Origin of the sequence: Streptomyces sp. NBC_00341 (assembly GCF_041435055.1) — a bacterium.
Classification (GTDB): domain Bacteria; phylum Actinomycetota; class Actinomycetes; order Streptomycetales; family Streptomycetaceae; genus Streptomyces.
Genome location: NZ_CP108002.1, coordinates 5586117 through 6045101 on the forward strand (window position 1 = coordinate 5586117; position 458985 = coordinate 6045101).

At 70.6% G+C, this 458985-nt stretch carries 416 protein-coding genes, 2 tRNA genes, 3 pseudogenes, 1 CRISPR repeat array and 1 riboswitch (2 of these 423 running past the window's edge); of the genes and pseudogenes, 229 read left to right on the forward strand and 192 right to left on the reverse strand.

What is annotated here, in order from left to right; all coding sequences use genetic code 11:
• The 4 genes in view from OG892_RS25290 to OG892_RS25305 are tightly spaced (at most 32 nt apart) and all read left to right on the forward strand, a layout consistent with a single transcriptional unit that may run on beyond the window.
• On the forward strand, window positions 1–527 hold the 3' portion of the coding sequence (locus OG892_RS25290) for a DUF6716 putative glycosyltransferase (RefSeq protein ID WP_371630362.1). It extends 865 nt beyond the left edge of the window; the window shows 527 of its 1392 coding nt (coding positions 866–1392); its start codon lies beyond the left edge, outside the window; it ends in the stop codon at window positions 525–527.
• A gap of 32 nt (window positions 528–559) precedes the next feature.
• The gene (locus OG892_RS25295; RefSeq protein ID WP_073732531.1) at window positions 560–1792 is read left to right on the forward strand and encodes an acylneuraminate cytidylyltransferase; all 1233 of its coding nucleotides are present in this window, start codon (window positions 560–562) and stop codon (window positions 1790–1792) included.
• 14 nt (window positions 1793–1806) lie between these two features.
• Complete coding sequence (locus OG892_RS25300) at window positions 1807–2742, forward strand: N-acetylneuraminate synthase family protein (protein ID WP_073732530.1); 936 nt, start codon at window positions 1807–1809, stop codon at window positions 2740–2742.
• A gap of 11 nt (window positions 2743–2753) precedes the next feature.
• Window positions 2754–3812, forward strand: a complete 1059-nt coding sequence (locus tag OG892_RS25305) for a hypothetical protein (RefSeq protein ID WP_024491150.1) — start codon at window positions 2754–2756, stop codon at window positions 3810–3812.
• A gap of 61 nt (window positions 3813–3873) precedes the next feature.
• On the opposite strand, the gene OG892_RS25310 is transcribed toward OG892_RS25305, so the two are convergent.
• Window positions 3874–4323, reverse strand: coding sequence for a DUF5707 domain-containing protein (locus OG892_RS25310; protein WP_328865673.1), 450 nt, complete (start codon window positions 4321–4323; stop codon window positions 3874–3876).
• Window positions 4324–4601: 278 nt separating this feature from the next.
• On the opposite strand from OG892_RS25310, the gene OG892_RS25315 reads away from it, so the two are divergent.
• The 3 genes from OG892_RS25315 to OG892_RS25325 are packed head-to-tail and all read left to right on the forward strand — an operon-like array spanning window position 4602 to window position 8044.
• Entirely contained in the window at window positions 4602–6983 is a 2382-nt protein-coding gene (locus OG892_RS25315; protein WP_371630363.1) for a histidine kinase, read from the forward strand.
• Window positions 6980–7660, forward strand: coding sequence for a response regulator transcription factor (locus tag OG892_RS25320; protein WP_073732527.1), 681 nt, complete (start codon window positions 6980–6982; stop codon window positions 7658–7660). The genes OG892_RS25315 and OG892_RS25320 overlap by 4 nt, the downstream gene beginning before the upstream one ends.
• A gap of 51 nt (window positions 7661–7711) precedes the next feature.
• Window positions 7712–8044: an SCO4225 family membrane protein gene (locus tag OG892_RS25325; RefSeq protein ID WP_371630364.1), complete on the forward strand. Its 333-nt coding sequence runs from the start codon at window positions 7712–7714 to the stop codon at window positions 8042–8044.
• Between the two features lie 135 nt (window positions 8045–8179).
• Here the strand turns inward: OG892_RS25325 and OG892_RS25330 are convergent, their stop codons facing one another.
• Window positions 8180–9406 carry a M48 family metalloprotease gene (locus OG892_RS25330; RefSeq protein WP_371630365.1) on the reverse strand — a complete coding sequence of 409 codons (1227 nt, stop codon included), beginning with the start codon at window positions 9404–9406 and terminating at the stop codon, window positions 8180–8182.
• A 309-nt stretch (window positions 9407–9715) separates the two neighbouring features.
• On the opposite strand from OG892_RS25330, the gene OG892_RS25335 reads away from it, so the two are divergent.
• Window positions 9716–10324, forward strand: coding sequence for a hypothetical protein (locus tag OG892_RS25335; protein ID WP_371630366.1), 609 nt, complete (start codon window positions 9716–9718; stop codon window positions 10322–10324).
• Between the two features lie 16 nt (window positions 10325–10340).
• Here OG892_RS25335 and OG892_RS25340 read toward each other — a convergent pair whose 3' ends face one another.
• A complete protein-coding gene (locus OG892_RS25340; protein WP_371630367.1) occupies window positions 10341–11465 on the reverse strand; it encodes an XRE family transcriptional regulator in 1125 nt (374 codons plus the stop codon).
• Window positions 11466–11707: 242 nt separating this feature from the next.
• Here OG892_RS25340 and OG892_RS25345 point away from each other — a divergent pair, with 242 nt between their 5' ends.
• The 10 genes and pseudogenes from OG892_RS25345 to OG892_RS25390 all read left to right on the forward strand — a co-directional run bounded on the left by OG892_RS25345 (window position 11708) and on the right by OG892_RS25390 (window position 21997).
• Window positions 11708–12259: a hypothetical protein gene (locus OG892_RS25345; protein WP_242436483.1), complete on the forward strand. Its 552-nt coding sequence runs from the start codon at window positions 11708–11710 to the stop codon at window positions 12257–12259.
• Window positions 12260–12440: 181 nt separating this feature from the next.
• A complete protein-coding gene (locus tag OG892_RS25350) occupies window positions 12441–13679 on the forward strand; it encodes an amidohydrolase (RefSeq protein WP_073732522.1) in 1239 nt (412 codons plus the stop codon).
• A 138-nt stretch (window positions 13680–13817) separates the two neighbouring features.
• Window positions 13818–14855: a BMP family protein gene (locus OG892_RS25355; RefSeq protein WP_371630368.1), complete on the forward strand. Its 1038-nt coding sequence runs from the start codon at window positions 13818–13820 to the stop codon at window positions 14853–14855.
• Window positions 14856–15112: 257 nt separating this feature from the next.
• Window positions 15113–16726 (forward strand): ABC transporter ATP-binding protein, encoded by a 1614-nt coding sequence (locus tag OG892_RS25360; RefSeq protein ID WP_073732520.1) that lies wholly within the window; start codon window positions 15113–15115, stop codon window positions 16724–16726.
• Window positions 16723–17838, forward strand: coding sequence for an ABC transporter permease (locus OG892_RS25365; protein ID WP_327338680.1), 1116 nt, complete (start codon window positions 16723–16725; stop codon window positions 17836–17838). Before OG892_RS25360 ends, OG892_RS25365 begins: the two co-directional genes overlap by 4 nt.
• Window positions 17835–19124 (forward strand): ABC transporter permease, encoded by a 1290-nt coding sequence (locus OG892_RS25370; RefSeq protein WP_073732518.1) that lies wholly within the window; start codon window positions 17835–17837, stop codon window positions 19122–19124. The genes OG892_RS25365 and OG892_RS25370 overlap by 4 nt, the downstream gene beginning before the upstream one ends.
• Window positions 19121–19543, forward strand: a complete 423-nt coding sequence (locus OG892_RS25375; protein ID WP_327338681.1) for a cytidine deaminase — start codon at window positions 19121–19123, stop codon at window positions 19541–19543. Before OG892_RS25370 ends, OG892_RS25375 begins: the two co-directional genes overlap by 4 nt.
• 115 nt (window positions 19544–19658) lie before the next feature.
• Window positions 19659–20936 (forward strand): thymidine phosphorylase, encoded by a 1278-nt coding sequence (locus tag OG892_RS25380; RefSeq protein ID WP_371630369.1) that lies wholly within the window; start codon window positions 19659–19661, stop codon window positions 20934–20936.
• Window positions 20937–21042: 106 nt separating this feature from the next.
• Window positions 21043–21639: pseudogene (locus OG892_RS25385) on the forward strand (Uma2 family endonuclease).
• Window positions 21640–21691: 52 nt separating this feature from the next.
• Window positions 21692–21997 carry an STAS domain-containing protein gene (locus OG892_RS25390; RefSeq protein ID WP_371630370.1) on the forward strand — a complete coding sequence of 102 codons (306 nt, stop codon included), beginning with the start codon at window positions 21692–21694 and terminating at the stop codon, window positions 21995–21997.
• A gap of 50 nt (window positions 21998–22047) precedes the next feature.
• Here OG892_RS25390 and OG892_RS25395 read toward each other — a convergent pair whose 3' ends face one another.
• On the reverse strand, window positions 22048–22884 hold the full coding sequence (locus OG892_RS25395; protein WP_371630371.1) for an SDR family NAD(P)-dependent oxidoreductase: 837 nt from the start codon (window positions 22882–22884) through the stop codon (window positions 22048–22050).
• A 17-nt stretch (window positions 22885–22901) separates the two neighbouring features.
• Entirely contained in the window at window positions 22902–23312 is a 411-nt protein-coding gene (locus OG892_RS25400) for a PPOX class F420-dependent oxidoreductase (protein ID WP_371630372.1), read from the reverse strand.
• A gap of 156 nt (window positions 23313–23468) precedes the next feature.
• Here OG892_RS25400 and OG892_RS25405 point away from each other — a divergent pair, with 156 nt between their 5' ends.
• Window positions 23469–24008, forward strand: coding sequence for a TetR/AcrR family transcriptional regulator (locus OG892_RS25405; RefSeq protein WP_371630373.1), 540 nt, complete (start codon window positions 23469–23471; stop codon window positions 24006–24008).
• A 76-nt stretch (window positions 24009–24084) separates the two neighbouring features.
• On the opposite strand, the gene OG892_RS25410 is transcribed toward OG892_RS25405, so the two are convergent.
• Entirely contained in the window at window positions 24085–24543 is a 459-nt protein-coding gene (locus OG892_RS25410; protein ID WP_371630374.1) for a MarR family winged helix-turn-helix transcriptional regulator, read from the reverse strand.
• A gap of 63 nt (window positions 24544–24606) precedes the next feature.
• Between OG892_RS25410 and OG892_RS25415 the strand changes: the two genes are divergently transcribed.
• Window positions 24607–24975, forward strand: coding sequence for a VOC family protein (locus OG892_RS25415; protein ID WP_073732509.1), 369 nt, complete (start codon window positions 24607–24609; stop codon window positions 24973–24975).
• Between the two features lie 111 nt (window positions 24976–25086).
• Here the strand turns inward: OG892_RS25415 and OG892_RS25420 are convergent, their stop codons facing one another.
• The 4 genes from OG892_RS25420 to OG892_RS25435 form a co-directional block, all read right to left on the reverse strand.
• Entirely contained in the window at window positions 25087–25440 is a 354-nt protein-coding gene (locus OG892_RS25420; RefSeq protein WP_073732508.1) for a hypothetical protein, read from the reverse strand.
• Entirely contained in the window at window positions 25437–26429 is a 993-nt protein-coding gene (locus OG892_RS25425; RefSeq protein ID WP_328865658.1) for a sigma-70 family RNA polymerase sigma factor, read from the reverse strand. Before OG892_RS25425 ends, OG892_RS25420 begins: the two co-directional genes overlap by 4 nt.
• A gap of 100 nt (window positions 26430–26529) precedes the next feature.
• On the reverse strand, window positions 26530–27249 hold the full coding sequence (locus OG892_RS25430; protein WP_371630375.1) for a L,D-transpeptidase family protein: 720 nt from the start codon (window positions 27247–27249) through the stop codon (window positions 26530–26532).
• A gap of 133 nt (window positions 27250–27382) precedes the next feature.
• A complete protein-coding gene (locus OG892_RS25435; protein WP_371630376.1) occupies window positions 27383–28702 on the reverse strand; it encodes an MFS transporter in 1320 nt (439 codons plus the stop codon).
• A gap of 63 nt (window positions 28703–28765) precedes the next feature.
• Here OG892_RS25435 and OG892_RS25440 point away from each other — a divergent pair, with 63 nt between their 5' ends.
• Entirely contained in the window at window positions 28766–29719 is a 954-nt protein-coding gene (locus tag OG892_RS25440; RefSeq protein WP_073732504.1) for a LysR family transcriptional regulator, read from the forward strand.
• 117 nt (window positions 29720–29836) lie between these two features.
• Window positions 29837–31207: a CRISPR direct-repeat array (repeat unit 29 nt; unit sequence GGGACCATCCCCGCACGCGCGGGGAGCAG).
• 376 nt (window positions 31208–31583) lie between these two features.
• Here the strand turns inward: OG892_RS25440 and OG892_RS25445 are convergent.
• From OG892_RS25445 to OG892_RS25455, 3 genes are all read right to left on the reverse strand, one after another.
• Entirely contained in the window at window positions 31584–33200 is a 1617-nt protein-coding gene (locus OG892_RS25445; RefSeq protein WP_371630377.1) for a hypothetical protein, read from the reverse strand.
• Window positions 33201–33374: 174 nt separating this feature from the next.
• On the reverse strand, window positions 33375–33842 hold the full coding sequence (locus OG892_RS25450; protein WP_371630378.1) for an NUDIX hydrolase: 468 nt from the start codon (window positions 33840–33842) through the stop codon (window positions 33375–33377).
• Between the two features lie 40 nt (window positions 33843–33882).
• Window positions 33883–34644 carry an alpha/beta hydrolase gene (locus OG892_RS25455; protein WP_079193128.1) on the reverse strand — a complete coding sequence of 254 codons (762 nt, stop codon included), beginning with the start codon at window positions 34642–34644 and terminating at the stop codon, window positions 33883–33885.
• A gap of 113 nt (window positions 34645–34757) precedes the next feature.
• Here OG892_RS25455 and OG892_RS25460 point away from each other — a divergent pair, with 113 nt between their 5' ends.
• Window positions 34758–35912 (forward strand): adenosine deaminase, encoded by a 1155-nt coding sequence (locus OG892_RS25460; RefSeq protein ID WP_073732500.1) that lies wholly within the window; start codon window positions 34758–34760, stop codon window positions 35910–35912.
• 135 nt (window positions 35913–36047) lie between these two features.
• Window positions 36048–36362 carry a hypothetical protein gene (locus OG892_RS25465; protein WP_073732499.1) on the forward strand — a complete coding sequence of 105 codons (315 nt, stop codon included), beginning with the start codon at window positions 36048–36050 and terminating at the stop codon, window positions 36360–36362.
• A gap of 70 nt (window positions 36363–36432) precedes the next feature.
• Here the strand turns inward: OG892_RS25465 and OG892_RS25470 are convergent, their stop codons facing one another.
• From OG892_RS25470 to afsQ1, 5 genes are all read right to left on the reverse strand, one after another.
• The gene (locus tag OG892_RS25470; RefSeq protein ID WP_328865653.1) at window positions 36433–36639 is read right to left on the reverse strand and encodes a PspC domain-containing protein; all 207 of its coding nucleotides are present in this window, start codon (window positions 36637–36639) and stop codon (window positions 36433–36435) included.
• Between the two features lie 122 nt (window positions 36640–36761).
• Window positions 36762–37316, reverse strand: coding sequence for a VanZ family protein (locus OG892_RS25475; RefSeq protein WP_371630379.1), 555 nt, complete (start codon window positions 37314–37316; stop codon window positions 36762–36764).
• An 87-nt stretch (window positions 37317–37403) separates the two neighbouring features.
• On the reverse strand, window positions 37404–38018 hold the full coding sequence (locus tag OG892_RS25480) for a hypothetical protein (RefSeq protein WP_371630380.1): 615 nt from the start codon (window positions 38016–38018) through the stop codon (window positions 37404–37406).
• Complete coding sequence (locus tag OG892_RS25485; protein WP_073732495.1) at window positions 38018–39556, reverse strand: HAMP domain-containing sensor histidine kinase; 1539 nt, start codon at window positions 39554–39556, stop codon at window positions 38018–38020. The genes OG892_RS25480 and OG892_RS25485 overlap by 1 nt, the downstream gene beginning before the upstream one ends.
• On the reverse strand, window positions 39553–40230 hold the full coding sequence (gene afsQ1, locus OG892_RS25490; RefSeq protein WP_199884271.1) for a two-component system response regulator AfsQ1: 678 nt from the start codon (window positions 40228–40230) through the stop codon (window positions 39553–39555). Before afsQ1 ends, OG892_RS25485 begins: the two co-directional genes overlap by 4 nt.
• Window positions 40231–40422: 192 nt before the next feature.
• Here afsQ1 and OG892_RS25495 point away from each other — a divergent pair, with 192 nt between their 5' ends.
• Window positions 40423–41184 carry a SigE family RNA polymerase sigma factor gene (locus OG892_RS25495; RefSeq protein WP_078617560.1) on the forward strand — a complete coding sequence of 254 codons (762 nt, stop codon included), beginning with the start codon at window positions 40423–40425 and terminating at the stop codon, window positions 41182–41184.
• A gap of 203 nt (window positions 41185–41387) precedes the next feature.
• On the opposite strand, the gene OG892_RS25500 is transcribed toward OG892_RS25495, so the two are convergent.
• Complete coding sequence (locus tag OG892_RS25500) at window positions 41388–42098, reverse strand: uridine kinase (protein WP_073732492.1); 711 nt, start codon at window positions 42096–42098, stop codon at window positions 41388–41390.
• A gap of 75 nt (window positions 42099–42173) precedes the next feature.
• Between OG892_RS25500 and OG892_RS25505 the strand changes: the two genes are divergently transcribed.
• On the forward strand, window positions 42174–42599 hold the full coding sequence (locus OG892_RS25505) for a hypothetical protein (RefSeq protein ID WP_073732491.1): 426 nt from the start codon (window positions 42174–42176) through the stop codon (window positions 42597–42599).
• 55 nt (window positions 42600–42654) lie between these two features.
• Here the strand turns inward: OG892_RS25505 and OG892_RS25510 are convergent, their stop codons facing one another.
• The 3 genes from OG892_RS25510 to deoC are packed head-to-tail and all read right to left on the reverse strand — an operon-like array spanning window position 42655 to window position 45931.
• Window positions 42655–43548, reverse strand: coding sequence for an aldehyde dehydrogenase family protein (locus tag OG892_RS25510; protein WP_073732490.1), 894 nt, complete (start codon window positions 43546–43548; stop codon window positions 42655–42657).
• A complete protein-coding gene (locus tag OG892_RS25515) occupies window positions 43541–44977 on the reverse strand; it encodes an aldehyde dehydrogenase family protein (RefSeq protein ID WP_328865650.1) in 1437 nt (478 codons plus the stop codon). Before OG892_RS25515 ends, OG892_RS25510 begins: the two co-directional genes overlap by 8 nt.
• Window positions 44978–44983: 6 nt before the next feature.
• Window positions 44984–45931 (reverse strand): deoxyribose-phosphate aldolase, encoded by a 948-nt coding sequence (gene deoC / locus OG892_RS25520; RefSeq protein WP_073733126.1) that lies wholly within the window; start codon window positions 45929–45931, stop codon window positions 44984–44986.
• Between the two features lie 311 nt (window positions 45932–46242).
• Between deoC and OG892_RS25525 the strand changes: the two genes are divergently transcribed.
• Window positions 46243–46881, forward strand: a complete 639-nt coding sequence (locus tag OG892_RS25525; protein ID WP_073732488.1) for a PH domain-containing protein — start codon at window positions 46243–46245, stop codon at window positions 46879–46881.
• 53 nt (window positions 46882–46934) lie between these two features.
• Here the strand turns inward: OG892_RS25525 and OG892_RS25530 are convergent, their stop codons facing one another.
• Window positions 46935–47918, reverse strand: coding sequence for a transcriptional regulator (locus tag OG892_RS25530; protein WP_073732487.1), 984 nt, complete (start codon window positions 47916–47918; stop codon window positions 46935–46937).
• Window positions 47919–48090: 172 nt separating this feature from the next.
• Here OG892_RS25530 and OG892_RS25535 point away from each other — a divergent pair, with 172 nt between their 5' ends.
• The gene (locus OG892_RS25535) at window positions 48091–49503 is read left to right on the forward strand and encodes an aminopeptidase P family protein (RefSeq protein WP_371631684.1); all 1413 of its coding nucleotides are present in this window, start codon (window positions 48091–48093) and stop codon (window positions 49501–49503) included.
• A 70-nt stretch (window positions 49504–49573) separates the two neighbouring features.
• On the opposite strand, the gene OG892_RS25540 is transcribed toward OG892_RS25535, so the two are convergent.
• The 3 genes from OG892_RS25540 to OG892_RS25550 form a co-directional block, all read right to left on the reverse strand.
• The gene (locus OG892_RS25540; RefSeq protein ID WP_073732486.1) at window positions 49574–51217 is read right to left on the reverse strand and encodes a phospho-sugar mutase; all 1644 of its coding nucleotides are present in this window, start codon (window positions 51215–51217) and stop codon (window positions 49574–49576) included.
• A gap of 153 nt (window positions 51218–51370) precedes the next feature.
• The gene (locus OG892_RS25545) at window positions 51371–52195 is read right to left on the reverse strand and encodes a purine-nucleoside phosphorylase (protein WP_073732485.1); all 825 of its coding nucleotides are present in this window, start codon (window positions 52193–52195) and stop codon (window positions 51371–51373) included.
• Between the two features lie 103 nt (window positions 52196–52298).
• Window positions 52299–52736, reverse strand: a complete 438-nt coding sequence (locus tag OG892_RS25550) for a gamma-glutamylcyclotransferase (protein ID WP_024490113.1) — start codon at window positions 52734–52736, stop codon at window positions 52299–52301.
• 250 nt (window positions 52737–52986) lie between these two features.
• Here OG892_RS25550 and OG892_RS25555 point away from each other — a divergent pair, with 250 nt between their 5' ends.
• Together OG892_RS25555 and OG892_RS25560 are read left to right on the forward strand one after the other, a co-directional pair.
• Entirely contained in the window at window positions 52987–54426 is a 1440-nt protein-coding gene (locus tag OG892_RS25555; RefSeq protein ID WP_073732484.1) for an NAD(P)H-quinone dehydrogenase, read from the forward strand.
• Window positions 54427–54624: 198 nt separating this feature from the next.
• Window positions 54625–55578 carry a DeoR/GlpR family DNA-binding transcription regulator gene (locus OG892_RS25560; RefSeq protein ID WP_073732483.1) on the forward strand — a complete coding sequence of 318 codons (954 nt, stop codon included), beginning with the start codon at window positions 54625–54627 and terminating at the stop codon, window positions 55576–55578.
• 31 nt (window positions 55579–55609) lie between these two features.
• Here OG892_RS25560 and OG892_RS25565 read toward each other — a convergent pair whose 3' ends face one another.
• Both OG892_RS25565 and OG892_RS25570 read right to left on the reverse strand, forming a co-directional pair.
• A complete protein-coding gene (locus OG892_RS25565) occupies window positions 55610–56293 on the reverse strand; it encodes a TetR/AcrR family transcriptional regulator (protein ID WP_328865647.1) in 684 nt (227 codons plus the stop codon).
• Window positions 56294–56450: 157 nt separating this feature from the next.
• The gene (locus OG892_RS25570) at window positions 56451–58205 is read right to left on the reverse strand and encodes a biotin carboxylase N-terminal domain-containing protein (RefSeq protein WP_371630381.1); all 1755 of its coding nucleotides are present in this window, start codon (window positions 58203–58205) and stop codon (window positions 56451–56453) included.
• A gap of 391 nt (window positions 58206–58596) precedes the next feature.
• Between OG892_RS25570 and OG892_RS25575 the strand changes: the two genes are divergently transcribed.
• Window positions 58597–59055, forward strand: coding sequence for a hypothetical protein (locus OG892_RS25575; protein WP_371630382.1), 459 nt, complete (start codon window positions 58597–58599; stop codon window positions 59053–59055).
• A gap of 96 nt (window positions 59056–59151) precedes the next feature.
• On the opposite strand, the gene OG892_RS25580 is transcribed toward OG892_RS25575, so the two are convergent.
• From OG892_RS25580 to OG892_RS25595, 4 genes are all read right to left on the reverse strand, one after another.
• The gene (locus tag OG892_RS25580) at window positions 59152–59769 is read right to left on the reverse strand and encodes a nucleoside triphosphate pyrophosphatase (RefSeq protein WP_073732479.1); all 618 of its coding nucleotides are present in this window, start codon (window positions 59767–59769) and stop codon (window positions 59152–59154) included.
• A gap of 61 nt (window positions 59770–59830) precedes the next feature.
• Window positions 59831–59974, reverse strand: a complete 144-nt coding sequence (gene mmpB / locus OG892_RS25585) for a morphogenic membrane protein MmpB (protein ID WP_199884270.1) — start codon at window positions 59972–59974, stop codon at window positions 59831–59833.
• Between the two features lie 74 nt (window positions 59975–60048).
• Window positions 60049–60255 carry an acyl-CoA carboxylase epsilon subunit gene (locus OG892_RS25590; protein ID WP_073732478.1) on the reverse strand — a complete coding sequence of 69 codons (207 nt, stop codon included), beginning with the start codon at window positions 60253–60255 and terminating at the stop codon, window positions 60049–60051.
• A 14-nt stretch (window positions 60256–60269) separates the two neighbouring features.
• Entirely contained in the window at window positions 60270–61853 is a 1584-nt protein-coding gene (locus OG892_RS25595; RefSeq protein ID WP_073732477.1) for an acyl-CoA carboxylase subunit beta, read from the reverse strand.
• Window positions 61854–61986: 133 nt separating this feature from the next.
• Between OG892_RS25595 and OG892_RS25600 the strand changes: the two genes are divergently transcribed.
• The 5 genes from OG892_RS25600 to hutH all read left to right on the forward strand — a co-directional run bounded on the left by OG892_RS25600 (window position 61987) and on the right by hutH (window position 67963).
• A complete protein-coding gene (locus OG892_RS25600; RefSeq protein ID WP_073732476.1) occupies window positions 61987–62850 on the forward strand; it encodes a biotin--[acetyl-CoA-carboxylase] ligase in 864 nt (287 codons plus the stop codon).
• 121 nt (window positions 62851–62971) lie between these two features.
• Window positions 62972–64156, forward strand: a complete 1185-nt coding sequence (locus OG892_RS25605; protein ID WP_327338712.1) for an adenylate/guanylate cyclase domain-containing protein — start codon at window positions 62972–62974, stop codon at window positions 64154–64156.
• A 77-nt stretch (window positions 64157–64233) separates the two neighbouring features.
• Window positions 64234–65046: an enoyl-CoA hydratase-related protein gene (locus OG892_RS25610; RefSeq protein WP_328865644.1), complete on the forward strand. Its 813-nt coding sequence runs from the start codon at window positions 64234–64236 to the stop codon at window positions 65044–65046.
• Between the two features lie 99 nt (window positions 65047–65145).
• Window positions 65146–66354: a diguanylate cyclase domain-containing protein gene (locus OG892_RS25615; RefSeq protein ID WP_371630383.1), complete on the forward strand. Its 1209-nt coding sequence runs from the start codon at window positions 65146–65148 to the stop codon at window positions 66352–66354.
• A 58-nt stretch (window positions 66355–66412) separates the two neighbouring features.
• Window positions 66413–67963 (forward strand): histidine ammonia-lyase, encoded by a 1551-nt coding sequence (hutH, locus tag OG892_RS25620; protein WP_328695788.1) that lies wholly within the window; start codon window positions 66413–66415, stop codon window positions 67961–67963.
• Window positions 67964–67999: 36 nt separating this feature from the next.
• Here the strand turns inward: hutH and OG892_RS25625 are convergent, their stop codons facing one another.
• Window positions 68000–68299 (reverse strand): LPXTG cell wall anchor domain-containing protein, encoded by a 300-nt coding sequence (locus tag OG892_RS25625; RefSeq protein ID WP_328865642.1) that lies wholly within the window; start codon window positions 68297–68299, stop codon window positions 68000–68002.
• A 119-nt stretch (window positions 68300–68418) separates the two neighbouring features.
• Between OG892_RS25625 and OG892_RS25630 the strand changes: the two genes are divergently transcribed.
• The 4 genes from OG892_RS25630 to OG892_RS25645 all read left to right on the forward strand — a co-directional run bounded on the left by OG892_RS25630 (window position 68419) and on the right by OG892_RS25645 (window position 72758).
• A complete protein-coding gene (locus OG892_RS25630) occupies window positions 68419–68853 on the forward strand; it encodes a hypothetical protein (protein WP_327338717.1) in 435 nt (144 codons plus the stop codon).
• Between the two features lie 297 nt (window positions 68854–69150).
• Window positions 69151–70416 carry an Ig-like domain-containing protein gene (locus tag OG892_RS25635; protein WP_328865641.1) on the forward strand — a complete coding sequence of 422 codons (1266 nt, stop codon included), beginning with the start codon at window positions 69151–69153 and terminating at the stop codon, window positions 70414–70416.
• Between the two features lie 158 nt (window positions 70417–70574).
• Complete coding sequence (locus tag OG892_RS25640) at window positions 70575–72041, forward strand: ABC transporter permease (RefSeq protein ID WP_371630384.1); 1467 nt, start codon at window positions 70575–70577, stop codon at window positions 72039–72041.
• A 33-nt stretch (window positions 72042–72074) separates the two neighbouring features.
• Entirely contained in the window at window positions 72075–72758 is a 684-nt protein-coding gene (locus tag OG892_RS25645; RefSeq protein WP_371630385.1) for an ABC transporter ATP-binding protein, read from the forward strand.
• Window positions 72759–72800: 42 nt separating this feature from the next.
• Here the strand turns inward: OG892_RS25645 and OG892_RS25650 are convergent, their stop codons facing one another.
• Entirely contained in the window at window positions 72801–73340 is a 540-nt protein-coding gene (locus OG892_RS25650) for an RDD family protein (RefSeq protein ID WP_371631685.1), read from the reverse strand.
• A 120-nt stretch (window positions 73341–73460) separates the two neighbouring features.
• On the opposite strand from OG892_RS25650, the gene OG892_RS25655 reads away from it, so the two are divergent.
• From OG892_RS25655 to OG892_RS25675, 5 genes are all read left to right on the forward strand, one after another.
• A complete protein-coding gene (locus OG892_RS25655) occupies window positions 73461–73709 on the forward strand; it encodes a DUF1330 domain-containing protein (RefSeq protein WP_371630386.1) in 249 nt (82 codons plus the stop codon).
• A 134-nt stretch (window positions 73710–73843) separates the two neighbouring features.
• Window positions 73844–74020 carry a hypothetical protein gene (locus OG892_RS25660; RefSeq protein WP_328865639.1) on the forward strand — a complete coding sequence of 59 codons (177 nt, stop codon included), beginning with the start codon at window positions 73844–73846 and terminating at the stop codon, window positions 74018–74020.
• 378 nt (window positions 74021–74398) lie between these two features.
• On the forward strand, window positions 74399–75778 hold the full coding sequence (gene gdhA, locus OG892_RS25665; RefSeq protein WP_371630387.1) for an NADP-specific glutamate dehydrogenase: 1380 nt from the start codon (window positions 74399–74401) through the stop codon (window positions 75776–75778).
• A gap of 106 nt (window positions 75779–75884) precedes the next feature.
• Entirely contained in the window at window positions 75885–76145 is a 261-nt protein-coding gene (locus tag OG892_RS25670) for a type II toxin-antitoxin system prevent-host-death family antitoxin (RefSeq protein ID WP_327338723.1), read from the forward strand.
• Window positions 76142–76411 carry a type II toxin-antitoxin system RelE/ParE family toxin gene (locus tag OG892_RS25675; protein WP_207319632.1) on the forward strand — a complete coding sequence of 90 codons (270 nt, stop codon included), beginning with the start codon at window positions 76142–76144 and terminating at the stop codon, window positions 76409–76411. The genes OG892_RS25670 and OG892_RS25675 overlap by 4 nt, the downstream gene beginning before the upstream one ends.
• An 84-nt stretch (window positions 76412–76495) precedes the next feature.
• Here OG892_RS25675 and OG892_RS25680 read toward each other — a convergent pair whose 3' ends face one another.
• Complete coding sequence (locus tag OG892_RS25680) at window positions 76496–76912, reverse strand: hypothetical protein (RefSeq protein WP_371630388.1); 417 nt, start codon at window positions 76910–76912, stop codon at window positions 76496–76498.
• Between the two features lie 245 nt (window positions 76913–77157).
• Window positions 77158–78024 carry a radical SAM protein gene (locus tag OG892_RS25685; protein ID WP_371630389.1) on the reverse strand — a complete coding sequence of 289 codons (867 nt, stop codon included), beginning with the start codon at window positions 78022–78024 and terminating at the stop codon, window positions 77158–77160.
• Window positions 78025–79299: 1275 nt separating this feature from the next.
• Here OG892_RS25685 and OG892_RS25690 point away from each other — a divergent pair.
• Together OG892_RS25690 and OG892_RS25695 are read left to right on the forward strand one after the other, a co-directional pair.
• Window positions 79300–80142 (forward strand): helix-turn-helix domain-containing protein, encoded by an 843-nt coding sequence (locus OG892_RS25690; RefSeq protein ID WP_371630390.1) that lies wholly within the window; start codon window positions 79300–79302, stop codon window positions 80140–80142.
• Window positions 80139–80345 (forward strand): DUF397 domain-containing protein, encoded by a 207-nt coding sequence (locus tag OG892_RS25695; protein ID WP_371630391.1) that lies wholly within the window; start codon window positions 80139–80141, stop codon window positions 80343–80345. Before OG892_RS25690 ends, OG892_RS25695 begins: the two co-directional genes overlap by 4 nt.
• A gap of 129 nt (window positions 80346–80474) precedes the next feature.
• On the opposite strand, the gene msrA is transcribed toward OG892_RS25695, so the two are convergent.
• The 3 genes from msrA to OG892_RS25710 all read right to left on the reverse strand — a co-directional run bounded on the left by msrA (window position 80475) and on the right by OG892_RS25710 (window position 82537).
• Complete coding sequence (gene msrA / locus OG892_RS25700) at window positions 80475–81140, reverse strand: peptide-methionine (S)-S-oxide reductase MsrA (protein ID WP_371630392.1); 666 nt, start codon at window positions 81138–81140, stop codon at window positions 80475–80477.
• Window positions 81141–81235: 95 nt separating this feature from the next.
• Window positions 81236–81358, reverse strand: coding sequence for a hypothetical protein (locus OG892_RS25705; RefSeq protein WP_274535152.1), 123 nt, complete (start codon window positions 81356–81358; stop codon window positions 81236–81238).
• Between the two features lie 75 nt (window positions 81359–81433).
• A complete protein-coding gene (locus OG892_RS25710; RefSeq protein ID WP_371630393.1) occupies window positions 81434–82537 on the reverse strand; it encodes a hypothetical protein in 1104 nt (367 codons plus the stop codon).
• A gap of 68 nt (window positions 82538–82605) precedes the next feature.
• Between OG892_RS25710 and OG892_RS25715 the strand changes: the two genes are divergently transcribed.
• Window positions 82606–83751: a cystathionine gamma-synthase gene (locus OG892_RS25715; RefSeq protein ID WP_327338727.1), complete on the forward strand. Its 1146-nt coding sequence runs from the start codon at window positions 82606–82608 to the stop codon at window positions 83749–83751.
• An 84-nt stretch (window positions 83752–83835) separates the two neighbouring features.
• Here OG892_RS25715 and OG892_RS25720 read toward each other — a convergent pair whose 3' ends face one another.
• From OG892_RS25720 to OG892_RS25730, 3 genes are all read right to left on the reverse strand, one after another.
• Window positions 83836–84087 (reverse strand): hypothetical protein, encoded by a 252-nt coding sequence (locus tag OG892_RS25720; RefSeq protein WP_371630394.1) that lies wholly within the window; start codon window positions 84085–84087, stop codon window positions 83836–83838.
• On the reverse strand, window positions 84084–84560 hold the full coding sequence (locus OG892_RS25725; RefSeq protein WP_328865627.1) for a sigma factor-like helix-turn-helix DNA-binding protein: 477 nt from the start codon (window positions 84558–84560) through the stop codon (window positions 84084–84086). The genes OG892_RS25720 and OG892_RS25725 overlap by 4 nt, the downstream gene beginning before the upstream one ends.
• Window positions 84561–84656: 96 nt before the next feature.
• Window positions 84657–85187, reverse strand: coding sequence for a MarR family winged helix-turn-helix transcriptional regulator (locus OG892_RS25730; protein WP_371630395.1), 531 nt, complete (start codon window positions 85185–85187; stop codon window positions 84657–84659).
• A gap of 156 nt (window positions 85188–85343) precedes the next feature.
• Here OG892_RS25730 and ilvA point away from each other — a divergent pair, with 156 nt between their 5' ends.
• The 3 genes from ilvA to OG892_RS25745 all read left to right on the forward strand — a co-directional run bounded on the left by ilvA (window position 85344) and on the right by OG892_RS25745 (window position 88671).
• Window positions 85344–86573: a threonine ammonia-lyase gene (gene ilvA / locus OG892_RS25735; protein WP_328865625.1), complete on the forward strand. Its 1230-nt coding sequence runs from the start codon at window positions 85344–85346 to the stop codon at window positions 86571–86573.
• Between the two features lie 227 nt (window positions 86574–86800).
• Window positions 86801–87808, forward strand: coding sequence for an ATP-binding cassette domain-containing protein (locus OG892_RS25740; protein WP_073736777.1), 1008 nt, complete (start codon window positions 86801–86803; stop codon window positions 87806–87808).
• Complete coding sequence (locus OG892_RS25745; RefSeq protein WP_073736776.1) at window positions 87805–88671, forward strand: ABC transporter permease; 867 nt, start codon at window positions 87805–87807, stop codon at window positions 88669–88671. The genes OG892_RS25740 and OG892_RS25745 overlap by 4 nt, the downstream gene beginning before the upstream one ends.
• Before the next feature lie 129 nt (window positions 88672–88800).
• Here OG892_RS25745 and greA read toward each other — a convergent pair whose 3' ends face one another.
• Both greA and OG892_RS25755 read right to left on the reverse strand, forming a co-directional pair.
• Window positions 88801–89298 carry a transcription elongation factor GreA gene (gene greA, locus OG892_RS25750; RefSeq protein ID WP_024488974.1) on the reverse strand — a complete coding sequence of 166 codons (498 nt, stop codon included), beginning with the start codon at window positions 89296–89298 and terminating at the stop codon, window positions 88801–88803.
• A gap of 183 nt (window positions 89299–89481) precedes the next feature.
• Window positions 89482–89898, reverse strand: coding sequence for a DUF4307 domain-containing protein (locus tag OG892_RS25755; protein WP_371630396.1), 417 nt, complete (start codon window positions 89896–89898; stop codon window positions 89482–89484).
• Window positions 89899–90048: 150 nt separating this feature from the next.
• Between OG892_RS25755 and mca the strand changes: the two genes are divergently transcribed.
• Window positions 90049–90930: a mycothiol conjugate amidase Mca gene (mca, locus tag OG892_RS25760; protein ID WP_371630397.1), complete on the forward strand. Its 882-nt coding sequence runs from the start codon at window positions 90049–90051 to the stop codon at window positions 90928–90930.
• A gap of 1 nt (window position 90931) precedes the next feature.
• Window positions 90932–91180 (forward strand): hypothetical protein, encoded by a 249-nt coding sequence (locus OG892_RS25765; RefSeq protein WP_371630398.1) that lies wholly within the window; start codon window positions 90932–90934, stop codon window positions 91178–91180.
• A 183-nt stretch (window positions 91181–91363) separates the two neighbouring features.
• Here the strand turns inward: OG892_RS25765 and OG892_RS25770 are convergent, their stop codons facing one another.
• The 6 genes from OG892_RS25770 to OG892_RS25795 form a co-directional block, all read right to left on the reverse strand.
• The gene (locus OG892_RS25770) at window positions 91364–94603 is read right to left on the reverse strand and encodes a tetratricopeptide repeat protein (RefSeq protein WP_371630399.1); all 3240 of its coding nucleotides are present in this window, start codon (window positions 94601–94603) and stop codon (window positions 91364–91366) included.
• A gap of 221 nt (window positions 94604–94824) precedes the next feature.
• Entirely contained in the window at window positions 94825–96153 is a 1329-nt protein-coding gene (locus tag OG892_RS25775) for a hypothetical protein (protein ID WP_371630400.1), read from the reverse strand.
• 269 nt (window positions 96154–96422) lie between these two features.
• Window positions 96423–96962 (reverse strand): hypothetical protein, encoded by a 540-nt coding sequence (locus OG892_RS25780; RefSeq protein WP_371630401.1) that lies wholly within the window; start codon window positions 96960–96962, stop codon window positions 96423–96425.
• Between the two features lie 20 nt (window positions 96963–96982).
• Complete coding sequence (locus OG892_RS25785; protein WP_371630402.1) at window positions 96983–98971, reverse strand: hypothetical protein; 1989 nt, start codon at window positions 98969–98971, stop codon at window positions 96983–96985.
• A complete protein-coding gene (locus OG892_RS25790; protein ID WP_371630403.1) occupies window positions 98968–100131 on the reverse strand; it encodes a purine phosphorylase in 1164 nt (387 codons plus the stop codon). The genes OG892_RS25785 and OG892_RS25790 overlap by 4 nt, the downstream gene beginning before the upstream one ends.
• A complete protein-coding gene (locus OG892_RS25795) occupies window positions 100132–100875 on the reverse strand; it encodes an NUDIX domain-containing protein (RefSeq protein WP_371630404.1) in 744 nt (247 codons plus the stop codon).
• A 734-nt stretch (window positions 100876–101609) separates the two neighbouring features.
• Between OG892_RS25795 and OG892_RS25800 the strand changes: the two genes are divergently transcribed.
• On the forward strand, window positions 101610–103607 hold the full coding sequence (locus OG892_RS25800; RefSeq protein ID WP_371630405.1) for an NB-ARC domain-containing protein: 1998 nt from the start codon (window positions 101610–101612) through the stop codon (window positions 103605–103607).
• Window positions 103608–103943: 336 nt separating this feature from the next.
• Here OG892_RS25800 and OG892_RS25805 read toward each other — a convergent pair whose 3' ends face one another.
• Window positions 103944–104180: a type I-E CRISPR-associated protein Cas6/Cse3/CasE gene (locus tag OG892_RS25805; protein ID WP_371630406.1), complete on the reverse strand. Its 237-nt coding sequence runs from the start codon at window positions 104178–104180 to the stop codon at window positions 103944–103946.
• A 55-nt stretch (window positions 104181–104235) separates the two neighbouring features.
• On the opposite strand from OG892_RS25805, the gene OG892_RS25810 reads away from it, so the two are divergent.
• Complete coding sequence (locus OG892_RS25810) at window positions 104236–104673, forward strand: hypothetical protein (RefSeq protein WP_371630407.1); 438 nt, start codon at window positions 104236–104238, stop codon at window positions 104671–104673.
• Window positions 104674–104827: 154 nt separating this feature from the next.
• On the opposite strand, the gene OG892_RS25815 is transcribed toward OG892_RS25810, so the two are convergent.
• Complete coding sequence (locus OG892_RS25815) at window positions 104828–105394, reverse strand: Uma2 family endonuclease (RefSeq protein ID WP_371630408.1); 567 nt, start codon at window positions 105392–105394, stop codon at window positions 104828–104830.
• A gap of 139 nt (window positions 105395–105533) precedes the next feature.
• Here OG892_RS25815 and OG892_RS25820 point away from each other — a divergent pair, with 139 nt between their 5' ends.
• On the forward strand, window positions 105534–107552 hold the full coding sequence (locus tag OG892_RS25820; protein ID WP_371630409.1) for a thioredoxin domain-containing protein: 2019 nt from the start codon (window positions 105534–105536) through the stop codon (window positions 107550–107552).
• 6 nt (window positions 107553–107558) lie between these two features.
• Here OG892_RS25820 and OG892_RS25825 read toward each other — a convergent pair whose 3' ends face one another.
• From OG892_RS25825 to OG892_RS25835, 3 genes are all read right to left on the reverse strand, one after another.
• A complete protein-coding gene (locus OG892_RS25825) occupies window positions 107559–108188 on the reverse strand; it encodes a TetR/AcrR family transcriptional regulator (protein WP_073736822.1) in 630 nt (209 codons plus the stop codon).
• Between the two features lie 11 nt (window positions 108189–108199).
• A complete protein-coding gene (locus OG892_RS25830; protein WP_073736766.1) occupies window positions 108200–109717 on the reverse strand; it encodes an MFS transporter in 1518 nt (505 codons plus the stop codon).
• Between the two features lie 135 nt (window positions 109718–109852).
• Entirely contained in the window at window positions 109853–110554 is a 702-nt protein-coding gene (locus OG892_RS25835) for a hemolysin III family protein (protein ID WP_073736765.1), read from the reverse strand.
• Window positions 110555–110765: 211 nt separating this feature from the next.
• Here OG892_RS25835 and OG892_RS25840 point away from each other — a divergent pair, with 211 nt between their 5' ends.
• On the forward strand, window positions 110766–112592 hold the full coding sequence (locus OG892_RS25840) for a phosphoenolpyruvate carboxykinase (GTP) (protein ID WP_371630410.1): 1827 nt from the start codon (window positions 110766–110768) through the stop codon (window positions 112590–112592).
• 257 nt (window positions 112593–112849) lie between these two features.
• Here the strand turns inward: OG892_RS25840 and OG892_RS25845 are convergent, their stop codons facing one another.
• The 3 genes from OG892_RS25845 to OG892_RS25855 form a co-directional block, all read right to left on the reverse strand.
• Entirely contained in the window at window positions 112850–113242 is a 393-nt protein-coding gene (locus tag OG892_RS25845; protein WP_073736763.1) for a hypothetical protein, read from the reverse strand.
• Window positions 113243–113344: 102 nt separating this feature from the next.
• Complete coding sequence (locus OG892_RS25850) at window positions 113345–114556, reverse strand: pyridoxal phosphate-dependent aminotransferase (protein WP_073736762.1); 1212 nt, start codon at window positions 114554–114556, stop codon at window positions 113345–113347.
• A 630-nt stretch (window positions 114557–115186) separates the two neighbouring features.
• Window positions 115187–115393 carry a DUF4287 domain-containing protein gene (locus tag OG892_RS25855; RefSeq protein ID WP_073736821.1) on the reverse strand — a complete coding sequence of 69 codons (207 nt, stop codon included), beginning with the start codon at window positions 115391–115393 and terminating at the stop codon, window positions 115187–115189.
• A 217-nt stretch (window positions 115394–115610) separates the two neighbouring features.
• Here OG892_RS25855 and OG892_RS25860 point away from each other — a divergent pair, with 217 nt between their 5' ends.
• Entirely contained in the window at window positions 115611–116504 is an 894-nt protein-coding gene (locus OG892_RS25860) for a serine protease (protein WP_371630411.1), read from the forward strand.
• 69 nt (window positions 116505–116573) lie between these two features.
• Here OG892_RS25860 and OG892_RS25865 read toward each other — a convergent pair whose 3' ends face one another.
• Together OG892_RS25865 and OG892_RS25870 are read right to left on the reverse strand one after the other, a co-directional pair.
• Entirely contained in the window at window positions 116574–117431 is an 858-nt protein-coding gene (locus OG892_RS25865) for a DUF1206 domain-containing protein (protein ID WP_073736760.1), read from the reverse strand.
• 173 nt (window positions 117432–117604) lie between these two features.
• Entirely contained in the window at window positions 117605–118432 is an 828-nt protein-coding gene (locus tag OG892_RS25870) for a TetR/AcrR family transcriptional regulator (RefSeq protein WP_371630412.1), read from the reverse strand.
• Window positions 118433–118521: 89 nt separating this feature from the next.
• On the opposite strand from OG892_RS25870, the gene OG892_RS25875 reads away from it, so the two are divergent.
• A complete protein-coding gene (locus tag OG892_RS25875; protein WP_371631686.1) occupies window positions 118522–119364 on the forward strand; it encodes a siderophore-interacting protein in 843 nt (280 codons plus the stop codon).
• A 19-nt stretch (window positions 119365–119383) separates the two neighbouring features.
• Here the strand turns inward: OG892_RS25875 and OG892_RS25880 are convergent, their stop codons facing one another.
• Both OG892_RS25880 and OG892_RS25885 read right to left on the reverse strand, forming a co-directional pair.
• Complete coding sequence (locus tag OG892_RS25880) at window positions 119384–121003, reverse strand: amidohydrolase family protein (protein WP_371630413.1); 1620 nt, start codon at window positions 121001–121003, stop codon at window positions 119384–119386.
• Between the two features lie 145 nt (window positions 121004–121148).
• Window positions 121149–122465 carry an amino acid deaminase gene (locus OG892_RS25885; protein ID WP_371630414.1) on the reverse strand — a complete coding sequence of 439 codons (1317 nt, stop codon included), beginning with the start codon at window positions 122463–122465 and terminating at the stop codon, window positions 121149–121151.
• A gap of 157 nt (window positions 122466–122622) precedes the next feature.
• Between OG892_RS25885 and OG892_RS25890 the strand changes: the two genes are divergently transcribed.
• The 4 genes from OG892_RS25890 (at window position 122623) to OG892_RS25905 (ending at window position 126681) form a co-directional block, all read left to right on the forward strand.
• Window positions 122623–123663: a sugar kinase gene (locus OG892_RS25890; RefSeq protein WP_371630415.1), complete on the forward strand. Its 1041-nt coding sequence runs from the start codon at window positions 122623–122625 to the stop codon at window positions 123661–123663.
• Window positions 123664–123736: 73 nt separating this feature from the next.
• Window positions 123737–124495 carry an IclR family transcriptional regulator gene (locus OG892_RS25895; protein ID WP_073736755.1) on the forward strand — a complete coding sequence of 253 codons (759 nt, stop codon included), beginning with the start codon at window positions 123737–123739 and terminating at the stop codon, window positions 124493–124495.
• A gap of 6 nt (window positions 124496–124501) precedes the next feature.
• Entirely contained in the window at window positions 124502–124912 is a 411-nt protein-coding gene (locus OG892_RS25900; RefSeq protein WP_073736754.1) for a RidA family protein, read from the forward strand.
• Between the two features lie 293 nt (window positions 124913–125205).
• A complete protein-coding gene (locus tag OG892_RS25905) occupies window positions 125206–126681 on the forward strand; it encodes a GntP family permease (protein ID WP_073736753.1) in 1476 nt (491 codons plus the stop codon).
• Window positions 126682–126803: 122 nt separating this feature from the next.
• Here OG892_RS25905 and OG892_RS25910 read toward each other — a convergent pair whose 3' ends face one another.
• Complete coding sequence (locus tag OG892_RS25910; RefSeq protein ID WP_079193504.1) at window positions 126804–128537, reverse strand: glycoside hydrolase family 18 protein; 1734 nt, start codon at window positions 128535–128537, stop codon at window positions 126804–126806.
• A 579-nt stretch (window positions 128538–129116) separates the two neighbouring features.
• On the opposite strand from OG892_RS25910, the gene OG892_RS25915 reads away from it, so the two are divergent.
• The 15 genes from OG892_RS25915 to OG892_RS25985 all read left to right on the forward strand — a co-directional run bounded on the left by OG892_RS25915 (window position 129117) and on the right by OG892_RS25985 (window position 142155).
• The gene (locus OG892_RS25915; protein ID WP_073736751.1) at window positions 129117–129983 is read left to right on the forward strand and encodes a hypothetical protein; all 867 of its coding nucleotides are present in this window, start codon (window positions 129117–129119) and stop codon (window positions 129981–129983) included.
• A gap of 141 nt (window positions 129984–130124) precedes the next feature.
• Window positions 130125–130832, forward strand: a complete 708-nt coding sequence (gene cpaB, locus OG892_RS25920) for a Flp pilus assembly protein CpaB (RefSeq protein WP_073736750.1) — start codon at window positions 130125–130127, stop codon at window positions 130830–130832.
• Between the two features lie 7 nt (window positions 130833–130839).
• On the forward strand, window positions 130840–132111 hold the full coding sequence (locus OG892_RS25925) for an AAA family ATPase (protein ID WP_328865605.1): 1272 nt from the start codon (window positions 130840–130842) through the stop codon (window positions 132109–132111).
• A gap of 16 nt (window positions 132112–132127) precedes the next feature.
• A complete protein-coding gene (locus tag OG892_RS25930; RefSeq protein WP_371630416.1) occupies window positions 132128–132595 on the forward strand; it encodes a TadE/TadG family type IV pilus assembly protein in 468 nt (155 codons plus the stop codon).
• A 3-nt stretch (window positions 132596–132598) separates the two neighbouring features.
• Window positions 132599–132967: a TadE/TadG family type IV pilus assembly protein gene (locus OG892_RS25935; RefSeq protein WP_073736747.1), complete on the forward strand. Its 369-nt coding sequence runs from the start codon at window positions 132599–132601 to the stop codon at window positions 132965–132967.
• A gap of 46 nt (window positions 132968–133013) precedes the next feature.
• The gene (locus OG892_RS25940; RefSeq protein ID WP_328865603.1) at window positions 133014–134351 is read left to right on the forward strand and encodes a CpaF family protein; all 1338 of its coding nucleotides are present in this window, start codon (window positions 133014–133016) and stop codon (window positions 134349–134351) included.
• A 10-nt stretch (window positions 134352–134361) separates the two neighbouring features.
• Window positions 134362–135300, forward strand: coding sequence for a type II secretion system F family protein (locus OG892_RS25945; RefSeq protein ID WP_371630417.1), 939 nt, complete (start codon window positions 134362–134364; stop codon window positions 135298–135300).
• A 15-nt stretch (window positions 135301–135315) separates the two neighbouring features.
• Window positions 135316–136200 carry a DUF5936 domain-containing protein gene (locus OG892_RS25950; RefSeq protein ID WP_371630418.1) on the forward strand — a complete coding sequence of 295 codons (885 nt, stop codon included), beginning with the start codon at window positions 135316–135318 and terminating at the stop codon, window positions 136198–136200.
• A gap of 50 nt (window positions 136201–136250) precedes the next feature.
• Window positions 136251–137630 (forward strand): sensor histidine kinase, encoded by a 1380-nt coding sequence (locus OG892_RS25955; protein WP_371630419.1) that lies wholly within the window; start codon window positions 136251–136253, stop codon window positions 137628–137630.
• Window positions 137631–137644: 14 nt separating this feature from the next.
• Entirely contained in the window at window positions 137645–138715 is a 1071-nt protein-coding gene (locus tag OG892_RS25960) for a response regulator (RefSeq protein WP_371630420.1), read from the forward strand.
• Window positions 138716–138925: 210 nt separating this feature from the next.
• Window positions 138926–139156: a hypothetical protein gene (locus tag OG892_RS25965; protein WP_328865599.1), complete on the forward strand. Its 231-nt coding sequence runs from the start codon at window positions 138926–138928 to the stop codon at window positions 139154–139156.
• Window positions 139156–139812: a pilus assembly protein TadG-related protein gene (locus OG892_RS25970; protein ID WP_328865598.1), complete on the forward strand. Its 657-nt coding sequence runs from the start codon at window positions 139156–139158 to the stop codon at window positions 139810–139812. Before OG892_RS25965 ends, OG892_RS25970 begins: the two co-directional genes overlap by 1 nt.
• A 31-nt stretch (window positions 139813–139843) precedes the next feature.
• Entirely contained in the window at window positions 139844–140452 is a 609-nt protein-coding gene (locus tag OG892_RS25975) for a hypothetical protein (RefSeq protein ID WP_328865597.1), read from the forward strand.
• An 11-nt stretch (window positions 140453–140463) separates the two neighbouring features.
• A complete protein-coding gene (locus tag OG892_RS25980) occupies window positions 140464–141114 on the forward strand; it encodes an OmpA family protein (protein WP_371630421.1) in 651 nt (216 codons plus the stop codon).
• A 552-nt stretch (window positions 141115–141666) separates the two neighbouring features.
• Window positions 141667–142155: an N-acetyltransferase gene (locus OG892_RS25985; protein ID WP_328868373.1), complete on the forward strand. Its 489-nt coding sequence runs from the start codon at window positions 141667–141669 to the stop codon at window positions 142153–142155.
• A 348-nt stretch (window positions 142156–142503) separates the two neighbouring features.
• Here the strand turns inward: OG892_RS25985 and OG892_RS25990 are convergent, their stop codons facing one another.
• Both OG892_RS25990 and OG892_RS25995 read right to left on the reverse strand, forming a co-directional pair.
• A complete protein-coding gene (locus OG892_RS25990) occupies window positions 142504–142695 on the reverse strand; it encodes a hypothetical protein (protein WP_073736736.1) in 192 nt (63 codons plus the stop codon).
• 12 nt (window positions 142696–142707) lie between these two features.
• Entirely contained in the window at window positions 142708–143559 is an 852-nt protein-coding gene (locus tag OG892_RS25995) for a DUF5753 domain-containing protein (protein WP_073736735.1), read from the reverse strand.
• 315 nt (window positions 143560–143874) lie between these two features.
• Here OG892_RS25995 and OG892_RS26000 point away from each other — a divergent pair, with 315 nt between their 5' ends.
• A complete protein-coding gene (locus OG892_RS26000; RefSeq protein ID WP_371630422.1) occupies window positions 143875–144390 on the forward strand; it encodes an ATP-binding protein in 516 nt (171 codons plus the stop codon).
• Between the two features lie 302 nt (window positions 144391–144692).
• On the opposite strand, the gene OG892_RS26005 is transcribed toward OG892_RS26000, so the two are convergent.
• The 3 genes from OG892_RS26005 to OG892_RS26015 form a co-directional block, all read right to left on the reverse strand.
• Entirely contained in the window at window positions 144693–145508 is an 816-nt protein-coding gene (locus OG892_RS26005) for an SAM-dependent methyltransferase (protein WP_371630423.1), read from the reverse strand.
• Between the two features lie 82 nt (window positions 145509–145590).
• Window positions 145591–145842, reverse strand: coding sequence for a DUF397 domain-containing protein (locus OG892_RS26010; protein WP_371630424.1), 252 nt, complete (start codon window positions 145840–145842; stop codon window positions 145591–145593).
• Entirely contained in the window at window positions 145839–146705 is an 867-nt protein-coding gene (locus OG892_RS26015) for a helix-turn-helix transcriptional regulator (RefSeq protein WP_073736732.1), read from the reverse strand. The genes OG892_RS26010 and OG892_RS26015 overlap by 4 nt, the downstream gene beginning before the upstream one ends.
• Before the next feature lie 336 nt (window positions 146706–147041).
• Between OG892_RS26015 and OG892_RS26020 the strand changes: the two genes are divergently transcribed.
• Both OG892_RS26020 and OG892_RS26025 read left to right on the forward strand, forming a co-directional pair.
• Window positions 147042–147506 carry an ATP-binding protein gene (locus tag OG892_RS26020; protein WP_371630425.1) on the forward strand — a complete coding sequence of 155 codons (465 nt, stop codon included), beginning with the start codon at window positions 147042–147044 and terminating at the stop codon, window positions 147504–147506.
• Window positions 147507–147597: 91 nt separating this feature from the next.
• The gene (locus OG892_RS26025) at window positions 147598–147978 is read left to right on the forward strand and encodes a hypothetical protein (RefSeq protein ID WP_073736730.1); all 381 of its coding nucleotides are present in this window, start codon (window positions 147598–147600) and stop codon (window positions 147976–147978) included.
• Between the two features lie 32 nt (window positions 147979–148010).
• On the opposite strand, the gene OG892_RS26030 is transcribed toward OG892_RS26025, so the two are convergent.
• Window positions 148011–148394 (reverse strand): VOC family protein, encoded by a 384-nt coding sequence (locus OG892_RS26030; RefSeq protein WP_073736729.1) that lies wholly within the window; start codon window positions 148392–148394, stop codon window positions 148011–148013.
• A gap of 374 nt (window positions 148395–148768) precedes the next feature.
• On the opposite strand from OG892_RS26030, the gene OG892_RS26035 reads away from it, so the two are divergent.
• Together OG892_RS26035 and OG892_RS26040 are read left to right on the forward strand one after the other, a co-directional pair.
• The gene (locus OG892_RS26035) at window positions 148769–149695 is read left to right on the forward strand and encodes a nitroreductase/quinone reductase family protein (protein ID WP_371630426.1); all 927 of its coding nucleotides are present in this window, start codon (window positions 148769–148771) and stop codon (window positions 149693–149695) included.
• A gap of 128 nt (window positions 149696–149823) precedes the next feature.
• A pseudogene (locus tag OG892_RS26040) lies at window positions 149824–150206 on the forward strand (hypothetical protein); the annotation flags it as partial.
• Here the strand turns inward: OG892_RS26040 and OG892_RS26045 are convergent.
• On the reverse strand, window positions 150172–151146 hold the full coding sequence (locus tag OG892_RS26045; RefSeq protein ID WP_371630427.1) for a helix-turn-helix domain-containing protein: 975 nt from the start codon (window positions 151144–151146) through the stop codon (window positions 150172–150174). The pseudogene OG892_RS26040 and the gene OG892_RS26045 overlap by 35 nt on opposite strands.
• Before the next feature lie 180 nt (window positions 151147–151326).
• Here OG892_RS26045 and OG892_RS26050 point away from each other — a divergent pair, with 180 nt between their 5' ends.
• The 3 genes from OG892_RS26050 to OG892_RS26060 all read left to right on the forward strand — a co-directional run bounded on the left by OG892_RS26050 (window position 151327) and on the right by OG892_RS26060 (window position 154175).
• Entirely contained in the window at window positions 151327–152289 is a 963-nt protein-coding gene (locus tag OG892_RS26050; RefSeq protein ID WP_371630428.1) for an SMP-30/gluconolactonase/LRE family protein, read from the forward strand.
• Between the two features lie 155 nt (window positions 152290–152444).
• The gene (locus OG892_RS26055) at window positions 152445–153413 is read left to right on the forward strand and encodes a YihY/virulence factor BrkB family protein (RefSeq protein WP_371630429.1); all 969 of its coding nucleotides are present in this window, start codon (window positions 152445–152447) and stop codon (window positions 153411–153413) included.
• Between the two features lie 129 nt (window positions 153414–153542).
• Entirely contained in the window at window positions 153543–154175 is a 633-nt protein-coding gene (locus OG892_RS26060) for a DUF2461 family protein (protein ID WP_327338783.1), read from the forward strand.
• Between the two features lie 65 nt (window positions 154176–154240).
• Here OG892_RS26060 and OG892_RS26065 read toward each other — a convergent pair whose 3' ends face one another.
• From OG892_RS26065 to OG892_RS26090, 6 genes are all read right to left on the reverse strand, one after another.
• Window positions 154241–155959: a SpoIIE family protein phosphatase gene (locus OG892_RS26065; protein WP_371630430.1), complete on the reverse strand. Its 1719-nt coding sequence runs from the start codon at window positions 155957–155959 to the stop codon at window positions 154241–154243.
• Window positions 155960–156019: 60 nt separating this feature from the next.
• Entirely contained in the window at window positions 156020–156376 is a 357-nt protein-coding gene (locus OG892_RS26070) for an STAS domain-containing protein (RefSeq protein WP_158072248.1), read from the reverse strand.
• Between the two features lie 128 nt (window positions 156377–156504).
• Complete coding sequence (locus OG892_RS26075) at window positions 156505–157032, reverse strand: MarR family winged helix-turn-helix transcriptional regulator (protein WP_073736816.1); 528 nt, start codon at window positions 157030–157032, stop codon at window positions 156505–156507.
• Between the two features lie 49 nt (window positions 157033–157081).
• Complete coding sequence (locus tag OG892_RS26080) at window positions 157082–157495, reverse strand: STAS domain-containing protein (RefSeq protein WP_371630431.1); 414 nt, start codon at window positions 157493–157495, stop codon at window positions 157082–157084.
• Window positions 157492–158586 (reverse strand): B12-binding domain-containing protein, encoded by a 1095-nt coding sequence (locus tag OG892_RS26085; RefSeq protein WP_073736720.1) that lies wholly within the window; start codon window positions 158584–158586, stop codon window positions 157492–157494. The genes OG892_RS26080 and OG892_RS26085 overlap by 4 nt, the downstream gene beginning before the upstream one ends.
• Window positions 158583–160160, reverse strand: a complete 1578-nt coding sequence (locus OG892_RS26090; protein WP_073736719.1) for a PP2C family protein-serine/threonine phosphatase — start codon at window positions 160158–160160, stop codon at window positions 158583–158585. Before OG892_RS26090 ends, OG892_RS26085 begins: the two co-directional genes overlap by 4 nt.
• Before the next feature lie 440 nt (window positions 160161–160600).
• Here OG892_RS26090 and OG892_RS26095 point away from each other — a divergent pair, with 440 nt between their 5' ends.
• Both OG892_RS26095 and OG892_RS26100 read left to right on the forward strand, forming a co-directional pair.
• Window positions 160601–160939, forward strand: coding sequence for an STAS domain-containing protein (locus tag OG892_RS26095; RefSeq protein WP_073736718.1), 339 nt, complete (start codon window positions 160601–160603; stop codon window positions 160937–160939).
• A 124-nt stretch (window positions 160940–161063) separates the two neighbouring features.
• Window positions 161064–161459, forward strand: coding sequence for an ATP-binding protein (locus OG892_RS26100; protein ID WP_073736815.1), 396 nt, complete (start codon window positions 161064–161066; stop codon window positions 161457–161459).
• A 119-nt stretch (window positions 161460–161578) separates the two neighbouring features.
• Here OG892_RS26100 and OG892_RS26105 read toward each other — a convergent pair whose 3' ends face one another.
• The gene (locus OG892_RS26105) at window positions 161579–162082 is read right to left on the reverse strand and encodes a DinB family protein (RefSeq protein WP_371630432.1); all 504 of its coding nucleotides are present in this window, start codon (window positions 162080–162082) and stop codon (window positions 161579–161581) included.
• Window positions 162083–162440: 358 nt separating this feature from the next.
• Here OG892_RS26105 and OG892_RS26110 point away from each other — a divergent pair, with 358 nt between their 5' ends.
• Both OG892_RS26110 and OG892_RS26115 read left to right on the forward strand, forming a co-directional pair.
• Window positions 162441–163034 (forward strand): hypothetical protein, encoded by a 594-nt coding sequence (locus OG892_RS26110; protein ID WP_327338792.1) that lies wholly within the window; start codon window positions 162441–162443, stop codon window positions 163032–163034.
• A gap of 58 nt (window positions 163035–163092) precedes the next feature.
• On the forward strand, window positions 163093–164301 hold the full coding sequence (locus OG892_RS26115; protein ID WP_371630433.1) for a glycosyltransferase family 39 protein: 1209 nt from the start codon (window positions 163093–163095) through the stop codon (window positions 164299–164301).
• Window positions 164302–164370: 69 nt separating this feature from the next.
• Here OG892_RS26115 and OG892_RS26120 read toward each other — a convergent pair whose 3' ends face one another.
• Entirely contained in the window at window positions 164371–164763 is a 393-nt protein-coding gene (locus OG892_RS26120; protein WP_073736714.1) for a DUF192 domain-containing protein, read from the reverse strand.
• A 64-nt stretch (window positions 164764–164827) separates the two neighbouring features.
• On the opposite strand from OG892_RS26120, the gene OG892_RS26125 reads away from it, so the two are divergent.
• The 3 genes from OG892_RS26125 (at window position 164828) to OG892_RS26135 (ending at window position 167088) form a co-directional block, all read left to right on the forward strand.
• On the forward strand, window positions 164828–165673 hold the full coding sequence (locus tag OG892_RS26125; protein WP_371630434.1) for a prepilin peptidase: 846 nt from the start codon (window positions 164828–164830) through the stop codon (window positions 165671–165673).
• A gap of 72 nt (window positions 165674–165745) precedes the next feature.
• On the forward strand, window positions 165746–166567 hold the full coding sequence (locus tag OG892_RS26130; protein WP_328865580.1) for a class I SAM-dependent methyltransferase: 822 nt from the start codon (window positions 165746–165748) through the stop codon (window positions 166565–166567).
• Window positions 166568–166629: 62 nt separating this feature from the next.
• Window positions 166630–167088: a hypothetical protein gene (locus OG892_RS26135; protein WP_073736711.1), complete on the forward strand. Its 459-nt coding sequence runs from the start codon at window positions 166630–166632 to the stop codon at window positions 167086–167088.
• 308 nt (window positions 167089–167396) lie between these two features.
• Here the strand turns inward: OG892_RS26135 and mgrA are convergent, their stop codons facing one another.
• Window positions 167397–168437 (reverse strand): L-glyceraldehyde 3-phosphate reductase, encoded by a 1041-nt coding sequence (gene mgrA, locus OG892_RS26140; RefSeq protein WP_328865579.1) that lies wholly within the window; start codon window positions 168435–168437, stop codon window positions 167397–167399.
• A 190-nt stretch (window positions 168438–168627) separates the two neighbouring features.
• On the opposite strand from mgrA, the gene OG892_RS26145 reads away from it, so the two are divergent.
• From OG892_RS26145 to OG892_RS26160, 4 genes are all read left to right on the forward strand, one after another.
• Window positions 168628–169389 (forward strand): isoprenyl transferase, encoded by a 762-nt coding sequence (locus OG892_RS26145; RefSeq protein WP_024492153.1) that lies wholly within the window; start codon window positions 168628–168630, stop codon window positions 169387–169389.
• 345 nt (window positions 169390–169734) lie between these two features.
• Window positions 169735–171057: a PhoH family protein gene (locus tag OG892_RS26150; protein WP_073736709.1), complete on the forward strand. Its 1323-nt coding sequence runs from the start codon at window positions 169735–169737 to the stop codon at window positions 171055–171057.
• A gap of 390 nt (window positions 171058–171447) precedes the next feature.
• Window positions 171448–172158, forward strand: a complete 711-nt coding sequence (locus OG892_RS26155; protein WP_073736708.1) for a transglycosylase SLT domain-containing protein — start codon at window positions 171448–171450, stop codon at window positions 172156–172158.
• Window positions 172159–172310: 152 nt separating this feature from the next.
• Window positions 172311–173723 (forward strand): AI-2E family transporter, encoded by a 1413-nt coding sequence (locus OG892_RS26160; protein ID WP_371630435.1) that lies wholly within the window; start codon window positions 172311–172313, stop codon window positions 173721–173723.
• Window positions 173724–173797: 74 nt separating this feature from the next.
• Here the strand turns inward: OG892_RS26160 and OG892_RS26165 are convergent, their stop codons facing one another.
• The 3 genes from OG892_RS26165 to OG892_RS26175 form a co-directional block, all read right to left on the reverse strand.
• Entirely contained in the window at window positions 173798–174331 is a 534-nt protein-coding gene (locus tag OG892_RS26165; protein ID WP_371630436.1) for an alkyl hydroperoxide reductase, read from the reverse strand.
• 12 nt (window positions 174332–174343) lie between these two features.
• Entirely contained in the window at window positions 174344–174895 is a 552-nt protein-coding gene (locus OG892_RS26170) for a peroxiredoxin (protein WP_328865578.1), read from the reverse strand.
• A gap of 178 nt (window positions 174896–175073) precedes the next feature.
• Complete coding sequence (locus OG892_RS26175) at window positions 175074–176585, reverse strand: recombinase family protein (RefSeq protein ID WP_371630437.1); 1512 nt, start codon at window positions 176583–176585, stop codon at window positions 175074–175076.
• A gap of 318 nt (window positions 176586–176903) precedes the next feature.
• Between OG892_RS26175 and OG892_RS26180 the strand changes: the two genes are divergently transcribed.
• Window positions 176904–177869 (forward strand): hydrogen peroxide-inducible genes activator, encoded by a 966-nt coding sequence (locus OG892_RS26180; RefSeq protein WP_371630438.1) that lies wholly within the window; start codon window positions 176904–176906, stop codon window positions 177867–177869.
• Between the two features lie 33 nt (window positions 177870–177902).
• On the opposite strand, the gene OG892_RS26185 is transcribed toward OG892_RS26180, so the two are convergent.
• From OG892_RS26185 to OG892_RS26205, 5 genes are all read right to left on the reverse strand, one after another.
• Window positions 177903–180299, reverse strand: coding sequence for an ABC transporter permease (locus tag OG892_RS26185; protein WP_371630439.1), 2397 nt, complete (start codon window positions 180297–180299; stop codon window positions 177903–177905).
• Complete coding sequence (locus OG892_RS26190; RefSeq protein WP_328865575.1) at window positions 180296–180982, reverse strand: ABC transporter ATP-binding protein; 687 nt, start codon at window positions 180980–180982, stop codon at window positions 180296–180298. The genes OG892_RS26185 and OG892_RS26190 overlap by 4 nt, the downstream gene beginning before the upstream one ends.
• Window positions 180979–181503: a PadR family transcriptional regulator gene (locus OG892_RS26195; RefSeq protein WP_073736701.1), complete on the reverse strand. Its 525-nt coding sequence runs from the start codon at window positions 181501–181503 to the stop codon at window positions 180979–180981. Before OG892_RS26195 ends, OG892_RS26190 begins: the two co-directional genes overlap by 4 nt.
• A 146-nt stretch (window positions 181504–181649) precedes the next feature.
• Window positions 181650–181838, reverse strand: a complete 189-nt coding sequence (locus tag OG892_RS26200; protein ID WP_371631687.1) for a hypothetical protein — start codon at window positions 181836–181838, stop codon at window positions 181650–181652.
• Between the two features lie 50 nt (window positions 181839–181888).
• Window positions 181889–182860 (reverse strand): SPFH domain-containing protein, encoded by a 972-nt coding sequence (locus OG892_RS26205; RefSeq protein ID WP_073736699.1) that lies wholly within the window; start codon window positions 182858–182860, stop codon window positions 181889–181891.
• 222 nt (window positions 182861–183082) lie between these two features.
• On the opposite strand from OG892_RS26205, the gene OG892_RS26210 reads away from it, so the two are divergent.
• Window positions 183083–185377, forward strand: a complete 2295-nt coding sequence (locus OG892_RS26210; protein ID WP_371630440.1) for a transglycosylase domain-containing protein — start codon at window positions 183083–183085, stop codon at window positions 185375–185377.
• 159 nt (window positions 185378–185536) lie between these two features.
• Here OG892_RS26210 and OG892_RS26215 read toward each other — a convergent pair whose 3' ends face one another.
• From OG892_RS26215 to OG892_RS26225, 3 genes are all read right to left on the reverse strand, one after another.
• The gene (locus OG892_RS26215; protein ID WP_073736697.1) at window positions 185537–187453 is read right to left on the reverse strand and encodes an ATP-binding SpoIIE family protein phosphatase; all 1917 of its coding nucleotides are present in this window, start codon (window positions 187451–187453) and stop codon (window positions 185537–185539) included.
• 385 nt (window positions 187454–187838) lie between these two features.
• A complete protein-coding gene (locus OG892_RS26220; RefSeq protein WP_073736696.1) occupies window positions 187839–188558 on the reverse strand; it encodes a DUF402 domain-containing protein in 720 nt (239 codons plus the stop codon).
• 41 nt (window positions 188559–188599) lie between these two features.
• A complete protein-coding gene (locus OG892_RS26225; RefSeq protein WP_073736695.1) occupies window positions 188600–190003 on the reverse strand; it encodes an aspartate ammonia-lyase in 1404 nt (467 codons plus the stop codon).
• A gap of 107 nt (window positions 190004–190110) precedes the next feature.
• Between OG892_RS26225 and OG892_RS26230 the strand changes: the two genes are divergently transcribed.
• Window positions 190111–191637, forward strand: coding sequence for a ricin-type beta-trefoil lectin domain protein (locus OG892_RS26230; protein WP_328865573.1), 1527 nt, complete (start codon window positions 190111–190113; stop codon window positions 191635–191637).
• Window positions 191638–191695: 58 nt separating this feature from the next.
• Here the strand turns inward: OG892_RS26230 and OG892_RS26235 are convergent, their stop codons facing one another.
• Together OG892_RS26235 and OG892_RS26240 are read right to left on the reverse strand one after the other, a co-directional pair.
• Window positions 191696–192997: a M18 family aminopeptidase gene (locus OG892_RS26235; RefSeq protein ID WP_371630441.1), complete on the reverse strand. Its 1302-nt coding sequence runs from the start codon at window positions 192995–192997 to the stop codon at window positions 191696–191698.
• A gap of 394 nt (window positions 192998–193391) precedes the next feature.
• Window positions 193392–194633, reverse strand: coding sequence for an MFS transporter (locus OG892_RS26240; RefSeq protein ID WP_371630442.1), 1242 nt, complete (start codon window positions 194631–194633; stop codon window positions 193392–193394).
• Between the two features lie 157 nt (window positions 194634–194790).
• Here OG892_RS26240 and OG892_RS26245 point away from each other — a divergent pair, with 157 nt between their 5' ends.
• Window positions 194791–195813 (forward strand): LuxR C-terminal-related transcriptional regulator, encoded by a 1023-nt coding sequence (locus OG892_RS26245; protein ID WP_073736692.1) that lies wholly within the window; start codon window positions 194791–194793, stop codon window positions 195811–195813.
• Between the two features lie 43 nt (window positions 195814–195856).
• Here OG892_RS26245 and OG892_RS26250 read toward each other — a convergent pair whose 3' ends face one another.
• The gene (locus OG892_RS26250; protein WP_073736691.1) at window positions 195857–197524 is read right to left on the reverse strand and encodes a fumarate hydratase; all 1668 of its coding nucleotides are present in this window, start codon (window positions 197522–197524) and stop codon (window positions 195857–195859) included.
• Between the two features lie 192 nt (window positions 197525–197716).
• On the opposite strand from OG892_RS26250, the gene OG892_RS26255 reads away from it, so the two are divergent.
• Together OG892_RS26255 and OG892_RS26260 are read left to right on the forward strand one after the other, a co-directional pair.
• A complete protein-coding gene (locus OG892_RS26255; RefSeq protein WP_073736690.1) occupies window positions 197717–198385 on the forward strand; it encodes a DUF1707 domain-containing protein in 669 nt (222 codons plus the stop codon).
• 161 nt (window positions 198386–198546) lie between these two features.
• Window positions 198547–198918 (forward strand): WhiB family transcriptional regulator, encoded by a 372-nt coding sequence (locus OG892_RS26260; RefSeq protein ID WP_024488802.1) that lies wholly within the window; start codon window positions 198547–198549, stop codon window positions 198916–198918.
• Window positions 198919–199009: 91 nt separating this feature from the next.
• On the opposite strand, the gene glpX is transcribed toward OG892_RS26260, so the two are convergent.
• Window positions 199010–200041 carry a class II fructose-bisphosphatase gene (glpX, locus tag OG892_RS26265; protein ID WP_073736689.1) on the reverse strand — a complete coding sequence of 344 codons (1032 nt, stop codon included), beginning with the start codon at window positions 200039–200041 and terminating at the stop codon, window positions 199010–199012.
• A gap of 141 nt (window positions 200042–200182) precedes the next feature.
• Here glpX and OG892_RS26270 point away from each other — a divergent pair, with 141 nt between their 5' ends.
• The gene (locus OG892_RS26270; protein ID WP_328695719.1) at window positions 200183–200701 is read left to right on the forward strand and encodes a DUF4245 domain-containing protein; all 519 of its coding nucleotides are present in this window, start codon (window positions 200183–200185) and stop codon (window positions 200699–200701) included.
• A gap of 135 nt (window positions 200702–200836) precedes the next feature.
• On the opposite strand, the gene OG892_RS26275 is transcribed toward OG892_RS26270, so the two are convergent.
• From OG892_RS26275 to OG892_RS26290, 4 genes are all read right to left on the reverse strand, one after another.
• Window positions 200837–201427: a malonic semialdehyde reductase gene (locus OG892_RS26275; RefSeq protein WP_073736687.1), complete on the reverse strand. Its 591-nt coding sequence runs from the start codon at window positions 201425–201427 to the stop codon at window positions 200837–200839.
• A 179-nt stretch (window positions 201428–201606) separates the two neighbouring features.
• A complete protein-coding gene (locus OG892_RS26280; protein ID WP_328695718.1) occupies window positions 201607–201882 on the reverse strand; it encodes an exodeoxyribonuclease VII small subunit in 276 nt (91 codons plus the stop codon).
• A gap of 87 nt (window positions 201883–201969) precedes the next feature.
• The gene (gene xseA, locus OG892_RS26285) at window positions 201970–203181 is read right to left on the reverse strand and encodes an exodeoxyribonuclease VII large subunit (protein WP_371630443.1); all 1212 of its coding nucleotides are present in this window, start codon (window positions 203179–203181) and stop codon (window positions 201970–201972) included.
• Between the two features lie 60 nt (window positions 203182–203241).
• Entirely contained in the window at window positions 203242–204612 is a 1371-nt protein-coding gene (locus tag OG892_RS26290; RefSeq protein ID WP_328865568.1) for an APC family permease, read from the reverse strand.
• Window positions 204613–204759: 147 nt separating this feature from the next.
• Between OG892_RS26290 and OG892_RS26295 the strand changes: the two genes are divergently transcribed.
• The gene (locus tag OG892_RS26295) at window positions 204760–205749 is read left to right on the forward strand and encodes a 4-hydroxy-3-methylbut-2-enyl diphosphate reductase (protein WP_185092206.1); all 990 of its coding nucleotides are present in this window, start codon (window positions 204760–204762) and stop codon (window positions 205747–205749) included.
• Window positions 205750–205853: 104 nt separating this feature from the next.
• On the forward strand, window positions 205854–206591 hold the full coding sequence (ppgK, locus tag OG892_RS26300; RefSeq protein WP_073736683.1) for a polyphosphate--glucose phosphotransferase: 738 nt from the start codon (window positions 205854–205856) through the stop codon (window positions 206589–206591).
• A gap of 80 nt (window positions 206592–206671) precedes the next feature.
• On the opposite strand, the gene OG892_RS26305 is transcribed toward ppgK, so the two are convergent.
• Window positions 206672–207286, reverse strand: a complete 615-nt coding sequence (locus OG892_RS26305; protein ID WP_328868371.1) for a DUF6542 domain-containing protein — start codon at window positions 207284–207286, stop codon at window positions 206672–206674.
• Window positions 207287–207644: 358 nt separating this feature from the next.
• Between OG892_RS26305 and ychF the strand changes: the two genes are divergently transcribed.
• Window positions 207645–208733 carry a redox-regulated ATPase YchF gene (gene ychF / locus OG892_RS26310; RefSeq protein WP_073736681.1) on the forward strand — a complete coding sequence of 363 codons (1089 nt, stop codon included), beginning with the start codon at window positions 207645–207647 and terminating at the stop codon, window positions 208731–208733.
• A gap of 137 nt (window positions 208734–208870) precedes the next feature.
• Here the strand turns inward: ychF and OG892_RS26315 are convergent, their stop codons facing one another.
• The 5 genes from OG892_RS26315 to OG892_RS26335 all read right to left on the reverse strand — a co-directional run bounded on the left by OG892_RS26315 (window position 208871) and on the right by OG892_RS26335 (window position 212550).
• On the reverse strand, window positions 208871–210040 hold the full coding sequence (locus tag OG892_RS26315) for a hypothetical protein (RefSeq protein WP_371630444.1): 1170 nt from the start codon (window positions 210038–210040) through the stop codon (window positions 208871–208873).
• A gap of 105 nt (window positions 210041–210145) precedes the next feature.
• Window positions 210146–210409, reverse strand: coding sequence for a type II toxin-antitoxin system RelE/ParE family toxin (locus OG892_RS26320; protein ID WP_073736679.1), 264 nt, complete (start codon window positions 210407–210409; stop codon window positions 210146–210148).
• A complete protein-coding gene (locus tag OG892_RS26325) occupies window positions 210402–210671 on the reverse strand; it encodes a type II toxin-antitoxin system Phd/YefM family antitoxin (protein WP_073736678.1) in 270 nt (89 codons plus the stop codon). The genes OG892_RS26320 and OG892_RS26325 overlap by 8 nt, the downstream gene beginning before the upstream one ends.
• A 462-nt stretch (window positions 210672–211133) precedes the next feature.
• Window positions 211134–211970 carry an NAD(P)-binding domain-containing protein gene (locus OG892_RS26330; RefSeq protein WP_073736677.1) on the reverse strand — a complete coding sequence of 279 codons (837 nt, stop codon included), beginning with the start codon at window positions 211968–211970 and terminating at the stop codon, window positions 211134–211136.
• Between the two features lie 58 nt (window positions 211971–212028).
• Window positions 212029–212550, reverse strand: a complete 522-nt coding sequence (locus OG892_RS26335; protein ID WP_371630445.1) for a hypothetical protein — start codon at window positions 212548–212550, stop codon at window positions 212029–212031.
• 150 nt (window positions 212551–212700) lie between these two features.
• Here OG892_RS26335 and OG892_RS26340 point away from each other — a divergent pair, with 150 nt between their 5' ends.
• On the forward strand, window positions 212701–213342 hold the full coding sequence (locus OG892_RS26340; protein WP_371630446.1) for a TetR/AcrR family transcriptional regulator: 642 nt from the start codon (window positions 212701–212703) through the stop codon (window positions 213340–213342).
• 137 nt (window positions 213343–213479) lie between these two features.
• On the forward strand, window positions 213480–215309 hold the full coding sequence (locus tag OG892_RS26345; protein ID WP_371630447.1) for an alkyl/aryl-sulfatase: 1830 nt from the start codon (window positions 213480–213482) through the stop codon (window positions 215307–215309).
• A 54-nt stretch (window positions 215310–215363) separates the two neighbouring features.
• Here the strand turns inward: OG892_RS26345 and OG892_RS26350 are convergent, their stop codons facing one another.
• The 4 genes from OG892_RS26350 to OG892_RS26365 form a co-directional block, all read right to left on the reverse strand.
• Window positions 215364–215861 (reverse strand): hypothetical protein, encoded by a 498-nt coding sequence (locus OG892_RS26350; protein ID WP_073736674.1) that lies wholly within the window; start codon window positions 215859–215861, stop codon window positions 215364–215366.
• A gap of 1 nt (window position 215862) precedes the next feature.
• Window positions 215863–219258 carry a CHAT domain-containing protein gene (locus OG892_RS26355; RefSeq protein ID WP_371630448.1) on the reverse strand — a complete coding sequence of 1132 codons (3396 nt, stop codon included), beginning with the start codon at window positions 219256–219258 and terminating at the stop codon, window positions 215863–215865.
• Window positions 219248–220231: a hypothetical protein gene (locus OG892_RS26360; protein ID WP_371630449.1), complete on the reverse strand. Its 984-nt coding sequence runs from the start codon at window positions 220229–220231 to the stop codon at window positions 219248–219250. The genes OG892_RS26355 and OG892_RS26360 overlap by 11 nt, the downstream gene beginning before the upstream one ends.
• 234 nt (window positions 220232–220465) lie before the next feature.
• Complete coding sequence (locus OG892_RS26365) at window positions 220466–221326, reverse strand: helix-turn-helix transcriptional regulator (protein ID WP_371630450.1); 861 nt, start codon at window positions 221324–221326, stop codon at window positions 220466–220468.
• 144 nt (window positions 221327–221470) lie between these two features.
• Between OG892_RS26365 and OG892_RS26370 the strand changes: the two genes are divergently transcribed.
• Entirely contained in the window at window positions 221471–222466 is a 996-nt protein-coding gene (locus OG892_RS26370; RefSeq protein ID WP_073736812.1) for an aldo/keto reductase, read from the forward strand.
• A gap of 273 nt (window positions 222467–222739) precedes the next feature.
• On the forward strand, window positions 222740–223492 hold the full coding sequence (locus OG892_RS26375; protein ID WP_073736670.1) for an SDR family oxidoreductase: 753 nt from the start codon (window positions 222740–222742) through the stop codon (window positions 223490–223492).
• A gap of 113 nt (window positions 223493–223605) precedes the next feature.
• Here OG892_RS26375 and OG892_RS26380 read toward each other — a convergent pair whose 3' ends face one another.
• A complete protein-coding gene (locus tag OG892_RS26380; RefSeq protein ID WP_371630451.1) occupies window positions 223606–224502 on the reverse strand; it encodes a LysR family transcriptional regulator in 897 nt (298 codons plus the stop codon).
• Window positions 224503–224679: 177 nt separating this feature from the next.
• On the opposite strand from OG892_RS26380, the gene OG892_RS26385 reads away from it, so the two are divergent.
• The 3 genes from OG892_RS26385 to OG892_RS26395 all read left to right on the forward strand — a co-directional run bounded on the left by OG892_RS26385 (window position 224680) and on the right by OG892_RS26395 (window position 227429).
• Window positions 224680–225000: a helix-turn-helix transcriptional regulator gene (locus OG892_RS26385; RefSeq protein WP_242436742.1), complete on the forward strand. Its 321-nt coding sequence runs from the start codon at window positions 224680–224682 to the stop codon at window positions 224998–225000.
• Window positions 224997–225554: an SRPBCC domain-containing protein gene (locus OG892_RS26390; RefSeq protein ID WP_371630452.1), complete on the forward strand. Its 558-nt coding sequence runs from the start codon at window positions 224997–224999 to the stop codon at window positions 225552–225554. The genes OG892_RS26385 and OG892_RS26390 overlap by 4 nt, the downstream gene beginning before the upstream one ends.
• A gap of 249 nt (window positions 225555–225803) precedes the next feature.
• Entirely contained in the window at window positions 225804–227429 is a 1626-nt protein-coding gene (locus OG892_RS26395; RefSeq protein ID WP_371630453.1) for an FAD-binding oxidoreductase, read from the forward strand.
• Window positions 227430–227452: 23 nt separating this feature from the next.
• Here the strand turns inward: OG892_RS26395 and OG892_RS26400 are convergent, their stop codons facing one another.
• Both OG892_RS26400 and OG892_RS26405 read right to left on the reverse strand, forming a co-directional pair.
• The gene (locus tag OG892_RS26400; protein ID WP_371630454.1) at window positions 227453–228343 is read right to left on the reverse strand and encodes an LLM class F420-dependent oxidoreductase; all 891 of its coding nucleotides are present in this window, start codon (window positions 228341–228343) and stop codon (window positions 227453–227455) included.
• A gap of 78 nt (window positions 228344–228421) precedes the next feature.
• Entirely contained in the window at window positions 228422–231091 is a 2670-nt protein-coding gene (locus tag OG892_RS26405; protein WP_371630455.1) for a discoidin domain-containing protein, read from the reverse strand.
• A gap of 240 nt (window positions 231092–231331) precedes the next feature.
• On the opposite strand from OG892_RS26405, the gene OG892_RS26410 reads away from it, so the two are divergent.
• Window positions 231332–231985 carry a hypothetical protein gene (locus OG892_RS26410; protein WP_371631688.1) on the forward strand — a complete coding sequence of 218 codons (654 nt, stop codon included), beginning with the start codon at window positions 231332–231334 and terminating at the stop codon, window positions 231983–231985.
• A gap of 109 nt (window positions 231986–232094) precedes the next feature.
• Here OG892_RS26410 and OG892_RS26415 read toward each other — a convergent pair whose 3' ends face one another.
• On the reverse strand, window positions 232095–233195 hold the full coding sequence (locus OG892_RS26415) for a threonine synthase (RefSeq protein WP_371630456.1): 1101 nt from the start codon (window positions 233193–233195) through the stop codon (window positions 232095–232097).
• A gap of 197 nt (window positions 233196–233392) precedes the next feature.
• Between OG892_RS26415 and OG892_RS26420 the strand changes: the two genes are divergently transcribed.
• From OG892_RS26420 to OG892_RS26445, 6 genes are all read left to right on the forward strand, one after another.
• Window positions 233393–234145: a GntR family transcriptional regulator gene (locus OG892_RS26420; protein ID WP_371630457.1), complete on the forward strand. Its 753-nt coding sequence runs from the start codon at window positions 233393–233395 to the stop codon at window positions 234143–234145.
• A 297-nt stretch (window positions 234146–234442) separates the two neighbouring features.
• On the forward strand, window positions 234443–236218 hold the full coding sequence (locus OG892_RS26425; protein WP_371631689.1) for a cytosine permease: 1776 nt from the start codon (window positions 234443–234445) through the stop codon (window positions 236216–236218).
• Window positions 236219–236507: 289 nt separating this feature from the next.
• Window positions 236508–236690: an SPOR domain-containing protein gene (locus OG892_RS26430; protein WP_371630458.1), complete on the forward strand. Its 183-nt coding sequence runs from the start codon at window positions 236508–236510 to the stop codon at window positions 236688–236690.
• Between the two features lie 130 nt (window positions 236691–236820).
• A complete protein-coding gene (locus OG892_RS26435; protein ID WP_328865551.1) occupies window positions 236821–237225 on the forward strand; it encodes a (deoxy)nucleoside triphosphate pyrophosphohydrolase in 405 nt (134 codons plus the stop codon).
• Between the two features lie 189 nt (window positions 237226–237414).
• On the forward strand, window positions 237415–237843 hold the full coding sequence (locus tag OG892_RS26440) for an ATP-binding protein (RefSeq protein ID WP_073736658.1): 429 nt from the start codon (window positions 237415–237417) through the stop codon (window positions 237841–237843).
• A gap of 193 nt (window positions 237844–238036) precedes the next feature.
• Complete coding sequence (locus OG892_RS26445; RefSeq protein WP_328868369.1) at window positions 238037–240733, forward strand: SpoIIE family protein phosphatase; 2697 nt, start codon at window positions 238037–238039, stop codon at window positions 240731–240733.
• Between the two features lie 45 nt (window positions 240734–240778).
• Here OG892_RS26445 and OG892_RS26450 read toward each other — a convergent pair whose 3' ends face one another.
• Together OG892_RS26450 and OG892_RS26455 are read right to left on the reverse strand one after the other, a co-directional pair.
• The gene (locus OG892_RS26450) at window positions 240779–241492 is read right to left on the reverse strand and encodes a PspA/IM30 family protein (RefSeq protein ID WP_328865549.1); all 714 of its coding nucleotides are present in this window, start codon (window positions 241490–241492) and stop codon (window positions 240779–240781) included.
• Window positions 241493–241600: 108 nt separating this feature from the next.
• Window positions 241601–243685, reverse strand: coding sequence for a TPM domain-containing protein (locus tag OG892_RS26455; protein ID WP_371631690.1), 2085 nt, complete (start codon window positions 243683–243685; stop codon window positions 241601–241603).
• A gap of 265 nt (window positions 243686–243950) precedes the next feature.
• Between OG892_RS26455 and OG892_RS26460 the strand changes: the two genes are divergently transcribed.
• Complete coding sequence (locus OG892_RS26460; protein WP_371631691.1) at window positions 243951–244994, forward strand: hypothetical protein; 1044 nt, start codon at window positions 243951–243953, stop codon at window positions 244992–244994.
• Window positions 244995–245022: 28 nt separating this feature from the next.
• Here the strand turns inward: OG892_RS26460 and OG892_RS26465 are convergent, their stop codons facing one another.
• From OG892_RS26465 to OG892_RS26485, 5 genes are all read right to left on the reverse strand, one after another.
• Window positions 245023–246531, reverse strand: coding sequence for a glucoamylase family protein (locus OG892_RS26465; RefSeq protein ID WP_371630459.1), 1509 nt, complete (start codon window positions 246529–246531; stop codon window positions 245023–245025).
• A 249-nt stretch (window positions 246532–246780) separates the two neighbouring features.
• A complete protein-coding gene (locus tag OG892_RS26470; RefSeq protein WP_073736654.1) occupies window positions 246781–247983 on the reverse strand; it encodes a glycoside hydrolase family 1 protein in 1203 nt (400 codons plus the stop codon).
• A gap of 114 nt (window positions 247984–248097) precedes the next feature.
• Window positions 248098–249009 carry a carbohydrate ABC transporter permease gene (locus tag OG892_RS26475; protein ID WP_073736653.1) on the reverse strand — a complete coding sequence of 304 codons (912 nt, stop codon included), beginning with the start codon at window positions 249007–249009 and terminating at the stop codon, window positions 248098–248100.
• Window positions 249006–249998 carry a sugar ABC transporter permease gene (locus OG892_RS26480; protein ID WP_327338840.1) on the reverse strand — a complete coding sequence of 331 codons (993 nt, stop codon included), beginning with the start codon at window positions 249996–249998 and terminating at the stop codon, window positions 249006–249008. Before OG892_RS26480 ends, OG892_RS26475 begins: the two co-directional genes overlap by 4 nt.
• A 5-nt stretch (window positions 249999–250003) precedes the next feature.
• Window positions 250004–251254, reverse strand: a complete 1251-nt coding sequence (locus OG892_RS26485) for a sugar ABC transporter substrate-binding protein (RefSeq protein ID WP_371630460.1) — start codon at window positions 251252–251254, stop codon at window positions 250004–250006.
• A 257-nt stretch (window positions 251255–251511) separates the two neighbouring features.
• Here OG892_RS26485 and OG892_RS26490 point away from each other — a divergent pair, with 257 nt between their 5' ends.
• Window positions 251512–252492, forward strand: a complete 981-nt coding sequence (locus OG892_RS26490) for an acetylxylan esterase (protein ID WP_371631692.1) — start codon at window positions 251512–251514, stop codon at window positions 252490–252492.
• 59 nt (window positions 252493–252551) lie between these two features.
• Here the strand turns inward: OG892_RS26490 and OG892_RS26495 are convergent, their stop codons facing one another.
• Complete coding sequence (locus tag OG892_RS26495) at window positions 252552–253607, reverse strand: LacI family DNA-binding transcriptional regulator (protein ID WP_073736650.1); 1056 nt, start codon at window positions 253605–253607, stop codon at window positions 252552–252554.
• A 157-nt stretch (window positions 253608–253764) separates the two neighbouring features.
• Here OG892_RS26495 and OG892_RS26500 point away from each other — a divergent pair, with 157 nt between their 5' ends.
• The 10 genes from OG892_RS26500 to OG892_RS26545 all read left to right on the forward strand — a co-directional run bounded on the left by OG892_RS26500 (window position 253765) and on the right by OG892_RS26545 (window position 268044).
• A complete protein-coding gene (locus OG892_RS26500; protein WP_073736649.1) occupies window positions 253765–254220 on the forward strand; it encodes a MarR family winged helix-turn-helix transcriptional regulator in 456 nt (151 codons plus the stop codon).
• A gap of 161 nt (window positions 254221–254381) precedes the next feature.
• Window positions 254382–255737 carry an MFS transporter gene (locus OG892_RS26505; protein WP_371630461.1) on the forward strand — a complete coding sequence of 452 codons (1356 nt, stop codon included), beginning with the start codon at window positions 254382–254384 and terminating at the stop codon, window positions 255735–255737.
• Window positions 255738–255773: 36 nt separating this feature from the next.
• The gene (locus tag OG892_RS26510) at window positions 255774–256325 is read left to right on the forward strand and encodes an isochorismatase family protein (RefSeq protein ID WP_073736647.1); all 552 of its coding nucleotides are present in this window, start codon (window positions 255774–255776) and stop codon (window positions 256323–256325) included.
• Window positions 256326–256663: 338 nt separating this feature from the next.
• The gene (locus OG892_RS26515; RefSeq protein WP_371630462.1) at window positions 256664–259054 is read left to right on the forward strand and encodes an ABC transporter family substrate-binding protein; all 2391 of its coding nucleotides are present in this window, start codon (window positions 256664–256666) and stop codon (window positions 259052–259054) included.
• Between the two features lie 517 nt (window positions 259055–259571).
• Entirely contained in the window at window positions 259572–261443 is a 1872-nt protein-coding gene (typA, locus tag OG892_RS26520) for a translational GTPase TypA (protein ID WP_073736645.1), read from the forward strand.
• 705 nt (window positions 261444–262148) lie between these two features.
• Window positions 262149–263789 (forward strand): ABC transporter substrate-binding protein, encoded by a 1641-nt coding sequence (locus OG892_RS26525; protein ID WP_073736644.1) that lies wholly within the window; start codon window positions 262149–262151, stop codon window positions 263787–263789.
• 168 nt (window positions 263790–263957) lie between these two features.
• Window positions 263958–264890: an ABC transporter permease gene (locus OG892_RS26530; protein ID WP_073736643.1), complete on the forward strand. Its 933-nt coding sequence runs from the start codon at window positions 263958–263960 to the stop codon at window positions 264888–264890.
• Entirely contained in the window at window positions 264883–265833 is a 951-nt protein-coding gene (locus OG892_RS26535; protein WP_073736642.1) for an ABC transporter permease, read from the forward strand. Before OG892_RS26530 ends, OG892_RS26535 begins: the two co-directional genes overlap by 8 nt.
• A gap of 11 nt (window positions 265834–265844) precedes the next feature.
• Window positions 265845–266903: an ABC transporter ATP-binding protein gene (locus OG892_RS26540; protein ID WP_073736641.1), complete on the forward strand. Its 1059-nt coding sequence runs from the start codon at window positions 265845–265847 to the stop codon at window positions 266901–266903.
• Complete coding sequence (locus tag OG892_RS26545; RefSeq protein WP_371630463.1) at window positions 266896–268044, forward strand: ABC transporter ATP-binding protein; 1149 nt, start codon at window positions 266896–266898, stop codon at window positions 268042–268044. The genes OG892_RS26540 and OG892_RS26545 overlap by 8 nt, the downstream gene beginning before the upstream one ends.
• 209 nt (window positions 268045–268253) lie before the next feature.
• On the opposite strand, the gene OG892_RS26550 is transcribed toward OG892_RS26545, so the two are convergent.
• The 5 genes from OG892_RS26550 to OG892_RS26570 all read right to left on the reverse strand — a co-directional run bounded on the left by OG892_RS26550 (window position 268254) and on the right by OG892_RS26570 (window position 274396).
• Window positions 268254–269360 carry an ABC transporter ATP-binding protein gene (locus OG892_RS26550; protein WP_073736639.1) on the reverse strand — a complete coding sequence of 369 codons (1107 nt, stop codon included), beginning with the start codon at window positions 269358–269360 and terminating at the stop codon, window positions 268254–268256.
• Window positions 269361–269386: 26 nt separating this feature from the next.
• Window positions 269387–270352 (reverse strand): ABC transporter ATP-binding protein, encoded by a 966-nt coding sequence (locus OG892_RS26555; protein ID WP_242436752.1) that lies wholly within the window; start codon window positions 270350–270352, stop codon window positions 269387–269389.
• 71 nt (window positions 270353–270423) lie between these two features.
• Complete coding sequence (locus tag OG892_RS26560) at window positions 270424–271404, reverse strand: ABC transporter permease (RefSeq protein ID WP_073736637.1); 981 nt, start codon at window positions 271402–271404, stop codon at window positions 270424–270426.
• 92 nt (window positions 271405–271496) lie between these two features.
• Window positions 271497–273284 carry an ABC transporter substrate-binding protein gene (locus tag OG892_RS26565; protein WP_371630464.1) on the reverse strand — a complete coding sequence of 596 codons (1788 nt, stop codon included), beginning with the start codon at window positions 273282–273284 and terminating at the stop codon, window positions 271497–271499.
• A gap of 83 nt (window positions 273285–273367) precedes the next feature.
• Complete coding sequence (locus tag OG892_RS26570) at window positions 273368–274396, reverse strand: ABC transporter permease (RefSeq protein WP_079193494.1); 1029 nt, start codon at window positions 274394–274396, stop codon at window positions 273368–273370.
• Window positions 274397–274901: 505 nt separating this feature from the next.
• Between OG892_RS26570 and OG892_RS26575 the strand changes: the two genes are divergently transcribed.
• The 6 genes from OG892_RS26575 (at window position 274902) to OG892_RS26600 (ending at window position 282384) form a co-directional block, all read left to right on the forward strand.
• Entirely contained in the window at window positions 274902–276536 is a 1635-nt protein-coding gene (locus OG892_RS26575; protein WP_073736635.1) for an ABC transporter substrate-binding protein, read from the forward strand.
• A gap of 276 nt (window positions 276537–276812) precedes the next feature.
• Entirely contained in the window at window positions 276813–277736 is a 924-nt protein-coding gene (locus tag OG892_RS26580; protein WP_024493635.1) for an ABC transporter permease, read from the forward strand.
• Complete coding sequence (locus OG892_RS26585; RefSeq protein ID WP_371630465.1) at window positions 277729–278709, forward strand: ABC transporter permease; 981 nt, start codon at window positions 277729–277731, stop codon at window positions 278707–278709. The genes OG892_RS26580 and OG892_RS26585 overlap by 8 nt, the downstream gene beginning before the upstream one ends.
• Before the next feature lie 13 nt (window positions 278710–278722).
• On the forward strand, window positions 278723–279700 hold the full coding sequence (locus tag OG892_RS26590; RefSeq protein WP_024493633.1) for an ABC transporter ATP-binding protein: 978 nt from the start codon (window positions 278723–278725) through the stop codon (window positions 279698–279700).
• Complete coding sequence (locus OG892_RS26595; RefSeq protein ID WP_371630466.1) at window positions 279690–281018, forward strand: ABC transporter ATP-binding protein; 1329 nt, start codon at window positions 279690–279692, stop codon at window positions 281016–281018. Before OG892_RS26590 ends, OG892_RS26595 begins: the two co-directional genes overlap by 11 nt.
• A 196-nt stretch (window positions 281019–281214) precedes the next feature.
• The gene (locus OG892_RS26600) at window positions 281215–282384 is read left to right on the forward strand and encodes a hypothetical protein (RefSeq protein WP_371630467.1); all 1170 of its coding nucleotides are present in this window, start codon (window positions 281215–281217) and stop codon (window positions 282382–282384) included.
• 83 nt (window positions 282385–282467) lie between these two features.
• Here OG892_RS26600 and OG892_RS26605 read toward each other — a convergent pair whose 3' ends face one another.
• Window positions 282468–284558 (reverse strand): alpha/beta fold hydrolase, encoded by a 2091-nt coding sequence (locus OG892_RS26605; protein ID WP_371631693.1) that lies wholly within the window; start codon window positions 284556–284558, stop codon window positions 282468–282470.
• A gap of 209 nt (window positions 284559–284767) precedes the next feature.
• Between OG892_RS26605 and OG892_RS26610 the strand changes: the two genes are divergently transcribed.
• From OG892_RS26610 to OG892_RS26645, 8 genes are all read left to right on the forward strand, one after another.
• Window positions 284768–284962: a hypothetical protein gene (locus tag OG892_RS26610; protein WP_073736631.1), complete on the forward strand. Its 195-nt coding sequence runs from the start codon at window positions 284768–284770 to the stop codon at window positions 284960–284962.
• Window positions 284963–285179: 217 nt separating this feature from the next.
• Window positions 285180–286079 carry an N-acetyl-1-D-myo-inositol-2-amino-2-deoxy-alpha-D-glucopyranoside deacetylase gene (gene mshB, locus OG892_RS26615; RefSeq protein WP_371630468.1) on the forward strand — a complete coding sequence of 300 codons (900 nt, stop codon included), beginning with the start codon at window positions 285180–285182 and terminating at the stop codon, window positions 286077–286079.
• Complete coding sequence (locus OG892_RS26620; protein WP_371630469.1) at window positions 286076–286522, forward strand: DUF6113 family protein; 447 nt, start codon at window positions 286076–286078, stop codon at window positions 286520–286522. Before mshB ends, OG892_RS26620 begins: the two co-directional genes overlap by 4 nt.
• A gap of 430 nt (window positions 286523–286952) precedes the next feature.
• Entirely contained in the window at window positions 286953–288950 is a 1998-nt protein-coding gene (locus OG892_RS26625) for a hypothetical protein (protein ID WP_371630470.1), read from the forward strand.
• A 192-nt stretch (window positions 288951–289142) separates the two neighbouring features.
• Window positions 289143–290078, forward strand: a complete 936-nt coding sequence (locus OG892_RS26630; protein ID WP_073736627.1) for an ABC transporter ATP-binding protein — start codon at window positions 289143–289145, stop codon at window positions 290076–290078.
• Window positions 290075–290815, forward strand: coding sequence for an ABC transporter permease (locus tag OG892_RS26635; protein ID WP_073736626.1), 741 nt, complete (start codon window positions 290075–290077; stop codon window positions 290813–290815). Before OG892_RS26630 ends, OG892_RS26635 begins: the two co-directional genes overlap by 4 nt.
• A gap of 14 nt (window positions 290816–290829) precedes the next feature.
• Complete coding sequence (locus tag OG892_RS26640; RefSeq protein ID WP_371631694.1) at window positions 290830–291993, forward strand: sensor histidine kinase; 1164 nt, start codon at window positions 290830–290832, stop codon at window positions 291991–291993.
• Window positions 291990–292601, forward strand: a complete 612-nt coding sequence (locus OG892_RS26645; RefSeq protein WP_073736625.1) for a response regulator transcription factor — start codon at window positions 291990–291992, stop codon at window positions 292599–292601. Before OG892_RS26640 ends, OG892_RS26645 begins: the two co-directional genes overlap by 4 nt.
• A 152-nt stretch (window positions 292602–292753) precedes the next feature.
• Here the strand turns inward: OG892_RS26645 and OG892_RS26650 are convergent, their stop codons facing one another.
• Window positions 292754–293437 (reverse strand): response regulator transcription factor, encoded by a 684-nt coding sequence (locus tag OG892_RS26650; protein ID WP_073736624.1) that lies wholly within the window; start codon window positions 293435–293437, stop codon window positions 292754–292756.
• Complete coding sequence (locus tag OG892_RS26655; RefSeq protein WP_371630471.1) at window positions 293434–294651, reverse strand: sensor histidine kinase; 1218 nt, start codon at window positions 294649–294651, stop codon at window positions 293434–293436. The genes OG892_RS26650 and OG892_RS26655 overlap by 4 nt, the downstream gene beginning before the upstream one ends.
• 134 nt (window positions 294652–294785) lie before the next feature.
• Between OG892_RS26655 and OG892_RS26660 the strand changes: the two genes are divergently transcribed.
• The 3 genes from OG892_RS26660 to OG892_RS26670 all read left to right on the forward strand — a co-directional run bounded on the left by OG892_RS26660 (window position 294786) and on the right by OG892_RS26670 (window position 298228).
• Window positions 294786–295694, forward strand: coding sequence for an ABC transporter ATP-binding protein (locus tag OG892_RS26660; RefSeq protein ID WP_371630472.1), 909 nt, complete (start codon window positions 294786–294788; stop codon window positions 295692–295694).
• Window positions 295691–296545, forward strand: coding sequence for an ABC transporter permease subunit (locus OG892_RS26665; RefSeq protein WP_371630473.1), 855 nt, complete (start codon window positions 295691–295693; stop codon window positions 296543–296545). The genes OG892_RS26660 and OG892_RS26665 overlap by 4 nt, the downstream gene beginning before the upstream one ends.
• A gap of 306 nt (window positions 296546–296851) precedes the next feature.
• Window positions 296852–298228, forward strand: a complete 1377-nt coding sequence (locus OG892_RS26670) for an alpha-amylase family protein (protein ID WP_371630474.1) — start codon at window positions 296852–296854, stop codon at window positions 298226–298228.
• A 99-nt stretch (window positions 298229–298327) separates the two neighbouring features.
• Here OG892_RS26670 and OG892_RS26675 read toward each other — a convergent pair whose 3' ends face one another.
• Window positions 298328–299326 (reverse strand): Ig-like domain-containing protein, encoded by a 999-nt coding sequence (locus OG892_RS26675; protein WP_371631695.1) that lies wholly within the window; start codon window positions 299324–299326, stop codon window positions 298328–298330.
• A gap of 460 nt (window positions 299327–299786) precedes the next feature.
• On the opposite strand from OG892_RS26675, the gene rph reads away from it, so the two are divergent.
• Entirely contained in the window at window positions 299787–302423 is a 2637-nt protein-coding gene (rph, locus tag OG892_RS26680) for a rifamycin-inactivating phosphotransferase (RefSeq protein WP_371630475.1), read from the forward strand.
• A gap of 260 nt (window positions 302424–302683) precedes the next feature.
• Here the strand turns inward: rph and OG892_RS26685 are convergent, their stop codons facing one another.
• The 3 genes from OG892_RS26685 to OG892_RS26695 form a co-directional block, all read right to left on the reverse strand.
• Window positions 302684–304483, reverse strand: a complete 1800-nt coding sequence (locus OG892_RS26685; RefSeq protein WP_073736617.1) for a coagulation factor 5/8 type domain-containing protein — start codon at window positions 304481–304483, stop codon at window positions 302684–302686.
• A gap of 377 nt (window positions 304484–304860) precedes the next feature.
• Window positions 304861–305418, reverse strand: coding sequence for a TetR family transcriptional regulator (locus OG892_RS26690; RefSeq protein WP_327338869.1), 558 nt, complete (start codon window positions 305416–305418; stop codon window positions 304861–304863).
• Window positions 305419–305440: 22 nt separating this feature from the next.
• The gene (locus OG892_RS26695) at window positions 305441–306019 is read right to left on the reverse strand and encodes a sugar O-acetyltransferase (RefSeq protein ID WP_073736615.1); all 579 of its coding nucleotides are present in this window, start codon (window positions 306017–306019) and stop codon (window positions 305441–305443) included.
• A gap of 84 nt (window positions 306020–306103) precedes the next feature.
• Between OG892_RS26695 and OG892_RS26700 the strand changes: the two genes are divergently transcribed.
• Window positions 306104–307309 carry an MFS transporter gene (locus OG892_RS26700; RefSeq protein ID WP_371630476.1) on the forward strand — a complete coding sequence of 402 codons (1206 nt, stop codon included), beginning with the start codon at window positions 306104–306106 and terminating at the stop codon, window positions 307307–307309.
• Between the two features lie 24 nt (window positions 307310–307333).
• Here the strand turns inward: OG892_RS26700 and thrS are convergent, their stop codons facing one another.
• The 3 genes from thrS to OG892_RS26715 all read right to left on the reverse strand — a co-directional run bounded on the left by thrS (window position 307334) and on the right by OG892_RS26715 (window position 310456).
• The gene (thrS, locus tag OG892_RS26705) at window positions 307334–308581 is read right to left on the reverse strand and encodes a threonine--tRNA ligase (RefSeq protein WP_371630477.1); all 1248 of its coding nucleotides are present in this window, start codon (window positions 308579–308581) and stop codon (window positions 307334–307336) included.
• A gap of 178 nt (window positions 308582–308759) precedes the next feature.
• Window positions 308760–309473, reverse strand: coding sequence for a class F sortase (locus tag OG892_RS26710; RefSeq protein WP_073736612.1), 714 nt, complete (start codon window positions 309471–309473; stop codon window positions 308760–308762).
• Window positions 309474–309655: 182 nt separating this feature from the next.
• Entirely contained in the window at window positions 309656–310456 is an 801-nt protein-coding gene (locus OG892_RS26715; RefSeq protein WP_371630478.1) for a hypothetical protein, read from the reverse strand.
• Between the two features lie 405 nt (window positions 310457–310861).
• Between OG892_RS26715 and OG892_RS26720 the strand changes: the two genes are divergently transcribed.
• Complete coding sequence (locus OG892_RS26720) at window positions 310862–312880, forward strand: translation factor GTPase family protein (protein ID WP_073736610.1); 2019 nt, start codon at window positions 310862–310864, stop codon at window positions 312878–312880.
• A 95-nt stretch (window positions 312881–312975) separates the two neighbouring features.
• On the opposite strand, the gene OG892_RS26725 is transcribed toward OG892_RS26720, so the two are convergent.
• Both OG892_RS26725 and OG892_RS26730 read right to left on the reverse strand, forming a co-directional pair.
• On the reverse strand, window positions 312976–313815 hold the full coding sequence (locus OG892_RS26725) for a transglutaminase-like domain-containing protein (RefSeq protein ID WP_073736609.1): 840 nt from the start codon (window positions 313813–313815) through the stop codon (window positions 312976–312978).
• Window positions 313816–313819: 4 nt separating this feature from the next.
• The gene (locus tag OG892_RS26730) at window positions 313820–314830 is read right to left on the reverse strand and encodes a GNAT family N-acetyltransferase (protein WP_371630479.1); all 1011 of its coding nucleotides are present in this window, start codon (window positions 314828–314830) and stop codon (window positions 313820–313822) included.
• A gap of 117 nt (window positions 314831–314947) precedes the next feature.
• On the opposite strand from OG892_RS26730, the gene fdxA reads away from it, so the two are divergent.
• Window positions 314948–315268, forward strand: coding sequence for a ferredoxin (gene fdxA / locus OG892_RS26735; protein ID WP_018956287.1), 321 nt, complete (start codon window positions 314948–314950; stop codon window positions 315266–315268).
• Window positions 315269–315386: 118 nt separating this feature from the next.
• Window positions 315387–316484, forward strand: a complete 1098-nt coding sequence (gene dapC, locus OG892_RS26740) for a succinyldiaminopimelate transaminase (RefSeq protein WP_371630480.1) — start codon at window positions 315387–315389, stop codon at window positions 316482–316484.
• A gap of 83 nt (window positions 316485–316567) precedes the next feature.
• Here the strand turns inward: dapC and OG892_RS26745 are convergent, their stop codons facing one another.
• Entirely contained in the window at window positions 316568–316945 is a 378-nt protein-coding gene (locus tag OG892_RS26745) for an ATP-binding protein (protein ID WP_073736606.1), read from the reverse strand.
• A 287-nt stretch (window positions 316946–317232) separates the two neighbouring features.
• Window positions 317233–318183, reverse strand: coding sequence for a hypothetical protein (locus OG892_RS26750; RefSeq protein ID WP_371630481.1), 951 nt, complete (start codon window positions 318181–318183; stop codon window positions 317233–317235).
• Between the two features lie 35 nt (window positions 318184–318218).
• Here OG892_RS26750 and dapE point away from each other — a divergent pair, with 35 nt between their 5' ends.
• Entirely contained in the window at window positions 318219–319298 is a 1080-nt protein-coding gene (gene dapE, locus OG892_RS26755) for a succinyl-diaminopimelate desuccinylase (RefSeq protein ID WP_328865521.1), read from the forward strand.
• A gap of 96 nt (window positions 319299–319394) precedes the next feature.
• Entirely contained in the window at window positions 319395–320180 is a 786-nt protein-coding gene (locus tag OG892_RS26760) for a TIGR00730 family Rossman fold protein (RefSeq protein WP_073736604.1), read from the forward strand.
• A gap of 40 nt (window positions 320181–320220) precedes the next feature.
• Here the strand turns inward: OG892_RS26760 and folP are convergent, their stop codons facing one another.
• Window positions 320221–321093 (reverse strand): dihydropteroate synthase, encoded by an 873-nt coding sequence (gene folP, locus OG892_RS26765; RefSeq protein WP_371630482.1) that lies wholly within the window; start codon window positions 321091–321093, stop codon window positions 320221–320223.
• Between the two features lie 122 nt (window positions 321094–321215).
• On the opposite strand from folP, the gene OG892_RS26770 reads away from it, so the two are divergent.
• Both OG892_RS26770 and OG892_RS26775 read left to right on the forward strand, forming a co-directional pair.
• Entirely contained in the window at window positions 321216–321689 is a 474-nt protein-coding gene (locus tag OG892_RS26770) for a hypothetical protein (RefSeq protein WP_371630483.1), read from the forward strand.
• Window positions 321686–322273: a DNA-3-methyladenine glycosylase I gene (locus OG892_RS26775; protein WP_073736602.1), complete on the forward strand. Its 588-nt coding sequence runs from the start codon at window positions 321686–321688 to the stop codon at window positions 322271–322273. Before OG892_RS26770 ends, OG892_RS26775 begins: the two co-directional genes overlap by 4 nt.
• Window positions 322274–322319: 46 nt before the next feature.
• On the opposite strand, the gene OG892_RS26780 is transcribed toward OG892_RS26775, so the two are convergent.
• The gene (locus OG892_RS26780; protein WP_371630484.1) at window positions 322320–323123 is read right to left on the reverse strand and encodes an enoyl-CoA hydratase/isomerase family protein; all 804 of its coding nucleotides are present in this window, start codon (window positions 323121–323123) and stop codon (window positions 322320–322322) included.
• A 313-nt stretch (window positions 323124–323436) separates the two neighbouring features.
• On the opposite strand from OG892_RS26780, the gene OG892_RS26785 reads away from it, so the two are divergent.
• Window positions 323437–323604 carry a DUF3117 domain-containing protein gene (locus tag OG892_RS26785; protein ID WP_003966491.1) on the forward strand — a complete coding sequence of 56 codons (168 nt, stop codon included), beginning with the start codon at window positions 323437–323439 and terminating at the stop codon, window positions 323602–323604.
• 145 nt (window positions 323605–323749) lie between these two features.
• On the opposite strand, the gene OG892_RS26790 is transcribed toward OG892_RS26785, so the two are convergent.
• Entirely contained in the window at window positions 323750–324415 is a 666-nt protein-coding gene (locus OG892_RS26790) for an O-methyltransferase (RefSeq protein WP_073736600.1), read from the reverse strand.
• A gap of 181 nt (window positions 324416–324596) precedes the next feature.
• On the opposite strand from OG892_RS26790, the gene sigE reads away from it, so the two are divergent.
• The 5 genes from sigE (at window position 324597) to OG892_RS26815 (ending at window position 329572) form a co-directional block, all read left to right on the forward strand.
• The gene (gene sigE / locus OG892_RS26795) at window positions 324597–325355 is read left to right on the forward strand and encodes an RNA polymerase sigma factor SigE (protein ID WP_199884446.1); all 759 of its coding nucleotides are present in this window, start codon (window positions 324597–324599) and stop codon (window positions 325353–325355) included.
• Entirely contained in the window at window positions 325352–326338 is a 987-nt protein-coding gene (locus tag OG892_RS26800) for a zf-HC2 domain-containing protein (protein WP_328865520.1), read from the forward strand. The genes sigE and OG892_RS26800 overlap by 4 nt, the downstream gene beginning before the upstream one ends.
• Before the next feature lie 110 nt (window positions 326339–326448).
• The gene (locus OG892_RS26805; protein WP_371630485.1) at window positions 326449–328218 is read left to right on the forward strand and encodes a trypsin-like peptidase domain-containing protein; all 1770 of its coding nucleotides are present in this window, start codon (window positions 326449–326451) and stop codon (window positions 328216–328218) included.
• Window positions 328219–328317: 99 nt separating this feature from the next.
• Window positions 328318–328794, forward strand: coding sequence for a sec-independent translocase (locus OG892_RS26810; protein WP_073736803.1), 477 nt, complete (start codon window positions 328318–328320; stop codon window positions 328792–328794).
• Between the two features lie 118 nt (window positions 328795–328912).
• The gene (locus tag OG892_RS26815; RefSeq protein WP_073736596.1) at window positions 328913–329572 is read left to right on the forward strand and encodes a hypothetical protein; all 660 of its coding nucleotides are present in this window, start codon (window positions 328913–328915) and stop codon (window positions 329570–329572) included.
• A 63-nt stretch (window positions 329573–329635) separates the two neighbouring features.
• On the opposite strand, the gene OG892_RS26820 is transcribed toward OG892_RS26815, so the two are convergent.
• The 3 genes from OG892_RS26820 to OG892_RS26830 all read right to left on the reverse strand — a co-directional run bounded on the left by OG892_RS26820 (window position 329636) and on the right by OG892_RS26830 (window position 332685).
• Complete coding sequence (locus OG892_RS26820; RefSeq protein WP_073736595.1) at window positions 329636–330769, reverse strand: Mrp/NBP35 family ATP-binding protein; 1134 nt, start codon at window positions 330767–330769, stop codon at window positions 329636–329638.
• Window positions 330770–330866: 97 nt separating this feature from the next.
• Complete coding sequence (locus OG892_RS26825) at window positions 330867–331421, reverse strand: DUF1003 domain-containing protein (RefSeq protein ID WP_371630486.1); 555 nt, start codon at window positions 331419–331421, stop codon at window positions 330867–330869.
• Window positions 331411–332685, reverse strand: a complete 1275-nt coding sequence (locus OG892_RS26830; RefSeq protein WP_073736593.1) for a magnesium transporter MgtE N-terminal domain-containing protein — start codon at window positions 332683–332685, stop codon at window positions 331411–331413. Before OG892_RS26830 ends, OG892_RS26825 begins: the two co-directional genes overlap by 11 nt.
• A 204-nt stretch (window positions 332686–332889) precedes the next feature.
• Here OG892_RS26830 and OG892_RS26835 point away from each other — a divergent pair, with 204 nt between their 5' ends.
• Entirely contained in the window at window positions 332890–333660 is a 771-nt protein-coding gene (locus OG892_RS26835; RefSeq protein ID WP_371630487.1) for a hypothetical protein, read from the forward strand.
• Between the two features lie 76 nt (window positions 333661–333736).
• Here the strand turns inward: OG892_RS26835 and OG892_RS26840 are convergent, their stop codons facing one another.
• A complete protein-coding gene (locus OG892_RS26840) occupies window positions 333737–334255 on the reverse strand; it encodes a hypothetical protein (RefSeq protein ID WP_371630488.1) in 519 nt (172 codons plus the stop codon).
• A gap of 53 nt (window positions 334256–334308) precedes the next feature.
• Window positions 334309–335430, reverse strand: a complete 1122-nt coding sequence (locus OG892_RS26845; RefSeq protein WP_073736590.1) for a magnesium and cobalt transport protein CorA — start codon at window positions 335428–335430, stop codon at window positions 334309–334311.
• Between the two features lie 411 nt (window positions 335431–335841).
• Here OG892_RS26845 and OG892_RS26850 point away from each other — a divergent pair, with 411 nt between their 5' ends.
• A complete protein-coding gene (locus OG892_RS26850) occupies window positions 335842–336426 on the forward strand; it encodes a suppressor of fused domain protein (protein ID WP_371630489.1) in 585 nt (194 codons plus the stop codon).
• 132 nt (window positions 336427–336558) lie between these two features.
• On the opposite strand, the gene OG892_RS26855 is transcribed toward OG892_RS26850, so the two are convergent.
• On the reverse strand, window positions 336559–337791 hold the full coding sequence (locus tag OG892_RS26855; protein WP_371630490.1) for an MFS transporter: 1233 nt from the start codon (window positions 337789–337791) through the stop codon (window positions 336559–336561).
• Window positions 337792–337948: 157 nt separating this feature from the next.
• Here OG892_RS26855 and OG892_RS26860 point away from each other — a divergent pair, with 157 nt between their 5' ends.
• From OG892_RS26860 to OG892_RS26870, 3 genes are all read left to right on the forward strand, one after another.
• Window positions 337949–338593: a DUF6758 family protein gene (locus tag OG892_RS26860; protein WP_073736587.1), complete on the forward strand. Its 645-nt coding sequence runs from the start codon at window positions 337949–337951 to the stop codon at window positions 338591–338593.
• 99 nt (window positions 338594–338692) lie between these two features.
• Window positions 338693–339562 carry a PHP domain-containing protein gene (locus OG892_RS26865; RefSeq protein WP_328865517.1) on the forward strand — a complete coding sequence of 290 codons (870 nt, stop codon included), beginning with the start codon at window positions 338693–338695 and terminating at the stop codon, window positions 339560–339562.
• A 174-nt stretch (window positions 339563–339736) separates the two neighbouring features.
• Window positions 339737–340342 (forward strand): MarC family protein, encoded by a 606-nt coding sequence (locus tag OG892_RS26870; RefSeq protein ID WP_073736585.1) that lies wholly within the window; start codon window positions 339737–339739, stop codon window positions 340340–340342.
• A gap of 74 nt (window positions 340343–340416) precedes the next feature.
• On the opposite strand, the gene OG892_RS26875 is transcribed toward OG892_RS26870, so the two are convergent.
• A complete protein-coding gene (locus OG892_RS26875; RefSeq protein ID WP_199884445.1) occupies window positions 340417–340569 on the reverse strand; it encodes a hypothetical protein in 153 nt (50 codons plus the stop codon).
• A 222-nt stretch (window positions 340570–340791) separates the two neighbouring features.
• Here OG892_RS26875 and OG892_RS26880 point away from each other — a divergent pair, with 222 nt between their 5' ends.
• Entirely contained in the window at window positions 340792–341679 is an 888-nt protein-coding gene (locus OG892_RS26880) for an NYN domain-containing protein (protein ID WP_073736584.1), read from the forward strand.
• Between the two features lie 41 nt (window positions 341680–341720).
• On the opposite strand, the gene OG892_RS26885 is transcribed toward OG892_RS26880, so the two are convergent.
• Window positions 341721–342569 (reverse strand): alpha/beta fold hydrolase, encoded by an 849-nt coding sequence (locus OG892_RS26885; RefSeq protein WP_371630491.1) that lies wholly within the window; start codon window positions 342567–342569, stop codon window positions 341721–341723.
• 98 nt (window positions 342570–342667) lie between these two features.
• Window positions 342668–344611: a DEAD/DEAH box helicase gene (locus tag OG892_RS26890; RefSeq protein ID WP_328865515.1), complete on the reverse strand. Its 1944-nt coding sequence runs from the start codon at window positions 344609–344611 to the stop codon at window positions 342668–342670.
• 451 nt (window positions 344612–345062) lie between these two features.
• Here OG892_RS26890 and OG892_RS26895 point away from each other — a divergent pair, with 451 nt between their 5' ends.
• On the forward strand, window positions 345063–345797 hold the full coding sequence (locus tag OG892_RS26895) for a ferritin-like fold-containing protein (protein ID WP_073736581.1): 735 nt from the start codon (window positions 345063–345065) through the stop codon (window positions 345795–345797).
• Window positions 345798–345822: 25 nt separating this feature from the next.
• Here OG892_RS26895 and OG892_RS26900 read toward each other — a convergent pair whose 3' ends face one another.
• The 4 genes from OG892_RS26900 to OG892_RS26915 all read right to left on the reverse strand — a co-directional run bounded on the left by OG892_RS26900 (window position 345823) and on the right by OG892_RS26915 (window position 347736).
• Window positions 345823–346092 carry a hypothetical protein gene (locus tag OG892_RS26900; RefSeq protein ID WP_073736580.1) on the reverse strand — a complete coding sequence of 90 codons (270 nt, stop codon included), beginning with the start codon at window positions 346090–346092 and terminating at the stop codon, window positions 345823–345825.
• A 248-nt stretch (window positions 346093–346340) separates the two neighbouring features.
• Window positions 346341–346568, reverse strand: a complete 228-nt coding sequence (locus tag OG892_RS26905; RefSeq protein WP_024490505.1) for a DUF3107 domain-containing protein — start codon at window positions 346566–346568, stop codon at window positions 346341–346343.
• Between the two features lie 132 nt (window positions 346569–346700).
• A complete protein-coding gene (locus OG892_RS26910; RefSeq protein ID WP_073736579.1) occupies window positions 346701–347342 on the reverse strand; it encodes a TetR/AcrR family transcriptional regulator in 642 nt (213 codons plus the stop codon).
• Between the two features lie 169 nt (window positions 347343–347511).
• A complete protein-coding gene (locus OG892_RS26915) occupies window positions 347512–347736 on the reverse strand; it encodes a hypothetical protein (RefSeq protein WP_371630492.1) in 225 nt (74 codons plus the stop codon).
• A gap of 109 nt (window positions 347737–347845) precedes the next feature.
• Between OG892_RS26915 and OG892_RS26920 the strand changes: the two genes are divergently transcribed.
• The 12 genes from OG892_RS26920 to moeZ all read left to right on the forward strand — a co-directional run bounded on the left by OG892_RS26920 (window position 347846) and on the right by moeZ (window position 362636).
• A complete protein-coding gene (locus OG892_RS26920) occupies window positions 347846–348811 on the forward strand; it encodes an alpha/beta fold hydrolase (RefSeq protein ID WP_073736577.1) in 966 nt (321 codons plus the stop codon).
• Window positions 348812–348819: 8 nt separating this feature from the next.
• A complete protein-coding gene (locus OG892_RS26925) occupies window positions 348820–350124 on the forward strand; it encodes a DUF3152 domain-containing protein (RefSeq protein WP_328865513.1) in 1305 nt (434 codons plus the stop codon).
• 157 nt (window positions 350125–350281) lie between these two features.
• On the forward strand, window positions 350282–350377 hold the full coding sequence (locus OG892_RS26930) for an Ms4533A family Cys-rich leader peptide (RefSeq protein ID WP_327338899.1): 96 nt from the start codon (window positions 350282–350284) through the stop codon (window positions 350375–350377).
• Between the two features lie 220 nt (window positions 350378–350597).
• Window positions 350598–352325 (forward strand): ABC transporter substrate-binding protein, encoded by a 1728-nt coding sequence (locus tag OG892_RS26935; protein ID WP_328865512.1) that lies wholly within the window; start codon window positions 350598–350600, stop codon window positions 352323–352325.
• A gap of 2 nt (window positions 352326–352327) precedes the next feature.
• Window positions 352328–353311 carry an ABC transporter permease gene (locus OG892_RS26940; protein WP_371630493.1) on the forward strand — a complete coding sequence of 328 codons (984 nt, stop codon included), beginning with the start codon at window positions 352328–352330 and terminating at the stop codon, window positions 353309–353311.
• Complete coding sequence (locus OG892_RS26945) at window positions 353308–354297, forward strand: ABC transporter permease (protein WP_073736573.1); 990 nt, start codon at window positions 353308–353310, stop codon at window positions 354295–354297. Before OG892_RS26940 ends, OG892_RS26945 begins: the two co-directional genes overlap by 4 nt.
• A complete protein-coding gene (locus OG892_RS26950) occupies window positions 354294–355886 on the forward strand; it encodes a dipeptide ABC transporter ATP-binding protein (RefSeq protein WP_371630494.1) in 1593 nt (530 codons plus the stop codon). Before OG892_RS26945 ends, OG892_RS26950 begins: the two co-directional genes overlap by 4 nt.
• Before the next feature lie 190 nt (window positions 355887–356076).
• Window positions 356077–357960 carry a glycosyltransferase gene (locus OG892_RS26955; protein WP_371631696.1) on the forward strand — a complete coding sequence of 628 codons (1884 nt, stop codon included), beginning with the start codon at window positions 356077–356079 and terminating at the stop codon, window positions 357958–357960.
• Between the two features lie 271 nt (window positions 357961–358231).
• Window positions 358232–359428, forward strand: a complete 1197-nt coding sequence (locus OG892_RS26960) for a hypothetical protein (protein ID WP_371630495.1) — start codon at window positions 358232–358234, stop codon at window positions 359426–359428.
• Window positions 359429–359576: 148 nt separating this feature from the next.
• A complete protein-coding gene (locus OG892_RS26965; RefSeq protein ID WP_024493628.1) occupies window positions 359577–360542 on the forward strand; it encodes an NAD(P)-dependent oxidoreductase in 966 nt (321 codons plus the stop codon).
• Complete coding sequence (locus OG892_RS26970) at window positions 360530–361372, forward strand: spherulation-specific family 4 protein (protein ID WP_073736570.1); 843 nt, start codon at window positions 360530–360532, stop codon at window positions 361370–361372. The genes OG892_RS26965 and OG892_RS26970 overlap by 13 nt, the downstream gene beginning before the upstream one ends.
• Window positions 361373–361457: 85 nt before the next feature.
• On the forward strand, window positions 361458–362636 hold the full coding sequence (gene moeZ, locus OG892_RS26975) for an adenylyltransferase/sulfurtransferase MoeZ (RefSeq protein WP_073736569.1): 1179 nt from the start codon (window positions 361458–361460) through the stop codon (window positions 362634–362636).
• 74 nt (window positions 362637–362710) lie between these two features.
• Here the strand turns inward: moeZ and OG892_RS26980 are convergent, their stop codons facing one another.
• The 4 genes from OG892_RS26980 to OG892_RS26995 all read right to left on the reverse strand — a co-directional run bounded on the left by OG892_RS26980 (window position 362711) and on the right by OG892_RS26995 (window position 370619).
• Complete coding sequence (locus OG892_RS26980) at window positions 362711–364363, reverse strand: IS1182 family transposase (protein WP_328867654.1); 1653 nt, start codon at window positions 364361–364363, stop codon at window positions 362711–362713.
• Window positions 364364–364496: 133 nt separating this feature from the next.
• Window positions 364497–366080 carry an alpha/beta hydrolase gene (locus OG892_RS26985; protein ID WP_328865507.1) on the reverse strand — a complete coding sequence of 528 codons (1584 nt, stop codon included), beginning with the start codon at window positions 366078–366080 and terminating at the stop codon, window positions 364497–364499.
• 112 nt (window positions 366081–366192) lie between these two features.
• The gene (locus OG892_RS26990) at window positions 366193–367797 is read right to left on the reverse strand and encodes an alpha/beta hydrolase (protein ID WP_371630496.1); all 1605 of its coding nucleotides are present in this window, start codon (window positions 367795–367797) and stop codon (window positions 366193–366195) included.
• 92 nt (window positions 367798–367889) lie between these two features.
• Entirely contained in the window at window positions 367890–370619 is a 2730-nt protein-coding gene (locus tag OG892_RS26995) for a YbhN family protein (RefSeq protein WP_371630497.1), read from the reverse strand.
• A 221-nt stretch (window positions 370620–370840) separates the two neighbouring features.
• Here OG892_RS26995 and OG892_RS27000 point away from each other — a divergent pair, with 221 nt between their 5' ends.
• Window positions 370841–371248: an MGMT family protein gene (locus OG892_RS27000; protein WP_371630498.1), complete on the forward strand. Its 408-nt coding sequence runs from the start codon at window positions 370841–370843 to the stop codon at window positions 371246–371248.
• Between the two features lie 320 nt (window positions 371249–371568).
• Window positions 371569–374997 carry an ATP-dependent helicase gene (locus OG892_RS27005; RefSeq protein ID WP_371630499.1) on the forward strand — a complete coding sequence of 1143 codons (3429 nt, stop codon included), beginning with the start codon at window positions 371569–371571 and terminating at the stop codon, window positions 374995–374997.
• Window positions 374998–375055: 58 nt separating this feature from the next.
• Here the strand turns inward: OG892_RS27005 and OG892_RS27010 are convergent, their stop codons facing one another.
• A complete protein-coding gene (locus OG892_RS27010; protein ID WP_328865503.1) occupies window positions 375056–375994 on the reverse strand; it encodes an SAM-dependent methyltransferase in 939 nt (312 codons plus the stop codon).
• A 79-nt stretch (window positions 375995–376073) separates the two neighbouring features.
• Window positions 376074–377015, reverse strand: a complete 942-nt coding sequence (locus OG892_RS27015; protein ID WP_073736563.1) for an SAM-dependent methyltransferase — start codon at window positions 377013–377015, stop codon at window positions 376074–376076.
• Between the two features lie 282 nt (window positions 377016–377297).
• Between OG892_RS27015 and OG892_RS27020 the strand changes: the two genes are divergently transcribed.
• From OG892_RS27020 to OG892_RS27035, 4 genes are all read left to right on the forward strand, one after another.
• The gene (locus OG892_RS27020) at window positions 377298–380735 is read left to right on the forward strand and encodes a UvrD-helicase domain-containing protein (RefSeq protein ID WP_371630500.1); all 3438 of its coding nucleotides are present in this window, start codon (window positions 377298–377300) and stop codon (window positions 380733–380735) included.
• Between the two features lie 10 nt (window positions 380736–380745).
• Complete coding sequence (locus OG892_RS27025) at window positions 380746–382140, forward strand: dipeptidase (RefSeq protein ID WP_371630501.1); 1395 nt, start codon at window positions 380746–380748, stop codon at window positions 382138–382140.
• Between the two features lie 44 nt (window positions 382141–382184).
• Window positions 382185–383129 carry an NAD(+) diphosphatase gene (nudC, locus tag OG892_RS27030; protein ID WP_371630502.1) on the forward strand — a complete coding sequence of 315 codons (945 nt, stop codon included), beginning with the start codon at window positions 382185–382187 and terminating at the stop codon, window positions 383127–383129.
• A 284-nt stretch (window positions 383130–383413) separates the two neighbouring features.
• Window positions 383414–384247 carry a bifunctional 5,10-methylenetetrahydrofolate dehydrogenase/5,10-methenyltetrahydrofolate cyclohydrolase gene (locus OG892_RS27035; protein ID WP_371631697.1) on the forward strand — a complete coding sequence of 278 codons (834 nt, stop codon included), beginning with the start codon at window positions 383414–383416 and terminating at the stop codon, window positions 384245–384247.
• A 103-nt stretch (window positions 384248–384350) separates the two neighbouring features.
• Here OG892_RS27035 and OG892_RS27040 read toward each other — a convergent pair.
• A pseudogene (locus tag OG892_RS27040) lies at window positions 384351–384794 on the reverse strand (phosphotransferase); the annotation flags it as partial.
• 128 nt (window positions 384795–384922) lie between these two features.
• Window positions 384923–385180, reverse strand: coding sequence for a mycoredoxin (locus tag OG892_RS27045; RefSeq protein WP_073736559.1), 258 nt, complete (start codon window positions 385178–385180; stop codon window positions 384923–384925).
• A gap of 213 nt (window positions 385181–385393) precedes the next feature.
• On the opposite strand from OG892_RS27045, the gene OG892_RS27050 reads away from it, so the two are divergent.
• From OG892_RS27050 to OG892_RS27065, 4 genes are all read left to right on the forward strand, one after another.
• Window positions 385394–387643, forward strand: a complete 2250-nt coding sequence (locus OG892_RS27050; RefSeq protein ID WP_242436739.1) for an ATP-dependent DNA helicase UvrD2 — start codon at window positions 385394–385396, stop codon at window positions 387641–387643.
• A 166-nt stretch (window positions 387644–387809) separates the two neighbouring features.
• A complete protein-coding gene (locus OG892_RS27055; RefSeq protein WP_073736557.1) occupies window positions 387810–388145 on the forward strand; it encodes a hypothetical protein in 336 nt (111 codons plus the stop codon).
• 173 nt (window positions 388146–388318) lie between these two features.
• Window positions 388319–388687 (forward strand): WhiB family transcriptional regulator, encoded by a 369-nt coding sequence (locus OG892_RS27060; protein ID WP_073736556.1) that lies wholly within the window; start codon window positions 388319–388321, stop codon window positions 388685–388687.
• Between the two features lie 32 nt (window positions 388688–388719).
• Window positions 388720–389043, forward strand: coding sequence for a hypothetical protein (locus OG892_RS27065; RefSeq protein ID WP_073736799.1), 324 nt, complete (start codon window positions 388720–388722; stop codon window positions 389041–389043).
• Window positions 389044–389277: 234 nt separating this feature from the next.
• Here the strand turns inward: OG892_RS27065 and OG892_RS27070 are convergent, their stop codons facing one another.
• Window positions 389278–390756 (reverse strand): ABC1 kinase family protein, encoded by a 1479-nt coding sequence (locus OG892_RS27070; protein ID WP_371630503.1) that lies wholly within the window; start codon window positions 390754–390756, stop codon window positions 389278–389280.
• Window positions 390757–390797: 41 nt separating this feature from the next.
• A complete protein-coding gene (locus tag OG892_RS27075) occupies window positions 390798–391943 on the reverse strand; it encodes a ThiF family adenylyltransferase (protein WP_371630504.1) in 1146 nt (381 codons plus the stop codon).
• Window positions 391944–392130: 187 nt separating this feature from the next.
• Here OG892_RS27075 and OG892_RS27080 point away from each other — a divergent pair, with 187 nt between their 5' ends.
• The 4 genes from OG892_RS27080 (at window position 392131) to OG892_RS27095 (ending at window position 395963) form a co-directional block, all read left to right on the forward strand.
• Entirely contained in the window at window positions 392131–392754 is a 624-nt protein-coding gene (locus tag OG892_RS27080; RefSeq protein WP_079193526.1) for a M48 family metallopeptidase, read from the forward strand.
• A 107-nt stretch (window positions 392755–392861) separates the two neighbouring features.
• Complete coding sequence (locus OG892_RS27085; RefSeq protein ID WP_371630505.1) at window positions 392862–394496, forward strand: TerD family protein; 1635 nt, start codon at window positions 392862–392864, stop codon at window positions 394494–394496.
• Between the two features lie 11 nt (window positions 394497–394507).
• Window positions 394508–395188, forward strand: coding sequence for an AIM24 family protein (locus OG892_RS27090; RefSeq protein WP_073737053.1), 681 nt, complete (start codon window positions 394508–394510; stop codon window positions 395186–395188).
• A gap of 19 nt (window positions 395189–395207) precedes the next feature.
• On the forward strand, window positions 395208–395963 hold the full coding sequence (locus OG892_RS27095; protein WP_073737052.1) for an AIM24 family protein: 756 nt from the start codon (window positions 395208–395210) through the stop codon (window positions 395961–395963).
• A gap of 107 nt (window positions 395964–396070) precedes the next feature.
• Here OG892_RS27095 and OG892_RS27100 read toward each other — a convergent pair whose 3' ends face one another.
• Window positions 396071–396622 (reverse strand): NUDIX hydrolase, encoded by a 552-nt coding sequence (locus OG892_RS27100; RefSeq protein WP_073737051.1) that lies wholly within the window; start codon window positions 396620–396622, stop codon window positions 396071–396073.
• Window positions 396619–398154 (reverse strand): zinc-dependent metalloprotease, encoded by a 1536-nt coding sequence (locus OG892_RS27105; protein WP_371630506.1) that lies wholly within the window; start codon window positions 398152–398154, stop codon window positions 396619–396621. Before OG892_RS27105 ends, OG892_RS27100 begins: the two co-directional genes overlap by 4 nt.
• A gap of 190 nt (window positions 398155–398344) precedes the next feature.
• On the opposite strand from OG892_RS27105, the gene OG892_RS27110 reads away from it, so the two are divergent.
• The 4 genes from OG892_RS27110 (at window position 398345) to OG892_RS27125 (ending at window position 401736) form a co-directional block, all read left to right on the forward strand.
• Window positions 398345–399613: an SDR family oxidoreductase gene (locus tag OG892_RS27110; RefSeq protein WP_079193525.1), complete on the forward strand. Its 1269-nt coding sequence runs from the start codon at window positions 398345–398347 to the stop codon at window positions 399611–399613.
• A 110-nt stretch (window positions 399614–399723) separates the two neighbouring features.
• Complete coding sequence (locus OG892_RS27115) at window positions 399724–400185, forward strand: molybdenum cofactor biosynthesis protein MoaE (RefSeq protein WP_079193524.1); 462 nt, start codon at window positions 399724–399726, stop codon at window positions 400183–400185.
• A 128-nt stretch (window positions 400186–400313) separates the two neighbouring features.
• Entirely contained in the window at window positions 400314–400502 is a 189-nt protein-coding gene (locus OG892_RS27120) for a hypothetical protein (RefSeq protein ID WP_073737049.1), read from the forward strand.
• A gap of 145 nt (window positions 400503–400647) precedes the next feature.
• The gene (locus tag OG892_RS27125) at window positions 400648–401736 is read left to right on the forward strand and encodes a PDZ domain-containing protein (protein WP_371630507.1); all 1089 of its coding nucleotides are present in this window, start codon (window positions 400648–400650) and stop codon (window positions 401734–401736) included.
• A 35-nt stretch (window positions 401737–401771) separates the two neighbouring features.
• Here the strand turns inward: OG892_RS27125 and OG892_RS27130 are convergent, their stop codons facing one another.
• Window positions 401772–402341 carry a PPA1309 family protein gene (locus OG892_RS27130; protein WP_242436769.1) on the reverse strand — a complete coding sequence of 190 codons (570 nt, stop codon included), beginning with the start codon at window positions 402339–402341 and terminating at the stop codon, window positions 401772–401774.
• Window positions 402342–402468: 127 nt separating this feature from the next.
• On the opposite strand from OG892_RS27130, the gene OG892_RS27135 reads away from it, so the two are divergent.
• From OG892_RS27135 to OG892_RS27150, 4 genes are all read left to right on the forward strand, one after another.
• Window positions 402469–405447, forward strand: coding sequence for a UPF0182 family protein (locus OG892_RS27135; protein WP_371631698.1), 2979 nt, complete (start codon window positions 402469–402471; stop codon window positions 405445–405447).
• Window positions 405448–405499: 52 nt separating this feature from the next.
• A tRNA-Met gene (locus OG892_RS27140) sits at window positions 405500–405573 on the forward strand.
• Window positions 405574–405786: 213 nt separating this feature from the next.
• Window positions 405787–407841: an SEL1-like repeat protein gene (locus OG892_RS27145; protein WP_199884461.1), complete on the forward strand. Its 2055-nt coding sequence runs from the start codon at window positions 405787–405789 to the stop codon at window positions 407839–407841.
• Window positions 407842–408142: 301 nt separating this feature from the next.
• Window positions 408143–408216: transfer RNA gene (locus OG892_RS27150), tRNA-Met, on the forward strand.
• A gap of 69 nt (window positions 408217–408285) precedes the next feature.
• Here OG892_RS27150 and OG892_RS27155 read toward each other — a convergent pair.
• From OG892_RS27155 to OG892_RS27170, 4 genes are all read right to left on the reverse strand, one after another.
• Window positions 408286–409401 carry an ABC transporter substrate-binding protein gene (locus OG892_RS27155; RefSeq protein WP_371631699.1) on the reverse strand — a complete coding sequence of 372 codons (1116 nt, stop codon included), beginning with the start codon at window positions 409399–409401 and terminating at the stop codon, window positions 408286–408288.
• 65 nt (window positions 409402–409466) lie between these two features.
• Window positions 409467–410336 (reverse strand): ABC transporter permease, encoded by an 870-nt coding sequence (locus OG892_RS27160; RefSeq protein WP_073737043.1) that lies wholly within the window; start codon window positions 410334–410336, stop codon window positions 409467–409469.
• On the reverse strand, window positions 410333–411157 hold the full coding sequence (locus OG892_RS27165; protein ID WP_073737042.1) for an ABC transporter ATP-binding protein: 825 nt from the start codon (window positions 411155–411157) through the stop codon (window positions 410333–410335). Before OG892_RS27165 ends, OG892_RS27160 begins: the two co-directional genes overlap by 4 nt.
• 207 nt (window positions 411158–411364) lie before the next feature.
• Complete coding sequence (locus OG892_RS27170) at window positions 411365–411784, reverse strand: Fur family transcriptional regulator (RefSeq protein ID WP_371630508.1); 420 nt, start codon at window positions 411782–411784, stop codon at window positions 411365–411367.
• 151 nt (window positions 411785–411935) lie between these two features.
• On the opposite strand from OG892_RS27170, the gene OG892_RS27175 reads away from it, so the two are divergent.
• Window positions 411936–413405, forward strand: a complete 1470-nt coding sequence (locus OG892_RS27175) for a catalase (protein ID WP_073737040.1) — start codon at window positions 411936–411938, stop codon at window positions 413403–413405.
• A 90-nt stretch (window positions 413406–413495) separates the two neighbouring features.
• Here OG892_RS27175 and OG892_RS27180 read toward each other — a convergent pair whose 3' ends face one another.
• Window positions 413496–413897, reverse strand: coding sequence for a CBS domain-containing protein (locus OG892_RS27180; RefSeq protein ID WP_328865488.1), 402 nt, complete (start codon window positions 413895–413897; stop codon window positions 413496–413498).
• A 196-nt stretch (window positions 413898–414093) separates the two neighbouring features.
• The gene (hisN, locus tag OG892_RS27185; protein WP_327338931.1) at window positions 414094–414894 is read right to left on the reverse strand and encodes a histidinol-phosphatase; all 801 of its coding nucleotides are present in this window, start codon (window positions 414892–414894) and stop codon (window positions 414094–414096) included.
• Window positions 414895–415014: 120 nt separating this feature from the next.
• On the opposite strand from hisN, the gene OG892_RS27190 reads away from it, so the two are divergent.
• The 3 genes from OG892_RS27190 to OG892_RS27200 all read left to right on the forward strand — a co-directional run bounded on the left by OG892_RS27190 (window position 415015) and on the right by OG892_RS27200 (window position 417525).
• Complete coding sequence (locus OG892_RS27190; protein ID WP_371630509.1) at window positions 415015–415410, forward strand: TetR/AcrR family transcriptional regulator; 396 nt, start codon at window positions 415015–415017, stop codon at window positions 415408–415410.
• Between the two features lie 141 nt (window positions 415411–415551).
• Complete coding sequence (locus OG892_RS27195; RefSeq protein WP_371628901.1) at window positions 415552–417162, forward strand: IS1182 family transposase; 1611 nt, start codon at window positions 415552–415554, stop codon at window positions 417160–417162.
• Window positions 417163–417306: 144 nt separating this feature from the next.
• The gene (locus OG892_RS27200) at window positions 417307–417525 is read left to right on the forward strand and encodes a hypothetical protein (protein WP_371630510.1); all 219 of its coding nucleotides are present in this window, start codon (window positions 417307–417309) and stop codon (window positions 417523–417525) included.
• On the opposite strand, the gene OG892_RS27205 is transcribed toward OG892_RS27200, so the two are convergent.
• Window positions 417518–419206, reverse strand: coding sequence for an ABC transporter family substrate-binding protein (locus OG892_RS27205; protein ID WP_371630511.1), 1689 nt, complete (start codon window positions 419204–419206; stop codon window positions 417518–417520). The two genes, OG892_RS27200 and OG892_RS27205, sit on opposite strands and share 8 nt — an antisense overlap.
• A 237-nt stretch (window positions 419207–419443) precedes the next feature.
• On the opposite strand from OG892_RS27205, the gene OG892_RS27210 reads away from it, so the two are divergent.
• The 3 genes from OG892_RS27210 to OG892_RS27220 are packed head-to-tail and all read left to right on the forward strand — an operon-like array spanning window position 419444 to window position 423479.
• Window positions 419444–420427, forward strand: coding sequence for an ABC transporter permease (locus OG892_RS27210; protein WP_371630512.1), 984 nt, complete (start codon window positions 419444–419446; stop codon window positions 420425–420427).
• Between the two features lie 26 nt (window positions 420428–420453).
• On the forward strand, window positions 420454–421410 hold the full coding sequence (locus OG892_RS27215; protein ID WP_371630513.1) for an ABC transporter permease: 957 nt from the start codon (window positions 420454–420456) through the stop codon (window positions 421408–421410).
• On the forward strand, window positions 421407–423479 hold the full coding sequence (locus OG892_RS27220; RefSeq protein WP_371630514.1) for a dipeptide ABC transporter ATP-binding protein: 2073 nt from the start codon (window positions 421407–421409) through the stop codon (window positions 423477–423479). Before OG892_RS27215 ends, OG892_RS27220 begins: the two co-directional genes overlap by 4 nt.
• 9 nt (window positions 423480–423488) lie before the next feature.
• Here OG892_RS27220 and OG892_RS27225 read toward each other — a convergent pair whose 3' ends face one another.
• From OG892_RS27225 to OG892_RS27240, 4 genes are all read right to left on the reverse strand, one after another.
• Complete coding sequence (locus tag OG892_RS27225; protein WP_024492250.1) at window positions 423489–423812, reverse strand: multidrug efflux SMR transporter; 324 nt, start codon at window positions 423810–423812, stop codon at window positions 423489–423491.
• 149 nt (window positions 423813–423961) lie between these two features.
• Window positions 423962–424978 (reverse strand): ribosome small subunit-dependent GTPase A, encoded by a 1017-nt coding sequence (rsgA, locus tag OG892_RS27230; protein WP_073737033.1) that lies wholly within the window; start codon window positions 424976–424978, stop codon window positions 423962–423964.
• A gap of 3 nt (window positions 424979–424981) precedes the next feature.
• A complete protein-coding gene (gene aroA / locus OG892_RS27235) occupies window positions 424982–426322 on the reverse strand; it encodes a 3-phosphoshikimate 1-carboxyvinyltransferase (RefSeq protein ID WP_073737032.1) in 1341 nt (446 codons plus the stop codon).
• Window positions 426323–426464: 142 nt separating this feature from the next.
• Window positions 426465–427178 carry a M50 family metallopeptidase gene (locus tag OG892_RS27240; protein ID WP_073737031.1) on the reverse strand — a complete coding sequence of 238 codons (714 nt, stop codon included), beginning with the start codon at window positions 427176–427178 and terminating at the stop codon, window positions 426465–426467.
• Window positions 427179–427243: 65 nt separating this feature from the next.
• On the opposite strand from OG892_RS27240, the gene OG892_RS27245 reads away from it, so the two are divergent.
• The 9 genes from OG892_RS27245 (at window position 427244) to OG892_RS27285 (ending at window position 435580) form a co-directional block, all read left to right on the forward strand.
• Entirely contained in the window at window positions 427244–428059 is an 816-nt protein-coding gene (locus OG892_RS27245) for an SOS response-associated peptidase (RefSeq protein WP_328865475.1), read from the forward strand.
• A 96-nt stretch (window positions 428060–428155) separates the two neighbouring features.
• Window positions 428156–428806, forward strand: a complete 651-nt coding sequence (locus OG892_RS27250) for an alpha/beta family hydrolase (protein ID WP_371630515.1) — start codon at window positions 428156–428158, stop codon at window positions 428804–428806.
• A gap of 273 nt (window positions 428807–429079) precedes the next feature.
• Entirely contained in the window at window positions 429080–429736 is a 657-nt protein-coding gene (locus tag OG892_RS27255) for a sigma-70 family RNA polymerase sigma factor (RefSeq protein WP_018105559.1), read from the forward strand.
• Window positions 429733–430053: a mycothiol system anti-sigma-R factor gene (rsrA, locus tag OG892_RS27260; protein ID WP_073737027.1), complete on the forward strand. Its 321-nt coding sequence runs from the start codon at window positions 429733–429735 to the stop codon at window positions 430051–430053. The genes OG892_RS27255 and rsrA overlap by 4 nt, the downstream gene beginning before the upstream one ends.
• A 147-nt stretch (window positions 430054–430200) precedes the next feature.
• Complete coding sequence (locus OG892_RS27265) at window positions 430201–431613, forward strand: HD-GYP domain-containing protein (RefSeq protein WP_328865473.1); 1413 nt, start codon at window positions 430201–430203, stop codon at window positions 431611–431613.
• A 14-nt stretch (window positions 431614–431627) separates the two neighbouring features.
• Complete coding sequence (locus OG892_RS27270; RefSeq protein ID WP_371631700.1) at window positions 431628–432845, forward strand: HD-GYP domain-containing protein; 1218 nt, start codon at window positions 431628–431630, stop codon at window positions 432843–432845.
• Between the two features lie 91 nt (window positions 432846–432936).
• Entirely contained in the window at window positions 432937–433929 is a 993-nt protein-coding gene (locus tag OG892_RS27275) for a hypothetical protein (RefSeq protein ID WP_073737024.1), read from the forward strand.
• Window positions 433930–434035: 106 nt separating this feature from the next.
• The gene (gene def, locus OG892_RS27280; protein ID WP_073737023.1) at window positions 434036–434683 is read left to right on the forward strand and encodes a peptide deformylase; all 648 of its coding nucleotides are present in this window, start codon (window positions 434036–434038) and stop codon (window positions 434681–434683) included.
• Window positions 434684–434848: 165 nt separating this feature from the next.
• Complete coding sequence (locus tag OG892_RS27285) at window positions 434849–435580, forward strand: D-Ala-D-Ala carboxypeptidase family metallohydrolase (protein ID WP_073737022.1); 732 nt, start codon at window positions 434849–434851, stop codon at window positions 435578–435580.
• A 77-nt stretch (window positions 435581–435657) separates the two neighbouring features.
• On the opposite strand, the gene OG892_RS27290 is transcribed toward OG892_RS27285, so the two are convergent.
• Window positions 435658–437574 carry a family 20 glycosylhydrolase gene (locus OG892_RS27290; protein ID WP_242436767.1) on the reverse strand — a complete coding sequence of 639 codons (1917 nt, stop codon included), beginning with the start codon at window positions 437572–437574 and terminating at the stop codon, window positions 435658–435660.
• A gap of 90 nt (window positions 437575–437664) precedes the next feature.
• Window positions 437665–438639 carry a helix-turn-helix domain-containing protein gene (locus tag OG892_RS27295; RefSeq protein WP_328865469.1) on the reverse strand — a complete coding sequence of 325 codons (975 nt, stop codon included), beginning with the start codon at window positions 438637–438639 and terminating at the stop codon, window positions 437665–437667.
• Between the two features lie 81 nt (window positions 438640–438720).
• Between OG892_RS27295 and OG892_RS27300 the strand changes: the two genes are divergently transcribed.
• Window positions 438721–438933: a hypothetical protein gene (locus OG892_RS27300; RefSeq protein ID WP_371630516.1), complete on the forward strand. Its 213-nt coding sequence runs from the start codon at window positions 438721–438723 to the stop codon at window positions 438931–438933.
• On the opposite strand, the gene OG892_RS27305 is transcribed toward OG892_RS27300, so the two are convergent.
• The 6 genes from OG892_RS27305 to OG892_RS27330 all read right to left on the reverse strand — a co-directional run bounded on the left by OG892_RS27305 (window position 438930) and on the right by OG892_RS27330 (window position 446253).
• The gene (locus OG892_RS27305) at window positions 438930–439946 is read right to left on the reverse strand and encodes a ribonucleotide-diphosphate reductase subunit beta (protein ID WP_073737015.1); all 1017 of its coding nucleotides are present in this window, start codon (window positions 439944–439946) and stop codon (window positions 438930–438932) included. The two genes, OG892_RS27300 and OG892_RS27305, sit on opposite strands and share 4 nt — an antisense overlap.
• On the reverse strand, window positions 439946–442342 hold the full coding sequence (locus OG892_RS27310) for a ribonucleoside-diphosphate reductase subunit alpha (protein WP_371630517.1): 2397 nt from the start codon (window positions 442340–442342) through the stop codon (window positions 439946–439948). The genes OG892_RS27305 and OG892_RS27310 overlap by 1 nt, the downstream gene beginning before the upstream one ends.
• A 138-nt stretch (window positions 442343–442480) precedes the next feature.
• Window positions 442481–442618: riboswitch (cobalamin riboswitch) on the reverse strand.
• Between the two features lie 88 nt (window positions 442619–442706).
• A complete protein-coding gene (locus OG892_RS27315; protein ID WP_073737013.1) occupies window positions 442707–443219 on the reverse strand; it encodes a GNAT family N-acetyltransferase in 513 nt (170 codons plus the stop codon).
• 114 nt (window positions 443220–443333) lie between these two features.
• Window positions 443334–444962: a monocarboxylate uptake permease MctP gene (gene mctP, locus OG892_RS27320; protein WP_371630518.1), complete on the reverse strand. Its 1629-nt coding sequence runs from the start codon at window positions 444960–444962 to the stop codon at window positions 443334–443336.
• Entirely contained in the window at window positions 444959–445165 is a 207-nt protein-coding gene (locus OG892_RS27325) for a DUF3311 domain-containing protein (protein ID WP_037787228.1), read from the reverse strand. Before OG892_RS27325 ends, mctP begins: the two co-directional genes overlap by 4 nt.
• Before the next feature lie 317 nt (window positions 445166–445482).
• Entirely contained in the window at window positions 445483–446253 is a 771-nt protein-coding gene (locus tag OG892_RS27330) for a GntR family transcriptional regulator (RefSeq protein ID WP_328698124.1), read from the reverse strand.
• A 281-nt stretch (window positions 446254–446534) separates the two neighbouring features.
• Between OG892_RS27330 and OG892_RS27335 the strand changes: the two genes are divergently transcribed.
• The 4 genes from OG892_RS27335 to OG892_RS27350 all read left to right on the forward strand — a co-directional run bounded on the left by OG892_RS27335 (window position 446535) and on the right by OG892_RS27350 (window position 451280).
• Window positions 446535–447818: an extracellular solute-binding protein gene (locus OG892_RS27335; protein WP_371630519.1), complete on the forward strand. Its 1284-nt coding sequence runs from the start codon at window positions 446535–446537 to the stop codon at window positions 447816–447818.
• 98 nt (window positions 447819–447916) lie between these two features.
• Window positions 447917–448909 (forward strand): carbohydrate ABC transporter permease, encoded by a 993-nt coding sequence (locus OG892_RS27340; protein WP_371630520.1) that lies wholly within the window; start codon window positions 447917–447919, stop codon window positions 448907–448909.
• Entirely contained in the window at window positions 448906–449736 is an 831-nt protein-coding gene (locus OG892_RS27345) for a carbohydrate ABC transporter permease (protein WP_371630521.1), read from the forward strand. The genes OG892_RS27340 and OG892_RS27345 overlap by 4 nt, the downstream gene beginning before the upstream one ends.
• A gap of 8 nt (window positions 449737–449744) precedes the next feature.
• Window positions 449745–451280: a glycoside hydrolase family 3 protein gene (locus OG892_RS27350; protein ID WP_371630522.1), complete on the forward strand. Its 1536-nt coding sequence runs from the start codon at window positions 449745–449747 to the stop codon at window positions 451278–451280.
• Between the two features lie 184 nt (window positions 451281–451464).
• Here OG892_RS27350 and nagB read toward each other — a convergent pair whose 3' ends face one another.
• Window positions 451465–452250 carry a glucosamine-6-phosphate deaminase gene (nagB, locus tag OG892_RS27355; protein WP_073737006.1) on the reverse strand — a complete coding sequence of 262 codons (786 nt, stop codon included), beginning with the start codon at window positions 452248–452250 and terminating at the stop codon, window positions 451465–451467.
• Between the two features lie 227 nt (window positions 452251–452477).
• On the opposite strand from nagB, the gene OG892_RS27360 reads away from it, so the two are divergent.
• Together OG892_RS27360 and OG892_RS27365 are read left to right on the forward strand one after the other, a co-directional pair.
• Window positions 452478–453548 (forward strand): SIS domain-containing protein, encoded by a 1071-nt coding sequence (locus OG892_RS27360; protein WP_371630523.1) that lies wholly within the window; start codon window positions 452478–452480, stop codon window positions 453546–453548.
• Window positions 453549–453901: 353 nt separating this feature from the next.
• Window positions 453902–455368 (forward strand): sensor histidine kinase, encoded by a 1467-nt coding sequence (locus OG892_RS27365; protein WP_073737004.1) that lies wholly within the window; start codon window positions 453902–453904, stop codon window positions 455366–455368.
• 197 nt (window positions 455369–455565) lie between these two features.
• Here the strand turns inward: OG892_RS27365 and OG892_RS27370 are convergent, their stop codons facing one another.
• Together OG892_RS27370 and OG892_RS27375 are read right to left on the reverse strand one after the other, a co-directional pair.
• Entirely contained in the window at window positions 455566–455823 is a 258-nt protein-coding gene (locus tag OG892_RS27370; RefSeq protein ID WP_003953983.1) for a WhiB family transcriptional regulator, read from the reverse strand.
• A 318-nt stretch (window positions 455824–456141) separates the two neighbouring features.
• Window positions 456142–457110: a diacylglycerol kinase family protein gene (locus OG892_RS27375; RefSeq protein ID WP_073737003.1), complete on the reverse strand. Its 969-nt coding sequence runs from the start codon at window positions 457108–457110 to the stop codon at window positions 456142–456144.
• A 235-nt stretch (window positions 457111–457345) separates the two neighbouring features.
• Between OG892_RS27375 and OG892_RS27380 the strand changes: the two genes are divergently transcribed.
• On the forward strand, window positions 457346–457759 hold the full coding sequence (locus tag OG892_RS27380) for a hypothetical protein (RefSeq protein ID WP_073737076.1): 414 nt from the start codon (window positions 457346–457348) through the stop codon (window positions 457757–457759).
• A 61-nt stretch (window positions 457760–457820) separates the two neighbouring features.
• Here OG892_RS27380 and OG892_RS27385 read toward each other — a convergent pair whose 3' ends face one another.
• A complete protein-coding gene (locus OG892_RS27385) occupies window positions 457821–458801 on the reverse strand; it encodes an RNA polymerase sigma factor SigF (RefSeq protein ID WP_371630524.1) in 981 nt (326 codons plus the stop codon).
• On the reverse strand, window positions 458798–458985 hold the final stretch of the coding sequence (locus tag OG892_RS27390) for an anti-sigma regulatory factor (protein ID WP_014048265.1). Its footprint extends 226 nt past the window's final position; 188 of the gene's 414 nt are visible here — the last part of the coding sequence; its start codon lies off the right edge, out of view; the stop codon is at window positions 458798–458800. The genes OG892_RS27385 and OG892_RS27390 overlap by 4 nt, the downstream gene beginning before the upstream one ends.

The window sequence follows — 458985 nt, forward strand, 5'->3', positions numbered from 1 at the left end:
ACCGCACCGACCTGCTGGTCACCGTCTCCTCGACCGCCGCCCTGGAATCCCTGCACCGGCGCATCCCCACCGCCGTCCTCACCGACCTCGGGGTGCGCGAGACCCTCGGCAACCACCACTTCATCGGCTCCGGCCTGCTCACCTCCTGGAACCACCTGGACGGCGGCGCCCACCCGGAACCCGACGCCGCATGGCTGTCCGGCCAGGGCGTCGCGGCCGACGGCGGCTACGGGAGCGCCTACGACACCGCACGGGCCCGGGTCACCGCCCTGCTCGCGAAGCGGGACCGGCTGCCCGCCCTCACGCCCTACTACACGCCCGCCACCGCCCCCGGCTACCTCCCCGGCATCCTCGCCCGCCACCACCTGGCCCCCGACGGCCACCCGCTGCCGGGCGCCACCGCGACCGGCGAGCGCGGCCGGGTCAGGGGAGCGGTGCGCGAGGCGGTGCGGGACGCCGCCCGGGGCGCCTACCGGCACGGCGTCCAGCGGGTCGCCCCGGTCGTCCGACGGCTGGGCGAGCTGTGAACACCACCACCACGACACCCACTGGAGCAGCGATGACGCAGCCCACCGCACGGCCCACCGTGCTCGCGGTGATCCCCGCCCGCGGCGGATCCAAGGGCGTACCCGCCAAGAACCTCGCCCAGGTCGGCGGCGTACCGCTGGTCGTCCGCGCGGTCCGCGCCTGCCTGGCCTCGGCCGAGGTGACGGACGTCGTCGTGACGACCGACGCCCCGGCCGTCGCAGAGGCCGCCCGCGCCGCCGCCGAAGCGCTCGGCGAGGCCGCACGGCTGCACTGCGTACAGCGCCCCGAGGCCATCGCCGGGGACACCGCGACCAGCGAGGCCGCCGTGCTGCACGCGATGGACGACTACGAGACCGCGTACGACCGCAGCGTGGACGTCGTCCTCCTCGTCCAGTGCACCAGCCCCTTCGTCGCCCGCGAGGACATCGACGGCGTCGCCGCCGCCGTCGCCCGCGAAGGCGCCGACACGGCCGTCACCGTCGCCCCGTTCCACGGTTTCCTGTGGCGCGACGGCAGCGCGGTCGAGGACCACAACTACGGCGTCAACCACGACAAGTCGGTCCGCCCCCGCCGCCAGGACCGCCCCGAGGACCTCCTCGAAACCGGCGCCGCCTACGCGATGGACGCGGCCGGCTTCCGCACCCACCGCCACCGCTTCTTCGGCCACACCGCGCTGGTGCGCACCGACCCGGCCCGCGTCCTGGAGATCGACGACCCGCACGACCTGGCCCGCGCCCGCGCCCTGGCCCCGCTCCTGGACGTCGCCCCGCTCCCCACCCGCGACGACATCGACGCGGTCGTCCTCGACTTCGACGGCACCCAGACCGACGACCGGGTCCTCATCGACGCCGACGGACGCGAAACGGTCGCCGTCCACCGGGGCGACGGACTCGGCATCGCCGCACTCCGCAAGGCCGGAGTGCCACTGCTGATCCTCTCCACGGAACAGAACCCGGTCGTCGCCGCCCGCGCCCACAAGCTCCGCGTCCCCGTCCTGCACGGCATCGACCGCAAGGACCTCGCGCTCAAGCAGTGGTGCGACGAGCAGTCCATCGCCCCCGAACGCGTCCTGTACGTCGGCAACGACGTCAACGACCTCCCCTGCTTCGCCCTCGCCGGCTGGCCCGTCGCCGTCGCGAGCGCCCACGACTCGGTACGCGCCGCGGCGCGCGCCGTGACGACCACCCCCGGCGGCTCCGGCGCCATCCGCGAGATCGCGGCCTGGCTGCTCGGCCCCACCCTCACCACCACCCCCACCAAGTAGCTAAGGAACGCACCATGAGCACCTCCCGACTGCGCACCCTCGGCACCCGCACCGCGGGCCCCGGCAACCCCGTCTACATCACGGGCGAGATCGGTATCAACCACAACGGCGACCTCGACAACGCCCTCGCGCTGATCGACGTGGCGGCGGAGGCCGGCTGCGACGCCGTCAAGTTCCAGAAGCGCACCCCGGAGATCTGCACCCCGCGCGACCAGTGGGACATCGAGCGCGACACCCCCTGGGGCCGGATGACGTACATCGACTACCGCCACCGCGTCGAGTTCGGCGAGACCGAGTACCGCGCCATCTCCGAGCACTGCGCCGAGCGCGGCATCGACTGGTTCGCCTCCCCGTGGGACACCGAGGCCGTCACCTTCCTGGAGAAGTTCGACGTCCCCGCCCACAAGGTGGCCTCCGCCTCCCTCACCGACGACGAGCTGCTGCGCTCGCTGCGCGCCACCGGCCGCACGGTGATCCTCTCCACCGGCATGTCGACCCCGCGCCAGATCCGGCACGCGGTCGAGGTGCTCGGCTCCGACAACATCCTTCTCTGCCACGCCACTTCGACGTACCCGGCGAAGGCGGAGGAGCTCAACCTGCGGGTCATCAACACCCTCCAGCAGGAGTACCCCAACGTCCCGATCGGCTACAGCGGCCACGAGACGGGCCTGCAGACCACGCTGGCCGCCGTCGCGCTCGGCGCCGCGTTCGTCGAGCGCCACATCACCCTCGACCGCGCCATGTGGGGCTCCGACCAGGCCGCCTCCGTCGAGCCGCAGGGCCTGTCCCGCCTGGTCCGCGACATCCGCACCATCGAGGCCTCCCTCGGCGACGGCGTCAAGAAGGTGTACGAGTCCGAGCTCGGCCCGATGAAGAAGCTCCGCCGGGTCCCGGGCGTCGTCGCGGAGAGCGGTGAGACGGCCCAGGCCGCCGAGCCGCTCACGGTCTGACGGGCCGACCGGTGAACCTCGCCTTCGTCGAGAGCCCGGTCCAGCTCCTGAACGTCCTGGAGTGGGCCTACACAGAGGGAGGCGGCGGCCGCGTCCTCGCGGACGTCACCGTCGTCGTCCTCCCTCCGGTCGACCCGATGTCGCGCGGTCAGCTGCGCCGGATGGCGGAGCTGGCCCGCGACGAGGGCGTCACCGTGCGCTGGCAGGAGGCGCGCGGCGACTCGGGCACCCCCCTGAAGTCGCTGCGCGCCCTGACCCGGCTCGTCCGCAACGCCGACCACATCGTCATCGGGGACCCGTTCTCCCGCTACGTACAACTGCTGCTCACCCTGGTCCGGCCCCGCCGCCTCACCGTGGTCGACGACGGCACCGCCACCATGGAGTTCGTCGCCCAGCTCACCCGCGGCGAACGCCTCACCCGCTGGCACCGGCGCGGCGGAACGAACCCCCGCGACCTGGCCCTGGCCCCGGTCACCGCCACCGCACGCCGCCGCTTCACCCCGTCCGCCGCGCGCGAGGTCGAACTCTTCACCGCGATGCCGGTGATCCCGCCGCCCGGCATCACCCTCATCCCGAACACCTTCTCCTGGACCCGCTCCCGCTTCGGCCCGCCGCTGCTCACCAAGGGCGCGGACCTGGTCGGCACCTCCCTGGTGGAGACCGGCGTGGTCGACCGGGCCCCGTACCTGGAAGCGGTCGCGGAGCTGGCCCGCACCCACGGCGCCACCCGCTACTTCGCCCACCGCCGCGAGTCCACGGAGAAGCTCCACGCCCTGGAGGCCGCCACCGGCCTGGAGATCGTCCGCCCCGACCTCCCGCTGGAACTCATCGCCCGCCGCGGCCCGATCGGCCGCACGGTCCTGAGCTTCCCCTCCACGGTGGTCCACACCCTCCCGCTGGCCCTGGTCGGCACCGACGTGAAGGTCGCGGTCTGCGACATCGCCCCGGAGTGGCTGCGCGAAACGGCGTCCCCGCGGGCCCAGGGCTTCCTCACGGGCGTCACGGAGACGGCCCGCGACGTCCAGCGACTGGCACCCTGGCGGGCTACGGCGGTGGTCAGGGAGGCCTGAGGCGGAGTCCGCACGTGGGTCCTGGCCTCACGCCTCCCTGAATGACGGTTCGACCGGTGTGTCAGCGTGTGAGGTCGAACGAAGTGGCGTGGGGCACGAAGGTCGTGTCCCCGTCCTCGGCCGTCGCCAGTGCCGAGACGTACCAGGTGCCCTTGGCCAGGTCGGCCGCCTCTCGCTTCGTGACCTTCAGCGTGTAGGTGCAGCGGGCGGTCTCGTCCGAGGTGCTCCGGCACTTGGCGTTCTCCCCCGAGCGGAGCTCCGCCTCGGTCGGATCGAGCTTCGAACTCGCGGGCCAGGCAATGACCTTGAGGCCTTGGACGCCCGAGTCGTCGCTCACGTCCACGGTGTAGGTGAACGAGCCCGCGCTGCCGTCGGACGGAGCCGCGTAGCGAGCCGATCCGTGCTCCAGGGTCGGCTCCGTGGGGGTCGAGGCCAGGGCGAGGCCGCCGGCTGTCACCGTGCCGATGGCGACGGCGCCGATGAGCGACAGGAAGAGAATGCGCTTGGACATGGGAGATCCCCTTGATTCCGTTGGAAAGTTGGATTGGATACGCGCAGAAGCGTGGAAGAACCACTGCTGGAGCCGGGCTCGGAAGTGTCGTGGAAGCGGTGGCCGACCGCGTTCTCGATGTGATCGAGCCTAGGACCGGGGGCCTGGCGCCGTCCTCGCGCTGAGGGACGATTGGCGCGTCGAACCACGGACAGAGACTCTGCAACCCAGGTAAGAGGCCGGAATCCGCCTCCAGCCGGAGTCGGGCCCCTCACCTGCGGCCATAGCCTTGATCCGACATGAATCGAACCGACGACCGGCTGTTCCCGGTCCTGCTGATCTGCGCCCAGGCCCTGGTGTGGCCCGGGGCGCCCCTGGTGCGCGGAGCCGTCCCGCCCGCGTCCGACCTTCTCGTGGCGGCCCTGGTCGCCGGAGTGGTGACGGCCGCGCTCGCCCTGCGCGGTACCCGCCCGGTGGCCGCCCTGGTCGTGGTCGCCGCCGCCTGCGCGCTGGGGGCCGGGCCGCTGCCCGCCGGGGCGATGGCGGTGCTCGGGACCGCGGGTGTCGCGCTGGCCCTCTTCACCGTGGCGACCGAAGACGACACCTTCACCGCCGTGCTGTGCGTGGTGGCGCTTGCCGCCTGGCAGCTCCTGCAGGGCATCAGCCTGCACGGGCTCAGCGACCGCGACGGGCTCGACCTCGTCCTGACCGCCCTGCTGTACGCCGCCGCATGCGGCGCCGGACTGCTCGTACGGCGAACCCGTCGCGCACGGCGAGCGGCCGAGCAACTCCTGGACCGTGCCGAGTCCGAGCGCCACCGGCTTCCGGCAGTCGAACGACGACGCATGGAACGCGAGCTGCACGACGTCAGCGCCCACCATCTGACGGCCGTGGTGGTCACCGCGGGGGCCGCCCTCGGCTTGAGCGACCGCCGCCCCGAACTGGCCGAGAAGGCACTGGAGTTCGCTGTCGAGACCGGCCACGAGGTCAGCCGCGCGCTCGGCGCGGTACGAGCGCCGGCGCCCTCCCGCGAGAGTGTGCCGTCGCCGCAGGAACGGCTGCTGGACCTGGTCGCGGGGTTCCGGCGGCTGGACCAGCAGGTGAAATGCGAGATCGTCCCCCCGCCGGACGGCGCCGTCGCGGACGCGGCGTACGGCATCGTGCGCGAGGCGCTGACCAACGTGGCACGGTATGCCCCCGGCGCGCATACGAGGGTGCTGTGCCGGTACGGCGACACCCGCACCGACGTCGTAGTCACCAGCACGCCCCCGCAGGCCGGAGCGGTGGCGCACGGTGCGGGACTCGGCGGCGGCCGCGGGCAGGGCTTCCTGCGCTCCCGGGCCCGGGAAGCGGGCGGCACGGTGCACAGCGGTCCGACGGCGGACGGCGGCTGGGAGGTACGGGCGGCACTGCCGGGCCGGACGGCCACGACGGTGGAGCCGCCGGCACCGAGGACCTATCGAGCGGCGCAGGTAGTGGCGGCGGCGGGCCTGGTCCTGCAGCCGCTGCTCCCCGCCCTGGTCATCCGGGCCGAGGACACGTCGAGCGGGACGCCGGTGTCCGCGGGTGTCTTCTTCGCCCTGCTGGCGGCGGGCCAGGCGATGGCCCTGCTGTGGCTGCGGAGGGCTCCGCGGACGGCGTACGGGATGCTGCTGGGGCTGGCGCTGTTGTGGCCGGCGGCGATGGAGCTGGGGAACTACAGCGGCCCGGTCCTCCTCCCGCCCGCGCTGAGCCTGCTGGCCACGTGCGCGGCCCTCGCGATGGAACCGGCCCGCACCGCAACGCCCCGGAAGGGGCGCGGAGCCGCGTCGAAAGACGGCTCCGCCGTGATGGGGGTCCCCCACGAGCGGGGAAGCGACCGGCTCCCGACGGCCCGCGGCCACGTCACGGCCATCCTCCTCATGGCGCTGGTACACGCCGAGGCCGCCACCACCGCGGTTCTGGGCCGGGGTACGGCCGCTCCTGTCTGGACCGTCGTCGCGGGAACCGCGGTCGGCGCAACCCTCACAGGCACCGCGGCCCACCTGACCGGACGCCGCCGCACCCGCCGCCGACAGGCCGACCGCCGCGCCCACGACGAACGCCTCGCCGGCTGGACCGAGGAGGCCGTCCGCGACGCGTGGACCGAGCGCCGCCGCATCGCCGCCGGTCTCGAAACCACGGTTCTGGCCCGCACCGCCGACATGGTCACGGAGGCGGAGGCAGGCCGGCTCGACGCGACAGCGACCCGCGCCCGCGAGGCCCTGGCCGCGATGCGCGCCCTGCTCGACACCGTCCGGGACGGCGAGACAGAGATCGGGCTGCGGCCGCAGCCCACCCTCCAGGCACTCGACCTGCTCGCCCAACAACTCCGGGCCACCGGACGCGACATCGAGATACGGCTGACCGACCGGGTGCCGGAACGACTGCCCACCGCCGTCGACCTGGCCGCCTACCGCGCCGCCGAGACGGTGCTGGCGGCCGGTGGTGAGCAGCCTGCGATGCTCGCACTCGACGTGGAGGACGAGACCTTGACACTCACCGCCACGGGGGTGCCCCGCGCCGCAGAGCCCGACGTACGGGAACGGCTGACCACGCGGGTCGCGGCGGTCGGCGGCACCCTGACCACCGGCCCGCGGGGTACCGTCCGCCTCCGGCTGCCAATCACTGGTGCGCCGGACGACGAGGAGAGACACCGATGAGCCTCAACGTGCTGGTCGTCGACGACCAGGGCATCGTACGGGCGGGGTTCGCCGCCGTGATCGACGCAGAGGAGGACATGACGGTCGTCGGCGAGGCCGCCGACGGCGCCGCCGCGGTGCGGCTGGCCGAAGAGCTGGCTCCCGACGTGGTCGTCATGGACGTACGCATGCCCGAACTGGACGGCATCGCCGCCACCCGCATCATCACCGGACGGGAGAACGCGCCCCGTGTCCTCGTCCTGACCACCTTCGACCTCGACGCGTACGTCTTCGACGCGCTGCGCGCCGGCGCCTCTGGCTTCCTCCTCAAGGACGTGCTCCCCTCCCAACTGCTGGAGGGCATCCGGGAGGTGGCGGCCGGCGAGAGCGTACTGGCCCCGTCCGCGACCCGCCGCCTCATCGGCCACTACGCGTCGGGACCACCGGCCGCGGTCCCGGTAGGGAGCTCCCCCGAACTGGACAGCCTGACCGGCAGCCAGCGGGGCGTCCTCACACTGGTCGCGGCCGGACTCACCAACGCGGAGATCGCCGAGCGACTCGGCATCACGGTAGGCACCGTGAAGTCCCACGTGAACGCGCTGCTCCGCAAGCTCGGCCTGCGCGACCGCGTACAGGCGACGATCCTCGCGTACGACCTCGGCCTCGCCCGCCCGAACCCGCCCGGTACCCACCTCTGACCACCGGTACCCACCTCTGACCCACGAGGCGCAACCAAGGAGTCCATCCCCATGACCCGTACCGATACCGATACCGATACCGATTCCGGCCGATCCGTCGCACGTCGACTGCGTGACCACGTCGGCGTCGTCGGCCTCGTCTACCTCGGTGCCTGTGCCGTCCTGCTCGTGTGGGCGCTGGTGGTGACCGCCGTCGACAGCTCGGGCGAGTCCATGGCCGGCGTCATCCCGGTCCTTGCCACCGCCCCCCTCGGCCTCGTGTTCATCGTGTTGCCGGGCGGCACCGTCATGTTCATCGCCGCCGTCGCTCTCGGGGCAGGTGTCAACGCGGCGATCATCGGCTGGTGCACCCGCGCACTGCGGCGCGGCGGTCGCATGAAGTGAGTGATCGTCATGCGTCTTCGGGACGCGATGCCCCGCCTACGCGGCCGGCCACGCCACCAGCCCCGACGATGTCCCCGCCCGCCTCGATTCGGGGTCGCCCATCGTGGGTGACGCGCCCCGCCGCTCCCACCGGGGCTACCCGCCGTTCAGGACGCGGCGTGCCACGAGGCCCCGAGCCCCCGAGAGTTCCGCCCGGAGCGCGGCGTCGCGGGCGGAGTCGACCGTGACCGTGGCCGGGAGCGCGGCGACGGCCTGCAGCCGGGACCGGCGCAGGTGGGTCGGCGGGTGTGTGGAGTCGACGCTGTGCCCGCGCAGCGCGCTGCGGCGGCGCTGACGCTCGTACTCGCTCGCCGGAATCGACTCCACGTGGGCGGCCAGGCGCTCCCACAGACCGCTCTCCGCCCCACCGGCCGCCCGGCCGCCGGAGCGGTGGCTCCGGAGCGCGTTGGACTCGCGCAGCAGCGTGGCGGAGGCGGAGTCGGAGACCAGCAGCGCGTCCATCAGCCCCACGGCGGCCGCCGTCGAGCCGCACCGGGCGGCGAAGGAGTCGGCCAGGTACTCGCCGCGCTGGGTGGCGCGCAGGGTCAGGTGGTCGAGGGCCGTCGCGACGGCGACGACCACGCTGCGGGGGGCCAGATAGCAGGCGTTGAGCAGGGTCTCGGGGAGCGTCGGGCGCTCGATCCGGCTCAGCAGGTAGTACCAGGTGTGCAACGACTGGAGCGCGTTTCCGAGGACCACGCCCTGGCGGGTGTCGCCATTGGCGTAGTGGCCGAGTTCGTGGCCCAGCAGTGCGATCCGCTGACCGGTGTCGAGCATCTCCCAGAGGCCGAGGCCGATGGTCAGGAGCCTGCGGCGCCGCAGGCCGTACGTCGAGACGCTCGCGTTGGCGTCGGCGTTCACCGCGACCGCGTGCACCCCGGTCGTGCCCACCACCCCGGCGACCTCGTCGATCAGGGCGAACAGCTCGGGCGCGTCGGCCCGGTACAGCACCTGCTCGTCCTCCGGCAGGCGCGGGAACCGGGGGCGCAGCAGCCAGCCGATGAACAGGCACAGGGCGCCGAGCACCGGCAACGCGCTGCCCCAGCCGAGGACCACCAGCAGCACTCCGCCGGCGAGCAGCGCGGCCGTGAAGCCGTGGACGGCCAGCGCCAGCGCCAGCGCGAGCACGCTCGCCGCGTCGCGCCGGGGGCGCAGGAGCTCGTCCGTCGTCACCTCGGCCAGCAGCCTCTCGCCGTGCTCCCCGGCCAGCCTGCGCCGCAGGGTGTCCAGCCGCCCGCCCGGCTCCTCCGGCTCACCAGGGTCCACATTCCAGTCGCAGGCGGCACACCACGCCACGAACCTGTGGTCCGTCCGGATCTCCACCCCGCACTCCGGGCATGACTGAACGCTTTCCTCCACCGTGCCCAGCACTGCTGAGTCCCCCTCGTCCTACGGCTCCCCCCGGAGACCGCTCAGATGTATGTCGAACGCGCACCCCGGTTCGACGGCAACGACGCAGCGTAAGCCGTGAGTCCGTGGCGTGTACAGGAAGTTTGGACCGGGGCGGGCCGAGCGGAGGCCGTCGCGGGCGCCGACCCCGAGTCCGCCCCGGGTGGTGTGTGCGGCCTGATCAGGGTCGGGCGAGGGTCATCCCCGATAGCCGGAGAGTCGCGCCACGCTGATGATCGATACATGCGGACCACAGAAATGACGCAACGTCAGAACTACTCCGGCGCACAGGCGTTCCTGCTGGCACCGGCCCTGATGGCCGGCTATGGACTGGTGCGGCTGACGGGGCAGGCGGTGGGGGACTACGGGCCCGGGGTGTGGTGGTCGCTGGCGCACGTGCTGTTCCTGGCCGGGGTGCTCGCGTTCGTTCCGGTCTTCCTCGGGCTGCGGATGCCGGACGGCGTTAGCGGCGGCGGACGGGTGGCCGTCCGGGTGGCTGCGGGGGCCGGGTTGCTGGGGGCGGCCGCGGTGGCGGTCCAGGCGGTGATCGACCTCGTGGTCGGGTTCGTCGCGGCGGACGACCGGGCCATGAGTGACATGTTCGAGAAGGTGCAGGACGTGCCCGGTGTGATGCCGGTGGTCTACACGGCGGTGCCGATGCTGTTCTGGCTCGGGCTGCTGGCGCTCGTCACCCTGCTCGCGTTCTTCCGCCGGGGCGAGGTCCCGGCCCGGTCCCCGCTGCTGGTGCTGGCCGGGGTCGTCATGATGGCCGTGAGCCTGGACCTGCTGACGGTGGGGGCCCTGTGCATCGGACTGGCCCTCTTCCCGATCCGCCGGGGCCTGCCGGGCTGACGGCGGTCCCGGCCGCCTACGACGACGGCGGCTCGACCGTCCCGACCCGCAGGTACTTCGCGAAGTCGATGCGGTCGAGCGAGGCATAGGCGTCGCCGGTGTTGCCCGGGGCCCGTGAGCCGTACTCGGAGATGAAGCTGAACTCCCGGGCGTTCTTGACGTCGAACGCCCCGTACTCCTGAAGCGCCTTCGCGACCATCCGTTCGTACGGCCTGAGCGAGGTGTCGGCGTCGATGTCGTACGCGGGGTCCAGCCAGATGAACTGCCCGGTGCGCCACAGCCCTTGCCCCTGGCCGTCGCTGCCGACGGCGGGGAAGACGTGCCGGTCGTTGTTGTCCGGGGTGCCGAAGCTCAGGGCGTGGTCGATGCGGCCGGCCTTCCAGTCCGCGCGGGTGATCAGCCCGGCGAGGCGGGACAGCCCGCTTCCGGTGTCCTGGCCCTTCTCGGAGACCGACGAGCCCCGGGTGTCGGACACGGCTCCCCATTCGCAGCTGGGCCTGGAGTGCGACACCTTCGTCCGCCAGCACTCCGTCGCCCGCCCGTCCGGCCCGATCACCACCGTCCACTCGCGGTCCGGGGCCGGTGCCTTCCACGACGGGTCCCAGGGGAAGCGGACACCGTCGAAGGGGTCGGGCCCCCACTGGCCGATGTGCTCGCGCGCGGTGACCTCGTAGGTCGGCGTACCGGAGGTGGCCCGGTACACCAGGGATCCGGCCGTCCCCGTGTACAGCTCCACCCGGCCCGGCGCGAGCAGACCGGAGACCATCCGCGCGGAGTCGGGCGACAGGCGGGGATCCGGGTGGCGCCGGTTGAACACGTCGTCGTCGGAGAAGAGGCGGGCGGAGACCGCGGCGGCGGGCGGCGGCGCCCGATGGCCCGGCCGGTTCGCGAGGATCACCGCGGTGGCGGTCAGCGCGAGCGCGACGACCCCCGCGACGGCGACGGCCCACCGCCGCCTGCTCGTCCCGGGCGGTGCTGCCGTGCCCAGCTCGTCCCGCGCCGTCTCCCAGCGCCGCTGCCACTCCGCTCGGTCGCCGCCGCAGGCCTCCGCGTAGGCCAGCGCGACCGCGAGGGGCGGCAGCCGGCCGCCCTCGGCGGCGTCGGACAGGGCGCCGGGCGACTGGCCGGTGCGCGCGCCCATCTGACGGTAGCTCGGGGTGTCCGCCGCGCTGCGGAGCGCGCGTAACGCGTGAGCGAACCGCTCCGCCGTATCCGCCGCCGGACCGCCCGGCGGGAGCTGTAATCCTCCGGCCACCTCTCCGCCCTCCAAGCCACGGTCCGTGGTCGTCCATGGGTGACGTCCGGTCCGCCGTTCCGATTCTAGGAGCCACGGATATCCGCGAAAAGGCCGCGTCCGGCCGCGCACCGCCGAAGATGGAGGGCATGGACCAAGCGTGGGCGGCCCTGCTGGGCACCGGGCTGGGCGTCGCCGGAACCCTGGGCGCCTCCGGGCTGACGTACGCATCCGCCCGGCGCCAGGCGCGCGACCAGGGGGTGGTCGACCACCTGCGGGAGCTGCGGAACGAGCGCCGGGAGACGTACCTCGCGTTCATGCAGGCGGCGGAACCGGTCGACGACGTGCTGCACCGGCTCGTGCACCGGGACGGGGTGCCCGCCGCGGCCCGGGACACCCCGCCCACCGTCGAGGTGCTGGACGCGGCCGTCGAGGGGCTCGGCACCGCGGTGCAAGCGCTCAGCAAGGCACAGGCACGGCTCGATCTCATGGGCCCGGAGCCCGTGGCGGAGGACGCCGTGAACGTCTGGTCGGACGTGCGCTCCCTGCGGGCGTACCTCGAACGGGTGCTCCACCGGGTGCGCGAGGGAGCGGCGTACGACGGGTATCGCACCGGTCTCGAAGACGCGGTCGACAACCTGGAGAGGAGCCGGGAGAAGTTCACCCGGAGCGCCCGCGAGGTGATGACGGCACCGCCGTGAGGCGAGCCGGGAGGCCCCCTGAGCCCGCTGTGGGAGCGCGTCCGTCCTGCCGGTGAAGCGCGCGAGTGTACCCATCCCGGCATCGGCTCACACGCCGAACCCCAGTCATTTATTCGTCTATGTGGCTGAACTTTTCTTGTTTCATGGTCAGTTGACGGGGGAAGGGCCTTACCCTTCACCAGTGAGCCACTCGACGTCCCGCCTCTGTGAAGCCCGGCCGCCCGCAGGAGAGGACCTGCCCGGCGCGCTGCCAGAAGCGCTGCGCGCCGAACTGATCGCCTTCCGGCGTGACCTGCACATGCACCCCGAGCTCGGTAACCAGGAGTTCCGCACCACCGCGGCCATCAAGGCCCGGCTGGAGCTGGCCGGCCTCGAACCACGGGTGCTCGCCTCCGGTACCGGGCTCATGTGCGACGTGGGGACCAGGAGCGGGACCACGCGGCCCATGCTGGCGCTGCGGGCCGACATCGACGCGCTGCCGATCCCGGACACCAAGACGGGCGTCCCGTACCGCTCCACCGTGCCCGACCGGGCGCACGCCTGCGGGCACGACATCCACACCACCACCGTGCTCGGCGCCGGCCTGGTGCTCGCCGGGCTCGACCGGCAGGGGCTGCTGCCCAACCCGGTGCGGCTGATCTTCCAGCCGGCCGAGGAGGTGCTGCCCGGCGGGGCGCCCGACGCGATCGACTCCGGGGTGCTGGAGGGCGTCGGCCGGATCATCGGGGTGCACTGCGACCCGAAGGTCGACGTGGGGCGGATCGGGCTGCGGGTCGGGGCGATCACCTCCGCCTGCGACCGGCTGGAGCTGTCGCTGGACGGGCCCGGCGGCCACACCGCCCGCCCGCACCTGACCACGGACCTGGTCACCGCCGCCGCCAAGGTCGCCACGGAGGTCCCCGCGCTGCTGGCCCGCCGGGTCGACGCGCGGGCCGGGCTCGCGGTGACCTGGGGGCGGCTGGAGACCGGGCACGCCTGCAACGTGATCCCGCAACACGCCGAGCTCTCCGGCACGGTTCGCTGCCTGGATCTGGCGGCCTGGCGGGACGCCCCCGACCTGGTGCACGCGGCCATCGACGAGGTGGCCGGAATGTACCGGGCCAAGACGGTGATCAACTACATCAGGGGGGTGCCGCCCGTGGTCAACGACGCCGCCGCGATCGATCTGCTCACCGGCGCCATGACCGCCCGCCGCGGATCGTATGCGATCGAGGACACCGAACAGAGCCTGGGCGGGGAGGATTTCTCCTGGTACCTGGAGCACGTGCCGGGCGCGATGGCGCGGCTCGGCGTGCGCACGCCCGGCGACCCCCGCGGTCTGGACCTGCACCGGGGGAATTTCGACGCGGACGAGGAGGCGATCACCGTGGGTGTGGAACTCTTCACCGCCTCTGCGTTGCTCGACGGCAATCATCTGTAACCGGACAGGTCACCCCCGGTTCGCGACGATCCGATAACGGCTTCCGTACAGGGCTTTATCTGACATCTACGCGCGTTACGATCGCCGCGAAACCAGCGCCGGAAGAGGCGCTTCGGTCAGGTTTGAAGGAGCCTTCCCTTGCGCCCGGTATCCAAGATCACCGCCGCGTGTGCCATTGCCGCGGCGCTCGCCCTCACTGCCACCGCTTGTGGCAGCTCGTCCGACGAGTCCAGCAGCTCCGACGGCAAGATGAAGATCGGCATGGCCTACGACGTGGGCGGCCGGGGTGACAACTCGTTCAACGACTCCGCGGCCCGCGGCCTGGACAAGGCCAAGGCCGAGTTCGGCGCCGAGACCAAGGAGCTCACCGCCAAGACCGGCGAGAGCTCGGCCGACCGCGACCAGCGTCTGCAGTCGCTCGCCGAGGGCGGCTACAACCCGGTCATCGCGATCGGCTTCGCGTACAAGGAAGCGGTCGACAAGATCGCCCCCAAGTACCCGAAGGTCAACTTCGGCCTGGTCGACTCGGTGTCCGACGTGAAGAACGTCAACTCGATCGTCTTCACCGAGGAGCAGGGCTCCTACCTCGCCGGAGTCGCGGCCGCGCTGAAGTCCAAGGACGGCAAGGTCGGCTTCATCGGCGGTGTGGACCTTCCGCTGATCAAGAAGTTCGCCGCCGGCTTCCGGCAGGGCGTCATGGACACGAAGCCCAAGGCCACGGTGCAGATCCAGTACCTGTCCACCGGTTCCGACCTGTCCGGCTTCGGTAGCCCCGACAAGGGCAAGGAAGCCGCCAAGGGCATGCTCGACAAGGGCATCGACGTCATCTTCGCCGCCGCGGGCGGTTCGGGTGCCGGTTCGATCGAGGCCGTCGCGGGCAAGAAGGGCGCCTGGTCCATCGGTGTCGACTCCGACCAGGCCAAGGACCCGGCGCTGGCGAAGTACAAGGACACGATCCTGACCTCGGTCGTCAAGAACGTCGACGCCGGTGTCTTCGACCTGGTCAAGTCCGTCAAGGACGGCAAGCCGATGACCGGCACGACGACGTACTCCCTGGCCAAGGGCGGCGTGAGCCTGACCCCCACGGGTGACCACCTCAAGGACATCCAGACCCAGTTGGACGCCGCGAAGAAGAAGATCGTCGACGGCACCATCAAGGTCAAGTCCACGACCTGATCCGGCCCGTCGATCGGGGCCCGGGGGAGCGGCTTCCACCGCTCACCCGGGCCCCGATTCACGTACCCCCACGACGGGGGTCACCGGCCCCGGTACGCCACCTGTGAACGGGTGGCCAACGATTCGGGAGCGCTACGCGCGTAGCGCCCGCTCGGGCGCGGTACCTTTTTCCGCCCCCGCAATCGGCACCCACCGCCTCCGCCCTCCGCTCCTGTCAAGGAGAGTGCGCCATCAACGCGTCCAGCAGTCCTCATGCCGTGGAGCTCCGCGGCATCACCAAGCGGTTCCCCGGGGTCGTGGCCAACCACGACATCGACATCACCGTGCGCCGCGGCACCGTCCACGCCCTCGTCGGTGAGAACGGCGCCGGCAAGTCCACGCTCATGAAGATCCTTTACGGCATGCAGAAGCCGGACGAGGGCACCATCGCGGTGGACGGCGAACAGGCCACGTTCTCCAACCCGGGCGACGCCATCGACCGGGGCATCGGCATGGTGCACCAGCACTTCATGCTGGCCGACTACCTCACCGTCCTGGAGAACGTCGTACTCGGCTCCGAGAAGCTGTACGGCATCGGGGACCGGGCCCGCGCCAAGATCAAGCAGATCTCCGACTCGTACGGTCTCGGCATCCGGCCCGACGCCATGGTCGAGGACCTCGGGGTCGCCGACCGCCAGCGCGTGGAGATCCTCAAGGTCCTCTATCGGGGCGCCCGCACCCTGATCCTCGACGAGCCCACCGCCGTCCTCGTGCCGCAGGAGGTCGAGGCACTCTTCGACAACCTGCGCGAGCTCAAGGCGGAGGGCCTCACCGTCATCTTCATCTCGCACAAGCTGGGCGAGGTGCTGTCGGTGGCCGACGAGATCACCGTCATCCGGCGCGGAACGACCGTGGGCACCGCCGATCCCGAGCACACCACGACCAAGCAGCTGGCCGAACTGATGGTCGGCAGCGAACTGCCGTCGCCGGAGACCCGCGAGTCGACCGTCACCGAGACGCCGATGCTGGACGTCGACGGGCTGCGGCTGACCGCCACCGACCCGGACGGGGTGGTGCGTGCCGTGCTCGACGGCATCACCTTCACCATCCACAAGGGCGAGGTGCTCGGCATCGCCGGCGTCGAGGGCAACGGCCAGTCCGAACTGGTCGACGCCATCATGGGCATGCGCACCCTCGACGCGGGCTCCCTCTCGCTGGACGGCGCGGACATCTCCCGTACGCCGACGCGCAAGCGCCGCGAGGACGGGATGGCCGTCATCCCCGAGGACCGCCACCGGCACGGACTGCTGCTGGAGGCCCCGCTCTGGGAGAACCGCATCCTCGGCCACGTCACCGAGCGCCCCAACAGCAAGGGCGTCTTCCTCGACCTCAAGGCGGCCCGCGCCGACACCGAGCGGATCGTGCGCGAGTACGACGTGCGCACCCCCGGCATCGAGGTCACCGCGGCCTCGCTCTCCGGCGGCAACCAGCAGAAGCTGATCGTCGGCCGCGAGATGAGCCACTCACCCAAGCTCCTGATCGCCGCGCACCCCACCCGGGGCGTGGACGTCGGCGCCCAGGCCCAGATCTGGGACCAGATCCGCGAGGCGCGCCGCGAAGGACTCGCGGTGCTGCTGATCTCCGCCGACCTGGACGAGCTGATCGGGCTCTCCGACACCCTGCGCGTCATGTACCGCGGCGCCCTCGTCGCGGACGCCGACCCGGCGACCGTCACCCCGGAGGAGCTCGGCTCCGCGATGACGGGCGCGGCCGCCGGCCACCTCGAAACGCCCGGCGGCGACGACGTACCCGCCGATCCCGGCAGCGACGGCGGAACCGCCGCCCCCGGCACGGACGACACCGACCCCCGGGACGGGGGAGAGGACCGATGAAGAAGATCGACAAGGAGCGGCTGCTCCTGGGGATCGCGGCCCCCGTACTCGCGATCGTGGTCGCCTTCCTGGTGACGGCACTCGTGCTCGCCGCCACCGGCAAGGAGCCGTTCAGCGCCTTCGGCATCATGTTCGACTACGGGCTGAAGTCGGACAGCCAGGTCTACATCCTGAACAAGGCGACGACGTACTACCTCGCGGGTCTCGCGGTGGCCGTCGGCTTCCGGATGAACCTCTTCAACATCGGCGTCGACGGCCAGTACCGCCTCGCCGCCTTCTTCGCCGCGGCGGTCGGCGGTGCGCTGACCCTGCCCGGCGCCCTCCAGATCCCGCTGATCATCCTCACCGCGATGATCGTCGGCGCGATGTGGGCCGGTATCGCGGGCGTCCTGAAGGTCACCCGGGGCGTCAGCGAGGTCGTCTCGACGATCATGCTGAACTCCATCGCGACCGCGGTCATCGGCTACCTGCTCCAGCAGAACCGCCTCGGGCACCTCGACGAGGCCGGCACCAAGATCTCCACCAAGCCGCTCCCGGAGTCCTCGTACTTCTTCGAGTTCCCGACCACCCCGACGCCCGTCTACGGCTTCATCGTGGTCGCGGTCGTCGCGGGCGTCGCCTACTGGTTCACGCTCTCGCGCACCCGGTTCGGCTTCGACCTGCGCACGGTGGGCCAGTCCGGCTCCGCCGCGGAGGCCAGCGGGGTGAACGTCAAGAAGATGGTCGTCACCTCGATGCTCATCTCGGGCGCCGTGGCCGGCCTGATCGGCATGCCGACACTGCTCAACGACAGCCACGAGTTCAGCGGCGACTTCCCCGTCGGCATCGGCTTCACCGGTATCGCCATCGCCCTCCTCGGCCGCAACCACCCCGTCGGCATCGCGCTCGGCGCGCTGCTCTGGGGCTTCCTGGAACGCGGCACCGGAAAGCTGGAGTTCGAGGGGTACGACAAGGAGATCGTCGGCGTGATCCAGGGCGTCATCGTCCTGTGCGTCGTCATCGCCTACGAAGTCGTCCGCCGCTACGGACTCAAGCGACAGCAGAGCAAGGTCGGCGCGGAACTCGCCGCACAGGCCGCCCGTAACTCCGACCAGCAGGAGGTGTCGGCGTGACCGTCACGGCGACTTCCACCCCGCCCCCCGCGGCCCGCAAGGTCTCCGGCGGCAAGGGCGGCCGCACCCGCCTCTCCTTCCCCGTCGTCCTGCTGATCATCGCGGGCGTGCTGCTCGCGCTGTCGGCCGTGCGCGCCATCACCGGCGCGCAGGACGTGACCTCGGCCGGACAGATCAGCGCGGCCCTCGCGATGGCCGTGCCGATCGGCCTCGCCGGTCTCGGCGGCCTCTGGTCCGAGCGGGCCGGCGTGGTCAACATCGGCCTCGAAGGCATGATGATCCTGGGCACCTTCTTCGGCGCCTGGGCCGGCTGGCAGACCAACCCCTGGCTCGGCGTGCTCGCCGGTGTCGTCGGCGGAATGCTCGGCGGCCTGCTGCACGCGGTGGCGACCGTCACCTTCGGCGTCGACCACATCATCTCCGGCATCGCGATCAACATCCTGGCGCTCGGCTTTACCACCTACTTCGCCAAGCTCTGGTTCAACTCGGGCGAGGCGGCGGTCAAGGGCGGCTCGCCCAAGCAGTCCCCACCGGCCGACGACATCACCTCGGTGACGATCCCCGGCCTCTCCGACTGGCTCCACAGCGTCGAGAAGCACCACTGGTTCTTCGTCTCCGACCTGGCCGGAGTCCTCGGCGGACTCGTCACCAACGTGTCGCTGCTGACGATCGTCGCCGTGGTCCTCTTCGTCGTGACGTTCTTCGTCCTGTGGAAGACCGCCTTCGGCCTGCGGCTGCGCTCCTGCGGCGAGAACCCGGTGGCCGCCGAGTCGCTCGGCGTCAACGTGTACACGTACAAGTACATCGCGGTGATCATCTCCGGTGGCATGGCCGGACTGGGCGGCGCCTTCCTCTCCCTGGTCACCTCGCACATCTACAACGAGGGACAGACCGGCGGCCGCGGATACATCGGTCTCGCCGCGATGATCTTCGGTAACTGGCGGCCCGGCGGACTCGCCATGGGCGCGGGCCTGTTCGGCTTCGCCGACGCGCTCCAGCTGCGCAACGGCGGCGAGTCCGTCCACGCGCTGCTCCTGCTGCTCGTGGTCGCGCTGGCCGGGATCGCGGCCTGGAAGCTCTACCGCAAGAGCTTCGTGCAGGGCGCGGTCAGCGCGGTCGTCGCCGCCGCCATCCTGGTCTGGTACCTCGCCACGGACACCGTGCCCACCGAGTTCGTGAGCGCGACCCCGTACGTCGTCACGCTGCTCGTCCTCTCGCTCTCCGCGCAGCGGCTGCGGATGCCGAAGGCGGACGGCATGCGCTACCGCAAGGGCCAGGGCAAGTGACGCCCACCGCCGGAGCGGGCGCCACCGCCGTGGCAGGGGCCGACTGGGACGCCCTGCGGACCGCCGCCCGGGAGGCCATGTCCCGGGCGTACGCGCCCTATTCGGGCTACCCGGTCGGCGTCGCCGCCCTGGTGGACGACGGCCGCACGATCGTCGGCTGCAACGTCGAGAACGCCTCGTACGGCATCAGTCTCTGCGCCGAATGCGGACTGGTCTCCCAGCTGCACGCCACCGGCGGCGGCCGGCTGACCCACTTCACCTGCGTGGACGGGGCGGGCGAGATCCTGGTCCCGTGCGGCCGGTGCAGGCAGTTGCTGTACGAGTTCGGCGGACCGGAACTCGTCCTGGAGACCCCGGACGGCTTCCGCACCCTCGACGAGATGCTCCCGCAGGCGTTCGGACCCTCGCACCTCGGGTAGCACCCCGCCGGGTGGGCCCGCACATGGGCCCACCCGGCGCTTCAATTCCCCTCTATGCGCGTAGAGTCAACCGGACCCACGCGCACGTACGTACCGGCCGGAAGGACTCCAGACCATGGACGCCATCTCCGTCATCCGCACCAAGCGGGACCGAGGCGAGCTGACCCCCGAGCAGATCGACTGGGTCATCGACGCGTACACCCGCGGTGAGGTGGCCGACGAGCAGATGTCCGCGCTGGCCATGGCGATCCTGCTGAACGGCATGAACCGTACGGAGATCGCCCGCTGGACCGCCGCCATGATCGCCTCCGGCGAGCGGATGGACTTCTCCGCGCTCTCCCGTCCCACCACCGACAAGCACTCCACCGGCGGCGTCGGCGACAAGATCACCCTGCCGCTCGCCCCGCTGGTCGCCGCCTGCGGCGCCGCCGTACCGCAGCTCAGCGGCCGGGGCCTCGGCCACACCGGCGGCACCCTCGACAAGCTGGAGTCCATCCCCGGCTGGCGCGCCCACATCACCAACGCCGAGATGCTGAACGTCCTCGACACCACCGGCGCGGTCATCTGCGCGGCGGGCGACGGACTGGCCCCCGCCGACAAGAAGCTGTACGCGCTCCGCGACGTCACCGGCACCGTCGAGGCGATCCCGCTGATCGCCAGCTCGATCATGTCGAAGAAGATCGCGGAGGGCACCGGCGCACTCGTCCTGGACGTCAAGGTCGGCTCCGGCGCCTTCATGAAGACCATCGAGGACGCCCGCGAACTGGCCTCCACCATGGTCGCCCTGGGCACCGACAGCGGCGTCCGCACGGTCGCCCTCCTCACCGACATGGCCACCCCGCTCGGCCTGACCGCGGGCAACGCCCTGGAGGTCCGCGAGTCGGTCGAGGTGCTGGCCGGCGGCGGCCCCAGGGACGTCATCGACCTCACCCTCGCCCTCGCCCGCGAGATGCTGGACGCGGCCGGGCTCAAGGACGCCGATCCGGAGAAGGCCCTCGCGGACGGCTCCGCGATGGACGTCTGGCGCCGGATGATCTCCGCCCAGGGCGGCGACCCGGACGCCACCCTCCCGGTCGCCCGCGAACAGCACATCGTGACGGCCCCCGCCTCCGGCGTCCTCACCCGCCTCGACGCGTACGACGTCGGCGTCGCCGCCTGGCGCCTCGGCGCGGGCCGCGCCCGCAAGGAGGACCCGGTCCAGGCCAGCGCGGGCGTCGAGCTCCACGCCAAGCCGGGCGACACCGTGACGGCCGGCCAGCCGCTGCTGACGCTGCACACGGACACCCCGGAGAAGTTCGACTACGCGCTGAAGGCCCTGCCCGACGCGTACGACATCGCCCCGTCCGGCACGGCGTTCACCGCCACCCCGGTGGTGCGGGAACGTATCGCCTGACCTGCGGTTTCCCCGTACGGGTGAACGGGACCGGTGGACTGCCGCCGGTCCCGTTCGGCATGCTGGACTCGGGTCCCAGGTGAAGCACCGATAAGAGGAGACCGCTGTGGGCGCACTCCCCGTCGACACCCCGACCGACCCGGGCCGGGACCAGGACTGGGACGACCTCGTCCGGATCTGGGAGGAGACGGACGCGCCCGAGGGCTGCAAGGTGGAGATCATCGAGGGGATCGGCACCGTGTCGCCACCGCCGTCCAAGGACCACAACACGACGGCGGCTCTGCTCCAGCGCAGGCTCTACCCCGTCATTCCGGAGGACTGGGGGATCTATCAGAGGCTCGGTGTCTCGATTACCGGCAGGGGAGGGCTCTACATCCCCGATCTCGTCGTCGTCCCGCACGCCACCGTCACCGGACCGGGCAACCGCATCCCCGCGGAAGAGGTGCGGCTCGTCGTCGAGATCACCTAGCGGGCCAACGCCAACCACGACCGGATCGGCAAGACCCACGGGTACGCGCAGGCCGGCGTCGAACTCTTCCTCCTCCTCGACCCCTGGCACTCCGGCCGCCCCACCGCAACGCTGTACGGGGAGCCGGCGGGCGGCACCTACCGTGTGCTGGACACCGTCGAGTACGGCGAGAAGCTGACGCTGCCCGAGCCCTTCGGCCTGGAGCTGGACACCGGGATCTTCCCCGTGAGCTGAGACGCCCGGCGCCGCCGCGATGAGTTTCTGCCGTCGCGGCGGTCTCCCTGGTATGGATCCCCTGTCGCCGGTTGCCCTCGTCGTCACCGGACGCGTCACGCGGGCCGGTGTGCCGCGCCTGTGTGCCGAACTCGAAGCGGTACTGGCCGCCTCCGACGCCGCCGTCGTGGACTGCGACGTGGGCGGGCTCGAACGGGCGGACCTCGCAGCCGTGGAGGCGATCGCCCGGCTGTCGCTGGTCGCCCGCAGATCGGGCGGCAGGCGGCTGCGGCTGTGCGGGACGCCTCCCGAACTGCGTCTGCTGATCGATCTGGTGGGGCTGGCAGACGTGCTGGCGCTGGCGGAGGGATCGCCGTGAGCGCAACATCTCCCCTTCAGGGGAGGGGAGATGGGAATCCGTGAGAGTGGTCAGGGCCACTCCAGCTGATCAGCGAGCAGCCTCTCAGTGTGCTCGTGCAGCCGCCGCGCGTCCTCGGCCGCGAACCCAGGACCGTGCGGGCTGAGAGGCTCGCCCCGCACGAAGGCGCTGAGCGAGGCTGCGGGCGGGGCATCCAGCACCTGGAGGATCGGAACCACGGCCTCCTCGACCGGCTGGGCGGACCGGCGCATGGCGTCGATCCGCGCCTTGACGTTCGGGGCGTACTGCCCCGAGAAGCTGGTGCTGACCATCCCCGGGTTGAGCAGTACATACCGCACGTTCGTCCCCGGCCGGCCTGCCGCAAAGGAGACGCCGAGCAGGTCGTTGAGCCGCCCGCCTTGTGCGAGCGCCCTCGCCCCGTCGTACTCCAGCGCCAACTCCAGGTCCTCCCAGTGGATCTCGCCCTCGCCGCCGGGACCGGCCACGTTGAGGATGACGGGAGTGTCAGCGGCTTCAAGCAGGTCGACCAGCTCGTAGCCCAGTACGAACCGGCTCAGATAGAAGTGCGCGAAAGTGTTCTCGAAACCCTCGGCCGTGACCAGACGGGTGGTCCGGAAGTGCCGGGCGCACAGCACCAGGGCGTCGACCTTCGCGAAGGAGGACCGGATTCTGTCGGCCACTGTCCTGGTCTCGGCCATCAGGCTCAGGCCGGCGCGGATGAAGTGCGCCCGTCCGGCCGCATTACGCTGCCGCGCGGCGTCGAGCCACGCTTCGCCCTTCTCCGCGCTGCGCCCGACGACCACCACTTCCTGCCCCCTTTCCAGGTATTCGAGTGCGAGCGCCTTGCCGATACCGTCCGTGCCACCAGTGATGACGTAGGTCTTCATCCCCGCTCTCCGCCGGCTCACAGGAATCGCGCCGCGAGCTTTTCGGGGGTGACGTGGACGGTGATCAGTTCCGGGACTGCGGCATACGGCTCCGGGTGCTGCTCGGCGTATGTCCTGCCGGTGTACTTGACGGCCAGTTCATCCATCCGCTCCCGGCTGCCCGCGCTCTCGAACCGCGCGGTGCCGCTGATCACCGCATACCCGTACGGCTCGTTCGGCGGATTGATCGTCACGCTCAGCCGCGGATCACGCCGCAGATTTCGGACTTTGAGCTTGTCGACACCGGTCACGAAGAACACGTCGCCGCCGTCCCGCCCCACCCAGACCACCGACTGGTGCGGGCTGCCGTCGGGCTGGAGGGTCGCCACCGTGGCGAAGACCCCGGAGTCGAGGGTCTGTTGCAGCTTCTCGGACATGTGGACCGGCACGCATGACTCCTGGGGTGAGGAACGAGGACCGATGCGACGGCGGATCCGCCGGACGGACTAACTGCCACAACTATGTGACTCTTAGTCGGGAATCCGCAAGAGGGATGTGTCATCTATTCGCCCATCGGCCTCGCGCCCGCGTATGCTCCGGTCACGATGAGAGCCGACGCGGCACGCAACCTGGACGCGGTCCTGCAGACCGGAGCACGACTGCTGGCGCAGGACCCCGGTATGAGCATCGCGGCGATCGCGGCGGCCGCGGGTGTTGACCGGCGTACCGTCTACCGGCGCTTCAGCTCCCGCGAGGCGCTGATGGCCGCTGTTTATACGGCCAAGCTCGACGCCTGCGAGCAGGTCCTTGCCGACGCCCGGCTGGCAGAGGCGCCCGTGGCGGTGGCCCTGCACCGATACGCGGAGGACATCATCACCGTCAGCAGGCGGTGGCCGGTGAACCTGCAGCAGGTGGAGGAGGAAGCGGCGGCTGCCCGTCTCCAGCGGGTGATCGAGCAACTCGACACCTTCATGGCCCGCGCGGTGCGCGAGGGATTCATCCGCCCCGGGCTTCCGGACCGCTGGGCCCGCTCCCTGCTCGTCCAGCTCACCAACCTCGCCGCGCACGAGATGCCGGAGCTGACTCCTGCCGAGGGGGCCGACGTGGTGGCCCGGTCCTTGTTCACCGGACTCGGCCCTTCCTGACGCGACCGCGCCACCCGCTTGCGGGCATCGCGTGTGCCCGCCGGGGGCTGCCGGGGGCTGCGGGACAGTCCAGGCTTCAGGCGCCGTCGTCGCCGTCGCGCAGGGAGCGGACCATGCTCCGCAGAATCCGGAACGCGCCCGACTGCTCCTCCTCGGTCATGCCGGACAGCATTCTGACCTCGACGGACCGTACCGCCACGGTCGCCTTCTCCAGGTTCCGGCGGCCGCTCGGTGTGAGCCGCGCCGGAAGAACCTTCCCGACGCGCTCCTCCTCCGGCCTGGTCACGTGGCCTTCGCGCTCCAGGGCCTGGAGCAGCACGTTCATCGACTGCCGCGTCACGAACGCGCCACGCGCCAGCTCGGAGTTGGACAGGCCCGGCCGTTGGGCCAGCAGTTCCAGGCAGGAGTAGTGCGTCACGGTCATCCCGAGTGGCCGCAGCACCTCCTCCATGGCTATGCGCAGGGCGCTCGAAGCCTCTTTCAGCAGGTAGCCCAGCGATTTGTCCAGGTCGACGCCGGTGTTGTTTTGACTCATGTCAGGATTCTGACATACATTGATCTATGTCAGGAATCTGACATGAAGAGAAGGAGCACCCCCATGCCCGCCACCGGCCCTGACTTCATCTCGCTCCAGGTACGCGACCTCGACGCGTCGCAGGCGTTCTACGAGCAGTACCTCGGACTCGTCCGCTCGCAGGCCGGACCTCCGCACGCCGTCGTCTTCGAGACGAAGCCGATCGCGTTCGCACTCCGGGACATCGTTCCCGGCACCGATCTGGCATCCGTCGCCCAGCCCGGCATCGGTGCCGCGATCTGGCTGCACGCCACCGATGTCCAGGCCATCCACGACGCTCTCGCCGCCGACGGCCGCACCATCGTCACCGCGCCGGTCGACGGCCCCTTCGGCCGGACGTTCACCTTCGCCGACCCCGACGGCTACCAGGTCACCCTCCACGACCGCGCCTGAGGCGGGCAGGCGGGCAGCCCCTTCACCCACCAGCTCCACAAGCGCCCGGCCCACCCCTGCGACCCGCGTGATCGCGGACATCTGACGTCCGCCGCCCGGTTGTTCACCGGGCTACTCGTCCGCCTCGCGCCAACCGTCGCGGACGATCACCTTCGAGCACTGGACCACGGACAGACGGGCCTCGGCGCTCACCGTCTTCGTGGGGACGCTCGGGAACGGCGACGGGGAGGGCGGCGCGGACGGACCGGCGTCGGCCCCGGACCGGGCCCGGTCGCAGAAGTCGCCGTCCCCGATCTCCGGCTGCGGTCCCGGCTCCGCGTCGGAGGCCGGTGGCGCGACGCGGCCGGGGCCGGATGTGGCGGCCGGTTCACCGAGCCACTGGCTGAGCCCCCAGCCGGCCCCCACGACCACGGCCCACGCCGCGACCAGACCGTACGTCGTACCCCGGCCGAGCCGTCGGCTCACGCCGCATCGGCATCGAGGTGATCGGGCAGTCCGAACAGCGGGAACCAGCGCGGCGTGTCCAGGAAGCAGTGCATCGCGGTGATCGCGCCGTCCGAGATGTCGATGACCTGCAGTGCCCACGGCACGAGCCCCGGCCCGTCCGGGTTCGGCTTGTAGTGCGCGAAGGCGGGAGTGCCGTTCGCGGAGGTGGCCACCAGCCGGGAGTCGGCGCAGGACGCCCCCATGGAGGTCATGAAGCCGGTGATGTCGTCGTGCCCCTGGAGCCAGAGGTCGAACGGCGGCATCGTCATGATGGCGTCCTCATGGAGGAGCGCCGTCAGCGCCTTCATGTCGTAGCCCTCGAACGCCGCCACGTAGCGCTCCAGGAGCTTGCTCTGCTCCTCGTCCAGCGGATCGGCGGCGTCGGCCGCGGTGCCCTGGTGCTCGTTGAGCGTCGCCCGCGCCCGCTGGAGGGCGCTGTTGACCGACGCGACCGAGGTGTCGAGCAGCTCGGCGACCTCGCTCGCCTTCCACGCGAGCACCTCGCGCAGGATGAGTACGGCCCGCTGCTTGGGCGGCAGATGCTGCAGCGCGGCGACGAACGCGAGCCGCACCGACTCGCGCGCCACCGCCGCCTCTGCCGGGTCCGTGACGGACGGCAGGATCCGCCCGTCCGGCATCGGCTCCAGCCAGGTGTTCTCCGGCAGTGGATTGAGCGCGGCCTGCGCGAGCGGCGTCGGGCCGGAGAGATCCACCGGCCTGGCCCGCTTGTTGCCCGCGTTCAGCATGTCGAGGCAGACGTTCGTCGCGATCCGGTACAGCCAGGACCGCAGCGAGGAACGCCCCTCGAACTTGTCGAAGTTGCGCCAGGCGCGCACCAGCGTGTCCTGGACCGCGTCCTCCGCCTCGAAGGCCGAACCGAGCATCCGGTAGCAGTACCCGGTCAGCTCGGTCCGGTGTCCTTCCAGGCGGCTGTCGACATCGCCCGCCGTCGCCGTCAGATCACCCATTGCGTCGCTCCACCCCTGTCGCGCCGTGACACCGCTCACTCCAGCACTTCGGAAGCTACCCCAGGGCACTGACAGCGGGGGCGGGAAGAGCGGAAAGCGGTCACGTACCGAGCTTGCGCCCGTACACGAAGACGTCGTCGCCGTTCTTGAGCAGCTTCCAGTATGACTTCGCGTCGGCGGTGCGCATGTTGACGCAGCCGTGCGACCCCGGCGGGTTCCACATCTTCACGCCCACCGCGTGGAACGCCTCACCGCCGTCGAAGAACTGCGAGTACGGCATCGCGGAGTGGTAGATCGACGACACGTGGTTGATGTGGCGCCAGTAGATCTTCTTCGCCCCGGTACGGGTCTCGTACCCGTCCCGCCCGGTCCGCACCGGTACGGGGCCGAACTTCAGCTTGCTCCCGTCCTGGATCCAGCTGATCTGCCGGGTCAGGTCCACACACGCGATGCGGCCCTTGTTGGTGGGGCACTTCTTCGCCTTGTTCGGGTTCTTCCCGGCCGCCTTCTGAGCGGTGAGCGTCTGCATGGTGCGCCAGGTGACCGGACCGGCGTACCCGAGGGTGGGCGTGACCCCGTAGGTGCTCTGGAACGACCGGATCGCCTTGCAGTCGGCTGCGGACTGCTTGCCGTCCACGGTCCGGTGCAGATACTTCTCGACCTGCTTCTGGTACGGGCCCTTGGACGCCGTGCAGGACGCGGCGGCCTGTGCGGATGTGCCGGTGCCGAGGACGATCGCCGGTATCGCGGTCAGGCCCGCGACGGACAGTGCGAGCACGCGCCGCGGCCGCACGCCCGATATGCCCTGAATATTCTTCATGTTCCCTTTGGCTCTCATATGTCCCAACTCCCCTTCGCGTGCAGTGCGGTGGTTCCGCCTGCTAGACGCGCGGAGGGGAGTGGTTGGTTGTGCGCCGAATGTCTCGGTTCTGTACGTCTCGGTTCTGTACGTCTCAGTTCTGGGCGGACAGCACGGCTGCGGACCGGCGCTGCTCGACGCGCGCCGCCCGTGTCCCGTACAGCGTGATCGAGACGACACCGAGCACCGCGAGCAGTCCGAGTGTGACCGTGCCCGCCCAGCCACCGGCGTGGAAGGCGACCGCGCCGAGCGTGCCGCCCGCGCTGGAGCCGAGGTAGTACGCCGACTGGTAGAGCGCCGACGCCTGGGCCCGGCCCTTGGTCGCCGTACGGCTGACGGACGAGGAGGCGACCGCGTGCCCGGCGAAGAAGCCGGCCGTGATCAGGACCAGTCCGCCGAGTACCGCCGCCAGTTGGTCGGCCAGGGAGAGCAGCAGACCGGCGGCGGTGGTGGAGACGGCGAGGTACAGCGCGCCCCTGCGCCCCATCCGGGCCACGAGCTTCCCCGCCGCGGCGGAGGAGACCGTACCGACGAGGTAGACGAGGAAGATCGAGCCGACGATCCCCTGCGGAAGGTTGAACGGCGCCTCCACCAGTCGGTAGCCGATCACCGTGTAGACCGCGCCGAACACCGTCATGAACAGCGCGCCGATCGCGTACAGGCGGCGCAGCAGCGGGTCCGCGAGGTGCCCGCCGACGGTCCTGGCGAGGGCCTTCGGGTTCAGCGAACCGGGGGTGAAGTGCCGGGCCCGGGGGATCATGAAGTGGAAGACGACGGCGCAGGCGACGGCCAGCAGACCGACGGCGCCGACCGCGGCCCGCCAGCCCCACAGCTGGGCGACCCAGCCGGTGAGGATGCGGCCGCTCATCCCGCCGATGCTGTTGCCGGCCACGAAAAGCCCGATCGCCGCGACCAGCGCCTTGGGCCGGACCTCCTCCGCGAGGTACGCCATCGCGGACGCGGGCAGCCCGGCCAGCGCGGCGCCCTGCACGGCACGCAGCGCGATCAGCCAGCCCAGCGACGGCGCGAACGGCACGAACAGCCCGACCACGACCGCGACCGTCAGCGAGGCGGTCATCATCTGCCGCCGCCCGAACCGCTCGGACAGCGCGCTGAGCGGCAGCACGAACAGCGCCAGCGCACCCGTCGCCGCCGAGACCGTCCAGCTCGCCTGCCCGGCCGTGGCGCCGAAGGACGCGGAGACGGCGGGCAGCAGAGCCTGGGTGGAGTAGAGGAGTGCGAAGGTCGCGACACCTGCGGCGAAGAGCGCGAAGCTCATCCGGCGGTAGCCCGGCCCACCGGGTTCGAGCCGGTCCGCGGTGGCGTCCTCGGCTGTGGTCACGGGGCTTACGGGGGACGACTGGGTCGAGGCGGCCACGACGATGGTGGACGCCCCGGTACTGGCGGGAGGCATGCACAGAACGTAGGCCGACCTCCGTTCATGCGTCCAATGCACAAACACCCGATAATCAATCCCATGGCGCATCAGTACAGCTCACAGCCTCGGCTGTCACCGAGCAGTTACGAAGAAGACATCCGCGCGGTCCTCGCGCCGCGCCTCGCCTACTTCGAGGCGGTCGCCCGCCACGAGCACGTGACGCGGGCCGCACAGGAGCTGGGCGTCCCGCAGTCCACGCTCTCCCGGGCCATGGTCCGGCTGGAACAGGACCTGGGGGTGTCGCTGTTCGCCCGCAAGGGCCGCACGGTCTCCCTCACCCCCGCCGGCCGCACGTTCCTCGGCTCGGCCGAACGGGCCCTCGCGGAGGTGGAGAAGGCCGCCGACTCGGTACGCGCGGACGCCGACCCCACCGCGGGCAAGGTCGCCTTCGGCTTCCTCCACACGATGGGCTCGGAAACCGTCCCCGCCCTGATCCGCGCCTTCCGCGCCGACCACCCCCTGGTCCGCTTCCAGCTCGTGCAGAACTACGGCGAGGCCATGATCGAACGCCTCCGCGCGGGCGGCCTCGACCTCTGCCTCACCTCACCCGTCCCCGACGCCCCGGACCTGGTGGCCCGACGCCTGGACGAACAACGCCTGCGCCTGGTCGTCCCCGACGACCACCGCCTCGCCACCCGCCGCCGCGTCCGCCTGGCGGAGGCCGCCGACGAAACGTTCGTCACCCTGGAACCCGGCTACGGCCTGCGCCGCATCACGGACGACCTCTGCGCGGAGGCGGGCTTCGTCCCCCGCGTCGCCTTCGAGGGCGAGGAGGCGGAGACCCTGCGCGGCCTGGTCGCGGCCGGCCTCGGCGTGGCCCTGCTCCCACCCCCGGCAGTCGCCCGCCCGGGGGTCGTGGAGCTGACGGTGACGGCACCGCGGGCCGCTCGGGAGATCGGCGTGGCCTGGCTGGACGGCCACCCGGACACCCCGCCGGTCGCGGCGTTCAAGAAGTTCCTGCTGTCACGAAGGGGGCACCTGCTGCCGGAGTGACGGGTGAGGGCGGGGGCGGGGGCGAGGGCCAGGACGCCGCTGACCACAGCCAGGGATGCGTGGCAGACGTGTACGCGGTGCGGCCCGACCGGGCGGTGAACGGTCGGAGTGCGGCGTTGGGCCGTTCCGGGGGGTGCGGGGAGCAGGCGGTGGCGGTCTTGAAGGTGCGGACCCGGGTGGGGTCATCCCCGCACGCGCGGGGAGCAGCTCAGGCCTTGGAGGTAGCGCTGCGAGTCCTGGGGACCATCCCCGTACGCGCGGGGAGCAGCTCTTCGCGCCGCTCGGCATGAGCGAAGCGACGGGACCATCCCCGCACGCGCGGGGAGCAGGTTCGCACACCAGCGTCACGGGCCGATCGGGTGGGACCAGCCCCGCACGCGCGGGGAGCAGCTGAACCTTGGCGCCCTGCCGGGCGGCGGTGCGGGACCATCCCCGCACGCGCGGGGAGCAGCTCATCGCCTGCGGGATTCCGTAGGCGTCCGAGGGACCATCCCCGCACGCGCGGGGAGCAGGCGCAAGTACGGCCTCGGCCCGTATGCGGCGGAGGACCATCCCCGCACGCGCGGGGAGCAGGCCTGCGTCACGTGGGTGATGGCGCGGCTGTGGGGACCATCCCCGCACGCGCGGGGAGCAGACCGACGAGGACGACGAGGACGGGGGGATGACGGGACCATCCCCGCACGCGCGGGGAGCAGGTCAGCGGGTCGTTGGCCGGTAGGCCGTAGTGGGGACCATCCCCGCACGCGCGGGGAGCAGCTGCGAGTGGGGCCGTCTTGCTTATCGGTGAGGGGACCATCCCCGCACGCGCGGGGAGCAGGAAGGTAGCCCTCGAACCCCTGGATCAGCGCCGGGACCATCCCCGCACGCGCGGGGAGCAGCGGGGCCTGCACCCCAAGCAGGCCAAGTCCCCGGGACCATCCCCGCACGCGCGGGGAGCAGCGGCCCAGGTCCCGTACCGGCGGTGGCCGAGCGGGACCATCCCCGCACGCGCGGGGAGCAGGACCTCCACGCCCAGCCCTCGCAGGAGCAGCAGGGACCATCCCCGCACGCGCGGGGAGCAGATCGTGGAGACGCCGATGCTGACGAGCAGCGAGGGACCATCCCCGCACGCGCGGGGAGCAGCGGCACCCCGTTACGAACGCGGAATTCGCCCGGGGACCATCCCCGCACGCGCGGGGAGCAGCTTCACCCCGCCCTGCCCCTCGCCAATGTGGAGGGACCATCCCCGCACGCGCGGGGAGCAGGCATCCTCGGGGTCGAATTCGGCGATGAGGTTGGGACCATCCCCGCACGCGCGGGGAGCAGCTGCGGCTCCCCGCCCGGCGCCGATCGCTGTTGGGACCATCCCCGCACGCGCGGGGAGCAGATGTGCTTACCGGTGCCGTACGGGTTGTCCTCGGGACCATCCCCGCACGCGCGGGGAGCAGTTCACGTCGTCCTCGTCGTCGGCGCGCGTCTCGGGACCATCCCCGCACGCGCGGGGAGCAGACTGCGCGACCTGCGGGTTTACGGCGCGTGGTGGCAGTTTCCCACTATCTTCAGGGAATCCGGCAAAACGCCCATGAGGCCTCACATCGGATTGCGACCGTGGTGCCGCAGGCACAAGAACTTATCCTCAGCCTGCCACCCACGAGGCGCATACGCGAGAACGCGCCCCGTATTCATTCCTGCAGGCTTACCCACGTCATCGTTCCGCTCTGGCAGCTCTGGCAGCTCTGGCAGCTCTGGCAGCTCCGGCAGCTCCGGCAGCTCCGGCAGCACCGGCAGGTGCCTGCCGCGAACGTAGAGAAGCCACCTCGAAGCGGGTCTGCCCGACAGACAGACAGACCGACCGGCGGCCGGCTGACGGCCGTCGCCGACCTCCCTACCGCTTGAACGTCACCTCCTTCGAGTCCTTCTCGCGGTCGTACGTGCCCGCGAAGCCCCAGTTCTTCCAGCCGCCGTCACCGTTGTTGATGATCGTGCCGTTCTTGATCGAGAAGATGTCGACGCCGTCCACCACCGCGAGGTGTTCGAGGCCCGAAACCCCGGAGAAGGAGAGGTCGTTGAAGTTCTTCACCGCGATGATGTTCGTGTCGGGGAAGGCGCGGCTGTACTCGTCGATCAGCGACTGGTTCAGCTCGGCGTCGTCGCCCGGCGCCTTGCCGTCGAAGTCGGTGCCGGGGTACGTCCCGGCGGTGTACTTCGGGGCGCCGTCGTTGAAGTCGACCGACTCCGATCCGGTGGTGATCGAGTCGGCGTCCAGGTCGGCGGGTTCCGGCTTCTCGAAGGTGGCCTCCGAGCCGTCGCGGGTGAAGTCGCCGTAGTACGCCCAGTTGGTGTACCCGCCGTCGCCGTCGTTGCTGAAAGTTCCCTTGTCGAAGACGTAGACGTCGAACACCGCGCGGCCCGAGGCGATGTCGTCGCCGGTCTCCTCGTCGTGGTATTCGGGGGAGTTCAGCCGGTACCTGCTCTCGTTGATGAACGAGTCCGGCTTGTCGACCCAGTGCGACGACTGTTCCGAGTGCATGGCGACCACGTTGTAGTCCGGGTAGCAGCGGCGCATGTCGTTCACGAGCATCCGGACCGCCTGGGCCGAACCCTCGTTGTCCAGTGGGGAGTACGTGTCGTAGTAGCGGCTCCGGTCGGGCGGCTCCTGGCCCTCGATCTGGCAGCCCTCGTCACCGGGTTTCCAGTCCTTCTTCCGCTTGGGGCGGGGCGGTTCGCCGAACGTGACCGTGCGCTTGTCCTCGCTGACGTCGAACACGCCCTTGAACGCGCGGTTCTTCCATCCGAGGTCGGCGTCGTCCGCCCAGGTGAACGTGCCGGTCTTGAACGCGTACACGCGGTACGTCGTACCGCTGATCTCGACGGTCTGGATCATCGCAGCGCCGTCCATCTGCTGCAGGTTTCCCTCGTGCGGCTGCGCGATGACGATGTTGTAGTCGGGGAGGCAGTAGGAGAGGTCGTCGAGCGCCTGCTTGACGCGCTTCTCCTTGTTCTTCTCGTTGTTGATCTTGTCGATGATGAAGTTGACGAGGTACGAGTACCCCCAGGCGGCGGCCGTGCTGACGGGGCCGTTGCCGGGGACCGAGACCGAGGAGTTCGACGACCGTTCCCTCGGCTCGAAGCACAGGCTGGGGAGCGCGTTCCCCTTGTTCTCGTCGGGCTTCTCGTCGGGCTTGTCATCAGGCTCGTCGTCGGGTTTGTCGTCGGGGGCGGCGGCGGAAGGATCGGGGGATTCGGAGGGGTCGGCGCCGCCGACAGCGTTGTCATCGCTGTCGTCATCGCCCTTGTCGTCACCGCACTCGCCGCCGCCGCCCGCCGTCGCCGCGATGCGGCAGATCTGCTCGTGCGCGGAGCCGGTGACGTCGCCGCCGATGCTGACGGCCACGATCGAGCCGACCACCGCGACGACGATGCCCAGCACGGCCAGGTACTCGATCGCGCTCTGCCCCGTGCTCGTGCGTACGCCTCGGCGTATCCGGTCGCTGCGCTTCACGCGTCACCTCGTCGTACCTCGCCCGAGTCACCGGGGGCGGGACACCCGCCGGGACTCGAACCGTAACGACGACACCGGGGCCCACGGACAGTGCCCGAAGGCCCATCCCCGGGCCCAAAGCGCGGGGGCCCACATTCCCAGGGCCCACATCGCGAGGCAGGGCCCACGGGGGGCTCAGTGCTGGACCAGGCCGCCGACCGGGACGGGGCCCACGTGGCCGGTGGCGGGAGCGGTGTGCGCGAGGGCGATGCCGATGTCGACGAGCGAGGACCGGCGCAGGGCGGTGACATCGGCGAACGGTGTCCAGACGGACTCGGCGATCTCGCCGTTCGGCTCGGGCCGCAGCCGGCCGCCGGTGATGCGGACCCGGTAGAAGACGCCGACGTTCTGGTGCATGATCCCGTGCCGTGCCTCGGCCGCGGAGATCACCCGTGAGTCCACGCCCAGCAGGTTCTCGACCACCGCCGTGCAGCCGGTCTCCTCCGCGACCTCCCGGATCACCGCGTCGAACGGATCCTCCCCGTGCTCGACCCCGCCGCCCGGGAGGGTCCAGTTGCTCTCGCCGTTCGCAGAGACATGACGGGCGATCAGAACCCGCCCCTCCTCCACACACACGGCGTACGCCGCCAGCCGGAAACTCATCCCGCCCACCTCTCCCTAACCGCTCGACACCCTCGATGCCTCAGTGTCCCAGTGACTTCCCGAACCCCGCCGCCAGGGGCATCCGCAGCCCCAGCGGCGGAGGGGCCGCCAGCGCGTCGGCCACCGGGCGGGCGTAGGCGTGGCCGAAGAGCGCGCCCCGGAGGAAGTCCGCCGCCAGGGCGGCCACTTCGCTGTGGTGCTGGCGCAGGGCGTGGCCGTCGGAGTGGACCTCGAAGCGGCAGGTGTCGCGGTTGGACTTCTTGGCGCGTTCCGCGAGGCGGAAGGAGAGCTCGGGGTCGGCCCCGGCGTCGGTGGTGCCGTGCACCAGCAGGACCTGACGCCCGACCAGGTGCTTGACCGGCTCCGGCTCCGCGTCCGGCTCCGCGGGCAGCCAGGGGGCCAGCGCGAGGACCGCGCCCACCGCCGGGTGGCCGCCCGCACGGAGGGCCGCGCGGCCGCCCATGCCGTGGCCGGCCAGGCAGACGGGGACGTCGCCGTAGCGGCGTACCACCTCGTCCACCGCCCATTCGGCGTCCGCCGCGAGCTGCGCCTCCGTCGTGTTCCAGCCGCGGCAGCGGTAGTGGACGACGTGCGCGGTGAGGCCGTCGTCCCGGGCCGCCCGGGTCAGGGCGCGGGCCAGCGGGAGCTGGCGGACGTAACTGACGGGGGAGGGACGGCGGTACGAGTAGGGCTCGCCGTCCGGGAGCAGCAGGACCACGCCGCTGACCTCGGTAGGTGCTCCGGCCGTTCTGACGGCCCGTCCCAGCCTCGCAGCAGGCAGGGGTAGTGCGCGCTGTGCCATGACGTAACAGTCTCAGAAGGACAGGTGTACGCCACTCGTATTCGCGGTCACCGTTACGTATCGGCAAGCGACGCGCAGCGGCGCTCTACGCGCGTAGGCGCTAGAGTGCGTGAATGATGAGCCCGACCCTCAATGTGCCCGGCCAGGATCAGATCCGGCGTGCGCCCAAGGTCCTTCTCCACGACCACCTCGACGGCGGTCTGCGCCCCGGGACGATCGTCGACCTCGCCGCGGCGACCGGATACCAAGGACTCCCGGAGACCGAGCCGGACAAGCTCGGCAGCTGGTTCCGGGAAGCCGCCGACTCCGGTTCGCTGGAGCGGTACCTGGAGACGTTCGCCCACACCTGCGCCGTCATGCAGACCCGTGACGCGCTCGTCAGGGTCGCCGCCGAGTGCGCCGAGGACCTGGCCGCCGACGGGGTCGTGTACGCCGAGATCCGCTACGCCCCCGAGCAGCACCTGGAGGCCGGGCTGAGCCTCGAAGAGGTCGTCGAGGCGGTCAACGAGGGGTTCCGGGAGGGCGAGGCGCGGGCCCGCCGCGACGGCAACCGGATCCGGGTCGGCGCCCTGCTCACCGCGATGCGGCACGCCGCCCGCTCGCTGGAGATCGCCGAACTCGCCAACCGCTACCGGGAACAGGGCGTCGTCGGCTTCGACATCGCGGGCGCGGAGGCGGGCTTCCCGCCCACCCGGCACCTCGACGCCTTCGAGTTCCTCAAGCGGGAGAACAACCACTTCACCATCCACGCGGGCGAGGCCTTCGGGCTGCCGTCGATCTGGCAGGCCATCCAGTGGTGCGGCGCCGACCGGCTCGGCCACGGCGTCCGCATCATCGACGACATCGAGGTCGCGGAGGACGGCAGCGTGAAGCTGGGGCGCCTCGCCTCCTACGTACGGGACAAGCGCATCCCGCTGGAGCTCTGCCCGACCTCGAACCTGCAGACCGGCGCCGCCGCCTCGTACGCCGAGCACCCGATCGGGCTGCTGCGCAAGCTGCACTTCCGGGCCACGGTCAATACGGACAATAGACTTATGAGTGGCACCAGCATGAGCCAGGAATTCGAGAAGCTGATCGAGACTTTCGGATACACGCTCGACGACATGCAGTGGTTCACAGTCAATGCGATGAAATCAGCATTCATTCCTTTCGATGAACGTCTGGCGATGATCAATGACGTCATCAAGCCCGGATACGCCGAGCTGAAGTCCGAATGGCTCTTCGAGCAGACCGCTGCGACCAGCGTCTCCACCTCCGTAGCGGGCTGAACAGACGCTCCGCGACACACGGCCGGGACGGTATGTCCCGGCCGTTTTCGCGTGTTTTCGATGTTTGCGGGAAAGGCCCGGAGCTGGCTACGTTGCAGAGCCGCTCGCATCCCCTTCCCCAAGGATGAAACTCACATGAAGAAGTCTGCTGCCAGGACTCTCGGCGTCGCCGCTCTCGGTGCCGCGTTCGCCGCTGCCGCCGCCGGTACCGCGTCGGCCTCCGCGCTGCCGCTCGACACCGCGACCGGCGCCCTGCCCGTCGTCGGCGCTCTGGCCAACACCACCTCGACGCTGCCGGTCAAGGACACCGCCACGGACCTCCTCGGCACCAGCCAGGCCAAGACCGTCAAGGACGTCACCGCCCCCGCCAAGGGCCTCCTCGGCGGCCTCCCCACCGGTGGCCTGAAGACCGGCGGCCTGAACCTCAACGGCGTGCCGCTCGGCCGCTGACACCCGTACCGCACATGCCTGTGGGCGGGCCCCCGACCGGGGTGCCCGCCCACAGGCATGTGTACGGGGGCTACCAGGCCGCCGCGGACGACGACGAGTGCTCCTGGGGGAGCAGCACCCACAGCGCCAGGTAGAGCAGGAACTGCGGGCCCGGCAGCAGGCACGAGACGAGGAAGATGACGCGCATGGTCCCCGCGGAGGTGCCGAAGCGCCGGGCCAGCGCTGCGCACACTCCGCCGATCATGCGTCCGTCACGGGGGCGGGCAAGTGCGGCCATGGTGGGCTCCTTCGCGAACCGTTGTGGAGGGAGCGGCCTGTCGTGCTCCCGTGGTGGGGGAGCGGTCTGTCGCGCTCCCGATGTATCCAGGATGGCTCGCGCGACGGGGGCGGGGCATCGCTCTACGGGGCGATGCCGACCCCGGAAATCGTCGGGGTCGACCCCTGAGGGACCTCACGGCCGACCGGCACCGGCACCGGCACCCGGATCCGGCGCTGCTCACGGCGGCGCAGCCGGGCCCGGCACGCGGGGACGAACAGCACATGGGCGAGGGCCACGCCGACGGTGTTCAGGATCAGCGAGTCGACATCGACGACCTGACCGGGCACCCCGGTCTGACCCAGCTCGATGGCCAGCGAGATCAGCGACCCGGCCGCGACGGTACGGGCGAGCGAGGCCCACGGGGAGACGAACAGCCGGCCACCGGCCATCGGGAGCAGCACGCCCAGCGGCGCCAGCAGCAGCAGGTCCCCGCCGATCCGACGGGTGGCGGCCACCGGGCCCAGAGTCAGGTCCGCCTTGATACCGGCGAACGGCTGGAGGTTGGCGGCGGTCATCCACGGCACGTCCAGCGGGCGGAGAGTCAGCCACCCGACGAGCAGCAGATGCGCGAGGAGGAGTGATACTCCGGCCGCGCGGAAGCGGATGACGGCCTGGCCGTCCGAACCTTGACGCACGCTCCCCAAGACGCGGGCAGCGGCAGGATCGGTTCCGCTCCCCACAGGGAGACATGGCTCACCGTGCGGCAGGTCAAGGCGGCGCGCTCAGGGCAGCCGGACCGCGCCCAGTGTCGGTACGGCCTTGGGCCTGGCCTTCGTCTCCGCGGTGCACAGGTAGCCGCGCGGCGCGTACGCCCCCGGGCCGCCGAGCAGCACCGTGCCGTCCTGGACGAGCGCTTCGCTCTCCGTGTACGTACAGACGATCTGGGCCAGCGCCTCGGCCGTCAGGTCCTCCGGCTGCTCGCTGAGCCGCAGCGCGTCCTCCGGGTCGCCCGCGCGGGGGCCGCCGACCCGCAGTGACGACGGGACGTCCGTGGCGAAGCCCGACTGCCGTTCGGGGGCGGGGGGCTCCTCGCGCAGCTCGTCCAGGAGGGCCTCGGCGAGTGCGGGCCGGCCGGCCTTCGTCTCCTGGACCGGGACCGTGCGGTCGACCGCGACCAGCTGCGAGTTGCAGACCAGGTAGATCTCCGCGCCGATGCTCTGCCCCGGCGGTGCGCTGCTGTCCTGCGCGGGCATGTCGCACGGCACCCGGGACGGCGCGGGCCCGGCGTCCACCGGCACCGAGGTCGTCCTGATCCCGCAGCCCGCGGCCAGTACCGCGCAGAGCACGGCCCCGGCCACCGCCGCGACGGGGCGTCGGCCCCGGCGTTCGCTGGACATCACGTCGCGTCGTCCTCCTGGTCCGGGGTTTCCGCGTCGTGGTCCTCTGCGGTGCGGTTCAGCGCCTCCGCGTCGCGCGGCAGGCGCAGTACGAACACGGCGCCGTCGCCGTCCGGCGAGTTCGCGGCGGTGATGTCACCGCCGTGGATGTGCGCGTTCTCCATGGCGATCGACAGGCCGAGACCGCTGCCCTCCGAACGCGGCCGGGAGGCGCTGGCCTTGTAGAAGCGGTCGAAGACGTGGGGCAGCACGTCCTCGGGGATGCCGGGGCCGTGGTCGCGGACCTTGATGACCAGTTCGTCGCCCTCGGTCCGTACCGTGACCCGGACCGGCGAACCGCCGTGCTTCAGCGCGTTGCCGATCAGGTTCGCCAGGATGACGTCGAGCCGGCGCGGGTCGAGGCGGACCATCATGCCGCGCTCGGCGTCCAGATCCACCGCGTCCAGCCAGGCCCGCACGTCTATGCAGGCCGTCACCTGGTCGGCCACGTCCACGGTGTCCAGGACCAGCCGGGCCGTGCCCGCGTCGAAGCGGGTGACCTCCATCAGGTTCTCCACCAGGTCGTTGAGCCGCCGGGTCTCGCTGACCACCAGGTGCACGGCAGGCGCGATCATCGGGTCGAGGCTGTCGGCCTCGTCCTCCAGCACCTCGGCCACCGCGGTGATCGCGGTGAGCGGGGTGCGCAGCTCGTGCGACATGTCGGCGACGAACCGGCGGCTGGACTCCTCCCGCGCGGTCATGTCCGCGACCTTCTTCTCCAGCGAACTCGCCGTTCTGTTGAACGTCCGCGAGAGATCGGCCAGTTCATCGGTGCCGGACACCGTGAGCCGGGTGTCGAGCTTGCCCTCGCCCAGCTTGCGGGCGGCGTCACCGAGCCGCTGTACCGGACGCAGCACGGTCGTCGCGGCGGCCTGCGCGAGCAGCGCGGAGCCGACCAGGGCGAGCGCGGTGGCGATCCCCAACGACCAGGCGAGGGAGTTGAGATCCTGCCGCTCCTGGTCGAGCGACTTGAGCATGTACCCGGTCGGGCCACCGCCGATGATCTTCGTACCGCCGACGAGGTACGGGGTGCCGCGGATCGAGGTCCGCTGCCAGAACAGGTGGTACTGGTACTTGTTGCCCGCCTTGACCGGCTGCTTCTTGGCGACCTGCTTCTGGAGCGACTGCGGCACGTTGTCCCGGGTGAAGGTGTCCACGTCGGACGTGCCGACGATCGGCTTGCCCGGATCGCGCTCGTCGATCAGCAGCACGCTGTAACCGGGGCTGCTGCTCGCCATCTGCGCGGCGGCGTGCTCCAGATCGTCCTTGGTGGGACGGGGCGGCAGCGAGGCCGCCCGGTTCTGCATCTCCTGGCGGAAGTCCCCGAGCGCCGAGTCCTGGGTACGGGTCAGCACCGCCTCGCGGTTCAGCCAGTACGCGATCCCGGACGCGGACACCGCGGCGGTCAGCGCCACCAGCGCGAACACCACGACGAGCCGCAGCCGCAGGCTGGTCCAGCGGAGCCCGGCGAGCAGGCCCCGCCGCACAGCCGTGCTCACTGCGGCGAGTCCAGCCGGTATCCCACGCCCCGCACGGTACGGATCAGGGTCGGTGAGGACGGCACGTCCTCCACCTTCGCGCGCAGCCGCTGGACGCACGCGTCCACCAGCCGGGAGTCACCGAGGTAGTCGTGCTCCCAGACCAGGCGCAGCAGCTGCTGCCGGGACAGGGCCTGGCCGGGGCGGCGGCTCAGTTCGAGCAGGAGACGCAGCTCGGTCGGCGTGAGCTGAAGATCCTCCCCGTCCTTGGTGACGGTCATCGCGGACCGGTCGATCACCACGCTCCCGAACGTCGCGGAGTCGGTGGACTCGCGCTCGCCCCGGCGCAGCACGGCACGGATCCGGGCGTCGAGCACCCGGCCCTGCACGGGTTTCACCACATAGTCGTCGGCACCGGACTCCAGGCCGACCACGACGTCGATGTCGTCGCTGCGCGCGGTCAGCAGGATGATCGGCAGCTGGTCGGTGCGCCGGATGCGCCGGCACACCTCGAATCCATCGATTCCGGGCAGCATCACATCCAGTACGACCAGGTCGGGCCGCTGTTCTCGTAGCAGGTTGAGGCCGTCCTCTCCCGTCGCCGCGGTGGCCACACGGTGGCCCTGGCGTGACAGCGAGAGTTCGAGGGCCGTGCGGATGGCGTCGTCGTCCTCGATCAGCAACAGGAAAGGCACGCTGGTCATTCTGACCCATGGGGGAGCCCTAGTTCGACAGTTGGTCCCCTCTTATGCGTCCGGCACCCCCGGATCGGGTCCGCGCCGGGCGCTGTGACAGGCCTGTGACAGTCGAGGGACAGCGCCATGAAACTGCCCCGGCAAGCTCGTTGACACAAGGAACGGACGGACTCCACCGACGGGGGGCGCGAGATGAACGCAACTCACAGCATCACCGCAAGCGCAGTTGTCACGCGTCTCCACGACGTCGGGCGGACCACCGAGAAGTCCGGCGCCGCATTGAACGGGCGGGGGTGCGTTCGCGGCGCTGGGCGTCAGCACCCGTCGTACATGACGGTGGTAGACGCACCCGCCTCAACGGGCGGGAGCAACGGGGGAAGCACGTACGGGGAGGCCACGGGGGAGCGGCAGGCCCCGGCGCGGGACGAGGACGCCGAAGCGGTGTTCACGGCCTACGTCAGGGAACGCCGCGCCTCCCTGTACGCCACCGCCTATCACCTGACCGGTGACCGGTTCGAGGCCGAGGATCTGCTGCAGAGCGCCCTCTTCTCCACGTACCGGGCGTGGGACCGGATCAGTGACAAGGCGGCGGTCGGCGGCTATCTGCGCCGCACCATGACCAATCTGCACATCAGCGCCTGGCGCAGGCGCAAGCTGAACGAATACCCGACCGAGGAGCTGCCGGAGACGGCGGGCGACACGGACGCGATGCGTGGTACGGAGCTGCGTGCCGTGCTCTGGCAGGCGCTGGCGCGGCTGCCGGAGCTCCAGCGCACGATGCTGGTCCTGCGCTACTACGAGGGCCGTACGGACCCGGAGATCGCGTCCATCCTCGACATCAGTGTCGGCACGGTGAAGTCCAGCATCTGGCGGTCGCTCCGCCGGCTGCGTGAGGACGAGGTCCTCAGCTTCGGCCGTGACGAGGAGGAGTCCTTCGGCGAGCTGGTGGCCTGAGGCGACGGGGGGACACGGGGGAAACGGGGTAACGGGGAACGGGGGAAACGGGGTCGCTGCTTCGGGGGAGGCGGCGGCGTACGGGGGAAGCTGTGGGGTCGGACGGGCCGGGGGGTCCTGTCCGGCCCCGCGGTGCGTTCCGGGGGCGCTGCCCCCGGACCCCCGCTCCTCAATCGCCGGAGGGGCTTGGCTGGCCCCGCTCCTCAATCGCCCGAGGGGCTCGAAACGGCGGGCGTGCGGCAGCGGCCCGCCGCCGCGGCGGCCAGGCGGCCCAGGGCTTCGGGCTTGTTGCAGGGGTGCGCGCCCAGTTCGGCCTGGCGCGCCACGATGCGCCGCTCGGAGCGCATCAGCCGCCAGCCCCGCCGCAGCAGGAACGGCACGGACTTGCGGCCCTCGCGCAGATCCCGCAGCAGCCGGCGGCGGAACGTCGTCGACGGACGGCCGCGCAGGCACAGGGCGTCCGCGAGCACCCCGAGCGACCGGCACCGCTCCACGATGTCGGCGGCGAAGATTCCCTCGGCCACGAAGAGCGGGGTGCGCTCGATGTGGAGCACCTCGTGCCCGGTCCGGGAGCTGGTGGCGATGTCGTACAGCGGCACATCGGTGCGGCCGGTGCGGCACAGCGCCGCGATCGCGGCGACCGCCGCGTCGGCGTCCCAGGACTGTGCGGAGTCCCAGTCGATGTCCGTACTGCCGGGGACGAGAGGCAGCGTGGGGTCGCCGGCCTCCTTGTAGAAGTCGTCCAGCCGCAGCACCGGAAGACCGGTGAGGGCGGCGAGGGAGGACTTGCCGGAGCCGGAGGGGCCCGCAAGGAGGACGACGCGGGTCGAATGCGCATGGGAACTCACAGGACATGAGTGTGAGGCATTGACCCGCACAGGGGACCCCCCGGAGGTCTTGTTGGTATCGAGCATCACACCTCAACTACGCTGTGCGCCCAGACGATTACTCGATCGATGGTTCGATCGGCCCGATCAGGTGGGAAATCCATGGCACGTCACGCACTTTCCAAGTCCCCGCGCCGCGCTCTGCTGCGGGCGGGGCTGACCGTCACCGCGGTGGGAGCCGCTCTCGGCGCGGGGGGTGCGGCGGCCCAGGCGGCGCCGCTGCCCGCCGCACCGGTGACCGGCAGCGACAGCGGCAGCAGCGGCCTGGGTGCGGCCACGGACGCCGCCGGCGGGGCGTTGACCGGGGCGCTCGGCCCCGCGCTCGACAACAGCATCGCGCCCGTCACGCATCTGCGGCTCGACCCGCTGGCCGGCACCGGCACGGACCCGCTGGACAACGCGGTGGGGACGCAGATCGCCGACTTCAAGCCGGTCTCCACGGCCCTGGTCACAGACCCGGTGACCAGCGGCGGCGCGCTGAAGGACCTGCCCGTGGTGGGGCAGGTCACGGGGCTGCTGCACAGCTGACCCTGAGGTGACCCGCGCCCCGGGGAGTCCGGGGCGCGGGCCACACTTGCGCGGGTCAGTACGAGGAGCCCGACACGCCCAGCGCCCCCGTCGGGTGCCAGACCGTCTTGATCTCCAGGAACGCGGTGAGCCGGTGCGTGCCGGGGTCGGCCGACCAGTCGGCGCCCGGCACGGGCGGGCGTGAGACGCGCTTCAGGTTGTCGGCCGCCGCGATCTCCAGCTCCTTGGCCAGCTCCGCGTCGGCGCCCGTGAGGTCGATGCCGTTCACGTCCTGGTGGGAGGCGAGCGGCGCGGCGATCTCCGCCGTCTTCCCGGACAGGATGTTGACGACTCCGCCCGGCAGGTCGGAGGTGGCCAGCACCTCGCCCAGCGACAGGGCGGGCAGCGGGGCGTCCGCGGAGGCGATGACGACCGCGGTGTTGCCCGCGGCGATCACCGGGGCCACCACGGAGACCAGGCCCAGGAACGACGACTCCTGCGGGGCCAGGACCGTGACCACACCGGTCGGCTCTGGCGTGGAGAGGTTGAAGAACGGTCCCGCGACCGGGTTCGCGCCGCCCGTGACCTGGGCGATCTTGTCGGTCCAGCCCGCGTACCAGACCCAGCGGTCCACCGCCGCGTCCACGACGGCCGCGGCCTTGGACTTCGAGAGCCCCTCGGCCTCCGCGACCTCCCGGACGAACTGCTCCCGGCGGCCCTCCAGCATCTCCGCGACGCGGTAGAGGACCTGGCCGCGGTTGTACGCGGTCGCGCCCGACCAGCCGCCGAACGCCTTGCGCGCGGCGACGACCGCGTCGCGGGCGTCCTTGCGGGACGACTGGGGCGCGTTGGCCAGCCACCTGCCCTTGGAGTCCGTCACCTCGTACACCCGGCCGCTCTCGGAGCGGGGGAACTTGCCCCCGACGTACAGCTTGTAGGTCTTGAAGACACTCAGTCGCCCGTCAGACATCGAGGTAGGCCTCCAGACCGTGACGGCCGCCCTCGCGGCCGAAGCCCGACTCCTTGTAGCCGCCGAACGGCGAGGTCGGGTCGAACTTGTTGAACGTGTTGGCCCAGACGACGCCCGCCCGGAGCTTGTTCGCCACCGCGAGGATGCGGGAGCCCTTCTCCGTCCAGATGCCGGCCGAGAGGCCGTACTGGCTGTTGTTGGCCTTGGCGACCGCCTCGTCCGGCGTACGGAAGGACAGCACGGACAGCACCGGGCCGAAGATCTCGTCGCGCGCGACGGTGTGCGCCTGGGTGACGTTGGTGAACAGCGTCGGCGCGAACCAGTATCCCGAGGAGGGGAGTTCGCAGGGGGCGGACCAGCGCTCGGCGCCCTCGGCCTCGCCGGTCTCGACGAGCGCGGTGATCCGGGCGAGCTGCTCCGCGGAGTTGATCGCACCGATGTCGGTGTTCTTGTCCAGCGGGTCGCCCAGGCGCAGCGTGGTCAGCCGGCGCTTGAGGGCGTCCAGCACCTCGTCCTGGACCGACTCCTGGACGAGGAGCCGCGAGCCCGCGCAGCAGACCTGGCCCTGGTTGAAGAAGATGCCGGTGACGATGCCCTCGACGGCCTGGTCGATCGGCGCGTCGTCGAAGACGATGTTGGCGCCCTTGCCGCCCAGCTCCAGGGTGGCCCTCTTGTCGGTACCGGCGAGGCTGCGGGCGATGGCCTTGCCGACGGCGGTCGAGCCGGTGAAGGCGACCTTGTTCACGTCGGGGTGCTCGACGAGGGCCTGACCGGCGTCCCCGTACCCCGTGAGGATGTTGACGACGCCCTTGGGCAGCCCGGCCTGGCGGCAGATGTCCGCGAAGAACAACGCGGACAGCGGGGTCGTCTCCGCGGGCTTCAGCACCACCGTGTTGCCGGTGGCGAGCGCCGGGGCGATCTTCCACGCGAGCATCAGGAGCGGGAAGTTCCACGGGATGATCTGGCCGGCGACGCCGAGCGGGCGCGGGTTGGCGCCGTAGCCCGCGTGGTCCAGCTTGTCGGCCCAGCCCGCGTAGTAGAAGAAGTGCGCGGCGACCAGCGGGAGGTCCGCGTCGCGGGTCTCCTTGATCGGCTTGCCGTTGTCCAGGGTCTCCAGGACGGCCAGCTCGCGGCTGCGCTCCTGGATGATCCGGGCGATCCGGAACAGGTACTTCGCGCGCTCGGAGCCGGGCAGCGCCGACCACTTCTCGAACGCCCTGCGGGCCGCCCGCACGGCCCGGTCCACGTCCTCCGTGCCCGCGCGGGCGACCTCGGAGAGGACCTCCTCGCTGCTCGGCGAGACGGTCTTGAAGACCTTGCCGTCGGCGGCGTCGGTGAACTCACCGTCGATGAACAGCCCGTACGAGGGTGCGATGTCGACGACGGAGCGCGACTCGGGGGCGGGTGCGTACTCGAATGCGGATGCCATGGGGTATCAGTCCACCGTCACGTAATCGGGGCCGGAGTAACGGCCGGTGCTGAGCTTCTGGCGCTGCATCAGCAGGTCGTTCAGCAGGCTGGAGGCGCCGAAGCGGAACCAGTGGTTGTCCAGCCAGTCCTCGCCCGCCGTCTCGTTCACCAGGACCAGGAACTTGACCGCGTCCTTGGAGGTGCGGATGCCACCCGCCGGCTTCACGCCGATCTGGACGCCGGTCTGCGCCCGGAAGTCGCGCACCGCCTCCAGCATCAGCAGGGTGTTCGCGGGGGTGGCGTTGACCCCGACCTTGCCGGTCGACGTCTTGATGAAGTCCGCGCCGGCCAGCATCCCGAGCCAGGAGGCCCGCCGGATGTTGTCGTACGTGGACAGCTCGCCGGTCTCGAAGATCACCTTCAGCCGGGCCGAGCCGCACTCGGCCTTCACGGCGAGGATCTCCTCGTACACCTTCAGGTACCGGCCGGAGAGGAAGGCACCCCGGTCGATCACCATGTCGATCTCGTCGGCCCCGGCGGCCACGGCGTCACGGACGTCCGCGAGCTTCACGTCGAGCGCGGCCCGGCCGGCCGGGAAGGCCGTCGCGACGGACGCCACCTTCACGCCGGAACCGGCCAGGGCGGCGACGGCGGTCGCGGCCATGTCCGGATAGACGCAGACGGCGGCGGTGCGCGGCGCGGTGCGGTCGGTGGGATCGGGATGGACGGCCTTGGCGGCGAGCGCCCGGACCTTGCCCGGGGTGTCCGCGCCTTCCAGCGTCGTCAGGTCGATCATCGAAATGGCGAGGTCGATGGCGTACGCCTTGGCCGTCGTCTTGATCGAACGGGTTCCGAGTGAGGCGGCGCGCGCTTCGAGGCCGACGGCGTCGACGCCGGGCAGCCCGTGCAGGAAGCGGCGCAGCGCACTGTCGGACGCCGTCGCGTCGGCGAATGCTGGAGCAGTGGTGGGCATGGTCACCAGATGAGCATATCTACGCGCGTAGCGGCCTGTACAGGGGCCCATGCCGTTCGTGTATCGCCGGGCCCCGCGACCCAGGCCGCCCGGCGGCCGGGAAGCCGCCCCCGCATCGCTTGCGCCCGTCAGAAGCTGTGGTCCACCCCCCGCTGGATCAGCTCGGAACGTCTGGTGCGGTCGATCGCAAGGCGCCGGAGTGTCCTCATAGCGGAGCTATTAGGGCGTTTCGGCAACGCCGCGAGCGGCCGTGCCGGGCGTTCCGAGCCCAGCGGGGGGTGGACCACAGCTTCTGAGGCAGAATCGGGCTCATGACGAGCCCCACGCCACCCGCAGAGCCCACCTACGCCGACCGGACCTTCCGGTCGCCCGCCGGGCTGGTCGGGGGCGCCCTGCTGCTCCTGCTCATCCTCTGGATCGGCGTGGACGCCGCGATCCGGGGCGAGGGCCGGGTGCCGTGGCTGGCGCTGGCCGGGCTGCTCACCGTGGTCCCCCTGGTGATCGCCTTCACCCTGCGCCCCGTGGTGTTCGCCAACGACCGGCGCATCCGGATCCGCAACCCGTTCCGCACGATCACGCTGCCCTGGACCGACGTCGCGAACGTGCGGGCGAGCTACTCCAGCGAACTGTTCACGCAGGAGGGCACCAAGTACCAGCTCTGGGCCGTCCCCGTCTCGCTGCGGCAACGCAAGAAGGCCGCCCGCCGCCAGACCCGCCAGGCGACGGACGACCCGTACGGCCGGACCTCTGTGACCGCCGACGTCCAGGCCACCAGGGCGCTGACCGCGGGCGCCGACCAGACCGTGGTGGACCTGCGGGAGCTGGCCGAACAGGCGGGCGACAAGCCCGTCGCCGGCGACGTCACCGCATCGGTGCGCTGGGCGTACGAGGTCATCGCCCCGGCGGCCGTGGGCGCGATCCTGCTGGTGATCCTGGGCGCGACGGGCTGAGACCCCTGCTGGCCGGCTGCCCCGCCCCTCACGGTCGGCGTCGGCCCAGCCGCTCACAGCCAGCCGCTGCGCTGCGCCTGGAGGGCCAGCTGGAAGCGGTTCGCGGCGCCGAGGCGGGCCATCAGGATCTGGAGGCGGCGGAAGAGGGTGCGGCGGCTGATGCCCAGTTCGCGGGTGATGGCCTCGTCGCTCGCGCCGCCCGCCAGGAGCCACAGCAGGCGGCGGTCGGCGGGGGGCAGGCCGCCGGGACGGGTGGTGCGGCCGTGGAAGGGCAGGGCGTTCTGCCAGGACTGTTCGAACAGCGCGATGAGCGCCGACAGCAGTCCGCACGGCTGCACGACGAGCATGGTGTTGTGCACGTCGGCCTCCTTGATCGACAGCGACACCAGCGCGTACGCGTCGTCGATGATCACCAGCTTGACCGGCACGGACGGCAGCACCCGGGCCTGCTCGCCGGCGTTGACGCACGGTTCGATGACGTCCTTCAGATGGCCCGGGTGCTCCAGCGACTCCCGCGAGTACACGACGCGCTGCGTCACCCCGCGCGCCAGGGTGGCCAGCGCGTCGTCCGTGGCGCCCGGCAGCGGGAAGTACGGCGGTGACTCGAACTGCCGGATCTGCTCGCGGGCGCTCGCCCAGGCCCGGCGGATCCTGGGGCCGACGGCGTCGCCGGTGACGACCTCGACGAGGTGGTCGTTGTACGCCGCCAGCCGCTGCCGCCGGAACGAGTCGAACGCGCCCCCGACCGCGATGCGCGACGCCTCGACCTCGCTCGCCCGGTGCCGGGCCAGGATCTCCAGGCCCGCGGCCGGCGGCACCGGGGCCACCACGTCCTCGCCGTCCCCCGCGGCGCTGGCCAGACCGGCGTCGACGAGCGCGCCGTACGCAGCGTCGAGCTCCGGCCCCGCCAGGCCGGCCGCCGCGCCGATGGCGGGCAGCGGCGCGGGGGCCAGATCGAGCAGCGCCAGATAGACGTCGGCCGCAGGGTGGCCGAGCCCCAGGAGCCGCAGCGCCGCACGGAGTCTCTCGTTCGTCATGCCCTCATTGTCCAACAGACGCGTCCCGGTATGGCCGATCTGTGCCACTGGCACTCCTTCGCCCCGCGCGCGCACCGTGCGGGATAGCGTCCGGGTGCCGCCGACCGGCGGCAGCGAGGGCGTCCCGCACGCCCCTCGCCGCCGAGGAACCCACCAGAAGAAGGTGTACGACGTGGCGAAAGGCCGGAAGAACCGTCTCTACGCAGGTATCTCAGAGGAACTGTCCGCTCTGATGCGGACCGGCTGGGCGGACACCGAGCGGCACGACCTCCAGCCCGACGAGCAGGCCCCGTACGCGGCCGGCCGCCGCGCCGCGCTCTCCGCGCGCTTCCCGGGCGAACGCCTGGTGATCCCGTCGGGCAACCTCAAGGTCCGGTCGAACGACGACGGCTACGCGTTCCGGCCCTACACCGGCTACGTGCACATGACCGGCGACCGGGCCCGCGACGGCGCCCTCGTCCTCGAACCCCGCGCGGACGGCGGCCACGACGCCTACTGCTTCCAGCTGCCCCGCGACAGCCGGGACAACGACGAGTTCTGGACCGGTCCCACGGCCGAGCTGTGGATGGGCCGGCGCCGCTCGCTCGCGGAGTCGGAGCAGGTCCTCGGCCTGCCCTGCCGCGACGTCCGCACCGCGGCCGACACACTCGCCGCAGGCTCCGGCGCGCCGACCCGGATCGTCCGCGGTGTCGACCCGTCCCTGGAGGACGCCGTCACCACCGACGAGGAGCGCGACGACGAACTCGAGGAGGCCCTCAGCGACCTCCGCCTCGTCAAGGACGACTGGGAGATCAACGAGCTCCGCAAGGCCGTCGACTCCACCGTGCGCGGATTCACCGACGTGATCGGTGAGCTCTCCCGCGCGGTCGCCTCGTCCGAGCGCTGGATCGAGGGCACCTTCTTCCGCCGCGCCCGCCTGGAGGGCAACGCCGTCGGCTACGGCTCGATCTGCGCGGCGGGCGAGCACGCCACGATCATGCACTGGACGGACAACGACGGCCCGGTACGCCCCGGCGACCTGCTCCTGCTCGACGCCGGCGTGGAGACCCGCACCCTCTACACCGCCGACGTCACCCGCACCCTCCCGATCAACGGCACCTTCACGCCGCTCCAGCGCAAGGTGTACGACGCGGTGTACGAGGCCCAGGAGGCGGGCATGGCGGCGGTGAAGCCGGGCGCCGCCTACCGCGACTTCCACGAGGCGTCCCAGCGCCACCTCGCGGAACGGCTGGTCGAGTGGGGCTTCATCGAGGGCCCGGCCGAGCGCGCGTACGAACTCGGCCTCCAGCGCCGCTTCACCATGGCGGGCACCGGCCACATGCTCGGCCTGGACGTCCACGACTGCGCCCATGCCCGCAACGAGGCGTACGTGGACGCCGCGCTGGAACCCGGCATGGTGCTCACCGTCGAGCCCGGCCTGTACTTCCAGCCGGACGACCTCACCGTGCCTGAGGAGTGGCGCGGCATCGGCGTCCGGATCGAGGACGACCTGGTCGTCACGGAGGACGGCCACGAGAACCTGTCTGCGGGCCTGCCCCGCTCCGCCGAAGAGGTCGAGGCGTGGATGGCGCGGTTCGCCGGCTGAGCGCGCCGGGGAGGACAGGGAGGGGCGGGAAGCGTTCGGCTTCCCGCCCCTCCCGGATTCCCGCCCGCTCTCAGATCCCCGCCGCGGCCGCCAGGTCCCGCTTGATGCCGTCGAGCAGTTCCGTACCGCGTGCGCGGGCCGCGGGCAGTCCGTCGGCCGAGGCGACCGGCACCACGACCTCCAGGTAGCACTTGAGCTTGGGCTCGGTGCCGCTCGGGCGGACGATGACCCGGGCGCCCTCCAGCCGGTAGCGGAGTCCGTCGGTGGGCGGCAGCAGTTCGGTGCCGTGCGAGAGGTCCTCGGCCGAGGTGACGGCGAGTCCGGCGAGCGCGGCCGGGGGCTGCTCGCGCAGGCGGCGCATGGCGTCCGCGATGAGGGAGAGGTCCTCGACCCGGACCGACAGCTGGTCCGTGGCGTGCAGTCCGTGCTCGACCGCGAGGTCGTCCAGCAGGTCGGAGAGGGTGCGGCCCTGCTCCTTGAGTACGGAGGCGAGTTCCGCGACGAGCAGCGCGGCGGTGATGCCGTCCTTGTCGCGGACCCCGTCCGGGTCGACGCAGTAGCCGAGCGCCTCCTCGTAGCCGTAGCGCAGACCGTCCACCCGGGCGATCCACTTGAAGCCGGTCAGCGTCTCCTCGTAGCCGAGGCCCGCCTTCTCGGCGATCCGGCCGAGGAGGGACGACGACACGATCGACTCCGCGAAGACGCCGGTGACCCCTCGGCGGACGAGATGGGCGGCGAGCAGCGCGCCGACCTCGTCGCCGCGCAGCATCCGCCAGCCGCCGTCGGCCGCCGGGTCCGGGACGGCGACGGCGCAGCGGTCGGCGTCCGGGTCGTTGGCGATGACGAGGTCGGGGTCCGAGCGGCGTGCGGTGGCGAAGGCGAGATCCATCGCGCCGGGCTCTTCCGGGTTGGGGAAGGCGACGGTGGGGAACGCGGGGTCCGGCTCGGCCTGTTCGGGGACGAGGACCGGGGCCGGGAAGCCCGCCCGGTCGAAGGCCGCGGTGAGGACCGAGGTGCCGACGCCGTGCATGGCGGTGTAGACGACGCGGGCCGTGCGCGGCGAACCGTCGGCCAGTACGGCGTCCGTACGGGCCAGATAGGCGTCCAGCACCTCCTCGCCGAGGGTCTGCCAGCCGTCGTCGGGGCGCGGCACGGTGTCCAGCGGGCCGACCGCGGCGATCGCGGCGGCGATCTCACCGTCCGCCGGGGGGACGATCTGCGAGCCGTCGCCCAGGTAGACCTTGTAGCCGTTGTCGCGCGGCGGGTTGTGGCTCGCGGTCACCTCGACGCCCGCGACGGCGCCCAGGTGCCTTATGGCGTAGGCGAGTACGGGGGTGGGGAGCGGGCGGGGAAGGACCGCCGCCCGCAGTCCGGCACCGGTCATCACGGCGGCGGTGTCGCGCGCGAAGTCGGTGGACTTGTAGCGGGCGTCGTACCCGATGACGACGAGGCCGCCGGCCTGCCCCTGGTCCTTCAGGTACGCGGCGAGCCCGGCGGCGGCGCGGATGACGACGGCGCGGTTCATCCGCATCGGACCGGCCCCCAGCTCACCGCGCAGGCCCGCGGTGCCGAACTGGAGGGTGCCGGCGAACCGTGCGCCGAGCTCGGCCAGGTCCTCCGCCTCGATGAGCTTGGCCAGCTCCTCGCGGGTGTCGGGGTCGGGGTCCTCGGCGAGCCAGGTCCTGGCCCGCGCGATGAGGTCCTGCGTCGTCACGGTCGTCCGCCTTCCTTGTGTCTGGACTGTCGCTGCCTCCGCCGGATATTCACGCCCGGCCGGCACATTGGGCCGGGCCGGGCAAATCAAGCCTCTCCGGCGATTGAGGAGCGGGGGTACGGGGGCAGCGCCCCCGAAACGGCCCGAGCCGGGTCAGATGCGGTCCAGCAGGCGCGCCAGCAGCGAGCCCATCCGGGTCGCGGAGTCACGGCCCGCCTGGAGCACCTCTTCGTGGTTCAGCGGCTCCCCGCTCAGCCCGGCGGCCAGGTTCGTCACCAGCGAGATACCCAGGACCTCGGCCCCGGCCTCCCGGGCCGCGATCGCCTCCAGCACGGTGGACATGCCGACCAGGTCGCCGCCCATCACACGGACCATGTTGATCTCGGCGGGCGTCTCGTAGTGCGGGCCGGGGAACTGCACGTACACGCCCTCTTCGAGGGTCTCGTCGACCTCCTTGCACAGCGCCCGCAGCCGCGGCGAGTACAGGTCGGTCAGGTCGACGAAGTTGGCGCCGATGATCGGCGACGCCGCCGTGAGGTTGATGTGGTCGCTGATCAGGACCGGCTGCCCGGGGCGCATGCCCTCGCGCAGCCCGCCGCAGCCGTTCGTCAGCACGACGGTCTTGCAGCCCGCCGCGACCGCGGTACGCACCCCGTGCGCCACGGCGGCGACGCCGCGGCCCTCGTAGAAGTGCGTGCGGCCCAGGAAGACCAGGGCGCGCTTCTCACCGATCAGGTACGAGCGGATCGTGCCGCCGTGGCCCTCGACGGCGGGGGCCGGGAATCCCGGCAGGGCGGTCACCGGGAACTCGGCCTCCGGGGTGCCGAGCGCATCGCCCGCGGGTGCCCAGCCGGAGCCCATCACGAGTGCGACGTCGTGGGTCTCGGCACCGGTCAGCTCGCGCAGGCGGGCGGCGGCGTCGTCGGCGGCGGCGCGCGGGTCGCCCTGGATGTGGTCCGGAATAACTGATGCGTTCACGCGGATGAGCGTAACCGCTGATTCCCTACGCGCGTAGATGTTCCCGTACAGAGACTCGGTCCGTCCCTTCGTGCTTTCGCACAGAACGGCCGGTCGGAAGGGGTCAGCAGGGGCGCTTGCGGAGTTCCATCACATAGTCGTGCGGGGCGCCCGCCGAGTCGGCGGCGTCCGCGATCTCGCCGAGGTAGCGGGCGGAGGGCAGCCCGCCCTCGTAGCCGTTCAGCACGTACATCCAGGCCGGCTCCTCGCCGTCCAGGGTGTGCACCCGGACCCGCATCCGCCGGTAGATGTCGAGGCCGACGCCCTCCCAGCGGTCCATGGAGTCCTCGTCCATGGGAGCCAGGTCGTACAGGGCGACGAAGACCTGCGAGCGCGGCGCCTCGACCACCGTGGCCAGCGCGCCCTCCCAGCCCATCTGCTCCCCGCCGAACGTCAGCCGCCAGCCGTTCAGCCAGCCGGTTCCGCGCAGCGGCGAGTGCGGTGCGCGGCGCGTCATCAGCCGCGCGTCGAGGTTGCCGGCGTATGCGGCGTAGAGCGACATGGGGTCGAGGGTACGGGAGGTGGCCCCGGTGAGGTCGATTCCGGTGAGGAAGACGCCCGCTCGGGGGGTCCGCCTTCCGTGGTCCGGCCGCCGCCCCGGGGGCCCGGTGCACGTATGGAGGGCCCCGGGGCGAAGCACCTTGGCGCGTGCGGGACAATGAAGTACGTACTGCATTCCCCCGGGGCGACCCCCCGGACCCCGGCCGGGACAGCAGACGGCCGAGGGACGAGAAACGCGAGGCGGACTTTTCGTGACCCGGATCGTGATCATCGGCGGCGGACCCGGCGGGTACGAGGCGGCATTGGTGGGCGCCCAGCTCGGCGCGGAGGTGACCGTCGTCGACTGCGACGGCCTCGGCGGCGCGTCCGTGCTCACCGACTGCGTGCCCTCGAAGACCCTGATCGCGACGGCAGAGGTGATGACCACCTTCGACTCCTCGTACGAGGAGCTCGGCATCATCGTCGCGGACGACACGCCGCACATAGAACAGGCCGCGCGCGTGGTCGGCGTCGACCTCGGCAAGGTCAACCGACGGGTGAAGCGCCTCGCGCTCGCCCAGTCCCACGACATCACCGCCTCCGTCACCCGTGCGGGGGCCAGGGTGATGCGCGGACGCGGCCGGCTGGAGGGACTCCAGGCCGCCGACGGCTCCCGCAGCGTCGTCGTGACCGCGGCCGACGGCACAGAGGAGACGCTCACCGCCGACGCCGTGCTGATCGCGACCGGCGGTCACCCCCGGGAGATCCCGGACGCGCTCCCCGACGGCGAGCGGATCCTGAACTGGACCCAGGTCTACGACCTCGACGAGCTCCCCGAGGAACTCATCGTCGTCGGCTCGGGTGTCACGGGCGCGGAGTTCGCCGGTGCCTACCAGGCCCTCGGCTCGCGCGTCACGCTCGTCTCGTCCCGGGACCGGGTGCTGCCGGGCGAGGACCCGGACGCGGCCGCCGTCCTGGAGGACGTGTTCCGGCGCCGGGGCATGAACGTGATGGCCCGCTCCCGTGCGCAGTCCGCCAAGCGCGTCGGCGACCGGGTCGAGGTCACCCTGGCCGACGGCCGGGTCATCTCCGGCTCGCACTGCCTGATGGCGGTCGGCGCGATCCCGAACAGCGCGGGCATGGGCCTGGAGGAGGCCGGGGTCCGGCTCAAGGACTCGGGCCACATCTGGACCGACAAGGTCTCCCGCACCAGCGCACCGGGCGTCTACGCGGCCGGTGACGTCACCGGGATCTTCGCGCTCGCCTCGGTGGCCGCGATGCAGGGCCGGATCGCGATGTACCACTTCCTCGGGGACGCGGTCACACCGCTGAACCTGAAGACGGTCTCCTCGAACGTCTTCACCGACCCGGAGATCGCCACGGTCGGCTACAGCCAGTCCGACGTCGACTCGGGCAAGATCGACGCCCGGGTCGTCAAACTGCCGCTGCTGCGCAACCCGCGCGCCAAGATGCAGGGCATCCGGGACGGCTTCGTCAAAATACTCTGCCGCCCCGGCACCGGCATCGTGGTCGGCGGCTGTGTCGTCGCACCTCGGGCGAGCGAACTGATCCACCCCATCTCGATCGCCGTCGACAACAATCTGACGGTGGAACAGATCGCAAACGCCTTCACTGTGTATCCGTCCCTGTCGGGATCGATCGCGGAAGTGGCCCGCCAGTTGCACACCCGTAAGCAGGCGGACGAGGGGTAGGGGCTCCGCCGGACCCCCCGGCGGGCCCGGCATTCCACGGCAACTCCCGTCAACTCGGGCGTTCCCGTGACCACTCGCGATCAGTAGGGAACAACAACAGGGCCGCCTATACCACTTGGCGGCCCTTTGTGTGTACAACTTCTGCAATTCAGCGCAAACTGCTGAGAACTCTCCGGTGATCGCGTTACTGTCAGTTTCGTGTTCGCTGCAGAACGTCGTCAATTGATCCTCGAAATGGTGCGCGCCAACGGGGCGGTATCGCTCCGTGAGCTCGCCCGCGTCGTCCAGACCTCCGAAGTGACCGTACGGCGGGACGTGCGGGCACTGGAGGCAGAAGGACTCCTCGACCGCCGGCACGGCGGTGCGGTCTTGCCGGGCGGTTTTACGCGGGAGTCCGGCTTTCCGCAGAAATCCCATCTCGCCACCGCGGAGAAGACCGCCATCGCCGACCTGGCCGCCGGTCTCGTCGAAGAGGGCGAGGCCATCGTGGTCGGCGCCGGTACGACCACGCAGGAGCTGGCCCGTCGGCTCGCGCGGGTCCCCGGTCTGACCGTGGTCACCAACTCACTGCTGGTCGCCCAGGCGCTCGCCCATGCCAACCGGGTGGAGGTGGTGATGACCGGCGGCACCCTGCGCGGTTCCAACTACGCCCTGGTGGGCAGCGGGGCCGAGCAGTCGCTCCAGGGGCTGCGGGTCTCGCGGGCGTTCCTCTCCGGGAGCGGCCTCACCGCCGAGCGCGGGCTCTCCACGTCCAACATGCTCTCCGCGAGCGTGGACCGGGCGCTGGTCCAGGCGGCCGGGGAGGTGGTGGTCCTGGCCGACCACACCAAGCTCGGCTCCGACACCATGTTCCAGACGGTGCCGACCGACCTCATCACCCGGCTCGTGACGGACGAACCGGCCGCGCACGACGACCGTGCCGCGGCGGAGCTGCAGGCCCTGGCCGACCAGGGGGTGCAGATCGCGGTGGCGGGTCCGGGGGGTGCTCCGGCCCCGGCGTCGGCCGAACCGGGGGCGTCCGGGCGGGGCAACCGCCGGGACATGCCGCTTCCGGGGCAGCGGCGTACGCATGCGCAGCCGGTGCGGGGGGCGGCGCTGGGGGACCAGGGCCCGGTGGACCGGGCGAGAGTGGCGGACCTGCGGCGCCGCTGACCCGGGGGCGCTGCCCCCGGACCCCCGCTCCTCAATCGCCGGAGGGGCTTGAATGGCCCCCGGGGAGGCTTGAATGGTCTCCCGAGGGGCTGGATTCGCTCTCCGAGAGGGGGGTGTCGCCCCCGGAAGGGCCTGAGCAACTCAGCCCCCGCACCGTCAGCGTCAGCAGCCGGTCCGCCAGTTCCGGATCGTCCGGTGACTGCTCGGCGGCCAGCGCGATCGCGTTCGTGAGCTGCATCAGGTCGTCGATGGACACCTCCGCGCGCACCGCCCCGCCCGCCTGGGCCCGTGCCAGCAGTACCGAACCCGCCTCGCGCATCGGCACATTGCACCGGGACAGCGCCGAAGTCTCGTCCCGGCACGTCGACATGAGGGCCTGGGCCAGCCCGCGATACTCACCCGCATGAGTGATGATCGTGCCCAGCCACTCCACCAGCGCCTCGCACGGCCGCTCCGCCCCGGCCAGCTCGCGGGAGCGGGCGATCAGGTCGGCCACCGCCTCCTGGAAGACGGCGCTCATCAGTGCGTGCCGGGTCGGGAAGTGCCGGTACAGCGTGCCGATCCCCAGCCCCGCGGACCGCGCGACATCCTCCAGGGACGCCGTCGTGCCGTGCTCCGCGAAGGCGGTACGGGCCTCGGTCAGCAGCCGGTCGTAATTGCGGCGCGCGTCGGCGCGCATGGGCCGGGCCGGTGTCCCTGCTGTGCTCGTCGCCATCGCGCAGTCCTCCCTGATTCCGCCGCGGGGGTCCAGGATGCCATCGCCCGTACGGCCCAGTGGCCCGGGAGCCCGGCGGCTTCGGCCGCCAACGGGCGGCGCCCCCGTCACGTCGTACGACATGACAGGGGCGCCGGCGGAACGCGAGGAGCGGGGATCAGTCCTTGATCTCGCAGATCATGGCGCCGGACGAGAGGGAGGTGCCGACCTCCGCGGTCAGGCCCTTGACCGTGCCGGAGCGGTGCGCGTTGAGCGGCTGCTCCATCTTCATCGCCTCCAGGACGACGATCAGGTCGCCCTCCTTGACCTCCTGGCCCTCCTCCACGGCGATCTTCACGATCGTGCCCTGCATCGGGGACGCGAGGGTGTCGCCGGAGGCCGCGGAGCCGGACTTCTTGGCCGCACGGCGCTTGGGCTTGGCGCCGGCCGCGAGTCCGGTGCGGGCCAGGCTCATGCCGAGCGAGGACGGCAGGGAGACTTCGAGGCGCTTGCCGCCGACCTCGACGACGACCGTCTCGCGGCCGGTTTCCTCGTCGGTGTCGGCGTCGGTGGGGGCGGCGAAGGCCGGGATCTCGTTGACGAACTCCGTCTCGATCCAGCGGGTGTGGATGGTGAACGGGTCCGCGGTGAACGCCGGGTCGGTCACGACCGCGCGGTGGAAGGGGATCGCGGTGGCCATGCCCTCCACGGTGAACTCGCCCAGCGCGCGGGCCGCCCGCTGCAGCGCCTGCTCACGGGTGGCGCCCGTCACGATCAGCTTCGCCAGGAGCGAGTCCCAGGCGGGGCCGATCACGCTGCCGGACTCGACGCCCGCGTCGAGACGGACACCCGGGCCGGACGGCGGGGCGAACAGGGTCACGGTGCCGGGGGCCGGCAGGAAGCCACGGCCCGGGTCCTCGCCGTTGATCCGGAACTCGAAGGAGTGCCCGCGCATCTCGGGGTCCCCGTAACCGAGCTCCTCACCGTCGGCGATGCGGAACATCTCCCGTACGAGGTCGAGGCCGGTGACCTCCTCGGTGACCGGGTGCTCGACCTGCAGACGGGTGTTGACCTCCAGGAAGGAGATCGTGCCGTCCGCGCCGACCAGGAACTCGACCGTGCCCGCGCCGACGTAGCCGGCCTCCTTCAGGATCGCCTTGGACGCCGCGTACAGCTGCGCGTTCTGCGCCTGGGACAGGAAGGGGGCCGGGGCCTCCTCCACGAGCTTCTGGTGGCGGCGCTGGAGCGAGCAGTCACGGGTGGACACGACCACGACATTGCCGTGGGTGTCGGCCAGGCACTGCGTCTCCACGTGCCGGGGCTTGTCCAGGTAGCGCTCCACGAAGCACTCCCCGCGCCCGAACGCGGCAACCGCCTCACGCACCGCGGAGTCGTACAGCTCCGGGATCTCCTCCAGCGTGCGGGCGACCTTCAGCCCGCGCCCGCCACCGCCGAACGCCGCCTTGATCGCGATCGGCAGCCCGTTCTCCTCGGCGAACGCCACGACCTCCGCAGAACCCGAGACCGGGTCCGGGGTGCCCGCGACGAGCGGGGCACCGGCACGCTGCGCGATATGGCGGGCGGCGACCTTGTCACCCAGGTCCCGGATCGCCTGCGGCGGCGGCCCGATCCACGTCAGCCCGGCATCCAGCACGGCCTGCGCGAACTCGGCGTTCTCCGAGAGGAACCCGTAACCCGGGTGGATCGCGTCCGCCCCGGAATCCGCGGCGGCCCGCAGGACCTTGGCCATGTCCAGATAACTGGCGGCCGGAGTGTCACCGCCCAGCGCGAATGCCTCATCGGCCGCACGCACATGCAACGCGTCGCGGTCCGGGTCCGCGTAGACGGCCACGCTCCCGATCCCCGCGTCCCGGCAAGCACGGGCAACACGGACAGCAATCTCGCCACGGTTGGCGATGAGCACCTTGCGCACGATGGCTCCCTCCTTGAAACAAGCTGAGTTTAGGGACTACCGACACGGCCCTACGACCCGTCCCCAATGGTGAGCTTGCCCACACGGAGTGTGATTCGAGGCCTGCTCAAGTCGCGAAATCCCTTGTGGAACCACGGTACGCCGGGAACCATAACCGCACAGTAGCCACGAGGTGTGGTCCAGGTCTCTGTCGGTACGGGCAGCGACGCCCGGTGTTTCTTTGTCTGATTCCTACTAACGGCCGCGCATTTCTTTGCCTGGCGCCCGGCCGCCGGTATGCGGTGGGCGCCCGCATTGCCATCGCCGGGGCCCCGAAGCGGTCGAAACCCTTGTCCCGGGCATTACCCGTTAGTAGGGTCCGCGCTATCGCACGTACTGCAGGTAACAGGGGGTGAGCGCCGTGGTGCGCAGGCCGGTGGCATTCATATCCGCGATCGTGCTGGTCGCGGAAGCCGTGGGTGTCGTGATCGTCAACGGTGTCATGGCGACGTTCGTCAAGAACCAGGACATGTCCCTGGCGGGGACGGATCCCGGCGTCATGGCCAACGGCGCCTGGGTGCTGGGCGGGATCGCCGGAGTGTTCCTGCTGCTGTGCGGTGCGCTGCTCCTGCTGACCGGCATCCGCGACCGGGCCCCCGGCCGGATCGCCAGGGTCGTCCTCATCGGCTGCGCCGTCATCCACGGGGTGCTGGGCGCGCTCGCGGTGGGGCTGATCGGCTGGACCGCGTTCGTGTCCATGATGGTGGTGCTCGGCCTGATCGTGCTGACGCTGGTGGCGTACGGCCCCGGCCGCGAGGAACCGGCCACCGGGGCGGACATCGAGAAGCCGGTGGCCCCGGCCTCCGTCTGACCGGACGGACGGGCTCCGCCGCCTGACCCGGACGGACGGGCTCCGCCGCCTGACCCGGACGGACGGGCTCCGCTCAGGCCGGTCGGCCGTCTCCGCTCAGGCCCACAGCTCGGTGACCGTGATCCCCAGCTCGCCCAGGAGCCGCCGCAGCAGGGGCAGCGAGAGCCCGATGACGTTGCCCGGGTCGCCGTCGATGGAGTCCACGAACGGCGCAGAGCGTCCGTCCAGGGTGAAGGCGCCCGCCACGTGCAGCGGTTCGCCGGAGGCCACGTAGGCGGCGACCTCGGCGTCCGACGGCTCACCGAAGCGGACCGTCGTGGACGCGGTCTCCGAGACGGTCCGGCCACTCGCGGTGTCGGTCAGGCTGTGACCGGTCCGCAGTACCCCGGACCGGCCCCGCATCGACTTCCAGCGGGCCGTGGCCTCCTCGGCGTCGGCCGGTTTGCCGAGCGCCTCGCCGTCGAGTTCGAGCACCGAGTCGCAGCCGATGACCAGGGCCCCCGCGACCTCCGGCAGCGCGGCCACGGCGGCGGCCTTGGCCTCGGCGAGCACCAGCGCCAGCTCGGCGGGGGTCGGGGCGCTCAGCGCGTCCTCGTCCACCCCGCTGACGATCACCTCGGGCGCGAAGCCCGCCTGCCGGAGCAGTCCGAGGCGGGCGGGGGAGGCGGAGGCGAGCACGAGGCGGCGGGGCGCGGGATCAGTCATGCGCGCCATCGTACAAATCAGCCGCAGGCGCGGACCGCTCCCGGGGCCCGCTGCCCCGGGCCCCCGCTCCTCAACCGCCGGAGGGGCTCTGCAGGCCCAGGACGAACATCGCGACCACCATGGCCAGCGCGAGCACCAGTCCCACGCGCCGCATCATGTCCTGGGCGTCGCGCAGTTCCTTCGGCGGCTTGTTCTCGGGATCGGACCACAGCATGCTTCCGATCCTGCTGCGGAGGCCCTGGCCGGCGCCTGAGTACGCGTACTCAACAACCCTTTCGCGCGTACCCGCTACCCGGGCCAGTACGTACGCGCCCAGGCGCGCGGCCCCGGCAGATGGCGGTCGCGCCGGGCGACCCGGCCCGGGTCGGACCACTGTCCGGGCAGCTCGGGTGCTCCGGACGAGACGGCGGCCACCGCGGCGGCGCGTGCCTGGACGACCGCGAGCGCGGCTGCCAGTTCTTCCGGGGTGGGATTGCCCCGTACGACCTTGATCATGGCCAGAGCCCTTTCTAGAGAGGGATGTTGCCGTGCTTCTTGGGGGGCAGCGACTCCCGCTTGGTCCGCAGCTGCCGCAGTCCCTTGACCACGTGGGCCCGGGTCTCGGACGGCATGATCACCGCGTCCACGTAGCCGCGTTCGGCCGCCACGTACGGGTTGAGCAGCGCGTCCTCGTAGTCCGCCATCAGCTCGGCGCGGGTGGCGTCCTGATCCTCCGCGGCGGCGATCGTGCGGCGGTGCAGGATGTTGACGGCGCCCTGGGCGCCCATCACGGCGATCTGGGCGGTCGGCCAGGCGACGTTGATGTCGGCGCCCAGGTGCTTGGAGCCCATCACGTCGTACGCGCCGCCGAACGCCTTGCGGGTGATCACCGTGATCAGCGGGACGGTCGCCTCCGCGTACGCGTAGATCAGCTTGGCGCCGCGCCGGATGATGCCGCCGTACTCCTGGTCGACGCCGGGCAGGAAGCCGGGCACGTCCACGAAGGTCAGCACCGGCACGTTGAACGCGTCGCAGGTGCGGACGAAGCGCGCGGCCTTCTCGCTCGCGTTGATGTCCAGACAGCCGGCGAACTGCATCGGCTGGTTGGCGACGATGCCGACCGGATAGCCCTCGACCCGGCCGAAGCCGGTGAGGATGTTCGGCGCGAACAGGGCCTGGGTCTCCAGGAATTCACCGTCGTCCAGCACGTGCTCGATCGCGGTGTGCATGTCGTACGGCTGGTTCGCGGAGTCCGGGATCAGCGTGTCCAGCTCGCGGTCCTCGTCCGTGACCGCGAGGTCCGCCTCCTCGGGGAAGGACGGGGCCTCGGAGAGGTTGTTCGACGGGAGGTAGGAGAGCAGCGACTTGACGTACTCGATGGCGTCCTTCTCGTCGCCCGCCATGTGGTGCGCCACCCCGGAAGTGGTGTTGTGGGTGCGGGCGCCGCCCAGCTCCTCGAAGCCGACGTCCTCGCCGGTGACCGTCTTGATGACGTCGGGCCCGGTGATGAACATGTGCGAGGTCTGGTCGACCATGACCGTGAAGTCGGTGATCGCGGGGGAGTAGACCGCGCCGCCCGCGCACGGTCCCACGATCAGCGAGATCTGCGGGACGACACCGGAGGCGTGCACATTGCGCCGGAAGATCTCCGCGAAGAGGCCCAGCGCCGCCACGCCTTCCTGGATACGGGCGCCGCCGCCGTCGTTGATGCCGATGACCGGGCAGCCGGTCTTCAGCGCGAAGTCCATCACCTTGACGATTTTCTCACCGTAGACCTCACCGAGCGAGCCGCCGAAGATGGTGAAGTCCTGCGAGTACACGCAGACGGGGCGGCCGTCGACCGTGCCGTACCCGGTGACGACACCGTCCCCGTACGGCCGGTTCTTCTCGATCCCGAAGTTCGTCGAGCGGTGCCGGGCGAATTCGTCGAGCTCGACGAAGGAGCCCTCGTCCAGCAGCAGGTCCACGCGCTCGCGCGCCGTCAACTTGCCCTTCGCGTGCTGCTTCTCCACCGCGCGGGCGGACCCCGCGTGGGTCGCCTCCTCGATGCGGCGCTGCAGGTCCGCGAGCTTGCCCGCGGTGGTGTGGATGTCGGTCTCTTCCGGCTCGGACATCGGGTTGCGGCTCCCTGCCTGGTCACGGGGACGACTGTGCTGCTGATCAGCGGATGAACAGCTACTGCCCCGTAGCGTATCGGCGCGGATACGGTTCGGCAGTGCGTCGTTTGACACACCTAGGGTGGCTTGCATGACACCCTCGGATGCGTCTCACAACCGTTGGTCGGACCTGGACCGGCCGCCCCTGAACGTTCCCGCGCTGCGGCGCGGTCTGCTCCGCCCCGACGGGCTGTGGAGCGCCCTCGACGTCGTGGACGCCACCGGGTCGACCAACTCCGACCTCGCGGCGCGCGCCGCCGGGCTCGCCGAGGGCACCGTCCTGGTCGCGGAGGAGCAGACCGCCGGACGGGGACGCCTGGACCGGACCTGGACCGCACCGGCCCGTTCGGGCCTCTTCTTCTCCGTCTACCTGAAGCCCGGCGCGGTGCCCGTCCAGCGCTGGGGCTGGCTGCCGCTGCTCACCGGGGTCGCGGTGGCGACGGGCCTGGCGCGGTCCGCGGGCGTCGACACGGCACTGAAGTGGCCCAACGACCTGCTGGTCACCGTCGACGCCCAGGAGCGCAAGGCCGGCGGCATCCTGGCCGAGCGCGCCGGGGACGGCGTCGTCATCGGCATCGGCCTCAACGTCTCCCTGCGCGAGGACGAGCTCCCCGCCCCCACGGCCGCCTCGCTCGCCCTGGCCGGAGCGGTCTCCACCGACCGCGAGACGCTGCTCAGGGGCGTGCTGCGGTCGCTGGAGCAGTGGTACGGGAAGTGGCGCGCGGCGGACGGGGACGCGGCCGCGAGCGGCCTCCAGGAGGCGTACGCGGCCGGCTGCGCGACGCTCGGGCGCACCGTGCGGGCCCAGCTGCCGGGCGACCGCACGCTCACCGGGGAGGCGGTGGCGATCGACGGGGACGGGCGCCTCGTCCTGTCGGTCGGAGACGGCCTCCAGGAGCCCGTCTCCGCGGGCGACATCGTGCACCTGAGGGGCGCCGCGGGCGGTCTGACCTGAGCGGCGCGTCCCAGGTCGGGGCGGACTGAGGACGTGAGGTAGGGCACACCTGCCGTATCGTTGAGGCGATCCACCGACAGATCGGCAGGGCAGTGCGCAGGGAACGGGCAGGAGGCGGCTGGTGACCGTCGACGACACGACGTCCGGCGATGGCTCGGAGCCCTCGTCGGACCCATCGGTCCACGCGACACCCCATCACGAAGTCGACCACACGGCGGAGCCGACCGACGACCCCCTCGCGATCAGGCTGGAAGCGCTGATCCTGGGCGCCGACCGGCGCTACACCCCGTTCCAGGCCGCCCGGACCGCGGGCGTCTCGATGGACCTGGCGTCACGGTTCTGGCGGGCCATGGGCTTCGCGGACATCGGCCAGGCCAAGGCGCTGACCGAGGCGGACGTGCTGGCCCTGCGCCGGCTCTCCGGTCTGGTCGAGGCCGGGCTGCTGAGCGAGCCGATGGCGATCCAGGTGGCCCGGTCCACCGGGCAGACCACCGCCCGGCTGGCGGAGTGGCAGATCGACTCCTTCCTGGAGGGCCTGACCGAGCCGCCCGAGCCCGGTATGACCCGCACCGAGGTCACCTACCCGCTGGTCGAGCTGCTCCTGCCGGAGCTGGAGGAGTTCCTCGTCTACGTGTGGCGGCGCCAGCTCGCCGCCGCCACCGGCCGGGTCGTGCAGGCGGCGGACGACGACGAGATGGTCGACCGCCGGCTGGCCGTCGGCTTCGCGGACCTCGTCGGCTTCACCCGGCTCACCCGCCGCCTGGAGGAGGAGGAGCTCGGCGAACTCGTCGAGGCCTTCGAGACCACCTGCGCCGACCTGGTCGCCGCCCACGGCGGCCGGCTCATCAAGACCCTCGGTGACGAGGTCCTCTTCGCCGCCGACGACGCGGGCACCGCGGCCGAGATCGCGCTGCGCCTGATCGAGGCGATGACGCTGGACGAGCAGATGCCCGCGCTGCGCGTCGGCATCGCGTTCGGCACGGTCACCACCCGGATGGGCGATGTGTTCGGCACCACCGTGAACCTCGCCAGCCGGCTCACCTCGATAGCGCCGAAGGACGCCGTCCTGGTGGACGGGGCGTTCGCGGAGGAGCTGACCCGTACCGGCGACGCACCCGCCTCGGAGGCGCGGGCCGCGGAGGAGGCCGCTGCCGCCGCCGAGCGCGCCGGCCGGGAGGGCGCGGACGGCGAGGAGCCGATGCCCGTGCCCAAGTACCGCTATGGGCTCCAGCCGATGTGGCAGCGCCCGGTGCGCGGCCTCGGCGTCGTGGAACCCTGGCTGCTGGCCCGTCGCGGCGGCTCCTGACGCGTTCCGGACCCCCTTTTACGCGAGAGCTCTAGGATCCCTCCGGTAACGCTCGTTAACCGAACAGGGGTGCAGCCATGACCGTCACGTCCGAGCAGCGGTTCGGGGAGTTCGTCGTCGTACGGGGTCACGAGGGCCTGGAGCACGTCGCCGAGCTGGTCCTCGACCGGCCGAAGGCCATGAACGCGGTGTCCACGGACATGGCGCGCTCGATCGCCGCCGCCTGTGCCGCGCTCGCCGCGGACCCGGACGTCCGGGTCACCGTCCTCACCTCCAGCCATGAGCGGGCCTTCTGCGTGGGGGCGGACCTCAAGGAGCGGAACTCCTTCACCGACGCCGACCTGGTGCGGCAGCGGCCCACCGCCCGCGCCGCCTACACCGGTGTCCTCGAACTGCCGATGCCGACGATCGCCGCGGTGCACGGGTTCGCGCTCGGCGGCGGTTTCGAGCTGGCGCTGTCCTGCGATCTGATCGTGGCCGACGCCACCGCGCTGGTGGGCCTGCCCGAGGTCTCCGTCGGGGTCATCCCGGGCGGCGGCGGCACCCAGCTGCTGCCGCGCCGGATCGGGGCGGCGCGGGCGGCCGAGCTGATCTTCACCGCCCGCCGGGTGGAGGCGGCGGAGGCCCGGGAGCTGGGGCTGGTCGACGAGCTGGTGGCGGCGGGCGAGGACCGCTCGGAGGCGCTGGCGCTGGCCGGGCGGATCGCCGGGAACTCCCCGGTGGGCCTGCGGGCGGCCAAGCGGGCGCTGCGGCTCGGGCACGGGCTCGATCTGCGGGCCGGCCTGGAGGTGGAGGACTCCGCGTGGCGCTCTGTGGCCTTCTCCGGCGACCGCGCGGAGGGGGTCGCCGCGTTCAACGAGAAGCGGAAGCCGAACTGGCCCGGCGAATGACGTGAACGAGGTAACGCTCAGTGATTGCCTTGCGACGCACCGCGCATGATCACGACTGAAAACTGATCAAATCGTCACAAATCTACATAAGCTGTTGTGATGGGTGGTGATGATGCGCGGCTCCGGGCCGTGGTTTCGCTTGCACAGGCGATGGCGGCGGCACACACCCCGCGGGGGTGCTGGCGGGCGGCCGCGCTGGGGGCCTGCGAGGCGCTGGGCGGCAGCTTCGCCGCGCTGTCGGTCTGGGAGCGCGGACGCGGGCGGCTGCGGGTCCTGGTGAACGCGGGCGACCGGGTCGAGGGGGAGGAGGAGTTCCCCGACGAGGAGACGTACCCGGTCCACCAGTTCCCGGAGATCACCGAGTTCCTCCACGAGCGGTGGGCCGGGGGCGGTGAGCCGGACGCCTGGGTGGAGACGGCCGACGGTCCGGTGGAGCCGGAGCCCGCGGACGGTGGCCGGACGGCCGGGGCGGCGGGTGCGCACGGTCACCGGCACGGCTACTGCCATCAGCGGGTGGCGGCCCTGCGCCGGCGCGGGCGGGGCTGCTGTGTGGTGGCGCCGATCGTGCTGCACGGGCGGGCCTGGGGCGAGCTGTATGTGGCGCGGCCGGTGGGGGAGCCGGTGTTCGGGCGGGCGGACGCGGACTTCGCCACCGTGCTGGCCGCGGTGGTGGCCGCCGGGATCTCCCAGACGGAGCGACTGGAGGAGGTGCGCAAGCTCGCCTTCACCGACCCGCTGACCGGCCTCGCCAACCGGCGGGCCGTCGACATGCGCCTCGACGAGGCGGTGGAGCGGCACCGGGCGGACGGTTCGGTGGTCAGCCTGGCCGTCTGCGATCTCAACGGGCTGAAGTGGGTCAACGACACCCACGGCCACGCGGTCGGAGACCGTCTGCTGGAACGTTTCGGCTCGGTACTGTCCCGGTGCGGCGCGATGCTGCCCGGAGCGCTCTCCGCCCGGCTCGGCGGGGACGAGTTCTGTCTGCTGGCGGTGGGGCCGGGCGCGGACGAGGTGGTGGCGGTGGCCACCGAGCTGTGCGAGCGGGCGGCCGAGCTGGAGTTCGGCAACGGGGTCGCCTGCGGGATCGCCTCCACCGGCGACCCGATCGGCCCGGTGGTCTCCGCGCGGCGGCTGTTCCGGCTCGCGGACGCGGCCCAGTACCGGGCGAAGGCCGCCCGCTCGCTGCGGCCCGTGGTGGCGGGGCGCGACGGAGAGGTGATCCGGCTGGCCGACTCCCCGCCCAAGGCCGCCCACGACCGCCGCCGGCTGCGCGGCAACCGCCCCTCGGCCGAGCCGCCCGATCGGTAAGGGGTCAACCCGGCGACCACTAGTGACATGAAGAGATTCAATCCGTACGCTTCTGAATATGGATATGCATACAGTCGTGGTGGGGACGTCCGGTACCACCGCCCAGGACGTCATCGCCGTGGCCCGCGGCAACGCCCGTGTCGAGCTCTCCGCCGCCGCGGTGGCCGCACTCGCCGCCGCCCGCGAGGTCATCGACGCGCTCGCCGCGAAGCCCGAGCCGGTCTACGGCGTCTCCACCGGATTCGGGGCGCTGGCCAGCCGCCACATCAGCCCGGAGCTCCGCGCCCAGCTCCAGCGCAACATCGTCCGCTCGCACGCCGCGGGCATGGGTCCGCGGGTCGAGCGCGAGGTCGTCAGGGCGCTGATGTTCCTCCGGCTGAAGACGGTCGCCTCGGGCCACACGGGCGTGCGGCCGGAGATCGCGCAGACCATGGCCGACGTCCTGAACGCCGGGATCACACCCGTCGTTCACGAGTACGGTTCGCTCGGCTGCTCCGGCGACCTGGCACCGCTCTCGCACTGCGCGCTGACCCTGATGGGCGAGGGCGAGGCGGAGGGCCCCGACGGCACCGTGCGCCCCGCGGGCGAGCTCCTCGCAGCCCACGGCATCACCCCGGTCGAGCTGCGCGAGAAGGAGGGCCTCGCACTCCTCAACGGCACCGACGGGATGCTCGGCATGCTCGTCATGGCCATCGCCGACCTCCAGAACCTCTACACCTCGGCAGACATCACCGCGGCCCTCTCCCTGGAGGCCCTGCTCGGCACGGACAAGGTCCTCGCCCCCGAGCTGCACGCCATCCGCCCGCACCCCGGCCAGGGCGCCAGCGCCGACAACATGCTCCGGGTGCTGGCCGGTTCGGGCCTCACCGGCCACCACCAGGACGACGCGCCCCGCGTCCAGGACGCCTACTCGGTGCGCTGCGCCCCGCAGGTCAACGGCGCCGGCCGGGACACCCTCGCCCACGCCGCCCTCGTCGCGGACCGCGAGCTGGCCGCCGCCGTGGACAACCCGGTGGTGCTGTCCGACGGCCGGGTCGAGTCCAACGGCAACTTCCACGGCGCGCCGGTCGCGTACGTCCTGGACTTCCTGGCGATCGTCGCCGCCGACCTCGGCTCGATCACCGAGCGCCGCACCGACCGGCTGCTCGACAAGAACCGCTCGCACGGGCTGCCGCCCTTCCTCGCGGACGACGCGGGCGTCGACTCCGGCCTGATGATCGCCCAGTACACCCAGGCGGCCCTGGTCAGCGAGATGAAGCGGCTCGCCGTACCGGCCTCCGCCGACTCGATCCCGTCCTCCGCGATGCAGGAGGACCACGTCTCGATGGGCTGGTCGGCCGCGCGCAAGCTCCGTACCGCCGTGGACAACCTCGCCCGGATCGTCGCCGTCGAGCTGTACGCGGCCACCCGCGCGGTCGAGCTGCGCGCCGCGCAGGGGCTGACCCCGGCGCCCGCCTCGCTGGCGGCCGTCGAGGCGCTGCGCGCGGCCGGTGCGCAGGGCCCGGGGCCTGACCGCTTCCTGTCGCCCGACCTGGCCGCCGCGGACGCCTTCGTGCGCGCGGGCGGGCTCGTCGCGGCGGTGGAGCCGGTGACGGGGAAGCTCGCCTGAGGTCTGCCGCCCGGAACGCCCGCTGCCGCGTGCTCGTCAGTGCGCCGGCAGCGGGCCCGTGCGGCGGGCGGAGTAGGTGACGAAGCCCGCGCCGATGCCCAGGAACGCCATGCCCCCGATCAGGTACGGGGTCGTGTCGGTCCCCGTACCGGTGTCCGCGAGCTTCGCGCTCTGCGCGCCGCTGGCGCCCATCGCCTCGATGGCGGCCGTCCGGCCCGGTGCGTCCTGGGCGCCGGTGGTCTCGCCCGTCGCGGTGGCCGTCGGGACGAACCAGAGGGCGCACAGCAGCGTTCCCGCGGCAGTGGCGGTCAGGAGCGGGCGGCGGGTGCTGGCCACGGAATCGATCCCCCTTGTGACAGCCGCGAGTTAGGCCTGCGGCCGGTGCTGCGGGCGATGCTAGTGAAAGCAGCGGGTCGTGGGAAAGCCGGGGCGGCCGGGAGCTTACGATCCGGCATATGAGCACATCTGAGACGTCACGTTATGTTCGGCTTCGGGTCGAAATGGTGTTGGAGATCACGGACGCCGACGCCCTGAGCGGAACCGCTCTGGAGAGCCTCGCGGCCGAGTACGGCGAGCCCGGCGGCGATTCCGCCGAGGAACGCACGCATGCCGAGACCGCCGTCCGGGAAGACGGTGCGGAGGCCCTCGCCTCTCTGATCGATCCGTTCGACCTGGTCAGCGAGGTGCCCGGGGTCGAGCTGACCCAGGCCTCCTGGAGCAGCGAGACCATCGCCTACGACCCGCAGGACCCGGACGGCTGGGACCTCGACGAAGACGATGACGACGACGGTGACGAGGAGCACGGGGACGAGGGCGGCGAAGGCACCTCCCGCGTCCCGCACAATGGGGAGGAGAACGACGACGACGGCAGTGCGGAGCGGCGGGCGTAACAGGTGGAGAGCCACCGGCCCCGGCCCGTCTCCGGCGGCCCGGGGCCGGTGCGCGTGACAGCCGGCCCACCGGACCGCGAAGCTGCCGCACAACAGGGCCGGACACCGGCGGCACCTACGTGGTGGAGCACAGAACCACCGCACAGGAACCACTGCGGATACCGATACGCCGATGAGTGGTGTTCCCCACATCCCCCGCGGATGTGGAACGGGTAACCCTTTCAGGGGGTTCTTGGAACATTGACGGGTATCGCCGGTCAACGGCCTGGCTCGGGGTTTTTGGGGATTTCGGCAACGATGGAGAAGCGTGTGATGACGGACAGCAAGCGGCGCAAGGGCCTCATGGCCGCGTCCGCACTGCTCGGCGGCGTGCTGGTGCTCACGGCCTGCAGCGACGGCGGCGACAAGGGCGCGAGCCCCGACAGCTCGAAGAAGTCACAGGCGGCCGAGGTCGACAAGGCGGCGGCCGAGGAGACCTCGGAGGCGCAGATAGCGATCTCTCCGAAGAACGGCGCGACCAACGCGAGCATCAACAACGACGCGAAGGTCACCGTCGCCAAGGGCAAGCTGACGGTCGTCACGATGACCACGGCGGCCGGTGCGAGCGTCAAGGGCACCCTCTCCGCCGACGGCACCACCTGGAAGCCGGACGCCCAGCTGGAGCGCTCGACCACGTACAAGATCAACGCCACGGCGAAGGACTCGAAGGGCCGCGAGGCGCACGAGAACTCCTCCTTCACCACCGTGTCGCCCGCCAACAGCTTCATCGGGAACTTCACCCCCGAGGACGGCTCGACCGTCGGCGTCGGCATGCCCGTCTCGATCAACTTCAACAAGGCGATCACGGACAAGAAGGCCGTCCTGGACGGCATCACCGTGACGTCCAGCAGCGGCCAGCAGGTCGCCGGCCACTGGTTCAACGCCCAGCGTCTGGACCTGCGCCCCGAGGACTACTGGCAGGGCGGCTCCACCGTCACCCTGAAGCTGGCGCTGGACGGCGTCGAGGGCGCGGACGGCGTCTACGGCGTGCAGCAGAAGACGGTCACCTTCAAGATCGGCCGCAACCAGGTCTCCACCGTGGACGCCAAGACGCACACGATGACCGTCACCCAGAACGGCAAGACGGTCAAGACCATCCCGATCTCCGCCGGATCGCCCGAAAACCCCACGTACAACGGACAGATGGTGATCTCCGAGAAGTACAAGGAGACCCGGATGGACGGCTCCACGGTCGGCTTCACGGACGACGACGGCAAGGGTGAGTACGACATCAAGGACGTGCCGCACGCCATGCGGCTGTCCACGTCCGGCACCTTCATCCACGGCAACTACTGGGGCAAGGGCATCTTCGGCACCGCCAACACCAGCCACGGCTGCGTCGGGCTCGCCGACGTCAAGGGCGCGGGCGACGCCAGCCAGCCCGCCGCCTGGTTCTACAACAACTCCATGATCGGTGACGTGGTCGTCATCAAGAACTCCCCGGACAAGACCATCCAGCCCGACAACGGTCTCAACGGCTGGAACATGAGCTGGGCCCAGTGGACGGCGGGCTCCACCGCCTGACCGGACACCCTCCCCGCCCCGATCCCCTCGACCACAGGCGGCGGCACCCGATCCCCACGGATCACGGGTGCCGCCGCCTGCGGCGTATCCGGAGCGTTCTCATCCGTCTCTCATCGTGGCCTTAACCCACCATCACAACCGCTCCATAACCTCGCGCCATGTTCTTCACCTACCTCCGGCGCGAGCTGCGCCGCCGCAGAAAGGCGGCGCTCGTCGTCGCCTCGGGGCTCGGCCTCGGCATTGCGCTGGTCATCATCGTCAGCTCCGTCTCCTCCGGCATGGGCAAGGCCCAGGACAAGGTCCTGGAATCGCTGTACGGCCTCGGCACCGACATGACCGTCACCAAGGCCGCCGCGGCGCCCGGTTCGGGCACGGAGCGGCCCAGGTTCGAGTTCGACGCCAAGGAGAACGGCGACGACTCGACCCAGAGCACCGACCGGGTCATGGTCCAGGGCTTCCAGACACTGGCCGCCACCACGGTGGACAAGGTGGGCAAGCAGGACGGCGTCGCCGACGCCGTCGGCGGACTGAGCATGACCGTCATGAAGGTGGACGGCCAGTTCAAGCGCGGTGAGTTCAAGCAGGAGGGCAGTACGTCCCAGGGCGGCGGCCGGGGCGGCTTCGGGGGCGGCGGCCAGCCGCAGGGCGAGGTCAAGGGCGGCGGCGCCTCGTTCGACGTCAACTCCTACACGGTCTACGGCACCGACGTCACCAAGCAGGACCTGGGCCCGCTCACCTCGTCGAAGATCACCTCGGGACGTGCGTTCACGTCCACCGAGACCAACGGCAAGGTGGCCGTCGTCGACGCCGCGTACGCCAAGGAGAAGAAGCTCGCCGTCGGCAAGACGGTGACCGTCCACGGCACCAAGTTCACCATCGTCGGCGTCTCGGCGGCCGACAGCGGCGACGCGGCCGCCAACCTCTACATCCCGCTTCAGCAGGCCCAGACCCTGGCCGACGCCAAGGACAAGGTCACCACGGTCTACGTGAAGGCCGCGGACTCGCAGCAGATCGACGGCGTCAAGACCGCCATCCAGAAGAACATCACGGGCACCACCGTCACCACCTCCGCCGATCTCGCGGACACCGTCTCCGGCTCCCTGTCCACCGCCTCCGACCTGGCCTCCAGCGTCGGCAAGTGGCTCTCCGTCGCCGTACTGATCGCGGCCTTCCTGGTGGCAGGACTGCTCACCTCCTCCGCGGTCAGCCGCCGGGTACGGGAGTTCGGCACGCTCAAGGCCCTCGGCTGGAAGAGCGGCCGGGTCACCCGCCAGGTCGTCGGCGAGGCCCTCGTCAACGGCCTGATGGGCGGCGTCCTCGGCATCGCGGTCGGCCTGGCCGGCGCGTACGTCGTCACCGCCGTCAGCCCCACCCTCACCGCCCAGCTCGGTGCTTCCGGCGGAGGCGGCGGGGGCGGCGGCTTCCGCGGCGGAATGATGGGCGGCGGCCCCGGCCGGCAGAGCGCGGCCAAGTCCCTCGACATCGCGCTGACCGCGCCCGTCTCCCTCTCCATCATCCTGATCGCCGTCGCCCTGGCCGTGGCGGGCGGGCTGATCGCGGGCGCCTTCGGCGGCTGGCGCGCCTCCAGGCTGCGCCCCGCCGACGCCCTGCGCCGCGTCGAATAGTCCGTCTCCCCACCGCCCAGCAGGAGTTGACCCATGTACAGCCTCCAAGGCGTCACCAAGCGCTACACGCGCGGCAAGTCCACCGTCCACGCGCTCGCCGGCGTCGACCTGACCATCGAGGACGGCGGTCGCCTGGTCATCCAGGGCCCCACCGGCGGCGGCAAGTCCACGCTGCTCCAGATGCTCGGCGGCCTGGACCGCCCCACGGCCGGCAGCGTCGAACTCGACGGCGTCGACCTCGCGAAGCTCAGCGAGGCCAGACTCACCGAGGTGCGCGCGCAGAACATCGGCTTCGTCTTCCAGAGCTTCAACCTCATCCCGACGCTCACCGCCCAGGAGAACGTCGAGACCGCCCTCGTACCGCTGGGCGGCAAGGCGTCCGAGCGGCGCAGAAGAGCCGCGGAGGCGCTCGACTCGGTCGGCCTGGGCGAGCGGCTCGGGCACCTTCCCGGCGAGATGTCCGGCGGCCAGCAGCAGCGGGTGGCGATAGCCAGGGCCCTGGTCAAGCAGCCGAAGGTGCTGCTCGCGGACGAGCCCACCGGCAACCTCGACGAGTCCATGCGCGACGAGATCATGGAGGTGCTGGAGGCCATGTGGAAGGAGCACGGACTCACCTTCATCATGGTCACCCACGACAGCGCGATCGCCCGCCGGGCCCCGCGGCTCGCGACCATCCGCAAGGGCAAGGTCACCATCACGGAGAACGCGGCGGCGTGAATGTCGCCTGTACGTAAGGCGGTTGCGGCAGGCCGTGCAGCCTCAGGCGGCCCGGCCTGCCGCCCGTCCGGCGGCGGCCCGGCGGTGCGCCGCGAGATCGCTCCGGCGGACCTGGCGCACCCCGGCCGGGTCCGCGTAAGGCTCCGCGTACGGATCGCCCTCCTCGCAGCCGCGCGGGGCGGGCCCGTGGCCCTCGGCGGTACGGGCCAGGTGGGCGCGCAGCCCGTACCAGGGCCTGAGCGGCAGCCAGCACAGGCCGTGCAGCCAGCGCCGCACGAGCTGCCCCGGCCCCGGGCGGCCGCCGTCCGGCAGGCTCACGACCCGGATGCCCATGATCAGCTTTCCGGCTCCGGCTCCGACGAGCGCGGTGAGCACGACCTGGTTGAGGAAGGAGAGGGCGAGCACCGGCCCGAGCAGCAGGGCGACGTCCCCGGGGAGGGGCGCCGTGTCCACGTGCGGCCGGGCCAGTAACCCGGCGGTGACCAGGCAGAGATAGCAGTCGAGGCCCACCGCGAGATAGCGGCGCGTCTCCCCGGCCCGGGGCGGTGTGCGGTACCCGGTCCCCGCCGTCCTGCCGGGTATGCGCGGGGGCCGCGCAGGGCCGTATCCGGACGGCGGATGTCCGGCCAACGGCGTTGACCGGTAAGGCTGGTGGGGAGCCCGCGACCTGTGGTTCCCCCGCGATGTCTTCATGGCGGCATCATGTCTGATCCTCCGTCATCATGGGCCCGGACCGTGCAGTGCGCTCCCCTTACCCCGGAGGTAATCGTGGTCCTGGAGTTCCCTACGATCGAGGCCGCCCGCACCTGGTACGCCTTGCCCGCCTATCAGGAGCTGGCCCCGCTGCGGACCAGGAACATCCCCGGCGACCTGGTGCTCGTGGACGGCGTCGCACCGGACTACGACCCCAGGGCGACCGCCGCCGCCCTGCGCGCCGGGTCCGTGGTGTAGCAGGCTGCACCACCGATCCGGGGGCCGGCACCCTCGTGCCGGGGGCCACCGGACGGAAGCATGGATGACGCGGCCGGACACCGGCCCGGCCGCGTCCCTCGCTCCATCCCACCCCGAGCCTCCGGAGGAACCCCGTGAAGCCGCTGCTCTGGACCGTGCTCGTCGTCGCGGTCGTCGCGAACGTCTCCCTCAACCTCATGAACGGGCGCGAAGGCCTGCACATCGCCCTGAGCGTCGTCTCGGGCGTGGTCGTCCTGGCATCGGGCGTGCGCCTGTGGATGCTGCGCACTCCCCGCGAGTACGACTACTGAGGTACGACTGCTGAGATACGAGTACCGAGGGCCGCTCACCCGGACCTCACAGCGGCGGTCGGCGCACTGTGAGGTTCACCACTTCGGGGGGCGTCCGGGCATACCCCCCAACCCGGTCGTTCCGCCCGGAATCGGTCCGGGGCAAGGCTCCCGGGGCCGGCCCGTACCGCGCCCGGCAGGATTCACCATGTGGATGGCATGGAGGATTCGGCGGTCCCACTGGGAGACTCGGTAGGCCACAACGGTCCTGTACGTCGCAGCGTGAGCGCGTGGTACGCGCGCTATCCGGGCGACGCCCTCAATGGGGAGGGGGGACCTGGCGCCCTCCGGGACGGGGGCGCCTTCGCGATGAGCCGACCCATGGAAGGTCTTGATCAGATGACGGCCACCCCTGACTCCGCAATCCCGCACGCCGCAGAGAACCGCGTCATCGAGCCGCTGTACGCGGAGATCCTCCGCCGCAACCAGGGCGAGAAGGAGTTCCACCAGGCGGTACGGGAGGTGCTCGAAACGCTCGGCCCGGTACTGGCCCAGCGGCCGGAGTTCGTGGACGCCCGGATCATCGAGCGCATAACGGAGCCGGAGCGCCAGCTCATCTTCCGGGTGCCGTGGTCGGACGACTCGGGCGACATCCACGTCAACCGGGGCTTCCGGGTCGAGTTCTCCAGCTCCCTCGGCCCGTACAAGGGCGGACTGCGCTTCCACCCCTCGGTCAACCTCGGCATCGTGAAGTTCCTCGGCTTCGAGCAGATCTTCAAGAACGCCCTCACCGGCATGCCCATCGGCGGCGGCAAGGGCGGTTCGGACTTCGACCCGAAGGGCCGCTCGGACGCCGAGATCATGCGGTTCTGCCAGTCGTTCATGACCGAACTCCACCGCCACCTGGGCGAGTACACCGACGTACCGGCCGGGGACATCGGCGTGGGCGGCCGCGAGATCGGCTACCTCTTCGGCCAGTACAAGCGGATCACCAACCGCTTTGAGTCCGGTGTCCTCACCGGAAAGGGTCTCGGCTGGGGCGGCGCCCTGGTGCGTACGGAGGCGACCGGCTACGGCTGCGTCCTGTTCACCGCCGAGATGCTCCGCAGCCGGGGCGAGTCCCTCGACGGCCAGCGCATCGCCGTCTCCGGCTCGGGCAACGTCGCGATCTACGCGATCGAGAAGGCCCAGCAGCTCGGCGCCACGGTGGTCACCTGCTCGGACTCCGGCGGTTACGTCGTGGACGAGAAGGGCATCGACCTCGCCCTGCTCAAGGAGATCAAGGAGCAGGGCCGAGGCCGTATCTCCGAGTACGCCGAGCGACGCGGCGCGCACGTGAAGTACGTCGAGGGCACGGGCGTCTGGAACGTCCCCTGCGACGTGGCGCTGCCCTGCGCCACGCAGAACGAACTCCACGAGGCCGACGCGCTGACCCTCGTCCGCAACGGCGTGAAGGCCGTCGCGGAGGGCGCCAACATGCCCACCACCCCCGAGGCCGTCCGCGTCCTCCAGGAGGCGGGCGTGGCCTTCGCCCCCGGCAAGGCGGCCAACGCGGGCGGCGTCGCCACCAGCGCCCTGGAGATGCAGCAGAACGCCTCGCGCGACTCCTGGACCTTCTCCCACACGGAGGAGCGCCTCGCGGAGATCATGCGTCACATCCACGACTCCTGCTACACCACGGCGGAGCGCTACGGCTGCCCCGGCAACTACGTCGTCGGCGCCAACATCGCCGGCTTCGAGCTGGTCGCGGACGCGATGCTGGCGCAGGGCCTGATCTGATCGCCTCCCTGTACGCGCACGGGGCCGGAACGCAGACGCGTTCCGGCTCCGGGGTCCGCGTGGGCACGCCGGAGCATGTGTACGCAATCATGTGTACGCTTGGTGCATGGCTGAGACTGTGACGGTACGCGAGGCCCGCACCCACCTGGCCGAGGTCATTGGCCGGGCCGAGGCCGGCAAGACCACGGTGGTGACTCGCAACGGCAAGCGAGTCGCGGCGCTCGTCCCGATAGACGTTCTCGACGCCTTGGACGCGGCAGCCGACGAACTGGCCGCGCGCGAAGCGGAGGCACACCGCGAGGACCCCACCGTCAGCATGGGGGAGCTTCTCGCGGATCTCTTCGAGGGCGGGACTTCGGCCGCGTGAAGTACGCCTTCCGCTTCACCGCTCACGCCCAGCGTCAGCTGCGCTCGATCGACCGGCAGGACGCGCTCCGCATTCTGACCGCCATCACGCCGCTCGGTGACGACCCCTGGCGGGAAGACGCCGATGTCAAGAAGCTGTCGGGCCACGACGGTCTCTACCGTGTACGCGCGGGAGAGTTCCGGGTGGTCTACGAGGTTCGGGGCGACGTGCTGGTCATCCTCGTCCTCCACCTCGGCCACCGGAGCGACGTCTACCGGAAGCTCTGAGGGGCTTGCCGGCTTATTCACGGCGAGTGAGAACGGATCCCGTGCTTACGACCGGGGCTGCAGCGGTCACGCCGCGCAGCCGGGTCACCCGACAACCATGCCAGGGACCAAGGCCACGATCCCCGAGAGGAAGCTGCCGATTGCGGCCAGTGTGACGAGCGCGGCCTTGCCGTCGGAGAAGAGGCCCGCAAAGAACGCGCGCAGTTGCCGCCGGAGAATCAGCATCTTCAGCTTCTGCCAGCGATGCTGGCGGATATGGCAGCCCATGAGAAGACCGGTTGCATTGTTGCGGCAACCGTCTCGCCTTCCCCTGACCGGGGCCGCACAAGTCGCAGGCGCCTGAAAGAAACACCAGAGCAGTACCAGCCCCGACAGAGCTGAGACGCCTGTCGGGCCAACGGCCTTGTTGATCCAGGCGGCGATAAGCAATGCAGCGACGATGACACCCCACCACTGTCCCAACCCGCCGAGCCGACTGCTGCGTGCCCCAGACGTTGCCATACGTCCATGGTGACGGGTCGGCAGTTGCCGAGTGTGATGACCCGCTTCACTTGACCGAAAACAGGCTGGAACCGTCGCGCAGCACCCAGTCCGAGCCGTCCCCCTCCCCGTCCCTTTCCCACCATCGAGGGACCAGTTGATGACGAGGCACGCTCGCCACCATCGCCAGCCAACGCGAATCGGGGTCCGCTACCTTGTCCGCGAGCCGCCCCGCAGGTCCGTGCCAATCCATGCCGGCCAGCCTCTCAGTACTTGGGTCCGCAGGCGGTCGTGGTCGCCGGGCTGCAATCGCCGCTGTCATCCGGCGGGCAGGCATTCCGGGCAGGCAGCGGAATCCGTGCAGCGAGGTCCGCCCAAGCCTCTCCGCCGAGCAGTTCGCCTAACCGGGTCTCGCGTACGTTCCCCACCGGGAAGTCCCGCGCGAGCACACACCCCGCGAGATCACCGTTCGGAAGGACGGCAGCGCGCCCGCGTGTGCACCTTCCACACATCTCGTCCAGCGTCGGTGACTGCCCCGGCAGCAGCGCCCGTCCGACCGCCCGCGCTCTGTCCATGGTGATCCGGGTCACGCCCATGGATTGCAGCTCGGCGCGAGCCTCAGCGACACGTTGTCCCGGCAGGGTCTCCACGATTCCGGCCCGGATCGGCACGCCCCTCTTCAGGGCCTCACGGATGTTGTGCCGGGTCCGGTCGTAGCTTCCGTTCCGGCCGGTGATCTTGTCGTGTTCGGCGGGAACGTCGCTGTAGTAGCTGGTCCCGAGCGTGACCGCCGGGTGCGTGAACAGCTCCCACCACTGGTCGTGGACCGTGTACAGGTTGCTGTACACCTCCACGTGCCGTCCGAACGAAAGCGCGTACTCCGTGAGAGCCCGCCAGTGCGGGTGGACGGTCGGCTCCCCGCCGATGATCTGAGGCGTACGGATGCCCAGGGTGGCAGCATCGGAGATGACCGCCCGCCAGTCGTCGAGGGTCATGACGCCGTGCGTTGCCTGCGGGCTCGACTCGGACAGGCAGTGCGTGCAGGACAGTTGGCACTTCCCGGTGATCTCCAGTTCAAGGGACTGGATGCTGCCAACCGGCTCTCGGGTAGGTCGTTCGATGAACGTGGTCATGCTGCGTTCCTCTCTGCTGAGTGGTGCACCGCATTCACTGACCCGTCAGACGACGAAGCCCAACGGGAGCTTGAGGGGGTGGCCCCGCCCGCCGCGTCGCACGGCACGACGGACGAGGCCACCGACTGAACTCTGAGGCCAGCAAGTCGATGTGCTAGCCGCGCTGCTGGTAGGCGACGTGCCGCGCCAATGCGTCGAGTTGTCGGCAGTGATAGGCGGTGCCCGGCAAGAGGAACCTCAGCTCCGTCTCCCAGGGCCGGCCCCCGGGCCGTACGACGCGCACGCGGGTGCCAGTCGCGCTGATCACCATGCAGGGCATGCCCTTCACCCGCTCGTACATGACCTGCCCCGGCCGCAGGCCCGCCGGAGCGAACGGCCTCTTGGGGCGGGTGGCCTCAGTCGGGGAGGGGCGGCCCGACGCCGGGGTCGGGGCCCTCGGCCGTGGGGCGTTCATCCCAACTCCCTGAACCAGGAGCGGAACTGGTTCTCCTCGCGGATTCGTGAGCGGAGGCCGAGCAGGAGGGGGCTGTCGGGCCTGGGGACAGGGTGAGCGGGACTCGGCTTGTCGGGGTCGGGCGAGGTGCGGCGATCCGGGCAGACGGGAGCACCGCAGTCGCACGGGGGGAAGGTGAGCGGCGACCTGTGTGGCGGGTAGTCGGCGCCTTGGGGCGGTGCGGAGTCCATCAGCGCCTCGCCGCGCCGTGGATGACGCGGGGCCCCACCTCGATCCCGTGCGACGTCAGCCAGAACGCGCGCCGCCGCCTCTCGGCGCATCCGGATCTGCGCACGCTCCCAACGGTCGTACGCAGCCTGCGAGTACGGGCCGTTGGGCGGACGCGGAACCATGCTCTTCGGCATCGCGGAGCGGCACACCACAAGGCGGCGGGGGCCGATTCTCGCGGGCCGAAAGTTCGCCCGAGGGGCCAACCTCTCGGCCGGCAACTCCCGGCGACGTAGGCCGAGAAGTAGGCACACCGGTTCGACTAACCGGGCGATAGGATTATGCATGCGGACGCTCCTTCAAAGCGTTGGCCACGCCCCGGGACGGTTACAGCCGTTGCCGGGGCTTTGCATTGCGTCCGGGCGCACCGGACACAGGCATGTCACTCACACCGAGAATCGGGTGATGCTTGCCAAACTCAGTGTGACCCCAGCCAGATGAATCGGCAAGTGTGTCGCCTAGGTTGGCAATATTGACACTCGACGGAGTGGGGGGATCGGGCCCGTGTGCGAGCATGTAGCACTGCCGGAGAAGGACCAGAGGGGTGGTACGGCATGACCGCGCCCACCGTGCGACGTCGTCGACTTGGATCAGGGCTACGTCGATTGCGCGAACAAGCTGCGCTCACGCTGGATGAAGCCGAGACCCGGTCCGGTCTCAGCGCATCCAAGATTTCGCGCTTGGAAAGTGCCACCCGAGGTGCACGCCCAACGGACGTTGAACTACTCATGAGCGTTTACGGCGTTGAGGACGACGACGTCAGGTCGTTCCTCCTCACTCTGGCGCGCGATGGGGGCAAGCGTGGTTGGTGGCAGACATACGATCTGGCCCCGGTATACGCAGACCTCATCAGCCTGGAATCCGACGCGGCGTCCATGAACTCCTACGAACCGTTGCTCATTCCTGGCCTGCTACAAACCGCCGCGTACGCCCGCGCAGCGATCACGGCTATCAGCATGTCCGCGACGCCGGATGAGATCAGCCCTCTTGTTGAGGTACGAATCGCGCGACAGGCGGTGCTCAGCCGACCCAGGCCCCTGACGTTTCGAGCCATCATTCACGAGGCAGCCCTCACCGCTCGGGTCCCGGGCGCTGGGGTCATGCGCGATCAACTGCAACGCCTCCTGGACGTAGCCGAGTATCCGCACGTCAGAATTCAGGTGCTGCCGATGGAAGCTGAGTTGCATCCTGGGACAACGGGCGGCTTCACCATCCTGGGCTTCGGTCAACGGGCGCTCGACGTCACCTTGCTCGAACACCTTGATAGCAGCCTCTATATCGAGGAAGAGGCGGACGTTGCTCGGTACTCCGAGGCGTACGAACGGTTGACCGCAGCCGCGTTGCCGTTCAACAAGTCGATGTCCCTCATCGCCAGCAAGAAGGAAGAACATCAGTGAACACCTTGCCCCCCGGCCTCCAGGTTGTAACCGTTGACTGGCAGAAGTCGAGTTACAGCGGAGCCAATAGCAACTGCGTAGAGACCGCCCGCTTCGATGACGGGATCGGCGTCCGAGACAGCAAGGACGCGGCTGGTCCGGTCCTCAGCTTCGGTACTCGTGCTTGGGACGACTTCATCGGCGGCGCGAAGGCGTCTATCTGAACTGTGCGAGAGGTACCCCAGCCATCGGTGCTGGAGCCTGTGAGCCACCAGACGAGCGACAAGCCCCGGCTGATCTCTGCCGGGGCTTGGTTGTGCGAGGCCGTATCGCCTCGCGCAGGGGGAGGCGCGTCACTCTCCGGCCGGTGCCACCCCGATCGGGCACGAGACGCCCGTCCCGCCGATCCCGCAGTAGCCCGCCGGGTTCTTGTCCAGGTACTGCTGGTGCGCGGCCTCCGCCGGCCAGAAGGGGCGGCCCTCGGCCGGCAGGATCTCCGTGCTGATCTCGCCGTGGCCGGAGCCCGTGAGGACCTTCTGGTACGCCTCGCGGGACGCCGCCACGGCGGCCGCCTGGGCGGGGGAGTGGGTGTAGACCGCGGAGCGGTACTGGGTGCCCACGTCGTTGCCCTGGCGGAAGCCCTGGGTGGGGTCGTGGGACTCCCAGAAGACCTTCAGGAGCTGCTCGTACGTGACGACGCGCGGGTCGTACACGACGCGGACGGCCTCCGTGTGGCCGGTCAGGCCGGAGCAGACCTCCTCGTACGCGGGGTTCTCCGTGTAGCCGCCCTGGTAGCCGACGAGCGTCGTCCAGACGCCGTCCGTCTGCCAGAACTTGCGCTCGGCGCCCCAGAAGCAGCCCATCGCGAAGTCCGCGACCTCCAGGCCTTCCGGGTACGGGCCCAGCAGGGCGTTGCCCAGGACCGTGTGGCGGGACGGGACGGTGAATTCGGGGGTGGGGCGGCCGCGCAGCGCCTCCTGCGGAGTGGGGAGCTGCGGGGTACGGCGGTGCAGGAACATGCGGGGGCTCCTCGTGGGTCGGCGTGCTGTCCGTACAACGCACCGGGACCGCCGTGGATTCCGCCGCCGGTTCCGAGGAAGGTTCCGCCGCCCGGTCAGCGGCGGGGCGTGCCGTTGTCCGACTCGGTGTCCTCGACGTAGGCGGCGGTCCGCTTGCGGGCCTTGAACCAGAAGTAGAGGCCGAGGCCGATCAGGATCAGGGGTATCAGTCGGGCCATGAGGTGTACCGGTCCCATCAGTCAGTCGGTCGCCGTGTCGGTGCCTACCGTCGCACACCCTCGGCGCCGGGCGCTCTACCTCGGCAGCGTCGCCGGGCTGCCGCCGTTCGCCTCGTAGCCGGCCACCGCCAGCGCGCGGTACACGGTGTACTCGGCGGCCGGGTCCGAGCTCTCCGACCACGGCAGCGCGCCCACGTGCCCGTCGATGTGGACGAACTGGTTCATCGCCTCCGACCAGCGCTCCATCCGGACCAGGAACAGCACCAGGAGGTGGCGGACGTGGGCCAGCATCGGGTCGTCCGCGCGGGCCGCGTGCACCGCGAACAGGGCGCCCTCGACCGCCTTGGTCACCGACTGGCTCTGATAGAAGCTCCGCACCATGTTGACCTCGGGCAGGTGCTCGTACAGCGCGAAGAGCGGCAGCGCGGCCAGCAGCGAACCCTGCGGGGCGCGGGCGGCCGCCGCGGTCGCGAAGCGGTCGGCCTCCTCGCGGGAGCCGTGCCACTTCTCGCACCAGAAGTGCAGCGCCGCGATGTGCGCGCCCATGTGCGCGGGCGCCCGGTCGATGATCTTCGCCCAGAGCTGGTCGAACTCCTCGTGGGAGTAGCCGAGCCCACGCGCCGCCGCCAGCTCCACCAGGTACGGCACCGGGTCGCCCGGAGCCAGCAGGGCCGCCTCGCCGACGACCGTACGGGCCTCCTCCAGGATGATCCGGAAGTCGTCCGTACCCACGGTGGACGAACGCCAGGCCTGCTGGACCAAGAACTCGGCGTGCACCGCCGCGCCGCCCGCGTCCTTCGGGGACTCGGCCCGCCACTTGCGCAGCCACGCCCCGCCGACACCCGGCCGCTGCGCCAGCTCCAGCGAGGCGGCCCCGGCGAACGCCTGTACCCGCTGCCACCGCACCTCGCCCTCCTTCGGCGTCCCGGACAGCAGCTGTGATGCGGCCCGCCACTCCTGGGTGCCCTGGACGACGTCGAGGACGTCCAGGAGGTCCTGGTCGGGTCCCGGCATCCGGATGTCCAGCTCCTCCTGGCGCGCGAAGCCGTAGGTGTCCGGGTCGGCGGCGTCCGGGGAGCCGGGCGCCACCTGCCGGATTCCGCCGCGGCGCCGCAGCACGTACGGGCCGGCGACGGCGGCGAGCAGGCACAGCGCGAGCAGGAACCAGAGAATCTCCATACACCCATTGTCCCCGGACGGCCCAGGTGCTCCGTGAGCGCCCTCGGGACGAACTACGCTCGGGCCCCATGAGCGACCAGCACAGCTTCGAAACTCTCGCGATCCACGCGGGAAACACCGCCGATCCCCTCACCGGCGCTGTTGTTCCCCCCATTTACCAGGTCTCCACGTACAAGCAGGACGGCGTGGGCGGGCTGCGCGGCGGCTACGAGTACAGCCGCAGCGCCAACCCGACGCGCACCGCGCTGGAGGAGAACCTCGCGGCCCTGGAGGGCGGCCGCCGCGGGCTCGCCTTCGCGTCCGGTCTGGCCGCGGAGGACTGCCTGCTCCGTACGCTGCTGACGCCCGGCGACCACGTGGTCATCCCGAACGACGCCTACGGCGGCACGTTCCGGCTGTTCGCGAAGGTCGCCTCGCGGTGGGGCGTGGAGTTCTCGGTCGCGGACACCTCGGACGTGGCGGCGGTACGGGCCGCGATCCAGCCGCGCACCAAGGCGATCTGGGTGGAGACGCCCTCCAACCCGCTGCTCGGCATCACCGACATCGCGGCCGTCGCCGGTGTCGCCCGCTCCGCGGGTGCGCGGCTGGTCGTCGACAACACCTTCGCCAGCCCCTACCTCCAGCAGCCGCTCGCCCTGGGCGCCGATGTGGTGGTGCACTCCACCACCAAGTACATGGGCGGCCACTCGGACGTCGTCGGCGGCGCGCTGATCGTCAACGACCCCGAGCTGTCGGAGGAGTTGGCGTACCACCAGAACGCGATGGGCGCGGTGGCCGGGCCCTTCGACGCCTGGCTGGTGCTGCGCGGCATCAAGACCCTCGCCGTCCGGATGGACCGGCACACCGAGAACGCCACCAAGGTCGCAGACCTGCTGACCCGGCACCCCAAGGTCAGCCACGTCCTGTACCCGGGACTGCCCGAGCACCAGGGGCACGAGATCGCCGCCAAGCAGATGAAGGCGTTCGGCGGCATGGTGTCCTTCCGGGTCGCGGGCGGCGAGCAGGCGGCGGTCGAGGTCTGCAACCGGGCGAAGCTGTTCACGCTCGGTGAGTCCCTCGGCGGCGTCGAGTCACTCCTGGAGCACCCGGGCCGGATGACGCACGCCTCCGCGGCCGGATCGCCGCTGGAGGTCCCCGCCGACCTGGTCAGGCTCTCCGTCGGCATCGAGAACGGCGACGACCTGCTGGCCGACCTGACGCAGGCCCTCGGCTGAGTCCGGCTCCCCAGCCGGTAGCGGCGGTACGCCCCCCCGGGGCGGTGCGTAGAACCCACGCGCCGCCCCGACGGCGCACCGCCGCTACCAGCCGCCCAGCGGCGGCGTCGTCTCGGCCGGCGGCGCCTGCCAGGGCTGGACCGTCACCGCCCACACCGCGAACACCGCCACCGCGGCGATCAGCACCAGCAGCCCCAGCCGGCGCAGGGCCCGCCGCCGGCGCAGCACCCGGCCGCCGAGCTCCGCCGCCCGTTCCGCCAGATCGGCGGGGACCGGCGGATGCGGCCCGTCCAGCATCCGCCGGACCTCGTCCTCCTTGCGGCCGGTACCGCTCATGGCGCGGCCTCCCGCCGGACGGTGGGGCCGCGGGTGCCGCGCATCGTCGCGACCGAGCGGTTGCAGATCGCGCGGATCCGGTCCGCCGGCAGCCCGAGCAGCGCCGCGGTCTGTTCCTCGGGGACGCCCTCGTGCAGCCGCAGCACCAGCACGAGCCGTTCCTGCGGGGTCAGCCCGGCCAACAGCCCGCCGCGCGGCTGGTGATGGCGCCAGGCCTCCCGCGCGAACCGGGCGGCCAGATCCTGCCGGGTGCGGTTGTACGGGTCCTCGCCGTGCAGCCGGTCCCAGTCCGCGTACGTACGGGCCAGCGCGGCCGTCAGCAGCCGCTGCGCGCGCTCGTTGGCACCCGGCGGCCGGGCGGGTTCCGCGGTGAGCAGGGTGGCGGCGTGCAGCAGCCGGCCGGCCGCGCCCGCCACGAAGGCCTCGAACTCCTGGGCGCGGCGCCGCTGTCGGCCCGCCTGGCGCTCTCGCACCCTGTCATCCGAGCGCGCCGCGGGCCCCCGGTCAAGGCCTGGGGACCCGAGTACGGCCCTCAGTCCGCGGCGCGGCAGCGCTTGCCCGGGAAGACCCTAGTCCGCGGCGGGCGGCTGGTGCGCGCTCTGCCGGGCGGCCAGCGCCGCGTTGAAACGGGTGAGCAGCGCACAGAACGTGTCCCGCTCCCCCGCGTCCCAGTCGCCCGTCACCTGGGACATCAGCTCGCGCCGCGAGGCCCGGACCTCGTCGAGGCGGGCCTGGCCGCGCGGGGAGAGCTGGAGCACGACGGCCCGGCCGTCCTCCGGGTGCGAGGTCCGCTTGACCAGGCCGGTGTCCACCAGCGGCGCGACCTGCCGGGTCACGGTCGAGGAGTCGATCCCCATCCCCGCGGCCAGCGCCTTGACGCCCATCGGGCCTTCCCGGTCCAGCCGGTTGAGCAGCAGATACGCGGCCCGGTCCATGGAGTTGCGCACCTGGCCGACACCGCCGAGGCGGGTCTGCTCCGCACGGCGGGCGAAGACCGCCACCTGGTGCTGGAGGGCGTCGAGAAGGTGGTCGGGACCCGGGTTCTCCGGGGCTGCGCCCCCGGAAGGAGACGCGGCAGTCGTCATGTCCTGAGGGGGCATGGCCGGGGGCTCTCTTCGTGCGGTGTCGGATGGGTGGGGGACAGAGTACGCGGCCCCGGGGCAACGCGTACCAGCGCTGCACAAACCTGCGGACATCGGCGCAGGACGGCATCCCTCGCGGCGGCCGCCACCCCTGCCGGCTGCAAGACTTGCCATATGAACTTCTCGCCGCCCACCCGGTTTCCCCCGCTGATCCTCGATGACGTCAAGGGGGCGCAGAAGATGCTCTCCGGCGTGTCCAGGGTCACCGCCATGGAGGGCAGCCGCCATCTGACCGAGCTGGTGGGCGCTCCCGTCCATTTCAAGTGCGAGAACCTCCAGCGGACCGGCTCGTTCAAACTGCGGGGTGCGTACGTACGGATCGCCGGACTCTCCCCGGTGGAACGGGCAGCGGGCGTGGTGGCCGCGAGCGCCGGGAACCATGCGCAGGGTGTCGCGCTCGCGTCTGCGCTGCTCGGCGTACGCTCGACGGTCTTCATGCCGGTCGGTGCGCCGCTGCCGAAGGTCGCCGCGACGCGCGAGTACGGGGCCCGGGTGCGGCTGCACGGCCATGTCGTCGACGAGACGCTGGCCGCGGCGCAGGAGTACGCGCAGGAGACCGGTGCGGTCTTCATCCACCCCTTCGACCACCCGGACATCATCGCCGGTCAGGGCACGGTCGGCCTGGAGATCCTGGAGCAGTGCCCGGAGGTGCGCACCATCGTCGTCGGGATCGGCGGCGGCGGGCTCGCGGCCGGGATCGCGGTCGCGGTGAAGGCGGTCCGGCCCGATGTGCGGATCGTCGGGGTGCAGGCGGCGGGCGCCGCCGCCTACCCGCCCTCACTGGCCGCCGGCCACCCGGTGTCGATCGGCTCGCTCCAGACGATGGCGGACGGCATGAAGGTGGGGCGGCCCGGCGACGTCCCCTTTCCGCTGATCAGGGACCTGGTCGACGAGGTCCGCACGGTGTCGGAGGACGAGCTGTCCAGTGCGCTGCTGCTCTGCCTGGAGCGGGCGAAGATGGTCGTGGAGCCGGCCGGGGCGAGCCCGGTGGCCGCCCTGCTGAGCGACCCGAAGTCGTTCCGCGGGCCGGTGGTGGCGCTGCTCTCCGGCGGCAACGTGGACCCGCTGCTGATGCAGCGCATCCTGACCCACGGCATGTCGGCGGCCGGCCGCTATCTGAGCCTGCGGCTGCGGCTGACGGACCGGCCCGGCGCGCTGGCGACGATGCTCGCCGTGCTCTCGGTGGCCGATGCCAACGTGCTGGACGTGAGCCACGTACGCACCGATCCCCGGCTCGGCCTCACCGAGGCCGAGGTGGAGCTCCACCTGGAGACGAAGGGCCCGGAGCACTGCGCGGAGGTCGCGGCGGCACTGCGCGAGGCGGGGTACCTGGTACTGAACTGAGGAGCCGCCCCATTGGTCCGTGAGCGGCCGTGAGCGGCCGTGGGCGGGCCGTGGGCGGCTGTGGACCGTCGCGAGCGGACCTTGTGTATCGCGATGTATCGCGTTACTGTGCCATCGCCCAGTCCGTCGGCGTACATACGTTCGTCTTCGCTGTTCGCCGGGCGGGGAAAGACGGGCAAATCTAGGATCTGTGAGGAAGCCACCCAAACCCACTGGGGGAACTCCATATGCCAGGCGCGATATACGCCGAAGGTCTGGTCAAGACCTTCGGTGACGTCACCGCACTCGGCGGTGTCGATCTCGACGTGCCGGAAGGCACTGTCCTCGGGCTTCTCGGCCCCAACGGCGCCGGTAAGACGACCGCCGTGCGCGTCCTGACGACGCTGCTCAGGCCCGACAGCGGCAGCGCCTTCGTCGCGGGCATCGACGTCCTGAAGAGGCCCAACGAGGTACGGCGCTCGATCGGGCTCTCCGGCCAGTTCGCCGCCGTCGACGAATACCTGACCGGCCGCGAGAACCTCCAGATGGTCGGCCAGCTCTACCAGATGAGCCGGCGCGACGCGAAGGTCCGGGCGGGGGAGCTGCTGGAGCGGTTCCACCTGGCCGACGCGGCGGACCGCCCCGCCAAGACGTACTCCGGCGGGATGCGCCGCCGTCTCGACCTGGCGGCGGCGCTCGTCGTCTCCCCGCCGGTCATGTTCATGGACGAGCCGACCACCGGCCTCGACCCGCGCAACCGGCAGCAGCTCTGGGAGGTCATCGAGGAGCTGGTGGCGGGCGGTACGACGCTGCTGCTGACCACCCAGTACCTGGAGGAGGCCGACCGCCTCGCCCACGACATCTGCGTGATCGACCACGGTCTCGTCATCGCCCGCGGCACCTCCGACCAGCTCAAGGCCCGCACCGGCGGCGAGCGCGTCGAGGTCGTCGTGCACCAGCCGGACCAGATCGACCCGGCCCGCTCCGTCCTGGGCGCGCTGGGCAAGGGCGAGGTCGCCGTCGTCCCGCACATGCGCAAGCTGACCGTCCCGGTCGACGGCGGGGCCAAGCTCCTCGCCGAGATCATCCGCGAACTCGACAGCCGGGGCGTGGAGATCGACGACATCGGTCTGCGCCGCCCCACCCTCGACGACGTGTTCATCTCCCTCACCGGCCACGCGGCCGAGCAGCAGAAGAACGAGGGCGACGGGGCGGACGGACAGCCCGCGGCCGCCGGATCGGAGGCAGGGAAGTGAGTGCCCTCAGCGACGCGGCCCCCACTCGCGCACCCCGGTCGAGCGGCGGCATCGGCCAGTCCGTCCGGGACTCACTGGTCATCGCCCGGCGCAACCTCATCCGCATGACCCGGATTCCGGAAATGATCCTTTTCGGGATCATCCAGCCGGTGATGTTCGTGGTGCTGTTCACGTACGTCTTCGGCGGCTCGATCGCCATTCCGGGCGCGGGCGTCAGTGCCGGCGCCTACAAGGAATTCCTGATGGCCGGCATCTTCGCGCAGACCGTGACCTTCGCCACCGCCGGCGCCGGTGCGGGCATCGCGGACGATATGCACAAGGGGCTCATCGACCGGTTCAGGTCGCTGCCCATGGCGCGGGGCGCGGTGCTGACCGGGCGCACACTGGCCGACCTGGTGCAGACGGCCATCACACTCGCGGTACTGGCGGCCGTCGCTCTGCTGGTGGGCTGGCGCACCCACGAGAACATCGGTGAGGTGCTCGCGGGCTTCGGCCTGCTCCTGCTGCTCGGCTACGCGTTCACCTGGATCGGCGCACTGATCGGCCTCTCCGTCCGCACCCCGGAGGCGGCCACCTCGGGCGGCCTGATCTGGCTGTTCCCGCTGACCTTCATCTCGAACGCGTTCGTGCCGGTCAACGGGATGCCGAGGTTCCTGCAGTACGTCGCGGAGTGGAACCCGTTCAGTGCCACGGTGGCCGCGGCCCGCCAGCTGTTCGGCAACACGATCGAGGGCGTGCCGAAGTCCGTGACGGGCGCCTGGCCGATGGAACACCCCATCTGGGCGTCGCTCATCTGGTCCGTGCTGATCATCCTGTTCTTCCGGACCCTGGCGGTCCGCAAGTACCGCTCGGTCGCCGTCTGACCGCCCAGGACGAGCAGAGAACGGAGAACAGAGAGCGACGAGCAGTGAACTAGAGAGCAGAGTGCCCCGGCCACTTGCGGCCGGGGCACTCTGCTCTCTAGTTCACTGCTCTCTGCCGAGCTGTGCGGATCAGCCGGAGTACGGCTTCGCCGAAAGGATCTTCACCGTCGCGGTCTTGCCGTTCGGCAGCTCGTAGTCCGCGGTCTCGCCCATCTTCTTGCCGTTCACGCCCACCCCGAGCGGGGACTGCGGGGAGTACGTCTCGATGTCCGCGCTCGCGTACTCGCGGGAGGCCAGGAGGAAGGTCGTCGTGTCGTCGTCATCGCCGTCGAAAGCGATCGTCACGACCATGCCGGGCTCGACCACACCGTCGTCGGCCGGCGCCTCGCCGACCTTCGCGTGTTCCAGGAGCTGGGTCAGCTGGCGCACCCGGAGCTCCATCTTGCCCTGCTCCTCCTTGGCCGCGTGGTACCCGCCGTTCTCACGCAGGTCCCCCTCCTCACGGGCCGCCGCGATCTTTACGGCGATCTCCGTGCGCGCGGGACCAGACAGGTACTCCAGCTCGGCCTTGAGCTGGTTGTACGCCTCCTGCGTGAGCCAGGTGACGTTTTCGCTGGTCTGGGTCACAGGGTGCTCCTCGTCGGTACTGGGAATACAAAGCATCGCCCTACCCCGAAGCATGCGCTTCCACGGGTGGGCGAAACCACGAGCCTAACAATTCACCGGGAAAAGGGGGAGAAGGTAACCGACCGATCCTGTCGAACCGCAGGTCAGCGGTGCCAAGAGCAGGTCAGGACGTGCGTGCGGCGGTCAACGCGACGCCCCGTTGTCGTCCGTGCAGCCCAGCAGTTCGGCACTGGTCCCCCTGGACGTCGTGCGCAGCGAGAGAACGCGGTCGATCCGGTCGGTGTCCTCGTCGAAACGGAAGTCCTTGCGGGCCACGTCGGAGCCGTCCTCGCTCTGCGAGCGGATCGTGCAGTAGCCCTTGGCATCCCGGTCCTTGCGGACCTCCAGATGCACTTCGACCCGTTCGTCCGAGACGACCTTGAACTTGATCACCTCGGCGCTGATCCCCTGGCCCGAGACGTAGTCGTAGCCGATCCAGCCGACCACGCCGAGCAGGGCGACGCCCAGCACCGAGCCGATGATCTTGAGTTTGCGGTCCGCACGCTGGTCCGCGGAGCGGCCGTAGCGGTTCTCGGGGGGCGCCTCGCGCACCGCAGTCATGATCGTTCCTCCCGTGCCGGGGATCGAAGGAATTTTCCGCCCCCCGGTTCGGTCACTATAGAAGCCTCCACCCGCCACCCGACCGCCACCCCACACCGACGTCCCTGCGGGACGGCGACCTGATGGCGACCGATCACTGAGGAACGAGTCTTGACTGAGCAGCTTCGACTGATGGCCGTGCACGCCCACCCCGACGACGAGTCGAGCAAGGGCGCGGCCACCATGGCCAAGTACGTGTCCGAGGGGGTGGACGTGCTGGTAGTGACCTGCACGGGCGGTGAGCGCGGCTCCATCCTCAATCCGAAACTCCAGGGCGACGCGTACATCGAGGAGAACATCCACGAGGTGCGCAGGAAGGAGATGGACGAGGCCCGCGAGATCCTGGGCGTCAAGCAGGAGTGGCTCGGCTTCGTCGACTCCGGACTGCCCGAGGGCGACCCGCTGCCGCCGCTGCCCGAGGGCTGCTTCGCGCTGCAGGACGAGACCGTCGCCGCCGGACGCCTCGTCGCGAAGATCCGCGCGTTCCGGCCGCAGGTCATCACCACGTACGACGAGAACGGGGGCTACCCGCACCCCGACCACATCATGACCCACACGGTCTCGATGATCGCCTTCGAGGGCGCGGCCGACGCCGGGAAGTTCCCCGAGGCGGAGTTCGGACCGGTCTGGGCGCCGCAGAAGCTCTACTACAACCAGGGCTTCAACAAGCCGCGCACGGTGGCCCTGCACGAGGCGCTGCTGGCCCGCGGCCTGGAGTCCCCGTACGCGGACTGGCTGAAGCGCTGGAAGGAGTTCGAGCGCGCCGAACGCACGCTGACCACGCATGTTCCGTGCGCGGACTTCTTCGAGATCCGTGACAAGGCGCTGATCGCGCACGCCACGCAGATCGATCCGGACGGCGGCTGGTTCCGGGTTCCGATGGACATCCAGCAGGAGGTCTGGCCGACCGAGGAGTACGAGCTGGCGAAGTCCCTCGTCGATACCTCCCTCCCCGAGAGCGACCTCTTCGCGGGCATCCGCGACAATGCCTGATATGTACGCGACTCAGGCACTGCCGCACCTCGTCCCGCTCGCCGAGGAACTGGACAAGAACAAGGTGACCCCCGGGGTCCTCGGCTTCATCGTCTTCGCCGCGCTCGCGGTGGGCGTGTGGGCGTTGATGAAGTCCATGAACCGGCACATGGGGAAGGTCGACTTCGAGGAGGCTCCGGAGGCGCCGGTGGCGCCGGGGACGCCGAAGGCGTCTGCCGCGGGTTCTGCCGGTTCCGCGAAGCGGAAGTAGTGGGGCGGGGGTGGGGCGGTACCGGAGGCCGGTGACCGCTCCGCCCCCGGGTGCCGGGCGGGCCGGGTGCCCTCAATCGCCGGGCGGGCTGGATTTTGCCGGGCTGGGCCGGGAAAAGCGGCCGCCCGGTGGGGGGAAAGATGCCCTCAATCGCCGGGCGGGCCGGTTTTGGCCCGGTCGGACTCAGGGCGTCGGGGCCGGGACGCCCATGATCTCCCGGGCGTGACGGGTCGGGGTGAGGCCCAGGCGCCAGGCCTGCCAGCCGTCCTCCAGGTCCACCCCGCGGTTCAGGACCACCCGGAACGCCTCCGCGCACTCCTCCACCTTGCCGTCCCTGGTCGGGTGGCCGGCCGCGATCAGCTCGTCGAGCTCCTGCTGGGCCACCACCGTGCCCACCTCGATGCCGCCCGGTGAGGCGTACGGCAGCAGCGTGCAGCGCAGGAAGCGGGCCCAGTCGGCGCCGCGGGCGTCGCCGTACGAGTCGAACAGCCCGGCCGCCTCACCGCACAGGTCCAGCGCCTGCCGCGCGCGCTGGTTGCCCGCGTCGATCAGGGCCAGCTCCAGACACGTCCACGCCTCCCCGTGGGCGACCCCGATCCGCCGGAAGTCGGCGCGCGCGTCCACCAGGAGCTGGCGGGCGAATCCGGAGTTGCGCAGGTTGCCCGTCTGAGCGGCCCGCTGGTCGCGGGTGACCCGGCCCGAGTGGTGCCGGGCACACGCCAGCCCGTACACGTCCCGCATCCGGGAGAACATCGTGCGCGACCGCTCCAGCTGCCGTACCGCCTGATCGGTCTCGCCGGTCTCCTCCAGTGCCTGGCCCAGGTAGTAGAGCGTCCACGCCTCGCCCCGGGCGTCCTCGTTGTCGCGGTGCCGGGACAGCGCGGCGTTCAGCTGCTCCACCGCGGGGGCCGGATCGCCGTCCAGCAGCCGGGCGCGGGCCAGCTGGGTCAGCGCCCAGGCCTCGCCGCGCTCGTCGCGGGTGCGCCCGTACAGATCGAGGGCCGTACGCAGCGCGAGCTCGGCCCGCTCCACATCGCCCATCCGCAGCCGCACCTGACCCAGCTGGAACTGCGTCCACGCCTCCCCGTGCAGCGACTCGCCCTCGCGGTGCAGGACCAGCGCCGTGTCCAGGAGCGCCAGCGCCTCGGCCGGGTGCGCCCGGTCACGCTCCACCGCGGCCAGCGCGTGCATCGACCAGGCCCGGTCGGCGGCCTGGTCCTCCGAGGTCTGGAGTTCCAGCGCCTCCCGCAGCCGGGCCGCCGCCTCGGTCAGATTGCCCTGGTGGTGCAGGGTGATGCCGAGCGAACAGAGCGCCAGCGCCGTCCCCGAGTCGTTCTGCGCCTCGCGGTACAGGCCGACGACGGAGGACAGTGTGGTGCGCGCCTTGTCCAGCTCGCCCAGCTGACGGGCCGCGATCCCGGTCCGCCACTGGACGGAGCGCTCCAGCAGCCCCTGGTCGACCGCCTGCGTCAACTCGCTGATCTCGCCGAGGCGGTAGAGGTCGCCGCGCAGCAGGCAGTAGTCGCACAGCGCGCCCAGCAGATCGAGCACCGCCGCCTGGTCGACGCCCTCCGCGTGCCGCAGCGCGGAGGTGATGAAGCTCGACTCCTCGTCCAGCCAGCGCAGCGCCGCGTCCAGCGAGGTGAAGCCGTGCGAGCCGAACTGCCCTGCCCTGGTGGACATCTTGCCGTCCACCATCCGGATCACCGCACCGGCCAGCTCCGCGTAGTTCACGATCAGCCGTTCCTGCGCGGCCGTGCGCTCGGCCGGTTCCTCCTCGTCGAGCAGCCGGGCCAGCGCGAAGCCCCGTACGAGGTCGTGCAGCCGGTAGCGCGAACCGCGTACGTGGTCCAGCAGCCCGGCCCGGGACAGGGCGGTCAGCAGCCGCTCGGCCTCCTGCTCGTCGGCCGACAGCAGCGCGGCGGCCGCCGCTGCGCCCAGGCTGGCACGGCCGGCCAGCGCGAGCCGCCGAAGCAGCCGCCGCGCCTGCTCGGACTGGTCGGTGTACCGCAGCCACAGCGCCCGCTCGACCGGGGTCACCGGGCCGTACGCGGCGAGATCCGAGGCCAGGGCGCTCGGAGTGCGTTCCCCCAGCGAGGAGCCCGCGATCCGCAGCGCCAGCGGCAGCCCGCCGCACAGTTCGGCGATCGCCTCGCCGGCCGGGTAGTCGTACGGCCCCAGGTCCTCCTCCTGGGACGCCTCGCGCAGCAGCTCCTCCGCGCCCGCCGGGTCCAGCGCCCCGACCTCCAGCTGGTGCACCCACGCCTGGAGGGACCCGGGCAGTTCGAGCGGCTCGCGGGCGGTGACCAGGACCAGGCTGTCGGAACGCTCCGGGATCAGCGTGCGGACCTGCTCCACGTCACTGGCGTCGTCGAGGACGATCGTCACCGGGGTCCCGGTCAGATGCTGGTGGTACAACTCGCTGAGCCGGCGCACCTGCTGCTCGGCGGAGGATCCCGCGGAGCGGCCGGCCGAGCCTCCGTCCCGGAACAGCAGCTGCTCGCGCGGCGCGCCCAGCCGGTTCAGCAGGTGGAGCAGCGCGTCCCGGGTCGGCAGCGGCGGCTCGCCGTCCGCGCCGCCGCGCAGGTCCACCACGCACGCGCCCCGGAACTGGTCCTTGAGGTCGTGGGCCGCCCGCACGGCCAGCGTGGTGCGTCCGGCGCCCGGCGGGCCGTGCAGGACGACCACGGTGGGCTTCGTCTCGGTGGACGCACGGGCCGCGTGCACCCACTGGCCGATCCGGCCGAGTTCGGCCCGTCGCCCGGCGAACTGGCCCTGGTTGGACGGGAGATGGCTGAACGACTGGTCGAGGATCGCCCGCATGCGGGCCGCCGCGCTGCGGTCGCCGCCGCGCAGGGCCGGGGTGGTGCGGGCCTTCGCGGCGGCGGCCTTCTTCGCCGGGGTGCGGGACGAGGCGGTCAGCATCCGCTGCTGGTCGAGGAACGGCCGGATGCCGCGTACCTCCAGTGCTGTCAGCCACTGGAGCCGCAACTGCTCGGTGCCGCCCGGCTGTCCGAGGGCTCCGGCCCGGCGGGAGGCGGCCGGCCAGTGCGAGGCGGTGACCTTGGCGACGGTCGCGGTGGCGCCCGCGACCGCGACGACGGCCCCCGCGCCGAGCGCCAGCCCCGACGCCGTACCGAGCACCAGATCCGCCCCGAAGGCGGCCGTCGCGGCAACTCCCGTGACCAGCAGCGGTGTTCCGAGCGAGGCCTTGTCGAACTTCTGCTTTCCGGCCGCCGCGGCGTCGAGGGCCTGGACGTACGAGGCGTACTCCTCTGCCGCGCCCGATGCCATGGAGTCCAGCGCGCCCCGCGCGCGCGTCATCAGCACGCCGGAGTCCGCCCGTCCGCCGGTGCGCCGCACCTCCTCCTCCACGGCCCGCACCAACAGCCGTTCGGCTTCCGCGCGATGGCTGTCCCGCATGTGTGTCCCCCTCGGTTCCTGTCCTCTCGGCCGGGCCCGCATCCGGCCGCCTGGAGGACCAGTCTCCTGCCTGGGGCCGGTGCGCGACAGGGCGTCCGCGAGACTGCGGTGCTGTTTCTGCCTCGCCGGGAGGCGCGCCCTGCCGCCCGAACGAGGTCCGGGCGGCAGGGCGAGGCGTGCGACGGGACGGGCTCGCGCCCGCCCCGTCGGACCGGACGCCGTTACCGCTGCCGGGCGGCGCGACGGCGTGCCACCAGGACTCCGCCCGCCCCGAGGATGACGGCACCGGTGGCCGCGGCCGCGAGGGGCAGGGCGGAACCGGAGCCGGTCGCCGCGAGGCCACCGCCCGAGGAGCCCGAGGCGGAGTCGCCGCCCGTGGCTGCGGTCCCGGAACCGGACGCCGAACCGGATCCGGACGTCGAACCGGAACCACCGGACGCGGTCGTCCCCGAACCGCCGGAACCACCCGTGCCGCCCGAATCGCCCGAGCCGGACGTCGAACCGGAACCGCCGGAGGCGGCCGCCCCCGAACCGCCGGAGCCGGACGTCGAGCTGCCGCCCGTCGCGTCGGCGCCGTCGACATTGAGCAGGATGTCCGCCGTGTCGTTCGACTTGACCGGGTCGAAGGGCCGGGACTTCTTTTCGAGCGCTACCGATCCCTTGGCCCCGGCCACCGCCTTGTCGATCTTCAGCTTGAATTTGTAGGTGGTCTCGCTGTCCGCGTAGACCCGCGAGTTGTAGGTGCCGCAGTCGTACGTCCCCTGCCCCTGGCTCTGGCAGGACGCCTGGGTGACCGTCGTGCCGGCGGGCATCTTGACGCGGATGTGGGTCACGGAGGTGTAGGGCTCCCCGGCCACCCAGCCGGGCCCCGCGTTGGTGAACTTCACGGTCAACGGGACCGTGTCGCCGACCTTGCCCTTCAGCTGGGCGCCCGTCACCTGGAAGTCGGCCGTGCTCTTGGCGGTCACGTTCGTCTTGCGCCAGGCGGGCTCGGTGGAGCCCGGGGCGGCCGGGGTCTCGTCGGGTCGTTCCACCAGCTTCACCGCGGGCCCGGTGCCCTGATCCGGCGGGCCCTCATCGCCCGTACCGGTCTCGATGCGGCTGTCGCTGACTCTCACGGCCAGCTCGTCGTTCAGGGCGCTGTCCTGCACCTTCAGCTTCAGGCCCTCGGGCGCGTAGACGACACCGGGGTCCACCGTCCGGTCGAACTCGCAGACCATGACGAAGGACTGAGGCGTTTCGTCGGCGCCACCGAGGTTCTGGGTCGAGCAGTTGGAGGGCGTCTGGGAGAAGCCGAGACCAAGGGTCACGGACCAGGCCATCCAGACCTTGTCGAGCGCCGCGGTGCCCATGTTGGTGAAGGAACCCGGCAGGCCGAGCTCGCTGCCCGGCTTCACCCCGTCGATCGGGCCGATCCTGCCCAGCGCGAGACCGGCGGCGTCCGAGTCCGCGGCACCTGCGGGCGCGGCACCCAGCGCCATCAGTGCAACGGCGCCGACAGCACCGGCGGTCTGGAGGAGGGCGCGACGGCGGGGAGAAGTTTGGACCATGAAAACCTCTGAGTGAAGTGACAGATGCGGAAACCGCAACAGTTGCGGGAACGCTTGTTCGCTCAGGAGACCTTCGGTGTGGCCGGGGGGTTGTACGGGAGCGAGGGCCGCATTCGGATCGCATCCCCGGAAGACGAACTGGTCGGCGGGTGGACCTGGACCCCTGACTTAGGCGAACTGCCGGGGCCCGGACGCTGTGACCGCGCCGGAGCCCAGCTTGCACTCCGCGGCCGGAGGTGTCGTGCGGGTGCGTGGCGAGGGGCCCGGTGCTACCGCTCCGTACGACGCAGGAACTGCCAGCCCAGGACGGCCAGGGCGAGTGTCTGCCCGAGAGAAGCGAGCACGAGCAGAGGCTGAACGACGGGAGAGCACCAGAACGCGGTCGAGCAGACCATAGGCAGCACCAGGTACGTGAACAGGTCCACCGCGGTCTGAAACCGCTTGCGCACGGTGCGGCCCGCAACGTTGCGGTGGTAGACCTCCCAGCCGAACACTGCGCCGTGGGCGGACGTGAGTTCCCCCAGGCGCGGTCCCAGCCGTTCGCGTACGTAGCAGCCGATCGCGGATATCTTCTCGTCATTGACCAGGTAGGTCCAGCCCAGGATCAGGCAGATGGCGGGGGCGGAGAGCAGTAGTTGGGACTGTCCGCTGTGGACGGTGACCGCCACGACCGCGGTGACTGCGGCGAGCGTGAAGTAGAGCAGGTTGTCGCGGAACCCTATGCGGGTCTTCTGTTCCTCCTTGAGGCGGTCGTACTCGGCCAGCAGGACTTTGCTCTCGGTGACATCGTCCATGGAGGTCACAGCCATTCCTCTGCTCGATTTCAGGATCAGCCGGCGACCTGGAAGGGCGTCAGGTTGTCGGGGTTGTGCCGTTCGATCCAGTCCTTCCCGTCTGCCGCGACCCCCTCCAGGAGCCGAAAGGTGTGGGTGAAGCCGGCCGCGCTGAGACTGATTTCAGAAAACTCCCGGGCGCTCTCATCCGGTGTCAGTTGATGGGCATCGGCGTCCTTTACACGGATCTTCCGGGCCGGTCCGTTGGTGAGGACGAGCTCCAGGTCGTAGCCGACATCGGCGTTCTCTGTTACCTGCACCGAGGACAGTGCGTCGAATCGGTAATTGCTCCGCTGCTCGTTCTTGCGCGTTGCGTCGGAGAACTTGAGCTCGGAGCTGATCTCGCGGATGCCGTCCCGGGTGAAGAGGAACAGGCGGATGACGTAGTGCGAGTACCGCCATGGTCCGCCCCGGACCCGGGCCCGTCTGTAGGAGGGCGCCGGGGCCACCAGGATGGTGTGCGTGATCAGATCCCGCCAGGTGAGCCGGTGGTGCCGCAGCGCCTCATCGATGAACGAGGTCTTGTCGCAGGTGAGCCAGGTCTCCATTTCCAGCTCGCTGGGGCGGGTCTCGTCCAGAAGCGCCTTCCAACGCTGGTGGGCGTTCTGTCGTGCGGTCAGCTGTTCCTGGTACTCGCGAGCCTCCCGGGCCGTTCGGTGCTCTTCACGCCGGACCTCCAGCCACAGCTGGGCGGCCGCGTGCCCCGACCAGGCCGCACCGAGCAAGGCCAGGAACGCCCACAGAGGCTGCGGCTGGGCGGCACCCGAGACCGCAGTCCCGAACCCTGACAGAGCCGCGGCGCCGAGAGCGGCGAGGGCTACCACGGTCAGGGCCATTGTCCTGGCCGGCGTCTGGTCCTGGCGGAGATGATCGAACAGGGTGCCGTTGTTGTGGCGGTTCCGGGCCTCCTCTGCGAGGTACCGGATCAGCCAGGTGACGCGACCCACACCGATCCGGCTCTCCCGGTAGAGGTCCGCGATCTCGGCGGCGAGGTCGCTGCGGACCTCTGCGGTGTGTGCGAGCCACGCCTCCGAGGTGAACCCGTAGGGTGTGCGGACGCTGAAGTAGTGATCGAACTTACTGCGGACGCCCTTGGTGAACCCGTCCTCGGCAGGTGTGGGGCTGTGTGGCTCTGGAACGCTGGCCCCGGCCGTGTGCTCTGGCCGGGACTCCCGGCCCCACCACCGGACGCCGCATCGGGCCGCGATGCGGCCCGCGCCGAGTGCCACCAGTGACTCGCAGACCGCCTGGGCCGGATGTGCGCTCCATGCCAGGGCCCCGAGCATCACACTGCTGGCCACGAAGAGGACCACCCGGAGCGGCAGGGCGGCTCGGGCCGCGGCGGCAGTAGCAGTACTCGGGCGGGGCAGCACAGCTCGCGCCCCGATGGGGGAGGGCTCGAAGTATGCCCAGACCCGTTGGACCCGGGCGTTGTCGAAGCGCTCCGCCCTGGCCCGTTCGAGGGTCTCCGTCCACAGGTCGTCCTTCAGCCCTCCGGTGAGCACGAGGTCGAGGTGGCGAAGGATCGCATCATGCTGGCGGGATGGCAGGTCCTGCAACTGTTTCAGTACAGGTCCGGCGCCTCCGCTCGCGGTGCCGAGCGCCGCCAGCAGGTCGAAAGTGACGCGCAGGGCTTCTTTCCACTTGTCCTCGGCGTACGTCCGCACGAGCCCGGAGGCGTGGTGCAGCCGCTGGACCTCTTCGACACTGAGGTCGTGGTAGGTGCGTGCGCTGAGCATGGCGAGCACCCAGTGGAACCGAACCTCCGCGTTGTGGTAGCCGTGAGCGATCGCATCAGTGATCATTTCGCGGGCGCGGCTGGGGATTCCGTCTTCCAGGAGCCGCACGCCCACCCTGTACTTCTCCTGCGGCGAAGCATCCGGGTGGACGAAGTAAACGTTGGAGTTGTGTACGGTCTCCGCCTGGATCCCGATGGTGGAGTCGTATGCGGCCGAGCTGTACGTGCCACCGTCGCTGTCGCTCATGCCCGGTCACCGGCAGCGGCAATCAAGGGGACCAGCTCGGCCAACAGTGCAGGGCAATCCGCGACCAGTCCGCGCAGTCTCCTGAGCGTCATGGCCGTCCGCCTCGATGAATCTAGGGTGCTTTCCTCGGCTGACTGGAGGGCGGAGTCCAGGTCGGCCAGGGCTTCCCGGTACGTGTCCGAGTCGAGGACGCCTTCAGCGTGGTGTCGCCCCACATTCTCGCGGAAGCCCTTGAGCGCTGCGACCAGGTTCACCGGGCCGGACTCCTGCGGAGCCGTGTTCATGTGAACGCTGCTGCCCGTGACTGAGCCGGCCATGATGCCGACGGTGCTGTTGTGGACAGTGTTGCTGACGGGGCGGCTGAGCGGGGCGGCCGTACGGAGCCTGTCTTCCTGGGGCATGGCGGTCTCCTCCTGTTCCGCTGCCAGTTCCACCGCCAGCCGGATGGCGAACGCCGCCGCGTTCGCTGCGGCTTGCGGCTGCCGGCTGCGGTCGTCCGTGCTGTTCTTCGTGCCGTCCGCCCGGTCGCTGATCCCCCGGATGATGGCCACGGGTGCCCCGTTGAGATGGCCGGCCTGTGCCACACCGGCTGCCTCCATCTCGATGGCGAGGGCGTCGTTGTAGTGCTGGCGGATCCACTTCGCCTCTGCCGAGATCCTTGAGTTCTGGACGACCTCGCCGGCGGCGATCGCCCCGAAGCGCACCTGTGGCGCGTCCTCGTGGCCGGAGGCGGAATCCGCCCAGTCGTTCAAGCGGGCCAGGTGCGCGGCGAGCTGGCTGATGCCGTGCGGTGCTTCCCACACCCGTGGGCGGGCTTTGAGCCCGTCGTCCTCGCTGGTCCCACCGTGGTAGGCGTACACGTGTGACGCCACTACCACGTCACCCAGTCTGGTGGCATCCCATAAGGCGCCGGCGACCCCGACGAACAGCACGGCCACCGGCGAGAACTCCTGAATCGCGCGTTCGGCGATCACTGCGGCGGAATGATTCCCCTTGCTTGTCAAACCGAGCGCCACACGGTGCGCAGTGCCCTGAACGGTTCCCACTTCGAATCGTGTACCACGCTCATGGCGGTGCATTTGCGGACTCACCAGCTTCTGGCGCACGGCCTGGTACTCAAGATTGAGGGCGGTGAGAATCACCACTGGGTCTTTCGACATCTATTCCTCTTCCCCTCTCGTGTTCTCTTCCGTAGTGGACGGCACCGGCCGGATCAGCGGTGGGAACAGCACGGTTTTCGGACCGGCCCGGTACAGCCGCGCGGGCCGTCCGCCCGTGCTCCTGCGGTCTGTGCCGACGGGGATGATGAATCCCTTCGCGGCTTGGACCTTCCGGTAGAAGTTGCGAGTGTCGAGATCGGTGCCCCAGACGGCCTCGTACACCTGTTGTAGCTCTGCGATGGTGAATGCCTCCCCGCAGAACGCCGTGGCCAGCGACGAGAACTCAAGCTTGGTACGGGCGTGTTCGATTCCATCCGTTGCGATGCGACGGTGATCGAAGGCGAGTTCTGTCTCCCCGGACAGCACGGCTTCTGCGGGAACCCATGCGGCATCGGTGGCATCCGTTCCCGCGACCGGGTCGGGCAGCCCTGGTGCGATCGCCAGATGCGCCACCGAGACGACTCGGCCCCGGGGGTCGCGGCCCGAGTCTCCGTACACGCCCAGCTGTTCAAGGTGTACCCAGCTGGATGCCAGTGCCGTCTCCTCGCTCAGTTCGCGGTGAGCGGCATCCAGAATCTCCTCGCCGTCGTGGTTCAGGAATCCTCCAGGCAGGGCGGGCATACCCCGGAAGGGGTCTTCGCCCCGCTCCACCAGGAGGACGTGCAGATGGCTCTCCCGCAGCGTCAGGATCACGAGATCGACCGTCAGCAGGACAGAAGGCGGTGACCATGCGTCATCATGCATGTTCTGTAAGGTACTTCAGTTACTGTCACTTGCACAAGAAGACTACTCAAGGGCTTACTGTCGCTCTCGACTCGGCGGTCCCGGTGCGGGTGGTGGGCCTGCGGCATCGAAAGCGTTGAGGTGGTCGTCGAGCGTTCCATCGACGTCGGGCCCGAAGCGTTAGCCGCTGCCCACGTTGAGGTCGTTCACTTTGCGGTCCACGCTCAGGACGGCGTAGACCCTGGCCGTGAGTGTGCTGAAGGCTGCGTTTGTTCGCACCACTGCGTGTGCTGCGCGTGAACTGTGCTTCGCCGGAGCCCACAGCTCGACGATGTCGCGGCGTGCAGCCATCGGGCGGGCTTGGATCCGGCTATGGCCGCTTCTCGGCAAGAGTGCGTGGGGCATGGAAAGCTGATCGGTGCCGGGCGCAGGCACGGTCGGTTCAGGAGACGCATGGTCGACGAATGGGGAAGACTTTGCTTGATTTAGCGTCATCAGCAGGCCTCAATGCGGCATTTGACGCGTCGGCTGCGGCGTTGATGACCGACGCCGGTCGGTGGGGCCTGGCCGAGGCCGTCGCGTTGGTGCGTACCGTACGAGAGGGCTGTACACCAGTACTCTCAGGCCCCGCCGAGCGTCTCCGACTGAGCGATGAGCTCAGTGAGCTCGCGCGTAGGGACGGGATTGTGAGAGCGCGTGTCGCTGCCTACGCTCGCCGCTACGGTCCTGCTGACTTCAAGGTCAAGGTGCCGAACATGCTTCTGTCGCGCACCGGGCCCTGGATCGACCGGGCCGACGTGTTCGACTGCCTCTTGAAGGAACGCGGACGCCCCGGGCACGGGTGCCGTGGCGCAGTCCTGCACGGAACCGGGGGTGTCGGGGCGAGCTCCTGTGCCATCGCGTTCGGCAAGGAGTACGCACAGCTTTTTGATGATGGTCAGTTGTACGCCGACCTGCGAGGTTCTGCGCACACGACGATCTCGGCAGGTGAGGTGCTGAGACTATTTCTCGAGAAGCTCGGCATGCCCCGGGACGACGTCCCGTCCACCCCCGACCAGCGCGCGGAACGACTCCGGGAACTCACCTCCGGAAGGCGCCTGCTGGTGGTCCTGGACCACATCAGCGATGTCGATCAGGTCACTCCGCTGCTGACCGACGACGAGAACGTCTTCACCGTGGTGGTCTCTGCCAACGGTCCGATGCCCGAGCTGCCGCTGATGGAGGTGGAGATCGGCCCGCTGCGTGACCGCTATCCGCACGAAATGGTCGCCTCGATCACCAGCGAGAAGCGCGTCAAGACCAACCGTCGTAAGGCCCGTACGGTGATTCAAATGTGCGAGGGATCCCCGTTCGCCCTGCAAGCTCTTGGTGAACACATGCGCCTTCGCCCCCAACGCAGTTGGGCGGAAGTCGAAGGCGAGTTCCGTGCCCTCGCCGGCGGTGTACCCGATGGGGATCCCGTTGCGCTGACTGTGCGATGGCTCACGCAGCAACTCGAAGTAGAGGAACGACAGCTCCTCACGCCACTCGTCATGCGCCCCTGGCCGTCGTTCACCAGCGCGCTCGCGGCCGAGGTCGTGGGAATCGGTGAGATCGAGGCCGAACGCATGCTGCGCCGCATGGCGAAGCTTGGACTCGTGAAGTCGTGCGGAACGGCCCGGTACACCATCCGTCCAACTGTCCGACGCCACCTGCCTGGCGTCATGGACGATGACGCGTCCAGGTGGGACAGTGTCGTAGGTGCGACGCTGGACGCCTACCTGCGCCTGGCCGTCCACCTCGACTACATCGCGCTCCCGGAGCGGTGGCACCTGAATCCGATGCACGACGAGGTCAAGCTGCGGGCGCGCGCCGATCACGCTCGGCTCAGTGTCCAGCAGGCCCTTGCGAGGCTGCGCGAGGAGTTGCCCAATCTCCTCGAAGCCGTCCGTACCGCGCACGCGATGGGCGAGTGGGTCACGACCTGGCAGCTGGTCGATGCCCTATGGGCTCTGCAGCTGAAAGTCGGCTTCGCCGAGGTACTGCTCCCGGTCATAGGCCTGGCCATCGAAGCCGCCCAACGCTGCGGCAATGAGCGCGCGGAGTCGCGGATGTGCTTCCAGGCCGCCTTCGCGCACATGGCTCTCGGCCAGATGCGGCAGGCCGAGGGACAATTGGAGGCCGCGCTCGCCGTGGCCGAACGCGATGGCAATCTCCTCAGCAGGGCAAGTGTCCTGGAGGGCATGGCCCAGCTGAACCTGAACCGCTACACGACCAATCCGGTCCAGGGCCTGATCGACGGGGCGTTGGCCCTGCTGGAAAGCATTCCCGAAGACGACCCGGATCATAATCACACCCCACGGGCCCGAGCGCTCCTTATCCAGTTCACCGGTCTCAGACACTTCCTCGACGGCGAGGAAGACGAGGCCCTCGACGCCTACCGTCGCGCGCTCCGCGAGTTCGGCAATGCGAAGGACACCTACAACCAGGCACGGGTACGGATGCGCATGGCACTGGTCCACCGTGCGCGCAAGCAGCCTGCCGTTGCGGCCGAAGCGCTCGACCGGGCGCTTGGGGTGCTGAACATCGATGCACCCGGCCAGATCCGCGCGGACGCCTCCGAGCAACGTGCCGCCTGCGCACGAGAGCTCGGTCGGGCGGACGAGGAGATCCATTTCCTCGAGACAGCGTTGCGGGACCACGAGGCGGATGAACGCCCCGCGGCCGCCATGAAAGTCCGGCAACTGATTGAGGATCGCTGCCGCGGTTACTGAGGCTGAACTCGTGTTGTCGTAGGGGGTGACTGCGGGTCGGTAGCTGCGGTATCACCGGAGTCATACGGTTTCCACACGGTGGTCCCAGCGCGGGCCGGTTCCATGGGCAGACTGCAAGACAGTGACTATTGCAGTGGAAGGTTTTCGGCTCCGCCCTCGTCGGTAACTGGTCGACCGTCCCGCGGATGTCGCGGCCGGGGCACGGCGTCCCAGGTGGGACTCGGGAGCAGAGTCCCCGGTGAAGCCCGTTCCCGGGCGCCGCCACCCGGCCGCGGTCCGGCGGACGCTGCTCGATCAAACTCTGTCCGGGGAACGAACCAGAAGCATTCCCGCACCTTAGGAGCGGGCTCGGCCGACGCCGTTGGCAAGGGCGTCGACGAAGGCCCCGGGGTCGGTGACGGTCAACTCCCCCTTCAGCTCCGCGCGGCCGATCCTGGCACCCTGATGCTTGGCTGTCAGGCTCAGCTTGGGTATGCCCCGCCGACTCGCGCATGCCAGGTCCCCGTACTCTTTCCAGGCTGTGGGCAATGTCGTCGACCGGTAGCAGACGGAGCCCGGGCCTTTCGGCCGCATGCGCGGGTCGGCTGAGCCAAGTGACGGTTACCCGTCTGAATACCTCAAGGCATGTGTGACGATCACTGTGGAGGTCAGAATGAACTCGCTGAGGGTGGATGTCCTGGCCTTCGACGCGCCGTGCGAGCGGTGTTCGTTCTCCTTTTGGTGGGTATTCGCACTGTTGCCCTCTCATAGGCCTCGGGGCGACGAGTTCACCACCACGGACTTTCCCGCAGCGGTTGAGACGGCCCGCGACATCCTCGCGGACCCGGACAGCGAGCCAGGCCTCCGCGAGCAGTTGGCTGACAGGCCGGCGTGGCAGCGCGGGCGAGGGTTCAACCCCAACCGCTGCGCCTCCTGTGGGCACCAAGCCGACTGGCACACGTTTGAGAAGATCGTTGACCAGGCCCTTTACGGAGGCTGGATTTATGCCGCTGTGGGCCGGGTTCCCGTGGAACGTTGGCGTGCGATCAGGGGTGGCGGGCAAGGGGTCAGCTGGCCGTACTGCTGACGCTGCCCATGCGTGCACCATCGCCTACCTGAAGAATTGGTTTGGTAGGAGGTTTGCCAGGTCCGGAGATGGAAGACGCCTCGATCGGACTGCGAAGTAGCACGATGCGTGCGTTAAAGGTCAAGCATCGATGGTGGACGATTTCTCGGTGCCCCTACAAGACGCCAAGATCGACCGTGACAGGGAATGGTGCGGTGGCCTTCACCGTGCCGGTGAACATCTCGCCGTCCCGGTAGGCCTTGGTGGCGGGGTCGAGGACGTAGGTGTAGATGATGGGAACACCGGTGGCGGCCTGCTCGACCCGCCAGTAGAAGGGGATCCCGGCCTTGGCGTACTGGTCCACCTTCACGACTCGGTCGGTGGTCTCAGAGCCGGGCGAGACGACCTCGACGACCAGAAGCACGTGCTCCGGGCGAGTGGGCGTGAGGTCGATGGTCTCTGCCCGATACACGGTGACGTCCGGGCGGCGGTTGGTGAGCGGAACGTCCTGCAGGCGTACGTCGAAGTCCGTGTCGGCGTTCCAGTCCTCGCCTGCCGCGGTGTCCAGGGCATTGGCCAGGATCCGGGCCAGCCGGTTGTGCCGTTTTGAGGCGCTCGGGCTCACGACGACCATCCCGTCCACGATCTCGATGCCGGCACACTGCTCCTCGGACCAGGAGTCGTACTGCTCCGCGCTGACCTGCGTATGCATCCACGCGGGCGCCACCATCTCGGCGGCCATGGTGTACCTCCTTCGAGGAGCTTCCGTAGTTTCGGCGCTGCTGGGCCCAGCCTACTGTCGCGTGATGCCGGGGTGCCCGATTCGGATGAGGGCGGCGGGCCTCGCCAATGGGGTTGGGCATTGTGAGAGGCTGAATCGCATGAACCGGCTGGCTGGTGTGACCTCGCCTTATCTGCTGCAGCACGCTGACAACCCGGTCGACTGGTGGCCCTGGGGGCCGGAGGCTTTCGAGGAGGCCCGGCGGCGCGATGTGCCCGTCCTGCTGTCGGTCGGGTACTCGGCGTGCCACTGGTGCCATGTGATGGCTCATGAGTCGTTCGAGGACGAAGCGGTCGCGGCGTACCTGAACGAGCACTTCGTGCCGGTCAAGGTCGACCGCGAGGAGCGTCCGGATGTGGACGCCGTCTATATGGAGGCCGTGCAGGCGGCGACCGGGCAGGGCGGCTGGCCGATGACCGTGTTCCTCACCGCCGACGCGGAACCCTTCTACTTCGGGACGTACTTCCCGCCCGAGTCCCGCCACGGACTGCCCTCGTTCCGGCAGGTGCTCGAAGGAGTCGTCGCGGCCTGGACGGACCGGCGCGACGAGGTCGGGGAGGTCGCCGGGCGCATCGTCCACGACCTGTCGCAGCGCTCCCTCGCGCACGGCGGCGAGGGGCTGCCGGCCGAGTCGGAGCTGGCGCAGGCGCTGCTCGGGCTGACACGGGAGTACGACGAGAAGAACCGCGGCTTCGGCGGCGCGCCCAAGTTCCCGCCGTCGATGGTGATCGAGTTCCTGCTGCGCCACCACGCCCGTACCGGCGCGGACGGTGCGCTCCAGATGGCGGCCGACACCTGCGAGGCGATGGCCAGGGGCGGGATGTACGACCAGCTCGGCGGCGGCTTCGCCCGGTACTCGGTGGACCGGGAGTGGGTCGTCCCGCACTTCGAGAAGATGCTCTACGACAACGCGCTGCTCTGCCGGGTGTACGCGCACCTGTGGCGCTCGACCGGCTCCGAACTGGCCCGGCGGGTGGCTCTGGAGACCGCCGACTTCATGGTCCGGGAGCTGCGTACGACCGAGGGCGGCTTCGCCTCCGCGCTCGATGCCGACAGCGAGGACGCGCAGGGCAAGCACGTCGAGGGCGCGTACTACGTCTGGACGCCGGCGCAGCTGCGCGAGGTGCTGGGCGAGGACGACGCAGCCTTCGCCGCGGAGCACTTCGGGGTGACCGAGGAGGGCACCTTCGAGGAGGGGTCCTCCGTGCTCCAGCTGCCGCTCACCGGCCCGGTGGACGAGGCGCGGGCCGCCGACGTACGGGCCAGGCTCCTCGCCGCACGTGAGCTGCGCCCCCGGCCGGGGCGGGACGACAAGGTGGTCGCCGCGTGGAACGGGCTGGCCGTCGCGGCCCTCGCGGAGGCGGGCGCGTACTTCGACCGCCCCGATCTCGTCGAGCGCGCCACCGAGGCCGCGGACCTGCTGGTGCGGCTGCACATGGGGCCGGTCGCCCGGCTGGTCCGGACGTCCAAGGACGGGCGCGCCGGGGAGCACGCGGGCGTGCTGGAGGACTACGGCGATGTCGCGGAGGGCTTCCTCGCGCTGGCGGCCGTCACCGGTGAGGGCGTCTGGCTGGAGTTCGCGGGCTTCCTGCTGGACATCGTGCTGGAGCACTTCACCGGCGAGGGCGGTCAGCTCTACGACACCGCGGACGACGCCGAGAAGCTGATCCGCCGCCCGCAGGACCCCACCGACAGCGCCACCCCGGCCGGCTGGACGGCGGCGGCCGGCGCGCTGCTCTCGTACGCCGCGTACACCGGCTCCGAACCCCACCGCACCGCCGCCGAGCAGGCGTTGGGCGTGGTGAAGGCGCTCGGCCCGAAGGCGCCGCGGTTCATCGGCTGGGGGCTCGCGGTGGCCGAGGCGCTGCTCGACGGCCCGCGCGAGGTGGCCGTCGCCGGGCCGGTCGGCGGCGAGCTGCACCGTACGGCGCTGCTGGGACGGGCGCCGGGCGCGGTGGTCGCGGCGGGCGAGACGTCGGGCTCGGAGTTCCCGCTGCTGGCGGGCCGTCCGATGCTGGGCGGAGCGCCGACCGCGTACGTGTGCAGGCACTTCGTGTGCGATGCGCCGACCACGGACCCGGAGGCGCTGGCGGAGGCGCTCAGGGGCGGCGGTTCCTGAGGCCCGTCACAGCAGCAGCCCGCCCTCCAGCGTGTCGAGCGCCTCGTTGATCAGGACGATCAGGTCGCCCTCCTGATCGTGCTCTCCCCAGTACAGCGTCACCTCGCGCAGGGCGCCGAGCACCGCCGCGACGAAGACCCGGATCCTCAGGTCGTCCGCGCCGCGGCCGGTGCGGTCGGCGAGCACCTGGGAGAGGATCTTCGCCGTGTCCGACATGGTCTCCGTCATCCGTGCCCGGATGGCGGGGACCTCGACCATCAGCCGGGTGCGCTCGCGCAGTTCCTCGTTCTCCGTGGCGATGAACGAGGACAGCGTCTCGACCATCATCAACCGCACGGAGACCAGGGGCGGTTCATCGGCCGGACGGCTCCGCAGCGACGCTTCCATGATCGGGTCGTACTCGTCGGTGAGGACGATGTCCTCCTTGGTCGCGAAGTACCGGAAGACCGTGCTCGGCGAGACCTCCGCCGCCTCCGCGATCTGCTCGATGGTCGTCGCGTCGTACCCCTGCTCGGCGATCAGCCGGTAGGTCGCCTTCCGGATGGCGACCCGGGTCCTGAGCTTCTTGCGCTCGCGCAGCCCCATCGGGGGCTGTGCGCCGGGTGCGGTGGGAGGGGTGTGAGAGGTGGCGGCCATGGTCGCCATTGTCAGGCATCGACGGGGGTGGCGGCCACGTCGGCCGGCTCCTCGCGCCTCGGCTTCGGGGTGGTCAGGAAGGCTCCGACCAGCAGGGCGCTGACCAGTGCGGTGGCGCCGATGACGAGCATGACCAGGCTCATGCCGTGCAGATAGGCGGCGTCGGCGGAGTCCGCGAGCCGCTGTACCCCGAGCTTCGCCGCGACGGCGTGGGCGGCGACGACCGAGTCCCCGGCCGTGTCCGCCGCGGCGGCCGGCAGCCCCGCGGTGTCGAGCCGGCCGCTGTAGGCGCCGGCGAGCAGGCTGCCCAGCAGGGCGATCCCGAGCGCGCTGCCCGTCTGGCGCACGGTCATCAGCAGTCCCGAACCGCTGCCCGCCCGGTCCGGGGGCAGGGCGCCCAGCGCGGCGTCCATGGCGGGCACGACGGCGAAGCCGAAGCCGAAGCCCGCGATGGAGAGCCAGAGCGCGGTGAAGCCGTAGCCGCTGTCGACCGTCGTACGGCTGCCGAGGAGCGCGGCGAAGGCGAGCACGACGAGTCCGGCCGACATCGTCGCGCGGGCCCCGAAGCGTGCGTTGACCGGGCCGCCCGCCCGCGAGGCGACGATCAGCCCGCCCATCATCGGCAGCATCCGTACGCCCGTGCCGAAGGCGTCGTTGCCCAGTACGGCCTGGAGGTAGCCGGGCAGGATGAACATCAGCCCGGCCAGTACGAACATCACGAGTGTCGCGGCGAGCGTGCTGAGCAGGAACGTCCGCTGCCGCAGCAGGTCCATGTCGAGCATCGGGCGGGTGGCCTTGCGCTCACGCAGGACGAGTGCGGCGATCAGGAGCACGGCGGCGGCCAGCACCGCCAGGACCAGCGGGTCGCCCCAGCCGCGGCCCGGCGCCTCGATGACCGCGTAGATCAGGGTGCCGAGGCCGGTGGCGGTCAGCACGGTGGAGACGAGGTCGACCCTGGGGGCCGCGGGGTCGCGCGTCTCGGGGAGCAGGAACACGCAGGCGGTGACGCCGATGCCCACCATGGGCACGTTGACCACGAAGACCGAGCCCCACCAGAAGTGGTCGAGCAGCCAGCCGCCCAGGATCGGGCCGAGCGGCATGCCGAGCGCGGAGGCGGCCGAGACGATGCCGATGGCCTTCATCCGGTCCTTCGGCTCCCCGAACAACGAGGGCAGTACGGCCATGGCGAGCGGCATCACGAGGGCGCCTCCGACCCCCATCACGCAGCGGGCCGCGATCACGGTCGGCACGTCGGTGGCGAACGTGCCGATGACCGAGCCGACGAGGAAGACGCCGAGGCCAGTGATGAGCATCCGGCGTCGCCCGAAGCGGTCCCCGAGCAGACCCGCCGGAAGCATCAGCGCGGCGAACACGACGACGTACGCGTCGGCCATCCACTGCTGCTGGCCGGTGGTGGCGCCGAGATCACCGGCCATGGTCGGCAGCGCCACATTGAGGATGGTCATGTCGAAGCCCAGGACGAGCATGCTCGCCACCAGCGCGCCCAGGGCCCACCAGCGTCGGTTCATGGCGTACTCCTTTGAGGGTTGCAGTCAAGTGACAGTAACTCTCAAAAGATTGTGAGTGTCAACATAGGTCCCGTGCTCCCGGTGTCCGGGCATGCGAAAGGGCCGCGGCTCGAACGCCGCGGCCCTTTGCGGGTTTCAGCTCTGGTTGTACGCCACCAGGGAGATGCCGACGTAGTGCACGATGAACGCCGCCAGGGTCAGCGAGTGGAAGACCTCGTGGAAACCGAACCAGCGCGGTGACGGATTCGGCCGCTTGATGCCGTAGATCACGCCGCCGGCGCTGTACAGCACCCCGCCGACGACCACCAGCACCAGCACCGCGATCCCGCCGGTCCGCATGAAGTCCGGCAGGAAGAAGACCGCGGCCCAGCCCATCGCGATGTAGCAGGGCGTGTAGAGCCAGCGCGGGGCGCCGACCCAGAACACCCGGAAGGCGATGCCCGCGACCGCCGCGCCCCAGACCGCCCACAGCAGCGGGGTCCCGGTGGAGCGGGGCAGGAGCAGCAGGGTCAGCGGCGTGTACGTGCCCGCGATGATCAGGAAGATGTTGGCGTGGTCCAGCCTGCGCAGCACCGCCTCGCCGCGCGGTCCCCAGGTGCCGCGGTGGTAGACGGCGCTCACGCCGAACAGCAGGCACGCGGTCAGGATGTAGACCCCGCAGGCGATCCGGCCGCGGGTGGTGTCCGTGAGCGCGATGAGCACGATGCCGGCGATCAGGACCGCGGGGAACATGCCGGCGTGCAGCCAGCCGCGCATCCGCGGCTTCAGCTCGACATCGTCGGTTCCGGCTGGTTCCAGCCCGGTGGGCTCGGGCGCGGCGGCAGCGGCAGCAGTCATTCCCGCATCGTACCTACGCCACCGTAGGTTGCGGATATGAGTGGTGATGCTCACGTGGGCGGCCCCCTGGACATATGGGCGGAACGGTCGGATGATCAAATGAGTGCGGTCGGCACCGGATGAGCGCCAGGGGAAATCCGAAAGGGTAGAAGCATCCGGGTCGCAGCCCCCACGGGGCCTACCAGACAGACACCCTCATCAAGGAGCGATCGTGGCGCGCGACATCGCGGCTCCCCTCACTGTTCCCACCAACCACCAGGAGCTCGTCTCCTGGGTCGACGAGATCGCAGCCCTCACCGAGCCGGACCGAGTGGTCTGGTGCGACGGCTCCGAGTCCGAGTACGAGCGCCTGTGCGGGGAGCTCGTGGCCAAGGGCACGTTCACCAAGCTCGACGAGATCAAGCGCCCGAACTCCTACTACGCCGCCTCCGACCCGAGCGACGTCGCACGGGTCGAGACCCGTACGTTCATCTGCTCCGAGAAGGAGGAGGACGCCGGTCCGACGAACCACTGGAAGGACCCCGCGGAGATGCGGGAGATCTTCGTGGGCGACAAGGGTGTCTTCCGCGGCTCCATGCGCGGCCGCATCATGTACGTCGTGCCCTTCTGCATGGGCCCCGTCGGCTCGCCGCTCTCCGCGATCGGCGTCGAGATCACCGACTCCGCGTACGTCGCCGTCTCCATGCGCACCATGACCCGCATGGGACAGCCGGTCCTCGACGAGCTCGGCACCGACGGATTCTTCGTCAAGGCCGTCCACACGCTGGGCGCACCCCTGGAGGAGGGCGAGGCCGACGTTCCGTGGCCCTGCAACTCCACCAAGTACATCTCGCACTTCCCCGAGGACCGCGAGATCTGGTCCTACGGCTCCGGCTACGGCGGCAACGCCCTGCTCGGCAAGAAGTGCTACGCGCTGCGCATCGCCTCCGTCATGGCACGCGACGAGGGCTGGCTCGCGGAGCACATGCTGATCCTTAAGCTCACGCCCCCGCGCGGGGAGTCGAAGTACGTGGCGGCAGCGTTCCCCTCCGCCTGCGGCAAGACGAACCTCGCCATGCTGGAGCCCACGATCTCCGGCTGGACCGTCGAGACCATCGGTGACGACATCGCCTGGATGCGGTTCGGCGAGGACGGCCGGCTCTACGCGATCAACCCCGAGGCCGGTTTCTTCGGCGTCGCGCCCGGCACCGGCGAGCACACCAACGCCAACGCCATGAAGACCATGTGGGGCAACTCGGTCTTCACCAACGTCGCGCTCACCGACGACGGCGACGTCTGGTGGGAGGGCATGACGGAGGAGCCGCCCGCGCACCTCACGGACTGGAAGGGCAACGACTGGACCCCCGAGTCCGGTACGCCCGCCGCCCACCCCAACGCCCGCTTCACCGTCCCGGCCGGCCAGTGCCCGATCATCGCGCCCGAGTGGGAGGACCCCAAGGGCGTGCCGATCTCGGCCATCCTCTTCGGCGGCCGCCGCGCCTCTGCCGTACCGCTGGTCACCGAGTCCTTCAACTGGCAGCACGGGGTCTTCCTCGGCGCCAACGTCGCCTCCGAGAAGACCGCCGCCGCCGAGGGCAAGGTCGGTGAGCTGCGCCGCGACCCGTTCGCCATGCTGCCGTTCTGCGGCTACAACATGGGCGACTACATGAAGCACTGGATCAAGGTCGGCGCGGACAAGCCGGACCAGTCCAAGCTCCCGAAGATCTACTACGTGAACTGGTTCCGCAAGAACGAGGCCGGCAAGTTCGTCTGGCCCGGCTTCGGTGAGAACAGCCGCGTCCTGAAGTGGATCGTCGAGCGGCTGGAGGGCAAGGCCGAGGGCGTCGAGACCCCGATCGGCATCCTGCCGGCCAAGGGCTCGATCGACACCGAGGGCCTCGACCTCTCCGAGTCCGACCTGGACTTCCTGCTCAAGGTCGACAAGGAGGTCTGGCGCGAGGAGGCGGCGCTGGTCCCCGAGCACCTCAACACCTTCGGGGACCACACGCCGAAGGAGCTGTGGGACGAGTACCGCGCCCTGGTCCAGCGCCTGGGCTGAGGTCCTGGTCCAGCGCCGGCTGTACGGTGAGACGGCCCCCGGAACCGCACAGGTTCCGGGGGCCGCGCCGTGCGCGCGCCCAGGGGTGGGAGTTCGGGGACGGGGGGACACGCATGACGGTCCGCCGCTCTTTCCGCGGCGGCGCAATGCCCTGTCACGCCGTCAGGTGATCCTGATCGTGGCGGCGACCCCATAGCCCGTGGCAGGAATGCGTGGCACCCGGCCCACGCGCCTCTACGGCACGTGGACCGGGGCCGTCAGAGGGCGCCGACCAGGTGCGACGGGTCGGCGGAGAGTGCCGCGGTGTGGGCGTCCATCCGCTCGGCCGAGAGGATCGCGACGGCCGTGTCGGCGCGGGACGCCGCCACCACCAGGGTGCGGCCCGCGAGGGCGTGGGCGCGGCGGTGCAGGGCCGGGGCGGGGGCCTCGCTCAGACCGGCGTGCCGGGCGGGCGGTGTGCCGCGCAACCGGGCGACCTGTTCGGCGATGCGGTCGCCCGCCTCGCCGAGCCCCAGCTCATCGGTGACCGCGAGGAGTGCGGCCAGATGACCGGCGAGCTGGATGTCCAGCTCTTCCTCGCGGGTGCGGTGCGGGAAGTCGGCGTGGTCGGCCGGTGTGTGGACCGATTTGGTGCGGATCGGTTCGTACATGGATGGCCTCCTGGTGTTGCTGTGGAACCATCCTAGCTTGGATTCAGTCTAAAGTTGTCCAGATTCACGATCGGGCGGTACGTACCATCACCCGGACCGCGTCTACACCTGGCTGTACCCGTCCAGGAAGCGGGCGATCCTGCCGATCGCGTCCGTCAGGTCCTCGGTGGAGGGCAGGGTCACGACCCGGAAGTGATCGGTCTCCGGCCAGTTGAACCCCGTCCCCTGCACCACCATGATCTTCTCGGCCCGCAGCAGGTCGAGGACCATCTGCCGGTCGTCCTTGATCTTGTAGACCTTGGGATCGAGCCTCGGGAAGAGATACAGCGCACCCTTCGGCTTCACACACGTCACGCCCGGGATCTGGGTCAGCAGGTCGTACGCCACGTCCCGCTGTTCCAGGATGCGGCCGCCCGGCAGCACCAGGTCGTTGATCGACTGCCGCCCGCCGAGCGCGGTGGCCACCGCGTGCTGCGAGGGCATGTTGGCGCAGAGCCGCATGTTGGCCAGGATCGTCAGCCCCTCGATGTACGAGGAGGCGTGCGCCTTCGGACCGCAGACCGCCATCCAGCCGGAGCGGTAGCCGGCCACCCGGTAGTTCTTCGACAGCCCGTTGAAGGTGAGGACCATCAGGTCGGGCGCGATGGCCGCGGTCGGGGTGTGGGTCGCTCCGTCGTACAGGATCCGGTCGTAGATCTCGTCGGAGCAGACGACGAGGTTGTGGCGGCGGGCGATCTCCGTCAGCCCCCGCAGCATCTCGTCGTCGTACACCGCACCCGTCGGGTTGTTCGGGTTGATGATCACCATGGCCTTGGTGCGGTCGGTGATCTTCCGCTCGATGTCCGCGAGGTCCGGCATCCAGTCGGACTGCTCGTCGCAGCGGTAGTGCACGGCCGTGCCGCCGGCCAGCGAGACCGACGCCGTCCACAGCGGGTAGTCCGGGGCCGGGACCAGCACCTCGTCGCCGTCGTCGAGCAGCGCCTGCATCGACATCTGGATCAGCTCGGAGACGCCGTTGCCCAGGTAGACGTCCTCGACGTCGAGGTCGATCCCCTTGGTCTGGTAGTGCTGCATCACCGCCCGCCGCGCGGACAGCAGCCCCTTCGCGTCGCCGTAGCCGTGCGCCCCGGAGAGGTTGCGCAGGATGTCCTCAAGGATCTCCGGCGGGCACTCGAAGCCGAACGCGGCCGGGTTGCCGGTGTTCAGCTTGAGGATGCGATGGCCTGCCGCTTCCAGCCGCATCGCCTCCTCCAGCACGGGGCCCCGGATTTCGTAACAGACGTTGGCGAGCTTCGTGGACTGGATGACCTGCATGTCTGCGAGCTTACGACTGTGTTTCGCGGGGTGCCCGGCCTTTCCCCGCAGGTTGACCCAGCCGGGTCGCCCGGCCCGCCCGGCCCGGCTTCCATCCCATGCGCCCACCGCCCGCGAACCGTGGGAACGCGGGGCGCGGAGGGGGGCCGGGCTTGGAAAGGTGTGGGGCCGGGGCGTGACGGAGCAGGACGGGTGAGATGCGCCACGGCGGGTTTCCCGTGGGGTGCGCATGCCCCGGTGGGTGGGGGTTCGGGGTCCCTCCGGGGCGTCTCCTCAAACGACGAACGTGCGGCGGGACCGCAAGGGCACCCGGGTATCCGTTCGTCGTCCTGCGAGGACTCCCCTGCACGCCCCCGAACCCGCCCGCCTCGCGCCTGCGAGCAGATTAGGCCGGTGTGCAGACGCGACTGACGCAGGGGTGGGGACGTGCAGGGGAGTCCCCGCAGGAAATGGCGTACGACCCGGGTCCCTCACGTACCCGGGTGAACACGCCATTTTCGAGGAGACGCCCCGGAGGGGCACCACCCCCCACCCACCGGACCAGGCGCACCCCGCACAGGCGGAGCACCCGCACCAAAGCCCGTCCGGCGATTGAGGACGGAACCGGTCAGCACAGGGCCCCGCACCCGGCTACTTGTCCTCGGCCAACGTGTGCGCGACCAGCGCATTGGCGTGGCCGTGCCCCATCGCGTGCTCGGACTTGAGCCAGGCCACGATCTCCATGTGCCGGGTCAGCGGCGAGGCGCGGATGAGGTCCTTCCACTCCGCGACCGGACGGCCGTACTTCTGCTCGATCGACGGGAAATAGCTCGCGGGGCCCTTCACTGCGTCAGTCATGGCGTAAGCCTCCCATCCGGGTCTGACAGTCGACCGGATCCGCAGCTCGGAAACCGTGTCCCGGTGGTCGTCCACGGCTGCCGGCCGGCCCCGGTGATCTGATCCGCCCCTTGTGCGGCTCCCTCGACATGCGCCACCATGCGCATGTCAAAACCGGAAGAACTTCGGTCGCAGAGGCCCCACACGCTCTGCGCAGGTCACTTGAGGGGACCCCCACATGCAAAAGCCTCTCGTCGGTGCGCTCTTCGCCGTGCTGCTCCTCGGAGCCGGCACGGCGCCCGCGACCGCGGCCACAAGCCACGACGCGACAGCACCCAGCACGGTCAAGGCGGCAGCGTCATCGAGCCACACGGCGGTCCGGGCGAAGGCCCGGACCAAGGCGGTCGGCTTCGCCGGAACCGTGGCGCTCAGCAACTGTTCGGGATCTGTCGTCCGTACACCCGGCTCCCAGCCGGACGATCCCGCGCTCGTGCTCTCCAACGGGCACTGCATGGAGTCCGGTTTCCCCGGGCCCGGTGAGGTCGTGATCGACCAGCCGTCCACCCGCAGCTTCACCCTGCTGGACGCCTCCGGCGGCGACCTCGGCACGGTACGGGCGAGCAAGATCGCGTACGGGACGATGACGGACACCGACATATCGGTGTACCAACTCACCTCCACGTACGCCGATATCGAGAGCGACTACGGGATCGAGGCGCTGGAGCTCAACACCGCGCACCCGGTGCAGGGCGCGGCGATCACCGTGGCGTCCGGGTACTGGAAGCGCACGTACAGCTGCAACGTCGACGGGTTCGTCTACCGCCTCAAGGAGGGCGAGTGGACCTGGAAGGACTCGGTCCGCTACACCTCCGCCTGCCAGACCATCGGCGGCACGTCCGGCTCCCCGGTGATCGACGACGCCACCGGCAAGGTCGTCGCCGTCAACAACACCGGTAACGAGGACGGGCAGGAGTGCACGGACAACAATCCGTGCGAGGTCGACGAGAACGGCCAGGTGACGGTCCGCGAGGGCATCAACTACGCCCAGGAGACGTACGGCATCGTGCCGTGCATCGGTGCGGGCAACGTCTTCGACCTGGATGCGGAAGGGTGCGCGCTGCCCAAGCCGTAACGGGTGGGGCACAGCCGGGCGGGGCGGGAGTTGTCTCCCGCCCCGCCCTGTTCCAGGTCTTTGTCCGGCTCAGATCTTGCGCCACCGGGCGTGTGCCCAGGAGTAGAGGCCGAAGGCGGCCAGGCCCACCGCGATGAGGGCCAGCAGCCACGGGCCGGCCGGGGTGGAGCTGAAGGAACGCAGCGTGTCGTCCATGCCCTTCGCCTCGCCGGACCGCGCCTTCACCGCGGCGGCGACGGCGAATCCGCCCGCGACCGCGAAGACGAGGCCGCGGGAGACCCCGCCGAACACTCCGGTGATGTCCACGCCACGCCGCTGGGCGGGCGACATCTCGCCCATCCGCAGGCGCTTGTGGAACTTACGCATCGCGGCCCGGGCGGCTATGTACAGGCCGATTCCGGCGATGGCCACGCCTGCGATACCCACCAGCCAGCGACCGCCCGGCAGGTCGAGCACCTTCGCCGTGACGTCCTGCGACTGCGAGTCGCTCGAACCGCTGCCGCTGCTCTTGCTGCCGGCGGCGAACGTCAGGACCGAGTAGGAGACGAAGCCGTAGAAGACGGCGCGCCCCGCCGACGCCAGCCGCTTGGTCGCCTTGTCCCCGTCGGGGCCCGAGGCCCCGAACGCGGCCTCGGACAGCCGCCACAGGGCCATGCCCACGAGGGCGATGCCCAGGATCCACAGCAGGACGGACCCGAAGGGCTTCTGGGCTATCTCGCTCAGCGCCCCGCCCCGGTCGGCCTGCTTCTTGCTGCCGCCTCCACCGTTGCCGTCGGTGAAGGCGATGCGCAGGGCGAGTACGCCGACGAGGATGTAGATCACTCCACGGGCAACGAATCCGGCACGGCCGCCCGCCTCGACCGCCGAACCGCTTCCGGCGCGTCTTGCCTTTCCGTGCCCTTTTCTGGCTGTCGCAGAGATATTCATGTGGCCCGGATGCCCGGGAAGACGGTCGGGAAACGATTCGGCCCCGGTCGGAAAGGGATGCGGTGGCCGAGGTGTGGACCGCCGGGACCGGGGCACTCGAATGCGCGGGGGCTGATCGGAATGGTTCTGGTGCCGATGGTGGGGCGGGGGTTTCAGGCCGTGTTCGTGTCCCCTTACGCCCGGCCCCGCCGGACGGCGGCCTCGATGCCGTCCAGCAGTACGTCCAGTCCCGCGGTGAACGTCTCCCGCGCCTCGCGTTCCGGATAGGGCACCGCGTCTTCCCCGGCCGGTTCCGGCCGCGCCGACTCCCGCTCCCGCGCCGACTCCCGTTCCATCCGGTTCAGTTCCGGGTAGCGGTCCGCGAAGTCCGGGACCAGCTCCATGAGCGCCCCCGAGCGGGCGTACCACCACTCCTCGTCCGCCCGCCCCGTCGCCGACGCCGCCGCGCGCGCGTCGGCGACGGTCTGTGCGGCGCCCCGCACGAAGTGGAACAGCGTCCCGACCAGGCGCCGCAGCACCCCGGCGTCGAGCCCGGTGCCGTAGAGGAGGCGCACGAGCGCGTCCAGCCCGGCGTACTCGTGCGGGCCGAGCACCGGACGGGCCTGGGAGACCTGGAGCACCCAGGGGTGGCGCAGGTAGAACGCGAGCGTGTCCCGCGCCCAGTCCGTCAGATCCGTACGCCAGTGGCCCGATCCGGCGCGGCCGGCGGGGAGTTCCGCGTGCACCGCGTCGTACATCAGGTCCAGCAGCTCGCTCTTGCCGGGAACGTAGGTGTAGAGCGCCATCGCCGTGCGCCCGAGCCGCTCGCCCACCGCCCGCATCGACAGCGCGGCCATGCCGTCCTCGTCGGCCACGGCGATCGCGGCGGTCACGATCGCGTCGACCGTCAGCCCCGGCCTGGGCCCCGGACCGGCCGTGCCACCCGCCTCGCGCGGTGCGGCCGAACGCCACAGCAGCGACATCGACCGACGGGCATCGCCCTGCCCGGCATAGACCACCACTTGCGACTCCTTACGTCGTAAAGTAACTTCGGGCGGTAATTCCTTATGGCGTAAAGTACCAAAGTCCGGTGAGGGGCTGGTTTCGCGTGGTGGTGCAGGGGTTGGCTGTGTCGTATGTGCGGGTCGAGGATGTCGAGCGGATCAGCCCGCGGATGCTGCGGATCAGCTTCTCCGGGGACGCGCTGGCGTCGCTCATGGAGGACCGGCCCGACCAGCAGATGAAGCTCTGCTTCCCGAGGCCGGGGCAGCGCGTGCCCCGGCTGCCGGAGCCGGACGCCGAGGACACCTACGGCATGCGCTGGTACGAGGCGTACCTCGCGATCCCCGAACCGGAGCGGCCGCTCATGCGGAGCTTCACCGTCCGCTCGTACGACCCGGGCTCCGGCCTGATGGCCGTCGACTTCGTGCTCCACGGCGACGACGGGCCCGCCACCCGCTGGGCCCGTACCGCCGGGCCGGGGGACGTGGCCGGCATGGTCGGCCCGTCCTCCGCGTACGCCAGGCCGCTGCCCCGGGCCGGGCATCTGCTGCTGGCCGGTGACGAGTCGGCGCTCCCGGCCATCGGGACGATCCTCGAAGCCCTGCCGGCCGGGGCGCGGGTCACGGTCTGCGCCGAGGTGGCCGACGCCGCGGAGGAGCAGCGGTTCGACAGCGCGGCGGAGGTGACGGTGTGCTGGGTGCACCGGGACCGGGGCGCATCGCTGCTGGACGCCGTCCGGTCCGCCGCGCTGCCGCAGGGCGATACGGCCGGCTGGCTCGCGGGCGAGGCGGGCACCGTCCGCGTGCTGCGCCGCCATCTCGTCGAGGAGCGCGGACTGCCCAGGTCCGCCGTCGAGTTCAGCGGCTACTGGCGGCGGGCACTGACCCAGGACGACGCGCCCACGGAGGAGGACCTCGCGTGGGCGGCGGAGCGGGCGGCGGAGACTCCCTGAGCGAGGCGGCGGAGACTCCCTAAGCGGGGCGCCCGGAGCGCACGGAGCGGCCGGCCAGGGTCTGGGTCCGCTTCCCGTCCTCGATGACGAAGCGGCCGTCGATCAGTACGTGCGGGATGCCGAACGGCAGGGTGCGCGGCTCGTCGAACGTGGAGCCCGCCGCCACCGTCGACGGGTCGAAGAGGACCAGGTCCGCCCGGTAGCCCTCGCGCACGAGCCCGCGATCGGCCAGCCGCAGCCGGGCCGCCGGCCGTGAGGTGAGGTGGGCGACGCACTCCTCCAGGCCGAGGATGCCCAGCTCCCGGGTGTACCGGCCGAGGTACTGCGGGAAGGTGCCGTAGGCGCGCGGGTGCGGCTTGTCGCCCTGGAGGATGCCGTCGCTGCCGCCGGTGTGGACCCGGTGGCGCATGATCTGCCGGACGTTCTCCTCGTGGCCCACGTGCTGGAGGATCGTTGTGCCGAGCCGGTCGTCCCGGAGCACCCGCCGCGCGGTCACCCAGGGCTCCTCGCCGCGCAGCCGCGCGGACTCGGCCACCGTACGGCCGACGTAGGCGTCGAGGCCGGGCACGCTGACGCCGGAGATCTCGATGCGGTCCCACTCGATCGGCACGCCGTGGCAGCCGTCCGCCCCGACGACCTCCATGTCGTGGCGGATCCGCGCCGCCGTCGCGTCGTCGGCCAGCCGGGCCAGGATCGATTCGGGGCCGCCCTCGCTCGCCCAGCTCGGCAGCATGGCGACCAGCGTCGTGCAGCCCGGGGTGTACGGGTAGGTGTCGAGGGAGATGTCGGCGCCCGCGTCCAGCGCCCGGTCCAGGAGGGTGAGCAGCTCCGGCGCCTTCCCCTCGTTCACGCCGAAGTTCATGGTGGCGTGCGCGAGGTGCAGGGCGCAGCCCGCGGTGTGGGTGAGCCGCACCATCTCCTCGTACGCCTCCAGCGCGCCCGCCCCGTAGGAGCGGTGGTGCGGGCAGTAGTAGCCGCCGTGCTCGGCCACCACCCGGCAGAGCACGGTGAGTTCGGCGTCGTCCGCGTACATGCCCGGGGTGTAGGTGAGCCCGGAGGACATGCCGACGGCGCCCTCGGCCATGGACCGGGCGACGAGTTCCCTCATCCGGGTCAGCTCGGCCTCCGTGGCGGGCCGGTCGTCCCAGCCGACCGCGTACATCCGGACGGTGCCCTGCGGGATCAGGTAGGCGGCGTTGACGGCGATGCCCTGCCCGCCGAAGTTGCGGTCGAGCCGGTCCAGGTACTCGCCGACGGTGCGCCAGTCGAAGTCGATGTCGCTCCCGTCGCCGTTCCAGCCGGTGATGGAGCGGCGGACCTCCGCGAGGGTGCGGTCGTCGACCGGGGCGTACGACAGCCCGTCCTGGCCGATGACTTCGAGGGTGACGCCCTGTGCGGCCTTCGCGCTGTGGTCGGGGTCGCGGAGCAGCGCGAGGTCGCTGTGGGCGTGCATGTCGATGAAGCCCGGGGAGAGGGCGAGCCCGTCGGCGTCCAGGGTGCGGGCGGCGGAGGGGCGGGGGCCCGGGGCGTGCTCCGGGTGGATCTCCGCGATCCGGCCGTCGCGGACGGCGACATCGGCGCGGTAGGAGGGGGCGGAGGTGCCGTCGATGACGCGCGCGTCGCGGATGACCAGGTCCATGGGGGTGCCTTTCGCGTTCCAGCCCCGCCGGCGTTTGAGGCGCGGGGTCGGGGCGGAGCCCCGGTTGCGGGGAGAGTGGGGTCTCCCCTGCTCGAACGAAGTTGAGGGCTTGGGGGCGGGGTGGGGAAGGGCACCCCGCAGGGGATCAGAAGAACGTGCGGATGTAGTCCGTGACCGTGCCGTCCGTCCGCACCAGCGGAATCAGCTGCCACTTGTCGAAGCTCGTGCAGGGGTGCGAGAGCCCCATCCCCACCCAGTCCCCGACCTCCAGCTCGGCCCCGTCCGCCGTCCGTACCCAGGCGTGCTGGTCGGACAGCCCGGTGATCTCGATCCCCGACGCCTCGCGGACCGAACCGTCCCGCCCAGACCGCACGACCTGCGCCACGGGCAGGTCCAGGTCGTAGGCCGCGTCCCGCTTGCCCGCGTTGAGGAACGCCTGCCCGGGGGACGGGCGCGAGACGACCTGCGCCCAGAGCCGGAAGGCGGGCTGCAGCGCGCCCTCCTCGGGGACCCGGTTGAAGGGGGTCAGATGGCGGTAGTGGCCGTCGTCGTGCGAGACGTACGCCCCCGAGCGGAGCAACTTGAGTACGGGGGAGGACAGTTCCGGGATCTCCGCGAACACGTCGGCCACCGCGTCGAACCACGCGCTGCCGCCCGCACTGATCACGATCGGCTCACCGGCCTCCAGCGCGGCGAACCGCCCCCGCGCGTCGAAGGAGGCGGCCAGCGCGACGAGCCGGCGCAGCCAGTCCCGTACCCGCTCGCCGGAGGCCTCGGGCACCTCGCCCTCGTAACCGGCCACGCCCACCAGGCGCAGGGTCCCGGCCTCGCCCACCGCGTCCGCGACCTCGGCGCAGTCGGCCTCGGTACGGGCCCCCGTGCGGGCGCCCTCGCCGGCGCCGAGCTCCACGACGACGTCGACCGGCCGGGAGGCACCGGCCGCGCGCAGGGCCTCATCCATCAGCTCGACGCCGCGCACCGAGTCGACGTAGCAGACGAACCGGAATTCGGGGTCGGCGTCCAGCTCGCCCGCGAGCCACCGCAGCGCGGCGGCGTCCACGAGTTCGTTGGCGAGGAAGATGCGCCGGATCCCGTAGGCCCGGTAGACCCGCGCCTGGTGCGGCACCGCGGCGGTGATGCCCCACGCGCCGTGCTCCAGCTGGCGGGCGAACAGCTGCGGGGACATCGACGTCTTGCCGTGCGGGGCGAACGCGAGGCCGTGGCGCTCGGCGTACGTCTCCAGCAGGGCGAGGTTGTGCTCGACGGACTCGGCCGACAGGGCGAGCACCGGAGTGGTGAACCCGCCGGTGAAGAGGGAGCGCCGCTCGGCGGCCAGCTCGGCCACGGTCAGCCCCTGCGCGTCGGGCGGGAGCGCCTTGAACCGGTGGTCGACCCGCTCGTCGGCGAGTCCGGCCAGTCCGGTGAGTCCGGCCACGGGACGGTCGGCAGCCTCGGCAGCCATGGGGTGCTCCTCGATCGAAGTAGGTCGGCGTCGTACTGTTGCGTTGCAGCATATGCAACACCCATTGCGCATATCGCTCAGGGCTGTCTAACATCCGAGCCGACGCCCGGTCAATGGTTGAGAACCGGTGCCGCCCGCAGACCAAGAGGAGCCCCGAGTGTCCGGAACCCCGGCCAGGACCGCCGCAGACGCCGCGACCACGGATGTCGTCTGCCTCGGTGAGTCCATGGTGACGTTCCTGCCCTCGCAGCCGGGACGCCTCGCCGATGTGCCGTCCTTCGGCCGGGGCATCGGCGGCGCCGAGTCCAACGTCGCCTGCGCGCTCGCCGGGGCCGGACACCGGGCGGCCTGGGTGAGCCGGGTCGGGGCGGACGGCTTCGGTGACCACCTCGTCGACACGATCGCCGGCTACGGCGTCGACACCTCCGCCGTCCGGCGCGACCCCGACCGGCCCACGGGCATCTACTTCCGCACGGCGACGGACCGCGCGGCCGACGTCCACGAGGTGGCGTACTACCGGGCCGGCTCCGCCGCCTCCGCGATGTCCCCCGCCAACGTCCCGTACGAGGCGCTGCTCGCCGGCCGGGTCCTGCACCTGTCCGGCATCACCGCCGCGCTCTCCGCCGACTGCCTGGCGCTGCTGCGCGCGCTGACCGCCCCGCGCCCCGGCCGCCCGCTCGTCTCCTTCGACGTCAACCACCGGCCCGGACTGTGGCGGGGCGGCGACGCCTCCCCCCGCGTCCTGCTGGAGCTGGCCCGGGGCGCGGACCTCGTCTTCGTCGGGGACGACGAGGCGGAGGAGGCCTGGGGGATCGTGGGCGCCGAGGCGATCCGCGCGGCACTGCCGGAACCGGCGGTCCTGGTCGTGAAGCGGGGCGCGGAAGGGGCGACCGTCATCGCCGGCGACACCGTCACCGACGTCCCCGCCCTCCGCGTCGACGTCGTCGCGCCCGTCGGAGCCGGTGACGCCTTCGCGGCCGGATTCCTCTCCGCCACCCTGCGCGGACTGCCCGCCCGCGACCGGGCACGCCACGGCCACCTGATGGCCGCCGCCGCCCTCACCGTCCCCGGCGACCTCACCGACCCGCCCGCCCGCGACCGGGCCGACCGCCTGGTGGCCCTCGACGACACCGCCTGGGGGAGACTGCGTCTCGGCCCCGGGTGGACGGGGGACGACCAGGAGGTACGTACACCATGAGCGAGCGCGGCGAGCGATCCGACAAGAGGGGCGGCACCGGCGAATTCCGGGCCGAGGACAGCGGGGCACGCGGATGAGCCAGACCGTCGACCGGGCGCTGAGCATCCTGCCGCTGCTCGCGCAGGGACCCGCCGACCTCGGGCAGGTGGCCGAGCGGCTCGACGTCCACAAGTCCACCGCGCTGCGGCTGCTGCGCACGCTGCACGAGCACGGACTCGTCTACCGCCAGCAGGACCAGCGCTACCGGCTCGGCGCCCGGCTCTTCGCGCTCGCCCAGGAGGCCGTCGAGAACCTCGACGTCCGGGAGATCGCCCACCCGCACCTCGCCGAACTCAACGAGAGCTGCGGACACACCGTCCACCTCGCGGTGTACGAGGAGAACGAGGTCCTCTACATCGACAAGGTCGAGAGCCGCTACCCGGTCCGGATGTACTCCCGGATCGGCAAACCCGTCGCGATCACCGTCGCCGCCGTGGCCAAACTCCTGCTCGCCGACCTGACGGAGCCGGAACGCCGCGCCGTCGCGGAGAAGCTCGACTACCCCATGTACACGTCCCGTTCGACCCCCGGCGCCGGCGCGTTCCTCAAGGAGCTCGCCGCCGTACGCGAACAGGGCTGGGCCACCGACCTCGGTGGCCACGAGGAGTCCATCAACTGCGTCGGCGCCCCCATTCGCGGCGCCGACGGGCGCGTCGTCGCCGCCATGTCGGTCTCCGCACCGAACGTGGTCGTCACGGCGGAGGAACTCCTCACCCTGCTCCCGCTGGTCCGGCGCACCGCCGACACCATCAGCCGGGAGTACTCCGGCACCACCCGACCCAAGAAAGCCTGATCACCGATGACCGACAAGACCCCCCTCACCCCGAGCACCCACACCGCCCCGCCCGCGAAGTTCTCGCACGGGGTCCGCAAGGGGAACATCCTCCAGGTCGCCGGCCAGGTCGGCTTCCTGCCCGCCGTGGAGGGCCAGGCCCCCACCCCGGCCGGCCCCACCCTGCGCGAGCAGACCCTCCAGACCTTCGCCAACGTCAAGGCGATCCTGGAGGAGGGCGGCGCGAGCTGGGACGACGTGATGATGATGCGCGTCTACCTCACGGACGTCGACCACTTCGCCGAGATGAACGAGATCTACAACACCTACTTCGGCGAGCAGGACCTCAAGGCCGCCCCCGCCGCCCGTACGACCGTCTACGTCGGTCTCCCCAAGGGCCTGCTCATCGAGATCGACGCCCTCGCGGTGCTCGGCTGAGCCTGATCAACCAGGGCCTGCACCACCGCACCACGCACGGCACGGCGCCCCGCCCCACCGGGGCGCCCTGCCGCGCTCCCCCCGCAGGGCGTGCCGTCCAACTGCCGTCTGCCGCGCGGCGCCTGGCACGCACGCTCGCGGCGTTGCCGAAATGACCTAGTAGCTCCGCTACGAGGCCACTCCGGCGCCTTGCGATCGCACGCACCAGGCGCCGCGCGGCCGCCCTCCGGGCTACGACGACAGTTGGACGGCACGCCCTACCCAAAGCCCCATGGACGACAACGGAGTTACCCATGCAGCTCGCCGCCAGCCCCCCACCGGTCGAGACGCCACCCCACACCGGTGGACTCCTCCTCCTCATAGACGGGACGGCCGGTCTCCTGACCGTCGCCGTCCTCGGTATCGCGCTCCTCCTCCTTCTGATCATCAAGGTCAGGCTCCAGCCGTTCGTCGCACTCCTCGCCGTCTCCATAGCCGTCGGCCTGGGCGCCGGACTCTCCGTCACCGAGCTCTTCGGTACGGTGCAGAGCTCCGCCGCCGTCTCCATCATCGAATCCGGCATGGGCGGCATCCTCGGCCATGTCGCGATCATCATCGGCCTCGGCACGATGCTCGGCGCGATCCTCGAAGTCTCCGGCGGAGCCGAGGTGCTGAGCGCCCGCCTGCTGAACCTCTTCGGTGAGAAGCGCGCCCCGCTCGCCATGGGCCTGACCGGTCTGATCTTCGGTATCCCGGTCTTCTTCGACGTCGGCATCTTCGTCCTCGCGCCGATCGTGTACGCCGCCGCCAAGCGCTCCGGCAAGTCGATCCTGCTGTACGCGATGCCGCTGCTCGCGGGTCTGTCCATGACCCACGCCTTCCTGCCGCCGCACCCCGGACCGGTCGCCGCAGCGGGGCTCTTCCACGTCTCCCTCGGCTGGGTCATCCTGATGGGCGCCGTCGTCGGCATCCCGTCCGTACTGGCCGCCTGGGCCTACGCCGCCTGGATCGGGAAGCGGATCTTCGTCGACGTCCCGCAGGACATGGTCGAGGCGGCCGAGGAGGCCAAGGCCGCCGTCGTCGCCGAACAGCGCACCGCCGGAGTCACCCCGCAGGAGGCCCCGGTCGCGCTCGGGACCGTACTCGGGATCATCGGCACCCCGCTGCTGCTGATCCTCGCCGCGACGTTCTCCTCCATCGCGCTGGACCCCTCGACCCTCCGCTCGGTCATCGAGTTCTTCGGCCACCCGTTCGTCGCCCTGACGATCGCGCTGCTGCTCGCGTACTACCTGCTCGGCATCCGGCGCGGCTGGTCCCGCAAGTCCCTGGAATCGGTGTCGACCTCCTCCCTCAAGCCGGTCGGCAACATCCTGCTGGTCGTCGGCGCGGGCGGGATCTTCGGCGCCGTGCTCAAGAACAGCGGCATCGCGGACGCGCTCGCGGACACCTTCAACGACGTCGGGCTGCCGGTCATCCTGCTGGCCTGGCTGATCTCCGCGGTGCTGCGCATCGCGCAGGGTTCCGCGACCGTCGCCATCGTCACCACGGCGGGCATCGTCGTCCCGCTGGTCGAGGGCCAGGGCATGTCGCAGCCGCACCTGGCGCTGATCATCATGGCGATCTCGGCCGGTTCGATCATCGCCTCGCACGTCAACGACGGCGGCTTCTGGATGGTGTCGAAGTACTTCGGCATCTCGGAGCGCGACACCCTGAAGTCCTGGACGGTGCTGGAGACGGTCCTGTCCGTCGCGGGCTTCGTGGTCGCGTCGCTGCTCAGCCTGGTGATCTAGCCCCTGTTCCGCCGGACGGGCCCTGGCGGGCGTTACGGCCCGTGACATGCAGCAGCGCCGCCGGGGGAGCGGCGGCGCTGCTGGTCATGGATGCGGGCCCCTTGGTGCGGGACCGCGGAAGGTTACGGGAGGCCGTGCACGTGCGGGCCGACCGCGTTGGACCAGGCGTTGCCCGACTTGGCGTCCCAGTTGGTCGACCAGGTCATCGCGCCGCGCACACCGGGGTAGGTCTTCGACGGCTTGAAGGAGCCGCAGCCGGTGCCCTTGGCCAGGCAGTCCAGAGCCGCGTTCACGACCGAGGGGGCGACGTAGCCGCTGCCCGCGCCACTGGTGGAGGCGGGGACACCGAGGCCGACCTGCGAGGGGTCGAGGCCGCCCTCCAGCTGGATGCAGGCGAGCGCGGTGAGGAAGTCCACCGAACCCTGCGAGTAGACCTTGCCGTCGCAGCCGAGCATCGAACCGCTGTTGTAGTACTGCATGTTGACGACGGTCAGGATGTCCTTGATGCCGAGTGCCGTCTTGAAGTACTCACCGGCGGTCGACTGCATGTCGATGGTCTGCGGCGCCATCGTGATGACGAGGCCGGAGCCCGCCTTCTGCGACAGCGAGCGCAGCGCCTTCGTCATGTACGTGGAGTTGACGCCGTTCTCCAGGTCGATGTCGACACCGTTGAAGCCGTACTCCTGGATGAGCGCGTAGACGGAGTTGGCGAAGTTGGTCGCGGACGCGTCGCTGTTGACCGAGACCGAGCCCTTCTCGCCGCCGACCGAGATGATGACGTTCTTCCCGGCCGCCTGCTTCGCCTTGATGTCGGCCTTGAACTGGTCGACGGTGTAGCCGTTCAGCCCGGCGGTGTCCAGGTTGAAGGTGACGGCACCGGGCGTGGTCGTGGCGTCGGCGAAGGAGACCGCGATGATGTCGTAGTTCGCCGGAACGTCGCTGAGCTTCTGCACGGTGGCGCCGTTGTTGAAGTTCTGCCAGTAGCCGGTGACGGCGTGCTTGGGCACGGAGGTGGACGGGACACCCGGGTCGGTGCCGCCGCCGACGGCCGTACGGCCGCTGACCGAACCGGACTTGACGGACTCACCGGCGGCGTTGGTGGCGGTCACCGTGAACTGGTACGCGGTGTTGGCCGTGAGCCCGGTGACGGTGGCCGAGTTGCCGGTGGTGGTGGTGACCTTCGCGCCGTCCTTGTAGACGGTGTAGCCGGTCGCGCCGGACACCGCGTTCCAGGACAGGGAGACCGAGGAGGCCGTGGTCGTGCCGACCGCGAGACCGGCCGGGGCGGCGGGGATCGTCGGGCCGGGGTCGGTCCCGCCGCCGCCGTCGGGGCCGCTCACCGAGAGGTCGTCGACGAAGTAGGCGGACTGGCCGTACCAGCCGTGTGTGTACACGGTGACCGAGGTGGTGTTCGCCCCGGTCTTGAAGCTGGTCGAGAGCTGGGACCAGCTGCTGGAGCCGGGCGTCCAGGTGGACACGTCGGTGGTGCCGCTACCGCTCACGCCCAGGTAGGCGTAGCCGCCCTGGACCCAGGAGCTGAGCGCGTAGGTCGAGTTGGGCTTCACCGCGACGGTCTGGGTGCACTGGGCGTTGTCCTGGCCGGCCGGGGTGGCCTTGAGGGCGGAGGTGCCGCCGTGCACGGGGGACGAGACGGTGGCGCCGGAGCCGCCGGAACAGGTCCAGTTGGCGAGGCCCGACTCGAAGCCCGCGTTCTTGGCCACGTTGACGTCGGCGGCCTGCGCGGTGCTGACGAGACCGGTGACGGTCAGGGCGCCGGCGGCGACGACGGCCACGGCCGCGCCCAGCGCCTGACGGGTGCGACGCCCTCTTCGGCTGGTTACGGGGGAACGTTCCACTTGCTGCCTCCGTGGGGGAGTTGGGGATGGCGGGGGAGCGACACGGGGATGTCGGGGGTGTGGAATCGAGGAACGGTGGCCACCGCTGGCCGATAAACTGGTCCAGACCAATCAAGTTGTCAAGACCTCTGGCAGCGACAGCTGTCCGCGCATGCCGCCGGCCGTGGGTGGCAACCGGCTGCCCGGCGCACGTCCCCCGCACGGGTGATGTGTGCGACGGGGCCGGACAGTGACGGTTTCCGCCGCCCTTTCATATGGCGAGTGCATGTCAAGATCCACAGTGACGTGCGCGAATGAATTCCGGCGGTACGGAAATGGGAATGCCTGACAGTAACCCTCCGCAGTGATACGGGAGTTAACAACCTTCGGTTTGGTCCGATTTCGTACGGGAGTCTTGTGCGGCCGGGGGAGGCGTGGTGCTGTTGCCGGGTTCCTTTGGGTGTTCTCTGCCGTGTAGGACACGGTTAAAGTGCTGGATGAGGGGCTGAGGCGGAAGCGCGGAGCAGCAGCGATTGCGGCCGACGTCAAGGCGACGCCGACCGGAGCCGAACGGGGAACAGCGTGCCGACCGCAATAGCAGTGACCAGTGCCGACCTGGTCCTGCCGCCGACAGACCAGCAGACGCCGACGGCGGCCCTGCTCCAGTCGCCCGATGCCCAGGCGATGGATCTGGCAATCGGCGACATGCACATGATGCTGGAGCGGCACGGGTACGTAATCGCTGTGTACCCGACAGGAATCGCACTCGCGCACGAACGGCGGCTGCATGCGGTCCGCTCGGTGCTGGAGAGCGACCGCATCGCGCTGCTCAAGGTGGATCTGCCGCCGCTGGGCGTGGCCGTGCTGGTCAGGCAGTTACGGCAGCTGTCCGTCTGCGACTTCAGCCCCGGAGTGATCGCCTCCTCCGTGCGGCTTCTGTCCCACTACATCCACGCGGGCGCCCTGCTGAATTCGGTGACCAGGTTCGACCGCGTCCCCGTCAGCCTGAAGACCCACGCCCATTCCTGGGTGCCCGGCTCCCAGTTCGCCGTACTCGCCGGACCGAATCCGCAGCTCGTCAAGGTCGGTCCGACGGCGGAACCGCTGGCGGGACCCCAGTTCGGCACCCATCTGCAGGTGGCCCACGGGCAGTTGCAGTCCGATTGGGTGCGGCAGACCCTGGCGCCCGCCTGGAAGGTGCAGGCGATTCAGGACGCAAAGCTTCCCGCTGAATCCCCCCGGTGGTGGGGAACCGGGAAGCTGATCGAATTTGCCGCCTACCTTCCGGATATCTCCGTCCTGTATCAACTCGTGTCCTCAGTAAGGCGCGTGACGTGTCACTGGTGCGGAATGGAGCTGATCGGTGATCGTTGCGGTTTCTGTTCCTCACCCCTTCCCGCCACCGAGACCCGAATGCTCTCGTCCGGTGTCATGAACCAAGGGGCGCCCGCACCGCCGCGGTCGTAGCAACCGCGGATTCCTCCTCCGCGGCTCCCCTCGCGGTCCGGACGCCGTCCGTGCCGCACTCCCGGATCAGCCCGCCCGGCCCCCGCGCCCTTCCCCCGTCCGCCCCCACACACATCCGACCCGAACGAGGTTGTCCGGCCCATGAACTCCCGACAGCGCCGTGGCGTGATACTCCTGCTGCTCTCGGTCCTGTGCGCCTTCGGCGCCTTCGCCGGCGTGCTCTCGGTGATCAGCGACGTGAACTCGAAGGTCGGACCCGAGGTCTCGGCCTACCGGCTGAAGAGTGACGTCCCTCCCTTCACCGGCCTGACTCCGGACCGGTTCGAGAAGGTGTCGATGCCGAAGCGGTGGCTCTCGGCCAACGCCGTCACCGACCTCTCGGACGTCAACGGCAAGATCGCCCTCACCACGCTCAAGAAGGGCTCGCTGCTCCAGTCCGACATGATGGAGGCGCGGCCCGCCCTGAAGCCCGGTGAGCAGGAGATCGCGATCATGATCGACGCGGCCACCGGGGTGGCGGGGAAGATCACCTCCGGCGCCACGGTCAACGTCTACGCCACCTTCGCCGGTGAGCGCGAGGGCGAACCGGCCCAGTCCAAGGTCATCGTCTCCAACGCCAAGGTCCTGGACGTGGGCAAGCTGACCCCGCTGGACCCCAGCCGCGACGGCAAGGGCAGCCAGGCCACCGAAGCGGTGCCGATCACCTTCGCGCTGAACACCCTCGACACCCAGCGCATCGCGTACGCGGAATCGTTCGCGCAGCACGTACGCCTCGCGCTCATCGCACCCGGCAGCGACAGCAAGATCCGTCCGGGCGACCGCACGTACACGCTCGACAAGGACAAGTGAGGATCGGATGACCACGAGGATCCTCCCGGCCGTCGGCGAACCCGACGCGGCCAGATCCGTCACCACCCTGCTCAGCCAGCTCCCCGACGCGGAACCGGCCGCCCCGGTCGGCGACTCGACCCAGCTCATCGACACGCTCGCCCGGCTCGCGGGCGAGTCGCTCGACGAGCTGCCCGAGGTGGTGCTGGTCCACGAGCGGATCGGACCGGTGCCGGCCCTGGAGCTGATCCGGGAGGTGTCCCTGCGCTTCCCCGCCGTCGGGGTGGTGCTCATCACCGCCGACGCGAGCCCCAGCCTGTTCTCCGCCGCGATGGACTCCGGGGCACGCGGACTGGTCACCCTGCCGCTGGGCTACGAGGAACTGGTCAACCGGGTCCAGTCCGCCGCCCAGTGGTCCGTCGGCGTACGCCGGCACCTCGGCGCCGGCGGCGACGTCTTCACCGGGCCGGGCGGCACCGTCGTGACGGTCAGCGGCGCCAAGGGCGGCGTCGGGACCACCGTCGCGGCGGTGCAGCTCGCCCTCGCCGCCCAGGCCTCCGGCCGGACCGTCGCGCTCGTCGACATGGACCTCCAGTCCGGGGACATCGCCTCGTACCTGGACGTCCAGTTCCGCCGCTCCATCGTCGACCTGGCCGCGATCAGCGACATCTCCCCGCGCGTCCTGTCCGACGCGGTGTTCAGCCACAGCACCGGAATCGCGCTGCTCCTCGCCCCCGGCGAGGGGGAGCGCGGCGAAGAGGTCAGCGACCGGGCGGCCCGGCAGATCGTCAGCGCACTGCGCGCGCGCTACGAGATCCTGATCATCGACTGCGGCGCCCAGATGAGCGGTGCCAACGCCGCCGCCATCGAGATGGCCGACACCGCGTTGCTGGTCACCACCCCGGACGTGGTCGCGGTACGCGGCGCGAAGCGCATCGTACGGATGTGGGACCGGCTCCAGATCCGCAAGGCGGAGGAGACGACGACGGTCGTCAACCGCTTCAACCGCAACACCGAGATCCAGCCGGCGCTGATCCAGAAGATCACCGGGACCCGGCTCGCCGGAACGTCGGTTCCCGCGAATTTCAAGGAACTCCAGAGTGCCGTCGATGCCGGACGGATGCATGAACTCGACCAGAAGAGCGTGGTGAAGCAGGCGCTCTGGGCGCTGGCGGGGGAGCTGGGCCTGGTGAAGCTCCCCGCCGCCCAGGCGGGCCGGGAGAAGTACCGGGGCGACCGTGGCTCGATCGGCCGTCCGCGCAGGCGGGGCGAGACCGCCGGCCGTGGCAGAACCGACTGAGGGGGCGGGCGCATCCATGGCGACCACGCGGACGGCGGCGGACACCTGCACGGGCGGGGGCATAGGCAGGGGTACGGGCGAAGCCGCGGCCTCGGGCGGGAGTCGTGACCGCTACGGGGGCCGGGGCCGCGACCGCGGACAGACCGCGATCGAGTTCGTCGGGGTGACGCCCCTGATCATCCTGCTGCTCGTGCTGCTCTGGCAGTGCGCCCTGTTCGGCTACACGTTCACCCTGGCCAGCAACGCGGCGGACATGGGGGCGCGGGCCGGGGGCGGGGCGCAGGGAAACCGAGGAGCCGCCTGCGAGAGCGCGGCGAACGAGGACCTGCCCGACGCCTGGAAGTCCGGCTCCATCGGCTGCGGTGAGGGCGGAGCCGGCCTGTACCGGGCCACGGTCAGACTCAGCGTGCCCGTCCTGGTGCCCGGCGTACTCGACTGGGGGCCGACGGTCACCGGCGAAGCGGCTTCGGTGAAGGAGGGCTGAACGATGAACGGAAACAGGCGCGGCTCCCGTCGTGAGCGCGGCCAGGTCGCCATCGAGTACCTGGGGTTCATCCCGCTGCTGCTGCTGGTCGGCCTCTGCGCCATCCAGCTCGGCATCGCCGCGTACACCGTGAACCAGGCGGGCACCGCCGCGCGCGTCGCCGCCCGCACGGCCGGCCAGGACGACCCGGCCGGGTCACCCGAGCAGGCCGGCGCGAGCGCGATCAGCGGCTGGCTCGCGGACGGCCTGAGCTGGGGCTCATCGAGCGGAACCGACGACGTCACGTACACCGCCCACGTGGAGATCCCCAGCATCATCCCCGGCCTCGATCTGGGGCAGGCCACACGCAGCTCCACCATGCCGCGCGACTGAGCCCCCGCACCGCACCACCAGCAAGCCGGACCGAGGAGTTGGCACCATGAGTCTGCGGGCACGCATCACCGCCCCCGAGGAACGCGGTGGGGGCCGCGAGGACGGCCACATGGTCGCCTCCTACCGGGCCAAGCTGCTCGAGGAGATCGACCTCGCGGAGATGTCCTCGCTGGCCGCCGCCGACCGGCGGGCCCGCCTGGAGCGCGTACTCGGCCACATCATCAGCCGCGAGGGACCGGTCCTGTCGACCGTGGAGCGCTCGCAGCTGATCCGCCGGGTCGTCGACGAGGCCCTCGGCCTCGGCATCCTCGAACCGCTCCTGGAGGACGCGTCCATCACCGAGATCATGGTGAACGGGCCCGACCAGATCTTCGTGGAGCGCAGCGGCAAGGTCGAACAGCTCCCGATGCGCTTCGGCTCGCACGAACAGCTGATGCAGACCATCGAGCGCATCGTCTCCACCGTCAACCGCCGGGTGGACGAGTCGAATCCGATGGTCGACGCCCGCCTCCCCAGCGGGGAGCGCGTCAACGTGATCATCCCGCCGCTCTCCCTGACCGGCGCGACGCTCACCATCCGGCGGTTCCCCCGGTCCTTCACCCTCCCGGAGATGATCGGCTTCGGCTCGCTCGACGAGCAGATGCTGCTGCTGCTCTCGGGGCTCGTCCAGGCCAAGCTGAACATCATCGTCTCCGGCGCCACCGGCACCGGGAAGACCACCCTCCTCAACGCGCTCTCCGGGCTCATCCCGAACAACGAGCGCATCGTCACCATCGAGGACTCCGCCGAACTCCAGCTCCAGCAGAACCACGTCATCCGGCTGGAGGCCCGGCCCGCGAACGTCGAGGGCAAGGGCCAGGTCACCATCCGCGACCTGGTCCGCAACTCCCTGCGCATGCGCCCCGACCGCATCATCGTCGGTGAGGTCCGCGGCGGCGAGTCGCTCGACATGCTCCAGGCGATGTCCACCGGCCACGACGGCTCCCTCGCCACCGTGCACGCCAACAGCGCGGAGGACGCACTGATGCGGCTGCAGACCCTGGCCTCGATGTCGGAGATCAAGATCCCCTTCGAGGCGCTGCACGACCAGATCAACAGCGCCGTGGACGTGATCGTCCAGCTCACCCGGCACGCCGACGGCACCCGGAAGGTCACCGAGATCGCCGTGCTCGACTCGCACGGCCGGGACCACTACCGGATCGTCAGCGTGGCCCGCTTCAACGCCCGGCCCATGGGCGCCGACGGCCGGGTCCACGGCCACTTCCAGTACCTCCCGCTGCCCCGGAAGGCCGCCGAACGCCTCTACATGGCCGGCCAGCCCATCCCGCAGGCCTTCGGGGTCGCCACGTCCGAAGAACAGCTCGCCACCCGAGAGGCCAAGTAGGTACCGCGCCATGACCAATCTCGCCCTCCTCACGATTGGCGTCACCCTCGTCTGCGGCGTACTCGGCGTCGTGGGTCTGCACGCGTACACCGGCGGGAAGGCCGACCGCGACGCCCTCCTCGACCGCCTCTCGCACCCGGGGCAGCTGCCGTCCGCCGGGCGCCACCGCCGCTTCCAGAGCGTGGACCGCCGGCTGCGCCGGACGGGTCTTGGCCGCAGGATCGAGCTGAAGCTGACGGCCACCGGTCTGGACATCACGCCGGGCGAGTTCTTCGTCTACGCGCTGGTCGCCATGGCCGGGCTCTGGCTGGCCGCCTCCTCCGTCCTGGCCTCCTTCTTCGGGCCGGTCGCCGCCCTGATCGGCCTCTGGGGCACCAACGCCTTCCTGAACTGGCAGCGCACCAAGCGCACCGACCGCTTCATCAACCAGCTCCCCGAACTCTCCCGCATCCTCGCCAACGCCACCCAGGCCGGACTCGCCCTGCGCACCGCGCTCGCCATGGCGGCGGAGGAACTGGAGGACCCCGCGGGCGAGGAACTGGCCCGGGTCGTACGCCGGCTCGACGTGGGCGAATCGCTCGACGACGCGCTGAGCGAGCTGACCGACCGGCTGCCCTCCCGAGAACTCGTCGTCCTGGTCACCACCCTCGTCCTGTCCAACCGGGCCGGCGGCATGGTCGTCAGCTCGCTGCGCAACCTCACCCAGACGCTGGAGGAGCGCAAGGAGACCCGGCGCGAGGTCAAGACCCAGCTGTCACAGGTGACCGTCACGGCGTACGCCGTCCCGGGCTTCGGCTTCGCCGCCATGCTCCTGATGAACGCCGTGATGCCGGGCGCCCTGGACCGGATGACCGGCGCCCTGATCGGCCAGGTCGCGGTGGTCGTCGCGCTCATCCTGTACGCGATCGGATTCGTCGTAATCCGCCGCCTGTCCCGTATCGACGTCTAGAGGGGAGGAGCGGACATGGACCTGTTGCTCGCACTCGTCGTGGGTCTCGCCGTGTACGGCGCGATCGCCGGCATCCGGATGTACCGGGCCGACGCAAAGCTCCCCGGCGACCTCGCCATCGCCCTGGAGGTCGGCTCCACCCGTACCGGCGCGGTCGGCTCCGTCATCGACCGGATGGGCATGCGGTGGGCCCCCGCGGTGCTCAGGATGATGGGCGCCAAGGCCGTCGGCAAGAAGCGCCGCCAGATCGACATGGCCGGCAACCCCGGCGGGCTCACCATCGACCGGTACGCCGCCCGCCGCGCCGTCTACGGGGTGCTCGGCGCGTTCGGCGCCCTGACGATGCTGATGCGCGGGCAGCTCTTCCTCGCCGTCCTGCTCGTCGCGTTCGGCGCCTTCTGGGTCGAGGTCGGCATCTGGTCGGCCGTCCGGGTCCGCAGGGACCACATCGAGCGCACGCTCCCCGACTTCCTGGACGTCCTCGCCGTCGTCGTCTCGGCGGGCCTCGGCTTCCGGCAGGCCCTGGAACGCGTCTCGGAGAAGTACGAGGGCCCCTGGGCCGACGAACTCCGCATCACCCTGCGCCAGATGGACATGGGCGTCAGCCGCCGCCAGGCCTTCGAGGAGCTCCGCAGGCGCAACGACTCGGAGCAGGTGGCGATGTTCGTGACGACACTCCAGCAGGGCGAGGAACTCGGTGCGCCGATCGTCGAGACGCTGATCCAGATCGCCAACGACATGCGCCGCACCGATGCCCAGAACGCCCGCCGCAAGGCGGCCAAGGCCGTCCCGAAGGCGACCTTCGCGGTCACCACCTTCCTGCTCCCCGGCACCCTGCTGCTCCTGACGGTCGGATTCGTCTACGGGGCCGACGTCGACTTCTCGTTCCTCGGCGGATGACCCGCATGACGAGGATGATGAGCAGCACGCGCAGGCGGAGGTGACAGGCCATGGCATTCCCACTCGGCGACCAGCGGGCACAACCGACGGACGACGTGCGCCACGCGCTCGCCAACCCGACCGCCCGCCCGGCCTTCGCGATCCAGCTCAACGCCCTCCAGGCCATGTGCCGCCAGGTCTTCGGCTTCCGGCTCGCGATGATCGCCATGGCGACGCCGTTCGCCATCGACCGCACGGCACGGGGCCCGGCGACCTGGCTCATCGGCGCGGCCATCGTCGTCACCTTCATGGGCTCCTACGTCCTCTTCCGGGACTGGGAGCGCTTCGGCCCGGTCTTCCTGCGGCACCGCTGGCTGATCGGCGTCGACGCCTGCTTCGGCGCACTGCTGCTGGTCACCGCCACACCGGAGTCCACCCTGGCGTACGTCACGGTCTGCACGCCGCTGCTCGCCGGGCTCGTCTACGGATGGCGGGGCTCCGCGGTGTTCACCGCCCTCCAGACGGTGATCATCTTCCTCGTCTACGGCGCCGACCCGAAGCTGGACGGCGGTGAGGCGACCGCGCTCCTCCTGCCCGGATTCTGCGTGATCGCCGGGGCCGTCGGCGTCACCCTGCGCAATCTGCTGCTCCGCTTCGGCACCGCGAGCCAGGCCCTCACGGAGACCAGGGCCCGGCTCGCGGTCAGCGAGGCCGTCGTGACCGAACGCACCCGGCTGGCCCGCGAGATGCATGACTCGGTCGCCAAGACCCTGCACGGACTGGCCCTCGCCGCCGACGGACTGGCCCACTCCTCGGACCGGATGGACCCCCTCACGGTCAAGCACCAGGCGGAGCTGGTCGCCCGCTCCGCCCGCCGCGCCGCCGCCGAATCGCGGGAGCTCCTGTCCGACCTGCGCCGGGACCACGGCCTGGACGGCGAGGTGGACATCGTGGCCGAACTCCGGTGCCGCGCGGCCGACTTCACCAGGCGTCACAACCTCACCGCCACCTTCAGGACCCTCCAGGAGACGCCGGTACCGCCAGTGCCCCAGACTGTCGGCCGCCAGCTCCTCACCATCGCCTCGGAGGCGATGGAGAACGCGCAGCGCCATGCCCACCCCTCCTACGTGGTCGTGCTGGCCGGCGTGGAGGGCGACGTCCTGCGCGTCAGCGTGTACGACGACGGGCAGGGCCTCCCCGCGGGCACCACGCTCGACGACCTCCAGCGGGCCGGCCACTTCGGTCTCGTCGGCATGGTCGAACGCGCCGCGTCCATCGGCGCCCGTATCCGCATCGGCAGGGGCGAGGCGGTCACCGGCACGGAGGTCCGCCTGGAGCTCCCGCTGACGGCCCTGTCCCCAGCACAGTCCGTACAACAGTCCGTACCGCACTCCGTACCGCACTGCGTACGGCACTCCACGCAGCAGCCCACCCGAAGTACCGCTCTCTGAGAGGAGGTCGCACCATGCCGGACGACATCTCGCACACCGCCGGCCGGAACCGGGACGCGCGGCATCACGCCTCCCAGCACACGTCCTCGCATGCCACGCCCATCAATTCGGAATCCAGCTCCCCGGGACTCCCCGCCCCGCCGCAGACCGCGCCACCCGTCCCCCTGCCCGCCCTCCCGCCCGAGACCGGCCCGCTGCGGGTCGTCGTGGCCGACGACAACCCGGTGGTCCGGGCAGGCCTCGGTGCCCTGCTCTCGGGACGCGAGGACATAGAGGTCGCGGCGGAGGCGGCGGACGGCCGCCAGGCCTACGAGATGGCGTTGCGCCACCGTCCCCACGTCGTCCTGCTCGATGTCCGGATGCCCGGCGTGGACGGCATATCCGCCCTGCCGCACCTGGTGCGGATCGCCCCCGTGATGATGCTGACCTACAGCCGCGAGAGCGGAGTCGTCCATGAGGCGCTGCGCCTGGGGGCGAGCGGCTACCTGGTCCACGGCGAGTTCACGGCGGACCAGCTCGTACAGGCGGTACGCGACACCAGGAGCGGCCGCGCGCACTTCACCGCCACGGCGGCGGACGCGCTGCTCGCCCACATGCGCCAGGACCCCGGACCGCGGGGTGCCCCGCTCCCGGAGGGCCTCGGATCCGCCCTGACCACGGGCGTTCCCTACCAGGTACCCGGCTACGGGAGCCGCGCCCCCGGCCCTGGTGCGTATGCACACGTCCCCCCACCGGGAGCGCCCGCGCCGCTGCCGCCACCTGCGCTGCGCCCCGCACAGCAATCACAGGGTCTTTCGCATGTGCAATTAGGTATGGGACAGTCTTCAGTGACCGGGGGGCCGGGCATGGCCCATAACAGGCGTCAGTACGGGCTGAGTTCGAGGGAGGTGGAGGTCATGGAGCTGATCGCGTCGGGAATGAGCAACCAGCAAATCGCCGCCACCTGCTTCATCAGCGAGAAGACCGTGAAGAACCACATCAACCGGATCTTCACCAAACTGCACAGCGCCAGCCGGAGCGAGGCGATAGCCCGCTGGCTCGGCACGGCCCCCGCCCCGGGCCCCGGCGCACAAGGGGGCAGATAGCCATGCCGGGGCAGAACGGGAAGCGCAGGACCCAACTGGGTGATTGGGCCCGGGAATGGGCCCTGGGGCCCTCCGGCGGACAGGGTGTTCCGCCATATGTTTCTCCCGTCACTCACGGGACCGGCCGGGGGGAAGCCGGCAACGGGAGCGACAGCGAAGAAACGCACGAGCCCGCCGGCAATCGGTCGGCCGAATCCGGAGGGGAACACCATGTCGAACATCACCCTGAAGACCGCCGTCCGCGTCAACGGCTGGGCCAACACCGCGGTATCGAGGATCCAGAAGCGCTACGAGACCGCGGACCGCGGCCAGACGGCGTTCGAGTACCTCGGCATCATTCTGGTGGTCGTCGCGATCATCGGGGGCATGGTGGCTTCGGGGATCGGCGCGGCGATCACCGCTCGTATCACCGGGCTGGTGACCTCTCTCACCGCTGGTTGATGGCTACGCGCCAACGCGGCCAGGCAGGGCAGGCCTTCCCCATCTACATTGTGATGGTGGCGGGCCTGCTCTTCCTCGCGTTCGCCCTCTTCGCAGTCGGTCAGGCCTCGGCGGCGCGCAACGGCGCCCAGGGGGCCGCCGACGCAGCCGCGCTCGCAGCCGCCCAGGATGCCCGCGAGGAGTTGAGGGTGCCGTTCCTCCAAGCCCTGCGGGAGCCTGACGGTCTCAACGAGTTCCTGGGTGGTGCTCAGAATCCCGGACTGGGACGTGAGGAAGCCGATCGGCTGGCAGCCAGAAACCGCTCGGAGGTTACCGGCTTCTACTGGCGGCAGGGGTTCTGGCAGGACAGGGTCACTGCCAGAGTCAAAACGCTTTACACCGTCGGCAATTCGGTGCTCCCGTCGACCAAGGACCGGCATGCTACGGCGTCTGCGACGGCAGTAGTCGAGTTCCGGTGCAGCTTGAAAACGACGCCGAAGCCGACCGACCCCCGACAGGGTGATGGCGACGAGAAGGACAAGGACGACTCGAAGGGCACGCCCGGCCCGTTCGAGTTCACTTGTGATGGGCGGCCCGTCATTATCGACCTGGATAGCAGCGACCCGTTGGCCGAACTGAGTAAGTTGATCTTTGCCGTGCACCTGATCGACGACTGATAGCCAACGACGAGTAGAGGAATCAGAATTCATGAGCATTCGGCGCACTGCGAAGTCCAGAAGGGTAGTGGCGGCTGTCTCGATGGCAGCCGCATTCGCCCTTGCCGCGACCGCCTGCGGAGGCGACGACGGCGGAGGAGAGACCTCGCAAGCGGGCGCGTCGTCATCGTCCTCGAAGCCCTCTGATGACGGTGCGAACGGTGCAGACGAAGACACCGCCGCAGGGGACAACGTGGACACGAATGCGAAGCTCGCCGAGGCCAAGGGGCAGGGAGGCCTTACGTTTGTCGTCAACCAGGTCAAGCGTGACTCCGGCGGATTCGTCACGGTTCAGGGAACGATCAAGAACGAGGGCGATCAGCCGAAGAACTCGGGAGGCTGGGGCGGTTCGGAGAGTGCGGTCGTAGCGGCGAACCCCAACTCGGTCGCCGGCGCCACGCTTGTGGACAAGGTGGGCAAGAAACGCTATTACGTCCTCCGGGACACGGAATCGCGATGCCTTTGCACGACGGGCATCCTGCCGCTCCAGCCCGGTAAGTCGACGCCGGTCTTCATGCAGTTCCCGACGCCTCCGGCGTCCACGAGTGAAGTCGACTTCACCTTGCCGACGTTCGCCACCACATCTCTGAAGATCTCTTAGTGATGGCCGAGATGAACAGCACGCATACGCGGCACCGGCCCCGACGTATTCCTGGCCGCGTCGCCGCAGTGGCACTGCTGTTGGCGGGTACCACCGTCTTCGGCACCACGAACGCGTTGGCCGACGACGGCCCGAGCGTCCCGCCCGGGACGGAGGCCTCGTCCGAGCCGCCCGTCAAGCTCGACGGCGACGACCCCGACCTCAAGATGCCCGACGGAGGCACCCTCGCCCCTGGCAAGGTGCTCGACATCATTCAGGTGGTCGAGGACCAAGGCGGGGAGGAGCGCCGTGAGGACACGAACGCGGACATCAAGTTCGCCCTTCAGGCAGAGGTTCTGTTCGGCAAGGACAGCGCGAAGTTGAGCGCCGAGGCCAACTCGCGTATCGCCGGGATTGCGGCTGAGGCCAAGAAGCAGAACGCCACCAAGGTCCGGGTATTCGGCTTCACGGACAACCTCGGCTCCTCGGCCCACGGAGACGTGCTGTCGAAGCAGCGTGCCGAGGCGGTGAACAGGGTTCTGTCCAGCGAGCTCGACGCGACCGTCACCTTCGAGATCCGCGGCTACGGCGAGCAGTACCCGATCGCCGACAACAGCACGGAAGAGGGCCGGAAGAAGAACCGCCGAGTCGAGGTCTCCTTCCCGCGCGGAGGCTCCTCCTGATCCGACGGCGAGACCAGGGGGGCTTAGCCGGGTAGGTGCGGCGCACCACTGCGCCGCACCCCCATCAGAGCAATGATGGGCTGGGAGCCATGGGCCCAACCCCCCGGATACTGGTGCCCTCCGGCGAGCGGCGCTTCCGCCAGAACTGAACGGTACTCACATTCCCCGAGTGGTTTCGCTTTGCTCGGGGAGTCACTGATCCAGTGGGCGCAGCCGATCATCGTGTCACCGGTCCGCGAGGTCGTGGATGGTTGCAGTGCCGAAGCGGACGACCCAGGTACCGCTGATGGGGAAGGTTTCCTCCGAGCGGGCCTTGAGACCCTCAACGTCCAGGCCGGCTTGCCACGCCGTGATCACACCAGACACGGCAAGATCATCTCAGCTGTCGCCCATGCGCTCTGGCCCCTCGCGGCCGGCTTCGTCCGCTTTCAGCAGCGGCGTTCGTCTGGTTGCCTCGGCGGCGGTGGGGTGCAAGCCAGGAGCGCGGGCAGAGGAAACAGCATTGCGCCCTGGGTGATCGGCATGGATGCTGGCTCGCCGGAGGTACTGAGGATGACCAACGTCGTGTTAAAGCTGTCAGCCCGTGATTTGGTGCACGGGGACCTAGCGTCGTGTGGGTGGGCAGGGTCTGACCACCACCTGGCCGGCGTCACCAAGCAACTGGAGCGTGTCCGGGTCGGCGAAGTCGACTACCTTGCGGTCTGCCCTGCAACGGACATCCCTGTGGCGAAAGGCGGCGTCGACTACCAGGTCAAAAAGGGAGTCGGCACTTTGTGGCAGCTGGCAGTCCACCCCGCCTTGCAGTCGTGCGGGATCGGTACGTTCCTTGTTGAGGCCGCGGAACTGCGGATCAGGAACCGCGGTCTGTGGCAGGCCGAGCTCGGTGTGGAGGAAAGCAACCCCCGGGCACGTGCGCTGTACGAAAGGCTGGGTTATGTCGCGTATGACCGCCAACCGGACTCGTGGGACGAGCAAGCCCCTGATGGATCGTTGCGGCGCTACGAAACGATGTGCACGTTGATGCGGAAGGAACTCGCGTAGGCTCCGGGATCCCTCAGCGGACGGCAGCATCCAAGATCATGTCGTCAACAGGTCCGGGCGTCGTCCTCCGAGGAGCGCGACCAGACTCTGCGGCACGGTGTAACCGACGGCGAGAGGGTCCAGTCATGGCGATGCAGCCCGAAGGGCACGAGATACCCCTGACGATCTTTACGGGACAAGCTTCAGGCACGGCGATGGCACTGGCTACCCGACGGTGGCACTGGTCGTACGGAGACCGCTACTGGGTCTTGGAGACAGGAGTGACAGCCGCCCACAACGGGTCCGGGGAAGCAGACCTCGCACCCGTACCGGAAGCACCTGGGCACCGGGCGCCGGCCGACGACATCGTTACAGCAGGTGGTCGGCTTTCCCCGCCTTGATGTCGCGGATCATCTGCTGGAGCGACTCGCGGCTGTCGGTGAGGAAGTGCTCCTCGGCGCCGAGGACCGCGATGAAGCCGTTGCCCTCCGAATCCGTTCCGAGCCTGAAGCAGTTGTTTCCCTCACCGCAGAAGGCCTCTTCCCAGTCGATCTCTGACATCTCGAACCGTCCTCAGAGTTGGCTTGCTATGGCGTGGATGAAATCTCGTGATTCGACGGAGGAGAGCGAAGCCCGCTCCATCCAGTCCAGATGCGCGCGGTACTTGGTCAGCTGCCCATCTGCGTGCATGAACTCAGGACCATGCGCTGAGTCGAGCTGAAGGGTGTCGAGCTGGGGTACGACGCCGTGGGCATAGAGGAGCGCGTGTCCGGCTCCCGGAAAGGCTCCACGGCTGATGGGAACCACGCGGATGTCGATGTGATCGCGCTCGGAGGCAACGCAGAGGTGGCGGAGCTGAGTCTGGGTGACCTGCCTCCCGCCGAACTGCATGCGTAGAGCGGCTTCATGGACGTACCCGATATAGGGGACAGGCGATTCGCGGTCGAGCACCTGCTGTCTCTCCATCCGGTGGGCCACTCGCAGTTCGACCTCCAGTCGTGACAGCGCGGGCAGTACGGCGCCGAAGACCGCGCGGGCGTACGCGTCGGTGTGGAGCAGGCCGGGAAGGTGGACAGTCTGCGCGGTACGCAGTCGCGTCGCATGCCATTCGAGTTCCGCGATGTCCAGGAGTCCCGAAGGGAGCGTGCCCCGGTACTGTTCCCACCAGCCGCGTTCGCGCTGCTCCGCCATCTCCGCCAGGGCCTTGACGTAGGCGTCGTCGGCGCAGGAGTAATTGCAGGCGAGCGTCCGTACGCGAGCGGGTGCGACCGGGCGGACTCCGACCTCCATGTTGGAGACCTTCGTCCGGTCCACCCCAAGCAGGCCGGCCGCATAAGCAGTAGTTGCTTCGGCGGCGAGTCGCATCTTACGTAGCTCGGCTCCCAGCCGTCTCTGCCGCTCGGTGGGGGTTGAACTGCTGGGCATAGTTCCCTTCTTCCGCCGATGGTGGTGGACACAGTCTGTCTCTCCATGGGTGTGCCAGTCCAGAAGTTGAGAGGCAATTGCCTCCACTGTGGTGACACAGGTGCCACCCCCGCGCTACTTTAGGTAACGCACCGCTCACGCGCCGACGAGCAAGAAGTGCATCGCGCGGTCCTGCCCGAACCCTCCTTCCCTGGGAGGGGCGGTCCCGCGCCAGGGAGACAGGCCACTGCTCGTCCGTCACCCGTAAGCCATTCGTGCGCACCCATGAGGAAGAGAGACACCGCCAACTCGCCACCCTTATCAGGGGAGTCAGCCATGCACTCATCTCCACTCACCGCACTCTGCCCGGCCGCCGCCGTCTCCGAGACGTGGACGCCGCCCTCCCCACGCCCATACCTGCGCCCGAAGGGACACGCCGGGAGCGGGGGCGAGCGCCGGCTCGCGCTGAGTCTCACCCTTCCCGGCGACTTGCGAAGCGCACGCATCGCCCGTGCGGCGGCTGTCGCCGCGCTGGAGACCCGCGGGCTCAACCCGTACGTCTGGCCGGTGACGTACGCGGTCACCGAACTCGTCTCTGTCGGCGCCGGAATGAGTCCAGGCCGGGAGCTCTACGTATCCCTGCGGCACCGTGAGGACGCAGTCCGCCTCCTGGTCTGGGACCAGCACCGACACCACGCAGCACCCGATCTGGCCGCCGTCTGCGAGACGCGGCGCCGACGCGCGCTCTGGCTCCTCGCGGCGATCACAGACGATTGGGGAGGGGAGTGGGGTATGGGCGAGGCGCCGCAACCTCAGTGGGGCACCAAGTCATGGGTGATGTTGCCGCGTTGACGTTGTCCGTTGTGCCATGCCGTGGTCACATCGGCGCTGGGGAATCGGCCGCGTCCAACCACCGGCCGTCGGTGCACCGATCGCGGTTACGCGGCGGTCGGTGCCACCGGGAGCGCGGGCCGCCCGGAGGCGTCAGCCCGTCGGTCTGGCGCCGACTGGCGCGGTGAGGCCGGGCCGGACGGCGATGCCGGGCGCCATCAGCTTGACGCATGACGCATTACGCATCACGTGCGTGCTCCGGCCACCCGGTCCGTCCTGGACACCCCCGTGCCCCAGGACGGACCCGGTGGCCGGCCGTCCCGTCAGCGCTTTATGCCCACGCCCGCGAGCAGGCCGATCTCGGCATCCGCGGGCTCCGTGCCGTCGGCGGGGCCGACGGGCCGCCAGCGGTGGCAGCAGCGGAGGCCGGGCTCGATCACGTCGAGCCCGTCGAAGAAGCGGCCGATGTCCTTGTGCGAACGGAACTGCACGGGGGTCCCGGAGCTGGTGTAGACCTCCGCGACCTTGTTCCAGGTGACGGGGTCGAAGTCGGGCGTGCAGTGGTTCATCGCGAGCGCGCTGCCGACCGGCAGCGCGCTGAGCAGCCGGCGGACGATGTCGTACGGGTCGTTCGGCTCGGTGATGAAGTGCATGAGCGCGTTGAGGGAGAGGGCGATGGGCTGCTCGAAGTCCAGGACCTCCGACTCCCGCACGGCGTTCATCAACGCGTCGGGGTCCTTGACGTTGGCCTCGATATAGGTGGTGCGTCCCTGCGTCGTGCTGCGCATGAGGCGTTCCGCGTACTTGAGGACGAGGGGGTCGTTGTCCGCGTAGACGACCCGGGCCTCGGGCACCACCGACTGCGCGACCTGGTGCAGGTTGGGCTCGGTCGGGATGCCGGTGCCGATGTCGAGCCACTGGCGGATGCCGTGCTCCTGCGCCAGGACCCGGGTGGCACGGTGCATGAACGCCCGGTTCTCGCGGGCGGTCACGAAGAGGCCGGGGTGGGCCTCCGCGGCGACCAGGGCCGCCTCCTTGTCTATCTCGAAGTGGTCCTTGCCGCCGAGGAAGTAGTCGTACATCCGGGCCGAGTGCGGCCTGCTCGTGTCGAGATCCCGGCCGGCCTGCCTGGTGGTCATGTGCTCCCCTTCGTACATGTGTCTGTCAGCCCGCAGGCCGGGGACGGGACCGGTGTCGCCGTCCCTTCCGTCCGCCGCCGGTTCACCCGGCGGCCAGGTGATCGGCCATGCCCTCTTTGACCCCGCGGAGGAACGCGGCGATCTCCTCGGGCGCGTAGATCAGCGCCGGTCCGGCCGGGTCGGTCGACTGCCGTACGGCGACCCGGCCGTCGGCGAGCTTCTTCGTCTCGACGCACTGACCGCCGTTCGGCCCGCTCCAGGGACGCTCCCAGCCCTGTTCGCCCAGGTCGCGGGCCGACATTCCGTTGTAGACGCACTTGTCGGTGATCGTCACGAGTACTCCTTGCGCATGCGGTTCAAGAGCGCTCTGCTGTCCTCGGACGACGTCAGCAGCGCCATACGGGAATGCGCCTCAAGATGGGCGACGACGTCCACCCGTTGGTCCAGGTAGACGGAGGCGGACAGGATTTCGCTGTAGACGATGTCCGGCAGCTCGGGTTCCGCGAACCGGAAGTATGTGAACGGGGCACACGCGCCGGAGTGCGCACCCGCGTCGAACGACACGACGTCGAGGCTGACATGGGGGAGTTCGGACACGTCCAGGAGCCGTTCGATCTGCTCCCGCATGATGTCGGCGCTGCCTACCGTCCGGTGCAGGACGGCCTCCTCCATGACCACCCACAGCGTGGGGGCGTCCTCCCGCTCCAGCAGGCCCTGGCGGCGCAGCCGGAGCTCGACGCGGCGGGTCAGCTCCTCGTCGCTGCCGTTCGGCAGCCCGCCGCGCAGCACCGCACGGGCGTAGTCGTGGGTCTGCAGGAGGCCGGTCACGTACTGGGGTTCATACGTGCGCAGGGTCTGGGCGCCGGTCTCCAGGCTGACGTAGGCGGTGAACCAGCTGGGCACGGCGTCGCGGTAGGAGTGCCACCAGCCGGGCTCGTTGGCCTGCTCGGCCAGGTCGACGAACTCGTCTATCTCCTGGCGGTCCGCACCGAAGGTCTCCAGGAGCTTCTCCACGTAGAGAGGCTTCAGCGCGACCTCGGCCTTCTCCAGCCGGCGGATCGTCAGGGGTGTCACGCGCAGTGCCTTCGCCGCGTCCTCCAGCGAGGCCCCGGCCGCGAGCCGCATGTCCTGCAGCCGGCGTCCGAGGATCATGCGCAGGACTGTCGGCGCGCTGGTGCCGGATCGGCTTTCGCTCACGCCCAACCTCCTGAGGATTCATCAACAACACCATTCTGACAGTGGCTTGATGACGACGCCAGGGTGATACCCGCGCTGCTGAAATTATCAGGGAGTCGGTTGCAGCGTGCGTGCTATCACGCGATAGTTGACATGTGAGTGGTCAAGTCGCAGCTCTGGCACAGCATCCGGTCCGTACGGGACACGTGATGCCGATGCCGTCGTCGTCGGCACCCCACCGCAGGGGGCCCGCCCCGGCCCCCCATCGCAGGGGCCCCGCCGCCTCTCGCTCCTCGGGCCGCGGCCCGCACCCCCATACCGCGCCTGCCCCCCGCACGGCACTGGAAGGCGACACCTGTGAGTCTGCACACGTCCTCGGCCCCCGCCCCGCCCGCGACCTCCGTCTTAGCCGCGACGGTGCCCTGTCGGGAGTACTGGTTCGGCCTGCCCGCCCTGCGCACCAGCGCGAGATCCGCCCGCGACACCGTGCGGGACCGGCTCCGTGCCTGGAAGGTGCCCGGCGACACGTGCTGCGACGCGGTGCTGCTGGTCTCCGAGCTGATCACGAACGCGGTACTGCACACCGACAGCGGTCATGTCCTGTGCGGGCTCACGCTGACCGGCGACGAGCGGCGCCTGCGTATCGAACTCCACGACGAGGGCCGCACTCCGGTCCGCCCGTCCGGTCACCTCGCAGGGCCGGACGAGGAGAGCGGACGGGGCCTGCTCCTCGTACGTCAACTCGCGGACCGCTGGGGCTCCGCACGTTCGGCGCGCGCCGAAGGCAAGGTCGTCTGGGTGGAGTTGGCGGCCAACCCCTGAGGCCACGGGTACCGGCACGGCACAGCCCCCGCTACGCCCCCTGTGCGCGGCGAGGAATCCCCGTTCCTCGATGCATCGACAGAAGGCACCCATGACCCCCCACGGTGAAACCGCGACTCCTGTAGTGCTGTACGTGTGCGCCGACCGGGCCCCCCGCGCCCCCGGTGCGGCCACGCAGCGCGCCCGGACGGAGGGGCACGCGTTCGCCCGGGAACGCGGGCTGACGATCTCCGAGGTCGTCACCGACACCTACGGCGAGCCCGATCCGGCCCAGCGCAGAGGGTGGCGGCGGGTGAGACAACTGGTGAGAACCGGCCATGTCACCGAGGTGCTCGTCCGCTGGCCCAGCGCCATCGCCCCGGAGTCCGCGCCCGAATTGCGCCGCCGCGAGACCGCCTGGCTCCAGGACCGGGGCGTGCGCGTCCGCTACACCTGGGCGCCCTTGTCGTCGAAGAGCGAAGACACCCGCTGACCCGCGCGGTTGACCCGCCCCGCCGCGAGGGCTCAGGAAGTCGTCGCGGCTCGGTCGGACTCGCTGCGCAGGACGCAGAACTCATTGCCCTCGGGGTCGGCCAGGACGGCCCAGCCCGCACCGCCGGGTTCCCTGCGGTCGGTGACCAGGGTGGCTCCCAGGGCCAGCAGCCGTTCGGTCTCCTCCTCGCGCGAGGTCGTCGGGCGCAGGCACAGGTGGATCCGGTTCTTGGCCGTCTTCGGCTCCGGCACCTGGTTGAAGTGCAGCAGCGGGCCCTCCGGGAGCATCACCTGGATCTCCCGGTCGCCCGGTCCGTCCTGCGGGTGCAGCGGGCAGCCGGTCACCTCACTCCAGAAACAAGCCAGTTCATAGGCGTCCGAGCAGTCGATCGCGACGTTCTGTACTACCGAGACCATGCCCGTCAGCCTGCCTGAGCTCAGCCCGGTACGCCAGCCTGCCTGAGGTCAGCCCGGTACGCCACCTGCCTGAGCGCAGCCCGCTCCGCCGGCCGTGGCGGGCGCGTTGACAGGTGTCCTGCGGATACGTGTAATGGACGCGGTGTCGCGTGACGCCGGCCAAAGAGCAGTGGGCCGGCCGGTGATCGGGCGAGCACCCTTCACTCAGGGGTCCGTCATGAGTTCACACTCCGCGCCCTGCACCTGATCGAACGCCACCGCACCCCTGCAGCAGCAGAGGCTGTGCGGTCGCTTCGTCCTGGGCACGTCACCACACCACACGCCATGACCGCAGTCACTGCGGAATCACTGAAGCTCCGGAGTCACACATCCGTATGCCCACGTCCTTCAATGAAACGATCATCGAGGAGTTCCGCGCCAACGGGGGCAAGGTCGGCGGCCCCTTCGAAGGCGGCGACCTCCTCCTCCTGACGACCACCGGCGCCAGGTCCGGGACCGAGCGGACCACCCCGCTCGGCTACGTCCGGCACGGCGAGCTGATCCTGCTCATCGGCTCCGGCCTCGGCGCGCCGAGCCACCCCGGCTGGTACCACAACCTGCTCGCGCACCCGGTGGTCCGGGTGGAGATCGGGACCAGCACCTTCCAGGCCCTCGCGGTCCCCGCCGAGGGGGACCGGCGCGACGAACTGTTCGCGCACGCGGTGAGGCGCGCCCCCGGTTACGGCGACTACCAGGCGCGGACGGAGCGGGTGCTGCCCGTCGTCGTACTGGAGCGCGCCGACCCCGACGGGTGGGTGCCCGGTGAGGTCCGCACCCTGGCCGACAAGGTCATGGAGGTCCACACCTGGCTGCGCGGCCAGGTGCGGCAGGTGGCGGCGGAGGCGGACGCCCACTTCGCCGGGCGCGCGGACCCTCGCGGACCGGGCGGGCCGCCGGCCCCGAGCCTCGGGCTGCAGATCAGGCAGCGCTGCCTGGCCTTCTGCCAGGCCCTGGAGTTCCACCACACCAGCGAGGACGGGCACCTGTTCCCCGGCATCGCGCGGTACCACCCCGATCTGGGGAACACCTTCGCCCGGCTGGACGACGAACACCGCGCCGTCGCCCGGATCCAGGCGGCGCTCGCGGAGTTGCTCGCCGGCATCGCGATCGCGGAACCTGTTCGTTTCCGGGCCGAGTTGGCGCGGATGTCGGCGGAGCTGAACGCGCACCTCGACTACGAGGAGGAGACGATCGTCCCCCTGCTGGCCGACGTGCCCTGGCCGCCCGCCCCTCCCGCGAACGCGGCCACCGGTCCGAGCTGACCTGAGCCGGGGCCGCTCGTTCGGCTCGGGCCGGTAGGTTCCGGCTCGGGCCGGTAGGTCAGTCCGGCGCGGCCGGGGTCCGCTGCCGCACCAGCGGCAGGTGCACCTCGTCGACGATCTCGACGAGGACGTCGTCCGGTGCGGCCGGATACCGGGGCGCGGGGCACGGAGACCGGGGCGCGGAGGGGCTGGAGATCGTCGAGTACGACAAGGACGGCCGCCCCGTCCGGCTGAACGGCGAGTACACCCGCGACGAGGCCGGTCAGGCCGCCTACCTGCGCGAGCTGCTGGAGGTCTTCGAGGCCGGGGGCGTCGACAGCGCCCTCGTGTTCACCTTCGCGCTCTACGACCATGTGCACCGCCCCGACGGCAGTCCCCGGGGCGACCTGGGTCTGGCCGGCTACGGCATCGTCAAGGTGTACGAAGACCGCCTCGACGCCACCGGTCCCCTGCTGCCGTGGGAGCCGAGGCCGCGTTCACCGCCGTCGCGGACCACTACCGGGAGCGCTGACGGCGGACGGAGCGGCGTCCGGCCGCAGCGCAGGCGCCCCTGTCCCGGACCCGTGACTTGCCTCGAAACCGTGCGCGACCCCGCCCCGGTCCGTCGTGGCCTGCACCAGCAGTCTCAGTGCCGCCTCCGAGGCCGAACCGGCGGCGGTGGTCACCACGACCAGGGACTGTTCGGGCTCTGCCGGTGCCCGCAGCGTCTGCTGGGTGACCGTCAGGGAGCCGACGAGCGGATGCCGCAGCTCGTACTCGGCGGTATCGCACGCGCGCACCCGGTGATCGGCCCACATGCCCGCGAACTCGGCGCTCCCCGTCGTCAGTTCCCCGATGAGCGAGGTCAGCCGGGCGTCCTGCGGATGCCGTCCCGCGACCAGCCGCAGATTGCCGACCACGGCCCGCGCCTTCGCCGTCCAGTCCACGTACAGCTCGCGGACGTGGGCGTCCAGGAAGACCAGCCGCGCCATGTTCGGCCGGTCCGCCGGGTGTTCGGGCCCGGCCGGGTCCACATGCCCGGCCAGCAGCGCGTGCCCCGGGGCGTTCCAGGCCAGTACGTCGCTGCGCCGGCCGGTCACCACGACGGGCACCTCGCCCAGGGACCGCACCAGTTCGCGCACGGCCGGGGCCACCCGCTCGGCCGGGGGCCGCCGGGCCGGCACCCGGTGCCGGCAGGCGGTGGCCAGGTCCCGCAGGTGCTGCCGTTCGGTCTCCTCCAGACGCAGGGCGCGGGCGATCGCGTCCAGGACCTCGACGGAGGCGTGACAGGACACCCCCTGCTCAAGACGCGTGTAGTACGAGGCACTGACGCCGGCCAGCAGGGCCAGCTCCTCACGCCGCAGTCCCGGAACCCGTCGCCGGTCCCCGTAGGTCGGCAGCCCGACGTCCCGGGGCTGCAACTGGGCCCGCCGTGCCTGGAGGAAGGTGCCGAGCTGTCCGTGAGCGTCCATGCCCCGAGTATCCAGCGCCCGGCCCGAGGCAGCCTGCCCCTGCCGGGGATAGGCAGAGCCGGGGCTGGTTGCCCACCGCCGCCCGGACACACAGTGGGGCCAGGAGCGAACCCGGCCGCCGGACCGCGGAACAGGCCGCCCCACCCCACCCCACTCCACCACTCCACGCAAGGAACCCACGTGTCCGCGAAGTTCGCACGCAACGCACTGGCCGCCGCCATCGCGACGGTCACCCTCACGGTCGGCTGGGCCGGCTCGGCCACGGCCGCCACCGCGCCCCTGTCACACGCCCGGATCACCCAGCACTTCGATCCGGACAGCAAGCAGATGCCGGAGAACATCGTCCTGGAGCCCGACGGCCGCATCGACCTCTCCCTCTCCGCCGCACGCCAGATCGCCCAGGTCGGCCGCGACGGCAAGGTGCGGGTGCTGGCGACCCTGCCCGTGCCGGCCGACGACGGCGTGAACACCCCGGCCCTCGGCTTCCCGCTGGTCACCGGCCTGGTCAGGGACGCGCACGGCACGCTGTACTTCCTCTACGCCACGGGCACCGCAGACCTCACCGGCGTCTGGCGGCTCACCCCCGGCGGCCACCCGGAGCGGATCGCCGCGCTGCCCGCCGACGGACTGCCCAACGGACTTGCACTGGACTCCGGCCGGCTCTACATCACCGACTCGGTCCGGGGCGTCATCTGGCGCGTACCGGCAGGCGGCGGCCGCGCGACGGTCTGGGCGGACGGTGCCGAGCTGGCCCCCACCAGCTTCCTCGGCGCCAACGGTCTGAAGGTGCACAACGGCGCCGTCTGGGTGTCCAACCTGGACAAGGGCACCGTCCTCAGCTACCCGCTGCGGCACAACGGCACGGCGGGCCCCGCCCGGGTCAGGGCCGCGCAGCTGGCCGGAATCGACGACTTCGCCTTCGTCGGCCGCGGCAACCGGATCCTCGCCGCCCTCAACCAGACCGGCGAGGTCGCCCTGATCGAGCCCGACGGCAGCCACACCATCGTGCTCGACTCCCAGGACGGGCTGCAGAACCCCACGGCCGTCGCCGTACGCGGCGACACCGCGTACGTGACCTCGGCCGCCTATCTCACCGGACAGGACCCCAACCTGCTCACCGCCCGTATCCGCGATCACCACTGACGACCCCGTCGCGACCGGGTACCGGAGTAACGGCGGCGAACCGGAGCAGAAGAGGATAGGCAGCACAGGGCGTCTCCCGCGTCCCCCCGCCTCCGCGCGGCGGGAGGCGCCCCGGCTGTGCCGCCCGCCCTCCTACGTCCCCCGGAGACCCATCCGTGTTCAGCAAGACAAGCGACACCGCCACCGGGGCGCCGCCCCGGGCCACCGGGCATCCCGGGCCCGCGCGGCGCTGGTCCGTCGCGCTGCGGCGGACGCCCGTCTCCCTGTGGAACGACGACCTCTCGGACTGGGCGGCTGCCCTGACGTACTACGCCATACTCGCGCTGCTCCCGGCGCTCCTGGTGACGGTCTCCGTCATCGGGCTGGCCAACCCCCGGGCCACCGACGCGCTGATCGCGGACATCACCGCCTTCGCACCGGCGGAGTCCGGCGCCGCGCTGCGCCAGCCGCTCGTGGCGGCCACGCAGCAGCGGACGGCGGTGTGGCTGCTCGTCGCGACCGGGACCCTCAGCGCGGTCTGGTCCGCGTCCAGCTACCTGGCCGTGTTCCGGCGGGCGCTGCACGCGATGCACGGGGTACCGGACACCCGGCCCGCCCTGCGCAAGGCGCACATCATCGTGGCTACGGCGATCGGGCTGCTGCTGCTCCTGATGACCAGCGCGTTCGCCCTCGTGCTCTCCGGACCGCTGGCCCGCTGGCTGGGGCACCGGATCGGCCTGGCACACCTGGGGGACGCGGTGTGGGCGGTACTGAAGTGGCCCGTGCTGCTCTGTCTGGTCGCCTGCCTGATCACGGTCCTCTTCCGGACCGGCCCGGCATCGGCACGCGGATCGCGCCGGGCCCTGCCGGGAGGCGTACTGGCAGCGCTCCTGTGGCTGGTCGCCTCCGCGGGGTTCGCGCTGTACGCGACGTACATCGGCTCCTACAGCCGGCTGTACGGGTCACTGGCCGGGCTGGTGGTGTTCCTGATCTGGGTGTGGTTCACCAACCTGGCGCTGCTGACGGGCGCCCAGTTCAACGTGGAGCTGAACCGGGTGGGGCGCGCGGGCATCCGCCCCCCGACCGACGGCCACGACGGGACCGAGGACGGCGCCGCGGGCGGAAACACGGGCCAGGACCCCTAAGGGCTGTGAGGTTGGCTGACGTGAGTGCGCGGGGCGGAGTTGCCGATATGCCGGACCGACCGGACTGAGGGCCACGGTCCGCCGTGGTGACGGCGGGCGTCGGATCGCGGGTGGGCTACCCTGCGCGGCATGGACGGACAGTTCACCGGCTGGCCGGAGCAGGCGATGGACGTGTTGTGGCAGCTCCAGGGCGAACCGAGCCACGCGACCCGCGAGCGCTGCCGCGCGGACCGTGAGCGCCTGGTCCGGCAGCCGATGATCGCCCTGCTCAACGAGGTCGCGGACGCCGATCCCCGGTACGAGGACTTCTCCGTCTGGCACTACCGCAGCGACTCCTGGTGGTGGCAGCACCAGAGCGCGGTGATCCGGCTCGGCCGAAAGATCGAGATTGGTCTCCGGTTCTCGCTGTCCGGCCTGCGAATCCAGGGCGCCTGGTGGTACCCCGATCCCGGCCAGGTGGACATGTTCCGCAGAGCCGTGGCCTCCGAGGGGAGCGGCCGCGAACTGTCCGCCCTCGTCGAGGACGTGCGGAAGAAGGGCTACGACATCTCCGGGGACATGATGAAACGCCCCCCACGGGGCTATCCGGCAGACCACCCCCGGACGAACCTGCTGCGCCACCGTTCTCTGGTTGCCGCCGGACTCCTCGGATGCGAGGAGTGGTTGCACACCCCCGAGGCGGTCGACCGAGTCCTCTCGGCCGCCGCTGACCTGGACGCTCTGCTGATGTGGCTGGTCTCCCACGTGAAGCGTGCCGCCTGACATCACGGATTCCGCGTGGTCCGGTGGTCTCCTGCGGCGGGTGCGGGTGCGTGCGGCGCAGGTCTTTACCCGGCCGGGTTGCTGTTCGAGAGTGGGGTGCGGGCGGCGATGAGCGTGATGTCGTCGCGGGTGTCGCCGAGTTCGTCGGTCAGCTGCGCGCAGAGCTGGGCGAGCGGCAGGTGCCGGTGGGTGGTGACCTGCTGGCGCAGGCGGGTCATCCCGGTGTCGAGACTCTGGGACCGCGATTCGATCAGCCCGTCGGTGTAGAGCAGAAGGGTCGCGCCGAAGGGGAGCCGGATATCGGCGGTGGGGCGCTCCGTGTCGGGGCGGACGCCGAGCAGGAGCGACTTCCCGCCGGTGAGGTAGGTGGCACTGCCGTCCGCGGTGATCAACAGGGGCGGCGGGTGCCCGGCCACCGACCAGGCCAGGTTCCAGGAGCCCGTGCCGTCGGGTCTCAGCCGGGCGAGGACGGTGGTGGCGGAGTCGGCGAGGGCCAGCCGGGACTGGGCCGTGTCCAGGCGTCGCAGGATCTGGCCCGGGCTCTCTTCCGGGCGGTCGACGGCCAGGGCGCGGAGCATGTTGCGCAGCTCGCTCATCCGCGAGGCGGCCTTGATGTCGTGTCCGGTGACATCTCCGATGACCAGGGCGGTGTCGCTGCCTTGCAGGGGGAACGCGTCGTACCAGTCGCCGCCGACTTCCGCGGCGTGCTGAGCGGGCCGGTAGTGCGCTGCCAGCTCCAGTCCGGGAACATCGGGCAGGTCGGTGAGCAGAGCGCGCTGGAGCGTGGCGGCGATATCGGCCTGGGCCGCGTGCAGGCGGGTGTTGTCGAGCCCCAGCGCTGTGCGGCGGGCCACTTCCTCCGCCACGGCCTGGTCCGCCTCGTGGAACGGCGGGCTGGCCGCGGAGCGGCTCAGTGTCAGGGCTCCGAAGGTGGTGGCGCGCAGTCGTAGCGGGACCACGAGGGTCTCGGCCGCTTCCACCACACCGAGCAGGTCCGCGTCGAAGCCGTCGGCGGGCGGGGCGACGTGCTGGACTCCGGCACCCCGCATCACTCGCCGCAGTGCGTCGGTATGGGCGGGCGCGTCGGGAAGGGAGTGGGCGTCGGAAGGGTGTGTGGGCAGCATGTCCGGTGTGTGGTGGGCCCATACTCTGCGTTCGGGCGTGCCGCTCTCACCGAGGTGGATGACCGCGGTGTCCGCCAGGCGTGGCACCAGGAGCCGCACCAGGCGGCGCAGCGCTTCGTCCGCGTCCAGGGTGCTGACCATGGCCAGGGTCAGTTCGCCGAGCCAGGCGTTCTCCGCGAGGTCGTATTCGGCCTGCTCCCGCATCGTCTCACTGTGCGCGTAGCGGTCCGCTCGCTGGCCGTCACGCTCACGCTGCGCTGAGGCGTCCTGGAAGATGACCACCGCTCCGGTGCCGTGTCCGGCCCCGGGGGGCAGCGGGGCCGCGCTCCACCAGACCTGGAGTGCGCTGCCGTCCGCCCGGAGCAGGACCGCCCGGTCGCCGCTGGAGCGTTTGCCCAGGGCGACGTCTTCGAGGACGGAGCGCTGGGCGGGCAGGCCGAGACCGTCGCCCGGGTGGGGGTGCATGGCGTGGTGCGCGTTGACACCGACCAGAGTGCCCTGGGCGTAGCCCAACAGGCGCTCCGCCCAGGGGTTGCAGGCGATTACCACGCCTTGGGAATTCACGGCGTACATTCCGGCGCCTGCGCCGACGAACAGCTCGGACATCAGCGCATCGCCCACCAGGGGGACGGCGGTTGCACCCACTTCAGAGCTTTCCATCCGGCTCTCTTTTCCCGTCGCTCACGGGGTAAACAGCAGGCCGAAGGCGTGCGGGGGATATCAGGAGGCCCAGGAAGCGAGAGCGGCGTCGACGTCGGGGAAGACGCTGATCACCTCATCCAGGCCGCTCAGGTTCAACAGCCGGCGCACCTGCATTCCTGCCCCGGCCAGTCGCAGGCCGCCCTTTTCCACTTCGGAGTTGCGCACCCCGTAGACCAGTACTCCCAGGCCGGCGGAGTCCATGAACGTGATGCTCTGGACATCCAGCACGATCTGAACTCGGCCTTCGGCGATGAGTCCGTCGAGTGCCGCCCGGATCGCGGGAACCAGATCGCGACCGACGTCGCCCGAAATGGTCAACACCGCACATCGCCCGGAGCTCTCGGACACTTGCACGCTGGACGTCGGAACCAGCACGGCGGTTCCTCCTCCCCCTGGGATACACCGATCATCGCACCCGACGACGGGACCGGACGGCTTCTTCCCGGCCGGGGAAAGGCAGTGGGGGCAGTCGGCACCCGCAGCCGGGGGACTGTGCTCGGCGTTCAGGGACGGTGCGGGAGAGGTCTGGCCAGGATGTGGGTTACGGGTCTGTAGTGTTCCTCGCCGTCGGCCGCACCGAGTTGTCTGTGCAGCCCCGCGAGTCCTCTGGCCAGTGCCCTGCGCTCGGTGGAGGGCATGGTGTCGATGGCCCGGTGGAGCATGCTGTCGCGTTGTTCACGGATGCGCTGGAGATGACGCTTGCCTGTGGGGGTCAGCCGCAGGGCGACCTCACGGCCGTTGTCGGGGCAGGGCAGGCGTTCCAGGAAGCCGATGGCCTGCAATCGGTCGCACATGCGGGTCACCGTCGGCGGGGCGGAGGCGAGTTGTTGGCACACCGTGCGCATCCGTATGCCGTCCTCGCGGTCGACGAGGTACATCAGGCGCAGTTGGGACGTGGAGCCGGGGGCGGTGCCGCGGCTGGTGGAATTCCTGGCGTGCTCCCACATCACGTCGAGGAGTTCGGTGATGCTGCTGGCGGACTGGATCGCCTCGTGCCAGATCCTGTTGGGGGCGGCATCCGGTTCAGTCATGATCACCCGTCGGTGGTGTGCTTCTGCCCGGTGGTCGCCCGGCAAGGTCTCAGGTGGTGCCGTCAGGGCCGGTGGGGCGGGCCGCCCCCACATTCTCCTCTGATACCGAGGGCTTTGCGACGCCGTTGGAGAGAGGTGCTGTGAGGTAATCGAGGGTACCGGTGATCACCAGGATCCGGTCGAGCCCGGCAGTGCGGTCGTCCAGGTGAAGCCGCACCCCGGCCGCGGAGGTGCGGCGGAGGATCATCAGCAGGGTGGACAGGCCGGTGGAATCGACTGAACCGAGCCCGCCGCAGTGCAGATGGAGGTCCTTCAGGCCGGGCCGTGCGGAGAGCTGCGTGGTGACCTCCTGGAGGAGGACGCCGGCGTTGTCGAAGTCGAGGTCGCCGTGGAGCTCGATGCGTAGCCTGTCCCGGGTGTCGACCGTGGTCAGGCGCAGGTGTGCGGGGGGCGGTGTGTTCATACGGTGGTCCCGGCGGCGGTGGCGCGGGGGGCGGCGAGGGCCTCGGTCCCGCGCTGGAGGATCCGGACGGCCCGCGGGAAGTCCTTGAGTTCACCGATCAGCAGGTTCAGGGCCGGCGGCAGGCTCTGCACGGGTACGCCGCGTGCGTCGAGGATGTGTGCGGTCCAGGTGATGAACCAGGTGAAGAGTGCCTCGTCGTCCAGGTAGAGGGCGGTGGTCAGGAACTCCACGATGTGCGCGAGGTCCTCCGCCGTGCGCTCGCGCTGGAGGTCGTCGTAGGCGGCCATGGCCGGGAACGCCGCTTCCAACGCGTTGAAGACGGTCCGCACCAGGGAGGCGCTGTTGCGGGCGACGAGGGTGTACTCCTGGTCGCCCAGGTGCGGCAGGTCGTCGAACTGCTGGTGGTCGGGGAGCGGGCGCGACAGCGGACCGTGGGCGAGGCGGTCGGCGGCGCTACGGGCGTCGGGTGCCCAGGCGTCGGCGCCCAGCAGCTTCGCGTACTGGCCGGTGGGTCCGAAGGCGGCGCCTCCGACGAGGACGGGGACGCCGATGGCCTGGCACGCGGTGATCGCGGCGTGCGCGGTGGGCAGCCGGGTGGCGATCGAGCCGGAGAGGGCGACCGCGTCGGCGCTGGTGGTGTGGAGGTGGGCTATGAGGTGCGGGGAGGGGACCTGGGCGCCGAGGTAGTCCACTCTCCAGCCGCGCAGTTTCAGCACTTCGGTCAGAAGGCGGGCCGGCAGGGCGTGCCACTCGCCGTCCACGCAGGCGACCGTGATCCGGCCGCGGGTGACGGCGGTGCGGGCGGCGGGGTGCACGCTCACCGCGCCGACGGCCCGTTCGTTGATGGCGGTCGCCGCGTGCTCCTGGGCGACGGTCATGCGGTTGGCCGCCCATTCCTCCCCGACCTTGCCCTGCACCGTCGCGATCACATCGAGCAGCACGCTCTCCGGGTCGGCGCCCTCGTCAAGTGCGCGCAGGAGCAGCTCGGTGGCAGCGTACTCGTCGGAGGCGGCGACGGCGTCCCACACGTCATCCGCCAGTTGCCGGAGATGTGCGTCGTGCGGAAGGCGGGGTGCGGTGTTCGTACTCATGCGGTGAACCTGCCCCGTGTGTGCCCGTTGACCGCGCTCAAGTGATGAGTGCGCGGGGCGGAGATCACGACGACGGCCATGTCGTCGTGCCGCCGTCCGCCGAGCCATTGCGCGGCCAGCATCTCCACGTGCTCCGCGATTCCTTCGGCAGGCATGCCCGCGCACCCGGCGAGCGCGCGCTTGAGACGCTCTTCACCGAACATGTCATCGCCCATCGGGCCGCCCTTGGCCTCGGTGATGCCGTCGGTGTAAAGGACGCAGGATTCTCCGGGGGCCAGGGACACCGCTGCGGTTCGGGCGAAGACGTCGGGCATGGCTCCGATGAGGGCGCCGGCGGTGTCCGCCTCCTCGACCCCGCCGTTCGCACGGATGATCAGAGGGGCCGGATGGCCGCCGCTGGTCAGCTTGAGGTCGACCTCGTTGCCCCGGCGCGTGGCGGAGGCCAGCACCAAGGTCACGAACTGGGTGTGGTGCGAGCTGAGCAGGGCGGTGTTCAGCAGGCCGAGCATGCGCTCGTGGTCGTCCGCCAGGGGCAGCAGTGCGTGGAGCGTGTTGCGGATCTTGCCCGTCAGGACGGCGGCCTCCAGGCCCTTGCCGCACACATCCCCCAGTGTGACGAGGGAGGCATTGCCCTCGACGGCGGCGGGGTGCACGTCGTAGAAGTCACCGCCGATGCGCTCGTGGTCCTCGGAAGGACGGTACCGCCCGGCGAAGTCGACTCCGGAGATCTGGTGCAGGGCCGGGGGCAGCAGCTCACGCATCAGCACGTCGGTGATCGCGGTCTGCTCCGCGTACAGGCGGGCCGCCGACATCGCGGCCCCGGCGCGTGCGGCGAACAGCCGGGCAAAGACCTCCTCCTCGTCACTGAACGCGGCGCTCTCCGCCTTGCGCAGCAGGACCAGAGCTCCGGCCGGAACACCGTGTCCGGGCAGCGGAGTGATCACGATCGAGCCGACCGGCCCGAATCCCTCGGGCACCATCCAGCGTGGCGCCACCGCCGGATCGATCCACCGCGAGGGCACCGGCGGGAACCCGCGCAACGCCTCACCGAGCCCCGGCACATCATCCGGATCCACCGTCTCCTGCGACAACGTCGGGGCACCACCGCGCAGACAGGTCACCACCGGCAGCCGATGCCCACGGGCAGGTGCGATGGCCAGCGCCGCATCGGCCAGGCTCTCGGCCGCCATCTGCGCGGTCACATCCATGCAACGCCCCAGATTGAGGGAGGAGAGCAGGGCACTGGACGACTTCGCGAGGAACGCGGTCCGCTCCCGCTCCATGTGCAGGGCTTCCCGCACAAGCTGGTGATCGGTGTCATCGATCAGCCACCACGCCACCGAGCCGTCCTCGCGCACAGTCGGGTGCGCCTGGAAACGGCACCCGGCGATCGAACCGGACAGCGGACCGTCCGGGACGGCGCGAGGACCTGGGTGTCCCAACTCGTGATGAGCGGTGGCGAGCCAGGCCGGCACCGCGTCCGTCAGAGGTGTCCCGCGGGCCGCCGCGGGCAGGAGGAACCCGGCGGCCTCGTTACGCCACTCGACAACGCTCTGTGCGTCAGCGACCAGCACCGGACACGGTGCTCGCCCCCAGAGAGGATCCGGGTCCGTAACCGCGACGGTTTGCGCTTGGGTGGAGACCAAATATCGAGGACCCGCTGAGCGAATCCCTCACCTCATCAAGTAGACGGAATGGTTGCCTACAGGCAACCATCTCCTGCGGAACAGCCCCCTGGCAACCAGCCGCATCCCGGACGCGGATGCACACAACCAGCCTTATCCCGCACCGACATGCACACCGGCGCCGGATGTGAGGATGACCACCGGACTGCTGACGACGACCGCACCGGGGTGTTTCGCGGTGCGCGTGCCGGGCTCGGCCGAGTTGGCTCGCCGGCAACGGCAAGTCGGCTTCACTCTTTTCGCGAGCAGGTTGCAGATCATTTGTTCGACTCTGTAAAGATTGCCGTGTGGCAACTGAGAGAGAGCCCTCGTCGCGTGGGCCAGAAGAAGTGACTGCGGTCCTGGAGACCGTCGGCGACGGTGTCGTACTGGTCCGGGTCCGCGGCAGCCTGGACGGCTGGGCGGGCTCCGCCGAGTTGGTCGAAGCGCTGACGGGAGTGGCCGACGGCGGAGGGCGGCGGACCGTGGTGGATCTGTCCGGCGTGGACTTCGCCGACTCAGCGGGTCTGCACGCCCTGTTGCACGGCCAGCGCAAGCACGACCAGGCAGGGGTGGCCCTGGTGGTGGCCGGTCCGCTGAGCACGAAGGTGCGCCGCCTGTTCGAGGTCACCGGAACTCTCGATGTGTTCCGGTTCGCGGACGACGTCGATGCGGCGATCACCGGATGAGAGACGTACGTCCGTCCGAGCCGCGTGTACGCGGGGTCCGGCGGGGCAAGCGATGAAGACGATGCACGGGGAACGACAGGTGACAGAGTGCGGTACGAGTCCGGCCGATGGGCCGGACGAGTCCGTGGACACACCTGTCCCGAAGAATGCGGCCGCGGCGCGCGACGCCGTCATGCAGCTCCTGACGTCACAGTTCTGCGGGCTGGTCAATGAGGGGCTGGCAGCCGACGTGGTCGTGGCCGACGCGCTGCTTGTCACGTCGGAACTGGTGACCAACGCCTTCCTGCACGGCGGCGGACTCACCGGGTTCGCGGCCGAATTCACCGACGAGGGGCTCCGCCTCTCGGTCGAGGACGCCAGCCGGGAACTGCCGGTCGCCGGCGACACCGATGCCGGGAATTCCGGTGTCGGCCGTATCGGGGGCTACGGCTGGGCCTTGGTGCGTCGGCTCGCGAAGCAGGTCTCCGTCTCCGTCCATCCCGGGGGCAAGCGCATCGTCGCCCTGATCTCCCTCACGTGATCAGCCCCCGCCCCGGCCGGTGGGCAGGCGCCCCCTCCATGCCGGCATATCGGTAACTCCGCCCCCGCGCACGCACGGCAGCCAACCGCGAGCACTACCGGCGCTACCGGCACATGCCCCTATGACCCCGTGGTGCCGTCGACGATCTCCCGGATGATGTCGAGGTGGCCGTTGTGCCGGGCGGTCTCCTCGATGAGGTGCAGCAGGATCCAGCGCAGATCGGGGTGGTGGCCGTCGGACCGCGGACGCTTGGCCCGGGTGTCCAGGTCATGGGCGGCGACGAGCTCGCGGTAGCGGGCGGACTGCTCCTCGTACTCCGCCAGTACGACGGCGAGCGGCATGTCCACGGCGATGCGCATCTCGCGGTCGGGGTCCTCGTCGGTCCACGGACCCTCGTCCTCCCCGCCGAGGAAATCGATCTCGAACCAGGCGTACTCGACCCAGCGGAGGTGGTTGACCAGACCCGCGATGGTCATCAGCGGCGAACCCGGCAGCGGGGCCCTGCACGCGTCCTCCTGCGTGAGGCCCTCGCACTTGGCCAGTGCGGTCGCCCGCGCGTATTCGAGGAAAGTGGTCAGCTGGGTGCGCTCGTCCCAGGCGGAAGGTGCATCGGTGCGTGTCATCGCGGTACACCCTGGCGGGTCACCGGCTGCCTGTCCACCGCTTAAGGACCGGCCGGTGTCCGTCGAGTACGGGCCGGGCCGGATCGGGTCGCGGGTGCGGTGGCACCCCCGGACCGACGCGCGACTGCGACTTCGGGTCCACGCATGGGCCCCAGGGCCCACGCACCCGGCAGCGCGGCTGACTAGGCTCAGGACCGACCAACCGCGAGCCGTCCCGAACCGCCGCCGCCAGGTGGCCGGCCGGGCGCGCTCCGGTGCGCAGGGATCTTCACGCTCTACCTGACCTGTAGGGCGGTCGCCCCTCAACCGGCTTGTCCGGACGGGCGGGTGGCCACACTTAAAAATGGGGTGCGCTGTCATGAGTGACGGATTCTTCTACTCGTATCACGTGGGCTGGAGCCGCCCCGATGCGGAATCGCTGCTCGCGGATCTGGAGGCGGCCGGCGTCTGTCCCGCGCACCCGGCCACGCGGCGCATCACGCTCCTCAGCCCGGGGGCCGCACCGCCGGGCACCCAGTCGTGGGTGACCAGGGACCAACTGGTGCTCCTGGCCGGCCTGCAACGGCTCGACCAGGTCGACTTCCTGCTCTGGGTGAGCAGCGGAGCCGAGATCCCGGCCCGGGTCCGGCGGACGGACGACGGGACGGTCGCGCTGCAGTTCGCCCTCGGCGCGCTGAGCCGCGACGAGCGGGAAGCGGTCGTCCGTGCGATACGGGAGGCGATAGGCAGGGCCTCCGTACTGTGCATCGGCTTCGTGGTCGACCGCGAGGGCGCGTCGGCGGCGACGGACTGGAGGGGGTTCATCGTGAAGGGGTCGGTGTACTTCGACTGCTGGCCGGACACCCTGGCCGTGCGGTCCGAGGTCGCCTCCATGCAGCCGCAGCTGTTCGGGGTGGGGTCCTTCGAGCAGTCGCCCTGGGTCGTCTACGGCAGCGAGGTCCCGAGCCGGTGAACGCCGGCCCGGACGGGCGGCCACGGCCGAGGAACCCGCGACGGCGATAATCGGCCGTATGTCCGCAGAACCCTCCCCGCAGGCCACCCACCCCCGGCCGCGCCCGCAGCCCCCGCAGGAGCACCGGCCGCTCCGTGCGCGGGCCGCCGCCGCGCTCGCCGCCGCGGCGCCCGCGCTCGGCGCCTACGCGGCCGTGCGGATCATCGGGCTCGTCGTCTTCCAGGTGGCCGCGTCCGCAGCGGGGAAGGACGCCTTCCACCTGCTCGCCGAACGCTGGGACTCGATCTGGTACCAGCGGGTCGCCGAGCACGGCTACGGCTACACCGTCACGCTCCCCGACGGCGGCATCCACTCCGACCTGGCCTTCTTCCCACTGCTGCCCGCACTGGAGCGCGGCATCGCGGAGGTGACCCCGCTCGGTCTCGCGGGCGCAGGACTGCTGGTGGCGTGGCTGGCCGGCATCCTCGCGGCCTGGGGGATCTTCGCCGTCGGAGCGCGGCTGTACGGACGCCGGGCCGGGGTGGCGCTGGCCGCGCTGTGGGGGGTGTACCCGACGGCGTTCGTGCAGTCGATGGCGTACACCGAGACCCTGTTCACCGCGCTCGCCGCCTGGTCGCTGTACGCCGTGCTGACCCGGCGGTGGATCGTGGCCGGTGCGCTGTGCGGACTGGCCGGGCTGACCCGCCCCTCCGCCGCCGCGCTCATCGCCGCCCTCGCGATCACCGCCGCCGTCACGCTCGTACGCGAGTACCGGGCCGGCGCCACCGACGGCATCGTCCGCCGCAACGGCCGGATGCTGGCCGGGGTGGCCCTCGCACCGCTGGGCTGGCTCGGGTACGTGGTGTTCGTCGCCGTGCGCGAAGGCAGCCCGCTCGCCTACTTCGACGTCCAGGCCCAGTGGGGCAACAGCATCGACGGCGGCGCCGCCCTCGCGGCCTTCATCCTCGGCCTCCCGCTGCCGGGGGCGCTCGGGCTGTGCGCGGCGCTGGCCGGGCTCGGATGGCTGGTGTACCTGTGCGTGCGGCAGCGCCAGCCGCTCCCCGTGCTCGTCTACGGCATCGCCGTCGTCGTCATCTCGCTGATCGGCTCCGGCTACTTCGGCTCCCGGCCCCGGCTGATGATGCCGGCGTTCCCGCTCCTCCTGCCGCCCGCCGTCGCCCTGCTGCGGCTGCGCTCCACGGCCCGAACGGCGACGGTCCTCGCGGTGCTCGCCGCCGCCTCCGCCGGGTACGGGGCGTGGACGCTGCTGGGCTCCGGCCCGCCGTGAGCCGGGCCTGCCGGTCACGCGCCATCGGGTCGCGGCGGGTCAGCCGCCGGGTCCCGCGCACGGCAGGTCCTAAGGCCGTACCCCCGTGGGGCCGTCGCCCTGCGCGATTCCCACCCGCACGCCCGGCCGCAGCCCCCACCTCGCCATCGCGCCGGCCTCGGCCTCGATCACGTGCCGGGCGCGGAGCCGGGGGAGGCCCAGCCGTCCCGGCTTCATCGTGTGGACCGCCACCACGTTCAACTTCCGGTCCAGATAGGCCACATCGATCGTGAACCGCATACGGAAGGAGTGCACGCTCCCGCACGGGGTGATCAGCAGCGCGCCCTCGACGCCGTCCTGCCCGAGCAGCCCACGGCTCCGGTGCCGGTAGGAGGCCGCGATCCGCAGCGGTATCTCCGTCTCCCGTTCCCCCTCCGGGTCCGCGAACGTCAGCGTTCCAGTGCCATTGCGCCATCGGGCCATGTCCATGACGGTAACGCCAACTGCCGTCCCCCGGGCCGTAACAGAGTGCCCTAGGGTCGGTGAGGTGTACGCCACGCTGATAGCGGTCGCCGCCCTCTGGGGCGCCGCGACCGGACTGCTGGTCCCGCGCGCCGCCTACCGGTTCTCCGTCGAACCCGAGGACGCGTGGCGCGACGCCTGCCCGGCCGGCCACGCCCTCACCGGGCCGGGCCGGGGCTGGCTCGGCTCCGCGCGCTGCACCGCCTGCGCGACGGCGGGGGCGACGGCCGCCGTACACACGGAAACCGGCCCCCACACCGATGAGGCCCCGGACATCGGTGATGCCCCGGACGCCCCGCGCGCCGCGCCGTGGCGCCGGGGCGGGCCGCGCTACGCGCCCGCCCTCCTCGCGCCCGTCGTCTCCGCCCTCGGCTGCGCCATCGTCGCCGCGACCACCGGGGCCCGCCCCGAGCTCGCCGTATGGCTGCTGCTCACCCCCGTCGCCGTACTCCTCGCGGCCGTCGACCGCCGCGTCCACCGGCTGCCGGACGAGCTGACGCTGCCGGCCGCCGGGGCGGCCGCCGCCCTCCTGGGGGTCGCCGCGCTGCTGCCGGAGCACGGCGGCTCCTGGCTGTCCGCGCTGCTCGGCGGCGCCGGCCTCGGAGCCTTCTACCTCCTGCTCTTCCTCGTCAACCCGAACGGAATGGGCTTCGGCGACGTGAAGCTCGCGCTCTCGCTGGGCGTGGTCCTCGGCTGGTACGGCTGGGCCGTCGTGTTCGTCGGGGGCTTCGCCGGGTTCCTGTTCGGCGCGGTGTACGGCCTCGCGCTGATGATCCTGCGGCGCGCCGGGCGCAGGACGGGCATCCCGTTCGGGCCGTTCATGATCGCCGGGGCGCTGCTGGGCGTCCTCCTCGGCGGGCTGGCCGCCTGAGCGGCTGCGCACGCGACCGGGGCGGCCGATATCCGGTCGCGTGCGGCGGGGTCCGGCTGAGACCATTTCCGGATGCCCGCAACACCCGAGGACAAGCAAACGGCGGAGGCGGCCGAGCGCGCCCGATTCGACGCTCTCGTCACCGAGGCGGACACCGTCCCGGTATCCGGCTGGGACTTCTCCTGGCTCGACGGCCGGGCCACCGAGCAGCGGCCCTCCTGGGGCTACGCCCACGCCATGGGGGAGCGGCTGGGCCGGGCGAGCGCCGCGCTGGACATCCAGACCGGCGGCGGTGAGGTCCTCGCCGCCGCGCCGAAGCTGCCGCCGCTGACCGTCGCCACCGAGTCCTGGCCGCCGAACATCGCCCGCGCCACCGCCCTGCTGCACCCGCTCGGCGCCGCCGTGGTGGCGGACGCGGACGAGCCGCCGCTGCCGTTCGGCGACGCGGCGTTCGACCTGGTCGTCAGCCGGCATCCGGTGACCACCTGGTGGGACGAGATCGCCCGGGTCCTGGCGCCCGGCGGCACGTACTTCTCCCAACAGGTCGGCCCCGCCAGCGTCTTCGAGCTCGTCGAGTACTTCCTCGGCCCGCAGCCGCCGGAGGTACGGGGCAGCCGCGACCCGGAGCAGGCACGCGCCGCCGCGGAGGCCGCCGGTCTCGAAGTCGTCGACCTGCGGTTCGAGCGGCTGCGCACCGAGTTCCTCGACATCGGCGGGGTCGTCTACTTCCTGCGCAAGGTGATCTGGATGGTGCCGGGCTTCACCGTCGAGACGTACCGGCCGCAACTCGCCGCGCTGCACCGGCGGATCGAGGACGAGGGACCGTTCGTCGCCCACACGACCCGCTTTCTGATCGAGGCCCGCAAACCCGGGCGGCCGGTCTCACCCGCGTAGCCCCTTCCCGCGCCCGAGGGATGGCACTCTGGTCGCTGAGCGCACGGGGAAGGAGCCAGGCGATGAGGGTCGGCAGCGACGAGGAAGCCACGAGCGGCCCGCGGCAGGGGAACGCCGAATGGCTCAGAGGCGCCCGGATCGTCGGCGTCCTCGGTGTGTTCTACCGCCCAGAGGGCCGGATGGGGGAGCCGGAGGCCGTTGAATTCCTGCTGTCCGACAGCCAGTCGGTGCTGCTGACCTGCGCCTCCGACGGCACCCTGCACGTCGGTTCCGGCACCTGGCCGCACCTTCCCGACTGGTGCGTACCGGCCGCCCAGTGGGAGTTCGCCACGATGGCGAACCTGCCGCAGCCGCCCGACGGCGGCTGGACGGTGCTGAGGACCGAGGAGCGCCGGGACGACCGGGGCGAGGTCCACGAGGCCGTCATCCGCTGCGAGGGCGGCCGTTTCGTGGTCATCGGCGGGGACACCGTGGGCATCAGGTTCACCCGGGGCCACCGGGGCGCGGCGTCCACGACCTGACAGCGACCGGCGCCCGGAATGTGCACGTCCTGTGTACGTCTCGTGGGCGCCTCGGGCGTCAAGGCGACGCCGCCGGGCGTCCGCGCAGGTCCAGGGGGGCCGGAGGCCCGTATTCCGTGCTCACAACGGAGCCCCGCACATCCGGAGAGTAATTATTCGGCGTCGATGCACGCAGCATCACTTACGAAGGGTTATGGTGGAAACCCCCCCTCGGGCCGGTCCGTAACCCCCCCCACGGACCGGCCCGTTTTTTTGTGCCCCGGTTTCGTGACCCGGGTTTGTGCCCCGGCGCGAACGGGGCCCGGCCGTCAGCCCCGTCCGGCCCAGATGTTCGTACCGGCGGTGTCCACGGCGAAGGTGTCGATCTCCTTCAGCTCAGCCGCGGTCAGAGCCGGACCGGCCAGCGCCGCGACGTTCTCCTCCAGCTGCCGCACGCTCGACGCGCCGATCAGAGCCGACGTCATGCGGCTGTCGCGCAGCACCCAGTTGAGGGCCAGCTGGGCCAGCGACTGGCCGCGGCCCCGCGCGATGTCGTTCAGCCCGTTGAGCCGGCGCACCACCTCGTCCGAGAGCAGATCCGGGTTGAGGGACTTGCCCTGGGTGGCGCGCGAACCCTCCGGGATGCCCTTCAGGTACTTGTTGGTCAGCAGCCCCTGGGCGAGCGGCACGAAGGAGATGCAGCCCATACCGGCCGCCTCCAGCGTGTCCAGCAGCCCGTCCTCCTCCGTCCAGCGGTTGATCATCGAGTAGGACGGCTGGTGGATCAGGGCCGGGACGCCCATCTCCCTGAGCAGCCGGGCCGCCTCCGCGGTCTGCTCGGAGTTGTACGAGGACACCCCGACGTACAGCGCCTTGCCCTGTCGCACGGCGGAGGCCAGGGCCCCCATCGTCTCCTCCAGCGGGGTGTCCGGGTCGAAGCGGTGCGAGTAGAAGATGTCGACGTAGTCGAGGCCCATCCGCTTCAGCGAGGCGTCGAGCGAGGACAGCAGGTACTTGCGCGAGCCCCACTCGCCGTAGGGGCCGGGGTGCATGTCGTACCCGGCCTTGGTGGAGATCACCAGCTCGTCGCGGTAAGGGGCGAAGTCCTGCCGGAAGAGCTTCCCGAAATTGAGCTCGGCGGAGCCGGGCGGCGGGCCGTAGTTGTTGGCCAGGTCGAAGTGGGTCACCCCGAGGTCGAACGCGCGGCGCAGGATGGCCCGCTGCGAGTCCAGCGCGCGGTCGTCGCCGAAGTTGTGCCAGAGGCCGAGCGAGACGGCCGGGAGCTTGAGGCCGCTGCGGCCGGTGCGCCGGTACTCCATGGAGTCGTAGCGCGTGCCGGCGGCCCGGTAATAGGAAGAGGATTCAGTCACGTTTCCCTCTTTATCACGGACTTGTGACAGGCCGGGTTGGGCCGGTGCGGCGCCTGCGCAGTAATGTGGCGGCTTCGGGACTGCCACGGCACGGCGGGGCGATCGGCCCCCTACCGGTGCGACGATCCCCAGGGGGACAGCCCCGGGCGAGGCGGCGGGCGGGCCCGCACGGAACCGAGAGGTGGACTCAGTGAACTTGCGCGACCTGGTGTACGGGCTCTACGCCCGCCGGGTGGAGGCCCGCCTCGATCACGCCCAGGTGCCCAAGCACATCGGGGTCATCCTCGACGGGAACCGGCGCTGGGCGAAGGCCTCCGGCGGCACGGCCGCCGAGGGCCACCAGGCGGGTGCGGACAAGATCAAGGAGCTCCTCGGCTGGTGCAGCGAGACCGACGTCGAGGTCGTCACGCTCTGGATGCTCTCCACGGACAACTTCGACCGGCCCGAGTCCGAGCTCATCCCGCTCCTCGGCATCATCGAGAACACCGTGCGCGACCTCGTCGCGGACGGCCGCTGGCGCGTCCACCACGTCGGCACCCTCGACCTGCTGCCCGCACACACCCAGACGGTCCTCAAGGAGGCCGAACAGGCCACGATCGGGGTCGACGGAATACTGGTCAACGTCGCCGTCGGCTACGGAGGCCGGCAGGAGATCGCGGACGCGGTGCGCTCGCTGCTCCTCGACCACTCCGCCAAGGGCACGTCCTTCGAGGACCTGGCGGAGATCGTCTCCACCGACCTGATCTCCGAGCACCTCTACACCCGGGGCCAACCCGACCCGGACCTGGTGATCCGGACCAGCGGGGAACAGCGCCTGTCGGGCTTCATGCTCTGGCAGAGCGCCCATTCGGAGTACTACTTCTGCGAGGTCTTCTGGCCGGCCTTCCGCCGGGTCGACTTCCTGCGCGCCCTGCGTGACTACGCGGCCCGCCACCGCCGCTACGGGGGCTGACGCCGCATTTCCGCCCAGCTCGCCGCCCCCGCCGTACCGGTGACGTCGGCGAGGACGGACGGGCTTGAGCGGCTCGGGCTGCATGGCTTCGGGTGTTCGAGGGCATACCCCTGACAGGTCGACGTCCGGTCAGGAACCAGGCGGATGTCGTCACCAAGTGAGCGGCATGGAGTCCGCTCGCCCGGGAGGCCCTTTGCACACGAAGGACCGTACATACAGTGCGGCTGACGTCGAGGGCCGGCGCTCGGCCCGCGCAAGGTGGCCGAAGCCCGGTCCGTCCTCTCCCTTTGGGATGCTCCGCGACGCCGTCGCACCCCAACCTCGTCCGAGGGGGTACGTCCTTCCGTGGTGACCAGCACAAAGCGCCGCATGCCCGACAGGCGCACCTATGTTCTCGACACCAGCGTCCTGCTGGCCGATCCGAACGCCATGTCCCGCTTCGACGAGCACGAAGTCGTGCTCCCGGTCGTCGTGGTCACGGAACTGGAGGCCAAACGGCACCACCCGGAGCTCGGGTACTTCGCCCGGCAGGCCCTGCGCCTGCTGGACGACTTCCGGGTCCGGTACGGCCGGCTGGATGCCCCGATCCCCCTCGGGGATCTGGGCGGGACGCTGCGCGTCGAACTCAACCATTCCGATCCCGGCGTACTGCCCGCCGGCTACCGGTTGGGGGACAACGACTCACGGATTCTCGCGGTAGCGCGCAATCTGCAGGCCGAGGGGTACGACGTCACGGTCGTCTCCAAGGACCTGCCGCTCCGGATCAAGGCCTCTTCGGTCGGCCTCCTCGCCGAGGAGTACCGCGCCGAACTCGCCATCACCGACGCCGGCTGGACGGGGATGGGCGAGCTGTCCCTCTCCGCAGAGCAGGTGGACCTCCTCTTCTCCGAGGAGACGCTGTACGTCCCGGAGGCCGCCGATCTGCCGGTCCACACCGGCCTGGTCCTCCAGTCCGAGCGCGGCAAGGCGCTCGGCCGGGTGACACCGGAGGGCAACGTCCGGCTCGTCCGGGGCGACCGGGAGGCCTTCGGCATCCACGGCCGCAGCGCCGAACAGCGCATCGCGCTGGATCTGCTGCTGGACCAGGACGTCGGCATCGTCTCGCTCGGCGGCCGGGCCGGCACCGGCAAGTCCGCACTGGCGCTCTGCGCCGGTCTGGAGGCCGTGCTGGAGCGGGGACAGCACAAGAAGGTGATGGTCTTCCGCCCGCTGTACGCGGTCGGCGGGCAGGACCTCGGCTATCTGCCCGGTTCCGAGGCCGAGAAGATGGGTCCCTGGGCACAGGCCGTCTTCGACACGCTCTCGGCGGTCGCCGGGCGCGAGGTCATCGAGGAGGTCCTGGGACGCGGGATGCTGGAGGTGCTGCCGCTCACCCACATCCGCGGCCGGTCCCTCCACGACGCCTTCGTGATCGTCGACGAGGCCCAGTCCCTCGAACGGAACGTCCTGCTGACCGTGTTGTCCAGGATCGGGGCGAACTCGCGGGTGGTGCTCACGCATGACGTGGCCCAGCGGGACAACCTCCGGGTCGGCCGGTACGACGGAGTGGTCGCCGTGGTCGAGAAGCTGAAGGGCCATCCGCTCTTCGCGCACACCACGCTCACCCGGTCCGAGCGATCGCCGATCGCCGCGCTGGTGACCGAAATGCTGGAGGAAGGCCAGATCTGACACGGGATACGACAGTTGGTGCCGCCCGGCGAGCGAACGAGCTTAGCCGGGCGGCACTGTGTTGCGGTGTCATTTCCGTAATTCACTTGCTCCAAACGAGGTGTGAGCTTTCACACGCAACAGAGAATTGCTTCGTGGCGTCCCGTTCCGGCAGAGTCTTGCTTCCGTCAGGCCCCGCATACGGCACACCCGCACCACCAGAGGTGCAACGCACCACACAACTCAACAACCGCCGTCCGTATGCCGCCCGCGAGTACCACGCGGCGCTCCCTCCGGGGAGTCGCCCACCGGGCCCGTGCCTCCCGTGACCCAAGCAGTAGGGAGGCCAGTGTCAGGGGCACGATTGCGCCCGCGAGGTCACCTAAGCGGGCGATGCTGGAAGGACACCGTGTGAGCCGGATCTCGGTCCGGGGGTTCGCCGTGGCATCTGCCACAGCGGTAACCACCGTAGGCGCCGTAGTGGGCGTTGCAGCGGGCAGTACCCCCGCTGTCGACGACAACAACTTCGAGGCCACCGCAGCCGACACCACGCTGCTCGCAGACATCCCCGCGGGCCAGCAGGCCCAGGTGCAGACCGCTTCCCTGACGCAGCAGGCCGACGCCCAGGCGTCCGCGGCCGACGCGACGGCGAAGAAGTCCGCGGAGGAATCGGCCCGTATCCAGGCCGCCAAGGACGCCAAGAGCAAGAAGCAGGCGGCCGAGGACAAGCTGGAGAAGGAGCGCCAGGAGAAGGAGCGCCAGGAGAAGGAGGACCGCGCCAGCCGGTCCGAGGTCCGCAGCGCCAGCACGTTCGCTGTCCAGGGCTCCTACTCCGTGGCCGAGATCCAGGCGATGGCGCGGCAGATCGTGCCCGGCGACCAGTTCCAGTGCTTCAGCAACATCGTGAACCACGAGTCGACCTGGAACTACCGGGCGACCAACCCGTCCTCCGGCGCCTACGGGCTCGTCCAGGCGTACCCCGGTTCGAAGATGGCGTCCGCCGGTGCCGACTGGCAGACCAACCCGGCCACGCAGATCAAGTGGGGCCTCAGCTACATGAACGGCCGCTACGGCAGCCCGTGCGGTGCCTGGTCCTTCTGGCTGGAGCACCAGTCGTACTAGGCAGTTGTCCGGCCTGGAGCCCTCGTCGGTTCCGTCGCAACCTCTCGAAGCCCCTCCCCGTCCTACGGTGAGGGGCTTCGCGCATGTACGGTCATGCGGGACCGTTCCCGGGGGGAGCGGTGGGGAGAGCGGACGGGGGTAGAGGAACCGTTATGTCAAAACTGCCGGGATGGCTCGGACAGCTGGGGGCTGAACTCACCAAGATCGGTGAGCGCCTGGAGGAACGCCGCGTCGAGGCCGACGACGAGGACGACAAGGCCGCGCACCACGCCTCGTCGGCTACCACCGGTGCGGAACCCGGGAGCGGGGCCGACAAGGGCGCCGCGGAGCATGTGCCCCCGCCGCCCGCGTACGCCCCCGACGTCGCCGCGCGCCCCGATCCGGTCGCGGCGATCCCCTGGGGGATGCGGGTGGCGGCCGAGGCGGGCTGGCGGCTGCTGGTCCTCGCGGGCACCCTGTGGGTGCTCATGCGGGTCATCAGCGCGGTGCAGCTGGTGGTGCTGGCGTTCGCCGCCGCGCTGCTCGTCACCGCGATGCTCCAGCCGACGGTGGAGCGGCTGAGGCGGGCCGGGCTGCCGCGCGGGCTGGCCACGGCGGGCACCGCGGTCCTGGGCTTCGTGATCATGGGCCTGGTCGGCTGGTTCGTGGTGTGGCAGGTGATGGACAACCTGGACTCGCTGTCCGACCAGGTCCAGGCCGGTATCGCGGACCTGAAGAACTGGCTGCTGGACAGCCCGTTCCACGTCACCGACAAGCAGATCAACGACGTCGCGAAGAACCTCAGCGACACCGTCGGCACGAACACCGAGGCGATCACCTCGGCCGGACTCCAGGGCGTCACCGTGATGGTGGAGTTCCTCACCGGGATGCTGCTGGCGATGTTCTCCACGCTCTTCCTGCTGTACGACGGCAAGCGCATCTGGCTCTGGGTGCTGAAGCTCGTGCCCGCGCAGGCGCGGCCGGGTGTCGCCGGAGCGGGCCCGCGCGCCTGGCGCACGCTGACCGCCTATGTGCGGGGCACGGTCATCGTCGCGCTGATCGACGCGATCTTCATCGGCCTCGGGATCTACTTCCTCAATGTGCCGCTGGCCGTACCGCTGGCCGTCTTCATCTTCCTGTTCGCCTTCATCCCGCTCGTCGGGGCGGTGGTCTCCGGGGCGCTGGCGGTGGTCGTCGCGCTCGTCACCCAAGGCGTGTTCACGGCACTGCTGGTGCTGGCCGTGGTCCTCGCGGTCCAGCAGATCGAGGGCCACATCCTGCAGCCGTTCATCCTGGGCCGCGCGGTGCGCGTGCACCCGCTGGCGGTGGTGCTCTCGGTCGCCGCGGGCGGCATGATCGCGGGCATCGGGGGCGCCGTCGTCGCGGTGCCTCTGGTCGCGGTGACCAACACGGTGGTCGGCTATCTGCGGGCGTACGGGCAGGAGGAGGCCCGCCGCCACTCGCCGCCGCCGCACGGTGCGACCGCCCTGGACACCGCGCCGACCCCGGCCCCCGGATCGCCGCCGGCGGAGACCGACGACGGCAGCGAGGAGGAGCCGGTGGCGGACCGGCCGAAGGAAGTCTGAGCCGGCACATAAGAAGGGCCCCGGGGACGGTCGGTCGTCCTCGGGGCCCTTCTCGTTCATGGGTACCGCGGGTGTTACTCGGCGAGGACGGCCTCGGCTTCGAGGGTCACGCCGACCGCCTGGATCACCGAGGCGATCTTGACGGCTTCCTGAATGGTCTCACGGTCCACGCCGGCCTTGCGCAGCACCTGCTCGTGGGAGTCCAGGCACTGGCCGCAGCCGTTGATCGCGGAGACGGCGAGCGACCACAGCTCGAAGTCGACCTTCTCCACGCCCGGGTTGCCGATCACGTTCATCCGCAGGCCCGCACGGAGGTTCCCGTACTCGGGGTCCGACAGCAGGTGCCGGGTCCGGTAGAAGACGTTGTTCATCGCCATGATGGCGGCGGCCGACTTCGCGGCGGTGTACGCCTCCGCGGAGAGGTTGGCCTTCGCCTCCGGCTCCAGCTCACGCAGCACCTTCGGCGAGCGCGAGGCGATCGCGCAGGCGAGGACGGTGCCCCAGAGCTGCTGCTGCGGCAGTTCGCTGTTCCCGATGACCGAACCGAGGTTCAGCTTCAGGTCCTTGGCGAAGTCCGGAACGGCGGCCTTCAGTTCGTCGAGTGCCATATCGGTGTCAGCTCACTCGCCCGAGAGGAGCGCGACCGGGTCCAGGGTGTTCTCGCCCTTGGTCCAGTTGCAGGGGCACAGCTCGTCGGTCTGCAGGGCGTCGAGGACCCGCAGGACCTCCTTGGGGTTACGGCCCACGGAACCGGCGGTCACCATCGTGAACTGGATCTCGTTGTTCTGGTCGACGATGAAGACGGCGCGCTGCGCGAAGCCGTCCTCGCCCTCGATGCCGAGGTCACGCATGAGCTCGTGCTTGGAGTCGGCCAGCATCGGGAAGGGCAGGTCGGTGAGGTCCGGGTGGTCCTTGCGCCAGGCGTGGTGCACGAACTCGGAGTCACCGGAGAAGCCGAGGATCTGGGCGTCGCGGTCGGCGAACTCCTCGTTCAGCTTGCCGAACGCGGCGATCTCCGTGGGGCAGACGAACGTGAAGTCCTTCGGCCACGCGAAGATCACTTTCCAACCCTCATACGTCTTGTGGGTGATGGTCTCGAACTCCTTGCCCTTCTCAAGGGAAACGCAAGCAGTCAGTTCGAACTGGGGAAACTGGTCACCGACAGTGAGCATGGTTCGGGGTACTCCTGTGTAGCTCGGGGCTGGACCTGAGCACAGTCGCACATGTCCCATTGATCACGGAAATCGGTCGTGTCGAAAGGATTGATAGGGGCAGGGGATCAGTGCTAGGGCCAGGTGTTGTCCTCCAGCTCGGTGATGGCGGACTGTCGCATGGCCGGCTCGCGAGTGTTCACTGCTCGTCTTCGGCCCAGACGACCTCGATCAGCGACGGGTCGAACTTCTTCCCACGACCCGCGGGGTGGACCATCACGGCCCGGACCGACTCGCGGAGCCAGGTCTTCTTCTGCGAGATCGTGCACTCCTTCCACCCTTCCAGGAGGGAGGAGGAAGCATTTTGCCTGCGGACTCTGACAGCGAACAGTTTGCGACGCTGCCGGTTCAGCTCATCGCGCTCGGCCTCAAGCTCCTCGATCATGTCGAGTGCCGTCCCCATGCTGATGCGCTTCGCCCTGCGGCGCTCGTTGACCTCTTCGATCTCCTGGCCGATCTCAGCGAGCCGGACATCGTGCTCGGTCTCGTCGACGTCCTCGTCCTTGGCAGCCATGCCAAGACTTCGGCGGACCTCCAGGAGGAAGGCCTTCTCGACCAGGTCGTCCATGAGAGGGCCGACTCGGGTGACACCGCCGCACCCGCCGAGGGTGGTGAGGCAGGCATACCGATAGCCGTAGCGCTCGTAGGAAGTGGTCCCCTTCGCGTACTGGTTGGACATCAACGGGAAGCTGCACTTTCCGCACCGGGCGATCCCGGACAGGAGGTACTTGGCCGAGGTGGTGTGTACCGCCCGGACTTCCTTCCTGGCCTGCTTCCGCTCCTCGATGGTGGCGACGCAGGCTTGCCACTCCTCGGGAGAGACGACGGCCTCCCAGTCACCCATTACCGGCTTGCCGGCCTCGTAGACAACGAAGTCCGGCATCCACGGCCTCTTGGCGCCACTGCGCTCCGCCTGGGGCAGATACGTCCTGTAGCCGCAGACGCGCGGGCTTACGAGACGGGACTCGACAGTGCTGTGCTGGAGGCTCTGTGTCCCGCTCTTCTTCTTGTTGCGCGTGGGCGTGTACCCCAGCTCGATCCACTGCTTGCGGATTTCGCCGACCGTGAGGCCGCTGGGAATCGCGATGATTGCCTGGCGAAGCACTTCGGCTTCCGTGTCATGGAGGGTCTGGCGATCTTCGGCCCATCCGAAAGGCCGCGGGGCCCCGTGCATGTGGCCGCGCTCGGCCAAGCCCTTGTTCTTTCGGGCGACTCGGCGCTTGGTGCTGTACACCTCCATGCCGCCCATCGTTGCCTGGATGGTGAGCATCGACCGGCCCTCTTGAGCGGATAGATCTGTGCCACCCACGACAGCCCGACCCAGGTACTGGGGATTCAGCTGGAAGAGCCGGTTCAAGCGGGCCGCATCGTATTCCTGCCGGACCAGTCGGTCGGAGTGGTAGAAGAGGATGCCTCGGATCGTTCCGTTCTCAAGGTCTACCAGCATCGATTCAAAGCCATTGCGAACGATGCGGGGGTCGCTGGCCGGAGTGTTGTTGTCGTTGTAGCGACGCGTGATGGTGACCCCCAGCATGGGTGCCAGTTCATCCATGTCTCTGAACTGCTGAGCGACCTGTTCGCCGGTCTCACGCCAGTCGGCAGCATTCGCCCTGAGTGCCTTGTCCTCGGATGCGCGTGCGTATGCGCCCACCGGAAACATGTCAGACCCCTCCCCAGAAGTTGACTTGGGAGGGACGCTAGCACTGGCCAGCTACTATGAGGCCTTATATCAGGATGTCATACCTGATAGGTGGTATTTGGTGATCATCGGCCACGCCGAGACGATCCTTCGCTGACGCGTGCAGGGCGTTGTGGGCCGCTCGTGCTCCGGTCCGCCCTCCAGTCGCCCGCCGGGGGAATGGGGCGGATTTGGTGGGATCTCCGAGAGTGGCCAAGCCCACCTTGGCACAGAGTTCATTGATCGGCCCAGATGGCTACACTCGATCGGGATGATCGGAGGTGCCTATCAATGGCGCAGGTGAACCAGGGCAACCGGCCCAAACAGCCCAGCCTCTCGCAGCTGCGCGCCTTCACGGCCGTGGCGGAGCAGCTGCACTTCCGGGACGCGGCGGCAGCAATCGGGATGAGTCAGCCCGCGCTCTCCGGGGCCGTGTCCGCGCTGGAGGAGGCACTGGGTGTCCAGCTCATCGAGCGTACGACGCGCAAGGTGCTGCTCTCGCCCGCCGGGGAGCGGCTCGCGGTGCGGGCCCGCGCCGTGCTGGAGGCCGTCGGTGAGCTGATGGAGGAGGCGGAGGCGGTGCGGGCGCCGTTCACCGGGGTGCTCAGGCTCGGCGTGATCCCGACCGTCGCCCCGTACCTGCTGCCGACCGTGCTGCGGCTGGTCCACGACCACTACCCGGACCTCGACCTCCAGGTGCACGAGGAGCAGACCTCCTCGCTGCTGGAGGGGCTCGCCGCGGGGCGGCTCGACCTGTTGCTGCTCGCGGTGCCGCTCGGCGTGCCCGGGGTGAGCGAACTCCCGCTCTTCGAGGAGGACTTCGTCCTGGTCATGGAGCGCAGCCACTGGCTCGGCGGGCGGGCCGACATCCCGCGCGAGGCGCTCAGGGAGCTGCCGCTGCTGCTGCTCGACGAGGGGCACTGCCTGCGCGACCAGGCGCTCGACATCTGCCGGGAGGCGGGCCGTACCGAGGGCGCGCCGGTCACCACGACCGCCGCCGGGCTCTCCACCCTGGTGCAGCTCGTGGCCGGCGGGCTCGGGGTGACGCTGCTGCCGCGCACCGCGGTGACGGTCGAGACCGCTCGCAACGAGGCGCTCACCACCGGGTACTTCGCGGACCCGGCGCCCGCCCGGCGGGTGGCGCTCGGGATGCGGACGGGGGCGGCCAGGCACGAGGAGTTCGAGGAGTTCGCGGCGGCGCTGCGCGGGGCGATGGCGGCGCTGCCGGTACGCGTGGCGACGGCCGGCCGGACCTGAGTCAGGGGTCCGGCCGGCCGTCGGGTCGGGCCGCTACTCGCTCCGCAGCCCCTCCGGGCGCATCATGCGCCACAGCGCCGGCAGGGAGAGCAGGGTGACCAGGAGGATGAGGGCCGCGCCCGCGCCCGCCAGCGGCAGGAACAGCACCCAGTCGGTCACCTCCTTGCCGACCATCCAGCACAGGGTGGCGCCGAGGGCGAGGCCGCCCGCCACCGCCACCGCGAGCCCGATGACCACCGGGATCGCGGTCTGCCACAGCACCGACCAGCCCAGTGTGGTCCGCCGGGTGCCGAAGGCGACCAGGACCGACAGCAGCCGCTTGCGCTCCCGCAACTGCTCCAGCTGGGAGACCAGCATGGACGCGGCGATCAGCAGCAGGGTGGCGGTCGCGCCGACCTGGAGGCCGGTCTGGATGCTCGCGTACTGCCGGTCGCGCTCGACCGAGTTGATGGTGGCCAGACGCATGCCCGGGTCGAGCCGCGCCGCTGTGTTGCGTACGTACTCGGCGGCGTCCGGGACGTCTTCGTCGATGCGGATCTGCGAGACGGTCGAGGCTCCCGGCAGGGTCCGTGCGTCGACCGCCCCGGGAGTGACCAGGATGCCCGAGTGTTCCTCGCCCATCGGGTCGGTCCGGGCCGCGACGGTCCGGGAGCCGGCCGGCAGCGTCCAGCGCAGCTTCTTGCTACTGCTGTAGGAGTCGAACTCGATCACCTTGCCCTTGCGGGCGGTCTTGTCGACCCAGCCCGCCTGTCCCTTGTCCTTGGGGTGGGAGACGAAGGTGTCGCCGTCCCGGCAGGACGTGATCCGGGCGAGCTCGCGGAGAGTCGCGCAGTCCCCGACGGTGAACGAGGTGGTGGGCTGGATGTCGTCGGGCTTGTACTTCCCCGGCTTGGTCGCGTACGCCTCGACCGTGCCGATGACCTGGACGACACCCTTGGTGGCGCGGAACTCCTTGATGCTGCGCAGGGCGGCGTCGCCCCTGACGATCTGGGACTGGCTGTAGAACTGGGCGCGGGACGGGTCCTGTCCGGTGATCCTGTTGAAGTCGTCGTTCATCGCGGCGAACAGCATCTGCAGGGCCACCGCACCGGCCACGGCGACGGTGACGCCGCTGACCGCGCGGGAGGCCGCCCCGCTGCTCAGCTGGAGCCGCCGGGTGGCCAGCTGCCAGGGAATCGGGCCGCCGCGCAGCCGCCTGACGCAGGCCTCGACCAGCCAGGGCAGCAGCAGGGCAAGGCCGACCAGGACCAGCACCGCGCCTCCGGCGACCGGATACGGGTTGACGGGGCTGTACTCGTCGATCTTGCCGCCGAATCCGAAGACCGCGAGTCCGGCGACCGGCAGGAGCAGCCGCCACCAGAGGCGGCGCTTGCCGCCTCGGCTGTTGCGTACGACGCCGAGCGGCTCGATGACCACGGAGCGCATGGCTCCCAGGGTGACGAGCACCGCGGTGAGCGGCACCGCGAGGGCGATCACCACACACAGCCGGGCGTCGGGGGCCAGGTCGGAGGGGAAGGCGCTGGCGTCCCAGACCTCGATGTGGCCGACGAACCGGCGCCCCACCAGGAACACGGCCAGCCCGATGAGAAGGCCGAGTACCGAGCCGAACAGCGCCTCACCGGCCGCGATCCGGCGGGTCATCCGGATGTCCGTACCGACCAGGCGCAGGGCGGCGAGGCGGCGGTCGCGGCGGTCGCCGCCGAAGCGCACGGCGGTGGCGATGAAGATGGCCACGGGAGCCAGCAGCACCACGCAGATCATGATGACCAGCACGATGAGCATCGGGGGCAGCGGATCGGACGGTCCCGGGTCGCCGTATCCGGCGACCCGGTGGCCGCCCGACGCCCTGGTCAGGGTGTCACTGCCGGCGTAGAACCACAGTTCGTTGGGCGAGCGCAGCCCCGCCTCCGCGATCGTGCCGGTCACCTTGTACGGCAGCCGTTCCCTGAGCAGCGCGCTGCCCGGGGAGCCGAGGAGCTCTTCGAGGGCGGGGGAGACCACCATCTCGCCGGGGGCGGGGAGGGCGGCGATGCCCGGCGGGACGACCGGGTGGTCGCCGTCGGGGCGCATCAGGAAGCCCGTGATGGAGCGGTCGCGGAACTCGGTGCTCGCCTCGATCCGCAGGACGGTGCTGTCCGACTTCTTCGCCGAGGCGTCGGGGGACTCGGAGATCTTGGTCTCCGAGCGGGCCTGGTCCCGGGCGGACCGTTCGTCGAGCATGTGCGGCACGGAGGACGCGGTGAGCAGCAGGGCCACGCCGATTCCCACGCCGACGGCGGTGAGCAGGGTGCGGACCCAGCCCTCGCGGCCGCCGGCGGCGGCGAACCTGATGCCGAGCGCGAGATCGCGCAGCCAGGGAGCGGTACGGGAGGGGGGTTCGGGAGGGGGCACCGGACCGGCCGGGGTCCTCTTCTCGTCGAGCAGCGTCATACGGCGTGCTCCATGTCGCGGGCCCGGCCGTCGCGCACGGTGACGTCGCGGTCGGAGTAGGCGGCGACGCGGGCCTCGTGGGTCACCAGGACCACGGCGACACCGGCGGACCTGGCGGCCTCGGTGAGCAGCTGCATGACGCGTTCACCGTTGAGGGAGTCCAGGGCGCCGGTCGGCTCGTCCGCGAAGATCACCTTCGGGGAGGCGGCCAGCGCGCGGGCCACGGCGACGCGTTGGCCCTGGCCGCCGGACACCTCGCCGGGGCGCTTGGCGCCGAGGTCGTCGACCTCCAGGCGCTCCATCCACTCCAGGGCGGTGCGCTCCGCGGTCCTGCGCCGGGTGCCGTTCAGCCGGAGGGGGAGGGCGACGTTCTCCACGCAGGTCAGCTCGGGGACGAGCTGGCCGAACTGGAACACGAAGCCGAAGTCGCTGCGGCGCAGGGCGCTGCGTTGTGCGTCGGACATCGCGGACAGCTCGCGGCCGGCGTAGGTGATGGTGCCGGAGTCGGGGGTGATGATTCCGGCGAGGCAGTGCAGCAGGGTGGACTTGCCGGAGCCGGAGGGGCCCATCACGGCGACGACCTCGCCGGGGTGGACGGAGAAGGAGGCGCCGTCGAGCGCCGGGGTCGAGCCGTAGGTCTTGTGCAGGTCGTGCGCGGTGAGCAGGGAGCCGGCGGGGGTCACGGGGCCACCACCTCTGCGAGCTTGTCGAGCCGTGCGGCGGTCAGTTCCAGCCAGCGCAGGTCGGCTTCGAGGTGGAACAGGGCGTGGTCGCAGATCAGCTGGTCGGCGAGGTCGCCGCGGCGCTTGCGGTCGGTGAGGATGCGCATCAGGCGCAGGTGCTCGGAGCGCTGGGCGTCCAGCACGTCGGCGGCGCTGCGGCCGGTGAGCATGGCCAGCACGACCTTGGTGTACAGGGTCGACTGGAGGTAGGGCTCAGGCTTCTCCGGCTGCGCCAGCCAGGCGGCGACATCGGTGATGCCGGCGTCGGTGATGGCGTAGCGCTTGCGCTCGGGGCCGCCGCCTGCCTCCATGCCGTCGACCTCCACGAGGCCGTTCTTGAGGAGGCGGGACATGGTCGAGTAGACCTGTCCGTAGTGCAGCGGGCGGTCGTGTCCGAACTTCTCGTCGAACGTCCGCTTGAGGTCGTAACCGTGGCGGGGGCCGGACTCGAGGAGCCCGAGCAGGGTGTGGCCGATAGACATGCAGAGCACTGTACACGGTGTGTATACCTGGCGTGTATACCGGCTGTTCCGCTGCCCTCTGGACCGTGCCACGCCATGGAGCCGTCGCGGCGCGGGGCCGTGCCGCGACAGCGAACCGGGGGCCCGGACGTCCGGGCCCCCGGGGGTCACTGCGGGCCGGGAGCCTTCGGCGGCCGCCCCCGGCGCGGGATCGGCGCCGCCCCGCCCGGTAGCCGCCCCGCCTCCGCCAGGGCCCGCCGCAGCAGGAACTCGATCTGCGCGTTCGCGCTGCGCAGTTCGTCCGACGCCCAGCGCGCCAGCGCGTCGTGTACCGCTGGGTCCAGCCGCAGCAGCATCTGCTTGCGCTGCTGCGGCTGTTGCGGCCTGCGCCGCGGTGGTTGCTCGGTCACTGGTAGAGCGTGCCCGTATTGAGGACCGGCTGCACCGCCCGGTCACCGCACAGCACCACCATCAGGTTGCTCACCATGGCCGCCTTCCGTTCCGGGTCGAGCTCGACGATGTCCTGCTCCGCGATCCGGGTGAGCGCCATCTCGACCATGCCGACGGCGCCCTCCACGATCTGCTGCCGGGCCGCGACGACCGCGCCGGCCTGCTGGCGCTGGAGCATCGCGGAGGCGATCTCGGGGGCGTACGCGAGGTGGCTGAAGCGGGACTCGATGATCCGGACGCCCGCCGCCTGCACCCGCGCCGTCAACTCGACGGCCAGCTTCTCGGTGATCTCCTCCGCGTTGCCCCGCAGCGAGAGGCCGCCCTCGTCGTGGGCGTCGTACGGGTACTCGATCGCGATGTGCCGGACCGCCGACTCGGTCTGGGTGGCGACGAACTCCAGGAAGTCGTCGACCTCGAAGAGCGCCTGCGCGGTGTCCTCGACCTTCCAGACGACGATCGCGGCGAGCTCGATCGGGTTGCCGTAGGCGTCGTTGACCTTGAGGACCGCGGTCTCGTGGTTGCGGACCCGGGTGGAGATCTTGCGGCTGGAGGTCAGCGGGTTGATCCAGCGCAGACCGTCGGAGCGGATCGTGCCCACGTACCGGCCGAAGAGCTGGATGACCCGTGCCTCGCCCGGTGCGACCATCTTCACACCGCCCATGCAGAAGAACGAGACGATCGCGAGCAGCACCCCGAGGATGCAGACCGGGATGCCGACGCCGTTGTTCCCGTTCGACCCGACGACGCCGCCGACGATGGCGAGACCGACGCCGACGATCACTCCGATCACCGTCAGCAGCAGGCCGATGCCACCCGCGATGCTGTGCGCCGTCGTCTCCCGGACCTGCGGTTCCGGCATCTGCGGCGCGTCCGGCGTGAGGTCGGCCGACGGCGTGGTGGGTGTGGCCGGGACGTGTGGATCAGTCATGGAATCCCCCGTTTGCGTGGGCTAGCGAAGCGCTAGCAATGTGATTCCACATTAACCCATGTGGCAACCCTGCGCACCTCTCATGAGTCGGTTCCCTTGAAAGCGGGTGCTGATTGTCACGTCCGGAAAAGGGTGGATCGTTGGCTTTCTGTCCTTGCCAACGGTGTTAGCTGGCTGGTCCGGGCTGATCCGGTCGAGCAGAGAAACGGGAGCAACACAGCGATGGGTCGAGCGGATGCGCGACGAGCCCAGCGGCGCGGGTCGCGGCGGGCCGTGAAGAGCGGTGGCATACGCAGACTCTTCACCTGGCGAAAACTACTGGGCGCCGCTCTGGGCGTCTGCCTGCTGGGAATGGGCGCGTTCGCCGTGCTCTACATGGTCGTGCAGGTGCCGGAAGGCAACGCACAGGCCAAGCTCCAGGCCAACGTCTACAAGTACTCCGACGGCACACTGCTGGCCCGCACGGGACAGGTCAACCGGGAGATCGTCAGCCTCGCAGAGGTCCCCAAGGACGTCCAGCGGACCTTCGTGGCCGCCGAGAACAAGTCCTTCTACGACGATCACGGCGTCGACTTCAAGGGCACCGCCCGCGGACTGGTCAACACCGTTTCCGGCAAGGGCAAGCAGGGTGGCTCGACCATCACCCAGCAGTACGTCAAGAACTACTACCTCGACGCCGACCAGACGGTCACCCGGAAGCTCAAAGAGCTGGTCATCTCGCTGAAGGTCGACCAGAAGCGAAGCAAGAGCGAGATCCTCGCCGGGTACATCAACACCAGTTACTACGGCCGCGGCGCCTACGGGATCCAGGCCGCGGCGCAGGCGTACTACGGCAAGGACGCCAAGCAGCTGAACGTCGAGGAGGGCGCCTACCTCGCCGCGCTCCTCCAGGCCCCGAGCCAGTACGACTGGGCCGTCGCCAGCGACAACGGGAAGGCGCTCGTCAAGGAGCGCTGGAACTACGTCCTGGACAACATGGTCGACCAGCACTGGCTGGACGCCGGTGAGCGCCAGGGGATGAAGTTCAAGATCCCGCAGACCCCGAAGCCGGCGGAGGGGCTCTCCGGCCAGAAGGGCTACATCGTCGCCGCGGCGCGCGCGGCGGTGCAGAAGCAGGAGAACATCACCGACGCGCAGTTCGACGCCGGTGGCTGGACGATCACCGTCAACATCGACCGGAAGAAGCAGCAGGAGCTGGAGAAGTCGGTCAAGGCCAAGCTGACCGACAAGCTGGACACCAAGGGGCGCAAGCTCGACCAGGACGTCCAGGCCGGCGCGGTCTCGGTCGACCCGAAGACCGGCGGGGTGCTCGCCATGTACGGCGGACGCGGGCTGACCCAGCACTACATCTCCAACGCCACCCGGCGCGACTACCAGCCCGCCTCCACCTTCAAGCCGGTCATCCTCGCGGCGGCGCTCGACCAGGAGTCGCAGACCCAGGACGACCAGCAGATCACCGCCGACACCCGCTACGACGGCACCAGCAAGCGCCCCGTCGTGGGCAGCGACAGAGCCTTCGCGCCGGAGAACGAGGACGACCAGGACTACGGCCAGGTCACCGTCCAGACCGCGATGAACAAGTCCATCAACTCCGTCTTCGCGCAGATGGGCGTGGACGTCGGGATGGACCGCGTGCTGCAGACCGCGGGCAAACTCGGCATGGATGTGAAGGGGCTCGCTGCGGTGCCGGCCCAGACCCTCGGCTCCATGGGTGCGAGCCCGATGGAGATGGCCGGGGTCTACGCCACCCTCGACAACCACGGCAAGAAGGTCACACCGCAGATCGTGAAGTCGGCCCAGAAGCAGGGCGAGTCACCGATCGAGCTGCCCGACGCGATCGGAGACCAGGTCATCAAGCGCCAGGCCGCGGACTCCGTGACCTCCGTGCTGACCGGTGTGGTCGACGACGGTACGGCCCACGACGCGGTACGCAATGCCGAGGGGCTGTCCGACCAGCAGATCGCGGGCAAGACCGGCACCTCGGACGACAACAAGTCGGCCTGGTTCACCGGCTTCACCCCCCGCATGGTCACGTCGGTGGGCCTCTTCGGTGAGGCCGCCTACGCCCGTACCGGCGACGACGGCAAGAAGATCGGCAAGGGCGCCCAGGTGCCCCTGAAGGGTGCCGGCGGCGGCGGCCGGGTCAACGGTGGCGGCTTCCCCGCCGACATCTGGGCGAGCTTCACCGCCCAGGCGATGGGCGACCCGGGCGAGTTCGACCTGGACACCGACATGGGCGCCGCGGTCACCCCGCCGAGCCCGTCCATCACCCCGAGCACGTCCGCCTCGCCCTCGGACGAGGCCACGCCCTCGCACACGGCGTCCAGCCCGCCCGCCTCGTCCCATCCGCCGAAGGAGAGCACGTCCCCGTCGTCGACGCCGCCCTCCCCGTCGGACGACCCGACGAGCGACCCGCCCCCCGATCCGTCGACCGATCCGGACCCCAGCGACTCGGCGGAGGTACCGGTGGACCCCGGGGGCGACCAGCCGAACAGCGACAACAGCCTGACGCAGTGACGCGCTGACCGGTTGCCGGAAACCCGGAACGCCGAAACGGGCGGGGTACGAGGAGCCTTCCTCGTACCCCGCCCGTTTCGGCGTTCCGACACCCTGCGGGAGCCACGTCCGGGACGGGACCGATCACACCGTCCAGGAGATGGCCGGAAATGTTCGGACCTACTGCCCCCGGGTCGGCATCTCGAACCAGACGACCTTGCCCGTCGACAGGCGCGTCGCACCCCACCGCCGGGCCAGCCGGTTCACCAGGAACAGACCGCGACCGCCCTCGTCCATGTCCCGCGCGCGGCGCTGGCGGGGCAGCTGCGGGGAGTCGTCGCCGACCTCGCAGCGCAGGATGTCGGTCCGCAGCAGCCGCAGCGTCACCGGCCGCTCCGCGTACCGCACGGCGTTGGTCACCACCTCGCTGACCAGCAGCTCCACCGAGTCCGAGAGATCCTCCAGACCCCAGCGGCTGAGCGCGCGGCGGGCCAGCCTGCGGGCCCGGCCGGGGGCCGAGTCCTCCGGCTCCAGGAACCAGTACGCGACGTCGCTCGGCGCGATCCCGTCGAAGCGGGCGGCGAGCAGCGCGATGTCGTCGTCCCGGTCGCCGGGGCCGAGCATGTCCAGCACGTCGTCGCAGAGGGCCTCCAGCGGCGGCGAGTGGTCGGGACCGGTCAGCCGGGCGGTGGTGGCGAGCCGCTCGCGCAGCTGCTCGATGCCCGTCCACACGTCGCGGAGCCGCGATTCGACCAGTCCGTCGGTGTAGAGGAGCAGCGTGGCGCCCGCGGGCGCGTCCAGCTCGACGGCCTCGAAGTCCACTCCGCCCACGCCGATCGGGGCCCCCGGCGGTACCCGCAGCACCTCGGCGCGGCCGCCGAGGTGGAGCAGCACGGGCGGCGGGTGGCCGGCGTTGGCGATGGTGATGCGGTGCGCGACGGGGTCGTACACGGCGTACAGGCAGGTCGCCATGCGGTCGCTGCCGAGCCGCTGGGCCTGCTCGTCGAGGTGGTGCAGCACCTCCTGCGGCGGCAGGTCGAGCCCGGCCAGGGTCTGCGCGGTGGTGCGCAGCTGGCCCATGATCGCGGCGGAGGTCATGGAGTGGCCCATGACGTCGCCCACGACCAGGGCGACCCGGCTGCCGGGCAGCGGGATCGCGTCGTACCAGTCGCCGCCGACCCGGGCCGTCTCCGCGGCCGGCAGATAGCGGGAGGCGAGCCGGACCCCGGTGGGCTGCGGCAGTGAGTCGGGCAGCATGGTGCGCTGGAGCTCGTCCGCGATGTAGGCCTCGCGCCCGTACAGCACGGCCTTGTCGATGCCGAGCGCGGTGTGCGTCGCCAGCTGGGCCGCGACCAGCAGGTCGTTGGCCTCGAACGGCGGGCGCTCGGTGCCGCGCAGGAAGACCGCCGCGCCGATCACCCGGCGCCGGCCGCGCAGCGGGGCCAGGATCGCCCGGTGACCGGACGGCACGGTGCGCCCGGCGCCGAGCAGCTCGGGCAGGGCGGCGCGGGCCGCGGCGGAGTCACCGAAGACCGGCCGCACCCCGCGCAGCACCTCGGCCAGCGCACCGCCGGGCCGGACCTCGCACAGTTCGGCGGCGGGCGTCAGATCGGTCTGCGGATCGATGACGGCCGGCCGGAGCCGCTCGCTCTCCGGCAGCCCGTCGGGGAGTTCGTCGCTCAGCCGCAGCCGGTCGGAGCGGCGCAGCCGCAGCACGAACGGGTGGACGGGGCGCTCGTCGCCGACCGGCAGCGGATCGCGGAGGTAGACGAGTATGGCGTCGGAGAACGTCGGCACGCTGGCCCGGCACAGGCCCAGCACGATCTCGTCCAGATCTATCCCGCGGGCGATCCGGCGGGTCGCGGCACCCACGAAGCGCAGCCGGTCGCCCTCGCGGCGGGCCGCCGCCTGGGGATCGGGGCCGGCCGCCGGGCCCGGTCCGGCAGCGGCCGGACCGGGGCCCTTGGCGGGGCCGGGGATCGCGGAGGCGGCAGCGGCGGCCGCGGAGGCGGCATCCCGCTGCCGGGGCCGGGCGCGTTCCTGCGGCCGGGCGGCGAGTGGCTGCCGGCCTTCGTGGGAGGTGGGGTGCTCCGTCACGCTTGGGGTTCCGTCCGTCCGGGCCGGTTGTATGAGGCAATCACCTTGTGGGGCGCTACTGTGCCCCGGCATGAGCGGCAATAACAACGGCTGACACCGCATGCCCCGCAACGCCGGGCCGAAACCGGACGTCCGCGAACGGCGGCGGTGACAACGTTTTCTGCGGTGGAGCGGCGGACAGTGTGCACGTCTCCACCCCCTCGTAGTGGCTCATGCGATGCGGGCAACTCGTGCGACCCATACGACTGATGCGGTCATGAAACGTGCAACCAGTGCGATGACTCGATGGTTTACGGTCAGCTCGTCTGCGGCGCCAGGGGGGTGGAGTGGACCGTCCGTCCTCGGGACGATCCTACGTTTGCCCCCCTGGGGTGCATCAAGGGTCTCACGACGGCATGGCGGAGGGGGTACGGTCCCAGTCATCCGGAAGCCGGTCCCAGTCGTCCGGAAGTGCGGGAACCCGCCATCGCGGATCGGGCCGCCAGTCCTCCCAGCCGTCCCGGAACGGCGCCCCCCAGTCGCGGATCACGCCGACCGCCGCGCGCCCCGCCTCCCGCACCCGCCGGGCGGTCGCGGGGGTCATCAGGCCGACCCGCTGGGCCTGCGCGAACTCGTCCTCGTCCCGCCAGAGCCAGCTGCGGTCCGGGTAGACCGAGATGTCCAGGAAGTGGTCCTCGGAGTCGATGCCGCCGGCCCAGCGGGTCCGCGGCTCCTCCAGGTTCACGTACCAGCTGCGGAACTCCCAGCCGGGCTCCCAGAACAGCCAGACCGACCAGGGCTCGCCTGGCCGGGCCAGCTTCAGCACCCCGTTGCCCAGCCAGGGCGTGCGGGCGGTGGTGCGCGGCGAGGTGTACCGGGTGGCGAGCGGCTCCGCGTGCACGTCGGTGCCGTCCGCCAGCACCGGCTTCACGCACTCGGTGCCGGGCGCCACCCAGACGGCGAGCAGGTCCTCGGTGTCCTGGGCCACGGTGACGGGCCGGCAGATGTGCACGGGGTTCCGTGCCCCGCCGGGCGCGGGGCCGTGCCGCAGCGGTCCGTTGCCGCGGTAGCGCCACAGGATCTGATCACCCGGCGCCCAGCGCTCGGTCTCTCCGGTACCTGTCATGGAGGGATCTTAGAGGGGCCGGCGACCGGGGGCGGCGCGCGTCATGGGCGGGTCATCCGCAGCACGTCCAGCGCCTCGTCCAGCTGCTCCACGGTGAGGTCCCCGCGTTCGACGTAACCCGAGGCCAGGACCACCTCGCGGATCGTCTTCCGCTCGGCCAGCGACTTCTTGGCGACCTTCGCCGCCTCCTCGTACCCGATGTACTTGTTCAGCGGGGTGACGACGGACGGCGAGGACTCCGCGTACTCCCTGGCCCGCTCCACGTTCGCGGTGATGCCGTCGACCGTGCGGTCCGCGAGCAGCCGGGAGACGTTGGCGAGCAGCCGTACGGACTCCAGCAGGTTCTTCGCGATGACCGGGAGCATCACGTTCAGCTCGAAGTTGCCCGCGGCTCCCGCGGCGGCGACCGTCGCGTCGTTCCCCGTCACCTGGGCGGCGACCATCAGTACCGCCTCGGGAATGACCGGATTGACCTTCCCCGGCATGATCGACGAGCCCGGCTGGAGGTCGGGCAGGCTGATCTCGGCCAGTCCGGTGCGCGGCCCCGAGGCCATCCAGCGCAGGTCGTTGGAGATCTTGGTCAGCGAGACCGCGACCGTACGGAGCTGGCCGGAGGTCTCCACGAGGCCGTCCCGCGCGCCCTGTGCCTCGAAGTGGTCCCGGGCCTCGGTGAGCGGCAGCCCGGTGACGCGGGCGACCTCCGCGATCACCGCGGCCGAGAAGCCGGGCGGGGTGTTGATGCCGGTGCCGACCGCCGTGCCGCCCAGCGGCAGCTCCGCGAGGCGGGGGAGCGAGGCGTACAGCCGCTCGATGCCGTAGCGGATCTGCGCGGCGTACCCGCCGAACTCCTGGCCCAGGGTCACCGGCGTCGCGTCCATCAGGTGCGTGCGGCCCGACTTCACGACCGTCGCGAACTCGGCGGACTTGCGCTCCAGGGCGGCCGCGAGGTGGTCCAGGGCGGGGATCAGCTCGCCGGTCACCGCGCCCGTCGCGGCGATGTGGATGGAGGACGGGAAGACGTCGTTGGAGGACTGCGAGGCGTTCACGTGGTCGTTGGGGTGGACCTCGCGGCCCAGGCGCTCGGTGGCGAGGGTGGCCAGCACCTCGTTGGTGTTCATGTTCGACGAGGTGCCCGAGCCGGTTTGGAAGACGTCGATCGGGAAGTGCGCGTCCCAGCGCCCCTCCGCGACCTCGGCCGCCGCGTCCTGGACGGCCCGCGCGATCTCCGGGTCGAGGACCTTCAGCTCGGCGTTCACCTTGGCGGCGGCGCCCTTGATGCGGGCGAGCGCCTCGATGTGGGCCCGCTCCAGGCGCTGCCCCGAGATCGGGAAGTTCTCCACGGCCCGCTGCGTCTGGGCCCGCCACTTGGCGTCCGCGGGCACCTTCACCTCGCCCATCGAATCGTGCTCGATGCGGTGCTTTCCACCTGTTGTGACGTCGTCCACTCCGGTTCAACCTCCTGAAAAAGATGAGCACTTGTCTTGTTCTATGTATTCCCAAGTCGCCTACCGACCAGTAAATACCGTGGGTAACAACAATCTCGGGAGGCGCAATGAGGCGCACAAGGTTCAGACTCCGCTGTACCGTCGCCGCCGTCGCCGCCACGGCGGCGGCACTGGGCGGGATGGCCGCGACCGCAGGTCCGGCGGCGGCGGCGCAGTCCGCCACCACCACTACCGCATCCACCGCACTCTCGCCCGAACTGGAGGCCATCCGCGCCGCCGAGGCCACCCGGCTGTACGGCGACCCGGCCGAGCGTCCGCTCGCGGACCGCAAGACCGGGCTGATCTCGCTCGGCGACAGCGAGATCTCGGGCGAGGGCGTCGGCACGTACGAGGCGGGCACAAACGGCCCCGACAACTGGTGCCACCGCTCGCCCGACTCCGCCATCCACCGCACCGGCATCCCGGCCGACGTCACGTACAACGTCTCCTGCTCCGGCGCGTACACCGGGAACATCGTCATCGGCGGTTCGAAGCAGTACGCCGACGAACTGGTGCAGAGCGACAACCTCGCCATCAAGGCGCGCAACACCCGCATCAAGATGGTCGTGCTGGTGGCCGGTGCCAATGACGACCTCCAGTTCGGTCCGGTCATGACGGACTGCGTCGAGCGCTGGGTCCTCATCCAGGGCACCTGCGAGCCCAAGTACGACGGCGGCTGGCAGGCCCGTGTCGACGCGCTCGTCCCCAAGGTCGAGAAGACCGTGGGTGACCTGCGCACCGTCATGTCGGACGCGGGGTACGCCGCCGGCGACTACAAGCTGGTCGTCATGGGCTACCCGAGCCCGATCGGACCCGACTTCTACGACAACCCCAACTTCCCCGGCAAGCTTCCCGGCGGCTGCGCCGGATACGACTCCGACGCCGCCTGGGGCCGCAACACCGCCGTTCCCGCCTTCGAGCGCGGTATGCGCAAGGCCGCGGCCGACACCGGAGCCGTCTACCTGGACAACTCCCGGCTCTTCCACGGCCACGAGGTGTGCAGCGAGTCCACCTGGGCCCGCGGCCTCTTCATCGACCTGTCGCACTTCCCGCCGGACTCCAACTCCCTGCGGCAGTCCTTCCACCCGAACGCGGCGGGCCACGGCGCCTTCGCCTCCTGCCTGACCCAGATCTACAACTCCGGCCTGCGCGAGGCGAGCTGCGCCGATCCGGCGAGCACCGGCACCCCCGTGCTGCAGCCCGCCGCCTGGGACGACGTCTTCAAGCCGCTGACCAACGCGTCCACCGGCACCTGCCTGGACGTCCCCGCCTCCGTCACCCGTAACAACACCGGAGTGACCGGCTGGGACTGCCACGGCGGCCGCAACCAGAACTGGTGGTACGACTCGGGCACGAAGACCGTCCGTACGGCGCTGAGCCACGACCGCTGCCTGGACGTACCGGGCGCCGACTACAAGGCGGGCGCCGCCCTCATCCTCTACAACTGCTCGGGCGCGGCCAACCAGCGGTTCGTCCGGCAGTCGGGCACGCTGAGCCCGGCCGCCGCCACGGGGCTGTGCGCGACCCTGGCGGGTGCCCACGACCCGCTGAGGCTCCAGCCCTGCGACGGGAGCGCGAGGCAGCGCTTCGCGTAGACCGAAAGCCCGCGGGTGCGGGGAGGGGCGGCACGCGGCCCCTCCCCGCAGCCCCGGGTCAGCCGGACGTCACGAACGCGCCCAGGATCGCCGCCAGGTGGCCCGGGTCCTGTGCCCCGCACAGCTCGCGGGCCGAGTGCATCGACAGCCCCGGTACCCCCACGTCCACGGTCGGGACACCCAGCCGGGCCGCGGTGAGCGGGCCGATCGACGTGCCGCACGGCATCGCGTTGTTGGAGACGAACGGCTGCCACGGGGCGCCCGCCCGCTCGCAGGCCGCCGCGAACACCGCGATGCCGGTCGAGTCGGTGGCGTAGCGCTGATTGACGTTGACCTTGACCGTGGGGCCGCTGTTGGGCAGCGGGTGGTGGTCCGGGTCGTGCCGCTCCGCGTAGTTGGGGTGCACGGCGTGCGCCATGTCCGCCGAGAGGCAGAAGGCACCGGCCAGCGCCCGCGACCAGTCCTCCGGGCTGCCGCCGCGCGCGGTGACCGAACGGCTCAGGACGCGCTCCAGCAGTGGGCTCTGCGCACCCGTGTCCGAGCCGCTGCCGACCTCCTCGTGGTCGAAGGCCGCCAGGACCGGGATGTACGCGGGCTCCCCGGCCGCCGTCGCCGCACCGGCCAGCGCCGTGACGCCGGCGTGCACCGAGATCAGGTTGTCCAGCCGGGAGGAGACCACGAACTCCTGCTCCGCGCCCAGGTATCCGGGCGGCTGGATGTCGTGGAGCATCAGGTCCCAGCCCAGCACCTCGTCCGGATCGGCCTCCGCCGCCGCCGCGACCCGGCGCAGCAGCGCCCCCTCCTGGACGGCGCCGAGCGACCAGACCGGGGCGATGTGGCGCTGCGGGTCCAGGGCCAGGCCGTCGTTGACGGACCGGTCCAGGTGGATGGCCAGCTGGGGCACCCGCAGGAGCGGTTCGTCGATCTGGACGAGCCGGGAGTCGGTCGTGCCGCCGGGGCCGCGCAGGGCGAGCCGGCCGGAGATGCCCAGGTCCCGGTCGAGCCAGGTGTTGAGCGGGACTCCGCCGTAGATCTCCACCGCGATCTGCCGCCAGCCGGCGGAGCCGGTGTCGGGCGTGGGCTTGATCCGCAGGTTGGGTGAGTCGGTGTGGGTGCCGATGATCCGGAAGGGCGTGTGGGCGGGGGTGCCCTCGGGGGCGTACCAGGCGATCAGCGCGCCGCCCCGGACGACGAAGCTGCCGCCCGTGGTGCCCGTCCAGTCGTCGGTGCCGCGCAGTTCACGGAAGCCGGCCTTCTCCAGCCGCTGGGCGGCGCTCGCCACGGCGTGGTACGGGGAGGGGCTCGCCCTGATGAAGGAGAGCAGATCGTCGACGTGGCTGCGGTGCTGGACCGGCGTCATGCGGTCTCCGCCTTTCCGGTGTGGGACGTGAGGGTGTGCGGACGTGCGGGTGTTCGGGCGTGCGGGCTGGAGGCGAAGGTGTGCGGCCGGGGCGCGGGGCGGTGTCCGCACCGGGCGGTCGGGCGGGACGGTCGGATGGTGCGGGTGCTCCCGCGACGCGGACAACTCACCGCATCGGCCCGGCACCCCGCAAGCCCGGACGGCGGCCCGGTGCGCGAATGCGGCGGTACGGCGCGGGCATCCGCAGCCGGTGGCCCGGACGGCGGCCTCGCACCGACCGCCGCGGAATTGGCTGAATTCAGTCGTACGAGGACCGTCCCGGCGCCGGCCCCGGCAGCCGTACCGTTCCCGATCCCGTCCCCGGCACCGGCAGCCGTACCAGCACCAATCCCCGTCACGGGGACGTCGGGCCGGGCGAGGACGTGCGCAGGCCCGCCACCCGGATCAGGAACACCGCGGCGAACACGATCGCGGCGCCGTGGGACCAGCCGACGACCGTCAGCGGGGTGTAGTGGTCGAGCGCGGCGGCGACCAGGATCATCCCGGCGCCGAACCCGAGATTCTCCACCGTGGCGGAGAGTCCGAAGGCGTGGGCGCGCAGCCCGGCCGGCAGGGTCTGCAGATGTGAGGTGTACGAGACCTCCGTGAGCCCGTCGGCGGCCCCCGCGACCAGCGCGACCGCGGCCGTGGCCACCATCGGGAACCCCGCGAAGGCCAGGACGAACGCCGCCGACATGAGACAGGTGCCCCAGCCGAAGCCCAGCGCCCCGACGGACCGGCCGGTGCGGCGCGCGTACCGCTGGATCAGCTGCTGCACCACGATGTTGCCGAGCGCCCACAGGCACCAGAAGGCGCTGACGAACACGGCGGGGCGCGCGGTGTCCAGCTCGCTGGAGTAGACCGGGAGCGCCGCGTTGTGCGAGGACGAGCCCAGCGCGTCCACACCCCGCAGCGCCACCATCAGCGCCAGACCGGGCGCGGCGGCCAGGGCGGCGAGCGCGGCGGGCCCGCGCCGACGGGCGGGCGCACCGGCCTCCCCCGGTCCGGCGGCGGCCGCCTCGTCCGGCACCCGGCCCCGACTCCCGCCCCCGTCGCGCCGCTTGCCGCCGCCCGGGATGGGGAGCAGGGCCACCGTCACCGCGCAGACCGCGAACGTGGCCGTGTCCACGACGAAGGCGGCGGTGTACCCGACGAGCGAGACGACGACGCCCGCAGACGCGAAACCCGCCACCATGGCCAGCGAACGACCGGTGATCGAAAGAGAGTTGGCCCACGAGCGCCGGTCCTCGCCGACCATCTCGGGAATGGAGCTGCGCAGGGACACCATGAACAGGGTCCCGCAGGAGCCGACCACCACGGATACCGCGACCAGCGCGGCCGTGCGCAGCCCGTCCGGCGCGAGCACCAGCAGCAGCATCACCGACGCCTGCGCGATATTCGTCCAGAGCATCACGCTCTTCGCGGTGAATCGGGCGAGCAGACCACCGGCCGTCAGCCCGGCGGCAAATCCGGACGCCAGTCGCACCGCCATGAACAGCCCCATGGCGAGAGCCCGTCCGGTCGTCTCATAGACGAACAGATTGAGCGCCACCATATTCAGGAAGGTGCCGTACGAGGAGATGGCGTAGCCGGTCACGAGGAATCGATATCGCCGGACTCCGTACCGCGAGTCGGCCGATTCCGCGCTCGGCCGGCTGAGGGTGTTGTCGGGGCCGGGCGTCACCCGTTCATCGTCGCCGAACCGCCGAACTCCCCGCCGTCATCCCTTCTGTACAAAGGTAATCTGCATACTTGTGAAGGACGATCATTCCAGCCCACCGGCATGCGATTGCCGCGAATCGTCGGCGGACGGTTCCGCACCGGGCGGGGCCGGGTCCGGCCCGGAACACCCCTGCGAGAGCGCGCTCGCGACGTACCGGCGCGCACTGGTGGCCGGAAGTCTTCCGCAGGGCGAGGTGGCCGGCTGCCTGCGCGACCTGCATCTGATGGTGGCCGACCGGGGCTCACCGGGATTCATGATCCCCGTACCGCCGGAGACCGCGTCCTACACCGCGCTCGCCCCGCTCCAGGAGGCCCTCCTGGACCGGCGCCGCGCGCTGCGCGCCACCCGCGCCGCGCTCTCGGTCTTCGAGACCCTGTACGCGGATGTGCACCGCAGCGAACAGCCCGCGCTCACCCGGCTGTCCGGGGAGGCCGTCATCAGCAGGGCGCTGGAGGCAGGGGTGGGCGGCTGCCGGGAACAGGTCCGCACCGCGCAGCCCGGCGGCAGCCGCCCGGCGAGCGTGCTCCAGGAGGCGCTGACCAGGGACCTGGGCAATCTGAGGCGGGGCGTCCGGCAGCGGACGATCTACCAGCACACCGTCCGCTCGGACCGTACGACCCTCGCGTACATCGAGCAGGTGACCGCCGCGGGAGCGGAGGTCAGGACGCTCGCGGAGGTGGTCGACCGGGTGATCGTGTGCGACCGGGACCTGGCGTTCGTCCCGTTCTCCGACGAACCGCACCACGCCCTGCGCGTCCAGCACCCGTCACTGGTGCGGTTCCTGGCCCGCGCCTTCGACGAGGCCTGGGCCCGCGCCGTACCGGTCCGCCCGGAGCGGGCGCCGCTGCGCACCCCCGTCGTCACGTCCGACCTGCAGCGCGCCATCCTGCGGGCGGTGGTCAACGGCGAGACGGACGCCTCGATAGCCCGCCGGATCGGGATGAGCCGCCGCAGCGTCGCCGAGCACATGCGGAAGGTCTCCGAGCAGCTCGGCAGCACCAGCCGGGCCCAACTCGGCTACCTGGTCGCGACATCGGGCCTGCTCGACGGCTGAGGGGCGTCGCGGCCGCGACGCCCCTCAGCCTTACGCACTCACGTCAGCCGAGGCCGGGGCCGCGCACCGGGATGCTGGTGAACGTCGGGGCCGGGGCGGGCTCGGTGAAGAAGTCGTTGCCCTTGTCGTCCACGACGACGAACGCCGGGAAGTCCTCGACCTCGATCCGCCAGACCGCCTCCATGCCGAGCTCCTCGTACTCGACGACCTCGACCTTCTTGATGCAGTCCTGCGCGAGGCGCGCCGCGGGGCCGCCGATCGAGCCGAGGTAGAAGCCGCCGTGCGCGTCGCACGCGTCGGTGACCTGCTTGGACCGGTTGCCCTTGGCGAGCATCACCTTGGAGCCGCCGGCCGCCTGGAACTGCGCGACGTAGCTGTCCATCCGGCCGGCGGTCGTCGGACCGAAGGAACCGGAGGCGTACCCCTCGGGCGTCTTCGCCGGACCCGCGTAGTAGACCGGGTGGTCCTTCAGGTACTGCGGCATGTCCTCGCCCGCGTCCAGCCGCTCCTTGATCTTGGCGTGCGCGATGTCGCGCGCCACGACCAGCGGGCCGGTCAGCGAGAGCCGGGTCTTGACCGGGTACTTGGTCAGCTCGGCCAGGATGTCGTCCATCGGGCGGTTGAGGTCGATGCGGACGACGTCACCCGCCTCGTCCAGGTGCTCGTCGGTGGTGTCGGGGAGGAAGCGCGCCGGGTCCTTCTCCAGCTGCTCCAGGAACACGCCCTCCGCGGTGATCTTCGCGGTGGCCTGGCGGTCGGCCGAGCAGGAGACGGCGATCGCGACGGGCAGCGAGGCGCCGTGCCGGGGGAGGCGCACCACGCGCACGTCGTGGCAGAAGTACTTGCCGCCGAACTGCGCCCCGATGCCGATCTTCTGCGTCAGCTCGAAGACCTTCTCCTCCAGCTCCTTGTCCCGGAAGCCGTGACCGGTGGGGGAGCCCTCGGCGGGCAGCTCGTCCAGGTAGTGCGCGGAGGCGTACTTCGCGGTCTTCATCGCGAACTCGGCCGACGTACCGCCGACCACGATCGCCAGGTGGTACGGCGGGCAGGCGGCCGTACCCAGGGAGCGGATCTTCTCCTCCAGGAACTTCATCATGGAGGCCTCGTTGAGGACCGCCTTGGTCTCCTGGAAGAGGAACGACTTGTTGGCCGAGCCGCCGCCCTTCGCCATGAACAGGAACTTGTACGCGCCGCCGTCGGTCGCGTACAGCTCGATCTGGGCCGGGAGGTTGGAGCCGGTGTTCTTCTCGTCCCACATGTTCAGCGGGGCCATCTGCGAGTAGCGCAGGTTGAGCTCGGTGTACGCGTCGAAGATGCCGTGCGACAGCGCCTCCTCGTCACCGCCCTCGGTGAGCACGTTCTGCCCGCGCTTGCCCATGACGATCGCGGTGCCGGTGTCCTGGCACATCGGCAGGACACCGGCGGCGGCGATGTTCGCGTTCTTCAGCAGGTCGAGCGCGACGAACTTGTCGTTGGACGAGGCCTCGGGGTCGTCCACGATCCGCCGCAGCTGCGCCAGGTGCGCGGGCCGCAGGTAGTGCGAGATGTCGTGCATGGCCTCCGCGGCCAGGGTGCGCAGCGCCGCCGGATCGACCTTGAGGAACGTACGGCCGTCGGCCTCGAAGGTGGAGACACCCTCGGAGGTGACCAGACGATACGGCGTGGTGTCCTCTCCCAGGGGGAGCAGATCGGAGTACGCAAACTCTGGCATTACGGCCATTCCTCACTCGGTGACAGCGGCTGCCCTCCCTTGGACAGCGCACCCACCAGGGTAGGACCCCGCGGGAGCGGCGAGCCTGTGAGGTAGGGCTCACCCGTCGGTGCCTCACGCGTCGGGCCTCACGCCCCGCCGTCACCGCCCAAGGCCTAGTCGCGATCTATCGCGTTTGGGTACGCTGGGCCGGTGGACCTCGAAAAGCACCCCCAGCAGCCCACCGCACCGGCGGAACCCGACGTCATCCGCGCCTCGGACGCCGACCGCGACCGGATCGCGGACATCCTGCGGGAAGCCATGGCCGAGGGCCGGCTGACCGCGGAGGAGCACGGCGAGCGGGTCGACGCGGTCTACCGCGCCAAGACCGTCGGTGAACTGGAACCGCTGGTACGGGACCTGCCCGCGCCGGGCGGCGCGGCCGCGAGGCCTGCCGCCGCGCCGTACGCGCACGGCCCCGAGGGGGTGGCGGGCCCGGCCGAGAACCTGATCGCGGTCTTCAGCAGCTCCACCCGCAGGGGGCGTTGGCGGGTCGGCGGCCGGACGAACGCGTTCTCGTTGTTCGGCAGCGTGGAGATCGATCTGACCGAGGCACTTTTCGGACAGCGTCTGACCGTGATCAACGCGACCGCCATCTTCGGAAGTGTCGAGATCCGGGTTCCCGAGAACATCTCGCTGCGCGGCAGCGGAACGGGAATCTTCGGGAATTTCGAAGTCGTGACTCTGGAATCCGGGGATCCGGAGGCGCCCGTGGTGGTGGTCAACGGTTATTCGGTGTTCGGCAGCGTCGAGGCAAAGCCCAAGCGCGGCAAGTTCATTACGGATCTCCAGGACCGGCTGCGCAAACACCTCGGTCACTGACGGAGAGGCGGGCGCGGGAGGAACGGATTTCAGCCGAAATCGCGATCGACCGCAATTCCGTGGACCGGACCTGAGTGCCACTCAGTGCATAGGCGCGCGCACAGCGGGTAGGGAGAGCTGCATCGTCTTCTCGCCCGCGAAGCCGTCGTCAGGAGTGGACCGTGCTGCAACTGCCGCATCAGCCCCTGCAGGTCGCCGCCGTGCCTTCCCAGCGGAATCCCGCTCGGGAGGACCAGGCAGGACCCTGGCATTCGGAGGCGGTGTGCCGCCGGGACGAAGCCGGACTGTTCTTCGCCCCGTCGAAGGAGCCGACCGCTGCCAGGCTCTCGCGCGAGGAGTCCGCGAAGCGGGTCTGCGCGCGCTGTCCGGTGATGGTCGAGTGCCGGGAACACGCCCTGCTCCAGCCCGAGCCGTACGGGGTGTGGGGCGGCCTCACGGCCGCCGAGCGCCGCGTGGCCCTCGCCCGTCGCCGGCGGCGCGAGGCCGAGCTCAAGGCGTCCGGCGCGGCCGGTCACATCGCCGCGGCCGGCTGAGGGCACAACGCATCCGTCCGCACGTGAAGGGGGCGCCCCCACCGCACATGGGGGGCGCCCCCTTCACGTGAACGTGCCGAACGTGCCTACGTCACTTCGCGCGGTCGAAGTCGATCGCGCTGTAGGCCCGCAGCTTCGACAGCCGGTGGGTCGAGTCGATCTTCCGGATGGTGCCCGACTTGGACCGCATCACGATCGACTCGGTGGTCGCCGTCTCCGCGCGGTAGCGCACACCGCGCATGAGTTCGCCGTCCGTGATGCCCGTCGCCACGAAGAACACGTTGTCCCCGCTGACCAGGTCGTCCGTGGACAGCACCCGGTCCAGGTCGTGCCCGGCGTCCAGCGCGCGCTGGCGCTCGGCCGCGTCCTTCGGCCAGAGCTTGCCCTGGATGACACCGCCGAGGCACTTTATGGCGCAGGCCGAGATGATTCCCTCGGGCGTGCCGCCGATCCCCATCAGCAGGTCGACACCGGTGTCGTCGCGGGCGGCCATGATCGAGCCCGCGACATCCCCGTCGGAGATGAACTTGATCCGTGCGCCGGTCTCCCGGATCTCCTTGACGATGCCCTCGTGGCGCGGGCGGTCCAGGATGACGACGGTGACGTCCTGCGGGGTGGAGTTCTTCGCCTTCGCGACCCGGCGGATGTTCACCGAGACGGGCGCGTTGATGTCGACGAAGTCGGCCGCCTCCGGCCCGGTGACCAGCTTGTCCATGTAGAAGACCGCGGACGGGTCGAACATCGCGCCCCGGTCGGCGGCGGCCAGTACGGCGATCGCGTTCGGCATGCCCTTGGCGTTCAGGGTCGTGCCGTCGATCGGGTCGACGGCGATGTCGACCTCGGCGCCGGTGCCGTCGCCGACCCGTTCGCCGTTGAACAGCATGGGGGCCTCGTCCTTCTCGCCCTCACCGATGACGACGATGCCGTTCATCGACACGGTGGAGACGAGGGTCCGCATGGCCTTCACGGCGGCGCCGTCGGCGCCGATCTTGTCCCCGCGGCCGACCCAGCGCCCGGCGGCCATGGCGGCCGCCTCTGTGACCCGGACGAGCTCCAGGGCGAGGTTGCGGTCGGGGGCCTCCGGGGAGACCTCCAGCTGGGACGGCAGATGATGCTCGGACATCGGAGCGCACCTTTCTGTACGACGACGACCGGATGAGGGTGATGTGACTCTATCGTCAGGTCGATAAAATGAGCAGACCGGGTCACTTATGAGCGGGCGCCCCCGATTCGGCCGAGCGGGGGCTGATGCGACGATGGACCCGTGGCAAGCAAGCGAGGCAAGCAGACAGTGCGGGACATGTTCCTGTCGTTGGCGGTGATCGCCGCGGTGGCGGGGGTCGTCTACATCTTCGTCCCGCACGACGAGAAGGCCGATCCGGTCAAGGCGGTCGACTACCGGGTCGAGCTCCTGACCGCGCGGCGCGCGGCTCCCTACCCGGTGGCGGCCCCCAGTGGTCTGGCGCAGAAGTGGAAGCCGACCTCCGTCAGTTACGAGCGCGAGGCCGGCAACAGCTGGCACCTGGGCTTCCTCGATCCGGACGGCGGGTACGTCGCGGTGGAGCAGTCCACGTCCCCGGCGAAGAAGTACATCACCGACGTCAGCCAGGACGCGAAGAACACCGGCCGCACCCAGCAGGTCGCCGGTGAGGCCTGGCAGCACTGGGAGGGCCCGAAGTACGACGCCCTCGTACGTGAGGGCAAGGGGTCGACCACGGTCGTCACCGGCTCCGCGTCGCCGGAGCGGCTGGCGGAGATGGCGGCGGCGCTCAAGACCTCCTGACGCCCTTCGGGGCGGGGCGTGCGGAAACGGGAAAGTCGCTGGAGAACGGGAAAGTCCCTGGAGCGGGTGCTCCAGGGACTTTCCCGTGTGCCTCGGCCGGAAGGGGTTCGGCCGGAAGTGTTCAGCCGGTGCGGCTCAGACGCTCTTGATGACCTCGTCGTAGGCCAGACGCGGCAGACGCGGGAACCAGGCGTCGTCGCCCGGCTTGCCGATGTTGACGACCATCAGCACGTTGTGGTCGCCGTCCAGGAACTCCTTCTCGATGCCCGCGGCGTCGTAGCCGGTCATCGGGCCGGCGGCCAGGCCGGCGGCGCGGACGCCGATGATGAAGTAGGCGGCCTGCAGCGCGCCGTTCAGCGCGGCGGCGGACTCGCGGACCGGGCGCTCGGAGAAGAACGCGTCCTTGGCCTGCGGGAAGTGCGGCAGCAGCGCCGGGAGCTCCTCGTGGAACTCGTTGTCGGTGGCCAGGATCGCGACCAGCGGAGCGGTCGAGGTCTTGGGCTGGTTGCCCTCCGCCATGTGCTGGACGAGGCGCGCGCGGGCGTCGTCCGAGCGGACGAGGATGACGCGCAGCGGCGACTGGTTGAACGCGGTCGGGCCGTACTTGACCAGGTCGTAGATCGCCTGGACCTGCTCCTCGGTCACCGGCTCGTCGGTGAAGGTGTTGGCGGTGCGGGCCTCACGGAAGAGGAGGTCCTGGGCGGCGGGGTCAAGAACGAGGGACATCTTGCGTATTACCTTCCGGACGTACACGGGGGTCGAACGACATCGATCACCGTACGGGAGAGGTAGGTTAACTTTCAACTAAAACGGGAACGGAGTGATTCACTCCACAGCGAGTGCCGACTGCTCCGCGCCTCATGCCCAGCCCCAGCCCCGCGCCCCGCGCCGCCGCAGGGTCGGACTCAGCCCGCGTCGGCCGCCGTGCCGCCTTCGGCGCCGTTGTCGTCCCCGGGAGCGGCGGGCCCCGCCAGCGCCGCGTCCAGCCGGGCGCGCGCGCCCTCCAGCCAGTGGCGGCACACCTTCGCCAGCTCCTCGCCCCGCTCCCACAGGGCCAGGGACTCCTCCAGGCTCGTCCCGCCGGCCTCCAGCCGGCGCACCACCTCGATCAGCTCGTCGCGCGCCTGCTCGTACCCGAGCGTGCCCGTGGCCGCAGCCGCCGTCGTCCCGTCGTCCGTCATGTGATCCACCCTATGCGTCGGCATGTCCGTCCATCCCGGCCCCGGCCGGCCTCCGGGGCGCTGTCCGTCGGCCCCGGAGGGTGTCGCTCACCCGTCGACCCGCACCACGAACTCGCCCCCGGACACCCGGGCCCGCAGCGCGTCCCCGGCCGCCCCGGCGTCGGCGGGGTCGCGCACCACGTGCCCGTCCGCCCGCTGGAGCACCGCGTAGCCGCGTTCCAGGGTCGCCGCGGGCGACAGCGCGACCACCCGGGCCCTGGTGTGGGCGAGCTCCGAGTCCGCGCGGTCCAGCAGATGCCCCAGCACCCGCCGCCCGCGCCCGATCAGCGCGTCGATCTCCGCCGCGCGCTCGTCCACCATCCGCTGCGGACGCTCCATCGAGGGCCGCCCCAGCGCGTGCGCCAGACCCCGCTCCTCCCGGTCGAGCAGCCCCCGTACCGTCCGCAGCGCCCGGTCCCGCAGCTGCTGCACCCGGTCCAGCTCCTCGCTCACGTCGGGCACGATGCGCTTCGCCGCGTCCGTCGGGGTGGAGGCCCGTACATCCGCGACCAGGTCGAGGAGGGGGGAGTCCGGCTCGTGCCCGATGGCCGAGACCACCGGGGTGCGGCACGCCGCGACCGTACGGATCAGCTGCTCGTCCGAGAACGGCAGCAGGTCCTCCACGCTGCCCCCGCCGCGCGCCACGACGATCACGTCGACCTCCGGGAGCGCGTCCAGCTCCTGCACCGCCTGGACCAACTGATTCACCGCGTGCACCCCCTGCACGGCGGTGTTGCGGACCTCGAAGCGGACCGCGGGCCAGCGGCGCCGGGTGTTCTCCAGGACATCGCGCTCCGCCGCGGAGGCGCGGCCGCAGACGAGCCCGATCAGCTGCGGCAGGAAGGGCAGCGGCTTCTTGCGGTCCAGGGCGAAGAGGCCCTCCCGGGCCAGTGACTTCTTCAGCTGCTCCAGCCGGACCAGCAGCTCGCCGATGCCGACCGGCCGTATCTCCGTGGCGCGCAGCGAGAGCTGCCCGCGGGGCGCGTACCACTCGGGCTTCGCCAGGACGACGACCCGCGCCCCCTCGGTGACCACGTCCGCGATCCGGTCGAAGACCTGCCGGAAGCACGTCACGCTCACCGAGATGTCGTGCGAGGGGTCGCGCAGCGTCAGGAACACCACTCCGGCACCCGGGCGCCGCGACAGCTGGGTGATCTGCCCCTCGACCCAGACGGCACCGAGCCGGTCGATCCAGCCGCCGATGAGCCGTGACACGTCACCGACGGGCAGCGGAGCTTCCGGTGATGTTTGGAGAGCCATGTGAGCGAGCGTATCCGGCACCACCGACAGCCGGCCGGTCCCGCGGCGACAGCCCCGCCCTCAGCCCGCCGCCCGGCGCCCGCGCTGCACCAGGAGCACCGCGAGCCCCACCACGAACCAGCACGCCCCCACCACCTGCGCGCTCGACGTCGCCTCCACGATCACCGCGATCAGCACACCCGCGCCCACCACCGGGATCAGGACGTGCCGCCACCAGCTCGGCGCACCCTCCCTCCGGCGCACCACGAACCAGCCGACCACCGAGGCGTGCAGCAGCACGAACGCGGTCAGCGCGCCCACGTCCACGACCGACACCAGATGGTCGAGGCCGTCGTCGCGCCGGGCCGCCCAGACCGCCGCCACCAGCGTCACGACCGCCGCGATCAGGATCGCGATCCGGGGCACGCCCGAGCGCGGATCGACCTTGGACAGCAGCGCGGGCAGCCGGCGCTCCCGGGCCATCGCGAACAGCAGCCGGCCCGCGGCCGCCTGCCCGGCCAGCGCCGCGAACGCCGCCCCGATCGCCTTGCTGACCGCCACCAGATCGTGCAGCCAGGACCCGACCGCGGAGTCCACCGTGTCGTAGAAGGCCGAGCCCTGGGCGACCGGATCGGCGGCCAGCTCCGCCGACGTCATCGGCTCCAGCAGCGCCGCCAGATACGCCTGCGCCACAAACAGGAACCCCGCCAGCACCAGGCAGAACAACAGCGCCCGCGCCACCTTCGCCGAACCGCCCGTCACCTCCTCCGCGAACGTGGCGATGGCGTCGAAGCCCAGGTACGACAGCACGGCCACGGACACCGCGCCCAGCACCGCGGAGGCGGAGAACCCCGCGTCGCCGTTGAGCGGCGTCAGCCAGCCGCGCTGCGCCCCGTCCTGCACGAGCACCACCACGGCGGACACCAGGAACACCAGCAGCACCACGATCTCCATGGCGAGCACCGCGAAGCCGACCCGGGCCGCCGCCCGTACGCCCCAGAGGTTCAGCAGCGTCGTGAGGACCACCGCCAGCGCGGTCCACACCCACCGCGACACCTCGGGCACCAGCGAGTTCATCGCGATCCCGGAGAAGAGATAGGCGACGGCGGGGATGAGCAGGTAGTCGAGCATCGCCATCCACCCCGCGATGAACCCCGGCCCCTCCCCGAGCCCCTTGCGCGCGTACGCGAACACCGAACCCGCCAGCGGAGCGACCCGCACCATCTGGGCGTAGCTGAAAGCGGTGAACGCCATCACCACGGTCGCCGTGATGTAGACCAGCGCCACCGCGCCGTGCGATTTCGCGTCGAGCGTGCCGAAGACGCCGACCGGGGCCATCGGGGCGATGAACAGCAGCCCGTAGACCACCAGATCCCGGAACCCCAGCGTCCGCCGCAGCCCCGCCCGGTCCGCGGTGCTGCCACTGGTGGAATCCGTACCGCTGCCGGCCATGGGTCCTCCGTTGTAGGCGTGATGATCAGTCTCCCGACCCCGTCGGCCCCGCGCCTGTTCGGTACGGCCTAACGGCCTCCCCCGCGGCAGGGAGCGGGCTCCCGGCGCTCTGCGGCTCCGCTCTCTGCCGCGGAGGAGGCCGTTACGATGGGACGCATGACTGCTACGACACCCCGACGCGTCCTGCTCGCCGCTCCCCGTGGCTACTGCGCGGGCGTGGACCGTGCCGTGATCGCCGTGGAGAAGGCTCTGGAGCAGTACGGCTCACCGGTCTACGTGCGCCACGAGATCGTCCACAACAAATACGTCGTGCAGACGCTGGAGAAGAAGGGCGCGATCTTCGTCGAGGAGACCGCGGAGGTCCCCGAGGGCTCGATCGTGATGTTCTCCGCGCACGGCGTCGCGCCGACCGTGCACGACGAGGCCGCCGAACGGAAGCTCGCCACGATCGACGCGACCTGCCCGCTGGTCACCAAGGTCCACAAGGAGGCCGTCCGCTTCGCGCAGGACGACTTCGACATCCTCCTCATCGGCCACGAGGGCCACGAGGAGGTCATCGGCACCTCCGGCGAGGCCCCGGACCACATCACGCTGGTCGACGGCCCCGAGGACGTCGCCAACGTCGAGGTGCGCGACCCGTCCCGGGTCGTCTGGCTCTCCCAGACCACGCTCTCGGTCGACGAGACGATGGAGACCGTCGGCGCGCTCAAGGAGAAGTTCCCGCTCCTGATCTCGCCGCCCAGCGACGACATCTGCTACGCCACGCAGAACCGCCAGATCGCGGTGAAGCAGATGGGCGCGGACGCCGACCTGGTGATCGTCGTCGGCTCCAAGAACTCCTCCAACTCGGTCCGGCTGGTCGAGGTCGCCCTCGGCGCGGGCGCGGGCGACTCGCACCTGGTGGACTCCGCCGACGAGATCGACGAGGCCTGGCTGGACGGCGTCTCCACGGTCGGCGTCACCTCCGGCGCGTCCGTCCCGGAGGTGCTGGTCGACGGTGTGCTGGCCTGGTTGTCCGAGCGGGGCTTCGAGGACGTGGAGATCGTGAAGGCGGCCGAGGAGTCGATCATCTTCTCGCTGCCCAAGGAGCTCCGCCGGGACCTGCGCGCGGAGGCGGCGGCCCTGTCGGCCGAGTGAGCCGACTCCTGCCCCTCCTGTTTCCGCACCGGTTTCCGCACCGTTTCCGCACCGGTTTCCGCTCCGGGAAGTGAGTGGGGCCCGGTGCCCGTACCGTGGATCACATGGAGATCTTCGGCGTGGACATCGGCGGATCCGGGATCAAGGGTGCTCCCGTGGACCTGGACCGCGGAGACCTGGCGCGGGAGCGCCACAAAGTACTCACACCGCACCCGGCCACACCCGATGACGTGGCCGGGTGCGTGGCCGAGGTGGTCGGGCATTTCGACTGGTCGGGCCCGGTGGGCATCACGTTCCCGGGCGTGGTCACCAGCGGCGTCACCCGGTCCGCGGCCAATGTCGACAAGGGCTGGATCGACCTGGACGCCCGCACGCTGCTCAGCGACAAGCTCGGCCTGCCGGTCACCGTACTGAACGACGCGGACGCGGCCGGCATCGCGGAGATGACCTTCGGCGCCGGGCGCGGCCGCAAGGGCACGGTGATCGTGCTGACGCTCGGTACGGGTATCGGCAGCGCGCTCTTCATCGACGGCAGGCTCGTGCCCAACACCGAGCTCGGCCATCTGGAGCTGAACGGCCACGACGCGGAGAAGCACGCCTCGACGAAGGCCAAGGAGGACGAGGACCTGAGCTGGCACCACTGGGCGCACCGGGTGCAGAAGTACCTGGTCCACGTGGAGATGCTGTTCTCGCCCGAACTGTTCATCATCGGCGGCGGTGTCAGCCGCAAGGCCGACAAGTTCCTGCCGCTGATCGAGCACGTACGGGCCGAAATGGTGCCGGCGGAGCTCCAGAACAACGCCGGCATCGTGGGCGCGGCCATGGCGGCAACGGGAAGCTGAGGGCCGCTCCCGGGCGTTTCCGTCCCGGGCCGCCGCGCCTGCGCGCAGCCTCCGGTCGCCCCGCCCGCGCCCCGTCCGGGTCAGCGCTGCCGACGCCGGGGCGCCTGACCGGCGGCCCGGGGCGCCTGCGCCGCGGCTCGCGGCGCCTGCCCAGCGGCTCGCGATGCCTGCCCAGCGGCACGGGGCGTCTGCCCTGCGGCCCTGGGGGACTGCGGCTGCTGCTGGCCGCCCGCCCGCGCGGTCTGTGCGGCCAGCAGCATCCGCCGCTGCCGGGCCCGCATCAGCCGGACCTTGCGTACGGTCGCGATGAGCCCGGCGACGAGCGTGCCGCCGTACAGCCAGCCGGCGTGGACGGCGAGCGCGGTGACGACGGCCATCATGCGCCCGCCGAAGCCGCCCGTGCCGCCCGAGACCGGGATGATCCCGACGGCGAACGCGATCGGCACGCTGATCGGTGCGGTCACCAGGTCCGCCGGGCGCACCCAGAACGCGGTCAGCGCGCTGACCGGCAGGAACAGCACACCGAACACGACGGCCGAACCGTCGAACAGCAGCCAGTCCGCACAGGCCAGCACGAACATGGTGGCGGCCGCGAAGAGCCCGGCGCCGATACCCGTCAGCCGGGGGTTCGGCAGCCGCCGCAGGGCGAGCACGGCGGGCGGCACCGGGCGTGCCCGGCCCGCGGGTGTGCTCATCACCCGATAGACGGCGGCGCTCTCGCCGACCGCTCCCTTCGCTCCGTTGGCTACGTTGGCTCCCTTGGTCCCGAGCGGGGACAGCGGGGCCTGCTGAGTCTGGCTGCGCTGCGGGGGACGTGTCCTGTGCTGCTCCACCGGGACAACGTAGGTCGCCGGGCGGCAGTAATCACGTGCGGGACACGCGCTTTGGGTGACCTTGGCGATGAGTTCGATGCCACACGGCCCAATGGGAACCGGATCGGCACCCGACGGGACCCGTGGTTACGCGCTCGCCCCCGCCCGTAAACTGGAGAATCGGCCCACCGGGGCCGGACCTCACTGCCCAGCCCGCCCACCCCCTAGGGAAGTCGCCACCGTGTCGCTCACGATCGGAATCGTCGGCCTGCCGAATGTCGGCAAGTCGACCCTGTTCAACGCCCTGACCAAGAACGACGTGCTGGCGGCCAACTACCCGTTCGCCACGATCGAGCCGAACGTCGGCGTCGTCGGCGTGCCCGACCCCCGCCTGAACAAGCTCGCGGAGATCTTCAGCTCCCAGAAGCTGCTGCCGGCGACGGTCGACTTCGTCGACATCGCGGGCATCGTGCGTGGCGCGAGCGAGGGGGAGGGCCTGGGCAACAAGTTCCTCGCGAACATCCGCGAGTCGGACGCGATCTGCCAGGTCATCCGCGCCTTCAAGGACGAGAACGTCGTCCACGTCGACGGCAAGGTCTCGCCCAAGGACGACATCGAGACGATCAACACCGAGCTGATCCTCGCCGACCTCCAGTCCGTCGAGAAGGCCGTCCCGCGCCTCACGAAGGAGGCCCGCCTCCAGAAGGAGAAGGTCGCCGTCCTGGCCGCCGTCGAGGAGGCCCAGAAGATCCTCGAAGCGGGCGACACCCTCTTCCACGCGGGCATCACGGCCTCCACCGAGAAGGGCCGCCTTCTCCACGAGCTGCACCTGCTCACCACGAAGCCCTTCCTCTACGTCTTCAACGTCGACGAGGACGAGCTGGTCGACGAGGACTTCAAGAACGAGCAGCGCGCCCTGGTGGCCCCCGCGGAGGCGATCTTCCTCAACGCCAAGATCGAGTCCGAGCTGATCGAGCTCGACGACGACGAGGCCCTGGAGCTCCTCCAGTCCATGGGCCAGGAAGAGCCCGGCCTCGCCACTCTCGGCCGCGTCGGCTTCGAAACCCTGGGCCTGCAGACCTACCTCACGGCAGGCCCGAAGGAATCCCGCGCCTGGACGATCAAGAAGGGCGCCACGGCCCCCGAGGCGGCCGGTGTGATCCACACCGACTTCCAGAAGGGCTTCATCAAGGCGGAGATCATCTCCTTCGACGACCTGGTGGAGACGGGCTCGGTCGCCGAGGCCCGCGCCAAGGGCAAGGCCCGGATGGAAGGCAAGGACTACGTCATGCAGGACGGGGACGTGGTGGAGTTCCGCTTCAATGTGTAAGCGGTGCGTTACTGCGGGCTAGTTCGTCCGTCAAGTTCGCAGGTGGCAAGGGGTCGGCTCTTTCGGGAGCCGGCCTCTTGCTGGTTCCCGTGCTGGATGTGTGCTGGATTTTTTTGACGCTTCGTCACCTGCGCGCCCTAGTCGGCAAGCGGTTCGAGCATCGGCTGGAAGGCGGAGTTCTCTTCGTCGGGAACGTGCGGGAGGAAGCCGTCGGGGACGGTGCGGGCGGCAGTGGCGAGGAGGCGGTCCAGGACTTCCTGCTCGGTGGCCGGGGGGAGTCGAAGGGCGGCGAGGAGACGGTCGCGGACGACGGGGTGGTCCGGGTGGTCATCGAGGTAGTCGGAGCTGAGGGCCGGAGGTCGGAAGCCAGCCAGTGCGTCGTGCCAGGACGGGAGGGCGACGGCGAGGGTCAGAGCCTCGGCGAGCGACTCGGCGATCAGGGAGGCCTGCCCCTCGGAGTCGGTGTAGAGGACGGGGCGGGCGCCGCCAGGGACGGCCGGGCCGCAGAGGTAGTGGGTGCCGCCCGCGTTACAGCCGGCGACAGGCTCCACCGGGAGGCTGTTGGGCAGGGCTATCGGCTCGATCGGGTCTGTGCGGGCGAGGTCGAACTCGCCGTCGCCGGCCAGGAAGGAAGCGACCTCCGGATGCGCGGCGATCCTGCGGAGCAGGGCGTTGTCCGAGAGCGCGGCCGGGTTGAGAGCTGCGGCGATCGCAGGGGTGAGGGGATGTCCGGCGAGGATGTGGCGGACGGCTTCGAGCGGGACGGGGCGCTCGTAGTAGTCCTCGAAGTGGGCCTGGACGGCCTCGGGGGAGCGGTCGGCGAGGAGGTGGAAGAGAAAACCGGAGCCGTCCGGGTCCTCGCTGCCGGGCGGGAAGTCGATGCCCGAGCCGGTGCGCCAGCCCGTGTCGCCGGTCTCCCGCCACAGGCAGGCGGTGACCCGAGGGGCGTCGATGCCCTCATCGCAGAAGGTGGGTTCGTCCAGGAGTGGGCGCAGTGCGGCGGGCACTTCGTCGATGACTCCGGGCCAGACCTGCTCGTCGTCCGTCCCGTACGGGCTCATGGCCGACTCGTGGTCGAAGCCGCGTATGAGCACGCCGGCCGGGGTGAAGAGGACGGAGAGGTCGTCCCCCGAGCCGTTCTCCATCAAGGCTGCCTCTTCGTCGGGGCCCCAGGCAGCGTCGAAGGTGTAGTAGCAGTACTGCGGATCTTCGGCGATCGCAGTCTCCAGGACAGCCAACGCGCGCAGGTGGACGCGGAGTTCGATGGGGGCGGGAAGGAGGGTGGCGATCGCGTGCACAGTGCTCATGGCGTCATGAAAGCAGTCGCCACTGACAACTCGGCCCGCTGGTCCGGACGGTGGCGTCCCTGACTCCAGCGGATTCTGGCCGACCGCACGTGTCCTGGCTCAGGATCAGGTGTCGTACACGGTAGAGCGATGCCCGATGTGTACGACCCACACCACCAGTTCACCGTTGTCGATCGTGTAGACGACACGGTAGTCACCCACTCGTAGGCGGCGGCGTTCCGGCTGGGATACGAGTGCGGTGGTGCTGAAGCCGAGCGGGTCGCTTTCCAGCTCGGTCAGTTTGGCCAGGATGCGCAGCGCCATGTCGCGGGGGATCTTGCGGAGTTCGGCCTGAGCCTCAGGCCGGAAGACGGTGCGGTACTCACTCATTGCGCGCCAGCGTCTCCCTCATGACGTCCTCAATCGGAATGCCCGCTGCCGGATTCGCCATGCGCTCGTCGATGATCCGATTGATCTCGCGCTCTTCCCACTCTTGGTACTTCCGAAGTACCTCGATGGACACGACGGCGGCGACCTCCTTGCCTCGGCGCGTGATCACGGTGGGTACGTCATCCCGGTCGGCCCGCTCCACGACCTCGGCCAGGTGTGCGCGCACATCGCGGATGGTCTCTATGGGCAAGGGCTGCGTCATGCGCTCAAGCGTACCAAGTGTCTCATGTGTACACAAGGCACAGTCGATCGGCCCTGGCCCTTTGCTGCGACCTGGCGTGCTGGATGAATTCCGACGGTGCTGGATTGGTGCTGGATAAGTTCTTCAGGATCCCTGTTTTCGCAGGTGGGAGCTCTGTTCTGTATGTTCCGCTTCAACGTGTAACCGGTGACACACCAACACGACGCTGATCCGGCAAACGTGCAGGGCGAAAGGGGTCCGACTCTTCGGGGTCGGACCCCTGGCCTGTTCCTGTGCTGCTGAGGTCGGGCGGCGACCGCGAGACCGTCGTCGACCATCGACATCTCAGCCGTCCCGCTCTCCGACGTCGAGAAGCCGTAATGCGGGCGGGCAACGGGGAACGCATCGTGTTCGCGCCGTAGGGCGCCGGATCCCGCCCCGCCGCTGTCCGTCGCCGCGCTCGATGGGGTGTCCCGGCGGGCCCTAGGGGTGAACGCGGTGGTCCGGCGGGTGCCGCAGGTCGTTGATGAGGTCGTCCAGTGCATTGCTGAGGGTGGCGGCATTGGTCTCGTCGAACCAAGTGGTCCGGATGCGTTCGTTGTTGCCCCTGGGGGTCTCGTGGTCGGCCGAGAGTTGTTGCAGGGAGCGGGTCTCGTCACCCAAGGCGCGGCCCACGGCTTGGAAGAGGCCTCGCACGTAGTGCTCCGCGTCGGGAGCGGGGATTCCGTGACCGGCGGCCCATGACGTGAGCGTGGCGAGATAGGCGTAGTGGGCGGTGAGGGTTCCCGTCAGTGCGGAGAAGACGTCGAAGGCCGCCTCGTCCGCGACCGGCAGTGCTCCGCCGAGCTGCTCGAAGAAGCTGTCGACGGCCGGGTGCGACGGGTACGTCACGGTGACGGAACGGCGTTCGCGTACGGAAGGCAGTGGGATGGCGCGCACCAGCGTGGCGTCGGTGGCAGGGGCGGCAGGGGTTGCGTGGGTGGTGCGGGCGGTGTCGGTGGCGAGCATGCTGCGCAGGTCGTCGTTCGTGACCCCGGCCATCACGTTGACCACCACTTTGGACCCGTCCACCCGCAGGCCGTCCAACGCTTCGTGCCGGTCCTGACGGCGTACGGCGACGATCACCAACTCGGACCGGTCCGCCACCTGTTGGTTGTCGGCGCAGACGTGGACGCCTTCGTACCGCTCGGAGAGGTCGGCGGAGGTGCGGGCGCCCCGCGGTGAGAGGAACACCTCGGGCGTCGGGCCGGCCGGGTCGCGCAGTCCCTCCACGAGGGCCCGGCCGATCTCTCCCACTCCGATGATGCCGATGCGTTTCACGGTTCGTCCTTCCTGGCGTGTGTCAGCGGGGTCTGTGTCGAACGCGGTGTGCCGCGTCTCATGCCGGTCGCCGTTTCCTCCACAGCAGGGCGATTGCCAGGGCGCCCGCCAGGCTGGGAGCCATTCCGGCCCAGCCCAGGGCCGGTGGCAGGCCGGTCGCGCCGGAGGTGTCGGTGGTGAGCAGGCCGGTCAGCCCGGCGCCTGCTCCCAGGGCGAACAGCACCGTCGCGGCGGGACGGGCCCACCGCCAGCCCGCTCTGACGGACCGGGCTGCCCCGATCCAGGCCAGGACTCCCAGCGCTCCGATGACGGACAGCAGGACAAGGTAGGTGCTGACGGCCGAGTCCACTCGGGCCTGGGAGTACGTGGGGTAGCCGTCCCGGATGTGGTCGGCCAGCAGGTGGGTGGTGGCGCGGTCCGCGTACGGGGTGGCGGTCGCGATGAGGGTGAGGGCGAGCCCCGTGTACATCGCGCCGATTGCCCCTCTCCGGCGGTCGGGGAAGGCCGCGGCCGCGTCCTCCGCCGATACCGACGACCGGTCCGGCTGAGGTGGACGTGCCCCGGCGGCGGTCTCGCTCATGTCTGGTCCCCGTTCTCCGCGTTCCGCGGCGTGTTCTTCGCCAAGTCATTCGCCAGGTCAATGGAAAACCTACGTTGTAGGTTCCAGTGGCACGTTAAGTTCTACGATGTAGATTTAGCAAGGGGGCAAGAGGATGCGGGAGGAGTGGGTGTGGCCAGACGTGCGCGGGGTACCTCGGCGGGGCTCGACAGGGAGCGGATCGCGGCCGCGGCCGTGGCGCTCGTGGATCGCGACGGCCTTGAGCGTTTCGGGGTGCGGCGGCTGGCCGAGGAGCTCGGGGTCGACCCGATGTCGATCTACCACCACGTCAAGGGCAAGGCCGCGCTCCTCGATGTGATCTCCGAGGCCGTACTCGCCGAGGTGGCGACCGCTCCTGACGGTGCGTCGCACGACTGGGCGGCGGTCGTCCGGCGGACCGCCCACTCCTACCGGGACGTGGCGTACCGGCATCCACAGGTGTTCCCGCTGCTCGTCACCCGTGCTCAGACCTCGACGGTGGCCATCGCCGCCCTGGAGCACGTCGTCTCCGCGATGCGTGCGGCCGGTCTGCCCGACGTGGTGGCCGCGGATGCCCCGATGGTGCTGTTCGGCTTCCTCAACGGCCACCTGCTGGCGCGTACCGGGGGTGGCCCCGAAGGGCCTGCTTCCGTACCCGAGTTCGACTCCGGCGCGTACCCCGGCATGGCCGCCCTGGCGCCCCAGTGGGCCGACTTCGGCTCTGTCGCGGAGTTCGACCGGATGCTCGACATCGTGCTCGACGGGATCAGGAGCCGGGCGGCTCGCCCGGACTGAGGGCAGGCTCGTGCCGGAGGGCGCCGGCCGGGTTCCCCCGGGGAGGTGTGCGGATTCCTGGGATTCCCGGAGGGAGACGCTTCGGGTGCGTGATGCATTTATGTGTAAATGCGTCATTTTTAGGCTATTCGTTGTTCATGAGTGATCTCGATTACGCCGACAGGTCCGACTTCGAGGACGCCGACCGAGGCTTCGTCGCCGCCCTCTCGCCCGCGGTCGTCCGGACGGACGACGGCCGGGTCATCTGGGACGGGGAGGCGTACGCCTTCCTCGACGGTGACTGCCCGCCCAGTGCTCACCCGAGCCTCTGGCGACAGAGCCAGCTGTGCAACAAGCAGGGCCTGTTCGAGGTGACCGAGGGGATCTACCAGGTCCGCAACCTGGACCTGTCGAACATGACGCTGGTCGAGGGCGACACCGGGGTCGTCGTCATCGACCCGCTGATCTCCGCCGAGACCGCGGCCGCCGCGCTCGCGCTGTACCGCGAGCACCGCGGTGACCGCGCGGTCACCGGGCTGATCTACACCCACTCCCACGGCGACCACTTCGGCGGATCCCGCGGTGTGCTGCCGCACGGCCACGCCCCCGTGCCGGTGATCGCCCCGGCCGGGTTCCTGGAACACGCGGTCGCGGAGAACGTGTACGCCGGCGGCGCGATGACCCGGCGCGCGGTCTACATGTACGGCGCCGAACTGGACAAGGGCCCTGCCGGCCAGATCAGCGCCGGGCTGGGCATGACGACGTCCAAGGGGACGATCACCCTCGTGCCGCCGACCGTGGACATCACCCGCACCGGTCAGGAGGAGACCGTCGACGGCGTGCGGATCGTGTTCCAGATGACGCCGGACACCGAGGCGCCCTCGGAGATGAACTTCTACTTCCCCGACCGGCGCGCCCTGTGCATGGCGGAGAACGCGACCCACAACATGCACAACATCCTGACCCTGCGTGGCGCGGTGGTCCGTGACACCCGTATCTGGGCCCACTACCTGGGCGAGACGATCACGCTGTTCGGTGACCGGGCCGAGGTCGCGTTCGCCTCCCACCACTGGCCCACCTGGGGCCGGGACCGCATCATCGAGCACCTGGCCGGCCAGCGGGACATGTGGGCGTACCTGCACGACCAGACCCTGCGCATGACCAACCAGGGACTGACCGGTACGGAGATCGCCGAGCGGATGGAACTTCCCCCGGCGGTCGCGAAGCGGTGGGCGAACCGCGGCTACTACGGTTCGGTCAGCCACAACGTCAAGGCCATCTACCAGCGCTACATGGGCTGGTTCGACGGCAACCCCGCCCACCTGTGGGAGCACCCGCCCGTCGAGCAGGCAAAGCGGTTCGCCGCCGACTACGGCGGCGTACCCGCGCTGATCGCCAAGGGCGAGGAGTACGCCGCCTCCGGGGACCTCCGGTTCGCCGCGACGCTGCTGGGGCACGCGGTCTTCGCCGCCCCGGAGGACGCGATCGCCAAGCAGGCGCTGGCCGCGGTGTACGAGAAGCTCGGCTTCGGCGCGGAGAACGGCCCCTGGCGCAACTTCTACCTGATGGGCGCGCAGGAGCTGCGCGGCGCGATCGCGCACACCGCGCTGGAGACCACGAACCCCGAGATGGCGATGGCCCTCACCGTCGACATGCTCATCGACTCGCTGGCCATCCGCGTCGACGGCCCCCGGGCGTGGGACGAGAAGCTGACCATGACCTGGAACGTCACCGACGAGGGCCGCACCTGGCACCTTCTGCTCTCCAACGGGGCCCTCACCTACCGCAGCACAGAGGCCGCCCCGGAGGCTGACGGGCCGGACCCGGCCGCCGATCTGACCCTGACTCTGACCAAGTCCCAGCTGCTCGCGGTCCTGGCCGGCAAGGGCCTGGACGACGTGCACGTCCAGGGCGATCCGCAGGTGCTCGCGACCCTCGTGGGCCTGCTCGACAACCCCGACCCCGACTTCGCCATCGTCACGCCCTGATCACCGACGCCCTGATCACCGACGTCCTGATCACCGACACCCGGGCCCAGGGGCTCACGGCTCGCGGTTCATCAGGCTGAGGACGGCGCGGACGAGGGCGGTGAGGGCGCCGTCGGTGAGGGGCTTCTTCTCGATCCGGAACTCCACCGTGTTGCGGCCGTTGTCGCGCTTGAAGCGGAAGCTGACGTGCAGGCGCAGGAACGCGATGACGCCGGTGAGGACGGTCAGGTCCGCGACGACGTCCTCGCCGCCCATCTGGTCGTCCTCCGGCGGGTCGGCGAGGATCCCCTCGACCAGCGTCCGCGCGCCCTCCTCGCCCGCGAGCGCGGCCAGCACGCGGCGGGCGGCGGCCGGGGGATCGTCCGCCCGGGGCGGCGGAGCCCCGGCACCGGCCTGGGCGAAGAGCTCCTGGAGGATCCGCATCGCCTCCGGGGCGCTCGTCACACCGGTCGGGAAGGTGCGGCCCAGTTCGTACGCCGCCTCCTCCAGCGCGAGCAGCGCGCTCCGGTCGGGCAGGGCGGCGGCCCTCTCGGTGTGGACGTCTGCGGCCATGTCAGCTCCAGTCCCCGAGCGGGACGAACGCCGCCCAGTGGTAGGGGTGGGACAGGTAGGCGTGGTCGGCATCCGCGAGCATGCGCCGCTGGGCGTCCCACAGGGCGCGCCACATCGGGCGTCCGCGCATCACCGCACCGGTCACCTCGTCGAGCAGGGCGGCGGAGCTGGTGCCGTCGACCTGCCAGATGGGGGCGAGGACCGTGCGGGTGCCGCCGCGCAGCAGGGCGCGGGGGAGGCCCGTGAAGTCCTCGCCGGGGTGGTCCGGCTCGTGCCAGCCGACCGAGCAGGCGCGCAGCACCACGTGGGACGGGGTGCGTGAGCCGGCCAGATCGCGGGCCCGCAGGAAGGTCCGCCTGGCCCGCCGCGAGGCAGGATCGGCGTGCCGGCTGGGGCGCTCCGTGCCGTCGGAGAGCAGCAGGGCGGAGTTCTCGGGGTCGCTGCGGTCCTGGTGTCCGTGGCAGGCGATGTAGGCGAGGTCGGCCTGCTCGATGCGGGCGAGGACCTCCTGCGGGGTGGCCTCCGGTCCGGTGAGCGAGGACAGCCGCCAGCCGGCACCGGCCGGGAGCGATTCGTCCTCGAAGCCGCTGCCTCCGCCCCGAAGGTCCTCCTCCGCGGCGACCCGCACGCACAGCGCGGTCCCCGAGCCGGTCCGTCGCGCGGCGCGCAGAGCGGCCAGGCCCGAGATGCTCGGGGTGTACACCAGGGCCGCCTGCTCCACGCAGTACCGCCCGTCCGGCAGCCGCAGCGCACCGAGCGGCAGCACGGACAGCGGCCCGTGCGGCGCCACACACAGCAGCCCGCGGTCCGCCAGCAGCTCCTGGAACGGCAGCAGCAGCTCCGCCAGCCCCTCCAACGGCAGCGGGACCGGCCGCCGCGGCTTGATCGGCGGGACGGCGGGGAAGGCGGAGCGGTCGCCGTCGACCGTGAGACGGATCTTCTCCGCGGCGCTGTGCAGCTGGGCGCGACCCACCGCGATGCGGTGCCACCGCAGCGCGTTCTCGCCGGACGCCAGCACGAAGCAGAAGGTCTCGGACTCGCCGGTGAAGTACGAGGCCAGCACCATGCCCTCCGCCGGAGCCGCCTCGTCCAGCAGCCTCAACGCCTCCTCGAACCGGGCCGGTTGTGCCCGGCGCAGCCGTACGTACTCCGGCGCGAACGGCTCCAGCGCCTCGTAGAGCGGAGTGAGCGCCCGCGCGCACTCGCGCCAGGACCAGGCCCGGTCCGGGCGCTCCCCGCCCGCCAGCTGCCTTTGCGTGTGCAGCAGTTCCTGCTCCGCGTCCCACAGCCGCTGCGGTACTTGCGACGGCTTGGCCAGGGGCATCCGCACCAGGTCGTCGGCCATGCCGCGGGCCTTCGCCTCCTCGTGCAGGTCGAAGGCCAGCAGCTCGGGCGGCCGGCTGTCGGGCAGCGGCAGGTCGTCGCCGTACTCGAACAGCAGGGACAGCAGCGCCTCGTACAGCGGGAGCACCAGACCCGCGGCCTGGTCCGCGTCCTGGAGCAGCGGATGCGACTCCCGTGCGCGCAGCCGCAGACCGCGGTGGTGCCACAGCACCTCGAAGGCCCGCCGGTGCCCGCCCGGCACCCGCGCCAGCAGCCGGGCCAGGCCCAGCGGCAGGGCCGGGTCCGGGAGCCGGCCCCGCGCATCGTGGAAGGCGAGGACCTCCTCCAGCAGCTCCACCGCGACCTGCGGACCGCGTACCTCCGCGACCGCCTCGCACACCGGCACCGCCAGGTCCTGCAACGTACGGGAGACGTTCCGCTCCTGCGCGCGGCGCAGCCCCGCCGCGAGCCGGTCCGCCATCCGTGCCCGCCGCGCCGGATCGCGCTCGACGCCGCACAGCCGTTGCAGGGCCAGCAGGCGCGTGTCCGGCAAATCGTGCGCCCCCTCGGGGAAGAGACGCAGCATGCGCTTGCGCAGCTTGGAGAGGGCGAAAGCGATCGGATCGGAAGGACCGCCCAGCGGCAGCAGCTGCGAGAGCGGCATGCGTTCGCGAATCCGCTCGGGAAGGTGCTCGGGTTGCCGGGCGTCCTCGGTGTCCCCGGAGACGTACAGGGCGTAGCGGTAGCACTCGGCCGCGCCGGCTTCGTGGCCCTCCGACAGGTCCAGGTCGCCCATCGTGACGAGCAGCTCGCCGAAGCACGGGTAGGTCGAGCCCGCCGAGTCGAAGAGGCCCTGCGTCAGCTGAGTCTCCAGCGAGAGCAGGTCGCGGGGGAGACGCGGGTCGGTGCCGGAGAACAGCAGTGCGGCCAGGGTGCAGCGCAGCGACACCAGGTTCAGATATCCCGCGCCCTGCTGTTCGGCCCGTTCCAGCTCGTCGCTGAGGAGTTCGAACGCCTCCCACTGGCGGTGGGTGCGCCGCAGGCAGGAGACCAGGCCGTACAGCGTCGACGCGCGCGGCGCGGCCCGCGTCGACATCTCGGGCAGCTCCAGCAGGGCGCGATAGGCATCGGCGGCCGCTCCCAGCGCACCGAGCGCCTCCGCCACCTGGGCCCGGCAGCTGAGGAGATCCCAGCGCGAGGGCATGAACGCCCCGTCCGAGTCGTTCTCGGGACGCGCCGCCAGTGCCTCCGCGCGCTCCAGCGGGGGCACGGCCTCCCGGTAGCGGTGCAGCGAGATGAGGGTGTTCGCGAGCTGGAAGCGCACCGCCGCCTCCTCGACGGCGGAGACCGTCCCCTCCCTGTCGACGGATGCGGCCGCCTGCGTCAGCACCTCGGCCCGGTGCGGCAGATCGCCCATCGTGAGATGCACAGAGGCCAGTTGCAGGTAGGTGTTCACCAGCGAATGCGCGTCGCCCACCGCATGCTGCAGCGAGAGCGCGCGAGCCGCGTGGTAGAGCGCCCTGCGGTGCCGTCCCTCGTGCAGCAGGTGGTTCGCCCAGTCGGCACGGGCCGTCACCTGGCTCGGACCGTCCTCTGTGAGCAGACCCAGCGCGGCGATGGCGTGGGCGTTGCGGGTCCGGTCCGCGCCCCACTCCGCCAGCAGCCGCACCGCGGCCCGCACCGGCTCGTCCGGAAACTGTGCACGGTGCCCCGCCAGCACCCGGTAGGCGCCCAGCACCCCCTCGGCCGCGCAGGCACGGCTCAGCAGCCGGGGGAATCCCTCGCCGCTGCCGCCGGAGCCGTCCGGCTCCCTGGCGGCGGTGGGCGTCCGCGCCCCCAGGGCCTCGCAGCGCTCTGCGAGGAACAGCGCGAGCTCGGCCATCGGCCCTTGTACGCGTTCGTGTCCGTGGGAGCCGACCGTCTCCGCGTGCTGCCGCAGGAACGCCGCCGCCTCGGCGTGCCCGCCGGGCGGCATCGCCGCGAACTGGTCGAGTACCTCGTCGTACGTGGGCGCCGACAGGGTCCGCAGCGCGATCTGCAGAGGCCGCGCCTCCAGGTCCTCGTCATCCGCCATGGTGCCCCCCGTTCCGTCCCTGGCCGCCGTGCCGGGCCAAGGCCTCCCGATACGGTTCAGGATGCTCGGAGGCGCGGGCGCGCAACCGCAGCTGCTCCAGCGGGTCACGCAGGCTCTGCTGCCCTCGCTCCACCTCCGTGTCCAGCAGCAGGGCCTCGAACCTGGCCTCCTGCTCGTGCATGTTCCGCTCCGGGAGCGTCGGTTGATGCAGTCGCGCCAGCACCATCGACTGGGGTGCGGTCCGACGCAGACGCGCCAGCACCTCGTCCCGCTCCCGCGCCGGACCGGCCGCGACGCGGATCCGTGCCAGCTGCTCCAACGCCGCCCCCACCACCGGTGCGTCCTGCTCCAGCAGCGCCGCCGCCCGATCGAAGGGCTGGAGCGCGTCCTGCGCCTCTCCGAGGGAGATCAGCGCCGCGGTGTGCAGCAACAGCCGCTCGGCGCCCAGCGGTTCCTCACCGAGCCGTCCGCGAATCTCCTCGTCCGCCGCCGTGCGCAGCCCGAGGAAGCGCAGCTCGTCGGTACGTTGCCGGTGCAGTTCGCGCAACGCGATCAGCCGGTTGTCGGCTTCTGCGGAGCGTCGCGAATCCGCCGGATACGGCGAGGCGTTGGGGCCGACCGTGCTGAACCCGGGCACCACGTGGGCCAGCAGCCACATCGCCATCTCCGGCCGCTCCACGGCCGCGTACGCGCAGGCCGCGTCCACCCATGCGCCACGCCGTCGGGGATCCGCGCCGAGCGCCGAGAGCAGCGACGAGGTCGCCGCGAAGGCGTGCCCGGCCCGGAGCATCGCGATCCCCAGCAGATGCTGGTGCACCGGACCCCGCCTCGCGGCCTTGAAGAACGGCTCCAGTGCGCGTATCCGCTCCCGCAACGACGCCTGGGGCACCGGCAGCCGCCGGACCCACCTCCGCGGCAGTTCCTCCGCGTCGAAGGGAGCTTCCCAGCCCAGCACCGTCGCCGCATCGCGCACGTCCGCCACCCCCGTCAGTACCGGCGGCCATCCTCCCGTGCCCGGTGATAGCGGGCAAGTGGCCATGAAATGCCTGGGTGTTGACGATCACGCACTCGATCGCACAGCCGTGCGGGGCTCCGGATGTGCGGACGAGTACGTGCGCGGTCCGGATATGCGGACGGTTACGTGCGCGATCCGGATGTGCGGACGGTTACGGGTGCGGGTCACCTTGCGGGCGAGTGCGGGCGCGGTTCACCGTGCGGACGGGCCGGTGTGCTCCGTGGGGAACGACTGGGTGCCCAGCACCCTCAGCAGGTCCAGCCGCTCGCGGCTCTCGGGGTCCGCAGGGGTGAGAACCAGCAGCTGCTGGCGCTGATCGGGGGTGAGCAGGGTCTCGCAGTCCATGAGCATGGGTCCCACCCGCGGGTGCAGGATGGTCTTGCGGTCGGCGCGCCTGACCGACACCTCGTGCGCGGCCCACAGCCGGCCGAACTCGTCACTCGCGGCCTGCAGGCGCTCGACCAGACCGGTGACCGTCGGGTCGCCGGAGCGGCGGCCGGCCACCGCGCGCAGGTCCGCCACGAACTGGCGGGCATGGCGCTCCCATTCCTCGGCCGGGGCGCCGGCCCGCGCGGCCGGATCGGTGAACCAGCGGTAGACGGCGTAGCGGCGGTCGCCGGAGAAATCGACGTGGTCGCCCGTGAGCAGGGCGGCCGTCCGGTTCTGAGCGAGGATCTCGCCCAGGTCGGACAGGACCGCGGCGGGGGTGTCGCCGAGCAGATCGATCATGCGCATCAGCCCGGCGCGGGCCAGCCGGGCGACCCCGTCGGCGGGCGGCGGCTGGTGACCGGCCAGGTGGAACAGGTGGTCGCGCTCGTCCTCCGACAGTCGCAGCGCACGCGCCAGGGCGCCCAGGAGCTGGGCCGATGGCTGACTGCTGCGGCCCTGTTCCAGGCGTACGACGTAATCCGTCGACATGCCCGCGAGCATCGCCACCTCCTCCCGGCGCAGGCCGCTGGTGCGGCGGCGGGGGCCCGCGGTGACGCCCGCTTCCTCGGGACGGATCGACTCGCGGCGGCGGCGCAGGAAGTCGGCGAGCTGTTCACGTTGCATACCTCCATGGTCGCGCCCGGACGGCGGTGCATCCAGGGAGCGGCGCTCCCTGGATGAACGCTCCTCTCCCGCACCCGCCCGATCCCGCCCACAGTGGAAGGAGTACCGACGACGAAGGAGACCGTGATGACGAAGGAGACCGTGATGCAGACGCGAACCCTGGGCCACACCGGCCCGACCGTTTCCGCCCTCGGCCTGGGAGCCATGGGCATGTCCGATGCGTACGGCGCGGCCGACCGTACGGAGAGCATCGCCACGGTGCACGCCGCGCTGGACGCCGGTGTGACGCTGATCGACACGGGCGACTTCTACGCCATGGGCCACAACGAACTGCTGCTCGCCGAGGCCCTGCGCGGCCGGGACCGGGACAGCTACCGGCTGAGCGTCAAGTTCGGCATGCTGCGCGGGCCGGGCCCGGCGTTCGGCGGGACGGACGGCCGCCCCGAGGCGGTCAAGAACTTCCTGGCCTACTCGCTGACCCGGCTCGGCGTCGACCACATCGACATCTACCGGCCGGCCCGGCTGGACCCGGACGTGCCGATCGAGGAGACGGTGGGCGCGATCAAGGAGATGATCGACGCCGGCTACGTACGCCACCTGGGCCTCTCCGAGGTCGATGCGGCGACGATCCGCCGGGCGCACGCCGTCCAGCCGGTCGCTGACCTGCAGATCGAGTACTCCCTGATCTCCCGCGCGGTGGAGGCCGAGATCCTGCCCACGCTTCGGGAGCTGGGCATCGGGATGACCGCGTACGGAGTGCTGAGCCGGGGCCTGATCTCCGGGCACTGGTCGGCCGGCCGCGCCACCGACTCCGGCGATGCGCGCGGGCACAGTCCGCGGTTCTCCGCGGACAACGTGGATCACAACCTCGCCCTCGTGGAGGCGCTGCGCCGGGTGGCAGCTGCGAAGGGGTGCACTGTCGCACAGCTGGCCATCGCGTGGGTGGCCGCTCAGGGTGAGGACATCGTGCCGCTGGTGGGTGCGCGCACCCGTGAGCGGCTGGCCGAGGCGCTGCCCGCGCTGGAGGTGAACCTCACCGGCGACGACCTCGCCGAGATCGAGAAGGCGGTGCCGCTCGGCGCTGCACGCGGAGACCGGTATCCGTCCGCCTTCATGTCCGGCCTCGGCGCGGGTAACTGAACGGGCGGCGAGCCGGCGCACGCGAGGTGCCGGACGCGGCATAGGAATTCTCTATACCTCCTGCTGCTTTTTCGTCTTTGTCCCGCATTCCATTCCGGTCGTACGGTGAATCAGCGCGACGAGGTGTACACCCCTTTTCGTTGAGCTGACTCACACACGATCGAGAGGGCCGGTGGCATGACCACAGTCGAGAATGGAACCGGGAACGAATTCGGGAACGGACCGGGAGACGGGTCGGGGAACGGATCGGGGAACGGGTCGGGGACGCCGGAATTGGCGGGGAAGCGTGCGCTGGTCACGGGAGGTTCTCGCGGTATCGGAGCGGCCGTCGTACGCCGGCTTCTGGACGCGGGCGCCGAGGTCCTGACGACCGCCAGGTCCGCGACGGGCACGGTGCCGGACGGCGCCTCCTTCGTGGCCGCCGATGTACGGACCCGGGCAGGGGCGGAGGCGCTCGCCGCGACCGCGCGGGAGATGCTCGGCGGGGTAGACATCCTGGTTCACAACGCGGGCGGGGCGCGGCCTCACGAGGGCGCCCTGGCCATCCCCGACGAGGAGTGGCAGGACGCGCTGGACCTGAACTACCTGGCGTCGGTGCGGCTGGACGCGCTGCTGGTGCCGGGGATGCGGGAGCGGCGTTCGGGGCGGATCGTGCACGTCTCCTCGGCGGCGGTCCTCACCCCGGTGGGTCCGTTCCTGCACTACACGGCGGCGAAGGCGGCGCTGGAGAACTACAGCAAGGGCCTGGCCGTGGAGCTGGCGCCGTTCGGCATCCGGGTCAACACCGTGTCCCCCGGCAGGACCGCCACCCCTGGCGGCGAAGCGACCCGCGAGCAGTGGGCGGAGGTGTCCGCGCGCATGGGCGGCGCACCCGCCCCGACCAACGCCGCCGACACCGCGCCGCTGGGGCGCGACGGGCTGCCCGAGGACATCGCGGACGCGGTGCTGTTCCTGCTGTCCGACCGGGCGAAGTGGCTGACGGCGAGCAATCTTATTGTCGACGGCGGAGAATTCCCCAGGGGCTGAAGCCGGGGGATTGATTCCGGTTCCGGAATGCGGGTGTCCGAACGGCGACTCCGAAATGCTATTTCAGGCCGATGGGGATGCCGATGGGGATATCGATGGGATGTTGATGGGGATTAGGCAGATCTGGCGAAGGAGGCGGAATCGGACCAGGTCTCCTGCCGCAGAAGGCCGAGCAGGGCCGTCTCGGCAGGCCCCGCGTTCTGCCTGAGGACGGCGATGACGGGCTGGGTCACGACCGGGAACACCGGGCGGACGAGGTGCTCGTGACCGTGGGGCACGGCGGAGGCCGGGACGAGCGTCGGGCCCAGCCCCTGTGCGGCCCAGCGCACGGCCGTCGCCGTCTGCGACACACGGGCGGCCGTGATCGGGGCCGGGCCGGCCTCCCGCAGCACGTTCTGCAGGACGGCGTCCAGCGCGCTGTCGCGGTCGAACCTCACCCACGGCTCGCCCTCCAGATCGCGCAGGTCGACCCGGTCCGAGGCGAGCTGCGGGTGTCCGGCGCCCAGCACCACGACGAACTCCTCGTCCCCGAGGCGGTGGGCGTCGGCCGGGCTCCGCTCGCACGCCGCCATCAGGGCGAGGTCCAGCACGCCCCGACGGCACAGCTGCTCCAGCTCGGCGGAGCTCGGCTCCTCGAAGACGGTGATCTCCAGCCGGGGGAAGCGGCGGCGCAGCGTGCCCAGGGCGCCGGGGAGCTGCCGTGTGCCGAAGCCCAGCTGCGCCGCGACCGTCAGCTCGCCGGCCAGCTCTTCGGCCCCGGCCCGCGCCGTCGCCCTCGCCCGCCGCGACGCGCTCACGGCGACCTCGGCCTCCCGCAGGAACGCGCGGCCGACCGCGGTGGGCACCAGCCCGGTCGGCGTACGGGAGAACAGCTGCACGCCGAGGTCCCGCTCCAGGCCGCGGATCTGCTGGGACACCGACGGCTGGGCGACGTGCAGCAGCTCCGCCGCCGCCGTCACCGAGCCCTCCTCCGCGACGGCCAGGGCGTACTCGAACTGGCGAAGGCTCATCGGTAGCCGTTCCTCCCCGCGGTGGACCGGAAGTCCACACCGTCGTCGTCGTGTTGTCGTGTCGTCGTCGCTGTCATCGTAAGTGAGCGCCTTCCGGGGCGGGCTGGGGTCGGAGGCCCTGCGCCGCATCACGCATATGCTGTTGCAGGCATATAGCTGAGGTCGTATATTGGTCTGGTGAGTACCCCGGCAAGTGACGTCATCGCAGTGCTCGCCGAGCCCAATCGCCGGCGCATTCTCGACCTCCTCAAGGATGGTGAGCGGCCCGTCGGTGAGCTGGTCGACGAGCTGGGGCTGACGCAGCCGGCCGTCTCCAAGCATCTGCGCACTCTGCGCGATGCCGGGCTGGTCGAGGCCAGGGCCGATGCTCAGCGGCGGCTGTACCGGATACGCCCGGAGCCGTTGGCCGAGCTCGATGCGTGGCTCGCCTCCTACCGCAGGCTGTGGAGCGTGAGCCTGGACCGTCTGGACCGGCATCTGGAGGAAGGAGCATCATGAGCAATTCCGCAGACCCGGCAGGCCGGAACAACCCAGCCACCAACACCAACTCCACCAACACCGCCGACGCCACGGTGAGTACGGGTGGCGAGCGGCCGGTCCTGCGCTTCGAGCGGGTCCTGGCCAAGCCTCCCGAGGCGGTCTGGCGCGCGATCACCGACCGCGAGGAGCTCAGGGCCTGGTTTCCGTGCGAGGTCGTCACCGACGCCTGGGAGCCCGGCGCCAGGATCAGCTTCCCGTTCCCGGGGACCGACATGACCCTCACCGGCGTCGTCCTGGAAGCGGAGGCGCCCCGCGTCCTCGCCTACACCTGGGGAGAGGAGACCCTCCGCTTCCACCTGACAACGGAGCCGGGCGGTCGCACCCGCCTGGTGTTCACCGATGAGACGCCCCCGGACATCGCTGCCCGCAACGCGGCCGGCTGGCAGATCTGCCTCGGCCACCTCGCCGGTGAATCCATCGCCACCGACGCCTGGAAGGGGCACTTCGACCGCTACACCGCCGCGTTCGAACCGGCCCTCGGCCCCCAACAGGGTCCTCCCGCCGGGAGCTGAGAGCACGGCGGTACGCGGCAGTACGGCAAGTGGCTTACCGCGCCACGAATCGGGTGAACCCGCCTGCCGCTGCGCACGATCGCATGGGTGATCACGCCTGCTCCGTGTGTAGTGAACGGAATGAATTCAGACGAAGAACCACAGACGGATCCAGCGAGTTCGACCGATCCAGCGAGTTCGACGGATCCAGTGAGTTCGACCGGTCCGGCGAGTTCGCCTGATTCGGACAACCCACCGGCGGACGCGCGAGTGAACCGGCGCGGGCTGTTCGCCGCCGCCGGGGCACTCGCGGCCGGCGGCACCGTAACGGCTCTGGCGACCGGCCGCGCCATCGCGCCGGCCGCCGCGGCGGAGCGCCGGCCGGGCAGAACGCCGGGGGCCGTCTCGGTCCGGCCGACGGACCCCCGATACGGCAGCCTCCTGCGCGGCGACAACTGGCGCTTCCAGGGGCGGCCGGACGAGATCCAGGTGGCGGGCTCCACGGAACAGGTCGTGCGGGCCGTGTCGGAAGCCGTACGGTCCGGGCGCCGGCTCGCGGTGCGCAGCGGAGGCCACTGCTTCGAGGGCTTCACCGCGGACCCGGACGTACGCCTGCTGCTGGACCTCTCGCCCATGAACGCGGTCGTCCACGACGAGGAACGGGGCGCGTTCGAGGTCGGGCCAGGAGCGACCCTGGGCCACGTCTACCGGACCCTCTTCACGCGATGGGGCGTGACGGTACCCGGAGGAGGCTGCCCGGAGGTCGGCGCGGGCGGGCACTTCTGCGGAGGCGGGTACGGGCCGCTCTCACGCCGGTACGGATCCGTCGTGGACCACCTCTACGGCGTGGAGGTGGTGGTCGTCGACAGCCGGGGCACCGTCCGCACCGTCGTCGCCACCCGCGAACCGGACGATCCGCACCGCGACCTCTGGTGGGCGCACACGGGCGGCGGAGGCGGCAACTTCGGGGTCGTCACCAAGTACTGGCTTCGTGCACCGGACGCCACCGGCACCGATCCCTCCCGGCTGCTGCCACGCGCCCCCGCCAGGCTGCTGGAATGCGTGGTGGCCTGGGACTGGGACGAGCGGATGACCGAGAAGGCGTTCACCACACTGCTGAGCAACTTCGGTCGCTGGCACGAGCGGAACAGCGCGGCCGGCACCCCGGAGGCGAACCTCTACGCGATCCTCCAGGCGGCGCACCGCAGCGCGGGCAGCTTCCGCATGATCGTCCAGATCGACGCGGACGTCCTGGGTGCGGACGGGCTGGTGACGGATTTCGTGTCCGCCGTGACCGCCGGAACCGGGGCCGAACCGACGGTCGACGCCCGGCGGACCATGCCGTGGCTGCACCCGGTCACCTGGCCGGGCGCGGGCGAGGCCGGTGATGTGATCACCCGGCGGTACAAGATCAAGGCCGCCTGCCTGCGCCGCTCACTGGCAGGACCTCAGCTCGCCGCGGTCTACCGGCACTTGACGAACTCCACCGGGACCCCGGCCGGCGGCCTGGAGCTGTTCGGGTACGGAGGCCAGGTCAACACGGTCCGGCCCGGAGAGACCGCGGTGGCCCAGCGCGATTCGGTCATGAAGGCCGACTTCCACACGGTCTGGGCCGACGAGTCCGACGACGCGGCCAGCCTCGCCTGGGTCCGCGACTTCTACCGGGACGTGTACCGGGACACCGGAGGCGTACCCGTGCCCGACAGGATCAGCGACGGGTCCTACATCAACTACCCCGATGTCGACCTGGCCGATCCCGCCTGGAACACCTCCGGAGTTCCCTGGCACACCCTCTACTACAAGGACGACTACCCCCGGCTCCAGCGGGTGAAGTCACGCTGGGACCCGCTCAACGTGTTCCATCACGCGCTGGCTGTCCGCCCGTCCGGACGCTGACGGGCGGACAGCCCCGCGACCGGCTACAGCTCCTCGCCGAAGGCCTCGGCCAGTTCACGCCACTGGGCCCTCGGCAGGCCCGCGCCGCCCTCTCCGGCGGTGAGCACCTGGAGGGCGACGTGGTCGGCGCCTGCGTCGAGGTACTGCTGCGCCCGCGCCTTCACCTGCCCGGCGTCCCCCAGGGCGAAGAGGGCGCCGAGCAGGCGGACGCTGCCGCCGTCCGCGAAGTCGCTCTCCGCGAACCCCAGGCGCAGCAGGTTGTCGGTGTAGTTGGGCAGCTGGAGGTACATCCCCAGCATGTTCCGGGCGGTGGTGCGGGCCCGGTCGGCATCGGTGTCGAGCACGACGGACAGCTCCGGGGCGAGCAACGCGTCCGGGCCGAGAGCCTCGCGCGCCTCCGCCGTGTGCTCGGCGGTGACGAGGTAGGGGTGCGCGCCCAGCGCCCTGTCGGCCGCGAGCTTCAGCATCTTCGGGCCGAGCGCCGCCAGGACCCGGTGTCCGGAGTCCACGGACGGGGCGGCGGCGTCCAGCGCGTCGAGGTAGGCGACCATCGCGCTGTACGGCTTCGCGTACTGCGGCACCATCGGGCCGTGGCTGACGCCCAGGCCGAGGACGAACCGCCCGCGCGCCTTCTCGTCGATCGACGCGATCCGGGCCGCCACGTCCTGCGCCGTGTGGTCCCAGATGCTCAGGATGCCGGTGGCGACGGTGGCCTTGCTGGTGGCGTCGACGACCGCGGCCGCGTCCTCCGGTGACGGACTGCCGCCGATCCAGAGCGTCCCGTACCCCAGCTCCTCGAGCTCCGCGACGGCTTCCGCGATCGCTCGCTTCCCCGCGTCGTCCGCCCGCGACCCGTGCAGGGCGCCGCTCCAGATGCCGATCCGTCCGAATGCCTCACGCGTCTCAGAAGTCATGCTGTGGCCAACAGGCACCAGCGGCCGCTATTCCCGGCCGGGCCGGGATTCATCCATGTGCACGCGATACCGGCCCCGCTACGGTTGGGTGACCCTCAGTTCCCGTACGCCCGTGGGCTCGCCCGCATCCGCGGAGCGGACCGTCACCCGCACCTCGCGGGCGACGGCCCCCGCCCGGAACGGCTCCCAGCGCCGCCCGTCCGCCGAGGTCTCCAGCCGGTACGAGGCGGGGCGCACGTCCGTCCACTCCGGCGCGAACGCCGCCACCGCGCCGGTCCGGCCCAGGTCCACGGTCAGCGTGCCCGTCGCTCCGTCCGGGGACCAGGCCGTGGCCGTGCTGCCGTCCACCGCCGCCGCCGCGTACAGGCCGGGGGACTCGGAGGTGGCCGTCGCCGGGCGGCAGCGGGACGCGTCCGTGCTCGGGGCGAGGTCGGGGCGGCGGGTCGGCAGGGTGAGCGCGGTGGACAGGAGACGCGGTCCGGCTGGCGTGTGGAGGGTGAACGGGGCGCCCGAGGTCAGCCGGACCTGCGTGGTCCGGGGACCGATCGCGATGTCGTACGTACGGCCCTGATAGCGCAGCCCCGTCAGCGTGACCCCCTCGCGCAGTTGTGGCGGCAGCATCGGGTCCAGCCGGACCCCGTCCTCGCGCAGCCGCAGCCCCGTCAGCCCGTGCGTGAACACCTGGAGGAAGCCGCCCTTGCCGGTGAGGAAGTCCTCGGCCGGAAATCCCGACAGGGGGTCCTGCGCGCCCGCTTTCGCGCCCCGCGCCTCACTGAAGAGGGCGTACGGACCGCGCGTAAACGGGCGCACGGCACGCTGGAGGTAGGTGTACGTCGCACAGCCCGGCTCCCCGATCGCGGCCGCGTCGATGGCGTGGACCGAATCCGTCATCGCCGGGCCGTCGGGATCGGTGCGGGCCGCGTAGTAGTCGAGCGTGGCGGCCGCCGCACCCGGCTCCATCGGCCACTCCAGCGGGTAGACGAGCAGCACGGTGTCGGCCTGTTTGATCGTCGAGCCGTCGTAGCCCGCGTACTGGAGGAAGAGCTTGCGCTCCGGGTCGTACGGAATGCGCAGACCGTCCGCGACCCTGGCCCACTCGGCCGGGGCGGGGTGGCCGAGGAGCCCGGCCGCGCGGGTGGCGTTGCGCAGGGCGGTGGCGGCGACGGCGTTGGTGAACACCCCGTCCGTGACGCCGTTGCTGTACTCGTCCGGGCCCGCCACCTCCTTCACGGAGTAACTGCCGTCATCGTTCGCGGTGGCGCGCGAGGCCCAGAAGTCCGCGATGCCCCGCAGCAGTTGCCAGCCGTGGCCGGCCAGCCAGTCGCGGTCACCGGTGGCCAGGTAGTACTGCCAGACGGCCAGGGAGACATCGCCCTGGAGATGGTTCTGCGTGACGCAGTGCGGCGGGTTCCAGCTCTGGCACTCCGACCAGAGGTTGCCCTTGCTCGCGCTCGTCCAGGGGTAGAACAGCCCCTTGAACCCCAGCTTCTCGGCGTTGGTACGGGCCTGGCCGCGGGTGCGGTAGCGGTACTCGACCACCGAACGGGCCAGCTCGGGACGGGTGGCGAGCAGCCCGGGGTACATCCAGGTCTCGGCGTCCCAGAACACCATGCCCGCGTAGTTGTCGCTGGTCAGCCCGGCCGGGGCGATGCTGTCGCGGGAACCGGTGCGGGTGGCGGCGAGGAGCCCGTACTGCGCGGAGCGGAGCCATTTCTGGAGGTCGGGGCTGCCGGGTACGGACACGTCCGCGGACCAGTCCCGGCGCCAGACGGCGGCGTTCTCCGCGAGGACCGCGGACCAGCCGAGCCGCGCCCCGCGCCGGGAGGCCTCGCGGGCGGTGGTGCGCGGCGCGCGCGAGGTCAGCGCGGTGTCGACCCCGACGTACTTCTCGAACGTGTACGTGCGCCCGACGCTCACCCGGGACGGAGCCGCGTGACCGGCGACCGGGGGCGTGGTGCCGGTGGTTCGGCCCGTGACGCCGGAGCCCCGGCGCATCGTCTGCACGATCGCGCCCGCCGTTCCGGTGCCCCGGGTCCGGAACGTCCCGTCGTCGTCGAGCGCGATCCGGCGCGCGCCGCGCGGGTCGAGCCGGCCGGTGACCGTCGCCGTGCCGCTCCAGTGCGGGGTCATGCGGAGCCGGACGGCGCCGGTGTGCACGGAGGCGCGGTCGGCCAGCACCTCGTACGTCAGGTCGGTCGCGCGGCCGTCGGAGGTCGTCCAGCGCAGCGACGTACGCACCAGCCCGCAGCGCAGGAACACCGTCTGGCGGTACCGGGAGATCCGGCCCGCCGGAGTGGCGGAGCCGTACGTCTCGTCGCCCACACGCACATCGAGGTTGGTCCAGCTCGGCAGTGCGGCGGCCACTTCGCGTCCGGCGGCCAGGTCCTCGTCCCGGCCGAAGAGCCCGGCGACGAAGGCCCCGTCGTAGCGCGGGGTATACAGCGGCCAGCCGGTCTTCTCGCCCGGCTCCGCGTATCCGGCGCCCGCGGCGGGCACCCGGTGGCCCAGGTATCCGTTGCCCACGTAGGGGTCGTAGCCCTTGGCCTCGCCGAACGTGGTGGACGTCGGCGCCCAGGCGGGGTCGGTGTCGCGGCCGCAGGCGGGATGCGCGGCGGGGCCGGGTCCGGCAGCGGGGCCGGCGGCTGGGGGGCGCGCGGTCGGGTGCGAGGCGTAGGCGACGGGCGGCAGGGGCGAGATCAGGGCGCAGGCGACCAGTGACGTGAGGAGGGAAATTCGCGAGGTGCGCACGGTACGAACGTAAGGAAACGGGCACGGCACATCGACGCACGGCGCGCGGGTGAACGGCTGATAGGGGCTGATACGGCTGATACGGCAATGGGCAGGGGTGCCCGCGGCCGGGTTCCGTCCCGTGGTCAGCGGAAAACCGTTGGACACCCGGCGCCGGATGTTCCACGATCCGCGCCTGTGAAGACGAAACAGCTTCTGGCCCGCGCCGCCGCCCGCAACAACGCCGAATGGTGTGCCGCGATGAGCCGGTCGCACGGCTTGGCGAGCACGTTCGGGGCGCAGGTCTGGACGGCCCCGGCTCGTACGCCGCTCTACTACCCCGACGCGGTCACGCTGGTGCCGGGCACCGAGGTGTCAGCGGTGACGACCGGGATCGACACTTCGACGCCCGGGGCCTCGGTCAAGGACAGCTTTGCCGACCTCGCCGACCTCGACCTGGTGGAGGCGGGATTCCAGGTGCTGTTCGAGGGCCAGTGGATCCACCGTCCGGCACGTGCCCCCGCCACCGCGTCGGACCTCGACTGGGAGGTGGCCGGAACCCGGGACAAGCTGCGCGCCTGGGCGCACGCCTGGGACGACGGGAATGGCAACGCGGACATCTTCCGGCCCGGACTGCTCGATGACCCGGCCACGTTCGTGCTCGCCGGAAGGTCCCCCGACGGAACAGTGACCGCCGGAGCGGTGGCGAGCCGGAGCGACCAGGTGGTCGGGGTGTCGAACGTCTTCGCGCTGAACGGCGGTCCCGACACGGCCTGGCCGGTCGTGCTGGAAGCGGTGCACTCGCTGTTCCCGGCGGCGCCTGTGGTCGGCTACGAACACGGCGACGACCTGGAGGCCGCCCTTCGGCACGGCTTCGAGCCGGTCGGCCCGCTGCGGATCTGGCTGCACGGCTAGGGTCTGTCGGTCTGTTGCTCTGTCGGTCTGTCGGTCTGTGCGTCTGTGTGGCGGGCGTAGGCCCCTGGCTCAGCCCTCTCGGTTGGATCAGGTCCGGATGAGGTCCGGATCAGGCCGCGAGGCCCGTCTTGAGGCCCGCGCCGCACAGCGGTACGACGACGCTGCGGTCCTTCCAGCCGCCGACCGCGGCCCAGCACGCGACCCCGGTCGTCTCCACGTAGAAGCCGCGGGCGGCCAGATCCAGTTGGGCGTCGCGGATCTGGTCCTCGGTCACGGTCAGGAAGGTGCCGCCGGATTCGCGCACCGCCGCGAGGATCGCCCGGGCGCGCGGGGGACGCGGGATGGCGATGCCTTCGGCGAGGGTGGGGGAGAGGGCGCCGGCCGGACCGTCGAGGAGATCTTCCGCCCCGGCGCGGAAGGCCTCGGCCAGCGGGGAGACGGCCTCGGCCTGTACGGCGATCAGGGCCGGGCGGGTGTTGATCAGGCCCTGGTCGAGGAGCTCCGTGATGGCCAGGGCCGCGCCGAGGAGCAGGGTGCCGTTGCCGACCGGTACGGCGATCGCGTCGGGGAGCCTGCCGCCGAGGTCCTCCCACAGCTCGTACACGTACGTCTTCGTGCCGTGCAGGAAATACGGGTTGAACACGTGCGAGGCGTAGAAGGTGCCGGGTGCGTCGGCGGCGGCTCGGGCGGCCAGGGCAGTGGCCTCGCGGTCCCCGGGGACGATTTCCAGCCGGGCTCCGTGGGCCCGGATCTGCTCGGTCTTCTTCGGGGACGTGCCCTCGGGGACGTACACCGTGCACGGCAGCCCGGCGCGGGCGCAGTAGGCCGCGACGGCGGTGCCCGCGTTGCCGCTGCTGTCCGCCACGACGCGCGCGGGAGAGAGGCTCCGGGCCAGTTCGGAGAGCATCACCGCGCCTCTGTCCTTGAAGGAGAGCGTCGGCATGAGGAAGTCGAGTTTGGCCGAGACCGTACCGGTGAGCGGCACGAGCGGGGTCCGGCCCTCACCGAGAGTGGTGGTGGGCGCGGCGAGCGGCAGCACCTCCTCGTAGCGCCAGAGCGAGTTGACCCGTCCGAGCAGCGCACCGGCACGTATGGCGGTCGCGATCTCGAAGTCGAGGTCCCAGGGGCCGCGGCAGACCGGGCAGCACCAAGTCAGCGAGGAGACGTCGGCACGGGTTCCGTCCTGCGGGCAGAGGTAAGAGGTGGCCATGGCAGTCAGCATCTCAGGAGGGCGCGCGGGGAAGTCAGCGACTCAGGGGGCTGGTTCGGTGCGTCGCCGGGCGGCTGCCGGGTATGCGCACGTCGATCACGAATCATCACTTCGAGTGAATCTCTGGCCTGCGCTTGCGGTGCCGAACCGACGGTTGCGACGCTGTTGCAGTCTGTCAACCTCTTGGGGAGTGGCCTGTGACTTTCGGTGAGCAGCCCGCCTATCTGCGCGTTGCGAGCGATCTGAGAGAGAAGATCGTCAGCGGTTCGCTGCCGCCGCATACGCGCCTGCCGTCCCAGGCGCGGATCCGTGAGGAGTACGGGGTCTCGGACACCGTCGCGCTGGAAGCGCGCAAAGTGCTGATGGCCGAGGGGCTGGTCGAGGGCCGATCCGGCTCCGGCACGTATGTGCGCGAGCGCTCGGTCCCGCGCCGGATCGCCCGTTCCGGCTTCCGCTCCGAGACCGGTGCCAGTCCGTTCCGGCAGGAGCAGACGGCCGAGGGGGCGCGGGGGACCTGGGAGTCACGGAGCGAACAGGAGGGGGCGAGTCCGGAGATCGCCGAGCGGCTCGGGATCGAGCCCGGCGACCGGGTGATGCGGACGCGCTACGTGTTCCGGGAGTCGGGCGAGCCGATGATGCTCTCGACCTCCTGGGAGACCCTCGCTGTCACGGGGCGCACGCCCGTGATGCTGCCGGAAGAGGGTCCGCTGGGCGGCTGCGGGGTGGTCGAGCGGATGGCCGCCATTGATGTGGTCGTGGACAACGTGGCCGAGCAGGTCGGCGCGCGCCCGGGGCTGGCGGAGGAGCTCCTGGCGCTCGGCGGTGTGCCGGGACATGTCGTGATGGTGATCGAGCGCACGTACTACGCGTCGGGGCGGCCGGTCGAGACTGCCGACGTGGTGGTGCCGGCCGATCGCTATCGGATCGCCTACCACCTGCCTGTCCGGTGACCGGCCACCGGAAGGGCCGTCCTGCTGGGTGACCGATAGCCGGTGGAACCCGTCCGGCGTCCGTGACGACAAGTTAACGTCCGCGCAGGTCCCGTAACAGCCGGGCAATCGTCTCCCGTGATGGCTTGTCATGTCCTGCTCCTAACTTCCCGTTCGAACCCGCACACCGGACTGACGAACGGGAAGTCACCGATGACGGACACAGCCATACCCCAGACGGCCGGGGGTCCTGAGACGGCTGCCGCCCCAGGAGCCCCGGATGGCGCCCCGGAAGCCTTGGCTGCCGCGCCGGGCGCCTTGGAAGCCGCGCCGGGCGCTCCGGATGGCGCGCCGGGGGGCCCGGACGTCGCTCCGGGGGCCCCGGGAGACGGAGCCAGATCCACCACGCCGCCCAGGCGCAGTTACGCCAAGCTCGCCGCCGACGAGAGCCGTGAGGACTACTCCCTCCGCTACGCACCGCACTCGTTCCGGCGCTGGTCGCCGGGTGTGGTCGCGGGCACCGCGCTCGGCGGGATCGCCTATCTGGCCGACTTCGCCATCGGCGCCTCGATCGTCTTCACCTACGGCTTCACCAGTGGGTTCGCCTCGATCATGGCGGCGGCGACGATCATCTTCCTCACCGGCATCCCCATCGCCCGAGCCTGCGCGAAATACGGCCTGGACATGGACCTGGTCACCCGGGGCGCCGGATTCGGCTACTTCGGTTCGACGCTGACCTCGCTGATCTACGCGTCCTTCACCTTCATCTTCTTCGCCCTCGAAGGCTCGATCATGGCGCAGGCCATGCATCAGGCCATCGGCCTGCCGGTCCAGGCGGGCTATCTGATCACCACCCTGATCGTCATCCCGATCGTCTTCCGGGGGATGGGAGCCCTCGCCAAGGTCCAGGCCTGGACCCAGCCGATCTGGATCATCGGCATGGTGCTGCCGTTCGTCGTCCTCGCCTTCGAGGCGCCGGGCGCCTGGGGCGCGTTCGGCTCCTTCGGCGGTACGGAAGGCGCGGGTTCGGGATTCTCCTGGATCGGGTTCGGGCTCGGCACGGGCGTCGCGCTCTCGCTCATCGCCCAGATCGGTGAGCAGGCCGACTACCTGCGCTTCATGCCGGCGAAGACGGAGGCCAACAAGCGCCGCTGGAACATCGCGGTCCTCGCCGCCGGTCCCGGCTGGGTGATCATCGGCGCGGCCAAGCAGCTCGGCGGTGCGCTGCTCGCCTTCGTCGCACTCGAAGCGGTCGGCAAGACGCACGCGCTGGAGCCGATCGCCCCGCAGATCGAGGCACTGAAGCCCTGGCTCGGCTCGTTCGCCCTGCCCGCCGCCGCGCTCTTCGTGATCGTGTCGCAGATCAAGATCAACGTGACCAACGCCTACAGCGGCTCGCTGTCCTGGTCGAACTTCTTCTCCCGGATCACCCACCGTCACCCCGGCCGGGTCTGGTACATCTTCCTCAATCTCGTCATCGCGCTGACGCTGATGGAGATGAACATGTTCGCCGCCCTCAACAAGCTGCTGGGCTTCTACTCGAACGTCGGCATCGCGTGGATCGCGGCGGTCGCCGCCGACCTGGTCATCAACAAGCGCATCGGGCTGAGCCCTCCGTACATCGAGTTCAAGCGGGCCTACCTGTACGCGGTGAACCCGGCGGGATTCGGCGCGATGCTGATCGCCTCGACCGTCTCGATCCTCGCCTTCTTCGGACTGTTCGGTACGTACGCGGAGGCCTTCTCCACCTTCATCGCGGCCGGCCTCTCGCTGACCCTCTGTCCGCTGATCGCCTGGGCGACCAGGGGCAAGTACTACCTGGCCCGGCCCAATCCGGTGAACGGTCCGGGAGTCGAGGTCGCGGACATCACCGCCACCCACACCTGCTCGGTCTGCGAAACGGCCTACGAGCTCCCGGACATCGCGGACTGTCCCGTGCAGTCCGGCCCGATCTGCTCGCTGTGCTGCTCGTTGGACGCGGAATGCGGGGACGTCTGCCGCAAGGAACCGGCCAACGGCCCGGTCCTCATGCCGATGCCCGTACTGCGCGACGGAGCGGGGGAGGGCGCGGCGGCGAACGCGAGCCGGGTATAGGCCGCTCCGGCCGCCCTCCGACCGCCTTCCGGGCCCGTCCGCCCCACTCCGGGCAGCTGAGGGCGGGTCGGAGCGGTTCGGTTAGAACCGGCCAGGGGGCGCGGCCAGTTGACTGCGCCCCCTGGCGCTTGGTCCACACCTGGCCGGATCGGTATCTCTTTGTGCAATTCCGTATTCGTTGTGTGAAGGTCAGGCGTACGCTCGGGCATATGCGTACTGCGGTTTCCTGGGGATCCTTAGAAACATGCACGCCGTTCAGGGGAGGGGCGCAATGCTCGGGAGGGGCACGATGAGCGACAGCGGTGCCGCGCTCCCTTGGCTGGTGATACGGCAGGACGACAACGGCAACCGCTACCGCGTGGGCAGGTACGCCACGCAGGACGAGGCCCAGCGGACCGCCGACAAACTCGATGTCCGCGGCCACAAGCAGCTCTACTGGGTGGAGCGGGCCGGGCAGGCCGCGCGGCCGTAGCGCGCGCCGTTCCGGTCGTCGAGCCGACCCGTCGGCGGTGGCGGGCCGGATGCGGGTGCCTGAGGTGCCGCGAACTGGCGCACGTGCCACGCCCTCCGGAGCCGGCCGGCCGGGTATTACGCTCCGGGACATGAGTGATCGCGTAGTGGTGGCCGGGGCCGTGTTCGACCGGGGGCGGCTGCTCGCCGCGCGGCGTAGTGCCCCGCCCGAGCTGGCCGGCCGATGGGAACTGCCCGGCGGCAAGGTGGAGCCGGGTGAGAGCGGTGAGCAGGCACTCGTGCGCGAACTCCGCGAGGAGCTCGGCATCGAGGCGGAACCGCTGGAGCGCGTCCCCGGCCAGTGGCCGCTCAAGCCCGGCTACGTGCTCCGGGTGTGGACGGCCCGTCTGGTGTCCGGCGTGCCCGCGCCGCTGCAGGATCACGACGAGCTGCGCTGGCTCGGCCCCGATGAGGGCGACTCGGTCGACTGGCTGGAGCAGGACCGGCCCGCGGTGGCCGAAGTCGTACGGCGACTGGCTGACGGCGCACACCACTGAGCGGGGTGTTTGCGCTGCGGCGCGCACCGCAGAGCGTGCGCCCTTTCTTTCCATGCACACCCGTTCGTGCGCATGGCCTTACACCCGTACGCCCCACGTGTCGTCGCCGACCGGTATTCCGCGTTGAATATCGGGTATGTCCTGTTTAGCCCCCGCAAGCAGGATGTTCTCCGTTGCTGGTCTTGGGAAGTGATCGGCGTGATCGATACCAAAGGCGACTGCGCCATGTGGAGCTTTCCGGCTGTTCCCGGCGCCGTGCGCACGGCCCGGCACGCCGTTCACGAGGCGCTGCGCGGCTGGGGGCTGGACGCGGCCGTCGGGGATGTGGCTGTACTCCTGGTCAGCGAACTGGTGACCAACTCCATGCGCTACGCGTCGGGACCCATCGATGTGCGAGTGGTGCGGCCTCATCCCAACGGTGACGGCCTCACGGCGCATGCCGGTCTGTTGGTGGAAGTCTCCGATCCGCTTCCGGATCCGCCCACCGAACGTACGGCTGGGCCCGACGACGAGGGTGGCAGAGGACTGCAGCTCGTGGCCTGTTCCGCCAGGCGATGGGGGATCAGGTGCGGAAAGAGTGGCAAGACGGTGTGGTTCGAGCTGGCCCTGCCTGGTTAGGAGTGGGGTGGGACGAACAGCGATCACCAGAGGTCGTACAGAACCTGGCTGAAAGGGACTGAGACCGTGCTGTGATCGTGAACGCCGTGTCGGTGAGGGCCGTAGTGCTGAATACTGCGGGCAGGACCGGTCCGGTGTGTGAGCTGGAGGGGACGGTCGCGTGAGCGAAATACCTGGGACAGCGGGCGACGTCGTGTGGCAGAGCAGTCCGCCTGGCTCGATCTACGACTACATCAGGGTCGCCTCCTTCTCGATCGGCCCCGACGGCCTGATCGAGCAGTGGAGCCGCCGGGCCGCCGGTCTCTTCGGCGTTGCCGCGCATGAGGCGCTGGGCAAGGACCCGGTCGAGGCCTTCATGCCCGGTGAGCTGCGCCGTGACGGCCATCGCCGGATCGGCGAAGTGCTCGACGGCAAGGAGTGGACGGGACTCGTCCCCTTCCGTATGCCCGGCGAGGGCGCACTCCACGGTCTCGCCGAGATCTATGTGATGCCGAGTGAGACGGCGACGGGTGAACGGGCCGCGGTCTGCATCGTCGTGGACGTCCGCGCGCTGCGCGGCATCGAGACCGACCTCGCGGCCTCACAGGCGATATTCGGCCAATCTCCCTTCGGCTTCGTTCTGTTCGGTACCGACTTCACGGTGCTGCGGGCCAACCAGCGCTTCGCCACCGTCTTCGGCGGCCGGGCCGACGACCACCGCGGCCGCACCGTCCACGACTATCTCGCCGGCACGGAGGCCGACCGGCTGGCCGCCACCCTCAGCCGCGTGCTGACGACCGGTGAAGCCGTCACCGACCTCCAGCTCGTCGGCACCGCCCCGGGCGAACCGGAGCGTCGGCACTGGTCGATGAACCTCTACCGGGTGCACAGCGGATCGGGCCGCCCCATCGGCATCGCCGGAATCGCCACCGACGTCACCCGGCGCCATATCGCGGCCCGTGAGGCTGCCAGCGCCAGGCGCAACCTCGCACTGCTCAACGAGGCCAGCGCCCGCATCGGCAATTCCCTCGACCTGGAGACCACCGCCCGCGAACTCCTCGACGTCGCCGTACCGGGCTTCTGCGACCTGGCATCTGTCGACCTCTACCAATCCCTCCTCACCGGTGAGGAGGCGCCACCGGGCAGCTGGAGCTCGCTGCGTCAGGAATCGGTCGGCGGCTCCGCCGAACTACGCCGCGTCGCCTTCGCCAGCGCTGTTTCGGATGCGATGCCTGACGCGATGCCCGGCAGCGGGTCCGGCACGGTTGTCGGCCCGGGCACGGCCGCAGGCCCCGGCCATGGTCAGGGCACCGGCCCCGGCCCCGACTCCGGCCTTGGCTCTGGCACCGACTCAGGCCGTGGCTCTGGCACCGCCCACAGTGGTGATGCCTCGCTGGGGCAACCGGTCGCCGGACCGCCCGCGCTCGGAGCGGTGCACCGCTACCCGTTCAACTCGCCGTGCGCCATAGCCCTGCGCACCGGCCACGTCGAGGACGTGCCCGGCGACGACCGCGGATTCGTCCAGTCCACCTTCGCGGTGCCGATGGTCGCCCACGACACCGTGGTCGGCCTCGTGCAGTTCTCCCGCACGAAGGGCAGTGAGCCCTTCGGAGAGCGGGACCGGGCGCTGGCCACCGAACTCGCCGCCCGCGCCGCCGTCTGCATAGACAACGCCCGCCTCTACCGGCGCGAGCACGAGCGTGCCCTGATACTTCAGCGCAGCCTGCTGCCCCCCGGCGACCCCGAGGCCGCCGGCCTCGACATCGCCTGCCGCTATCTGCCGGGCAACACGGCGACCGAGGTGGGCGGCGACTGGTTCGACGTGATCGAACTTCCGGGGCACCGCACCGCCCTGGTCGTCGGTGACGTGATGGGCCGCGGACTGCGCGCCGCGGTGGCCATGGGGGAACTGCGCACCGCCGTAAGGACCCTGGCCCTCCTCGATCTGGAACCCGCCGAGGTGCTCTCCGCGCTCGATGAAGTCGCCCGAGGCCTCGGCACTCCTGGTGGCAGTACCTCCTCCGACGGGACCGGCGGCGCCCAGTGGCCCTCGCGGGCCGCGCACAAGTCCCGAGAGGCGGACCTCTCCGAGGTCTATCTGGCGACCTGTATCTACGCCGTCTACGACCCGGTCACCCGACGGTGCACCTTCGCCAATGCCGGACATCTTCCCCCTGTCGTGGTCGAGCCGGGTGAACCGGCGCTCCTGCTCGACGTCCCGCCCGGCATGCCGCTCGGTGTCGGCGGCGAGCCCTTCGAGGAAGTCGAGGTCGAACTCAAGGAGGGCGCCCTCCTCGCCCTCTACACCGATGGTCTCGTCGAGTCCCGCGACCATCCGCTGGACGAAGGACTGGAAGCGCTGCGCGGCGCCCTCGTCGAACCCGCGCCGCTCCTTGAGGACGTCTGCGACCGGGTACTGAGCACCCTCGACACCCGCCACGGCGAGGACGACATCGCCCTGCTGATGGCCCGCATCCAGGGGCTGCCGACCGAAGCCGTCGGGGACTGGCGGCTGCCGCGCGAACCCCGCTCGGTCGGCCGTGCCCGCGAGCTCGCCCGCGGTCAGCTGCTCGCCTGGGACCTCGACGACCTGGTGGACACCACCGAACTGCTCGTCAGTGAACTCGTCACCAACGCCCTGCGGTACGGCGAGGGCGAGATCAGGCTCAGGCTGCTGCGCGACCGTACTCTCGTGTGCGAGGTATGGGACGCCGGTCTCGTCCAGCCGCGGCGGCGGCGGGCACGCGATACGGATGAGGGCGGCCGCGGTCTGCAACTGGTCGGTCTGCTGAGCGCGGCCTGGGGATCGCGTCGTACACCGCGCGGCAAGACGGTCTGGTTCGAGCTGCCGCTGCCCGACGGCCGGCCCGCCGCCGAGCGCACGGTCGAGGAGCTTCTGAGCATGTTCTGATCGTCTTCATCGTTCTCATCGCTCTGACCGCGGCCCGGACGGGACTCATGAGGCCGTCTTCAGGGCCGCGAGACGCGCCTCGACCTCTGCGCTGTCCCCCAGCGTGTCCAACTGCTCGAACTGGGCATCCAGCGACGACGCGGCAAGCTCCTGCTTGCCCACCGCCTTCGCCTCCTCGCGCCGCACCTTGTCCTCGAACCGGCTGATCTCACTGGTCGGGTCGAGGACATCGATGTTCTTGACGGAGTCCATCATCTGGTTCTGCGCCTGTGCGGACTTGGCCCGCGCGACCAGCTCGTCCCGCTTGGCCTTCAGCTCCGCCAGCTTGGCCTTCATCTGATCCAGGCCGGACTTGAGTTTGTCCACCACCTCCGTCTGCGAGGCGATGGTGGGCTCCGCCGTCCTCGCCTCCTTCTCCGACTGGAGCTGCCGGCCGAGCGCGACCTTGGCCAGGTTGTCGAACTTGTCGGCATCGGCCGCCGATCCGCCCCCACGCAGCTCATCCGCCTTGCGGCTGGCGGCCAGCGCCTTCTCACCCCACTCCTTGGCGGCCTCGACATCCTCCCGGTGGTCCTGCTCCATCAGCCGCAGGTTGCCGATCGTGGCTGCCACGGCCTGTTCGGCCTCCGAGATATTGGACGTATAGTCGCGGATCAGCTGGTCCAGCATCTTCTGCGGATCCTCGGCCTGGTCGAGGAGCGCGTTGATGTTGGCCTTCGCCAGCTGGGTGACGCGTCCGAGAATGGTCTGCTTGGTCATGGCACCTCTCCTGTGTGTGTTCAGTGCTGCAAGGCCCAGAGTGCTGCTGCGCCCAGTTGCGTTGTGTGCCTGAGTTGCTTTCTTCAGTGCTGCTTACACGCGGAGCGGTCAGAACCGGCCGCCCCCGCCACGCCGCCCGCGGGTTCCCCCGCCGCCGAAACTGCCGGGCCCACCGCCCCCGCCGAACCCCCCTCCGCCCATCCCTCCTCCTCCGAATCCGCCGCCCCCGAATCCGCCTCCCCGGCCGCCGCCCAGGAGCCCGCCGAGGATGATCCCGCCGAGGACCGCACCGCCCATGCCCCCGCCCCCACTGCCCACTCCTTGTACACCGCCCGGACCATTTCGGTTCCCGTATGCCCGTACGTCCTGTTCCGCCATGCTCTGTGCCTGCCCGGCCAGCGAGTCCGCCTGGTGCGCCTCGGCCAGCGCACCCTGTGCGTCATCCGTTCCGGCCAGCTCTCCGGCCCGCTCCAGCCTTCGCTGCGCCTCCGCGAGACGGGTCCGCGCCTGGCTGCCGACCGCTCCCCGGTGGGTGCTGATGTAGTCGGCGGCGGCGCCGATCGCCGAGCGTGCGGTGAGCATCGTCTGGTCGAGGAGTGAGCGGGCCCGCTGATTGCCCTGCTCCCGCTCGCGGGCGCCGACCAGTGACTCGTCCAGCGCCGCGTCCGCCTCCTCCACCCGGCGCAGCGCGTCGATCGGGTCGTACGGACCGGCCCCCAGCTCTTCCCGCACGTCGCGGAGCACGGCTGTCGCGCGGGCGATCCGGCCCCGGAGGTCCGCCGTGGAAACCCCCTCGGTGGTGCCTTCCAGCAGCCCGCCCGCGTCGGCCAGGTCCGTCTCCGTCTCCGTGAGCGCGGCCGGCAGCTTGCCCGCAGCCTCTTCGATCTCCCCTGCGCGCCGGTCGACGGCGTCGACCAGGGTCGCCGCCTGGCCGACCGCGCCCTCGGCGGCCCGTACATATACGGCAGCGGCCGCGTTGTCTCCGCCGTCCACCGCCTGCCGGGCCTGGTTGAGCGAAGACGTGGTGAAGACGAGCCGGTCCTTGGCCTGTTCGACAGCGCCCGCGACAGGGGCCGAGGCCGACCCCGCGTAGCGACCGCGCATGGAGGTGAGGGTCGCCTCGGCCGTGGAGACCCGGCCCGCGAGCGAGCGGAACGCGGTCTCGGCCGCGGCGAGGGCCTGAGGGGCGTTGCGTTCGAGTGCACGGAGCCGGTCGAAGTCCTCGGAGACCGCGTCCAGGCGGGTGTTGGCGTCCGCGCAGCGGCTGAGGAGCTCGTCCAGCATCCGCCTCCGGGTGGCGTCGTCCTCGGGAATGGCGTCGTCGAGCTGCTGGCGCAAGCGGAACGCGGCCGTGAGTTCACCCCTGGCGTAGGCGACGGCCTCGGTGAACGGCGCTGCGGCCTCTTCTCCGAACTGGGCCGTGGCGAACCCGAGCTCCTCGTCGCTGGTGCGGACCGCGTCGTCCGTGGCGACCAGCGTCTCCTTGGCTCGGGCATCGAGCTCCGGCAGCGGAGTGGGTGGTTCCGCTGATGGGGCCCGGTCGGCGCCCCCCGGTCCCCAGCCGGTCGCGCCGGGCGTCGTGCGGGTGGCCGTGCGCCGCCGCCGGCGGGTGTACGCATAGGCGGCGGCCGCCAGGGCTGCGACCACGACGACGACCGGGAGGACCAGGTCCCCGGCGCTCGTCCCGCCGGAGTCCCCCGTGCCCGGGTCGTCGGCGCCCGGGGTGATCGTCGGCGTGGGTACGGCAGCGCCGGCCAGGACGGCGGAGTACCCGTTGGCAGCCCCGATCGCGGCGCCCGCCCAGTCGTTCTCCCTGAGGGCCGGCTCGATGGCGGTCGACGCCACATCCTGGAGCTGGGCGTCGGTGAAGCGGGAGTCCTGGTCGACCGAGTACGCGTACTGCCGGTCGTGGGTGGCGACGGCGAGCAGGACGTCATCGCGGCCGAGTCCGTTGCGGTCGGCCGTCTCGTCGGCCCAGCTCTGCGCGGAACGTCCGGAGAAGTCACGGACGTACACCACGAAGAGTTGGACGCGGCGTTTGTCGTACAGCTGGTCGAGCGCCGAGACGGCCTGGCCCTTCCGGTTCCCCAGTGCGCCGACCCTGTCGGTGATCTGCCCGTCCCGGGACAGCGTGACGGGATCGTCGGCGCGCGCGGCCGGCATGGCGGGAAGGGCCAGCCAGCACAAGGTCATCAGGGCGGCGAGCAGGGCCCGGCCCGGTATGTGGGTCCGGGTTCGACTCAGGGGCGGCGTCACGTTTGTGAGGCTATGTCCACCTCCGGTGGCCCGCGACCCGGTCCATGACGTGCCCAGCAGACCGGGAACGGCCCCGGGATCCGGTGCGTCCTGCCTCTCGTACGGGTGTGCCCGCCGAGGGGCGCGCCCCGGTGTTCGTGCAGCCGGAGTACACCGACCGAGACATACACGGGGATACGAGGGGGCGCACGTGCGTGGACGAATGGGGCGGGCGGGAGCGGCGGTACGAAAGGGGACCGGCAGGCTCTTCGGGACCTGGCCGAGGCGGATCGCGCTGGGGCTGGTCCTGGTGCTCGTGGTGCCGGTCCTCACCGCGGGCGTCGCCCTGCGGCTCAACTTCACCGGCGACCCCGGCGACGGCACCCGGACCCGGGGCCGCGACGCCATCTGGCTGGGGCACGCCTGGGTCGACGGCCGGAAGAAGGACGCCGACCTCGCCGCGTTCGCCGCCCGGATCAAGGGGACGGGCATCAAGGACCTGTACGTCCACGCCGGGCCCCTGGAGCACGACGGCACGCTGCCCGCCTCCCGCTATCGCCGGGCGCACTGGCTGATCGAGGCCGTGCACCGCGCCACGCCCGGCATCCGGGTCCAGGCCTGGCTCGGCGACAGACTCGCGTCCGAGGGCGACGAGGGGCTGCACCTGGAGCGCGCCGCGTCGCGCGACGCGATCGTCGGATCGGCGCGGCAGATCCTGGACGCCGGTTTCGACGGTGTGCACTTCGACCTGGAACCGCTGCACTCCGGCGACGCCCACTACCTCTGGCTCCTGGACGACCTGCGCGCCCTCACCCGGGCGCGCGCGGTGCCGTTGTCCGTGGCGGCCCACCAGATCGACCCGCTGCCCGCCGCGCAGACCGTTCTCGGCGCGCTCTCCGGCCGTGGCAAGTGGTGGTCGCAGAAGTACTTCGGTCAGGTGGCCCGCAGGGTCGACCAGATCGCCGTCATGTCGTACGACACCTGGATGCCGCTGGAGGGCCTGTTCGGCGGGTACGTCGCCGAGCAGACCTCGCTGGCCCTCGAAGTGACGCCGCGCGACACCGACCTGCTGATGGGGCTGCCGTTCTTCCACGAGGACGACCTGGGGCACCACGCGTCGGCGGAGACGGTCGCGGCCGCGGTCCGCGGCACCAGACTGGGGCTGGGGCGCACGGACCGCGGCCGGGAACGGTTCGGGGTCGCGCTCTACGTCGACTTCGCCGCACAGGACGGCGACTGGGCGGCGTACCGGGAGGGCTGGCACTGACCTGCCCGCCGACGGTCGGCCGCCGGGCTCAGATGCTGAAGCGCTCCTTGGCGAGCAGCGGCCGTACCCGGGAACGGAACCCTCCGGTGCGGAACGGCTGCTGCAGTAGCCCCGGGCGGATCGCCTGGGCCAGTGCCGCGGCGATCATGCCCTGGTCGAGGGCGAGCTGGTAGTCACTGACCCGTCCGGTGGAGACGTTGACGGAGTCCCGGAACCCGTAGCCATCGTGATAGGCGCCGAAATCGCGGTCCAGGGCCCGAAGGTTCGCCACCGCCTCGGCAGGTGCGTAGGGCAGGGCGAGGAATGAGGCATGCGGGGTGACGACACCGTTGGTGAACGCAGACGGGGGCGGCAGCGGCTCGCCGTCCGTGGTGTAGGTGCGGTCCGTGTTGGAGGCGTAGCCGTCGAGCTGCATGCCGAGGGCGTCCACCCCGTACTCCTGGTATCCGCCCTCGGGAATGTTGGCGGGGGAGAAGCCCCAGTACCCGTACTCCGCCTCTGACGTGCCGTGCTCGATCTGGCTCCGCACGTACCGCTGATGGGTGCGCCCCCACGACTTCGGTGACCATTCCGGCTCCGGCACGAACAGCGGAACCATCAGCGCCTCGAACATCGACCCGCCCCAGGTGGGGACGAGCTTGCGGCCGCCGTGCGTGTAGTGACCCTGCCAGACGCGGATACCGTCCATCGCCACGTAGCTGCCCTGCGGCTGTTGCTCCTGCTCATTGCCGGGAAGCATGGTGCGCAGCAGATGCCAGTAGTGGTCGGCGGGCAGAGTTCCGTCCGCGATGCCCAGGTAGCTGGCCATCCGGGGCTCGGTGTTGAGCGCGCCGTAGTGGTGGCCTGTGGGTTCCCCGGTGTCGGTCCAGAAGCCACCGCGCAACTGGCCGGGCCCGGCGACCGGGTCGGCCGGATCGAAGGGGGTGTAGTAGTAGGACCAGTCGGCCTCCGCCAGGATGCGGCCGATGCGGGGCCGCAGCGCGGGAGCGGCATCCGCGGCGATGCGCAGACCGGTGATCAGCCAGGCGTTGTCGACGGAGGAGAGGAACGGACGGACGGGGTCACCGGTACCGGGCCACTCGGTCAGTACCGAACCGTCGTGTGCGTCGTACCAGTTGAGCCAGAAGCCGTGATGACGCTCCAGCTTCTCCACGGACCGGACCGTGCGCTCCAGCCTGCGCCGCATCGTGGCGTCGCTGATCACCCTGAGCCCGCCGGCGGCGACGGTCGACCACAGGCCGCAGCCGATGTTGGTGGGCGAGGTCTGGTGCGACTGAACGGGACCGCCCGGACCGCTCACGTCGATCTTGTCGACGGCGAGTCCCAGACCGGTCGTCATTGCCTCGATCGAGTGATACGTATCGCGGAACCAGCGCAGCAGCAGCGGTGTATCAAAGGCATGAACAAGATGAGAGGCGTCCGCCGAAGGCGCGGACCGAGCGGTGGGAACGGCATGCGCCGTGGATACGGACACGGCCCCGAGGGACAGAGCGGCAGCCCCGGTCCCGGTGGTGGTGAGAAACGTGCGACGGTCCATGAAGGTCCAGCTCCCGTTGGCAGAAGGGGGATGGGGGATTTTCGTGGCGTGCTCGATGCGGCGGTGAAGCGCCGCCCGGGGGTGGTGCTGCGCCTGTGGCGCTGTTTACGGGTGTGGCTTCCGGTGTGTCCCGTGCTGTGGGGCTGGGGCCACGCCGGGAATACCGGTGCGGGGTCCGGCGGCCGTCAGGTGACGCCGGACCCCGCACGGTGGGGAGCCGTCAGGAGGCTCCCGGTCAGAGGACCGACGTCAGTCGGCGATGCGCGGCAGCGTGCGGGTGCGGCCCATCTCGCCCAGCCAGGCGGCGGACGGCTTCGGCAGCCGCTCGAAGGTCTCCGGGTTCCAGCCGATGAGGCCGAAGGTCGGCGCGTAGGAGCCCCACTCGTAGTTGTCCAGGGCGCTCCACGCGAGGTAGCCCTCGACGCGCAGTCCGTCCTGGATTGCGGACGCGACCTCGTTCAAAGCGCCGGTGTAGTAGTCGATCCGGCGGCTGTCCTTGTCGGTCGCGATGCCGTTCTCGGTCACGATCAGAGGCATGTCGCGGCCGACGACCTCTGCGGTGTGGCGCAGCGCGTGGCCCACGGCGGAGGGGTAGTACTCCCACTGCGTGAGGGTGCGCTCCACGTCGTCGGCGGTGGGGATCGGCCCGTCCGTGCCGATCTTGGTCCGGGTGTAGGACTGCACCCCGATCCAGTCGTCGCCGCGGGCGGCCTCGATGAAGATGTCCTCACGGGGGTGGCGGTAGGCCGCGGTGATCTCTTCGGCGCCGGGCAGGGCCTGGTAGACCTGGTTGGCGATGGTCCAGCCGACCTGGATGTCGGCGTTGATCGCCTTGACCTCCTTGACGGCCGCGTGGTGGGCGGCGATGACGGCCTGGGTGGTCTCGTCGTCGGGGGTCGGCAGACCGGCGGGCGGGAAGCCGATGTCGCCGCGCTTGGCCTGGCCCGCCATCACGGCGATCATGTTCGGCTCGTTGATGGTGCAGACGTGGCTGACACCCTCGCTGATCACGGGCGCGCAGGCGGCGACGTAGCGGGCGAACAGCTCCGTCGCGCCCTCGGCGGTGAAGCCGCCGCGTGCCTCGAACCACTGCGGCACGGTGAAGTGGTGCAGGGTGATCATGGGGCGCAGTCCGCGCTCGATGGCGCCCTCGACCATACGGCGGTAGTGGGCGATCTCGGCTCGGGAGAACTGCCCCTCGGCGGGCTCGATACGGGCCCACTCGATGGAGAACCGGTAGTCGGTGAAGCCCAGTCCGGCCAGGACGTCCATGTCGTCGTGCCAGCGGTGGTAGCTGTCGCAGGCGTCCAGGCTGGGCTCCTGGATGTGGGTGCCCGCGGTGTGCTCCTTGACCCACCAGTCGCTGTTGGTGTTGTTGCCCTCGATCTGGTGGGCGGCCGTGGAGGCACCCCACAGGAAGCCTTCGGGGAACGGGACCTGGGTGTGAGTCATCGCAAACTGTCTTTCTGGTGCGGTGAGGGGAGCGGCCGGCAGGTGTGCGGGTGCGGGCCACTTACGTATGGGAGGGGCGACCGGGGGCGGGTCAGGGCCGCCCCCGGGAGCGGACTACTTCATGCCCGCGGTGGCGATGCCCTGCGTGAAGTGCCGCTGGAGCGCGATGAACACGACCAGGACCGGCAGCACGATCAGGAAGGAGCCGGCCATCAGCATGCCGTTGGAGCCACCCGCCTTGTTCGGGTCGGTGGCGAAGGTGGCCAGCGCGACCGGAAGGGTGTATTTGTCGGGATCGTTCGTCGCGATGAGCGGCCAGACGAAGTTGTTCCAGGAACCGAGGAACGTGAAGATCGACAGCGTCGCCAGCGCGGGCTTCACCAGCGGCATCACGATGCGCCAGAAGATGTACCACTCGCCGGCGCCGTCCATCCGGGCCGCTTCCAGCAGTTCGTCCGGGATCGACTGCATGAACTGCCGCATCAGGAAGACTCCGAAGGCCCCGGCTGCGAACGGCAGGACCAGCCCGGCGTACGAGTCGATCAGCTGCAGCTTGCTCATCAGGACGAAGAGCGGCAGCAGCATCAGGTTGCCGGGCACCATGAGGGCACCGAGAACCAGACCGAAGATCTTGTTGCGGCCCGCGAACTTCAGCTTGGCCAGGGCGTAGCCGAGCATCGAGCAGAAGACCAGGTTCGAGACGGTGACCAGCACCGCCACGATCACCGAGTTCATGAAGTACAGCGGCAGATCGAGCTTGTCGAGCAGGTCCCGGAAGTTGTCCAGGGTCCATTCGGTCGGGATCCAGACCGGCGGGCTCGCGGTCAGTTCGCTGGTCGTCTTGAACGAGGACAGAGCCATCCACAGGAACGGCGCCGACATGATCAGCAGACCGAGCGACAGCAGGACGTAGACGAAGATCCGCTTCGGGGACCTCGGCTCCCTGCCGCTTGCCTTCCGCTCGGCCTTCCCGGGCTTCTTCGACGGCGCCGTCGAGACGGCGCCCGGTGCATTGGTGGCGCTCATTTCGTGTTGTCCTTCAGCAGTCGGAGCTGCAGCACCGTGATGCCCATGATCACTACGAAGAGGACATACGCCATGGCGCTCGCATAGCCCATGTGGAAGAAGTTGAAGCCCTCGCGGTACATGTTCAGCGAGACGGTGAGCGTCGAGTCCGACGGCCCGCCCTGCGTCATCACGAAGGGCTCCTCGAAGACGTTGAGGTAGCCGATCGTGGTGATCACGGTGGCGTAGAGCATCGTGGGCCGCAGAAGCGGGATGGTGATGCCCCTGAACTCCTGCCAGATGCTGGCACCGTCCAGCCGCGCGGCTTCCCGTACCTCGGTGGGAATGGCCTGCAGACCTGCGATGAAGAGCACCATGACCGTGCCGACGTTGCGCCAGACCGCCATCGCGATCATCGACGGCATGGCGAGCTTCTCCGAGCCGAGGAAGTCCGGAGCGGTGAGGCCCACTTCGGAGAAGAGGCCCGCGACGAGACCGTCGCTCGGATCGAGCACGAAGCGCCAGACGACGGCGACGGCGACGATGGTGGTGACGACCGGGGCGTAGAAGCCGACGCGGAAGAAGGTCCGGGCCCGGTCGATGCCGTTGTTCAGCAGTACGGCGACGATCAGTCCGAGGAAGATCGTCAGCGGGACGCCGATGACCACGAAGTACGCCGTGTTGAACAGCGACTTGAGGAACTTCTCGTCACTGAACAGCTTGGTGTAGTTCTCGAATCCGATGAAGTTCGCGTCCAGCGGGTGCGTCACGTTGCGCAGCCCGAAGTCCGTGAAGCTCATCACCAGGGTGGCGATGATCGGGACGGCCATGAAGACGAGGAAGAGAACGAGGAAGGGAGTGGAGAACAGCCAGCCGGCCATGTTCTGCATACCCAGCGAGGGCTTCCTGCGGCTTCGCGAACCCTTGGGCCCGGCGGCCGGGGACTTCACAGTCCCCGGTCCGGCCTGCACCTTGGCCGACTCTGCGGCCTTTCCGGTCGTGGTGCTCATGGCTCCTACTTCACGAGGCCTTCGATCTGGGACTGCGCCGTCTTCAGCGCGTCCTCGGCGGACGCCTTGCCCTGGGTCACCTTCGCGATGGCCTGGTCGACCTTGTCGGTGACCTCGGTCCAGTTGGACAGCGACGGGGAGGACTTGGCGGTGTCCATCTGCTTCTTGAAGATCTGCAGATCGGCGTCGTTGGCGAGGTCACCGGAGGTCCAGGCGGCGGTGTTGGCCGGCAGGTCCTTGGTGCGCTTGTACCAGTCGGCCTGGCCCTTGGTGTCCGTCAGGTACTTGATGAACTGGGTGGCGGCGGCCTTGTGCTCGCTGTCCTTGGAGATCACCAGGGAGGAGCCACCGGCCATCGAGACGGAGGACTTGTCGGTGGGGACGTTGGCCACCGCCCACTTGCCCTTGAGCTGCGGCTGGCCCTCGTTCAGCAGGGTGACGTGCCAGGGGCCGCCGAAGAACATCGGGACGCGGCCGTTGCCGAAGTCCTTCACCACGTCGTAGCCGGGCTGCACGGACTTGTTGGAGAGCCCCTTGGAGAAGTACGAGCCGTACTCCTTGAGCGCCTTCACGGCCGCGGGGCTGTCGATGACGACATCGCCCTTGTCGTTGACTATCTCGCCGCCGGCCGAGTACAGGAAGGAGTAGAAGTTCTGCACCGTGTCCAGTCCGCTGGGCTGGATGGAGAGGCCCCACTTGGTGCCCGCCTTCTTCTGGTAGGCGGTGGCGAGGTCCTGCATCTCCTTCCAGTTGGTCGGAGCCTTGGTGATGCCGGCCTTCTCGGCCAGGTCGGTGCGGTAGTAGAGGACGCGGGTGTCGACGTACCACGGCACGCCGTACGCCTGGCCGTCCACCTCGCCCTGCTTCCAGCCGGCCGGGAAGAAGTCCTTCTCCTGGAAGGTCTTGGTGTCGACCGGCTCCAGGACACCGAGCTCGGAGAACTCGCCCATGTAACTGCCGCCCATCTGCGCCACGTCCGGCATGCTGCCGGCGGCGGCCGCGGAGACCAGCTTCTGGTGGGCGACGTCCCAGCCGACCGGGGTCACCTTCACGGTGACGTTCGGGTTGGCCTTCTCGTAGACCTTGGCCACATCCGCGAGCTTCTCGCCCTCGGCCCCCATGGCCCAGACAGTGAGTGTCTGCTTCTTGTCCGCGGCGACATCGTCGCCACCGGAGCTGCCGCACGCGGTCAGACCGAGAGCGAGCACGACGGCGATACCGATACCGGTGGAGGCGGTTCTGGCGATGCGGGGCATGGAGGGCTCCTCCTTGAGCAATCCGAATGTATGCGCTGCCTGTAAGCGCATACATCACTCTGCGGCAGAGATTCAGGAATCCGCAAGAGGGTGCTAGGTCACACTCGTGCAACGTATTGGACATCTGAATGTTCAACTTGGAACGGTAAGTGTGCTGTTTGTGAAAAAGGGAGCGATGTGACCGATTACGCACGATTGAGAAGTGTGGTCATCTGCGGCCCGGATCGCACCGGGCAGGAGGCGATATTGTCGTGACCATGCCTTCATTCGTCCATGAATTCCCTTTTGACCCGTCGTACGGGCGCACGCTCGATGACCTGCTGGCCATCCCCGCGCCCCCCGCGCCGGACGACTTCGCAGATTTCTGGCGAGCCCGGCACGAGGCGGCGCGCGGGGTCGCCACGGCGCCGGAGATCGGGCCGCTGGAGAGCGAACGCGACGGTGTCCGGATCCACGGAGTGACGTTCACCTCGGTCGGCGGGGTGCGTCTGGGGGGCTGGCTCGCACTGCCGGCGGACGGGCCGGTGCGCCACGGGTTCGTCATCGGCCACGGATACGGCGGCCGGCAGGAGCCGGGGCCCGATGTGCCGCTGCCCCTGCCCGGGTCGGCCGCGATCCTGCCCTGTGTGCGGGGCATGGGGACGCGCGGTCTCGTGGCGGGCGTCCCGGACGTCTCCGGCGCGCATGTGCTGCACGGCATCGAGTCGCGCGAGACGTATGTGATCGGTGACTGCGTTGCGGACCTGTGGTGTGCGGCCTCAGCGCTGCGGGAGCTGGTCCCCGAGCTGACGGGGGCGGGTCCGCTCGGCTACCTCGGGGAGAGCTTCGGCGGAGGCCTCGGCGCACTGGCCCTGCCGTGGGACGACCGCTTCGGGGCCGCGCAGCTGACGGTCCCCACCTTCGGGAACCACCCCCTGCGGCTCACGCTGCCGTGCGCGGGGAGCGGGGAGTCGGTCCGGGGGTATCACCGGGAGCATCCCGAGGTCACCGAGGTGCTCAGCTACTTCGACGCCGCGACGGCTGCGGGGTTCCTGCGGCAGCCGACGCTGGTGGCAGCGGCCCTGTTCGACCCGTCCGTGCCGCCGCCGGGGCAGTTCGCGGTGTACAACGCGCTGGCGGGGGAGCGGGAGCTGCTGGTGCTCGGCGCGGGGCACTTCGAGCATCCGGGGCTGGCCGACGAGACGGCCGCGCTCAGTGCGGACCGCACGCGGTTCTTCGGTGAGTGGCTGGGGCGGTGACAGGCGTGCGCGTTAGGCGAGGGGGCCCTGCGCGTGAGGTGTCACGAGCCCCGGGCCGGTCAGCCGCAGCCGCAGCTCCTGCGGCGGATCGGGGCGACCGGGAGGGTGAGCGAGACCGGTTCGCGGCTCGCGTTGTTCAGCCGCTGTACCAGCAACTCGACTGCCTGCTCGCCGAGTTGCCGGATCGGCTGGCGCACCGTCGTCAACGGCGGCTGGACGATCCGGCTGAGCGGGATGCCGTCGAAGCCGGTCACCGCCATGTCCTCGGGCACCCGCACGCCGCGTCTGGCCAGTGCGCGCAGGGCGCCCACCGCCATCTGGTCGTTGGCGAAGAGCATCGCCTCCGGCCGCTGCCCGCCCGCGTCCAGCAGCTGTTCCGCGGCCCCCGCGCCCTCGGCCTGCGTCATCATCGTCGTCCGTACGCCCGGCGCGTCCGGCACCGGGATCCCGGCGTCCCGGCACGCCTGCTGGAAGCCGCGGAACCGTGCCTCGGCGTCCGGTGAGTCGGTGTCGCCGGCGATGAAGGCGAGCCGGCGCAGTCCGTGGTCCTCGATCAGGTGGCGCGTCAGTTCGCGTTCGCCGTCGGTGTTGGCGACGACGATGTGGTCGAGGTGGTCGATCTCGCGGGGGCCGGCGAGCATCACGACCGGCAGCCGGCGCGATATCACCTCCAGGTCCTCGGTCGGCACGGTCTGCGCCAGTACGGCGAAGCCGTCGACCCGTCCGGCGACCTTCGCGACCAGGCTCTCCGGTCCGCCCTCCAGTGATGCCGCGATCAGCAGGGCGTACCCGTGCCGCCGCGCGGCCCGCTCCATGCCGCGGATGATCTGGTCGGAGTAGAGCATCACCGCGTCGTCGGCGTCGCTGTCCGCCTCGGCGTCTGCCTCGGCGTCCGGGTCGGCGTAGTCGGGGAAGCAGAGCCCGAGCACACCGGTGGTGCGGCTGGCCAGGCCCCGGGCGTTCCCGCTCGGTACGTAGCCGAGCTCGCGCGCCGCCTCCAGGACCCGCTCGCGGGTCTGGGCGCGCACCGAATCGGGGGTGCGGTAGACCCGTGAAACCGTGGCAATGGAGACGCCCGACCGCTCGGCGACGTCGTACACCGTTGGGGCGCTCACTCGACCGTCCGTCCGCTTCTTCTTCGGTGCCGACACATGTCGGCATACGCCTTTGAAAGCGCATTCACCCTAGATCGCGGGGCCGGACAGGAGCAAGGCCATCCGATAATCGACAGGCTACCTTGCAAGATGGCCTGTACATCTTTACGGTGGGCGCATGACGCAACCGCCCGCACCCCCTCCCGTCGACCCCACGGCCGAGCAGGTCGGACACGACCTCGCGGGCGTGGTCGGCAGGCTGCTGCGGCGGCTGCGTTCCTCGTCGTCCGAGAGCCTGCTCACGCCGACCCAGCGCTCGGTGCTGGCCCGGCTGGAGGACGGTGGTCCGGCCACCACGGCCGCACTGGCCCGCGCCGAGTTCGTACGCCCGCAGTCGATGAGGCTCACCCTGGGCGCGCTGGAGGAGCAGGGGCTCGTCGAGCGGGCGCCCGATCCGGACGACGGGCGCAAGTCGGTCATGTCGATCACCGGTGACGGACGCACGACGCTCGCCCAGGTCCGGGTCGCCAAGCGCAACTGGCTCGCCGAGGCCATCGCCGCCGAACTCGACGGGGCCGAGCGCCGCACCTTGGCCGAGGCGACGGTTCTCCTCGACCGCCTGGTCGGTTCATGACCGGCCGCGACCCCGTCCCCGCGATACCCCAGGCCTCAGCGATACTCCAGGCGTCACGGACACCGGAACCCGTACCAGCACCCCGACCAGCACCGGCACCCACACAGGCACCCGCCCCCGGACAGGAGACGCCGGAGACGCCGACACCGGGCCGGGACGACGTGCCCGGGTTCAGTGGCCGGCTCACCGCCCCGCTGCTGATCGGCTCGCTGCTCAACCCGCTCAACACCACCATGATCTCCACGGCCCTGGTGGCGATCGGGCACCACTTCGACATCGGCGCAGCCGACACCGCGTGGCTGATCTCGGTCCTGTATCTCGCGAGCGCCGTGGCCCAGCCCGTACTGGGCAGACTCGCCGACGTGCTCGGCCCCCGCCGGGTCTTCCTCGCCGGGCTGCTCGTCGTCATCGCGTCCGGCCTGGTCGGGACGGTGGCGCCGAGCTTCGGCTGGCTGATCGTGTCCCGGCTGCTGCTCGGCATCGGTACGTCGGCCGCCTATCCGGCCGCCATGGCGGTGCTGCGCGACGAATCCGCCCGGATCGGCCGGGCCACCCCGCGTTCCGTCCTGGCCCGGCTCTCCTTCGCGGCGCTCGGCAGCGCGGCCGTCGGCCCCACGCTCGGCGGGCTGCTGGTCATGGTCGTCGGCTGGCGCGGCATCTTCGCCGTCAACGTGCCCGTCGCGCTCATCGCCTTCGGCGCCGCCCTGCTCTGGATCCCGGCCGACCCGCCACGCAGGCGGGCAGCCGACGGCAGTACGCCACGGCTCGACCTGGACCCGCTCGGCATCGGGCTCTTCACCGCCGCTCTGACCGTGCTCGTCTTCTTCCTGCTCGACCTCGCCCACCCGATGTGGTGGCTCCTCGCGCCCTTCGCGGTGCTCGGCGCCGCGCTGGTGCGGTGGCAGCTGCGACGCCCGAACCCCTTCATCAACCTGCGGATGCTGGCGGGAAACGCCGCCCTCTCGCGGACGTACCTGCGGCACGGAGTCAGCTATCTGCTGATCTACTGCGTGATGTACGGATACACCCAGTGGCTGGAGGAAGCCCGTGGCTATTCGTCCGGCCACACCGGTCTGCTGATGCTGCCGATGTCCGTGGCCGCACTCGTCTGCTCACTGCTCGGCGCCCGCACGAAGGGCATTCGCGGCCCGCTCACCCTGGCCTGCGTGCTGCTCACCGCTGGGGCCGGCCTGCTGATGTTCCTCTCCGGGGACACCCCGCTCGCCGTCCTGCTGCTCGCCGGGGCCTGCTTCGGTATCCCGCAGGGGCTGATCGGTACGAGCAACCAGGCCGCCGTCCAGGCCTACGCCCCCGCCGAGTCCATCGGTTCCGCCGCAGGCCTGCAGCGCACCGCCCAGTACATCGGGGCCATCACCGCGTCCAGCCTCATCGCCCTCGCGTACGGCCGGTCCACCGGCGACCGGGGCCTGCACCTGATGGCCGGCGTCGCCGCCGTGCTGGGCGTCCTCCTCATCGTTCTCACCGTCACCGACCGTGCGCTGCGCGGCCGTACCTGACAACCGTTTCCGCACCACCCAGCAAGGAGCACCACCATGAGCGCCACCACACTCGACCCGAAGACCGCGCTGGTCGTCGTCGACCTCCAGAAGGGCATCACCGGTCTGCCCACCGCCCACCCCAGCGCCGATGTCGTCGCGCACGCCGCGACCCTCGCCGACGCGTTCCGGGCCAAGGGCCTCCCGGTCGTCCTGGTCCGCGTCACCGGCGGTGCCCCCGGCCGCACCGAGGGTCCCGCCCGCTCCGGTCAGCCGGCCGCCGACTGGGCCGACATCGTCCCCGAGCTCGGCCCGCAGGAGGGCGACATCGTCGTCACCAAGCTGACCTGGGGCGCCTTCTACGGCACCGACCTCGACCTTCAGCTGCGCCGCCGCGGCGTGACCCAGGTCGTGGTGGCCGGGATCGCGACGAGCATCGGCGTCGAGTCCACCGCCCGCTCGGCGTACGAGCACGGCTACCACGTCACCGTCGCCACGGACGCGGTGACCGACATGAGCGCCGAGGCCCACGACAACAGCGTCGAGCGGATCTTCCCGCGCCTCGGTGAGACCGACACCACCGACGCCATCATCAAGCTCCTGGGCTGACCGCCCGCGCGGCGGGACCCCTCAGGACGACGGGTCCCGCCGCCGGCTCCCGGCGGGGACCTCGGCGTCACTTCGGTAGTCGTCAGTTGTCATGCGCATGCCCATTAATTGAGTCGCCCGTGCCGCCCGGCCCCTGGAACGGCGGATTCCGGCCAGTGTCCGGTTCCGCCGCACGGGTGAGCTTCGGCCCGGCTGCGCCGTGTCTGCGGCGCCCCTCGCGCGTGGGCGCCTTCAGTGGATGGACGGAACCAGTGTGATCAACTGCAAATGCCACCAAAAACGCATAATCCGGCCCATTCGGTTACGGGTGGTCCGGGCCGTCCCCGGAGGTATCAGCCATGTCCCACGTCGGCGTCCCGCGCGGGGCAGCCCGAAAGCGCCGCTCGCTCGCGCTCCTCACCACGGGAGTGCTCACGCTCCCCGTGCTGGCCGGCTGCAGCTCCGGCAAGGAAGAAGCGACCACCTCCGTCGTTCCGCAGGACGTCGCGCCCGCGGCCCGCACCCAGGTCGCGGACGGCGGCACGATCAACTGGGCGATCGACGCGATGCCCGCCACCCTCAACGCCTTCCAGGCGGACGCCGACAGCGCCACCGGCCGGATCACCGGCGCCCTCCTGCCGACGCTCTTCCCGCTGGACGCCAAGGGCCGGCCACAGCTGAACCCCGACTACCTGGAATCCGCGAAAGTCGTCGAGAACGAGCCCCGGCAAGTGGTGCTCTACCGGCTCAACCAGCAGGCGGTCTGGAGCGACGGCCGGGAGATCGGGGCACCGGACTTCGTCGCGCAGTGGCGGGCGCTGAGCGGCAAGGACTCCGCGTTCTGGACGGCCCGCAACGCCGGCTACGAGCGCATCGAGAAGATCGAGCGCGGCGCCGACGACCTGGAGGTCAAGGTCACCTTCGCCAAGCCGTACGCGGACTGGCGCTCCCTCTTCTCGCCGCTGTACCCGAAGCAGGTGACGGGCTCCCCGGACGCCTTCAACGACGGAGCGCGGTCCACGATCAAGGCGACCGCGGGGCCCTTCCGGCTGCGCGACGTGGACAAGGAGTCGGGCTCCGTCACGCTGGCCCGGGACCCGCGCTGGTGGGGCAGTCCCGCCAAGCTCGACTCGCTGGTCTTCAAGGCGGTCAAGCCGCAGGACCGCGCCGAGGCGCTCACCGAGGGAAAGATCGACGTCGCGGACATCGACCCGGCGGCGGCCCACCGCATCACCCAGGCCGCCCGGGACGCCGGCAACAGCGGGCCGCCCGCCCACGGCCCCGGCTCCGGGACCACCCCGGCCGCGGCCCTGCGGTCCTGGGCGCTGGCGCACGGCTCCGACGAGGAAGCGGCCGCAGAGGCGCAGTCGGCCAGGGACGAGCAGGCGCGGGCGGCCGAGGCGTACGCCACCGAGCAGAACGATCTGCGCGGCTACGTGGTCCGCAAGTCCCTGGAACCCGCCTACACCCAGCTGGCGCTGAACGGCGAGACCGGTCCGCTCGCGGACGACCGGGTACGCCGGGCGGTGGCCCGCGCCCTGGACCGCCAGCAGCTCGTCGACACCGTGCTCAAGCCCCTCGGCCTGCCCGCGACCCCGCTCGGCAGCCACCTGGCCCTGGCCGGACAGCCCGGTTACAAGGACAGCAGCGGCGCGCTCGGGGGCCAGGACACCAAGGAGGCCCAGGCGCTGCTGGCCGACGCGGGCTGGACACAGGAGGGCGCCCTCAAGAAGACGGACGGCGCCAAGGCGGGCAGCGAGGGCGACAAGCAGACGGACAAGAAGGCCGAGAGCGACAAGAAGGCCGAAGAGAAGAAGGCGGCCGAGGACAAGAAGGCGGCGGACGAGAAGGCCGCAGGAAACAAGGCTGACAAGGCGGATAGGAAGGACGACGCCGCCGGCCGTGAGCCCGCCAAGGACGACGGCCTCTACATCGTCGGCGACGACAACAAGCCCGGTGAGGCCGAGGGCGCCGTCACCCGCGTCATCGCCCCGGCCCCCGCCGCCGCCGTGCAGAGCGTCGCGCTGCTGCGCCAGGCCGGACGCCTGGGCGAGACGGGCACCTCGGAGGACGCCCCGGCCAGGATCACCGCCCAGGACCGGCAGCCCGGTGGCGCCGCCGGAGCCTACGCACCGGTCGGCACCGCGGCGCCCGCCCAGGCGCCCGACGCGGCCCGCGGCCCGCTCGGCAAGAACGGCAAGCCACTGTCCCTGAGGTTCGTCCTGCCCTCGGGGCCGGGCTCGGAGTCGCTGCGCAGCGTCGGGGACAAGATCGCGGCGATGCTCGACACGATCGGGATCCGTACCGAGATCACCAAGGTCTCCGACGAGAGCTACTTCCGGGACCACGTCGCCTCCGGTGACTACGACCTGGCGCTCTACTCCTGGCCCGCGACCGCCTATCCGGCCACCGACGACCGCCCGATCTTCGCCAAGCCGGTACCGGCCACCGACGGCTCGCTGCTCGTCGAGCAGAACTACACCCGTGTCGGCTCCGACCACATCGACCAGCTCTTCGACCAGGCGGCCGGGGAGCTCGACGAGAGCGCGGCCACGAAGCTGATGAAGCAGGCCGACGCCCGGATCTGGGCCGCGGCGGGATCGATTCCGCTCTACCAGCGCCCGCAGCTCGTGGCGACCGACAAGAAGCTGGTCAACGTCGGCGCCTTCGGCTTCGGGGTGCCCCACTACCAGGACATCGGTTTCAAGAAGCCGCAGGCGGCCGGCGCCCCCGCCGCTCCCAGGAAATAGCAGGTCAGCGCAGGGTTCCGAAAGCTCAGAACTGGCTCAATTCCCTTGCCCGCCGGCCTGCCGGCGGGCAAGGCTGTGTGCACCCGCTGACCCGGGCAGCCGCTCCGCCTCCCGGTCCCCGGGGCCCCAACCCCGACGGCCGAGGCGCACCGGCAGCACTCCGAGCTCCCCCTCGGAGCCGCGGCCTCGGAGCCCCACCTCCGAGGCTGCCGGGCCGGCGCCCGTACTCGCGTCCCCGTCCGCGTCCCCGTCCGAGTCCGCCCGGGGCGGCCATGTTCACGGCCCCGGTGAAAACCGCCGGAACACCTGATCACGGGGGCGGAAAAACGGAGCGGACGAAGGCTCTTCCGCACGGCGCGGGGCCCCTCCATGGCCGGTAAGACTTGCCCGGGAAGCCGCAGGGGCGCCCGGCCCGTACCATGGGACTAGCCGTGGCGCGTCCGCCCGGCGGGCGTACGAGGACTCAAGACCGACTAAGACGCCTGAATCCCCGATCCGAGAGAAGCGCAAGCCACCCATGCCCACGCGCCACGACATCCGTAACGTAGCCATCGTCGCCCACGTCGACCACGGCAAGACCACGCTGGTCGACGCCATGCTCAGGCAGGCCGGCGCCTTCGCCGCGCACGCCGCCGAGAACCTCGACGAACGCATGATGGACTCGAACGACCTGGAGCGTGAGAAGGGCATCACGATCCTGGCCAAGAACACGGCCGTTAAGTACCACCCCAAGGATGGCGGCGACGTCATCACCATCAACATCATCGACACCCCCGGCCACGCCGACTTCGGTGGCGAGGTCGAGCGCGGCCTGTCGATGGTGGACGCGGTCGTCCTGCTGGTCGACGCGTCCGAGGGTCCGCTCCCGCAGACCCGCTTCGTGCTCCGCAAGGCCCTGACGGCCAAGCTGCCGGTGATCCTCTGCATCAACAAGACGGACCGCCCGGACTCCCGGATCGCCGAGGTCATCGACGAGACGTACGACCTCTTCCTGGACCTGGACGCCGACGAGGACCAGATCGAGTTCCCGATCGTCTACGCCTGCGCCCGTGACGGCGTCGCCTCGCTGACCAAGCCGGAGGACGGTTCCGTCCCGCCGGACAGCGACAGCCTGGAGCCGTTCTTCAGCACGATCCTCTCGGCGGTCCCGGCCCCCGAGTACGACGACGAGGCCCCCCTCCAGGCCCACGTCACCAACCTGGACGCCGACAACTTCCTCGGCCGTATCGCGCTCTGCCGTGTCGAGCAGGGCGAGCTGCGCAAGGGCCAGACCGTCGCGTGGATCAAGCGCGACGGCACGATGTCCAACGTGCGCATCACCGAGCTGCTGATGACCGAGGCGCTGACCCGCAAGCCTGCGGAGAAGGCCGGTCCCGGCGACATCTGCGCGATCGCCGGTATCCCGGACATCATGATCGGCGAGACCCTGGCCGACCCCGAGAACCCGATCGCGCTGCCGCTCATCACGGTCGACGAGCCCGCCATCTCGATGACCATCGGTGCGAACACCTCGCCGCTGGTCGGCAAGGGCGGCAAGGGCCACAAGGTCACCGCCCGTCAGATCAAGGACCGTCTGGACCGCGAGCTGGTCGGTAACGTCTCGCTGCGCGTCCTGGACACCGAGCGCCCCGACGCCTGGGAGGTCCAGGGCCGTGGTGAGCTCGCGCTGGCGATCCTCATCGAGACCATGCGCCGCGAGGGCTTCGAGCTGACGGTCGGCAAGCCGCAGGTCGTCACCAAGCAGGTCGAGGGCAAGACGTACGAGCCCATCGAGCGCATGACCATCGACTCGCCCGAGGAGCACCTCGGCGCGATCACGCAGCTCATGGCGACCCGCAAGGGCCGCATGGAGACGATGACGAACCACGGTTCGGGCTGGGTCCGCATGGAGTGGATCGTCCCGTCCCGCGGCCTCATCGGCTTCCGTACGGAGTTCCTGACCCAGACCCGAGGCACCGGCATCGCGCACTCCCTCTTCGAGGGCCACGAGCCGTGGTTCGGTGACCTGCGTACCCGTCACAACGGCTCGCTGGTCGCGGACCGCGCGGGCGTCGTGACGCCGTTCGCGATGGTCAACCTCCAGGAGCGCGGTGTCATCTTCACGGAGGCCACCACGGAGGTCTACGAGGGCATGATCATCGGTGAGAACTCGCGCGCCGACGACATGGACGTGAACATCACCAAGGAGAAGAAGCTCACCAACATGCGTGCGGCTTCCGCGGACACCACGGAGAACGTGGTGCCCGCGCGCAAGCTGTCGCTCGAGCAGTCGTTGGAGTTCTGCCGCGACGACGAGTGCATCGAGGTGACCCCGGAGACCGTGCGTATCCGCAAGGTCGTCCTGGACCAGAAGGAGCGCGGCCGCTCCGCGTCGCGCGCCAAGCGCTGACACCCGCCGCCCGCCCGGAGACCCGCCGGGCACGGCACAGGGGCACGGCTCAAGGGCACGGCCCTCACAGCACGCCGGAAGGGGCCCGGCACCGCTCACCACGCGGTGCCGGGCCCCTTCCGGCGTGACGGGCGGCGGACGGGCGGCGGACGGGCGGTGGACGGCGGCGTGGCAGCGCGGCGGCCGCTGTACGCACGAGCGCCGTACGGGCCCGTGACGGACGTGAACAAGCCATCCACGCCCGCCTATTGGCTTACGCTGGAACCATCCGTAACCGGCGGGCCCGAGTCCGCTTCAGGCCGCCGGCCGGCCGCGCCGCCACTCCGTGATTCGCCGGGTGCCGGGAGGGCTGATGGGCCCGCGAGGTCAACCCGATTTTGTGGACCATGCGTCCGGATATCGGGCGTCGCTCTCCGGAACATGTGTTAACAGTCCGTTTCGGGTGTGTCTGTCTGGGGTCATTTTGTCCGTATTTTGATCCACGCGGCCAGGGGATGTTGTCAAACCGAGACCCTTTAAGTGTGGTTTACAGCCCAGTCGTACTTAATAGTTGGCTCCATTGAGCTCGGGTCAATGGGTCACGCACTGTGGGGAGTGCCGACTCACGAGCACACTCAGGGCACTGAAACGATCACCGTCAGGGGTGTCGGTGTATCAATCCAGTGCCCTTCTTGTAGTCAAAAGTGGACTCATGAGGAGGAACCCATGCGTGGTGCCAAGAGCGCCAAGTGGGTCGCGGGAGCGGCCATCATCGCCCTGGCTGCGACCGCTTGTGGCGGCGGGGACGACGACGCCGACAAGAGCAAGGGCGGCTCCAAGGGAGCTGTCAACGCTGACGGCATCTTCTCCGTCGAGGTCGGTGAGCCGCAGAACCCGCTGCAGCCGGCCAACACGATGGAGTCGAACGGCAGCATCGTCACCGACTCGATCTTCTCGCAGCTGGTCGACTACGACCCGGCCGGCAAGCTTGAGATGATCAACGCCGAGTCTGTCGACACCAAGGACAGCAAGCTCTGGACGGTCAAGCTCAAGAAGGACTGGAAGTTCCACGACGGGACCCCGGTCACGGCCGAGTCGTACATCAAGGCCTGGAACTGGGCCGCGAACATCAAGAACAACCAGACCAACGCGTCCTGGTTCGGCGACATCAAGGGCTTCTCCGACGTCCACCCCGAAGACGCCAAGGCCAAGCCGAAGTCGGACGCCATGTCCGGTCTGAAGAAGGTGGACGACTACACGTTCACCATCGAGCTGAACTCGCCGCTGCCGTACTTCTCGTACAAGCTCGGCTACACGGTCTTCTCCCCGCTGCCCGAGTCCTTCTACGCGGACCCGAAGGCCGCCGGCGAGAAGCCGGTCGGCAACGGCGCGTACAAGTTCGTCAGCTGGGACCACAAGAAGCAGATCAAGGTCGTCCGCAACGACGACTACAAGGGTGCCGACAAGGCGAAGAACGGTGGTGTGATCTTCAAGAACTACACCACCCTCGAAACCGCCTACGAGGACCTGAAGTCGGGCAACGTCGACGTCCTGCGTCAGATCGGCCCGAAGGACCTCCCGGTCTACCGTTCCGACCTCGGTGACCGCGCGGTGGACAAGCCGTACTCGTCGATCCAGACGATCGCTGTCGCCTTCTACACCAAGCAGTTCAAGAACATCGACCCGAAGGTCCTCCAGGGCCTGTCGATGGGCATCGACCGCGACACGATCACCAAGACCGTGCTCCAGGGCACGCGCGAGCCGGCCACCGGCTGGGTCGCACAGGGTGTTCTCGGTTACCAGAAGGACGCCGCGGGCGACGTCACCAAGTACGACCCGGCGAAGGCCAAGAAGCTCATCAAGGAAGGCGGCGGCGTTCCTGGTAACAAGATCTCGATCCAGTTCAACGCCGACGGCGGCCACAAGGAATGGGTCGAGGCGGTCTGCAACAGCATCAAGCAGTCCACCGGTGTCGCCTGCACCACCGACTCGAAGGCCGACTTCCAGGCCGACACGAACGCGCGTGACGCCAAGGAGGTCAAGTCCCTCTACCGCTCCGGCTGGGTGCTCGACTACCCGGTGAACGCGAACTTCATCTCGGACCTGTTCCGTACCGGCGCAGCCGGTAACCAGGGTGACTTCTCGAACAAGGGCCTTGACGCGGAGATCAAGAAGGCCGACTCCGCGGCTTCCCTCGACGCGTCCGTCGCGGCCTACCAGAAGATCGAGAAGGAGCTGGTGAACTACATGCCCTCCATCCCGCTCTGGTACTACAAGGTCAACGCCGGTTACTCCGAGAAGGTCCAGAACGTCGATTACGCGCAGGACGGCGACCCGATCCTGACCAAGATCGAAGTCAAGAAGTAACCACACCGACGTAGTCCGCGCGCGGGCGCGGGACCGCTGAAAGACGGTCCGCGCCTGTCCGCACGCCGTGGCCGGGGGGCCCTTCCACGCATCCGACGAACCCTCAGGGGGAAGTCGGGTGCGGGGGAGGGCCCGTTGGCTGCTGCTTGCCTATTACATGGAGGCATGATGGGGCGCTATGTCGCACGACGACTGCTCCAGATGATCCCGGTCTTCCTCGGGACAACGCTGCTGATCTTCCTGATGGTCTACACGCTGCCCGGCGACCCCGTGCGCGGGCTCTTCGGGGACAAGGGTGTCGATCCGGCCACACTGGCGAGACTTCGCCATGAAAAGGGCCTTGATCTGCCGATTCTGCAGCAGTACTGGAATTACATGACAGGCATCGTCCTGCATTTCGATTTCGGCGATCAGATAGCCAGCGGACGTCCCGTCACGGACGTCCTCGGCGACGCGTTCCCCGTCACCCTCCGGCTGGCCGGCATGGCGTTCGTCATCGAGATCGTCGTGGGCATCAGCCTCGGGACGATCGCCGGTCTGCGGGCCGGCCGGCTCACCGACAACGTGGTCCTGGTCTTCACCCTGCTGATCATCTCGATCCCGGTGTTCGTCCTCGGCTTCATCATCAAGGCGGTGTTCGCCTTCCAGTTGGACTGGATCTCACCGAACGTGTCCGGTGAGGCCAAATGGAGCGAACTACTGGCACCAGCCATCGTGCTGGGATCACTCTCGCTCGCCTACGTCGCGCGGCTCACGCGTACGACGATGGCCGAGAACCTGCGCTCCGACTACATGCGCACCGCCATCGCCAAGGGGCTTCCCAAGCGGCGCATCGTCGGCGTGCACCTGATGCGCAACTCGCTGATCCCCGTGATCACCTTCCTCGGCACCGACCTCGGTGCCCTGATGGGCGGCGCGGTCGTCACCGAGGGCCTGTTCAACGTGAAGGGCATCGGCGGCACGATCTACGAGTCGATCCAGAAGCGCGAGGGCACGACGCTCGTCGGCCTCGTCACCATCCTGGTGCTCGTCTACCTCCTCATGAGCCTCATCGTCGACCTGCTGTACGCGGTCCTGGACCCGAGGATCCGTTATGCCTGACGTGACCAAGACCGCTCCCGCGCCCGAGGACGCCAAGGCGCCCCTCGCGGACCCCTCGGCGGTAGTCAAGGCCGAGAAGGCCCGCAGCCTGTGGGGCGACGCCTGGCGGGACCTGCGTAGCAACTGGTACTTCATCATCTCGTCGGTACTGATCGTCATCCTGCTGGTGATCGCCGTCTTCCCCGGCCTGTTCACGAGTGCCTCGCCGACCTCCGCCGACCTGGTGCACCACTACCTGGGCAAGCCGGAGCTGGGCAAGATCGGCTCCGAGGGCTGGCTCGGCTACGACGGCCAGGGCCACAGCGTCTACGCACGTGTCATCTACGGCACCCGCGCCTCGGTGACCGTCGGTGTCTGTGTGACGCTCCTGGTGACGCTGTTCGGCGGGCTGATCGGCATGCTCGCCGGCTACTTCGGCGGCTGGGTCGACGCCCTGCTCTCCGGGTTCTTCACCAACGTCTTCCTCGGCATCCCCTTCCTGCTGGGCGCCATGGTGGTGCTGCAGGCGTTCTCCGACCGGACCGTATGGGTGGTCATCTTCGCCCTGGCGTTCCTGGGCTGGACCCAGATCGCGCGTGTCATGCGCGGTGCGGTGATCGTGATCAAACAGGCGGACTACGTGCAGGCCGCCAGAGCGCTGGGCGCGGGTACCAACCGGATCCTCTTCCGGCACATCCTGCCCAACGCCATGGCCCCGGTGATCGTGGTCGCCACCATCTCGCTCGGCGTCTACATCTCCGCCGAGGCGACCCTGTCCTACCTCGGTCTGGGTCTCGCCGACCCGACGATCTCGTGGGGCATGGACATCTCCGGTGGCGCCGCGCAGATCCGTACCGCGCAGCACATCCTGCTGTACCCGTCGATCATGCTCAGCATCACCGTTCTGGCGTTCATCATGCTCGGCGAAGCCGTCCGTAACGCCCTCGATCCCAAGTCGCGATAAGGAGGGTGCACGTGACCACCATCGACAAGACCGCCGAAGTCCCGTCCCCGCGCTCGGGTGACGGCCACGTCGGCCCGCTGCTCGACGTCCGTGATCTGCACGTGGAGTTCCACACCCGTGACGGTGTGGCCAAGGCGGTCAACGGTGTCAACTACACCGTGAACGCCGGTGAGACCCTCGCCGTGCTCGGTGAGTCGGGCTCCGGCAAGTCCGTGACGGCCCAGGCCATCATGGGCATCCTCGACATGCCGCCGGGCAGGATCCCGCAGGGCGAGATCCTCTTCCGCGGCCAGGACATGCTCAAGATGTCCTACGAGGAGCGCCGGAAGATCCGCGGCCAGAAGATCGCGATGATCTTCCAGGACGCGCTCTCCTCGCTGAACCCGGTCCTCACCGTCGGCTACCAGCTCGGCGAGATGTTCCGGGTCCACCAGGGGCTGTCCAAGAAGGAAGCCAAGGCCAAGGCCATCGGGCTGATGGACCAGGTGAAGATCCCCGCCGCCGCGGCCCGGGTCGCGGACTACCCGCACCAGTTCTCCGGCGGTATGCGCCAGCGCATCATGATCGCCATGGCGCTCGCCCTGGAACCGGACCTGATCATCGCGGACGAGCCGACCACCGCGCTCGACGTGACGGTCCAGGCTCAGGTGATGGACCTGCTCGCGGAGCTCCAGCGCGAGTACAACATGGGCCTGATCCTGATCACGCACGACCTTGGTGTCGTCGCGGACGTCGCGGACAAGATCGCCGTGATGTACGCGGGCCGGATCGTCGAGACCGCCCCGGTCCACGAGATCTACAAGCGGCCGGCGCACCCCTACACCAAGGGGCTGCTGGAATCGATCCCGCGCCTTGACCAGAAGGGCCAGGAGCTCTTCGCGATCAAGGGCCTGCCGCCCAACCTGCTCCACGTGCCGTCGGGCTGTGCCTTCAACCCGCGCTGCACCATGGCGCAGGACATCTGCCGTACGGACATCCCGGCCCTGGCCCCGGTGACCGAGCAGGACGGCGCCGAGCTGGTCGGACGCGGCAGCGCCTGCCACTTCTGGAAGGAGACGATCCATGGCTGACATGAAGAAGGAGCCCGTGGACGCCACCCCGAACGTCACCGAAGTGGAGACGGTCGACGCGGGCACGGAGGCGGAGTCCGTAGCCGCCATCGACGCCCCCGTGTCGCAGGGCGAGCCGATCCTCCAGGTCCGCAACCTGGTCAAGCACTTCCCGCTGACCCAGGGCATCCTGTTCAAGAAGCAGGTCGGGGCCGTCAAGGCCGTCGACGGGATCTCGTTCGACCTCTACGCGGGCGAGACGCTCGGCATCGTGGGCGAGTCCGGCTGTGGCAAGTCCACCGTCGCCAAGCTCCTGATGACGCTGGAGCAGGCCACCGCGGGCGAGGTCTTCTACAAGGGCCAGGACATCACCAAGCTGTCCGGCCGCGCGCTGAAGGCCGTGCGCCGCAACATCCAGATGGTGTTCCAGGACCCGTACACCTCGCTGAACCCGCGGATGACGGTGGGCGACATCATCGGGGAGCCGTACGAGATCCACCCCGAGGTGGCTCCCAAGGGCGACCGCCGGCGCAAGGTCCAGGAGCTCCTGGACGTCGTCGGTCTCAACCCGGAGTACATCAACCGCTATCCGCACCAGTTCTCCGGCGGCCAGCGCCAGCGCATCGGCATCGCCCGCGGCCTCGCGCTCAACCCCGAGATCATCATCTGCGACGAGCCGGTCTCCGCGCTCGACGTGTCGGTGCAGGCTCAGGTCATCAACCTGATGGAGAAGCTCCAGGACGAGTTCAACCTCTCCTACCTCTTCATCGCGCACGACCTGTCGATCGTCCGGCACATCTCGGACCGGGTCGGCGTCATGTACCTCGGCAAGATGGCCGAGATCGGTACGGACACGCAGATCTACGACCACCCGACGCACCCCTACACCCAGGCGCTGCTGTCGGCGGTCCCGGTTCCGGACCCGGAGGCCCGTGAGGGCCGCGAGCGGATCATCCTCTCCGGGGACGTCCCCTCGCCGGCCAACCCGCCCTCGGGCTGCCGCTTCCGCACCCGTTGCTGGAAGGCCGAGGCCAAGTGCGCAGAGGAGATGCCGCTGCTGGCCATCCCCGAGCGCTTCAAGACCTCCACGACGCCGGCCGCGCACGAGTCGGCCTGCCACTTCGCGGAGGAGAAGGACGTGGTCGGCGCGGCGGCCTCGTAACCGTCCGCCCACCGCACCCAGGGCAGCAGAAGGCGCCCGGAACCGATCGGTTCCGGGCGCCTTTCCCGTATTCCCGGAAACCGGGCGCGCAGGTGGCTCGGGTCAATGGGCCGACGTGCTCGGTTCCCTGGGCCGGGGAAGCCCCGCGGACGGACGGACCGGTCAGGTACGTCGTCCACGGGGCTTCCCCGGGGCCGCGGTGAGGGGTGTCAGCCGCGGGCCTTGGGGTCTTCGCCGGTCTTCTTGCCGAGGTCCGGCTTCTTGTCGAGGCTCGACGCCTCGGACGCCGTACGCGCCTTCGGGACGGCCGAGACCGTACCCGGCTCCTCGGGGTAGTGGCAGGCCGTCAGGTGGCCCTCCCGGCTGCCCTCGACCCGGACCAGCGGCGGCGCCTCGCTCGCGCACTTGTCCGTCGCCTTCCAGCAGCGGGTGCGGAAGCGGCAGCCGGACGGCGGGTTGACCGGCGACGGCACGTCGCCCGTCAGCCGGATGCGGTCGCGGGCCGGCACATCGTCGGCGGTGGCCTCGGGGACGGCGGAGAGCAGCGCCCTGGTGTACGGGTGGCGCGGGTTGCCGTACAGGTCGTCGCGGTCGGCGATCTCCACGATCCGGCCCAGGTACATGACGGCGACGCGCTGCGAGAAGTGGCGCACGATCGCCAGGTCGTGGGCGATGAAGAGGAACGCGATGCCCAGTTCCTTCTGCAGCTTCTGCAGCAGGTTCACCACCTGGGCCTGGATCGACACGTCCAGCGCCGAGACCGGCTCGTCGGCCACGATCAGCTTCGGCTCCAGGGCCAGCGCGCGGGCCACCCCGATGCGCTGGCGCTGGCCGCCGGAGAACTCGTGCGGGAAGCGGTTGTAGTGCTCCGGGTTGAGCCCGACGGTCTCCAGGAGCTCGCGGACGCGGGCCTCCCGGCCGCCGGCCGGGTTGACGTCGTTGATCTCCATCGGCGCCGTGATGATCTTGCCGACCGTCTGGCGCGGGTTCAGCGACGCGTACGGGTCCTGGAAGATCATCTGGATCTCGGACCGGATCGGGGCCAGCTGTTTGCGCGAGGCGTGGCTGATGTCCTGCCCGCGGTAGGTGATCCGGCCGCCGGTCGGCTCCAGCAGCCGGGTGATCAGCCGGCCCGTCGTCGACTTGCCGCAGCCGGACTCACCGACCAGGCCGAGGCTCTCGCCCGGGGCGACCGAGAAGTCCAGTCCGTCCACGGCCTGGACCGCGCCGATCGTCCGACGGATCGGAAAGCCGCCCTTGATCGGGAAGTGCTTGGTGAGTCCGGAGACGTCAAGGAGGGGATCGGTGCTGCTCATAGAAGGGAAGTCCCGTCTCTTGTACGTCAGTTGGTCCGGGCGCCGGCGAAGTCTGCGAAGAACTCCACACGCTGTTCGGGCGTCAGGTGGCAGGCGGCCCCGCGACCGGCGGTCAGCTCCAGCGGAGGCTGCTCGGTCGAGCAGCGGTTGCCGCCGACCCGCTCGGTGAAAGAGCACCGGGGGTGGAAGCGGCAGCCGGTCGGCGGGTTGAGGAGGCTGGGCGGCGATCCGGGGATCGGCGACAGCGGTACGTCCACCGGCCCCTCCAGGGTCGGCATCGACCCCAGCAGACCCCAGGTGTACGGGTGCTGGGGCGCCCGCAGCACCTCCTTCTTCGTGCCGCGCTCCACGCACCGGCCGCCGTACATCACCAGGACGTCGTCCGCGATGTCGGCGATGACGCCGAGGTCGTGGGTGATGAAGATGATCGAGGTGCCGGTCTCCTGCTGGAGGTCCTTGAGCAGGTCCATGATCTGGGCCTGCACGGTGACGTCGAGGGCCGTCGTCGGCTCGTCCGCCACCAGCAGCGCGGGGTTGCAGACCAGCGCCATGGCGATCATCGCGCGCTGGCGCATACCGCCGGAGAACTGGTGCGGGTAGTCGTCGACGCGCAGGTTCGGCTGCGGGATGCCGACCTTGGTGAGCATCTCCACGGCCCGCGCCCGCGCCTCGCGCTTGGACGCCCCGGTGTGCTTGCGGTACGTCTCACCGATCTGCTTGCCGATGGTGTGGTACGGCGAGAGGGAGGCCAGCGAGTCCTGGAAGATCATGGCCATCTTGTTGCCGCGCAGACGCTCCAGCTCCCGCTCGGAGGCGGCCAGCAGGTCCTGCCCGTCGAGCAGGATCTCGCCCTCGATCTCGGTGTGGTCCGGGTGGTGCAGACCGAGGATCGAGAGGTTGGTGACGGACTTGCCGGAGCCGGACTCACCGACGATGCCGAGGGTCTTGCCGTGCTCGACGTCGAAGGACAGCCCGTCGACGGCCTTGACCATGCCGTCTTCGGTGGAGAAGTGCACGCGCAGATCGCGTACGGAGAGGAAGGGGGTGCTCACTGGATCTCTCCCTAGGCGAGGCGGACGCGCGGGTCGATGAGGGCGTAGACGGCGTCCACGACGATGTTGAGGAGCACGATCGCGACCGCGGCCACCATCATCACGCCGAGGAGCGTCGGCAGGTCGTTGGTCGACACGGCCTTGACCGAGAGGGTGCCGATGCCCTGGAGGCTGAAGACCTTCTCGGTGATGATCGCGCCGCCGAGGAGCACGCCGAGGTCGAGGCCGAAGATGGTGACGATGGGGCCCATGGCTCCGCGCCAGGCGAATCTGAAGAACACGGTCCGGCGGGAGAGGCCCTTGGCGCGGGCCGTGCGGACGTAGTCCTCGCTCATCGACTCCACCAGCTGGGAGCGCGCCATGCGGGTGTAGTTGGCCGTGAAGATGACGGAGAGCACCAGCCAGGGCAGCAGGAGCCCCGAGAACCACGCGCCCGGGTTGTCGGTGAACGGCGTGTAGCTGGGCCGGTCCAGCAGGTGCCACTGGTCGGTGAGGAAGTACATGGCGAGCACACCGACGATGTAGATCTGCATCGAGGAGGCGATCAGCGAGGCGGAGGACGCGACCTTGTCGAGCGGCTTGCCCTGCTTGACGGCCGCGAGCATGCCGGCGCCGACACCGAAGATGACGAACACGAAGGCGCTGCCGACGGAGAGCGAGAGGGTGGTCGGGAAGCGGTCGATGATCGTGCCGAAGACGGGCTCGCGGTTGATGAACGAGTACCCCAGGCAGGGGGCCGGGCAGTGCCCGTAGGACGCGTAGTCACGCCCGACGAAGATCCCTTGCAGCCAGTGCCAGTACTGCACCGGTATCGGGTCGGCGATCCCCAGGTTGTGCCGCACCAGCGCGAGGGTCTCGGGCGTGCAGACCTTGCCGCAGGCGACCCGGGCGGGGTCGCGGGGGGCGGCGTAGAAGAGGTAGAAGACCAGGGCGCTGATGATCAGCAGGATGACCGCGGCGCCGAGAGTACGGCGGAGAAGGAAGCGCAGCATGGCAGTTGGATTTCCTGACGGATGCCGAGGGGTAGGAGGGGCGCGGGCGGCTCTTCACCGGAGGTCCGCCCGCGCCCCGCAGGGGCCGTTCGTCAGGCCTTGACGTACGTCTTGTAGATGATCGTCGCCGAGAACTGCGGGTCCATCATGGCGCCGCCGACCTTGGAGCCGTACAGGTAGAAGCGGCGCTGGAAGGTCTCCGGGATGACCGGGACGACCTCGTCCATGATCCGCTTGTCCAGCGCGGCCCAGGCGGCACCGGCCGCCTTCTGGTCGTCGACGACGACGTTCTTCTTGATGGCCGCGTCGATCCAGTCGACCTTGACCTGGGAGACGTTGTTCTGGCCGTTGCCGATGTTGGCGCTGTCGAACAGCGGCTGGATCATCGTGTAGGCGGTCGGCCAGTCCGGGGACCAGCCGAACCACATGACGTCGAAGCTGTTGTCGACCTGCTGGATCTGGTCGTAGTACGAGGTCGAGTCGACGGGCTTGATGACCGGCGTGAAGCCCGCGGCCTTGAGCGCGTTCTCGATGACGACGGCCGTCTTGTCGTAGGTGGGGCTCTGCGGGTAGGTGTAGACGATCTTCTGGCCGACCTTGCCGGCCTTCTTGAGGATCGCCTTGGCCGCCGCGGCGTCACCCTTGGGCGTCTTCAGCTTGCCGTAGAAGTCGAACTCCTTGCGGCCCAGGATGTCGGGGCTGAGGATCGTGGTCGCGTAGTCGCCCGCGGACGGTCCGCCGTAGATCTTGCGGATCTGCTCCAGCGGCCACGCGGTGTTGAGCGCCTTGCGCACCTCGACGTCCGTGATGCGCTTGCAGTTGATCGCGTAGTAGTACGTGCCGGTGAGCAGGCCGTTGAAGGTCCGCTTCTTCAGGTCGGGGTCGGTGAGCACCTTCTGCATGCGCTCGGCGGGCACGGACTTGTAGATGGAGATCATCTGCTGGTCCTTGCCCTGGTCCGCGATGAAGCGGTCCGCGGACTCCAGCGAGGTGGGGCCGAACTCGAACTCGAAGGTGTCCGGGTAGGCGTTGCGGATCGGGTCCGTCGCCGGGTCCCAGTGCTTGTTGCGCGTCAGCGTCATCGACTTGTCGATGGTGCGGTGCTTGACGATGTACGGACCGCAGGAGGCGGGCTGCTTGTCGTACTTCTCCTTGGTGTCCAGCTTCACCGAGGTGGCCGCGTAGCAGCTCATGGCCAGGGTGAAGTTGAAGTCCGGGCGGGCCTCGGCCAGCTTGAAGGTGATCGTCTTCTTGGCCTTGTCGATGACGAGCGAGTCCAGGTGCTTGCCCTTGTACGGACCCTCGTAGCCCTTGCGCCAGTCACCCTTGCCGGTGAGCGCCTGCTGCACGTAGGCGGCGCCCTCGGTGATGAACGGTGCCCAGGCCCGCTCGATGCCGTGCCGGACGTCCTCGACGGTCAGCTCGCTGCCGTCCTGCCACTTGAGCCCGTCCTTCAGCGTGAAGGTCCAGGACTTGTTGTCGGCGGACGCCGTGCCGACGTCGGTGGCCAGGTCGCCGACGAGGGTCATCCCGCCCTTGTCGTCGACCTTGTAGCCGGTGAGGCCGCGCGCGAACAGCGCGGCGCCGCTGGAGTTGAACGCGAAGTAGATGCGCTGCGGGTCGAGGTGGGAGAAGTCGTCCTCGGAGATGCCGTAGATCGTCCCGCCCTTCTTGGCGCCGGCGATCTCGGCGGCGGGACCCTTCGAGTCCTCCGCGGTACCGATCTTGACGGTCGCGCCGGTGTACTCGGTCGCGCCGGCGTTCGGCGAGCCCTTGCCACCGCCGCCGCCCGAGTCGCCACTGCTGCACGCGGAGAGGACGAGCGAGCCGCCCGCCGCGACGGATGTGGCGATGACGAAGTTTCTGCGGGAGAGAGACATGGCAACCTGCCCTGGTCGGTGAAGAGGGAAGAGGGTCGAATGATCCGGCGGAGCCCCGTCGCTCCGGTCCGGGGGCGGAACTGTCAGCGCTTGGTCTTCGGGTCGAGAGCGTCCCGGACCGAGTCGCCGAGGAGGTTGAACGCGAGGACGAAGACCACCATCGAGATTCCGGGGAAGAGCATGAAGGTGATGTCGTCCTGGTAGACGTCGGCGCCGCGTTGGAGCATCACGCCCCAGTCGGGTGTCTTCGCCGTCAGTCCGACCCCGAGGAACGCGAGTCCGGCTTCGGCGCTCACGAACATGGGGAGAGCGAGGGTCGCCTGGATCAGGATCGGCGTCCACAGGTTGGGCAGCAGTTCCTTGAAGATGATCCGTGCGGGTGAGGCGCCGGTCACCTTCGCGGCCTCGACGAACTCCCTTTCGCGCAGGGCGAGTACCTCGCCGCGCAGCAGGCGGGCGATGGACGCCCAGCCGAAGGCCGTCATGACCAGGATCAGGCTCGTGACGGTGAGCCAGACCGGGGTGGCGTCCTCGGGGGAGACCAGGATCGAGATGAGCACCGGCCAGAACGCGATGAAGAACAGCGTCGAGGGGAAGGCCAGCAGGATGTCGATGACCCGGCCGATGAAGTAGTCGGTCTTCCCGCCCAGGTAGCCGGCGGTCACGCCGATCACGATGCCGAGGACGGTCACCAGGAGCGTCGTCACGCCCGCGATGAACAGCGAGTTGCGGATGCCGTAGGTGAGGAACGTGAAGAGGTCACGGCCCAGTTGCGGCTCGATGCCGAACCAGAAGTCGCCGCTGATACCGCCGTTGGGCTTGATGGGAAAGCCGAAGTCGTTGAGCAGGCCGTCCTGGTTCTGCCCGTAAGTGGTGTACGGGTCCTTGCCGTAGACCTTGGAGATCAGCGGCGCGCAGATGGCGACCAGGAAGAAGAAGATGACCACATAGGCCGAAATGACCCCGGACCGGTCGCGTTTGAAGCGCCGCCAGGCCAGCTTGCCCGGAGAGCGCCCGTCACCGCCCTTCAGTGCCGTGGGTTCCGGCGTCTTCTGCGGATCCGCGTTGGCCGGTTCAAGAGAGGCTGCCGCGTTCGAGGTGGGAATCGTCATGGTGCTCCTGGCCCGGAGGGTCGAAGGACTCCGCAGGGCACACCTACGGGCTACCCGGACTTTTTCAACGCAATTCATGCAGGGTCAATGAATGTCGGACCGCCTTGAGCTGCTCTTTGGAAGCTTGACTTATACATGACCAATGGCAGAGTGTGCCATTACCTTCCCTTTACCTTTTCCAGGGGAAATTCCTGGGCGAACCGTCGGGAATCCGGCAATGAGTCCGATATACGGGCGGTCATGTCTCGGAATCCGTGCATCCGGTCGGGCCGCCCCTGGGTCGATGCGCGTTCGTTGTGTTGCCGTTACCGCTTCGCCGCTTGTCAGGCCGGGGTCGTGGCTCTCGCGCGCTTGGCATGCACCGGCCAAAAGTGTCCGCTCGGCACTCACTCCCGCCGTCCGGGTGACTTCCGGAGTGCCCGGATGGCGGGGGTAAATATGCGTAAGGACCGGTCTGCGGTGATATTTGACCTGACGTAAGACGAGCACTACGAGGAGGCACTCCATGCGCGGAGCCACACAGGCGAAGTGGGCAGCATGCGCGGTCGCCGTCGCCCTGGCGGCGACCGCCTGCGGCGGCGGGGGCGACAGCGGTGGCGGCGGTGGTGGTGCCAATGGGGTGGTGAGTTCCTCGTGGGGTGACCCGCAGAACCCGCTGGAGCCCGCCAACACCAACGAGGTGCAGGGTGGCAAGGTCCTCGACATGGTCTTCCGGGGTCTCAAGCGGTACAACCCCAAGACCGGCGCCGCCGAGGACATGCTGGCGGAGAAGATCGCCACGACCGACTCGAAGACCTTCGACATCACCGTCAAGGACGGCTGGACGTTCTCCAACGGCGAGAAGGTCACCGCCAAGTCCTTCGTGGACGCGTGGAACTACGGCGCGAGCCTCAAGAACAACCAGAAGAACGCCTACTTCTTCGGCCAGATCGACGGCTACGACAAGGTGCACCCGGACTCCGGTGCCCAGGCCGCCGGGACGATGTCCGGGCTGAAGGTCACCGGTGCCAGGACGTTCACCGTCAAGCTCAACCAGAAGTTCTCGCTGTGGCCGGAAACGCTGGGCTACGCGGCGTTCGCCCCGCTGCCGAAGATCTTCTTCGACGACCATGCCGCCTACCTGAAGAAGCCGGTCGGCAACGGGCCCTACACCATCAAGTCGTACACCAAGGGCTCGCAGATGTCCCTGCGCAAGTGGGACAAGTACCCCGGGTCCGACAAGGCGCAGAACGGTGGCATCGACCTCAAGGTCTACACCGACAACAACACCGCCTACACCGACCTGGTGGCCGGCAACCTCGACCTGGTGGACGACGTCCCCGCCGCGCAGCTCAAGAACGTCAAGGCGGACCTCGGCGACCGCTACATCAACACCCCGGCGGGCATCATCCAGACCCTGGCCTTCCCGTTCTACGACAAGGCGTGGGACAAGGCGGACAGCGACAAGGTCCGCAAGGGCCTCTCCATGGCCATCAACCGCAAGCAGATCACCGAGACGATCTTCAACAAGACGCGGACTCCCGCCACGGACTGGACCTCCCCGGTGCTGGGTGACGCGGGCGGATACCAGGCCGGCTTCTGCGGCAGCCTGTGCGACTACAACCCCGCGGAGGCCAAGAAGCTCGTCTCCCAGGGCGGCGGCATCCCCGGCGGCCAGGTCAAGATCGGCTACAACGCCGACACGGGCAGCCACAAGGACTGGGTGGACGCGGTCTGCAACAGCATCAACAACGCGCTCGGCAACGACAAGGCCTGCGTGGGCAGCCCGACGGGCACCTTCGCGGACTTCCGCAACAAGATCACGCAGAAGAAGATGACCGGCCCCTTCCGCGCGGGCTGGCAGATGGACTACCCGCTCATCCAGAACTTCCTGCAGCCGCTCTACTACACCAACGCCTCTTCCAACGACGGGAAGTGGACGGACAAGAAGTTCGACGACCTGGTCAACAAGGCCAACGCCGAGTCCGACAAGGCCAAGGCGGTCAAGACCTTCAAGGACGCCGAAGCGGTGGTCCGGGACAACATGGCGGCCATTCCCCTCTGGTACCAGAACGGCAGCGCCGGCTACTCCACGAACGTCTCGAACGTCGCGCTGAACCCGTTCAGCGTGCCGGTCTACAGCGAGATCAAGGTCAAGTGACCCGGTAGCGGTCCTCCCGGCCCGGCACCCCGTGAGGGCGTGCCGGGCCGCGGTGCGTTCCGCCGGTCCCTGGGCCCGTCACACGGTTGGCCCCTTCCGGTGCGTCCGTGTTCCCGTGAGGGTGCACAGAAGGTGCTATTTCGTGTGAAATGGGATGTTATTTGGTTCACGGCAACAGGGAGGTGACCGCGTGATGCGACCGTTCATCAGGTCCCGATCCACCGCGGAGCGAGCGCCGGCCGGAGTCCACTGCCCGATCGATGCGCGGAGGGTGACATGGGGCGTTATGTGATCCGTCGTCTGCTCCAGATGATTCCGGTCTTCATCGGAGCAACGCTGCTGCTCTTCCTGATGGTCAACGTGATGGGCGACCCGATCGCGGGCCTCTGCGGCGACCGGCAGTGCGACCCGACGACGGCCGCCCAGCTGCAGAAGGAATTCGGCCTGGACAAGCCCGTCTGGCAGCAATACCTGACCTACATGGGCAATGTGTTCACCGGTGACTTCGGTACCGCCTTCAACGGACAGAAGGTCACCGAGCTGATGGCGTCCGCCTATCCGGTCACCCTGCGGCTGACCATCGTCGCGATCCTGTTCGAGATCATCGTGGGCGTCACGCTCGGCGTCATCAGCGGACTCCGGCGGGGCCGCGTCGTCGACAACTCGGTCCTGGTCGCGACGCTCGTCGTGATCGCCATCCCCACCTTCGTCACCGGCTACGTACTCCAGTACCTGCTCGGGGTGAAATGGTCCGTCATCTCCCCGACGGTCTCCTCGGAAGCGCCGTTCGACGAGCTCATCCTGCCCGGCCTGGTGCTCGCGTCGGTCTCCCTGGCCTACGTCACACGCCTCACCCGGACGTCGATCGCGGAGAACTCCCGCGCCGACTACGTCCGCACGGCCGTGGCGAAGGGACTGCCCAGGCGCCGCGTCATCGTGCGCCACCTGCTGCGCAACTCGCTGATCCCGGTCGTCACCTTCATCGGTACGGACATCGGCGCGCTGATGGGCGGTGCGATCGTCACCGAGCGCATCTTCAACATCCATGGCGTCGGATACCAGATCTACCAGGGCATCCTGCGGCAGAACACCCAGACCGTGGTCGGCTTCGCGACCATCCTGGTGCTGGTCTTCCTCATCGCGAATCTGGTCGTCGACCTCCTGTACTCCGTACTCGACCCGAGGATCCGTTATGCCTGAACCTCAGCCCGAGCCCCAGAACGCGATCGCCGGGACCGGTGCCGGCGGAGCGGCGGACCTGGCCATGAGCGAGGGCACCACCCTGGAGGGCACACCGGAGGGCCCGGAGGGCGGCGCGCCCAGGGAACGGGCCGGGAGCCTGTGGGCCGACGCCTGGCGCGACCTGCGGCGCAACCCCGTCTTCATCGCCTCGGCCCTGATCATCGTCTTCCTGGTCATCATCTCGATCTGGCCCTCGCTCATCGCGTCCGGCAACCCGCTCAAATGCGACCTGGCCAAGGCCCAGCAGGGCTCCCAGCCGGGCCACCCCATGGGGTTCAACGCGCAGGGCTGCGACGTCTACACCCGGGTCGTCTACGGGGCGCGGGCCTCCGTCACCGTCGGCGTCTGCGCCACGCTCGGCGTGGCCCTGCTCGGCGGACTGCTCGGCGGACTCGCGGGCTTCTTCGGCGGGGCCTGGGACGCCATCCTCTCGCGCGTCACGGACATCTTCTTCGCCATCCCCGTGGTGCTCGGCGGTCTGGTCCTGCTCTCCGTGGTCACCAGCAACACCGTCTGGCCGGTCATCGGCTTCATGGTCCTGCTCGGCTGGCCGCAGATCTCCAGGATCGCCCGCGGCGCGGTGATCACCGCCAAGCAGCACGACTACGTCCAGGCGGCGCGGGCCCTCGGAGCGTCCAACTCGCGCATGCTGCTGCGGCACGTCGCCCCCAACGCGGTCGCGCCCGTCATCGTGGTCGCCACCATCGCGCTGGGCACGTACATCGCGCTGGAGGCGACGCTCTCCTACCTCGGCGTCGGACTGAAGCCCCCCACGGTCAGCTGGGGCATCGACATCTCGTCCGCCTCGCAGAACATCCGCAACGCCCCGCACATGCTCCTCTGGCCGGCCGGCGCGCTGGCGGTCACCGTGCTCGCGTTCATCATGCTCGGCGACGCGGTGCGCGACGCCCTCGATCCCAAGCTGCGCTGAGGAGTCCGCTGCCATGTTGCTCGAAGTGCGCGATCTGCACGTGGAGTTCCACACCCGGGACGGGGTCGCCAAGGCCGTCAACGGGGTCAACTACTCGGTGTCCGAGGGTGAGACGCTCGCCGTGCTCGGTGAGTCCGGCTCCGGCAAGTCGGTCACCGCACAGGCGATCATGGGCATCCTCGACATGCCGCCGGGGAAGATCAGCGGCGGCGAGATCCTCTTCAAGGACCGCGACCTGCTCAAACTGAAGAAGGAGGAGCGCCGGAAGATCCGCGGCCAGGAGATGGCCATGATCTTCCAGGACGCGCTCTCCTCCCTCAACCCCGTGCTGACGGTGGGGGAGCAGCTCGGCGAGATGTTCGTGGTGCACCGGGGGGCGTCCCGCAAGGACGCGAAGGCCAAGGCCGTCGAGCTGATGGACCGGGTGCGCATCCCGGCCGCCAAGGAACGCGTCGGCAACTACCCGCACCAGTTCTCCGGCGGTATGCGCCAGCGCATCATGATCGCGATGGCGCTGGCCCTGGAGCCCTCGCTGATCATCGCGGACGAGCCCACCACCGCGCTCGACGTCACCGTCCAGGCCCAGGTGATGGACCTGCTCGCGGAGCTCCAGCGCGAACTGAACATGGGCCTGATCCTGATCACCCACGACCTGGGCGTTGTCGCGGACGTCGCGGACAAGATCGCCGTGATGTACGCGGGCCGGATCGTCGAGACCTCGCCCGTCCACGACATCTACCAGGCACCCGCGCACCCCTACACCCAGGGCCTGCTCCGCTCGATCCCGCGCCTGGACCAGAAGGGCCGGGAGCTCTACGCGATCAAGGGGCTGCCGCCCAACCTGCTGCACATCCCGCCCGGCTGCGCCTTCAACCCGCGCTGCCCGATGGCCCAGGACGTCTGCCGCACCGACGTACCGCCGCTGTTCGACGTGGCCGAGAACCGTCAGAGCGCCTGCTACTTCTGGAAGGAGACGCTCGATGCACGCTGATCACTCGGGGCGCAGGGAAGCGCGCCAGGAGGGCGAGGTGGCACGCGCCCTGCTGGCCAAGTCACGCGAGACGAGCGCCCAGGCGGGCAAGGAGCCGATCCTGGAGGTGCGCGACCTCGTCAAGCACTACCCGCTCACCCGGGGCATCGTGATCAAGAAGCAGATCGGGGCGGTCAAGGCGGTCGACGGGGTCTCCTTCGACCTGGCGGCCGGCGAGACGCTCGGCATCGTGGGCGAGTCCGGCTGCGGGAAGTCGACCGTCGCCCGGCTGCTCGTGCACCTGGAGGACCCGACGGCCGGAGTGATCCGGTACAAGGGCGAGGACATCACCAAGCTGTCCGGCCGCGCGCTGAAGGCGGTGCGCCGCAACATCCAGATGGTGTTCCAGGACCCGTACACCTCGCTGAACCCGCGGATGACGGTGGGCGACATCATCGGGGAGCCGTACGAGATCCACCCCGAGGTGGCTCCCAAGGGCGACCGCCGGCGCAAGGTCCAGGACCTGCTCGACGTCGTCGGTCTCAACCCGGAGTACATCAACCGCTATCCGCACCAGTTCTCCGGCGGCCAGCGCCAGCGCATCGGCATCGCCCGCGGCCTCGCGCTCAACCCCGAGATCATCGTGGCGGACGAACCGGTCTCGGCCCTCGACGTGTCCGTCCAGGCGCAGGTCGTCAACCTGCTGGACCGGCTCCAGTCGGAGTTCAACCTGAGCTACGTGTTCATCGCCCACGACCTGTCGATCGTGCGTCACATCTCCGACCGGGTCGGCGTGATGTACCTGGGCCGGTTCGCGGAGATCGGCACCGACGAGGAGATCTACGAGCACCCCACGCACCCGTACACCCAGGCACTGCTGTCGGCCGTGCCGGTGCCGGACCCGATGGCGCGCGAGTACCGCGAGCGGATCATCCTGCACGGCGACGTGCCCTCGCCCGCCAACCCGCCCTCCGGCTGCCGCTTCCGCACCCGCTGCTGGAAGGCGCAGGAGCGGTGCGAGCTGGAGGTGCCGCTGCTGGCCGTCCCGGCGGTCTTCCGGCTGACGGACACCCCGGCCCGGCACGATTCGGCCTGTCACTTCGCGGAGGAGAAGCGCGTGGTGCCGCCGGAGGGCACGCTGGACGCGACACCGGGGGAGGGCGGTCCCGGTCCGGACGTGGAACAGGTGGACAAGGAGGCCCGCAGGCCCCCGGCCTCGTCCCCGCAACCGCCGGTCCCGCCCGGCGGGGACGGTGCGGACGCCGGGGACGCCGGGGACACCGGGCCTCCGGAGTCCGACGAGGGGCCGCCGCCCTCCGGCAGCAGCCGGGCCGACTGACCCGCACACGCGTTAACGCACGGGCAACTCGCCTGTCGCACGTCCGATATACGGACCCGTCAGCATGGACGACGTACGGCCGTGCGGGTGCCGTGGGCCGGCCGGAGGACGTCAAGTCCCCCGGCCGGCCGCCCGACAGGACCGCGCCGTCACGGCCCTCTTGTCGCGAGGCCGGGCTCGGTGGAGTATCGCCGGTGTGATACTCACGCGGGGAGCAAGAGTCACGGGTTCCGTCCTCTGCGGCGTGCTGGCGGTGATCGTCGCGAGCTGGCTCGTACGGGACATCAGGGCAGTGGAGTTCGACCAGCTGCTGCGGTACTGGGCCGGTTTCCCCGACGCCCGCCCGCACGCGCTGCCCGCGACCACGGCCACGGACGCTGTGCTGCTCGTGGTCTACGTGGTCGCCGCCGTCGCCGCGCTCCGCTCCGCCGTCGCCGCCACCGCGCTCGTCGCCGTCGGAGTGGTCACGATCGCCGTACGGCTGCCAGGACTCTGGAACATCGGCGGCCGCGCGATGGAGTCGTCGTACTCGGACGACCTGCGCACCCGGGCGCTGATCTGCGCCTTCGCCGCCCTCGCGGCGGGCATCGCGCTCCTCATCATCGCCGGGGCGGGGCGGCGTCCGCCGGACGGCTCCCATGAGCAACTGCCCACCCGGCCGGGACCGGGCGCCTCTGTCACCGCGTTCCTGCTGCTGTGCGCGGCCGGCGCGGTGCTGGTCGCCTGGGAGATCCGCCAGGTCGTGAAGTACCCGGAGGTCTTCCCCGACTGGTACGTGGGCGGTGACCGGCTCGTGCACGGGCTGATCGATCCACCCGTGGGCTGGGCGAGCGTACTGACCGCCCTGATCTGCCTGTTCGCGGGGGTGAGCGCGCTCTCCCACGCCGTGCACTCGAGGCCGTTCGGCCTGGTGGCCGCCGCGCTGCTGCTGCCCGGCGGGGCGTCCGGCGTGGCCCTGACCGTGCACTACGAACTGTTCGACCACTTCGGTTCGCTGTCGACCGAGTCCCAGCTCACGATGGCCAGCTGGTTCCTCGAGGCGTTCGTCGCGGTCCTGGTGCTCATCGCGCTGGCCCCCAGGGGCTTTGCGGACGTCCCCGGCCCGTTCGCACCGGGGTACGGCTCCGGATACGGGGAGCCGGGGTACGGGCAGCAGGGATACGGAACACCTGGGTACGGAACACCTGGGTACGGAACACCTGGGTACGGAACACCTGGATACGGCTCCGAGGCGCACCCCGGACCGGACGACGCCGGCCCGAACCAGGGACAGCAGCCGCCCGCCCCGGGACCGGGATACGGATACCCGCAGGGCGGCGGCTTCGGACCGCCCCCGCCGCCCTCCCAGCCGCCGCCGGGCTGGTAGCGGGGAGGGCGTTCCGCGCGGGGCCGGGTGCGGAGGAGTACCTACGGAGGTCCTACGCGGCCGGGCCCGGCGTTCCGGAGGCCCTACGCGGCCGGGTCCGGCAGGGACCGCTTCAGGAAGTCCACCTGGAGCAGCAGCAGGTTCTCGGCCACCTTCTCCTGTCGGGGCATATGGGTCACCCCGCTCAGCGGCAGCACCTCGTGCGGCCGCCCCGCGGCCAGCAGTGCGGAGGAAAGCCGCAGTGTGTGCGCGACCACCACGTTGTCGTCCACCAGCCCGTGGATGATCATCATCGGCCGTGCCTGCTCGGCGGCGTGCGACAGCCCCTCGTCAGTGACCAGCGAGTTGTCCGCGTACACCTGCGGCTGCTTCGCCGGGTCCCCGAGGTAGCGCTCGGTGTAGTGGGTGTCGTAGAGCCGCTGGTCGGTCACCGGGGCGCCGACGATCGCCGCGTGGAAGACGTCGGGCCGCCGCAGCGCCGCCATGCCGGCCAGGAACCCGCCGAACGACCAGCCCCGGATGGCCACCCGGTCCAGATCCAGCGGGAACCGCCCCGCGAGCGCGTGCAGCGCCTCCACCTGGTCGTCGACGGTGAGGGCGATGTTGTTCTTGACCGCCTTCTCCCAGCCGGGGGAGCGGCCCGGGGTGCCCCGGCCGTCCGCGACGACCACGGCGAAACCCTGGTCCGCGAACCACTGCGAGGTGAGATGCGTGTTGTGGGTGGCGACCACCCGGCGGCCGTGCGGCCCGCCGTACGGATCCATCAGAACCGGAAGCGGACCATCCGATTCCTTGTATCCGGTGGGGAGCAGCACGGCGCACGGAATCCGCCGTGCGCCCCCTTCGGTGAACTGCGCCCGGACGGACAGCACCGGCTGCTCCGCGTGGTTCGCCACGGTGGTGATCCGCTTGCCGTCCCGGAGCACCTGGGCGGTCGCTCCCGGCCGGTCCGGGGAGGTGGACACCAGCACCGTCACCCCGCCGGCCCGGACCGCGGTGTGCACGCCCACGCCCTCCGAGACCCGCTCCACGCCCAGCTCGTTGACCCGGTAGACATGGGTCTCGCCGATCTCCGGCGCAGCCGCCGTCTCCCCTGCGGAGGCCGCCACCAGGATGTCCGAGCCGCCGATGTCCAGCACCGACTGGATCTGCAACTGCGCCCCGGTCAGCAGCCGGTCACCGACCGCGAGGACCCGAGCCCCGCCCTCGTCCGCGATCCGGACCAGCCGTCCGTCCGGCGCCCACGCCGGCACCCCCGGGAACAGGTCCAGCCAGTCCGGGTCCTCGTCGACGTGCACGGTCCGGGTCGCGCCGGTCTCCGGGTCCACCGCGAGATGGAGCTGGCTCTGCTGGTCACGGGCCTGCACCAGCAGCAGCGGCGCCCCCGCAGAGGACCAGTGCACCCGAGCCAGATAGGGGAACCGGGCCCGGTCCCACACCACTTCGGTGCGCTGCCCCGCCAGGTCCACGACGAAGAGCCGGACGTCCGCGTTGGGCGTACCGGCCGCCGGATACGCGACCTCGGCGGGCTTGCGCTCCGGATGCACCGGGTCGGAGATCCACCACCGCCGCACCGGGCTGTCGTCGACCCGGGCGACCAGCAGCCGGTCCGACTCGGGCGACCACCAGAAGCCCCGCGAGCGCTGCATCTCCTCGGCCGCGATGAACTCCGCGAGGCCGTAGGAGACCTGTGCGTCCTCCGGCTCCGCGAGCGCCCTGTCCTCCTCGCCCCCGGCCCCCACGACGCGCAGTGCCCCCTTGGACACGTATGCGATGTGTCGTCCGTCCGGGGACGGGCGCGGGTCGATCACCGGGCCGGGCACGGGCAGCGCACGCGCCGTGCCCGCCCGCAGCCGTGCGACGTACACCTTCCCGGAGAGCGCGAACGCCGCCAACTCGGCCGCCGCGTCCAGCGCGTAGCCCACGATCCCCGACGCACCCTCGCGGCTGCGCTCACGCCGGGCCCGCTCCTGCGCCGAGAGCCGCTCCGCCGAATCGCCCAGCAGCACCGCCGGATCGGCCACCACGCGCTCCTGCGGTGCGCCGTCGCCGGTCAGGTCCAGTACCCAGAGCCGGCTCGTGCTGTCGGTGCCGGAGCCCGAACGCAGGAAGATCACCCGCTCACCATCGGGTGACACCGTGAAGGCGCGGGGTGCGCCGAGGGTGAATCGCATCGTCCGGGCCTGCTGGAGCGGAAAGGTGATCTCTGACGAAGTCATGAGCCGAACCTATCGGCCGCCCCCGGCCCGTGCGCCCCTCGTGCTGCTGTGCCCCGATCAATGCCCTGCCACGGATAGTTATGATCCGTAGCGCTCGGTGGGTATGAACCTGCTGGCTCCATGCGTGCTGCCCGTCCCGACCGTACTGATGGAGGTGAACCGCCGTGGCACTCTCGATTTCGGCGGTGGTGCTGCTGGCGATCGTCGTCTTCCTGCTGGTCCGGAAATCCGGACTGAAGGGCGGACATGCGGTGGTCTGCATGCTGCTCGGTTTCTATCTCGCCAGCTCGTCCATCGCGCCCACGATCTCCGAGGTGACGACGAACGTGGCGGGCATGATCGGAGGGCTGAAGTTCTGACAGCGGCAGCCGTCCGCCTGCGAAGGTGCTGCCGAGCCGAGCCGAGCCGTGACGGCGACGAGCCGTGACGGCGGGGCGACCTGTGACGTTGGCGAGCCGCGACGGTGGCGAACTGTGACGGTGCGGGCCGTGACGGTGGCGAGCGTCCGCGGTTTGTCGGCGCCCGGGGTGTGGGCGCCGTCGGCCATCGGAGCCGTCGGCTCGTAGGGTGGTCCCCATGACGGACCTTCCCGCCCGGCGTCTGCTCCTGGTGCACGCGCACCCCGACGACGAGTCGATCAACAACGGCGCCACCATGGCCAGGTACGCCGCCGATGGCGCCCTGGTCACGCTGGTGACCTGCACGCTCGGCGAGGAGGGCGAGGTCATCCCGCCCGCGCTCGCACACCTGGCCGCCGACCGGGACGACTCCCTGGGGCCCTGGCGGCAGCGCGAACTCGTGGCGGCGATGAAGGAGCTGGGGGTCACCGACCACCGCTTCCTCGGCGGCCCCGGCCGGTTCCGCGACTCCGGGATGATGGGCGCGGAGCAGAACGACCGTCCGGGCGCCTTCTGGTCCGCAGACGTGGACGAGGCCGCCGGGTACCTCGTGGAGGTGATCCGCTCGGTCCGCCCCCAGGTCCTGGTCACCTACGACCCCGACGGGGGCTACGGGCACCCCGACCACATCCAGGCGCACCGGGTCGCGACGCGCGCCGCCGAACTGGCAGCGGACCCCGCGTACCGGGCGGACTCCGGCGCCCCGCACAGCATCGCCAAGATCTACTGGAACCGGGTGCCGCGCACCACCGCGGAGGAGGCCTTCGCGAACCTGCGGGCCACCGCCCCCGACACCTTCCCCGGCATCGCCGCGCTCGACGACGTGCCGGGTGTGGTGAACGACACCCTGATCACCACCGAGATCGACGGCACCGCCCACGCGGCGGCCAAGGCCGCGGCGATGCGGGCGCACGCCACCCAGATCGCGCTGAGCGGGTCCTTCTTCGCCCTTTCGAACGATCTTGGCCAGCCTGTTCTCACCACCGAGTACTACGAGTTGGTGTGCGGCACCCCGGGTGCGGCTCCCGGAGCGCGGGAACACGATCTCTTCGCCGGTGTGACGGGGGCGGACCAGTGAGCAGCAGCAGGTCGCGGGCCGCGCGGACCAACGCGCCCCCGAGGGACATTCCGGCCACCGGCCTGGCCGCTCCCCTCGACCCGCGCCGGATCGCCGCCCTGCTGGGCCTCGCGGTGCTCGGCGCGATGGTCGGTATCGCCGGATCCCTCGTCCAACCCGCCTGGTTCCCGGGTGGATTGCTGCTGGCGCTGCTGGCGACCGGCGGACTCTTCTACGGTGGCCGGTGCCTCATGGGTACGCAGCCGGGCGCCCTGGTGCCCGCTGCGGGGTGGCTGATTTCGATCGTCGTTCTGCTGGGTGGCCGCCCGGAAGGGGACTATGTATTCGGTGACGAACTGGGCCTCGTCCTCTTCCTGCTGGGCGGGATGGCCGTCGCTGTGATCTGTGCCACCATGTCGCGGTCACCCCAACCGGGTGCCGACAGCGGCCGACCTGGCAAGTAATGTGCCACGTCCGATCCCGTAATGCCCCCTGTCCGTCCGGGGGGTGCGCAGTCGTTTCCCCCGGTCGCGGGGTGTCTGTCGGCCGCGGCCAGTAAGGTGGTTCGCGCGCCGAGCCGTCCCCTGGCCTGCGGCATGGGGGAAGTACGGGCGGCGGAGCCAATCGGGAGAACCTGCCTTGAGTCGTGAAACTGACAGTTCGTCCTCCGGGCCCCAGGGCCGCGGAGGAGCCGCGTACCCCTCGGGTACGCCGCCGTACGGATCCCGCCAGTATCCGTCGCTGCACCCTTCTCAGGATGCCCCGGAGGAGACCCCGGAGCCTGCGGACCCGCCCCAGCCGGAAGAGCCGAGGACGGAGACGACGCTGACGACGCGGATCCGGATCAACATCCCCGGCTCGCGTCCGATCCCGCCGGTTGTCATGCGTACGCCCATGAGCGACGCGGACGGCGGCCCCGGCAACGAGCGCACCGGCAGCATCCCGCGCCCGGGTCCGGCCGCGTCCAACGGCGCACAGGGGACCCCCGCGGCGCCGGGGTCAGAGCCCGGTGACGAGTCCGGCCCCGCGGCGGAACCCGCCGCGGAGAAGCCGGCCCGGGAGAAGAGCGGCAGCGACTGGTTCGCACCGCGCAAGCCCCCGGCGGCCGCCCCGGCGGACGCCTCCGCGAACGCTTCGACGGGCCGGCCGTCGCCCGGTGGCGGTACGAACGGCGCGGGTTTCTCCGCGACCGGTTCGGGTGGCGGTACGAATGGTGCCGGTTTCTCCGCGACCGGTTCCGGCGGCGGGACGAACGGTGCCGGTTTCTCCGCGACCGGTTCCGGGGACCGGTCGGACGGTCCGGGCGGCGACCCGGGCACCCCGCCCGCAGGCACCCCGCGTGCCGATCTGCCGTACTTCTCGGACGGCCCGCAGCGCGCGGGCGAGCCGGGCGCGCCCGGCTCCGGCGAGTTCGGAGCGGACGGCCCCGGCGGGCCGCGCTCCACGCCGAACCTCGGCATCCGTACGCCGGGCCCGTCCGGGCCCACCACGGGACCGGCCGGCGGCACCTCCCCGCTCACCCCGAACCTCGACGGACCGGGCCCCTTCGCCGGGGCCTTCGCGCCACCGGGCTCCGGACCGGTCGGACCGCAGGCACCCGGTGGCCCCGGGAGTACCGGTGGCCCAGGAGGCGCCGGTGGCGTTCCGCCGCGGATGTCCGACGACACCGCGGTGCTCACCCCGCAGTTCCTGGCCGCCGGTCCCGGCTCCGGCTCGGGTGACAATGTCTCGGGTGACACGCTGACCAGCGGCATCCCCGTCGTACCGGCGGAGCGCCGCACGGCGGGGCCCCAGTCGCCGTTCCAGGGCCCCGATCTCACTCCGCGGATCCCGGACAACCCGATGGGCACCGGACCGGCCGGCCCGGGAGGGTTCGGCGCGGAGGCGCCCGAGCCCGCCGCCCGTACCGCTCCGGAGCCCGCCGCGGCGAAGGCCCCGGCGAAGAAGGGCCGTTCGAAGCTGGTCCTGCTCTGCGTGGCCGCCGTCTGCGTGCTCGGGCTCGCCTACGGTGCCGGGCTGCTGATGAACCACTCCGACGTCCCCAAGGGCACCACCGTCCTCGGCGTCGACATCGGCGGCGGCACCAAGGAGGACGGTGTCGAGAAGCTGGACGCCGCCCTCGGCGAACGGGCCAAGGCCCCGCTCCAGCTGAGTGTGGACGGCAAGAAGACGCAGCTCGCACCGGACAGGGCCGGGCTCTCCCTGGACAGCCAGGCGACCGTGCGCGCCGCGGCGGGCAGCGACTACAACCCGGTCTCGGTCATCGGCTCGCTCTTCGGCGGCAAGCGTGACATCGACCCGGTGATCCCGGTCGACCAGGAGAAGCTCGGCGTCGCGCTGACCGACCTGGCCGGCGCCTCCGGCTCTGCCAGCAACGGCACGATCAAGTTCGTTCCGGGCAAGGCCGTCCCCGTACCCGGCAAGGCGGGCAAGGCGCTCGACGCCAACCAGTCGATGGGCTCGGTGCGCGACGCCTACCGCGCCCAGGTCGAGACGGGCCGCTCTTCCAGCGTCGAGCTGCCCGTCACCACCCGCCGGCCCACCATCAGCCAGGCCGAGCTGGACCGGGCGATGAAGGAGTTCGCGGAGCCCGCGATGTCCGGCCTGATCACCATCAAGGCCGGCCCCAAGGTGATCCAGTTCGGCCCGGACAGGTCGCTGCCGAAGATCCTCTCGATGGTGGCGGTCGACGGCAAGCTCGTCGACCACTACGACAAGAAGGCCATCGACACCCTCTGCGAAGGTGTCTTCGACGGCATCATGATCACCAAGAGCGACGGTTCGAAGCACCAGCTCAGCGCGGACGACGTGGCCTTCGCCATGAAGGGGGCGCTGGTGGGCAAGACCCCCGTCGAGCGCACCGTCACGATCGACCTGAACGGCAACGGCTGACCCAGCCCCGCACCGCGCCACAGACATCGCCCCCGACCGGATCTTCGGCCGGGGGCGATGTCGTCCGCCCGTACGGCCCCCGGCATCCGGCACCGCGCGGCGCCCGTCACGCGTACGGCATGACATCTGTCATCCCGGATTCACGACCCGTGACCCTGCCGCGCGCGTACCCCGCTCGGCCAGGCTGGACCCATGACAACGAAAGCTCCCGAAGCCACCGGGGCGAAGACCGCCGTGGTCAGCTTCGACCAGGTCAGCAAGGCGTACGGCGACGTACGTGCCGTGGACGGGCTCACGCTCGACCTGCACCCCGGCGAGACGGTGGCGCTCCTCGGACCGAACGGCGCGGGCAAGTCCTCCGCGCTCGACCTCCTCCTCGGCCTGCGTACCGCCGACTCCGGTACGGTCCGGCTCTTCGGCACGACCCCCCAGGCGGCCATCGCGGCCGGCCGGGTCGGCGCGATGCTGCAGACCGGCGGCCTGATGGAGGAGGTCACGGTCGGGGAACTGGTCGGACTCGTCTGCGATCTGCACCCCAGGCCCTACCCGGTGGAAGAGGTGCTGGCGCGGGCCGGCATCGCCTCGATCGCCGGGCGCATGGTCAACAAGCTCTCCGGCGGTCAGGAGCAGCGCGTACGGTTCGCGCTCGCCACCGCCGGGGCCAACGACCTGATCGTGCTCGACGAGCCGACCACCGGGATGGACGTCACCTCCCGGAGCGCCTTCTGGGCCACCATGCGCGAGCAGGCCGACCAGGGCCGGACCGTCCTGTTCGCCACCCACTACCTCGAAGAGGCCGACGCCATCGCGGACCGCGTCCTGGTCCTGCACAAGGGCCGGATCCTCGCCGATGGCACCGCTGCCGAGATCAAGGCCAGGGCCGGTGCCCGCCGGATCTCCTTCGAGCTGGAGGGTCCGGTCGACGAAGAGGCCCTGCGCGCCCTGCCGTTCCTCTCCGCACTCGACGTCACCGGTCGCCGGGTCCGTATCCAGTCGCACAACGCCGACGCGACCGTGCACGCCGTCTACGGCCTCGGCCTCTACCCGCGCGAGCTCGAAGTCGCGGGTCTCGGGCTGGAGCAGGCCTTCGTCGCCATCACCGAGGCCGAGGAGGCCAGGACCCGATGAACACGCTGATCAAGCTCGAAGTGACCCGCACCCTGCGGAACAAGAAGTTCATGTTCTTCTCGATCATCTACCCGTCGGTGCTCTACGTGCTGATCTCCAGCACCCAGAACACCACCGACAAGGTGCCGCACACCGATCTGACCCTGCAGTCCTTCTTCATGGTCTCGATGGCCTCCTTCGGCGCGCTGACCGCCGTGCTGATGGGCAACAGCGAGCGCATCGCCAAGGAGCGCGAGAAGGGCTGGGTCCGCCAGCTCCGGCTGACCGCGCTGCCCAGCCGGGGGTACGTCCTGGCCAAGATCGCCAGCGCCGCGATGGTCACCCTGCCCTGCATCGTGGTCGTCTTCCTGGTCGCCGCCTCCGCCAAGCACGTACGGTTCGACCTCTGGCAGTGGCTGGCCCTGACCGGGCTCATCTGGGCGGGTTCGCTCGTCTTCGCCGCTCTCGGGGTCGCCATCGGCTACATCGCCAGCGGTGACGCGGTCCGCCCGATCACCATGATCATCTACTTTGTGCTGTCGATCCTCGGCGGCCTGTGGATGCCGTCCTCGACCTTCCCGCAGTGGATCCAGAACATCTCCGAGTGGCTGCCCACGCACGCGTACGCTGCACTCGGCCAGTCCGTCGAGATGGGCGGCGCGCCGCATGCCAAGGACATCGCCATCCTCTGCGTCTACTTCCTGCTCTTCGCGGGCGGAGCGGCCTGGCTCTACCGTAAGGACACCCTGAAGGCGTGAACGAGGACGACGAGATGTCCATGGGTATCGGACGCCCGCCGGGGAACCGCAAGCAGATAGCGATCAAGAGCCTCTGGATCGGCGTCTGGCTCGCCTTCATGAGCGCTCCGATCAAGGATCTCGCCGACGGCACCCACACCCCGTGGGCGACCGCGCTCGGCACCCTCGGACTGGTGGTCTTCGTCGGCTGCTACCTGCTCCTCGTCTTCCGCCCCTCACCGAGGATGCTCAGCCCGGTACAGGTCCGGATCGCGCTCACCTTCCTGAGCGCCCTCGCGGTCACGCTGTCCCTGACGCTCGGCAGCTCGTGGCTGGTCCTGTTCGTGTACGTCTCGGTCTCCGCGGGGGCCGCGCTGCCCCTGCGGACCGCCCGCTGGCTGATCCCCGCGGCCACCGCCGTGCTCGTCGCCATCGGTCTCACCGGCGGCCACCCCCGCGAGATCATCACGGCGCTGGTCTTCCCGGCGCTGCTCGGCGGATTCTCGATGACGGGCATCCGGCAGATGATCCTCACCACCATCCAGCTCCGCGAGGCCCGCGCCACCGTCGCCCAGCTCGCCGCGAACGAGGAACGGCTGCGGCTCGCCAGGGACCTGCACGACCTGCTCGGCCACTCCCTCTCGCTGATCACCCTCAAGAGCGAACTGGCCGGGCGGATGCTCCCCGACCACCCGGAGCAGGCGGCCGCTCAGGTCGCGGACATCGAACAGGTCAGCCGGCAGGCCCTGGTGGACGTGCGCAGCGCGGTCACCGGCTACCGCCGCCCGACCCTCCCCGGTGAACTGGCCGGTGCCCGGACCGCGCTCGCCGCCGCCGGGATCACCGCCGCCATTCCGGCCGAGCCGCCCGAGGACCTCCCCGAGAAGCCGGAGGAGGTGCTTGCCTGGGCCCTGCGGGAAGCCGTCACCAACGTCGTACGCCACAGCGGTGCCCGCAGCTGCGAGGTGACCCTCGCCCCGCGCCAGACCCTGGACGGGCGGGTCCTCGAACTCACCGTTTCCGACGACGGCCGCGGCGCCTCCGGTACGGCAGTCGGCAACGGCCTCACCGGCATCGCGGAGCGCCTCGCCACCGTCGACGGGACGCTGACCACCCGGGCCACCGACCCCCGTTCCGGGAAGGGCTTCACCATCACCCTCAGCGTGCCGGTCGAATCGGACCTAGGATTCCCGGAATGAGCATGATCAGACTCCTCCTCGCCGAGGACCAGTCAATGGTGCGCGAAGCCCTGGCGGCGCTCCTCGGCCTGGAACCCGACATCGAGGTCGTCGCGCAGGTCGCCCGCGGTGACGAGGTGCTTGCCGCGGCCCGGGAACACCGGGTCGACGTGGCCCTCCTGGACATCGAGATGCCCGGCATGACGGGCATCGAGGCGGCGGCCGAGCTGCACCGCGAACTCCCCGGCGTGAAGGTCGTCGTCGTCACCACCTTCGGCCGGCCCGGCTACCTCCGCCGCGCGATGGAGTCGGGCGCCGACGCGTTCCTGGTGAAGGACGCCCCGGCGTCCCAGCTCGCGGCAGTGGTACGCAAGGTGCTCGCCGGCGAGCGCGTCATCGACCCGACCCTCGCGGCCGCCGCCCTCGCGGACGGGGCCAGCCCGCTGACCGACCGGGAGCGCGAGGTACTGCGCACGGCGGCGGACGGTTCCACCAACGCGGAGATCGCCGCGGTGCTGCACCTGTCCCAGGGCACGGTCCGCAACTACCTCTCCACGGCGATCCAGAAGCTGGCGGCGCGCAACCGTGCGGAGGCGGTCCGGATGGCACGGGAGAAGGGGTGGCTCTGACCGGGGCTCGGCCGGGCGGTAGTTCGGTAGTTCGGCAGCCCGATAGTTCGGCAGCTCGTCCGTGCGGCAGCTCGGTAGCGTGGCGGCCCGGCCGTGCTGTAGCTGTAGCCGTAGCCGTAGCCGTAGCCGCGGACGCGCGCGGGGCCGGGGCCTCACCGGCCAGGTGACACCAGCCCCGCCTCGTACGCGATGATGACCAGCTGGACCCGGTCCCGCGCGTCGAGCTTGGCGAGCAGCCGGGTCAGATAGGTCTTCGCGGTGGCGACACTGATGAACAGCCGCTCCGCGATCTCCGCGTTCGACAGCCCGCTGCCGACCAGCACCAGCACCTCGCGCTCCCGGTCGGTGATCGCGGTGAGTGGCCGCGACGGCGAGGCGGAGGCGGGACGGCCCGCGAATTCCTTGATCAGCCGTCGGGTCACGCTCGGCGCGATCAGGGCATCGCCGGCCGCCACTACCCGGACCGCCGCCAGGATGTCGTCCAGCGCCATGTCCTTGACCAGGAACCCGGCCGCCCCGGCGCGCAGCGCCCCGTAGATGTAGTCGTCGTCGTCGAACGTCGTCAGGACCAGCACATGCGTGCCGCCGCTCCCCGCCGTGATCCGCTCGGTGGCCTCGATGCCGTTGAGCCCCGGCATCCGGATGTCCATCACGACGACGTCCGGGGCCAGTTGTTCGGTCAGGAGCACCGCCTCGTCGCCGGTGCCCGCCTCGCCCGCCACCTCGATGTCCGGGAGGTCGGCGATCACCATGCGCAGGGCGGCCCGGACCAGTGGCTGGTCGTCGGCGAGCAGCACCCGGACCGGGGGCGGGGCCGTCGCGTCCTGGTCGCTCATGCCGCGTACTCCTCGGGTACCGGAAGCCGGGCCGTCACCCGGAAACCGCCCTCCGGACGCGGTGCGGCGGTGAACTCGCCGTGCAGCAGGGCGACCCGCTCCCGCATGCCGATCAGTCCGAACCCGCCGTCCGCGACCTTGCCGAGGCCCCGGCCGCCGTCCGCGACCTCAATGGCGAGCTCCTCGCGGCCGTACTCGACGGACACCCAGCAGGAACCGGTGGCCGCGTGCCGGACCACGTTGGTCACCGACTCCTGGATGATGCGGAACGCCGACAGGTCGATGTCCGGGGGCAACGGCCGCCGCGCGCCCTGCCACCGGACATCGACCCGGACCCCGGCCGCGGTGGTGGCCCTCGCCAGCCGGTCGATGTCCGCGAGCCCCTCCGTGGGGTGCAGCGGCACCGCCTCCCGCCCCGGCTCCTCGGGCGCCGACACGTCCTGCCGCAGCGCACCGAGCATCCGGCGCAGCCCCGACAGCGTCTCCCGGCCGGCCGTCTCCACCGCGTGCATCGCCTCGCGGGCGGCATCCGGCTGGGTGTGCACGACCCGGGCCGCCGCTCCCGCCTGCAGGGCGATGATGCCGACGCTGTGCGCGACCATGTCGTGCATCTCGCGGGCGATGCGCAGCCGTTCCGTTATGACCGCCTGGTCGGCGGCCCGCGCGGCCAGCTTCTCGCCGTGCCGGCGGGTCTCGTACGTCGAGCCGCCCACCAGCCAGGCGACGATCGCGGTCAGCGCGACGACGAGCTCCGCCGACGTACCGACGTGCCACCCGGCCAGCAGCCGGACAGCCAGGAATCCGGCGACGACGCCCAGCGCCATCAGGAGGGCGACGAGACCGGTCCGGCGCGACCGGGAGGCGGTGATGAAGTACAGCGCCACATCGGCGGCCAGGAACTGGGCGAGCGGTATCTCCCCCACGCTCAGCGAGAACGTGGCGGTCGTCGCGGCGCCCAGCACCAGCGCCAGGCCGGTCAGCGGGCGCCGCTCCATCACCAGACAGCCGCCCGCGGCCAGGGCCGTGGCGAGCAGCTGGGTCAGCAGACCGTCCCACCGGTAGAGCAGCATCCCGGGCCGGACGGAAGGCTCGAACTCCCCGGGCAGCCGCACCCGCACGAGGAACGTGAGCAGCACGCCCGTGTACCAGGCCATGCCCACCCACCAACCCGGCGGTACGCGCTTGAGCAGGGGAACGGAGAGTGAGGGGGACATGCGCCGATCGTAACCAGCGCCGCCCCGGCCCGGCATCGGACCACGGTTGTACACCCCTGGCTGACAACCCGCCCCGGCAGGTGTCACCGACGGTCCGATGACGAACGCGGTTGGCGGACGGCACCGTTGGGAGCGTGATCGAAGTCAACGGGCTGACCAAGCGATACGGCGCGGCAACCGCCGTCAAGGACCTCACCTTCACCGTACGGCCGGGCGAAGTCACCGGCTTCCTCGGACCGAACGGGGCCGGCAAGACCACCACCCTGCGCATGCTTCTGGGTCTCGTCGAACCCACCGCCGGAACGGCCACCCTCCGGGGCCGGCCGTTCCGCGACCATCCGCGCGGACTGCGCCACGTCGGCGCCCTGCTCGATGCGGGCGACGTCCACGGCGGCCGCACCGCCCACGCCCATCTCGCCATGCTGGCCCGGAGCAACGCCATCCCGCGCGCCCGGGTGGACGGACTGCTTCAGGAAGTGGGCCTCGCCGGAGCCGCCCGTCGACGCATAGGCGGCTTCTCGCTCGGGATGCGCCAGCGGCTGGGCATCGCCACCGCACTGCTCGGCGACCCGCCGGTCCTGCTCTTCGACGAACCGCTCAACGGCCTCGATCCGGAAGGAGTTCTCTGGGTGCGCGGGCTCTTCCGGCGGCTGGCGGCCGAGGGCCGTACGGTATTTGTCTCCAGCCACCTGATGACCGAGATGGAGCACACCGCCGACCGGCTCGTCGTCATCGGGCGCGGCGAACTCATCGCCGCCGAGAGCCTCTCCGCGTTCGCCGCCCGGGGCACCCGGCTGAGCGTGACCGTGGGCACGCCCGACACCGCCGCCCTCACCCCGCTGCTCACCGCCGAGGGCGCCTCGGTGGAACGGGACGGCGACCGGCTCACGGTGACCGGCCTGACCGCCACCCGGATCGGTGAACTGGCCTTCCGGCACCGCGTGATGCTGCACGAACTCACCACGTCAGGCGCTTCGTTGGAGGAAGCGTTCATGGAGCTCACCGCGGACAGTGTCGACTACCTCGCAGGAGACCCCCGATGACCACGGTGACGACCGCCCCCGCGGGCCACGAGACACACGACGAGCCCCACGCACGTTTCGGTGATCTGCTGGCCGCCGAGTGGCTCAAGACGTGGTCGCTGCGCTCGACCCCCTGGCTGTACGTGGTCACCGCCCTGGCCGTCATCGCGTTCAACGCCGGTACGGCGTACGACCACTACAAGTACTGGTACCAGTACGACGCGCAGAGCCGTACCTCGTTCATCGCCAACGGCATCCCGCTCGTCGACGCCTTCACCGCGAACTCCGCCATGGTGCTGGTCCTGGCCCTGGCCGCGATCGGCGCCGTGTCGATCACCGGCGAGTACGGCACCGGACTGATCCGCACCACGTTCACCGCCGTCCCCGCCAGGCGTTCGGTGATGGCCGCCAAGGCACTCGTCCTCGCGGCGATCACCACTGTCTTCGGCGCACTCGTCGCCGCCGCCTCGTTCGCCTCGACCCAGGCGATCCTCTCCGGCCGCGACGCCTCGGTGCCCCTCGGCCATCCGGATGCCCTACGCGTCATCGTGGCCTCCGCGCTGCTCGCGCCGGTTGCCGCGCTCGCCGGACTGGCGATCGGCTCGGTGATCCGGCATACCGGGGGCTCCATAGTCGGCTGCGTGGTGGTGCTGCTCCTGCTTCCCATAGTCCTGAGCTCCCGCCGCCACCTGACGGCGGTGCTCCAGCACACCCTGCCCTTCAGTGCGTGGGAGCGCTTGACGAGCACGCAGACGCAGCGCTCCAACGAACTCTTCCCGTGGGGGACCGGCGGAGCCTGGGCGGTCTACGCTCTCTGGGCACTGGCGGCAGGCGTACTGACGGTGGTCTCGGTGCACCGCCGGGACCAGTGACTGCGGGACCAGTGACGCCGGGACCAGCGACAGCGGGGAGCCGTCGAGCCCCGTGAAGGCGGCGGACCGGCGGAACCAGTGGTGGCGGGGGATGGACGGGCGGCTGCCGGGCGGCCCACTGTATCCAGTTGTCCAACTCACCTTCCCTGCAAGTTATTTCAGAAACATTCCGGAAACCCTTGCGTCACCTCTTGACGTGTCCATCTCTGGAGCGGCAGGCTCCGAACTCCCCCCACGGTGGCCAGGCGCGTGGCTGCCCACGCCGGGTGCGGGCCCTGCCCGTACCCGCGACCGAAGGAGCCGCAGATGAGTTCCCGCGCCGCTCGCGCGACACTGGCCGGACTGCTCGCAGCCGCCGGTATCACCGCCCTCGCCCCCTGGACCTCCCAGGCGACCCCACCGGGCGAAAGGACCGTCACCGCGACCTTGTTCGAGTGGAAGTACGACGCGGTGGCCCGTGCCTGTACCGACTCGCTCGGTCCGGCCGGCTACGGCTTCGTCGAGGTCTCGCCCGCGTCCGAGCACATCCAGGGCGACCAGTGGTGGACCTCGTACCAGCCCGTCAGTTACAGGATCGCCGGTCGCCTCGGTGACCGCGACGCCTTCACGTCGATGGTGGAGAGCTGCCATTCGGCAGGGGTGAAGGTCGTCGCGGACGCCGTCATCAACCACATGTCGTCCGGCTCCGGCACCGGGACCGGCGGGACGGCGTACACGAAGTACGACTACCCCGGTTTTTTCCAGGACCAGGACTTCCACGCCTGCCGCAAGGACATCAGCAACTACGGAGACCGCGCCGACGTCCAGAACTGCGAACTGGTCGGTCTGGCCGACCTCGACACCGGCAGCGACGCCGTCCGTACGACGATCGCCGGCTACCTCTCCGACCTGCGCGGCATGGGCGTCGACGGCTTCCGCATCGACGCCGCCAAGCACATGGCGGCGGATGACATCGCCGCCATCAAGGGCAAGATGGCCGACCCGGGCTTCTGGGTCACCGAGGTCATCTACGGCGGCGGCGAGGCCGTGCAGCCCGACGAGTACACGGGCGTGGGTGATGTCGACGAGTTCCGCTACGGCGGCCACCTCAAGAGCGCCTTCCAGGGTGGCGGTATCACCGGCCTGAAGGACATAGCCGACGGCAAGCTGCCGAGCGCGAACGCCCGAACGTTCGTCGACAACTGGGACACCGAGCGCAACGGCTCCACGCTGACGTACAAGGACGGCGCGGCCTACACCCTGGCCAACGTCTTCATGCTGGCCTCGCCCTACGGCTCCCCGAACGTCTTCTCCGGCTACGAGTGGTCGGACAAGGACGCCGGCCCGCCCAACGGCGGCGCGGCGGCCTGCGGCAGCGACGGCTGGACCTGCACGCACGCACAGACCGCCATCACCGGCATGGTCGGCTTCCACAACGCCACCGAGGGCGCCCAGCTGACCGACTGGTGGGACAACGGCTCGTCGGCCATCGCCTTCGGCCGCGGTGACAAGGGCTTCGTGGCCATCAACATCGGCGACGACGCCCTCCAGCAGACGTTCACCACCTCGCTGGCCGCGGGCACCTATTGCAACGTGGCCCAGGCCGCCCCGGACGCCTGCGACGGCCACACCGTGGAGGTCGGTGACGACGGCACCGTGACGGCGGCCGTCCCGGCGAAGGGCGCGCTGGCCCTGCATGCCTGAGCCGCTCCTCCGGCACACGCACCGCCGCCCGGCAGGTGTGGGGTCCTGGTGGACCCCGCCTGCCGGGCGGGAACGCTCAGTCGGGCAGTGCGTGTCCCGCTACAGCGCGGCTGTGGTCTTCGCGCCGCTCGCGCTTCCGTCCAGCCACTGGGACCACGACAGGTTGAAGGACGCGTAGCCGTTGTCGGCGGACGCCTTGGCGCGCGGGGAGCCGGTGACCGTGATGGGGTCGCCCTGCTTCACCTGGCCGTAGAACCACTTCGCGTCGGCCAGCGAGAGGTGCACGCAGCCGTGCGAGCCGAGGGCGCTGCCGCTGCCCGGGTTGGTGTCACCGGTGGAGAAGTGGACGTAGGTGCCCGACTGGGTGAGGTGGATGTCCCAGGGGAGGGTCAGGTCGTAATAGTTCGCATCGCCCTTGTTGCAGCTGATGCCGACGCTGCAGGACGTCATGTGGACCTTCTCCTGCTTGTCGATCACTGCCATGGTGCCGTTCCAGGTCGGGTACTGGGCGCTGCCCGCGTTGATGGAGAGTGTGCGGACAGCGGCGCCGTTACGGGTGACCTTCATGGTGTGACCGGTGACCGAGGCGTCGGCCCGGACGTCGTCGCCGATGGTGAAGGAGTGGGTGTAGCCGTGCGTGCCGTAGCGGCCGCTGCCGTTGGAGACGTCCTTCAGGTCGGCGTCGATGCGCACCTTGGTGCCGGACTTCCAGTAGTTCTGCGGACGCCAGTCGACCCGCTTGTCACCCATCCAGTGCCAGGCACCGGTCGTGGGGACGGACGCGGAGATCTTGAGGTGCTTCTCGATGTTCGAACGGGCCGAGGTCGCCACCGGGTTGGTGAAGATCACGGAGACCGGCATGGCGACGCCGACCGTTGCCTTATCCAGTGGCGCGATCGTCTCCAGCAGCATCGGCGGACCCGAGGGATGCGTGTGCGACGGCGACGGGTGCGCGCTCGCGGACGCCCCGCCGGAGGAGCCGCCCTTCCAGTCTCCGGAGTCGGCCGAGGCCGATCCCTTGCCACCGCAAGCGCTCGTTCCCGCGAGTACCGCGCTCACCAGCAACGCGATCCCTATAACGCCCTTGCCCCGCCGCATGTCCTGCTCCGCTCGCGTCACTACTTCAAGGATTCAACATTTATAGAGACATGGAGTCGCCCGGCGCGGTTGCGGGTGGTGTGTAAAGCGCGTGCCAAGTCCGCCACCGGGCGAAGCGTGAGGGGGCGTGAGACGGGCGTGAGACGGGCGTGAGAGGCGCGCTGAGCGCGGGGGAAGCCGGAAACGGACAGAAATGAGACGGAAAAAGACAAAGGCAAGGAGAAGTCTCTCCTTGCCGCTCTTAACTTATAGCGCACAGGGGGGCTTGCGGCAAGGCCCGGTTCAAGGCGCACAATCGCTGCTCGTTGCCGCGACCTGCGGAAATCTGCGGCCGCGCGTGTGTTGCTGCCGACGTGGGCGGGACACGGTGACGTCGAATCAGTGGTGGGACCGGCAGCGCGGTCGCAGGAGTGCGCGGCGCCCGGCCCGTCGGAGGGAAGAACAGGCAGGAATGGTGGCGATGACCGATAGTTGCGTGCTGGATCTTCATGACGTCGACGAGACGCGGACCGAGGCCGTCGGCGGCAAGGGCGCGCATCTGGGCTCGCTGTCGCGGATCGAGGGCATCCGGGTGCCGGACGGTTTCTGCGTGACGACGGACGCCTTCCGGCGGATCATCGCGCAGGCACCGTCGCTCGACGCCCGGCTCGATCAGCTGTCGCGCCTGGACCCGGACGACCGGGAGGCGGTCCGCACGCTCAGTGCGGAGATCCGCCGCACCATCGAGGAGATCCCCGTCCCGGACGATCTCGCGACGGAGATCACCCGCGCGCTCGGTCGGCTCGGTGCGGGGGCCGCCTGCGCTGTCCGGTCCAGCGCGACGGCAGAGGACCTGCCGACGGCCTCGTTCGCCGGCCAGCAGGACACGTATCTGAACGTCGTGGGGCCGGCGGAGGTCCTCCGGCACGTCAGCCGGTGCTGGGCCTCGCTGTTCACCGAGCGGGCCGTCATCTACCGCCGGCGGAACGGCATCGACCACCGCACGGTCCGGATGGCCGTGGTCGTACAGCGGATGGTCCTCCCGGACGCGTCCGGCATCCTGTTCACGGCCGACCCCGTCACCGGCAACCGGAAGACGGCCACGGTGGACGCCGGCTTCGGCCTCGGTGAGGCCCTGGTCTCCGGCCTGGTGAACCCGGACGTCTTCACGGTGCGGCACGGCGAGGTCGTCGCCAGGACGATCGCCGCCAAACAGCGCGCCATCCACGCCCTGCCCGGTGGCGGTACGAGGGAAGTGGAGATCGACCCCCGGCAGCAGGAGCGGCCCGCGCTGACGGATGAGCAGGCCGTGCGGCTCGTAGACCTCGGGCGACGGATCGAAGCGCACTTCGGCCGCCCGCAGGACATCGAATGGTGCCTGGCGGACGACGACTTCCAGATCGTTCAGAGCCGGCCCATCACGACGCTGTTCCCCATTCCCGAGGCCGGTGACCAGGAGCATCACATCTACGTCTCCGTCGGTCATCAGCAGATGATGACCGACCCCATGAAGCCCCTGGGGTACTCCATGTGGCAGCTGACGGCCATGGTCGCGATGCACGAGGCGGGCGGGAGGCTGTTCGTCGACGTCACCCAGCGCCTCGCCTCACCCGAGAGCCGCGCCGCCCTGCTGGACGTCATGGGGAAGGGCGACCCGCTGGTCAGGGACGCCCTGGAGACCGTCCTCGACCGCGACGGCCTGCTCCCGCCGGCCCCGGACGCGGCTCCCGGCAGTCCGCCGGCCCCGGACGCGGCTCCCGGCGGCCCTTCGGCGCACGGGGACGCCGTCCCGGACGGGCCGGAGCCGGGCATCGTCCCCGAGCTGATCGAGCGCAGCCGGGGATCCGTCGCCGCCCTGGAGCGCGACATCCGGACGAAGAGCGGACCGGCGCTGTTCGACTTCCTGCTGGAGGCCTTCGAGGAGCACCGACGAGTCCTCGGGGACCCGCTGAACTTCCGGGCGATCATGGCGGGGATGGAGGCCACATGGTGGCTCAACGACCAGCTGCTGGAGTGGCTGGGCGAGAAGAACGCGGCTGACACCCTGACGCTGTCCGCCCCCGGCAACATCACGTCGGAGATGGGACTGGCGCTGCTCGACGTCGCGGACGTGGTCCGCCCCCGCCCTGAGGTCGTGGCGTTCCTGCGGGACGCGGAGTCCGTCGACGACGCGGTCTTCCTGGACGAACTGGCGAAGGTCCCGGGCGGCCCCGAAGCGCGCGACGCCATCGAGGGCTACCTCGGCCGGTACGGCATGCGCTGTGCCGGCGAGATCGACATCACGCGGCCGCGGTGGAGCGAGTGCCCCACCACCCTCGCACCGGCGATCCTCGACAACGTCCGGAACTTCGGCCCTGGCGCCGCCGAACAGCGCTTCGAGCAGGGGCGGCAGAGGGCGCTGCACAAGGAGCAGGACGTGCTGACCCGGCTGCGGGCCCTGCCCGACGGAGACCGGAAGGCCGACGAGGCCAAGCGGATGATCGACCGGGTCAGGGCCTTCATCGGGTACCGGGAGTACCCGAAGTACGGCATCGTCAGCCGCTACTTCGTCTACAAGCAGGCCCTGATGGCGGAGGCCGAGCGCCTCGTGCGGGCCGGGGTGCTCGCCGAGAAGGAGGACGCCTTCTACCTGACGTTCCAGGAACTCCGCGACGTCGTGCGCTCCGACGAGGCCGATCACCGGCTCATCGGGGAGCGCAAGGACGCGTACCGCTCGTACCTGGCGCTCACCCCGCCGCGGGTGCTCACGTCGGACGGTGAGGCGGTCAGCGGGGCGTACCGGCGCGACGACGTGCCGGACGGCGCCCTGGCGGGTCTGCCGGTGTCCGTCGGGACCGTCGAGGGCCGGGCCCGCGTCGTGCTCGACATGGCGCAGGCCGATCTCGAAGCGGGCGACATCCTGGTCACGGCCTTCACGGACCCCAGTTGGTCGACGCTGTTCGTCGGCATCGCGGGCCTGGTGACGGAGGTCGGCGGCCTGATGACGCACGGTGCGGTGATCGCCCGGGAGTACGGACTGCCGGCCGTCGTGGGCGTGGCGGGGGCCACCCGGCTGATCAGGGACGGTCAGCGGATCCGCGTGCACGGAACCGACGGGTACATCGAACTCCTGCCCTGACCGGCCCGGACGCACCAACAGCCCACCAACAGCACCGACAGCCCACCAACAGCACCAACAGCCCACCAACAGCGCCAACAGCACCGACGGCCCCCGACAGCCCGGACACCCCGGCAGGCAGGACAGCAGTGTGCCCCGTCGCGTGTATCGACGGGGCACACCGCGCTGCACTGCACTTCACTGCGCTGCACTTCACCGCGCTGTCCGGACGGAGCCGGGACCACCGAAGGCCCGTGACCCGGTCCGCGCCAGCTGCCTTCCTACGGGAAGGACACCACCTGCGACGGGACGGTGTCCGTCCCCGACGTGGGCGAACCCGTGTCGTTGATGACGTGGTCGTACTGGCCCTGGCCGCCGAGCGAGACGACGAGCAGGTCGTGGAACTTCACTCCGGGCTTCACCGGGGCCTCGAAGCCGTGGCCCTGAACGATCGTCGGGTCCACGTTGTAGTAGCAGTAGCTGCCCAGGCCCCATCCTTCGTGGGTGGTGACGGAGTCGTCGACCTTGTAGGCCGCGAACCCCTTGGTGTCACCGTTCTGGACGGCCGCCTGGTTGGGGGCGTCGTACGACTTCTCGTTCTGGAAGAAGATCGTCTTGCCGTTCTCGCCGGACCAGCGCACGTCGTACTTGTTGAAGTGTTCGACGAACAGTCCGGTGGCCAGCACGTTGTCACCGTTGACCTGGAGGCCGTAGTCGGACCGGTTGGTCTCCCAGCCGACGCCCTCGCCGTGGTCGGCGCGCCACAGCCAGGTGTGGTCGATGATCGTGTCGTTGCTGTTGATCACCATGGCGGTGGTGGCCTTGCCGGCCCCCGCGCCGCCGACCCGGGCGAACACGTCCTGCAGGGACGTCGGGTTGTCCGCGTGGCTCGTGGTCGAACCCTCGGTGCCGACCTCGATCAGCGACTTCGAGTTGGTGGTGCCGGCGTCGACGAGCAGACCTGCGAGCTTCACCCCGTCCACGTCACCGACCTTGATGGCCGTGACCCCGTTGTCCGGGACGATCGTGGCCAGACCCAGACCGAGCGCCACGGTGTTGGCGCGGTCGATGTTGATGGTCTGGTCGACGTGGTAGACACCGGGTGTGAACAGCAGGTGCAGACCCTGCTGGACCGCTGCGTTGATCGTCTCCGCGGTCGCGCCGGGCTTCACCACGTAGAACTGGTCCAGCGGTATCGACTCGCCCTTGGGCGCGCCGTTGGCCCACGAGACACCGCGCGCGTTGGTGCGCTTCTCGGGCACGAATACCTTGTAGTCGTCGCCGTCCAGGTACAGGAACGGCTTCTCGCGGGAGACCGGGGTGTTCTCCAGCGTGGTGTACGGCGGTTCCGGGAAGCTCTGGGCGGGGGCGCCCTCGACGCCGGAGAAGGTCATGTTCCAGACGCCGTTGCCCCAGCTGCCGATCGAGCTGTCGCGGGTGTACCACTGCTGCTGCGAGTACGGGCCGACCTGGCCGTCGATCTTGCTGTCGGCGATGTACCCGCCGCTCGCCCAGCCGTAGCCGTCGGGGGCCAGGTTCAGCCCGCCCTTGACGTGCATCCGGCGGAACGGGGCGGCCTGCGAGACGGCCCAGCGGTCGGTGCCGCTGACCGGGTTGAGCGCCAGGTTCTCCGCCGAACGCCAGAAGTTCTGGGTGGCGTTGCCGTTGAACCAGCCCGCGTCCACGGTCACGTCACCGTTGAAGGTGGTGTCGTCGGGGTTCAGCCCGAGACCGGCGATCGAGGTGTAGAACCCGATCTGCGCGTTGAGGTTGTTGTACGTGCCCGGCTTGAACATCAGCGCGTAGCGGCCGTCACCGAACTGCGCCGACTCCTGCTTCTTGAACACCTCGTCGACCTTGGCCTGGATGTCAGGCATCGACGGATCGAACACCATCACGTTGGGGCCGAGGTCGCCGCCGCCCTCGATGGCCTTCGCGTCCGCCCCGAAGGCGTTCTGCGCGGTGGGGACGGCCATGAGGAGCGAGACGGCGAACGCGGCGAACCCGAACGTGCGGGTACGGCGCCTGCGGCGGGGTGCGGTGGGGGGCGCCATGGGCGTCTCCGTGGGGGGAGCATGCATAGACGTACGTCTCCTGAGTCGTGGTACGGGTGACACGACGAGCTTCTCGGAGAGCCCAGAGAGCGCTCTCCGACGGGAGTTGATGCTTCCGCCGTCACCCGGGAAACGTCAAGAGGTGTGCATCAAGAGCCTCAGCCGAACCGCCTGTGCGCAACAATTAACGGCGACAGAAAGGCAATTGACCCGTTCTGGGATCAGTTCCGGGTGCGGTTGACTTTAGGAGTTGATGTTCGTCGGCATGCCTCACGGGCGGCCGTGATCCGGGTTCCGGACGCAGGCCTGGCCGGCACCTTGGTCAGGTGGGGTGCCGGCCAGGGGATCTGGGGGTGCGGGGCAGGGTATCTGGGGGTGCGGGGCAGGGTACCTGGGAGTACGGGTCAGGAACTCCCGCCCGTGCCGCGCGTGATGCGGGCGATGGCCTCGACGGTCAGTGCGCGGTCGTGCGGCTCGGTTTCCAGGGCGCGGTGGATGGACAGGCCCTCGATCAGCGCGTCCAGCTGCCGGGCCGTCGCCGGGTCGAAGTGCCACTCCAGTGCGCGCCGGCTCCTGCGCATCCACTCCCGGGTCAGTTCGCGGTAGGCGGGTTTCCGGGCCGCGAGCGTGTAGAGCTCGTGGGTGAGGACCAGTTCGCGCTGATTCCCGCTCGACAAGTGGTGAACGAGACCTGCCACCGCCTCGCGGGCCTCGTCGGGCGTGTCCGCGGCGCCGAGCCGCTCCTCGAACACGGCGACGATGCTGCTGGAGAAGCGGATGAACGCCTCTCGCAGCAGCTCGTCCATGCCGCCGAAGTGGTACGTCATCGATCCGAGCGGCACCCCGGCGCGGGCGGCGACCTTGCGGTGCGACGTCCCGGCGACCCCTTCCTCCGCGATCAGGTCGAGCGCGGCGGTGATGATGCGCTCCCGCCGCTCGGGGTCGTTCCTGCCGGTCGCCACGGTGCTTCCTCTGCTGCTGGATCTAGATCGAGCGGATCACCCGGGCCGGATTGCCCACGGCTACCACGTTGGCGGGGACGTCCTTCGTCACGACGGCTCCGGCGCCGATGACGCTGTTGTCCCCGATGGTCACCCCGGCGAGCACGATCGCTCCGCCGCCGAGCCAGACATTGTCCCCGATCGTGATCGGCTTGGCCGCTTCCAGCTTGTCGCGGCGCGGCTCGGGCTCCACCGGGTGGGTCGGGGTGAGCAACTGTACGTTCGGCCCGATCTGGCAGTCGCGGCCAATGGTGATGGGGGCCACGTCCAGGGCGGTGAGGTTGTAGTTGATGAACGTGTCCTCGCCGACCGTGATGTACGTGCCGTAGTCGACGTACAGCGGCGGCCGGATGTGCGCACCCGCGCCGACACCGCCGAGGAGTTCGGCGACCAGGGGCTGCGCGGTGCCGGCGTCCTCCGTGTACGCCGCGAGGTACCGGGCGGCGAGGCGCACGGCGCGCTGCTGGGCCTTTTCGATGTCCGGATCATCGGAGATGTAGAGGTCTCCGGCCAGCATCCGCTCATGGTTGGTACGGGGGTCTCCCGCGAAGTGATCCTTCATGCGTACGATCGTACACTCAAGGCGTACGATCGTACGCTCCTGTTCCCGTCCTTCCTCGATCCGTCTGCTGAGGCCCCGCCTGCCATGGATGCCGCTACGCGCCGCTGGCGCACCGCACTGTTTCTCTTCATGCTCGCCGCAGGTGTCGGAATGGCGTCCTGGGTGGCGCGCACCCCGGCCGTCCGGGACGGGCTCGACGTCTCGACCGGCTCGATGGGCCTCGTGCTGTTCGGGCTGTCCGTCGGCTCGATGGCCGGTGTCACGTCCTCCGGCCCGCTGGTACGCCGCTACGGGGGCCGGGCGGCGATCGGCGTGGGCGCGTCGCTGATCGTGACCGGTCTCCTGGTCGTCGCGGCGGGCACGGGCCTGTCGCTGGCGGCCGGGGTCTTCGGCGGGCTCGCCCTGTTCGGCGGCGGGATGGGGTTGGCCGAGGTCGCGTTCAACATCGAGGGCGCGGCCGTCGAGGGCGTCATCGGCCGGCCCGTGCTGCCGGTGCTGCACGGCTGCTTCAGCCTCGGCACCGTGGTCGGGGCGCTGCTGGGCATGGGGCTGACCGCCGCCGCGTTCCCCGTCGGATGGCACCTCACCGTCGTCGCGGTGCTCATAGCCGCCGCCGCGGTCAAGGCCGTCCTCGCGATCCCGCACGGCACGGGCAGGCAGGAGGCGGCCGAGACCACTGGACCGGGCGGCCTGCGCGGCCAGTTGGCGGTGTGGCGGGACCGGCGGCTGGTGCTGATCGGGGTGATCGTGCTGGCCATGGCCTTCGCGGAGGGCGCCGCGAACGACTGGCTGCCGCTGCTGATGGTGGACGGCTACGAGGTGAGCGCCACCGCCGGCTCCCTGACCTTCCTGGTCTTCGCCTCCTCGATGACCCTCGGCCGCTTCGCGGGCGGCCCCATCCTGGAGCGCTTCGGCCGAGCCCGGACCGTCCGGATCAGCGCGGTCGTCGCCGCGCTGGGCCTGGCGGTGGTGATCGTCTCGCCGAGCCCGGCGATGGCGGGCGCCGCCACGGTGCTGTGGGGGCTGGGCGCCTCGCTCGGGTTTCCGGTCACCGTGTCCGTGGCGGGCGACCACCCGCACGACGCGGCGGCACGGGTCGGCGCCGTCTCCACCGCGGGCTATCTCGCCTTCCTCGTCGGCCCGCCCGGACTGGGCTTCCTCGCCGACCACATCGGACTCCGGCTCGCCATGACCGTCGTCCTCGCCTTCCTGATCGTCGCCGCCACGCTGGCCGGGGCGCTCGGCTCCGGCCGGCGCGCCGCCGAGGAGCCAGCCCCGGTCACCCCATAGCGCCGGGGGGCCCTTCCGATACAGCTAGTCCCACAGCGCGGTGCTGTGCGCCCCGACCAGTGCGCCGATCCGGGCGAGCGCCTCCCCGGCCGGCTGCGGGTCGAGCCGGCGCCCGTCGCGCAGGCGCAGCGCGACGCGGTCGTCCGCGGCCTCCGCCGCGCCGATGACCGCCTGGTACGGGACGAGACGGGCCTCCCGGATCCGTGCGCCCAGGCTGCCGCGCTCCCGGCCGCTGACCTCGGCGCGCAGCCCGAGCCCGGTGCAACGGGCGGCGAGCGCCTCGGCGTTCGGGCGTTCGGCGTCCGAGACCGGCAGGATCACGATCTGGGTGGGGGAGAGCCAGCCGGGGAAGGCGCCGCCGTGCTGCTCGATGAGGTGGGCGACGGCCCGCTCCACACTGCCGATGATGCTGCGGTGCACCATGACCGGCCGGTGTTTCGCCCCGTCGGCCCCGATGTAGTGGAGATCGAACCGTTCCGGCTGGTGGAAGTCGATCTGGACGGTGGACAGGGTCGACTCGCGGCCCGCCGGATCCGCGACCTGGACGTCGATCTTGGGCCCGTAGAACGCGGCCTCGCCCTCGGCCGACTCGTAGGGCAGCCCGGACGAGTCGAGGACCTCGGTCAGCAGGGCGGTGGAGCGCCGCCACATCTCCGGCGCGGCGACGTACTTCCCGCCGGCCCCCGGCAGCGAGAGCCGGAAGCGGACCGGCCGGATGCCGAGTGCCTCGTACGCCCGGCGGATCATGTCGAGCGCGGCCCGCGCCTCGTCCGCGACCTGGTCCAGGGTGCAGAAGATGTGCGCGTCGTTCAGCTGGATGGCCCGCACCCGGGTCAGCCCGCCCAGCACGCCGGAGAGCTCGGAGCGGTACATGCCGCCCAGCTCGGCCATCCGCAGCGGAAGTTCGCGGTAACTGTGCGAGCGGGAGCGGTAGATCACCGCGTGGTGCGGGCACAGGCTCGGCCGCAGCACCACCTGCTCGCCGCCCAGGTCCATCGGCGGGAACATGTCGTCGCTGTAGTGCGACCAGTGCCCCGAGATCTCGTACAGCTCCCGCTTGCCGAGCACCGGCGAGTACACGTGCCGGTAGCCCGCCAGCCGCTCTGCGGCGCGGATGTACTCCTCCAGGGTGTGCCGCAGCGCCGCGCCGTCGGGCAGCCAGTACGGAAGTCCCGCGCCGATCAGCGGGTCGGTGTCGAACAGCTCCAGCTCGCGGCCGAGCTTGCGGTGGTCGTGCATGGCGGTCTCCTCGCGGACGGAGGGGCGAGTCACCGCAAGCAGAAGCCCCGGGGCACTCGCCCCGGGGCTTCGGACTGGTCAGCAGTCAGCGCGCCGGGACACTCTCCGGCGTCGTCGTCATAGCGGCACGCTTCATGCGGCGGACGTTAGCAGGGACCCCCGGCGTTCCGCGCGCGGATTTCCGCGCGGGACGCCGGGGGCGGTCCGGTGCTCAGCCCTTCTTGGACGAGTCGAGGTGGGCGAACACGACCACGTTGTCCTCGTAGTCCTTGACGGTCTTGTCGTAGTTGCCGCCGCAGGTGATCAGGCGCAGCTGGGCGTCCGGGGTGTCGGCGTACACCCGCTTGTCGGGGAACTTCGCCTTGCTGAACGTCTCGACGGTGTCGACCTTGAACGTGGCCACCGTGCCGTCCGTGCGCGTGATGTCGACCGTGGAGCCGGCCTGCAGGAACCGCAGCTGCAGGAAGATCGCGGGCCCGGTCGTCGTGTCCACGTGACCCGCCACGATCGCGGCCCCGCGCTCGCCCGGCGTCACGCCGTCCTTGAACCAGCCGGCCAGGTTCTTGTCGTTCGGGGGAGGCGCGTCGAGTCGGCCGGAGGAGCCGATCGACAGGGGGGTGAACGGCGCGTCCACCGCGATGGCCGGGATCCGCAGCCGCTGCGGCACGGAGCGGGGCAGGGACGGTCCCGGGTCGGCCGTCTTCGGGGCGGCGGAGGCCGACGCGGGCGCGGGGACCGGGGCGGCGGGCGCGGCCGCCGCGGGTGGGGCGGGTGGTTTGTCGTCGGCCGGGGAGCCGACCGAGTTGTAGATGAGCAGCATGCCGAGACCGGCCGCCGCGGCGGGCCAGAGCAGGGCGCGGCCGAGGGTGACGGTGTCGGAGGCAGTCCGGGAGGAGGGTGAACCGGGCGACTGCGGGGCGGCCATGGGAACGAGCCTTTCGTCTGCGCGGGACAACGGTGGCGAGGATGCGGGGAGCGAGGGAGCGAGGGAGCGAGGGAGCGAGGGAGCGAGGCGCTGGGGGGAGTGGGGAAACGAAGGCGCCGCGGCCGCCGTCCGGGGGGACGACGGCCGCGACAGTGGAGCTACCGGCCGGCAGTGCGGTCGGGTCAGGCCATCGCGCCGCCCGTCGCCTGGCGGCGACGCAGCTTGTAGGCGCCGACACCGACGCCACCGAGCAGCAGCAGCGAACCGGCCGCCAGACCGCTGCCGGTCATGGCCATCGCGCCGCCACCGGTGTGCATGCCGCCGCTGGGCTTGTCCTTCTTCCAGCCCTCGTCGTCCGACTTCGACGACTTGTCACCCTCGTCACTGCCCGGCTGCCATTCCTTGGCGACCGTCATCGACAGGGCGCCGCCGCCGGTGTGGACGCCGCCGCGGGGCTTCTCGTTGTCCTCGTCCTTGTACTTGCCGCCCTCGTCACTGCCCGGCTGCCATTCCTTGGCGACCGTCGACGACAGGGCGCCGCCGCCGGTGTGCACGCCGCCGCGGGGCTTCTCGTTGTCCTCGTCCTTGTACTTGCCGCCCTCGTCACCGGGCTGCCACTCCTTGGCGACCGTCATCGACAGCGCGCCGCCACCGGTGTGCACGCCACCGTGCGGCTTGTCCTTCTTCCAGCCCTCGTCGTCGGACTTGCCGTGCTCGTCCGACTTGCCGTGCTCGTCGCGGTCGCCGGTGACCGTCATCGACAGGGCGCCGCCGCCGGTGTGCACGCCACCGCGGGGCTTCTCGTTGTCGTTGTCCTTGTACTTGCCGCCCTCGTCGGACTTCCCGTGGTCCTCGCTCCTGGAGGACGAGCCGCTGTCGTGGCCCCCGTCGTTGGAGACGGCGATGGCGTAGGCGGAGGGAGCGGTGACCGTGAGGACCGCCGTGACGGCGGCCGAAGCGAACAGTGTGCGGGCAGAGCGCATCTGAACACATTTCCTTTCGTCGCGACTGCGAAGAGTGACGGAATGCCGACTCGTAGTGGCGCAGTGGCTACGTGATCCACCGTCAGTCGGAACACCGGAGCGCGCCATCGGAGAGCGCCGCATTGGAGCTACGCCATGGGCTCATCGAGTGGCGGAGCACGGATAATCACCCGTTGGACGGCACGCCGCGCCGGGGTGAGGTTTGGACTTTTCCGGACGGGGCGTCCGCTGACAGTTCCTCACCGTGCCGGAGCCCGGTCCGCGTCCCGGTAATTCGCTTGCACCGCCGTCGGGCCGACTGCTGTACTCACCGCACAAGCCGACAGATCCAGGAGACTTCCATGCGCCGATCTCACGTGTTCGTTCAGACGGGAATTCACACCGAAACTGAGAACATGGAGTTCTGTGCACACGCTGAATCTTGGCATTCTGGCGCATGTCGACGCCGGTAAGACAAGCCTGACGGAGCGGCTGCTCCACACCGCCGGAATCATCGACGAGCTGGGCCGCGTGGACGACGGGAACACCCGGACCGATTCCCTCGCGCTCGAACGGCGGCGCGGTATCACGATCAAGTCCGCGGTCGTCTCGTTCGATATCGACGACGTCACCGTCAATCTGATCGACACCCCCGGTCACCCGGATTTCATCGCCGAGGTGGAACGGGTGCTGAGCGTGCTCGACGGCGCCGTGCTGGTCATCTCCGCCGTGGAGGGCGTCCAGGCGCAGACCCGCGTCCTCATGCGGACGCTCCAGCGGCTGCGCATCCCGACACTCGTCTTCGTGAACAAGACCGACCGCGCCGGAGCCCGGTACGAGCAGGTACTGCGCGGCATCACGGAGAAGCTCACGCCGAACGCCGTCGCGATGGGTCCTGCCGTCACCGGTCTCGGCACCCGCGAGGCGCACTGCCCGTCCTACGCGCCCGACGACCCCCGGCTCACCGGCCGGCTGACGGACCTGCTCACCGAGCACGACGACGCCCTGCTGACCGCGTACGTCGAGGGTGGCGACACGCTCGCGCCCGGCCGGCTCCACGAGGAGCTGGCGGCCCGGACAGGGCAGGCGCTCGTCCACCCCGTGTACTTCGGCTCAGCCGTGACGGGCGCCGGAATCGCCGCGCTGACCAGCGGGATCAAGGAACTGCTGCCCGGCGCGCGGGGCGATGCCGACGGCCCGGTCTCCGGCACCGTCTTCAAGGTCGAACGCGGCTCGGCGGGCGAGAAGCTCGCGTACGTCCGGATGTTCTCCGGGACCGTACGCACCCGCGACCGGCTGCCGTTCGGGCGCGGGCCGGGCGCTGCCGGTGAGGGCAGGGTGACCGGGATCAACGTCTTCGCGGACGGCTCGGACGGGCCCCGTCCATCGGTCGGACCGGGACGCATCGCGAAGCTCCGCGGACTGGGTGACATCCGGATCGGGGACGCGGTCGGTGTCGCGCCGGAAGGGGCCAGGGAACACCATTTCGCCCCGCCCACCCTGGAATCCGTCGTGGTGCCGGAAGCGCCCGCCTCCAGGGGGGAACTGCATTTCGCTCTCGCGCAGCTCGCCGAACAGGATCCGCTGATCGATCTGCGGCAGGACGACATCCGCAAGGAAGTCTCCGTATCGCTCTACGGCGAAGTCCAGAAGGAGGTCATCGAGGCGACGCTCGCGGAGGAATTCGGTATCGACGTCACCTTCCGCGAAACCACCACCATCTGTCTGGAACGGCCGTCCGGTACCGGTGCCGCATTCGAGATCATCGACAAGGACGACAATCCCTTCCTCGCGACGGTCGGCCTGCGCGTCGATCCCGCCCCGGCCGGCAGCGGGGTGGACTACCGGCTGGAGGTGGAGCTCGGCTCCATGCCGTACTCCCTGATGCGGGCGGTCGAGGAGACCGTGTTCGAAACGCTCGGACAGGGCCTGAACGGATGGCAGGTGACCGACTGCACGGTCACCATGACGCACTCCGGCTACTGGCCCCGCCAGAGCCACGCGCACGGCACGTTCGACAAGTCCATGTCGAGCACCGCCGGGGACTTCCGCAACCTGACCCCGCTGGTCCTGATGACCGCGCTCCGGCGGGCGGGCACCACGGTGTACGAGCCGATGCACCGGTTCAGGCTGGAACTGCCCGCGGACGCGCTCGGCCCGCTCCTGCCGGTCCTCGCCCACCTGACGGCCGTCCCGGGCCCCCCGTCCCTGGACGGCGCGAACTGTGTGCTGGAGGGCGAGATCCCGGCGGCCAGGGTGCATGAACTGCAGCAGCGGCTCCCGTCGTTGACCCGGGGCGAAGGGGTACTCGAATCCGTGTTCGCCTCGCACCGTGCGGTCGTCGGCGGTAACCCCAGTCGCTCCCGCACCGACCACAACCCGCTCGACCGGAAGGAGTACCTGCTGCACGCGGCACTGCGGCGTCCGGGCCCGTCCGGCGGCTGAGGGCTGACGGCTGAGGGCTGAGGGCTGAGGGCGGAGGGCTGACGGCACGCGAGGCGGCCCGCAGCCCTCCCGGTTCCGGTTCAGCCGGGGCGGCCTCAGTTCAGCCGGGCACGGGCCGCCCGCGCGCTGCGCCGGACCGCCTCCGCGGCCTCCGGCTCGACGTCCGCGACCACGTCCGCGTACTCCTCCAGCTCCGCCGCCCCGCGCAGGAACTCCCCGCTGCGGACCAGCAGCTGGGCCCGTTCGTACCGCAGCCGGGCCGGGTGCGACGGCAGCAGGAGGGACAGCTCCACCGCCCACAGCGCCACGTCGGAGCGCTCCGGGCGGGCCGCCGCCCAGGCCCGGATGTTGTTCAGGATCCGCAGCACCGTCTCCAGCGGCCGCGCGGGCACCAGCATCGACGGTTCGAGCGGCTCCCCGGTGGTGCTCGTCACCAGCAGCTCCGCGTCCTGGCTCGACAGCGGACGGCCGCCGGCGAACGGATCGGCCAGCACCCGCTCCTCCGGATCACCGAAACCGACCACGAAATGGCCCGGCAGCGCCAAGCCGTAGACCGGGGCGCCCGCCCGCCTGGCCACCTCGATCCACACCACGGACAGCAGGATCGGCAGCCCGCGCCGGCGCCGGAGCACCTCGTGCAGCAGCGACGACTCAAGGCGCTGGTACTCCCCAGACGACCCCTCGAACCCGTACCGCTCACCGAGCAGTTCGGCCAGTGCGGAGGCCCAGGCCCGGCCGCCGCGCAGCCCGTACGGCAGCAGGCCCGCGAGCCGGTCCAGCTCGATCTGCGCCGCGTCGATGCCGTTGGCGTCCAGCGCGGGATCCGCCTCTGCCGCCAGCAGCAGGCAGAGCAGCGCCAGGTCCGGCCGCTCGGCCCGCGCCTCCGCCGCGAACCGGCGGCGGATCTCTTCCCTGTCGTGCCTCCCGGAAGCCATCGCGCTACGCCGGGCCGGAGGGCCGGAAGTGGTGGTACCGGTGATGGGTGGCGAACCCCATCCCGTCGTACAGCGCGCGGGCGCCCTCGTTCTCCGCCTCGACCTGGAGCCACCCGGCCGACGCGCCCTCGTCCATCGCCTGCCGTGCCAGCGCGGTCATCACCGCGGTGGCGAGCCCCCTGCGCCGGTGCTCGGAAGCCACCTCGACGGCCATGAACCCGGCCCACCGCCCGTCCACCACACAGCGGCCGATCGCGGCGGGCGCGGCGTCACCGCCGTCGCCCGGCACGGTCGCGAACCACACAGAGGGACCACTGCCGAGCACCGCCGCCACCTCCGGGCCGGGGCTCTCGAAGCGCTGGTAGCGGGAGAGCCACGCCGCGTCCACCGCACGGCTCAGCCGCACCCGCGACACCTCGGCCGCCAGATCACCGATCGGGGCCAGCGCCGCGATCCGCACCTCCGCCGTCACCTCGCGCCGCCACCCGGCGCTCTCCAGCGCCGCGCACAGCTCCTCCTGGGTGCCCTCGGCGCCGGTCGCCGTCTGGACGTACGGCACCAGCCCCCGGTCCGCGTACCACTGCCGGACCCGCGCGAGCGCGGTGCCGAGCGGAACGCCCGGATCCCCGAGCGGCAGCACGGAGTTGGCGCGCCGGGTGAACCCCGCGGAGGCGCGCAGCAGCCAGTCACCGAGCGGCTCGCTCTCCACCGGCTGCCAGGCGCGGGCGCAGACCCGGGCGAGCTCACCGAAGGAGGCCGCGGGGCCGCGGCGCCGGGGCGGCGCGGCAGCCACGGTCTTACCCGCCACCAGGGACGATTCCACGATGCGGACGGATTCACCGCTCTTGGGTGTGACGGACAGCACACCGTCGTTCCACGATGTGAGAACACCAACCGTGTCAGTGAATTTCGGGCCCGGCGGACCCTCCTGGAGCAGACACCGGACCGAGACCCGTTTGCCCACGTCAGCCGGTGTGATCCGGATCTCCAGCCGTCCGCCGATGGTGAATTCCACAGCTCTGTCCGCCCCTCCTGTTCGGATCGTGCCCGGGAACGGAGATACTAGGTGCGGGCATCGACGACGCCGCGCTCCCGCGCGAGAGCCAACGCCCTACCGAGGAGGAACGACAGCGTGACCTACGTCATCGCGCAGCCTTGTGTCGACGTAAAGGACAAGGCCTGCATCGAAGAGTGCCCCGTCGACTGTATCTATGAGGGCCAGCGGTCCTTGTACATCCACCCGGACGAGTGCGTCGACTGTGGAGCCTGTGAGCCGGTCTGCCCGGTCGAGGCGATCTTCTACGAGGACGACACCCCGGAGGAGTGGAAGGACTACTACAAGGCGAACGTCGAGTTCTTCGACGACCTCGGGTCGCCTGGTGGGGCTTCCAAGCTGGGTCTGATCGAGCGCGACCACGCGTTCATCGCGGCACTGCCGCCGCAGAACCAGTAACAGCGTCCGGCACGTGCGTCACCTCGGTCCCGTACGGCTCGTCACCGTGCGGGACCGAGGCGTTTGTGCGTGCCGCCGGGGCTCCCGCCCGAACCCCCGTACGAGAAAGCAGAGATCCGTGTCCGCAGCAGTCTCCTCCCGCCTCCCCACCTTTCCCTGGGACAGGCTCGCGCCCTACAAGTCGACGGCCGGGGACCACCCGGACGGCATCGTGGACCTGTCCGTCGGCACCCCCGTCGACCCGGTGCCCGAGCTGATCCAGCGGGCGCTCGTCGCCGCGTCCGACAGCCCCGGCTATCCGACGGTGTGGGGCACCACCGAGCTGCGCGACGCGCTCACCGGCTGGGTGGAGCGGCGGCTCGGCGCGGTCTCCGTGGCCCACGAGAACGTGCTGCCCGTCGTCGGCTCCAAGGAACTGGTGGCCTGGCTGCCGACCCAGCTCGGCCTCGGCGCCGGCGACAGGGTCGCCTACCCGCGGCTCGCCTACCCGACCTACGAGGTCGGCGCCCGGCTCTGCGGCGCCGAGCCGGTCGCGTACGACGACCCGACCGAGCTGGACCCGGCCGGGCTCAAGCTGCTCTGGCTCAACTCCCCGTCCAATCCCACCGGAGAGGTGCTGGGCAAGGACGAGCTGACCCGGATCCTCGCCTGGGCGCGCGAGCACGAGGTGCTGGTCTTCAGCGACGAGTGCTACCTGGAGCTGGGCTGGGAGGCCGAACCGGTCTCGGTGCTCCACCCGGACGTCTGCGGCGGTACGTACGAGGGCGTCGTCGCCGTCCACTCGCTCTCCAAGCGCTCCAACCTCGCCGGGTACCGGGCCGCCTTCATCGCGGGCGACGCGGCCGTCCTGGGCGAGCTGCTGCTGATCCGCAAGCACGGCGGGATGATGACGTCCACGCCGGTCCAGGCCGCCACCGTCGCGGCGCTCGGTGACGACGCGCACGTGGCCGAGCAGCGCGCCCGGTACGCCGCCCGGCGCACCGCCCTGCGCACGGCCCTGGAGGCCCACGGCTTCCGCATCGAGCACAGCGAGGCGAGCCTCTACCTCTGGGCGACCCGCGACGAGCCGTGCTGGGACACCGTGGCCCACCTGGCGGAGCTGGGCATCCTGGTGGCGCCCGGGGACTTCTACGGGCCGGCCGGCGACCGTTTCGTGCGCGTGGCGCTCACGGCCACGGACGAGCGGGTGGCGGCGGCGGTCAAGCGGCTGGGCTGAGCGCCTGCCGACTGACACGCGCGAGGGCCTGAGGGGTGCGCACCCCTCAGGCCCTCGCGCGTCACTGCACTGGGCGGCGTGGATCAGCCGAGCGGCAGGCCCTGCGTGGGAAGGCCGCCCAGGCTGCCGGTCGCACCGCCGGTCGCCGCCTTGCCGACGGCGGGGGCGGCCTTGCCGGCCGTCTCGCCGAGGGTCTTGCTCGCCACCGGCAGCGTGGTCCCGACGACCTTGCCGCCGGTCTCTGCGCCCTGCTTGGACACGCCGTCGACCGTCTTGCCGAGACCGGTGCCGTCGACGGCCTTGTCGAGACCGGCGCCGTCGACGGAGGTGAGACCGCCGAGCTGAGAGGCCTGCGGGAGCTCAGCGGCACCGGCCGCGCCGGCCGCACCGACCACGGGGGCCGCACCCGCCGCGATCAGCAGCGCGGTACGGGCGATCCGACGGGTCAGGGGGAGGGACATGATGCTCCTTCGACGGGATGTGGAATCTGTCTGTCCGTGGACCGGACGCCATGACAACCGTCTTGGGGGCGGGGGAGGTTGCGGTGAACCGACGTAAAGAGTCGGCAATGCGTCAGATAATCCGCAACGGAGGAACCCGGGCAAACAATGCATTCCCCGGCCGTGCGATGGCCCGTCACTTCCCTTTGACCGCAAGGAAATCGGGCCGTCCGGAAGGGGGCGCGCGAACCCGCGTGCGGAGGTTGTTACGGGAATGCCCGGACCCCCTGTAAGAGGGACCCGCCGCACTAATGCACGAAGCGCATACGGACCTCTGTGGTGCCCGTTTTCCCGCTTTCCGTCCGCCAGCCCGATCCGGCCTTCCAGGCCCGGCCCGCGTACGCGACCTCGTCGATGCCCAGCACCTCGGACTGCGCCACCGCCCAGTGCGCGAGCTCCCAGCCGTGCTGCGGAACGCCGCCCTCCGTGGCCGCGCCGCCCGACCGTACCGGCACCGAGAGCGATCCCTGAGCCGTCGCGCCCGCCGTCGGGGTCCGGTCGTCCGCCGCGTCCACGGCCGGCAGCGCGCCCTTGCCGAAAGCACGGGTGAGCGCGGCCCTGACCTTCGTGACGTCGCCCGTCCCGGCCGTGGCGCGAGGCGGGGCACAGGTCAGCGCGGCCGGCGTCCGGCCGGTCAGCACGGCCGCCAGCAGTGCGGCGTCCGGCTCGTGCTTCGCGTACGCCTGCGGGAAACCGCTGCGCTGCACGCGCTGCGCGGCCACCGTCAGCGGCAGCCGCGAGTAGCCCGGGACCTCGGCCAGGTGCTCGTAGAACTTCCCGGCCGAGTAGACCGGGTCCAGGATCTGCTGTCCGGTGCCCCAGCCCTGCGAAGGGCGCTGCTGGAACAGTCCCAGGGAGTCCCGGTCACCGTGGTCGATATTGCGCAGCCCGGACTCCTGGAGAGCCGTCGCCAGCGCGATCGTCACCGCCCGCTCCGGCATCCCGCGCGTGGTGCCGACAGCCGAGATCGTCGCGGCGTTCGCGGCCTGTTCCGGACTCAGCCGGTAGGTGCGCCCCTCACCGGACGAACCGTCCGCGGAGTGCACGGTGCACTGGTCGGAGCTCTTGCCGCCCGACAGGTACGAGACGGTCAGATAGCCGCCCACGGCCGCGAGCACGGCGAAGGCGGCCGCGACGCGCAGCCGGCGGCTGCGGCGGCGGCCGGTGTGTCGGCGGGCAGAGGAATCGGTCCGGGGCACGGGGCCACCGTACGCGAGGCACTAGGCTCGTAGCCATGGCCGAAAGCACCCTTGACCTCACCCTGGACGGACCCGCGCTCACCGCCCGGCTCGTCGACTTCCCCTCGGTCAGCGGGGAGGAGAAGGACCTCGCCGACGCCATCGAGACGGCGCTGCGGACCCTCCCGCACCTGACCGTGGAGCGGTACGGCAACAACATCGTCGCCAGGACGGACCTCGGCCGCGCCGAGCGCGTCCTGCTCGCCGGGCACATCGACACCGTGCCGATCGCGGACAACGTGCCCTCCCGGCTCGACGCCGACGGGCTCCTGTGGGGCTGCGGGACCTCCGACATGAAGTCCGGCGTCGCCGTCCAGCTGCGGATCGCCGCGACGGTGCCGGAGCCCAACCGCGACCTCACGTTCGTCTTCTACGACAACGAAGAGGTCGCCGCACACCTCAACGGCCTCGGACACATCGCGGACGCCCACCCCGACTGGCTGGCGGCCGACTTCGCCGTCCTCCTGGAGGGCTCCAACGGCGAGGTCGAGGGCGGCTGCCAGGGCACGCTGCGGGTCCTCCTCCGTACGGCGGGGGAGCGGGCGCACTCCGCGCGCAGCTGGATGGGGTCCAACGCCATCCACGGCGCCGCCCCGATCCTGGCCAGGCTCGCCGCGTACGAGCCGCGCAAGCCGGTGATCGACGGACTGGAGTTCCACGAGGGGCTCAACGCCGTACGGATCGAGGGCGGCGTCGCCAACAACGTCATCCCCGACGCCTGCACCGTCGTCGTCAACTACCGCTACGCCCCCGACCTCGGCCCCGACGAGGCACTGGCCCACGTCCACGAGGTCTTCGCCGACTGCGGCGTCGTCGAGTTCGTCGTCGACGACCACTCCGGCGCGGCGATGCCCGGCCTCTCGCACCCCGCGGCCAAGGCGTTCATGGACGCGGTCGGCGGCACCGCCCGGCCCAAGTTCGGCTGGACGGACGTCTCGCGCTTCGGCTCGCTCGGCGTCCCCGCCGTGAACTACGGCCCCGGCGATCCGATCCTCGCCCACAAGCGCGACGAGCACGTCGCGGTCGAGCGGATCACCCACTGCGAGGAGCGGCTGCGCTCCTGGCTCACGACCTGACGTCCGGCATTCCCCTGTCCGTAACCTCCGGCGATCTACGCTGGCGGGAGACGGGGCGCCGCAGGGCGCCTCCGATGTCGGCGGAGGGAGCAGGTCATGGGCAACCCCGAGGATGCGCGGATCCCCGAAGGTACGGAGATCCCCGAGGGCGCGGTCAGGCCGGAGGAACAGCGACTCGGCCCGGTGCTGCGCCGCAGGGACCAGGTACAGCCCGGCACCACCGATCAGCGGCTGCTGGACTCCGAGGGCGACTCCGAGTGGGTGCACACCGACCCCTGGCGGGTCATGCGCATCCAGTCGGAGTTCGTCGAGGGGTTCGGCGCGCTGGCCGAACTGCCGAGCGCCATCAGCGTCTTCGGCTCGGCCCGGACCCCGGCCGACTCGCCGGAGTACGAGGCGGGCGTACGGATCGGCAGGGCGCTGGTCGAAGCGGGCTTCGCGGTGATCACCGGGGGCGGACCCGGAGCGATGGAGGCGGCGAACAAGGGAGCGCGGGAGGCGAAGGGGGTCTCGGTCGGCCTGGGCATCGAGCTGCCCTTCGAGTCCGGCCTCAACCCGCACGTCGACATCGGCGTCAACTTCCGCTACTTCTTCGTCCGCAAGACGATGTTCGTGAAGTACGCCCAGGGCTTCGTCGTCCTGCCCGGCGGACTCGGCACCCTGGACGAGCTCTTCGAGGCGCTGACGCTGGTCCAGACGGGCAAGGTCACCCGCTTCCCGATCGTGCTGTTCGGCACGGCGTACTGGGGCGGCCTGGTCGACTGGCTGCGGGACACGGTGATCGCCCAGGGCAAGGCGTCCGCGAAGGACCTGCTCCTGTTCCACGTCACGGACGACGTGGACGAGGCGGTGAACCTGGTGACGAAGGAGGTCGGCCGGTAGCGCCGCAGGCGCACCCGCCCGCACCGGCCCACCGGCCCCGCTACGCCAGCCCGCGCCGCGCCACGGCCGGTGCCCGGTGCCCGGCGATGGTCGCCACCATGTCCAGGACGTCCCGGGTCTCCGCCACCTCGTGCACCCGGTACACCCGCGCCCCCAGCCACGCGGACACCGCGGTCGTCGCCAGTGTGCCGGTCAGGCGCTCCTTCACCGGGCGGTCGAGCGTCTCGCCCACGAAGTCCTTGTTGGACAGCGAGACCAGCACCGGCCAGCCCGTCTCCGTCATCTCACCGAGACGGCGCGTCGCCTCCAGCGAGTGGCGGGTGTTCTTCCCGAAGTCGTGACCCGGGTCGATCATGATGCCGTCCGGCCGGACCCCCAGCCCGACGGCCCGCTCGGCCAGCCCCACGGTCACCCGGAGGATGTCGGCCATCACGTCCTCGTACCCGATCCGGTGCGGCCGGGTCCGCGGCTCCGCGCCGCCCGCGTGCGTGCACACCAGCCCCGCCCCGTACCGCGCGGCGACCTCCGCGAGCTTCGGGTCGACACCGCCCCACGCGTCGTTCAGCAGGTCGGCGCCGGCCTCGCAGACCGCCTCACCGACGTCGTGGCGCCAGGTGTCGACACTGATCACCACGTCCGGGTGACGCCGACGCACCTCGGCGACGAATCCGACGGTCCGGCGGGCCTCCTCCTGGGCGGTCACCTCTTCGCCGGGCCCCGCCTTCACCCCGCCGATGTCGATGATCGCGGCACCGTCCGCCACCGCCCGCTCCACGCGGGAGAGCGCCGGCTCGTCGAGGAAGGTCGCGCCCTGGTCGTAGAAGGAATCCGGGGTGCGGTTCACGATCGCCATGATCACCGGCTCGTGCGCACCGAACTCGCGCCGCCCCAGCCTGAGCGCACCGCTTCGCATCCCGTGTCTTCTCCCTGTGAATCCCCCGGCAGAACGCCCGCCGGGACTGACTGCGACCCTAACTGTCAGTGCCGCATGGCACGATCGGACCCGGACGAAATTCCGCTCCCGGGGAGATGCGCGTGTTCTGGTTCTTGCTGCTCGCGATGGTGGTTGTGGTCGCCGCGGTCACCCTCGCGGTGATCGGCGGAGGGAGGAGCGCCATCCTTCAGGACGTGGCGCCCGAGCAGCTGACGGATCCGCTGCCCGCGACGCGCCCGGTCGGCCGCGCGGATGTCGAGGCGCTGAGACTGCCGGTCGCCGTCCGCGGCTACCGGATGACGGATGTCGACGAGGCGCTGGGCCGGCTCGGCGCCGAGCTCGCCGAGCGGGACGCGCGGATCGCGGAGCTGGAGTCGGCGCTCGCCGGTGCGCAGGCCACCAGGGCGGGCGGCCCGGATCTCCTCAAGGAGCCCCAGGAGCTGTCTCAGACGCCCTGGCAGGCGCCTTGGCAGCCGCAGTCGCCGTCGCAGCAGCAGGAGCAGCAGGAGCAGCAGCCGGGGAGCCCGGGGACCGGCGGCGCCGCACCGCGGCCGGACGAGGAGGGCGGGCGATGAGCAGCGGAGCCGAAGCCGCGGCGGACGGCGGGCTGCGCTGTCCGTGGGGCCTGTCCACAGAGGACTACCTCGCCTATCACGACACGGAATGGGGCCGCCCGGTCCATGGTGACGACGCGCTCTTCGAGCGGCTGTGCCTGGAGGCGTTCCAGTCCGGGCTGTCCTGGCTGACGATCCTGCGCCGCCGGGAAGGCTTCCGTACCGCGTTCGCCGGGTTCAGCATCCCCGCCGTGGCGCTGTTCACCGACGCCGACCGGGAACGGCTGCTGGCCGACGCGGGAATCATCCGCAACCGCGCGAAGATCGACGCCACCATGGCCAACGCCAAGGTGCTGGCCGACTGGCAGGGCGGTGAGCTGGACGAGCTGATCTGGTCGTACGCCCCTGACCCGGCCACCCGGCCCGCTCCGCGCACGCTCGGGGACGTCCCGGCGGTCACGGCGGAGTCCACGGCGCTGTCCAAGGACCTCAAGAAGCGTGGACTCCGCTTCATCGGCCCCACCACCGCCTACGCCCTGATGCAGGCGTGCGGGCTGGTCGACGACCACCTCGTCGACTGCGTGGCACGCGGCACCGAGGCGTAGGGCCTGTCGTTCGGATCGGATCGGGCCGGGCCCGGTCCTGGGGCGGCTACTGCCCCAGGTACTTGGGCCGCTCCTTGTTGAGGAAGGCCTGCACCGCGATCGCGTGGTCCTGCGACGCGCCCGCCCGGGTCTGGAGTTCGTCCTCCTTCTCCAGCGCCTCGCCCAGGGTGTGACCCGCCCCGTACGCGAGGGACTCCTTGAGCGCCGCGTAGGCCACGGTCGGGCCGTCCGCCAGCGCGCGGGCCACCGCGGCGGCCTCGGCGGCGAGCTCGGCGCCGGGTACCAGTTTGTTCACGATGCCCAGGTCATGGGCGTCCTTCGCGGAGATCGAGCGCGGGAAGAGCAGCAGGTCGGCGGCGCGGCTCTGACCGATCAGCCGGGGCAGCGTCCAGGAGACGCCCGAGTCCGCGGTGAGCGCGACACCGGCGAACGAGGTGTTGAACGACGCGGTGTCCGCGACCACCCGGTAGTCGCAGGCGAGCGCGAAACCGAAACCGGCACCGGCCGCGACCCCGTTGACCCCGGCGACGACCGGCTTCGGCATCTCGGTGATGGCCCGCACGATGGGGTTGTAGTGCTCCCGCACGGTGCTGAGCGCGTTGCCGCCGGCCGACTCGCGGGCCTCCGCCAGCTTGGCGACGTGCTCCTTGAGGTCCTGGCCGACGCAGAAGGCGCGCTCGCCCGCGGCGGTGAGCAGTACCGCCCGCACGGCGGGATCGTCGGCGACGGACGTCAGCGCGTCACGCAGCGCCACCTTGGTCGCGGTGTTCATCGCGTTCATCGCGTCGGGACGGTTGATCGTGATCGTCGCGAGCCCGTCGCTCACGTCGCAGAGCACGTCGTCGGCCATGTGGGGTCCCCTTTTCCGCCTCGTCCAAAGTCTGTCGAGGCAAGCATGGCCGACTTCGGCGGAGGCGAACATGTGACCTGCGTCTAACAATTCCGCCCCGATGGGGGGCTGAGGGGGACGGAGTATCGCAGTCCCTTCGCCGAATTGGGTGGTTTTGAGCGAGTGCGTTGCGCAAGCGATGCAGAGCGATGTTGGTCATCGGGGTCTCTGATGCGGGATAATGGCCTGGAAGCAATGTGTTCGATGCCGGTGAGGCAGCGCCTGTCATGGGGCCGCCGGTTGCGATGAGCTGGTTTCAGGAAGGGGAACGAGCATGGCGGCCATGAAGCCGCGGACGGGCGACGGCCCGCTCGAGGTGACAAAGGAGGGGCGGGGCATCGTCATGCGCGTTCCGCTCGAAGGCGGCGGTCGGCTTGTCGTGGAGCTGACTCCGGACGAGGCCGATGCGCTGGGCGATGCCCTCAAGAAGGTCGTCGGCTGACGCAGAGGAGCCCACACTTCACTACTGCCCCGGCACGGAATCCGTGCCGGGGCAGTAGTGCGTTCGGTGCCGGGTGATCCGGGTGTGATCCAGGTGACATGTGACGAAGCGCCGGCGGGTGAGCGGGTGAGCGGGAAGCGGGGCCCTAGCCGCGGCGTACCGCGCAGAGCAGACCGTCGCCCACCGGCAGCAGCGTCGCCATCAGCTCCTGGCTCTCGCGGACCGCGCGCAGCAACTCGCGCAGGCGCAGTACCTCCGGGGGCTGGGGTGCGGAGTCGACCGTACGGCCGTCCGCGAAGACGCCCTCGAAGCACACCAGGCCACCAGGTCGCAGCAGGCGCAACGATTCAGCGAGGCAGTCCAGGCTCTCCATGCGGTCGCCGTCGCAGAAGACGAGGTCGTATCCGCCGTCCGCGAGCCGGGGGAGTACGTCCAGGGCGCGGCCGGGGATGAAGCGGGCCCGGTTGGCGGCGAAGCCCGCCGCCCGGAAGGCCTCACGGGCGAACTGCTGGCGCTCGGGTTCCGGGTCGACCGTGGTCAGCACCCCGTCCGGCCGCATGCCGTGCAGCAGATAGATGCCGGACACGCCCGTGCCGGTGCCGATTTCGGCGACCGCCTTGGCGTCCGTCGTGGCAGCGAGCAGGCGCAGCGCAGCGCCGGTGCCCGGTGACACCGAGCGGAGCCCCGCGTCCCGGGCCCGGTCCCGGGCCCAGCGCAGTGCTTCGTCCTCGGCGACAAAGGCGTCGGCGAACGCCCAGCTCGTCTGCCGGTTGGCTGTGATGGCCCTCTCCTGTCCCCGTAGTTGACGCAACGGTGACTGTATCCGCTGCACCCGGGAACCCGCAGATGGGACCGGGCGTTATGAAAGGTGAGGGGAAAGCCCGTGGATCCGTCCCGCAGATCGGGTCCGGGATCACGGGCAGGCGGTTCCCGGGGTTGTCCCCGGCCCCAGCAGGAAAAAGGCTTATCCGGAGCTAACGGGCGAGGTGGCTATGGTAGGGGCTCCACTGGACACCACCAGAGCCGACAGGGGAGGTGCGGCTGCGCCTGTGGATCGGGGAGGAGTGCTGTGGCGCTTCCTCAGGTCGGCGGGTGAGCCGAAATCCGTGACCAACATTGCTGACCGTTCTTCCAACGACTCCGCAACGACCGCGACCTTTGCCTCGGATGCCTCCCAGGCGTGGACGCCGCCCTCATGGGAAGAGATCGTCAGCACGCACAGCGGTCGTGTCTACCGCCTTGCCTATCGACTGACGGGAAACCAGCACGACGCGGAGGACCTCACTCAGGAGGTCTTCGTCCGGGTGTTCCGTTCGCTGTCGACCTATACGCCCGGCACCTTCGAGGGCTGGCTGCACCGCATCACGACCAACCTGTTCCTGGACATGGTGCGCCGCAAGCAGCGGATCCGCTTCGACTCCCTGGGTGACGACGCCGCCGAGCGGCTGCCGAGCCGCGAGCCCTCGCCGCAGCAGGTCTTCAACGACACCCACTTCGACGCCGACGTCCAGCAGGCGCTGGACACCCTCGCGCCCGAGTTCCGGGCCGCGGTCGTGCTCTGTGACATCGAGGGACTCTCGTACGAGGAGATCGCCGCGACGCTCGGCGTGAAGCTCGGCACCGTGCGCAGCCGCATCCACCGCGGGCGCTCCCACCTGCGCAAGGCGCTGAAGCACCGTTCGCCGGAGGCCCGCGCGGAGCAGCGCTCGCTCACCGGGGTCCTCGCGGCAGGGGAGGGCGGAGCGGCGTGAGTGGCACAGGTCCGACCTCCGCGGAACAACACCTGGGGGACAGGCTCGCCGCGCTTGTCGACGGCGAGCTCAAACACGACGCCCGTGACCGCGTGCTCGCCCACCTCGCGACCTGCGCCAAGTGCAAGGCCGAGGCTGCCGCCCAGCGGCGCCTGAAGAGTGTCTTCGCCGAGTCGGCCCCGCCCTGTCCCTCCGAGGGCTTCCTTGCCCGGTTGCAGGGCCTTCCCGGTGGACCGGGGGGTGACGGCGACAGTCGGGGAAGACCAATGGGCGGCTCGGGCCGCTTCGGTGACGGAGCCTTCCCCGTGACGCGTCCTTCCGGCGGCCGGGCGGATTCGTCCTCCGGCGGCTCCCCGCTGGACGGCTTCGGCTACCTTCCGACCGCGCACGGTTCCGCCGCGATCCTTCCGGCCGGACCGGACCGGCCCACGTTCCGTATCCACGAGGTCAGCCGCGAGGCCGACCGCTCGCCGTGGCGGGGCCGCAGGTTCGCGTTCGCCGCCGCCAGCGCCGTCTCGCTGGCCGCCATCGCGCTGGGCGGCGCTCTTCCGACGGACGCGGGACCCGATTCCCCGACCCGGGCCGAGGGGCCGGGCAGCAGCGTCGCACCGCTGGACGCCGACGCGCGTGCCGAGCGCGGCACCACCGTGAGCCGCCGCGGCGGCGGCCACGGCACGCTCGCGGCGGCCGGTGCCGGCGACCGCCCGGTGTCCCTCACCATGAACGCCGCGCCACTGGCGTTCTCCTCCGCACCCTCCCTGCTCGGCACCGGCGGCCTCACCGGAAGCCGGTACGCGCTTCCCGTCCGGACCGATGTGTCCGCGCCTTCGCTGATACGTCCCAACGGCACCAGCCCGCTGTTCGCACAGGCACTGGGCAGTGGACTTTCCACGGCCTCCCCCGAGCCGTCCCGGACCCCCACCGCGGCCGCCGGAATGCCGGTTCCCGCCAACCACGGACTGCCGCTCCTTCCCCGTCGCTGACACACCCGGCGCAGGGCATGCACAAACCTGGTTGAATTCCGGCAGGATTTCCGGGAGGGACGCCCCCTGCGGGGCGTGCAGAGGCCAGTTGAGGCAGTTGCGGGGAGAGCATGGACGACGGGAAGCCCACCGAGCCGAAGGCGAAGTGGTGGAGCCGGCCCACGCCGGGGCGCGGTACGAGCGCAGCGCCTCAGGAGCCGTCGCCCGTCGAGGACGCGGTGCCCCCGTCGGACCCGACCGAGGCGAGCGCCGCGACGGATGCGGTCACGGACGCGGAGCCGACGGCGTCCGCGACGGTGGAGCCTGTGACCGCTGAGCCCGTGCCGCAGGCGTCGAAGCCGCTCCACGAGCCCGACCCGTACAGCACCCCGCCCTACGGTGGCCCCGGCCCCTGGGCGCCCGCACCCCCCGTACAGCGACCGGTCCAGACACCGGCGCACGGCACCCCCGTACCGCCGCCCTACTCGGGGACGAACGGCGCGGGCATCGCGACGGCTCCCGCCCCGGCCCCCGCCCCACCGGCCGACTTCCCGCCCGCCGCCCCACTGCCCCAGCAGCCGCAGGGCCACGAGCAGCAGCAGCCCCACCAGCCCTACCAGCAGCCGCAGGCTCAGCAGCCTCCGCAGCAGCCCCGGCCACACCACCAGCCCCAGCCCCAGCCCCACCACCCCCCGTCGCCGCAATGGCTTCAGTACGACCCCTGGGGTGCGCCCCGGCAGCCCCTGATCACCAATCCAGGGCCGCCGCTCGCCACCGACGGCGGCAAGCGGAAGAACCGGCGCGGCTCCGTCCTCGTCGGGGCGCTGCTGCTGGCCCTGGTGGCGGGCGGCATCGGCGGCGGGATCGGCGCGTACATAGAGCGCAACGGCGGCCTCACCCAGATCGAACTGGACCAGGACGAACGCGACGGCGGCGGCCGTGCCCCCGACAGCGTCGCCGGTATCGCGGCCAGCGCGCTGCCCAGCGTGGTCACCCTGCATGTCAGCGGCAGCACCGAATCCGGCACCGGCACCGGCTTCGTCCTCGACGACAAGGGCCACATCCTCACCAACAACCACGTCGTCGCACCGGCCGGTTCGTCCGGCGAGATCACCGTGACGTTCAGCGGCGGCGAGACGGCCAACGCCGAGGTGGTCGGCAAGGACAGCGGCTACGACCTGGCCGTGGTCAAGGTCAGCGGTGTCTCCGGGCTCAAGCCGCTGCCGCTCGGCAACTCCGACAACGTGCGGGTGGGCGATCCGGTGGTGGCCATCGGCGCACCGTTCGACCTGTCCAACACGGTCACCTCCGGCATCATCAGCGCCAAGGACCGGCCGATCACGGCGGGCGGCGAGAAGGGCGACGGCAGCGACATCAGCTACGTCGACGCGCTGCAGACCGACGCCCCGATCAACCCGGGCAACTCCGGCGGACCGCTGGTCGACACCGACGCGCATGTCATCGGGATCAACAGCGCCATCCGTGCCGCGGACAGCGGCTCGACCACCGAGGGCGGCCAGGCCGGTTCCATAGGCCTCGGCTTCGCCATCCCGATCAACCAGGGCAAGCGCGTCGCGGAGGAGCTGATCAACACCGGGAAGGCCACCCACCCGGTGATCGGCGTCACGCTCGACATGAAGTACACCGGTGACGGCGCCAAGGTCGGACCGGAGGGCGCGGACGGCAAGTCCTCCGTCACGGAGGGCGGTCCGGGCGCCAAGGCCGGGATCCGGCCCGGTGACGTCATCACCGAGGTGAACGGCGGGCGGGTGCACAGCGGCGAGGAGCTGATCGTGAAGATCCGCTCGCACCGGCCGGGTGACCGACTGGACCTCAAGCTGACCCGCGGTGGTAAAGACCTGACCATGAGTTTGACGCTCGGCTCGGCAACAGGCACGTGACGGCCACGGGAAGCTACCGCACGGATGGCTTCGGCGGGTACCGTGGTCCGGGTCCGGACCTCATCCGACCTGGTCGCGGAGAACACGAGGAGCCGCAAGGTGTTCAATGACATAGGCCCGCTGGAGCTGGTGGCGCTCGCGATCATCGGCGTGCTCATCTTCGGTCCGGAGAAGCTGCCCAAGGTCATCCAGGACGTCTCGCGTTTCATCCGCAAGATCCGTGAGTTCTCGGAGAGCGCCAAGGAGGACATCCGTACGGAGCTCGGCCCGGAGTTCAAGGACTTCGAGTTCGAGGACCTCAACCCCAAGACGTTCGTCCGCAAGCAGCTCATGGACGGCAACGACGACCTGGGGCTGAAGGAGATCCGCGAGAGCTTCGACCTGCGCAAGGAGGTCTCCGAGGTCACCGACGCGGTCAACGGCCGCGCGACCTCGTCCGTGGAGGCGAAGAGCGGCGTGTCGGGCGGTTCCGCGGTCACCGCGGCGAACGGCTCTGCGGGCGGCCCTGACCTGCTGAAGAAGCGCGAGCAGCCGACGAAGGACGATCACCCGCCGTTCGACGCAGACGCCACCTGACCCCCGTCAATCCCGACTCGTCCGGACGGTATGGCTATTCTCCATCTGTCCGGTTGTGAGGACGCCCGAGGGGGGCGGGCCGCTCCGGACCCTACGGATCGAGGAGGCGGCCGGACAGATGGAGACAACGAGTCGGGTGGGCGCGGATGGTGCGCCGGACACAGGCACGGCAGAGGGGGTGCCGGCGGCCCGGCTCACGGTCGACGGCTATCTGCAGGCACCGTTCCCCTGGTACGGACTTGACGAGGCGTTCACCGGGCCGCGCTGGCTGATGCAGGTCGGCACCGCCGCGGACGGCACGGTGCAGCACGGCTCCACCGGCCATGGCGACGAGCCCTCGGTACGGAGCGACGCGGGCGAGGACAGACAGCGGTTCGCGGTCGTCGTCACCGTGGCCAGCAGCCCGGTGCGGCGCAGCGGCGACGGCACGGGCGTCCTGGACGCGACGACGGTCTCCTCCGCGGCCTGGCTGGCCGGCTCGGGCCTGCTGGCCTACACCTGGCCCGCGCAGATGGACCACACCCTGCGGGACGACTGGCTGGACCAGCAGACGGAGACTGCCTTCGAGCTGGCCGACGATCTGGACGGCCCCGAGTGGTCGGCGCTCTCGCTGCCGGTCGACGGTGTGCCGGTGGCGTTCCACTACCGCGAGTCCGAGTTCGGCTGGGTGCTGGCCGGCTCCGCCCACGGTGGAGTGCACATCGGGGCGTACGGGCGCGGGATGAGTGCGTACGGGCTGGGCTTCTCGGTCGTCGGTGACATCACGTCGTACGCGTAGCCGCCGACGGGCCCGTGGCGGGCCGGGAGCATCAGCCCCGGCCCGCCACGGGCCCGTCCCGGTTCAGAACTTGTTGCGCGGGGTGATTCCCAGGGACATGCCGGACAGGCCGCGCTGACGGCCGCTCAGCTTGTCCGCGATGGAGCGCAGGGCCTTGCCCGCCGGGGAGTCGGGGTCGGACAGGACGACCGGCTTGCCCTCGTCGCCGCCCTCGCGCAGCCGCAGGTCGATCGGGATGGAACCGAGCACGGGCACCTCGGCGCCGACCGTCCTCGTCAGCCCCTCAGCGACCCGGGCGCCGCCGCCGGAGCCGAACACGTCGACCATCTCGTCGCAGTGCGGGCACGGCATGCCCGACATGTTCTCGACGACGCCGACGATCTTCTGGTGGGTCTGCACGGCGATCGAGCCGGCCCGCTCCGCCACCTCGGCCGCGGCCTGCTGCGGGGTCGTGACGACCAGGATCTCCGCGTTCGGCACCAGCTGGGCCACGGAGATCGCGATGTCACCGGTGCCCGGCGGCAGGTCGAGCAGCAGGACGTCCAGATCGCCCCAGTACACATCGGCGAGGAACTGCTGGAGCGCGCGGTGCAGCATCGGGCCGCGCCACACCACCGGGGCGTTGCCCGGGGTGAACATGCCGATGGAGATGACCTTCACGCCGTGCGCGGACGGCGGCATGATCATGTTCTCGACCTGGGTCGGCTTGCCGTCCGCGCCGAGCATCCGGGGCACGCTGTGCCCGTAGATGTCCGCGTCCACGACGCCGACCTTGAGTCCGTCGGCCGCCATCGCGGCCGCCAGGTTCACGGTCACCGACGACTTGCCGACGCCGCCCTTGCCGGAGGCCACCGCGTACACCCGGGTCAGCGAGCCGGGCTGGGCGAACGGAACCTCCCGCTCGGCCGTGCCGCCGCGCAGCGAGGACGCCAGGTCCTTGCGCTGCTCGTCGCTCATCACATCGAGCGTGACCTCGACCCGCGACACTCCCTCGACGCGGGCCACCGCGTCGGTCACGTTATTGGTGATCGTCTCGCGCATCGGACAGCCGGAGACGGTGAGATACACCGTGACAGCGACTACACCGTCAGGATCGATCTCGACCGATTTCACCATGCCCAGCTCGGTGATCGGGCGGTGGATCTCCGGGTCGTTCACTGTCGCCAGTGCCTCAAGCACCGCGTCTTCCGTAGCCATACCTCGATAGTACGGGTGCGCGCGGCGCTCCCTGAAAGGGTGGTGGCGGGCGACGGGAGGGCGGTACGGCGCCTTCACCTACGCGCGGGTAGCCCCGTCAGCGGTCTTCGTCACTCTCGGCCCCGGCCGGTGTCCGGCGGTCGTCGAGATCCCTCACCAGGTCCTCCAGCTCGGAGCGGATCCAGTCGCGAGTGGCGACCTCCCCGAGGCCCATCCGCAGTGCCGCGATCTCCCTGGTCAGGTACTCCGTGTCGGCGATGGAGCGCTCGTTCTGGGCCCGGTCCTGCTCGTGGGTGACCCGGTCGCGGTCGTCCTGCCTGTTCTGCGCGAGCAGGATCAGCGGGGCCGCGTAGGAGGCCTGGAGGGAGAGCATCAGGGTCAGGAAGATGAACGGGTACTCGTCGAACCGCAGCTCCTTGGGCGCGAAGATGTTCCACACCACCCAGATGATGATGATCAGCGTCATCCAGACGATGAACCGCCCGGTTCCCAGGAACCGCGCGATCCGCTCCGAGAACCGGCCGAACGCCTCCGGGTCGTACTCCGGCAGCAGCCGCCGCCGCGGGTCCTTCGGCTGGTCGAGCCGGATCCTGGGGGTACGGGTCAGTGCCGTCGAGCCGTTCGACGCCCTGGAGCGCTCCTCACCGGCCACGGAGCACCCCCTCGCGCCCGTGGAAGTCGGTCTCCCGCCAGTCGTCGGGCAGCAGGTGGTCGAGCACGTCGTCGACGGTCACCGCGCCCAGCAGCGAGCCGCTCTCGTCCACCACGGGAACCGAGACCAGGTTGTACGCCGCCAGATAGCTGGTCACCACCGACAGCGGGGTGTCCGGCGTCAGCGCCACCAGATCGCTGTCCACGATCGAGCTGACCAGGGTGAACGGCGGATCCCGCAGCAGCCGCTGGAAGTGCACCGTGCCCAGGTACTTGCCCGTGGGCGTCTCGTCGGGCGACCGGCACACGTACACCTGGGCGGCGAGCGCGGGGGAGAGGTCCTGCTGACGGACCCTGGCGAGCGCGTCGGCCACCGTCGCGTCCGGGCGCAGGATGATCGGCTCCGTGGTCATCAGGCCGCCCGCCGTCCGCTCCTCGTACGACATGAGGCGCCGGACGTCCGCCGCGTCGTCCGGGCGCATCAGCGTCAGCAGCCGCTCCTTGTCCTCCTCCGGCAGCTCGGACAGCAGGTCGGCCGCGTCGTCGGGGTCCATCGCCTCCAGGACGTCCGCGGCGCGCTCCTCCTGGAGCTTGCCGATGATCTCCACCTGGTCGTCCTCCGGGAGCTCCTCCAGGACGTCGGCCAGCCGGTCGTCGTCGAGCGCGGCGGCGACCTCCGCACGCCGCTTCGGAGTGAGGTGGTGCAGCGCGTTGGCCACGTCGGTCGGGCGCAGCTTCTCGAACGTGGCGACCAGCGACTCCGCGCCCTGCCCGTGCTCCTCCAGCGAGAAACCGCTGACGGCCGACCACTCGACCGTCAGGGTCTCGCCCTTGCGGCGCAGCGCGCCGCCCCGGCCCTTGCGCACGAAGTACTTGTCGATCTCCCAGTCGCGGCGGGCCGGCAGCTGCTGGATCGCGACGTCCAGGATGGTGACCTCCTCGCCGGTCTCCACCAGGCTGACCCGACGGTCGAGGAACTCGCCCAGCACCAGGCGTTCGGTGGGCCGCTGTTCGAAGCGCCGCATGTTGACCACGCCCGTGGTGATGACCTGACCCGACTCGATGCCCGTCACCCGGGTCATCGGGAGGAAGATCCGGCGCCGGCTCACCACCTCGACGACGATGCCGAGCAGCCGGGGCGGCCGGCCGCCGACCCGGAGCATCGCGACCAGGTCGCGGACGCGCCCCACCTGGTCCCCGTTCGGGTCGAAGACCGGCACACCGGAGAGGTGCGAGACGAAGACCCGGGGCGTTCCTGCTGCCATGCCTGCGCCTCCTCCTTCGTCGCCGGCTTACGCATCCGGTCTGTTGTGACGTTTATTGCACCGTTATGACGGGATCAGGCTAGCCCGTACTCTCGCAGGTCGCCCTGGAGAGCGGTCGTCGCGACTCCCTGCCGGAAGGTGTAGGCCGCACAGGTACGCTGCCGTCTGCCACCCACCGCCACGCAGCTGAGAGGCAGTGCGCCTGTGACCTCTTTCGTCCCGACCGTCCGGGCCCGCCGCCGGACCGCCACCCTCGCCGTCGTGCTCTGCGCCGGGCTGACCGCGGCGCTGACCGCGTGCGCGGACGAGGATCCGGACAAGGGGACCAACGGCGTCGGCAGACTGGACGCGCCGGAGATCGAGAAGAAGGCGCGGGCCGCGGCGGACTCCTCCGACATGGTCCGGCTGGCCGGCACCCTGGTCAGCAAGGGCGGCACGTACAAACTGAACATGCGGCTCAAGGAAAAGGGCGGGGCGGGCTCCGTCACGTCGAAGAACAGCACCTTCGAGCTGCTCCGGATCGGGGACGTGCTCTACCTCAAGGCGGACGCCGGCTTCTGGAACCACGGCACGGCGGACGCCGGAAAGACCAGCGAGGCCGACGGGGCGGCGGCGGACAAGCTGGACGACAAGTACGTGAAGGTTCCGGAGGACGACCCCACGTACAAGCAGCTGCGCGGGTTCACCGACAAGAAGGTGCTGCTCGACGGGCTGCTCACGCTGCACGGCGACGTCGGCAAGGGGGACCGGGACGAGGTCGGCGGGGAGCGCACCATCCGGATCACCGGCGGCAAGGGCGAGGGCGGTGCGCTGGACGTGTCCCTGGAGGGCAAGCCGTACCCGCTGCGCTTCGCGCGCGGCGGCGGCGGGGGCGTCATCACGCTCGCGGACTGGGGCAAGGACTTCGCGCTGAAGGCCCCGGCCGAGGACGACACGGTCGACTACGGGCAGCAGCTGCCCAAGTCGACGTCGTAGACCCGCCGCCGGGCGAGGAGACGTCGTAGACCCGCCGGGCGAGGAGATGTCGTAGACCCGCCGGGCGAGGACCGGTCTACCGCTTCCTGAGCGAGCGCTTCAGCAGGTGCGGCAGTCCGGCCGGTACCGGCAGCCGGGTGGTGGCGGTGGTGGGCAGCGGCGCCGCCGCCCCCGAGCCCGTCGGCAGGTCCGTACGGGAATCGAGCGGCGTCAGGCGCAGGATCCGGCACTCGCGCGCCCAGCGCTCGGTCAGCTGCTCGGCGTCCGGTGCGTTCAGCCGCTTGCCCTTCAGTTCGGCCACCGCGGCCTCCCACTCCGCGGAGTGCGGGGCGAGCTGGGCCACGGAGGCGGTCCAGGCGACGAGCCGGCCGCCCTTGTCCTTGCTGCGGACGGTCACCTCCGCGTTGCCGCCGTCCGTGAGGCCGGCCGGGAGCGGCTGCTCGCCGGGGCCGTCCCCGACGAGGAGCGCCGCTCCCTCGTGCCACACGTGCCACAGCGCCCGCGCGGGCCCGGTGCCGCGCACCCAGACCAGCCCCGACTTCTTGGTGGCCTCCTCGACGAGGGCCGGTCCGAGCAGCGTGTCAGCAGCAGTCATGCAGCAGAGCTTAGACCGGCCCGCGGTAGGGATACGGGCAGTAGCAGGGACGGTCAGAGCCAGCCGTTGCGCTTGAGCATGCGGTGGATGGAGAAGCAGACCACTCCGATGAAGCCCAGCACCATCGGATAGCCGTACGTCCAGCGCAGCTCCGGCATGTGCTTGAAGTTCATGCCGTAGACCCCGCAGATCATCGTCGGTACGGCGATGATGGCCGCCCAGGAGGTGATCTTGCGCATGTCCTCGTTCTGCGCGACGGTCGCCTGCGCCAGGTTGGCCTGGAGGATGGAGTTCAGCAGCTCGTCGAAGCCGATGACCTCTTCCTGCACGCGCACGAGGTGGTCCGCGACGTCCCGGAAGTACTTCTGGATGTCCGGGTCGATCAGCCGCATCGGCCGTTCGCTGAGCAGCTGCATCGGGCGCAGCAGTGGCGATACGGCCCGCTTGAACTCCAGCACCTCGCGCTTCAGCTGGTAGATCCGGCCGGCGTCCGAACCGCGTGGGCCGCTCTTGTCGGGGGTGGAGAAGACCTCGATCTCCACCTCGTCGATGTCCTCCTGCACCGCGCCGGCCACCGCGATGTAGCCGTCGACCACATGGTCCGCGATGGAGTGCAGTACGGACGAGGGGCCCTTGGCGAGCAGCTCGGGGTCGTCCTGGAGGCGGTGGCGCAGCGCGCGCAGCGAGCCGTGGCCGCCGTGCCGCACGGTGATGACGAAGTCCCGGCCGGTGAAGCACATCACCTCGCCGGTCTCCACGACCTCGCTGGTCGCGGTCAGTTCGGCGTGCTCGACGTAGTGGATGGTCTTGAAGACGGTGAACAGGGTGTCGTCGTACCGCTCCAGCTTCGGCCGCTGGTGGGCGTGGACGGCGTCCTCCACGGCCAGCGGGTGCAGCCCGAACTCCCGGGCGATGCCGGCGAACTCCTCCTCGGTCGGCTCATGGAGGCCGATCCAGGCGAAGCCGCCCTTCTCCCGTACCCGGAGCATCGCCTCGTGCGGCGTACGGCAGGTGCCGTCCTCCTCCGCGACGCGGCGTCCGTCGCGGTAGACCGCGCAGTCGACCACCGCGCTGGAGGCGGACGGGTCACGCGTGGCGTCGTAACTGCTGTGCAGGGTGTTGGTCTTGCGCAGGGACGGGCGCACCACAGCGCGCAGGTCACGGATCATCGACATGGCTGGCTCCTTCACGGAGGGCCGTCGGCGAGGGCGTGGAACAGCCCGGAATGGGGACGTGGGCTCACGTCCGCAAAGCGGGCGGCACCGCGGCGGCGCGATGACGGCGTTCGCTACAGACAGGCAAAAAGGGGGTGCTCTTCCGTCGTGCGAAACGCCATGGGCCGTGGCCGGGAAGGCGTCAGATCACAGAAGAAAGGTGTCGGGCGGAAGAGCGGTTGGTACTGCACGGTCGACTTGGATCCACCGCAGCCCCACCTCCTCCGGTCGGTCCCCCGTGAGGGACGACGTTGCGTCGGGACTTGAGAGCGACGCTTCTGCGTGCTGTCCCGACCGGCGGGCCCAGGCTATCAGCAGGCACAGGGCCAATCTCTTACTTTGCCCGTTCCATACGCGTCCTATGCTCGCCACATGGCAGAAATTCTTGCTCCGGTCGAGGCCCGTCTGCGCGCGGCCCTGGGCGAACCGGACGCACGCGCGGCAGTGACGTTCCTCGGTACCGACCGGATCGAGGTGCTCCGCTTCATCGACGGCGACGTGGTGAGGTACGCCACGCTCGGCATGTCCGCGCAGCCGATGGCCGACCCCTCCGACCCGTTCGCCGATCCGGTGAAGGGGCCCCGGGCCGAGCTGGTCCTCTCGGTGCGGGCCGGCCTCGCGGACACCGACCAGGTGCTGCGCAAGCTCGCGGTACTGGCGGCCTCGCCGCAGGTGGAGGGGGTGATCGTGGCCCCCGGCGCCTCGCTGGACCTCGGTGAACCGCTGTGGCCGGGAGCGCCCTTCAGCTCGGTGCTCGTCGCCGAGTCCGGGGGGCTGGTCGAGGATCTGGAGCTGGCGACCCCGATGGAGGCGGTGCGCTTCCTGCCGCTGCTGCCGATGACGCCCAACGAGGCGGCCTGGAAGCGGGTCAGGGGTGCGCAGGAGCTCCAGGAACGGTGGCTGTCCCGGGGGACGGACCTGCGCGATCCGCTGCGTGCCTCGGTGGCCCTGGACTGACACCGGACGAGCGCTGGGACACCCGGGCGCGGAACAGCCGAAAGCCCCGCCGCGCGGCGAGGAGGTGGCCACGGGCGGGGCGGTACGGGGGCGGGACCGGGACCGGGGCGGTGCGGGCCCCGGTCCGGCGGCTCAGTTGGCGAAGACCGTGACGCCGTCCTCCGTGGCGTGCTTCGGCTCCAGCTCCTCCGCCTCGTGGCTCAGGGCCGAGCGCCGTACCCGGATGACGATCGCGCCGATGACGGCGGCGACGGCGGCGACCACGAACGGGATGTGGATGTTGCTCCACTCCTCGATCTTCGGGGCCAGGAAGGGCGCGGCGGCCGCGGCGAACCAGCGCACGAAGTTGTAACCGGCGCTGGCCACCGGACGCGGCGCGTCGGACACCCCGAGTGCCAGTTCCGTGTAGACGGTGTTGTTCATGCCGATGAAGGCGCCGGAGGCGATCGTGCAGACGATGGCCGTGGTGTGGTTCCCGTAGCCGAGGACCACCAGGTCGGCGGCGAGCAGTACCAGTGAGGCGCCGACCACCTTGAGCGAGCCGAAGCGCTTCTGCAGCCTCGGTGCGACGAGTACCGAGAAGACCGCGAGCAGCAGGCCCCAGGCGAAGAAGACGGCGCCGGACTTGTACGGCGACATGTTCAGTACGAACGGCGTGAACGCCAGGATCGTGAAGAACGCGTAGTTGTAGAAGAACGCCGAGGTGGCGACGGAGGCGAGCCCGCCGTGGCCGAGCGCCTTGATCGGGTCCAGCAGTGAGGTCTTGCGGGCAGGCTTGGGCTGTTCCTTGAGGAACGCCGTGATGCAGACGAAGCCGATCGCCATCAGCGCGGCCGTGCCGAAGAACGGGTAGCGCCAGCTGGCGTCACCGAGCAGTGCGCCGAGCAGCGGCCCGCAGGCCATGCCGAGGCCGAGCGCCGACTCGTACAGCAGGATCGCCGCCGAGCTGCCGCCCGCCGCCGCGCCGACGATCACCGCGAGCGCGGTCGACACGAAGAGGGCGTTGCCCAGGCCCCAGCCGGCCCGGAAGCCGACGAGTTCCGCGACGGAGGACGAGGTGCCGGACAGCGCGGCGAAGACCACGACGAGCGCCAGTCCGGCCAGCAGCGTCTTGCGCCCGCCGATGCGGCTGGAGACGAAACCGGTGACCAGCATCGCGACGGCGGTGATCAGGAAGTAGGAGGTGAAGAGCAGCGACACCTGGCTCGGTGTCGCTTCGAGGCCCTTGGCGATGGACGGCAGAATCGGGTCCACCAGGCCGATTCCCATGAACGCGACAACAGAAGCGCCCGCTGTGGCCCAGACGGCCTTCGGCTGGCGCAGGATGCTGACCGTCCCTTGGTCGAACGGATCCTCTCCCTGCATGGGACTACTCGCTCTCCACTAGATCGATGCGTTATGCACAGAATAAGTTAGAGCGGCTAATAAATGCAAGCTACATCTAAATCCCCTGATGAGAGCCACGCGGCGGAAGGGTGATCGTCCTTGACGCGGCGACGGCCGGGGAGGACGGTTGGTGGTTATGAGGGGCGAACCCAGTTGCCCGAAGTGCGGAGGCCGGGTCAAGGCGCCCGGTTTCTTCGACGACACCTGGCAGTGCGACGTGCACGGCAGCGTGCAGCCGATGCAGCCGGTCATCCCGCCCAGCGTCGAGGCGCTCGGTGTGGTGGTCCACCGCGCCCGGGTGCCGGTGTGGATGCCCTGGCCGCTGCCGGTGGGCTGGCTCTTCACCGGTGTGGCGTGCGCGGGCGACGACCGGGGCGGCGGCCGGGCGACCGCAGTCGCCTGCTCAGGACCGGGGCCGCTCGGCGGCATCGGTGAGCTGCTGCTCGTCGCGGAGGAGCTCGGCGTCGGACTCGGTGCGCGGTACGCCGGGATCGACGGCCCCGACCCGGGCCCGTATCTGCGGGTGGACGGCCCGCCGGACGTCAAGGTGCTCGCCGCCGGACGCCCGACCCCGCTCTGGCACGTGAAGGACGCCCCCGACGACCGGGCCGTCTTCGCCGGTGAGGCGTGCGGCCTGTGGCTCTGGGCGATCGTCTGGCCCGAGCAGTCCGGACTCCTGATGTACGACGAACTGGTGCTCACCGATCTGCGTGACGCCGGGGGAGAGGTCGACCTGGTGCCCTGCGGCGCGCTCACCCCCCGGCTGCTCGGCGGGCCCTGAGCGGCTGCCGGGCGGCCTCCGGCCGGGTCCGGAATCCACGCGTCCGCCGGTTATCCTTGGGCGTCCCCCCATCCGGCCGCGAGCACTGGAGTCCGCGTCGTGCGCATCGACCTGCACACCCACTCCACCGCGTCGGACGGTACCGACACCCCCGCCGAGCTGGTGCGGAACGCCGCCACCGCGGGTCTGGACGTCGTCGCCCTCACCGACCACGACACGGTCCGCGGGCACGCGGAGGCGATCGCGGCACTGCCCGAGGGACTCACCCTGGTCACCGGCGCCGAGCTGTCCTGCCGGCTCGACGGCGTGGGCGGCCTGCACATGCTGGCGTACCTCTTCGACCCCGACGAGCCCGAGCTGGCGCGCGAGCGCGAGCTGGTGCGCGACGACCGGGTGCCGCGCGCCAGGACCATGGTGCGCAAGCTCCAGGAGCTCGGCGTGCCGGTCGAGTGGGAGCGGGTCGCGCGGATCGCCGGCGACGGATCGGTCGGGCGGCCGCACATCGCCACCGCCCTGGTCGAACTCGGCGTCGTGCCGAGCGTCTCCGACGCCTTCACCCCGCAGTGGCTGGCCGACGGCGGTCGCGCGCACGCCGAGAAGCACGAGCTCGACCCCTTCGACGCGGTCCGGCTGGTCAAGGCCGCCGGCGGCGTCACCGTCCTCGCTCACCCCGGCGCCGTCAAACGCGGCCACGTGGTCCCCGAATCCGCCATCGCGGAGCTGGCCGCGGCCGGGCTCGGCGGTGTCGAGGCCGACCACATGGACCACGACGAGGCGACCAGGGCCAGGCTGCGCGGGCTCGCCCGCGAGCTGGGGCTGCTGGCCACCGGGTCGAGCGACTACCACGGCAGCCGCAAGACCGTAAGGCTCGGCGAGAACGTCACCGACCCCGAGATCTACGGCGAGATCACCCGGCGCGCCACCGGGGCCTTCCCGGTGCCGGGAGCCGGCGGACCGCTCGTCCCGTAACGGCCCACGCGCGACCCCTCCACCCCGGCGGCGCACGCATCGCGACGCCGCCCGTCCCACCCCGCGCACCGGCCTGCCGCGGCTGCCACCGGAACCCTCCGGCGGCAGCCGGTCCGGCAACGGTCCGGTGCGCTGCCCCCGCCGCATTCCCGCTCTCTCCCCGCAAGGCTCACTGTGTTCGACGTCGCTGTCTTCGGATCCCTTTTTCTCACGCTTTTTGTGATTATGGATCCGCCCGGAATCACCCCGATCTTCCTGGCCCTCACCGCCGGCCGCCCCGCCAAGACGCAGCGCAAGATGGCGCTCCAGGCGGTCTCCGTCGCCTTCGGCGTGATCGCCGTCTTCGGAGTGCTCGGCCAGCAGATCCTGGACTACCTGCACGTCTCCGTACCCGCGCTGATGATCGCGGGCGGACTGCTCCTGCTGCTGATCGCGCTGGACCTGCTGACCGGCAAGACCGACGAGCCGACGCAGACGAAGGACGTCAACGTGGCGCTCGTCCCCCTGGGCATGCCGCTGCTCGCCGGTCCCGGCGCGATCGTCTCGGTGATCCTCGCCGTGCAGCACGCCGACAGCGTCGGGAGCCAGCTCTCGGTCTGGACGGCGATCGTCGCCATGCACGTCGTGCTCTGGCTGACCATGCGCTACTCGCTGCTGATCATCCGGGTCATCAAGGACGGCGGCGTCGTGCTGGTCACCAGGCTCGCCGGGATGATGCTCTCCGCCATCGCCGTGCAGCAGATCATCAACGGCGTCACCCAGGTCATCCAGAACGCCTGACCCGGCCCCGCGCGGCACAGCGCCCCCGCACGATCGATCCGTGCGGGGGCGCTCGTCTTTATATCGGCAAGGTGTTACGAAGCCGAGGTGTCGGCCGGGCGGATATAGATGCGCTGGCCCAATGCCGCGGCCTGCTGCACGATCCGGTTGACGGAGGCGGCGTCCACGACGGTGCTGTCCACGGCGGTACCGTCGACATCGTCGAGTCGCATGATCTCGAAGCGCATACGGCTTCCCTTCGTCTGATCCTCCTGCTGGAGAACTACTGGGAGGACGGGTGACCCGTCCGCAAGGATGAGGAGCGCCAGGCTGGTACGTCTCGCGCCCCACGAGGTGTACAACGGCTTGCTCCCTGCAATCATTCCCTACGCTAAGGAAATTTTTTGGATGTCTAAGTACCAGCAGGTAACCGAGCATGCGCGGACGACTACATCCGCGACGAGGCCCGTATGAACGAGGCAGAGATCGGCGAGCGCCTGGACCGCACCAATGAGCTGCTCCAGCGGGTGCTCGCCGAGGTGTCGAAGACCCCCTCGACCCACGCGATCTTCGTCGACGCGGGCTATGTGTACGCCGCGGCCGGGCTGCTCGTCACCGGCACGGAGGACCGGCGCTCCTTCGACCTCGACTCGGAGGGGCTGATCGAGGCCTTCATCGACAAGGCCCGCACCATCTTCGCGGACAGCCGCCTCCTGCGCGTCTACTGGTACGACGGGGCCAGGCGCCGGATCCACACCGTCGAGCAGCAGTCCATCGCGGAGCTCCCCGACGTCAAGGTCAGACTCGGCAACCTCAACGCCAACAACCAGCAGAAGGGCGTCGACTCACTCATCCGCACCGACCTCGAATCCCTCGCCCGCCACCGCGCCATCAGCGACGCCGCACTCGTCGGCGGCGACGAGGACCTGGTCTCCGCGGTCGAGGCCGCACAGGGGTACGGAGCCCGAGTCCACCTGTGGGGCATCGAGGCCGGCGAAGGCCGCAACCAGGCCGAGCCGCTGCTCTGGGAGGTCGACAGCCAGCGCACCTTCGACCTCGACTTCTGCCGCCCCTACGTGACCAGACGGCCCGTCACCACCTACGAGGACGACTCCCCGGCACCCTCGCGCGACGACGTCCGATTCGTCGGCACGCAGATCGCCGCGACCTGGCTCTCCGCCCGCGGCCGCGACTCCCTGGCCGACCTGCTCCCCGGACACCCGTACCTGCCGGGCTCCGTCGACCAGGACCTGCTGGTCGAGGCCGAACGCCTGCTCCAGCACTCGCTGCGCGGCCACGCCCATCTGCGGCGGGCGCTGCGCGACGGCTTCTGGCAGCACCTCCAGTCGCAGTACTGAACGCGGTACCGAACCGCGGCCGCCCGGGAGCCCCGTGCTGCCTACAGGCTGTCCCAGAAGGAGGCCAGCGCGGCAGCCGTCGGCCCCGGCCGGTCCGTGTTGGGGGAGTGCTCCGCGCCCTCGATCCGGGTCCGCCGGGCGCCCAGCCGCTCGGCCATCGCGTCGAGCTGCGGCACCGGCCAGACGTCGTCGCGCTCGCCGGAGACCACGTGGACCGGCAGCCCGGTGGCGGCGACCTCGGCCACCCGGTCGGGCTCCGTGGCCAGCTGGCGGCCGGTGGCGATCAGCTGGGCGGGCCGGTGGCGCATCCAGCGCCGCCGCAGGTCCTCGCCGCCGTCCGCCTCGGCCTCCGCGGGCGGGTCGAAGGCGCGCATGGCCTCCCAGACCTGGTCCATGCCCATGGTCGCCAGCGCGTCGCCCAGGATCTTCAGCTTGACCCGCTGGGGCTCGACGACCACGCCGGGCCCGGAGGACATCAGGGTCAGCGACCGGAACGGCGCCGGATCCAGGATGGCCGCGGCGCGTGCGACCAGCCCGCCGAGCGAGTGCCCGAGCAGGTGGACCGCGCTGCCGCCGAGGCCGAGCGCGGCCGTCTGGGCGAGGGCGTCACGCGCCAACTCGTCCTGCGCGTAGGACTCCTGGCGGTCCGTCCCGTCGCTCTCGTACTGCCCGCGCCCGTCGACGGCGACCACGCGGTAGCCGGCCTCCGCGAGCGGTTCCAGCAGCGCGATGAAGTCCTCCTTGCTGCCGCCGAAGCCGGGCAGCAGGAGCGCGGTGCCGCGTGGTGCGGTAGGTGGGGACGCGTCCAGGACGGCGAAGTCCCCGCGCGCGGTGTGCAGCGCACGGGCACGGGTACCGGGGGGCGGGGCGAAGGTGGGTGGCCGGCTCATGGGACGAGGTTATGTCGTGAACGCCCGAGGGGCCCGGGGAGATCCCCGGGCCCCTCGGGCACTCCGGCGCCATCAGGCGCCGGTCTCGGCTGTCGGTCTCAGCTCTCGGTCTTCGCTGCGGCCGCTCGCGGTGCCCGACGCCTGCGCGGCTTGGCCTCGCCCTCGGTGACCGAGGCGTCCGCCACGGCCTCCGTCTTCGGCTTCGCGGCCGCACGGGGGCGACGACGCGCCCTGGTGTCGCTCTCGGGCTCGGCGATCGGCGCGATCTGGAAGTCGACCTCGTCCTCGGCCGGCTTGATCACCCGGGCGCGGCGGCGCGGCTTGGTCACCGTCTTCGCCTCTGCGACGGGCTCGGCCACGGGGGCGGTCTGGAAGTCGACCTCCTCCGTCACCGGCTTCACGACCCGGGCGCGGCTGCGACGCGGCTTCGTGGCGGCGGGCACGGCCTCCGCCGCCACCTCCACCGTGACATCGGCCTTGGCCCTGGACGCCCTGGTCCTGGTCTTCACCGCGGGCTCGGTGTCGATGACGACGACCGGGGTCTGCGCCACCTCCACCACGGCCTCGGCCGCGACCTCCGGGACACCGACGCGTCCGCGCCGACGCCGACGCGGCGTGCGCGGCTCGGTGGGTGCTTCGGCGGCCGGTGTCTCGACGGCGACCGGGGCCTCGACGGCCTCAGCGGCCGGTGCGGGCACTGTCGCGGCGTTCTCCTCCGCGGCGGAACCGCCCCGGGTGCGACGGCGCTGACGCGGCGTGCGCGGGGGGCGCTCCTCGCGGACGGCGGGTGCGGGGGCGGAGGCGGCGGACTTGCGGCCGCGGCCGCCCGTCTCACCGAGGTCCTCGATCTCCTCGGCCCGCAGACCGGCGCGGGTGCGCTCGGTACGCGGCAGGACACCCTTGGTGCCGGCCGGGATGTCCAGCTCCTCGTACAGGTGCGGGGAGGTGGAGTACGTCTCCGGCGGGTCCGGGAACTTCAGGTCCAGGGCCTTGTTGATCAGCTGCCAGCGCGGGATGTCGTCCCAGTCGACCAGCGTGATCGCGATGCCCTTGGCACCCGCGCGGCCGGTCCGGCCGATCCGGTGCAGGTACGTCTTCTCGTCCTCGGGCGACTGGTAGTTGATGACGTGGGTGACACCCTCGACATCGATACCGCGCGCCGCGACGTCGGTGCAGACGAGCACGTCGACCTTGCCGTTGCGGAAGGCGCGCAGCGCCTGCTCGCGGGCGCCCTGGCCGAGGTCGCCGTGGACGGCGCCGGAGGCGAATCCGCGCTTCTCCAGCTGCTCCGCGATATCGGCGGCGGTGCGCTTGGTGCGGCAGAAGATCATCGCGAGTCCGCGGCCGTTGGCCTGGAGGATGCGCGAGACCATCTCGGGCTTGTCCATGTTGTGCGCGCGGTAGACGTACTGCGCGGTGTTCTTGACGGTCGTGCCCTCGTCGTCGGGCGAGGTGGCGTTGATGTGCGTCGGCTGCGACATGTAGCGGCGGGCGAGGCTGATGACCGCGCCCGGCATGGTCGCGGAGAACAGCATGGTCTGCCGCTTGGCCGGCAGCATCGTGATGATGCGCTCGACGTCGGGCAGGAAGCCCAGGTCCAGCATCTCGTCGGCCTCGTCGAGGACGAGGACGCGGATGTGCGAGAGGTCGAGCTTGCGCTGGCCCGCCAGGTCGAGCAGCCGGCCCGGGGTGCCGACGACGACGTCGACGCCCTTCTTGAGGGCCTCCACCTGGGGCTCGTACGCCCGGCCGCCGTAGATCGCGAGAACGCGGACGTTACGGACCTTGCCGGCGGTCAGGAGGTCGTTGGTGACCTGCTGGCACAGCTCGCGGGTGGGGACGACGATCAGCGCCTGCGGGGCGTCGGTCAGCTTCTCGGGCGCGGCCCGGCCCGCCTCGACGTCCGCGAGGACGGTGACGCGCTCCAGCAGCGGCAGCCCGAAACCGAGCGTCTTGCCGGTGCCGGTCTTGGCCTGTCCGATGACGTCGGAGCCGGAGAGCGCTACGGGGAGCGTCATCTCCTGGATGGGGAAGGGGGACATGATGCCGACGGACTCAAGTGCCTCGGCCGTCTCGGGAAGAATCCCGAGGTCTCGGAACGTAGTCAGGGTATTGCCTCTTCTGTGAAACGCGGTCCGAGGCGAACGAAGGGGGTCGTACCGTGCCGGGGTTGGTCATCCGGCCGTGGATGGGCCGGGTGGCGCGGGACCACTGCCGTCGCTCGAGCGCTCGTGCCGCTGAGGGGGCCCCTCATCTGCGGTCGTACGTGGCGTACGCCTCGCGTGGAGGGCTGTCGGGTCGGAGCCGATCGGGCCACCGACCGGGCATCCTCATTCAATTTCGCGCCACGAGCAGTTGCAAAATGCTCAGTAAGCGCAATACCACTGTACCCCGGATTCGCGCATCTGTGTTGGGCGAATTCATCGGAACGGTGTGACGTCAGTCTGCGGCCGGACCCTTCCGTGTCTCGGCGGGCGGGCTATTCTGCGCTCCATGGAGACGCCTGACAACGCTACCGAAACGCCCGCATCCACCCGAATCGCCGATCAGGACTGGGCCACCGCGTCCACGGAGCCGCAGTACCGGGCCGCCGTCGTGGACCTGCTGGGCGCACTTGCCTACGGGGAGCTGGCGGCCTTCGAGCGGCTCGCCGAGGACGCGAAACTCGCGCCGACGCTGGGTGACAAGGCGGCGCTGGCGAGGATGGCGTCCGCGGAATTCCACCACTTCGAGCGGCTGACCGACCGGCTGACGGCGATCGAGGTGGAGCCGACCGGTGCGATGGAGCCGTTCGCGAAGGCGCTCGACGACTTCCACCGCCAGACCGCCCCGTCCGACTGGCTGGAAGGCCTGGTCAAGGCCTATGTCGGTGACTCGATCGCCAGCGACTTCTACCGTGAGGTCGCGGCCAGGCTCGACTCGGACACCCGTTCCCTCGTGCTCGCCGTGCTCGACGACACGGGCCACGGCAACTTCGCCGTCGAGAAGGTGCGCGCCGCGATCGAGGCGGACCCGAGGCTCGGCGGCCGGCTCGCCCTGTGGGCGCGGCGGCTGATGGGCGAGGCGCTCTCGCAGGCGCAGCGCGTGGTGGCCGACCGCGACGCGCTGTCCACCATGCTGGTGGGCGGGGTGGCCGGCGGATTCGATCTGGCCGAGGTCGGCCGGATGTTCTCGCGGATCACCGAGGCGCACACGAAGCGGATGGCCACCCTGGGGCTGGCGGCCTAGAAAGCCCCAGGGGTCGCCCCCGGCGTCAGGCGGCCGCCGACCTGTTGATCCGGCGGCTGCTCGGGCGGATCAACAGGGACACCGTCACCGCGGAGATGAGTGCCGCGCCGATCATCGTCGCCGCCGCGTGGCCGGGGCCCAGCACCGAGTGCATCAGATACAGGCCGAACAGGGCTCCCAGCGCTCCGGCACCGAAGACGGTCCGGCGGGACGGGAGACGGGGCGACAGGGAGCGCAGTGCCGCCCAGGAGAGGGCCAGTCCGAGCACGACGGAGCCCAGGGTTTCCAAGATCACAGACGATCACCTCGCAGGTACGGGGCGGGCAACTCGGTCTACGCGGTACTACCCCCGGGCCGCGGAACACAATCATCCCGCGGACAGGCTTCGCCCAGCCGTCGCACAGGAACGCACAGGAATTCGACTGGCGTCCATGAAACGTCCGGCCGCCGCGCGGGGGCGGCGGCCGGACGCGCAACGGAAAGCGGCCCGGCGGGGAATCCCCCGCCGGGCCGCTTCCACGGTCACTGTGTCCGTGCGCGTTGCTAGAGCGCGCCGAACCCCACCCGTCGTGTGCTGGGCTCGCCGATCTCCACGTAGGCGATCCGGTCGGCCGGCACCAGGACCTTGCGGCCCTTCTCGTCCGTGAGGCTGAGCAGCTGCGCCTTGCCGGCGAGAGCCTCGGAAACCGCGCTCTCGACCTCTTCGGCGGAAAGCCCGCTCTCCAGAACGATCTCCCGGGGCGTGTGCTGCACCCCGATCTTGACCTCCACGGCTATGTCCCTCCGACGGTCAGTCCCTGCGCGGTGAACCGCGCCGTACGCAGCACACATTAGCCCGCTGCGGACGGTGACCAGGGGTCCGCGGGCAACGCCCGCAGCGAACACGGGCGCCGGCCGCCCCGCTCAGTGCTGATCGATGCCGTGCAGCGGGAAGCCCGCGATGCCCCGCCAGGCCAGCGAGGTGAGGAGCTCCACCGCCGTGTCGCGCGGGATAGCGGACCGGCTGGAGAGCCAGTAGCGGGCGACCACCTGGGACACCCCGCCCAGGCCGACCGCGAGCAGCATGGACTCGTCCTTGGACAGTCCCGTGTCACCGGCGATCACGTCGGAGATCGCCTCGGCGCACTGCAGCGAGACCCGGTCCACCCGCTCGCGCACGGCGGGCTCGTTGGTGAGGTCGGACTCGAAGACCAGCCGGAAGGCGCCGCCCTCGTCCTCGACGTACGCGAAGTAGGCGTCCATCGTCGCGGCCACGCGCAGCTTGTTGTCGGTCGTCGACGCGAGCGCCGTGCGGACCGCCTGGAGCAGCGACTCGCAGTGCTGGTCGAGCAGGGCCAGGTAGAGCTCCAGCTTGCCCGGGAAGTGCTGGTAGAGCACCGGCTTGCTGACCCCGGCCCGCTCCGCGATGTCGTCCATCGCGGCGGAGTGGTAGCCCTGCGCGACGAAGACCTCCTGGGCGGCGCCCAGGAGCTGATTGCGTCGGGCGCGACGCGGCAGGCGAGTGCCCCGCGGGCGCGCCGCCTCGGTCTGCTCGATGGCTGTCACGCCGCCTCCCAAATTTGTGTTCCGACACAGCCGTTCCGTACTCGCTGCGCCATACCGCCATCGTACTTTCGGGTAACCGGGGTATGCGCGGCGCGGACGCAGAATTTCACGGACCGGACGCCCGCGGTAGCCGCATTTCCCGGTGACCTCTGCCGTATAGCGGGACGTATCAGCGGTAATCGTCCTCGTCGTGCTCGTCGTGCGAGACGGCGCGGGCCTGTTCCGCGGCGTCCGCCTCGTTCGCACGGTTCCGGTCGACTTCCGTCAGCGGTTCGTCGCTCCCGGGTCGCAGCTCCGCCTGCTGCTCGGCGGCGTCCGCCTCGGGTGTCTCCTGGCCGGGTCCGTCGGGCTGGACGTCCTCGAAGGACTCCGGGTCACTGGGGTCGACCGTCATGGTGGCTCCCTTCCTTGCTCCGAGCCTAGGAGCAGGGCCCCGATGCCGCTATGCGATGTGTGACGGCGAACACACGAATCGCGGTGTGATCGTCTCGTAACATTGCCGCATGTCTTCGACCGAGCTGCCGGGAGTCCGTGCCGCCGCCGCAGCGGTGGCCCCCACGGTGAGCACCGTCAGGGTCGCGGAGGGCGAGAGACTCCGCTCCGTCGCACTGGCCGGACTCACGCTGAACGTCCGATCGCGGCCGCCGGAGCGGACGGGCCTGGCGCCCGCGCTCTACGTCCACGGCCTCGGCGGTTCCTCGCAGAACTGGTCGGCGCTGATGCCGCTGCTCCAGGACGTGGTGGACGGTGAGGCACTGGACCTGCCGGGCTTCGGGGACTCCCCGCCGCCGGACGACGGCAACTACTCGGTCACCGGCCACGCCCGCGCGGTGATCCGCTTCCTGGACGCGGAGGAGCGCGGGCCCGTCCACCTGTTCGGCAACTCGCTGGGCGGCTCGGTGGCCACCAGGGTCGCCGCGGTCCGCCCCGACCTGGTGCGCACGCTGACCCTGATCTCGCCCGCGCTCCCCGAGATCCGGGTGCAGTTGTCGGCCGCGCCGACCGCGCTGCTCGCCGTTCCGGGCGTCGTATCCCTGTTCTCCCGGATGACCCGGGACTGGACCGCGGAAGAACGCACCCGCGGAGTCATGGCACTCTGTTACGGCGATCCGGCACGCGTCTCGGAGACGGGCTTCCGCGCGGCGGTGGCCGAAATGGAACGGCGGCTGGAACTGCCGTACTTCTGGGACGCCATGGCGCGCTCGGCACGTGGCATCGTCGATGCGTACACGCTGGGTGGTCAGCACGGGCTGTGGCGTCAGGCCGAGCGGGTGCTCGCACCGACCCAGCTCGTGTACGGCGGACGGGACCGGCTCGTCTCGTACCGGATGGCACGCAGGGCGTCCGCGGCCTTCCGCGATTCGCGGCTGCTGGCCCTGCCCGACGCGGGGCACGTGGCGATGATGGAGTACCCGGAGGCGGTCGCCCAGGCGTTCCGGGAACTGCTCGACGAAGACGGCGGGAGCTGATCCGGGGCGTGGGACGACACAGTCGAAAGGGCCCTGGGCTCAATGCCCCTGAGGCCGGGTCCGCCCCGGCGGAATCGGGTGCCGGGCGCGAGGCCACCAGGCCGGCACCCGGCAACGGCCGACGCAGGCGGCCGGGCGAGGCGCCACCGGCCACCGGCGGCCCCACCCCGTTCCAGGGCGCGCCCCAGGTGCGCGGCGGCCACCCGGAGCAGCGTGAACCCGGCGGCGGCTGGGGCGCCGGAACCGTCGAGCGGCCGGGTCCGGCGCGTGGCGGACCCGGCCGCACCGGTGTCCAGGCCCCGGCGCCCGCGCGTCCGCAGGCTCAGGGGGCCGGCACCAAGCCGCTGCTGCCGGGACCGCGCAGGGAGTTCGTCGAGGCGTTCGACGCCCGGCCGTCCCGCGGCCCGGCACCGGAGCAGGACGCCCCGGCCGAGCCGTACGGCTCCCCCGGTGAGGGGGAGGGGCAGCCGCCCGGCGGCGAGGACGACGCGCCCAAGGACTCCAGAGGCGGCAGGGGCCGCACCTTCACCGGTATCGCGGCCGCCGCGGTGACCACGGTGCTCGCGGTGGTCGTGGCGGGCCAGGTCGCCCACGACGGCGGTGGCCGCTCGGGTGCCGCGCAGGCCGCGGGCGTCGACCGGGACGACACCGGCGGCGCCTCCCGTTCGGACGGCAGGAAGACCCCCGCGCCCAAGGTGGCGGTCAAGCCTCTGACGTACGAGCAGAAAATGGCGAAGCCCTATCCGCTGGCACCGAAACTCAAGGGTTCGGGGAAATTCGAAGCGGTCCCCGGAGCGGCGAAGGCCCCGGGCAAGGGGCACACACACGTCTACCGGATCGATGTCGAGAAGGGGCTCGGGCTCGACTCCGCGCTCTTCGCCGAGGCGGTCCAGAAAACCCTTAATGATGAACGCAGTTGGGCGCACGACGGCGCGATGACCTTCGAACGGATTTCCACCGGCGATCCGGATTTCGTGATCACGCTGGCCAGTCCGGGAACCACCGGAGTCTGGTGCGAGAAGTCGGGCCTGGACACGACCGTGGACAACGTCTCCTGCGACTCCGCCGCCACCGAGCGCGTGATGATCAACGCCTATCGCTGGGCCCAGGGCTCGTCCACCTTCGGCCCGGACAAGCTCTACTCCTACCGCCAGATGCTGATCAACCACGAGGTGGGCCACCGGCTGGGTCACAACCATGTGAGCTGCCGCACGCCGGGCACCCTCGCTCCGGTGATGCAGCAGCAGACCAAATCGCTCGATATCGACAACATTAAGTGCCGGCCCAACGCCTGGATGTACCCGAAGGGTTGAGCCCGGCCCGCGGTCGCGTGAGGGGGTGCGGGTCCGGTGTCCGGGGGGCCGGTCGCCGGACCGCCGGGGGTGATCTCCCGATCATCGTGTCCGAATGGTGAGACGACCGTCTCATGTCGCGTTGACGTCGTGCCGTCTGTCGCGCATATTTCTCGGCATGTCACACAGCCCCCTCACCTCCGAACGCGCAGCCATCGAGCTGGCGCTCATCGGTGTGACCGGGCACAGTGTCGCCGACGTCGACTGTTGCTGACGCCTGCCCGAGTGCGCGTCGGCCCCCGCCGTCCGAGCCCTGACGGGCCCGCCGGCCCCTTCCCGACTGCCGCACCGGGCGTACTCCGTCCGCAGGCGCGGCAGTTACCAGTGTTCCGGTCCCGGTACCGACCGGTCGTACGCACATGTCCCTCTCGCCGCCTGCACGGATCCGTTCCCGTATCCCCCACCCAGGCAGTTCTCCGAGAGGTCATCTTCCGATGCGTCAACCGTCCGTCATATCGCGCCGCGCAGCAGCGGCCGCCGCAGTACTCGTCGTGGCCGCAACCGCCGCGGCCTGCGGGCCAGAGGGCAGCGGCAAAGGGAGCGACGACAGCTCCGGCGCGGCGGGCGCGCCCAAGAAGGGCGGCACGCTGACCGTCCTGAACAGCGCCCCGCAGGAGGACTTCGACCCCGGCCGGCTCTACACCTCCGGCGGCGGCAACGTCCCCTCACTCGTCTTCCGCACCCTCACCACCCGCAACCGGGAGGACGGCGCGGCCGGCTCGAAGGTCGTCCCCGACCTGGCGACCGACCTCGGCAGGCCCAGCAAGAACGCCACCGTCTGGACGTACACGCTCAAGGACAACCTCAAGTACGAGGACGGCACCGCGATCACGAGCGCCGACATCAAGTACGGCGTCGAGCGCTCCTTCGCCGCCGAACTCTCCGGCGGCGCGCCCTACCTGCGCGACTGGCTGATCGGCGGGGCCGGCTACCAGGGCCCGTACAAGGACAAGAAGGGCCTCGACTCGATCGAGACGCCCGACGCGAAGACCATCGTCTTCCACCTCAACAAGCCCGAGGGCGAGTTCCCCTTCCTGGCCAGCCAGACGCAGACCACTCCCGTGCCCAAGGCCAAGGACACCGGCACGAAGTACGAGGAGCACCCGCTCTCCTCCGGCCCGTACAAGGTCGTCAAGAACGAGGGCGACGGCGAGCGCCTCGTCCTGGAGCGCAACACCCACTGGTCGGCCGCCACCGACGAGGAGCGCAAGGCCTACCCCGACCGGATCGACGTCCGCTCCGGCCTCGACTCCGCCGTCATCAACCAGCGGCTGTCCGCCTCGCAGGGCGCCGACGCCGCCGCCGTCACCACCGACACCAACCTCGGACCGGCCGAGCTCGCCAAGGTCAGCGGTGACAAGAAGCTCGCCGCCCGGGTCGGCACCGGCCACTTCGGCTACAGCAACTACATCGCCTTCAACCCGAAGGTGAAGCCGTTCGACAACCCGAAGGTGCGCCAGGCGATCTCGTACGCCGTCGACCGCACCTCCGTCGTCAACGCCGCGGGCGGCTCCTCGCTCGCCGAGCCCGCCACCACCTTCCTGCCCGACCAGGCCTCCTTCGGCTACACGCCGTACGACGCCTTCCCGGCCGGAAAGAACGGCAACGCGGCCAAGGCGAAGGAGCTGCTGAAGGAGGCCGGATATCCCAAGGGGCTGACCGTCACCCTCACGCACGACAACGAGAAGAACTTCGCCACCAGCCCCGAGATCGCCACCGCGCTCCAGGAGGCGCTGAAGAAGGCCGGCATCACCGTCAAGCTCCGGGGCCTTGAGGACAACGCCTACTCGGACACCGTCTACAACGTGAAGACCGAGCCCGGCTTCTTCCTCGCCGGCTGGGGTGCCGACTGGCCCTCGGGCGGCCCGTTCTTCGCGCCGATCTTCGACGGACGCCAGATCGTCAAGGCCGGCTACAACTTCAACTCCTCCCAGCTGAACGACCCCGCGGTCAACAAGGAGATCGACGAGATCAACAAGCTGACCGACCTGAGCGCCGCCGCCAAGCGCTGGGGCGCGCTCGACAAGAAGGTCGGTGAGCAGGCGCTGACCGTGCCGCTGTTCCACCCGGTCTACAAGCGCCTGTACGGCGAGTCCGTCAAGAACATCGTGATCAGCGACTGGACCGGCGTGCTCGACATCTCGCAGGTCGCGGTCAAGTAGCCATGACCGAAGCACTGCTGGTCAAGGGGGCGGGGGCCGTCGAGGCCCCCGCCCCCGGGGCCCATCCGTTCTGGCGGCGGCTGCGCACCAGGCGCTCCGCCCTGGTCGCCGCCGTCCTCGTCGCCCTGCTGGTCCTGACCGCCCTCGCCGCACCGCTGCTCGCGGGCATCGAGGGCCAGAACCCCACCACGTACCACCCGGATCTCGTCGACTCCGCCACCGGCGGGGTGCCGCTCGGCTCCTTCGGCGGGATCAGCGCCGAGCACTGGCTCGGCGTCGAACCGCTCACCGGACGCGACCTCTTCGCCCGCGTCGTCTACGGCGCCCGCGTCTCGCTCGGCGTGGCGCTCGGCGCGACGCTGCTCCAGGTCGCCATCGGCGTCGCCGTCGGCCTCGCGGCCGGACTCGGCAACCGCTTCGTCGACCAGGTGTTCAGCCGGATCACCGACGTCATGGTCGCCCTGCCGGTCATGGTCGCCGCCCTCGGCGCGCTCGCCGTCGTGCCGGCCGGATTCCCGCGCCCGGTACTGATCGCGCTGCTCGTCGGACTGGTCGGCTGGACCCACATCTCCAAGATCGTGCGCGCGAAGACCCTCGCCCTGAAATCGCTCGACCACGTCGCCGCCGCCCGGCTGAGCGGCTGGGGGCCCTGGCAGATCGCCCGGCGCGAGCTGCTGCCCGCGCTGGCGGCGCCCGTCATCACGTACGCCGTCCTGCTCTTCCCGTCCAACATCGTCGTCGAGGCGGCGCTGTCCTTCCTCGGCGTCGGCATCAAGCCGCCCACGCCGTCCTGGGGACAGATGCTCAGTGACGCCGACACCTGGTACCAGGCCGCGCCCACCTATCTGCTGATCCCGGCCGGACTGCTCTTCGTCACCGTGCTGGCGCTCACCGTCCTCGGCGAGGGCGTGCGCACCGCGCTCGACCCGCGCGCCGCCTCCCGGCTGCGGATCGGCACCGGCGCGAAGAAGGAGGCCGGGGCATGACGTCCTTCCTGCTGCGGCGCCTGGGCGGAGCGCTCTTCGTACTGCTCGCCCTCAGCGTCGTCGTCTACGCCGCGTTCTACGTGGCACCCGGCAACGTCGCGCAGATCGCCTGCGGTCCGCGCTGCTCGCCCGCCCAGGTCGCCCAGGTCAGCGAACAACTGCGGCTCGACGACCCGGTGTACCTGCAGTACGCGCACTTCCTCCAGGCCCTGGTCACCGGCCGCGACTACTCCACCGGAACCGGTGTGGTGCACTGCCAGGCCCCCTGCCTCGGACTCTCGTACCAGAGCGGCCAGCAGGTCACCCAGCTGATCGTCGCCAAGCTGCCGGCCACCGCCTCGCTCGCCGTCGGCGCCTTCGTGCTGTGGATGGTGCTCGGGGTCGGCACCGGAGTGCTCTCGGTGTGGCGGCGCGGCCGCGCCACCGAGCGCGTCCTCACCGGGATCACCCTGGCCGGCATGGCCACGCCGGTCTTCGTGATCGGTCTGCTGCTGATCATCATCTGCGTCACCGCGCTGCAGATCCTGCCGTTCCCGGACTACGTGCCGTTCACGGACGATCCGGAGCAGTGGGCCTGGAACCTGCTGCTGCCCTGGATCTCCCTGGCACTCGTCTCCGCCGCCCCGTACGCGCGGATGACCCGCGCCTCGATGCTGGAGACGCTCGCGGAGGACCATGTGCGCACCTTCAGGGCGTACGGGGTCAGCGAACGCGTGATCGTCGGACGGCATGCCCTGCGCGGCGCGCTCGCCCCGGTGATCGCGCTCGGCGCCGTGGACATCGGCGCGATGTTCGGCGGCGCCGTGCTCACCGAGTCCCTCTTCGGGATTCCGGGGGTCGGCCGCGAACTCGTCGCGGCCGTACGGAACGTGGACCTCCCGGTCGTCGTCGGCCTGGTGCTCGTCACCGGGTTCTTCGTCGTCCTCGCCAATGCCGTCGCGGACATTCTGCAGGCGATGGCCGACCGTCGGGTGGTGCTGTCATGAGCCTCGTCGAGGTCACCGATCTCTCGATCTCCTTCGGCGACGTGCACGCGGTGCGCGGACTGTCGTTCTCGCTGGAGGCGGGCGGCGCGCTCGGCGTCGTCGGTGAGTCCGGCTCCGGCAAGAGCGCCTCCGCATACGCCCTGCTCGGACTGCACCGGGGGACCGGCGCGAAGGTCGGCGGCTCGGTCCGGGTCGCGGGCGTGGACGTCCAGGCCGCCGGGGACGCCGAACTGCGCGGGCTGCGCGGGGCGAAGGCCGCGATGGTCTTCCAGGACCCGCTCTCCTCGCTGGACCCGTACTACGCGGTGGGCGACCAGATCGCCCAGGTGTACCGGGTCCACAACCGGGTCTCCCGGCGGGCGGCCCGGACCAGGGCCGTCGAGGTGCTGGACCGGGTCGGCATTCCCGACGCGGTACGCCGCTCCCGCTCCCGGCCGCACGAGTTCTCCGGCGGGATGCGGCAGCGCGCGCTGATCGCGATGGCGCTGGCCTGCGAGCCGGAGCTGCTGATCGCGGACGAGCCGACGACCGCGCTCGACGTCACCGTCCAGGCCCAGATCCTCGACCTGCTGCACGACCTGCGCCGGGAGACGGGCATGGGGCTGCTGCTGGTCACCCATGACGTGGGCGTGGCGGCGGAGTCGGTGGACGAGGTGCTGGTCATGCGGTCGGGCCTCGCGGTGGAACGGGGGCCTGTGGCCGAGGTCCTGCGCGCGCCGCGCGAGCCCTACACCAAGGCGCTGCTCTCCGCGGTTCCGCGCATCGCTCCGGAGCCGGGCGGTACGGGCGGTTCGGCCGGGGACACTGTCCCCGACACGGCCGAGGTGCTCGTCGAGGCCGACGGCCTGCGGCAGGTGTTCGGGCGGGGGAAGTCCGCCCTGGCCGCCGTGGACGGGGTCTCCCTCACCGTCCGCCACGGCGAGACGCTCGGCATCGTCGGGGAGAGCGGCAGCGGCAAGACCACCCTCGGGCGGATGCTCGTCGGCCTCCTGGAGCCCACCTCCGGCCGGCTCAGCCGGGTGGACCGGGTGCAGATGGTCTTCCAGGACCCGGTCTCCTCGCTCAACCCGCGCCGATCCGTGGGCGAGTCCGTCGCGGACCCGCTGCGGGCGCGCGGGCAGCGCGACGAGAGCGCGATCAGGGCGCGCGTACGGGACCTGCTGGAGCGCGTCGGGCTCGATCCGGAGCAGTACGACCGCTATCCGCACGAGTTCAGCGGCGGACAGCGCCAACGCGTCGGCATCGCGCGGGCGCTGGCCGCGGAGCCCAGGCTGATCGTCTGCGACGAGGCGGTCTCCGCCCTCGACGTGACGACCCAGGCCCAGGTGACCGCGCTGCTGGCCGAACTCCAGCGGGAACTGGGACTCGCGCTGGTCTTCATCGCGCACGATCTCGCGGTCGTCCGGCAGGTCAGCGACCGGGTGGCCGTCATGCGCCACGGCCGGATCGTCGAGGAGGGCCCGGTGGAACAGGTCTACGGAGCGCCCCGCGACCCGTACACCAGGCAGCTCCTGGCAGCCGTTCCGGCGCTCGATCCGGCCCTCGCGGTGGTCCGCCGTGCGGCGCGGGCGGAGGCCGCCGCTGCCTGACCGTACGTAGCCGACCGCCTCTATAGCGCGACGGAACGCTACAGGGGTGGGAAAGTTACGCCGGTTCACCCCTTTCGGTGGTGCGACGGACAACCGTCCGTCGCACCACCGGCGTATCCGCTTACGGTCGTCCCGCTGCGAGTCGCCGATCCAACGGTGGCCGCCCACAAGGGAGATCGGGGGTGTGCTCGTGCGGATCGGACTCCTCACCGACGGTGGTTATCCGTATGCGACCGGTGAGTCCAGACTCTGGTGCGACCGTCTGGTGCGGGGGCTGTCGCAACACGAGTTCGATCTCTTCGCGCTGAGCCGGGACGCCGAACAGGAGGCGCGCGGCTGGGTCCAGCTCCCCCTCCAGGTGAGCCGGGTGCGGACGGCGCCGCTGTGGACCGCCGACGAGGACGCCCTGGGCCTGCACGCCCCCAGGGGGCTGCTCGCACGACTGCTCACCGGCGGGGGCGCGCACTCCTACGGACGGCGTGAACGACGGCGCTTCACCACCCACTTCACGGCGCTCGCGACCGCGGTCTGCGCCGCGGGCGCGTCCCTGGCCGAGCGGGGCGACGGCCCCGAGGACGGGCTGCCCGGCGATGACGGACGGCCCGTTGCGGGCGCGCGGCCGGATGGGGACGCGCGTTTCACAGATGCCGGACGGCTTGCCGATGACGCGCGTTTCACCGATGACGCGCGGTTCACGGACGGCCTCTACGGGCTGGCCGAACTGGCCTGCGAACACGGCGGGCTTCCCGCGGCGCTCCGCTCCGAGACCGCGGTACGGATCCTGGAGGCGGCCTGCCGCGCGCCCGGCACCGGCCGCACCGTCCAGGCCGCCACCGTCCCCGACCTCCTCGCCTTCGCCGCGGAACTCGACCGGGTGCTCCGCCCGCTCTCCCTCGACTGGTACGACGAGGAGGGCCTCGGTGCCGTGGACCTCTGCCACGCCGCCTCCGGAGGCGCCGCCGCCCTGCCCGGCCTGCTGGCCAAACGCTTCTTCGGCGTGCCGCTGCTGGTCACGGAGCACTCCGTGCGCCTGCGGTCGCACTACCTCGCGGCGGCCGGCACCCCGCTCAGTGCGCCGGTGCGCGCCCTCCTCGCGAACTTCCACGGCCGGCTCGCCGCCGAGGTGTACCGCCAGGCCGCGCTGATCACCCCGGGCAACACCCACGCCCGCCGTTGGCAGGAGCGCTGCGGCGCGGACCCCGCCAAGGTGCGCACGGTCTACCCCGGCATGGAGTCGGGCCGGTTCGCGGCGCTGGGCGAGACCGAGGGCGACGGCGGCCCGGACGCCCTGGTGTGGGTCGGCCGGATCGAGCCCGCCAAGGACCTGGTCGCCCTGCTGCACGCCTTCGCGGAGGTGCGCAGGGCAGAGCCCGACGCCCGGCTGCGGATCATCGGCGCGGCGGCCCAGGGGCCGGAGGGTGCCGGCTACCTCGCCCAGTGCCGGGCGCTCGCCGCCCAGCTCTTCCCGGACGAGGCCGCCGGAGCGCACGCCGTGGGCGACAACCCGGTCTCCTTCGAGGAGATCGGCGGGGCCGAGGTCCCCGACCTCGCCCAGGCGTACGCGGCCGGCGGGATCGTGGTGCTCTCCAGCGTGGTCGAGGGCTTCCCGATCAGCCTGGTCGAGGCGATGTTCTGCGGCCGGGCCACGGTCTCCACCGATGTCGGCGCGGTCGTCGAGGTGATCGGCGGGACGGGGCTCGTGGTGCCGCCGCGCAATCCCCGGGCGCTCGCGGACGCCTGTCTGGCGCTGCTGCGCGACCCCGAGCGCCGTGCGCGCCTGGGTGCGGCCGCCCGCGCCCGCGCGCTCGAACTCTTCACGGTCGAACAGAACCTCGCGGCATTTCGCTCCATTTACCTGGAGCTGATCGCTCGGGCGCCGGTGCGCAGGGGCGCGGCGACGGCGAACGAGGACGGCGGACCGCGCCCCTTCGCCACCCCGCCGGAGGCCCATGTCCTCGACCTGTGGCCGGAGCCGGACGAAGGCCTCGCCCCGGGACCGGCCGAGCGCACACCCAGCTGGGCCGGGAGCGGAGTCTGCGCGGGGGCGCGCGGAGCGGGGGACGGCGATGCGTGACCAGGAAGCGGCCGGACCGGGCCGCCGTACGGACCGGACCGGGACACCCGGCGCCCCCGGTGAGGAGCACGGAGGAACGACGATGGGCCGCCCGACCGAGGTACCCGGTACACCGGCGACCGGAAGTGGCTGGGACCCCCGCTCGCGGGCGCTCGTCCCCGGTTCACCGGCCGGGTCAGGGGGGACGGCGAAGGTCGGGTCAGGGGGGACGGCGAAGGCCGGGACCGCCCCTGAGCCCCCCGAGACGCCGGCTCAAGTCGCCCCGGAGCACGTGACCCAGCCCGCCGCGCACTCCACGTCCGCCGCGCCCGGCGCGCACTCCACCTCCTCCGCCTCCTCCGCGCTCTCCCCCCGCGCCCCCGAGATCGCGCACGCCGCCCCGGCGCGCAAGCTCAGTACCGGGCGGCGCGGTCCCGCCGACCCGGTGAAGGCGCTCATGCACCGGCACCGCGAACTCTGCGAACGCGCCGTCGACCCGCTGGAGATCGCCGCCGGGCTCGAAGCCCACGGCGTCACCGACCGCACCGCCGCCCGCTACCGGCACCGTGACGTCTTCTCGCTCGCGGAGGAGCTGTTCGCACGGGTACCGGGTATCCCGCGGGAGCCCGTCGCGGTGCTCTCCGCTCCGGCGCGTGACATCCGGACGCGCGCCGCGTGGTCGCTCCGGGCGCTGCTGCCGGGCGCCGCCTGCCTGGCGACCCTGCTCACGCTGCGGCTCACCGACGGGGTGCTCGGCGGCGAGGCACGGCTCGCCATCGGCAGCGGCGGTGCCCTCCTCGCGTTCGTCGGGCTCGCCGTCGCCCTGCGCACCGGGCCGCTCTCCACCGGCGGCCGCGCCACGGGAGCCGCCAACCTGTACGGCTGCTGGCTGCTCGGCTACGCCCTGTACGGCGAGGCCCTGCTCCACCAGGTGCTCAGCGGCGGACCGGAAGGCCCCTGGGACATCACCCCGGCGCCGCTGCTCGGGCTCGCCGTCGCGGTCGCCCCGGCCGCCTGGTGCGCGCACCTCTTCTCGGTGCACGCGCACCGCAAACTCAACGGCAGCCGCGCACTCGAGGAGTTCGCGGCAGGCGTGCGCCCCCTGCTGTTCGGCGCCGTCACGGCCTTCCTCTGCGCCGTCACCGGGCTGCTGTACCTGGCCGGACTCGGGACCGGGGGCGGAGCACCCGTCGGGGCGGCCGGACTCGGGGTACTGCTCCTGTTGGCCCGGCTCCTCACCGTCCACGGCTTCCCCGAACCGGCCGCCACCGGACTCGCCGCCGCCTGCGCCGTCGAGGCCGCCGCCCCCGCCCTGGTCCTGGCCGGGCGGCTGCCCGGTCTCCACCCCCTCGCCCGGCCCGTCGACGCCCTCGTGGCGGCGGCGGGCGCCGGAGCCGTACCCGCCGTGGCCTGTGGCGCTGCCGCGCTCGGCCTGCTGACCACCGCCACCGTCGCGCTCTCCCGAGCCTCCGCCCACACCGCCGCCTGACGCACACCACGACGCACCACCGACACCCCGCGGAGCCGACGCCGCGGGTCCCTTCCCGCACCGTACGCAACTGCCTCAAGGAGACACCGGACATGACCCCCCAATACCTCGCACCGGCAGCCCGCCGTCGGCACCCAGGGGGCGCACGATGAGGGTGCTGCTGCTCGGAGCCAACGGATTCCTCGGCCGGTTCGTCGCCGACCGGCTGCTCGCCGACCCGGCCGTACACCTCACGGCGCTCGGCCGCGGTGACGACGCCGACGTACGGTTCGACCTCGCCAGCGGCAGCCCGGGAGCCCTCACCCGCTTCCTGGACGCCGTCCACCCCGGAGTCGTCGTCAACTGCGCGGGCGCCACCCGCGGCGGGGCGCGCGACCTGACCCGCCACAACACCGTCGCCGTCGCCACCGTCTGCGAGGCGATGCGGCGCAGCGGCTGCACCGCCCGGCTGGTCCAGGTCGGCTGCTCCTCCGAGTACGGCCCCTCGCAGCCCGGCTCGTCCACCGCTGAGGACGCCATCCCGCGCCCCGGCGGCCCGTACGGCGTCAGCAAGCTCGCCGCCACCGAACTCGTCCTCGGCTCCGGCCTCGACGCGGTGGTGCTGCGGGTCTTCTCGCCGGTCGGCCCCGGCACCCCGGCCGGTTCCCCGCTCGGCCGGCTCGCGGAGGCGATGCGCCGCGCCATGCAGTCCGGTGACGGCGAGCTGAAGCTCAGCGGCCTCGGCGTGCAGCGCGACTTCGTCGATGTGCGCGACGTCGCGCGCGCCGTGCACGCCGCCTCGCTCTCCGCCGCCCAGGGCGTCGTCAACATCGGCACCGGCCGGGCCGTGCGCCTGCGTGACGCCGCCGCCGTACTCGCCAAGGTCGCCGGGTACGCCGGTGCGCTCCACGAGCTGGACACGCCCCCTGCCCGGCTGCCCATCGGCGCCCCCCGCACCTCCGCCGAATCGGTCATGGAGCACCTCTCGGCCACCCCGTCGCCCTACCCGGACGGCTGCGGCGCCTGGCAGCAGGCAGACGTCCGCACGGCCAGGGACCGGCTCGGCTGGCGCCCCCGGATCAACCTGGAGGAGTCCCTCGCGGACATCTGGATGGAGGCGGCGTGCCGTATCTGACCAGCAGCGGTACGGCCCGCCGCACCAGCGGCGCGGACCGGCTCGGCTTCGGCGTCCCCGGCTACGCCCACCCGCTGCTCGCACCCGTCGAATGGGCCGAGCTGACCCGCCCCGGCACCCCGCTGCACTGGGCCGTCCTCGACATCGACAACGGCCCCGGCACCCGTCCCGACCCGCACTGCCTGGAGGCCGCGGGCCGACTCCGTAACGCCCGTGAACGGGCCGTGCACGGCGAGGAGGCGCTGGACACCGTACGGGCCTCCGCCGGCCGGCTGCTCGGCCGGCTCGATCTGGCCTTCGGCAACCGGCCGTTCGACGAACTGCTCACCGACGCCCGGTCCTTCCTGGACTGGTACCGCGTCGACGGCTTCTACCTCGACCGGTGCCCGGCCGACCGCCCCGGCCTCCCGGCGGTGCGCCGGCTCACCAGCACGCTCGCCGCGCTCCTGGCGGACTGCGACAGCGCGCGGGACGGCGGGCACCTGGTGCTCGGCCACGACACCCACCCGTACCCCGGCTACGCGGAGGCCGCCGACCAGCTCGTCACCTTTCGCGGCCCGTGGACCGACTACCGCTGGTCGCAGGTTGCGGAGTGGACCGCCGCCTATCCGCCCGGCCGGTTCGCGCACTTCGTCCACGGCGTCCCGCGCAGCCATCTGGAGGAGGCGATGCGGATCGCGCGCTGGCAGGGCGCCGGGACGATCTTCTTCACCGACCGCACCGGGGCGGCGGATCCGGCGCACAGGCGTGGACAAACCAATCCATTCGCGACGCTGCCCAGCTACTGGGACGAAATCGTCTCGCGGATCGGACCTGGTATCTCGGAATGAGAGGGGGCGTGGCAGTGTTACCGCAAGAACAACCGTACGTAGTCGAAGTACGTAGAAACCGACCACCTGCATTGTTGAGGTTCCTGTGTCGCTGCCACCCCTGGTCGAGCCAGCTGCTGAGCTCACCGTCGACGAGGTCCGCAGGTACTCCCGCCACCTGATCATCCCCGATGTCGGGATGGACGGGCAGAAGCGGCTGAAGAACGCGAAGGTGCTCTGTGTGGGCGCCGGCGGTCTCGGCTCGCCGGCCCTGATGTACCTGGCCGCCGCCGGTGTCGGAACGCTCGGCATCGTGGAGTTCGACGAGGTCGACGAGTCGAACCTGCAGCGCCAGATCATCCACAGCCAGGCCGATATCGGCAAGTCCAAGGCCTTGTCGGCCAAGGAGACCGTGCAGGGGATCAACCCCCTGGTCAACGTGATCCTTCACGAGGAACGGCTCGAAGCCGAGAACGTGATGGACATCTTCGCCCAGTACGACCTGATCGTGGACGGCACGGACAACTTCGCCACCCGCTATCTCGTCAACGACGCGGCCGTGCTGCTGAACAAGCCGTACGTCTGGGGTTCCATCTACCGGTTCGACGGCCAGGCGTCCGTCTTCTGGTCAGAGCACGGCCCCTGCTACCGCTGCCTCTACCCGGAGCCGCCGCCCCCCGGCATGGTTCCCTCCTGCGCAGAGGGCGGCGTGCTGGGCGTGCTCTGCGCGTCCATCGGCTCCATCCAGGTCAACGAGGCCATCAAGCTGCTCGCCGGAATCGGTGACCCGCTCGTCGGCCGGCTGATGATCTACGACGCGCTGGAGATGCAGTACCGCCAGGTCAAGGTCCGCAAGGACCCCGACTGCGCGGTCTGCGGCGAGAACCCGACCGTCACCGAACTCATCGATTACGAGGCCTTCTGCGGCGTCGTGTCCGAGGAGGCCCAGGAGGCGGCGCTCGGCTCCACGATCACTCCCAAGCAGCTCAAGGAGTGGATGGACGCGGACGAGAAGATCGAGCTGATCGACGTCCGGGAGCCGAACGAGTTCGAGATCGTCGCGATCCCCGGCGCGAAGCTCATCCCGAAGAACGAGTTCCTGATGGGCAACGCCCTCCAGGACCTCCCGCAGGACAAGCGCATCGTGCTGAACTGCAAGACCGGTGTCCGCAGCGCGGAGGTCCTCGCGGTCCTCAAGTCGGCGGGCTTCGCGGACGCGGTGCACGTCGGCGGCGGCGTGATCGGCTGGGTCAACCAGATCGAGCCCGAGAAGCCGGTGTACTAGAACGTTTTCGAAGGGGCCGGTCCGCATCACGCGGACGCTGTTGGCGAATGCCCCTTCACTCCGTCCCATCGGATTTATCCGGTGGGACGGAGTGCTGCGAAGTGTGAGGTGCGTGTTGGGGCGAGTGGGGTGCCTGTGAGCCAGGCGTCGAGGCGGGTGAGGTTCATTCCGGCTGCGGTCAGCAGGTGTTGCAGGTGGGTTTTGGGATGGCCTCGGTAGCGGGACCTGCGCAGCCCGAAGGCGCGGACGCCCTGGGAGATGGTGCCTTCGATGCCGGCTCGGTGCTTGTAGCGTTGTTTCCATGGGTCGGTTTGCTGGTCGAGCCGGGCTGTGCGGAGGGCTTCGTGTTCGTCGCGGTGCCGCAGGGTGATCTCGCGTCCCATGTAGGCGACGCCGCGGGTGCACTGGTCGCGTGAGGGGCAGGGGCGGCAGTCCGCGGGTGAGAATCGGGCGCGGATCACGGGGCCTGACGAGCGTCGCCCGTCGTGCTGCCACTGTCTGCTGGTCCTGCCGTTCGGGCAGGTCACCTGCTTGTTGTCCCAGTCGACGGCGAAGGCGTCGATGCTGTAGCCGTTGTTCGCGGCGGCCTGCCAGCCGGTGTTGGCCCCGACCGGTCCCACCAGTTCGATGCCATGGTCACGGCGGGCGGCGACCAGGTGTGCGGCATCGACGTAGCCGGCGTCGACCAGATGGACATCAGGCAACAGGTCCCGGCGGGCGAGAGCGTCGTGGATCTGGTCGGTGACCTGGACGTCGGCAGTGGCAGCGGTGGTGGTGATGACCTCGGTGATCAGGTGTGGGGCATCGGGTTCGCAGGTTTCGGTCAGATGAACCTTGTAGCCGCACCAGGCCCGGTCGCGTTTGGCCCCGTTGCGGGCGTCCGGATCATAGGCCGAGCGGATCCGTAACTGCCCAGGCGGGCAGTCCTTCGGCTTGCGCCAGCTCACCTCACCGCCGCTGACCTGGTATTCCTGCACCCACATCCGCCGTAGGAACTCCACGGCCGGCAGCTCCCGCAGCCAGGCAGGCGCGTCAACGGACCACACAGCTTGCAGGAGCGTCATGCCGTCCTGGCCGACCTGTTCGGCGTGGCTGAGCCGGGCAGCCCAGCGGCTGGGGAACTTCGTGTCCTCCGGCCGGGCGGAGTACCGGTCGAACCACTCCGGCGGCGTCCGCTCGGCCAGCCACTGCGGAGCCGCGACCGCCAGTGCGTTCAGTGCCGCTCGCATCGCCTCGACGACGGACTCCAGCCGGTTCACCTCCCGCACCGCCGCCAGCACATGCGTGGCATCACTGCGCTGACGTCCACCGGCCTTGAGCAGCCCGGCCGCCGAAACGCTCTCCAGGACCGCATCCAGCACCCCGGCCTCGACGCCACCGGCGATGAGCCGTCCACGGAACTCGCTCAGCACGGAGAAATCGAAGCCCGGATCGGTCAGCTCCAGCCCGAGCGCGTATTTCCAGTCGATCCTGGAGCGCACCGCGTGAGCGGCCTGCCGGTCCGACATCCCTTCGGCGAACTGCAACACCAGCACCATCGCCAACCGGCCCGGCGACGCCGCAGGCCGCCCCCGACCCGAGAAAAGACCCGCGAACTCCACATCGGTGAAGACCGGCCCGAGCACATCTCTCACCCGGACTGCCAAGCACCCCTTCGGGAAGGCCGCGCGGGCCACCCTGACCGTCTCCGCCGGCACCTCGCCAGGCACACCAGGACGCAACGACATCTGCCCACCCCAAACACAACGTCGGCCTGACCCACCAACGAGATGGATCAGGCCGACGTCACGACGAAGGGGCATTCGCCAACAGCATCCGCATCACGCGGGCCGGCCCCTTCGGCGTGTCCACCGTTCGTCGCTACGAGCAGGTCTTGCCGTCCGCCGGGACCTTCCCGTCCAGGAAGTACGTGTCCACCGTCGACGTCACACAGGTGTTCCGGCCGTAGGCGCCGTGCCCCTCGCCCTTGTTGGTGAGCAGCACGCCGACGCCCTTGCCCAGCTCGTCCGCCATCTTCCGGGCACCCTCGTACGGGGTCGCCGGGTCGCCCGTCGTCCCCACGACCAGGATCGGACCGGACCCCGGAGCGCTCGCCTCCGGGTTGTCGCGCTCACCCTTCACCGGCCAGTCCGAGCACCAGCCCGCCGTGTCCCAGGCCAGGAAGGCACCGAAGACCGGCGACAGCTTCTCGAACTCGGGTAGCAGCGCCTTCGCGTCGGCCACGGTCGGTCGGGCGTCGCTGTCCGCGCAGGAGATGGCCCGCTGCGAGTGGCTCTCGGTGCCGTAATGGCCCTTCTCGTCACGGCTGTTGTACGAGTCGGCCAGCTGGAGCAGCATGCCGCCCCGGCCGCCCTCCGCCTCGTCCAGTGCCTGGGTCAGGAACGGCCAGCTGTCCTTGGAGTAGAGCGGCATCACGATGCCCGTGATGGCCAGCGACTCGTTGAGCTCGCGGGACGTGCCGGTCGGCAGCGGCTTCTTGTCGATCCGCGCCAGCAGCCGGGCGATGCGCAGGGTGCCGGCCTTCGGGTCCTGGCCGCGGTCCTTGAGGTAGTTCTCCAGCGCCCGCTGGAAGCCGGTCGCCTGGTTGCGGGCGTGCCCGACGGCGTCCGCCGTGGGGTCGACGACGGCGTCCAGGACGGCGCGGCCCACGTTGGCGGGGAAGAGGTGTGCGTACGTGCCGCCCAGCTCGGTCCCGTACGACATGCCGAAGTAGGTCAGCTTCCGGTCGCCGAGCACCTCGCGGATCAGGTCCATGTCGCGGGCGGCGTTCGACGTGCCGACGAACGGCAGGACCTTGCCGGAGCGGCGCTCGCAGCCGGCGCCGAAGTCCGCGCCGTCCTTCATGAACGCCGCCTCCTCCGCCGCCGTGTCCGGAGTCATGTCCACCTTCCGGGCGGCGTCCTCCTGCTCCTGGTCGGAGCGGCACCGCACTCCGGCGCTCCCTGCCACCCCGCGCGGATCGAAGCCCACCAGGTCGTAGCGGGTGTTGAGCTTCTCGTACGAACCGGCGGCACGCGGCAGGATGGAGACGCCGGAACCGCCGGGGCCGCCGAAGTTGAACAGCATCGAGCCGAGGCGCCGGCCCTTGTCGCGGGCCTCCTTGCGGATCAGCGCGATCCCGATCGTGTCGCCCGCCGGCTTCGCGTAGTCCAGCGGGACGCGGACCGTCGCGCAGCGCCAGTCCGCACCGGGAGCGGTCCCGCCCTCGGGTGCCTCGCAGCGCTTCCAGTCCGGGTGCTGCGAGGTGAGCGAGCCGGGCAGTGCGGGAAGCCCCGCGGGCTTCCCGTCCGCGGTGGACGAGGCCGCGGCGGACGGTGAGTCGGCCGTACCGCCGTCCACCGCCCTGCCGGGCTTGTCGTCCGTACCGTCGTCGCAGCCCGCGAGCGCCCCCGCCAGCAGCAGCGCGGCGGCTGCCAGCGCCCCGGCCCGTGCGTATGAGACCACGTGCGTCCCTCCCCTGTGTCCCCCCGTGTTCGCCCTGCCCGGTCGGCAGTTCGCCCATCGTAGGACGGTGCTGGGACGGGGTAGGACGGCGTAGGACGGTGCCGGGACGGCCTTACCCGCACACCGTTCCGGCCGGTGGCACCTTGCCGTCCAGCAGATAGCCGCCCACCGCCTTCTGCACGCAGGCGTTGCCGCTGTTGTACGCGCCGTGCCCCTCACCCTTGTACGTTATCTCCACGCCGACGCCCTTGCCGAGCTCCTCGGCCATCGCCTTCGCGCCCTTGTAGGGGGTCGCCGGGTCGCCGGTGTTGCCGATGACCAGCTGGGGCGCCGAACCGGGGGCGCTGACATCGGGGTGCGCCCAGACACCGGCCACCGGCCATTCGGTGCACGCCATCAGGCCCCAGCCCAGGTAGTCACCGAAGACCGGTGAGGCCTCGCGGAAGCGGGGAAGCTTCGCCTTGGTCTCCTCCAGCGTGAACCGTTCCTTGGAGTCGGCGCAGCTGATGGCGGTGTTGGCGGCGGCGGAGTTGTCGTAGTGGCCGTTGTCGGAGCGGCCGTTGAGGGAGTCGGCCAGCGCCAGCAGCAGCCCGCCGCTGCCGCCGTCTGCCTCGTCGATGCCCTGCTCCAGCAGCGGCCAGGTCTCCTTGGAGTACAGGGCCGCCGCGATGCCGGTGGTGGCCTGGGTCTGGGTCAGTTTGCGTGCACCGAGCCCGGCCACGGGCCGCTTCTCCAGCCGGTCCAGGAGGCCGGAGATCCCCTGCTCGACCCCGTCGGCGTCGGAACCCGGCAGCTTGCAGGCGTCGCCCCGCTTCGCGCAGTCCTCGGCGAAGTCGTCCAGCGCGAGCTGGAACCCCTTGGCCTGGCCGAGCGAGGACTGCTCGGCGTCCTCGGTCGGGTCCACCACCGCGTCCAGCACCGACCTGCCCACGTTCTTGGGGAACAAGTGCGCGTAGACACCGCCCAGTTCGGTGCCGTACGAGATGCCGAAGTAGTGCAGTTGGTGGTCGCCCAGCACCTGGCGCATCAGATCCATGTCGCGGGCGGCGTTCGTGGTCCCGACGAAGGGGAGCTCCTTGCCCGAGTTCTTCTCGCAGGCGGCCGCGTACGCCTTGGTGTCGTCGGTGAACGCCTTCTCCTCCGCGCCGTCGTCCGGTGTCCCGTCGGCCTGGTAGCGGGCGTCCAGCTGCTTGTCGGTCTCGCACCGCACGCCGTCGCTGCGGCCGACCCCGCGCGGGTCGAAGCTCACCAGGTCGTAGCGGGTGCGCAGCTTGTCGTACTCGGTGCCGAAGGCGGGCAGGGTGGCGACGCCGGAGGCGCCGGGGCCGCCGAAGTTGAAGATGAGGGAGCCGATGCGCTTCTTCTGGTCCACGGCCTTGGCACGGACGAGCGCCAGGCCGATGGTGTCGCCCGAGGGCTTGGCGTGGTCGAGCGGGACCTTCATGACGGAGCACTCCCAGACGGCCCCGCCGGGCAGCGGTGAGGGTGCGGCGCCGCCGCCCTCCGCCTGGGACGGGGCGGGGCAGCGCTTCCACGTCAGCCGCTGGGTGGCGAGGGCGGACGGACCGGGGCTCGCGGCGGCGTTCGCCGGGTGCGGCGAACCCTGCGAGCGGTCCGGTGCGTCGTTGTCACCGCCGTCCGAGCAGCCGGTGAGCGGAAGCAGCACGGTCACGGTGGCGGCGAGGGCCGCGGCGCGCAGGGCAGGGGAGGTCCTCATCGCTCCATCGTGCGGCGGGGGCGGGGAGGGTGCACGGGGCGCCGGTCCAAGCGGGTGGCCCGCTGCCCGGACCGGCGCTCCAGGGGCACTCCCTACAGCTCGCCCTTGCGGGTGAGGTGGTTGAAGCAGATCCAGCCGGGAAGCACCGGAAGCCACAGGGTCATCAGCCGGAACAGCAGCACCGCCGGGGCCGCGACCTCCTTCGGCAGGCCGACCGCGATCAGACCCAGCGTCAGCGCACCCTCGACCGCGCCCATACCGCCCGGGGTCGGCGCGGCGGAGCCCAGCGCGTTACCGGCGAGGAAGACCACCGCGATGCTCGCGTAGCTGAGGTGGGGGGTGTCGGGACCGCTGAACGCCCGGACCGACGCGTCCAGGCACATCACGAACAGGCCGGTGAGCAGCAGCATCCCGCCGATGCCGGTGAGCAGCTTCTGCGGCCGCTGTACGACGTCGAGCATGCGCGGTACGACCCCGGCGAACAGCGACCTCACCCGGGTCACCACGAACTTCCGCAGGAACGGGATCGCCGTCACGACCAGCACCAGCACCGCGACCGTCAGCAGCCCCGCGATCACGGTCCTGGACGGGGTGAGCGAGGACGGGGTCTTCTCTGTGCCGGTCAGATAGCCGAAGGCGCCGAGCAGCAGGATGTGGCAGCCGAGGCCGAACAGCTGCGAGGCACCGACACTCGCGACCGCCAGCCCCGGGCGTACGCCGGAGCGTTGCAGGAACCGGGTGTTCAGCGCGACACCGCCCACCGCGGCGGGCGCCACGATCTTCACGAACGACCCGGCGATCTGCGCCAGTACCGTCTTGCCGAACGGCACCCGCTCCGGCACGAAGCCCAGCAGGCTCATCGCCGCCGCGATGTAGCTGAGGGCGGAGAAGCCGAGCGCGGCCGCCACCCAGCCCCACTCCGCCTGTTCGACCACCGCACCGAAGTCGGCCTCCGTGACCTGCGAGATCAGGAAGTACGCGGCGATGGCGCCCGCGATGAAGCTGAGCAGGGTGCGCGGTTTGATGCGCTCCAGCCGGACCGGCTCGACCGGGGCCTGCGGCCGGATCAGCAGCACCTCCCGGCGGATCAGGGTGAGCAGATCCTCCTCGCGCGCCCCGTCCAGCGCGTCGTCCATGGCCCGCTTCTCGGCCTGCTTCTCGGTGCGCAGCGATTTGCGGTCGGCCTTGCGGTCCGCGTCCCCGGCGGGCTCCGTGCCATGGGTACGGGCCCGCTTCGCCGCGTCCGACGCGTCGAGCACCGCCTCGCGCTGCCGCTGAGACCGCTCCCGGGCGAGCCTGCGCAGATGTGCCCGGGTGGAGCGGCTGAGCGCGATCGGCTGGAGCAGCGGCAGGCAGTCCGCGACGGTGTCCGGGCCGACGACCGCGAGCGCGGCGGCCACCGCCCGCTCCGCGCCCACCCGCAGACCGGTCGTGGTGAGCAGCTGGGCGATGTCCATCCGCAGCACCAGATCGCCGGCCGCGATCTCGCCGCCGCGCAGATCCGTGACGAACACCTTGCCGGAACGGTCCACCAGCAGGGCGTCGCCGGTGAGCCTGCGGTGCGCGATCCGCCGGGACTGGAGCGCCTGCACCTGGCGCCAGGCATCGCGCACCAGGTCGTCGGTGATGTCGGCGTCCTCCAGCGCGTCCAGCGAGCGCCCGCCGATGTGCTCGTACACCAGCATCACGGCGTCGGGGCCCAGCTCGGAGGTGGCGATCAGCTTGGGCGCGTTGGCCCCGGCGGCGATCGCCGCGTACGCGAGCAGCGCCTCCTGCTCCAGCGCCTGGCGCAGCGACTGGATGGAACGGCGCTGGGTGATCCCGCGCAGGGTGAGCCTGCGCCACACCCGGTAGAAGAAGCCCTGGGCCTGCTGTTCCCGGTCGACGACCGTCACGTCGAGCGGCGGGCCGTCCTCCAGGGAGACCAGATAGCGGCGGCCCCGGTCGTTCTGGTCACCGGAGTCGGGGGCGTCGTCGGCCCGCATCGCGGTGACGGGGCGGAAGCCGACATGGCGCAGACCCGCCATCAGGTGCTGGCCGGTCGGCCGGACGTTCGGCGAGCCGACCGCGTACAGCGTGCCGTACGCCACCGTCCAGCCGATCAGCACAGTGAGGATGATCGAGAGCGGTGTCGTGTAGCCGCCGACCAGCATGGCGAAGGCGTCGAGCAGCAGCACCACCCACAGCACGACCCGCCAGCGTGGCCGTCTCGCCATCCCGACCGCCGTCATATAGGCGATCACGGGGGCGAGATAGCCGTGCACGGGATCGGTGAGCGCGTCACCCGGCGCCGGCTGGGTCAGGGCGTCCTGGATCGTTCCGGAGGCGGTCTTGGCGACCCACAGATCCGCCGCGAGCGTCACCCCGTGCGCCAGCACGGCGGCCAGTACACCGTCCGCGATCCGCAGCCCGTCGCGTTTGATCAGCCGCTCGATCGCGAAGGCGACCGGTACGAGCAGCACGGCGATGCTGGAGACCAGGCCGGCGATCTTGATGAGCACGTCGGGCGCCTGGCCGGTGCCCTTGTTGATGTCCTCCTCAAGACCGGTGGTCGTGCCGTGGGCGAACGCGGCGACGGAGAACAGCACGACGATCGCCAGGACGCCGATGAGGAGCCGCAGCAGGTCGGAGGGACGGTGCACCCGGGCGGGGAGCAGGGGTTCGTCCCCCGAGACGCGTTCGGACAGTTCCTCTTCCGAGGTCGACAGCGTCGAGCCGGCCAGGCTCCCGGAAGGACTCTCCGGACCGGTGTCGGAGTCCGGCCGGCCCTCTTCCGGGTGCGGCTCGGCATCAGAGGCGTCGGCCGCCTTCGGTGGCTGCACGCCCTGCTCCTTCGTCGCCTCTGATTGGTCTTCGTGTTCTCGTATCACCGGTCACCGCCCGGATGATGGTGGCACGGCCTGTGGACGGAGGAGGGCATCAGGGTGCGATGCAGGGGCGCGCGAAGCGCAAGATACGCCCCTTTCCCGGCCTCCGCACGCTGCGTGTGCGGCCGGACACGGAATCGGCGGCGCTGTCGGTGGCGTACGGCAGGATGGGCCGGATGAGCGAGAACCCGACGAGTGACGCGCTTCCGGAGTACGCGGAGCGCGTGCTCGACGTCGCCGAGCTGATCCCGCCCGGCCGCGTCATGACGTACGGCGACATCGCGGAGTGGCTGGGGGACGGCGGCCCGCGTCAGGTCGGCCGGGCCATGGCGCTGTACGGGTCGGCGGTGCCGTGGTGGCGCGTCGTGCGCTCCGACGGGACGCTGCTGCCCGGCCACGAGCTGCGTGCGCTGAACCACTACCGCGCGGAGAACACCCCGCTGCGCGAGGCCCCGGCCAGTGCGGACGGTCACGTTCCGCGCCTGGACATGAGACGCGCGCGGTGGGACGGAGTGCCGGGCGCGGCGGCGGACGGCAGGGCGGGCGGTCCGGGAGCGGACGGCGGCGGGGGTGCTCACACCTGACAGCTTCGGCCATCCGGCGGCCCAGCGTGCGGAGCCGGGCCCGTACGGCGTACGGGAAGCGTGACGCGCGCACCCTGCGCAGCGCGCTGTCCGCCCGGAGCCCGCTGCCCGCCGGGCGTGCGCCGTCCGGGCGGAGTGCGCCGGCCCCAGCGCGTCCGCTGTCGTCAGGGCCGCCTCCGCCGTGTTCGCCGTCCGGGCCGAACGTGACGATCCCCGCATCCGTACCGCCACGATCGGGGCCGTCGCCGGAGTAGCGTCGTCAGTTCGCGGCAGCTGCCGCACCCTCACCATCAGCACACCCACCAGGACCGGCGACCCACGTGAGCTCCTCCTCCACCACCCGGCACAGTCCGCACCGTCAGGCACGGCGTGGGACCACGGGCGCGTACCGGCTGGTGCGTACCCCGCCGGGCTCCGTGGACCCCCCTCTCCTGGACGCGGCGCAGCGTGCGGTGGTTGACCACCCCGGCGGGCCGCTGCTGGTCCTCGCCGGACCGGGCACGGGCAAGACCACCACGCTCGTCGAGACCGTCGCGTCGCGCGTCGCGCGGGGCGCGGACCCGGCCCGCATCCTGATCCTCACCTTCAGCCGCAAGGCCGCCGTCGAGCTCCGCGACCGGATGGCCGCCCGGCTCGGCGCCGTCCGCAGCCCGCAGGCCACCACCTTCCACTCCTTCTGTTACGCCCTGGTCCGCGCTCATCAGGACGCCGATCTCTTCGCCGACCCGCTGCGGCTGCTTTCCGGTCCCGAGCAGGACGTCACGGTCCGCGATCTGCTGGCCGGCCAGCTCGACCTGGAGAAGCAGGGGCGCGCCCACATCCGCTGGCCCGACGAGCTGCGGGCCTGCCTGACCACCCGAGGCTTCGCGGACGAGGTACGCGCGGTGCTCGCCCGCAGCCGTGAGCTGGGCCTCGGCCCGGACGCCCTCGCGGACTTCGCCCGGCGCACCGGCCGCCCCGACTGGAGCGCCGCCGCCGAGTTCCTCGCGGAGTACCTCGACGTACTGGACGCCCAGGGGGTGCTGGACTACGCGGAGCTGGTCCACCGGGCGGTGCTGCTCGCGGAGCGCCCCGAGGTGTCGGCGCTGCTGGCCTGCCAGTACGACCTGGTGTTCGTCGACGAGTACCAGGACACCGACCCGGCGCAGGTGCGGCTGCTGCACGCGCTGGCCGGGAACCGGGGGAGCACCCCGGGGGGCGGCGGTGGCCGGGACCTGATCGCGTTCGGTGACCCGGACCAGTCGATCTACGCCTTCCGGGGCGCCGATGTGAACGGCATCCTCGACTTCCCCGAGGTCTTCCGGCGGGCGGACGGCGCTCCGGCCCCGGTCGGCGTCCTCACCGTCTCGCGCCGCTCCGGGGACCGGCTGCTGGCGGCCACCCGGCTGCTCACCCGCCGGATGCCGCTGACCCGGCTGCCCTCCGCGAAGGTCCGCGCCCACCGGGAGCTCGGCGCGGTCCGCGAGGGCGGCACCGTCGAGACGTACACCTACCCGACCGCCTCCACCGAGCTCGACAACATCGCGGACCTGCTGCGCCGGGCGCATCTGGAGGACGGGGTGCCGTGGCACGAGATGGCGGTGCTGGTCCGGGCCGGCGGCCGTACGATCCCCGCGATGCGCCGGGCCCTGACCTCGGCGGGCGTTCCGCTGGAGGTCGACGGCGACGACCTGCCCCTGCGCCACGAACCCGCGGTGGCCCCGCTCCTGACCGCCCTGCGCACGGTGGCGACGGCGGCACTCCGCCGGAACGCGGAGGCAGAGGCGGAGGCAGAGACGGACGCGCCGGCAGAGGCAGAGGCGGAAGCGGAAGCCGAGAAAGAGGCAGAACCCGAACCCGAACCCGAACCCGAACCCGAGCCCCCCGCCCCGGCGCCCTGGCTCGACACCGAGACCGCGCTGACCCTCCTCGCCTCCCCCCTGGGTTCCATGGACGCCGCCGACCTGCGCCGGCTCGGCCGGGCCCTGCGCGACGAGGAGCGCGCCGCCGGGAACCGGGTGCCCGCGCCCTCCGGCGATCTGCTGGCCCGCGCGCTGGCCGAGCCGGAGCGGCTCGTCGCGCACGATCCGGCGTACGCCCGTGGCGCCCAGCGCCTCGGCGCCCTGCTGCGCAAGGCGCGCGAACTCCTGGAGGGCGGCGGCACCGCCGAGGAGGCCCTGTGGGAGCTGTGGTCCGGGACCCCCTGGCCGGGCAGGCTGGAGCGCGCCGCGCTGCGGGGCGGCGCGGGCGGCCGCAACGCCGACCGTGATCTCGACGCGGTCTGCGCCCTGTTCGACACGGCGGCCCGCGCGGAGGAGCGCACCGGCGGGCGCGGCGCGCTCAACTTCCTGGAGGAGGTCGACGCCCAGGACATCGCGGCCAACACCCTCTCCAGGCGCTCCGCCCGGCCCGATGCCGTACGGCTGATGACCGCACACCGGTCCAAGGGCCTGGAGTGGCGCATGGTCGTCGTCGCCGGGGTGCAGGAAGGCCTCTGGCCCGACCTTCGCCGCCGCGGCTCGCTGCTCGAAGCGGACCGGATCGGCCGCGACGGTCTCGCCGAACCCCTCACCCCCGGCGCACTCCTCTCCGAGGAGCGCCGGCTGTTCTACGTCGCGGCCACCCGCGCCCGCGAACGGCTCGTCGTCACCGCGGTCAAGGCGCCCGCCGACGACGGCGACCAGCCGTCCCGCTTCCTGACCGAACTCGGCGTCGAGCCCCGGGACGTCACCGGCCGCCCGCGTCGCCCCCTCGCCGTGGCCGCCCTGGTGGCAGAACTGCGCGCCACCACCGTCGACCCCGGCGCGTCCGAAGCCCTGCGCGAGGAGGCCGCCCACCGCCTCGCCCGGCTCGCGGCGCTCACCGACGACGAGGGGCAGCCGCTCGTGCCGTCGGCCCACCCCTACCGCTGGTGGGGCCTGTACGAGCCGACCCGCTCGGCCGTCCCGCTGCGCGACCGGGACCAGCCCGTCGCCCTGTCCGGCAGCGCGCTCGACCAGCTCGCCAACACCTGCGCGCTCCAGTGGTTCCTGGGCCGCGAGGTGAAGGCCGACGCCCCGGCGACCGCCGCCCAGGGCTTCGGCAACGTCGTCCACGTACTCGCCGACGAGGTGGCCTCCGGCCGTACCCCCGCCGATCTGGCCGTCCTCATGGAGCGGCTCGACTCGGTCTGGGACGGGCTGGTCTTCGACGCCCCCTGGAAGTCGCAGCAGGAGAAGGAACAGGCGCGCATCGCCCTGGAGCGCTTCCTGCGCTGGCACGTCATGGACCGCACCGGCCGCACCCCCGCCGCCAGCGAGCACGACTTCGACGTGACGCTGGAGGCGGGGGAGTACGAGGTGCGCATCCGCGGCTCCATGGACCGGGTGGAACGGGACGCCGACGGCCGCGCCTACGTCGTCGACTTCAAGACCGGCAAGCAGTCCCCGACGAAGGACGAGGTCGCCCGCCACCCCCAGCTCGCCGTGTACCAGCTGGCCGTCCGGGAAGGCGCGGTCGACGACGTCTTCGACGGCCGGCGCCCGGAGTCCGGCGGCGCCGAACTCGTACAGCTGCGCCAGCCCGCGCCCAAGAAGGAGGGCGGCGACGCCGTCCCCAAGGTGCAGGCCCAGCAGCCGCCGGACACCGAATGGGTCTCCGACCTGCTGGCGACCGCCGCCGGCCGGGTCCTGGACGAACGGTTCACCCCGACGACCGGCCAGCACTGCACCCACTGCGCGTTCAGGGCCTCGTGCAGCGCCCAGCCGGAGGGGCGGCAGGTCCTGGAGTGAGCGGGCGCGGCCGGTTCCGGCCCGACGCGTGCCGGCGGGCGGGCCAGGTCCCGGCCCGTCACGGTTTGCGGGCCATCACCCCGTACACACTGACGTCCGCGTCGGTGACGTCGTTGATGTCCTGGTAGCGCGTCCGGTCCAGGACGTCCAGGCTCGCCACGAACTCCGGGTCGGGGTTGGCGGCCTCCGGCAGATCGGTGACCTGCTCGGGACGCCAGCGGTGCACGGGGACGACGCCGGGGTCGAGCATCTCCAGACCGTTGTCGGTCACGAAGCGCTCCACCTGGGCGTGCGAGCGGCGGACCATGGCGAAGCCGCGTTCCTTGAAGGCCTTCGTCACCTGGCCGACCTGCTCGGGGTTGAGGTCCGAGCTGACGTTGCTCAGCACGAGATGGCTGCCCGACGGGATGGCGTCGACGAGCTGCCTGACGATCGGGTAGGCCTCCTCGTCCTCGATGAAGTGGAGGACGGCCGCGAGCACCAGGGTGACGGGGCGGTCGAAGTCGAGGGTGCGGCGGGCGGCTTCGAGGATCTTGGCGGGGTCGCGCAGATCCGCCTCGATGTAGTCGGTACGCCCCTGCGGCCCGCTGGTGAGCAGGGCCTGCGCGTGGACCAGCACCACCGGGTCGTTGTCCACGTACACCACCCGCGCGTCGGGCGCGATGGCCTGCACGATCTGGTGGACGTTCTGCTGGGTCGGCAGCCCCGTGCCGACGTCCAGGAACTGCCGGGCGCCGTTCCCGGCCGCGAGCGTCACCGCGCGCCGCATGAAGTCCCGGTTGTGCCGCACGGTGAGGTACCCGCGCGGATTGGCCTTCAGCGCCATGGCCGCTGCCTGGCGGTCGGCGGGGTAGTTGTCCTTGCCGCCGAGGAAGACGTCGTAGACCCGGGCCGGGTGCGCCTTCGTGGTGTCGATGCGCTGCCTGAGCCCGGCGGTGTCGGAGGTGGCATCCGGGGCTCCGGTGGCGGAGGCGGCTGCGGGGGTGTCGGCGCTCATGTGACCTTCCTCGTCAGGCTGTTGGCAAGAGATGGGCGGCTGGGAGGTGCGGCGGGTGTCGATCCGGACCCACGCGCCCTCACGGTTTGCGCGCCACCGTGACGAAGATGTTGACGTCCTCGTCCGTCGCCTCCGCGATGCTCACGTACTGCCCCTGATCGAGGTGGTCGAGCTCTTCCAGATGCTCCGGCGCCGCCCCCCGTGCCTCGGTCGCGTCGGCCGCGTGGTCGGGCCGCCAGTGGCGGGACGGGACGATGCCGGGCTCCAGCGGCTCCAGGCCGTTGTCGCTCAGGAAGCGCCCGATCTCCTCGCGCCGGCGCAGTACGAAGGAGAACCCGCGCTTGCGGAACGTGTCCGCCACCTTGTTGATCGCCACCGGGTTCAGGTCGGCGCTGAGATGGCTCAGGACCAGGTGGCTGCCCGACGGAAGCGCCTCCACGAGTTGCCTGACGACGGGGTAGGCCTCCTCGTCCTCGATGAAATGGAGGACGGCCGCGAGTACGAGCGCGATGGGCCGGTCGAAGTCGAGGGTGCGGCGGGCGGCTTCGAGGATCTTGGCGGGGTCGCGCAGATCCGCCTCGATGTAGTCGGTACGCCCCTGCGGCCCGCTGGTGAGCAGGGCCTGCGCGTGGACCAGCACGATCGGGTCGTTGTCCACGTAGACGATCTGCGAGTCCGGTGCGATGGCCTGGGCGATCTGGTGGACGTTCTGCTGGGTCGGCAGCCCGGTCCCGATGTCGAGGAACTGCCGGATGCCCACCTCGCCGGCCAGCGCGGTCACGGCCCGCCGGACGAAGTCCCGGTTGTGCCGTACGTCGAGATGCCCGCGCGGATTGGCTTTCAGGGCCATGGACGCTGCCTGGCGGTCGGCGGGGTAGTTGTCCTTGCCGCCGAGGAAGACGTCGTAGACCCGGGCCGGGTGCGCCTTCGTGGTGTCGATGCGCTGCCTGAGCCCGGCGGTGTCGGAGGTGGTATCCGGGGCTCCGGTGGCGGATGTGGCTGCGGGGGTGTCGGAGCTCATCTGACCGTCCTCGTATGGCTGTTGATACGACTTGCGACTGATGCGACTGATACGACACGCGCCAATCTAGACGGTCCGTTACGGCGCGCACCCCCGTACCGGGCAGAACAAGCACCCCGTCGGACACTTCAGCGATGCGGGCGACTGTTCGCTGTGCGCCCGCTCACAGTCGTCTGCGTGCGCCCCGCTCACAGCCGTCCGTATGCGCCCGCTCACAGCCGTCCGTGTCCGCCCGCTCACGGACTTCGTGGGTTGTCGGCGCGTCCGGTTAGCCTCTGTGGAGTGTCCTCACACCTCACCGATCCCGAGCAGCTCAAGGAGCTCCTCGGGATCCCCTTCACCCCGGAGCAGACGGCGTGCATCACCGCGCCGCCCGCCCCGCAGGTGATCGTCGCCGGAGCCGGGTCGGGAAAGACCACGGTGATGGCGGCCCGTGTGGTGTGGCTCGTCGGGACCGGACAGGTCGCCCCCGAACAGGTCCTCGGCCTCACCTTCACCAACAAGGCGGCCGGCGAGCTGGCGGAGCGCGTCCGCAAGGCGCTGGTCGCGGCCGGCGTCACCGATCCGGAGGTCATCGACCCGGACGACCCGCCGGGCGAGCCCAGCATCTCCACGTACCACGCCTTCGCCGGGCGGCTCCTCACCGAGCACGGGCTGCGGATAGGGCTCGAACCCACCACCCGCCTGCTCGCGGACGCCACCCGCTATCAGCTCGCCGCCCGCGTACTGCGCGAGGCGCCCGGCCCCTACCCGGCCCTGACCAGGTCGTTTCCCACCCTGGTCAGTGATCTGCTGGCGCTGGACGCCGAGCTGGCCGAACACCTCGTACGCCCCGAAGAGCTCGCGGAGTACGACACCGAACTGCTCCACACGCTGGAGAGCGCCAAGCTCAGCAACGCCGAACTGCGCAAGATCCCCGAGACCGCGGAGGCCCGCCGCGAGCTGCTCTCGCTGACCCGGCGCTACCGCGAGACGAAGCGGAGCCGCGACCTCCTCGACTTCGGTGACCAGATCGCGCTCTCCGCACAGCTGGCCCTGACCCGCCCGGAGGTCGGCGCGATCCTGCGCGAGGAGTACCGGGTCGTCCTGCTCGACGAGTACCAGGACACCTCCGTCGCCCAGCGCCTCCTGCTCTCCGCCCTCTTCGGCAGCGGCCCCGACGGCATCCCGTCCGGGCACGCGGTCACCGCGGTCGGCGACCCCTGCCAGGCCATCTACGGCTGGCGCGGCGCCTCCGTGGCCAACCTCGACGACTTCCCGAGCCACTTCCCGCAGGCCGACGGCGCCCCCGCGACCCGCTACTCCCTCAGCGAGAACCGCCGCAGCGGCGGCCGCCTCCTCCACCTCGCCAACGGACTGGCTGAACCGCTGCGCGCCATGCACGAGGGCGTCGAGGCACTGCGCCCGGCCCCCGGCGCCGAGCGCGACGGCATCGTCCGCTGCGCCCTGCTGCGTACCCACACCGAGGAGATCGACTGGCTCGCGGACTCGATCGCCCATCTGGTGCGGACCGGCAAGGCGCCCGGCGAGATCGCCGTCCTGTGCCGCACCGCCGGCGATTTCCCGCAGATCCAGGCCGCACTGGTGGCCCGGGACATCCCGGTCGAGGTCGTCGGCCTGTCCGGGCTGCTGCACCTCCCCGAGGTCGCGGACCTCGTCGCGGTCTGCGAGGTCCTCCAGGACCCGGGGGCCAACGCCTCCCTGGTCCGGCTGCTCACCGGCCCCCGCTGGCGGATCGGCCCCCGCGACCTGGCGCTGCTCGGCCGCCGGGCCCGCCTCCTGGTCCACCGGGCCGCCCACGGCGACGACGAGGACTTCGACCCCGACCGCCGCCTCGCGGAGGCCGTCGAAGGCATCGACCCGGCCGAGGTGATCTCGCTGGCCGACGCGCTGGACACCTTCCTCGACTCCGGGGGCGAACAGGACGACCGGCTGCCGTTCTCCACCGAGGCACGCATCCGCTTCGCCCGCCTCGCCACCGAACTGCGCGAACTGCGCCGCTCGCTGGCCGACCCCCTGATGGACGTACTCCACCGGGTCCTGAGCGCCACCGGACTCGAAGTAGAGCTCTCCGCCTCCCCGCAGGCCCTGGCCGCCCGCCGCCGCGAGACCCTCGCCAACTTCCTCGACGTCGCGGCCCGCTTCGCCGCCGTCGACGGTGAGGCCACGCTCCTCGCCTTCCTCGGCTTCCTGCGCACCGCCGCGCAGTACGAGAAGGGCCTGGACAACGCGCTGCCCGGCGGCGAGAACACCGTCAAGGTCCTCACCGCCCACAAGTCCAAGGGCCTCGAATGGGACGTCGTCGCCGTGCCCGGCCTGGTCAGCGGCCAGTTCCCGAGCGGCCAGTCCCGCGATGCCTGGACCTCCCAGTCCAAGGTCCTCCCGCACGCCCTGCGCGGGGACACGGCCACCCTGCCCGTCATCCACTCCTTCGACGCCAAGGGCCTCAAGGGGTTCAAGGAGGAGATGAAGGAGCACCAGCACACCGAGGAGCTGCGCCTCGGATACGTCACCTTCACCCGCCCCCGCACCCTGCTGCTCGGCTCCGGCCACTGGTGGGGCCCCAGCCAGAAGAAGACGCGCGGCCCGTCCGGCTTCCTGCACGCGCTGTACGAGCACTGCGCGGCCGGCCACGGCGAGATCGAGGCCTGGGCGGACGAGCCGGCCGAGGACGAGGAGAACCCGGCGCTGGCCGAGTCGGCGGCCGGCCACGCCTGGCCGCTGCCGCTGGACGACACCGCGCTGGCCCGCCGCAGGGCCGCCGCCGAGACGGTGATGGCCCACCTGACGGCCCTGGCAGAGGCGGGGCCGGTGCCTGACGGGTACCCGGCGGCGGAACAGCCGATTCCGCCGGACGAGCCGCCCTTCGACGACGAGGAGCTGTTCCCCGAGGACGACCCCTTCCTGGACGAGGCGCCCGCCCCCGACGACACTCAGCCCCCTCACGCCCCGCACATCCCCGCGGCCCGGCTGCCCGAGCGGGCCCCCACGCGCCTCATCCCCGAGGAGTCCCGCACTCTGACCCCCGAGGAGTCCCGCACCCTCGCCTCCTGGGACCGCGACCTCGACGCCCTCGCGGGGGAGCTGCGCCGGGCCCGCGCCACCGTGCGCGACGTCCTCGTCCCCGCCTCGCTCTCCGCCACCCAGCTGATGCGCCTGGCCGACGATCCGGACGGCTTCGCCCAGGAGCTGGCCCGGCCCATGCCCCGCCCCCCGCAGCCCGCCGCCCGCCGGGGCACCCGCTTCCACGCCTGGGTCGAGTCCCGCTTCGAGGAACTGCCGCTGCCCATGCTCGGCCCCGACGAGCTGCCCGGCGGCGAGGACAGCGACGCGGACATCGCCGACGAGCACGACCTCGCGCTGCTCAAGGAGGCCTTCGAGCGCACCCCGTACGCCCGCCGGACCCCCTACCGCGTCGAGACGCCGTTCCAGATCACGCTGGCCGGCCGGATCATCCGGGGCCGGATCGACGCGGTGTACCGCACCGGGGACACGTACGAGATCGTCGACTGGAAGACCAGCCGCACCAACACCGCCGACCCCCTCCAGCTCGCTGTCTACCGCCTCGCCTGGGCCGAACTGCACGGACTGCCGCTCACCGACGTCTCGGCCACGTTCCTCTTCGTCCGCACCGGCGAGAGCGTCCGCCCCGGCCGCCTCCCGGGCCGCCCGGAACTGGAGCGCATCCTCCTGGACGAGCAACCTCCCACGGACGGATAAGCTGAAGGTCATGAGCGACACCCCGGACAGCGCCGTCCGTACGTACACCGAGCAGCACCGCACAGCCTTCCTCGACGACCTCGCGGAGTGGCTGCGCATTCCCTCCGTATCCGCGCAGCCGGAGCACGACGGGGACGTACGGCGCAGCGCCCAGTGGCTGTCCGCCAAGCTCAAGGAGACCGGCTTCCCGGTCACCGAGATCTGGGAGACGGACGGCGCGCCCGCCGTCTACGCCGAGTGGCCGTCCGACGATCCGGACGCCCCCACGGTCCTGGTGTACGGACATCACGACGTGCAGCCCGCCGCCCGCGAGGACGGCTGGGACACAGAGCCGTTCGAGCCGGTGATCCGGGACGGCAGGATGTACGGGCGCGGCGCGGCGGACGACAAGGGCCAGGTGTTCTTCCACACCCTCGGTGTCCGGGCCCACCTCGCCACCACCGGCCGCACCAGCCCCGCCGTCCACCTCAAGCTGCTCGTCGAGGGCGAGGAGGAGTCGGGCTCCCCGCACTTCCGCGACCTGGTCGAGCAGCGGGCCGGCCGGCTCACCGCGGACGCCGTGATCGTCTCCGACACCGGCATGTGGGACGAGACGACCCCGACCGTCTGCACCGGCATGCGCGGACTGGCCGAGTGCGAGATCGAGCTGCGCGGCCCCGGGCAGGACATCCACTCCGGCTCGTTCGGCGGCGCGGTCCCCAACCCGGCGACCGAGATCGCCCGGCTCGTCGCGGCGCTCCACGACGCGGACGGACGGGTCGCGGTCCCCGGTTTCTACGACGGCGTGGCCGAACTGACCAGCACCGAACGCGAACTGTTCGCCGCGCTGCCCTTCGACGAGTCCACCTGGCTGCGCACCGCCAGGTCGCAGGCCGCCTCCGGCGAAGCCGGATACTCCACCCTGGAGCGCATCTGGGCCCGCCCCACCGCCGAGGTCAACGGCATCGGCGGCGGCTACCAGGGCGCCGGAAGCAAGACGATCATCCCGTCCGCCGCCCGGGTCAAGATCAGCTTCCGGCTGGTCGCGGGCCAGGAGCCGGACCGGATCCAGGAGGCCGTACGGGCCTGGGCCGAGGCCCGCGTCCCGGCCGGGATCGGCCACCGGATCACCTTCCTCCCCGCCACCCGCCCCTGCCTCACCCCGCTCGACCACCCCGCCCTGCAGGCCGTCGCCCGCGCCATGGGACGGGCCTTCGGCAAGAAGATCCTCTTCACCCGCGAAGGAGGCTCGGGACCCGCCGCTGACCTTAGGGACGTGCTCGGCGCCCCCGTCCTCTTCCTCGGCATCTCCGTACCGTCCGACGGCTGGCACGCCCCCAACGAGAAGGTCGAACTCGACCTGCTGCTGAAGGGCGTGGAGACCACCGCCCACCTCTGGAGCGAACTGGCGGCCGCACTCCGCTGAATCCTCTGAACACCCGATCCATCCCGGGGGAGTAGGAAGCACCTGTGAGCACCTTCGACAACGCCACCACCGACCGGCCCATCGGTCTGACCGCGCCCAGCGGCATCGACCGCGCCGCACACCACCGCCTCGACGAGGCCTGGCTGGCCGCGGCGTGGAGCCATCCGACGACCCGGGTCTTCGTCGTCTCCGGCGGGCAGGTGCTGATCGACGACACCGACGACGGCACCGAGATCGTGATGACCCCCGCTTTCGAGGCGCCCGTCACCGAGACCCACCGCTACTTCCTCGGCACCGACGAGGACGGCGTCAGCTACTTCGCCCTGCAGAAGGACTCCCTGCCGGGCCGCATGGACCAGTCGGCGCGCCCCGCCGGGCTGCGCGAGGCCGGACTGCTCCTCGGGGCCCGCGACGCCGGGCTGATGGTGCACGCGGTGGCACTGGAGAACTGGCAGCGGCTGCACCGCTTCTGCTCGCGCTGCGGCGAACGCACGGTCATTGCGGCTGCCGGACACATCCGCCGCTGCCAGGCCTGCGGCGCGGAGCACTACCCGCGCACCGACCCGGCCGTGATCATGCTCGTCACCGACGACCAGGACCGCGCCCTGCTGGGCCGGCAGGTCCACTGGCCGGAGGGCCGCTTCTCCACCCTGGCCGGTTTCGTCGAGCCGGGCGAATCGATCGAGCAGTCCGTGGCGCGCGAGGTGTTCGAGGAAGCGGGCATCACGGTGGGCGACGTGGAGTACGTCGCCAGCCAGCCCTGGCCCTTCCCGTCCAGCCTGATGCTCGGTTTCATGGCACGGGCCACGACGTACGAGATCAACGTCGACGGCGAGGAGATCGAGGAGGCGCGCTGGTTCTCCCGCGAGGAGTTGACAGCCGCCTTCGAGTCGGGCGAGATCCTGCCCCCGTTCGGCATCTCGATCGCGGCCCGGCTGATCGAGATCTGGTACGGGAAGCCCCTCCCGAGGCCGCGCAGCGCCGGCTGACAGGCGCAGCGCCGGCAGGCAGCGGTGCGAGGACGCGAGCGGGGAGTGCGCCCGCGCTCCCCGAGTCCGTCCGCGCGCCTCTACAGTGGGTACGGGCCGTGACTGGCGCTGAGGTGGAGCACCACCGGGGAGCGGCCGCAGAGAACACCGGCAGTCCATGGGGCTGCCGGAGCCGTGCGCCTGGGCGACCGACCACGATCCCGCGATCCCCGCGGCCCGTCGGCCGACGCGATCGCCCGAGCGCCCAGGAGTACCACGTGAACCCGACCAGCACGGCTCAGCTGATGGACGGCACCGGCCTCGCCCGCCGGAGCGTCGAGGAGACCACCGCCGCGGCCGCGGAGATCCGGCTGCGCACCGGAACACCGCCCTGCCTGGCAACCGTCCTCGTCGGTGAGGACCCGTCCTCCGTGACGTACGTCAAGATGAAGCGCAACCGGTGCGCCCGTGCGGGCATCGAGTCCCGGCACGTGGCGCTCCCGGCCGACGCCACCACGGCCGAGGTGGTCGCCGCGGTGACCGCGCTGTCGAACGACCCGGGAGTCCACGGCATCCTGCTGCAGCACCCGATGGGCCCGCACGTCGACGAACGGGCCGCCTTCGAGGCGATCGCCCCCGAGAAGGACGTCGACGGAGTCACCATGCACTCCTTCGCGGCGATGGGTTTCGGCCTCCCCGGATTCGTCTCCTGCACCCCCGGCGGCATCATGCGGCTGCTCGACGCCTACGAGGTCGGCCTCGCGGGCAAGCACGCGGTGGTGGTGGGACGCAGCGCCATCCTGGGCAAGCCCGCCGGAATGCTCCTCCTCGGCCGCAACGCCACGGTGACGTACTGCCACTCGCACACCGCAGACCTCTCCTCGATCGTGCGGCAGGCGGACGTTCTCGTGGTCGCGGTCGGCCGGCCGCGCTTCATCACCGGCGCCGACATCAGGCCGGGCGCGGTGGTGATCGACGCGGGCTACAACGAGGGCAACGTCGGTGACGTCGATTTCGAGACAGCAGCCGAGCACGCCAGCCTGATCACCCCGGTCCCCGGCGGAGTCGGCCCGATGACCATCGCCGTCCTCCTCGAACAGACGGTGGCGGCAGCGTCCCGCCAGCTCGGCCTGAGCTGACCCCGGACGGGCGGCCGACCGTGCCGGGGCTCGCGGCTCCGGCACGGTCAGCGGCGCGTTTCCACCTGGTGAGACGGTCGATGCCCGGAAGTGCCCGAACAGGTCAGTTCATCAGAGCGGCCGTGAACGTCTCGCGGTGGGCGGCCGGCCAGTCCTGCATGCGGTCCCAGCGCTCCCATCCGCCACGGTCGGCCAGCGCCTGGAGGTAGACAGGATCACCGTCGGCCACGCGGCGGGCGACGAAGCCCCGGCAGCTCTCCGTGGCCTGCTCGATCACGCCCGGCAACGCGGCACGCTCCGCAGTCGGGAGGCCATAGCTGCCGGCGAGGATCCGCAGCCGGGCGCACACATCCGGACCGCCGGGATACAGGGCGGCCGCGGATACCGGATCGAGCATGGGCACCCAGTAGCGGGCGGCCATGGCGAGGTCCCAGAGGGGGCGGCCGGGAGCCGCCAGGTCGAAATCGATCAGGGCGGCGGCCCGGCCGTCGCGGAAGACCACGTTGTCCGGGCACACGTCGTTGTGGCACACCATCGTGCCGGGCTCGTGCGGACGGATACGCGAAGACCCCGATCCGGCCTCGTGCGGGCGGACATGCGAAGACCCCCGAACCGGCGCCGGGCCGGTCGGGGGTCGGGTGCGTCAGCCGGGGCGGACGCCAGGTGCCGTACGGGTCAGACGCCCAGCGCCTGCTTCACCTGGGCGAGGCTCGGGTTCGTCATGACGACGTCCTCGCCACCGCTGGACGGAGCCACCAGAACGGTCGGGACCGTCTGGTTCCCGCCATTCGCCTTCTCGACGAAGGCCGCGGACTCCGGGTCGTGCTCGATGTTGATCTCGTTGTACGCGATGCCCTCGCGGTCCATCTGGCCCTTGAGCCGACGGCAGTATCCGCACCACGTGGTGCTGTACATCGTCACAGTGCCCGGCATGTCTACGCGCTCCTCTGTCTCATCGGTCCCGGCAATCCCACCGCTCTCCGCCCCGGTCTCCTCCGTCACACTCATACGTGACACGAAGGTTCGCGGAACCCGGGAAGCGCGTTGCCGTACGACAGAGGAACGTACGTGACCTGGTCACCATTCCCGGCGCCGCTGCCCGCGCTGTTCCCGGTCAGGGCGCGCCGGTCCGGATTAGTACGACGGATGCGTCACCCCTGTGGACAACTTCCGCGTCCGCCTCTTTCGACCTGGCAGCATGGCGGGGTGACATCAGCAACGCATTCCACCCTCTTCCCTCAGGTCCCCGACTCCGCCGACGCCATCCTGGACGGGCTCGACCCCGAACAGCGCGAGGTCGCCACGGCCCTGCAGGGCCCGGTGTGCGTGCTGGCCGGAGCCGGTACGGGCAAGACGCGGGCCATCACGCACCGCATCGCCTACGGGGTGCGCGCCGGGATCATCCAGCCGACGAGTGTGCTCGCCGTCACGTTCACCAACCGGGCCGCCGGCGAGATGCGGGGACGGCTGCGCCAGCTCGGGGCGGGCGGGGTCCAGGCGCGGACCTTCCACTCCGCGGCCCTGCGCCAGCTCCAGTACTTCTGGCCGAAAGCTGTCGGTGGCGATCTGCCCCGGCTGCTGGAGCGCAAGGTCCAACTGGTGGCAGAGGCGGCGGCCCGCTGCAACATCCGGCTCGACCGCAACGAGCTGCGCGATGTCACGAGCGAGATCGAATGGGCCAAGGTCACCCAGACCGTGCCCGCCGACTACCCGGCCGTGGTCGCCAAGTCCCAGCGCGACGCCCCGCGCGATCCCGCCGAGATCTCGCAGGTCTACGCGATGTACGAGCAGCTGAAGCGTGACCGCACGGTCATCGACTTCGAGGATGTGCTGCTCCTGACCGTCGGCATCCTCCAGGACCGGCACGACATCGCCGACCATGTGCGCCGGCAGTACCAGCACTTCGTCGTCGACGAGTACCAGGACGTCAGCCCGCTCCAGCAGCGGCTGCTCGACCTCTGGCTGGGCGACCGGGACAACCTCTGCGTCGTCGGTGACGCCAGCCAGACGATCTACTCCTTCACCGGGGCCACCCCCGACCACCTGCTGAACTTCCGCACCCGCCACCCCCGGGCCACCCTCGTCAAGCTAGTCCGGGACTACCGCTCCACGCCCCAGGTGGTGCACCTGGCCAACGGGCTGCTCGGCCAGGCCCGGGGCAGGGCCGCCGAGCACCGGCTCGAACTGGTCTCGCAGCGCGAGCGCGGCCCCGAGCCCGCCTACACGGAGTACGCGGACGAGCCCGCGGAGGCCGAGGGCACCGCCCGCCGCATCCGCGACCTGATCGCGGCCGGTGTCCCGGCGGGCGAGATCGCGGTGCTCTACCGGGTCAACTCCCAGTCCGAGGTCTACGAACAGGCACTGGCCGACGCGGGGGTGCCGTACCAGCTGCGGGGCGCCGAGCGGTTCTTCGAGCGCCCGGAGGTACGGGAAGCGGGCGTCGCCCTGCGCGGCGCGGCCCGAGCCGGGGGCAACGACTCCCTGCTGGACGATGCGCAGGGGCTGCCCGCCGAGGTCCGCGCGGTGCTGTCCACCAAGGGCTGGCGGAGCGAGCCGCCCGCCGGTTCCGGTGCGGTGCGCGACCGCTGGGAGTCCCTGGCCGCCCTGGTCAGGCTCGCGGAGGACTTCGAACGGGCCAGGCCCGGAGCGACCCTCTCCGATCTGGTCGCCGAGCTGGACGAGCGGGCCGCGGCCCAGCACGCACCCACGGTCCAGGGGGTCACCCTGGCCTCGCTGCACTCCGCGAAGGGGCTGGAGTGGGACGCCGTGTTCCTGGTCGGACTGACCGAGGGCATGATGCCGATCACCTACGCCAAGACGGACGAGCAGATCGAGGAGGAGCGCCGGCTGCTGTATGTCGGCGTCACCCGGGCCCGCTTCCACCTCTCGCTGTCGTGGTCGCTGGCCCGCTCGCCCGGCGGCCGGTCCGGCCGCCGCCCGAGCCGCTTCCTGAACGGGCTGCGCCCCGGCTCCGCGGCTCCGGGCTCCAGGAGCGCGGCGGGCGGCAGCGGCGGCATCGAGCGGCCGGTGGCGGCCCGGCGCAAGCGGCGCGGGCCCGCGCTGTGCAGGGTGTGCGGCAGAACCCTCACGGACGCCGGCGAGATGAAGCTGATGCGCTGCGACGACTGCCCGTCGGACATGGACGAGGCGCTGTACGAGCGGCTGCGCGACTGGCGCGCGGTCCGGGCCCAGGAGATCAGCCAGCCCGCCTACTGCGTGTTCACCGACAAGACGCTGATGGCGATCGCGGAGGCCGTGCCGGGCAGCGAGGGCGAGTTGGCCGGGATCCCCGGGGTCGGCGCGCGGAAGCTGGGCCGATTCGGTGCCGCGGTGCTGGACATCTGCGCAGGTGGGGACGGGGTGGAGGAGCCTGCCGAGGGCGACGAGGAGGTGTGAGAAAAACTCGTCGAAAAAATAGTTTGCGCCCGCCCCAGTAATCACCATAGGTTCTTAACCACGGGAACAGCGACTTCTCTGAAGCCCTGATCCTGTGCTGTACTTATCCGAATACGTAGGACCGGCTCGGTCGGTCCGCCCTAGACGCCGAGAGGAGGCGATTGAAGTGATCAGCATCATCGAGACCAACAAAATGACCGATCTTTCGGTCGTCTCCGCCTGCTCGCTCGGCCTCGCCTGCTCTTCGACGTCTTCCCTGCGTGGCACCGGTATGTCCGGCATTTCCGCCGTCAGCCCGCTGTCCCTGGTGAGCCTTCCCGAGCGGGAGCGTAATGAGCGACCGACCCAGGCACCGACAGCAGCAGTAGCGAAGGGACAGGCCCAGGCCTATGCCTTTGCGGCCGTCGGTGCGGGAGCGGAAGCCGGAGCCACGAAGCAGACGACGCACCACCACTCGATGTGGGCCTTCCGTGGGCCTGAACCCTGGAGAGATCCAGCCTGATCGACGATCAGGCCGGCGCCTTCAGGGCCGCGGAACCCCACTCGGGATCCGCGGCCCTTTTGTTTTGTCCAAACGGACGAGACAGCACGAAGGAGCCTCGGGACAAGCAACACCTGGTACCAGCCGCCCCCCGGCCAACAGGCCGGAAACGACCAGACGAGGACACCACCACCGTGCAACTCGAAGCGCACGCCCCGTCCGTACCGCCTTCCGAAACGATCCCCCCGCCCTGCCTCACGGAGGACTCCACCTTGCAGCCCCTCACCGCGCTCACCGCGCTCGACGACGCCATCGAGAACCTCGGCGTGCCCGTCCCGTGCCGTTCCTACGACCCCGAGGTCTTCTTCGCCGAGTCCCCGGCGGACGTCGAGTACGCCAAGTCCCTCTGCGGCACCTGCCCGCTCGTCGAAGCCTGTCTCGCCGGCGCCAAGGAGCGTCGCGAGCCGTGGGGTGTCTGGGGTGGCGAGCTCTTCATCCAGGGCGTCGTCGTTGCTCGCAAGCGTCCGCGTGGCCGTCCGCGCAAGAACCCGGTTGCGGCGTGATCGCCGGCCTGGAGGCCACGGCCCCCAAACCCATGAAGCGCATCGGAACCATCGACCGTCCCCAGACCCACGACCCCCGAAACCAGGAACCAATGACCATCCCCACGAGGGAGCCCGTCGGCTCCGCGACACCGGACGTCACCATCATCGGCGCGAACGACTCGCGTCAGAACAGGACCCGTGAGATGCAACTCATCCCAGAAGCCCTGGCTCGTGCTCATATGCACGACCGCCTGCGGGAAGCCGACGCGGAACGTCAGGCCGTACGCCTGGTCACCGCGCGGCGGATGCAGCGCCGGGCCGAGCGCGCCTCAATGCGTGCCCGGCGTGCGCTCGCCATGGCGGTCATGCACTGATCCGAGCAGGACAGAAGCAGTACGGAACGCAGCAGTAAAGAAGACGCAGCAGTAAACGAGCACAGCAGTACCGAACGCCGGCCGTACCGCTGCGGGGCAGCCGCTCTCTGACCCGCAGCGAACGGTACCCAGCACCGATATCACCACCCCTGCCTCGGGGCCGGTCCACACGGACCGGCCCCGAGGCCGTGCTGTGTGGTGCAGCGTCGAATCCGACCGGTGGGTGACCGGCCACTATGTGGCGAGCTCCGACGGAGCCTCCCCGGGACACTCCTCCTCGGCCGACTCCTTCTCGCCCCAGTCCTCCTCTTCCGGCGGCAGGAACCCCGGCAGCCAGGATTCGAGCTCCTCGCGCAGTCGGACCGTCGCGCCGAGCTGGCACAGCACCCCTATGGTGCTCAACGTCACGCGGTGTATGAGCAGATAGGAGGGCGGCAGATTCAGCTGCTTGCCCAACTGGTGGGCGGGAGAACGCGGATCCGCTATCCGGGCGGCCTGATTGCGCATCCACCCCCGGCTGAAGGCGAACTCCTCCACCAGGGCGGGTTCGATGATCGGCTGCAGGTAGTCGAGCACCGCGTCCGGGGCGAGATCGACCGAATCCTTGACGAACCCCTCCTCGCGCAGCAGCTCGTACACCCCGTCCGCGTCGCCCTGGAGCGTCAGCCGCAACGAGTTCCCGATGGTCTGCGGCAGTCCGCCCGGCAGCCGGTCCACCGTCCCGAAGTCGAGGACACCGAGCCGCCACTGATCGACCCCGGCATCCGCCGTGCCATGGAGGTCCGCCGGGTCCGCCGGGTCCGCCGTGTCGGCCGACCCGGCCGGGTCGGCCGGGTCCGGGGGCAGCAGCCGGAAGTTGCCCGGGTGCGGGTCCGCGTGCAGCAGCCCCGTGCGCGCGGGCCCGGAGAAGAGGAACCGGGCCAGCAGCTGACCGGCCCGGTCCCGCTGCTCCGCGGTTCCGTCGGCGATCACATCGGCCAGCGGCACACCGTCGATCCACTCCGTGACCAGCACCTGATCGGACTGGTGGACCACGCCCGGGACCACGACATCGGGATCGTCGGCGAACTCCTCCGCGTGCTCCCGCTGCGACTGCGCCTCCTGCTCGTAGTCCAGCTCCTCCGACACCCGGTCACGCAGCTCCGTGATCAAGGGCTTGATGTCCATGCCCGGAACCAGCGGGCCGAGGAGCCGGGCGAACCGGCTGAGCTGGGTCAGGTCCGAGAGCAGCGCCTCGCCGGCGCCCGGGTACTGCACCTTCACCGCGACGTCGCGCCCGTCGTGCCACACCGCCCGGTGCACCTGCCCGATCGACGCGGCGGCCGACGGCTTGTCCTCGAAGCTCAGGAACAGCTCCCGCCAGTCCTCACCGAGCCGCTCGGCCAGCACCGCGTGGACCGTGCTGTTCGGCATCGGAGGTGCGGCCTCCTGGAGTTTGGTGAGGGCCGCGCGGTAGGGGCCGGCGACCTCCTCCGGCAGGGCGGACTCGAAGACGGACAGAGCCTGTCCGAGCTTCATCGCCCCGCCCTTCAGCTCGCCCAGGACCTTGAAGAGCTGGTCGGCGGTGCGCTGTTGTACCTCGCGGGCGACAAGCTCCGCGGACTTCCCGCCGATGCGCTTGCCCAGCCCCCAGGTGGCGCGGCCCGCGAACCCCAAAGGCAGCGCGGCCAGCTTGGCGGTTCGGGTGACCGCCTTCCGGGGAAGATCAGACATATGCCCCTCCAATTCCCAGACTGCCGCGCTGCGTGCGGCGGCTATCCGGCCATTGTGTCGTGCGCCGTGCCGGCCCCGGAGGTGCGCACCCCCTCAGTGTGCCCACCCGCTCCACAGGAACAGTCGAGGTGCGCCCGGATCCGCTCCGACCGCCAGTCCAACAGCGGCAGCGCGGCTTCCCACCGGGCCCCGGTGCAGGCGGGCAGCTCCCCGTCGAGGAAGGCCAGGGCGTGGGCGGCGGCCAGACCCGCCACCGCGGTCGCCAGGCCCAGATCGCAGGCCTGCACGGCGGTGCGCCGGCCGGACTGCCACTGAGCCAGCATCCGCGGCCACTGCGGGTCCCTGTCGCGCCGGTGCAGATCGAGGCATCCCGCGCACGCCGTGCCGCCGGGCAGCACCAGGGGGCCGACGAACCCGGTGGCCTCGATCACCCCGGCATAGAGATGCGGTGTGCCCGAGGCGACCCACGGCTCGGCGGTGCGCGGATCGGGGACGTAGGCGGAGAGGCTCTCGCGAGGGGCCACCACGATCAGGGACAGGCCCGGCTCGCCGCTCGCGGGCGGGCCCGGCGACTGGGCCGCCCGTGGCGCCGGGCCCGGAGCCGAGCGCCGGACCAGCTGCCGGGCCGCGCTGTCCCGGCGCTCTCCGGCCGCCGAGGGCGGCAGCCCTCCCGGCGAGACGTCGCACGGCTCGACGCTGCCGCCGTCCAGGACCTCGACGTGGCCCACCCCGGATCCGGAGAGCACCGCGGCGAGGGCCGCACCGACCCGGCCCGCTCCCCGTACCTGGACGCGCATGGAGCGGCGGGCGGCCAGCCGGCGCATCCCGCCGCCGGGCTCGGGATGCACGACGGAGAGGGATGCGAGGTCGGGCCGGTGACGCTCCATGGCGTCCGCCCGTTTCCGTAACGCATCGGTTTCCGGCCCGCCGGCCCGTACGTCGTCGATGAGCCCCGCGTCCAGCAACCGGACGACCAGGGTGTCCACTTGGCGTTCGGTGAGATCCAGCGATCTGGCCTCCTCGCGCAACAGCGGCATCCCGCGTGTTCCGTCGAGGAGCTCCAGGAAACAGCCCGTCGCCATGTCCATCGGGCCGACCTTCACCGCATGCGCGGGTGTCACACCGAATTGGACGGTGCCGTTGCCGCGCCATGCGCGGCGCAGTGCGGGTTTCAACATCGGATGCACGGCTTCCCCCGGTCTGTGTGTCTGCGTGAGATCCATTGCCAGAATGCAGCGCGCCGCCAAAGCGGGTGGAAAGTTATCCACAGGCAGGGGGTATTAGTCGTTCAAATGGTGCACGCTGTGTGGCGGATCATGTGTGAACCGTTCAGGAGACGGGACTTCCCCCACCGGCAACGGGTAACGTCGTGCCGTGCCCGCCGACCCGTCACCCGGCCTCGCCGGGGAGACCCCCGCGCGCAGCGCCGGAATCCAGCAGCGCAGCGCGGCAGACCATCCGCCCCGCGGCTCGACGACGAGCGCGGTCGAGGTCCGCCGGAGCTCCCGCCGCAGCAGAACGGTCTCCGCGTACCGGGAGGGCGACCGCACGATCGTGCTGATCCCCGCCCGGATGTCCGAGGCCGAGGAGCGGCGCTGGGTGAGCGTGATGCTCGACAAGCTGGCCGCCCAGGAGAGCAGACGCATTCCCGGTGACAGCGAGCTCGCCGAGCGGGCGGAGCGGCTGTCCGCGCAGTATTTCGACGGCCGGGCCAGACCCGTCTCGGTCCGGTGGGTGACCAACCAGAACACCAGGTGGGGGTCCTGCACCCCGGCCGAGGGCAGCATCCGCCTGTCACACCGGCTGCAGGGCATGCCGGAGTACGTCGTCGACTACGTGCTCGTCCACGAACTGGCCCATCTCCTGGTGCCCGGACATGGTCCGCGGTTCTGGCGGCTCCTGGACGCCTACCCCCGTACCGAGCGGGCGCGCGGCTATCTCGAAGGGGTGGTGGCGGCCGACCGGCTGCCGCATCTGCCCGCCGCACGGGGCGAGTGACATTCGCTGATTCTGTACCGGGTCTGTACCGGCTTGGCCCGCGGCGGGACTTTGCGGTTAGCCTGACGCGACGCATTCAGGATCCGGATGGGGGACGGTCGTTACGCATGGCCAGGGAATTCCAACGCGGCCACAAGGCCAAGATCAGCGATCTCACACCGGGGACGGACCTGTACGTAGGTGTGCAGATCGCCGGCCCGGGACTGACCTTTGACATCAGCTGCTTCGGCCTCGATGCCAATGAGCAGCTCTCCGACGACCGGTATTTCATCTTCTTCAATCAGCCGAAATCGCCCGAGGAGTCCATTCAGCTCCTGGGCGCCCAGGCCGGTGACACCGAGTCGTTCCGCGTGACTCTGGACCGCGTTCCGGCGAGCATCCACAAACTGTCGTTCACCGCCACGCTGGACGGCGCCGGACAGATGGCGCAGGTCGGCCCCGGGTACATCCGGATCGTCGCGGGTGGCGAGGAAGTCGTCAGGTACGCCTTCACCGGCTCCGAGTTCACCACCGAACGCGCGGTGATGCTGGGTGACTTCTACCTCAAGGACGTCTGGCGGTTCGCCGCTGTCGGTCAGGGTTTCGACGGCGGTCTCGACGCGCTGCTGAAGAACTTCGGAGGCGAGGTCGCGGAGGAGGAGCCCGCGGCTCCGCAGCCGCAGTCCGCCGCCCCGTCCTTCGCCCCGCCCGCCCAGGCTTCGGCGCCCCCTCCGGCGTTCGGTGCCCCGGCCGCACCACAGGCCCCACAGCCCGCACCGTCCTTCGGTGCACCGGCCGTGCCCGCGCCCGCGCCCACTCCGCAGCAGCAGATGCACGCCGCGCCCACCATCGTGGCGCCGCTGGCCCCGCAGGGCGGCAGCGTGCCTCCGCCGCCCCCGCCCCCGCCCGCTCCGTACGGGCAGCCGGGGCAGCCGCCCCAGCAGCCGCAGTTCGGGCAGGTCCCGGGGCAGGCTCCCGCCCCGTACGGCCAGCCGGCTCCGGCCCCGTACGGGCAGCAGGCTCCCGCTCCGTACGGGCAGCAGCCTCCCGGTATGCAGGGCGGCATGCCCCAGGGCGTGCCGCAAGGGGTGCCGCAGACCGGGGCGGGGCTCCTGGCCGCGCTCCAGCCGTACAAAGAGACGGCCACCGGCCAGCGCTGGACCTCGCAGAACCAGCAGCTCATGCGGGTCGACCTCACCAACGGTGGCGGGGGAGTGCTGGCCAGGCAGGGCAGCATGGTGATGTATCAGGGCAAGGTCGACTTCGGCTACAAGGGCGCCGGTTTCGCCGGCCGGATCGTCGGCAACGCCACCGGCCAGGAGATGCAGCTGATGCGCTGTACCGGCCGGGGGCAGGTCTTCCTCGCCGAGGAGGGCTCCCATCTGCACGCCGTCGAACTCCAGGGCGACGGCATCTGCGTCTCCTCGGAGAACGTCCTCGCCTTCGACGAGTCGCTTCAGTACGAGGTCCGCAGGATCGAGGGCCACGGCATTCCCGGAGGCGCCCTGTTCACCATGCAGTTCCAGGGCACCGGCACCGTCGTCGTCAAGACCCACGGTGTGCCGGTCGTCCTGCCGGTCACCCCGACCACCTTCGCCGACTGCAACGCCGTCGTCGCGTGGTCGTCGGCGTCCCAGGTGATCGTCTCCAGCCAGGTCCGGCTGCGCCGCAACGCCTACCCCGGACACAGCGGAGAGACCGTGAACCTCCAGTTCCGGGGCGCACCCGGCAACTTCATCGTCGTCCAGCCCTACGAGGTCTGAGGGAGCCCGTCATGAATCAGCAACTCGCGGGCTACGCCCCGACCCCCGTCACGGCCCGGATGGAGAACCACGGCCATTCGATGCTGAAGGTGGCCATGGCCACCGGCCAGGACCTGTACGCGCGCACCGGCTCGATGGTGGCGTACGAGGGCTTCATCCAGTACGAGCCCAACCCGCCCGCCGTCCGCCAGATGGCCTCGCAGTGGATCACCGGCGAGGGCGCGCCCGTGATGAAGTGCTCCGGTGACGGGCTGCTCTACCTCGCGGACTACGGCGCGGACGTGGTCGTCATCAATCTCAACAACGACTCCCTCTCGGTCAACGGCACCAATCTCCTCGCCTTCGACGCCCATCTCACCTGGGGTGTCGAACGCGTCAAGGGCCTTGCCAAGTTCGCGGGGCAGGGACTGTGGAACGTCTGCGTCTCCGGCACCGGATGGGTCGCCATCACCTCCCGCGGCACGCCGATCGTCGTCGACTGCGGTCGCGGCGAGGACGAGACGTACGTCGACCCGGACGCCCTGGTGGCGTGGTCCCCGAACCTCAAGGTGAAGGGCAAGCGCAGCTTCAAGGCCTCGTCGCTCATCGGGCGGGGCAGCGGAGAGGCGTTCCAGATGGCTTTCTCCGGCGAGGGGATCGTCGTCGTCCAGCCGAGCGAGGACAGTACCGACCGCCTTCGGGTCCGGAACTGACGGGGAGGGAGAACACACCATGCAGAGTCCGCTCTTCAGCTACACGGAACAGCAGTCCCAGGACCGGTACGCGGTGCAGAACCCGCAGCTCCTGCGCGTCTCGCTGACCGGCCACGACGACGTCCTCGCCCGCAAGGGCGCCATGGTCGCCTACCAGGGACTGATGGAGTTCGACGGCGAGTACCAGTCGCACGGACAGCGCCGGGCCCGCGCGAGCACCGGCGAGGGCCTCGACCTGATGCGGTGCTCGGGTCAGGGCACCGTCTACCTCGCCAACCTGGCGCAGTACGTCCACGTGGTGGATGTCGACCGCGACGGCATGACGGTGGACAGCGCCTATGTCCTGGCGCTCGACTCGTCACTCCACACCGAGGTCATCGCGGTGGACAGCCAGTACGGCATCTCGGGCACCGGCAAGTACCAGCTCAACATCTCGGGCAGCGGCAAGGTCGCCCTGATGACCTCCGGCCAGCCCCTGATGATGCAGGTCACGCCCGACAAGTACGTCAACGCGGACGCGGACGCCGTCGTCGCCTGGTCCAGCTCACTGCGGGTGCAGATGCAGGCCCAGACGCACTCCTCCGGCGTCATGCGCCGACGCGGCAACACCGGAGAGGGCTGGGAGCTCAGCTTCCTCGGGCAGGGCTTCGCCCTGGTCCAGCCGAGCGAGGTGCTGCCGCCGCAGAGCGCCCAGATCGGCCAGGGGCTGGCTGCCCAGTACGGCATGGGCCAGCAGGGCGTCCACGCCCAGAACCAGAACAACGCCTGGAACTGAACCGCGCCAGGTGCGATCGGTAAGGGGCGGCCTCTTTGGAGGCCGCCCCTTACCCGTGCTGCCGGTCCGCCCCGTGCTGTCGCCCTACCCGTGCTGTCGTCGCTCCGCTATCGGACGACGCCGTCCAGCGCTGCCCGCGTACGTTCCACCAGACGCACCACCGAGGAGTCGGCGACCTCGGAGACCTCGTCGTAGGTGAACCAGCGCAGGTCCAGCGATTCGTCGCTGATCCGCTCCGTGGCACCCGAGGGTGCCAGCGCCGCGTACTGGACATCGAGGTGCCAGTTGCAGGGCGCCGGGATCGGGTGCCGGTCCAGGGTGACCGGGCCGCCCGCCAGCAGCGTCAGACCGGTGATGCCGGACTCCTCCGCGGCCTCTCGCAGCGCCGCACCGGCCAGCGAGGCGTCCCCCGGCTCGCAGTGACCGCCCATCTGCAGCCACATCCGCAGCTTCCGGTGCAGGGTGAGCAGCACCTTGCCGCCCTCGGGGTCCACGACCAGCGCGCTGGCCGTCAGGTGCCCGGCTCCGCAGGCCTTCCACATGCCGTCGGCATGCTGCGCCAGATGGTCCAGGTAGGCCAGGCGCAGCTCCTCCTGGACGGCATCCGCCCCGCCCCCGTAGTTCTCCAGTACGAGAACGGCGTCGTCGTGCAGGCTCACTTTTCGGTGTCGTCCTTGCCGTCGCCGGGGGTGTCGTCGCTGTCCTTGGCGTCGCTGTCCTTGGCTTCGCCGTCCTTGGTGTCGCCGTCCGCAGCGCTGTCGTCCTTGCCTTCGGCGTTCTCGGGGCTCGGCCCGTCCTCGCCGTCGGTGCCGGTGGCGGGCTTCTGCGGCCCGTTCGCGGCCTCGCCGAGCATCTTGTCCAGCTCGGAGAAGTCCAGCTGCTCGTGGTGCACGAAGCCGTCCGGATCGTCCAGGTCGTGGGCGGTCGGCAGCATGTCGGGGTGCTCCCACAGCGCGTCGCGTCCGTCGAGCCCCCGGGCGTCCGTGAGCGAGGCCCACAGGCGCGAGGCGTCACGCAGCCGCCTCGGACGCAGCTGCAGGCCGATCAGCGTGGCGAAGGTCTGCTCGGCGGGACCGCCGGAGGCGCGCCGCCTGCGCATCGTCTCGCGGAGCGCGTCCGCCGAGGTCAGCCGGGACTTCGCGGCCTCGTGAACCACCGCGTCCACCCAGCCCTCGACCAGCGCGAGGGCCGTCTCCAGGCGGGCCAGGGAGGCCTTCTGCTCCGGGGTGTCCTCCGGCTGGAACATGCCCTGCTGAAGGGCTTCCTGCAGCTGCTCGGGCTGCGACGGGTCGAACTGGCCGACCACGTCCTCCAGCTTGCTGGTGTCGACCTTGATGCCGCGCGCGTATCCCTCCACGGCGCCGAACAGATGCGAGCGCAGCCACGGCACGTGGGCGAAGAGCCGCTGGTGAGCGGCCTCGCGCAGCGCCAGGTACAGCCGCACCTCGTCCTGCGGCACGCTCAGGTCCTTGCCGAACCGCTCGACGTTCAGCGGCAGCAGCGCGGCCTTGCCGGCCGGGCCCAGCGGCAGCCCGATGTCGGTCGAGCCGACCACCTCGCCCGCGAGCACCCCGACGGCCTGTCCGATCTGCTGGCCGAACATCGCGCCGCCCATCGACCGCATCATGCCGATCAGCGGGCCCGCCATCGCCTGCATCTCCTCGGGCAGCACATCGCCCATGGCGAGGCCGACACGCTCGGCCACCGGGTCGACGAGCTTCTGCCAGGCGGGGAGGGACGCCTCGACCCACTCCGCACGGCTCCACGCCACGGTGGAGACGGAGCCGGAGGGCAGCGACGTCGCACCGTCCAGCCAGAGGTCCGCCAGCCGCAGCGCCTCATCGACCGAAGCACGCTCGGACGGGCCGACGCTCGCGTCCTTGGTGCCGTCCGCGTTGCCCTGCGAGACGGTCTGGCGGGCGATCTGCTTGGCCATGTCCCAGTTCACGGGACCGCCCTCGTAGCTCAGCATCTGGCCGAGCTGCTGGAAGGCGGCGCCCAAGTCGTTCGGGTTCATCGAACCGAACATCGCGGCGAAGGGGTTGTCACCGCCCGCGCCGGGGCCGAAGCCGAGCGGGTTCGCCGGACCGCCCGAACCCTGCCCACCTCCGGTGGGGTCCTTCTTCTTGCCATGGTCGCCGTCGTCCGGCTCCTCCGGCGGAAGGCCGAATCCGAATGGGGTGTCACTCACGGGTTTCCTCGGCTCGTAGGGCCGCCGGAGGGAACCGACGGCGACTGCCCGACATCACCATCCAGCGTAGACACCAAGTCCGCTCAGGGCCTCAGTGCTCCGCCGGCTCCCGGCCTGCGGCAGGATGGACGCCACCTGGTACGTACGCGTCATTCGGGTACGTACTGAAGACAACCGCTGGAGACGCCCGGTGAGTTCCCCAGATCCGCAGGTTCGCGCAGCGCGAAACCTGGCCGACCCGCCGCCCGAGAACAAGTCGCAGAAGAAGTCGCAGAACGAGTCACAGAACGAGCCGAAGGACAAGCCGCAGGGCACGGCCGACAGCACGGCCGAGAACAAGACCTCCGAGAACAGCGCCACCGAGCCCACGGCCGCGGACAAGGCCGTCCGGAGCCGTTCCAGGAGCCGTGGGCCCGTCGTGGCCATCACCGGAGCCGCCACGGGTGTCGGCGAGCTGCTCGCGGCCCGGCTCGCGGCCTCGGAGGAGATCAAGCAGGTCATCGCCATCGACGAGCGTCGCGGAGAGGTCTCTGAGGCGACCTGGCACATCCTCGACGTCCGCGACCCCGCCATCGCGGAGAAGCTCCGGGGCGCGGACGTCGTGGTGCACCTGGCGCTCGATCTCGACCTGGAGACCGACCCCGCCGCCCGCACCGCCTACAACGTGCGCGGCACCCAGACCGTGCTGACCGCCGCCGCGGCCGTCGGCGTCCACCGGGTCGTGCTGTGCACCTCCGCGATGGTCTACGGCGCGCTGCCCGACAACGACATCCCGCTGGCCGAGGACGCCGAGCTGCGGGCCACCGCGGAGGCGACCGGCGTCGGGGACCTGCTGGAGATCGAACGGCTCGGCCGCCGCGCGCCACGCGCCCACCCCGGGCTCCACGTCACGGTGGTCCGTCCCACGGTGCTCGTCGGCGGCACCGACACGGCGCTGACCCGTTACTTTGAGTCACCGCGCCTCCTGGTCGTCGCCGGATCGCACCCCACCTGGCAGTTCTGCCACGTGGACGACCTGGTCACGGCGCTGGAGTACGCCGCGCTGGAGAAGATCGACGGGGAGTTCGCGGTCGGCTGCGACGGCTGGCTCGAACAGGAGGAGGTCGAGGAGATCAGCGGCGTCCGCCGGATGGAGCTTCCCTCCGCCGTCGCGCTCGGCGCCGCCGCCCGGCTGCACCGGATCGGCCTCACCCCGTCCCCGGCGGGCGATCTGGCGTACACGATGCACCCCTGGGTGGTGAGCGTGAGCCGGCTGCACGACGCGGGCTGGCGCCCGAGCTGGACCAACGAGGAGGTGCTCGCCGCGCTCCTCGAGGAGGTGGAGGGGCGGCACACCCTCGCCGGGCGCCGGCTCGGCCGCAAGGACGCCACCGCGGCCGGTGCCGCCGGTGCGACCGTGGCACTGCTCGGTACCGCCGCCCTGGTGCGCCGCGCCCGCAAGGCGCGCCGCCGCATCTAGCGCGGCTCCCCGGCCCGCCCCGCGTCTGTAGGAGGCTCCAAGCGCGGCGGCGGCCCCCCAGCGGATTGCGCTATTCCGTGACGTCGGAGCGGTACGGCACGATGGGCCATATGGCACCTACGTATGACCACCCCGGCGAGCAGGCGGCACAGGACCCCATCCGGCTGCTGGAGATCCGCGACACGCCGCTGTCGCTGGACGAGGTCTTCCGTGCCGTCGGCGACGACGCCGCCGGCGGCACCGCGCTCTTCGTCGGCACCGTGCGCAACCACGACGGTGGCCAGGACGTGGGGGCCCTCGGCTACTCGTGCCATCCCTCGGCCCAGGACGGGATGCGCCGGGTGGCGGAGAAGGTGGTCGGTGACTTCCCGGTCCGGGCACTCGCCGCCGTCCACCGAGTGGGTGAACTGGAGGTGGGCGATCTCGCCGTCGTCGTGGCGGTCTCCTGCCCGCACCGCGCGGAGGCCTTCGAGGCCTGCCGCAGGCTCATCGACGACCTCAAGCACGAGGTTCCGATCTGGAAGCACCAGCGCTTTTCGGACGGTACGGAGGAGTGGGTCGGCGCCTGCTGAGCGCAAACCCCGCCGGGTGGGCTTCCCCCCGATTTGCGTAACCGCACCCCTGCCGTGAGCGTTGGCTCTGCAGATGGTTAATCTGCTGATCGGTCAGTTGCGGTTGCTCATGAGGCAGGGAGGTCGTCATGGCAGCACTCGCCTGGTTGTTGATTCCGCTTTTCGCTGCGTTCGGTGCAGCGATATGGGGAAGCTGGGCCGCCCGTAATCGCACGACCGGCGATGTGACCGAGCTCGCCGGCTATGCCAGGTTCCGTGAGGCGATGGAGAAGTCGGACTCCGGTTCGGAACCGGTCGAGCAGATATCGAACGTCTGACGCCACGCCGAACGTACGCGGTCGCCAATCCGTGGAGCCGCGTAGTCCGCCGAGGCCTGCCGGCGCATCTCCGCAGCCCCGTTCCGGACCTCGTACGGACCGGCCCCGGCGGTGGACATACGGACCCTTCCCGTACTGTCGTTCCATGCCACGCCGAACCGCGACGATGCTCGCCTCCACCCTGGTTCTGATCGCGCTGCTCTGCGCGGGTGTGCTGATCAAAGTGCCGTACGCGGAGATGTCTCCCGGGCCGACCGTGAACACACTCGGTGAGGTCGACGGTGATCCGGTCCTGCAGATCACCGGGCACAAGACGTACGAGACGTCCGGGCACCTCAACATGACGACGGTCAGGGTGACCGGCGCCGACTACAACATGAACCTCGTCGAGGCCGTCTACGGATGGCTGGGCCACGACAGCCTGGTCGTACCGCACGACACGCTCTACCCGGACGGCAAGACGGAGCAGCAGTCGACGCAGGAGAACGCCGAGGAGTTCAGCCAGTCCCAGGAGAGCGCCAAGGTCGCGGCCCTCACCGAACTGGGCATCCCGGTCTCGTCACGGGTGGTGGTCTCCACGGTCGTCAAGGACAGCCCCGCACAGGGCAAGCTGCACGCCGGTGACGTGATCAAGGCCGTCGACGGTACGGCGGTCAAGCAGCCAGAGGACGTCGCGAAGCTCGTCACCCGGCACAAGCCCGGCCAGGACGTCACCTTCACGGTCATCCCGGCCAAGACAGCGGCGGCGGCGGAGAAGTCCGGCAAGCAGCCCGAGGGCACCGAGAAGATCACCCTCACCACCGCGAAGGCCCCCAAGGAGAACCGCGCGATCGTCGGCATCCAGGCGGGGACGGACCACACCTTCCCGTTCGACATCGACATCAAGCTCGCCGACGTCGGCGGCCCGAGCGCCGGTCTGATGTTCTCCCTCGGCATCATCGACAAGCTCACCCCGGGACAGCTGACGGGTGGCAAGTTCGTCGCGGGCACCGGGACGATCGACGACAAGGGCAAGGTCGGCCCCATCGGCGGCATCAACATGAAGCTGGTCGGCGCGCGCAACGCCGGCGCGCGCTACTTCCTGACCCCGGACGACAACTGCAAGTCCGCCGCCTCCGACACCCCCGACGGACTCACCCTGGTGCGGGTGAAGACGATCGACGACGCCAAGAAGTCGCTGGACAGGATCCGCTCGGGGGACACGGCTGGCCTGGCGAGCTGCTCGACAGACTGACCGGCCCCCCACCGGTACCAGCGGATCCGCGAGGGTCAGGACTCGAAGGTCGCGGCCAGTGCCTCGGCCAGCCCCGGCACCAGACCGGCGCCGGTCAGCACGTCGTTCGGGGAGTCCTTCTCCCGCAGCCGCACGGCCGACTCCCGGGCACCGTCCCGCAGGACGGCCACGGTCATCCGCACCTCCTGGCGGTCGGGGTGCCCCGCGACCCACTTGGTCAGCTGGGTGTCGTCGAGACCTTCGGGGACGGAGGCCTCTGCGGACGGCGGCAGCATCAGCCGCTCCACCGTCATCGCGCACCCGACCACCGCGTCCGGCCAGGCGATCGTGGCGAGGAACTCGTCCAGTGCGGTACCCGCGGGAAGCTCCTCCTGCTCAATAGGGGTGAGTGCGGCGGCCTTCGAGCCGTCGTCGTCGAGGCCCAGCTGGGCGGCGAGGCCCGGCTCCTGGACCCGCAGCCGGGCGGTGTCGACGAGGGCGAAGAGCCGGGCGGGCTGATCCCAGCCGAGACCGGAGATGTATTCGTCGATTTCGAGCACCGCTACGGTGAGCGGGCTCGCGGCCATCGGAGGGCCTGAGGGGGAAACGTTGGACATGGACAACATCCTGCCTCCTTCTGCCCCGGGAACGGGAACTAGGTAAAGCCTCAGTAAGTTGCATAGGTGGGCTCTACGATCGCGGGGCCCCTTCAACACGACCGCGAACTTTGAGGTGCGCACGTTGGCTTTCCAGATGCCGGACCGCGGCGGAGGCCCGACAGGGCCACGGATCAGAGTCGGCCGCCCGTCCCGGCGCGCCCGAACCCTGCTCATGACACTGGGCGTCCTGGCGATTCTCGCCATGGCGTTCGTCATGTTCGCGGGGTTCTGGACGGACTGGCTCTGGTACAGGTCGGTCGCGTATTCATCCGTCTTCACCACCACCCTGTGGACCAAGATCGGGCTGTTCCTCGTCTTCGGACTACTGATGGCCGTCGCCGTCGGCGTGAACATCTGGCTCGCGCACCGGCTCCGGCCGCCGCTGAGCGCGATGTCGCTGGAACAGCAGAGCCTGGACCGCTACCGGATGAGCCTCGCCCCGTACAAGAAGTGGGTGCTGCTCGCGATCACCGCGCTCGTCGGTCTGATCGCCGGAGCGTCCTCCTCCGGCCAGTGGCGTACCTGGCTGATGTACGTGAACGGCGTGTCGTTCGGGCAGAAGGACCCCCAGTTCCATCTGGACGTGTCCTTCTTCGCCTTCGACCTGCCCTGGTACCGCTTCCTGCTGGGCTTCGGCTTCGCGGCCACGGTGCTCTCGCTGGTCGCCGCCGCGCTGACGCACTACCTGTACGGCGGGCTGCGCATCACCAGCCCCGGCGCTCGGGCGACGGGGGCGGCCACCGGCCATCTCTCGGTGCTGCTCGGCATCTTCGTCGCGCTGAAGGCCGTGGCGTACTGGCTCGACCGCTACGGGCTGGCCGTGAAGTCCAGCGACTTCAAGGCCACGGACAACTGGACGGGCCTGCGGTACGTCGACGCCAACGCCTACCTTCCGGCGAAGACGATCCTGTTCTGCATCGCCGCGATCTGCGCCGTGCTGTTCTTCGCGACGCTCTGGCGCCGCACCTGGCAGCTGCCGGTGATCGGATTCGGGCTGATGGTCCTCTCCGCGATCCTGATCGGCGGGCTCTACCCGGCGATCGTGCAGAAGTTCCAGGTCCAGCCGAACGAGCAGGCCAAGGAAGCCCCGTTCATCCGGAAGAACATCGAAGCCACGCGTGACGCCTACGACATCGACAACGCACAGGTCGACGACTACGCGGGCAAGAGCACCACGGACGACGAGACGAAGCTCCGCGCCGGCGCGGACGCCGCGGCCAGCTACCGGGTGATGGACCCCAACGTCGTCTCCCCGGCCTTCCAGCAGCTCCAGCAGAAGAGGAACTACTACCAGTTCCCCAAGACGCTGGATGTCGACCGCTACAAGGACGAGTCCGGCAAGGAGCAGGACACGGTCATCGGTCTGCGCGAGCTCAACCTCCAGGGCATCCCCAAGCGCAACTGGATCAACGACCACTTCACCTACACCCACGGCTACGGTGCGATCGCCGCCCGGGGCACCACGACCGGCAAGAACCCGAAGGGGTCTCCCGACTTCACCGAGTCCGGCCTGCCGACCACCGGTGAGCTGGGCTCGTACCAGCAGGAGATCTACTACGGCGAGAAGACCGAGCAGTACTCCATCGTCGGCGGGCCCCAGAAGGAGCTCGACTACGAGGAGGACGGCGAGAAGACCACCAGCTACAAGGGCAAGAGCGGGGTCAGCCTCTCCAACGCGTTCAACCGCGCCGCCTACGCGGTGGCGTTCAGCGAACCGCAGATCCTGTACTCGGGAGCCATCGGTGACGGCTCGCGGATCCTGTACAACCGCACCCCCAAGGAGCGGGTCGAGGCGGTCGCTCCCTGGCTGACCATCGACGGCGACGCCTACCCGGCCGTGGTCAAGGGCCGCATCCAGTGGGTCGTCGACGCGTACACCACGACCAACGGCTACCCGTACGCCTCGCGTACGACGCTGGGTGACACCACGGCCGACTCGCTGACCACCAACCAGCGTGCCGTCGTCGCCCAGCAGAACCAGGTCAACTACATCCGCAACTCGGTGAAGGCCACCGTCGACGCGTACGACGGCACGGTCAAGCTCTACGAGTGGGATACAGAGGACCCGATCCTCAAGACCTGGCGCAAGGCGTTCCCGGGGACCGTGAAGCCCCGGGCGGACATTCCGCAGGACCTGATGGACCACCTGCGCTATCCGCAGGACCTGTTCAAGGTGCAGCGCGAGCTGCTGACCCGCTACCACGTGGAGAACCCCGCCCAGTTCTACAGCGGCAGTGACGCGTGGCAGGTCCCGGACGACCCGACCAACAAGGAGTCCGGCGCCGTTCCGCCGTACTACCTGAGCATAAAGATGCCGGACCAGAAGGCTCAGAAGTTCTCGCTGACGACGACGTTCACCCCCAAGGGGCGGCCCGACCTGGGGGCGTTCATGGCGGTGGACGCCGATGCGTCGAGCAAGGACTACGGCACGATAAGACTGCTCAGAGTCACCACCACGGTGAAGGGGCCGGGCCAGGTACAGAGTGAGCTCAACGGCAACGACGACGTCGCCGAGTTCGTGAGAAACCTCAAGGGCACCGACTCCGACATCGAGTACGGCAACCTGCTGACGGTGCCGCTCGAAGGGGGCTTCCTCTACATCGAGCCGGTGTACACGCGCGGTGGCACGCAGAACTATCCGCTGCTGCGCAAGGTCGCCGCCTCGTACGGGTCGAAGATCGTCTTCGAGAACAGTCTCGGGGAGGCGCTCAACGCGGTCTTCGGGGTGGACGACTCCGATACGAGCCAGCCACCGGCCGAGAACACACGACCACCGGGTGACACCACGGAGCCGCCGGCCACCGGCGACGCGGCGCTGAAGAAGGCGATCGCGGACGCCCAGAAGGCCTACACGGAAGGCGAGGCGGCCCTGAAGGAGCAGGACTGGACCGCCTACGGCAAGGCCCAGACGGATCTGCAGGACGCCCTGGAGCGGGCAGCGGCCGCGCAGCCCAAGTCCGGTAGCCCCAGCAACGCCGATAAAACCGATAAGGCTGATAAGTCAGATAAGGCCGATAAGGCGAGTGCGTCGGACAAGGAAGACAAGAGTGCCAAGGCCGACAGTGGCGGCTGAGTAACTCGGTAAAGCTTCACCTTCGCGCCGTGGTACGGTTTGAACACAACGGCGCGGGGTGGAGCAGCTCGGTAGCTCGCTGGGCTCATAACCCAGAGGTCGCAGGTTCAAATCCTGTCCCCGCTACTGAAAGACGAAGGCCCGGATCCTTTCGAGGATCCGGGCCTTCGCCGTGTCATCGTGACTTTTCCGTGCAGTCGGCGTGAAGTGCGGTTCATGGGGCACCAGTTGGGGAAGGGCGTGTTTGACTTGTCTCTCTGTGGGCAAGTCGACAAAACGCTGAAGTGACCTCTCTGGCCGCGATATACCAGGTGTACGCGGGTTACAGGTGGTGCGACGATGGTATTTATGGGGGACAGGGCAACTCTGTTGGAGACAGAGCGGTTTGGTCAGCGTCACGCCCATCCGGCGGAAAACGTGCTGGATGTGGCATTTGCCGCCGCCGCACGGTACAACGACTACATCGAGACCGCCGAGACTGCGGAGTGTGCCGCGACCGTCGAAAGTGCAGAGACCGCAGAGTCCGCGGACGGCGTGCAGAACGCCGAGGGCGCGGAGACCGCAGAGAGTGCGGACAACGCCGAGAGCGAGGCGCGTCACCGTCGTGCCGCCGACGCGGGAGACACCGCGTCGATGAGCGTCCTCGGCGCGTTGCTGCTGCGCCGGGGCGATCTGACCGGCGCCGAGACCTACCTGCGCGCGGCCACCGCCGACGGTGACCGCGCGGCGGCCAACAACCTGGGCGTTCTGCTGCACCAGCGCGGATACCCGGACGAGGCGGCCGACTGGTGGCGGATCGCGGCCGTCGCCGGCTCCGCCGCGGCCGCGCACGCCCTCGGGCGCCACTACCGCGAGCGCGGTGACGAGCCCGGCGCCGAGTACTGGCTGCGCCAGTCCGCCGAGCAGGGCCACGCGCTGGGGGCGTACGCCCTCGCGGATCTGCTGGAGCACCGCAGCGACGTCGGCGCCGAGCGCTGGCTGCGCGCCGCAGCGGAGCAGGGGCACCGCGAAGCCGCGTACCGGCTGGCACGCATGGTGGAGCGCAACGCGGCGGGCGACGCGCACGACGCGTTCGGCCGCCCCGGACTCGGTCCCCGCACCGGAACAGGCGGCGGGGTGGACACCACCGGGGGCCGGGCGGCCGTGCGCAAGGACGACAGCCCGGTCGCCGGACCCGAAGCGGGCCGGGTCGGTGAGGCCGAGCAGTGGTACCGGCAGGCCGCCGCGCGCGGTCACCGGCGTGCCGCCCTGCACCTCGGCGCCATCCTGGAGCAGCGCGGCGAGCTGAAGGAGGCCGGCCGCTGGTACCTCATCGCGGCCAAGGCGGGCGAGGCGCGGGCCGCGTGCGCACTCGGCTTCCTGCTGCGTGACGCCGGAGACCGGGAGAGCGCGGCCGTGTGGTGGCTGCGTGCCGCGCAGGAGGGCGACGGCAACGCCGCCAACGCGCTCGGCGCGCTGCACGCGGCCCGCGGCGAGCAGCAGACCGCCGAGCGCTGGTACCGCGCTGCCATGGACGCCGGTGACGTCAACGGCGCGTACAACCTGGGGCTGCTCTGCGCCGCCCAGGACCGTACGGCGCAGGCCGAGCAGTGGTACCGGCGCGCCGCGTACGCCGGTCACCGCGAGGCCGCCAACGCGCTGGCCGTGCTCCTGCTCCAGGCGGGCGACGCGACCGGCGCGGAGCCGTGGTTCTCCAAGGCGGCCGAGGCGGGCAGCGTCGACGCCGCGTTCAACCTGGGCATCCTGCACGCCGGGCGCGACGAGGACCGGGCCGCGCTGCTCTGGTACGAGCGCGCGGCGGCGGCCGGCCACACGGAGGCGGCGCTCCAGGTCGGCATGGCGCTGCTGCACCACGGCGAGGAGCGGGAGGCGGAGCGCCACCTGCGCTGCGCGGCTGGTGGCGGCAGCGCGGAAGCGGCCTTCCGGCTGGCCGGGGTGCTGGACTCGCGGCTGCCGCCGCCGGGGCCGCCCGCCCTGGGGGAGCCGATGCCCGAGAAGTCCGAGTGCGAGGAGTGGTACGAGCGCGCCGCCGAGCAGGGCCACCGTCGGGCCCAGGTGCGCGTCGGGATGCTCGCCGCGTCCCGGGGCGATGTGGACAGCGCGAGCCGGTGGTACCGGGAGGCGGCCGAGTCGGGCAGCCGTAACGGGGCCTTCAACCTCGGTCTGCTGCTCGCCCGCGAGGGCAGCGAGCGCGAGGCGGCGCTGTGGTGGAGCCGCGCCGCGAACGACGGGCACGGGCGGGCCGCCCTGCGCCTGGCCCTGCTGGCCGCGCGCCGCGGTGAGCTCACGGAGGGGCAGCGGTGGTGTGCGCGGGCGGTCGAGCTGGGGCCGGCGGAGGTCTCGGAGCGGGCCGCGCGGTTGCGCGAGGCGCTGCATCAGGAGCTGACCGCGTAGGCGGAGTGCGGGTGCCGGTGCAGGGGCCGGGGTCGGGGTTGGGGCGGGTGTTCGGGGGCGCGGTGCCTTCGGCCCCGCCTTCTGTCCTCAATCGCCGGACGGGCTTGATATGGCTGGTGTTCTCGGTCGCTGGGCAGGCTTGATGTGGCTGGTGTTCTCGGTCGCTGGGCAGGCTTGATGTGGCTGGTGTTCTCGGTCGGCCGACGGGCTTGATGTGGCTGGGCTTGGCGTGACTGTGGCCGGGCCCGGGAAGGGATTTGCGCTGGTCCGGAGGGGTGACGTAATGTGGGGATCACAACGGCGCGGGGTGGAGCAGCTCGGTAGCTCGCTGGGCTCATAACCCAGAGGTCGCAGGTTCAAATCCTGTCCCCGCTACTAAAGACAGAGGGCCGGATCCTTTCGAGGATCCGGCCCTCTGTGCATGTCCCCACGAGCCGGCCCGGTTCAGGGCTTGTGGCCCACGGCCTCGCTGTACATCGCACGGTCCACGGCCTTCTCCTCCGGTACCGGTGTGCCGGTCTCGACGCCCGAGTCCGCGTACGCCTTCTGCACCCGGTCCGTGGTGCCCTTGCGGATCTCCCAGTCCATCCGCATCGACGGTGTCGAGCGCAAGGTGGCCTCGTCGGTCTTCATCAGTTTCGCCAGCTCGCTGACGAAGGCCGGGTCGGACTTGTAGTCGTCGGCGAAGTAGGTGTTCACCGTACGGATGTAGGCCCGGAGGAAGGCGACGCCCGCGTCCGGGTCCTTGTTCAGCAGCGTCGGGCCGAACAGCAGGCCGCCGAGCGGTTCACCGGCGGGCTGGCCGCCGAGGAAGGCGAACTTCTTGTCGCCGTCGACCTTGCGCCAGATCGGGTCGAGCAGCCAGGCGGAGTCCACGCCCCCGTTCTGCAGGGCGGTCAGTACGTCGGCGGAGCCGAGCTGCTGGAAGCTGATCTTGTCGAGCCCGCCGCCGTGCTTCTTCAGTGAGGTGTCCATCGGGTAGGCGATCACCGAGCCCTTGCCGATCATCGTGCCGAGCTTCCGGCCGGCCATGTCGACGTGATCGGCGCTCTCGCCGTCCTTGAGGCGCACCCACAGTCCGCTCTTCGACGTCGGGTCGGGGGAGAAGTTGCCCGCGACCCACTTGATGTCGAAGCCGCCGTTGATGCCGTTCATTACCGCGACCTCCGGCGCCGCCCACTGGGCGTCGACGTCGCCCTTGGCGAGCAGGGGCAGGGCGTCCGGGGTGGGGAGCACCTTCAGCTGGACGTCCAGGCCCTCCTTCGCGAACTCGCCCTTGGCCACCGCGACCTGGAGCGGTGCGACGTACTCCGCGCTCAGGGTGCCGGTGGCCAGCACGATCTTCCGCTTCTTCGCCAGCGGCCGGGGCTTGGGCGCCCCCTTCTCGCAGCGGGCGGGCTTGCGGTCGGGGGCCAGGTCCGAGGGGTCGGTCCAGCTCCCGGCGCCGCAGCCCGCGACGGGCTTGACGGTGCGGGGCGCCGCGGCGCCGGCGGAGTCGTCGCCCGAGGAGTCGTCCCCGGCGCAGCCCGCCGCGCCGAGCAGGGATGCCGCCACGAGCATGACGGTGCAGGTGAAGGGGGTACGTGTGCGCACAGTGCCTCCGTACGAGGAACGAGGTTTGCGGTTCACGACTGGCTGCGGCCCCGGTCGCGCGGGGCCCAGGGCGTGAGCAGCCGGCCGGCGATCCGGACCACTTCGGAGAAGACGACGCCGAGCACCGCCACACAGACGATGCCGACGAACATCACGTCGTTCTGGAAGAGCGCCCGGGAGTCGAAGATGAGGTGGCCCAGTCCGTCGGCCGCCGCGATCTGCTCCGACGCCACGATGACCAGCACCGCCACCCCGGCCGCGATCCGCGCGCCGACCAGCACCGCGGGCAGCGACGCCGGCAGGAGCACGTGCCGGAACATCTGCCAGGGCGAGGCGCCGAACACCTGACCCGCGTCCCGGTGGCCGACCGGGACGGCGAGCACGGCCGCCATGGTCGAGATCCAGACGAAGAAGAAGACGGTGGCGGCGACCAGGGCGATCTGCGGCCCTTCGCCGAGGCCGAACATATTGAGGAAGACCGGCAGCAGGGCCAGTTTCGGTACGACGTACAGGGCGTCGAGCAACGGCTCCAGCGCCGCCCGCACCAGAGCGAGCGAACCCATCAGCAGGCCGAGCGCGTAGCCCGCGACCGTGCCGATCACGTAGCCACCGAGAACCCGTTTGAGCGTGGCCCACACATCCGGCCACAGATCGCCGTCGGCGGCCCGGTCCCAGCCGTCCGCGAGGATCGTGGAAGGCGCGGGGTAGACGCGGTCGTCGATCCAGGACTGAGCGGCGGCCAGCTGCCAGAGCAGCACCAGGAGCAGCGGTACGGCGACGGCGAGCGCGATTTCGAGGGTGCGGCGCCTGCGGTGGGTGCGTACGGGGTGCAGTTCCTGCGGCCCCGGCCTGCGGACCAGCACCTGCTCCTCGTCGTGCGCGGACTTCACGGCGGTGCTCATACCAGGGCCGCCTCTCCGCGGACCTCGCCGCGCAGCAGATCCCACAACTCGCTCTTCAGCGCGGTGAATTCCGGCGTCGAGCGGATGTCGCCGGTGCGCGGCCGCTCGAACGGCGGGCGGTGCTCCGCGATGATCCGGCCGGGGCGGGCGGACATCACGAGCACCCGGTCCCCGAGCACGATCGCCTCCTCCAGGCTGTGCGTGATGAAGAGGGTGGTGGTGCGGGTGGTCTGGGTGAGCTCCAGCAGTTCGTCCTGGAGGATCGTGCGCAGCTGGGCGTCGAGCGCGGCGAAGGGCTCGTCCATCAGCAGGATCTCGGGCTCGACGGCGAGTGCGCGGGCGATCGCCACCCGCTGGCGCATCCCGCCCGAGAGCGCGGCCGGGTAGGCACCGGCGAATTCGGCGAGCCCGATCCGGGACAGCCAGTCGTGCGCCCTGGCGTCGGCCTCCTTGCGGGGGACGCGCTGGATGTCGAGGCCGAAGCGGACGTTGGCCAGGACGGTCTTCCAGTCGTAGATCCCGTAGTCCTGGAAGATCATCGCGGCGGGCCGGGCCGCTGTCGTACGGATGGACAGCTCGCCGGCGCTGGGGCGCAGCAGTCCGGCCGCGATCCTGAGCAGAGTGGACTTGCCGCAGCCGGACGGGCCGACGATGCAGGCGAACTCGCCCGGCACGATGTCGAGATCGACCGGACCGAGGGCGGCCAGGGCCTTGGCCCCCCGGCCGAAGGAGCGGGCCAGGGAGCGGGCGCGGAGTTTGGGGGCGTCGGCGGAGGGCGGTGGCGGTGACGCGGGGGGTGGGTTCGGGTGCGGGTCTCCCACGGGTCTCTCCTCGTACGTGTTCGAGGTGCGGAGCCGCCGCGGGGCGGCGGTGATCGCCGATGACGATATGACGACCCGTCAGATTCGGGAAGGGGGTGCGCGGGGGTCAGTACCGCGGGCGTAAGCCGAAAAGGCCCCGCGCCGGGGTCTCCGGTGCGGGGCTGGGGGTGTGCGGGGCCGAGGGGGCCAGGGTGCGGGCAGGCGGCGTCAGGCGGTCGCGGCGCAGTTCGGGCAGATGCCCCGGTACGTCATCTCGACCCCGGAGATCGTGAAGCCGAAGCGCTCGCCGGCCGGCAGGTCCGCCAGCGGGTCGCCCGCCGGGTGCACGTCGCGGATGGCGCCGCAGGTGGCGCAGACCAGGTGGTGGTGGGGGCGGTGCGCGTTCGGGTCGTACCGCTTGGCGCGGCGGTCGGTGGAGACCTCGATGACCTCACCGAGCGTCACCATCTCGCCCAGCGTGTTGTAGACGGTGGCCCTGGAGATCTCGGGCAGCTTGGCGACGGCGCGGGCGTGCACCTCGTCGGCTGTCAGGTGCACATGCTCCCCGTCGAGCACCTCGGCCACGACGCGCCGCTGTGCGGTCATGCGCCAGCCTCGTCCACGAAGTCGTTCCAGCAGGTCACTCATGAGGGCAAGCCTAGCAGTGGAGGGGTCCTGTTCCGAACTGGTGTGACTCTGGATGACTGCTTGACTTGGATTAAGTCCAATGTAGGATCGTGTTTGAAGCAGGCCAGGGGACAGGCTGTGCACGGCATGACGACATGACGAATGTGCAGGAATGACGCAGGAGGCGCACGTGACGCAGGGACCGCTCACCACAGAGACCGGAGCACCGGTCGCCGACAACCAGAACAGCCAGACCGCCGGCATCGGCGGTCCGGTGCTGGTGCAGGACCAGTCGCTGATGGAGAAGCTCGCGCACTTCAACCGCGAGCGCATCCCGGAGCGGATCGTGCACGCCCGGGGCGCCGGTGCGTACGGCACGTTCACGCTGACCCGTGACGTCTCGCAGTGGACGCGGGCGAAGTTCCTCTCCGAGGTCGGCAAGCAGACCGAGACCTTCCTGCGCTTCTCCACCGTCGCCGGCAACCTCGGCTCCGCCGACGCGGTGCGTGACCCCCGCGGCTTCGCGCTGAAGTTCTACACCGAGGACGGCAACTACGACCTCGTCGGCAACAACACCCCGGTGTTCTTCATCAAGGACGCCATCAAGTTCCCCGACTTCATCCACACCCAGAAGCGCGACCCGTACACCGGCTCGCAGGAGGCGGACAACGTCTGGGACTTCTGGGGTCTGTCGCCCGAGTCCACCCACCAGGTGACCTGGCTCTTCGGTGACCGGGGCATCCCCGCCACGCTGCGCCACATGAACGGGTACGGCTCGCACACCTACCAGTGGAACAACGAGGCCGGCGAGGTCTTCTGGGTCAAGTACCACTTCAAGACCGACCAGGGCATCAGGAACCTGACCCAGGACGAGGCCAACAAGCTGGCCGGCGAGGACCCCGACAGCCATCAGCGTGATCTGCGCGAGTCCATCGAGCGCGGCGAGTTCCCGTCCTGGACCGTGCAGGTCCAGATCATGCCGGCGGCAGAGGCGGCCTCCTACCGCTTCAACCCGTTCGACCTCACCAAGGTCTGGCCGCACGAGGACTACCCGCCGGTCGAGATCGGCAGGCTGGAGCTCAACCGGAACCCGGACAACGTCTTCGCGGAGACCGAGCAGTCGATCTTCAGCCCCGCGCACTTCGTTCCCGGCATCGGCCCGTCCCCGGACAAGATGCTCCAGGGCCGCCTCTTCGCGTACGGCGACGCGCACCGCTACAGGGTCGGTATCAACGCCGACCACCTGCCGGTGAACCGCCCGCACGCCGCCGAGGCGCGGACGCACGGCCGTGACGGCTACCTGTACGACGGCCGCCACAAGGGCGCCAAGAACTACGAGCCGAACAGCTTCGGAGGTCCGGTCGAGACCGGCCGCCCGCTGTGGGAGCCCACCCAGGTCACCGGCTCCACCGGCACCCACGAGGCCGCCGTGCACGCCGAGGACGACGACTTCGTCCAGGCCGGCAACCTCTACCGGCTCTACTCCGAGGACGAGAAGGCCCGGCTGATCGACAACCTCGCCGGGTTCATCTCGAAGGTCTCGCGCGACGACATAGCCGAGCGCGCGATCAACAACTTCCGTCAGGCCGACGGCGACTTCGGCAAGCGGCTGGAAGCGGCGGTCCAGGCCCTCCGCGGCTGACAGCCGCCTGCCCCGGCCGGCCGGTCCCCCTGCGTGGGGGCCGGCCGGCCGTTCCGTATGCCTGCCCGGCCGACCGGTGCCGCTGTCCGCTCAGCCGACCAGCGCCGCCGGATGACGGCCGGCCGGTGCCCAGCAGCGGATGATGTCGCGCACCGACACGACGCCGACCGGGCCGTTGTCGTCCAGCACGATCAGGTGCCGGAAGCCGCCGTGCGTCATGGCCTCGGCCGCCTCCTCCAGGGTCCAGGCCGGCGCGGCGAAGACCACATCGGTGGTGGTGTGGGTGGCGGCGGTCTCGACGTCGGGGTTCTGGCCGGAGCCGACCGCGTTGAGGATGTCGCGTTCGGTGATGATGCCGAGACCGCAGGTGTCCGGGTCGTGGACGACCGCCGCTCCGATCCGGCGCGCCGACATCAGCCGGGCTGCCTGGCGGAGGGTGTGGGTGGGGCCGATGGTGAGGACCACCGTGCTCATGGCGTCACGTACGAGCATGAAGGGAGCCACCTCCTTCGTGAGCGACTCTGTGAGTCGGTTCACAAGTTCACAAGCGGGGGGACTCTCAGAGTCGCACTGATCAGAGGTGGCAACAAGGGGTGGTGAAGATCATCGGAGGGGCGTGCGGTGGTGCGGCACGCCCCTCCGATGGCCGGTACGCCTGCTCAACGCCGTACCGCCGGGTCCGGGACGGTCAGTAGCGCTGGTTCAGATAGCCCAGCAGTTCGTGATGGAGCGTTCCGTTCGAGGCCGCCGCGTTGCCGCCGCCCGGTCCGGAGACTCCGTCCAGGCTGGTGAAACGGCCGCCCGCCTCCTCCACGATGATCGCGTTCGCCGCCATGTCCCAGAGCGAGAGCTCCGGCTCGGCGCAGATGTCGACCGATCCCTCGGCGACCATCATGTACGGCCAGAAGTCCCCGTACCCACGGGTACGCCAGCAGGCCCGGGTCAGATCCATGAAGCCGTCGAGCCGGCCCTGCTCCTCCCAGCCGGTCAGCGAGGAGTACGCGAACGACGCGTCGGCGATCCGCTCCACGTTCGACACCCGCAGCCGGGACGCCGAGGTCAGGCTGCGGCCGGTGAACGCACCCGCGCCCTTCGCCGCCCACCAGCGCCGGTTCAGCGCGGGCGCGGACACCAGACCGACGACCGGCTGGAATCCGTCCTCACCCGCTTCCATCAGCGAGATCAGCGTCGCCCAGACCGGCACACCGCGTACGTAGTTCTTGGTCCCGTCGATCGGGTCGATCACCCAGCGCCGGGGGCCGGTCCCCTCGACCCCGAACTCCTCGCCCAGGATCGCGTCGCGCGGGCGGGCCCGATGGAGGTGGCCGCGGATCAGCTCCTCCGTGGACTTGTCGGCCTCGGTCACCGGTGTCATGTCCGGCTTCGTCTCGACCTTGAGGTCCAGGGCCTTGAACCGGTCCATCGTCGTCGCGTCGGCGGCGTCGGCCAGCACGTGGGCAAGGCGCAGATCATCGTGGTAGTCGGGCATGACCGTCACAGTATCGACCGCAGGTGAACAGAGCCACATGGCCCCGACGCTGCTTGAACTCTTGACAGTCCGGGGGAGCGCGTCAACTCTGAAACGCAGGCCCCGGCGTGGGAGGCAACGATGCCGACAGCGCGAGACGCACTGCTGGACGCCGCCCGCGCGGCCCTGACCACCCGGCCCTGGCCGGCCGTGCGGATGGTCGAGGTGGCAGCCGCCGCCGGAGTCTCCCGGCAGACCCTCCACAACGAGTTCGGCGGCAAGGACGGGCTGGCCCGCGCCCTGGTCCGACGGGCCGCCGACGGCTACCTGGCCGGTGTCGAACAGGCGCTGGGAACAGCGGGCGGTACCGGCGACAGACTGGCCGCCACCGCCGCCTGGACGGCGCGGGCCACCCGGACGGACGACCTGGTCCGGGGGCTGCTCACCGGCTGCTGGGAGGGCCGATTACCGGGCCCCGCCCCTTCCGCGACGCTGACTCTGTCGGGGATCTTGAGGATCCCCGGCGGGGCAGCATGATCAACGGGCATGCTCGACTCTGTCCAAGGACCAATGCAGTTGTCGAGGTGCCCGTTGTCGCTCCACGCCCGTTCTGGTGAGCAAGTCCCTTCTCTGACCGTGCAGATGGCGCGGGCGAGCAATCCGGGTGGTACGACGGCGATGTGGGTGAGAGACCGCCTGGGCGGGCTGTGGCGTGACGAGGACTTCGCGGACTGGTATCCGCGTGACGGCCGCCCCGGGCTCTCGCCCGCTCAGCTGGCCACCGTGTGTGTGCTGCAGTTCCTGCTCGGTCTGTCGGACCGGCAGGCCGCCGAGGCGGTTCGCTGCCGCATCGATTTCAAGTACGCGCTGGCCATGGAGCTGAACGATCCCGGATTCCACCACAGCGTGCTGGGCGACTTCCGCGAGCGTCTCACCGAGGACGACCGCGCCGACCGTCTCCTTGACCTCACGCTTGCGCGCCTGAAGGAGGCCGGTCTCGTGCGCGAGCGCACCACTCAGCGCACGGACTCCACCCACGTCCTGGCCGCGGTGCGCGACCTGACCCGGCTGGAACTGGTCACCGAGGCCGTCCGCGCCGCCCTGGAAGAGCTGGCCGGCACCGCTCCGCACCTGCTGGCCGACCTGGTAGACGAGGAGTGGGGGCGTCGTTACGGCCGCCCGGTCCGCCTGGGCAAGAACCCCACCCGCCCCAAGACCAGGATCCTCGCCACCGGTGGTGACGCCGTCCGGCTGCTGGAGCACGTCGCAGAGCATGCGGCGGATCGCCTGTCCGGGCCCCGGGCCCAGGCCCTGCGGCAGATCATGGTGCAGAACTACTACCGCGACGGGGCCGGCCGTCTGCGCTGGCGCACCGCCGATGACGGCGGGCTGCCGCCCTCAGCGGTCGCGGTCGTCTCGCCCTACGACCCGACGGCCCGTTACGCGCGCCGCGGACACGTCACCCGTTGGAAAGGGTTCGTCGCGCATCTCACCGAGACCTGTGATCCTGAAGGCGTCAACGTGATCACGGATGTGGCCACCACCGACGCCACCGGCTACGACGCGAAGGCTCTGCCCGGTATCCACACCCGGCTGGGGCGTCGCGGGCTGCTGCCCGCCGAGCATCTGGTCGACGGCGGCTACACCTCCCTGGTCCATCTCGAACAGGCGGCCCGGGAACACCAGGTCACGGTCACCGGACCACTGCCGGTCAACACCACCCGCCAGAACCGCAGGAACAACGGCTTCGGCCGCGACGACTTCCACATCGACTTCGACCGCCGACAGGTCACCTGCCCGCAGGGCGAGACCAGCGCGGGATGGCACGGCCCCTACCCGACCTCCTCACCCACCGCAGCACCTCTGATCGTGGCACGGTTCACCAAGAGCCAGTGCCGTCCCTGCCCGGTCCGCACCCGCTGCACGACCACCGCCGACAGCGCCCGGAGCGTGGGCTTTCCCCCGCGAGAACTCCGTGACCTGCAACTCCGAGTCCGCGCCGAGCAGCAGACACCCGAATGGCAGGCCCGCTACGCGGTCCGCTCCGGAGTGGAAGGCACCATCAACGAGCTCGCCCACGGACACGGCATGCGCCGCTGTCGCTACCGGGGACAGCACAAAGCCCACTTACAGCACGTGTTCACAGCCATCGCCGCAAACATCGAGCGCCTCAGCCGGCGGCCGCCGACCGGAGAACCACCTCCGTCCCGGCCGCCGACCGCATTCCAGAACTACCTGGACCAGCACGGAATCACCCGGCCGAGGTCTTGGCGGTCCGCCAGAGACTGAGCAGACCGCCAAGATCCCCGACAGAGTCAGCGTCCTTCCGCTCACCGGGCCCGGCCGCCCGGCTCGCCGCGACCGGCGCGGTGGCCTGCCGATGCCGGGCCGCCGACGCCCGCCGAGCTGCTCGACCAGGTCAGGGACCGCGTGGTGGCCGCGCTGGATGGCGGAGGGTGCCCGCCGGGTGACCCGGCGGCGCTGGCGGCGACCTGCGAACTCGTTCTGCGGCTCGCCCTGTCGTACGCCCTGGTGCCCCCGTCCCCCGGGACGCCGGGGGACGGGGTGCCGCTGGTGCGGGACGTGGTGGAGCGGGCCGCGGGTGCGGCCGCCGGAACCGGTCGCGGTGCACCGGGAGCGGAGGCTACTTGAGCCAGCCGACCTTGGCGTAGTCCGTGTCGCCCAGTCCGGACGCGCCGAAGTTGGCCAGGCCCTTGCGGACCGCGTCGATCTGCGGGCGCTGGTAGAGCTCGATGGAGTGGCCGAGCTTCCAGATCTCGACGTCGGCCTCGTTGTACAGCTTGACGGCCTCGGCGTGATCGGTGGTTCCGGCGGCCTTCTTCAGCAGCGCGTCGATCTTCGGGGAGCCGACCGAGCCGAAGTTCTGGAAGAGGTTCTTCCCCTTGGGGCTGATGAAGACGGGGGTCAGCATCGTCTGGTAGACGGCGTCGACGTTACGGAAGCTGACGATGTCGAAGTTGCCGGTGTTGACGAACTTGTTGAAGTAGTCGTTCGCCGGGACCTGCTTGATGCTCACCTTGATGCCGACCGCGCCGAGCATCTGCTGCACCAGCTCGGCCTGGTCCGTCGCGGACGACGTGGACCCCGCGCTCAGGGTGTAGTCGACCGTGAGCTGCTTGCCGCCCTTGGTGCGCGGCTTGCCCTCTCCCTGGTCCTTCCAGCCCGCCGCGTCCAGCAGCTTCTTCGCCTTCTCGGGGTCGTACTTGTCGAACTCGCTGGAGTTGTCCTGGTACCCCTCCTGGTTCGGCATGAAGAAGTGGTTGTTCAGCGGCTTCAGTTCGAAGGAGAGGTCCTTGCTGAAGCTCTCGTTGACACCGTCCCGGTTGATCGCCGCAGAGACGGCGTGCCGCACCTCCACGTCCTTCAGCGGACCGCGACCGCCGTTGAGGGTGATGTGCACCTCGTCCCAGCGCGCCCCTCGCCTGATGTCGGTGTCCGGGGCCTTGACCAGGCGCTTGTAGTCCTCGGGAAGCAGCGCGGGTGCCTGGTCGATCTCCTTGTTGAGATACGCCTCGGTCTCCGCCGCCGAGTCGATGACGCGGTAGACCACCGAATCCAGCTTCGGCTTGTCACCCCACCACTTGGGGTCCGGGACGAGGGTGATGGTCTGCGCGGTCCTGTCGTACCTGCCGACCTTGAAGGAGCTGGCGGTCACCAGGGCCTTCTGCGACCAGCCCTTGTTGAACTTCTCCGGGGTGTCGATGTACGACGCCGGGTACAGCGGGTCGAAGAGGCGCTGCCAGTCGGCGTACGGCGAGGAGAAGGTGATCTTCACGCCGTGTGCGCCGGAGCCCTGCTCGACCTTGGAGATCTGCTCGTAGCCCGAGGTGTCGACGGCTTCGAAGGCCTCGTCGGAGCCGTTCAGCGCCTTCCACTGGGCCTGGAAGTCCTTCCAGCTCAGCGGCTTGCCGTCGGACCACTTGGCCTCCGGGTTGAGCTGGTACTCCACCACCTGGGGCCTGGTCGAGGTGACCTTCGCCGACACGAGGAAGTTCGGGTTGGCGTGGATCGCGCCCTTGGCGTCGGAGTCGAACAGGTCGGGGAGCACGGCCGTGATGATGTCCTGGGCGTCGCCCTGCTGGCCGTCGACCTGGTTGATGTTGTACTGCGTGATCCACTGATCGATGCCGAACCGCAGTGACCCGCCCTGCTTCAGATCGCTCACCGGGTGGGCGTTGATGCTCTGCCCGTCGGCCTTGGGCGCCGCCTGCTTCCTGGGCGCCTTTCCGTCCCCGTCGGAGGAATCGCAGCCACTCACCGCCAGGGTGGCCGACACGGCTGCGGCGATGGCGATCAGGGTGGTTCTGCGCATCGGATTTCATTCCTCCGGTTCGGTGCGGCCCGATCGGGGCCACAGGCTCCGCAGACCGTAGATCCATCCACGGGCCCGGCGGGAGGGCAGCCGGAGTGCTTTCATATTTTCTTTGCATGGCCGCAACAATCAACCGGCAAGCTGGTCCCGCACCCCGACCACCTGCACTGATGGAGCCTGCCGCGGTGGCGATCCCCCCGTCCGACTCCTGAACGCCCCAGCAAAGGACCAACACCAGTGGCCGCGTTCCTGGCCAAGCGACTCGCCTACTACGTGGTCCTGTTGCTGGCCGCCGTCTGTCTCTCGTACCTGCTGGCCTCACTGGCGCTCGATCCGCGCGCGTACTACGAGGGGCGGCAACCGCCGCTGTCGCCGGTCTCCGTCGACCACCACCTCACCGCGCTCGGGGTCAACGACCACCAGCCGCTGCTCTCCCGCTTCACCAGCTGGGCCGGGCAGGTCGCGCACGGGAACCTCGGGCAGACCATCGACGGCACCTCGGTGGGGGAGGAGTTCGGGCGCCGGATCGGGGTCAGCCTGCGGCTGCTGCTGCTCGGCACCGTCTTCGGGACCGTGATCGGCGTACTGGCGGGCGCCTGGACGGCCATCCGTCAGTACCGGCTCTCCGACCGGCTGACCACCGTGGCCTCGTTCGTCCTCCTGTCGACGCCCGTGTTCCTGCTGGCCGTCCTGCTGAAGATCGGGGCCATCTGGTTCAACCAGCGCACCGGCACCGACGTCATCAAGTTCACCGGAGAGAAGAGCCCCGGAGTGGACTCCGGATTCTGGACCGTGCTCAAGGACCGGTCGGTGCACCTGCTGCTGCCGACCGTCTCCATCGCGCTCGGCACCATCGCGAGCTACAGCCGCTACCAGCGCTCCACCATGCTCGACGTCCTCGGCTCCGACTATCTGCGCACCGCCCAGGCCAAGGGACTCACCCGCAACGCCGCCCTGTTCAAGCACGGCCTGCGCACCGCCCTCATCCCCATGTCGACGTACTTCAGCTACGGATTCCTGGCCCTGTTCACCGGCGCCACCTTCACCGAGACGATCTTCGGCTGGCACGGGATGGGCGAATGGTTCGTCTCCTCCGTCGGCAAGAACGACGTCAACTCCGTCGTCGCCGTCAACGTGTTCGCCGCCGTGATGGTCCTGCTGTCCGGCTTCCTCGCGGATGTTCTGCATGCCGCGCTCGACCCGCGCATCCGGAACGCCTGAACACCCTCCCGAGGAGTACGACTGTCATGACCGCTGTCATAGAGACCGCCGCGGACGCCGCCGCCGGGGGAGCAGAGCCGCCGCGCCCCGCCGGGCGGGCGGGCGTGGTGCTGCGCCGTTTCGTACACAACCGCGGGGCGCTCGCCGGAGGGGCCGTCCTGCTGCTGCTCTTCGTGCTCGCCTTCGCCGGACCGCTGGTCAGCCACTGGGACTACAGCCACATCGACTACACCGCGCTGCGCGAGGGACCGGACAGCCGGCACTGGTGGGGGACCAACCGGATCGGCCAGGACGTCTTCGCCCAGACGGTCCGCGGGCTGCAGAAGTCGTTGCTGATCGGCCTGATGGTGGCGTTGTTCTCGACCGTGCTGGCCTCCCTGGCCGGTGCCTGCGCGGGCTACTTCGGCGGCTGGACCGACCGGCTGCTGATGTTCGGCATCGACCTGCTGCTGGTCTTCCCGGCCTTCCTGATCATCGCGATCATCTCGCCCAGGCTGCGGGGCGGCGGCTGGATCGCCTTCGTCGGGCTGCTCGCGGTCTTCGGCTGGATGATCACCGCACGGGTGGTGCGCTCGATGACGCTCTCCCTCAAGGAACGCGAATTCGTCCAGGCCGCCCGGTACATGGGCGTCGGCCCCTTCCGCGTCATCTGGCGCCACATCCTGCCGAACGTCGCCTCCTTCCTCATCATCGACGCGACCATCGCGGTGGGCGGAGCCGTGATGAGTGAGACGGCGCTCTCCTACTTCGGCTTCGGGGTGCAGTCGCCCGACGTGTCGCTCGGCACGCTGATCGCCTCCACGACCGGCGGCGCGGTGACGTACCCGTGGATGTTCTTCTTCCCCGCCGGGCTGCTCATCGTCTTCGTCCTCGCCGTGAACCTGGCCGGTGACGGACTGCGCGACGCGCTCGACCCGACCGGCGGACACGGCCGCAGCGCTTCCCCCACCGCGAAGAAGAACAAGAAGGAGAAGGGCCGATGAGCACGACCGACGTACTGGAGGTGACGGACCTCGCCGTCGACTTCGGCGGTGTGGCGGCCGTGCGCGGTGTCGGCTTCACCCTGCGCCGGGGCGAAGTGCTCGGCCTGGTGGGGGAGTCGGGGTCCGGGAAGTCGGCCACCGCCCTCGCCGTGATGGGGCTGCTGCCGTCCGGCGCGGGCGTACGGGGATCCGTCCGGCTCGCGGCCGGCGGCGACGGGAGCGGGACGACCGAGCTCGTCGGGGCCGACGACCGCGTGCTCTCCTCGGTACGCGGCAACCGCATCGGCATGGTCTTCCAGGACCCGCTCTCCGCCTTCACCCCCGTGTACCGGATCGGCGACCAGATCGCCGAGGCCATCCGCGCCCACCGCACCGTCTCCCGCGAACGCGCCCGCGCCGAAGCCGTGGAGCTGCTGGACCTCGTCGGCATACCCGAACCCCGGACCCGGGCGCAGGCCTTCCCCCACGAGTTCTCCGGCGGCATGCGGCAGCGGGCCATGATCGCGATGGCCATCGCCAACGACCCGGACGTCATCGTCGCCGACGAGCCGACGACCGCCCTCGACGTCACCGTCCAGGCCCAGGTCCTGGACGTCCTGCGCACCGCCCAGCACGAGACCGGCGCCGCGCTGCTGCTGGTCAGCCACGACCTCGGGGTGATCGCCGGGGCGGCCGACCGGGTCGCGGTGATGTACGCCGGCCGCATCGTGGAGACCGCACCGGCGGCGGAGCTCTTCCGGCGCCCCCGGATGCCGTACACCCTCGGACTGATCGGCGCGGTGCCCCGGATCGACGGCCCGTCCGACGTGCTGGTCCCCATCCCCGGCTCCCCGCCCGCGGCGGGCCGGCTGCCGCGGGGCTGCGCCTTCGCGCCGCGCTGCCCGCTGGCCGAGGACCGCTGCACGGCCGCGGAACCGCCGCTGGCCGGGCCCGGCGCAACCGAGGACGGCGGCGACGGCGGCGGGCACCTCGCCGCCTGCGTACGCGCCGACGAGATCGCCGGCCGCGAGCTCTCCCCGGCCGAGGTCTTCCCCGTGCCGGCGATCCCGCCCCGCGGCCGGCCGCCCGGCGACCCGGTCCTGCGCGTCACCGGGCTCACCAAGACCTTCCCCGTCCTCAAGGGCACCGCGTTCAAGCGGCGCGTCGGCAGCATCCACGCCGTGGACGGCGTCGACCTCGACATCCGGGCCGGTGAGACGCTCGCCCTGGTCGGTGAATCCGGTTCCGGGAAATCCACCACCCTGTTCGAACTGCTGAACCTCGTCCGCCCGGAGGGAGGCGAGATCGAGCTGTTCGGACGCTCGCTCGACGGACTCTCCAACCGCGACCGCAAAGCACTGCGCGGCCGGGTCCAGATCGTCTTCCAGGACCCCATGGCCAGCCTCGACCCCCGGATGACGGTCGGGGACATCGTCGCCGAACCCCTGCGCGCCCAGCGCGCCGACCGGGCCACCGTGGCCCGGCGGATCCCCGAACTGCTCAGGCAGGTGGGCCTCGAACCGGAGCACGCGGGGCGGTTCCCGCACGAGTTCTCGGGCGGACAGCGCCAGCGCGTCGGGATCGCCCGCGCGCTCTCCGTCGAACCCGAACTGCTGGTGCTGGACGAGCCGGTGTCGGCGCTCGACGTGTCCGTGCAGGCGGGGGTGGTCAACCTGCTCCAGCGGCTCAAGGCCGAGCTGGGGCTCGCCTATCTCTTCGTCTCGCACGATCTGTCGGTGGTGCGGCACATCGCGGACCGGGTGAGCGTGGTCTACCTCGGCCGTACGGTCGAGTCGGGCACCGCGGAGGAGGTCTTCGGGCACCCGGCGCACCCGTACACCCGGGCCCTGCTCTCGGCCGTGCCGCTGCCCGACCCGGAGCGTGAGCGCCGACGGGCCAGGATCCTGCTGCCGGGCGACCCGCCGAGTCCGGGCCGCCGGCACGAGGGCTGCCGGTTCCGCTCGCGCTGCCCGGTCTACGCGGAGCTGGACGGGCGCGAGCGCGGGCGCTGCGAGAGCGAGGTGCCGGTCACGGACCGGACGCGCCACACGGCCGCGTGCCACTTCCCGCGGAAGACCGTGCCGGCCTGAGCCACCGCGTCAGTGCGAGGACCCCGAGAGCTGGAGACCGATCACGCCGAGGATCACCAGCGAGATCGAGATCAGCTTGAGCGTGGAGACCACGTCGTCGAGGAAGATCATGCCGTAGATGGCGGTGCCCGCAGCCCCGATGCCGGTCCACACCGCGTAGGCGGGCCCGACGTCGAGCTTCTTCAACGACATGGTCAGCAGACCGAAGCTGCCGAGCGCGAAGACGCAGAACGCGATGGTCGGCCAGAGCCGGGTGAAGCCGTGCGAGAGCTTCAGACAGACGGCGAAGCCCGTCTCCAGAAGTCCCGCGACCACGACCAGCAGCCACGCCATCGTCAGTGCCCCTCCCGCATCGGTGACCGCCTCTTACGCCGGGCTCTTACGCCGGGCTCTTACGCCCGGCCCTTATGCCGTGCTCTTGTGCCGGGCGTGATTCGTGATTATGCACTTACCGGTGGCGAGTGATCGCAAACGTGCCCGGATCAGTCGCCTTCGCGTCGCTCCCGGGTGGAGAGCAGCCGGCGCAGTGAGTCCAGCCGCGCCGGATCGGCGTGCCCCGCCGCCACCCAGGCGTCCAGCGCGCATTCCGGTTGCTGGCTGTCGTGGGTGCAGCCGCGCGGGCACTCCTCGGTGCCGGGCTGGAGGTCGGGGAAGGCGTTGATGACCCGGGACGGGTCGATGTGGTGCAGTCCGAAGGAGCGGACGCCGGGGGTGTCGATCACCCAGCCCCGGTAGTCGGGCAGCGGGAGCGCCAGCGCGGAGGTGGTGGTGTGGCGGCCGCGTCCGGTGACCGCGTTGACGACTCCGGTGGTACGCCGTCTGTCCTTCGGTACCAGGGCGTTGACCAGCGTCGTCTTTCCGACACCGGAGTGCCCGACGAAGGCGGTCACCCGGTCGTTCAGCTGCTCGCGGACCCGCTCCGCCGCGTCGCCGTTCTCCAGCTCCTCGCGGTTGGTGACGATGAACGGCACGCCCAGCGGGGTGTACGCCTCCAGCAGCTTGTCCGGGGAGGCCAGATCGGACTTGGTCAGCACCAGGAGGGGCGAGAGCCCGCCGTCGTACGCGGCGACCAGACATCGGTCGATCATGCGCGGGCGGGGCTCCGGATCGGCCAGCGCGGTGACGATCGCGAGCTGGTCGGCGTTGGCGACCACCACCCGTTCGAACGGATCGTCGTCGTCAGCCGTCCGGCGCAGCACCGAGCGGCGTTCACCGATCCGGACGATCCGGGCGAGGGTGTCCTTGTCGCCGGACAGGTCACCGACGATGGAGACGGTGTCGCCCACCACGGCGGCCTTGCGGCCCAGCTCGCGGGCCTTCATCGCGATGACCGTGCGGCCCTCGACGAGACAGGTGAGGCGGCCTCTGTCGACGGTGAGGACCATGCCGTCCTCGGCGTCCTCGTGCTTGGGGCGGGTATGCGTACGGGGGCGGTTGCCCTTGCGGTTGGGGCGGACCCGGATGTCGTCCTCGTCGGGGTTCTTGCCGTAGCGGCGCATGTCTCAGGCCCCGAGCATTCCGGTCCACATCTGCGGGAAGTCGGGCAGGGTCTTGGCGGTCGTCGCCACGTTCTCGATCTCCACTCCGGGGACGGCAAGGCCGATGACGGCCCCGGCGGTGGCCATCCGGTGGTCGTCGTACGTATGGAAGGTACCGCCGTGCAGCGGCCTCGGCCGGATGTGGAGGCCGTCGGCGGTCTCGGTGACCTCACCGCCCAGCTCGTTGATCTCCTTGGTGAGCGCGGCGAGTCGGTCCGTCTCGTGCAGCCGCAGATGGGCCACGCCGCTCAGGGTGGAGGGGGAGTCGGCCAGGGCCGCGACCGCCGCGATGCCCGGGGTCAGCTCGCCGACCTCGCCGAGGTCGACGTCGATGCCGTGGATCCGGCCGGAGCCGGTGAAGGTGAGCCCCTGCTCGGTCAGCTCGCAGCTGCCGCCCATCGCGGTGAAGATCTCGCGCAGCGCGTCACCGGGCTGCGTGGTGCGCTGCGGCCAGTCCGGCACGGTGACCCGACCGCCGGTGACCAGTGCGGCGGCCAGGAACGGCTGCGCGTTGGAGAGGTCCGGCTCGATGGTCAGGTCGCGGCCGAGCAGGGCGGAGGGGGAGACCCGCCAGACGTTCGGTTCGCCGCCCGTCTCGGGCTCGTCGACCTGGGCGCCGACCGCCCGCAGCATGTCGACGGTCATCCGGATGTGCGGCATGGACGGGAGCCGGGCGCCGGTGTGGCGCACCTCCACGCCCTGGTTGAAGCGCGGCGCCGAAAGCAGCAGCGCCGAGACGAACTGGGAGGACGAGGACGCGTCGATCGCGACGGGGCCGCCGTCCAGCGCGCCGCCACCGTGCACCGTCATCGGCAGCGAACCGCGGCCGTCGTCGTCGATCCGGGCACCGAGCACCCGCAGGGCGTCGATCACTCCGGTCAGCGGCCGTTCGTAGGAGCGCGGGTCGCCGTCGAAGCGGACCTGGCCGTCCGCGAGGGCCGCCACCGGGGGCAGGAAGCGCATGACGGTGCCGGCGTTGCCGACGTCGACGGTGACCGGGCCGTGCAGACCCGCCGGGATGACGCGCCAGGCCTCGCCGGAGCCGTCCGGGCCGCCCGCGACCGATGAGCTGGAGGACACCGTCTCCTCGATGCCGACGCCCATCGCGCGCAGCGCGTCCGCCATCAGCAGGGTGTCGCGGGAGCGCAGCGGCCGGCGCAGCCAGCCGGGCTCGGAGGAGAGCGCGGCCAGCACCAGGGCGCGATTGGTGACCGACTTCGATCCGGGCACGGTGACGGTCGCGTCGACGGCTCCGCTCGCGTGAGGGGCGGGCCAGAGGGCGGGGTGCACGGAGCTTTCGGTCATGGGCTCACTTTAATGGCTCCCCGCAAACCCAGATCTTGATCAAATGCGTGGAAACCGGGACGTAACGCAAGACTGGTAAAGGGAGTGGAGTCACAGGCCCGGCAACCGGCCCCGGGTCACAGGCCCGGCAACCGACCGTGGGTCACAGACCCAGCAGCCAGCGCCCGCCGCCGATCAGCGAGCAGAGCGACACGGCGTGGAACAGGAACAGCCACAGCGCGGCCGGTACGTCCGTCAGCCGGGACAGCTGGTCCGCGTCCGAGTCCGGCGCACCGCCGTGCCGCCGCTTGGACTGCAGCTCGAACGCCGGACGCACCCCGCCCAGCAGCAGGAACCAGACCGCGCTGTACGCGAACAGCGACTGCCAGTCGGGTGAGGCCAGCCACGACATCAGCAGGAAGAGCGAACCGGTGAAGATCACCGTCAGCGCCCCGTACACATTGCGGATCATCACCAGCATCACCGCGAGCAGCGCCGTGGCCAGCCAGAGCAGCAGCGTGATCCGGCCGTCGGCCAGCAGCCAGGCGCCGCCGAGCCCGAGCAGCGGCGGGGCGGTGTAGCCCGCCGCCGCGGTGAGGACCATGCCGATGCCGGTCGGCTTGCCCCGGCTCACCGTCAGCCCGCTGGTGTCGGAGTGCAGCCGGATGCCCGACAGCTGACGCCCGCTGAGCAGCGCGATCAGTCCGTGACCGCCCTCGTGGGCGATGGTGATCGCGTTGCGGGTCAGCCGCCATATGACGTTCGGCACGACAGCGATGAGCGCGGCCGTGGCGGTCACCACGACCAGCCACTGATCGGGGGCCGGCTGGGTGCCGAAGACGCGGTCCCAGAGATTGCCGAGATCGGTGCTGTCCATGGCGCGGGCGGCTCCTTGCGGTATTGACGTCCGGTCGGGATGACGGTCGTGGCAGTCTGGCACTTATGTGCGGACGGTATGCAGCGAGTCGGCGGCCCGAGGATCTGACCGGACTTTTCCATGTGGAGAAGTGGGAACCGGCCGAGACACTGGAGCCCGACTACAACGTGGCGCCGACCAAGGAGGTCTACGCCGTACTGGAGCGTCCGGTGAAAGACGCGGACGACCAGCGTCCGGTTCGCCAGCTGCGCGCACTGAAATGGGGGCTCGTCCCCTCCTGGGCCAAAACGCCGGAGGGCGGCGCCCGGATGATCAACGCCCGCGCCGAGACCGTGCACGAGAAGCCGTCCTTCCGCCGCCCCTTCGTCTCGCGCCGCTGCATCCTGCCGGCCGACGGCTATTACGAGTGGGTGACCGGCAGCGAGGAGCGGCAGCTTGAGGAGAAGGGGCGCAAGAAGCGGCCGCGCAAGCAGCCGTACTTCGTGACCCCCGCCGACGGCTCTGTCTTCGCGATGGCCGGGCTCTACGAGTTCTGGCGCGACCGCACCCTGCCGGACGACCATCCGCAGGCCTGGTGGGTGACCTGTTCGGTGATCACCACGGAGGCGGAGACGAGCCCGCTCGCCGTCGCCCCGGCCGAGGGCCCCGCCGCGCTCGCCGACATCCACCCCCGGATGCCGCTGATGCTCACCCCGGACCGCTGGGACGACTGGCTGGACCCCTCCCGCACCGACGTGGAGGAGCTGCGGGGCCTGCTCGCGCCCCCGCCCGGCGGCCTGATGCGGGCCTACCCGGTGGCCACCGCCGTCAGCAACGTCCGCAACAACGGCCCCGAGCTGCTGGACGAACTCGCCGCGCCCGAGGTCGGCACGCTGTTCTGAGCCACGCTGCTCCGAGGCACGTCGCTCCTCGCCACGCTGCTCCGAGCCACGCGCCGGACCCCGGCCCGCGCGCCACGGGTTGGTTGGATAGGGGGCGTGAACGCCACCCAGAAGGACCCCCGCACGGAGACGGTCGAGACCGGGGCCGGTACCGCCCGGATCAGCTGGCTGCCCGCGAGCGATCCCCGCCTCCTGCTCGCCCTCGGCCACGGGGCCGGCGGCGGCATCGAGGCCCGGGACCTGCGGGCGCTGGCCGCCGTACTGCCCGCCCACGGAGTGAGCGTCGCTCTGGTGGAGCAGCCCTGGCGGGTCGCCGGGAAGAAGCTCGCGCCCGCCCCGAAGACCCTGGACACCGGCTGGCGCGGACTGTGGCCGGTCCTGGCCGCCGCCGGGCTCCCGGTCGTCGCCGGCGGGCGCAGCGCCGGTGCCCGGGTGGCCTGCCGCACCGCGTCCGGGCTCGGCGCCCGCGCGGTCCTCGCGCTCAGCTTCCCGCTGCATCCCCCGGGCCGGCCGGAGAAGTCCCGCAAGGACGAGTTGCTGGCCTCCGGCGTGCCCACCCTGGTGGTCCAGGGCGGCAACGATCCGTTCGGCAGGCCCGCCGAATTCCCTCCGGGGGAGTACCGGATCGCCGAGGTGCCGCACGGGGACCACGGCTTCGCGGTCCCGAAGCGGTCCGGGGTGACCGAGGATCAGGCGATGGAGATCCTCACTTCCGCGGTGACCGGATGGCTGGCCGGAATCGTGTGACGTACGGCCCGGGAATGTTGGGCGGGGGGCCACTGTTGTGCGGGATGTCGGTACACCAACGTCGTATGTGGAGAGGGAGTCCGTCGCATGGGTTCGACCATCTGCCCGCGTCGCTCGAACGCCGCTGACCTGGAGTGGACGGTGCTGCACGCGGCCAAGACCACTCCCGAGCGGGCACTGAGCGGATCGGATCGACAGCCCGCGCCGGACCAAGGTCGACTATTCTCCGATTCGAGCGGGTCCGGTTTCGGCTCCGCCACAGCGTTGGAGGAGGTGGGTCCGGTCACTGGGACCGACACAGGGACCGACGACGGCCGCCCGCAGGAGACGACCGCCGAGCGCAACGCGCGCTTCGAGCGCGATGCCCTCGGTTTCCTCGACCAGATGTACTCGGCCGCGCTGCGCATGACGCGCAACCCCGCTGATGCCGAGGACCTGGTCCAGGAGACGTACGCCAAGGCGTACGGCTCCTTCCACCAGTTCCGTGAGGGGACCAACCTCAAGGCGTGGATGTACCGCATCCTCACCAACACGTTCATCAACTCGTACCGCAAGAAGCAGCGTGAACCCCAGCGCAGTGCCGCCGAGGAGATCGAGGACTGGCAGCTGGCCCGTGCCGAGTCGCACATGTCGACCGGTCTGCGCTCAGCCGAGTCCCAGGCCCTCGACCATCTGCCCGACTCCGATGTGAAGTCCGCGCTGCAGGCGATCCCCGAAGAGTTCCGCATCGCGGTTTATCTTGCCGATGTCGAGGGCTTTGCCTACAAGGAGATCGCGGACATCATGGGGACACCCATCGGTACGGTGATGTCCCGACTGCACCGGGGCCGCCGTCAACTGCGCGGCATGCTGGAGGACTACGCCCGTGACCGCGGGCTCGTGCCGGCGGGCGCCGGTGAGTCGGACGATCGGAAAGGCTCGGGCTCATGAGCTGCGGAGAGCCGCACGAGACGGATTGCTCAGAGGTCCTTGACCACCTCTATGAGTTCCTCGACCGGGAGATGCCCGACAGCGACTGCACCAAGTTCGAGACGCACTTCGGTGAGTGCTCTCCCTGCCTGGAGAAGTACGGCCTCGAACAGGCCGTGAAGAAGCTGGTGAAGCGCTGCTGCGGTCAGGACGACGTACCGACCGACCTGCGCTCCAAGGTGATGGGGCGGATCGATCTGATCCGCTCCGGCCAGGCGGTGCCCGAACAGGACGTGACGGTCTCCGACAGCGAGCTGCCGGCCGCCGCCAAGGACTGACGCATCACCCGAACGTGCTAATCGCGGCCGTCCCCCCTGAGTCGCCGCCCCCAACTCGTTAGCCTGGCGCCTCCATCGGCGATGCCGGGGAGTGTCCGCGAACCGGCGGGACCTTCGCGGCCGCGACCTGGGGGCGGGGCGGATCGGGTGAGAGCCACACGCGGCGTGGCGCGGGCGTACATCCTGGCGGTCGCGCTCTGCGCCACACTCTGCGTGCTGCCCGCGCTGCGTCCCGGCGCGGGCACCCCGTGGACCACCCTCGCACTGCTCACCGGGCTCTACCTGCTGTGCGAGCTCCCCGGGCGCTGCCCCTTCTTCGGCAGCTCCGTGCCGATCAGTGCCGGATCGTTCTTTCCGCTGCTCCTCGCGGCCGCCTTCCTGCTGCCGCCGGGAGCCGCGGCGCTGGTCGCGATACCCGGCTCGTTCGCCGGCCGGGTGGAGAACCCCCCGGCCGCCGCCCGCCGCGTCTGGCGGGCGGCCCAGCTCGCCCTCACCGTCTGGGCGGCCTCCCAGGTCCACGCGCTGCTCGGCGGGCCCGCCGCGCTCGGCGGCTCCGGAACCGGGCGACTGCCGGAGCTCCCGTACGCGCTGCTGCCCGCCTGCGCCGCCGCCCTCGCCTTCAGCCTGGTGCTGAGCGCGCTGGACGGCTCGATCCTGGCCGCCGCCGAACAGCTGCCCGTCCGGCGCGCCTGGGCCGGGCTGCTGCCCCGCGCGCTCGGCCCGCACCTCGTGCACGGCCTCGCCGGACTGATGATGGCGGTCCTGTGGAACAGCTCGTACGGGCCGCTGGCCGCGCTCTTCGTCCTGCTGCCGATGTACATCTCCTGCTGGGTGTTCGCCCAGTACCACCGCGAGCACGCCGCGCACCGCGCCACGATCAGGGCCCTGGTGCAGGCCGTCGACATCAAGGACACCTACACCCGGGGCCACAGCGAGCGCGTGGGACGCGCCTCCGTGCTGATCGCCGATGAGCTCGGCATGGCCAGGGACCGGGTCGAGGTGCTCCGGTTCGCCGGCATCCTGCACGACGTCGGCAAGCTCGGCGTGCCGACCCGGGTACTGCGCAAGGACGGGCCGCTGACGCCGCAGGAGCGCCGGGTGATCGAGCTGCACCCGGAGTACGGGCACGAGATCGTGCGCGGCATCGGCTTCCTCGGTGAGGCACGGGGCGCGATCCTGCACCACCACGAACGGCTCGACGGCAGCGGATACCCGTACGGGCTCACCGGCCGCGAGATCCCCGAGTTCGCCCGCGTGGTCGCCGTGGCCGACGCCTTCGACGCGATGACCTCGACCCGGTCCTACCGGCCCGGACGCCCGGTGCCGGCCGCCGTGGAGGAGCTCAAGCGGTGCGCCGGCACCCAGTTCGACCCGCAGATGGTGCGGGCGCTGGCCCGCGGCCTGGAACGGCACGGATGGGTGTCCGCCGCCGTGACGGTGACCGGGGCGGAGGTACCGGGGGCGCGCGGCGAGGGGCGGGGCACGGGTCCCCGGGCCGTCCGGGAGCCGGTTCGTCCACCGTCGCCGGACGGGCTCGACATCGGCGCGTCCGAGCGGTGAACGCCACCCCGGCCGTGCGCGCCGCCGCCCTCGCGCTCACCGCCGCCGCGCTCGCCCACACCCTCTGGTACGGGCTCCACGACCCCGGCCACGCCCTCGCCTTCGGCGTGCTCATCGCCGTCGGTGAGCTGGCCCGCTGGGGCTCGCTCCCGGGGGAGCGGGAGCCCGCACCGCTCGGCGCCGCCGGGGCCCTCGCGTACGCCCTGCTCGGGCGCAGCGGCGGGGAGCCCACCGGGCAGGACGCCTTCCAGGTGATCGCCGTGCTCGTCGCGGCCCAGCTCGTCGCCTCCGTGCCCCATGTCGCACGCGGCCGGGGACCCGCCCCCGACCAGGTGGCGCGCCGCGTCCTGACCGTGGCCTTCGCGGCCGTGTGCTTCCAGCCGCTCTACAACTCCGGCCGGTCCGAGAGCTGGTTCGGCGACGGGCCCTACTACGCCGCCTTCCTGCTCCTGCTGCTCGGCCTCACCGCGCTGTGCGACGCGGTTCTGGGCGCCCTGCTGCTGCGGGCCGGCACCCCCGTCCCGTACGGCCCGCTGCTCCGCGACGAGCTGCGGGCCCTGCTGGGCATCGGCTCCGCGGTCTGCGCGACCGGGGCCGTCATGGCGCTCGGGGTCGCCGCGGCCGGGCTGTGGGCGCTGCCCGTCCTGTGCGTACCGCTGCTGCTCACCCAGCTGTCGTTCCGCCGCTTCGTCGCCGTGCGCACCACCTACCGGCAGACCATCGCCTCGCTCGCCCGCTCCACCGAGATCGCCGGATACACCCCGCACGGCCATGCCCGCAGGGTGGCGGCGCTCTGCACGGCCGTCGGCCGTGAGCTGGGGCTCTCCGGGCCCGAGCTCACGGTCCTGGAGTACGCGGCCCTGATGCACGACATCGGCCAGCTCTCGCTCGTGGACCCGGTCCCGGACGGCGCCACCGCCACACTGCCCGCCGCGGAGCAGCGCCGGATCGCACTGCTCGGCGGAGCCGTGGTCCGCCAGACAGGGGTGGACGCGAAGGTGGCCGTCGTGGTCGAGCGGCAGGCCGACCCCTTCCGCGAGCAGCCGCTGTCCGCCAGGATCGTCAGGGCGGTCAACGCGTACGACGACCTGTGCGGGGAAAGCGCCGGCGGGCCGCTCGGCGCACTGGAACGGCTCAGGCTCGGGACCGGCCACGACTATCAGCCCCAGGTCGTGGAATCGCTCGCCCGGGTTCTGGCCAGGGACGGTCTGACCCCTGTCCCACCTGGGTAACCCATGGGTAATGAGCGGGCGTCCGGTCGGGCATGGTTGGATGCGAAGAGAGCGGAAAAACGAGGGTGTCCAGTCGGGACAGGCGGGAATCGTGAGGATCTTCGGGAAGGTACGGCATCGGCCCTCCGCCTCTTGGCGGCAGGCCACGGACCGCGCGTTCACGCTGATCGGCGACGGCCGGTACGAGGACGCGGGCGCGCTGCTGACGCGTGCGGCGGACCTGGAGCCCTGGCTCTCCGAGTCGTGGTTCAACCTGGCGCTGCTGCACAAGTTCCGGCATGACTGGGAGCAGGCGCGGGCCGCCGGGCTGCGGGCCGTCGCGCTGCTCGACAAGGAGTCCGGCGCTCCCGACTGGTGGAACGTCGGGATCGCCGCCACCGCGCTGCAGGACTGGCCGCTGGCGCGCCGGGCCTGGCAGGCGTACGGGCTGAGGGTGCCCGGAGGCGGTCAGCAGACCCCTGCCGCCAACAGCGAGCCGGTCGGTATGGACCTGGGCAGCGCGGCCGTACGGCTGTCGCCGGAGGGCGAGGCCGAGGTCGTGTGGGGCCGCAGGCTGGATCCGGCGCGGATGGAGGTGCTGTCGATCCCGCTGCCGTCCTCCGGGCGGCGCTGGGGCGAGGTCGTGCTGCACGACGGGGTGCCGAACGGCGAGCGGATCACCGCGGCCGGGCCCTCGTACCCGGTGTTCGACGAGATAGAGCTGTGGGCGCCGTCCCCCGTGCCGACCTGGGTGGTGCTCCTCGAAGCCGCCACGGAGGCGGACCGGGACGCCCTGGAGCAGCTGGCCTCCGACGCCGGTTTCGCGGCGGAGGACTGGTCCTCGTCCGTCCGGCTGCTCTGCCGGGCCTGTTCGGAGAGCCGGATGGAGAGCGACGAGGGCGACGGCGAGCACCTCGACCCGCACGACCACAGCGAGCCGGGCCACCCCGGACCGCTGGGCCACCGCACCGCCGGTGAGCTGTGGGTACCGGAGCGTGAGTGCGGGCTGGCGGCGCCCGCCGGGCTGGTGCGCGGGCTGCTGGACGGCTGGGTGGCGGACAGCCCGGACAGCCGGGAGTGGCGGGATCTGGAAGAGGTCTGCTGACCCGTACCCGTAGGCTGTACGCGCACCGATTCCGGTGCTCGGGTGCCCGGGTCCTCGCGAGCCGCGGATCCCGGGTCTCAGGTTGTGAGGAAGGCGTACGGCGGACATGGCGCAGGAGCAGACGGACGAGCAGATCAGCGTCGACGGCGTCGACGGCGAGGGGTTTCTCGTCGACACAGAGGACTGCGAGGCGCGTGAGGCGGCCTACCGCGAGCGCGGCACCTCGCGCCCGATCACGGTGGTGGGCAATCCGGTCCTGCACAAGGAGTGCAAGGCCGTCACGGAGTTCGACGACAAGCTGGCCACGCTGATCGACGACATGTTCGCCAGCCAGCGGACGGCGGAGGGCGTGGGCCTGGCCGCCAACCAGATCGGCGTCGACCTCAAGGTCTTCGTCTACGACTGCCCGGACGACGACGGGGTGCGGCACACCGGCGTCATCTGCAACCCGGTGCTGGACGAGCTGGCGCCGGAGGAGCGGGTCCTGGACGACGCCAACGAGGGCTGCCTCTCGGTCCCGACGGCGTACGCCTCGCTGGCCCGCCCGGACTACGCGGTGGTGCGCGGACAGGACGCGAAGGGCAACCCGGTCAAGGTGCGGGGCAACGGCTACTTCGCCCGCTGCCTCCAGCACGAGACGGACCACCTGTACGGGTACCTGTACATCGACCGGCTCTCCAAGCGCGACCGCAAGGACGCGCTCCGGCAGATGGAGGAGAACACCCCGCGCTACGAGACCGTGCCGAACAGCTGAACCGGCTGAGCGCACAGCTGTGCGGGGCCCTGTTCCGGTTCGCCGGGGCAGGGCCCCCGCCGCTTCCCTCTCCCGTCAACCTGCCTTCCCATGGGCGTAGTTGACGCGCGTCGACTCGTCCGACAGTCTCTCTGTCCACACCTTCGTCGTGGTAGGGAGCCCCCCATGTTCAGACGTTCCGCGAGACTCCTGCTCGGCCTTGTCATGACCATGGCTTTCGCGCTGGGCGGGGCCGTGGCCACGGCCGGCACGGCCCAGGCCGACGGCTGCTACACCTGGACCCGCACCCTCTCCCCGGGCGCCACCGGCAACGATGTCGTCCAGCTCCAGATCCGGGTGGCCGGATACCCCGGGTACAACTCCGTACTCGCCGTGGACGGCTCCTACGGACCCGCCACCACAGCCGCCGTCAAGCGCTTCCAGGCCGCCTACGGGCTGGCCGCCGACGGCGTCGCGGGCCCCGCCACCCAGGCCAAGCTCTACGCCCTCCAGGACAACGACTGCACGCCCGTCCACTTCACCTACGCCGAGCACAACACCTGCAACAGCACCTGGGCCGGCGGCGCGGTCGCGGCGGGCACGGCGAAGGCCAACGCGCTGAGCACCATGTGGAAGCTGGAGGCGCTGCGTCACGCGCTCGGTGACCACCCCATCAGGATCAACAGCGGCTTCCGCTCCACGTCCTGCAACAGCGCGGTCGGCGGCGCGGCCGGCAGCCGCCATCTGTACGGCGACGCGGCCGACCTGGGCGGACTTCCCCTGTGCACCATCGCCCAGCAGGCCCGCAACCACGGTTTCAACGGGATCCTCGGCCCGGGGTACCCGGACCACGGCGACCACATCCACGTGAACCAGGGGCCGAGCCACTTCTGGTCGGCGCCGAACTGCGGCATCTGACTCCGGCCCGATCCGGAGGACAAGCCCTAGGGCACACGTGTGGGGCCCGCCGGGACGGCGGGCCCCACAGTCGCGCGTCAGGCGGACTTCGCTGTCAGGCGCGTCCCGCCCGTCGTCTGTACCGCGGCGCCGTCCCCGGCCCGCTCCGTCAGCCGGAGCTGCGAGACGGCGTTGCGCAGAACCAGCGCACCCGCCCCGGCGTCCAGCTGCCAGCGCTGGGTGCGCGCGTCCGCGGAGCAGGTCCCGAGCGACAGCTCCGCACCCACCTCCAGCGGCGCACCCAGGTACTTCTTCCCGCGCACCGCGTCCAGACACCCGCCGGTCCGCTCCGAACGGACCGTGTAGTACCCGTCGGCGGTCGCGGTCAGCGTCCAGCCGTCCGTCGCGCCCCGGGTCAGGGACACCCCGGAGTCCGCGCCGGGCGCGAGCGACTTCGCTCCGGCACCGAGCCGGTACGTGCCGTTCGCGAGCGGGGTGCGGTCGGTGTTCGCCCAGCCGGGCGCGTGACCGATCCGCCGGGCCAGCGCCTCGAAACCGGCGTACGTGTCACTCGGCTTCGGGCCGCCCCAGGTGGCCTGGGCGATGAAGCGCAGCGGCATGAAGACCTTCGCCTCGACCTCGTTCTCGGTCTCGGCCGCCGCGCTGTCCGGCCAGAGGCTGATCTTCGCGCCGGTCAGGTTCGCGGCCCCGGCCGGCAGCGTCTCGCCCTCGAAGCTCAGCGGCGTCCAGCCGCTCTCGTACAGCTTCCGGGTATCCATCGTGAAGCCGCCGCGCACCAGGTAGAGCGAGTACGCGGAGTTCATCACCGGACGGCCCTCGGCCAGCAGCTCCGACGGCTGCTGGATGGCGCCGCCGCCGAGCCAGTGCTCGACGGCGATGTCGCGGTCCAGCGGCACGGCGCTGTTGTGGCCGAGCAGCCCGTCGTTCCAGATCCGCAGCGACCGGCCGCCGGCCTTCACATGCGCGTTGACCTGGTTGATGAAGTCGACGAAGAGGTCGTCGGGGGTGGCCGAAGCACCCCACTTCGCGGTCGCGGCCGTCTGGAGCTGCGGATAGTCCGGGTACGAGGACCCGATCATGTACTCGTCGCCGCCCATGTGCCAGGTGCGGGTGTCCCACGCCTTCAGGGCCTCGTCGACCAGGGAGGTGTAGTACGTCAGCGCCTCGGGCCGTGAGATGTCCAGCCGGGGCGGTGAGGCGACGCCGTCCCTGTCCTTGAGCTGGAGCTCGGGGTGGTTCTCCAGATAGGTGTCCATATGGCCGGGGGAGTTGATCTCCGGCACCAGCTCGATGTGGTACTTCTTCGCCATCGCGGCCAGGGACCGGATCTGCGGCTTGGTGTAGTACCCCCAGAACGCGGACTCCGGGTCGGTGTCGCTCCTGACCTTCGCCTCGATCCACAGCTGGTTGAGCTTCTGCGAGGCCATGTCCTTCATCAGCCGCTCGAACCACGGCAGGGACACGTTGATGTAGCAGGCGCAGACCCCGACGCCGCGCTCCCGGTACGCGGGCACATCGGTCGCGGAGCCCCGGGCCGCGCGGCCGTCGTCGTTCAGCAGTTGGAGCACGGTGCGCGAACCGTAGAACACCCCCGTGGAGGTCGCCGCGGTGACCGTGACCCGGTCCCCGACATCGAGCCGGTAGCCCTCCGCGCCCAGCGCCCCCTTCAGGGACGCGTCCTGGCGCAGCACCACGTCGCCGGACCTGGCCCGGCCCCGGGACACCGGAGCGCCGCCCTTCAGCTCGCCCGCGAACCTCTTGGCGTCGTCGGCGGTGCGCTGCTCCCGTACCCCGTCCAGCACGATCCTGGCCCGGTCCGTGAGGGTGAACTCCCCCTCGCCCGGCTGCCACTGCCGCAGCGAGGGCAGCACCTCCGGCGGCGGAGCGGCGGCCGGTCCGTCAACGGCGGCGGCGCTCTGCCAGGGCAGCAGAGTGGCGGCGAGCGCGGCCACCACGGCCCCGATGGTCCTTCGTCTTGCCGTCCGGATGTCCATCGTCAGAGCCTGGCCCGACCGGCGGGGCCCGGTCCATGGACCCGTGAGGGAAAGGCTTGGACGAATGATCGGATGTCGACGCGGCCGGTATCAGGCGACTTCGATCAGCTCCGACGGCCCGCGGAAGGTCCTGCGGTACGCGTTCGGCGTGGTGCCCAAGGAGCGTACGAACTGGTGGCGCAGGGCTGCGGCGTTGCCGAAGCCCGCCAGTCCCGCGATCGTGTCCATCGTTTCGTCCGATGTCTCCAGGAGGTGCTGCGCCAGGAGCACCCGCTGACGCAGCAGCCAGCGGTACGGCGTGGTGCCCGTCTCCTGCTGGAAGCGCCGGGCGAAGGTGCGCGGCGACATGTGCGCCTGGGCGGCGAGCTGCTCGACGGTCATCTCCTCGTTCAGATGCCGCTCCATCCAGACGAGGGTGTCACCGACCGTGTCGCAGCGGCCCCGGGGCAGCGGCCGCTGGATGTACTGCGCCTGCCCGCCGTCGCGGTGCGGCGGCACCACCATGCGGCGGGCGATGGTGTTGGCGGCGGCGGGCCCGTACGCCTGGCGGACCAGGTGCAGACAGGCGTCGATGCCCGCGGCCGTGCCCGCGGAGGTGATGACGGAGCCCTCGTCCACGTACAGCACATCGGGCTCGACGACGGCCCGCGGGAAGCGGCGGGCCAGGGCGTCGGAGTGGCGCCAATGCGTGGTGCAGCGGCGCCCGTCCAGCAGTCCGGCCGCCCCCAGCACGAACGCCCCCGAGCAGACGCTCAGTACCCGGGCGCCGCGGTCCACGGCCCGGCGCAGCGCGTCCAGGGCCTCCTGCGGGTACTCCCGGTCCGCGGCCTGGCCGCTGGCCGGCACGGCGATGAGGTCGGCCTCCTCCAGGCGGTCGAGGCCGTGCGGGGTGCTGATGCTGAACCCCGCGTGGGTGCTGAGCACCGGGCCCTCGCCGGAGACCACGGCGAAATCCTGCACCGGCAGGCCCTCTTCGCTGCGGTCGAGCCCGAACACCTCGCAGAGCACACCGAGTTCGAAGGGATGGACCTCACCGAGCAGCAGGACCGCGACATTTTTCAGCATGACCCCAGTGTGGCAGTAATTCGATGCTCTATGACAGTCCTGCCACTGCCGGTTTCCGCTCGCACGGACGAGAGTAGGGGCATGAACACATTCCAGAACGTCCTGGGCATATCCGCTGTTATCGCCCTCGTCCTGCTCCCGGCCCTGATCGGGATCGCCCGCGAGCTCCGCATCGACCGCGAGCTCCGGGACGCGCAACGGAGCCGGAGAACCGCACCACCGGAAACGGCGGACGCCGCACAGCCGGTGAAGGCCGCACGGCGTCCGTACGTCAGGAGCTGGGCGAGGATCTAGAACTCGTCGTCGAAGCCGACCGTGCCCTCGACCGCCACCTGGTACGCCGACGGGCGGCGCTCGAAGAAGTTCGTGAGCTCCTGGACGCCCTGGAGCTCCATGAACGAGAACGGGTTCTGCGATCCGTACACCGCGGGGAAGCCCAGCCGGGCGAGCCGCTGGTCGGCGACGCACTCCAGGTACTCGCGCATGGACTCGGTGTTCATGCCCGGCAGCCCCTCGCCGCACAGGTCGCGGCCGAACTGCAGCTCCGCCTCGACGGCCTCCTTCAGCATGTCGGTGACCTGCTGCTGGAGGGCGTCGTCGAAGAGCTCGGGCTCCTCCTTGCGGACGGTGTCCACGACCTCGAACGCGAAGCTCATGTGCATGGTCTCGTCACGGAAGACCCAGTTGGTCCCGGTGGCGAGGCCGTGCAGCAGTCCGCGCGAGCGGAACCAGTACACGTAGGCGAACGCACCGTAGAAGAACAGCCCCTCGATGCACGCCGCGAAGCAGATCAGGTTCAGCAGGAAACGGCGGCGGTCGGCCTTCGTCTCCAGCCGGTCGATCTTCTCGACCGAGTCCATCCACTTGAAGCAGAACTGCGCCTTCTCACGGATCGAGGGAATCTCCTCGACCGCGTCGAAGGCCGCCGCCCGGTCGTCCGGATCGGGCAGATAGGTGTCCAGCAGCGTCAGATAGAACTGGACGTGCACGGCCTCCTCGAACAGCTGCCGCGACAGGTACAGCCGCGCCTCGGGGGAGTTGATGTGCTTGTACAGCGTCAGCACGAGGTTGTTGGAGACGATCGAGTCACCGGTCGCGAAGAACGCGACGAGCCGCCCGATCATGTGCTGCTCGCCCGGCGACAGCTTGGCGAGGTCGGAGACGTCGGAGTGGAGGTCGACCTCCTCCACCGTCCAGGTGTTCTTGATCGCGTCCCGGTAGCGCTCGTAGAAGTCCGGGTAGCGCATGGGCCGCAGGGTCAGTTCGAAGCCCGGGTCCAGCAGGTTCTTGTTTTCGTTGGTGCTCATTACTGGCAGGCCTCGCAGGACTCGGGGTTTTCGAGGGAGCAGGCGATCGCGTCCGCGTCGGGTGCGGCGGCCTGCTGTACGGGAATGGGGGCGGCGGCAGCGGCCTGGCCGGACGCGGCCCGCGCGATCCGCGTCGCCGGGCGCGAGCGCAGGTAGTACGTCGTCTTGAGCCCCTGCTTCCAGGCGTACGCGTACATCGAGGAGAGCTTGCCGATCGTCGGCGTCTCCAGGAACAGGTTCAGCGACTGGCTCTGGTCCAGGAACGGCGTACGGGCCGCCGCCATGTCGATCAGGCCGCGCTGCGGGATCTCCCACGCGGTGCGGTACAGCGCCCGCACGTCCTCGGGGATCCAGGCGAAGCCCTGCACGGAGCCGCTCGCCTCGCGCAGCGCCTCCCGGGTCCGCGCGTCCCACACGCCGAGCTTCTTCAGCTCGTCCACCAGGTAGGCGTTGACCTGGAGGAACTCACCGCTGAGCGTCTCGCGCTTGAAGAGGTTGGAGACCTGCGGCTCGATGCACTCGTACACGCCCGCGATCGAGGCGATCGTCGCGGTCGGCGCGATGGCCAGGAGCAGCGAGTTGCGCATGCCGGTCTTCGCGACCCGGGCGCGCAGCGCGTCCCAGCGCTCCGGCCAGTTCAGCTCGGTGTCGTAGTGGTCGGGGTGCAGCACACCGCGTGCGGCCCGCGTCTCGGACCAGGCGGGAAGGGGACCCGACCGCTCGGCCAGCGCGCAGGAGGCCTCGTAGGCGGCGAGCATGATGCGCTCGGAGATCTTCGTGGAGAGGGCGCGCGCCTCGGGGGAGTCGAAGGGCAGCCGCAGCTGGAAGAAGACGTCCTGGAGGCCCATCGCGCCCAGGCCCACCGGCCGCCAGCGGGCGTTGGAGCGCCCGGCCTGCTCGGTCGGGTAGAAGTTGATGTCCACGACCCGGTCCAGGAAGGTCACGGCGGTGCGCACGGTGGCGTCCAGGCGCTCCCAGTCGATCGTGCCGCCCTCGACGAACGCGCCGAGGTTGACAGAGCCGAGGTTGCAGACGGCCGTCTCGCCGTCGTCGGTGACTTCCAGGATCTCGGTGCACAGGTTCGAGGAGTGCACGACGCGGCCCGGCTCCGCGGTCTGGTTCGCGGTCCGGTTGGAGGCGTCCTTGAACGTCATCCAGCCCTGGCCGGTCTGGGCGAGGGTCCGCATCATCCGGCCGTACAGCTCACGGGCCGGCATGGTCTTGCGGGCCAGGCCCTTGGCCTCGGCGGCGCGGTACGCGGCGTCGAACGCGTCGCCCCACAGGTCGACCAGCTCGGGCACGTCGGCCGGGGAGAACAGCGACCAGGTTCCGTCCGCGTCGACCCGGCGCATGAACTCGTCCGGGATCCAGTGCGCCAGGTTCAGGTTGTGCGTGCGGCGCTGGTCCTCACCGGTGTTGTCGCGCAGTTCGAGGAACTCCTCGATGTCCGCGTGCCAGGTCTCCAGGTAGACGGCGGCGGCGCCCTTGCGCCGGCCGCCCTGGTTGACCGCCGCGACGGAGGCGTCGAGCGTCTTCAGGAACGGCACGATGCCGTTGGAGTGCCCGTTGGTGCCCCGGATCAGCGAACCGCGGGCCCGGATGCGGGAGTACGAGAGGCCGATGCCGCCCGCGTGCTTGGAGAGGCGCGCCACCTGGTGGTAGCGGTCGTAGATCGAGTCCAGCTCGTCCAGCGGCGAGTCCAGCAGGTAGCAGGAGGACATCTGCGGGTGCCGGGTGCCGGAGTTGAAGAGCGTGGGGGAGGAGGGCAGGTAGTCCAGCCGGCTCATCAGCCGGTACAGGGCCGCGACCTCGTCCAGCGCGCGCTCTGAGTTGTCCTCCGCGAGCCCGGCGGCCACCCGCAGCATGAAGTGCTGCGGGGTCTCGACGACCTGGCGGGTGATCGGGTGGCGCAGCAGGTAGCGGCTGTGCAGGGTGCGCAGTCCGAAGTAGCCGAAGCGGTCGTCATCCCCGTCGGCGAGCGCCTGTCCCACCAGGGCGTCGAGGGCGGCGGCGTGCAGCGTCACGAACTCGGCGGTGCGGTCCGCGATCAGGCCCTCGTGGTGTCCGACGGCGACCGAGGAGGAGAAGGACGTCGCGCCCTGCCCGGCGGCCTCGTCCGCGATGGAGCGGGTGAGCAGCCGGGCGGCGAGCCGGGAGTAGGCGGGGTCCTCGGAGATCAGGCCCGCGGCCGCCTCTGTGGCCAGCGAGCGCAGCTCGGCCTCGTCCGACCGGGCGTTGCGGCCGCGCAGCGCGGCGGCGGCGACGCGTCCGGGGTCGGTGTCGGGCAGATCCGCGGTGAGCGCGGTGAGGGTCCGCAGCAGTGCGGTGCCCGGTCCGTCGCTCGTGGTTCCCGTTGATTCGGCCGCTGAAACCGGATCGGCTGGCGCGATGGTCACGTGGTGCTCTCCCTCGCTCGGCTCTGGGCCGGGGGGGAGCGGGGCAGCCGGGCGGAGCGGGGCCCCGTCGGGGCAGCACTCCGTGCGGCGTCCACCGGCCCATCCACGAGGCCCGGACGTCTGGGCATCCGGTTCGGTCGAGCCGGACGCGCTGTCGGCAGGTCCTCGGACTCGGGGGTGCACAAAAGCACACCGAATACACCGTTGCGGGACAGTTCCGGATTCGCACCGGATTTCCCTGCGGCGACAGCGAGCACGAGCATACATGTGGGGGCCGCCGGATGAGGCAGCCCCCACATGTTGTGTCGCGTGACCGATCAGGAGACCGTCCGTGTCGTGTCGCCTGGCCGTCAGGAGAGGCCGATCAGGAGTCCGCCGGGAACTCCAGGCGGTACGTCAGGAGCGAGAGTCCCTCGATCGGATACCAGTCCCTTTCCGGGGTCCGGACGAAGCCGAGGCGCCCGTAGATCCTATGGGCCCCGCGCATGGCCGGCTGCGTCGACAGGACGATCCCGGTGACCCCCGCGGTGGCCCGTGCGCGGTCGACGCAGGCCCGGACGAGCGCCTCGCCCGCCCCGGCCCCGCGGGCCTCGCGGGAGACCGCGAGCATCCGGAACTCGGCCTCGTCCGGCGCCGCGATATCGGCCCAGCGGTTGCCCGGCGGCGCGTAGGTGACCCCGCCGAGGACGCGGCCCCGGGCGTCCGCCGCGACGAGCACCTCGGCCTCCTCGGCCCGCCGGGGGACGTCGCGCAGCTGTACCAGGTACGGATCGTCGGCGCCGAAGTCCAGCAGCCCGTCCCCGAGATAGGCCTCGGCGGTGATCTCGCCGAGGGCGGCGTACTCGGCGGGCTCGACCGGCCTGATGGTTATGTCCATGCAGGGGAGTCTGCCGCACCCCCGGGCGGCGGTGGCACGGGGTTTTCCGCCCGGACGCGCGAACGGGGAGCCGCACCCCCTCGCAGGCGGGGTGCGGCTCCCCGTTCACCTCGGTCAGTGACCGCCAGGGGCCCCGGCCGTGGCCGGCGGGAGCTCCGTCTTCACGCCCGGGTCGCCCGCGTCCGCGGTGTAGTCGCCGGGAGAGGTCTCGTCGAGCCCGGCAGGGGCCTTCAGTGCGTTCAGGACGAAGGTGAGGACGACGGTCACCACGATGTTCAGCACGAACGCCGTCAGGCCGATGTAGCCGATCTCGCCGATGCCCGGGATCTCCTTGGAGGACCCGCCGAAGTGCGCCTGGGTGGGGCTGGCGACCCCGTAGGCGGCGGCCGTCCCGTAGACCATGCCGACCGCCCAGCCCGCGAGCAGCGCCCAGCGGTGGAACCACCGGGTGAACAGGCCGCCGACCAGGGCCGGCATCGTCTGGAGGATCCAGATCCCGCCCAGCAGCTGGAAGTTGATCGCGACCGTCTTGTCCATGGTGAGGACGAAGGCGAGCGCGCCGACCTTCACCAGCAGCGACACCAGCTTGGAGATCCTGGTCTCCTGGGCGGGGGTCGCGTCGGGCTTCAGGAAGTCCTTGTAGATGTTCCGGGTGAACAGGTTCGCCGCGGCGATCGACATGATCGCCGCGGGGACCAGGGCGCCGATGCCGATGGCGGCGAACGCCACGCCCGCGAACCAGTCGGGGAACATGTCCTCGAACAGCTGCGGGATCGCCAGCTGGCCGTTGTCCACCTTGACCCCGGCGGCGATCGCCATGAAGCCGAGCAGCGCGAGCAGGCCCAGCATCAGCGAGTACAGCGGCAGGATCGTGGTGTTGCGGCGGATCACGTTGCGGCTGCGGCTGGAGAGCGTCGCCGTGATCGAGTGCGGGTACATGAAGAGCGCCAGCGCCGAGCCCAACGCCAGCGTGGCGTAACCCCACTGGCCGTCCACGCCGGGCGCGAGCGCACCGGTCGGCTTGGAGCCCGGCGGGCCGTTGAACTTCTCTTGCGCGGCGGCGAAGATGTCGTCGAAGCCGCCGAGCTTGATCGGGATGTAGATGATCGCCACGGCGATGACCAGGTAGATCAGCCCGTCCTTGACGAACGCGATCAGCGCGGGCGCGCGCAGTCCCGAGGAGTACGTGTACGCGGCGAGCACAGCGAACGCGATCAGCAGCGGCAGGTCCTTGATGAACCAGTGGGTGTTCTCGCCGCCGCCGACGCCCATCACGTCCAGCACCGCCTGGATGCCGACGAGCTGGAGCGCGATGTACGGCATGGTGGCGAGGATGCCGGTGACCGCGACGGCCAGCGAGAGCCCCTTGGAGCCGAACCGGCCGCGGACGAAGTCCGAGGTGGTGACGTAGCCGTGCTTGTGCGAGACCGACCACAGGCGCGGCAGGAAGGTGAAGATCATCGGGTACACCAGGATGGTGTAGGGCACCGCGAAGAAGCCCGCCGCGCCGGCCGCGTAGATCGCCGCGGGCACGGCGACGAAGGTGTACGCGGTGTAGAGGTCGCCGCCGAGCAGGAACCAGGTGACCCAGGTGCCGAAGGACCGTCCTCCCAGGCCCCATTCGTCGAGGCTGGCCTCGTTCTCCGCCTTGCGCCAGCGGGCGGCCATGAAGCCGACGACCGTGACGGCCAGGAAGAAGAAGATGAAGACGCCGAGCGCGATGCCGTTCACGCCGTCCTTCATGCGGACGCACCCCCCTTGCGGGCGCGCTGGTCACGCTGCCACAGCTTGTACGCGATCATCGTGAGTGCGGTCGAGATGAGCACCCAGAGCATCTGGTACCAGTAGAAGAACGGGATGCCGATGAAGGTCGGGTCGATCTTGGCGTACGAACTCACCCAGAGCATCGCCACGAACGGCGCGATGAGGCAGAGGGCGATGACCACCCGTACGGGTGTGACCGTGGGTGGTCCTGCTCCTGGGTCCGCTGGCTTTCCTTCTGGTTCTTCCGGCATGGCGGCGACTCCGTCCCCTCGCTGATCACCGATGTAATGCGCAGGAAATCTAGGCGAGGGTCCCGGCCAGCGTCACCCCCTGTCCGCATTGCGGTCCGGCAACGGTCGTCCGTTCGGGGGCGGGTGGCCGTGGCGGTTCTCTGCGCCGGAGAAGTGGTGCAGACCAATGGCGGTACGAAGTCGCTGCCCGGAGCACGGGAAAGCCCCCGTGGAAGCGGTTCCGCGGGGGCTGTCGGGGTGCGTTGCGGTCAGTCCAGCGGACGCTTCAGGCGGGCCACGAACTTGTAGCGGTCGCCCCGGTAGACCGAACGGACCCACTCGACCGGCTCGCCCTGCTCGTCCAGTGAGTGCCGGGACAGCATCAGCATCGGCAGGCCCACATCCGTACCGAGCAGTCCGGCCTCGCTCGGGGTGGCGAGCGAGGTCTCGATGGTCTCCTCCGCCTCGGCCAGCCGGACGTCGTACACCTCGGACAGAGCCGTGTAGAGCGAGGTGTACTTCACCAGTGAACGCCGCAGCGCCGGGAAGCGTTTGGCCGAAAGGTGGGTGGTCTCGATCGCCATCGGCTCACCGCTCGCCAGCCGCAGCCGTTCGATCCGCAGCACGCGGCCGCCGGCGGTGATGTCGAGGAGCCCGGCGAGTGTGTCGTCGGCGGTGACGTAGCCGATGTCCAGTAGCTGGGACGTCGGTTCCAGTCCCTGGGCGCGCATGTCCTCGGTGTACGAGGTGAGTTGCAGGGCCTGCGAGACCTTCGGCTTGGCCACGAAGGTGCCCTTGCCCTGGATACGCTCCAACCGGCCCTCGACGACCAGTTCCTGGAGCGCCTGGCGCACGGTGGTGCGTGAGGTGTCGAACTCGGCGGCCAGGGTCCGTTCCGGTGGCACCGGGGTGCCGGGCGGCATCGTGTCCGTCATATCGAGGAGATGTCGCTTCAGCCGGTAGTACTTCGGAACGCGCGCGGTACGCGTGCCCGCGCTCGCGCCCGTCTCGTTCTCCGCACTGCCCCCGTCGACGCCCATGGTCCGCCTTCCCGACTGCTGCGCTGCTGCCGTCACCGGCTCCTCCGTCTGTCGCGGCTCACATGGTGGCACGGTCCGGTCACGGCTCGTCGCCCTCCCTCAGATGTCGGTCCTATAACGGACGCGAGTGCACTTCTTATACACCCTTGACACCCCTAAAGGTCTAGGCCAAGCTCCCGGTACTGGTCTAAACCATTAAAGACCAGGTTCCAGCCCCAGTAGTACTCGTCGACGCTATTTGTGCGGTGGGCGGGGGTTGCAGCATCCCTGAGGAGGGTGGCGTGAAGCGCAAGCTCATCGCGGCGATCGGCGTCGCGGGCATGGTGTTCGGCATGGCGGCCTGTGGTTCTGACGACGACAGCGGCGACGGCAAGAAGGCCGGTGCCGAAGGATACGCGGGCCAGACCCTGACTGTCTGGACGATGTCCGGCTCGAACCCGCCCGGTTGGACCAAGACGGTCACCGACGAGTTCGAGAAGAAGACCAAGGCCAAGCTGAAGATCGAAGTCCAGGAATGGAACGGTATTCAGCAGAAGGTCACCACGGCCCTCTCCGAGTCCAACCCGCCCGACGTGCTGGAGATCGGTAACACCCAGACCCCCGCGTACGCCAAGACCGGCGGTCTCGCCGAGCTCGGTGACGTGAAGAAGGAGATCGGCGGCGACTGGGCCGACGCGGTCAACGCCCCCTCGGTCTTCGACGGCAAGCAGTACGCCCTGCCGTGGTACTTCGGCAACCGCGTCGTCATGTACAACAAGAAGGTCTTCAAGGACGCCGGTATCACCGAGACGCCGAAGACCCGCGCGGACCTCTTCAAGGCCTTCGACGCCATCAAGAAGAAGGGTGACGCCGAGCCGATCTACCTGCCCGGCCAGAACTGGTACTTCTTCGACGGTCTGCTCGTCGGCCAGGGTGTCGAGCCGGTCAAGAAGGAAGGCGACAAGTACGTCTCCAACCTGAGTGACCCGAAGGTCGGCGCGGCCATGGACGTGTACAAGCAGTACCAGTCCTACTCCAAGGCCCCCAAGGACAAGGACGAGGCCACCCCGCAGCAGGCCGAGGTCTTCGCCAAGGGCAAGACCGGCGCCATCATCGCGATGGGCTACGAGGCCGGCACGGCCATCAAGGCCAACCCGAAGCTGGAGAAGGACATCGGCTTCTTCACCATCCCCGGTGAGACCGCCGAGAAGCCCGAGGGTGTCTTCCTCGGAGGCTCCAACTTCGCCGTCGCCGCGGGCAGCAAGAAGCAGGACCTCGCCAAGGAGTTCCTGCGGATCGCCCTGAGCGAGAAGAACGACGGCGCTCTCGTCAAGGAGGCCGGCTGGACCCCGAAGTCCGAGGCCGGACAGAAGTACGCCGTGGGTCAGCCCGCCGCCGAGGCCGCCGGCCCCGCCGCCGCCAAGTCCGGTGGCACGACGCCGCTGATCCCGGAGTGGGCCCCGGTCGAGAACCCGCCGAACCCGATCAAGAGCTACATGACACTGGTTCTGCAGGGTAAGTCGTCCGCCGATGCCGCCAAGAAGGTCGAGGGCGAGCTCAACAAGCGCCTGAGCCAGCAGCAGTAGTAGCAGCAGCGCGACACACTCCGGGGCGGCGGGCATCCACCCGCCGCCCCGGCTGTACGCACCGTTCCTGTAGGGCTCTGTTGGAAGTGATGACGAGCATGGCAGTAGAGACCAATCCGTCGGACGTGGCTAAGACAGCCGCAGGCCGGGGGCAGGGCGGGCAGCCACCCGCCGCACCGGGTGGGAAACGCGGGCGGAAGCTGGGCGCGGGGGCCGCGGCCTATCTGCTGCTCGTACCCGCTCTCGCCGTGACGGCGCTCCTCCTCGGCTATCCCCTGGTGAAGAACGGCATGCTGTCGTTCCAGAACCTCAATATGGGACAGCTGATCCAGCACGTCACCGAATGGAACGGGTTCAAGAACTACACGGAGGTCCTCGGCGGAGAGGACTTCTGGCGCGTCACCGTCCGCACCATCGTCTTCACCAGCATCAACGTCGCCCTGATCATGCTGTTCGGCACGCTGATCGGACTGCTGCTCGCCCGCCTCGGCAAGCGGATGCGACTGACCCTGATGCTGGGCCTCGTGCTCGCCTGGGCCATGCCCGTCGTCGCGGCGTCCACCGTCTACCAGTGGCTCTTCGCCTCGCGGTTCGGCGTAGTGAACTACGTGCTCGACCAAATCGGCTTCCACTCCATGGCCGACTACAACTGGACCGGCTCGCAGGTCTCCACCTTCTTCGTGGTCGGGCTGCTGATCGTCTGGCAGTCGATCCCCTTCGTGGCGATCAACCTCTACGCCGCCACCACGACGATCCCCAAGGAACTCTACGAAGCCGCCTCGCTCGACGGGGCCGGCAACTGGAAGAGCTTCACCCAGGTGACGTTCCCGTTCATGCGGCCCTTCCTCTACGCGACGACCTTCCTTGAGGTCATCTGGGTGTTCAAGGCGTTCCCGCAGCTCTTCACCATCAACGAGGGCGGCCCCAACCGCCTCACCGAGACGTTGCCGATCTACGCCTTCGTCGAAGGGGTCGGAAACCAGCACTACGGCATGGGCGCCGCGATCTCGCTGCTCACCATCCTGATCATGCTGGGGCTGACCTCCTACTACCTCCGCATCGTTCTCAAGCAAGAGGAGGACGAGCTGTGAAGCGCTCACTGCTCGGCCGCATCTGGCCCAACGCAACGGCGATCGTCCTCTTCGCCGCTTTCGTCTTCCCCGTCTACTGGATGTTCAGCACGGCGTTCAAGCCGACCGGTGACATCATCACCGAGAAGCCGGTCTGGTTCCCGACGAACGTCACGTTCGACCACTTCAAGACGGCGTACAACGCGCCCGACTTCTTCACGCTGGTCAGGAACTCGCTGACCGTCACGCTGCTCGCGGTCGTCTTCTCGCTGATCATCGCGCTCTTCGCGTCCTTCGCCCTGGCGCGGATGCGGTTCAAGGGCCGCAAGAGCATGATCCTGGTCTTCATGATCGCGCAGATGGCCCCGTGGGAAGTCATGGTCATCGCGATCTACATGCTGGTCCGCGACGCGGACATGCTCAACAGCCTGGTCCCGCTGACCCTCTTCTACATGGTCATGGTGCTGCCCTTCACCATCCTGACGCTGCGCGGCTACGTCGCCGCCGTGCCCAAGGAACTGGAGGAGTCCGCCATGGTCGACGGGTGCAGCCGCCCGCAGGCGTTCGTCAAGGTGATCCTGCCGCTGCTCGCCCCCGGTCTCATGGCGACCTCGCTCTTCGGCTTCATCACGGCGTGGAACGAATTCCCGCTCGTCCTCATCCTCAACAAGGACCCCGAGTCCAAGACGCTGCCGCTGTGGCTCTCCCAGTTCCAGAGCCAGTTCGGCGACGACTGGGGCGCCACCATGGCGGCGGCCTCGATCTTCGCGGTCCCGATCCTGATCCTCTTCGTCTTCCTGCAACGTAAGGCCGTCAGCGGTCTCACCGACGGTGCCGTGAAGGGATAACGCACCCCATGACCACCCTCGTATCCACCACGGACACCGTCACCCGCGACGCGCTCGCCGTCCTGCAGCCGGGGTTCACCGGCACCACGGCACCGGACTGGCTGCTGCGCCGGATCGGTGAAGGCCTCTCCTCCGTCGGGCTGTTCGGCCGCAACGTCGAGACGCCCGGACAGCTCGCCGCGCTCACCGCCCAGCTCCGCGCCGAACGCGACGACGTGCTCGTCGCGATCGACGAGGAGGGCGGCGACGTCACCAGGCTGGAGGTGCGGCACGGCTCCTCCTTCCCCGGCAACCTGGCGCTCGGCTCCGTCGACGACACCGTGCTGACCCGCGCCGTCGCCCAGGAGCTGGGCCGCCGGCTCGCGGACTGCGGCGTCAACCTCAACTGGGCGCCGTCCGCGGACGTCAACTCCAACCCCGGCAACCCGGTCATCGGCGTACGGTCCTTCGGCGCGGACCCGCACCTGGTCGCCCGGCACACCGCCGCGTACATCGAGGGCCTCCAGGCCGCCGGCGTCGCCGCCTGCACCAAGCACTTCCCGGGGCACGGCGACACCGCGGTCGACTCGCACCACGCGCTGCCGCGCATCGACGTGGACCTGGAGACCCTGCACGCCCGTGAACTGGTGCCCTTCCGGGCGGCCATCGCGGCGGGTTCCAAGTCGGTGATGAGCGCGCATATCCTGCTTCCCGCGCTCGACCCGCACCGCCCGGCGACGCTGAGCCCGCAGATCCTCACCGGTCTGCTGCGCGAGGAGCTGGGCTACGACGGACTGATCGTCACCGACGCCGTGGAGATGCAGGCCATCGCCTCGACGTACGGGATCGAGCGCGGCTCGGTCCTCGCGATCGCGGCGGGCGCCGACGCGCTGTGTGTCGGCGGCGGCCTCGACGACGACAGCACGGTGCTCCGGCTGCGCGACGCGCTGGTCTCGGCGGTCCGTGCCGGTGAACTGCCCGAGGAGCGGCTCGCCGACGCCGCCGCCCGGGTACGGGCCCTCGCGTCCTGGACGCGGCGGGCCCGGGGGGCTGTCCCGGAGCCGGGCGCGGCAGTGCAGGAGGGGACCGCGCCCGGCACCGGGGGCAGCACGGGCATCAGCTCCGACATCGGCCTGATCGCGGCCCGCCGCGCGCTCGTGGTGACCGGCCCGGCCGAACCGCTCACCGGCCCGGCGTACGTCGCCGCGCTCACCCCGGTCTCGAACATCGCGGTGGGGGACGAGACGCCCTGGGGCGTCGCCGCCGAACTGGCCCGGCTGGTGCCGGGCACCGGTACGGACACCTACGGCAGCGAGCACGCGAACCTCGCCGCCGATGTGCTGCGGGCCGCGGGGGACCGGCGCATCGTCGCGGTCGTCCGCGACGCGCACCGTCACCCGTGGATGACGGAGGCCCTGGACGCGCTGCTGGCGGCGCGTGCGGACACGATCGTGGTCGAGATGGGCGTCCCCCAGGCCGAACCCCGGGGAGCCTTCCACATCGCCACCCACGGAGCCGCCAGGGTCTGCGGCCTGGCAGCGGCAGAGGTCATCACCGCCGCCTGACCCGTTCTCCCCCAATCGCCGGACGGCCAAATCAAGCCCGTCCGGCGATTGAGGACAGGACCTCGCGCCAAATCAAGCCCGTCCGGCGATTGAGGACAAGGCGTCCACCACGACGCACCCGCGCATACGCGAGAGGGGCCGGACACCACACAGGTGCCCGGCCCCTCCCACGTACCGCAGAAACCTAAATACCCTGCCACAGCGGCTTCGCCGCATACGTGGCGCGGAAGTAGTCCGCCAGCTTCAGCTTCGACGCCGCCGCCTCGTCGACCACTATCGTCGCGTGCGGGTGCATCTGGAGCGCCGACGCGGGCACCACGGAGGCCACCGGCCCCTCGACCGTCGCCGCCACGGCGTCGGCCTTGCCCTCGCCCGTCGCGAGCAGGATCGGGTGGCGGGACTCCAGGATCGTGCCGATGCCCTGGGTGATCACGTGGTGCGGCACCTGCGTGATGTCGTTGTCGAAGAAGCGCGCGTTGTCGACCCGGGTCTGATCGGTGAGCGTCTTGATCCGGGTACGGGAGGCGAGCGAGGAGCACGGCTCGTTGAAGCCGATGTGCCCGTCGGTGCCGATGCCCAGCAGCTGGAGGTCCACCCCGCCGGCCTCCGCGAGCGCCCTGTCGTACGCCTCACAGGCGGCCTGGACGTCCTCCGCGGAGCCGTCGGGGCCCATGAACGAGGACTCGGAGAGACCGAGCGGCTCGACGACCTCGCGCAGGACGACGGAGCGGTACGACTCCGGGTGGCCCGCCGGCAGCCCGACGTACTCGTCGAGCTGGCAGATGCGGGCGCGCGAGGCGTCCACGGCACCGGAGCGGACCTTGTCCGCCAGCGCCTGGTAGATGGGCAGCGGGGTCGAGCCGGTGGCAACGCCGAGAAGGGCGTCGGGCTTACGGCTCAGCAGGGTGCCGATGGCCCCCGCGATCAGTTCGCCGCCTGCCTTGGCGTCCGGGACGATGACAACTTCCACGCGGGGCCTGCCGATCTGGAGTGAATCATGTGGTATAGACCAATCAAAGTCCTAATCTAGCAGACCCCGCCCACGCGGACGAAGCCCCCGGGCGCCCGTCGGACGAACGGCGGGCGACGCGTCCGCAATCCCGCCGGGTGCCGTCCGCTGGCGGCCCCTCGGTGCCCCGTGTTCGACTTGGGTGCGTCCCAGCAGACGCATCGGCACATCACCGGGAGGCACCAGACATGTCCGCCACCTACCCGGCAGACGAGGGCGAGCTGCCCGGCCGGATCATGGCCGGCGAGATGGCCGAGCAGCCCGCGATGCTCCGCCGCATCCTCGACGACGGAGCCCCCGCCATCCGCGCGGTGGCGGCCGAGATCGCCGCGCGCAAGCCGCGCTTCGTCCTGCTCACCGCCCGCGGTACGTCGGACAACGCCGCGCTCTACGCGAAGTACCTGATCGAGATCACGCTCGGGCTGCCCTGCGGTCTGGCCTCGATGTCCACCACCACCGCGTACGGCGCGAAGCCGGATCTCAGGGACGTCCTGGTCATCACCGTCAGCCAGTCCGGCGGCTCGCCCGATCTGGTCGCGTCCACCAGGGCCGCGCGGGAGGCCGGCGCGGTGACGCTGGCCGTGACCAACAACCCGGACTCGCCGCTCGCCGCGGTCTCCGAGTACCACATCGACATCCTGGCGGGCCCGGAGAAGGCGCTGCCGGCCACCAAGACGTACACCGCCTCGCTGCTGTCGCTGTACCTGTTCGTGGAGGGGCTGCGCGGCGGCGACGGTGCCGCCGCCGCGGTCCTGCCGGAGCTGGCCGAGGCGGTCCTGGCCCGAAAGGACGAGGTCAAGGCCCTGGCGTCGCGCTACCGCTTTGCCGAGCGCATGGTCATCACCTCGCGCGGCTACGGCTATCCCACGGCCAAGGAAGCCGCCCTGAAGCTGATGGAGACGAGCTACATCCCCGCTCTCTCCTATTCCGGGGCCGACCTGCTGCACGGCCCCCTCGCCATGGTCGACAACATCTCCCCGGTGATCGCCGTGGTCACCGACGGCCGGGGCGGCGAGGCCCTCCAGCCGGTGCTCGACCGGCTGCGCGGGCGGGGCGCCGACCTCTTCGTGGTCGGCCCGAAGGCCCAGGTGCAGGCGGCCTCGGCGGGCTTCGTACTGCCGACCGCCGGGGTCGCGGAGGAGGTCCAGCCGATCCTGGAGATCCTGCCGCTGCAGATGCTGGCGTACGAGGTGACGATCGCCCGGGGCCAGGATCCGGACGCCCCGCGCGCGCTGGCGAAGGTCACGGAGACGCACTGAGAGCCGTTCCCGGAAACACCCGCGGGCCACGGCGCCGGGCCGGGACCCTCAGCCCGACCAGCACCGCAGCCCGGAGTAAGACCGCCCGGAGGCGGTCAGTCGGGCCGGCGGTGTGCGGTGCCCCCGGCCCGGGAGAGGTACCGGCGCAGTCAGGGCAGAGAGCGCGGGTACCTCGTTCCGCTCTCCTGTGCGGGGAGAGCGGAGGTTCTGTCTTCTGCATTGTGGACTAGACCATTCACGCCTGTCCATCCATGGGACACGGTATTTTCCGGCCCTACCCTCCACACGCGGGGCCGGGCCGTCCGGTTCGGTACCTGTCCGCATCCACAGGTACGCTCGCACGCGTGCCCTCCATGAACGACCTCGTCCGCCAGCACACCGCCCTGAGTGACACCGACCTCGAGTGGCTCCATCTGCTGGTCTCGGAGTGGCAACTGCTCTCCGACCTCTCCTTCGCCGACCTGGTCCTCTGGGTCCCCACCCGCGACGGCACCCGCTATGTGTCCGTCGCCCAGATGCGGCCCAACACCGGCCCCACCTCCTACCAGGACGACATGGTCGGCCACCTGGTGCCGCGCGGTCGCCGCCCGCTGCTGGACGCGGCGCTGGACGAGGGCCGGATCGTGCGCGAGGGCGACCCGGAGTGGCGCGAGGAGGTTCCGGTACGGGTCGAGTCGATCCCCGTACGGCGGGAGGGCCGCGTCCTCGGGGTGATCGCCCGCAACACCAACCTCCTCACCGTCCGCACCCCGTCCCGGCTGGAGCTCACCTATCTCCAGTCCGCCTCCGACCTGGCCCAGATGATCGCCGCCGGGTCCTTCCCGTTCCCCGGCCAGCAGGTGGACATGGACGCCTCGCCGCGGGTCGGTGACGGGCTGGTCCGGCTCGATGCCGACGGCGTCGTCCAGTACGCCAGCCCCAACGGCCTCTCCGCCTATCACCGCCTCGGCCTCGCCTCCGACCTGGTCGGACAGCACCTCGGCGGGATCACCGCGGAACTCGCCCCCTCCCGGGGCCCGGTGGACGAGGCGCTGGTCAAACTGGCCAGCGGTTACGCGCCCCGTGAGTTCGAGGTCGAGTGCACGGGCGGGGTGATCCAGCTCCGGGCGATCCCGCTCAAGCCCAAGGGGGTCCGGATCGGCTCCCTGGTCCTGCTCCGGGACGTCACGGAACTGCGCCGCCGCGAGCGCGAGTTGATCACCAAGGACGCCACCATCCGGGAGATCCACCACCGGGTGAAGAACAACCTCCAGACGGTGGCGGCCCTGTTGCGGCTGCAGGCCCGCCGGATGGACTCCGAGCAGGGCCGCGAGGCGCTCAACGAGGCGGTGCGGCGAGTCGGTTCGATCGCCATCGTGCATGAGACGCTGTCCCAGAATCTGGACGAGCGGGTGGAGTTCGACGAGATCGCGGACCGGGTCATCGCCATGGTCGCGGAGATCTCGCCGGGCAAGGTGACCTGCCGTCGGACGGGACGCTTCGGCATCCTGGACGCGGAAGTGGCCACTCCGCTGGCCATGGTCCTCACCGAAGTGCTGCAGAACGCCCTGGAACACGCCTTCGGCGTCGCCGAGTCGGGCACGGTCGAGGTCTCCGCGGTCCGGGGCGGTTCTCCCACGGAGGCGCGGCTGCTGATCACCGTCCAGGACGACGGCTGCGGTCTGCCCGAGGGATTCGACCCGCAGCGCACCGGCAATCTGGGGCTCCAGATCGTGCGGACGCTGGTGGAGGGTGAGTTGAGCGGGACGTTCGGCATGGTGCCGGCGCCGGAACGCGGCACCCAGGTCATCCTCGACATCCCGGTCCGCGCCGACAAGTAGCCGACAAGCGGTAGCGGTAGCCGCCGCCCGGACCCGAGCGGCGGCACAGCAGAGAGCCCGGACCGTTGGTGAACGGTCCGGGCTCTCTGGTCAAGCATGCGCTTCGGGGGTACTGCGCGCTGCGACTCGGGGGAGGGCGGGGTGATGCGTACGCTCTGTACGCGCCGCCGGGCTCAGGTTCGTAGCGGTGGCGTCGGTCAGGCGCTGGCGTTGCGCGCCCGGTTGCGAGCGGCGCGGCGCTTCATTGCGCGGCGCTCGTCCTCGCTGAGGCCACCCCAGACACCCGAGTCCTGGCCGGACTCGAGCGCCCACTGCAGGCACTGCTCCATGACGGGGCAGCGACGGCAGACGGCCTTGGCTTCCTCGATCTGCAGCAGCGCAGGACCGGTGTTGCCGATGGGGAAGAACAGCTCCGGGTCTTCCTCACGACAAACGGCGTTGTGACGCCAGTCCATGGCTGCTACCTCTCCTTGGTATACGTACTGTGGCTTGTGAATGTGAACGCTTTCACGAATCCCCCCGCAGGTGTCGGGCCGACGCCCAGATGAACTGGTTGTGGTCCTGTGAAGTGAGGAGGGGTTCTGGCTCTCAGTGGAGGCCGTTGTTGCGGGCCGTCCCGATCGCCATGTAGAGATTCGCAAACCTCGGCGGCGGATACAACCCCTACAGGAAAGTTTTTTTTGATTCCTCGGTGTCGGCTAGGTCACAGCCGTACTTCTAGAGGGTGGAAGCCAGTCCAAACGTTCGAGTTAAAGGACTTTGGTCCCTTCCACTCACACAATCACACGCAGTGCACGGCGTACGCCTGTGAACGTCACACTTGTGCGCACCCCCAGGTGGTCACCGTCCATCTGGAAGGGCAGTGGAGCCTTTGAATGCAAGGTGAAGTCTGTGAGGTCATGCAGTGAAACCGCGTGCTTACCGCGCGGCCCCTTCTCGGGGCTCGAAGTGAGCAGCTGGGTCGCGTAGCGGGTGACCGCCGCCGTCGACAGCCGTTGCAGGCCGAGGACGTCCAGGGCGGTGTCGAACGAGGCCTTCGGGGAGGCGTACATCGGGCGATTCCCCAGGTAGGTCCAGGGTGCCGTATTGCAGATTATGGAGAGCGCGAGCTCGGTGACCGGTTCCTGTCCGGGCACTTCGAGCGTGATCATTCCCTGCCGTCGGTGCGGTTCCTCAAGGAATTGGCGCAGTACCTGGCGGACGTACAGGGCATGGGTCGAACGCTTTCCCTGTTCCCGTCGCTGTTCGACCCGGCCGATGACGCCCGCGTCGAATCCGAGGCCGGCGCAGAAGGTGAACCAGCGTTCCGGCACGGATTCGTCCTCCGTGCCCGGGGTGCCGGCCGCGAGGCCCAGTCCGACGGTGCGTTCCGTTCGGTTGGCCAGTGCGTCCAGGATGGCGCCGGTGGCCTCCACCGCGTCGTTGGGCAGCCCGAGGGCGCGCGCGAAGACATTGGTGGAGCCGCCGGGTACGACGGCGAGTTTCGGCAGGTTGTCGATGTCGGGGCCGTTGTGCAGCAGGCCGTTCACGACCTCGTTGACCGTGCCGTCACCGCCGAGCGCCACCACGAGATCGATGTCGTCGCTGTCGGCGGCCCGGCGCCCCAGGTCGCGGGCGTGCCCGCGGTACTCGGTGGTCACGGCCTCCAGCTTCATCTCGCTGGCCAGCGCGTGGATGAGCACGTCACGGGTGCGGGCACTGGTGGTGGTAGCAGCTGGATTGACCACAAGAAGTGCGCGCATGTCCGCCAGACTACCTACCGCGGGGTATCGGCCTGAAGTCCTGCCCGATGACCTTCACGCAGGGTGACGGTGCGGGCGCGATGGGCCGATCGTGGCTGCCGCGTTCCGGTGGATTCGCGACCCCGGCTTCGCGTTCGCGGCTCCGGAGTGCCAACCTGCATGGGTGAGTACTCAGGAGAACGCGCCCTCGTCGATGCCTCTGGTGGAACCGCCGAAGCCGGCCAGGATCACGCTCGTGGCCGGACTCAACGCCCTGGAGGGCGCGGCCCTCGTCATCGGCGGAATCTACATGCTGGTCATGGGGCTGCTCGGCCGCCCCGAGAGCCCGCAGCAGGCCGAAATGGGCGGTCTGACGCTGATCGCGCTCGGGCTGATCCCGGTGTTCGCCGCCCGTGGACTGCTGCTGCGGCGCAGCTGGAGCCGGGGCCCCGCCCTCATCACCCAGATCATCGCGCTGCCGGTGGCGTGGACGCTGCTGCGGTCCCAGGGCGTGCTGATCCCGGCCGGGATCGTCCTGGCGGCGGTGTCACTGACGGCGCTGTACCAGCTGGCCAGGCCGACGACGATCGGCGCCCTGGGGATCCGCCGGCCGGGCGCGGAACCCGAGCCGGAGCCCGAGTCGAAGTCCGGCAGGGACACCGCCGCCTGACGTGTGCGCGCGAACGGGGTGCGGACGGCCGCCGGTCTCCCGGGGCCGCGGCACCGTCCGGCTACTCCTCGACGAGCAGTCGCTCGCGCAGCTGTGCCAGGGTGCGGGCCAGCAGCCGTGAGACGTGCATCTGCGAGATGCCGACCTCCTGCGCGATCTGTGACTGGGTCATGTTGCCGAAGAAACGGAGCAGCAGAATCCGCTTCTCCCGTGGCGGCAGGTCCTCCAGCAGCGGCTTGAGCGACTCCCGGTACTCGACGCCCTCCAGCGCCTCGTCCTCGGAGCCGAGCGTGTCCGCGACCGCGGGGGACTCGTCGTCCGTGTCCGGCACGTCCAGGGAGAGCGTGCTGTAGGCATTGGCCGATTCCAGCCCCTCCAGTACCTCCTCCTCGGAGATGCCGAGCCGCTCCGCCAGCTCGTGCACCGTGGGTGAACGGCCGTGCTGCTGGGACAGCTCCGCGGTCGCCGTGGTCAGCGACAGCCGCAGCTCCTGGAGGCGGCGCGGCACCCGCACCGCCCAGCCCTTGTCGCGGAAATGGCGCTTGATCTCACCGACGACCGTGGGCGTGGCGTACGTCGAGAACTCGACCCCCCGCTCCGGATCGAACCGGTCCACCGACTTGATCAGGCCGATCGTGGCGACCTGGGTCAGATCGTCCAGCGGCTCTCCCCGGTTGCGGAACCGCCTGGCCAGGTGCTCCACGAGCGGCAGATGCATCCGGACCAGCCGGTTGCGCAGTTCGGCCTTCTCGGGCGAGCCCTCGGGGAGCTTGCCCAGCTCGATGAACAACGCCCGCGCCCCGCTGCGGTCGTGTGGATCGTGGTGCCTGTGCTCGCTCATCTGGCCTGCCCGCTCCGCCTGCGACTGCTCCACCGCGACCGTACGGCCGGCGGGCCCGTCCGCCCCGTCCACCGCACGGGGCAGGTCCGCCTCGTCCACCGGATGAGTCAGGGCCTGCTGGTCCGGGATGCCTGCCGCGTGCACCACCCCAGGTCGGATCGTCTCGTCCCGCACAGGACCGTCCCCGTTCCCGTTGCTCACGCCGGCCCGGGTCCCGCGCCGCGCTGTTTGTACAGGCTGATGCTGACCGTCCGGTCGTCGGCGACCGTGGAGTCGACCTTCCCGGCCAGTGCCGAGAGCACCGTCCAGGCGAAGGTGTCACGTTCCGGGGCCCGCCCGTCCGTCGTGGGGGCCGATACCGTCACCTCAAGTGAGTCGTCGATGA

Coding starts and splice junctions, on each gene's coding strand:
- OG892_RS26315 (WP_371630444.1), bottom strand. CDS start 210,040: ATGAGCACTGTGCACGCGATCGCCACCCTCCTTCCCGCCCCCATCGAA.
- OG892_RS27305 (WP_073737015.1), bottom strand. CDS start 439,946: ATGAGCACCAACGAAAACAAGAACCTGCTGGACCCGGGCTTCGAACTG.
- hutH (WP_328695788.1), top strand. CDS start 66,413: ATGGATATGCATACAGTCGTGGTGGGGACGTCCGGTACCACCGCCCAG.
- OG892_RS26455 (WP_371631690.1), bottom strand. CDS start 243,685: ATGACCTTGTGCTGGCTGGCCCTTCCCGCCATGCCGGCCGCGCGCGCC.
- OG892_RS25685 (WP_371630389.1), bottom strand. CDS start 78,024: ATGACCACGTTCATCGAACGACCTACCCGAGAGCCGGTTGGCAGCATC.
- OG892_RS26325 (WP_073736678.1), bottom strand. CDS start 210,671: ATGACGCAGCCCTTGCCCATAGAGACCATCCGCGATGTGCGCGCACAC.
- OG892_RS25800 (WP_371630405.1), top strand. CDS start 101,610: ATGCTTCTGTCGCGCACCGGGCCCTGGATCGACCGGGCCGACGTGTTC.
- OG892_RS25940 (WP_328865603.1), top strand. CDS start 133,014: ATGAGTCTGCGGGCACGCATCACCGCCCCCGAGGAACGCGGTGGGGGC.
- mshB (WP_371630468.1), top strand. CDS start 285,180: ATGACGGACCTTCCCGCCCGGCGTCTGCTCCTGGTGCACGCGCACCCC.
- OG892_RS26915 (WP_371630492.1), bottom strand. CDS start 347,736: ATGACGGTCGACCCCAGTGACCCGGAGTCCTTCGAGGACGTCCAGCCC.
- OG892_RS25885 (WP_371630414.1), bottom strand. CDS start 122,465: ATGGCTGCCGAGGCTGCCGACCGTCCCGTGGCCGGACTCACCGGACTG.
- OG892_RS25990 (WP_073736736.1), bottom strand. CDS start 142,695: ATGTCAGAGATCGACTGGGAAGAGGCCTTCTGCGGTGAGGGAAACAAC.
- OG892_RS26065 (WP_371630430.1), bottom strand. CDS start 155,959: ATGGAAAGCTCTGAAGTGGGTGCAACCGCCGTCCCCCTGGTGGGCGAT.
- OG892_RS25835 (WP_073736765.1), bottom strand. CDS start 110,554: ATGACTGCTGCCGCTGCCGCCGCGCCCGAGCCCACCGGGCTGGAACCA.
- OG892_RS26060 (WP_327338783.1), top strand. CDS start 153,543: ATGGACGGACAGTTCACCGGCTGGCCGGAGCAGGCGATGGACGTGTTG.
- OG892_RS25935 (WP_073736747.1), top strand. CDS start 132,599: ATGAACGGAAACAGGCGCGGCTCCCGTCGTGAGCGCGGCCAGGTCGCC.
- OG892_RS25960 (WP_371630420.1), top strand. CDS start 137,645: ATGCCGGACGACATCTCGCACACCGCCGGCCGGAACCGGGACGCGCGG.
- sigE (WP_199884446.1), top strand. CDS start 324,597: ATGGTAGGGGCTCCACTGGACACCACCAGAGCCGACAGGGGAGGTGCG.
- OG892_RS25345 (WP_242436483.1), top strand. CDS start 11,708: ATGGACCAAGCGTGGGCGGCCCTGCTGGGCACCGGGCTGGGCGTCGCC.
- OG892_RS26550 (WP_073736639.1), bottom strand. CDS start 269,360: ATGAGCAGCACCGATCCCCTCCTTGACGTCTCCGGACTCACCAAGCAC.
- OG892_RS25795 (WP_371630404.1), bottom strand. CDS start 100,875: ATGCATGATGACGCATGGTCACCGCCTTCTGTCCTGCTGACGGTCGAT.
- OG892_RS27360 (WP_371630523.1), top strand. CDS start 452,478: ATGTCCGCCACCTACCCGGCAGACGAGGGCGAGCTGCCCGGCCGGATC.
- OG892_RS26045 (WP_371630427.1), bottom strand. CDS start 151,146: ATGGACGCTCACGGACAGCTCGGCACCTTCCTCCAGGCACGGCGGGCC.
- OG892_RS25600 (WP_073732476.1), top strand. CDS start 61,987: ATGACACCCTCGGATGCGTCTCACAACCGTTGGTCGGACCTGGACCGG.
- OG892_RS27285 (WP_073737022.1), top strand. CDS start 434,849: ATGTTCAGACGTTCCGCGAGACTCCTGCTCGGCCTTGTCATGACCATG.
- OG892_RS25895 (WP_073736755.1), top strand. CDS start 123,737: ATGAGCCAGACCGTCGACCGGGCGCTGAGCATCCTGCCGCTGCTCGCG.
- OG892_RS26350 (WP_073736674.1), bottom strand. CDS start 215,861: ATGGCCGCAGACGTCCACACCGAGAGGGCCGCCGCCCTGCCCGACCGG.
- OG892_RS26490 (WP_371631692.1), top strand. CDS start 251,512: ATGCCTTCATTCGTCCATGAATTCCCTTTTGACCCGTCGTACGGGCGC.
- OG892_RS27350 (WP_371630522.1), top strand. CDS start 449,745: ATGACCACCCTCGTATCCACCACGGACACCGTCACCCGCGACGCGCTC.
- OG892_RS27095 (WP_073737052.1), top strand. CDS start 395,208: ATGCAGAGTCCGCTCTTCAGCTACACGGAACAGCAGTCCCAGGACCGG.
- OG892_RS26745 (WP_073736606.1), bottom strand. CDS start 316,945: ATGTCCCTCCCCCTGACCCGTCGGATCGCCCGTACCGCGCTGCTGATC.
- OG892_RS25465 (WP_073732499.1), top strand. CDS start 36,048: ATGAAGAAGTCTGCTGCCAGGACTCTCGGCGTCGCCGCTCTCGGTGCC.
- OG892_RS26895 (WP_073736581.1), top strand. CDS start 345,063: ATGGAGACGCCTGACAACGCTACCGAAACGCCCGCATCCACCCGAATC.
- OG892_RS25610 (WP_328865644.1), top strand. CDS start 64,234: ATGACCGTCACGTCCGAGCAGCGGTTCGGGGAGTTCGTCGTCGTACGG.
- OG892_RS26390 (WP_371630452.1), top strand. CDS start 224,997: ATGAGCAATTCCGCAGACCCGGCAGGCCGGAACAACCCAGCCACCAAC.
- rph (WP_371630475.1), top strand. CDS start 299,787: ATGACCGATAGTTGCGTGCTGGATCTTCATGACGTCGACGAGACGCGG.
- OG892_RS26650 (WP_073736624.1), bottom strand. CDS start 293,437: ATGAGCGACCAGGACGCGACGGCCCCGCCCCCGGTCCGGGTGCTGCTC.
- OG892_RS27115 (WP_079193524.1), top strand. CDS start 399,724: ATGGCACCTACGTATGACCACCCCGGCGAGCAGGCGGCACAGGACCCC.
- OG892_RS26570 (WP_079193494.1), bottom strand. CDS start 274,396: ATGACGATTCCCACCTCGAACGCGGCAGCCTCTCTTGAACCGGCCAAC.
- OG892_RS25405 (WP_371630373.1), top strand. CDS start 23,469: ATGAGAGCCGACGCGGCACGCAACCTGGACGCGGTCCTGCAGACCGGA.
- OG892_RS26575 (WP_073736635.1), top strand. CDS start 274,902: ATGCGCGGAGCCACACAGGCGAAGTGGGCAGCATGCGCGGTCGCCGTC.
- cpaB (WP_073736750.1), top strand. CDS start 130,125: ATGAACTCCCGACAGCGCCGTGGCGTGATACTCCTGCTGCTCTCGGTC.
- OG892_RS26675 (WP_371631695.1), bottom strand. CDS start 299,326: ATGCGGCGGGGCAAGGGCGTTATAGGGATCGCGTTGCTGGTGAGCGCG.
- OG892_RS27050 (WP_242436739.1), top strand. CDS start 385,394: ATGCGTCACCCCTGTGGACAACTTCCGCGTCCGCCTCTTTCGACCTGG.
- OG892_RS25390 (WP_371630370.1), top strand. CDS start 21,692: ATGGATCCCCTGTCGCCGGTTGCCCTCGTCGTCACCGGACGCGTCACG.
- OG892_RS26965 (WP_024493628.1), top strand. CDS start 359,577: ATGAGGGTGCTGCTGCTCGGAGCCAACGGATTCCTCGGCCGGTTCGTC.
- xseA (WP_371630443.1), bottom strand. CDS start 203,181: ATGGCTCTCCAAACATCACCGGAAGCTCCGCTGCCCGTCGGTGACGTG.
- OG892_RS27315 (WP_073737013.1), bottom strand. CDS start 443,219: ATGGACATAACCATCAGGCCGGTCGAGCCCGCCGAGTACGCCGCCCTC.
- OG892_RS25880 (WP_371630413.1), bottom strand. CDS start 121,003: ATGGACCTGGTCATCCGCGACGCGCGCGTCATCGACGGCACCTCCGCC.
- typA (WP_073736645.1), top strand. CDS start 259,572: ATGCCCACGCGCCACGACATCCGTAACGTAGCCATCGTCGCCCACGTC.
- OG892_RS26665 (WP_371630473.1), top strand. CDS start 295,691: ATGACCACGGTGACGACCGCCCCCGCGGGCCACGAGACACACGACGAG.
- OG892_RS25425 (WP_328865658.1), bottom strand. CDS start 26,429: ATGGGTGATCTGACGGCGACGGCGGGCGATGTCGACAGCCGCCTGGAA.
- OG892_RS26510 (WP_073736647.1), top strand. CDS start 255,774: ATGAGCGCCACCACACTCGACCCGAAGACCGCGCTGGTCGTCGTCGAC.
- OG892_RS26775 (WP_073736602.1), top strand. CDS start 321,686: ATGAGCAGCGGAGCCGAAGCCGCGGCGGACGGCGGGCTGCGCTGTCCG.
- OG892_RS26380 (WP_371630451.1), bottom strand. CDS start 224,502: ATGAGCCTTCGCCAGTTCGAGTACGCCCTGGCCGTCGCGGAGGAGGGC.
- OG892_RS27125 (WP_371630507.1), top strand. CDS start 400,648: ATGCCACGCCGAACCGCGACGATGCTCGCCTCCACCCTGGTTCTGATC.
- msrA (WP_371630392.1), bottom strand. CDS start 81,140: ATGTTCCTGCACCGCCGTACCCCGCAGCTCCCCACTCCGCAGGAGGCG.
- OG892_RS26130 (WP_328865580.1), top strand. CDS start 165,746: ATGCCCGCAACACCCGAGGACAAGCAAACGGCGGAGGCGGCCGAGCGC.
- OG892_RS25955 (WP_371630419.1), top strand. CDS start 136,251: ATGGCATTCCCACTCGGCGACCAGCGGGCACAACCGACGGACGACGTG.
- OG892_RS26085 (WP_073736720.1), bottom strand. CDS start 158,586: ATGAGTACGAACACCGCACCCCGCCTTCCGCACGACGCACATCTCCGG.
- OG892_RS27180 (WP_328865488.1), bottom strand. CDS start 413,897: ATGCTCGTACGTGACGCCATGAGCACGGTGGTCCTCACCATCGGCCCC.
- OG892_RS26200 (WP_371631687.1), bottom strand. CDS start 181,838: ATGCTGCTGCGGCTGGACCCAGCGGTACACGACGCGCTGGCGCGCTGG.
- OG892_RS25450 (WP_371630378.1), bottom strand. CDS start 33,842: ATGAGTTTCCGGCTGGCGGCGTACGCCGTGTGTGTGGAGGAGGGGCGG.
- OG892_RS26210 (WP_371630440.1), top strand. CDS start 183,083: ATGGGTCGAGCGGATGCGCGACGAGCCCAGCGGCGCGGGTCGCGGCGG.
- OG892_RS25410 (WP_371630374.1), bottom strand. CDS start 24,543: ATGAGTCAAAACAACACCGGCGTCGACCTGGACAAATCGCTGGGCTAC.
- OG892_RS26940 (WP_371630493.1), top strand. CDS start 352,328: ATGACCGAAGCACTGCTGGTCAAGGGGGCGGGGGCCGTCGAGGCCCCC.
- OG892_RS25790 (WP_371630403.1), bottom strand. CDS start 100,131: ATGTCGAAAGACCCAGTGGTGATTCTCACCGCCCTCAATCTTGAGTAC.
- OG892_RS26080 (WP_371630431.1), bottom strand. CDS start 157,495: ATGAACACACCGCCCCCCGCACACCTGCGCCTGACCACGGTCGACACC.
- OG892_RS26465 (WP_371630459.1), bottom strand. CDS start 246,531: ATGGACCGTCGCACGTTTCTCACCACCACCGGGACCGGGGCTGCCGCT.
- OG892_RS27015 (WP_073736563.1), bottom strand. CDS start 377,015: ATGAGCTCCGACACCCCCGCAGCCACATCCGCCACCGGAGCCCCGGAT.
- OG892_RS26525 (WP_073736644.1), top strand. CDS start 262,149: ATGCGTGGTGCCAAGAGCGCCAAGTGGGTCGCGGGAGCGGCCATCATC.
- folP (WP_371630482.1), bottom strand. CDS start 321,093: ATGCGAAGCGGTGCGCTCAGGCTGGGGCGGCGCGAGTTCGGTGCGCAC.
- OG892_RS26030 (WP_073736729.1), bottom strand. CDS start 148,394: ATGGTCTCGGTAGTACAGAACGTCGCGATCGACTGCTCGGACGCCTAT.
- OG892_RS25380 (WP_371630369.1), top strand. CDS start 19,659: ATGGACGCCATCTCCGTCATCCGCACCAAGCGGGACCGAGGCGAGCTG.
- OG892_RS26625 (WP_371630470.1), top strand. CDS start 286,953: ATGAGCGACGCGGACGGCGGCCCCGGCAACGAGCGCACCGGCAGCATC.
- OG892_RS25965 (WP_328865599.1), top strand. CDS start 138,926: ATGTCGAACATCACCCTGAAGACCGCCGTCCGCGTCAACGGCTGGGCC.
- OG892_RS25455 (WP_079193128.1), bottom strand. CDS start 34,644: ATGGCACAGCGCGCACTACCCCTGCCTGCTGCGAGGCTGGGACGGGCC.
- OG892_RS25515 (WP_328865650.1), bottom strand. CDS start 44,977: ATGGCATCCGCATTCGAGTACGCACCCGCCCCCGAGTCGCGCTCCGTC.
- OG892_RS25850 (WP_073736762.1), bottom strand. CDS start 114,556: ATGCAGGTCATCCAGTCCACGAAGCTCGCCAACGTCTGTTACGAAATC.
- OG892_RS27170 (WP_371630508.1), bottom strand. CDS start 411,784: ATGAGTGACCTGCTGGAACGACTTCGTGGACGAGGCTGGCGCATGACC.
- OG892_RS26590 (WP_024493633.1), top strand. CDS start 278,723: ATGTTGCTCGAAGTGCGCGATCTGCACGTGGAGTTCCACACCCGGGAC.
- rsgA (WP_073737033.1), bottom strand. CDS start 424,978: ATGCGCCGCTACGGCAAGAACCCCGACGAGGACGACATCCGGGTCCGC.
- OG892_RS27155 (WP_371631699.1), bottom strand. CDS start 409,401: ATGCTCGTGGCGGCATCCCTGCTCGGCGCGGCGGGCTGCGCCGGGGAC.
- OG892_RS26370 (WP_073736812.1), top strand. CDS start 221,471: ATGCAGACGCGAACCCTGGGCCACACCGGCCCGACCGTTTCCGCCCTC.
- OG892_RS25525 (WP_073732488.1), top strand. CDS start 46,243: ATGACGAGCCCCACGCCACCCGCAGAGCCCACCTACGCCGACCGGACC.
- OG892_RS25670 (WP_327338723.1), top strand. CDS start 75,885: ATGGCTGAGACTGTGACGGTACGCGAGGCCCGCACCCACCTGGCCGAG.
- OG892_RS25865 (WP_073736760.1), bottom strand. CDS start 117,431: ATGAATATCTCTGCGACAGCCAGAAAAGGGCACGGAAAGGCAAGACGC.
- OG892_RS25565 (WP_328865647.1), bottom strand. CDS start 56,293: ATGGCGACGAGCACAGCAGGGACACCGGCCCGGCCCATGCGCGCCGAC.
- OG892_RS26585 (WP_371630465.1), top strand. CDS start 277,729: ATGCCTGAACCTCAGCCCGAGCCCCAGAACGCGATCGCCGGGACCGGT.
- OG892_RS26700 (WP_371630476.1), top strand. CDS start 306,104: ATGGATGCCGCTACGCGCCGCTGGCGCACCGCACTGTTTCTCTTCATG.
- OG892_RS26235 (WP_371630441.1), bottom strand. CDS start 192,997: ATGACGCCGGTCCAGCACCGCAGCCACGTCGACGATCTGCTCTCCTTC.
- OG892_RS25510 (WP_073732490.1), bottom strand. CDS start 43,548: ATGTCTGACGGGCGACTGAGTGTCTTCAAGACCTACAAGCTGTACGTC.
- OG892_RS25755 (WP_371630396.1), bottom strand. CDS start 89,898: ATGACTGCGGTGCGCGAGGCGCCCCCCGAGAACCGCTACGGCCGCTCC.
- OG892_RS26605 (WP_371631693.1), bottom strand. CDS start 284,558: ATGCGATTCACCCTCGGCGCACCCCGCGCCTTCACGGTGTCACCCGAT.
- OG892_RS26630 (WP_073736627.1), top strand. CDS start 289,143: ATGACAACGAAAGCTCCCGAAGCCACCGGGGCGAAGACCGCCGTGGTC.
- OG892_RS26295 (WP_185092206.1), top strand. CDS start 204,760: ATGGGACGCATGACTGCTACGACACCCCGACGCGTCCTGCTCGCCGCT.
- OG892_RS26780 (WP_371630484.1), bottom strand. CDS start 323,123: ATGGCCGACGACGTGCTCTGCGACGTGAGCGACGGGCTCGCGACGATC.
- OG892_RS25335 (WP_371630366.1), top strand. CDS start 9,716: ATGCGGACCACAGAAATGACGCAACGTCAGAACTACTCCGGCGCACAG.
- OG892_RS25855 (WP_073736821.1), bottom strand. CDS start 115,393: ATGACTGACGCAGTGAAGGGCCCCGCGAGCTATTTCCCGTCGATCGAG.
- OG892_RS25815 (WP_371630408.1), bottom strand. CDS start 105,394: ATGGCCGCCGAGATGGTGGCGCCCGCGTGGATGCATACGCAGGTCAGC.
- OG892_RS25945 (WP_371630417.1), top strand. CDS start 134,362: ATGACCAATCTCGCCCTCCTCACGATTGGCGTCACCCTCGTCTGCGGC.
- OG892_RS26875 (WP_199884445.1), bottom strand. CDS start 340,569: ATGCGCTTCGAGATCATGCGACTCGACGATGTCGACGGTACCGCCGTG.
- OG892_RS25845 (WP_073736763.1), bottom strand. CDS start 113,242: ATGTACGAACCGATCCGCACCAAATCGGTCCACACACCGGCCGACCAC.
- OG892_RS26170 (WP_328865578.1), bottom strand. CDS start 174,895: ATGCTCACTGTCGGTGACCAGTTTCCCCAGTTCGAACTGACTGCTTGC.
- OG892_RS26685 (WP_073736617.1), bottom strand. CDS start 304,483: ATGCATGCTCCCCCCACGGAGACGCCCATGGCGCCCCCCACCGCACCC.
- OG892_RS26565 (WP_371630464.1), bottom strand. CDS start 273,284: ATGTCTCTCTCCCGCAGAAACTTCGTCATCGCCACATCCGTCGCGGCG.
- OG892_RS25595 (WP_073732477.1), bottom strand. CDS start 61,853: ATGTCCGAGCCGGAAGAGACCGACATCCACACCACCGCGGGCAAGCTC.
- OG892_RS27010 (WP_328865503.1), bottom strand. CDS start 375,994: ATGAGCGCCGACACCCCCGCAGCCGCCTCCGCCACCGGAGCCCCGGAT.
- mmpB (WP_199884270.1), bottom strand. CDS start 59,974: ATGCTGTGGTCCGATCCCGAGAACAAGCCGCCGAAGGAACTGCGCGAC.
- OG892_RS27290 (WP_242436767.1), bottom strand. CDS start 437,574: ATGGACATCCGGACGGCAAGACGAAGGACCATCGGGGCCGTGGTGGCC.
- OG892_RS25775 (WP_371630400.1), bottom strand. CDS start 96,153: ATGGTCCAAACTTCTCCCCGCCGTCGCGCCCTCCTCCAGACCGCCGGT.
- OG892_RS25645 (WP_371630385.1), top strand. CDS start 72,075: ATGTACAGCCTCCAAGGCGTCACCAAGCGCTACACGCGCGGCAAGTCC.
- OG892_RS27090 (WP_073737053.1), top strand. CDS start 394,508: ATGAATCAGCAACTCGCGGGCTACGCCCCGACCCCCGTCACGGCCCGG.
- OG892_RS25805 (WP_371630406.1), bottom strand. CDS start 104,180: ATGCGGCCGAAAGGCCCGGGCTCCGTCTGCTACCGGTCGACGACATTG.
- OG892_RS26560 (WP_073736637.1), bottom strand. CDS start 271,404: ATGCTGCGCTTCCTTCTCCGCCGTACTCTCGGCGCCGCGGTCATCCTG.
- OG892_RS27195 (WP_371628901.1), top strand. CDS start 415,552: ATGTGGGTGAGAGACCGCCTGGGCGGGCTGTGGCGTGACGAGGACTTC.
- OG892_RS26110 (WP_327338792.1), top strand. CDS start 162,441: ATGAGTGACGGATTCTTCTACTCGTATCACGTGGGCTGGAGCCGCCCC.
- OG892_RS26280 (WP_328695718.1), bottom strand. CDS start 201,882: ATGACGGACGACGGGACGACGGCGGCTGCGGCCACGGGCACGCTCGGG.
- OG892_RS27190 (WP_371630509.1), top strand. CDS start 415,015: ATGCCGACAGCGCGAGACGCACTGCTGGACGCCGCCCGCGCGGCCCTG.
- OG892_RS25590 (WP_073732478.1), bottom strand. CDS start 60,255: ATGATCAAGGTCGTACGGGGCAATCCCACCCCGGAAGAACTGGCAGCC.
- OG892_RS25300 (WP_073732530.1), top strand. CDS start 1,807: ATGAGCACCTCCCGACTGCGCACCCTCGGCACCCGCACCGCGGGCCCC.
- OG892_RS25415 (WP_073732509.1), top strand. CDS start 24,607: ATGCCCGCCACCGGCCCTGACTTCATCTCGCTCCAGGTACGCGACCTC.
- OG892_RS25495 (WP_078617560.1), top strand. CDS start 40,423: ATGAACGCAACTCACAGCATCACCGCAAGCGCAGTTGTCACGCGTCTC.
- OG892_RS25615 (WP_371630383.1), top strand. CDS start 65,146: ATGGGTGGTGATGATGCGCGGCTCCGGGCCGTGGTTTCGCTTGCACAG.
- OG892_RS26135 (WP_073736711.1), top strand. CDS start 166,630: ATGAGGGTCGGCAGCGACGAGGAAGCCACGAGCGGCCCGCGGCAGGGG.
- OG892_RS27365 (WP_073737004.1), top strand. CDS start 453,902: ATGAACGACCTCGTCCGCCAGCACACCGCCCTGAGTGACACCGACCTC.
- OG892_RS27025 (WP_371630501.1), top strand. CDS start 380,746: ATGAGCGACACCCCGGACAGCGCCGTCCGTACGTACACCGAGCAGCAC.
- OG892_RS25830 (WP_073736766.1), bottom strand. CDS start 109,717: ATGAACCGACGCTGGTGGGCCCTGGGCGCGCTGGTGGCGAGCATGCTC.
- OG892_RS25480 (WP_371630380.1), bottom strand. CDS start 38,018: ATGTCCAGCGAACGCCGGGGCCGACGCCCCGTCGCGGCGGTGGCCGGG.
- OG892_RS25340 (WP_371630367.1), bottom strand. CDS start 11,465: ATGGGCGCGCGCACCGGCCAGTCGCCCGGCGCCCTGTCCGACGCCGCC.
- OG892_RS26645 (WP_073736625.1), top strand. CDS start 291,990: ATGAGCATGATCAGACTCCTCCTCGCCGAGGACCAGTCAATGGTGCGC.
- OG892_RS25365 (WP_327338680.1), top strand. CDS start 16,723: ATGAAGAAGATCGACAAGGAGCGGCTGCTCCTGGGGATCGCGGCCCCC.
- OG892_RS26500 (WP_073736649.1), top strand. CDS start 253,765: ATGACGCAACCGCCCGCACCCCCTCCCGTCGACCCCACGGCCGAGCAG.
- OG892_RS26415 (WP_371630456.1), bottom strand. CDS start 233,195: ATGGCCACCTCTTACCTCTGCCCGCAGGACGGAACCCGTGCCGACGTC.
- OG892_RS25715 (WP_327338727.1), top strand. CDS start 82,606: ATGAGCGACCAGCACAGCTTCGAAACTCTCGCGATCCACGCGGGAAAC.
- OG892_RS26860 (WP_073736587.1), top strand. CDS start 337,949: ATGAGGGGCGAACCCAGTTGCCCGAAGTGCGGAGGCCGGGTCAAGGCG.
- OG892_RS26305 (WP_328868371.1), bottom strand. CDS start 207,286: ATGAGCACACCCGCGGGCCGGGCACGCCCGGTGCCGCCCGCCGTGCTC.
- OG892_RS27035 (WP_371631697.1), top strand. CDS start 383,414: ATGGACGGCACCGGCCTCGCCCGCCGGAGCGTCGAGGAGACCACCGCC.
- OG892_RS25310 (WP_328865673.1), bottom strand. CDS start 4,323: ATGTCCAAGCGCATTCTCTTCCTGTCGCTCATCGGCGCCGTCGCCATC.
- OG892_RS26120 (WP_073736714.1), bottom strand. CDS start 164,763: ATGGCCCGATGGCGCAATGGCACTGGAACGCTGACGTTCGCGGACCCG.
- OG892_RS27175 (WP_073737040.1), top strand. CDS start 411,936: ATGACGCAGGAGGCGCACGTGACGCAGGGACCGCTCACCACAGAGACC.
- gdhA (WP_371630387.1), top strand. CDS start 74,399: ATGACGGCCACCCCTGACTCCGCAATCCCGCACGCCGCAGAGAACCGC.
- OG892_RS25325 (WP_371630364.1), top strand. CDS start 7,712: ATGACCCGTACCGATACCGATACCGATACCGATTCCGGCCGATCCGTC.
- OG892_RS26710 (WP_073736612.1), bottom strand. CDS start 309,473: ATGGCCGCCCCGCAGTCGCCCGGTTCACCCTCCTCCCGGACTGCCTCC.
- OG892_RS26000 (WP_371630422.1), top strand. CDS start 143,875: ATGCACTCATCTCCACTCACCGCACTCTGCCCGGCCGCCGCCGTCTCC.
- OG892_RS26855 (WP_371630490.1), bottom strand. CDS start 337,791: ATGCAGGGAGAGGATCCGTTCGACCAAGGGACGGTCAGCATCCTGCGC.
- OG892_RS25435 (WP_371630376.1), bottom strand. CDS start 28,702: ATGCCTCCCGCCAGTACCGGGGCGTCCACCATCGTCGTGGCCGCCTCG.
- OG892_RS25500 (WP_073732492.1), bottom strand. CDS start 42,098: ATGCTCGATACCAACAAGACCTCCGGGGGGTCCCCTGTGCGGGTCAAT.
- OG892_RS26885 (WP_371630491.1), bottom strand. CDS start 342,569: ATGAGCCGGCCACCCACCTTCGCCCCGCCCCCCGGTACCCGTGCCCGT.
- OG892_RS27295 (WP_328865469.1), bottom strand. CDS start 438,639: ATGCTGAAAAATGTCGCGGTCCTGCTGCTCGGTGAGGTCCATCCCTTC.
- OG892_RS26880 (WP_073736584.1), top strand. CDS start 340,792: ATGAACGAGGCAGAGATCGGCGAGCGCCTGGACCGCACCAATGAGCTG.
- OG892_RS25975 (WP_328865597.1), top strand. CDS start 139,844: ATGAGCATTCGGCGCACTGCGAAGTCCAGAAGGGTAGTGGCGGCTGTC.
- OG892_RS25820 (WP_371630409.1), top strand. CDS start 105,534: ATGAACCGGCTGGCTGGTGTGACCTCGCCTTATCTGCTGCAGCACGCT.
- OG892_RS26450 (WP_328865549.1), bottom strand. CDS start 241,492: ATGACCAAGCAGACCATTCTCGGACGCGTCACCCAGCTGGCGAAGGCC.
- OG892_RS26115 (WP_371630433.1), top strand. CDS start 163,093: ATGTCCGCAGAACCCTCCCCGCAGGCCACCCACCCCCGGCCGCGCCCG.
- OG892_RS27220 (WP_371630514.1), top strand. CDS start 421,407: ATGAGCACGACCGACGTACTGGAGGTGACGGACCTCGCCGTCGACTTC.
- OG892_RS27045 (WP_073736559.1), bottom strand. CDS start 385,180: ATGCCGGGCACTGTGACGATGTACAGCACCACGTGGTGCGGATACTGC.
- OG892_RS25730 (WP_371630395.1), bottom strand. CDS start 85,187: ATGCCCCCTCAGGACATGACGACTGCCGCGTCTCCTTCCGGGGGCGCA.
- OG892_RS25860 (WP_371630411.1), top strand. CDS start 115,611: ATGCAAAAGCCTCTCGTCGGTGCGCTCTTCGCCGTGCTGCTCCTCGGA.
- OG892_RS26430 (WP_371630458.1), top strand. CDS start 236,508: ATGAGCGACAGCGGTGCCGCGCTCCCTTGGCTGGTGATACGGCAGGAC.
- OG892_RS26250 (WP_073736691.1), bottom strand. CDS start 197,524: ATGCCAGAGTTTGCGTACTCCGATCTGCTCCCCCTGGGAGAGGACACC.
- OG892_RS25765 (WP_371630398.1), top strand. CDS start 90,932: ATGTACGCGACTCAGGCACTGCCGCACCTCGTCCCGCTCGCCGAGGAA.
- OG892_RS26460 (WP_371631691.1), top strand. CDS start 243,951: ATGGGGCGGGCGGGAGCGGCGGTACGAAAGGGGACCGGCAGGCTCTTC.
- OG892_RS27120 (WP_073737049.1), top strand. CDS start 400,314: ATGGCAGCACTCGCCTGGTTGTTGATTCCGCTTTTCGCTGCGTTCGGT.
- OG892_RS26820 (WP_073736595.1), bottom strand. CDS start 330,769: ATGGCTACGGAAGACGCGGTGCTTGAGGCACTGGCGACAGTGAACGAC.
- OG892_RS26180 (WP_371630438.1), top strand. CDS start 176,904: ATGGCGCAGGTGAACCAGGGCAACCGGCCCAAACAGCCCAGCCTCTCG.
- OG892_RS26555 (WP_242436752.1), bottom strand. CDS start 270,352: ATGGTCAAGGCCGTCGACGGGCTGTCCTTCGACGTCGAGCACGGCAAG.
- OG892_RS27070 (WP_371630503.1), bottom strand. CDS start 390,756: ATGTCTGATCTTCCCCGGAAGGCGGTCACCCGAACCGCCAAGCTGGCC.
- OG892_RS27205 (WP_371630511.1), bottom strand. CDS start 419,206: ATGCGCAGAACCACCCTGATCGCCATCGCCGCAGCCGTGTCGGCCACC.
- OG892_RS26275 (WP_073736687.1), bottom strand. CDS start 201,427: ATGTCCCTCGTTCTTGACCCCGCCGCCCAGGACCTCCTCTTCCGTGAG.
- OG892_RS27240 (WP_073737031.1), bottom strand. CDS start 427,178: ATGGACAGCACCGATCTCGGCAATCTCTGGGACCGCGTCTTCGGCACC.
- def (WP_073737023.1), top strand. CDS start 434,036: ATGGCGCAGGAGCAGACGGACGAGCAGATCAGCGTCGACGGCGTCGAC.
- OG892_RS26920 (WP_073736577.1), top strand. CDS start 347,846: ATGTCTTCGACCGAGCTGCCGGGAGTCCGTGCCGCCGCCGCAGCGGTG.
- OG892_RS25395 (WP_371630371.1), bottom strand. CDS start 22,884: ATGAAGACCTACGTCATCACTGGTGGCACGGACGGTATCGGCAAGGCG.
- OG892_RS26535 (WP_073736642.1), top strand. CDS start 264,883: ATGCCTGACGTGACCAAGACCGCTCCCGCGCCCGAGGACGCCAAGGCG.
- OG892_RS25825 (WP_073736822.1), bottom strand. CDS start 108,188: ATGGCCGCCACCTCTCACACCCCTCCCACCGCACCCGGCGCACAGCCC.
- OG892_RS25655 (WP_371630386.1), top strand. CDS start 73,461: ATGTCTGATCCTCCGTCATCATGGGCCCGGACCGTGCAGTGCGCTCCC.
- OG892_RS26760 (WP_073736604.1), top strand. CDS start 319,395: ATGGGCAACCCCGAGGATGCGCGGATCCCCGAAGGTACGGAGATCCCC.
- OG892_RS27135 (WP_371631698.1), top strand. CDS start 402,469: ATGCCGGACCGCGGCGGAGGCCCGACAGGGCCACGGATCAGAGTCGGC.
- OG892_RS26715 (WP_371630478.1), bottom strand. CDS start 310,456: ATGCGCTCTGCCCGCACACTGTTCGCTTCGGCCGCCGTCACGGCGGTC.
- OG892_RS25690 (WP_371630390.1), top strand. CDS start 79,300: ATGACCGCGCCCACCGTGCGACGTCGTCGACTTGGATCAGGGCTACGT.
- OG892_RS26220 (WP_073736696.1), bottom strand. CDS start 188,558: ATGACAGGTACCGGAGAGACCGAGCGCTGGGCGCCGGGTGATCAGATC.
- OG892_RS25440 (WP_073732504.1), top strand. CDS start 28,766: ATGGCGCATCAGTACAGCTCACAGCCTCGGCTGTCACCGAGCAGTTAC.
- OG892_RS26185 (WP_371630439.1), bottom strand. CDS start 180,299: ATGACGCTGCTCGACGAGAAGAGGACCCCGGCCGGTCCGGTGCCCCCT.
- OG892_RS25470 (WP_328865653.1), bottom strand. CDS start 36,639: ATGGCCGCACTTGCCCGCCCCCGTGACGGACGCATGATCGGCGGAGTG.
- OG892_RS26850 (WP_371630489.1), top strand. CDS start 335,842: ATGGCAGAAATTCTTGCTCCGGTCGAGGCCCGTCTGCGCGCGGCCCTG.
- OG892_RS25295 (WP_073732531.1), top strand. CDS start 560: ATGACGCAGCCCACCGCACGGCCCACCGTGCTCGCGGTGATCCCCGCC.
- OG892_RS26830 (WP_073736593.1), bottom strand. CDS start 332,685: ATGGCAGCAGGAACGCCCCGGGTCTTCGTCTCGCACCTCTCCGGTGTG.
- OG892_RS26840 (WP_371630488.1), bottom strand. CDS start 334,255: ATGACTGCTGCTGACACGCTGCTCGGACCGGCCCTCGTCGAGGAGGCC.
- OG892_RS26815 (WP_073736596.1), top strand. CDS start 328,913: ATGGAGACAACGAGTCGGGTGGGCGCGGATGGTGCGCCGGACACAGGC.
- OG892_RS26160 (WP_371630435.1), top strand. CDS start 172,311: ATGTCAAAACTGCCGGGATGGCTCGGACAGCTGGGGGCTGAACTCACC.
- OG892_RS27375 (WP_073737003.1), bottom strand. CDS start 457,110: ATGCGCGCACTTCTTGTGGTCAATCCAGCTGCTACCACCACCAGTGCC.
- OG892_RS26845 (WP_073736590.1), bottom strand. CDS start 335,430: ATGTCGATGATCCGTGACCTGCGCGCTGTGGTGCGCCCGTCCCTGCGC.
- OG892_RS26205 (WP_073736699.1), bottom strand. CDS start 182,860: ATGACTGATCCACACGTCCCGGCCACACCCACCACGCCGTCGGCCGAC.
- OG892_RS26290 (WP_328865568.1), bottom strand. CDS start 204,612: ATGGCCGGCAGCGGTACGGATTCCACCAGTGGCAGCACCGCGGACCGG.
- OG892_RS26355 (WP_371630448.1), bottom strand. CDS start 219,258: ATGGCGGATGACGAGGACCTGGAGGCGCGGCCTCTGCAGATCGCGCTG.
- OG892_RS27065 (WP_073736799.1), top strand. CDS start 388,720: ATGAAGCGCATCGGAACCATCGACCGTCCCCAGACCCACGACCCCCGA.
- OG892_RS26230 (WP_328865573.1), top strand. CDS start 190,111: ATGAGGCGCACAAGGTTCAGACTCCGCTGTACCGTCGCCGCCGTCGCC.
- OG892_RS25505 (WP_073732491.1), top strand. CDS start 42,174: ATGGCACGTCACGCACTTTCCAAGTCCCCGCGCCGCGCTCTGCTGCGG.
- mctP (WP_371630518.1), bottom strand. CDS start 444,962: ATGAAGGACGGCGTGAACGGCATCGCGCTCGGCGTCTTCATCTTCTTC.
- OG892_RS26470 (WP_073736654.1), bottom strand. CDS start 247,983: ATGACTCACACCCAGGTCCCGTTCCCCGAAGGCTTCCTGTGGGGTGCC.
- OG892_RS25315 (WP_371630363.1), top strand. CDS start 4,602: ATGAATCGAACCGACGACCGGCTGTTCCCGGTCCTGCTGATCTGCGCC.
- OG892_RS26365 (WP_371630450.1), bottom strand. CDS start 221,326: ATGCAACGTGAACAGCTCGCCGACTTCCTGCGCCGCCGCCGCGAGTCG.
- OG892_RS26640 (WP_371631694.1), top strand. CDS start 290,830: ATGTCCATGGGTATCGGACGCCCGCCGGGGAACCGCAAGCAGATAGCG.
- OG892_RS27330 (WP_328698124.1), bottom strand. CDS start 446,253: ATGGGCGTCGACGGGGGCAGTGCGGAGAACGAGACGGGCGCGAGCGCG.
- OG892_RS26990 (WP_371630496.1), bottom strand. CDS start 367,797: ATGAGGACCTCCCCTGCCCTGCGCGCCGCGGCCCTCGCCGCCACCGTG.
- OG892_RS26335 (WP_371630445.1), bottom strand. CDS start 212,550: ATGAGCGAGACCGCCGCCGGGGCACGTCCACCTCAGCCGGACCGGTCG.
- OG892_RS26930 (WP_327338899.1), top strand. CDS start 350,282: ATGTCACACAGCCCCCTCACCTCCGAACGCGCAGCCATCGAGCTGGCG.
- OG892_RS26890 (WP_328865515.1), bottom strand. CDS start 344,611: ATGTCCCCCTTCCCCATCCAGGAGATGACGCTCCCCGTAGCGCTCTCC.
- OG892_RS27160 (WP_073737043.1), bottom strand. CDS start 410,336: ATGAGCACCGCCGTGAAGTCCGCGCACGACGAGGAGCAGGTGCTGGTC.
- OG892_RS25630 (WP_327338717.1), top strand. CDS start 68,419: ATGAGCACATCTGAGACGTCACGTTATGTTCGGCTTCGGGTCGAAATG.
- OG892_RS25980 (WP_371630421.1), top strand. CDS start 140,464: ATGAACAGCACGCATACGCGGCACCGGCCCCGACGTATTCCTGGCCGC.
- OG892_RS25970 (WP_328865598.1), top strand. CDS start 139,156: ATGGCTACGCGCCAACGCGGCCAGGCAGGGCAGGCCTTCCCCATCTAC.
- OG892_RS25680 (WP_371630388.1), bottom strand. CDS start 76,912: ATGGCAACGTCTGGGGCACGCAGCAGTCGGCTCGGCGGGTTGGGACAG.
- OG892_RS27245 (WP_328865475.1), top strand. CDS start 427,244: ATGTGCGGACGGTATGCAGCGAGTCGGCGGCCCGAGGATCTGACCGGA.
- OG892_RS25770 (WP_371630399.1), bottom strand. CDS start 94,603: ATGCGGGACAGCCATCGCGCGGAAGCCGAACGGCTGTTGGTGCGGGCC.
- OG892_RS26475 (WP_073736653.1), bottom strand. CDS start 249,009: ATGAGCGCCACCAATGCACCGGGCGCCGTCTCGACGGCGCCGTCGAAG.
- OG892_RS27225 (WP_024492250.1), bottom strand. CDS start 423,812: ATGGCGTGGCTGCTGGTCGTGGTCGCGGGACTTCTGGAGACGGGCTTC.
- OG892_RS25530 (WP_073732487.1), bottom strand. CDS start 47,918: ATGACGAACGAGAGACTCCGTGCGGCGCTGCGGCTCCTGGGGCTCGGC.
- OG892_RS26515 (WP_371630462.1), top strand. CDS start 256,664: ATGTCCCACGTCGGCGTCCCGCGCGGGGCAGCCCGAAAGCGCCGCTCG.
- OG892_RS26320 (WP_073736679.1), bottom strand. CDS start 210,409: ATGAGTGAGTACCGCACCGTCTTCCGGCCTGAGGCTCAGGCCGAACTC.
- OG892_RS25995 (WP_073736735.1), bottom strand. CDS start 143,559: ATGCCCAGCAGTTCAACCCCCACCGAGCGGCAGAGACGGCTGGGAGCC.
- OG892_RS26480 (WP_327338840.1), bottom strand. CDS start 249,998: ATGAGCACCACGACCGGAAAGGCCGCAGAGTCGGCCAAGGTGCAGGCC.
- OG892_RS26670 (WP_371630474.1), top strand. CDS start 296,852: ATGAGTTCCCGCGCCGCTCGCGCGACACTGGCCGGACTGCTCGCAGCC.
- OG892_RS25905 (WP_073736753.1), top strand. CDS start 125,206: ATGCAGCTCGCCGCCAGCCCCCCACCGGTCGAGACGCCACCCCACACC.
- OG892_RS25950 (WP_371630418.1), top strand. CDS start 135,316: ATGGACCTGTTGCTCGCACTCGTCGTGGGTCTCGCCGTGTACGGCGCG.
- ilvA (WP_328865625.1), top strand. CDS start 85,344: ATGAACTTCTCGCCGCCCACCCGGTTTCCCCCGCTGATCCTCGATGAC.
- OG892_RS25740 (WP_073736777.1), top strand. CDS start 86,801: ATGCCAGGCGCGATATACGCCGAAGGTCTGGTCAAGACCTTCGGTGAC.
- aroA (WP_073737032.1), bottom strand. CDS start 426,322: ATGACCGAAAGCTCCGTGCACCCCGCCCTCTGGCCCGCCCCTCACGCG.
- OG892_RS26805 (WP_371630485.1), top strand. CDS start 326,449: ATGGACGACGGGAAGCCCACCGAGCCGAAGGCGAAGTGGTGGAGCCGG.
- OG892_RS26595 (WP_371630466.1), top strand. CDS start 279,690: ATGCACGCTGATCACTCGGGGCGCAGGGAAGCGCGCCAGGAGGGCGAG.
- OG892_RS26580 (WP_024493635.1), top strand. CDS start 276,813: ATGGGGCGTTATGTGATCCGTCGTCTGCTCCAGATGATTCCGGTCTTC.
- OG892_RS25720 (WP_371630394.1), bottom strand. CDS start 84,087: ATGAGCGGTACCGGCCGCAAGGAGGACGAGGTCCGGCGGATGCTGGAC.
- OG892_RS25550 (WP_024490113.1), bottom strand. CDS start 52,736: ATGTCGCTCTACGCCGCATACGCCGGCAACCTCGACGCGCGGCTGATG.
- OG892_RS26165 (WP_371630436.1), bottom strand. CDS start 174,331: ATGGCACTCGACGAACTGAAGGCCGCCGTTCCGGACTTCGCCAAGGAC.
- OG892_RS26655 (WP_371630471.1), bottom strand. CDS start 294,651: ATGTCCCCCTCACTCTCCGTTCCCCTGCTCAAGCGCGTACCGCCGGGT.
- deoC (WP_073733126.1), bottom strand. CDS start 45,931: ATGCCCACCACTGCTCCAGCATTCGCCGACGCGACGGCGTCCGACAGT.
- OG892_RS26435 (WP_328865551.1), top strand. CDS start 236,821: ATGAGTGATCGCGTAGTGGTGGCCGGGGCCGTGTTCGACCGGGGGCGG.
- OG892_RS27215 (WP_371630513.1), top strand. CDS start 420,454: ATGACCGCTGTCATAGAGACCGCCGCGGACGCCGCCGCCGGGGGAGCA.
- OG892_RS27370 (WP_003953983.1), bottom strand. CDS start 455,823: ATGGACTGGCGTCACAACGCCGTTTGTCGTGAGGAAGACCCGGAGCTG.
- OG892_RS27130 (WP_242436769.1), bottom strand. CDS start 402,341: ATGTTGTCCATGTCCAACGTTTCCCCCTCAGGCCCTCCGATGGCCGCG.
- OG892_RS25580 (WP_073732479.1), bottom strand. CDS start 59,769: ATGGCGCGCATGACTGATCCCGCGCCCCGCCGCCTCGTGCTCGCCTCC.
- OG892_RS26945 (WP_073736573.1), top strand. CDS start 353,308: ATGACGTCCTTCCTGCTGCGGCGCCTGGGCGGAGCGCTCTTCGTACTG.
- OG892_RS26485 (WP_371630460.1), bottom strand. CDS start 251,254: ATGCCCCGCATCGCCAGAACCGCCTCCACCGGTATCGGTATCGCCGTC.
- OG892_RS25985 (WP_328868373.1), top strand. CDS start 141,667: ATGACCAACGTCGTGTTAAAGCTGTCAGCCCGTGATTTGGTGCACGGG.
- OG892_RS26725 (WP_073736609.1), bottom strand. CDS start 313,815: ATGGCTTCCGGGAGGCACGACAGGGAAGAGATCCGCCGCCGGTTCGCG.
- OG892_RS25640 (WP_371630384.1), top strand. CDS start 70,575: ATGTTCTTCACCTACCTCCGGCGCGAGCTGCGCCGCCGCAGAAAGGCG.
- OG892_RS25710 (WP_371630393.1), bottom strand. CDS start 82,537: ATGGAGATTCTCTGGTTCCTGCTCGCGCTGTGCCTGCTCGCCGCCGTC.
- OG892_RS25930 (WP_371630416.1), top strand. CDS start 132,128: ATGGCGACCACGCGGACGGCGGCGGACACCTGCACGGGCGGGGGCATA.
- OG892_RS26345 (WP_371630447.1), top strand. CDS start 213,480: ATGAGTGATCTCGATTACGCCGACAGGTCCGACTTCGAGGACGCCGAC.
- OG892_RS26785 (WP_003966491.1), top strand. CDS start 323,437: ATGGCGGCCATGAAGCCGCGGACGGGCGACGGCCCGCTCGAGGTGACA.
- rsrA (WP_073737027.1), top strand. CDS start 429,733: ATGAGCTGCGGAGAGCCGCACGAGACGGATTGCTCAGAGGTCCTTGAC.
- dapE (WP_328865521.1), top strand. CDS start 318,219: ATGGCCGAAAGCACCCTTGACCTCACCCTGGACGGACCCGCGCTCACC.
- OG892_RS27145 (WP_199884461.1), top strand. CDS start 405,787: ATGGTATTTATGGGGGACAGGGCAACTCTGTTGGAGACAGAGCGGTTT.
- OG892_RS25780 (WP_371630401.1), bottom strand. CDS start 96,962: ATGGCTGTGACCTCCATGGACGATGTCACCGAGAGCAAAGTCCTGCTG.
- OG892_RS26530 (WP_073736643.1), top strand. CDS start 263,958: ATGGGGCGCTATGTCGCACGACGACTGCTCCAGATGATCCCGGTCTTC.
- OG892_RS26025 (WP_073736730.1), top strand. CDS start 147,598: ATGACCCCCCACGGTGAAACCGCGACTCCTGTAGTGCTGTACGTGTGC.
- OG892_RS27000 (WP_371630498.1), top strand. CDS start 370,841: ATGAGCGAGAACCCGACGAGTGACGCGCTTCCGGAGTACGCGGAGCGC.
- OG892_RS25635 (WP_328865641.1), top strand. CDS start 69,151: ATGGAGAAGCGTGTGATGACGGACAGCAAGCGGCGCAAGGGCCTCATG.
- OG892_RS25460 (WP_073732500.1), top strand. CDS start 34,758: ATGATGAGCCCGACCCTCAATGTGCCCGGCCAGGATCAGATCCGGCGT.
- OG892_RS26635 (WP_073736626.1), top strand. CDS start 290,075: ATGAACACGCTGATCAAGCTCGAAGTGACCCGCACCCTGCGGAACAAG.
- OG892_RS25320 (WP_073732527.1), top strand. CDS start 6,980: ATGAGCCTCAACGTGCTGGTCGTCGACGACCAGGGCATCGTACGGGCG.
- glpX (WP_073736689.1), bottom strand. CDS start 200,041: ATGTCCGAGCATCATCTGCCGTCCCAGCTGGAGGTCTCCCCGGAGGCC.
- OG892_RS26075 (WP_073736816.1), bottom strand. CDS start 157,032: ATGACTGAACCGGATGCCGCCCCCAACAGGATCTGGCACGAGGCGATC.
- OG892_RS26195 (WP_073736701.1), bottom strand. CDS start 181,503: ATGTCTATCGGCCACACCCTGCTCGGGCTCCTCGAGTCCGGCCCCCGC.
- OG892_RS25785 (WP_371630402.1), bottom strand. CDS start 98,971: ATGAGCGACAGCGACGGTGGCACGTACAGCTCGGCCGCATACGACTCC.
- OG892_RS25430 (WP_371630375.1), bottom strand. CDS start 27,249: ATGAAGAATATTCAGGGCATATCGGGCGTGCGGCCGCGGCGCGTGCTC.
- OG892_RS27300 (WP_371630516.1), top strand. CDS start 438,721: ATGAACACATTCCAGAACGTCCTGGGCATATCCGCTGTTATCGCCCTC.
- OG892_RS26980 (WP_328867654.1), bottom strand. CDS start 364,363: ATGTCGTTGCGTCCTGGTGTGCCTGGCGAGGTGCCGGCGGAGACGGTC.
- OG892_RS26400 (WP_371630454.1), bottom strand. CDS start 228,343: ATGACTTCTGAGACGCGTGAGGCATTCGGACGGATCGGCATCTGGAGC.
- OG892_RS25925 (WP_328865605.1), top strand. CDS start 130,840: ATGACCACGAGGATCCTCCCGGCCGTCGGCGAACCCGACGCGGCCAGA.
- ppgK (WP_073736683.1), top strand. CDS start 205,854: ATGGAGATCTTCGGCGTGGACATCGGCGGATCCGGGATCAAGGGTGCT.
- OG892_RS26410 (WP_371631688.1), top strand. CDS start 231,332: ATGAGCCGGTCGCACGGCTTGGCGAGCACGTTCGGGGCGCAGGTCTGG.
- OG892_RS26935 (WP_328865512.1), top strand. CDS start 350,598: ATGCGTCAACCGTCCGTCATATCGCGCCGCGCAGCAGCGGCCGCCGCA.
- OG892_RS25705 (WP_274535152.1), bottom strand. CDS start 81,358: ATGGCCCGACTGATACCCCTGATCCTGATCGGCCTCGGCCTCTACTTC.
- OG892_RS26005 (WP_371630423.1), bottom strand. CDS start 145,508: ATGACCACCAGGCAGGCCGGCCGGGATCTCGACACGAGCAGGCCGCAC.
- OG892_RS27085 (WP_371630505.1), top strand. CDS start 392,862: ATGGCCAGGGAATTCCAACGCGGCCACAAGGCCAAGATCAGCGATCTC.
- OG892_RS27340 (WP_371630520.1), top strand. CDS start 447,917: ATGGCAGTAGAGACCAATCCGTCGGACGTGGCTAAGACAGCCGCAGGC.
- OG892_RS26035 (WP_371630426.1), top strand. CDS start 148,769: ATGCCCACGTCCTTCAATGAAACGATCATCGAGGAGTTCCGCGCCAAC.
- hisN (WP_327338931.1), bottom strand. CDS start 414,894: ATGCCCGACTACCACGATGATCTGCGCCTTGCCCACGTGCTGGCCGAC.
- OG892_RS26105 (WP_371630432.1), bottom strand. CDS start 162,082: ATGACACGCACCGATGCACCTTCCGCCTGGGACGAGCGCACCCAGCTG.
- OG892_RS26695 (WP_073736615.1), bottom strand. CDS start 306,019: ATGAAGGATCACTTCGCGGGAGACCCCCGTACCAACCATGAGCGGATG.
- OG892_RS25900 (WP_073736754.1), top strand. CDS start 124,502: ATGACCGACAAGACCCCCCTCACCCCGAGCACCCACACCGCCCCGCCC.
- OG892_RS26950 (WP_371630494.1), top strand. CDS start 354,294: ATGAGCCTCGTCGAGGTCACCGATCTCTCGATCTCCTTCGGCGACGTG.
- OG892_RS26545 (WP_371630463.1), top strand. CDS start 266,896: ATGGCTGACATGAAGAAGGAGCCCGTGGACGCCACCCCGAACGTCACC.